Annotated in this window: 288 protein-coding genes, 2 tRNA genes and 9 pseudogenes; 147 read left to right on the plus strand and 152 right to left on the minus strand. The window is 72.3% G+C overall.

Translation table 11 applies throughout. The annotated features are described in order from the left end of the window. The first annotated feature begins 34 nt into the window (after positions 1 to 34). Positions 35 to 331: a YciI family protein gene (locus ACFY93_RS06865; protein WP_391354255.1), complete on the plus strand. Its 297-nt coding sequence runs from the start codon at positions 35 to 37 to the stop codon at positions 329 to 331. A 52-nt stretch (positions 332 to 383) separates the two neighbouring features. Here the strand turns inward: ACFY93_RS06865 and ACFY93_RS06870 are convergent, their stop codons facing one another. Further along, positions 384 to 710 (minus strand): plasmid stabilization protein, encoded by a 327-nt coding sequence (locus ACFY93_RS06870; RefSeq protein WP_391354256.1) that lies wholly within the window; start codon positions 708 to 710, stop codon positions 384 to 386. A 254-nt stretch (positions 711 to 964) separates the two neighbouring features. Here ACFY93_RS06870 and ACFY93_RS06875 point away from each other — a divergent pair, with 254 nt between their 5' ends. Further along, positions 965 to 1,381: an SsgA family sporulation/cell division regulator gene (locus ACFY93_RS06875; protein WP_391354257.1), complete on the plus strand. Its 417-nt coding sequence runs from the start codon at positions 965 to 967 to the stop codon at positions 1,379 to 1,381. A gap of 43 nt (positions 1,382 to 1,424) precedes the next feature. On the opposite strand, the gene ACFY93_RS06880 is transcribed toward ACFY93_RS06875, so the two are convergent. Beyond that, a complete protein-coding gene (locus tag ACFY93_RS06880; RefSeq protein ID WP_391354258.1) occupies positions 1,425 to 2,105 on the minus strand; it encodes a GPP34 family phosphoprotein in 681 nt (226 codons plus the stop codon). Between the two features lie 362 nt (positions 2,106 to 2,467). Between ACFY93_RS06880 and ACFY93_RS06885 the strand changes: the two genes are divergently transcribed. The 3 genes from ACFY93_RS06885 to ACFY93_RS06895 all read left to right on the plus strand — a co-directional run bounded on the left by ACFY93_RS06885 (position 2,468) and on the right by ACFY93_RS06895 (position 6,222). Continuing rightward, positions 2,468 to 4,117 carry an ATP-binding cassette domain-containing protein gene (locus ACFY93_RS06885; RefSeq protein ID WP_391354259.1) on the plus strand — a complete coding sequence of 550 codons (1,650 nt, stop codon included), beginning with the start codon at positions 2,468 to 2,470 and terminating at the stop codon, positions 4,115 to 4,117. 152 nt (positions 4,118 to 4,269) lie between these two features. Continuing rightward, positions 4,270 to 5,046, plus strand: coding sequence for a dimethylargininase (gene ddaH, locus ACFY93_RS06890; protein ID WP_391354260.1), 777 nt, complete (start codon positions 4,270 to 4,272; stop codon positions 5,044 to 5,046). Positions 5,047 to 5,247: 201 nt separating this feature from the next. Further along, complete coding sequence (locus tag ACFY93_RS06895) at positions 5,248 to 6,222, plus strand: acyl-ACP desaturase (protein WP_391354261.1); 975 nt, start codon at positions 5,248 to 5,250, stop codon at positions 6,220 to 6,222. Between the two features lie 211 nt (positions 6,223 to 6,433). Here ACFY93_RS06895 and ACFY93_RS06900 read toward each other — a convergent pair whose 3' ends face one another. Beyond that, complete coding sequence (locus ACFY93_RS06900; RefSeq protein ID WP_391354262.1) at positions 6,434 to 6,682, minus strand: WhiB family transcriptional regulator; 249 nt, start codon at positions 6,680 to 6,682, stop codon at positions 6,434 to 6,436. A 258-nt stretch (positions 6,683 to 6,940) separates the two neighbouring features. On the opposite strand from ACFY93_RS06900, the gene ACFY93_RS06905 reads away from it, so the two are divergent. Next, entirely contained in the window at positions 6,941 to 7,738 is a 798-nt protein-coding gene (locus ACFY93_RS06905) for a VOC family protein (protein WP_391354263.1), read from the plus strand. Between the two features lie 63 nt (positions 7,739 to 7,801). Here the strand turns inward: ACFY93_RS06905 and ACFY93_RS06910 are convergent, their stop codons facing one another. From ACFY93_RS06910 to ligD (ACFY93_RS06920), 3 genes are all read right to left on the minus strand, one after another. Then, entirely contained in the window at positions 7,802 to 8,869 is a 1,068-nt protein-coding gene (locus tag ACFY93_RS06910; protein WP_391354265.1) for a substrate-binding domain-containing protein, read from the minus strand. Positions 8,870 to 9,018: 149 nt separating this feature from the next. Next, positions 9,019 to 9,978, minus strand: coding sequence for a multicopper oxidase domain-containing protein (locus ACFY93_RS06915; RefSeq protein WP_391354267.1), 960 nt, complete (start codon positions 9,976 to 9,978; stop codon positions 9,019 to 9,021). 151 nt (positions 9,979 to 10,129) lie between these two features. Continuing rightward, positions 10,130 to 11,143, minus strand: coding sequence for a non-homologous end-joining DNA ligase (ligD, locus tag ACFY93_RS06920; protein WP_391354269.1), 1,014 nt, complete (start codon positions 11,141 to 11,143; stop codon positions 10,130 to 10,132). Between the two features lie 74 nt (positions 11,144 to 11,217). Here ligD (ACFY93_RS06920) and ACFY93_RS06925 point away from each other — a divergent pair, with 74 nt between their 5' ends. Beyond that, the gene (locus tag ACFY93_RS06925; protein WP_391354270.1) at positions 11,218 to 12,285 is read left to right on the plus strand and encodes an ATP-dependent DNA ligase; all 1,068 of its coding nucleotides are present in this window, start codon (positions 11,218 to 11,220) and stop codon (positions 12,283 to 12,285) included. Between the two features lie 49 nt (positions 12,286 to 12,334). On the opposite strand, the gene ACFY93_RS06930 is transcribed toward ACFY93_RS06925, so the two are convergent. Further along, positions 12,335 to 13,525: an alcohol dehydrogenase catalytic domain-containing protein gene (locus ACFY93_RS06930; protein ID WP_391354271.1), complete on the minus strand. Its 1,191-nt coding sequence runs from the start codon at positions 13,523 to 13,525 to the stop codon at positions 12,335 to 12,337. Between the two features lie 222 nt (positions 13,526 to 13,747). Here ACFY93_RS06930 and ACFY93_RS06935 point away from each other — a divergent pair, with 222 nt between their 5' ends. Then, positions 13,748 to 14,704 carry a DUF3048 domain-containing protein gene (locus ACFY93_RS06935; RefSeq protein WP_391354782.1) on the plus strand — a complete coding sequence of 319 codons (957 nt, stop codon included), beginning with the start codon at positions 13,748 to 13,750 and terminating at the stop codon, positions 14,702 to 14,704. 97 nt (positions 14,705 to 14,801) lie between these two features. Here the strand turns inward: ACFY93_RS06935 and ACFY93_RS06940 are convergent, their stop codons facing one another. After that, a complete protein-coding gene (locus tag ACFY93_RS06940) occupies positions 14,802 to 17,483 on the minus strand; it encodes an AAA family ATPase (protein WP_391354273.1) in 2,682 nt (893 codons plus the stop codon). Positions 17,484 to 17,964: 481 nt separating this feature from the next. On the opposite strand from ACFY93_RS06940, the gene ACFY93_RS06945 reads away from it, so the two are divergent. Beyond that, positions 17,965 to 18,954, plus strand: coding sequence for a DUF2510 domain-containing protein (locus ACFY93_RS06945; RefSeq protein WP_391354275.1), 990 nt, complete (start codon positions 17,965 to 17,967; stop codon positions 18,952 to 18,954). Between the two features lie 273 nt (positions 18,955 to 19,227). On the opposite strand, the gene ACFY93_RS06950 is transcribed toward ACFY93_RS06945, so the two are convergent. After that, the gene (locus ACFY93_RS06950; RefSeq protein ID WP_391354277.1) at positions 19,228 to 19,845 is read right to left on the minus strand and encodes a TetR/AcrR family transcriptional regulator C-terminal ligand-binding domain-containing protein; all 618 of its coding nucleotides are present in this window, start codon (positions 19,843 to 19,845) and stop codon (positions 19,228 to 19,230) included. Positions 19,846 to 20,072: 227 nt separating this feature from the next. On the opposite strand from ACFY93_RS06950, the gene ACFY93_RS06955 reads away from it, so the two are divergent. Together ACFY93_RS06955 and ACFY93_RS06960 are read left to right on the plus strand one after the other, a co-directional pair. Then, a complete protein-coding gene (locus ACFY93_RS06955; RefSeq protein WP_391354278.1) occupies positions 20,073 to 20,954 on the plus strand; it encodes a phosphatase PAP2 family protein in 882 nt (293 codons plus the stop codon). Continuing rightward, the gene (locus ACFY93_RS06960) at positions 20,951 to 21,985 is read left to right on the plus strand and encodes a DMT family transporter (RefSeq protein WP_391354280.1); all 1,035 of its coding nucleotides are present in this window, start codon (positions 20,951 to 20,953) and stop codon (positions 21,983 to 21,985) included. Before ACFY93_RS06955 ends, ACFY93_RS06960 begins: the two co-directional genes overlap by 4 nt. A 149-nt stretch (positions 21,986 to 22,134) precedes the next feature. On the opposite strand, the gene ACFY93_RS06965 is transcribed toward ACFY93_RS06960, so the two are convergent. Beyond that, positions 22,135 to 22,986: a phospholipid scramblase-related protein gene (locus ACFY93_RS06965; RefSeq protein WP_391354281.1), complete on the minus strand. Its 852-nt coding sequence runs from the start codon at positions 22,984 to 22,986 to the stop codon at positions 22,135 to 22,137. A gap of 157 nt (positions 22,987 to 23,143) precedes the next feature. On the opposite strand from ACFY93_RS06965, the gene ACFY93_RS06970 reads away from it, so the two are divergent. The 7 genes from ACFY93_RS06970 (at position 23,144) to fxsT (ending at position 36,924) form a co-directional block, all read left to right on the plus strand. Continuing rightward, positions 23,144 to 23,524 (plus strand): CU044_2847 family protein, encoded by a 381-nt coding sequence (locus tag ACFY93_RS06970; protein ID WP_391354282.1) that lies wholly within the window; start codon positions 23,144 to 23,146, stop codon positions 23,522 to 23,524. Between the two features lie 2 nt (positions 23,525 to 23,526). After that, positions 23,527 to 25,548, plus strand: coding sequence for a trypsin-like peptidase domain-containing protein (locus ACFY93_RS06975; protein ID WP_391354283.1), 2,022 nt, complete (start codon positions 23,527 to 23,529; stop codon positions 25,546 to 25,548). Beyond that, positions 25,545 to 26,510 carry an AAA family ATPase gene (locus ACFY93_RS06980; RefSeq protein ID WP_391354284.1) on the plus strand — a complete coding sequence of 322 codons (966 nt, stop codon included), beginning with the start codon at positions 25,545 to 25,547 and terminating at the stop codon, positions 26,508 to 26,510. Before ACFY93_RS06975 ends, ACFY93_RS06980 begins: the two co-directional genes overlap by 4 nt. Next, a complete protein-coding gene (locus tag ACFY93_RS06985; protein WP_391354286.1) occupies positions 26,482 to 29,955 on the plus strand; it encodes an SAV_2336 N-terminal domain-related protein in 3,474 nt (1,157 codons plus the stop codon). Before ACFY93_RS06980 ends, ACFY93_RS06985 begins: the two co-directional genes overlap by 29 nt. Positions 29,956 to 30,093: 138 nt before the next feature. Further along, entirely contained in the window at positions 30,094 to 31,632 is a 1,539-nt protein-coding gene (locus ACFY93_RS06990) for a hypothetical protein (protein ID WP_391354287.1), read from the plus strand. After that, positions 31,633 to 32,688, plus strand: coding sequence for an AAA family ATPase (locus tag ACFY93_RS06995; RefSeq protein ID WP_391354288.1), 1,056 nt, complete (start codon positions 31,633 to 31,635; stop codon positions 32,686 to 32,688). Then, positions 32,689 to 36,924, plus strand: coding sequence for an FxSxx-COOH system tetratricopeptide repeat protein (gene fxsT / locus ACFY93_RS07000; RefSeq protein WP_391354290.1), 4,236 nt, complete (start codon positions 32,689 to 32,691; stop codon positions 36,922 to 36,924). 18 nt (positions 36,925 to 36,942) lie between these two features. Here the strand turns inward: fxsT and ACFY93_RS07005 are convergent, their stop codons facing one another. The 12 genes from ACFY93_RS07005 to ACFY93_RS07060 form a co-directional block, all read right to left on the minus strand. Beyond that, positions 36,943 to 38,139 carry an SGNH/GDSL hydrolase family protein gene (locus ACFY93_RS07005; protein ID WP_391354292.1) on the minus strand — a complete coding sequence of 399 codons (1,197 nt, stop codon included), beginning with the start codon at positions 38,137 to 38,139 and terminating at the stop codon, positions 36,943 to 36,945. A 58-nt stretch (positions 38,140 to 38,197) separates the two neighbouring features. Then, a complete protein-coding gene (locus tag ACFY93_RS07010) occupies positions 38,198 to 38,830 on the minus strand; it encodes a WHG domain-containing protein (protein ID WP_391354294.1) in 633 nt (210 codons plus the stop codon). 169 nt (positions 38,831 to 38,999) lie between these two features. Beyond that, complete coding sequence (locus ACFY93_RS07015) at positions 39,000 to 41,174, minus strand: discoidin domain-containing protein (RefSeq protein WP_391354296.1); 2,175 nt, start codon at positions 41,172 to 41,174, stop codon at positions 39,000 to 39,002. A 109-nt stretch (positions 41,175 to 41,283) separates the two neighbouring features. Beyond that, on the minus strand, positions 41,284 to 42,867 hold the full coding sequence (locus ACFY93_RS07020) for an alpha-amylase family glycosyl hydrolase (protein WP_391354298.1): 1,584 nt from the start codon (positions 42,865 to 42,867) through the stop codon (positions 41,284 to 41,286). 30 nt (positions 42,868 to 42,897) lie between these two features. Further along, positions 42,898 to 43,740: an ABC transporter permease subunit gene (locus ACFY93_RS07025; protein ID WP_391354784.1), complete on the minus strand. Its 843-nt coding sequence runs from the start codon at positions 43,738 to 43,740 to the stop codon at positions 42,898 to 42,900. A gap of 36 nt (positions 43,741 to 43,776) precedes the next feature. Then, positions 43,777 to 44,748, minus strand: a complete 972-nt coding sequence (locus ACFY93_RS07030) for an ABC transporter permease subunit (RefSeq protein ID WP_391354301.1) — start codon at positions 44,746 to 44,748, stop codon at positions 43,777 to 43,779. Between the two features lie 7 nt (positions 44,749 to 44,755). Further along, positions 44,756 to 46,108 carry an extracellular solute-binding protein gene (locus tag ACFY93_RS07035; RefSeq protein ID WP_391354303.1) on the minus strand — a complete coding sequence of 451 codons (1,353 nt, stop codon included), beginning with the start codon at positions 46,106 to 46,108 and terminating at the stop codon, positions 44,756 to 44,758. Positions 46,109 to 46,314: 206 nt separating this feature from the next. Next, positions 46,315 to 47,313, minus strand: coding sequence for a substrate-binding domain-containing protein (locus ACFY93_RS07040; protein WP_391354305.1), 999 nt, complete (start codon positions 47,311 to 47,313; stop codon positions 46,315 to 46,317). A gap of 71 nt (positions 47,314 to 47,384) precedes the next feature. Next, positions 47,385 to 48,200: an ABC transporter permease subunit gene (locus tag ACFY93_RS07045; protein WP_391354307.1), complete on the minus strand. Its 816-nt coding sequence runs from the start codon at positions 48,198 to 48,200 to the stop codon at positions 47,385 to 47,387. Positions 48,201 to 48,210: 10 nt separating this feature from the next. Continuing rightward, a complete protein-coding gene (locus ACFY93_RS07050) occupies positions 48,211 to 49,101 on the minus strand; it encodes an ABC transporter permease subunit (protein WP_391354308.1) in 891 nt (296 codons plus the stop codon). A 10-nt stretch (positions 49,102 to 49,111) separates the two neighbouring features. Beyond that, complete coding sequence (locus ACFY93_RS07055) at positions 49,112 to 50,326, minus strand: extracellular solute-binding protein (RefSeq protein ID WP_391354309.1); 1,215 nt, start codon at positions 50,324 to 50,326, stop codon at positions 49,112 to 49,114. A 39-nt stretch (positions 50,327 to 50,365) separates the two neighbouring features. Next, the gene (locus ACFY93_RS07060; RefSeq protein ID WP_391354310.1) at positions 50,366 to 51,403 is read right to left on the minus strand and encodes an ATP-binding cassette domain-containing protein; all 1,038 of its coding nucleotides are present in this window, start codon (positions 51,401 to 51,403) and stop codon (positions 50,366 to 50,368) included. 116 nt (positions 51,404 to 51,519) lie between these two features. Between ACFY93_RS07060 and ACFY93_RS07065 the strand changes: the two genes are divergently transcribed. Beyond that, complete coding sequence (locus tag ACFY93_RS07065; protein WP_391354312.1) at positions 51,520 to 52,269, plus strand: GntR family transcriptional regulator; 750 nt, start codon at positions 51,520 to 51,522, stop codon at positions 52,267 to 52,269. 10 nt (positions 52,270 to 52,279) lie between these two features. Here the strand turns inward: ACFY93_RS07065 and ACFY93_RS07070 are convergent, their stop codons facing one another. Then, on the minus strand, positions 52,280 to 52,936 hold the full coding sequence (locus ACFY93_RS07070) for a hypothetical protein (RefSeq protein ID WP_391354314.1): 657 nt from the start codon (positions 52,934 to 52,936) through the stop codon (positions 52,280 to 52,282). Between the two features lie 219 nt (positions 52,937 to 53,155). On the opposite strand from ACFY93_RS07070, the gene ACFY93_RS07075 reads away from it, so the two are divergent. The 5 genes from ACFY93_RS07075 to ACFY93_RS07095 all read left to right on the plus strand — a co-directional run bounded on the left by ACFY93_RS07075 (position 53,156) and on the right by ACFY93_RS07095 (position 57,445). Then, positions 53,156 to 53,812 (plus strand): helix-turn-helix domain-containing protein, encoded by a 657-nt coding sequence (locus ACFY93_RS07075; RefSeq protein WP_391354316.1) that lies wholly within the window; start codon positions 53,156 to 53,158, stop codon positions 53,810 to 53,812. A gap of 32 nt (positions 53,813 to 53,844) precedes the next feature. Beyond that, complete coding sequence (locus tag ACFY93_RS07080) at positions 53,845 to 54,375, plus strand: toxin-antitoxin system, toxin component (RefSeq protein WP_391354785.1); 531 nt, start codon at positions 53,845 to 53,847, stop codon at positions 54,373 to 54,375. A gap of 12 nt (positions 54,376 to 54,387) precedes the next feature. Continuing rightward, positions 54,388 to 55,596 (plus strand): MAB_1171c family putative transporter, encoded by a 1,209-nt coding sequence (locus ACFY93_RS07085; protein WP_391354318.1) that lies wholly within the window; start codon positions 54,388 to 54,390, stop codon positions 55,594 to 55,596. Beyond that, positions 55,580 to 57,019, plus strand: a complete 1,440-nt coding sequence (locus ACFY93_RS07090; RefSeq protein ID WP_391354320.1) for an FAD-dependent monooxygenase — start codon at positions 55,580 to 55,582, stop codon at positions 57,017 to 57,019. Before ACFY93_RS07085 ends, ACFY93_RS07090 begins: the two co-directional genes overlap by 17 nt. A 198-nt stretch (positions 57,020 to 57,217) precedes the next feature. After that, complete coding sequence (locus tag ACFY93_RS07095; protein WP_391354322.1) at positions 57,218 to 57,445, plus strand: hypothetical protein; 228 nt, start codon at positions 57,218 to 57,220, stop codon at positions 57,443 to 57,445. Here ACFY93_RS07095 and ACFY93_RS07100 read toward each other — a convergent pair. Both ACFY93_RS07100 and ACFY93_RS07105 read right to left on the minus strand, forming a co-directional pair. Next, a complete protein-coding gene (locus ACFY93_RS07100; protein WP_391354323.1) occupies positions 57,442 to 58,164 on the minus strand; it encodes a 4'-phosphopantetheinyl transferase superfamily protein in 723 nt (240 codons plus the stop codon). The genes ACFY93_RS07095 and ACFY93_RS07100 overlap by 4 nt on opposite strands. Continuing rightward, the gene (locus ACFY93_RS07105; protein ID WP_391354324.1) at positions 58,161 to 59,021 is read right to left on the minus strand and encodes a metallophosphoesterase; all 861 of its coding nucleotides are present in this window, start codon (positions 59,019 to 59,021) and stop codon (positions 58,161 to 58,163) included. The genes ACFY93_RS07100 and ACFY93_RS07105 overlap by 4 nt, the downstream gene beginning before the upstream one ends. Before the next feature lie 266 nt (positions 59,022 to 59,287). Between ACFY93_RS07105 and ACFY93_RS07110 the strand changes: the two genes are divergently transcribed. After that, the gene (locus ACFY93_RS07110; RefSeq protein WP_391354325.1) at positions 59,288 to 60,976 is read left to right on the plus strand and encodes a carbohydrate binding domain-containing protein; all 1,689 of its coding nucleotides are present in this window, start codon (positions 59,288 to 59,290) and stop codon (positions 60,974 to 60,976) included. Between the two features lie 204 nt (positions 60,977 to 61,180). Here the strand turns inward: ACFY93_RS07110 and ACFY93_RS07115 are convergent, their stop codons facing one another. The 3 genes from ACFY93_RS07115 to ACFY93_RS07125 all read right to left on the minus strand — a co-directional run bounded on the left by ACFY93_RS07115 (position 61,181) and on the right by ACFY93_RS07125 (position 63,872). Further along, positions 61,181 to 62,521: a 6-phospho-beta-glucosidase gene (locus ACFY93_RS07115; protein WP_391354326.1), complete on the minus strand. Its 1,341-nt coding sequence runs from the start codon at positions 62,519 to 62,521 to the stop codon at positions 61,181 to 61,183. A gap of 284 nt (positions 62,522 to 62,805) precedes the next feature. Further along, a complete protein-coding gene (locus tag ACFY93_RS07120) occupies positions 62,806 to 62,928 on the minus strand; it encodes a hypothetical protein (RefSeq protein WP_391354328.1) in 123 nt (40 codons plus the stop codon). Further along, entirely contained in the window at positions 62,925 to 63,872 is a 948-nt protein-coding gene (locus ACFY93_RS07125; RefSeq protein WP_391354329.1) for a hypothetical protein, read from the minus strand. Before ACFY93_RS07125 ends, ACFY93_RS07120 begins: the two co-directional genes overlap by 4 nt. Positions 63,873 to 64,214: 342 nt before the next feature. On the opposite strand from ACFY93_RS07125, the gene ACFY93_RS07130 reads away from it, so the two are divergent. The 5 genes from ACFY93_RS07130 to ACFY93_RS07150 all read left to right on the plus strand — a co-directional run bounded on the left by ACFY93_RS07130 (position 64,215) and on the right by ACFY93_RS07150 (position 70,264). Beyond that, positions 64,215 to 65,654 carry a carbohydrate-binding protein gene (locus ACFY93_RS07130; protein ID WP_391354331.1) on the plus strand — a complete coding sequence of 480 codons (1,440 nt, stop codon included), beginning with the start codon at positions 64,215 to 64,217 and terminating at the stop codon, positions 65,652 to 65,654. 361 nt (positions 65,655 to 66,015) lie between these two features. Continuing rightward, on the plus strand, positions 66,016 to 67,794 hold the full coding sequence (gene zwf / locus ACFY93_RS07135; RefSeq protein ID WP_391354333.1) for a glucose-6-phosphate dehydrogenase: 1,779 nt from the start codon (positions 66,016 to 66,018) through the stop codon (positions 67,792 to 67,794). Next, positions 67,791 to 68,726: a glucose-6-phosphate dehydrogenase assembly protein OpcA gene (gene opcA / locus ACFY93_RS07140; protein WP_391354335.1), complete on the plus strand. Its 936-nt coding sequence runs from the start codon at positions 67,791 to 67,793 to the stop codon at positions 68,724 to 68,726. Before zwf ends, opcA begins: the two co-directional genes overlap by 4 nt. Positions 68,727 to 68,766: 40 nt before the next feature. Then, entirely contained in the window at positions 68,767 to 69,645 is an 879-nt protein-coding gene (gene gnd / locus ACFY93_RS07145) for a phosphogluconate dehydrogenase (NAD(+)-dependent, decarboxylating) (protein WP_391354336.1), read from the plus strand. Positions 69,646 to 69,808: 163 nt separating this feature from the next. Next, positions 69,809 to 70,264, plus strand: coding sequence for a TerB family tellurite resistance protein (locus ACFY93_RS07150; protein ID WP_391354337.1), 456 nt, complete (start codon positions 69,809 to 69,811; stop codon positions 70,262 to 70,264). Between the two features lie 106 nt (positions 70,265 to 70,370). Here ACFY93_RS07150 and ACFY93_RS07155 read toward each other — a convergent pair whose 3' ends face one another. Next, complete coding sequence (locus tag ACFY93_RS07155; RefSeq protein ID WP_391354339.1) at positions 70,371 to 70,805, minus strand: TIGR03618 family F420-dependent PPOX class oxidoreductase; 435 nt, start codon at positions 70,803 to 70,805, stop codon at positions 70,371 to 70,373. Positions 70,806 to 70,943: 138 nt separating this feature from the next. Here ACFY93_RS07155 and ACFY93_RS07160 point away from each other — a divergent pair, with 138 nt between their 5' ends. From ACFY93_RS07160 to ACFY93_RS07170, 3 genes are read left to right on the plus strand one after another with little or no spacing between them, the layout of a single operon-like run. Next, positions 70,944 to 71,528, plus strand: a complete 585-nt coding sequence (locus tag ACFY93_RS07160) for a WHG domain-containing protein (RefSeq protein WP_391354340.1) — start codon at positions 70,944 to 70,946, stop codon at positions 71,526 to 71,528. After that, complete coding sequence (locus ACFY93_RS07165; RefSeq protein WP_391354341.1) at positions 71,525 to 72,961, plus strand: MFS transporter; 1,437 nt, start codon at positions 71,525 to 71,527, stop codon at positions 72,959 to 72,961. Before ACFY93_RS07160 ends, ACFY93_RS07165 begins: the two co-directional genes overlap by 4 nt. A gap of 28 nt (positions 72,962 to 72,989) precedes the next feature. Next, positions 72,990 to 74,228 (plus strand): serine hydrolase, encoded by a 1,239-nt coding sequence (locus ACFY93_RS07170; RefSeq protein WP_391354343.1) that lies wholly within the window; start codon positions 72,990 to 72,992, stop codon positions 74,226 to 74,228. A 69-nt stretch (positions 74,229 to 74,297) separates the two neighbouring features. Here ACFY93_RS07170 and ribA read toward each other — a convergent pair whose 3' ends face one another. Beyond that, positions 74,298 to 75,005, minus strand: a complete 708-nt coding sequence (ribA, locus tag ACFY93_RS07175; protein ID WP_391354345.1) for a GTP cyclohydrolase II — start codon at positions 75,003 to 75,005, stop codon at positions 74,298 to 74,300. Between the two features lie 38 nt (positions 75,006 to 75,043). Between ribA and ACFY93_RS07180 the strand changes: the two genes are divergently transcribed. After that, positions 75,044 to 75,826: a creatininase family protein gene (locus ACFY93_RS07180; protein ID WP_391354347.1), complete on the plus strand. Its 783-nt coding sequence runs from the start codon at positions 75,044 to 75,046 to the stop codon at positions 75,824 to 75,826. Here ACFY93_RS07180 and ACFY93_RS07185 read toward each other — a convergent pair. The 5 genes from ACFY93_RS07185 to ACFY93_RS07205 form a co-directional block, all read right to left on the minus strand. Then, positions 75,817 to 77,064, minus strand: coding sequence for a lysylphosphatidylglycerol synthase domain-containing protein (locus tag ACFY93_RS07185; RefSeq protein ID WP_391354348.1), 1,248 nt, complete (start codon positions 77,062 to 77,064; stop codon positions 75,817 to 75,819). The genes ACFY93_RS07180 and ACFY93_RS07185 overlap by 10 nt on opposite strands. Next, positions 77,061 to 78,029, minus strand: a complete 969-nt coding sequence (locus ACFY93_RS07190; protein ID WP_391354349.1) for an SAM-dependent methyltransferase — start codon at positions 78,027 to 78,029, stop codon at positions 77,061 to 77,063. The genes ACFY93_RS07185 and ACFY93_RS07190 overlap by 4 nt, the downstream gene beginning before the upstream one ends. After that, positions 78,026 to 79,123, minus strand: coding sequence for a glycosyltransferase (locus ACFY93_RS07195; protein WP_391354788.1), 1,098 nt, complete (start codon positions 79,121 to 79,123; stop codon positions 78,026 to 78,028). Before ACFY93_RS07195 ends, ACFY93_RS07190 begins: the two co-directional genes overlap by 4 nt. A 107-nt stretch (positions 79,124 to 79,230) precedes the next feature. Then, positions 79,231 to 79,629, minus strand: a complete 399-nt coding sequence (locus ACFY93_RS07200) for a 6-carboxytetrahydropterin synthase (protein ID WP_391354350.1) — start codon at positions 79,627 to 79,629, stop codon at positions 79,231 to 79,233. A gap of 263 nt (positions 79,630 to 79,892) precedes the next feature. Then, positions 79,893 to 80,867, minus strand: a complete 975-nt coding sequence (locus tag ACFY93_RS07205) for a zinc-binding alcohol dehydrogenase (protein ID WP_391354352.1) — start codon at positions 80,865 to 80,867, stop codon at positions 79,893 to 79,895. 126 nt (positions 80,868 to 80,993) lie between these two features. Here ACFY93_RS07205 and ACFY93_RS07210 point away from each other — a divergent pair, with 126 nt between their 5' ends. Continuing rightward, positions 80,994 to 81,779 (plus strand): CDP-alcohol phosphatidyltransferase family protein, encoded by a 786-nt coding sequence (locus tag ACFY93_RS07210; RefSeq protein ID WP_391354353.1) that lies wholly within the window; start codon positions 80,994 to 80,996, stop codon positions 81,777 to 81,779. Between the two features lie 89 nt (positions 81,780 to 81,868). Here the strand turns inward: ACFY93_RS07210 and pyrF are convergent, their stop codons facing one another. The 3 genes from pyrF to ACFY93_RS07225 all read right to left on the minus strand — a co-directional run bounded on the left by pyrF (position 81,869) and on the right by ACFY93_RS07225 (position 85,669). Continuing rightward, the gene (pyrF, locus tag ACFY93_RS07215; protein ID WP_391354355.1) at positions 81,869 to 82,564 is read right to left on the minus strand and encodes an orotidine-5'-phosphate decarboxylase; all 696 of its coding nucleotides are present in this window, start codon (positions 82,562 to 82,564) and stop codon (positions 81,869 to 81,871) included. A gap of 181 nt (positions 82,565 to 82,745) precedes the next feature. After that, positions 82,746 to 83,834 carry a hypothetical protein gene (locus ACFY93_RS07220; protein WP_391354357.1) on the minus strand — a complete coding sequence of 363 codons (1,089 nt, stop codon included), beginning with the start codon at positions 83,832 to 83,834 and terminating at the stop codon, positions 82,746 to 82,748. A 269-nt stretch (positions 83,835 to 84,103) separates the two neighbouring features. Then, positions 84,104 to 85,669, minus strand: a complete 1,566-nt coding sequence (locus tag ACFY93_RS07225) for a DHA2 family efflux MFS transporter permease subunit (protein WP_391354359.1) — start codon at positions 85,667 to 85,669, stop codon at positions 84,104 to 84,106. A gap of 279 nt (positions 85,670 to 85,948) precedes the next feature. Between ACFY93_RS07225 and ACFY93_RS07230 the strand changes: the two genes are divergently transcribed. Next, a tRNA-Cys gene (locus tag ACFY93_RS07230) sits at positions 85,949 to 86,019 on the plus strand. Positions 86,020 to 86,093: 74 nt separating this feature from the next. On the opposite strand, the gene ACFY93_RS07235 is transcribed toward ACFY93_RS07230, so the two are convergent. Together ACFY93_RS07235 and ACFY93_RS07240 are read right to left on the minus strand one after the other, a co-directional pair. Beyond that, complete coding sequence (locus ACFY93_RS07235) at positions 86,094 to 87,047, minus strand: LysR family transcriptional regulator (RefSeq protein WP_391354361.1); 954 nt, start codon at positions 87,045 to 87,047, stop codon at positions 86,094 to 86,096. Then, positions 87,044 to 87,958 carry a LysR family transcriptional regulator gene (locus ACFY93_RS07240; RefSeq protein ID WP_391354363.1) on the minus strand — a complete coding sequence of 305 codons (915 nt, stop codon included), beginning with the start codon at positions 87,956 to 87,958 and terminating at the stop codon, positions 87,044 to 87,046. Before ACFY93_RS07240 ends, ACFY93_RS07235 begins: the two co-directional genes overlap by 4 nt. A 267-nt stretch (positions 87,959 to 88,225) precedes the next feature. Between ACFY93_RS07240 and ACFY93_RS07245 the strand changes: the two genes are divergently transcribed. The 7 genes from ACFY93_RS07245 to ACFY93_RS07275 all read left to right on the plus strand — a co-directional run bounded on the left by ACFY93_RS07245 (position 88,226) and on the right by ACFY93_RS07275 (position 95,386). Further along, entirely contained in the window at positions 88,226 to 89,041 is an 816-nt protein-coding gene (locus ACFY93_RS07245; RefSeq protein WP_391354365.1) for a tRNA-dependent cyclodipeptide synthase, read from the plus strand. A gap of 199 nt (positions 89,042 to 89,240) precedes the next feature. Further along, positions 89,241 to 90,521 carry a cytosine permease gene (locus ACFY93_RS07250; protein ID WP_391354367.1) on the plus strand — a complete coding sequence of 427 codons (1,281 nt, stop codon included), beginning with the start codon at positions 89,241 to 89,243 and terminating at the stop codon, positions 90,519 to 90,521. 31 nt (positions 90,522 to 90,552) lie between these two features. Further along, positions 90,553 to 90,894, plus strand: a complete 342-nt coding sequence (locus ACFY93_RS07255; RefSeq protein WP_391354369.1) for a rhodanese-like domain-containing protein — start codon at positions 90,553 to 90,555, stop codon at positions 90,892 to 90,894. 96 nt (positions 90,895 to 90,990) lie between these two features. Beyond that, entirely contained in the window at positions 90,991 to 91,434 is a 444-nt protein-coding gene (locus ACFY93_RS07260; protein ID WP_391354371.1) for a thioredoxin domain-containing protein, read from the plus strand. Between the two features lie 221 nt (positions 91,435 to 91,655). Beyond that, a complete protein-coding gene (locus tag ACFY93_RS07265; RefSeq protein WP_391354373.1) occupies positions 91,656 to 92,999 on the plus strand; it encodes a S8 family serine peptidase in 1,344 nt (447 codons plus the stop codon). Positions 93,000 to 93,229: 230 nt separating this feature from the next. After that, entirely contained in the window at positions 93,230 to 94,177 is a 948-nt protein-coding gene (gene trxB, locus ACFY93_RS07270; protein WP_391354374.1) for a thioredoxin-disulfide reductase, read from the plus strand. Positions 94,178 to 94,300: 123 nt separating this feature from the next. Continuing rightward, positions 94,301 to 95,386 carry a MerR family transcriptional regulator gene (locus ACFY93_RS07275; protein WP_391354376.1) on the plus strand — a complete coding sequence of 362 codons (1,086 nt, stop codon included), beginning with the start codon at positions 94,301 to 94,303 and terminating at the stop codon, positions 95,384 to 95,386. Positions 95,387 to 95,445: 59 nt separating this feature from the next. Here ACFY93_RS07275 and ACFY93_RS07280 read toward each other — a convergent pair. Both ACFY93_RS07280 and ACFY93_RS07285 read right to left on the minus strand, forming a co-directional pair. Further along, positions 95,446 to 95,535: pseudogene (locus ACFY93_RS07280) on the minus strand (deoxyxylulose-5-phosphate synthase); the annotation flags it as partial. 21 nt (positions 95,536 to 95,556) lie between these two features. Further along, positions 95,557 to 96,588, minus strand: coding sequence for a transposase (locus tag ACFY93_RS07285; protein ID WP_391354790.1), 1,032 nt, complete (start codon positions 96,586 to 96,588; stop codon positions 95,557 to 95,559). Positions 96,589 to 96,731: 143 nt separating this feature from the next. Here ACFY93_RS07285 and ACFY93_RS07290 point away from each other — a divergent pair, with 143 nt between their 5' ends. The 3 genes and pseudogenes from ACFY93_RS07290 to ACFY93_RS07300 all read left to right on the plus strand — a co-directional run bounded on the left by ACFY93_RS07290 (position 96,732) and on the right by ACFY93_RS07300 (position 102,001). Beyond that, complete coding sequence (locus tag ACFY93_RS07290) at positions 96,732 to 98,180, plus strand: hypothetical protein (protein ID WP_391354378.1); 1,449 nt, start codon at positions 96,732 to 96,734, stop codon at positions 98,178 to 98,180. A gap of 418 nt (positions 98,181 to 98,598) precedes the next feature. After that, positions 98,599 to 98,841 (plus strand): annotated as a pseudogene (locus ACFY93_RS07295) (hypothetical protein); the annotation flags it as partial. A 100-nt stretch (positions 98,842 to 98,941) separates the two neighbouring features. Then, the gene (locus ACFY93_RS07300; protein ID WP_391354793.1) at positions 98,942 to 102,001 is read left to right on the plus strand and encodes a WD40 repeat domain-containing protein; all 3,060 of its coding nucleotides are present in this window, start codon (positions 98,942 to 98,944) and stop codon (positions 101,999 to 102,001) included. Position 102,002: 1 nt separating this feature from the next. On the opposite strand, the gene ACFY93_RS07305 is transcribed toward ACFY93_RS07300, so the two are convergent. The 3 genes from ACFY93_RS07305 to ACFY93_RS07315 are packed head-to-tail and all read right to left on the minus strand — an operon-like array spanning position 102,003 to position 103,346. Next, positions 102,003 to 102,302 (minus strand): NIPSNAP family protein, encoded by a 300-nt coding sequence (locus tag ACFY93_RS07305; RefSeq protein WP_391354380.1) that lies wholly within the window; start codon positions 102,300 to 102,302, stop codon positions 102,003 to 102,005. A 1-nt stretch (position 102,303) separates the two neighbouring features. Next, the gene (locus ACFY93_RS07310) at positions 102,304 to 102,489 is read right to left on the minus strand and encodes a DUF397 domain-containing protein (RefSeq protein WP_391354382.1); all 186 of its coding nucleotides are present in this window, start codon (positions 102,487 to 102,489) and stop codon (positions 102,304 to 102,306) included. Continuing rightward, a complete protein-coding gene (locus tag ACFY93_RS07315) occupies positions 102,486 to 103,346 on the minus strand; it encodes a Scr1 family TA system antitoxin-like transcriptional regulator (RefSeq protein ID WP_391354384.1) in 861 nt (286 codons plus the stop codon). Before ACFY93_RS07315 ends, ACFY93_RS07310 begins: the two co-directional genes overlap by 4 nt. An 894-nt stretch (positions 103,347 to 104,240) precedes the next feature. Between ACFY93_RS07315 and rsgA the strand changes: the two genes are divergently transcribed. Both rsgA and ACFY93_RS07325 read left to right on the plus strand, forming a co-directional pair. Then, the gene (rsgA, locus tag ACFY93_RS07320; RefSeq protein ID WP_391354386.1) at positions 104,241 to 105,206 is read left to right on the plus strand and encodes a ribosome small subunit-dependent GTPase A; all 966 of its coding nucleotides are present in this window, start codon (positions 104,241 to 104,243) and stop codon (positions 105,204 to 105,206) included. Positions 105,207 to 105,274: 68 nt separating this feature from the next. Further along, positions 105,275 to 105,799: a GNAT family N-acetyltransferase gene (locus ACFY93_RS07325; protein ID WP_391354388.1), complete on the plus strand. Its 525-nt coding sequence runs from the start codon at positions 105,275 to 105,277 to the stop codon at positions 105,797 to 105,799. A 425-nt stretch (positions 105,800 to 106,224) separates the two neighbouring features. Here ACFY93_RS07325 and ACFY93_RS07330 read toward each other — a convergent pair whose 3' ends face one another. Next, complete coding sequence (locus ACFY93_RS07330) at positions 106,225 to 106,470, minus strand: DUF397 domain-containing protein (RefSeq protein ID WP_391354389.1); 246 nt, start codon at positions 106,468 to 106,470, stop codon at positions 106,225 to 106,227. A gap of 309 nt (positions 106,471 to 106,779) precedes the next feature. On the opposite strand from ACFY93_RS07330, the gene ACFY93_RS07335 reads away from it, so the two are divergent. Further along, positions 106,780 to 107,346: an RICIN domain-containing protein gene (locus ACFY93_RS07335; protein WP_391354391.1), complete on the plus strand. Its 567-nt coding sequence runs from the start codon at positions 106,780 to 106,782 to the stop codon at positions 107,344 to 107,346. A 218-nt stretch (positions 107,347 to 107,564) separates the two neighbouring features. Here ACFY93_RS07335 and ACFY93_RS07340 read toward each other — a convergent pair whose 3' ends face one another. From ACFY93_RS07340 to ACFY93_RS07350, 3 genes are all read right to left on the minus strand, one after another. Next, positions 107,565 to 107,774, minus strand: coding sequence for a hypothetical protein (locus ACFY93_RS07340; RefSeq protein WP_391354393.1), 210 nt, complete (start codon positions 107,772 to 107,774; stop codon positions 107,565 to 107,567). 54 nt (positions 107,775 to 107,828) lie between these two features. After that, a complete protein-coding gene (locus ACFY93_RS07345) occupies positions 107,829 to 108,365 on the minus strand; it encodes a hypothetical protein (protein ID WP_391354395.1) in 537 nt (178 codons plus the stop codon). A gap of 387 nt (positions 108,366 to 108,752) precedes the next feature. Beyond that, positions 108,753 to 109,301 (minus strand): putative immunity protein, encoded by a 549-nt coding sequence (locus ACFY93_RS07350; RefSeq protein WP_391354397.1) that lies wholly within the window; start codon positions 109,299 to 109,301, stop codon positions 108,753 to 108,755. Positions 109,302 to 109,672: 371 nt separating this feature from the next. Between ACFY93_RS07350 and ACFY93_RS07355 the strand changes: the two genes are divergently transcribed. Further along, positions 109,673 to 110,296: an HD domain-containing protein gene (locus ACFY93_RS07355; RefSeq protein ID WP_391354399.1), complete on the plus strand. Its 624-nt coding sequence runs from the start codon at positions 109,673 to 109,675 to the stop codon at positions 110,294 to 110,296. Here the strand turns inward: ACFY93_RS07355 and ACFY93_RS07360 are convergent. From ACFY93_RS07360 to ACFY93_RS07370, 3 genes are all read right to left on the minus strand, one after another. Next, entirely contained in the window at positions 110,287 to 110,727 is a 441-nt protein-coding gene (locus tag ACFY93_RS07360) for a hypothetical protein (RefSeq protein ID WP_391354401.1), read from the minus strand. The two genes, ACFY93_RS07355 and ACFY93_RS07360, sit on opposite strands and share 10 nt — an antisense overlap. Before the next feature lie 44 nt (positions 110,728 to 110,771). Next, the gene (locus tag ACFY93_RS07365; RefSeq protein WP_391354403.1) at positions 110,772 to 111,356 is read right to left on the minus strand and encodes a hypothetical protein; all 585 of its coding nucleotides are present in this window, start codon (positions 111,354 to 111,356) and stop codon (positions 110,772 to 110,774) included. A 71-nt stretch (positions 111,357 to 111,427) separates the two neighbouring features. After that, positions 111,428 to 112,654, minus strand: a complete 1,227-nt coding sequence (locus ACFY93_RS07370; protein ID WP_391354404.1) for a DNA sulfur modification protein DndB — start codon at positions 112,652 to 112,654, stop codon at positions 111,428 to 111,430. A 217-nt stretch (positions 112,655 to 112,871) separates the two neighbouring features. Between ACFY93_RS07370 and ACFY93_RS07375 the strand changes: the two genes are divergently transcribed. From ACFY93_RS07375 to ACFY93_RS07390, 4 genes are all read left to right on the plus strand, one after another. Continuing rightward, entirely contained in the window at positions 112,872 to 115,049 is a 2,178-nt protein-coding gene (locus ACFY93_RS07375; protein WP_391354406.1) for an N-6 DNA methylase, read from the plus strand. A 164-nt stretch (positions 115,050 to 115,213) separates the two neighbouring features. Further along, positions 115,214 to 117,205: an N-6 DNA methylase gene (locus ACFY93_RS07380; protein ID WP_391354408.1), complete on the plus strand. Its 1,992-nt coding sequence runs from the start codon at positions 115,214 to 115,216 to the stop codon at positions 117,203 to 117,205. Next, positions 117,202 to 118,368: a restriction endonuclease subunit S gene (locus tag ACFY93_RS07385; protein ID WP_391354410.1), complete on the plus strand. Its 1,167-nt coding sequence runs from the start codon at positions 117,202 to 117,204 to the stop codon at positions 118,366 to 118,368. The genes ACFY93_RS07380 and ACFY93_RS07385 overlap by 4 nt, the downstream gene beginning before the upstream one ends. Further along, complete coding sequence (locus ACFY93_RS07390; RefSeq protein WP_391354412.1) at positions 118,365 to 121,547, plus strand: type I restriction endonuclease; 3,183 nt, start codon at positions 118,365 to 118,367, stop codon at positions 121,545 to 121,547. The genes ACFY93_RS07385 and ACFY93_RS07390 overlap by 4 nt, the downstream gene beginning before the upstream one ends. A gap of 57 nt (positions 121,548 to 121,604) precedes the next feature. Here ACFY93_RS07390 and ACFY93_RS07395 read toward each other — a convergent pair whose 3' ends face one another. Next, positions 121,605 to 121,811, minus strand: coding sequence for a DUF397 domain-containing protein (locus ACFY93_RS07395; protein WP_391354414.1), 207 nt, complete (start codon positions 121,809 to 121,811; stop codon positions 121,605 to 121,607). Next, the gene (locus ACFY93_RS07400; protein WP_391354415.1) at positions 121,808 to 122,662 is read right to left on the minus strand and encodes a Scr1 family TA system antitoxin-like transcriptional regulator; all 855 of its coding nucleotides are present in this window, start codon (positions 122,660 to 122,662) and stop codon (positions 121,808 to 121,810) included. The genes ACFY93_RS07395 and ACFY93_RS07400 overlap by 4 nt, the downstream gene beginning before the upstream one ends. A 127-nt stretch (positions 122,663 to 122,789) precedes the next feature. Here ACFY93_RS07400 and ACFY93_RS07405 point away from each other — a divergent pair, with 127 nt between their 5' ends. After that, positions 122,790 to 123,233 carry an ATP-binding protein gene (locus ACFY93_RS07405; RefSeq protein WP_391354417.1) on the plus strand — a complete coding sequence of 148 codons (444 nt, stop codon included), beginning with the start codon at positions 122,790 to 122,792 and terminating at the stop codon, positions 123,231 to 123,233. A gap of 26 nt (positions 123,234 to 123,259) precedes the next feature. Here the strand turns inward: ACFY93_RS07405 and ACFY93_RS07410 are convergent, their stop codons facing one another. Next, positions 123,260 to 125,083: an adenylyl cyclase gene (locus tag ACFY93_RS07410; protein ID WP_391354418.1), complete on the minus strand. Its 1,824-nt coding sequence runs from the start codon at positions 125,081 to 125,083 to the stop codon at positions 123,260 to 123,262. A 341-nt stretch (positions 125,084 to 125,424) separates the two neighbouring features. Here ACFY93_RS07410 and ACFY93_RS07415 point away from each other — a divergent pair, with 341 nt between their 5' ends. From ACFY93_RS07415 to ACFY93_RS07435, 5 genes and pseudogenes are all read left to right on the plus strand, one after another. After that, the gene (locus tag ACFY93_RS07415) at positions 125,425 to 126,975 is read left to right on the plus strand and encodes a protein kinase (RefSeq protein ID WP_391354795.1); all 1,551 of its coding nucleotides are present in this window, start codon (positions 125,425 to 125,427) and stop codon (positions 126,973 to 126,975) included. 230 nt (positions 126,976 to 127,205) lie between these two features. Continuing rightward, a complete protein-coding gene (locus ACFY93_RS07420) occupies positions 127,206 to 129,371 on the plus strand; it encodes a UvrD-helicase domain-containing protein (protein WP_391354420.1) in 2,166 nt (721 codons plus the stop codon). Positions 129,372 to 129,641: 270 nt separating this feature from the next. Further along, a complete protein-coding gene (locus ACFY93_RS07425) occupies positions 129,642 to 130,373 on the plus strand; it encodes a hypothetical protein (RefSeq protein ID WP_391354422.1) in 732 nt (243 codons plus the stop codon). 113 nt (positions 130,374 to 130,486) lie between these two features. Further along, complete coding sequence (locus ACFY93_RS07430) at positions 130,487 to 131,854, plus strand: SMI1/KNR4 family protein (protein ID WP_391354424.1); 1,368 nt, start codon at positions 130,487 to 130,489, stop codon at positions 131,852 to 131,854. A gap of 2 nt (positions 131,855 to 131,856) precedes the next feature. Then, positions 131,857 to 132,144, plus strand: a pseudogene (locus tag ACFY93_RS07435) (nuclear transport factor 2 family protein); the annotation flags it as partial. Positions 132,145 to 132,329: 185 nt separating this feature from the next. On the opposite strand, the gene ACFY93_RS07440 reads toward ACFY93_RS07435, so the two are convergent. Next, entirely contained in the window at positions 132,330 to 132,521 is a 192-nt protein-coding gene (locus ACFY93_RS07440) for a hypothetical protein (RefSeq protein WP_391354426.1), read from the minus strand. A 154-nt stretch (positions 132,522 to 132,675) separates the two neighbouring features. On the opposite strand from ACFY93_RS07440, the gene ACFY93_RS07445 reads away from it, so the two are divergent. Next, positions 132,676 to 133,095: a hypothetical protein gene (locus ACFY93_RS07445; RefSeq protein ID WP_391354428.1), complete on the plus strand. Its 420-nt coding sequence runs from the start codon at positions 132,676 to 132,678 to the stop codon at positions 133,093 to 133,095. A 38-nt stretch (positions 133,096 to 133,133) separates the two neighbouring features. On the opposite strand, the gene ACFY93_RS07450 is transcribed toward ACFY93_RS07445, so the two are convergent. After that, the gene (locus ACFY93_RS07450; protein ID WP_391354429.1) at positions 133,134 to 136,439 is read right to left on the minus strand and encodes a type ISP restriction/modification enzyme; all 3,306 of its coding nucleotides are present in this window, start codon (positions 136,437 to 136,439) and stop codon (positions 133,134 to 133,136) included. A 430-nt stretch (positions 136,440 to 136,869) separates the two neighbouring features. Between ACFY93_RS07450 and ACFY93_RS07455 the strand changes: the two genes are divergently transcribed. Continuing rightward, positions 136,870 to 137,664 (plus strand): N-formylglutamate amidohydrolase, encoded by a 795-nt coding sequence (locus tag ACFY93_RS07455; protein ID WP_391354430.1) that lies wholly within the window; start codon positions 136,870 to 136,872, stop codon positions 137,662 to 137,664. Positions 137,665 to 137,766: 102 nt separating this feature from the next. On the opposite strand, the gene ACFY93_RS07460 is transcribed toward ACFY93_RS07455, so the two are convergent. Next, positions 137,767 to 139,092: a PASTA domain-containing protein gene (locus ACFY93_RS07460; RefSeq protein WP_391354431.1), complete on the minus strand. Its 1,326-nt coding sequence runs from the start codon at positions 139,090 to 139,092 to the stop codon at positions 137,767 to 137,769. A 372-nt stretch (positions 139,093 to 139,464) separates the two neighbouring features. Here ACFY93_RS07460 and ACFY93_RS07465 point away from each other — a divergent pair, with 372 nt between their 5' ends. Beyond that, positions 139,465 to 140,283 (plus strand): SAM-dependent methyltransferase, encoded by an 819-nt coding sequence (locus ACFY93_RS07465; RefSeq protein WP_391354432.1) that lies wholly within the window; start codon positions 139,465 to 139,467, stop codon positions 140,281 to 140,283. Positions 140,284 to 141,008: 725 nt separating this feature from the next. Here the strand turns inward: ACFY93_RS07465 and ACFY93_RS07470 are convergent. Continuing rightward, positions 141,009 to 141,233, minus strand: a pseudogene (locus ACFY93_RS07470) (hypothetical protein); the annotation flags it as partial. A gap of 127 nt (positions 141,234 to 141,360) precedes the next feature. Here ACFY93_RS07470 and ACFY93_RS07475 point away from each other — a divergent pair. Genes ACFY93_RS07475 through ACFY93_RS07485 form a run of 3 tightly spaced genes read left to right on the plus strand, consistent with a single transcriptional unit; the run spans position 141,361 to position 142,684 of the window. Continuing rightward, positions 141,361 to 141,777: a hypothetical protein gene (locus ACFY93_RS07475; RefSeq protein ID WP_391354434.1), complete on the plus strand. Its 417-nt coding sequence runs from the start codon at positions 141,361 to 141,363 to the stop codon at positions 141,775 to 141,777. 47 nt (positions 141,778 to 141,824) lie between these two features. Further along, positions 141,825 to 142,181 carry a hypothetical protein gene (locus ACFY93_RS07480; protein WP_391354435.1) on the plus strand — a complete coding sequence of 119 codons (357 nt, stop codon included), beginning with the start codon at positions 141,825 to 141,827 and terminating at the stop codon, positions 142,179 to 142,181. Next, positions 142,178 to 142,684: a hypothetical protein gene (locus ACFY93_RS07485; RefSeq protein WP_391354437.1), complete on the plus strand. Its 507-nt coding sequence runs from the start codon at positions 142,178 to 142,180 to the stop codon at positions 142,682 to 142,684. The genes ACFY93_RS07480 and ACFY93_RS07485 overlap by 4 nt, the downstream gene beginning before the upstream one ends. Before the next feature lie 165 nt (positions 142,685 to 142,849). Here ACFY93_RS07485 and ACFY93_RS07490 read toward each other — a convergent pair whose 3' ends face one another. Both ACFY93_RS07490 and ACFY93_RS07495 read right to left on the minus strand, forming a co-directional pair. Beyond that, on the minus strand, positions 142,850 to 143,053 hold the full coding sequence (locus ACFY93_RS07490) for a DUF397 domain-containing protein (RefSeq protein ID WP_391354439.1): 204 nt from the start codon (positions 143,051 to 143,053) through the stop codon (positions 142,850 to 142,852). After that, positions 143,050 to 143,880 carry a Scr1 family TA system antitoxin-like transcriptional regulator gene (locus tag ACFY93_RS07495; RefSeq protein WP_391354441.1) on the minus strand — a complete coding sequence of 277 codons (831 nt, stop codon included), beginning with the start codon at positions 143,878 to 143,880 and terminating at the stop codon, positions 143,050 to 143,052. Before ACFY93_RS07495 ends, ACFY93_RS07490 begins: the two co-directional genes overlap by 4 nt. Positions 143,881 to 144,071: 191 nt before the next feature. On the opposite strand from ACFY93_RS07495, the gene ACFY93_RS07500 reads away from it, so the two are divergent. After that, complete coding sequence (locus tag ACFY93_RS07500) at positions 144,072 to 144,632, plus strand: ATP-binding protein (protein WP_391354797.1); 561 nt, start codon at positions 144,072 to 144,074, stop codon at positions 144,630 to 144,632. Between the two features lie 169 nt (positions 144,633 to 144,801). On the opposite strand, the gene ACFY93_RS07505 is transcribed toward ACFY93_RS07500, so the two are convergent. Continuing rightward, positions 144,802 to 144,966 (minus strand): hypothetical protein, encoded by a 165-nt coding sequence (locus tag ACFY93_RS07505; RefSeq protein ID WP_391354443.1) that lies wholly within the window; start codon positions 144,964 to 144,966, stop codon positions 144,802 to 144,804. A gap of 548 nt (positions 144,967 to 145,514) precedes the next feature. Here ACFY93_RS07505 and ACFY93_RS07510 point away from each other — a divergent pair. Together ACFY93_RS07510 and ACFY93_RS07515 are read left to right on the plus strand one after the other, a co-directional pair. After that, positions 145,515 to 145,952 (plus strand): hypothetical protein, encoded by a 438-nt coding sequence (locus ACFY93_RS07510; protein ID WP_391354445.1) that lies wholly within the window; start codon positions 145,515 to 145,517, stop codon positions 145,950 to 145,952. A gap of 111 nt (positions 145,953 to 146,063) precedes the next feature. Then, a complete protein-coding gene (locus tag ACFY93_RS07515) occupies positions 146,064 to 146,762 on the plus strand; it encodes a hypothetical protein (protein WP_391354446.1) in 699 nt (232 codons plus the stop codon). A 266-nt stretch (positions 146,763 to 147,028) separates the two neighbouring features. Here ACFY93_RS07515 and fusA read toward each other — a convergent pair whose 3' ends face one another. After that, positions 147,029 to 149,113: an elongation factor G gene (gene fusA, locus ACFY93_RS07520; protein ID WP_391354447.1), complete on the minus strand. Its 2,085-nt coding sequence runs from the start codon at positions 149,111 to 149,113 to the stop codon at positions 147,029 to 147,031. Positions 149,114 to 149,783: 670 nt separating this feature from the next. Between fusA and ACFY93_RS07525 the strand changes: the two are divergent. Further along, positions 149,784 to 149,954: pseudogene (locus ACFY93_RS07525) on the plus strand (TetR family transcriptional regulator); the annotation flags it as partial. A gap of 9 nt (positions 149,955 to 149,963) precedes the next feature. Here the strand turns inward: ACFY93_RS07525 and ACFY93_RS07530 are convergent. The 5 genes from ACFY93_RS07530 to ACFY93_RS07550 all read right to left on the minus strand — a co-directional run bounded on the left by ACFY93_RS07530 (position 149,964) and on the right by ACFY93_RS07550 (position 157,034). Continuing rightward, positions 149,964 to 150,968: a Gfo/Idh/MocA family oxidoreductase gene (locus ACFY93_RS07530; RefSeq protein WP_391354449.1), complete on the minus strand. Its 1,005-nt coding sequence runs from the start codon at positions 150,966 to 150,968 to the stop codon at positions 149,964 to 149,966. Then, positions 150,965 to 152,266: an aminotransferase class III-fold pyridoxal phosphate-dependent enzyme gene (locus ACFY93_RS07535; RefSeq protein ID WP_391354451.1), complete on the minus strand. Its 1,302-nt coding sequence runs from the start codon at positions 152,264 to 152,266 to the stop codon at positions 150,965 to 150,967. Before ACFY93_RS07535 ends, ACFY93_RS07530 begins: the two co-directional genes overlap by 4 nt. Next, a complete protein-coding gene (locus ACFY93_RS07540) occupies positions 152,263 to 154,026 on the minus strand; it encodes an SUMF1/EgtB/PvdO family nonheme iron enzyme (RefSeq protein WP_391354453.1) in 1,764 nt (587 codons plus the stop codon). Before ACFY93_RS07540 ends, ACFY93_RS07535 begins: the two co-directional genes overlap by 4 nt. An 11-nt stretch (positions 154,027 to 154,037) precedes the next feature. Further along, complete coding sequence (locus tag ACFY93_RS07545; protein ID WP_391354455.1) at positions 154,038 to 154,814, minus strand: alpha/beta fold hydrolase; 777 nt, start codon at positions 154,812 to 154,814, stop codon at positions 154,038 to 154,040. A 90-nt stretch (positions 154,815 to 154,904) separates the two neighbouring features. Further along, a complete protein-coding gene (locus tag ACFY93_RS07550) occupies positions 154,905 to 157,034 on the minus strand; it encodes a hypothetical protein (protein ID WP_391354457.1) in 2,130 nt (709 codons plus the stop codon). 285 nt (positions 157,035 to 157,319) lie between these two features. Between ACFY93_RS07550 and ACFY93_RS07555 the strand changes: the two genes are divergently transcribed. Next, the gene (locus ACFY93_RS07555; protein ID WP_391354458.1) at positions 157,320 to 158,198 is read left to right on the plus strand and encodes a transporter substrate-binding domain-containing protein; all 879 of its coding nucleotides are present in this window, start codon (positions 157,320 to 157,322) and stop codon (positions 158,196 to 158,198) included. A 51-nt stretch (positions 158,199 to 158,249) separates the two neighbouring features. Here ACFY93_RS07555 and ACFY93_RS07560 read toward each other — a convergent pair whose 3' ends face one another. Together ACFY93_RS07560 and ACFY93_RS07565 are read right to left on the minus strand one after the other, a co-directional pair. Then, positions 158,250 to 161,030, minus strand: a complete 2,781-nt coding sequence (locus tag ACFY93_RS07560) for a SpoIIE family protein phosphatase (protein ID WP_391354460.1) — start codon at positions 161,028 to 161,030, stop codon at positions 158,250 to 158,252. 284 nt (positions 161,031 to 161,314) lie between these two features. Then, positions 161,315 to 161,399: transfer RNA gene (locus tag ACFY93_RS07565), tRNA-Leu, on the minus strand. Between the two features lie 141 nt (positions 161,400 to 161,540). On the opposite strand from ACFY93_RS07565, the gene ACFY93_RS07570 reads away from it, so the two are divergent. Then, positions 161,541 to 162,899, plus strand: coding sequence for a DUF2254 family protein (locus ACFY93_RS07570; RefSeq protein WP_391354462.1), 1,359 nt, complete (start codon positions 161,541 to 161,543; stop codon positions 162,897 to 162,899). Positions 162,900 to 163,004: 105 nt separating this feature from the next. Here the strand turns inward: ACFY93_RS07570 and ACFY93_RS07575 are convergent. After that, positions 163,005 to 163,604, minus strand: a pseudogene (locus ACFY93_RS07575) (aldehyde dehydrogenase family protein); the annotation flags it as partial. Positions 163,605 to 163,648: 44 nt separating this feature from the next. Here ACFY93_RS07575 and ACFY93_RS07580 point away from each other — a divergent pair. Both ACFY93_RS07580 and ACFY93_RS07585 read left to right on the plus strand, forming a co-directional pair. Beyond that, positions 163,649 to 163,774: a hypothetical protein gene (locus tag ACFY93_RS07580; RefSeq protein WP_391354464.1), complete on the plus strand. Its 126-nt coding sequence runs from the start codon at positions 163,649 to 163,651 to the stop codon at positions 163,772 to 163,774. Position 163,775: 1 nt separating this feature from the next. Further along, positions 163,776 to 165,182: an MFS transporter gene (locus ACFY93_RS07585; RefSeq protein ID WP_391354466.1), complete on the plus strand. Its 1,407-nt coding sequence runs from the start codon at positions 163,776 to 163,778 to the stop codon at positions 165,180 to 165,182. A gap of 151 nt (positions 165,183 to 165,333) precedes the next feature. Here the strand turns inward: ACFY93_RS07585 and ACFY93_RS07590 are convergent, their stop codons facing one another. The 6 genes from ACFY93_RS07590 to ACFY93_RS07615 all read right to left on the minus strand — a co-directional run bounded on the left by ACFY93_RS07590 (position 165,334) and on the right by ACFY93_RS07615 (position 172,715). After that, positions 165,334 to 166,338 carry a TIM barrel protein gene (locus ACFY93_RS07590; RefSeq protein ID WP_391354468.1) on the minus strand — a complete coding sequence of 335 codons (1,005 nt, stop codon included), beginning with the start codon at positions 166,336 to 166,338 and terminating at the stop codon, positions 165,334 to 165,336. Between the two features lie 14 nt (positions 166,339 to 166,352). Then, the gene (locus ACFY93_RS07595; RefSeq protein ID WP_391354470.1) at positions 166,353 to 167,600 is read right to left on the minus strand and encodes a Gfo/Idh/MocA family oxidoreductase; all 1,248 of its coding nucleotides are present in this window, start codon (positions 167,598 to 167,600) and stop codon (positions 166,353 to 166,355) included. 86 nt (positions 167,601 to 167,686) lie between these two features. Further along, the gene (locus ACFY93_RS07600) at positions 167,687 to 168,736 is read right to left on the minus strand and encodes a substrate-binding domain-containing protein (protein WP_391354472.1); all 1,050 of its coding nucleotides are present in this window, start codon (positions 168,734 to 168,736) and stop codon (positions 167,687 to 167,689) included. A 28-nt stretch (positions 168,737 to 168,764) separates the two neighbouring features. Next, entirely contained in the window at positions 168,765 to 169,784 is a 1,020-nt protein-coding gene (locus ACFY93_RS07605; RefSeq protein ID WP_391354474.1) for an ABC transporter permease, read from the minus strand. Then, the gene (locus tag ACFY93_RS07610; protein ID WP_391354476.1) at positions 169,781 to 171,367 is read right to left on the minus strand and encodes an ATP-binding cassette domain-containing protein; all 1,587 of its coding nucleotides are present in this window, start codon (positions 171,365 to 171,367) and stop codon (positions 169,781 to 169,783) included. Before ACFY93_RS07610 ends, ACFY93_RS07605 begins: the two co-directional genes overlap by 4 nt. A gap of 166 nt (positions 171,368 to 171,533) precedes the next feature. Continuing rightward, positions 171,534 to 172,715, minus strand: coding sequence for an ROK family protein (locus ACFY93_RS07615; protein WP_391354799.1), 1,182 nt, complete (start codon positions 172,713 to 172,715; stop codon positions 171,534 to 171,536). Positions 172,716 to 173,074: 359 nt separating this feature from the next. Here ACFY93_RS07615 and ACFY93_RS07620 point away from each other — a divergent pair, with 359 nt between their 5' ends. Both ACFY93_RS07620 and ACFY93_RS07625 read left to right on the plus strand, forming a co-directional pair. Beyond that, positions 173,075 to 173,527, plus strand: a complete 453-nt coding sequence (locus tag ACFY93_RS07620; RefSeq protein WP_391354478.1) for a DUF4231 domain-containing protein — start codon at positions 173,075 to 173,077, stop codon at positions 173,525 to 173,527. Positions 173,528 to 173,535: 8 nt separating this feature from the next. After that, a complete protein-coding gene (locus tag ACFY93_RS07625) occupies positions 173,536 to 174,903 on the plus strand; it encodes a TIR domain-containing protein (RefSeq protein WP_391354480.1) in 1,368 nt (455 codons plus the stop codon). A 179-nt stretch (positions 174,904 to 175,082) separates the two neighbouring features. On the opposite strand, the gene ACFY93_RS07630 is transcribed toward ACFY93_RS07625, so the two are convergent. Together ACFY93_RS07630 and ACFY93_RS07635 are read right to left on the minus strand one after the other, a co-directional pair. After that, positions 175,083 to 175,760, minus strand: a complete 678-nt coding sequence (locus ACFY93_RS07630) for an FCD domain-containing protein (protein WP_391354482.1) — start codon at positions 175,758 to 175,760, stop codon at positions 175,083 to 175,085. A 306-nt stretch (positions 175,761 to 176,066) separates the two neighbouring features. Continuing rightward, positions 176,067 to 177,014 carry a beta-ketoacyl-ACP synthase 3 gene (locus tag ACFY93_RS07635; RefSeq protein ID WP_391354484.1) on the minus strand — a complete coding sequence of 316 codons (948 nt, stop codon included), beginning with the start codon at positions 177,012 to 177,014 and terminating at the stop codon, positions 176,067 to 176,069. A gap of 370 nt (positions 177,015 to 177,384) precedes the next feature. Here ACFY93_RS07635 and ACFY93_RS07640 point away from each other — a divergent pair, with 370 nt between their 5' ends. The 4 genes from ACFY93_RS07640 to fdhD are packed head-to-tail and all read left to right on the plus strand — an operon-like array spanning position 177,385 to position 183,227. Beyond that, positions 177,385 to 179,484, plus strand: a complete 2,100-nt coding sequence (locus tag ACFY93_RS07640) for a 2-dehydropantoate 2-reductase (protein WP_391354486.1) — start codon at positions 177,385 to 177,387, stop codon at positions 179,482 to 179,484. A gap of 4 nt (positions 179,485 to 179,488) precedes the next feature. Beyond that, complete coding sequence (locus tag ACFY93_RS07645) at positions 179,489 to 181,498, plus strand: NADH-ubiquinone oxidoreductase-F iron-sulfur binding region domain-containing protein (RefSeq protein WP_391354488.1); 2,010 nt, start codon at positions 179,489 to 179,491, stop codon at positions 181,496 to 181,498. After that, a complete protein-coding gene (locus ACFY93_RS07650) occupies positions 181,495 to 182,355 on the plus strand; it encodes a 2Fe-2S iron-sulfur cluster-binding protein (RefSeq protein WP_391354490.1) in 861 nt (286 codons plus the stop codon). Before ACFY93_RS07645 ends, ACFY93_RS07650 begins: the two co-directional genes overlap by 4 nt. An 8-nt stretch (positions 182,356 to 182,363) precedes the next feature. Beyond that, entirely contained in the window at positions 182,364 to 183,227 is an 864-nt protein-coding gene (gene fdhD / locus ACFY93_RS07655; protein ID WP_391354492.1) for a formate dehydrogenase accessory sulfurtransferase FdhD, read from the plus strand. A gap of 146 nt (positions 183,228 to 183,373) precedes the next feature. Here the strand turns inward: fdhD and ACFY93_RS07660 are convergent, their stop codons facing one another. Then, positions 183,374 to 184,393 carry a bile acid:sodium symporter gene (locus ACFY93_RS07660; RefSeq protein WP_391354802.1) on the minus strand — a complete coding sequence of 340 codons (1,020 nt, stop codon included), beginning with the start codon at positions 184,391 to 184,393 and terminating at the stop codon, positions 183,374 to 183,376. Positions 184,394 to 184,619: 226 nt separating this feature from the next. On the opposite strand from ACFY93_RS07660, the gene ACFY93_RS07665 reads away from it, so the two are divergent. Beyond that, the gene (locus ACFY93_RS07665; protein WP_391354493.1) at positions 184,620 to 185,519 is read left to right on the plus strand and encodes a LysR substrate-binding domain-containing protein; all 900 of its coding nucleotides are present in this window, start codon (positions 184,620 to 184,622) and stop codon (positions 185,517 to 185,519) included. 12 nt (positions 185,520 to 185,531) lie between these two features. Here the strand turns inward: ACFY93_RS07665 and ACFY93_RS07670 are convergent, their stop codons facing one another. Next, on the minus strand, positions 185,532 to 186,512 hold the full coding sequence (locus ACFY93_RS07670; RefSeq protein WP_391354494.1) for an AsnC family transcriptional regulator: 981 nt from the start codon (positions 186,510 to 186,512) through the stop codon (positions 185,532 to 185,534). Between the two features lie 133 nt (positions 186,513 to 186,645). Here ACFY93_RS07670 and ACFY93_RS07675 point away from each other — a divergent pair, with 133 nt between their 5' ends. From ACFY93_RS07675 to ACFY93_RS07690, 4 genes are all read left to right on the plus strand, one after another. Then, positions 186,646 to 188,160, plus strand: a complete 1,515-nt coding sequence (locus ACFY93_RS07675) for an MFS transporter (RefSeq protein WP_391354495.1) — start codon at positions 186,646 to 186,648, stop codon at positions 188,158 to 188,160. A gap of 362 nt (positions 188,161 to 188,522) precedes the next feature. Continuing rightward, a complete protein-coding gene (locus ACFY93_RS07680; RefSeq protein WP_391354497.1) occupies positions 188,523 to 190,349 on the plus strand; it encodes an AMP-binding protein in 1,827 nt (608 codons plus the stop codon). 278 nt (positions 190,350 to 190,627) lie between these two features. Next, complete coding sequence (locus tag ACFY93_RS07685; RefSeq protein ID WP_391354805.1) at positions 190,628 to 191,419, plus strand: aldo/keto reductase; 792 nt, start codon at positions 190,628 to 190,630, stop codon at positions 191,417 to 191,419. 222 nt (positions 191,420 to 191,641) lie between these two features. Further along, positions 191,642 to 192,358, plus strand: coding sequence for a glycoside hydrolase family 75 protein (locus ACFY93_RS07690; RefSeq protein WP_391354498.1), 717 nt, complete (start codon positions 191,642 to 191,644; stop codon positions 192,356 to 192,358). A gap of 130 nt (positions 192,359 to 192,488) precedes the next feature. Here the strand turns inward: ACFY93_RS07690 and ACFY93_RS07695 are convergent, their stop codons facing one another. Continuing rightward, positions 192,489 to 194,219 (minus strand): glycoside hydrolase family 6 protein, encoded by a 1,731-nt coding sequence (locus tag ACFY93_RS07695; RefSeq protein WP_391354500.1) that lies wholly within the window; start codon positions 194,217 to 194,219, stop codon positions 192,489 to 192,491. A gap of 12 nt (positions 194,220 to 194,231) precedes the next feature. Next, positions 194,232 to 194,414 carry a hypothetical protein gene (locus ACFY93_RS07700; RefSeq protein ID WP_391354502.1) on the minus strand — a complete coding sequence of 61 codons (183 nt, stop codon included), beginning with the start codon at positions 194,412 to 194,414 and terminating at the stop codon, positions 194,232 to 194,234. Between the two features lie 362 nt (positions 194,415 to 194,776). On the opposite strand from ACFY93_RS07700, the gene ACFY93_RS07705 reads away from it, so the two are divergent. Further along, positions 194,777 to 197,704 carry a glycoside hydrolase family 48 protein gene (locus ACFY93_RS07705; RefSeq protein WP_391354504.1) on the plus strand — a complete coding sequence of 976 codons (2,928 nt, stop codon included), beginning with the start codon at positions 194,777 to 194,779 and terminating at the stop codon, positions 197,702 to 197,704. Positions 197,705 to 197,882: 178 nt separating this feature from the next. Next, a complete protein-coding gene (locus tag ACFY93_RS07710; protein WP_391354506.1) occupies positions 197,883 to 200,540 on the plus strand; it encodes a cellulose binding domain-containing protein in 2,658 nt (885 codons plus the stop codon). 83 nt (positions 200,541 to 200,623) lie between these two features. On the opposite strand, the gene ACFY93_RS07715 is transcribed toward ACFY93_RS07710, so the two are convergent. Together ACFY93_RS07715 and ACFY93_RS07720 are read right to left on the minus strand one after the other, a co-directional pair. Then, positions 200,624 to 202,510 carry a rhamnogalacturonan lyase gene (locus ACFY93_RS07715; protein WP_391354508.1) on the minus strand — a complete coding sequence of 629 codons (1,887 nt, stop codon included), beginning with the start codon at positions 202,508 to 202,510 and terminating at the stop codon, positions 200,624 to 200,626. A gap of 264 nt (positions 202,511 to 202,774) precedes the next feature. After that, a complete protein-coding gene (locus ACFY93_RS07720; RefSeq protein ID WP_391354510.1) occupies positions 202,775 to 203,080 on the minus strand; it encodes a 4a-hydroxytetrahydrobiopterin dehydratase in 306 nt (101 codons plus the stop codon). 186 nt (positions 203,081 to 203,266) lie between these two features. On the opposite strand from ACFY93_RS07720, the gene ACFY93_RS07725 reads away from it, so the two are divergent. Both ACFY93_RS07725 and ACFY93_RS07730 read left to right on the plus strand, forming a co-directional pair. Then, the gene (locus ACFY93_RS07725; protein ID WP_391354512.1) at positions 203,267 to 204,130 is read left to right on the plus strand and encodes a helix-turn-helix domain-containing protein; all 864 of its coding nucleotides are present in this window, start codon (positions 203,267 to 203,269) and stop codon (positions 204,128 to 204,130) included. Positions 204,131 to 204,186: 56 nt separating this feature from the next. Continuing rightward, positions 204,187 to 205,050, plus strand: a complete 864-nt coding sequence (locus ACFY93_RS07730; protein WP_391354514.1) for a Scr1 family TA system antitoxin-like transcriptional regulator — start codon at positions 204,187 to 204,189, stop codon at positions 205,048 to 205,050. A 62-nt stretch (positions 205,051 to 205,112) separates the two neighbouring features. Here ACFY93_RS07730 and ACFY93_RS07735 read toward each other — a convergent pair whose 3' ends face one another. The 3 genes from ACFY93_RS07735 to ACFY93_RS07745 form a co-directional block, all read right to left on the minus strand. Further along, on the minus strand, positions 205,113 to 205,538 hold the full coding sequence (locus tag ACFY93_RS07735; RefSeq protein ID WP_391354516.1) for an OsmC family peroxiredoxin: 426 nt from the start codon (positions 205,536 to 205,538) through the stop codon (positions 205,113 to 205,115). Between the two features lie 126 nt (positions 205,539 to 205,664). Further along, on the minus strand, positions 205,665 to 207,836 hold the full coding sequence (locus ACFY93_RS07740; RefSeq protein WP_391354518.1) for a phage holin family protein: 2,172 nt from the start codon (positions 207,834 to 207,836) through the stop codon (positions 205,665 to 205,667). 123 nt (positions 207,837 to 207,959) lie between these two features. Continuing rightward, a complete protein-coding gene (locus ACFY93_RS07745) occupies positions 207,960 to 208,394 on the minus strand; it encodes a hypothetical protein (protein ID WP_391354520.1) in 435 nt (144 codons plus the stop codon). An 83-nt stretch (positions 208,395 to 208,477) separates the two neighbouring features. Here ACFY93_RS07745 and ACFY93_RS07750 point away from each other — a divergent pair, with 83 nt between their 5' ends. Both ACFY93_RS07750 and ACFY93_RS07755 read left to right on the plus strand, forming a co-directional pair. Next, complete coding sequence (locus ACFY93_RS07750) at positions 208,478 to 209,251, plus strand: MBL fold metallo-hydrolase (RefSeq protein ID WP_391354522.1); 774 nt, start codon at positions 208,478 to 208,480, stop codon at positions 209,249 to 209,251. Positions 209,252 to 209,271: 20 nt separating this feature from the next. Then, entirely contained in the window at positions 209,272 to 209,883 is a 612-nt protein-coding gene (locus tag ACFY93_RS07755) for a VTT domain-containing protein (RefSeq protein WP_391354808.1), read from the plus strand. 31 nt (positions 209,884 to 209,914) lie between these two features. Here ACFY93_RS07755 and ACFY93_RS07760 read toward each other — a convergent pair whose 3' ends face one another. The 4 genes from ACFY93_RS07760 to ACFY93_RS07775 all read right to left on the minus strand — a co-directional run bounded on the left by ACFY93_RS07760 (position 209,915) and on the right by ACFY93_RS07775 (position 214,391). Continuing rightward, a complete protein-coding gene (locus tag ACFY93_RS07760; RefSeq protein ID WP_391354524.1) occupies positions 209,915 to 211,045 on the minus strand; it encodes an MBL fold metallo-hydrolase in 1,131 nt (376 codons plus the stop codon). Then, entirely contained in the window at positions 211,042 to 212,289 is a 1,248-nt protein-coding gene (locus ACFY93_RS07765) for an aminotransferase class I/II-fold pyridoxal phosphate-dependent enzyme (RefSeq protein ID WP_391354526.1), read from the minus strand. The genes ACFY93_RS07760 and ACFY93_RS07765 overlap by 4 nt, the downstream gene beginning before the upstream one ends. A gap of 146 nt (positions 212,290 to 212,435) precedes the next feature. Further along, complete coding sequence (locus ACFY93_RS07770; RefSeq protein WP_391354528.1) at positions 212,436 to 213,305, minus strand: hypothetical protein; 870 nt, start codon at positions 213,303 to 213,305, stop codon at positions 212,436 to 212,438. 360 nt (positions 213,306 to 213,665) lie between these two features. Further along, a complete protein-coding gene (locus ACFY93_RS07775; RefSeq protein ID WP_391354530.1) occupies positions 213,666 to 214,391 on the minus strand; it encodes an ANTAR domain-containing protein in 726 nt (241 codons plus the stop codon). A gap of 121 nt (positions 214,392 to 214,512) precedes the next feature. Here ACFY93_RS07775 and ACFY93_RS07780 point away from each other — a divergent pair, with 121 nt between their 5' ends. After that, on the plus strand, positions 214,513 to 215,649 hold the full coding sequence (locus ACFY93_RS07780; RefSeq protein WP_391354532.1) for a PAS domain-containing protein: 1,137 nt from the start codon (positions 214,513 to 214,515) through the stop codon (positions 215,647 to 215,649). A gap of 67 nt (positions 215,650 to 215,716) precedes the next feature. Here ACFY93_RS07780 and ACFY93_RS07785 read toward each other — a convergent pair whose 3' ends face one another. Further along, complete coding sequence (locus ACFY93_RS07785) at positions 215,717 to 216,508, minus strand: SigB/SigF/SigG family RNA polymerase sigma factor (protein WP_391354534.1); 792 nt, start codon at positions 216,506 to 216,508, stop codon at positions 215,717 to 215,719. Positions 216,509 to 216,773: 265 nt separating this feature from the next. Between ACFY93_RS07785 and ACFY93_RS07790 the strand changes: the two genes are divergently transcribed. Continuing rightward, positions 216,774 to 217,214, plus strand: a complete 441-nt coding sequence (locus tag ACFY93_RS07790; RefSeq protein ID WP_391354535.1) for a CBS domain-containing protein — start codon at positions 216,774 to 216,776, stop codon at positions 217,212 to 217,214. Positions 217,215 to 217,405: 191 nt separating this feature from the next. Further along, entirely contained in the window at positions 217,406 to 217,951 is a 546-nt protein-coding gene (locus tag ACFY93_RS07795) for a DJ-1/PfpI/YhbO family deglycase/protease (RefSeq protein ID WP_391354536.1), read from the plus strand. Between the two features lie 123 nt (positions 217,952 to 218,074). On the opposite strand, the gene ACFY93_RS07800 is transcribed toward ACFY93_RS07795, so the two are convergent. Both ACFY93_RS07800 and ACFY93_RS07805 read right to left on the minus strand, forming a co-directional pair. Further along, the gene (locus ACFY93_RS07800; RefSeq protein ID WP_391354538.1) at positions 218,075 to 218,308 is read right to left on the minus strand and encodes a DUF6158 family protein; all 234 of its coding nucleotides are present in this window, start codon (positions 218,306 to 218,308) and stop codon (positions 218,075 to 218,077) included. A 73-nt stretch (positions 218,309 to 218,381) separates the two neighbouring features. Then, entirely contained in the window at positions 218,382 to 220,001 is a 1,620-nt protein-coding gene (locus ACFY93_RS07805; protein ID WP_391354539.1) for an ATP-binding cassette domain-containing protein, read from the minus strand. Between the two features lie 199 nt (positions 220,002 to 220,200). Between ACFY93_RS07805 and ACFY93_RS07810 the strand changes: the two are divergent. Together ACFY93_RS07810 and ACFY93_RS07815 are read left to right on the plus strand one after the other, a co-directional pair. Beyond that, positions 220,201 to 220,797, plus strand: a pseudogene (locus tag ACFY93_RS07810) (phosphatase PAP2 family protein); the annotation flags it as partial. Positions 220,798 to 220,962: 165 nt separating this feature from the next. Next, positions 220,963 to 221,784, plus strand: coding sequence for a methyltransferase domain-containing protein (locus tag ACFY93_RS07815; protein ID WP_391354540.1), 822 nt, complete (start codon positions 220,963 to 220,965; stop codon positions 221,782 to 221,784). Between the two features lie 65 nt (positions 221,785 to 221,849). Here the strand turns inward: ACFY93_RS07815 and ACFY93_RS07820 are convergent, their stop codons facing one another. The 14 genes from ACFY93_RS07820 to ACFY93_RS07885 all read right to left on the minus strand — a co-directional run bounded on the left by ACFY93_RS07820 (position 221,850) and on the right by ACFY93_RS07885 (position 232,455). Beyond that, entirely contained in the window at positions 221,850 to 222,113 is a 264-nt protein-coding gene (locus ACFY93_RS07820; protein WP_391354810.1) for a gas vesicle protein GvpK, read from the minus strand. A gap of 113 nt (positions 222,114 to 222,226) precedes the next feature. Next, on the minus strand, positions 222,227 to 222,415 hold the full coding sequence (locus ACFY93_RS07825; RefSeq protein ID WP_391354542.1) for a gas vesicle protein GvpJ: 189 nt from the start codon (positions 222,413 to 222,415) through the stop codon (positions 222,227 to 222,229). Continuing rightward, on the minus strand, positions 222,412 to 223,206 hold the full coding sequence (locus ACFY93_RS07830) for a GvpL/GvpF family gas vesicle protein (RefSeq protein WP_391354543.1): 795 nt from the start codon (positions 223,204 to 223,206) through the stop codon (positions 222,412 to 222,414). Before ACFY93_RS07830 ends, ACFY93_RS07825 begins: the two co-directional genes overlap by 4 nt. Then, entirely contained in the window at positions 223,203 to 223,628 is a 426-nt protein-coding gene (locus ACFY93_RS07835) for a gas vesicle protein GvpJ (protein ID WP_391354545.1), read from the minus strand. Before ACFY93_RS07835 ends, ACFY93_RS07830 begins: the two co-directional genes overlap by 4 nt. After that, complete coding sequence (locus ACFY93_RS07840; protein WP_391354547.1) at positions 223,625 to 224,794, minus strand: SRPBCC family protein; 1,170 nt, start codon at positions 224,792 to 224,794, stop codon at positions 223,625 to 223,627. The genes ACFY93_RS07835 and ACFY93_RS07840 overlap by 4 nt, the downstream gene beginning before the upstream one ends. After that, complete coding sequence (locus ACFY93_RS07845) at positions 224,787 to 225,503, minus strand: DNA primase (protein WP_391354549.1); 717 nt, start codon at positions 225,501 to 225,503, stop codon at positions 224,787 to 224,789. The genes ACFY93_RS07840 and ACFY93_RS07845 overlap by 8 nt, the downstream gene beginning before the upstream one ends. Beyond that, entirely contained in the window at positions 225,500 to 225,763 is a 264-nt protein-coding gene (locus tag ACFY93_RS07850) for a gas vesicle protein GvpG (RefSeq protein ID WP_391354551.1), read from the minus strand. The genes ACFY93_RS07845 and ACFY93_RS07850 overlap by 4 nt, the downstream gene beginning before the upstream one ends. A gap of 4 nt (positions 225,764 to 225,767) precedes the next feature. Then, the gene (locus ACFY93_RS07855; protein WP_391354553.1) at positions 225,768 to 226,559 is read right to left on the minus strand and encodes a GvpL/GvpF family gas vesicle protein; all 792 of its coding nucleotides are present in this window, start codon (positions 226,557 to 226,559) and stop codon (positions 225,768 to 225,770) included. After that, on the minus strand, positions 226,556 to 226,987 hold the full coding sequence (locus tag ACFY93_RS07860; protein ID WP_391354555.1) for a gas vesicle protein GvpJ: 432 nt from the start codon (positions 226,985 to 226,987) through the stop codon (positions 226,556 to 226,558). The genes ACFY93_RS07855 and ACFY93_RS07860 overlap by 4 nt, the downstream gene beginning before the upstream one ends. Positions 226,988 to 227,036: 49 nt before the next feature. Further along, complete coding sequence (locus ACFY93_RS07865) at positions 227,037 to 227,513, minus strand: gas vesicle protein GvpO (protein WP_391354557.1); 477 nt, start codon at positions 227,511 to 227,513, stop codon at positions 227,037 to 227,039. Between the two features lie 71 nt (positions 227,514 to 227,584). Beyond that, a complete protein-coding gene (ligD, locus tag ACFY93_RS07870) occupies positions 227,585 to 228,508 on the minus strand; it encodes a non-homologous end-joining DNA ligase (protein WP_391354559.1) in 924 nt (307 codons plus the stop codon). A 64-nt stretch (positions 228,509 to 228,572) separates the two neighbouring features. Next, a complete protein-coding gene (locus ACFY93_RS07875; RefSeq protein ID WP_391354561.1) occupies positions 228,573 to 230,420 on the minus strand; it encodes a transketolase in 1,848 nt (615 codons plus the stop codon). Further along, positions 230,417 to 231,718, minus strand: coding sequence for an FAD-dependent oxidoreductase (locus ACFY93_RS07880; protein WP_391354563.1), 1,302 nt, complete (start codon positions 231,716 to 231,718; stop codon positions 230,417 to 230,419). Before ACFY93_RS07880 ends, ACFY93_RS07875 begins: the two co-directional genes overlap by 4 nt. Before the next feature lie 224 nt (positions 231,719 to 231,942). After that, positions 231,943 to 232,455, minus strand: coding sequence for a phage holin family protein (locus ACFY93_RS07885; protein ID WP_391354565.1), 513 nt, complete (start codon positions 232,453 to 232,455; stop codon positions 231,943 to 231,945). 99 nt (positions 232,456 to 232,554) lie between these two features. On the opposite strand from ACFY93_RS07885, the gene ACFY93_RS07890 reads away from it, so the two are divergent. Beyond that, positions 232,555 to 232,917 carry a VOC family protein gene (locus ACFY93_RS07890; protein WP_391354567.1) on the plus strand — a complete coding sequence of 121 codons (363 nt, stop codon included), beginning with the start codon at positions 232,555 to 232,557 and terminating at the stop codon, positions 232,915 to 232,917. On the opposite strand, the gene ACFY93_RS07895 is transcribed toward ACFY93_RS07890, so the two are convergent. The 11 genes and pseudogenes from ACFY93_RS07895 to ACFY93_RS07945 form a co-directional block, all read right to left on the minus strand. Beyond that, complete coding sequence (locus ACFY93_RS07895; RefSeq protein WP_391354568.1) at positions 232,875 to 233,543, minus strand: AAA family ATPase; 669 nt, start codon at positions 233,541 to 233,543, stop codon at positions 232,875 to 232,877. The genes ACFY93_RS07890 and ACFY93_RS07895 overlap by 43 nt on opposite strands. A gap of 139 nt (positions 233,544 to 233,682) precedes the next feature. Further along, a pseudogene (locus ACFY93_RS07900) lies at positions 233,683 to 235,669 on the minus strand (DUF5107 domain-containing protein). A 123-nt stretch (positions 235,670 to 235,792) separates the two neighbouring features. After that, entirely contained in the window at positions 235,793 to 236,332 is a 540-nt protein-coding gene (locus tag ACFY93_RS07905) for a GNAT family N-acetyltransferase (RefSeq protein WP_391354570.1), read from the minus strand. Between the two features lie 154 nt (positions 236,333 to 236,486). Beyond that, complete coding sequence (locus ACFY93_RS07910) at positions 236,487 to 237,431, minus strand: LD-carboxypeptidase (protein WP_391354573.1); 945 nt, start codon at positions 237,429 to 237,431, stop codon at positions 236,487 to 236,489. After that, entirely contained in the window at positions 237,428 to 239,410 is a 1,983-nt protein-coding gene (locus ACFY93_RS07915) for a prolyl oligopeptidase family serine peptidase (RefSeq protein ID WP_391354812.1), read from the minus strand. Before ACFY93_RS07915 ends, ACFY93_RS07910 begins: the two co-directional genes overlap by 4 nt. 116 nt (positions 239,411 to 239,526) lie before the next feature. Then, the gene (locus ACFY93_RS07920; RefSeq protein ID WP_391354575.1) at positions 239,527 to 240,906 is read right to left on the minus strand and encodes a M20/M25/M40 family metallo-hydrolase; all 1,380 of its coding nucleotides are present in this window, start codon (positions 240,904 to 240,906) and stop codon (positions 239,527 to 239,529) included. After that, on the minus strand, positions 240,899 to 241,732 hold the full coding sequence (locus ACFY93_RS07925; protein ID WP_391354577.1) for a M55 family metallopeptidase: 834 nt from the start codon (positions 241,730 to 241,732) through the stop codon (positions 240,899 to 240,901). The genes ACFY93_RS07920 and ACFY93_RS07925 overlap by 8 nt, the downstream gene beginning before the upstream one ends. 76 nt (positions 241,733 to 241,808) lie before the next feature. Continuing rightward, positions 241,809 to 242,534: a methyltransferase domain-containing protein gene (locus tag ACFY93_RS07930; protein WP_391354579.1), complete on the minus strand. Its 726-nt coding sequence runs from the start codon at positions 242,532 to 242,534 to the stop codon at positions 241,809 to 241,811. A gap of 190 nt (positions 242,535 to 242,724) precedes the next feature. Next, entirely contained in the window at positions 242,725 to 245,262 is a 2,538-nt protein-coding gene (locus tag ACFY93_RS07935; protein WP_391354580.1) for a SpoIIE family protein phosphatase, read from the minus strand. A 165-nt stretch (positions 245,263 to 245,427) separates the two neighbouring features. Then, positions 245,428 to 247,809 (minus strand): DHA2 family efflux MFS transporter permease subunit, encoded by a 2,382-nt coding sequence (locus tag ACFY93_RS07940; RefSeq protein WP_391354582.1) that lies wholly within the window; start codon positions 247,807 to 247,809, stop codon positions 245,428 to 245,430. A gap of 181 nt (positions 247,810 to 247,990) precedes the next feature. Continuing rightward, positions 247,991 to 248,434: an SRPBCC family protein gene (locus ACFY93_RS07945; protein ID WP_391354583.1), complete on the minus strand. Its 444-nt coding sequence runs from the start codon at positions 248,432 to 248,434 to the stop codon at positions 247,991 to 247,993. 196 nt (positions 248,435 to 248,630) lie between these two features. Here ACFY93_RS07945 and ACFY93_RS07950 point away from each other — a divergent pair, with 196 nt between their 5' ends. The 3 genes from ACFY93_RS07950 to ACFY93_RS07960 all read left to right on the plus strand — a co-directional run bounded on the left by ACFY93_RS07950 (position 248,631) and on the right by ACFY93_RS07960 (position 251,916). Next, positions 248,631 to 249,728 (plus strand): Rv2578c family radical SAM protein, encoded by a 1,098-nt coding sequence (locus tag ACFY93_RS07950; RefSeq protein ID WP_391354585.1) that lies wholly within the window; start codon positions 248,631 to 248,633, stop codon positions 249,726 to 249,728. A 135-nt stretch (positions 249,729 to 249,863) separates the two neighbouring features. Beyond that, the gene (locus tag ACFY93_RS07955) at positions 249,864 to 251,465 is read left to right on the plus strand and encodes an alpha/beta fold hydrolase (protein WP_391354587.1); all 1,602 of its coding nucleotides are present in this window, start codon (positions 249,864 to 249,866) and stop codon (positions 251,463 to 251,465) included. Between the two features lie 52 nt (positions 251,466 to 251,517). Further along, positions 251,518 to 251,916, plus strand: a complete 399-nt coding sequence (locus ACFY93_RS07960; protein WP_391354589.1) for a Rid family hydrolase — start codon at positions 251,518 to 251,520, stop codon at positions 251,914 to 251,916. Between the two features lie 11 nt (positions 251,917 to 251,927). Here the strand turns inward: ACFY93_RS07960 and ACFY93_RS07965 are convergent, their stop codons facing one another. Next, positions 251,928 to 252,500, minus strand: coding sequence for an adenylosuccinate lyase (locus tag ACFY93_RS07965; protein WP_391354591.1), 573 nt, complete (start codon positions 252,498 to 252,500; stop codon positions 251,928 to 251,930). A gap of 431 nt (positions 252,501 to 252,931) precedes the next feature. Between ACFY93_RS07965 and ACFY93_RS07970 the strand changes: the two genes are divergently transcribed. From ACFY93_RS07970 to pssA, 9 genes are all read left to right on the plus strand, one after another. Beyond that, positions 252,932 to 254,737: a 3-hydroxybutyryl-CoA dehydrogenase gene (locus ACFY93_RS07970; RefSeq protein WP_391354592.1), complete on the plus strand. Its 1,806-nt coding sequence runs from the start codon at positions 252,932 to 252,934 to the stop codon at positions 254,735 to 254,737. A gap of 136 nt (positions 254,738 to 254,873) precedes the next feature. Next, positions 254,874 to 255,686, plus strand: coding sequence for a TetR family transcriptional regulator (locus tag ACFY93_RS07975; protein WP_391354593.1), 813 nt, complete (start codon positions 254,874 to 254,876; stop codon positions 255,684 to 255,686). Positions 255,687 to 256,181: 495 nt separating this feature from the next. Then, complete coding sequence (gene ccrA / locus ACFY93_RS07980) at positions 256,182 to 257,519, plus strand: crotonyl-CoA carboxylase/reductase (protein WP_391354595.1); 1,338 nt, start codon at positions 256,182 to 256,184, stop codon at positions 257,517 to 257,519. A gap of 10 nt (positions 257,520 to 257,529) precedes the next feature. Beyond that, complete coding sequence (locus tag ACFY93_RS07985) at positions 257,530 to 259,578, plus strand: methylmalonyl-CoA mutase family protein (RefSeq protein WP_391354598.1); 2,049 nt, start codon at positions 257,530 to 257,532, stop codon at positions 259,576 to 259,578. Further along, on the plus strand, positions 259,575 to 260,549 hold the full coding sequence (locus ACFY93_RS07990; RefSeq protein WP_391354601.1) for an aldolase/citrate lyase family protein: 975 nt from the start codon (positions 259,575 to 259,577) through the stop codon (positions 260,547 to 260,549). Before ACFY93_RS07985 ends, ACFY93_RS07990 begins: the two co-directional genes overlap by 4 nt. 5 nt (positions 260,550 to 260,554) lie before the next feature. Next, a complete protein-coding gene (locus ACFY93_RS07995) occupies positions 260,555 to 261,067 on the plus strand; it encodes a MaoC/PaaZ C-terminal domain-containing protein (protein WP_391354604.1) in 513 nt (170 codons plus the stop codon). A gap of 2 nt (positions 261,068 to 261,069) precedes the next feature. Next, complete coding sequence (locus ACFY93_RS08000; protein ID WP_391354607.1) at positions 261,070 to 262,275, plus strand: acyl-CoA dehydrogenase family protein; 1,206 nt, start codon at positions 261,070 to 261,072, stop codon at positions 262,273 to 262,275. A 169-nt stretch (positions 262,276 to 262,444) separates the two neighbouring features. After that, the gene (locus ACFY93_RS08005) at positions 262,445 to 263,101 is read left to right on the plus strand and encodes a phosphatidylserine decarboxylase (protein ID WP_391354610.1); all 657 of its coding nucleotides are present in this window, start codon (positions 262,445 to 262,447) and stop codon (positions 263,099 to 263,101) included. Positions 263,102 to 263,159: 58 nt separating this feature from the next. Beyond that, entirely contained in the window at positions 263,160 to 263,942 is a 783-nt protein-coding gene (gene pssA, locus ACFY93_RS08010) for a CDP-diacylglycerol--serine O-phosphatidyltransferase (protein WP_391354814.1), read from the plus strand. A gap of 231 nt (positions 263,943 to 264,173) precedes the next feature. Here pssA and ACFY93_RS08015 read toward each other — a convergent pair whose 3' ends face one another. Beyond that, positions 264,174 to 265,295: a glycerate kinase gene (locus ACFY93_RS08015; protein WP_391354816.1), complete on the minus strand. Its 1,122-nt coding sequence runs from the start codon at positions 265,293 to 265,295 to the stop codon at positions 264,174 to 264,176. 243 nt (positions 265,296 to 265,538) lie between these two features. Between ACFY93_RS08015 and ACFY93_RS08020 the strand changes: the two genes are divergently transcribed. The 4 genes from ACFY93_RS08020 to ACFY93_RS08035 all read left to right on the plus strand — a co-directional run bounded on the left by ACFY93_RS08020 (position 265,539) and on the right by ACFY93_RS08035 (position 272,646). Then, a complete protein-coding gene (locus ACFY93_RS08020) occupies positions 265,539 to 265,916 on the plus strand; it encodes a CU044_2847 family protein (protein ID WP_391354613.1) in 378 nt (125 codons plus the stop codon). Continuing rightward, the gene (locus tag ACFY93_RS08025; protein ID WP_391354616.1) at positions 265,913 to 268,162 is read left to right on the plus strand and encodes a trypsin-like peptidase domain-containing protein; all 2,250 of its coding nucleotides are present in this window, start codon (positions 265,913 to 265,915) and stop codon (positions 268,160 to 268,162) included. Before ACFY93_RS08020 ends, ACFY93_RS08025 begins: the two co-directional genes overlap by 4 nt. Next, positions 268,159 to 269,109 carry an AAA family ATPase gene (locus ACFY93_RS08030; RefSeq protein WP_391354618.1) on the plus strand — a complete coding sequence of 317 codons (951 nt, stop codon included), beginning with the start codon at positions 268,159 to 268,161 and terminating at the stop codon, positions 269,107 to 269,109. The genes ACFY93_RS08025 and ACFY93_RS08030 overlap by 4 nt, the downstream gene beginning before the upstream one ends. Before the next feature lie 168 nt (positions 269,110 to 269,277). Beyond that, positions 269,278 to 272,646 (plus strand): SAV_2336 N-terminal domain-related protein, encoded by a 3,369-nt coding sequence (locus ACFY93_RS08035; RefSeq protein WP_391354620.1) that lies wholly within the window; start codon positions 269,278 to 269,280, stop codon positions 272,644 to 272,646. Between the two features lie 39 nt (positions 272,647 to 272,685). Here the strand turns inward: ACFY93_RS08035 and ACFY93_RS08040 are convergent, their stop codons facing one another. Further along, positions 272,686 to 273,174, minus strand: coding sequence for a methylated-DNA--[protein]-cysteine S-methyltransferase (locus ACFY93_RS08040; protein WP_391354623.1), 489 nt, complete (start codon positions 273,172 to 273,174; stop codon positions 272,686 to 272,688). 58 nt (positions 273,175 to 273,232) lie between these two features. Then, positions 273,233 to 274,711 carry an AlkA N-terminal domain-containing protein gene (locus ACFY93_RS08045; protein ID WP_391354626.1) on the minus strand — a complete coding sequence of 493 codons (1,479 nt, stop codon included), beginning with the start codon at positions 274,709 to 274,711 and terminating at the stop codon, positions 273,233 to 273,235. A 163-nt stretch (positions 274,712 to 274,874) separates the two neighbouring features. Between ACFY93_RS08045 and ACFY93_RS08050 the strand changes: the two genes are divergently transcribed. Then, positions 274,875 to 275,339, plus strand: coding sequence for a hypothetical protein (locus ACFY93_RS08050; protein ID WP_391354628.1), 465 nt, complete (start codon positions 274,875 to 274,877; stop codon positions 275,337 to 275,339). Next, positions 275,336 to 278,008 carry a SpoIIE family protein phosphatase gene (locus ACFY93_RS08055; RefSeq protein WP_391354631.1) on the plus strand — a complete coding sequence of 891 codons (2,673 nt, stop codon included), beginning with the start codon at positions 275,336 to 275,338 and terminating at the stop codon, positions 278,006 to 278,008. Before ACFY93_RS08050 ends, ACFY93_RS08055 begins: the two co-directional genes overlap by 4 nt. 23 nt (positions 278,009 to 278,031) lie before the next feature. Here ACFY93_RS08055 and ACFY93_RS08060 read toward each other — a convergent pair whose 3' ends face one another. The 4 genes from ACFY93_RS08060 to ACFY93_RS08075 form a co-directional block, all read right to left on the minus strand. After that, complete coding sequence (locus ACFY93_RS08060; RefSeq protein WP_391354634.1) at positions 278,032 to 278,541, minus strand: O-acetyl-ADP-ribose deacetylase; 510 nt, start codon at positions 278,539 to 278,541, stop codon at positions 278,032 to 278,034. Continuing rightward, entirely contained in the window at positions 278,538 to 279,947 is a 1,410-nt protein-coding gene (locus ACFY93_RS08065) for an FAD-dependent oxidoreductase (RefSeq protein WP_391354636.1), read from the minus strand. Before ACFY93_RS08065 ends, ACFY93_RS08060 begins: the two co-directional genes overlap by 4 nt. Positions 279,948 to 280,035: 88 nt before the next feature. Then, complete coding sequence (locus ACFY93_RS08070; protein ID WP_391354639.1) at positions 280,036 to 280,881, minus strand: inositol monophosphatase family protein; 846 nt, start codon at positions 280,879 to 280,881, stop codon at positions 280,036 to 280,038. Positions 280,882 to 281,043: 162 nt separating this feature from the next. Beyond that, entirely contained in the window at positions 281,044 to 282,879 is a 1,836-nt protein-coding gene (locus tag ACFY93_RS08075) for a gamma-glutamyltransferase (RefSeq protein WP_391354642.1), read from the minus strand. A gap of 427 nt (positions 282,880 to 283,306) precedes the next feature. On the opposite strand from ACFY93_RS08075, the gene ACFY93_RS08080 reads away from it, so the two are divergent. Then, positions 283,307 to 284,617 (plus strand): SpoIIE family protein phosphatase, encoded by a 1,311-nt coding sequence (locus ACFY93_RS08080; protein ID WP_391354645.1) that lies wholly within the window; start codon positions 283,307 to 283,309, stop codon positions 284,615 to 284,617. Between the two features lie 34 nt (positions 284,618 to 284,651). On the opposite strand, the gene ACFY93_RS08085 is transcribed toward ACFY93_RS08080, so the two are convergent. The 3 genes from ACFY93_RS08085 to ACFY93_RS08095 form a co-directional block, all read right to left on the minus strand. Further along, positions 284,652 to 285,056 carry an anti-sigma factor antagonist gene (locus ACFY93_RS08085; protein WP_391354648.1) on the minus strand — a complete coding sequence of 135 codons (405 nt, stop codon included), beginning with the start codon at positions 285,054 to 285,056 and terminating at the stop codon, positions 284,652 to 284,654. A 150-nt stretch (positions 285,057 to 285,206) separates the two neighbouring features. Further along, positions 285,207 to 285,569, minus strand: coding sequence for a DUF488 family protein (locus ACFY93_RS08090; protein ID WP_391354650.1), 363 nt, complete (start codon positions 285,567 to 285,569; stop codon positions 285,207 to 285,209). Positions 285,570 to 285,749: 180 nt separating this feature from the next. After that, complete coding sequence (locus tag ACFY93_RS08095) at positions 285,750 to 286,421, minus strand: DUF4232 domain-containing protein (protein ID WP_391354652.1); 672 nt, start codon at positions 286,419 to 286,421, stop codon at positions 285,750 to 285,752. Positions 286,422 to 286,699: 278 nt separating this feature from the next. Here ACFY93_RS08095 and ACFY93_RS08100 point away from each other — a divergent pair, with 278 nt between their 5' ends. Continuing rightward, the gene (locus tag ACFY93_RS08100; RefSeq protein WP_391354654.1) at positions 286,700 to 287,371 is read left to right on the plus strand and encodes a hypothetical protein; all 672 of its coding nucleotides are present in this window, start codon (positions 286,700 to 286,702) and stop codon (positions 287,369 to 287,371) included. A gap of 79 nt (positions 287,372 to 287,450) precedes the next feature. Here ACFY93_RS08100 and ACFY93_RS08105 read toward each other — a convergent pair whose 3' ends face one another. From ACFY93_RS08105 to ACFY93_RS08130, 6 genes are all read right to left on the minus strand, one after another. After that, complete coding sequence (locus ACFY93_RS08105) at positions 287,451 to 288,995, minus strand: NCS1 family nucleobase:cation symporter (protein WP_391354657.1); 1,545 nt, start codon at positions 288,993 to 288,995, stop codon at positions 287,451 to 287,453. Positions 288,996 to 289,055: 60 nt separating this feature from the next. Beyond that, the gene (locus ACFY93_RS08110) at positions 289,056 to 290,075 is read right to left on the minus strand and encodes a TIGR03842 family LLM class F420-dependent oxidoreductase (RefSeq protein WP_391354660.1); all 1,020 of its coding nucleotides are present in this window, start codon (positions 290,073 to 290,075) and stop codon (positions 289,056 to 289,058) included. 45 nt (positions 290,076 to 290,120) lie between these two features. Continuing rightward, complete coding sequence (gene hydA, locus ACFY93_RS08115) at positions 290,121 to 291,521, minus strand: dihydropyrimidinase (RefSeq protein WP_391354662.1); 1,401 nt, start codon at positions 291,519 to 291,521, stop codon at positions 290,121 to 290,123. 91 nt (positions 291,522 to 291,612) lie between these two features. After that, the gene (locus ACFY93_RS08120; protein WP_391354819.1) at positions 291,613 to 292,863 is read right to left on the minus strand and encodes an aminotransferase class III-fold pyridoxal phosphate-dependent enzyme; all 1,251 of its coding nucleotides are present in this window, start codon (positions 292,861 to 292,863) and stop codon (positions 291,613 to 291,615) included. A gap of 29 nt (positions 292,864 to 292,892) precedes the next feature. Next, a complete protein-coding gene (locus ACFY93_RS08125; protein WP_391354664.1) occupies positions 292,893 to 293,735 on the minus strand; it encodes a nitrilase-related carbon-nitrogen hydrolase in 843 nt (280 codons plus the stop codon). Between the two features lie 194 nt (positions 293,736 to 293,929). Next, positions 293,930 to 294,181, minus strand: coding sequence for a helix-turn-helix domain-containing protein (locus tag ACFY93_RS08130; RefSeq protein WP_391354667.1), 252 nt, complete (start codon positions 294,179 to 294,181; stop codon positions 293,930 to 293,932). 62 nt (positions 294,182 to 294,243) lie between these two features. Here ACFY93_RS08130 and map point away from each other — a divergent pair, with 62 nt between their 5' ends. Continuing rightward, complete coding sequence (map, locus tag ACFY93_RS08135) at positions 294,244 to 295,011, plus strand: type I methionyl aminopeptidase (protein ID WP_391354668.1); 768 nt, start codon at positions 294,244 to 294,246, stop codon at positions 295,009 to 295,011. A 75-nt stretch (positions 295,012 to 295,086) separates the two neighbouring features. Here map and ggt read toward each other — a convergent pair whose 3' ends face one another. After that, the gene (ggt, locus tag ACFY93_RS08140; protein ID WP_391354669.1) at positions 295,087 to 296,907 is read right to left on the minus strand and encodes a gamma-glutamyltransferase; all 1,821 of its coding nucleotides are present in this window, start codon (positions 296,905 to 296,907) and stop codon (positions 295,087 to 295,089) included. Positions 296,908 to 297,010: 103 nt separating this feature from the next. On the opposite strand from ggt, the gene ACFY93_RS08145 reads away from it, so the two are divergent. Continuing rightward, positions 297,011 to 297,766 carry a hypothetical protein gene (locus ACFY93_RS08145; RefSeq protein WP_391354671.1) on the plus strand — a complete coding sequence of 252 codons (756 nt, stop codon included), beginning with the start codon at positions 297,011 to 297,013 and terminating at the stop codon, positions 297,764 to 297,766. A gap of 157 nt (positions 297,767 to 297,923) precedes the next feature. Beyond that, complete coding sequence (locus ACFY93_RS08150; protein ID WP_391354674.1) at positions 297,924 to 299,498, plus strand: alpha/beta fold hydrolase; 1,575 nt, start codon at positions 297,924 to 297,926, stop codon at positions 299,496 to 299,498. Positions 299,499 to 299,770: 272 nt separating this feature from the next. Here ACFY93_RS08150 and ACFY93_RS08155 read toward each other — a convergent pair whose 3' ends face one another. Beyond that, positions 299,771 to 300,280, minus strand: coding sequence for a DUF6278 family protein (locus ACFY93_RS08155; protein ID WP_391354677.1), 510 nt, complete (start codon positions 300,278 to 300,280; stop codon positions 299,771 to 299,773). A 185-nt stretch (positions 300,281 to 300,465) separates the two neighbouring features. On the opposite strand from ACFY93_RS08155, the gene ACFY93_RS08160 reads away from it, so the two are divergent. The 9 genes from ACFY93_RS08160 (at position 300,466) to ACFY93_RS08200 (ending at position 310,097) form a co-directional block, all read left to right on the plus strand. Beyond that, entirely contained in the window at positions 300,466 to 301,842 is a 1,377-nt protein-coding gene (locus ACFY93_RS08160) for a radical SAM protein (protein ID WP_391354680.1), read from the plus strand. A 58-nt stretch (positions 301,843 to 301,900) separates the two neighbouring features. Beyond that, positions 301,901 to 302,059, plus strand: a complete 159-nt coding sequence (locus ACFY93_RS08165; RefSeq protein ID WP_391354683.1) for a hypothetical protein — start codon at positions 301,901 to 301,903, stop codon at positions 302,057 to 302,059. A gap of 195 nt (positions 302,060 to 302,254) precedes the next feature. Next, positions 302,255 to 303,727: a radical SAM protein gene (locus ACFY93_RS08170; RefSeq protein WP_391354686.1), complete on the plus strand. Its 1,473-nt coding sequence runs from the start codon at positions 302,255 to 302,257 to the stop codon at positions 303,725 to 303,727. A gap of 4 nt (positions 303,728 to 303,731) precedes the next feature. Next, entirely contained in the window at positions 303,732 to 304,454 is a 723-nt protein-coding gene (locus ACFY93_RS08175) for a hypothetical protein (RefSeq protein WP_391354688.1), read from the plus strand. Between the two features lie 60 nt (positions 304,455 to 304,514). Continuing rightward, positions 304,515 to 305,297 carry a methyltransferase domain-containing protein gene (locus ACFY93_RS08180; RefSeq protein ID WP_391354690.1) on the plus strand — a complete coding sequence of 261 codons (783 nt, stop codon included), beginning with the start codon at positions 304,515 to 304,517 and terminating at the stop codon, positions 305,295 to 305,297. 1 nt (position 305,298) lies between these two features. Further along, complete coding sequence (locus ACFY93_RS08185; protein ID WP_391354693.1) at positions 305,299 to 306,195, plus strand: TrmO family methyltransferase; 897 nt, start codon at positions 305,299 to 305,301, stop codon at positions 306,193 to 306,195. A 69-nt stretch (positions 306,196 to 306,264) separates the two neighbouring features. After that, entirely contained in the window at positions 306,265 to 307,653 is a 1,389-nt protein-coding gene (locus ACFY93_RS08190; protein WP_391354696.1) for an MFS transporter, read from the plus strand. Then, positions 307,637 to 309,334: an FAD-dependent oxidoreductase gene (locus ACFY93_RS08195; protein ID WP_391354699.1), complete on the plus strand. Its 1,698-nt coding sequence runs from the start codon at positions 307,637 to 307,639 to the stop codon at positions 309,332 to 309,334. Before ACFY93_RS08190 ends, ACFY93_RS08195 begins: the two co-directional genes overlap by 17 nt. 73 nt (positions 309,335 to 309,407) lie before the next feature. Further along, positions 309,408 to 310,097, plus strand: a complete 690-nt coding sequence (locus ACFY93_RS08200) for a TetR family transcriptional regulator (RefSeq protein ID WP_391354700.1) — start codon at positions 309,408 to 309,410, stop codon at positions 310,095 to 310,097. A 92-nt stretch (positions 310,098 to 310,189) separates the two neighbouring features. Here ACFY93_RS08200 and ACFY93_RS08205 read toward each other — a convergent pair whose 3' ends face one another. The 3 genes from ACFY93_RS08205 to ACFY93_RS08215 are packed head-to-tail and all read right to left on the minus strand — an operon-like array spanning position 310,190 to position 313,288. After that, positions 310,190 to 310,420, minus strand: a complete 231-nt coding sequence (locus tag ACFY93_RS08205; RefSeq protein ID WP_391354702.1) for an acyl-CoA carboxylase epsilon subunit — start codon at positions 310,418 to 310,420, stop codon at positions 310,190 to 310,192. Between the two features lie 55 nt (positions 310,421 to 310,475). After that, positions 310,476 to 312,173, minus strand: coding sequence for a carboxyl transferase domain-containing protein (locus tag ACFY93_RS08210; RefSeq protein ID WP_391354704.1), 1,698 nt, complete (start codon positions 312,171 to 312,173; stop codon positions 310,476 to 310,478). Continuing rightward, positions 312,170 to 313,288, minus strand: coding sequence for a beta-ketoacyl-ACP synthase 3 (locus ACFY93_RS08215; protein ID WP_391354707.1), 1,119 nt, complete (start codon positions 313,286 to 313,288; stop codon positions 312,170 to 312,172). The genes ACFY93_RS08210 and ACFY93_RS08215 overlap by 4 nt, the downstream gene beginning before the upstream one ends. Positions 313,289 to 313,927: 639 nt before the next feature. Here ACFY93_RS08215 and ACFY93_RS08220 point away from each other — a divergent pair. Together ACFY93_RS08220 and ACFY93_RS08225 are read left to right on the plus strand one after the other, a co-directional pair. After that, entirely contained in the window at positions 313,928 to 314,542 is a 615-nt protein-coding gene (locus ACFY93_RS08220; protein WP_391354709.1) for a hypothetical protein, read from the plus strand. Positions 314,543 to 314,858: 316 nt separating this feature from the next. Next, positions 314,859 to 315,551, plus strand: coding sequence for a TetR family transcriptional regulator (locus tag ACFY93_RS08225; RefSeq protein WP_391354711.1), 693 nt, complete (start codon positions 314,859 to 314,861; stop codon positions 315,549 to 315,551). A gap of 217 nt (positions 315,552 to 315,768) precedes the next feature. Here the strand turns inward: ACFY93_RS08225 and ACFY93_RS08230 are convergent, their stop codons facing one another. After that, positions 315,769 to 316,830, minus strand: coding sequence for a type III polyketide synthase (locus ACFY93_RS08230; RefSeq protein ID WP_391354714.1), 1,062 nt, complete (start codon positions 316,828 to 316,830; stop codon positions 315,769 to 315,771). 614 nt (positions 316,831 to 317,444) lie between these two features. On the opposite strand from ACFY93_RS08230, the gene ACFY93_RS08235 reads away from it, so the two are divergent. The 3 genes from ACFY93_RS08235 (at position 317,445) to proB (ending at position 320,553) form a co-directional block, all read left to right on the plus strand. Further along, positions 317,445 to 318,122, plus strand: coding sequence for a WhiB family transcriptional regulator (locus tag ACFY93_RS08235; RefSeq protein ID WP_391354717.1), 678 nt, complete (start codon positions 317,445 to 317,447; stop codon positions 318,120 to 318,122). Further along, positions 318,119 to 319,264, plus strand: a complete 1,146-nt coding sequence (locus ACFY93_RS08240; RefSeq protein ID WP_391354719.1) for an alpha/beta fold hydrolase — start codon at positions 318,119 to 318,121, stop codon at positions 319,262 to 319,264. The genes ACFY93_RS08235 and ACFY93_RS08240 overlap by 4 nt, the downstream gene beginning before the upstream one ends. A gap of 122 nt (positions 319,265 to 319,386) precedes the next feature. Next, complete coding sequence (gene proB / locus ACFY93_RS08245; RefSeq protein WP_391354820.1) at positions 319,387 to 320,553, plus strand: glutamate 5-kinase; 1,167 nt, start codon at positions 319,387 to 319,389, stop codon at positions 320,551 to 320,553. Positions 320,554 to 320,676: 123 nt separating this feature from the next. On the opposite strand, the gene ACFY93_RS08250 is transcribed toward proB, so the two are convergent. The 5 genes from ACFY93_RS08250 to ccrA (ACFY93_RS08270) form a co-directional block, all read right to left on the minus strand. Then, a complete protein-coding gene (locus ACFY93_RS08250) occupies positions 320,677 to 320,847 on the minus strand; it encodes a hypothetical protein (RefSeq protein WP_391354722.1) in 171 nt (56 codons plus the stop codon). Positions 320,848 to 320,864: 17 nt separating this feature from the next. Continuing rightward, the gene (locus tag ACFY93_RS08255; protein ID WP_391354822.1) at positions 320,865 to 322,142 is read right to left on the minus strand and encodes a glutamate-5-semialdehyde dehydrogenase; all 1,278 of its coding nucleotides are present in this window, start codon (positions 322,140 to 322,142) and stop codon (positions 320,865 to 320,867) included. A gap of 62 nt (positions 322,143 to 322,204) precedes the next feature. Beyond that, entirely contained in the window at positions 322,205 to 322,414 is a 210-nt protein-coding gene (locus ACFY93_RS08260; protein ID WP_391354725.1) for a hypothetical protein, read from the minus strand. A 113-nt stretch (positions 322,415 to 322,527) separates the two neighbouring features. Continuing rightward, on the minus strand, positions 322,528 to 324,279 hold the full coding sequence (locus ACFY93_RS08265) for a 3-hydroxyacyl-CoA dehydrogenase NAD-binding domain-containing protein (RefSeq protein WP_391354727.1): 1,752 nt from the start codon (positions 324,277 to 324,279) through the stop codon (positions 322,528 to 322,530). Next, positions 324,276 to 325,691: a crotonyl-CoA carboxylase/reductase gene (ccrA, locus tag ACFY93_RS08270; protein ID WP_391354730.1), complete on the minus strand. Its 1,416-nt coding sequence runs from the start codon at positions 325,689 to 325,691 to the stop codon at positions 324,276 to 324,278. The genes ACFY93_RS08265 and ccrA (ACFY93_RS08270) overlap by 4 nt, the downstream gene beginning before the upstream one ends. A 247-nt stretch (positions 325,692 to 325,938) precedes the next feature. On the opposite strand from ccrA (ACFY93_RS08270), the gene ACFY93_RS08275 reads away from it, so the two are divergent. Genes ACFY93_RS08275 through ACFY93_RS08295 form a run of 5 tightly spaced genes read left to right on the plus strand, consistent with a single transcriptional unit; the run spans position 325,939 to position 332,012 of the window. Then, a complete protein-coding gene (locus ACFY93_RS08275; RefSeq protein WP_391354733.1) occupies positions 325,939 to 327,276 on the plus strand; it encodes a cation:proton antiporter in 1,338 nt (445 codons plus the stop codon). Positions 327,277 to 327,321: 45 nt separating this feature from the next. Further along, on the plus strand, positions 327,322 to 328,767 hold the full coding sequence (locus ACFY93_RS08280) for a citrate/2-methylcitrate synthase (protein ID WP_391354736.1): 1,446 nt from the start codon (positions 327,322 to 327,324) through the stop codon (positions 328,765 to 328,767). A 52-nt stretch (positions 328,768 to 328,819) separates the two neighbouring features. Next, positions 328,820 to 329,953, plus strand: coding sequence for an acyl-CoA dehydrogenase family protein (locus tag ACFY93_RS08285; protein ID WP_391354739.1), 1,134 nt, complete (start codon positions 328,820 to 328,822; stop codon positions 329,951 to 329,953). After that, positions 329,950 to 331,425 (plus strand): amino acid adenylation domain-containing protein, encoded by a 1,476-nt coding sequence (locus tag ACFY93_RS08290; RefSeq protein WP_391354741.1) that lies wholly within the window; start codon positions 329,950 to 329,952, stop codon positions 331,423 to 331,425. The genes ACFY93_RS08285 and ACFY93_RS08290 overlap by 4 nt, the downstream gene beginning before the upstream one ends. Positions 331,426 to 331,481: 56 nt before the next feature. Beyond that, positions 331,482 to 332,012 (plus strand): flavin reductase, encoded by a 531-nt coding sequence (locus ACFY93_RS08295; protein WP_391354744.1) that lies wholly within the window; start codon positions 331,482 to 331,484, stop codon positions 332,010 to 332,012. 76 nt (positions 332,013 to 332,088) lie between these two features. Here ACFY93_RS08295 and ACFY93_RS08300 read toward each other — a convergent pair whose 3' ends face one another. Both ACFY93_RS08300 and ACFY93_RS08305 read right to left on the minus strand, forming a co-directional pair. Continuing rightward, positions 332,089 to 332,871 (minus strand): alpha/beta fold hydrolase, encoded by a 783-nt coding sequence (locus tag ACFY93_RS08300; protein WP_391354746.1) that lies wholly within the window; start codon positions 332,869 to 332,871, stop codon positions 332,089 to 332,091. Next, positions 332,868 to 333,902, minus strand: coding sequence for a 4'-phosphopantetheinyl transferase superfamily protein (locus tag ACFY93_RS08305; protein ID WP_391354749.1), 1,035 nt, complete (start codon positions 333,900 to 333,902; stop codon positions 332,868 to 332,870). The genes ACFY93_RS08300 and ACFY93_RS08305 overlap by 4 nt, the downstream gene beginning before the upstream one ends. A gap of 222 nt (positions 333,903 to 334,124) precedes the next feature. Between ACFY93_RS08305 and ACFY93_RS08310 the strand changes: the two genes are divergently transcribed. From ACFY93_RS08310 to ACFY93_RS08340, 7 genes are all read left to right on the plus strand, one after another. Further along, a complete protein-coding gene (locus ACFY93_RS08310) occupies positions 334,125 to 334,394 on the plus strand; it encodes a phosphopantetheine-binding protein (protein WP_391354752.1) in 270 nt (89 codons plus the stop codon). Between the two features lie 49 nt (positions 334,395 to 334,443). Next, on the plus strand, positions 334,444 to 335,802 hold the full coding sequence (locus ACFY93_RS08315; protein ID WP_391354755.1) for a tryptophan 7-halogenase: 1,359 nt from the start codon (positions 334,444 to 334,446) through the stop codon (positions 335,800 to 335,802). Positions 335,803 to 336,091: 289 nt separating this feature from the next. Beyond that, the gene (locus ACFY93_RS08320) at positions 336,092 to 344,863 is read left to right on the plus strand and encodes a beta-ketoacyl synthase N-terminal-like domain-containing protein (RefSeq protein WP_391354758.1); all 8,772 of its coding nucleotides are present in this window, start codon (positions 336,092 to 336,094) and stop codon (positions 344,861 to 344,863) included. Continuing rightward, entirely contained in the window at positions 344,860 to 350,304 is a 5,445-nt protein-coding gene (locus ACFY93_RS08325; RefSeq protein WP_391354760.1) for an SDR family NAD(P)-dependent oxidoreductase, read from the plus strand. Before ACFY93_RS08320 ends, ACFY93_RS08325 begins: the two co-directional genes overlap by 4 nt. Positions 350,305 to 350,418: 114 nt before the next feature. Then, positions 350,419 to 352,086, plus strand: coding sequence for an FAD-dependent oxidoreductase (locus ACFY93_RS08330; RefSeq protein ID WP_391354762.1), 1,668 nt, complete (start codon positions 350,419 to 350,421; stop codon positions 352,084 to 352,086). Positions 352,087 to 352,100: 14 nt separating this feature from the next. Beyond that, positions 352,101 to 354,104 carry an NAD(P)/FAD-dependent oxidoreductase gene (locus tag ACFY93_RS08335; RefSeq protein ID WP_391354763.1) on the plus strand — a complete coding sequence of 668 codons (2,004 nt, stop codon included), beginning with the start codon at positions 352,101 to 352,103 and terminating at the stop codon, positions 354,102 to 354,104. Positions 354,105 to 354,472: 368 nt separating this feature from the next. Further along, complete coding sequence (locus tag ACFY93_RS08340) at positions 354,473 to 355,162, plus strand: TetR family transcriptional regulator (protein ID WP_391354765.1); 690 nt, start codon at positions 354,473 to 354,475, stop codon at positions 355,160 to 355,162. A gap of 1,505 nt (positions 355,163 to 356,667) precedes the next feature. Here ACFY93_RS08340 and ACFY93_RS08345 read toward each other — a convergent pair. Together ACFY93_RS08345 and ACFY93_RS08350 are read right to left on the minus strand one after the other, a co-directional pair. Continuing rightward, positions 356,668 to 358,416, minus strand: coding sequence for an MFS transporter (locus ACFY93_RS08345; RefSeq protein ID WP_391354767.1), 1,749 nt, complete (start codon positions 358,414 to 358,416; stop codon positions 356,668 to 356,670). A 725-nt stretch (positions 358,417 to 359,141) separates the two neighbouring features. Further along, entirely contained in the window at positions 359,142 to 359,738 is a 597-nt protein-coding gene (locus tag ACFY93_RS08350) for a TetR family transcriptional regulator (protein WP_391354770.1), read from the minus strand. A gap of 491 nt (positions 359,739 to 360,229) precedes the next feature. Here ACFY93_RS08350 and ACFY93_RS08355 point away from each other — a divergent pair. Continuing rightward, a pseudogene (locus tag ACFY93_RS08355) lies at positions 360,230 to 360,450 on the plus strand (2-oxoglutarate ferredoxin oxidoreductase subunit alpha); the annotation flags it as partial.

A 360,450-nucleotide genomic window follows, 5' to 3' on the forward strand; every position in this document is an offset into this window, starting at 1 on the left:
GGGGCGGCGGTGCCACGAGGGTAGGCTCGCGATCATGTTCGTACTGGAACTGACCTACACGGTCCCGCTCGAAGAGGTCGACGCGCTTCTCGAGGCGCACGTCGCGTGGCTGGACGAGCAGTACGCGGCAGGGGTGTTCCTGGCTTCCGGGCGCATCGAGCCGCGCACCGGGGGCGTGATCCTGGCCGCCGGTGCCGACCGGGCGCGGATCGAGGAGATCACCGGCCGCGACCCGTTCGCCGTCGCGGGCGCCTGCACCTACCGGATCACCGAGTTCGTCGCCACGAAGACGGCTCCCGCGCTGGAGCGGTACCGGGAACCGCTCGGCTGATCCGGCTCCGCCGGGCCGCCCGGCGTCACGGACGGCCCGGAGGCGGGCGCCGTCACTTGTCGCCGAGAGCGCGCTTCAGCTGCTGCTTGTTCATGTCCGAGCGGCCGTGGACGTTGCGCCGCTTGGCCTCCGCGTACAGCTGGTCGTAGGTCGGCCCCTGGGCCCCCTGGTGCGAGCGCTGTCCCCCGCGCTCGCCGGACGACTTGTCCTGGGTGGACGAACGGCTCGCGTTCTTCGACTCACCCGAGCGGGCCCGCTCCTTGTTCACGGTGCGCGCGGCGATCTCCTCGGCACGCCCCTCGCTCTCACCGCGATCCCGCGCGCTCTCCTTGATGTGCTCGTACTGGCGTTCCCGCTTGGGACTCGAACCACGGGGCATGACCGCTCACTTCCTTTCGTGTCGGCTGACCGTGTACCCGCTCCCGAGGCAATCACGGCAGGTCCCGGGCCGCGCGGTGGGCGGCCGGCCGCCCACGCCTTCCTCGGGACGAGAAATGAATCACCCCGGGGAATGGACTCGGTGACAGAGGTCACTCGCTCCACAGGTGCACGGACTGGCCGATTCCTTCGTCTGTTCAAGTGCACGGCCGCATCCGCCCGGAGCCTGTCCAGCCGTCACAAGGGAGCAAGGCGTTGTCCACCCTCATCGAGCAGCCCGTAGAGGCCCGCCTCGTCGCCGCCGCGCCGCGGATGCCGAGCATTCCCGCCACGCTCCACTACGACATCGGCGACCCGTTCGCCGTCCGGATGACCTTCCCCGCGCCGGCCACGCTGGAGGGCGTCGAGGTCTGCTGGACGTTCGCGCGCGAACTGCTGGTGTCCGGGATGGAGCGCTCCGAGGGACACGGCGACGTCCGGGTGCGGCCCTACGGCTACGACCGCACCGTCATGGAGTTCCACGCCCCCGAGGGCACCGCCGTGGTCCACATCCGCTCGGGCGAGCTGCGGGACTTCCTCGCGCGCACGACGGACCTGGTGCCGCTGGGCCACGAGCACCGTCAGCTGGACCTGGACCACGGCCTCGCGGAGCTGATGCGCGACGCGTGCTGAGCACGCACGTCCGACGGCGGCGGCACAGCACGGGTCCGGGCCGTCAGCCGGGCGCCGAGGCGGTCGTCGCCGATGCCGACGTCACCGCGACGGCCACCGCCGTACGGACCTCCTGGATGACCTTGCGCAGGGCCGGGGCCGCCGCTCCGCCGCGGTCGGTCAGCGCGTCGATCCGGTCCTTGTGGCGCTTGCGGTCCCGGCCGGGGACGAGCGTACGCAGTTCGGCCGCGGCGGCCAGGGCGACGAGCGCCGCGTCGCGGTCGGCGACCTCGCCGACGGGCAGCGGGCCCTCCAGCACCAGGCGGGCCTCGGCGCGCAGCCGCTCGACGGCGGACGGCCGCGCCAGCACGTACTCCACGGACGGGAAGACCCCGAACACGCGCTTCTTCTCGGCGCGCAGATATCCGTCGGCGGCGAGCTGCGCCCGTACGGCGTCGAGGGTGACCCGCGCCCGCAGCGTGACCCAGGCCTTCCACCTGCGCGGCCGGGACTCCTGGATGAGCTCCAGCAGTCCGTCGAGGGCGAGGTCCTCCGTACGGGCGTCGAGGTCGACGGGCGTCGCGATCCCGTCCACGTCGGCGAGCAGCCCCCGCTGGGCCAGTTCGGTGAGGGCGCCGGCCCGCACCAGATGGTGGAGGTGGGTCGCCCCGGAGACCTTGAGTTTCGTGGTGTCCCAGGCCAGCAGGTAGAGCCGGGCGGGCAGCGAGAGCGAGCCGTCGGGCACGGGGACCTCCTTCGCGGCCCCAAGCGTGCGGCCGCCTTGCCGGTCGAGGGCGCGTCACGTTAACGCGTTGACACCTCTTCTGCCCGCTCCTACCGTGTACAGCGGTTCTGTTGTCGTCGATCGGAGAAGGACGTTGCTCGTCTGAGGTCTGGAGACACCGCGTCACACCCCGCGCGGCCCCTGGCGGCCCCGCTCCCGTGTGCGCAGCGTGCGACCTCGGCATACGAGCCGTCCCCCGGAACAGGGCCCTCTCCTTCCGCCCTTCCCGGCTTGTGGCCCCGCCTCTGCGGTGGAGCGTCGTCGCCTCGCGGTGTCCCGATACGCGTTGCCCCGACCACTCCAAGCAACCGCGAGGCCTGCTCATGTCTACCGCCCCCACCTCCATCACCTGTACCTCTCTCGCCTTCGCCTGGCCGGACGGCACCGATGTGTTCGACGGACTCCAGGTCGCCTTCGGCCCCGGCCGGACCGGACTGGTCGGCGTCAACGGGTCGGGCAAGTCGACCCTGCTGAAGCTGATCGCCGGTGAGCTCGTCCCCGCCGACGGCGCCGTACGCGTCGCCGGCGAGATCGGGTACCTGCCGCAGAACGTCACGCTCGACACCGGCCTGAGGGTCGACGAGGCGCTCGGCATCGCCGCCGCGCGCGCCGCGCTGCACGCCATCGAGGCGGGCGACGTCGCCGAGGAGCACTTCACGGCCGTCGGCGACGACTGGGACGCCGAGGAGCGCGCCCGGGCGACCCTCGGTGAACTCGGACTCGGCCACATCGACCTGGACCGCACCATCGGGGAGGTCTCCGGCGGCGAGTCGGTGCTGCTGCGTCTGGCCGCGCTGCTGCTGCGCCGGCCCGACGTGCTCCTGCTCGACGAGCCCACCAACAACCTCGACCTCCACGCCCGCCGGCGCCTGTACGCGGCCGTGTCGGCATGGCCCGGGGTCATGGTCGTGGTCAGTCACGACCGTGAACTGCTCGACCTGGTCGACCAGATCGCCGATCTGCGGTCGGGCGAGGTCACCTGGTTCGGCGGCAACTACTCCGCCTACGAGGAGGCGCTGGCCGTCGAACAGGACGCGGCCGAACGCATGGTGCGGGTCGCCGAGTCGGATCTCAGGAAGCAGAAGCGCGAACTCGCCGACGCGCAGGTCAAGCTGGCCCGCCGCAAGCGGTACGGCCAGAAGATGCAGGACAGCAAGCGCGAGCCGAAGATCGTCATGGGGGCGCGCAAACGCGCCGCCCAGGAGTCCGCGGGCAAGCACCGCATCCTGCACGAGGAACGGCTCACCGAGGCCAGGGAGCGTCTCGACGAGGCGGTCGAGGCGGTGCGCGACGACGACGAGATCCGCGTCGAACTGCCGTACACGGCGGTGCCGCCCGGCCGGAGCGTGCTCACCCTCATGGACCTGGAGCTCCGGTACGGCGCGCGCGTGGAAGGGGGTCTCGACCTGCGCGGACCCGAGCGGATCGCCCTGATCGGGCGCAACGGCGCGGGCAAGACCACGCTGCTGCGGACGATCGCCGGGGAGCTGGAGCCGGTCCGTGGCGAGGTCCACGCGCACGTGCCGATGCGGTTCCTACCGCAGCGGCTGGACGTGCTCGACGACAGACTCACCGTCGCCGAGAACGTGGCCCGTTTCGCTCCGGGCGCCACCAACAACAGGGTCCGGGCGCGGCTGGCCCGCTTCCTGTTCAAGGGCGCCCGAGCCGACCAGCTCGCGGCGACGCTCTCCGGAGGCGAACGCTTCCGCGCGGCACTCGCCGCGCTGATGCTCGCCGAGCCCGCCCCGCAGCTGCTGATGCTGGACGAGCCGACGAACAACCTCGACATGGCGAGCGTCCGCCGGCTCACCAGCGCCCTCGAGTCCTACGAGGGCGCGCTGATCGTGGCCGGCCACGACGTGCCGTTCCTGGAGTCCATCGGGATCACCCGCTGGCTGGTGCTGGACGGCCGGCTCAGCGAGACGACCGCGGAGGCGGTCGGCGAGCGGGGGTCCTTCGGGCTCCCCGGGTAGCGGACCCCCGAAGGGGCGGGTCCGCCCGGCCGCCGGGTCACCGACGGCGCAGGGCGGCGCCCGCCCCGGGCGGGGCGGCCGTGGGGTCTTCTGTCCACGGCCGGGCGCGGTGCATGATGTGCGCCGACACCCCCTGCCGAGGAGAACCGCCCGTGTCCAGCCAGAAGGCACTCGTCCGCCGCCCCGGTCCGCGTCTCGCCGAGGGCCTGGTGACACACGTCGAGCGCACGGACGTGGACGTCGAGCTGGCCACGGAGCAGTGGGAGGCGTACGGGGAGGCGCTGCGGGCGCACGGCTGGGAGACCGTCGAGGTGGAGCCGGCCGACGACTGCCCCGACTCCGTGTTCGTCGAGGACGCCGTCGTGGTCTTCCGCAACGTCGCGCTCATCGCGCGCCCCGGCGCAGAGTCCCGGCGCGCCGAGACCCCCGGTGTCGAGGAGGCCGTGGCCCGGCTCGGCTGCTCGGTCAACCGGGTCCGGGAGCCGGCCACACTCGACGGCGGCGACGTCCTGAAGGTCGGCGACACCCTGTACGTGGGCCGCGGCGGGAGGACCGACGCGGCCGGGGTCCAGCGGCTGCGGACGGTCTTCGAACCGCTCGGGGCGCGCGTCGTGCCCGTACCGGTGAGCAAGGTGCTGCATCTGAAGTCCGCGGTCACCGCGCTGCCGGTCGGCACGGTCGTCGGGCACGAGAGGTACGTGGAGACGCCGTCGCTCTTCCCGCGCTTCCTGCCGGTACCGGAGGAGTCCGGCGCCCACATGGTGCTGCTGGGCGGCGACCGGCTGCTGATGGCGGCGAGCGCGCCGAGGACGGCTGAGCTGTTCGCGGACCTCGGGTACGCGCCGGTGCTCGTGGACATCGGCGAGTTCGAGAAGCTGGAGGGCTGTGTGACGTGCCTCTCGGTACGGCTGCGGGAGCTGTACGTCTGAACAGGTGACAGAGTAGGCCGTACGGGTACCCGGAGCTGCGGGCCCCGTGCATTCCCGTGAGGGGTGGAGCGGACCCCGGGACCCCTGTTGATCAGCGGTCTTTACGGTGCACTTAACCTACGGTGTCGTAACCTACGGAGACGTAGCCTACGATGCCGTAGGTTCTGCACCCGCTCAGTTCTCCCGTCCCCTGGAGTACCCGTGACGATCACTTCCCCCCAACTCGCCAGTCCGTCCGAATGGACCGACGCACGGCTGCTGTACGCGCTGGAGGAAGTGGTCGAGCAGGAACTCAACCGCCACCTGAAGGTGGCGAAGGACTGGATGCCCCACGAGTACGTGCCGTGGAGCGACGCCCGCAACTTCCCCGGCCTCTTCGAGGACGGCGAGGCCTGGGGCAAGGAGCAGTCCAAGGTGACGGAGATCGGCCGGATCGCCCTGGTCGTCAACCTCCTCACCGAGGACAACCTGCCGAGCTACCACCACGAGATCGCCTCGCTGTTCGGCCGCGACGGCGCCTGGGGCACCTGGGTGCACCGCTGGACGGCGGAGGAGGGCCGGCACGGCATCGTGATGCGCGACTACCTCCTCGCCTCGCGTGCCGTGGACCCGGACCAGCTGGAAGCGTTCCGGATGGCGCACATGAGCGAGGGCTTCGAGTCGGACAACCGCCACTCGATGCTGCACTCCGTCGCCTACGTCGCCTTCCAGGAGCTGGCGACCCGCATCTCGCACCGCAACACCGGCCACCAGTCGGGCGACCCCGTCTGCGACCGGATGCTGGCGCGCATCGCCACCGACGAGAACCTGCACATGGTCTTCTACCGCAATCTGCTGAAGGCCTCGTTCGAGCTCGCCCCCGACCTCACCATGCAGGCCGTGCGGGACGTCGTCGTCAACTTCCGGATGCCCGGACACGGTATGCCCGGCTTCGAGCGGGCCGCCGCGCAGATGGCGATCGGCGAGGTCTACAACATGCGCATCCACCACGACGACGTGCTGCAGCCGGTCCTGCGCCACCTCAAGGTCCTGGACATGGACGGTTTCGGCCCCGAGGGCCTGCGCGCCCAGGAGGAGCTCGGCCTGTTCATGAACGGCCTCGACAGCGAGGCGCTGAAGTTCGACGAGAAGCTCGCGGCCCGCAAGGCCCGTATGGCGGCGCGCGCCGCCCACTGACGAACCGCCGTCCGTCGTGGGGGGGGGGGGGCCCCCCCCCCCCCCCCCCCCCCCCCCCCCGCGCCCCCCCCCCCCCCCCCCCCCGCGGGGGGGGGGGGCGGGGGCCCCCCCCCCCCCCCCCCCCCCGACGTCCCCCTTTTCCCCCGCTCCCCCGCTTCCCCCCGTTCACCGGCGCGGCTCCGCGCCCCCGCCGAGCCGCGCCGGGGCCGGTTCAGCCGTCGGTGCCGCGCCTCAGGTGCAGCCGTTCCTTCTCCGACAGGCCGCCCCAGACTCCGAAGCGCTCGTCGTTGTCCAACGCGTACTCCAGGCACGCCGGGCGCATCTCGCACATCCCGCAGATGCGCTTCGCCTCACGCACCGAGCTGCCCGGCTCGGGGAAGAAGAAGTCGGCACCGGTCTGTGCGCACAGCGCCTGCTCCTGCCAGGCGAGGCCGGGTGAGGTCATCGTGTCGATGTGCATGACGCCGATCGTGCCGTCGGCCGAAAAACGTCCGATCAACGCCTGATCAACGCCTGGTCGCGCCCGGTCGACACCGCGTCCCGCCCCTCGCCCTTCCCTCGGCCCCCGGTCCTCCCCGGCCGCCCCGCGCCACCACGGGTACCGCCCCGATGATGGACCCCCGCTCACCCGGACGCACGGCGGCGCGCGCGGCGGTTGTCAGTGGGCGGTGCGAGACTCGTGAGAGCAGACAACGGGACCACCTCGAGGAGGGCTCTCATGCTCACCACCCGTTTCGTCACCGGCGCTCCCAACTGGGTCGACCTCGGCACCTCCGACATGGACGGCGCCCAGTCCTTCTACGGCGCGCTCTTCGGCTGGACCTTCCGGTCGGCGGGACCCGACGCCGGGGGATACGGCTTCTTCCAGCTGGACGGCAAGACCGTCGCCGGCGGCATGCAGAGCACCGGGGAGCAGGGTCCGCCCTCCTGGACCGTGCACTTCCAGAGCCCCGACGCCGAGGCCACGGCGGCGTCGGCCGAGAAGGCCAGGGGCGCCGTGCTCGCGCCGCCCATGGACGTGATGGGCGAGGGCCACCTGGCGATCCTGGCCGACCGGGCGGGCGCCACCTTCGGCGTCTGGCAGCAGGGCCGGAACAAGGGCATCGAGGTGGCCGGCGACACGGGTTCGCTGTGCTGGGTCGAGCTCTACACCCCGGACGTCGCCGCGGCCGCCGCCTTCTACCATTCCGTGTTCGGCTGGGACACCTCGGCCGTGCCGTTCCCCGGCGGCGGCAGCTACACCTGTATCAACCCCGCCGGCACCGGGGAGGACGCCATGTTCGGCGGTGTCGTCCCGCTGGCCGACGATCCCACCGAGGCCGGATCCCAGCCGTACTGGCTGCCGTACTTCGAGGTCGAGGACACGGACGCCGTCGCGGGCCGGGCGCAGGAGCTGGGCGGGAAGGTACGGATGGCGCCGACGGACGTGGAGGGCGTCGGCAGGATCGCCAGGCTCGCGGACCCGTACGGTGCGCGCTTCGCGGTGATCAGGAGCGCGCCGCAGCAGCAGGGCTGAACACGAGCCCGGCCCGACCTGACCTGACCCGCTCGCGCGACCGGGGCGGCCGGTAACGGCGGGCTACGCGGAGGCGCGGCGTACCAGGGTCGTCGGCAGTATCACGTTCGAAGGGCCGCCCGGCTCGTTCTCGCCGCCGTTGCCGCGGTCGAGGTCGCGCAGGAGCAGGCGGGCCATCAGCCGCCCCATCTCCTCGATGTCCTGACGGACCGTGGTGAGCGGCGGTTCCGTCTGCTCGGCGAGCGGCAGCATGTCGTCGAAGCCGATGACGGCGACGTCGTCGGGGACCCGCCGCCCCCGCTCGCGCAGCACGCGCAGGGCGCCGGACGCCATCAGGTCGTTCGCGGCGAACACCGCGTCGATGTCGGGGCGGCGCTCCAGCAGCTCCCGCATCGCCCGCTCGCCGCCCGCGGGCGTGAAGTCGCCCCCGGCGACGAGCCCGGGATCGGCGCCGGCCATGACGTCCCGGTATCCGTCGAGCCGGTCGACGGCGGAGGTCTGGTCGAGGACGCCGGTGATGTGGGCGACGCGCGTACGGCCGAGTCCGACGAGGTGACGTACGGCCTCGCGGGCGCCGCCCCGGTTGTCGCTGTCCACGTACACGGCGACCCGGTACCCGCCGTCCCGGCTCCCGGCACCGCGTGCCCCCTCGCCCCAGCCGGGCCGCCCGCCGAACACCGTGGGCACGCCCGCGCCGTGGATCAGGCCCGGCAGCGGATCGTCGAGGTGCAGGGAGAAGACGAGGGCGCCGTCCACGTGGCCGCCCGCGAGATACCGCCCGACGCGCACGTGATCGTCGCGGCCCTCCGTGAGCAGCAGCACGAGCTGGGAGTCGTGGGCGGTCAGTTCCTTGCTGATGCCGCGGAGCTGGAGCCCGAAGAAGGGGTCGGCAAAGACCCTGGTCTCCGGTTCGGCGATGACGACGGCGACGGCGTCGTGCCGCCGGGTGACCAGACTGCGCGCGGCCTGGTTGGGGACGTAGCCGAGTTCCTCCACGGCCTTCCTGACCCGCTCGACGAGGGTTTCGCGCACCCCGTCGCCGCCGTTCACGACGCGTGACACGGTGGCCCGGGACACCCCGGCCCGGGCGGCGACGGCCTCCAGCGTGGGGCGTGACGCGGTCTCGGTCACCTCAGGGCTCCTCCTCGGCGGGTTGCCGATCAGGATAGCCGCGCACCGCGCCGGCCCCCTTCCCGCGTGTCATGACCGTCACGCCGCAGCGGCCCTGACCCGGCCGGAGCGGGGCGGGGCGCGGCGGGCGGCAGGCGGCGCGGCGGCGCCTAGTGTGCGTGCGGCTCGTAGCCCGGGACCGTGCCGTCCGTCCCCTTGACCAGGAACAGCCCGGCCATGCCCCGGTCGGCGTGGCTCTGGACGTGGCAGTGGTACATCCAGGCACCGGCTCCGACGCCCTCCCCCGCGATCACCTGGAAGCCGAACGAGTTCGCGGGGCCGACGATCTTGGTGTCGACGATCTGGCTGGGGTCTTCGGGGCCGGTGAGGGTGCCCGTGCGATTGTCGGCCCAGCGGTGACCGTGCAGGTGGAACGTGTGGAAGGTCTCGCCGTGCGTGATCATGACGATCTCGACCCGGTCCCCCAGGGTGACCTCGAAGTCGGGGCCCGAGCGGGCGGGCTTGTTGTTGATCAGCATGTCGTTGAAGACGATCGTCAGCGTCGTGTCGGGCAGGACGTCGCCCTGCCGGCGGACGACCACCGGTCCGTAGAGGCCCTTGCGGATACCGCCCGTGCCGTGATCGGTGCCGACGACGTGGTCGTGGTAGTGCCAGTACCCGGCGCTGCCGCCGCGCCAGGTGCCGTCCTCGCGGCGGCCGGGCACGTGGGTGCGCCAGGTGTACGTACGGGTCTCGCCGGGCGCGACCGCGCTGTCGTTGAGCCGGGTGCCGTCGCTGGAGATCTCGTAGTCCAGGCCATGGACGTGCAGGCTCGCCGCCACGTCCATGGTGTTCTCCAGCTCGACGTGCAGCGTGTCGCCCTCGTTGAGCTCGATCAGCGGCCCCGGGATCGACGCTTTGCCCTTCTCCAGGCCGTAGCCCATCTGCCCGTCGGCCAGTTTCTCGGCGTACAGCTTCATGTGGCGGACCTCGCCCCCGGCCGGCGCGGTCCTCGTCGAGCCGTCGGCGCGGACGGCGTCGGCGGACGCGACCGGGGACAGCGACGCCGCGCCGGTCGCGACGGCGGCCCCGCTGAGCAGGACCCGCCGGTTGAAGCCACGCCTGTCCATGCGGACTCCCCACCCTGGTAAGGAATTGACGGAGACACACACGTGAGCCGCGGCGACCGCGTCGCCGGCACGTGATGGGATCACCATAGGGATATATCGGGACATATTGCAGTCACATTTATAGGCGCGTCGCGAAGAGACGTCCGCCCGCTCAGTCCTTGTGCCGGGCCCGGCTCGGCTGCACCCGCTTCGGCTCGCCCGGCATCTTCGGGTACTCGGGCGGATAGGGCAGGTCACCCAGGCCGTGGTCGTGCTCGTCGCGGCTCGCGAGCTCCAGCAGCGCCTCCAGGGAGAAGGCGTGGTCGTCCATGTCCGCGTGGACGTCGCCGAGTTCGGCGAAGCGCCGCGGCATGGTCGCCAGGTCGAAGTCCCGGGGCCTGGCCTCGCCCACCTCCTCCCAGCGCAGCGGCGCGGAGACCGGGGCGTGCGGGCGGGGACGCACCGAGTAGGCGGAGGCGATGGTGCGGTCGCGGGCGGTCTGGTTGTAGTCGACGAAGATCTTCTCCCCGCGCTCCTCCTTCCACCAGGCGGTGGTGACCCGCTCGGGCATCCGGCGCTCGAGTTCGCGTCCGGCGGCGATGGCAGCCCTGCGCACCTGGGTGAAGGTCCAGCGCGGCTGGATCGGCACGAACACGTGCAGCCCCCTGCCGCCTGAGGTCTTGGGCCAGCCGCGCAGGCCGCCGTACTCGTGCAGGACCTCGCGGAGTTCGTGGGCGGCCCGCACCGCGTCGGCGTAGTCCGTGCCGGGCTGGGGATCGAGGTCGAGGCGGAACTCGTCGGGGTGGTCGACGTCGTCGCCGCGCACCGGCCACGGGTGGAAGGTGAGCGTGCCGTACTGGGCGGCCCACAGGACGGCGGCGGGCTCGGTGGGACACATCTCGTCGGCGGTGCGGCCGCTCGGGAAGGCGATGTGCGCGGTCGGGATCCAGTCGGGCATGCTCTTGGGCGCCCGCTTCTGGAAGAACGACTCGCCCGTGACGCCGTCCGGGTAGCGCTCCAGGGTGGTGGGGCGGTTGCGCAGGGCGCGGAGGATGCCGTCGCCGACCGCGAGGTAGTACCGGGCCAGGTCCAGCTTCGTGTACCCGCGCTCGGGGAAGAAGATCTTGTCCGGGCTGGACAGCCGCACGGTCCGCCCCGCCGCCTCCAGCTCCACCGCTTCACCCATGCGAGCCACGGTAGGCGTACCGCGCATACCGCGCACACCGGGCGGATCGCCGCGTACCCACGCAGAATCGGAGCATGGACCTGCCGGTGATGCCGCCCGTGAAGCCGATGCTCGCCAAGTCCGTGGCCAGGATCCCGCCGGACATGCACTACGAGGCGAAATGGGACGGGTTCCGGGCGATCGTGTTCCGTGACGGCGCCGAGGTCGAGCTCGGCAGCCGCACCGGGAAGCCGCTGACCAGGTACTTCCCCGAGCTGGTCGAGGCGCTGCGGGAGCGGGCGCCCGACCGGTGCGTCCTGGACGGCGAGATCGTGATCGCTCGGGACGGCCATCTGGACTTCGACGCGCTCAGCGAGCGCATCCATCCGGCGGCCTCGCGGGTGCGGACGCTGGCCGAGCGCACTCCCGCCTCGTTCGTCGCCTTCGACCTGCTGGCGCTGGGCGACGAGTCGCTGCTCGACGCCCCGCTGGGCGACCGGCGCGACCGCCTGGAGACCGCGCTCGCCGGGGCCACCCCACCCGTGCACGTGGCTCCGGCGACCACGGACCGGGCGGTGGCCGAGCGCTGGTTCGAGCAGTACGAGGGCGCCGGACTGGACGGGGTGGTCGCCAAACCGCTCACGCTGCGCTACCGGCAGGACGAGCGGGCCATGTACAAGATCAAGCACGAGCGCACGGCGGACGTCGTCGTGGCCGGCTACCGCCTGCACAAGAGCGGGCCCGTCGTGGGCTCGCTGCTGCTCGGCCTGTACGACGCGGGGGGCGCCCTCCAGCACGTGGGGGTGTCGGCGGCGTTCACGATGAAGCGGCGCGCGGAACTGGTCGAGGAACTCGCCGGGCTGCGGATGCCGGACATCTCGGAGCACCCGTGGGCGGCCTGGGCCGAGGAGTCGGCGCACGAGTCGGCCCGGCTGCCGGGGGCGCCGAGCCGCTGGTCGGGCAAGAAGGACCTGTCCTGGGTGCCGCTCAGACCCGAGCGGGTGGCGGAGGTGGCGTACGACCACATGGAGAACGGCGTCCGCTTCCGCCACACCGCCCGGTTCCGCCGCTGGCGCCCGGACCGGACCGCGCGCGGCTGCACGTACGAGCAGTTGGAGGAGCCGGTGCGCTACGACCTGGCGGAGATCCTCGGCGAGCGGTGAGCGCTCCGTGTCGCCACCGGGGCGCGGGTCGCACCGGGGGCGGTGGCGGTCACGGCTGCATGAGGACCTTCACCGCTCCGTCCCGCTTCTGCTGGAACATCTCGTACGCCTTGGGTCCGTCGGTCAGCGGGATGCGGTGGGTGGCGAAGCCGTCGACGCCCAGCCGGTCCTCGTCCGTCAGCAGCGGCAGGATCTCGTCCGTCCAGCGGCGCACATTGGCCTGACCCATGCGCAGTTGGAGCTGCTTGTCGAACATGGTGAGCAGCGGCAGCGGGTCGGCCTGTCCGCCGTACACCCCGGAGAGCGAGATGGTGCCGCCGCGCCGCACCATGTCGATGGCCGTGTACAGGGCGGCCAGCCGGTCGACGCTGAAATGTTCGGCGAGCTTCGACCCGATCCCCCGGGGCAGGAGGGCGGCGGCGTTCTGCACGAACTTGGCGGCGTGGCTGCCGTGCGCCTCGGTGCCGACCGCGTCGATCACGGCGTCGGGCCCGCGCCCGTCGGTCACGTCCTGAACGGCGGCGACCAGTTCCTTCTCGCTGTCGAAGTCCCGCAGGTCGTACGTCTCCACGCCCCGTTCGCGGGCCCGGCGCAGCCGTTCGGTGACCAGGTCGACACCGATGACGCGTCCGGCGCCCTTCTCCTTGGCGATCCGGCAGGCCATGTCGCCGATCGGGCCGAGGCCGAGGACGGCGACGCTGCCGCCGCGCGGGACGTCCGCGTACATGACGGCCTGATAGGCGGTGGGCAGCACGTCGGAGAGGTAGACGAACCGGTCGTCGGCAGGCCCCTCGGGCACCTTGATCGGCCCGAACTGGGCCTGGGGAACGCGCAGATACTCCGCCTGGGCGCCCGGCACCGCTCCGTACAGCCGGGTGTAGCCGAACAGCGGCGCGCCCATGCCCTCACCGGTGACCTGGGTGGTCTCGCACTGCGTGTACAGCCCGGAGTCGCACATCCAGCAGTGCCCGCAGGCGATCTGGAACGGTACGACCACACGGTCCCCCGGCTTCAGGTTCGTCACCTCGGAGCCGGTCTCCTCCACGATGCCCATGGGCTCGTGGCCGAGGATGTCACCGGGCGTCATGAACGGCGTGAGCACCTCGTACAGGTGCAGGTCGGAGCCGCAGAGCCCGCTGGAGGTGATACGGATGACCGCGTCCGTCGGCTGCTCGATCACCGGGTCGGGCACGGTCTCGATCCGCACATCGCGCTTTCCCTGCCACGTCAGCGCCTTCATCGTGTCCGCTCCGTCCTTTTCGTCAGGCCATGGGTGACACCCGAGTACCCGGGCGCCTCTCGCCGAACCGTCGCCGCGCGTCAGCCCCCGAAAGGCCACACGGGGGCACAATCTGAACAGGGACGCACGAAACGGAACGCAAGGGCCGTACGGCGACGCACGGCAGCACACAGCCGCACAATCGAAGAAACGGGCAAGGTGGGCACGGTGGGCGTGGGACGGATGACGCGTACGGGACGCCGCGGGGCGACGGCGGCGCTGCTGGCCGCCGTGGCGGCGGGCTCCCTCATGGCGGGCTGCACCGCGGGCGGCGGAGGCGACGACGGAAGCGGACACAGACCCCCGGGGCACGACAGCGCGCGCGGGACGGGCCCGGTGCTGGCGGTGAAGATCGACAATGTGCCTCAGGCCCGCCCCCAGTCGGGCCTCGACGCGGCGGACGTCGTGTACGCGGAGCAGGTCGAGGGCGGTCTGAGCCGGCTGATGGCGGTGTACGCGACGGCGCTGCCGAAGGCCGTAGGGCCCGTCCGCAGCGCCCGCGAGTCCGACCTGGAGCTGCTCGGCCAGTTCCACGACCCGACGCTCGCGTTCTCCGGGGCGCAGCACAAACTGCTGCCGCTGATCGACGACGCGCCGCTGCGGGCGGTGCCGCCGGGAAAGGACGCGGGTGCCTACTACCGCGCGCCGGACGAGGCCGCGCCGCACAACCTCTATCTGCGCCCCCGCCAGCTGATGGACTCCGCGCCGGGAACCGGCGCCCTGCCCGCCGGCTTCCGCTTCGGCGCGGCCCCCGCGGGCGGCACGCCGACGGCCGAGCGCACCGTCCGCTTCCCGTCGGCGCGCTTCACGTTCACCTGGGACGAGGGACGGCGGCGCTGGCTGGTGGCCATGGACGGGGCGCCCGCCGTGACACCGGAGGGCCGCAGAGTGGCGCCCGCGACCGTGATCGTGCAGCACGTGAAGGTGCGCGCGTCCCGGTTCCACGACTTCCTCGGCAACACCACCCCGTACACGGAGACGGTGGGCTCCGGGAAGGCCGACCTGCTGCGGGACGGGCGGGCCTGGGAGGTCGGGTGGAAACGCCCCACCGCGTCGGACGGCACGGACTTCACGACGGCCGAGGGCGCGCCGGTGAACCTCGCCGAGGGCCAGGTGTGGGTGGTGCTGGCGGGCGACTGACGCCGTCCCCCGTGGGCGGAGGCGGTCCGCCCGTGAGGGGAGGCGGTGTGCCCCGGGGCTCACCGGCGGTGTGCCCCGGGGCGGGGTCCGTCCGGGCTCAGCCGGTGCCGCTGATGCTGTCCAGCGCCCCGCGGGCCCGCTCGGCGAGTCCGTCGGCGCCGCACACCTCGGCGAGGGTCAGGCCCCGGCGCAGCTCGGCCTCCGAGCGGCCCGCGATGCCGTACTCGACGCGGGCCACGGCGTGTTCGTACTGGCAGGGGGACGCCTCCAGGTACGTGACCGCCTGGCCGTACAGCCGCACCGCGCGCAGGCCCGTCTCCAGGGCGGCGGCGCAGCGCAGGGCCTCGCCGATCGCGGTGTCCGTGCCGAAGCGCTCGGCCTGCCGGCGGGCGTCGGCGGCCAGGGACGAGGCGCGGACGGGGTCGTCGGAGGCGAGCGCCCTGGCGAGGTCGAGGGCCCAGGGGGCGAGGACCGTGTTGTGGTGGCCGCGTGCGGTCGCCGCCTTCTCCGCGGCCTCCAGTTCGCTCACGCCCTCCTTGGCGCGTCCGACGGCCAGGAGCAGCCGGCCGCGCACCGAGCGCGTGTCGGGCAGCACGATCGTGGACGGGTAGGGCGGGGCGAAGCCGTACCGCTCGGCGATCTCCTCGGCCTCGGCGATGTGGCCGCGGGCGAGGAGGGTGTCGATGAGGCCGCAGGCCGCGGACCAGTACAGGGGCAGCCCGCGCCCGACGCGCTCGGCCAGCCGCAGCGCTTCGCGCTGGTAGCTCTCGGCGGTCTCCAGCCGTCCCCGCCTGCGGTGGGCCAGTCCCACGTACGTGTGGGCGAGGGCGAGGTGGCCGCCGCTCCAGCCGGCCGTCTCGTAGGCGCGCAGGGCCTCGTTGAACAGGCTCTCCGCACGGTCGAGCCGGTCGGCGTAGGCGTAGGAGCTGCCGAGCATCATCAGCAGCTCGACGCCCCACTCGGTGTCGGTCCAGCCGAGGCCGGGCGCGAGGCGGCCGTTGACGAGGGCGCGGTCGCAGAGTTCGGTGACCTCCTCGGCGTTCTCCCCGCGGGTCATGGCCTCGAAGCCGCGCAGGATGAGGACGGCACGCTCGGAGTTGTCCCGGCCGGTGCAGGTCCGCACGAGCTCCGCGAGTCCGCGGGAGGCGCGCGGGGAGCCCGCGTCGCCCGCGTTCAGGCCCTCCCACATGTGGTGGACGGCCTGCAAACGCATCCGGCCGGGCCCGGGTTCGAGGCGGGCGGCCTCGGCGTCCACGGTCCGGACGGCCTCCTCCAGCTGGTTGTTGTGCAGCAGCGCCTGGGAGAGCCGGAAGACGGCGTCCACCCGCAGGTCGCCGTCGAGGCCGGGCATGTCGAGCGCGTCACGCAGATGACCGATGGTGGTGGCAGGGGCCGTCAGGAGGGTGGCGCAGCCCAGCTCGTACAGCACCTGGGCGTGCGTCTTGGGCAACGGCGGTTCGCGCAGGGCGCGTTCCAGGCAGCGTCTGGCGGCGTCCGGGGCACCGACGGCGAGGTGTTCGCGGGCGGCCTCCCGCATCTGCTCGACGAGTTCGGGGTCGTCGTCGGGGTGCACTTCGAGCAGGTGGCGGGAGGCGGCCGCCGCCCCGCGGCCGGACTCGGTGACGGCCCAGGCGGCCTGGCCGTGCATGGCGGTGCGCAGGGCGTCGGGGATCGCGCGGTAGACGGCGCTGGCGATCACGGGATGCACGAACTCCAGCTCCTCCTCGGCGCCTTGACCGCTCAGCGCCGGGGACGTGGTGAGGATGCGGGCGGTCCCGAGCAGTTCGGCGCAGCGTCTGGCCTCGTCGAGGTGCATCCCGGCGAGCTGCGCGGCGAGTTCGAGGGAGATACCGGTGCCGAGGATGGCGGCGGCCCAGGCGAACCGGGTGGCGTCTATGCCGAGTCCCTCCAGCCGGGCGACGAGTCCGCGGCCCTTGGCGGAGCGGTTCAGCACCCGCAGCTCGGTGGCGGACGCCTCGACGGGGTCGAGTTCGCTGTCCTGCACCTTGGCGAGCAGTTCGACGGTCTCGTAGGGGTTGCCGCCGGTGACGGCCCAGACCTCGCGGCAGAACGGGGCGTCGGCGTGCTCGCCGACCGTGGCACGGGTGAGTCCGGTGGTCGCCTCGGGTGTGAGGGGGCTGAGGGTGGCGACCGGGCGGGCCGCGGCGGCGACGGCGTCGAGGTGGCGGGCGCTCTCGCCGGTGATCTCGCCGGGGCGTCGGGCGACCACGACGAGTACGGGCAGGTCGTCGAGGCGTTCGGCGAAGGCGGCGAGCCACTGCAGGGTCTCCTGGTCGGCCCAGTGCGCGTCGTCGATGAGCAGGACCAGCGGCCACTCGCGCTTGGCGAGCCTGCGGACGGCGGCGACCAGTCCGTCGCGCACGCCCTGCGGGTCGGCCTGGCGGCCGGCCGGTTCCGTGATGCCGAGGGCGGGACCGGCGATCTCGTACCAGTCGCCCAGGTATTCGCGGGCCTCCTCCGGCATCATCGACACGAGAGCGGGCTGGAGGAGCTGGCGTACGACGTTGAAGGGGACGGACGTGACGGTCTCGCCGCCGCGGGCGGCCCACACCGCGCAGCCGCGGTCCTCGGCCGTACGGCGCACCTCGGCGAGGAGCGCGGTCTTGCCGACGCCGGTCTCCCCGCTGAAGACGAGCAGGGTCCCCGAGGACGAGGCGTCGGCGCACAGGGTGTCGACGGCCCGTGCCACCTCGGCCAGTTCCTCGTCGCGCTCCCACAGGGAGCCCGGGGCGGCCGTCCCGGGCCGTGCCTCCGTCATACCGCTGCCTCCCCAGGTCGCCCGAACGACGTACAGGGATTGAGCCTAGCCGTCCGAAGGCCCATGTGGTGAGGGCTCCGGGGTCCTGTTGCCTCGAGGAGTGACACCGGGCACTCGGGGTCGACGCGCCGGAGCGCCGACCAGGCGTCGTGAAAGTTATCGGCCGTCAACAGGCGTGATAATGAAGGTAAGTTCCGGGCATCGGCACGGCCCGTGAGGAATCGGTGTGGACGCCTTCGCGCGCGGCCGCGCGCCGCACACCGCCCGGCCCGCGCACTCACCGAGAGCGCTGCCGGCGGGTCGCACGGGCAGCTTCGCCGAGCGGTACGCGTTCGGTGTCCGCGGGTACTCCGCCACCGTCATCGCGGCCGGGTTCCTCACGACGCCGGGGGCTGCTCGCCGGGACGCCCCGGAAGGAGCCGGGCGCGGTGGTGGTGGGGGCTCTCATGCCGCTTTCACGCTCGCCTCATACGGTGGGGCCATGACGCAGGTGACTCCTCCCGGGTGGTATCCCGACCCCGGGCAGACGAATGAGGGCCCCGCCACCGAGCGGTGGTGGGACGGCACAGCCTGGACGGACCAGACCCGGCCGGTGGGTTCGGCGGGCGCGTGGGGTCCGCCGGCGTACCCGGCACCGGCCGGAGGGTATCCGGCCGGGGGCCGGCCCGGCGCGCGGCGCGGGCTTCGGACCGGCATCGCCGTCGCGGCGGCCGTCGCGGTGCTCGCGGGCATCGGCGGCGGCGTGTACGCGCTCACCGACGACGACGGGGGCGGCAGCTCCGCCTCCCGGGGGCCGCTCGGCCAGGACGGGCCGGGTGGGCCCGGCGGCCAGGACGGCACGGAGGGCCCCGACGACCGGGGCGGACCCGGCGGGCCGGACGGCGGCTCGGGCGGGCAGACTCCGCGGCCGGGCGAGTCGGGGCAGCCGCAGACCGAGGACGGTTACGCGACCGACCCCGTCAGCGGCATCAGCATCCCCGTGCCGGACGGCTGGACGGGCTCGACCATCACGGTGGGCGCGTCGGTGTCGGCGAAGGGGACCTACAAGTGCCCGGGCGACACCTCGCAGCAGTGCACACCCGGCGGGGCGTACTCGGCTCCCGCGAGCGCGCTGAAACTCAAGGCCACCACCGCGGAGGCGGCCGCCAAGGAGGACATCTCCAAGAACGCGGAGGAGTCCTACGGAAAGGGCTACGGCAAGCTCACCTCGCACGAGGAGCTGGCCTCCGAGGCGGTCACCGTCGCCGGGGAGAAGGGCTATCTGGTCCGCTGGAAGGCCGTCACCGGCAAGGGCGCCGACGGCTACGTCGAGTCGCTCGTCTTCCCCTCGCCCGCCCGCTCCGGGCAGCTCGTCGTGGTCCGCTTCGGCATCGACGTCGGTTCCGGCGGCCCGGGGCAGGGCGTGATCGACGAGATCACCAAGGGAATCAAGGAGGCGCCCGGCGGGAGCGGCAACGGCCAGAAGGTGTAGGGCCCCTCGTCCGGGCCGGGCTCGCGGGGCCCGGCCCGGACGCAAGGGCTGCCGGGCCGGACGCAAGGGCTCGTGATCCGGACGCAGGACCTACCGGCCCGGACGCAAGACCTACCGGCCCGGGCGCAAGGGCTCGGATACCCGTCGGCCGGGTGGGGCGCCTCTCCGCTCAAGAGGAACCCCACCCGGCCGGGGGGTGCGCGCCGCCCCCGTCCCCACGGTGCGGCGCGGTCGGGCCGTCGTCCGGTCATCCCGCGGACGGCGGCCCGAGTCTCAGGTCAGGCCCAGTGCGGGCAGCACGACGGCCTCCACGAACCCGGTCAGATACGGGACGTCCGCGTGCCGGCCCTCCAGGACGGGCCGTACCCGCAGAACGCCGAGCAGTTGCGCCGGCACGTACTCCAGCGCCGGGTGGTCCGCGGGGACCTCGCCGCGCTCGACGCCGCGCCGGATCATCTCCTTCAGCGCGGCGACCTCGGGCTCGACGAGTGCCTCGCGCAGCGCCTGCTGGAGTTCCTTGTCCTGGGTGAGCGCGTGGCCGAGGGCCTGGAGCAGCTCGGTGGAGTCGTGCCCCGACCACTCGCACGCGGCGCGCGCCGCCTCCCGCAGATCGCCGGCGAGCGAGCCGGTGTCGATGCCCGCGAACCGCACGCACCGGTTGGCGCGCAGAGCCGCCGCCACGAACTGGGGCTTCGTCTTCCACTGCCGGTAGAGCGTGGACTTGCTGCACCGGGTGCTCGCGGCGACGCCCTCCATGGTGAGCGCGTCGTACCCGCAGCTGCGGATCCGTTCGAGCACGGCGTCGTAGAACTCCTGCTCACGCTCCGGCGTGATCTTGGAGCGGCGCGAGGCGACGACCGTCTCCGGTCCCTCCGCTGCCTGCGACGTCATGGCTCTTCCTCTCGCTCCCGATGGCACGGGCCGGTCCGGACCGGCGGCCTCGTCGTCCAGTCTACCGATACGCGGCAGTACCGATACGCCAGTGTACCGATACGGTTGCGTATCGGTACACTGGCGTATCGATGAGCCTCGGACAGGACCCCACTCCCGGTCGAGTGGACCCTGTCCCGGGCTCACCACGCACCACCTCATCAGACCGTCAGCAAAGGGGCCGGGGGATGGATTCCCTCACCGAGCCTGCCGAACCGGAAGCGGAGCCGGCGACGCGGCGTCCGCCACTCGTACGCGAGCTGCTGCTCGTCGCCGGGCTCTTCGTCGTCTACAAGCTCGGCCGGCAGCTGGCGAGCGGCCACACCGCGGAGGCCTCCCGCAACGGGCACCGCGTCTGGGACCTCGAACGGACCGTGCGTCTGCCGGGCGAGGGCGCCGTGCAGTCGGCGCTGCTGCACAGCGACGCCCTCGTCCACCTCGCGAACACCTACTACGCGACCGTCCACTTCCCGGCCACCGCGGCCTTCCTGGTCTGGCTGTACCTGCGGCGCCCGGGCCACTACCTGTGGGCACGCCGGACCCTCGCCGCGGTCACCGCCGCCGCCCTGGTCCTGCACCTCGCCTTCCCGCTGGCACCGCCGCGCCTGCTGCACGCCACCGGACTGCTCGACACGGGACAGGTGTACGGGCCCACGGTGTACGGCGCCTCACCGGCCGGCGACTCGCTCTCGAACCAGTTCGCGGCCATGCCCTCGCTGCACTTCGGCTGGGCGCTGATGCTCGCCATCGGACTGATCGCCGCGACCCGGTCGCGGTGGCGCCGGCTCTGGCTGCTGCACCCGCTGCTGACCCTGCTGGTCATCGTCGGTACGGCGAACCACTACTGGCTCGACTCGGTCGTGGCGGCCGCGCTGCTCGTCGCGTCCCTGGCCGTGATCCGCCCGCCGCTGCCCGCCACCGCGGAGACCGGACGCCGCCCCGGCTCCGTCGTCCGCGCACGCCCGGGCGCCCGCGCGGGCTCCCTCGTCCGGGGCGGCCCGGACGCCCGTCCCGGCCCCGCCGCCGGGGGCGACGACTCCGTACCGGAACTCGCGGGAGCCGGCCGATGAACGCCACGCTGCTCGCCGTCGTCCTGTCCCTGTTCTCGGCCGTGGCGTACGCCGCCGCGGCCGTGGCCCAGGAGCGCCTGGCCTCACGGGACGCCGGTCACGGTCCCGGCGGGGCGCGGCTGCTGGCCGACGGTGCCTGGTGGTGGGCGGTGGCGCTGAACGCGTCCGCCGCGCTGCTGCACGTCGCCGCGCTCAAGTACGGTCCGCTGACGCTGGTGCAGCCGCTGGGCGCGCTCACCCTGGTGGCCGCCGTGCCGCTGGGCGCCCGGGTCGCCGGGCGGCGCGTCGGCGCCGTCGAGTGGCGCGGTACGGCACTGACGCTGGCCGGGCTGTGCGCCCTGCTCGTCACGGCCTCGGGGCCCGCTCCCGAAGACGTCCTGAGCGTGCCTCAGGCGCTGGCGGTCGCCGGGACCACCGCCGTCGTGATCGGTGCGCTGTCGCGGCCCGGCGCACGGCCGGGACTGCGGCACGCGTCCGCCTCCGGGTTCGCGTCGGGGGTCGCCTCGGCGCTGACGCAGACCGTGACGGTGGCCGTGACGGACCGCTCGGGACCACTGCTGAGCACCCGGGTGATCGTCGTGGCGCTGCTCGTCGCGGCCTTCGCGACGGGCGGGCTGCTGCTGTCGCAGACGGCGTACCGGGGCGGCCTCGGCGCCCCGCTCGCCGTCGTCACCCTGGCCAACCCCGTGGCCGCCGCGGCGATCGGCGTCTGCCTGCTCGGCGAACGGCTGCGCGGCGGGCCGGCCGGTCTGGTGCTGGCGGCGGCGGGAGCGGCGGTCGCGGCCCGGGGCGTGCTCACCCTCTCCCGGTTCACGCCCGAACCACCGGGGGCCTCGGAAACCGTCGGCGTGGCCACGGCCTCCGCCGCGGTGGCGGCCTCCGGCACGTTCGCGGCTTCCCGCGCCGTGCCCGACGACGACGAGCACCCGATCGCCGCGGTACTCGCCTCGCCGCCCGCGCCGACGGAGTACGGACCCCCGCTGCCGCTGATGCCACAACAGCCGGCGCCGGGCCACCTCACGTCGCACTAGAACCTCCGCACGGCCGCACGGCCGCACGGCTGACGGTGCCGCCACCGGTGCGCGCGGGTCGTTCGCCGGCACACGCGTGAGGGCGGTCGCGAACGTGTCGCGACCGCCCTCACGCGTGTGCACGGTGCCGCGCGGGCACCGACGCCGGATCAGCCCCAGCCGCGGGCGTCCTGCTTGAGCGCCGTGTCGACCGTCAGGGCGGTCGCCACGACCAGGCTCAGCAGGGGCTCGGGGAGCTGGTAGTGGATCTGCAGGACGTAGTTGTCCGCAGTGGTGAACATCGTCTTCGCGAGGCCTTCCCAGGTCTTGGTGATCCGGGCGACCTCGTTGTCGGCGTGGTCGACGATCGCGAAGTTCCAGGCGCGCCAGTTCTCGGCCTTGATGGCGCCGACCTGCTGTCCGCCCGCGTTGATCGCGAAGTTGATCTTACCGATCATGTTCTTCTGGACGATCTCGCCGACGGGCTGTCCGTCCGGACGCTCCACGACGACGCGCGACTTCATGAACTTCGCCGGGCGCGTCAGCAGCAGCTGCGGCTGGCCGTAGGCGTCGCGGATCTCCAGCTTGTGCGTCATGAACTGGTCGAGGCTGGAGACGAAGCGCAGGGCCTTCTTCAGGAAGCTCTGGCCGACCTGCACGACGGAGCCGAGCTGGTTGCCCTGCTGGTCCATGACCTTGTACTCGTTGGTCAGCTCGATGAGCTTGGCCTTCTGGTTCACCACCAGGACCGGCTCGGTGAACAGGGTGCCGCCACCGGAACCCCCGGCCGTCACCCCTGCCTGCTGCTGCACCTGGCGCTGCACGCGCGGGTCGGGGGCGGGGGCCTGGAAGGCCGGCGCCTGGCCGTGCTGAGCCTGCGGCGGCACCTGGGGGGCGGACTGCCCCTGCTGGTCCGCGCTGGTGTGCTGGGTCCACTGGGAGCCGTCCCAGTACCGCAGTGTCTGGGTCGCTCCCTGAGGGTCCGGGTACCAGCCTGCAGGAGTGTTCGAATGCGTGGTCACCGGGGCACACTACCGCGAGCCCCCCGGAAAGCAACCGGCTGCCCGGGGACCGTCCCACAACCGAAATCCCCGGCGACGGCACGCGCTGTTCGAACGCCCGGGACGGAGTTGATCGAAGGGCGGTCCAAGGAGCCCGCCGGCTGGCATAGTTGAGGCCATGGGGGAGTTTGTGGAGTTCACCTTCGAGGACGGCCAGACGGTACTGCTGGAGGTCTTTCCCAGTCCGCTCGCCGGCTCCGCGACGGGCGACGGCACGCCCGGTTCCGCGCCGCTCGTACCGGTCGCCCGCGACGGGAACGGCCGGGTGGCGCGCGCCGCCCGCGGTGCGCTGCGGCAGGTTCTGCAGCCGCTGGTCCCGGTGCTGCAGTCGGTCCACGACACGGTGTCCGCCATGGACCGGCGGCCCCAGCAGCTCACCGTCGACCTGGGCGTCAAGATCGGCAACGACCTGACCCTCGGCATCGTCGCCAACAAGGGCGAGGCCAGCCTCTCCGTCTCCGCGACCTGGAACCTCGAAGTCACCGCCCCGACGGACTGACCGTGCACGGGCACTACGACGACCCGGACGCCCGTATCCGCCGCGCGTGGGCCACCGTGCACGACAAGGCGGCGGCCGGGCCGGGTCTCGGCGCGGGCGTGGTCGTCGCCGAGGGCTTCCTGCTGACCTGCGCCCATGTGGTCAACGCCGCCCTCGGGAGGGACAAACTCGCCGTCACCGAACCGACCGCGGCGGACATGCCCCGGGTCGCCGTCTCCTTCCCGGCGCTCGGCGGCGACCGGCACACCGTGGAGCTCGCAGGATGGCGGCCGCCCACCGTGGAGGGCGACCAGTGGTGGGACGGCGACCTGGCCCTGCTGAGGTTCGGCCCCGCCGTGGCCGGCGTCGAACCGGTGCCGGTCAGGGAGACGCCCTCGCAGCGCCTGACGACGTGGTACGCCACCGGCGCCCAGCGCTCCCTCGTGGACGTCCGGGTCCAGGGCAGCATGGGGCCCTGGTACATCCTGGACCCCGGGTACGCCCCGCTGGAGATCCGGCCCGGCCACAGCGGAGCGCCCCTGTGGGACCGCGAACAGGGCTGTGTGACCGGGCTGATGGTGTCCGCCGAACCGGAGGGCGGCCGCTCGTACGCCATCCGCGCGACCGCGGTGGAGGAACTGCTGACCGCGGCCGGCGTGCCGTGCGCCGGGGCCGCCGAGACGCTCGACCCGCGGACCCGCGCCCTGGTCGACGAGCTGGTGATCGCCCTCGGCGACCTGCCCGACGGCAAGCTGGGGCCGTGCGCCGAACACCTCCGCTCCGCTCTCGGCGGCGGCCTCCCCCGGTACCCCGGCACCTGGCGCGAGCTCGTCGTCCCGCTCCTCGGCCACCCGCGCGGCGCGGCGACCCTGATCAGCATGGTCACGGCGCACGAGGCGGTGGCGCGGCGGCTCCGGGACACGGCCGCCAGGCTCGGCACGCAACGCCTGCTCACCCAGGGCGAGTACGAGGAACTCACCGCGCTGCTCGGGCCGGCCGCGTACGCGGAGGTCCGCGCGGCGGCCCAGCGGGCCGTACCGCACCTCCTGCTCACCGACTGCGGTCCGCCCGGTGTCCCGGCGCTGGTCGAGGACCTGGAGGACCGGGCCGCCGGACCGGGCGTCGTACCGCCGGTGGTCCAGGTGGCCGAGGAGGTGGCGGCGGGCCGTCCCGAGGGCGGGGACGCCCTGCGGGAGTGGTCGGACCGCGTGACCGGCCGGCTGGGCGTCAGCGCCGAGGCCGTGGTGCAGTGCCGCTACGCCGCCGACTCCCGTGCCGCCGCCCGGACTTCGCAGCCGGTCCTGCGGGTCTGGCTGTGGGCGGCCGAGCCCACGGCGGACTCCTTCCACTACGTCATCCGCCTGTACGACGCCTACGGCCATCCCGTCAGGACATGGACGGGCGACGACGCCCTGCGCAGCCGCGACGACCTGTGCGCCGACCTCTCCGAGGCCGTCGACGAACTCGACCAGTACGACGACACGGCGGGCGTCGAGTTCCTGCTGGAGGAGGGGTTCTTCGGGCTGGCCGTGGACCGCCTGCCGACCAGCGCCGGTCCCCTCGGCACCCGGCCCGTGGGGCTGGACCGGGCGGTGGTCCTGCGCGGGCAGAGCGTCCGGCGCGCCGGTGTGCTGAGGCGGCGGTGGGAGAAGGGGCGCGGTCCCGAGGCGGGCCCCTATCTGCTGCACGACCTGGACGCGGCCAACGGTGATCTGACGCGGCGTGAGGAGATCGCCTGCGTCGTCGCCTGCTGTCCGCCCGACCGGCACGACGACACGCTCGTGCTGTGCCGCTGGCTGGGGGTGCCCGTGATCCTCTGGCAGCGCGGCGGCCACGGCCCGGACGCCGCCGAGACGCTGCGGGCCGTCGTACCGGAGAACTGGCCGGACAGCCTGCGGGAAGAGGTCAGGCGGTGGCGTGCCGAGGCCTTGCACGACACCGCGCACATGGGCGCCCATCTGGCCCTGCTGTGGGAGGACCCGAGCTGGGCGCCGCCCCGGCAGCCGCTCACGCACCCCACGAGACGGGAAGGAGGCGTCGCGTGAACAGCGGACGCCCACAGGAACGGCTCTTCCGCGGCGACGGCGGCACCTACGACGACGCCGTGCCGCTGCCCGAACCCCCGCCGTGGCGACGGCCCCGTCCGGACGGCGAGCCCCGGGAACGACGGCCGTACCTGATCGGTGAGAAGCAGGTGGAGGTGGTCAACGCCGCCCTGCGGCTGCGCCGCCCCCTGCTGGTCACCGGGGACCCCGGCATCGGGAAATCATCGCTCGCCCACGCCGTCGCGGCGGAACTCGGCCTCGGTCCGGTGCTGGTGTGGCCGGTCAACACCCGCGCGAGCCTCACCGACGCGCTGTACCGCTACGACGCCATCGGCCGCCTGCGGGAGCGGGAGGACGGCACCGACGACATCGGCAGCTTCGTACGCCTCGGGCCCCTGGGCACCGCGCTGGCCACCCGGCACGAGGGACGGCCGCGGCTGCTGCTCATCGACGAACTGGACAAGAGCGACGCGGATCTCCCCAACGACCTGCTGTTCGTCCTGGAGGAGGGCGAGTTCACCATCCCCGAGCTCGCCCGGCTGCCCGAGGAGCGGGCCGAGATCGACGTCCATGTGCAGGACTCGCAGGAGAAGGTGCGGGTGCGGCAGGGCACCGTCCGCTGCCAGGACTTCCCCTTCGTCGTGATCACCAGCAACGGCGAACGCGAGTTCCCGGCGGCCTTCCTGCGGCGCTGCGTCCGGCTGGAGCTGCCCAACCCGGAAGGCGAGCAACTGGAGGAGATCGTCCGGGCCCACTTCGCCCAGGACTTGGTTGAGTTGGAGGCGCAGTGGCCGCGGGTGCGGGAACTCGTCCGGGTGTTCACCGAGCGGCGCGACCTCGGCGGCCTCGCCACCGACCAGTTGCTGCACGCCGTCCATCTGCTGCGGCAGGGCGTCCAGCCCGACGCCGAGCACCTCAGGAAGGCGGTGCTGCGTGAGCTCAGGAGCGGTGGGCCCCGGTGAACCGGGCGAGCCCTGGGTCGCCCGGCTGCACACCGTCCTGCACCGCGCCGGGGCGGACCTCTCACCCCGGGAGATCGGCGACGCCCTGTGGCTGGCGCTGCACACGACGTCGAGCGAAGGCCCGCCCGTCGAACCCCAGCGCCACAGCGCGCTCCCGCCCCCGCCGGCGCCCGCTCCCCTCCCCCGGCGGGAGACGCCCCCTCCCTCCCCGAGCGAGGTCCGACGCCCGCTCTACGCCCTGACCGGCGGGCGCGGCGGCGGGGCCCCCGGCGCCCCCGTCCGCGTGCCGGCCGTCCGGGGCCTGGGCCATCCGCTGGGCGTCGTGCGGGGGCTGCGCGCGCTCAAGCGGAGGGTGCCGTCCAGCCATCGCCACGAACTCGACGAGAGCGCCACCGCCGAGGCCATCGCGGAGACGGAGCGGCTGGACGCCGTACTGCGTCCGGCGGGGGACCGCTGGCTCCACCTCGTCCTCGCCGTCGACGGCGGCCCGTCCATGCGGGTGTGGCGTGACACCGTCCGCGAACTGGCCGACGTCCTCACCGGCTCGGGCATCTTCCGCTCCGTCCGCACGAGCCCGCTCGGCGCGGCCGACTCCCTCACCGGCGGCCCGACCGCCGTGCTGGCGGTGACCGACGGGGTCGGCGAACCCTGGTACACCGGGGCCGCCCGCGAGCGGCTGGCCGCCCTCGCCCGCAGGGCGCCCACAGCCGTCCTCCACCTGTTCCCCACCCGGATGTGGAACGGCACCGGGCTGCCCGCCGAGCCGATGATCGTCCGTACGACCGGCCAGGCGCGGCCCAACACCCTGCTCGGCGCGGACGCCCCCTGGCTCCCGCCCCTGGCGGACCTGCGCCCCCGCCTCCCCGTGCCGGTGCTCGAACTGGACGAGGCGAGCCTGCGCCCCTGGGCCGAACTGATCGCCTCGCACGGCGGCGTGGCCGCCCTGCGGGTCGTCGACGCCGCCCCGCCCTCCGACTCCGCCCTCCTCGGACCCGACGGTGACGCCGGTGACCTCGGCGATTCCGGTGACCTCGGTGCCCCCCGCGGCGTCGTCGAAGGGCCCGCCACCGCCGACGAGCGGGTGCGGGCCTTCCGGGCGACGGCCTCACCGCACGCCTACGAACTGGCCGGGCACCTCGCGGCCGTCGACCCGCTGACCCTCCCCGTCATGCGGCTCGTCCAGGCCGCCGCGCTGCCCGACAGCGGCCCGGTCTGCCTGGCCGAGGTGCTGCTGAGCGGGCTCATGCACGGCGAGGACCCGCTCGCCGACCAGGACGTCTTCGCCTTCGCGCCGGACGTGCGCGGGGTGCTCCGTACGGTGATCAACGCGGGCTCGGCCCACCGCACCCTGGAAGCCGTCAACGACTTCATCGTCCCGCGCCTCGGCCGCACTCCGGACTTCCCGGCGGTGATCGCGCACCGGACGGGGACGCTCACGCTGCCGAGAGGGGGCGAGCCGCTGGCGGAGTTCGGGCCTGCGGAGGGGCCGGTGCGGCCCGGCCCTCTCCACAACCTCCCCGCACGCCGCACCACCCGCTGGCTGCCCGCGCTCGAGGCCGACGTGGACTGGGTCGAACAGGCCTTGGCGAGCGGAAGCCGGCCCGTGACGCTGTGCGGACCCGCAGGTTCGGACAAGACCACCGTCGCCCTGGAGTACGCCCACCGCCATCTCAACGACTACGAACTGGTGTGGTGGATCGACGCGAGCACCGAAAGCACTTGGGAGAGGAGCTTCATGAGTCTCGCGAAGGCCCTCTTCGGGGCTATCTCCGCCACTGAGGGCGTGGAGGCCCGGGAGCGGGCATGGCGTTGGCTCAGAGATCACCAACGGTGGCTGCTCGTCATCGATCGTGTCACGGAGGCTCTGTCCGTGACGTGGCTGGAGGGTCGGATGCAAGCGTCGCGCGGACAGCTACTCGTGACCACCCGCCTGAACGCCTGGGCGTGGGGACCGGCACCGGTGCTCAATCTGGCAGACGCCCGTTTCACCCGGTGCGATCCACTCACCGGGCTGCGCGATGCGGAGACGCTGTGCGAGCAACTCTCCGGCCTGCTGTGCGCCGATCCATGGGCCGAGGACACCGTCCGGCACCGGCATCTGCGCGTTCCTCCGGAGGGAACCCGGGCCGGCGGGCACCAGCTGGCCGTACTCCTGTGCACCCTCGTCGGCTTCGAGACCGTCGTCGCCCGGTACGGACGCGGTGCGGGCGACGCTGTGCTCGTCGAGGTCGCCCTCCGGCTCCGGGACGCCGTACGGGACGACGACACCCTGGCTCGCGTCGGCGACAACGCCTTCGTGGTCCTCGCGGCCGGACTGGACCGCACCGCCGCCCAGATGTTCTCGGAGAGGTTGCAGACACACATCATTCTGCCGATTCAGGTCGACGGCAGGACCGTCACGGTCGGGGCCGCACTGGGGATCAGCTGGGCGCGGTGTGGCATGGACGCGGACGAAGTCATCGAGTCCGCGGGCGGGCAGGACGTCGGGCAGTCGCGTGCGATGGCGACTGTCCGTCTGACGGACGCCCTGTGCGATCTGGAATGCATGGCCGAGCCGCAGGGGCGGACGATGTTCGCCACCCTCCTCTCCGAACAGCTCGGGGTGCGGGTCGGCCTCCGCGGCGCCCGACAGCGCGCTGATGTCGTCACCCTGGTACGGGCGGCACTGGGCGTACCCGACGGGTCACGCGCCTTGGTCGATGTGGTAGCGGTCTTCGAAGGGCATGACGCGGCAAGGAAGTTGACACCATTTATCGTCACGATGGGAGCCTTGGCCGTACACGGCCCGGAAGGCGGGGCGGTGGGGCGTGCGCGCCCCGACATCAGTCACATGCTCCAACTCACGAACGCGCTGGAAGGCCTGGAGTGTCTGCAGGACACCGCCGGGCCTGCGCAGTTCGCCGGGCTGCTGGAGGAATTGCTCGACCGGCGAGGGTGGATCGTCCTGCGGGGGGCGCGGCGGCGTGAGGACGTCGTCACCCTGGTGCGGGCCGCGTTGATCACGCCGGGCGGGGTTCGCGCCCTGGTCGACGTCGTGCGCGTCCTCGAAGGAGCACGGGCGGGGGCCGAAGTGGAGCGGCTGGTCGCCCTCGGGTCCGGCCTCCCGATGCCCGGCGTGCTGTCGGCCGCCGAGGAGGAGGCCGCGCTGACCCTTCTGCTGGACACGGCGTCCGAACTACCCGCCGCCCGTCTGCGGGACGCCCTCACCGGTGACCTGAACGGCCTCGACCTGCCCACCGGCCTCACCCCGGACCGGCTCTTCGCGTGGGTGCTGCAGTGGAACGCGCAGCCGGACGGCCTCCTCCCCGCCGTGCTGCTGATGGAGCGTGCCTCCCGTCTCGTCACCTCGCCGGACCACCGCGCCGCCCTGGCCGGATGGGCCGAGACCTGGGCGGCGAACCAGGGCCTGACCGATGCCCTGCGACGGCGCCGGGGAATGCCGTGACCACGGCTCCCGCACCGGTGCTTCCGGGGACGCCGGATGTCGGCAAGTCGCCTGCTCGGCGCGCCACGGGCGTGCTAGCTTCACAGGCCGGGCAGGGGTACCGGCACCGCGGGGAAGGTCGGTGAAGTCGTCGGCGGCATGGACGAGTTCAGGCGTACATCAGTCGTGGGCGCGGAGTTGCTGTTCCGGCTGACCGAGGCGCTGTGCGCACTGCCGTGCCTGGCGTCGCCGGCGGGCCGCCTCCAGTTCGCCGATCTGCTCTCCCCCGGGCTGCGCGCCCGTGTCCCCCTTCGGGGCGTGCGGCTGCGTGAGGACGTCGTGACGCTGGTGCGGGCCGCGTTGAGCGAGTCCGGCGGTGAGTGGCAGCTGTTCGACGCGGTACGCGTCCTGGAGGGCGCCGAGGCGGCCGAGGCCCTGGAGCGGGAGTTCGCCTCCTGGCACGGTGCGAGCGCCCCGGCACCCGAGGTGTCCGGCCCGCTGTCCCAGCGGGAGGTGAGCGCCGCGCGCACACTCCTGGTCCAGCTGGCGGACTGGCTGCCCGGGACGGAGCTGAGCGACCGGCTCGGTACGGACCTCGGCATCGACCTCCCCACCGGGCTGAACGCCGTACAACTCTTCGAGTACGTACTGGCGTTGAACGTGCAGCCGGACGGTCTGCCACCCGCCGTCCTCCTCATGGACGTCGCGGCCGGGACGGTACGGATCTCCGGTCGCCGAGCGGATCTGTCCCGGTGGTCGGAGGAGTGGGCCGCGCGCGCCGGCCTGCGGCCGCAGCTCGAGGAACGCCGGGCCGCCCGTCAGTACGTCCGCGCCGACCCTTCGGTCCCGAGGTGCCTGGTCGTGGTCGTGGAGCCCACCCGCGACGGCACCGGGGACGTCGTCGTCCGGCCCTGGCTCAACACGGTTCCCGGCCGATGGAATCCCGTGCCCGCCGAGCCCGTGACGACGACGCTCGACGGTCTCGGCCCGGCGGTCGAGACGGTTCTGCGCCAGCTCGCACGGCTCTCCCCGCCGTCCGGCTCCCCGCCGTCCTCCCGCTCCGCCACGTCGCCCTGCGTGGAGTTCGTCCTGCCGTACGACCTGCTCAACCACGACATGGCCGGTCTGACGTACCGGTCGCCGGAGGGCGGGTCGCTGCCGCTCGGGGCGGCCTACGGGGTGCATCTGCGCAGTCTGGAGCGGATGCGTTCGGACGACGCGCTGGTCAGGCGCCTGTGGCGGGCGCGGTGGGCCGCTCTGGAGGCGAACGGGGTGACGGTGTACGACTGGCGGGAGGACGACGAGCGGCGCCCGCACCGGTGGCGGGCAGCCCTCGCGTGCGAGCACCGGTACACGGCGGTGGTCCTCGACGCGCCGGACAGGGGCCCCGCGTCGGAGGCTCTCAGGGCGGCGATCGCCGAGGGCGTCGGGGTCGCGGTCTGGGACCGGCGGGGAGCCTTCGTGGATGAACGCAGGGAGGTCGTGTCGGCGATCTTCGCCTCCGTGCCGACTGCGTCCCAACTGCCCGTCAGTGTACAGAGGTTGAGGCGCACAGCCGCGACCGGCACCGGTACCGGCGGAGCCTCGCTGCTCGGCCGGCACCTCGCGTTCTTCTGGGACGATCCGAACCGGCTCGTCGACGTCCCCGACAACCACTCGGGCGCCGGCTTCGGCACCATCGACAGTGAGGAGCGGTAGATGCGCGGGACGACACCAGAGGACGGGCATGCCTGGCGGGTGTTCCACGCCACCGGCGTCGCACCCGGCGCGGAGCCCCGCCCGCTGCCCGAGCCGCCGCCCTGGCGCCGGTTCGCCGGGGGGCCGGTCCTGCCCCCGCCCCCCGACGACGAGGCCGCCGCACTCCGTCGGCTGGGGACCGTGGACGCCGTCCCGCAACTCGAAGAGGAGGCCGTCGACGTCGTCAACGCGGCCCTGGTGCTGCGCCGTCCGCTCCTCGTCACCGGCCCACCCGGCGTCGGCAAGTCCACCCTCGCCTACCTCATCGCCCGCGAACTGGGCCTGGGACGCGTACTGGAGTGGAACATCGTCAGCCGCACCACGCTGCGCGACGGCCTGTACGCGTACGACGCCCTGGGCCGGGCCCAGGCCATCGCCGCCTGGCGGGCGGGCGCGGAGGGCTCCCTCGCCGCGGTGGCGAGCCGGGAGGAGGCGCAAGCAGCCCCGGCGCTCGGTGATTTCCTCACCCTGGGCCCGCTCGGTACCGCCCTGCTCCCGTACGGACGTCCCCGTGTGCTGCTCGTCGACGAACTCGACAAGAGCGACATCGACCTGCCCAACGACCTTCTGCACGTGTTGGAGAACGGCAGCTACGACCTTCCCGAGCTGGTGCGCCACCCGGACGAGAGCGCGCTGGTGCACACCAGCGACCCCGGGCTGCGGGCCGAGGTGCGCCACGGGCGGGTGGAGTGCCGGGAGTTCCCCGTCGTGGTGATCACGAGCAACGGTGAGCGGGAGTTCCCGGCGGCGTTCCGCAGGCGCTGTCTGCCGCTGGAGATGCCGGCACCCACCCGGGCCCAGCTCCTCGCCATGGTGGAGAGCCACTTCCGCGCACTCCCCCCGTACGCCGAGTCCCTGGTGGACGTCTTCACCGAACGGATCGCGGCAGGCGGGACGCACTCACTGGACCAGCTCCTGAACGCGGTGCAGCTGACCACGGAGGGCGCGTTCGAGGCCGACGGCACGGGGCGCAGGCTCGTCGAGACGCTGCTGCGCGATCTGTCGAAGGGCCGCTGAATGGACGGGATTCCACGGGAGCGCGCGCCGGGAGAGGGGGGCGACGACCCGCACTGGCAGGAGCTGGCGGACGCCGTCTGGCTGGCGGCCCACTGGACCCGTACGGGGCGCACCGTTCCGGTGGAGTCCGTCGTGCCGGACGGCGAGGAGCCGGTGGACACGGTGCCGCCGCCCCCGGCCCCGCCGCCCCGCGACCGCGTACCGCCGGCAGCCGCCGGGCCCGGTCCCGCCGCGCCGCCGGGCCGACCGGAAGAAGGGCAGAACGGTCCTGGCCCCGGGAGTTCGATGGCTCCGCTCCTGCCCGGCCCCCGGCCCGCCGGAGCCGGTCGTGGCGCGCGCACCGCTCGTATGGCCCGCGCCCTGCACCGGCTCGCCCGGAGGGTGCCGTCGCGCAGGTTCCACCTGCTCGACGAGGAGCTGACCGCCGAGCGGTCGGTGGCCGACGGGTTGTGGATGCCGTTCCTGAGGCCCGCCGAGTCCGCCGCCTTCGACCTGGTCGTCCTCGTCGACGACGGCCCGACCATGGGCATCTGGCGGGGCGAGACGGCCGCGCTGAGGGACGCCGCCGAGCACAGCGGCGCCTTCCGGTCCGTGCGGACCGTCCAGGTGCGCGTGCCGGGCGCCGGTGAGGCCGCCGCGCCGACGCTGCGCTGGAGCGCCGGGGCGCGGAGCAGCGTGGAGCTGGGTGAGGTCCTCGACGGCGGAAGGGGCCGTGTCTTCCTGGTCGTCACCGACGGGCTGGGGCACGGCTGGGCCGCCCGCGGCGCCGACGCGCTGCTGCACCGCCTCGGCCGGACGGGCCCGACCGCCCTCGTGCACCTGCTGCCGCCGCACATGCGCCACCGGTCCTCCCTGTACCCGCACCACGTGCTGCTGGAGGCGGGGGGTTTCGGCGCCGCCAACGGCGCTCTGGGCTTCCAGGGGCGGGACCCGCTGCGGCCGCTCCCGGAGGACGACGGCGAAGGGCTGGCCGTCCCCGTGGTGTCCCTGAGGGCCGGGTCCCTGGCGGCCTGGGCCGATCTCGTCGTCGGAGAACGGGGCGTGCGGCGTGAGCTTCCCGCCGTGCTGACCGGCTCGCTGAACGCCGGACGGCCCGCGCCCGGACTGCGCGCCCCCGCGCCGCCGCAGACCGCGGCCAGCGCCGTGCGGCACTTCTTCGGGCAGGCCACACCCGCCGCCCGCCGCCTCGCCACCCATCTCGCCGCGGCACCCTTCGACTTCGACCTCGTCGCGCAGCTGCGGAACCGGACGATGCCCGACACCGGCGCGGAGCACCTGGCCGAGATCCTGATGGGCGGGCTCATCGACTGGGGCGGCGACGCCGACGACCGGCTGCCCGACTTCGCCGACGGCGTCCGCGAGGCCCTGCTGGCCACGACGACCCGCGTGCAGCTGGCGACGGTGGTCAGCGCCCTCGGGGAACTGCCGGGTGCGGGCGAGCGCGGCGTCGCCCTGCGCGCGGCGCTGCGCGATCCGCTGGGCATCGCGCTGCCCGACCCCGGCGCCCCGCAGTGGCTGCGGGCCGAACTCGCCGTGATGCGGGCGCTGGCGGGCCCCTACGCACAGCGGGCCCGGATGATCGAGGGGGCGGGCGCCGCCGTCGCCCGTCACGCCTCCATCTCCGGTCCGGTGCCCGGCGCGTCGTACCGCTCGGATCCCGGCACGGTGCCGGCACCCATGGCACGCGCCGAGGCGACCGCCGCGGCCCTGGACGCGCCGCCCGCCGACGCCGATGCCTATGCCGACAAGCGCTCGGCCGCACCCGCCGTCCTGGTCGACGTCCCCCCGCGCAACGGCGCGTTCGTGGGCCGGACCGGCTTGCTCCGGACGCTGCGGGAACGCCTCGCGGAGCGGGACCTGGTGTGCGTACTGCCGGACCCTTCACACGCCTCGGGCGGCGTCGGCAAGTCCGAGCTGGCGCTGGAGTACGTGTACCGGCACCAGGACGACCACGACCTCGTCTGCTGGATCCCCGCCGGGAACACGAGCCTCGTCCTGGCGGCCCTGGCGAGCCTGGCGGAGCCGCTGGGCCTGGGCGGCCCCTCTGACGGCGACGCCCGGGCCGTCGACCGGGCCGTCCCCGCGGTGCTCGACGCCCTGCGCACCGGTGTGCCCTATGACCGCTGGCTGCTGGTGCTCGACGACGCCGGAGACGTCGAGGCGCTGCGCCGTCATCTGCCGGAGTACGGTCCCGGGAAGTTCATCGTCACCTCACGCGACCGTGACTGGGAGCAGGTGGCCTCCGCCGTGGAGGTCGGTCCGTTCGCCCGCCAGGAGGCGGTCGAGCTGCTGGGGAGGCTCGCCCCCGCCCTTCCGGCGGCGGAAGCGGACCGGATGACGGACATCGTGGGTGACGTGCCGCTCGCCGTGCGGCTGGTGGGTGCCTGGTACAGATCGGCCGGCCCGCCCGTCTCCGAGTACCTCGAACGGCTCGACCACCACGCGTACGCCGACGGCCCGAGCGCCCCCGATTCACTGGCCCCCGCGCTGGACCTGACGCTGCGGCGGCTCGGGGACGAGTCGCCCCGGGCCCGGCACCTGCTCGACGTCTGCGCGAGCCTGGGCCCGGAGCCGATCCCCCGCGCCCTGCTCGCGCACGTGCCGACCGGCGACGGAGCGCGGGCGGAGGGCGAACCGGCCGGGCCGGTGGAGGTGTCCCGGGCACTGCGCACCCTGAGCCTGCTCGCCCTGGTCACGGTCGACCACCGCGCGGGCACGGTGCGGCTCGACCGGCAGCTGCGGACGGCGCTGCTCGACACGATGCCTCCCGAGCAGCGCGAGCGGGCCCGCGCGAGCGCCCACCGGCTGCTGGTGGCGGCCCGCCCCGGCTCCCCCTCCTCACCGGCGGCATGGCCCGCCCACTGGTCGCTGCTGCCGCATGTACTCGGCTCAGGAGCGGTGGCCGGTACGGACCCGGAGCTACGGGCCCTCGTGCACGACACCGTGCTGTTCCTCGACCACTGCGGCGACCGCGAGACAGCCCTCGCCCTCGCCGGGGAGGCCCGTGCCGCCTGGCTCACGCTGTCCGGGGAGGAGAACGGTGACGTCCTGCGGATGTCCCGGACGTACGCGCTCCTGCTGCGGCGCGCCGGCCGGCTCGCGGAGTCCGTCCCGCTCGCGGAGAGCACGCTGGAGGTCGCGCGCCGGAAGGCGGCCGACGCCGAGGAGATGATCGAGTCCCTCTGCCAGCTGGCCGACACCCGCCGCCACCAGGGCCGGTTCGAGGAGGCACGGGCACTGGGCGAGGAGGCCGCGGGTCTGGCCACCCACGCGCTCGGCGACGAGGCTCCCCTCACGCTGCGGGCCGTCCACGGTCTGGGCGTGGGCCTGCGGCTGGCCGGGCGGTTCGAGGAGGCGCTGGCGCTGGACCGGCGCAACGCCCGGCTGGCCGGCCTCGCGCTGGGTCCTCTCGGTCACCTCACCCTCGAAAGCGCGGGCGCCGTCTCCGCCGGCATGCGGGAGACCGGTGACTACCCCGGCGCCCGCGCGGCCCAGGAGGACCTCTACCGCATGGCCCGCGCCGGACTCGGCGAGCAGCACGGGGACACGCTGCGCGTCGCCACCGGTCTCGCGGCCTGCCGACGCCGCGACGGTGCCTTCCGGGAGGCGGCGGGGCTCTCCGAGGAGACGCTGTACCACTGCACGGCCCGCTACGGGGCCGACCACCTCGACACCCTCGCGGCCGCCGTCGGCGCGGTCGTCGACCGGCGTCTGGCCGACGACGCGGAGTGGTCGTGGCAGCTGGGCGGGACGACTGTGGAGCGCCTCGCCGCGCGGCTGGGCGCGGACCACCTGTGCACCCTGGTGGCGCGGGCGAACCTGGCCGCGACGCTGCGCGCCCTCGGCCTCGTCGACGAGGCGCGGGACGTGGAGGACGATGTCGCGCTCCGGATGGAGGCGACGGCCGGCCCCCGGCATCCGACAGCGCTGACCGTCACGCTCGGCAGGGCCAACACGGCGTACGCCCGGCTGGACTTCGAGCGCGCACGCCACCTGGACGAGGCCGCGTTGCCCGTGCTGCACGAGAGCATGGGCGCGCGGCACCCGCTGAGTCTGGTCTGCGCCGCCAACCTCTCCCTCGACCTGCGGGTACTGAGCCGGGGCGCGGAGGCCGACGCGCTGTGGCGGACGGCCGTGGAGGGGCTGGCCGTCACCGTCGGAGACGGCCATCCCTGGCTGACGGCGGTCCGGCAGCGGCGGCGCATCGAGTGCGAACCGGCCTACGTTCCCTTCTGACGCGGCCACGGACGCGGGTCACCCCGCCGCGGACACCCGCGCAGCCCCGGTGAGGACCAGCTCGGCGAAGCGCTCGCCGATGCGGCGGTGGGTGGCGGCGTCCGGGTGGAGCTCGTCGGGCAGCGGCAGTTCGGCGTAGTCGGCCTCTCCGTAGAGTGCGCGGCCGTCGAGGTGGCGCAGGTTCGGGTCGTCGGCCGACCTCTGCTCCACGATGCGGGCCAGCTCGTCCCGGATGACGCGGAGGGTCAGTTGCCCGCTCGCGCGCCCGGCCGGGTCACCGGCGGCCCGGAACCGCAGCCGCCCGGTGGCGAGGGAGGCGAAGTCGGGGGCGCTGGGGCCGGGTGTGTCCTCGTGGATGGGGCACAGGATGGGCGAGACGACCAGCAGGGGTGTGGTCGGGTGGCCCTCCCGGACGGTGTCGAGGAAGCCGTGGACGGCGGGGGCGAAGGCGCGCAGCCGCATCAGGTCGGTGTTGACCAGGTTGATGCCGATCTTGACGCTGATCAGGTCGGCGGGGACGTCGCGCAGGGTGCGCGCGGTGAACGGGTCGAGCAGGGCGCCGCCGCCCAGGCCCAGGTTGATCAGGTCCACCCCGCCGAGGGAGGCGGCCACGGCGGGCCAGGTGGTGGTGGGGCTCGCGGCGTTCGAGCCGTGGCTGACGGAGCTCCCGTGGTGCAGCCACACCTTCCGTCCCCGGTCGGGTGCGGGCTCGACGGGGGCGTCGGTGCGCAGGGCGACGAGTTCGGTCGTCTCGTCGTGCGGCAGCCAGATCTCGACGTCCTTGTCGGCGTCGGACAGGCCGTGGAAGCGGACGGTGCCGGTCGGCCCGGGCTGTCGCTCGGCGGTTCCCGCGGCCATGTCGATGGTCAGGGTGTTGCCGCCGGTGACGCTCGCCCGGCCGGCCGGGCGGCCGTCGACGAGCAGGTCGTAGACGCCGTCGGGGCGGGGCGGGGCTCCCACGTAGACCCGTTTGGTGGGCAGTGTCTCCAGCTCGACGGTGGTGGCCCGGGTACGGAAGGCCAGCCGTACGCCGGAGGGCTGGGACTCGGCCATGGCGAGCTGCGGGTCGTCGCACTGGGCGCGGGCCCACGCGGGCAGCCGGTGCGGGAGCACGCCGTGCTCGGTGCGCTCCAGGTCGAGGGCGCCGCGGATCAGGTCCGGGGTGAGGGGCGTGGTGAGGAGGGGCGCGGTCGCCTCGGAGCGGTGCGTGTTCATGATCCCAGCCTGGTGGTCTGTGCTCGGTGGTCAGCGGTCAGCGGTCAGCGGTCAGCGGTCAGCGGTCCGCTCGGTGCGGTGCGTCATGCGGGGCGTCGTTCGGTGCGTCGTGCGGTTCGGGGTGGTGCGGCAGGCCGCGCAGCAGGGTGTCGAGCCGGTCGACGACCCAGGCCCAGCTCTCCTCGCCGCCGGGCGCGCTGTGGCTGAAGCCGCCCGCCAGCTCGAGGCTGACGTAGCCGTGGAAGACGCTGCCGAGGAGCCGGACGGCGTGCGTCTCGTCCGGCTCGGTGAGGCCGTAGCCGCGCAGGACGGCCCGGCTCATCTGGGCGTGCCGGACCCCGGCGCTCGCCGCGGCGGTCTCGGGGTCGAGCCGGAACCTGGCCGCGTCGTAGCGGCCGGGGTGCTCCCGGGCGTAGTCGCGGTAGACGTCGGCGAGGGCGGCCAGGGCGTCCTTGCCGGCGCGTCCGGCCAGGGCGTCGGCGGCGCGGTCGGCGAGTTCTTCCAGGGCGAGGAGGGCGATCCTGGTCCTGAGGTCCTGGCCGCCCTTGAGGTGCGAGTACAGGCTCGCGACCTTGACGTCGAACCGCCGGGCGACCTCCGAGACGGTCACGTGCTCGAAGCCGACCTCGTCGGCCAGCTCGGCGCCCGCCCGCACCAGGCGTTCCGTGGTGAGTCCCGCGCGTGCCGCCATGTCCGTCCCTCGCCCGCCTTCATTGCCTGAAAGTATTATGCAGGAGCCTAAAGGGTTTAGGCAAGCGGACGAGCCCGGCGTGCCGGGTGCGCCCCGCGCCTCGCCGGACCGCCGACCCGGGTGTACGAGCGGTCCGGCCGGCCGGTGCGGCGCGGGGCGTCCTCGCCGGTCAGGACAGGTACGCCTCCACCTCACTGAACTGCGCGGCGGGCCAGCCCGTGTTGGCGGTGACGTGCAGCCGGAGGTAGCGCGGCTTCGCACCGTCGGGCAGGGTGACGGTCACGGTGTTGCCGGTGGCCGGGTCGAAGCGGTAGCCCTTCGAGGCGACCAGGGTCGAGTAGCCGGAGCCGTCGGTGCTGCCCTGCACGGACAGGGTCTGGGTGCGGGCCTGCCAGGCGGCGGCCGGCGGCACCTTCAGGACGAGCCTCCGCACCGACTGCGCGGAGCCGAGGTCGACCGTCCACGCCTGCGGGAGGGCATTGTTGGCGGACTCCCAGTACGTGTTCGCGTCGCCGTCGACGGCCTTGCCGGGCGTGTAGACGTCCTGCGAGCCGGTGGCCGTGGCGGGACGCCCCTTGGCGAGGTTGCGTCCCGGGTCGGGGTCCGGGTTCCCGGCGCCGGGCTGCGGCCAGCTGGAGCAGTCCGCCCAGGTGCTGTCCCAGCCGGAGTTGCCCCCGCCGTCGGTGAGGGTGAAGGAGCCCGAGCCGGTGGGGTAGGGGCAGTTGTAGACGCCCGCGGACCCGACGCCGGTGGCCTGTACGCCGCTGAACTTCGCGGCGCCCTGGGACTCGGCCTGCACGACGACCGTTCCGGTGTTCTTGACCGTCGCGCCGGCGACGTCGATGTTCCTGGTCGCGTATCCGCGGCCGCCGCCGGAGACGAACTCGAAGGCGCTGTACGGGCTGTCGGTGATCGTGGTGTCCGTGATGTTCACGGTGGCCTCGATGGCGCTGTCGTACGAGTCGACGCGCAGCGCGCCCATCGGGTGCTGCCAGTTGGGGTTCATGGCCCCGGCCCGTACGAGGGTGTTCCCGGAGACGGTGATGGTTCCGGCGAGCGGGTGGAAGGGGTCGAGGAACTTCTGGTTGGAGATCGCGATGCCGCTGCCGAGGGCGTCGGTGTCGGAGACCAGGTTGTTCTTCACGGCGATGTCGGTGCCGCCGTAAATGGCGATGCCGTTGGCGAGGTTGGGCTGCGAGATGGTGTTGTTCTCGAAGCTGCTGTCGGTGTCGGGCGCGTACAGGGACCACATGGCGAGTGCGTCGTCGCCGTTGTTGCGCAGGAAGTTGTTCCGGACGCGGACGTTCTTCGCGGTGCCGTTGAGGTTGAGGCCGTCGGCGGTGGTGTCGAGGATCCTGTTGTCCTCGACGACGAGGTTGTCGTTGTTCCCGGTGAGCCAGAGGCCGACCTTGAGGTGCTGGAGCCACATCCCGGAGACACTTGAGTCCGGGCCGAGCGAGCCGTTGACGAAGTTGTCCGGGCTGGAGTCGACGCGCTCGGTGACCTCGCCGACGACGGCGAAGTCCTTGAGGTGGACGCCCCCGGAGGAACTCGTCTGGTCGATGAACCGTGAGGCGTGCACCACGGAGTGCCAGCTGCCGGCGCCCTGGATCGTGACGCCGGTGACGCCGTTCAGGGAGGACGTCACCCGGTAGTCGCCCGGCGGGATCCACACCACCCCGCCCCGGGCGGCGGTGATCGCTTCCCGGAAGGCCTGCGTGGAGTCGCCCTGGCCGCTCGGGTCGGCGCCCTTGTCGGTGACGGACACGGCGCCCGCGGGCCTGCTCGCGGCCCCGGCGACCTGTTCGAAGTCGGCGACGTCCACGGCGACCTGGGCGGAGGTGGCCTCGAAGGCGACCTTGTCACCGGCCCCCACGTCCCGGCCCAGCAGCATCCGGGCGTTGTCGTAGAAGTGGTGGGTCTTGGCTCCGGCGATCCAGGGTGTGTCCACGTAGGAGTACTTGGAGGTGACGGCGAGGGTCTTCGCGAGCTTCTGCCCGTTGACGTACACGGCGAGGGAGCCGGACTGGCCGTCGGGGACGTTGTAGGCGACGTTCACGACGTTGGCGGACCGGGGCACGGTGAACTCGACGCGCTGTCCGGCCAGGAGCCGTACGGCCCGGCGTCCCGACGCCTCCGAGGCGAGGGTGCCCTGTGTGTAGTCGGGGCCGAGTTCCGTGCCGGTCGACGAGGCCGATTCCGCCTCGACCGAGGTGAAGGGCAGGTCGGCGCCGGCGGCCGCGGCGGCCGCGTGCGCGACGGGAGCGGTGGCCGTGAGCATTCCGGCGGCGAGGGCGACGGCCGCGGCGGCCGCGAGCGGAACCCGCCTCACCGGTGTTGGCATGATCCTGACATGCATGGAGCGACGCATTGCTGATCCCTTCGGGGTGGGGGTGCGGGATAGCGCCCGTACGGACCCCGCGGCCCGTACGGTTCGTGCGTGCGGCGGTGGCTCAGTGGCGCAGCCAGGCCGCCGTGTCCTGCGGGAGCCGGCCGTCCTCGTCCAGAGGGCCGCTGGTGAGCAGGAGTCCGGTGTGGTCGGGCAGGTCGGCCGGGATGCCGGAGAGGTTGACCACGCACACGGCGCCGCCCTCGCGGGCGAAGGCCAGGACACCGTCGGGTGCGGGCAGCCAGGTCAGCGGGCCCTCGCCGAGCGCCGGGCGCAGGCGGATCGCCTCGCGGTAGAGGGTGAGGACGGAGTCCGGGTCGGCGGCCTGGCGGTCCGCCGCGTACGCCGGCCAGCCCGCGGGCTGCGGCAGCCACGGCTCGCCGCCGAAACCGGCGTGCGGGGCGCCGTCCGTCCACGGCAGCGGCACCCGGCAGCCGTCCCTGCCCGGGTCCGTTCCGCCGGAGCGGGCGTGCATGGGGTCCTCGATGCGGTCCCGGGGGATGTCGGCCTCGGGCAGTCCCAGTTCCTCCCCCTGGTAGACGTAGACCGATCCGGGCAGGGCCAGCGACAGCAGGGCGGCGGCGCGGGCCCGGCGGGTGCCGAGGGCGAGGTCGGTCGGTGTGCCGAAGGCCTTCGTGGCGAAGTCGAAGCCGGTGTCCTCGCGTCCGTACCGGGTGACCGTGCGCGTCACGTCGTGGTTGCACAGCACCCAGGTGGCGGGGGCGCCGATCGGGGCGTGCTCGGCGAGGGTGCTCTCGATGGAGGCGCGCAGCCGGGCCGCGTCCCAGGGGCAGGTCATGAAGGAGAAGTTGAAGGCCGTGTGCAGTTCGTCGGGGCGCAGATAGCGGGCGAAGCGCTCGGTGTCCGGGAGCCAGACCTCGCCGACGAACACTCCCCCGTACTCGTCGGCGACGGCGCGCCAGCCGCGGTAGACGTCGTGCAGTTCGTCGCGGTCGACGTAGGGGTGCGGGTCGCGGCCCTCGACGAAGTCCGGCAGGCGGGGGTCCTTGACCGGCAGGGCGGCGGAGTCGATGCGCACACCTGCGACGCCCCGTTCGAACCAGAACCGCAGGATGTCCTCGTGCTCCTGGCGGACGGCCGGGTGGGCCCAGTTGAGGTCGGGCTGCTCGGGGGCGAACAGGTGGAGGTACCAGTCGCCGTCGGGCAGCCGGGTCCAGGCGGAGCCGCCGAACTCGGACCTCCAGTCGTTCGGCGGTAGTTCGCCGTGGGCGCCGCGGCCGGGACGGATGTGGAACAGGTCCCGCTCGGGGCCGCCCCGCAGCGCCGCCCGGAACCACGGGTGCTGGTCGGAGACATGGTTGGGGACGATGTCGACGAGGGTGCGGATGCCCAGTTCGCGGGCCTCGGCGATGAGCTTCTCGGCCTCGGCGAGGGTGCCGAAGGCGGGGTCGATGGCGCGGTAGTCGGCGACGTCGTAGCCGCCGTCCTTCATGGGCGACACGTACCAGGGGTTGAACCACAGGGCGTCGACGCCGAGTGCGGCGAGGTACGGGAGCCGGGCGCGGACTCCCGCGAGGTCACCGGTGCCGTCGCCGTCGCCGTCCGCGAAACTGCGGACGTACACCTGGTAGATGACGGCCGAGCGCCACCAGTCGGAGGGCGTGCGGGCAGGGGTGGGCTGTCCCACGGTGCGTGCCTTTCTCTTAGGGGGAGGGCGTCAGCCCTTGCTGCTGCCCGCGCTGATCCCGGCGATGATGTGCCGCTGGAACACCAGGAACAGGGCGACCATGGGGATGCTGGCGATCACCATGGAGGCGATGAGCACCGTCAGCGGGATGTTCTGCGACAGCTGGACGACGGCCACGCTGATGGGCTGTTTGTCGGTGTCGGAGAAGACCATCAGGGGCCAGAGGAAGTCCTGCCAGACGGCGACCAGGGCGAAGATCGACACGACGCCGAGCACCGGCCGTGACATGGGCAGCACGATCGACCACAGGGTGCGCAGGCGTCCGGCGCCGTCGATCTCGGCGGCCTCCAGGACGTCGCGGGGTATCTGGTCGAAGAAGCGCTTGAGGAGATACAGGTTGAAGGCGTTGGCCACGGCGGGAAGCCAGATGCCGAGGGGGTCGTTGAGCAGACTGGTGTGGATCAGCGGCAGGTCGGCGACGGTCAGGTACTTCGGTACGACCAGGGCCTGGGCCGGGACCATCAGGGTGGCGAGGATGCCGCCGAGGATCACCTTGCCGAAGGCGGGTCTCAGCTTGGACAGGGCGTAGGCGGCGGCCGTGCACAGGACGAGCTGCAGCAGCCAGGCGCCGGCCGCCTGGACGACCGTGTTCCACAGGTGGAGCGGCAGTTCCATCAGGTCCCAGGCGTCGGTGTAGCCGTCCAGGGACCACGTGTCGGGGACGAGGGTGGGCGGTGTGCGCACGACCTCGTCCGGCGACTTCATCGCGCCGGTGACCATCCAGTACACCGGGAAGAGGAAGGCGAGCGCGAACAGCAGGACCACGCCGGTGAAGACGGCCCAGTACACGGCCCTGCCGCGGGGGCGGGCCAGGGTGAGCGGTGAGCGGTGAGATGAGGGTGCGGGTGCTCACGAGTCCTCCCCGGTCGGGCGGGTCAGCCGCAGATAGAGCGCGGAGAAGGCGCTGAGCAGCACCAGGAGCATGACGCTGAGCGCGCAGGCGCCGCCGAAGTCGTTGTAGAGGAAGGCGTACTTGTAGATCAGGTAGAGGACGGTGACGGTCGCGTTCTCCGGGCCGCCGCCGGTGATCACGAAGGGTTCCGTGAACACCTGCATGGTGGCGATGATCTGCAGCAGCATCAGCATGAGGATGATGAAGCGGGTCTGCGGGATCGTGACGTGCCGCACGCGCTGCCAGAGGTTCGCGCCGTCCAGCTCCGCCGCCTCGTACAGCTCCCCCGGGATGCCCTGGAGCGCCGCCAGGTAGATGAGGACGGTGCCGCCCATGTTGGCCCACGTCGCGACGATGACGAGGGAGACGAGCGCGGTGTCGGCGCCGTTGGACCAGTTGGAGGTGGGCAGGTGCAGGAAGCGGAGCGTCTCGTTGGCGAGGCCGGCGCCGGGATCGTAGAACCACTTCCACAGCAGGGCGCTGACGACCGGCGGGATCATCACGGGCAGGTAGACGACGACCCTGAAGAACGCCCTGGCGTGCCGCAGTTCGTTCAGGACGAGTGCCATGACGAACGGGACGGCGAAGCCGATGAGCAGGGCGAGGAGCGTGAAGGTGAGGGTGTTGCGCCAGGCGGCGGAGAACTCGGGGTCGTGCAGGACGCGGGTGAAGTTGGCGGTGCCGACCCATTCGGGGTCCGATCCCGGTGTGTACTTCTGGAAGGCGATGACAACGGCGCGGACCGCCGGGTACCAGGAGAACAGGGCGAAGCAGAGGACGCCGCCGATGAGGAAGGCGTAGGCGCGGGACTGGTCGGCGAGGCGGCGGCGCCACGGGCGGTGCGGGCTGCGGCCGCCGGCCGGCCGCGCCGCCGGCGGCACGCGCACGGCGGCCGGAGGGGGCGCGACGGGTTCGGCTGCGGTCTTCATGAAGCGGTCAGCCCCGGGCCAGGATGCTGTCGATCTTGCCGGACGCGTCCTTCAGGAGCCGGTCGACGTCGGCGTCCTTCTTGGTGAGGACGGCGGAGACCGCGCCGTCGAGGACCGAGTAGATCTGCTGCGCCCTGGGCGGCTCGATCTTCATCTGCAGGTCCTGGTTGCCGTCGAGGAACGCCTGGTAGTTCTCGACGGGCACATTGGCGTTGGCCTTCTTGACCTGCTGGTCCCTGGCGTCGGCGGTGCCGGTGAAGAGACGGGGCTCGGGCAGGCCCACCGGGGCGTCGTTCCTCTTCGCGCGGGCGTAGTCGCCGAGGAATCCGTCGCCGGGGGTGAGGAACATGTGGTCGAGCCACTTGAGTCCGGCCTTGATCTGCTCGGGGGTGTCGTTCTTGTTGAACATGTAGCCGTCGCCGCCGATCAGGGTGCCCTCGCCGCCGGGCATCGGTGCGAGCGCGAGGTCCTTGTAGTTCCCGCCCTTCTCCTTGACCAGGATCGGGATGTTGTCGGGTGCGGAGAGGTACATGCCGAGCTTGCCGGAGCCCATCATCTGCTGGACGTCGTTGATGACGAGGAGCTGCTTGCTGCCCATCGACTCGTCCTTCCAGCGCATGTCCTTGAGGTTCTGCAGGACCGCCCTGCCCTCGGGGGTGTCGATGGTCGCCTTCCTGCCGTCCCCGCTGACGACGTCACCGCCGTGCGCGTACAGCTCGGCGGTGAAGTGCCAGCCGCCCTGGTTCTGCGCGCTGTAGTCCGCGTAGCCGACGGTCCCGCCGCCGAGCCCGGCGATCTTCTTGGCGTCGGCGCGCAGTTCCTCCCAGGTGGCCGGGGGCTTGTCGGGGTCGAGTCCGGCCTTCTCGAACAGCTTCCGGTTGTAGATGAGGCCCATGGAGTAGCCGGTGCGCGGGATGCCGTAGACCTTGCCGTCGACGGTGTAGATGTCGCGGAGCTGCTGCTGGATGGTGCCGTAGCTCTTGAGGTCCTTCACGTACGGCGTGAGGTCGGCGGCCTGCTTGATGTCGACGACGTGCCGGGCGTCCGTGAAGTACGTGTAGAAGACGTCCTCCATCTGGCCCCCGGCGAGCTTGGCGTCGAAGGTCTTGGGGTCCTGGCACGGGAAGGCGTCGTGGGTGACGACGTCGATGTCGGGGTTCTTCTTCTCGAAATCCCTGACGTCCTGTTCGAAGAACTTCCGGTCGACCTTGGCGCTCTTGGGCGGCATGCAGTTGACGGTGATGCGGGTCTTGCCGTCCGCGGCGTCGTCGTCGCCTGAGCCGCAGGCGGTGGCGGCGGCGAGGACGAGAGCCGAGGTCATGAGCGCGGTGCTGGTACGGCGGAAGCCGGTGCTTCTCATCGGTGGACCCCTTTTGGGCAGGCGCGTGGAAGGCCAGGGTCACGACGGCGCACCGGGCAGGTGCGCGAGCCCGTGTCTGGCGTCGCACACTCAAGCACCGGCAACATCTCTGCGCAAGATGTCGCGTGAAGTCTGTAATTATTTGACAGTCGTCGCGGACGGCCCGAACCGGGACCGCGCGGCCCCGGCACCCGCCGGGGCCCGCCTCACTTCCTGGGCGCCTGGGCGGTGGAGCCCCGGACCACCAACTCGGGCTCGAACAAGAGCTCCTCGGGAGTGACGCTGCTGCCGCCGATCTGGGTGTTCAGCAATTCGACGGCGGCACGGCCCATGGCCTCGATGGGCTGGCGGACCGTGCTCAGCGGGGGTTCGGTGCAGTTCATGAACGCCGAGTCGTCGTATCCGACGACGGACACCTCGGACGGTACGGCGAGGCCCTTGCGGCGAGCCGCCCGTACGGCGCCGAGGGCGAGCGGGTCGCTGGCGCAGATGATGCCGGTCACTCCGCGCTCCAGCAGCCGGGTGGCCGCCGCCTGCCCGCCCTCCAGGGAGAACATGGCCCGGGCCACGTGCTCGTCGGGCAGGCCGGGGGCGAGCGCGCGGGCCGCGGCGAGCTTGCGCTGCGAGGGCATGTGGTCGCCGGGTCCCAGCACCAGCCCGATGCGTTCGTGACCGAGGGAGGCGAGGTGGCGCCACGCCTGTCCGACGGCGACGGCGTCGTCGCAGGAGACGCAGGGGAAGCCCAGGTGCTCGATGGCCGCGTTGACCAGGACCACCGGAATCTTGCGGTCCGCGAGGCGGCGGTAGTGGTCGTGCGGCGCGTCGGCCTGCGCGTAGAGCCCGCCGGCGAACACCACCCCCGACACCTGCTGCTGCAGCAGCAGGTCGACGTAGTCGGCCTCGGAGACGCCGCCCTTGGTCTGGGTGCACAGCACCGGGGTGAGGCCCATCTGGGCGAGCGCGCCGCCGATCACCTCGGCGAACGCCGGGAAGATGGGGTTCTGCAGCTCGGGCAGGACGAGGCCCACGAGCCGGGCGCGCTCTCCGCGCAGCTGCGTGGGCCTCTCGTAGCCGAGGACGTCGAGCGCCGAGAGGACCGCCTGCCGGGTGGACTGGGAGACCCCGGGCTTGCCGTTGAGCACCCGGCTGACGGTGGCCTCGCTGACCCCGACCTTCTTCGCCACCTGAGCAAGTCGTCGCGTCATGCGCGCAAGAATAGCGCAAGATATGCAAGCAGCTTGCGTAACCCTGACGGGCGACGGTGGTGGCGCCGTTGCTAGATCCTGCTTCCGGTGGCCGTGTCGGCGGACATCCGCTGGGCCGCGTAGATCGGCACGACGGAGATCAGCACGAGTACGGCGGCCACCACGCTGACCACGGGTGCCTGCTGGGGGCGGGTCATGTTGTTGAAGATCCAGATGGGCAGGGTCTCGACGCCCGGTCCCGCCGTGAAGGTGGTCACCACGATCTCGTCGAAGGAGAGCGCGAACGCGAGCAGTCCGCCGGCCACCAGCGCGGAGCGCACCAGCGGGAAGGTGACGTCGACGAAGGCGCGGAAGGTGTGCGCGCCGAGGTCCATGGCCGCCTCCTCGTACGTGCCCGAGGTGCGGCGGAGCCGGGCGACGACGTTGTTGAAGACGACGACGATGCAGAAGGTGGCGTGGCCGACGACCACGGTGAACATGCCGAGGCCGACACCCAGCGGCTCCAGGACCGTGCTGAACGCGGAGTTGAGCGCGATGCCGGTGACGATGCCGGGCAGGGCGATCGGCAGGACGACGACGAACGAGACCGCCTCGCGCCCGAAGAACCGGTACCGGGCGACGGCGAAGGCGATCAGCGTGCCGAGGACCAGGGCGATGGCGGTCGCGCCGAGGCCCGCCTTGACGGAGACCCACAGGGCCGAGCGGGCGCCCTCGCTCTCCCAGGCGACCGACCACCAGTGGGTGGTGAGGCCGGGCGGCGGCCAGCTCGCGCTGCGGTCGGGGTTGAAGGAGTTCAGCAGGACGAGCCCGAGCGGGACGTAGATGATCGCGAAGCCGAGCCCGGCGGCGACGCGCAGCGCGATGCGCGCGGAACGGGAGAGTTGCACGGCGGGCTCCTCAGAGGCTGCTCAGTGCGCCGGTGCGGCGCATCGCGAGCAGGTAGAGCACGATGACGACGACGGGCACGGTGCCGAGCGCGGCGGCCATGGGCAGGTTGAGTTCGATGTTCGAGTAGACGACGTTGCCGATCAGCTGGGTCTTGCCGCCCACGATCTGCACGGTGATGTAGTCGCCGAGGCTGAGCGAGAAGGTGAAGACGGAGCCGGCGGCGACGGACGGCAGGACGACCGGCAGGATCACGGACCGGAAGGTGCGCGCGGCGCGGGCGCCGAGGTCGGCCGAGGCGTCGAGGAGGTTGGCCGGCAGCTGTTCGAGGGCCGTGTGGATCGGCAGGATCATGTACGGCAGCCACAGGTAGGTCAGTGCGATGACGGTCGCGGGCAGCCCGTACCCGGGCCCGTCGAGACCGAAGGGCGCCAGCATCCAGTCGGCGAGGCCGCCCTCGGAGAGGATCAGCCGCCAGGCGTACACCTTGACGAGGTAGCTGGCCCACAGCGGCGTGAGGATCGCGACCACCAGGAGCGGGCGCCGGCTCGGCTTGGCGACGCGGGCGGTGTAGAAGGCGACGGGGAAGGCGATCAGCGCGCACACAGCGGTGACGGCGAGGGCCACGCCGACGCTGCGCAGGATCACCTGCCGGTAGACGGGGGTGGTGAACAGCGTCTCGAAGTTGTCGGTCGACCACACCTTCACCACCTCTGAGGTGAAGGAGTTCGTCGTCCAGAACGCGGAGACGAACAGGACGGCCAGCGAGCCGAGGTAGAGCACGGCCAGCCACAGCAGGGGGGCCGTCAGCAGCAGGGACAGCCGCAGCCGTGGCCGGCGGTGCAGGGTCCCGGCGAGCCGCCGGACGCGGGAGCGTCCGGCGGCCTGCGCGGTGTGGGTCATGGTCGGTCACTCAGCCCTTGATCTCGGTCCAGGCCTGGACCCACTTGGCGTACGGCACGCACTTGACGTCGGTGCGGCCGTCGAGGCACGCCTCGATCGGCGTGTTCCAGAAGGCGATGTCCTTCCAGTACTTCTCGTCGGTGGCGTGGTAGGTGTCGCACCACGTCTTGTCGGCGGTCTCGTCGCACGCCTTGACGTTGGACGGGGCCTCACCGAAGTACTCGGCGACCTGGGCGTTGGCCTTCGGGGAGACGATCCAGTCCATCCACTTGTAGGCGCAGTTGGGGTGCTTGGCCTTGGCGGAGAGCATCCAGGTGTCGGACCAGCCGGTGGATCCCTCCTGCGGGACGACGGCCTTGACCTTGGCGCCCTCGCTCTCGGCGAGGTTGGCGATGACCTGCCAGGTGGTGCCGACCACGGAGTCGCCGCTCTTGAAGGCGGAGACCTCCTTCAGGTAGTCGCTCCAGTACTCGCCGACGTTGCCGTTCTGCTTCTTCAGCAGGTCGACGGCCGCGTCGAACTGCTTCTGGTCGAGCGCGTAGGGGTCCTTGATCTTCAGCTCGGGCTTGGTGTCCTTGAGGTACAGGGCGGCGTCCGCGATGTAGATCGGCGAGTCGTACGCGGTGACCTTGCCCTTGTGCTTGCCCGCGTCGTCGAAGACGGCGGCCCACGAGGTGGGGGCGGGCGAGACCTTCTCGGTGTTGAACATGAGCAGGTTGGCGCCGCGGCCGTGCGGGATGCCGTACGCCTGGCCGTCGACCGAGTTCCAGGGCTGCTTCTTGAGCCCGATGAACACGTCCTTGTAGTTGGGCACCAGGTCGGTGTTGACCGGGGCCGCGTCGCCGGAGGCTATGAGGCGCAGCGACGCGTCGCCGGACGCGGAGACGGCGTCGTACTGGCCCGTCTTCATCAGCTTGACCATCTCGTCGGAGCTGGCCGCCACCTTGGAGTTGACCTGGCAGCCGGTCTGCTTCTCGAAGTCGCTGACCCAGTCGACCTTCGGGTCGTTGGAGCCGTCCTCGACGTATCCGGCCCAGTTGATCAGGTTGACCTGGCCCTCGGTCTTGCCGAGCTTCGACTGCGCCTTGAGGTCCGGCGGGTTGAGGCCGGTGGCCGACGATCCGGAGTCGCCCGAGTCGGACGATCCGCAGGCGGTGGCCGCGAGCAGCACCGCGACGGTGGCTGCGGCCTGGATGGTTCGGTTGAGGCGCACGACGTTCTCCATACGTGATGGCGGGGGTTTCGAGCCGACGGTTTCGGGGGGTCAGCTCGGGTCGGGGACCCGGAAGGAGTGGCGACGGTGCCACTGCAGCCGGACCCTGGCGCCGCGATAGGCGGCGACGTCCTCGGAGGAGGTCTCCAGGTTCTGCTGGAGCGCGGTCAGGCGCCCTCCCGCGTCGAGGTCCACCAGGAAGCGGGTGGCGTCGCCCAGATAGACGACCTCGACGACGGTGCCGGTCGCGGTGGAGTGCTCCGGCTCGTCCGCGGGGGCGGACTCCTTCAGGACCCGGATCTTCTCGGGCCTGATGCTGTAGGTTCCCGTGGCGCCGACGACCCGCTGGGCCGCCTCGCCCGCGAGCAGGTTCGAGGTGCCGACGAAGGAGGCGACGAACGCGGTGGCGGGGCGTTCGTAGATCTCGGCGGGGGCGCCGACCTGCTCGATACGGCCCTCGTTGAAGACGGCGATGCGGTCGCTCATCGTCAGGGCCTCCTCCTGGTCGTGCGTGACGAACACGAAGGTGATGCCGACCTCGCGCTGGATCGCCTTCAGCTCGACCTGCATCTGCTCGCGGAGCTTGAGGTCGAGGGCGCCGAGGGGTTCGTCGAGGAGCAGGACGCGGGGGCGCCCGACGAGGGCGCGGGCGAGGGCGACGCGCTGCCGCTGGCCGCCGGAGAGCTGACCGGGGCGCCGCCTGCCGAAGTTCTCGAGGCGGACGCCGGCGAGCGCCTCGCGGGCCTGTGCCAGCCGTTTGGCCCTGGGGACGCCGCGCACCTTGAGTCCGTAGGCGACGTTCTGCTCCACGGTCATGTGCGGGAAGAGGGCGTAGTCCTGGAAGACCGTGTGCACGTCCCGTTCGAAGGGGGCGAGTCCGGTGACCTCCTGGCCGGCGAGTTCGATCCGGCCGGCGGTGGGGCTCTCGAAGCCGGCGATCATCCGCAGGACGGTCGTCTTGCCGGAGCCGGACGGGCCGAGCATCGAGAAGAACTCCCCGTCGGCTATCTCCAGGTCCACCCCGGCCACGGCCGTGGTGTCACCGAACGCTTTCCGCAGGCCCTGGAGCCGGATCGCTGTTGCCTCCATGGGCGGGAACCTCTCTCATGCACGCGTACGTTGAATGAAAAGATATGAAGTCATAGTTCAAAGCTCAAGTCCCCCTTAGGGTAAAGATTGAGTCAACGCACGAGGTGGTGGCCGTGATGCAACGTATGAGCGGGGCCCGCAGCGCCGTCTTCCTCCCGGTGGACAGCCGCGCCCGGGTGGAGACGGTCGTCCGCAGGCTCGGCGACGCGATCGAGCTCGGGCTCCTCGCCGACGGGGAACAGCTGCCCGGCGAGAGCGAGCTGGCCGGACAGCTGGGGGTGTCCACCGTGACGCTCCGCGAGGCGCTGATGGCACTGCGGCAGCAGGGTCTGGTCATCACCCGCAGGGGGCGGGGCGGCGGCAGCTTCGTGTCACTCCCCGAGGTCCCGGGCGAGGAGCGGCTCAAGGCCCGGCTGGTCGGCTGGAGCACCGAGGAGCTGCGCGACCTCGGCGACCACTGGGCCGCCGTGTCGGGCGCGGCCGCCCGGCTCGCCGCACAGCGTACGGAGCCGCAGGATCTCCAGCAACTGGGGCGCACGCCGGAGGAGTTGGCCTCGGCCGAGGACGCGGCGGCGCGCAGCCGGGTGTACGGGCGGTTCCATGTGGAGCTGGCCGCCGCCGCGCAGTCCGCCCGGCTCACGCGCGAGCAGATCGCGCTGCAGACGGAGGTGGGGGCCCTGCTGTGCCTGGTGCTCGCCGACGACGCCTACCGCGAGGAGGTGGCGGCCAGGCACCGCTCGGTCGTGGCGGCGGTGCGGGAGGGGGACGACGAGACGGCCCGGGCGCTGGCCGAGCGGTGCGTGGGAGGCTCGACGGCGCGGCTCATCGCCCTGAGGATCGCCCTGCCCGGCGCCCCTCCCGTCTGAGTCGGCCGGCTCAGACCACCCTGAGGTGCGCGGCGGTGCGGCGGGGGCGGTGCGCCCGGCGCGGCGGTCCGGCCGGACGGCGGGTCTCCCGCAGCACCAGCGTCATCCGCGTGTAGCCCATGTCGCGCAGGGACTTCGGGGTCTCGTCGACGACGCGGCAGTCGGTACGGCCCCAGCGCGGATCGGGGTGCAGCAGCGGGCGTACGGACCCGTCGTGCTCGACGGCGTCCGGGCCGACGGCGCGGATCCAGTGCGGCAGGCCCTGCCGGTAGGCGGCCTCCATGAGGGGTTCCTGGGCGATGTCCCGGCGGATCGACTGGAGCCCGCCGTCCTGGCCGTGCCGCTCCACCGCCTCGGCGAAGTGGGCGAGCATCGGCAGGCACCAGCTGGACTCGTGGTCGCCGAGGACCGTGCCCGCGTCGGGGTGGAACAGGACGAAGCGGAGGAAGTTGTCGCCCGGCATCGCCGTCGGGTGCGGGCCGACCGCACCGAAAAGTGTCTCGAACGCGACGTTCGACAGGACGACGTCCCAGCGCCGGTCGAAGACGACGGAGGGGAACGGCACGGACTCCAGAAGCGTGGCGTAGTCCTGGAGATACGCCTGGGCTTCGGGACTCTCGGGAGCGGGCCGCGGCGCCGACCGCTGCCCTCCTGCCTGATACGCCATCGGGAGGTCACCCCTCTTGCCTATGCGGCCTTCACGCGGCGCCCCGATCCTGATACCCACCACGGAGCCGTGTCAACTATCGTGGCATTTGGCGTCTGTTGAAGGCTGAATCTCGCCACAGTTGTGGCGAGACCTGGCTGTGGGTTCGAGGCAGCGGTTAGTCTCCGGGAGGTTGGGGAGAGCTGAGAACGGCCTGAGAAAGACGTAGGAGATCTGTCCGTGACGGAGGGCTTCGAGGTTCCGGACGCCGCGGCGACGGTACTGCTGCCGGCCGTCGTCGCCCGGGTGAGCGCGCTCGCCGACCGGCTCGGCGTGGACCACGGCGAGGTCTTCGACGTCCAGCGGCTGTCCGTCGCCTCCGGCGTCCCCGAGGCGGTCGTGAAGGCGCTGCTCGGCGGCCGCCCCGCCGGGGAACCGGACCTGCAGGCCCGGTTCCTGCAGCGCCTCGACCTGCTGCGCCGCACCCGCCTCAAGCCCAACGGACGCAGATACACCCAGCAGGAGATCGCCGACGGCGCGGGCATGTCCCGTCAGCAGGCCGGCGCCCTCATCAACGGCGACCGGCGCCCCACGATGGAGCACTGCGACGCCATCCAGCGCTTCTTCCGGGTGCACGCCGGCTTCCTCACCGCGGAGGACTCCGAGGCGCTGGTGGGCGCCCTCCACCACGGCGAGCAGGAACTCCTCCAGCGGCTCGCCGACCGCGAGCGCGAGGCGGCCCTGGCCGCCGCCGACCCACTGGAGCGGCTGCTGCAGGACCACGGCGTCCGCGGGATCGCCTGGCGGGCCGCTCAGCTGCCCACCGACCAGCACCGCGACAAGGTCGCCGAGTGGCTGGACATGCTCCTGGAGAACGTCAAGCGGCCCGAGTCGTGACCCGGGGGAGAACTGTGGGCATCGGAAGGAACATGCGCCGTCTGTGCGGCGAGCTGGTCGCGGAGCTGTCGCTCCCGGCACCGGCGGAACCCGCCGACCTGTACGCCGCCCTGTGCGGCGCCATGAGCAGACGCCGGGGCCGCCCCGTCCAGTACCGCACGGCCGCGTTCCCGCCCGGGACGGCCAGCGGGCTCTGGCTCGACATGGCCGACCAGGACCTCGTCGTCATCGAGGAGCGCACCGCACCCGACCACCAGCTGGTCATCCTCGGCCACGAGCTGTGGCACATGAAGGCCGGGCACTGCGGCCACCACGTCGAGGGCGCCGCCGTGGCCGCCCGGCTGCTGACGGACGGCGCGGACCTCCAGGCGACCGTCCTGAAGGTGGCCGCCCGCACCCGCTTCGACCTCACCGACGAGAAGGAGGCCGAGAGCTTCGGCCTGCTGCTCGCCAGCAAGTGCCGTACGTGGCTGGCGGGTTCGTCGACGCGCCGGCCCGTCCGGCGGGACGGTGTGGCGGGCCGTATCGAGGCGTCCCTCGGCTACCGGGGGCCGCAGGGCTGAGGCCCGGGAGACATGGACGGTTCCAGCTACTACATACCGGCGGCCGCCATGGCGGTCGCGCTCGCCGTCAAGGCGCCCGCGCTGCTGCGCTCCCGGCGCGACCCTCTGCAGCGGTCGGTGTGCGCGCTGCTCGCGCTGGCCGGGCTGGTGTTCTTCTTCGCGGCCCCGCCGACCATCGCCCAGGTCAACGACCTCACCGGCATCACCAACTTCTCGGCGCCGCTGGTCTACTGCCTGCTGAGCGCCTTCAGCGCCTCCTGCCTGGTGCTGATCGTCAACTGGCGGGGCGGACCCGGCGAGGCGACCCGGCGTCTGACGGCGCGGATCGTCACCGGGTACAGCGCGGTGGTCGTCGCCCTTGTGGTGCTGTTCGCACTCGGCGACACCCCGGTCGAGCGGCTGCGCGACCTCGACACGTACTACGCGAACACGCCGTTCGTCCGCGAGATGATCGTGCTCTATCTCGCGGCCCTCACCGTCGCGGGCGTCGCGATGAACGTCATGTGCCTGCGCTGGGCGCTCCAGGTGGGCGGCTGGCTGCGCGCCGGGCTGCTGATCATCGTCGTCGGCTACCTGTTCAACCTGGCCTATCTGACGACCAAGTTCACCGCCGTGATCGCCCGGTGGAACGGCGGGAACCTCGACGACCTCAGTACGTACGTGGCGCCCGTGCTGGCCTCCGCCGGGGCCCAGGTCAGCGCCGTCGGCTTCTGCCTGCCGCTCGCCTGCCAGCGCCTCGGGGACACCTGGTCCACCTGGTCGACGTACCGCCGGCTGGGGCCGCTGTGGCGGGAGCTGCGGCCGGTCTCCGCGCACCAGGGGCGCGCGGTGCGGATCTCCTGGTGGTCGCCCGCCGGACTCCGGGTGACCCAGCGCGAGTCCGACATCCACGACGGGATGCTGGGCCTCCACCCGTACTTCGACGCCGCGGTCCGCGCCCGCGCCCACGACGCGGCCGTCACCGCCGGCTCCACCCCCGAACAGGCGCGGGCCGAGGCCGACGCCGCGATGGTGACGGCGGCGATCCGGGCCAGGGCCGACGACCCGGAGGGCAGGGTCATCAGCGCGGCGGAGGCGGACACCGCCCCGCCGGCCACCGCAGAGGGGCCACGCGATCTCGTGCGCATCTCCCTCGCCCTACATCAGTCACCCGTCGTCGCGGCCGTCCGAGGGCAGGCCCCGACCAGGCCAGAGAGCGACTTCCATGAGCCAACCCGATAGCCGCCGCCATGACCCGGCGGGCCGCCGTGCCGTCGTGATCGGCGGTGGCTGCGCCGGAATGCTGACGGCCGCGGCGCTGCGCGCGTACGCCGACGTCACCGTCGTCGAGCGCGACGCCCTGCCCGAGGGGCCCGAGCCCCGCAAGGGACTCCCGCAGGCCCGGCACGTGCACGTCCTGTGGTCGGGCGGCGCCCGCGCGGTCGAGGAGCTGGTGCCCGGGGTGACCGACGTCCTGCTCGCGGCCGGCGCCCGGCGGGTGCCGCTGCCGACGGGCCTGGTCTCCATGCAGGCGCAGGGCTGGCTGCGGCGCTGGCCCGAGATGCAGTTCATGATCGCCTCCACCCGTGACCTGCTGGACTGGGCCGTACGGGAGCGTGTCGCCGGCAGTCCGCGCGTCACCGTCCTGCAGCGCACCGAGCTGCTCGGCCTGGAGGGCGACGCCTCCCGGGTGACGGGCGTACGGGTCCGCACTCCCGAGGGCGAGGAGCGCGTGCTGGAGGCCGACCTGGTCGTGGACGCGTCGGGACGCGGCTCGCGCGCCACCGCCTGGCTGGACGGGCTGGGCGTTCCCGCCGCACCGCTCGAGGAGGTGGACTCGGGGCTCGTCTACGCCAGCCGGGTCTTCCGTGCGCCGCCGGGCACCGAGGACTTCCCGGTGGTCAACGTGCAGTCGGACGCCACCCGTCCGGTGCCCGGGCGGACGACGACGATCGTGCCCGTGGAGGGCGGCCGCTGGCTGGTCACGCTGTCGGGCACGCGGGGCGGCGAACCCACGGGCGTCGTCGAGGAGTTCGAGCGGTTCGCGCGCGACGTCAGACATCCCGTGGTGGGCGAGCTGATCGCCCACGCCGAACCGCTCTGCGACCCGGTGGTCACCCGCAGCACGGTCAACCGGCGCCGCTTCTTCGAGAAGGTACGGGACTGGCCCGACGGGTTCGTGGTCATCGGGGACTCGGTCGCCACGTACAACCCGGTCTACGGGCACGGGATGTCGGTGGCCGCGCAGGGAGTGGTGGCGCTGCGCGACCACGTGGCCGAGCACGGGATCGCGGCGCCGGGGCTCGCCCGGCGGGCCCAGCGTGCCGTGTGCCGTCCCGTGGCCACCGCGTGGAAGCTGGCGACGAGCACGGACATCCTCTATCCGGGGGCGATCGGCAAGCAGCCCGGGCCGGCGGACAGGCTGCTCGGCCGGTACGTCAACCGCATGATGCGCACGGCCACCGGGCGTCCGCTGGTCACCAAGGCGTTCCTCGACGTGGTCACCCTCTCCGCGCCGGTCACCGCCCTGCTGCGGCCCGACACCTTCATCGCCGTGCTGCGCGGCCCCGGCCGGCCCCGGCTGACACAGCCGCCGCTGACCGAGAGCGAGCACGAGACGGTGCTCAGGGCGCCGGGGCACTCGGGTTCGCGTACGGGAGGCTGAGAGGCGCGGCGGCGGCGCGGACCGCCTCCCCCGGGAGCCGCGGGGCGTCACGCGCGGCTGCGCCGAGCGGGCGAACACCGGCTCGCGGGAACCCGATTGTCAGTGGCGGACGGCAAGCTGGAGACGTGCCACCGGTGCCCCGGTGGCACGTGCACCGCACCGACCGCTTCGACAAGCCGATCCGGGGAGAGCCGTCCGATGCCGACCGCCGTACTCACCGACCATGAACGCAGCGCCGTCCAGGCCTACTTGCGCCTCCTGCAGAGCGTGCGGGCGTCCTTCGACGGTCCGCCGGACGGCCGCCTGCCGTTCGTCGTGCCGCCCTCCGCGCTAGCGGAGGCGGAGCGGGCCCTGTCGGCGGCCGGACTCGCGGGCAACGAGGAGGCGTTCTTCCGCCTGCTGCGCGGCTGGCTCCCGGAGCGCTAGGGCGTGTCCACAAGGCCGTGGGGGACGGCTATCGCGGTCGCCACGATGCCCCGCCGTACGGTCCAGCGGCCGTCGAAGCCGGTGATCCGGCGTCCGCCCACCAGGGGCCCGGGGACCAGGAGTTCGGCGCGGAAGCCGCCGTACGGCGCGGGGCGCGGCTCCCCCGCGGCGGAGGCGGGGCCGGGACCGGCGAAGACGTCGATGTCGGCCTCCGCGAAGTCCAGCCACTTGCCGGTCAGCGGGAACCACGCCTTGTAGACGGCCTCCTTGGCGCTGAACAGCAGCCGGTCCCAGTGCACGGCGGGCCGCCCGGCCGCCAGCCGGCGCAGCCGGTCCGCCTCCGTCGGGAGGGCCACGGAGGCGAGGACACCCTCCGGGAGCGGGGCGTGCGGTTCGGCGTCGATGCCGACGGAGGCGAGGTCGGTGAGACGGACCAGCGCGGCGGCGCAGTAGCCCTCGCAGTGCGTCATGCTGCCCCCGAGTCCCTCCGGCCACCGCGGCGCTCCCCGCTCGCCGGGCAGGACGGGCTGCGCGGGCACGCCGAGCTTCTCCATGGCGCGGCGGGCACAGGAGCGCACGGCGGTGAACTCGCGGCGGCGCTTGTCCACGGCCCGCGCCATCAGCGCCTCTTCCTCGGGATACAGGCGCGCGTCGGCCGCCTGGTCGTCGCCGTACGCCTCGACGGTCACGACCGACTCCGGGAGCAGGTCCTCGATCACCGGGCCCCGACCTCCGCCGGCAGGACGCGGCGCGGTGTTCCCGGCGGTGTGGACCGCTTGCGCCACTCCCGGGGATAGCCCACGGAGACCTCCTCGAAGCGGACGCCCTCGTGCACGGTGCTGCGCGGGATGTGCAGATGACCGTAGACCATGACCTCGGCGCGGAACCGGCGGTGCCAGTCCGCGGTGAGGCCGGTGCCGCACCACATGGCGAACTCGGGGTAGCGCAGGATGTCCGTGGGGTGCCGGTCCAGCGGGTAGTGGTTGACGAGGACGGTGGGCAGGTCGCCGGGGAGCCCGGCGAGACGGCGTTCGGTCTCGGCGATCCGGGCACGGCACCAGGCGTCACGGCTCGGATAGGGATCCGGGTGCAGCATGAACTCGTCGGTGCACACGACCCCGGTCTCGTGGGCGTAGGCCAGGCCCTGTTCCGGGGTGACGCAGCCCTGCGGCAGGAACGAGTAGTCGTACAGGGTGAACAGGGGCGCGACGACGACGGGGCCGCCCCCGCCCTCCCACACCGGGTACGGGTCCTCGGGGGTCGTCACGCCCAACTCCCGGCACAGGGCGACGAGATGCTCGTAGCGGGCGACTCCGCGCAGTCGGACGGCGTCCGAGGGGTGGGTCCACAACTCGTGGTTGCCGGGGGTCCAGACGACCTTGGCGAAGCGTGCGGAGAGGGTCTCCAGGGCCCAGCGGATGTCGGCGACGGTCTCGGCGACGTCCCCCGCGACCAGCAGCCAGTCGTCGTCGGACTCGGGGCGCATCTTCTCGACGAGGTCCCGGTTCTCGGCGTATCCGATGTGCAGGTCACTGATGGCCAGCAGGTTTCCGCGGCGGCCGGCCGTCGAGTCCACTGTCGCCCCTTCCAAGAACACGAATGGGTCAACAAGAGCACATCCGCACCCCCCGGACAAGGGACTTCCCCGTGCACAGGGGTGTCCCAGGGGGCCGGACCCACAACCGGTCTGGACCAATTCACGCGCAGCGTCTTGACATGTGCATTGGTCCACACCAACTTGGTGGCGCACCGCTCGGGCACCCCTGCCCCATCCCCGGACACGGCCTCCGGACCGCACTCCCGGCGGCCGCTCCCGAAACCCCCACTCCCCAGGGAGATCGCGTGCGCATCACACCTTCGAGGCGTCCAAGACGCCGTCTTCTCGCCCTGCTCGGTTCCGCCGCGCTGGCGCTGACCGGGGCGGTCGCCCTCCCCGGCACCGCCCACGCCGCCAACGTCCTGTCCAATCCCGGCTTCGAGTCGGGCGGCCTGTCCCCCTGGTCCTGCGCCGGCGGCACCGGCTCGGTCGTGTCCAGCCCCGTGCACAGCGGCTCCAGAGCGTTGGCGGGGGCGGCCAGTTCGAGCGACATCGCCAAGTGCTCGCAGAACGTGGCGGTCAAGCCGAACACCACGTACAGCCTGTCCGGCTGGGTCCGCGGCAGCTACGTCTACCTGGGCGTGGACGGCGGCGCCTCGACGTGGGCCACCTCCCCCTCCGCGTACAGCAAGCTGACCGTGTCCTTCACGACCGGAGCCTCGCAGACCAGCGCCACGATCTACACCCACGGCTGGTACGCGCAGGGCACCTACTACGCCGACGACGTCGTCCTGGACGGCCCCGGCGGCGACGGGGGTTCGGACTCCCAGGCCCCGACGGCGCCCTCCGGTCTGAAGAGCACCGGGAAGACGTCGTCCAGCGTCTCCCTGTCCTGGAACGCGTCGAGCGACAACGTGGGCGTCACCGGCTACGACGTCTACAGCGGCTCCCACCAGGTGCTCAGCGTGTCCGGCACGAGCGCGACGGTCGGCGGGCTGTCCGCGAGCACCGGCTACACGTTCACCGTGAAGGCGCGGGACGCGGCCGGCAACACCTCAGGGGCCTCCAACTCCGTGAGCGTGACGACGGACGCGGGCGGCGGCACCGGCACCGGTTTCAAGCAGGCCGCGCCCTATCTGTACCTGGGCTGGGGCAATCCGCCGAGCGCCACCTCGGTGATGAACGCGACCGGGATCAAGTGGTACACCATGGCGTTCATGCTCGACCAGGGCGGCTGCAACCCGGCCTGGGACGGCAGCCGGCCGCTGACCGGCGGCAACGACCAGAGTGTCATCAACTCCATCCGCTCCGCGGGCGGTGACGTCGTGCCCTCGTTCGGCGGCTGGTCGGGCAGCAAGCTCGGCGCCAACTGCTCGTCGGCGGGCGCCCTGGCGGGCGCGCTGCAGAAGGTGATCGACGCCTACGGCCTCAAGGCGATCGACATGGACGTCGAGAACTCCGACGAGTTCGAGAACGCCGCCGTCCAGGACCGCATCCTGACCGCGCTGAAGACCGTCAAGGCCAACAATCCCGGGCTGCGGACGATCGTCACCTTCGGCACCTCGACGACCGGCCCGAACTACTGGGGCAACCGGCTCATCGAGCAGGCGAAGGCGCTGGACGCGGGCATCGACGTCTTCACGATCATGCCGTTCGACTTCGGCGGCGGTTCCGACATGTACGGCAGCACGGTCAACGCCGCCGAGGGCCTCAAGGCCAAGCTCAAGTCGACCTTCGGCTGGGACGACGCGACGGCGTACGCGCACCTGGGGATCTCCGGGATGAACGGCCTCTCCGACCAGCAGGAGAACACCACCACCGCGATCTGGACGCAGATCCGCGACTGGTCGAACACCCACCACATCGCCCGGCTCGCCTTCTGGTCGGTCAACCGCGACCGGCCCTGCCCCGGCGGCGGCGTGGTGAGCGACTGCTCCGGCATCAGCCAGAGCGACTGGCAGTTCACCTCCATCACGGCCGGTTTCACCGGCTGACCGCCCCGACGGGTCGCGCCGGCCGGGCGGAACGGCCGGTGCGGCCCCGTCGCGCCACGGCCGGCGTGACCGGCCGAGCCCTGCCGGGCACCCGGCCGCCGCGCCCCGTCCCGCGCGGGGCCTGTTCGGCGAGGGCCTGTCCCGCGCGGGGCCTGTCCGGCGGACGGCCGGGGATCCTCCGACGCCGCCCCCGCGCCCTCCGCCTCACCGGGTGAGATAGGCGAGCCCCGGGTGCGTCGCCCGGTAGCCGTCGAGGAGACGGCGGGCGACGTTGACCGAGTCCACCAGCGGGTGCAGCGCGAACGCCTTCACGGCGGTGGCACGCGACCCGGACTCGGCCGCCGACAGCACCTCGCGCTCGACGGCCTTGACCGCGCACACCAGTCCGGTGGCGTGGTCCGGCAGCGGGCCCGTGGCCACCGGGTGCGCGCCGCCCGCGTCGACGCGGCAGGGCACCTCGACGACCGCCTCCGCGTCGAGCGCCGCGAGGGTGCCCCGGTTGGGGACGTTGAGGATGAGCGTGGTGCGCTCGTCGCGGGCGATGGCCCGCATCAGGGCGAGCGCCACCTTCTCGTAACCGCCGGAGAGGTCCTCGGCCTCGCGCTCCCCGGCGCCCGCCGCCTCCCGGTTCTCCGCCATGTACGTGCTCTCCCGCTCGGCGCGGGTACGCTCCCACGCCGCGAGCGCCGGGACGTCCGGGCGCCTCACCTGCTCGTAGAACCCCGCCTGCTGGTCGCGGAGGAAGGCCCCGCGGGTCCGCTCCGCCTCCTGGTAGGCGCGGACCGTCTCCCGGTTGAAGTAGTAGTAGTGCAGGTACTCGTTGGGCACCGCGCCCAGGGACCGGAGCCAGTCCGCGCCGAAGAGCCGGCCCTCCTCGAAGGAGCCGAGCAGCACCGGGTCGGCGAGAAGGCGCGGGAGCTCGTCCCGTCCCGCGACACGCAGCCCGCGCACCCAGCCGAGGTGGTTGAGCCCGACGTAGTCGACCTCCGCCTGCGCGGGATCGGCGCCCAGGACACGGGCGATACGCCGTCCGAGCCCCACCGGCGAGTCACAGATGCCGATGACGCGGTCGCCGAGGTGCCGGGCCATGGCCTCGGTGACCAGGCCCGCCGGGTTGGTGAAGTTGATGACCCAGGCGTCGGGGGCGAGGCGGGCCGTACGCCGGGCGATGTCGGCGGCGACGGGCACCGTGCGCAGCCCGTAGGCGATACCGCCCGCGCCCACCGTCTCCTGGCCGAGGACGCCCTCGGCGAGGGCGACCCGTTCGTCCGCCGCCCGCCCTTCGAGACCGCCGACCCGGATCGCGGAGAAGACGAAGTCCGCGCCGCGCAGCGCCTCGTCGAGATCGGTGGTGACCTCCACCCCGGGTGCGTCGGGCACGGCCGCCGCCTGCTCGGCCAGGACCCGGGCGACGGCCGCCAGCCGCCCCGCGTCCAGGTCGTGCAGGACGACCCGGGTGACCCGGCCCTCGGCCCGGTCCCCGAGGAGTGCCCCGTACACGAGCGGCACCCGGAATCCGCCACCGCCGAGAATCGTCAGCTTCACGCAACTACCGCCTTCGCGGGTCCGGGGCCGCCGGCGACGGCCGACGGCCGTGAGCGGGAGCGTCGGCCCCGGTGCGGCGGCACGAGCTCCGGATCGTCGCTGCCGACGATAGTTGCCGACGGCGGGGACCGCCGACCGCGCCGGGCCGGGACGGGCTGGGCCGGTCCGGGTTGGTCCGGGCTGGGCCGGACCGGTCGGCGGGACAGGCTCGGGGCGCGCTCCTCCCCCGCGCCGCCCGGTACGCCGCGTCGGCTCCGCCCGCCCCTCCGTCCGGTGCGCCTCCGTCAGGAGCCCCCGCCGAGGCAGTCGGTGCCCGTCAGATACCGGCGGGTGACGGACCGCTGCGCCAGGTCGGCACGGAACGCGTAGCACCCCTCGGCCCACACGGTCTGGTCCAGGGCGTTCACCCGGGCCACGACGGTGACCCGGCCCGACGACCGCTCCGTACGGGCGGGGACGGCGACCGGGTCGCCGGTCGCCGGGGAACCCATCGAGTCCGTCCTCGGCAGGGCCAGGGCCCGGCGCACCTCGGCGTCGGTGAGCCGCCCGTCCGCGGCCCTGTCGTCGAGCCGGTGCTGGACCTTCCGTGCGCTCGCCTCCAGTGCGGTGCGCCGCTCGCCTCCGCGCGGGCCTCCCGTTCGCGCTGGAGCCGGTGACACCCCCCGGGCTTCAGCCGCTCGGCGGTGACGGTACGGGTACTGGTCCGGGCGCGGAACCCGTAGCAGACCCGGACTCCGGGACCGGCGTCGTCCAGCCAGGCGAGAACGGTCAGTCCGCCCTCGGTGACCTCGCTGTCCTCGACGTCGATGCCCGGTGTCGTCCAGACCGGCGCGGAACGGGCCCCGTCCGGTCCTCCGCGCTTCAGGGCGGCCCGCAGTTCGACCACCACGTCCGCGGCGACCGCCTCGGGAGCACGGCGCCGCGGCGGCGGCAGCGCCCGGCAGGTCTCCTCTGGAATGCTGTCGAACGACACGGCGCGCGAGTCGACCTCATAGCGGTAGCAGCCCGAGGCCTGGCCGCCGAACCAGCCGCCGCCGGCCTCCCGGAACGACACGGTGAGCGTGATGTGCCGCCCCCGGCCGCGCACGTCGGCGGCCGACCGCTTCCACTGGCCGCCGGCCGCCCGGTCGATCTCCGTGTCGAGCAGCCTGCCGTCCGCCGCTCCCCGGGCCAGTTCGTCCCGGGTGTGCCGCGCGTGCTCCCTCACCTGGTCCCGCATCCGGTCATCGGCCCGCCCCTCGCCGGTCCGCAACGACACCGTCACACTCACGATCACACCCACGACAAGGACGAGCGCCGACACCATGACGGCCAGAAAGCCCTTCAGCAGACATCCCCCGCGTTGCGCCATGCCCGCAGGCTCCCCCGAGCCCGCACCCTCCAGCGGCCCCGTGTCCGACACGTGATCGAACAGCCTTCCGGGCGAGACAGCCGGCGCCTGCGCGTCTTCACGGGGTGAACTCCCGGACCACGCAAGGAGTTTCTCGGTTTTACCTCTTGACGGCGGAGGTGACGGGGAGCACATTGTCCGGCGCGACATTCTTGAGAGCGCTCTCACCATGCAGTCGAATCACCGTCCCGGCCCAGCCGGAACGCAGGCAGGACGCAGACGGACCCATGCGGAACGCAGGCGAACGGCGCTCGGAGTGCCGCACAACTCCCCGCACCCCCACACCCGTACCGAGAGGCCCCCATGAGTGAAACTTCCGGCACACCGGTCAGACGCGGCAGGACCCGTGGCGTCACCGGCCGCGGTCCCCTGCGGCGCGCCCTGCTCGCCGTCACCGCCACGCTGGCGGTGACGGCGGTCGCGGCCGCGGCCGCGACCCTGCCCGCCAACGCCTCCGCGCCCACGCCGCCCTCCGGCTGGTCGCAGGTGTTCGTCGACGACTTCAACGGCGCCTCGGGCTCCGGCGTCAACACCTCCAACTGGCAGTACACGACGGGCACCAGCTACCCGGGCGGGCCCGGAGGCTTCGGCACCGGCGAGGTCGAGACGATGACCTCCAGCACCGACAACGTCTCGCTCGACGGCTCCGGGAACCTGCGGATCACACCGCGCCGCGACGCCTCCGGGCACTGGACGTCGGGCCGCATCGAGACCCGGCGCACCGACTTCCAGCCGCCGGCCGGCGGCAAACTCCGCGTCGAGGCCCGGCTCCAGATGCCGAACGTCACGGGTGCCGCCGCCAAGGGCTACTGGCCCGCCTTCTGGATGCTCGGCGCGCCCTTCCGCGGCAACTACTGGAACTGGCCCGGCATCGGCGAACTGGACATCATGGAGAACGTCCAGGGGCTCAACACCGAGTGGGCCACCATGCACTGCGGGACCTCCCCCGGCGGCCCGTGCAACGAGACCTCGGGCATCGGCGGCTCCAAGGCCTGTGCGGGCGCCACCTGCCAGGCGGGCTTCCACACGTACGCCGTGGAGTGGGACACGTCCACCAGCGTCGAGGAGATGCGCTTCTACCTCGACGGCGTCAACTTCCACACCGTGCGCGAGAACCAGGTGGACGCGACCACCTGGGCCAACGCCACGAACCACGGCTACTTCATCATCCTCAACGTGGCGATGGGCGGCGGCTTCCCCGACGCGTTCGGCGGCGGCCCCGACAGCGGGACCGAGCCGGGCCACCCGCTGGTCGTGGACTACGTCCAGGTCCTCCAGTCCGGCGGCGGGGGCGACGACGGCGGCGGCACCACTCCCCCGCCGACCGGCAACCGTGACGCCTACAGCGCGATCCAGGCGGAGTCCTACGACGGTCAGGGCGGCGTGATCGCCGAGACCACCTCGGACTCCGGCGGCGGCCAGAACCTCGGCTCGCTCGCCAACGGCGACTGGGCGCTCTACAAGGGCGTGAACTTCGGCTCGACGGCGGCCCACCAGTTCGTCGGCCGGGTCGCCAGCGGCGCGGGGTCGGGCATCAGCGGCCTGGTCGAGGTGCGCCTCGACAGCCGTACCAGCACCCCCGTCGGCAGCTTCGCGGTGGGCAACACGGGCGGCTGGCAGAGCTGGCGGTCGATCCCGGCGAACATCAGCGCGGTCACCGGCACCCATGACGTCTATCTGACCTTCACCAGCGGCCAGCCGTCGGACTTCGTCAACGTCAACTGGTTCGACTTCGGGCACTGATCCGGCACGAGGACACGGGCCGGGAGAGCCCGTGCGAGACGAGGGGGCGGGCCGCGCGGCCCGCCCCCTCGGCGCGTCCCCTCCCGGAGCGGCCGGACGGGAGCGGGCGTGCCGCATGGCCGGGGTGGTCTCGTGGTACCCGGGAACACGACGGAGACGGTGGTCGTGGCGCACCGGCGTGGGCACCTTCCACGATTAAAGTCCGACTTTTAGACTTGAAGGCGTCTGATGCCTCCCCGCTCCGATCGGGGATCCGTGGATCAGCGAGGTACGCCTCGCCGTCCGTGGAGTGGTGCGAGGAGCAGCGGGCCGACCCGGAGGCCGTCCCGGGCTCGCTCGACAGCAAGGGAGTTGAGGGCAGATGAGTGACAGCAGCACACGTCCCGGCAGCGATGCGGGCACCGGGAACGACACGGAGGGGGACGGTGAGACGAAGGGCGCGCGGAAGCCGGGGGCGCGGAAGCCCTCCGACGCCGCGAGCGGCTCCGGGGCCGCCGAGGACACGGGTGCCGCGACCGGGCCCGGTTCCGCCGAGCGGCCTCGTGCCGCGGGACGGTCCCGTGCCGCCGGCAAGGCGCAGGCCGTCACGCCCCCGCGTCCGGGTGCCGCCGCTCCGCTCGACTGGGAGAACCCGCTGCGCGACCCCCGCGACCGCCGGCTTCCCCGCATCGCCGGCCCCTCGGGTCTCGTCATCTTCGGCGTCACCGGCGACCTGTCGCGCAAGAAACTGATGCCCGCCGTCTACGACCTGGCCAATCGCGGTCTGCTGCCGCCGGGCTTCTCGCTGCTCGGCTTCGCCCGCCGGGAGTGGGAGGACCAGGACTTCGCCGAGGTGGTGCACGCCGCCGTGCGTGAGCACTCCCGTACGGAGTTCCGCGAGGAGGTCTGGCAGCAGCTCGCCGACGGGATGCGGTTCGTCCCGGGTGACTTCGACGACGACTCCGCGTTCGAACAACTGCGGGCGTCGGTCGACGAGTTGGACGCCTCGCGCGGTACGAGCGGCAATTACGCCTTCTACCTGTCCGTACCGCCGAAGTTCTTCCCGAAGGTCGTGCGGCAGCTCAAGAGGCACGGGCTCGCGGACGCCCCGGAGGGTTCCTGGCGGCGCGCGGTCATCGAGAAGCCGTTCGGCCACGATCTGGACAGCGCGTGCGAGCTGAACGAGATCGTGCACGACGTGTTCGCCCCGGACCAGGTCTTCCGGATCGACCACTACCTCGGCAAGGAGACCGTTCAGAACATCCTGGCGCTGCGCTTCGCCAACCAGATGTACGAGCCGGTCTGGAACCGGTCGTTCGTCGACCATGTGCAGATCACCATGGCCGAGGACATCGGCATCGGCGGCCGCGCCGGCTACTACGACGGCATCGGCTCCGCCCGCGACGTCATCCAGAACCACCTGCTGCAGCTGATGGCGCTCACCGCCATGGAGGAGCCCGCCGCCTTCGACGCCGAGTCGCTGCTGACGGAGAAGCTGAAGGTCCTCAAGGCGGTCCGGCTGCCGGACGACCTGGGCAGGCACACCGTGCGCGGTCAGTACGGACCGAGCTGGCAGGGCGGCGAGAAGGTACGCGGCTACCTCCAGGAGGACGGCATCGACCCGGCGTCCACGACCGACACGTACGCGGCCGTCAAGCTGGGCATCGACAACCGCCGCTGGGCGGGCGTCCCCTTCTACCTGCGCACCGGCAAGCGGCTCGGCCGCCGCGTCACCGAGATCGCCGTCGTCTTCCAGCGCGCGCCCCACTCCCCCTTCGACCACACCTCGACCGAGGAGCTGGGCGCGAACGCCATCGTGATCCGGGTCCAGCCCGACGAGGGCATGACCGTGCGCTTCGGTTCGAAGGTGCCCGGTACGTCGATGGAGATCCGGGACGTCACCATGGACTTCGCGTACGGCGAGTCCTTCACCCAGTCCAGCCCGGAGGCGTACGAGCGTCTCATCCTGGACGTCCTGCTCGGTGACGCCAACCTCTTCCCGCGCACCGAGGAGGTCGAGGAGTCCTGGAAGATCCTCGACCCGATCGAGGGGTACTGGGAGAAGCACGGCAGGCCGGCGCAGTACGCCTCGGGCACCTGGGGCCCCGGGGAAGCCGACGAGATGCTCGCACGAGACGGACGGAGCTGGCGCAGGCCATGAAGATCGACCTGACCGACACGACGGCAAGCAGGATCAACAAGGCGCTCGTGCGCGGGCGCCGCGCCATCGGCACCCCGGCCGTGGGCATGGTGCTGACGATGGTCATCGTGACCGACGAGGAGAACGCCTACGACTCGTTGAAGGCGGCCGAGGAGGCTTCGCGGGAGCACCCCTCGCGGACCCTGGTGGTCATCAAGCGGCACCCCCGCACGCCCAGGGAGCGCACGGCCTCCCGGCTCGACGCGGAGGTACGGGTCGGCTCGGAGGCGGGCACCGGCGAGACGGTGGTCCTGAGGACGTACGGCGAGGTCTCCGACCACGCCGACTCCGTGGTCCTGCCGCTGCTGCTGCCGGACGCCCCGGTCGTCGTCTGGTGGCCGGTGGACGCCCCCGAGCATCCGGCCAAGGACCCGCTGGGCGCCCTCGCGCAGCGCCGGATCACCGACATGTACGCGGTCGAGGCCCCGCTGGGCGCCCTGGAGGCCCGCGTCTCCTCGTACGCGCCCGGGGACACCGACCTCGCGTGGACGCGGCTGACGCCGTGGCGTTCGATGCTGGCGGCGGCGCTCGACCAGGCGCGGACGGCGATCACCTCGGCCGCCGTGGAGAGCGAGGCCGAGAACCCGAGCGCGGAGCTGCTGGCCCGCTGGCTCGGCGCCCGCCTCGGCGTCACGGTCGAGCGGATCGTCACCGCGGGGCCGGTCGTGACGGCCGTCCGCCTCGGCACCGCCGACGGCGAGATCGTCATCGACCGCCCCGAGGGCCCGCTGGCCACCCTGTCGCTGCCCGGCCAGCCCTCGCGGACCCTCGCGCTGAAGGTGCGCAGCACCGCCGAGCTGATCGCCGAGGAGCTGCGCCGCCTGGACGCGGACGAGATGTACGCCGTCGCCCTGTACGGGGACGGCGGCGGGGACGCCGCCGCCCGCGCCTGACCCTTTTTCGCTCACCGCACTCCGTGAAAGAAGTGATGACATGCAGCTCGGTCTGATCGGCCTCGGCAAGATGGGCGGCAACATGCGCGACCGCCTCCGTGGCGCCGGCCACACCGTCATCGGTTACGACCGCGACCCCGGCCTGTCCGACGTGTCGAGCCTGGCCGACCTGGTCGAGAAGCTCGAAGCCCCCCGTGTGGTCTGGGTGATGGTCCCGGCCGGCGGGCCGACCCAGTCCGTCATCGACGAGCTGGGCGGCCTCCTGGCCTCCGGCGACACCGTGGTGGACGGCGGGAACTCCCGCTGGACGGACGACGAGAAGCACGCGGCGGAGCTGGGTGCCAAGGGCATCGGCTTCGTCGACTGCGGTGTCTCCGGCGGTGTCTGGGGCCTGCGGAACGGCTACGCGCTCATGGCGGGCGGCGCCGCCGAGGACATCGCCAAGGTGCGGCCCGTCTTCGACGCCCTCAAGCCCGAAGGTGACTTCGGCTTCGTGCACGCGGGCAAGGCGGGCGCCGGCCACTTCTCGAAGATGGTCCACAACGGCATCGAGTACGCCATGATGCAGGCGTACGCCGAGGGCTGGGAGCTCCTCGAGTCGGTGGACTCGGTGACCGACGTCCGTGAGGTCTTCCGGTCCTGGCAGGAGGGCACGGTCATCCGTTCCTGGCTGCTCGACCTGGCGGTCAACGCCCTGGACGACGACGAGCACCTCGACAAGCTGCGGGGGTACGCGCAGGACTCCGGGGAGGGCCGCTGGACGGTCGAGGCGGCCATCGACAACGCGGTGCCGCTGCCCGCGATCACGGCGTCGCTGTTCGCCCGGTTCGCCTCGCGGCAGGACGACTCGCCGCAGATGAAGATGATCGCGGCGCTGCGCAACCAGTTCGGCGGCCACGCGGTCGAGTCGGCGAAGTAGCGGGGCGCCGGCCCTCCGGAGCCTCCGGGACCCGCGCGGACCCCGGAGACCGCACAGGACCCACGGGACCCCGGGGCCGTGTGCGGTCCCGCGGGAACTTCCGGGCCCGGCCGTCAGTTCTCACTCAAGATCCACGACTTACGACAGATGGAGTTGGAACCTCATGGCCCTGTGGGACCGCATCAAGGAGTCCGCGTCGACGATGCAGACCCAGCTCGAGGCGAAGAAGAACGACCTGAAGAGCGGCGCCTTCCGTGACGCGAGCATGGCGATGTGCGCGCTCGTCGCCGCCGCCGACGGGTCGATCGACCCGTCGGAGCGTCAGCGTGTGGCCCAGCTCATCGCCACGAACGAGGTGCTGCAGAACTTCCCCGCCGCAGACCTCCAGCGGCGTTTCGACGACAACCTGAACAAGCTGACCGCCGACTTCGCCTTCGGCAAGGTCAGCGTGCTGCAGGAGATCGCCAAGGCGAAGAAGAAGCCCGCGGAGGCGCGTGCCGTGGTCCAGATCGGCATTGTCATCGGCGGCGCCGACGGCGACTTCGACAAGACGGAGCAGGCCGTGGTCCGCGAGGCCTGCTTCGCCCTCGACCTGCCGCCGTACGAGTTCGACCTCTGATCCCGCGCGGCCTCGTGCCGCACGGTGCCGCTCGGACGCGGGGACGGGCGGCACAAGCCCGTCCCCGCGACGCGTTCGCGGACCCGCTCCGGGCCGGACGGAGGCGTCAGCGCGCGGCGGGGATGCCGTACGCGCGCTCCCCCCGCAGGCGCAGGACCAGGCGGTGGTCGCGGACCATGGCCGCCCGGTAGTCGTCCCAGTCGGGATGCTCCCCCTGGACGTCCCGGTAGAGCCGGACGAGTTCCTCGACCGTCTCGTCGTGCGGGTCCCGGGCGACGGGCGTGAGGTCGGCCGTGCCCTCCACGACGGTGTACGCCCACCGGTCGGCGCTGGTCACGTGGTACGAGGCCCGGGCGTCCCGGCGCAGGTTGCGGGTCTTGGCGCGGTCGTCGGTGAGGGAGATCCGTACGGTCCGCTCGTCGGGGTAGTAGGCGTGGTTCACGTTGGACAGCTGGGGCCTGCCGTCCCGTTTGAGCGTCACGAGCACTCCGCCGTCGTACTCGGAGAGCAGCTGCAGCAAGGCGCTTTCGTCCTGAGTCATGAACGACGGTAACGCCACCGCCCGCGGCCGCATTCCAGGCACGCCCCTCCCCCGCCTCGCCATTCGGCCACCCCTCTCCTTCCTGGACAGCCCCATAGCTGGTAGACAGCGTCTACCCACTGCTGGTAGACACTGTCTATGACTGAGCACGAGCAGCAGGAGACAGGACTGCGGGACCGTCTGGTGGAGACCGGCGTGGAGCTGGTGGCCGCCGAAGGGGTGCAGGCTCTGTCCCTGCGCGAGATCGCACGCCGGGCCGGTGTCTCGCACGGCGCCCCCCGCCGCTACTTCCCGACCCACCTGGAGCTGCTCTCCGCCATCGCGCGCCGCGGCTTCGCGGACCTGGCCGCCAGGGGCGAGGCGGCGGTCGGCGACGGCACCGCGAGCCCCCGTGCCCAGCTCACGGCGCTGTCCCGCGCCTATCTGGACTTCGCCCTCGGCAACCGGGGCATGCACGAGCTGATGTTCCGGCACGACCTGCTGGAGAGCGGCACCCTGGGGCTGCGGGAGGCGAGCCTGCCGCTCTCCGGGACCCTGGTGGACCTGGTCGGCCGGGCCCGGCCGGAGGCCGACGCGCGGATCGTCGCGGGCGCGCTCCTGGCCAACCTGTACGGGATCGCCCAGCTGTGGGTTTGGGGCTCCCTCCCGCTCACCACGGGCGCCGACGACTTCGTACCCCTGCTGGACGCCGCACTCGACGCGCACCTGGGGCGGGAGCGATGACGGGGGCCGCCGCGCACCGCCGCGTGACGCTGGCGAGCAGCGTGGTGGGAGCCGTGATCGTGGCCCTGGACGGCACCGTACTGGCCATCACGCAGCCCACGCTGCAACGGGATCTGCACGCCGGCTTCGCGCAGGTGCAGTGGACCAGTACGGGCTATCTGATCGCGGTGGCGAGCCTGCTCGTCTTCGCGGGCAGACTCGGCGACCGGTACGGGCACCAGCGGATCTTCGCGATCGGCATCCTGGGGTTCGGTGCGGCGTCGGCTGGCATCGGGCTGGCGCCCGATGTCGGCTGGGTCGTCGGACTGCGGGTCGTGCAGGGGGTGTTCGGAGCGCTGCTGCAGCCGGCCACGCTCGGGATGCTGCGGGCCGCGTATCCGCCGGACCGGCTCGGCATGCCGATCGCGCTGCGCACCAGCGCCATCGGCCTGGCGGCGGCCGCCGGGCCCCTGGTCGGCGGCGTCCTGGTGTCCCAGCTGGGCTGGCGCGCGGTGTTCTTCCTCAACGTGGTGCCCGCGCTCGCCATGGGCGTGCTCGCCCTCGCCGTCCGGCGACGGCCGGAGCGGGGAGACGCCCCGGTCGCTCCGCCCCGCGCGCCCGGTGCCGCGCCGCTCGACCTGCCCGGCGCCTGTCTGCTCGCGACGGCCCTGGTGTTCCTGGTGCACACGCTCGTCGGCATACCCGAGGACGGCTGGACGGCCGGGACGGTGCTCGGGCTGGTGGCGACCGCGGTCACGGCGACGGCGTTCGCGCGCCACGAGCGGCGCGCGGCGAGCCCGCTGGTCCCGGCGGCCGTACTCGGGTCGGCGGCCGTCGGGTCGGCGCTGACGGTCCTGGTCGTCGCGTCGGCGGCGATGATGGGCACGCTGTTCGCCGGCACGTATCTCCTGCAGGACGTCATCGGCCTGGACGCGCTCGGGACGGGGCTGAGGGCGCTGCCCGGCCCCGTGGCGATGGTCCCGGCCGCTCCGGCCGCCGCGGTCCTCCTGCGCCGCCAGGGCCCGCGCCGCACGACCCTCGGGGGAATCGTCCTCCTCGCCGCAGGCGTGCTGATCCTCTCCCGGCTCGGCCCGGCGTCGGCGGACGCGTCGATCGGCGGCGGTTTCCTGCTGCTGGGAGCCGGTTTCGGCACCGTGATGGTGACCGCGACGGCCGTCGTCGTCCGGCAGGCGCCCGCGGAGGCGGCCGGGGTCGCGGGCGGGCTCCAGCAGACGGCGATGAACGTGGGGCCGGTGCTCGGAGTCGCGGCGGCGACCACCCTCATGTCGTCGGGAAGCGGTGTCGCGACGGGCCCGGCGCTCACCGTCCTCGCGGCGCTGGCCGCGGCCGGGGCCCTGCCGGCCGCGCGGCTCCCGGGCCGCCGGGCCACCGGGGCGGACGGCGGCGGGCGGGCCCCGGCGGCGGGCGGTTCCGGGGCCCGCACGGCATCCTGAGGGCGGGCCCCACGGCGGGAGGAGCGCGATGGCACAGCTGCGGCAGGAGACGGAGCCCGGCGAGGCCGGACTCGACCCGGGGGTGCTGAGCCGCCTCGACGAGCACCTCACCCGGCTGGTCGACACCGGCCGCCTGCCCGGCTACCTGGTCTCCGTGGCCCGCCACGGCCGCGTCGCCCACCTCACCACGTACGGCTTCCGCGACCGTGAGGCCCGGCTGCCCGTGGAGACGGACACCGTGTGGCGGATCCACTCGATGACCAAGCCGGTGGTGTCCGTCGCCGCGCTGATGCTGTGGGAGGAGGGACGCCTCCGGCTCACCGACCCGCTGTCCCGCCATCTCCCCGCCTTCGCCGCCCCGCGGGTCTTCGTCAGCGGGAGCGGCGAGGAGATGGTCACCCGTCCCGCGGCGGGCCCCCTCCTCGTCCGCCATCTCCTGACCCACACCGCCGGACTGACCTACGGCTTCTACGAGTCCCACCCCGTCGACGCGCTCTACCGTGCCGCCGGCGTGGAGTCCGCCGGGCCTCCGGGGGCGGACCTGGCCGAGAGCTGCGACGTCTACGCCCGTCTGCCGCTCCAGTTCGACCCGGGCACGCAGTGGAACTACTCGGTCGCCACCAACGTCCTCGGCCGTCTGGTCGAGGTCGTCTCCGGCCGTTCCCTCGACGTGTTCCTCGCCGAGCGGATCCTCGGACCGCTCGGCATGGAGGACACCGGCTTCCAGGTGACGGCCGGGCAGGCGGGACGGCTCGCCACGATGTACGCGGACGACGGCCGGGGAGGGATCAGGCCGGTCGCCGGACTCCCCGTTCACGAGCGTCCGCGCTTCCTGTCGGGAGGCGGAGGCCTGGTGGCCACCGCCCACGACTACCACCGCTTCATGGAACTGCTGCGCGGCCGGGGCGAACTCGACGGGGTGCGGCTGCTGCGCCCCGAAACGGTGGACACGATGACCTCCAACCACCTCCCGGGCGGCACCGACCTGTACACCTTCGGCAGCCCCGTCCACCGGCTGCCGGACAACACCGGCGTCGGTTTCGGCCTCGGAGTCTCCGTCGTCACCGACCCGGGGATCACCCGCTCACCGACCGTCCGGGGCAGCTACGGCTGGAGCGGGGCGGGCAGCACGACCTTCTGGATCACTCCGCGCCAGGACCTCACGGTGCAGTTCCTGACGCAACTGCGCCCGAACCCGGCGACGTCCGTCATCGAGGACGTACGGCGGCTGGCCCACGGAGCCGTGGCGGCGGACCGGCCGCACTGAGCACACGCGGCGGACCGGACGCGCTGAGCGCACGTCGTGGACCGGCCGGGCGGACGCGCCGGGCACGGCCTAGTCCTCGACGGCGGCCGTCCGTGCGGGGCCCGCGAGGACGACCTGCGGCCAGGCACCGCCGTCCAGGTGGGGAAGGTAGTGGTCGAGGCGTTCCCGCTTGGTCAGAAGGTAGGTGAGGTTCTCCTCGCACGGGGCGATGAGCAGGGGCACCTGTTCGGCGACCTCGATGCCGTGGCGCAGCAGCGACTCGCGTTTGCGCGGATTGTTGGACAGCAGGCGTACGGACTTCACGCCGAGGTCGTGCAGCATCTCCGCCGCCACCCGGTAGTCGCGGGCGTCCACCGGGAGTCCCTGGACGAGGTTGGCCTCGACCGTGTCCAGTCCCTCCGCCTGGAGCTTCATGGCCCGCAGCTTCGCGAGCAGGCCGATGCCCCGGCCCTCGTGGCCCCGCAGATAGACGAGGACGCCCCGGCCTTCCGCCGCGATCGCCCGCAGCGCCGCCGCGAGTTGCTCTCCGCATTCGCAGTGCGTGGAGCCGAAGGCGTCTCCGGTGAGGCACTCCGAATGCAGCCGGGCGAGAATGTCGCCCTCGCCCAGGGTGTCCAAGGCGCCGTACACCAGCACCACTTGTTCCTCGCCACGGTCGTGGTCGAGATATCCGACGGCATGGAAATCGCCGTACACGGTGGGCAGGGGGGCTATCACGATCCGTTCCACGCCCGTGAATCGGTCATTCCCGCCGAGTGCGCCAAGGTTGTCTGTCATGATCTGGTTCCTAAGCAGAGTCGAAAGGCCGTGAGAACATGAGTGGTTCGGGAACGCAGCCGACGGTATCCGGTCTGTTGCCGGTCGACACCACGGAGGACGTACGCGTGCGCGGCGCCGGGGTGTCACGACAGGTCGCCGTGCTTCCGGTCGGCAGTTTCGAGCAGCACGGTCCCTTTCTTCCGTTGGCGACCGACACGCTGATCGCCTGTGCCGTCGCCCGGGAGGTCGCGGCCGCGTATCCGGTGCACCTCCTCCCTCCGGTGACCATCGCCTGCTCGCACGAGCACGCGGACTGGCCGGGGACCGTCAGCATCTCCTCCGTCACCCTCCACGCGGTGGTACGGGATATAGCGGAATCGCTCCGCCGGTCGGGCGTCGACGCACTGGTACTGGTCAACGGCCACGGCGGAAACTACGTACTGGGGAACGTCGTTCAGGAATCCGGCGGCAGTGGTACGCGCATGGCGCTCTTTCCCGCCGCCGAGGACTGGGAGGCGGCACGGGAGAAGGCAGGCGTGCGGACCAGCCTGCTGAGCGATATGCACGCGGGGGAAATCGAGACCTCCATTCTTCTGCACACCCATCCCGAATTGGTCCGGCCCGGCTACGAATCCTCCGATTTCCTCGCCGACGACCGCCGTCATCTCCTCACCCTCGGTATGGCCGCGTACACGGATTCCGGTGTGATAGGCCGTCCTTCGCTGGCCTCGGCGGAGAAGGGGAAAGAGCTTCTGGCGGGGCTGGTCGCTTCCTTCGGAGCGTATGTCTCGCTGCTCACATCGGAGAAGGGGACAGCGGGCGGGGAGCATCACTCCTGACATGAGGTCACGGGCACGAGCGGTGGCGTCAGGGGTGACACCGTTCGCGTGGGCGTGAGGCGGCGGGGCGGGGGCGAGCGGGAGAACCGGGGCTCGCCGCCCTCGGACACCGGCACGGCTCCGAGTACGGGTACGGATTCGGGTTCGGGTACGGGTACGGATGCGGGTACGGATGCGGGTACGGGTGACGGGCCGGTGTCCGTGACGGCGGACGCGCCGGCCCGCTCCGCTCGCGGTGGCCGCAGCCCGGCGTACCAGCGGACGATCAGCACGGCGGCGCCCGGCAGGCAGGCCGCGAGGCTCAGCACCCCGTAGACGACGGCGACCGTCAGCCCCATGCCGGCGCCGAGTCCCGCCGCTCCGAACGCCCACGCGGTGACGCCTTCCCTGGGGCCCCAGCCGCCGACGTTGAGGGGCAGCCCCATGGCGATGAGCGCGAGCAGGGCGAGCGGCGTCAGCTCGGCCGGTGACGCGGCCGACCCCGCCGCCCGTGCGGCGAGCAGGAACATCGCCACATGCCCCGCCAGCACCACCAGCGAGGAGAGCAGCACACCGGGCCAGCTGCCTCGCGCGAGCAGCACGCCGCGCGCCTCGGTGAGCAGGGCGCGCACGGCTCGTGCGGCACGCCCGGCGCGGACCGCTCCGCCTCGGGGAGCCGTCCTGGGCTCCCCGGGCGACCCGGGCGCCACGGGGGTCCTGGATGTCCTCAGCCTGCGGGTCGCGCCCGCGGTCACGGCCGCGCAGACCGAGACGACGGCCAGGAGGAGGACCGCGTGCCTGGTCCGGGTGAGGACCGGGGACGGCCGGGTGAGCAGGATCGTCACACCGACCACCGCCAGCACCACCTGGCCGGCGGTCCGTTCGAGCACCACCGCGCGGACGCCCCGGCCGACGTCGCCGGTGCTCTGCCCGTGCCGTACGGCCCGGTGCACGTCACCGAGGACGCCGCCTGGCAGCGCGGCGTTCAGGAAGAGGGCGCGGTAGTAGTCGGCGACGGCCGTGCCGAGCGGCAGCCGGATGCCCAGGCCCCGCGCCACGAGGCACCAGCGCCAGGCGCTGAACACCGTGGTGAGCAGGCCGAGTCCGAGCGCCGCGAGGAGGGCGGGGGTGTCGGCCCTCCGCAGTCCGTCGAGGAAGACGCCGGTGCCGAGCCGCCAGAGCAGGACGCCGAGGATGGCCGCGCCGGCGAGCGTGCCGAGGTGGGCGCGCAGGGCCACCGCCCCCGTCGGCGGCTTCACGACGTGCTCCCCGCCGGTCCGGGCAACGCCAGCAGGTCGCTGTGGTGGACGGTCACATCCAGCTCGCCCGCCGCGCACGCCGTCAGCCGGTCACGGAGATACGCCTCGGCGCGCGGCGCCAGCCCGGGCCGCTCCTCGCACGCCGCCGCGACCCAGCCCCGCAGCCACTCCCCCGCGAGTTCCGCGTCCTCGGGGCCGAGCCGCCAGGCGCTCGGCCGTACCCGCACGGTCGCGCCGTGCCGGCCGAAGGCGTCGCAGGCCGCGCTGAGGGCGTCCGGGCCGAGCAGGTCACCGCGCCGCTGGTGGGCGTTGAACGCCTCGGCGATCTCGGCGTCCAGCGGATCGGCCGGGGCCAGCTCGACCCGTCCCACGACGGACAGCGTCAGCAGGGCCGGACAGCCGGCGCCCGCGCAGGCCGCGGCGAGCGTGTCGATCTCGTCCTGGGTGAGGACGTCGAGCAGGGCGGAGGCCGTCACCAGCGAGGCCCCGGCCAGCGCGTCCGCGGTCAGCCGCCCGAGGTCGCCTCGCTGCGTGGTCACCGTGACCCGGCTCCCGTCGGCGGCGGCGCGGGGCGCGCCCGCCGTGGCGAAGTGCAGCAGATACGGGTCGCGGTCGTGCATGACCCAGTGCTGGGCGCCGTCGAGACGCGGGGCGAGCCAGCGGCCCATCGAACCGGTGCCGCAGCCGAGGTCGTGGATCACCAGGCCCTTGGCGCGCCCCGGCAGGTTCGTCAGCCGGACGCGCAGCGGGTCGAGGAGTTCGCGGGCGCGGGCGGAGGCGTCGGCGCTCTCGCGCAGTTCGAGCCAGCGCGGCGCGTAACGGGGGACGTCGCCCGCGTCGGCGTCGGGCCCGGAGCCGTCGGCCGCCGCCGTTCCTCCACCGGCGCCGGGCAGGGGGCCCTCCGCTTCCTGGCCGGGAACACCCGGCGGGCGCGCCGCCCCGGCCTTCCTCGTCCTCGTACTCACGCCGCCCTCCGGGGCTCGTGCCGCAACCGGCCCAGCACGCCCGCCAGGCTGCGGGCCGTCGTCGCCCAGCCGTCCAGCGCGGCCCGGCGTCCACGGGCGGCCGCCTTGAGACGGCGGCGCACGTCTGCCTCACCGAACCAGCCGCGTAGTTCGGCGGCGAGCGCGGCCGGGTCCTCCGGGGGCACGAGGATGCCCGGGACGCCGCCGTCGGGGGCGCGTCCGACGGCCTCGGGGAGCCCGCCGACGTCCGTCGCGAGGACGGGGATGCCGCGCGCGAGCGCCTCGGTGACCGCCATGCCGTACGTCTCCGCGTACGAGGTGAGCACCATCAGGTCGGCCGCGGCGTAGCTGGCGTCGAGTTCGGCTCCCGCCTGCGGTCCGGCCAGGCTCAGCCGGTCCTCGAGGCCCCGTTTCCGGATCAGGGCGCGCAGTCCGGCGACGTACCGCGGGTCCTGTCCGAGGCCGCCGACGCAGAGGCAGGTCCAGGGCAGGTCGGTGACCGCCGCGAGGGCTTCGACGAGGCGGTGCTGGCCCTTGCGCGGGGTCACGGCCGCCACGCACAGCAGCCGGGAGACTCCGTCGGTGCCGGGGGCGAGGGGGGCGATGTCGGCGCCGGGGGTGGCGATGTGGACCCGGTCGGGTGCGAGTCCGTGGTGGGAGACGAGCCTGCGGGCGGCCCAGTCGCTGGTGGCGACGACGGCGGACACGGCCCGCAGGGTCGTCCGCTCCAGCGCGTCCAGCTCGGTGGCCACGGAGGGCTCCAGGCCCGTCTCGTCGCCGAGCGGCAGATGGACCAGTACGGCCAGGCAGAGCCGTTCGGCCTCGGGGACGACGACCTCGGGGACGCCGCAGGCGACGAGTCCGTCGAGCAGGACGACCGCGCCGTCCGGGAGTTCGCTCAGCGTACGGGCGAGGTCGGAGCGGGCGGCGGGGCCGGGGCGGGGCCAGTCACCGGCGAGGGCGTGCCGCTGGACCTGCCAGCCGAAGCCGGGCAGGTCGAGGCAGAGGCGGCGGTCGTAGGCGTTGCCGCCGCTCGGCGCGGTGGGGTCGTCGACCCCGCCGGGCATGACGAAGTGCACGGAGCGCAGAGACATCGGGATGATCTCCACGGGGTGGGTGGGGACGGGGGTGCGGTGCGCCCGGCCGGCGGCCGGCCCGGGCGTGCGGAGGGCGTCGCCGGGGCTCACGGTGCTCATGGGGTTCACAGCTCACGCTCGTAACTCGCCCAGGCGATGTGCGACTCGTGCAGGGTGACCGTGATGCCCGTCAGACCGCGCGCGCCCTCGCCCAGCGCTCCGGCGTGCACGCGGTCGGCGAGGCGGTCGGCGACGACCTTGGCCAGGAACTCCGTCGAGGTGTTGGTTCCGGCGAACGCGGGCTCGTTGTCGAGGTTGCGGTAGTTCAACTCGCTCACCACGGCTCCGAGTTCCTGCGTGGCCAGGCCGATGTCGACGACGATGTTGTCGTCGTCGAGCTCGCGTCGGCGGAAGGTGGCGTCCACCAGGAACGTCGCTCCGTGCAGGCGCTGGGCGGGCCCGAAGACCTCGCCGCGGAAGCTGTGGGCGACCATCAGGTGATCGCGGACGGTGATGCTGAACAACGGACGACCCTCCAGGTGCGGTGCGTCTGATCCCCTGCCGGGGTACCTCTGATCCCCTTCCGGGGCATGCCGTGCCGTGTAGTACGGCCGGCCCGTACTCCGTGTTCAGCCGCCCGCCGCACCAATTTTCGGAGGTCAGGCGGGTCGGGCGGGTCGGGCGGGACAGCCGTGACGGTGGGCGCCGCACGCGGCGGGCACGGGGGTGGTGTGCTCGCCCCGTGCCTGTCCGTCCGTCGGTCCCCTCACCCCTCACCCGCGCGCCCTCACCCGTACACCACCCGATGGCACAGCCCGGTGATCATGCCGGACGCCAACTCCCCCATTACCCGCGGCAGTTCCTCGAAGGCGCACTCGCCGGTGACCAGCGCGTCGAGGGCGGGATCGGCGAGCAGTCCGAGGGCGAGGGCGAGCCGGTCGGCGTAGGTGCGGCTGCCGCGCCGGGCCGGGGAGACGGTGCCGACCTGGCTGCTGCGGACGACGAGCCGCCGCGAGTGGAAGGCCTCGCCCAGCGGCAGACTCACCCGCCGGTCGCCGTACCAGCTGAGTTCGAGGACGGTCCCCTCGGCGGTGAGCAGCTCCAGGGCGCGCGCGAGACCGGCTTCGGTGGCGCTGGCGTGCACGACGAGGTCGCAGTCGCCGAGAGCGTCCTCGGGGAGCGCGAAACCGACGCCGAGGGCGCGGGCGATCCCGGCGCGTGAGGCGTCGGCGTCGACGAGCTGGACGCGGACGCCCGGGTAGCGGGCGATGAGGGCGGCGACCGAGCTGCCGACCATGCCGCCGCCGATGACGGCGATCCGGTCGCCGATCAGCGGGGCGGCGTCCCAGAGGGCGTTGACGGCGGTCTCGACGGTCCCGGCGAGGACGGCCCGTCCGGCGGGCACGGAGTCGGGTACGACGGTCACGGCGCTCACCGGGACGACGTACCGCGTCTGGTGCGGGTGGAGGCAGAACACGGTCCGCCCCAGCAACGCGGCCGGCCCCTCCTCCACCACGCCGACGCTCAGGTACCCGTACTTCACGGGCCCGGGGAAGTCGCCCTCCTGGAACGGTGCCCGCATCGCGGCGTACTGGCTCTGCGGCACGCCGCCGCGGAAGACGAGGGTCTCGGTGCCCCGGCTGACGCCGGAGAAGAGCGCGCGTACGAGCACCTCGCCGTCGGCGGGCTCGGGCAGGACGACGTCGCGTATCTCGCCGTGGCCGGGTGAGCCGGTCCAGAAGGCGCGTGCGGTGCGGTCCATGACTTCCTCCTGCTGAACGTTCGGGGTGCTGTTCACGTACGGAGTCGTGCAGGCCGCGCCGAACGGTACGCGGCGTTGATCGACCCGACTCTGTCATAGGCACGGATCAGGCACGGAAGGTGCGCGGTGGCCCTGAACAACACGTACGACGCAAGGCTCGTGCAGCAGGAGACGGCCCTGGGAGCCGGTGTGCAACTGCTGCTCCTGGCCCTCCTCGGCACGGCGATCGGCATGGGACCGGCGGGCTGGCTCACCGGCCTGGCCTTCGCTCTCGCCACCTGGGCGGTCCTCAACCGCGCCCTGCGCCGCTCGCGCCCGCGCTCCTTCGGCCCGGCGAACCGGGTGACCCTCGGCCGCGCCACCCTCGTCGGCGGCGTCACCGCGCTGGTGGCCGACTCCTTCCGGAGTTCACCGCCGGTGACGCTGCTGGTCGGCCTGACGGCGGTCGCCCTGATCCTGGACGGCGTCGACGGCAAGGTGGCCCGCCGCACCGGCACCTGCTCGGCCCTCGGCGCCCGCTTCGACATGGAGGTCGACGCCTTCCTCATCCTCGTCCTCAGCGTGTACGTGGCGGCGTCCCAGGGCGTGTGGGTGCTGGCGATCGGCGCGATGCGCTACGTCTTCGTGGCGGCGGCCCGGTTCCTCCCCTGGCTCAACGCCCCGCTCCCCCCGAGCACGGCCCGCAAGACGGTGGCGGCCCTCCAGGGCATCGTCCTCCTGGTCGCGGGCGCCGGCATCCTCCCCCACCCGGTGACCACGGCACTCGTGGCGCTGGCCCTGGCCACCCTGACGTGGTCGTTCGGCCGGGACATCGCCTGGCTGCACACGACCAGGAACCGGCCCGCCCCGAGGCTCGCGGTGACCGACACGGCGCCTGCGCGGCGGCCCGTTGAGGAACGTCAGACGGTGTGACCGGCCCGCGACCCGGCCCGGGGGCTCGGGCTGTGGTCCGGCGGCTCGGGCTGTGGTCCGGCGGCTCGGCTGAGGTCCGGGGGCGTCCCCTAGCTCGTGAGGCTGTCCCGGACGTGGCGGAACGCGGCGGCCGGGTCCGCGGCACGGGTGACCGCCCGGCCGACGACGACGTGCGAGGCCCCGTCGGCGATCGCCGCACGCGGCGTGCCCGGGCGGGCGTGCTCGGCCGGGGACTCGCCGGGCAGCGCGACCCCCGGAGTGACGATCAGGGCATCGGGCCCCAGTGCGGAGCGCAGGGCCGCGACCTCCTGGGGCGAGGCGATCACGCCATGACAGCCGGACTTCCGCGCCAGCCGTGCCAGCCGGAGCACCTGCCGGTCCATCCGGTCACCGACACCGACGTCGGCGAGGTCCGCGTCCGTCATGCTGGTGACCACGGTCAGTGCGAGCACGCGCAGCCCGGGGAAGTCGCGGGCGGCCTCGACCGCGGCGGACATGATGGTGCCGCCGCCCATGCCGTGCACGGTGACCATGGACACCCCGAGCGCCCCCGCCGCACGCACCGCGCCCGCGACCGAATTCGGGATCTCGAAGAGCTTGAGGTCCAGGAAGACCTCCTTGCCCCGGGAGACGAGGCCCTTCACGACGTCCGGTCCGGCGGCGGTGAGCAGTTCGAGCCCCACTTTGTAGAAGCGGCACTCGTCGCCCAGTCGCTCTGCGACGGCGAAGGCGGTCTCGCGCTTGTCGCAGTCCAGGGCGACGATGATCCGGCTCGTGGGTTCCACGGCCTCATTGTGCCGTCTCCGGCCCCGTCTCCGTCACCGCGCACTGCCGCCGGGCCGACCGCCGTTCACCGTCCACCGTCCACCGCTTACCGTTCGGGCACCGTTCGCGGGCGCCGCGTATCGGGGCGCGGCCCCGGGACGCGGCCCGAGTGCGGCGGAAGGCGGGTCCGGGGCGGTGCCGTCAGCAGGAGTGGTCGCCGTCGAAGCCGGGTTCGTCGGTGCCGGTGGCGAGGACGGCCTGCTTGACCTTGCCGGTGTAGGGGCCGACCGCGCCGTCGTCGGTGGCGCCGTCGGAGTAGTAGACGGCGTGCGCGGCCGGTTCGGGGTCCTTCTCCAGGCCGGTCGTCACCTTCTCCATCGTCGCCGAGTTGAAGTCGTTGCTCAGGCAGGCGCCTTCCAGCGGGGACCAGTCGGGGTTCACGCCGTCACTCCGGCCGATCGTCGTGGCGTCGGCCGGGAGGAGGGAGAGGACGACCTCATCGGCACGGTCCGCGGGAACCGGGGCCGCGAACACCACGTCGACGCTGATGAGATGCTTCTTCAGGCTCTTCGCCGGCGGGATGTCGGCGCAGACGACGACGCCCTTCGCGATGCGGTAGGCGAGCGGCTCGCCCATCGGCTGCCCCGTCTGCCGGGCGCACGCCTCGGACCACGTGACCCGCTGATAGCGGGCGTCCCACCAGGCAACCGTGGAGCCGAGTCCCCGGCCTCCCTTGGCGTCCTCCTCCGGCCCGTCGAGGGTCTGCTTCGGAAGCGGTGCCTCCTTCAGCGGCTTCACGTGCGGGCAGAAGTCGCCGCGCAGGAAGTCGGCCATCGCGGCGGCCTGTTCCTCGCTCGCGCCACCTCCCACGTCGGAGTTCTGGACGCCGTCCCAGGAACGGTGCCCGGAGGCCACGTTGCGGCAGGTGCCGATCTGCGTGGTGGCGAACAGGCGGCGCTGGTCGAGGGTGGTCGCGGTGTCGGCGTCCATGCCGTAGCCGTTGGCGTCACCGACCTCGCCGAGGTCGTTCACCAGGCCGTCCCCGATCCCGGCGGCCTTCAGGAACTCCAGGGTCGAGGCGTCGTCGTCCTCCTCGACCGCGTCGGCGGCAGCGTCGTCCGACGCCCCGGCGGACTCGCCGGTGGCCGCGTCGGCGGTCTCGGCCGAGGACGTGGCCTCGGCGGCCGAGGTGCGCGGGCCGTCGTCGTCGCTTCCGCAGCCGGTGAGGGTCACCAGGGCGGAGGCGACGAGGGCGGCGGTGAGGGCATGACGCATCCGGGACAGTGACACGGTGATCTTCACTCCGTCGAGCTGGGGCGGGCGACGATGTCGGCGTGATCACGGTCGCTCCATGGGACGCGGCCCATGGGCCGTGCCTGCGCCGGGCGGTGATGCCGTCGGCGGAGGCCAACTCTATGCGAGGGTGTTTCTCCACGGAAGTGCCCTTATGACGGGCGATGTTCGGCACCGCCCGGCGCGGCGGTCGTGCGCTCACGTGCGAGTGCGGCTGTCCGGGAGCGAGGCGATCACACCGTGGCGACCGTCTGCCACGACTGCGACTACGACGGCCTGACCGTCGCCCGGTTCTCACCCTGGGCCGGCGCCGCGGCGGTCGGGACCTGGCGGAGGCCGAGGGCGATGACGGCCAGGGCGGACAGGGCTGCTCCGAGAAGCAGCCACATGGCGGCGCGGCTGCCGGCGGCGAACACGGCGTCGAAGAGGTCGCCGGACTGATCCGCCGTGAGGTGGGTGTGCCGCTGGAGGAGGGCCGGGCCGTCCTGCGGGTTCTCCACCACCTGTGCCGTCCAGGAACCGGGTGCGAGGCCGTGTCCGGCGAGCCGGTCGGTGAGCGCGTCCATCGCCGCCCGCCGGTAGACCTCCATGCCGACGGCCAGGCCCAGCGCTCCTCCGAGGTTGTGGCAGGTCCACGAGGCGCCGACAGCCGTGCCGGCCAGGTGATCGGGCACCGCGGACAGGGCGGCGACCGTCGCGGGACCGAGTACGAGGGCCCAGCCGACCCCCATCGCCACGAGCGCCGCCACCAGGACGGAAAGGTCCGTGGTCGGGCTCAGGCGGGACTGGGCCAGTGCCGACAGGGCGAAGGCGAGGAAGCCGAGGCACAGCAGGCGCCGCGGTCCGAAGCGGTCGACGAGCCGCCCGACCAGAGGGGACAGGACCGCGACGGCGGCCGTGCAGGGGAGCAGCATCAGGCCGGTGGTGTGCCCGTCGAAACCGCGCACCGTGTGCAGGTACAGCGGCATCAGGAACAGCACGACACAGTAGAAGAAGGCCAGCGCGAAGTCCGCCGTGACGGCGCTCAGGAAGTTCCGCCCGGTGAACATCTGGAAGCGGATGAGCGGGTCGCGCGCCCGGAGTTCCACCCGGCCGAACACGACGAGGGCGGCACAGCCGTACAGGAGGAGAGCGACGATCCCGGGCGAGGTCCAGCCCCGGGTGTGTCCCAGCGTCAGCCCCAGGACGAGGGCGGGCACGGACGTGAACAGCAGTGCCAGTCCGGGCCAGTCCATACCGCCGGTCATCTTCTCGCCGTAGGACTCGGGCACCGTGCGCAGGCACAGGGCCAGCGCCGCCACGACCAGGGGGACGTTCAGCCAGAAGACCCAGGGCCAGGCGGCCGAGCTGACGAGGAGTCCGCCCAGTACGGGGCCCACCGCGAGGCCGAATCCATTGACCCCGTACAGGCATCCGACGGCCTTTCCCCGCTCGTGCGGGGGGAAGATCGCGGTGACCAGGGCCCCGGTCGCGGTGTAGAGGACGGCGCAGGCCGCCCCCTGAAGGAAGCGGAAGACCATCAGCCACTGCGGGGTGGCGGCGAAACCCGCGCACAGGGAGGCCAGTCCGAAGACGACGGCTCCCGCGAAGAGCACCTTGCGCCGCCCGTGGCTGTCCGCGAGCCGGCCCGCCGTCACCATGCCGGTGGACAGGGCGACGATGAAGATGTTCACGATGAGCTGGAGTTCGGTCACCGTCGCGCCGAGCTCGTCCTGGATGACGGGGGCCGCCGTGCTCACGATGGTCAGGTCGATGCAGCCCAGGAAACTCAGCGTTCCCAGACCCGCGAAAGCCCACCACTTCCGTACTGTTCCGGATTCGTGCTCGGCCACGCCGTCCCCGATTTCATCGCGTATTTCGATTTCCGGGACAGTCAAGCCATTCGACGCATGCTTGTCGACGGGTATGTCGAGAAGGTATGACCCCTTGCGGAAAAGGCATAGGGAAAGCGCGATCCCGTCGATCTCACGGCCAACAGCGGGTAATCGGGTGCGCGTTCGCCTATTCCCGGGACGGTCGGCAGGTGCTACGTTTTCGCTGTCGGCACGAAAGTGCGCACCGGAAGTAGATTTCCGGTCGTATCGCCGATGCCGGAGGTTTCCTCCGTGTGCGGTGGAGTGGCCGAGAGGCGAGGCGACGGCCCGCAGAGCCGTTCACACAGGTTCGAATCCTGTCTCCACCTCCGTCCCGGCGCCCGCCGCTCCCCGGCGGCGGGCGCCGGTGGCCCGCAAGGCCTTCGGAGCGGGGCAGTCCGGCTCAGGGCTTCCATGCGCTGCGGTACATCGTCCGGACCGCCTCCGCCAGCCGGGGCGCCCAGGCGGCGGCACGGCTGTCCGGCTGCCAGACCAGCAGCAACCGGTAGCAGGTGGCGGCGTCGGACAGCGGGGTGTAGATCACGCCGGCGGCCGGCGCGGGGTAGGGGTAGGCCGGCAGCACGCCGTGGACGGCGCAGGTCAGCGCCGCCGCCTCGGCCTCGTCGGACGCCCAGCGCAGCCCGATTCGCACATCGGACCGGCGCACGGCGGCCGTGAAGTGCCGGCGCAGTTCGCCGTGCCGGCGGCCTCCGACCAGCAGGCACGTCTCGCCGTCGAGTTCGGACAGCGCGACCGACCGCCGGCCGGCCAGCCGGTGTCCGGCCGCGGTGCCCATCAGGAGGTTCTCCTCGGCGAGCACGGCGGAGCCGAGGCGCTCCGGCAGGGGCCCGTCCAGGGTCGGGGCGTGCCGGACGACGGCCAGATCGAGACGGTGCGTGCGGAAGAGGCCCGGCAGAGCCGTCTCCACGTCGTCGGTCCGCACGTCACCGGCCTGCTCGCGGTACGCGTCCAGGAGGACGCGCAGCTCGACGGCCACCGACGGCAGCAGGGCGCGGACGTGGGTGGTGACCAGCGGGAGGACGGGAGTGGGGACCGCGCCGATGCGCAGCCGTTCCGCCGACGGGTCACCACGGCCTTCGCGACCACCGGCGGCGAGGAGGTGGTCGATCCTCGGGAGCAGGTCGTCGGCGCACCGCAGGAGCAGGCGGCCGGCGGCGGTGAGGTGCGCGCCGTGGTGGTCGCGGCGGAGCACGACGAGCCCGGTGGCCCGTTCGAGGTGCTGGATGCGGCGCGTGACGCCGGCCTGGTTGACGCCGAGTGCGCGCGCGGCGCCCGCCAGGCTGCCGTTCTCCGCCACGGCGCGCAGCATCCGTAGATCTTGGACCTCTATGTTCATGACAATTCAACAAGCGGAGCCTGCTCGCTCCACGCGGCGGAGAGCAGTGTCACCAGCTTCGGCATGAGCGAGGCGGTCCAGCCGCGGTACGCCACCAGGTGGATCACCCGCATGTCCAGGTCTGCCACGAAGCGATGCACCACGCCGGGCTCCACGGGACGGTGCGCCTGGGCCAGCGCCAGGCAGCCCTGGTACCGGATCACCTGGCCGCGCGGCCCCGACACCCCGATGTCGTGGGTGATGCGCGGGGCGAACCCGTAGGAGGCGCAGATCCGGCGGAGTTCCTCGTCGCAGGCGTCGGGGCCGGTGCAGGAGATCCAGTCCTCGCCCGCCAGATCCGCCATGGTGAGCCGCTCCACGACGGCCAGCCGGTGGTCGGCCGCCATCGCGACCAGGACCGGGGACTCGGCCCAGGGAATGTAGTTGATCGTACTGTCGCCGGAGGGGAGCGGGCCGTTCGTGGAGGCGTGGTCCCGCAGGGCGATGTCGACCTCCCCCGCCCGCACCAGATCCATCAGCTCACGGGTGGAGTTGGGGGCCACGATCTGCATGCGCTCGTCGGCCGCCAGCCGCCGCAGCGAGCTCAGGAGGGGCTCGATGAGCACGCTGTGCGCCCAGCCGATCCGCAGCGTCCGGTGCCGCAGTGTGCGGTAGTCGCGCAGCTGCTCGCCGAAGTCGTCGAACGAGTGGAGGATGGTCTCCGCGTGGTCCAGTACGGCACTGCCGAGCGAGGTCGGGCGGGTGCCGTACTGGTCGCGTTCGAAGAGCGTCCCGCCGAACAGGTCCTCCAGTCTCCGTATCTGACGGCTCAGGGCGGGCTGGGGCAGGCCGAGGATCGTCGCGGCCTTGTTCAGGCTTCCGGTATCGGCGATGACGCACAGCTGACGTAAGTGGCGGAGTTGCAGTTCCATAAGCACGAGTTAAGCGGCTGCCCGAGTCGTTAACCAGGCCTTAAGTGCAATGCGGCCGCCTTTCCGGCACCTGATCTCCCGAACGGTTACCGTCCGTTTACCGGAGCGTACTCTGCGCTGACCGGACGAGGGTATGCGCGAGCGGTATAGCCGTTCGGCAGTATTCACCCCCGCAGGGGGCCGCCACCATTCCACTCATCGCTCGACGGGCTCGCGGCCCGGCTGTGCGAGTGGGGGGCTGTCCGATCCACTGCCTGAGGGTGAAACATGTTTGAGTTTGAACCACTTACCGAACGATGCGGCGGCCTATTACCCACGGCCTGTCACGTGTGCATCGGAGTAAGCCCCTTCAACAGCTACTTCAGCACACCGCGACTGCGGCGGATGGCCGACTGGGCCCTGACGCGTTTCGGGAACGTGCACTTCTTCGTGCCCGACGCGCTGGCCGCGTGCACCCTCGAAGCGCTGGGGTACGAGCCGGACCACGCCCGCCGCAAGGCCCGGCGGCAGGGACAGTACGTCCACAACAAGATCGCCACCGCGCTGTCCGCCCTGGGCGTGGAGAACCCCAGGCGCCTGATCCTCGGGATGGACCGGCTGTACGCCACGCCCCGCTACGTCACGCTGCTGGACGACGCGTACCGCTGCTTCAGGGAGGACGAGGAGTTCCGCGCCGCGTGCCTGGACGCCACGCACTGGGTGCTGGAGCAGAAGCTGGCACCGGGGACCACCGCGAGCCAGGAGCAACTCCGCGGCGCCGTCCGCTACTTCCTCGGCGAACTGCCGCTCTTCGCCGACGCCGGCGGGATCGCGGCGAGCATCGCGGGCGTGCCGGGCGTACCGGGTGTCCCCAGCACCCCGGGTGTCCCGGACGTCGGCGGCCACAGTCCGTCGTTCTTCGTCTACCACCAGCGGGTCGGCTTCCTGGAGCGCTTCTTCGCACGCGAGTTGGCCTGGCGGCCGGTGGAGGGCCAGGGCTTCCTGGTGGTCCGCGATCCGGTGCGGCCCCCCGCCGGCGTTCCCGGAGCGGAGCACCCGGCCGAGACCGCCCGTGCGCTGGAGGTGGCCCATGGCATCGCCTGAGGCCGGCCGAAGAAGAAACGGGAACGAGGGGCCCGCCAGTGGTCCCGGGCCCGCGTCCGCCCACGGTGCGTCCGCGGGCGCGGCGAACCCCGGGTCCCTGACACCAGAGGGGGGTGCCAGGGACCCGGAACCCGAAGGGGGCAGAAAGGCGGTCAGGTCCGCCAGGAAGGAGGCCCTGGACGACTACTCGTTGGCCCCCGTGCCCGACGAGGCCCGCCACTCCTGGTTCTCCGTGGCGGTGCAGCGCTTCGGACAGGTCTCGTCCTTCCAGCAGTTCATGGTGGGCGCCGTACTCGGTTACGGGATGACGTTCACCGACGCGTTGATCGCCATCACCGTCGGTTCGGTGCTGCTGGAGATCATCACGATCCTGATGGGCATCGCCGGAGTACGAGAAGGCGTGTCCACGTCGGTCCTGGCACGCTGGTCGGGCTTCGGCCGCAAGGGCTCGGCCGCCGTCGGGATGCTGCTGGCGGTCAGCCTCGCCGGCTGGTTCGGCGTCCAGAACGGCGTGTTCGCCCAGGGCATGCACGATCTCGCCGGATGGGCGCCCGAGTGGGCTTGGGCGGTGGTGGGCGGAGCGATGGTCACCGCCATCTCCGCCCACGGATTCACGATCATGGCGTGGACGGCGTACCTGACCGTACCGGCGTTCCTGTTCCTGGCCGGCTGGTCGGTCGCGGACGTCCTGGCCGGCCGGTCGGCCGGCGACCTCCTGACCGGAGCTCCGCCGGGACCGGTGATGTCGCTCGCCGAGGGCACGACGCTGGTGGCCGGCGCGTTCATCCTCGGCGCCCTGATGACCCCGGACATGACGCGCTTCAACCGCCGTCCCTCCGACGTCGTCAAGCAGACGCTGCTGGGCGTGACGCTGGGCGAGTACCTGATCGGACTCACCGCGGTGATGCTCGGGCACGCCGCCCGCACCGCCGACATCGTCGGCATCATCACCGACTCGTCCGGCCTGCTGGGCACGGTGGTTCTGGCGACGGCGATCCTGAAGATCAACGACTGGAACCTGTACTCGTCCGCGCTCGCGACGGTCAACAGCATCGACGTGCTCTTCGGACGCCGCGTCGGCCGGCGGCCCGTGACCCTGGTCATCGGCGTGGCAGGCACCGTCATATCCGCCATGGGTGTCATGGACGACTTCACCGGCTTCCTGGAGACCATCGGGGTGCTCGCCCCTCCGGTGGCCGGGATCATCATCGCCGAGTACTACGTGGTCCGGCGGTACCGCGCCGATCTGGACCGGGCCCGCGCCACGGGCGGACTGCCCGAACCGATCGCCGACTGGCTGCCCCTCTCCCTGATCTGCTGGGCCGTCGGCGCGCTGATCGGCGAGTACCTGGACGCCGGCATCCCCGCCATCAACGCCGTCGTGACCGCCTTCGCCCTCTACGCGGTGACCGGCCTGACGCTCCGGGCCCGGCGCGGCCTCCCCGCCCAGGAAACCCCTCTGACCGACCGAACGGCATGACGAGAACCCGGAGGACCACATGCTGCCCCTGGTGACACGGGACGAACTGAAGGCGGAGATGGACGCCGGAGTGGTCGTCGTGGTCGACACGATGCCGGTGACCTACTACGAACGTGAGCATCTGCCCGGCGCGGTGAACATCCCGGGCTTCCCCTACGAGGACGCGGCGCGGTTCACCGACGAACTCGCGCCCACCGTACTGCCGGACCGCACCGCTCCCATAGTCGTGTACTGCGCGAACGTGCCGTGCCGCAACAGCGAACTCGTCGGCGCGCGGCTGGTGTCGCTCGGATACACGGACGTACGCAAGTACCGCGAGGGGATCGAGGACTGGGTGGCCCACGGGCTGCTCACCCAGACCGCCACGGGCTGAACGACACCCGGCACTCCTCCCCTCCCTGGCGTGCGTGCCTCCACCCCGTAACACCCGCTCAATCCATCCCAGCAACCCCCACGAAGGGAAAGAATCATGTACCGCAGACTCGCAGTCGCGACCGCGGCTGTCGCCCTGCTGCTCGGCGGCGCCGTCGCCCCGGCCGTCGCCGACTCCCCGGCGCCGGTGGCCAGGACGTCCGCCACCGCCGAGATCCCCAACGTCGTCGACGTGACCTCGGACAACTACGCCCAGGTCATGGAGTGGTCGCAGACCAAGCCCGTGGTGCTGGACTTCACCGCCGACTGGTGTTACTGGTGCCAGAAGGAGAAGCCGTACCTCCAGCAGTACAACACCGCGGACAACGGCGCCTGGGTGTGGGCGAGGGTCGACGTCGACGAGAACCCGGCCCTGAGCCGTCAGTACCGGGTGCGCGGCATCCCGGCCCTGCTCAACATCCAGAACGGCACGGAGGCCGGCAGCCGCCTGGTGGGCTTCGACGGCCCGACGTCCCTGCGCAACTGGCTGAACAGGCTGTAACACGTGGTGCCGCCGGCGAGTCCACGTCGGCGGCATCCCGCCCGGGGACGGCTCCACCCCACTTGGTGCCGCTCCCCGGGCCCTTCCCGCCCGTACCGGCATCCCCCCACCACTGGTCCGAGGCACGTCCCGACGGCGCCGTCACCCCCGCGACGGCTCCGCGACCTTCACATACGCAGCACAGGTCACATAGGCAGCACAGGCGAAAGGCTCATCCCCACATGAACAAGTCCCAGTTGAGGGCCGCCGCGGCGGCGGTGGTAGCGGCCGGCGTGGCCCTTCCCGTCCTGATCGCGGGCCCGGCCTCGTCGGCCGCCCGCCCGTCCGGGTCCTCCGGCTCCTCGTCCTCCTCCGCCACCACCGTCTACGTCGTCGAGGTCAACGGCACGGAGGCGACCGAGGAGGCGGTCACCCAGCGGGCCCACGAGCTGATAGCCGCCTACGGCGGCGAGTTGCGCAGGGTGTACTACGCCGCCTCACAGGCGTTCTCCGTCTCGCTCACCGACGCGCAGCTGGAGGGCTACTACTCGGACACCTCCGTCGACTCGATCACCAGCGACCGCGTCTACCGGGTGGCCGGGCGCATCACCGGAAAGCACCGGTCCGGCGAGGTCGTCGCCGGACGGCGGGCGGCCGCCGAGGAGGCGGGTCTCTCCGGCGTCCAGCTGTCGCCGCCCTCGTGGGGGCTGGACCGCATCGACCAGCGTGACCTGCCGCTGGACGACGTCTACACCTTCCCCCGCAGCGGTGCCGGTGTGGACGCCTACATCGTCGACACCGGAGTACGGGTCGGGCACCTGGAGTTCCGGGGCGGCCGGGCACACGGCGCCTACGACGCCATCAAGCAGGGCCCCGGCGGTGACAGCGACTGCAACGGCCACGGAACCGCCTCCGCGGCCACCGCCGCCGGACGGTTCACCGGTGTGGCCAAGGGCGCCACCGTCCAGTCGGTGCGGGCCTTCGGCTGCGACGGCACCGGCACGCTGGAGCACATCATGTCCGCCGTCGACTGGATCACCGCCCACGCCGACGGCCCGTCCGTCGTCAACCTGGGCTTCTCGGGCGAACCGGGTTCGGTGCTCGACCTCCAGCTGTACCAGATGACCAACAAGGGCATCGCGTACACGGCCGCGGCGGGCAACGGCGACGCGTCGCGCAACGGCGTGGAGTCCTGCGAGACGACGCCCGCCCGCCAGACCACCGCCATCACCGTCGCCGCCACCGGCCGCGACGACAAGCGCCCCGCCTGGTCCAACTACGGTTACTGCGTCCACCTGTTCGCCCCGGGCACGGACATCGTCACCGCGGGCGCGCGCGGCGAGCTCGCCTACGTCAGGCTGAGCGGCACCTCGGCGGCCACGGCCGAAGTCACCGGCGCTGCGGCCATGTACCTGGCCGCCCACCCCGACACGACGCCGGTGGAACTGGACGACGCGCTGATCGCCACGTCGACCAAGGACCACGTCGGCGACGCGGGCCCCGACTCCCGGAACCGGCTGCTGTACACGGGCGCCTCCGACACCACAGGCAGCACGGGCACCACGGGCGGCGAGGACCGCAGGTGAACGACGACGACCCCCAGGCGAATCCATCGGCCCCCTCGGATCCTTCGGGACCCTCGAAACAACCGGAACTGCCGGACCCGCAGAAGCCCCCGGAGCAACCGCGTCCGGAACAGCCGCGACCGGAGCCGGCGGCCCCGCTGAAGCCACCGAACCCACCGAACCCGCCGCATCCCCCGAACTCGCCGTCGCCGTCTCCGTCGCCGTCTCCGAACGACAACGACGTACGCGAGGTGGTCGTCATCGGCTCCGGCCCCGCCGGCTACACCGCCGCCCTCTACACCGCGCGGGCCGACCTGCGCCCGGTCGTCCTGCGCGGCAGCACCTTCGTCGGCGGCGCGCTGGCCACCACCACCGAGGTGGAGAACTACCCGGGCTTCCCCCAGGGCACCCAGGGCCCCGCCCTGATGGACGCCATGGCCGCGCAGGCCGAGCGGTTCGGGGCGGAGCTGATCGACGAGGAGGTCGTCTCCGTCGACCTGGCCGGGGAGGTGAAGACGATCACCGACGGAGCTGGGCGCGTGTACCGCGCACGCACCGTCGTCGTCGCGACGGGGGCGGCCCACCGCACGCTCGGGCTGGCGCGGGAGGACCTGCTCTCCGGGCGTGGCGTGTCCTGGTGCGCCACGTGCGACGGCTTCTTCTTCCGCGACCACGACGTCGCCGTGGTCGGCGGCGGCGACACCGCCCTGGAGGAGGCCACCTTCCTGAGCCGGTACGCCCGTTCGGTCACGGTGATCCACCGGCGGAAGGTCCTGCGGGCGTCCAAGGTGATGCAGCGGCGGGCGTTCGCCGACCCGAAGGTGACCTTCGCCTTCGACCGGAAGGTGGTGGCGCTGCACGGCGACACCGGGGGGCTGACCGGCCTCACCCTCCGGGACACGGTCACGGGGGAGCCGGAGGAACGGGCCGTGACGGGGCTGTTCATCGCGATCGGCCACCGCCCCCGCACCGAGCTGTTCGCGGGCCGCCTCGCTCTCGACGAGGCCGGATACGTCGTGGTGGACGCGCCGTCGAGCCGCACCAGCGTGCCCGGCGTCTTCGCGGCGGGCGACGTCGTCGACCACGTCTACCGCCAGGCCGTGACGGCGGCGGGCTCGGGCTGCGTAGCCGCGCTGGACGCCGAACGCTACCTGGCAAGCGTCAACGACCAACGCCTGACGGAGCCCGCCGGCGTCTGAGGGACCCATCGAGCACACCGGCCAAGCCCGAACAGGCCCCTCACCCCCCATCCACACGAAAGCCGCACCCGGGTTGACCCTCGACCTTGTCGAGGGTCCAGGGTTCGAGGCGTGGAGAGCGAGATGCGCAGCATTGGGGAGATGGCCGGGGACAGCGGACTGAGCGTGAGCGCGCTCCGGTTCTACGACCGCGCCGGTGTGCTCGTCCCCGCCTGGGTCGATCCGGTGAGTGGCTACCGCTGGTACGCCCCCGAGCAGTGCGAAGAGGCTCGGCTGCTGGCCCGGTTGCGCCGGGCCGGCATGCCGTTGGCGGACATCCGGCTGGTGCTGGCCGGCTGGTCCGGCACGGACACCGGCCTGGTGCGGGGACTCCTGCGTGCGCACCTGCGCCGTCTCGAACAGGGGATGTCCGATGCCCGCGGGGAGTTCTCCACGCTCGAAGCCCTACTCGATCACAGGGAGAATCCCATGACGTCACTTCGCGCCGCCGCCGTCCGGCTGTCCGTCTCCGCACCGGAGCTGACCGCTGCCCTGGACGCGGTCCGCTACGCGGCCAGTACCGACCCGGAACTGCCGATGCTGGGCGGTGTCCTGTTCGACGTCGAGGGCGAGACCCTCCACGTGGTGGCCACCGACCGGTACCGGCTGGCTGTGGCCCAGGCAGGCACTGACGGGTACGACGGCCCGCGTGCCCAGGTCGTCGTACCCCTGCCGCTCGCGGACGCGATGCGGGCGCTGCTGACCGGCGAGGAGACCGCCCGGCTCACCGTGGACGGCGACCGCGTGACACTGGAGGCGGGCCACCGCCAGGCGGCCGGACAGTGCCTCGACCACGGCTTCCCCGACTACCGCCGCCTCGTCGACCTGCCCGCCGGGCGTCGCGCCCTCGTCGACACTGCGGCCTTCCGGAAGACGCTGGAGTCCGGCCCCGTGCGCGCGAGCGAGGCACGTGAGCAGGACGGCGTGCCCTACGACCTCAGCGTGCTCACCGTGTCGGACGACGGCACGGTAGCCCTCCGCGAGGACGGTGACGACGAGCGGGACGCCACCGCCTTCAACCGCGAGTTCCTGCTGCACGCGCTCACCGCGGGCGCCCGGGACGAACTCCTCCTGGAATTCGGCGGCGACCCCACGGCCCCCCTCGCGATCCGCCGCCCCGACGACGAGCACACGTTCTCGCTGCTGATGCCGGTCTGCCTGGAGAACTGACCACAGGGCACGCGGCCCGGTCGATCACGCGACGCCTGAAGCGTCCCTGTCGCCCGCCGTCACGGCACTTCGTGGCGTACGAGGGCGCGCGCGAAGGGCTCACCCGTGCGGCGGGCGTACGTCATCCGCTCGCGGACCTCGCGCAGTGAAGTTCCCCCAAGGCCGGGTAGTTAGCGTTTTCGCAGGTCACGCAAGGGTGCCGTTTCCTGTGTGATTGCCGCGTAGCGTCCCGTGCGGACCCTCTTGATCATTCCTTTCTCGGTCAAGCGCGCGAGTTGTCGGTAGGTGGCAACGAGGGTGACGTCGCCGAGGAGTTCGGCGATCTCCCGTGAGCGCCAGAGCCGTTCGGGTTCTGCCTGCAGGATGGTCAGGACGCGTGTCATGCGGTTGCTGGTCTGGCCGGGGCCGACGTACTGGGGGACCGTGGTCGTGGGCAGCGTGGGCTCCGGCACCGGCGGCGGCAGGAGAGTGATCCTCGTCAAGGTCACGGTCTTGCTGCTGTCAGGGCGGCCGTCCAGTTTCCGTTCCGCGTAACGGGAGGTGGGCGACTTCACCTTGCGGGTGCTGACGCGGGCCCGCCGTGCGGGCGACAGCGCCCACAGGACGCGCCGGCCGATCTCTCCGATGCCCTCCTCAAAAACTCCTTCCGCGCATACCAGCAGGTCGCGGGCAGCTTGGAGAGCAATGGTGAAGCCGCAGCGGTCGGGATCGGTGCCCGGCTGGGACTCCGCCGCCTGGACCATGGTGCGGCGCAGGAGCTGGTAGAGGGTGAGCAGGGCCCACACCTCCTGCTCGACGCCGACCGGGTCGTGCGAGCGCAGGACGCGTCCGTGCAGGATGGTGTGACGCAAGGCGTAGTAGGCGCTCTCGTGCTCCCAGCGCTCGTGATACAGGTGCACGAGGCGGTCGGCGGGGTAGCGGCGGGCGTCCACGAGCGTGGTCACCAGGCGGTAGGAGCCCCCGAAGGTGGCACCATCGGTGCAGGAGATGCTCACCTGGGCCTCGATGATGCGCACTGGGACGCCGCCGATGACCGAGAGGCAGGAGGAGTCGGCAAGCGGCTTGAGGACCGGTGGGCGGCGGCGCTGGCGGATGCGGCCCAGGACCCGTGCGCCGGTAGCGTGCACGGCGGCGAGGAAGTCGTTCCTGTCGAAGCCCCGGTCCCACAACACCAGCATCTCGGGGACCAGATGGTGCAACAGCCTGACAAGCTGTCTTGGATTACTGCCTGTACCAACGAGCTCCGTTGCGTCGAGTAGAGACCCGTCACCACTCTTTGGTGACCTGCGAAAACGCTAACTACCCGGCCTTGGGGGAACTTCAACGGCGCCGATATGGTCAGCCTGTGACGTACATAGTGACCCTCACCTCGCTTCAATTGGCCGAGAACGAAGGCGACTGGCTCATCACGGAGCGGTTCACAAAAGGGCTGCCCACAGGGCTCGACGTGTCCGACACCGGCACCCGGTTAGCTTTGCTGGTGTGCGACAACAGGACGCATGCCTCCCACAACAGCCGTAGGGAGTTCTCCGAACACGGCCGCTTCATCACCTGGATCGGATCGGTACAGCGCTTCAACACCGTGGGGCCGGTCGACAGCAGCATCACCATCGAACCCATGCGCAGATGTCCGGAGCCGGTTGCTTTGGACGGCCCCGGCGGAATCCTTGCCTCCCTTTCCTCGACGCACCGAGCACACGTGGAGCAGGCCCTCACCGGAAGCGCGGGACACATCGGCATGAGGGCCTGGCAGGCGCTCCAAGAAGCGCTCCTTCGGAACCACCCCGAGTTGGCGCCGTACATCGAGTGGCTGCTCGCCAATCTGAACCCGGTCATCTTCGACGTAGACGACGCAGCGGACCGGGCATGGCAGGAGCAGCGGGATGCCGCCCAGTCCCTGACTCGGGTGACCGACTTCCCTCACTCCGCGTTGTCTGCCTGGAGACGCCCCGACTCACGGGATGCGCCGTACCTCGCGGGCCTTGTCCCGGACCCGGTGGAGAACAGCCTGATCGACCACGATGTGCGCGCCGGCCTGGGCAGCGGGGCCCCTCTTTTCTTCGATGACTGGCGAGGACTCGATGGCGTGCGATGTGACATCCACGTGCTGGAGGACACCGCCGGGCGCCGCCTCGAGGTCGTCAACGTCAATGCCACTCCGGTCGAGAGCCGACTGGGCACGGACATGATCTACTACCATCACCCCACCCACAGCTTCGTCCTCGTCCAGTACAAACGCCTGGGCTCCCGGGACAAGGAGTACCGGGTGAACAAGCAACTCCTGGACCAGATGGACCGTTTGGAAGGGGTTGCAGAACTCAGCTCGAAGCCTGTGCATCCCCACGAGTGGCGCCTCTCACAGGACGCGTGCTTCCTGAAGTTCGCACACTGGCGGGACGGAGCAGTCCCTACCTCCGAGTTGGCGCGCGGCATGTACATCCCCCTCTCCTACGCTCGCGTCCTTCTGGAAGACGACTGCACGCGCGGGAGGAGGGGTGGGCGCCTCTTCAGCTACGAAAGGGTGGGCCGCTATCTCGTAGCCTCAGAGTTCGCGGAGTTGGTGAAGCTCGGCTTGGTCGGGACCGTGGGAACGAGCGTCGAACAGTTGCGAGACTTCAGTCTGGAGCGCACCCGCGAGGGATACAGCGTCGTACTGGGGGTCGAGACGAGCGAGGAGACGCCTCGTGACCGGTCCGTACGCGTCCGTCAGCGCACCGCGAAGAAGAGACCGAAGGTGATCTCCTACTCCCCACAGACCCCACAGCAGCAGTCGCCCGACACTCCGGGCTTCTGAACTGCGGAGGGGCCGTAGCGTCCGCCCGCGCCCCGCTCCGCCCGGGTGTCCCTGACGGAGGGGGCATGGCTGATAACCGCAGGTGTTCTTGATACCGCCCCTGCATCCGCAGATGATGCTCACGCTTCCTCGTGCACCGACCGATACGCAGGCAGGGCACCTCCCCGGTGCACGAAGGAGCACTGACTGCTGAACGGAACGGGGGCGTGACAGTGCCGCGCAGGTATCGAGCCGGTCGGCAGGGGGCCGGTGTCGTATGAGGCAGCGCCTGCAAGTCGTGTTGCAGATTCTTCTGGCCCTGGTCGCCTGCCTTCTCGGCATCGTCACCAACTACGCCACCAGCAAGGACGACGCGCCCTGGGCGCTGGAGATGATCCAGCAGTGGTCCGTTCCGGCCATCGGGCTGCTGGTCGTCGCCATGGTGGTCGGGCAGGTCGTCGTGTACCGGCTGGAGAACCCGGCGCCCGCGCCGTCGGAGTGGCCGCGTGACCGGATTCCGTACCCGGGGCTGGACGCGTTCGGCGAGGACGAGGCGGCCGTCTACTTCGGCCGGGAGGCGCAGGCCGCCGAGCTGACGCGCCGCCTGCACGCCTCCGCGACCCGCCCCGCCGACCGGTTCCTGATGCTGACGGGCGCGTCCGGCAGCGGTAAGTCGTCGCTCGTCCGGGCCGGGGTCATGCCCCGGCTGCGCCGACGCCGGTGGACGATCGTGCCGACGTTCGCACCGGGGGCCGAACCCCCTGCACGCGCTGGCCGCGTCCCTGGCCGCGGCCGATGGTGGCAGGGAGACACCCGACGCGGTGCTGCGGCGACTGCGGCAGGGGCCGGAGAGCCTGACGGCCGAGTTGTCGCGGCTGAGGACCGGGCAGTTCCAGCGGGTGCTGCTCGTCATCGACCAGTTCGAGGAGCTGGTCACCCTCGCGGGTGAGCGAGAACAGGCCCAGTTACTGGAAGCGCTGCACGCGTGTCTGCGGCAGGAGTCCTCCGTCCGGGTCCTGGCCACGTGCCGGGTGGACCTGCTGGGGCGGCTGCTAGGGACCAGGCACGCGCCGTTCCTTCAGCACCCGGTCGCGATCGGCACGTTGAGCCGGGCGCAGCTCGCCCAGGTGGTGGAGCGACCGGGCGCGCTGGTGGGCATCTCGTTCGAACCCGGCCTCGTCGAGACCATCGTGGACGACACCGGTACGGATGACGCGCTGCCCCTGCTCGCCTATCTCCTCCAGGAGCTGTACTTCGCCTGCGGTCCGGGCGGCACGGTCACCGAGGAGACGTACCGGCAGCTCGGAGGCGTGGCGGGGGCGCTGGCCCGGCAGGCCGACAACACGGTGGCCGCCCTCGGTACTCCGGGCGGCATCGACTTTGCGCTGCGGGTGCTGCTGAAGTTCGTCACCGTCGAGGAACGGGACCTCGCCCGCCGTCCGGTGCGGTTGTCCGAACTGACCGACCAGGAACGGTATGTGGTGGACGCCTTCATCGAGGCGCGCCTTATCCGGTCCTACGCCGCTGAGGGATCCGCGGGGAACGCGGACGGCCACCGGAACGCGTGCGCGGAGGTGACGCACGAGGCGCTGTTCCGGCAGTGGGCGCCCCTGCGCCAGGAGGCGGAAGCGCGGGCGGAGCGGCTGCGGGAGCGGGCCGAGCTGGAGCGGTGGGCCACCGACTGGGAACGGTCCGGGCGCAGCGCTGACTACCTCCTCACCGGTGAGCGCCTCACCGTCGCCCAGCGGTGGCTGGCCGCGTTGGAGGAGGCCGGGCAGGCGTCGGCTCCCGCCCGTGCACTCGTCGACGCCTCGCAGCGCCGGGACCTGGTCTTCCTCGGCCGTGTCTCCGACAGCATCGGCCGGCAGGTGCTCGCGAGCGCGGAATCCGAGCCGGAGCGGGCGCTTCTGCTCTCCCTGGCCGCGCTCGGCGAGTGCGCGCCGACTCCGGCCGCGCGGCGGGGACTGATGACGGCGCTGGCCGCGAGTCATCTGCGGACCCGGTTGGACGGTCACACGGACACGGTCCGGGACGTCGCCTGGTCCGCCAGCGGGCGGCTGCTGGCGACCGCGTCCAGGGACGGGTCAGCCCGCGTGTACGACGCGGAGTCGGGGTGTTCGCTGCGGGTGCTGCCGTGTGACGGCGTCATGGTCGAGTCGGTGTCCTTCTCCCCCGACGCGACACGGCTGGCCACCGCCGGGCGCGACCAGGTCGTACGCGTCTGGGACGCGGTGTCCGGTGAACCGGTCCGGCAGCTCGCCGGTGCCGGGGACATCGGCCGACGGGTGGCGTGGTCGCCGGACGGGACGCGGATCGCCGCCACGTTCAAGGACCAGGTGGTCCGCGTGTGGGAGGCCGACAGCGGCCGGCTCGTGCACGAACTGCGCGGACACACCGGCGACGTCTGGGGCGTGGCCTGGGCGCCGGACAGCTCGCGTCTGGCCACCGCCTCGCACGACCGGACGGTGATCGTCTGGGACGCGGTGACAGGAGCGGCCACGACGACCCTGACCGGGCACACCGAGTTCGTCGAGGGCGTCGCCTGGTCGCCGGACGGAGAGTCGCTGGCCACCGGGTCCGGCGATCACACCGCCCGGATCTGGGACGCCCGCACGGGCGCCCTGCGGCTGCTGCTGCGCGGTCACGCGGACTACGTATGGAACCCGGCCTTCTCACCGGACGGCCGGCTGCTCGCCTCCCCGTCGTCCGACCGGACGGTGCGCATCGTCAGCACCGAGGACGCGAAGGAAGTCGCGGTACTGCGCGGTCACTCCGACACGGTGTGGGCCGTCGCATGGTCGCCGTCGGGCACCCAGCTGGCCACCGCGTCGACGGACGGTACCGGCCGGGTGTGGGACCTCCGGCCGCGGGGAGCCGAGTCCGTCCTGGTCCAGGGGCACGACGGGCCGGTGAACCAGGCGGTGTGGTCCGGCGACGGAACTCGGCTCGCCACCGCCTCGGACGACGGGACGGCGCGGACCTGGAGCGCGGACTCCGGCGCGTCCGCCGGGCCGGTGACGGCGCTGGGCGAGCGGGTGTGGGGTGTGGCGTGGGCGCCGCACGGCGACCGTCTCGCCCTCAGCACCGCGGACGGGCTGGTGCGTGTGGTGGACAGCTCCGGCGGCACGGTGTTCGACCTGCGCGGGGAGGCCGTCGAGGGCTGCTCGTGGTCCCCGGACGCCCGGCGGATCGCGACCGGCGGCCACGACGGCACCGTACGCCTCGTGTCCGCCGTCGACGGCACCGAACTGCGTAAACTGACCGGGCACCAGGATTGGGTGGGACGCGTGGCGTGGTCGCCGAGTGGACGGAGGCTGGCCAGTTGCTCCGACGACCGCACCTGCCGCCTGTGGGACACCGCCGACGGCACCCAGCTGACCGTGCTGCGCGGACACGGTAACTATGTGGAGGACGCGGCCTGGTCCCCGGACGAGGCGCGGGTGGCCACGGCCTCCGGTGACTGGACGGCCGCCGTGTGGGACACGGCGACCGGTCGGCGCATCGACGTACTGAAGGGGCATGAGGGACGGGTCCGGGCCGTCGCCTGGTCGCCGGACGGTCGCCGCGTCGCGACCGGTTCGGACGACCGGACGGTGCGGCTCTGGTCCGCCACCACATTCGAGGAACTCGCCGTCGTCGGCGTCCACCGGGACAAGGTGAGGTCGGTGGCGTGGTCCGGGGACGGTACGCGGCTGCTCACCGCGTCCGCCGACGGCACCACGCGGGTGTGGCCGACGGACCCCGACTACGACCAGTTGGAGGCGCGGGCGCGCGGGCGGGTGTTCCGCACACTGGACGCGGAGGAACGGCGACAGCACCTGCTGCCGCCGGACCCCTCCTAAATCAGTAACGCTGCTCGACCGTACGGTCGTCGGTGTGCAGGAGGTAGTCGTCCGGGTCGAGACCCATTGCCTTGCGCTCGGGCGACGCCCAGTACATCGCGTTGCGCTCCGCGAAGGTCTCCGGGCCCTCGTAGGAGATCAGCCAGACGAACTGTTTGCGTTCCCGGTCCACCCAGGCCCCGCCGATCTCGAACCCCAGCTTGAGCCGGAGCGGCACGATGTCGTTGCGCCACCGCTCCACCCATTCGTCGAGCAGCCCTTCACGAACGGTGTACGTACGCAGTTGCGTGGTCCTGGGCATATCAGTTGTCCCCGAGGAAAGCGACGAACTGTGACCAGCCGTTCCGGTTCACGGTGAATGGCTGACGCATCACATCCTTGGAATCACGCACATGGATGATCTGTTCAGTGACGGCGACCTCAACGCAGTTGTCACCAGCCGTGCCGCTGTGACTGGACTTGAACCAGGCCAGTTGCGTGCCACTCATACTTCTCCTCTGATCCGCTCCAGCAGGCCCACGGAGTCGTGAGGGGTGAGGGCCTGTGCGCGGAGTGTCGCATACCTCCGGTGGAGGACGGCAGCCTGTTTCGGATCAGCGATCAGTCGGCCGCTCTCCTGCCCTTCGGAGTACGCCAAGGATCTCCCGTCAGGGGTCTCCAGCAATGCCAGGGGGCCGTCCAGGCCCGCATGAGACACAGTGCGGGTAGGCATGACCTGCACGGATACATTGCGGAGTCTGGCAAGATCCAAGATGTGGTCCAACTGGCTGCGCAGCACATGCTCACTCCCCAGAGGGCGCTGCACGATGCACTCCTCCATCACGAAGCTGAAGCTGGTGTTGGGTAGTTCTCGGATGAGGTTCTGCCGTTCCATCCGAGCTGCCACCTGCGCCTCCATCTGTTCGTCGGAGAGGGGTGGGATGCGGGTTTCGAAGGCCGCCCGCGCATACCCCTCCGTCTGCAACAGCCCCGGTAGCAGCCGGCACTCATAGGTACCGAGACTCACCGCCGTGCGCTCCAGCCTGGCCCACTGCCGAAACCAAGCCGCCAGCCCCGCCTCCCCCCGCGTCAGGAACCGAGCCGAGTGCCGCAGCGCCCCCGTGTTGCCCAGCGCCTCCTCCGCCCGCTCCACGAAGGACGCGTCCGGCATGCGCCGCCCCAACTCCACCGACTCCACCGTGTGCTTGGAGAACCGCACCAGCTCCCCGAACTGCACCCTGCTCAGCCCCGCGTGCTCCCGCAACGCCTGCACGACCGCCCCGAACGTCCGCAGACTGTCCGACGGATCCGGCTCCCGCTCGCACTCCCCGCCCGGCACCGCCGGCTCCACATGGTCGGTCGTCATCCGAAGCCCACCTCTAGGTTCGCGCACACCGGGTCCCTCTGATGACAAACGCCGGGAGCAGCCGGAAGGACACTCGTACAACCCGCCCATCGTCCCCGTACGGTGGCGCACCGTACGGGGGCACTCCGCACAGACACTGCCGTCGGCGTTCGTGGAAGACCATCGCCCGGCGACCGGGGTGTCCGTGTCGCGGGTGATCCTGATCCGGAGTGCGCCGACATCTTCTCGCCGTCTACGTCGCCGCGACGTGCCTCGGAACGCGCCGGTCCTGGTCCACTTCCACGGCGGCGGCTGCACCACCGCGGAGCGAAGAACTGCGAGGCACGCCCCCTTCCGTACCGGCTCGCCGGCCAGGGCTGGGTGCGCGTCAGCGCCGACTACCGACTGCGGCCCCGGACCACGTTCCCCGGCACCCAGCGCCGCCAGGGACGCACATCCAGGCACCTCCTGGCACCTCCAGGGGCCGCGGGCCGGTGAGCACCGGCTCCTGCGGCGAAGTGGGTGGGCCGTCGCCCCGAGACTCGACGGCCCATCAGGTGGTACGCTCTGCGCGGACTTTTCGGCTTGTGACTACTCGAGGGAGGTGAGGTCAATGATCGCGGTAGAGATCGCTGCTGTCGGCAGTGCCCGGACCATCCTCACGTCCCGGGTCCCGGCCTGAATCCGTTTCCCTCCACCCTGCTGTGAGCATGCGTGCTCGCGCGGTGGTCGTGTGACGTCCTGGCGGGGCCCCTCAGCCAAAGGTCTCTCACGTTGTCATCCTCCTTCTCCACCTCTTCCGCCCCTGGCTCGTCCGCCGGTTCACCGCTGGCCGCGTTCGGGTGGGACGAGGGGTTCGACCGCGCTTTCGCCGCACATCGCGCTTCCGGCCTCGTGCCCGCCCGGATCGTACGGGTGGACCGTGGTCAGTGCGACGTCGTCACCGAGTCCGGCCCGGTACGGGCGGGCTCCTCGGCGGTCTCCTCGCCGGACCCCGTCCTCTCCCCGTGCACCGGCGACTGGGCCGCTCTGCGCACCGGCTCCGATCACCAGCTGGTGGCCCTGCTGCCGCGCCGTAGCGCCATCGTGCGCTCCGGAGTCGGCCGCTCCTCGCGGGGACAGGCACTCGCTGCCAACATCGACACCGCCGTGGTCGCCGTCTCGCTCGCGGGGCCGCTCAATCCTGGCCGGACGGAGCGGCTGCTCGCGCTGGCGTGGGACAGCGGCGCCCGGCCGGTGCTCGCCCTCACCAAGCAGGACCTCGCGGACCCGTCCGGCGTCGACGCCGTGCAGGCCGAGGTCGCCGCTCTGGCGCCGGGGGTCGACACCGTGGTCACCAGCGCCGCCACCGGTGTGGGCCTGGACGTCCTGACCGCGGTGGCGTACGGCACCACGGTGCTGCTCGGCCCCTCGGGCGCGGGCAAGTCCACGCTGGCCAACGCGCTGCTCGGCGCCGAAGTCCTGGCGACCGGCGCGGTGCGGGCCCAGGACGGCAAGGGCCGGCACACCACCGTTCACCGCCAACTCCTCCCGCTGCCCGGCGGGGGCGTGCTCATCGACACCCCCGGGCTGCGCGGGATCGGCCTGCAGGACTCCGCCGACGGTCTGGAGCACGTCTTCGCCGAGATCGAGCAGCTCGCTCAGGGGTGCGCTTTCCGGGACTGCGCCCACGGCACCGAGCCCGACTGCGCGGTCCAGCGGGCCATCCACACCGGCCAGTTGAGCGAACGCCGTCTGGACAGCTACCGCAAGCTGCTGCGCGAGAGCGACTGGGCGGCTGCCCGCGACGACGCCCGTACGCGGGCCGGCCGCACCGACCAGCAGAAGTCCATCACCCGCCATCTGCGCGCGACCTATCGCTTCCGCGAGCGCCAGCAGTGACGGGGTACGACCTCGCCACTCGGACCTCCGCCGCCCCGCGCCTCTGTGAAAAGGACCAGCCTCTCCTCATGAACAGCATGAACAGCCCCCTCACCTGGATCACCCGCCCCGAGACCGCCGCCGACATCGCCGCGATCCGCGCGGTCAACCTCGCCGCGTTCCCGACCCCGCTGGAAGCCGACCTGGTCGAGGCCCTGCGCACCGACCCCGCCTGGATCGACGGTCTCTCCCTGGTCGCGCAGACCCCGGACGGCACGATCGCGGGCTTCGCACTGCTGACCCGTTGTCACATCGACGACAGCCCCGCCCTCGTACTGGGCCCGTGCGCGGTGCTCCCCGCCCACCAGAGGACGGGAGCAGGTTCCGCCGCGATCCGCGCCGCCCTCGACGCCGCCCGGGCCCAGGGCGAGAACCTCGTCACCTGCCTGGGACACCCCGGCTACTACCCACGCTTCGGGTTCACCGCGGCCTCGAGCTACGGCATCCGCCCCGCCTTCGACGTACCTGACGAGGCCATGATGGTCCTCGCCCTGGACGCCACCGCTCCCACCCCGCAGGGCACCATCCACTACCCAGCACCCTTCGGCGTCTGACGGAAACCCAATCCGGCCGGCCCATCGCACGACGGCGATGGGCCGGTACCGGCCGCCACGGCCCACGCGTCGTCCGCCTGATCGCGTCAAGTCCCCGTCTGCGGTGGGTGACTGGGTGGGTGACTGGTGAAACCGCCAGTTCCGCCGCCGGACACCCTGCTGATCATTCCCCTGGACCACGCCGACGACTGCCCGACCACCACGTCCACGTCACGGCCGCGCTCATCCGCACCCTGACCCTCGACCCCCAGGACGCCGGGGGTATACGTGATCAAGACCGACAGTCGGCCGACGTGGCCGGTACCTCACAAGGCTGAGCGTCGGCCCCAGGGTTTCCGATACGCCGGGTACGGGGCGCACGTGCACGCGGTCGGACATCCACTGAGTTCGACGGTCCGCTGATTGTGGTGGCGGCGCGGGGTCGCTCAGGCGGCAAGCCCGCCGAAGGCCGAATCCGTGTCCAGGAACGCCGTCCAGGCTTCCCTCCCGAAGAACAGCGGTCGGCGAGCGACGTTCTTGGAGTCCCTTACGAGTACGCCACGACTTCGGCGACCCACCTCCACACACGCGCAGTTCGTGTTGTTGCTACGGGTACTCCGGTGCCAGCCCTCGTACGGCAACATGGCAGGCTCCTCGTCTCGGCGACCGGCCGCAGTCCCGCGCCTCATCATGACGGCCCGTCAGCGCTTTCGCGAGAGTCAGTCGTCCGAGTCGTACGACCTGTCCGCTCGCTCCGGAACCGGAGCGAGCGGACGTGGGCGGACGGTCTCCTCGTCACCTGCGACACGGACCAGCCGACAAGGTTCCTGCCCAGCGTGCGCTGCCGTCGACACCTCTCATGGCCATCGTGCTCTGTCCCTCCGTCAACCCGGGCGGTAGCCGAGGTACCGCGCAGGTTGACATCAACGTGCAACTCCGAGTGGACGACACCAAACGTGGACATGCGTATCTTGACACGCAAGCTCACCCAAGGGGGAACAATGAGGAACAAGTTGCTCGTCGCCGGTCTGGGCGCAGTCGCCCTGGGAGCCACCGCGCTGCCGACGACCGCGTCGGCGACGCCGGCACACGCCGCCGTGGCATCCACCGCCGCGGTCAGCTGCCACAACAACCACGCCTACACCTTCCGCGTGCCCGACAGCGTCGGATCCGGGTTCGTCTACCTGAACGTCTCGGGCGGCAGCCACAAGGGCGCCAAGGTCATCACGTGGCCGTGGTCGGGCGGCAAGGGCAACGAGAAGTGGTGCCTGACGCCCGGTCCCCGCGGATACGGCTGGAACCTCCGTCCCTGGGACAACCGCGGCCTCTGCCTGGATGTGCCCGCCTCGCGCTACAAGAAGGGGCAGGGCCTCATCGCCTGGACCTGCAACCGGGGGAAGAACCAGGTCTTCTACGTCCAGCCCGTGTCCACGGACGGCGGCACCTTCCGGTACACGCTCCTGGGCCCGTGGGAGAAGTCGAGCCTGAAGATCCACCGCGGGCACAACGGGAGGGGGAGTCAGGTCTCCCTGTGGCCGCACCTGAACCAGAACGCCAGGTGGCGGTAGCCGCAGACCGGGGCCGGGCTCCGCGCACCCGCGGCGCCCGGCCCGCATCCCCCGGCCGCTCCAAATGTGCTCCCGACTCCTCGGAATCGAGCGGCAGCACCAGACGTACCCGCCGCCTTGCCCCGAGGCGGCCGGACAGCACCGCGGAAGGACAACCCGGCACGGCGTCAGTCAGTGCCCGGGCGACCAAGACCGGAACCTGAGTACCAGCATCAATGTCAGTCCCGGCGGATCAGTTCAGGGTCGATACGGCGGCCGACGAGGGGCAGGGTGCCGACGACGGCCATGGCGAGGACACCGAGGGTGGAGCCGAGAAGCACGGGTACGCCGGCGCCGTCCCAGAAGGTTTCGCCGCCCCCAGTGACCAGGTAGGCGGTCTCGGCCAGTTTGCCCGAGACGAGGGCCAGCAGGAGTCCTCGCCACGGCACCCGCTGCCCGTCGACGTCAATCCGACGACGCGGCCATGTGGCCGGTGCCGGTGCTCAGTCGACGCCCCGGAGATAGACAAGGCTGTGATGTGCGTCGACCGGGTGCGCGGCGATCGCAAGCGAATTCAGATCGCCGTCGCAGGGAGCGCAGACTGGACCTTCCGTCACGTCGGTCAGGGCTTCCGGTTCCTTCAGCCCGAGGTGGGCGAAGGGCGTCGTCGGCTTGACGACACCAGCCGATGGAAGAGGGACCCGGTGAGACAGCGGGTCCTCAGGGTCGAGTTCCTCGACGAACGTCCTTGAGTCCGCCTCGGTCAGGGTGAAAACGAGCAGTAGTCCGTCGTCCTGGAAGCCCTTCTGACAGGCGGCCCTGCGGTCAGTGGCCCGGGAAGGGATCGTGACGTGCAGTCTCTCGGCGACTTGTTCGGGTGTGGTCGCCTCCCAGCGTGGAACCCGACCACCGCTGTCGGCCCCGCCACGGGCCGCCCCTTCGCGAGAGGACGGGGACGGCACCGACGACGAGCAGGCGGACAGGGAGCAGACCAGGACCCCTGCGCAGAGGACGCCGACGAGCGAGGCGACGGTGCGCACAGGTCCACTCGCCCGGGAGGACGCGGCTGTCACCGGGCATCTCCGTCACGTCCGATGTCCGTGCGTGTACTGCCCCGCCCGGGATCGGCCGGGGCAGGGAGCGCGCCGGGTTCTGTCCCCAGGTCGTAGCGCCGCACCGTTCCGCTGCCTCTCATGTCGAACTCCCTGGCCAGTCCCGTCGTGTGCATCCCGGCCATTCCGCGTCGGTGATCCTCGTTCGGCCCGATGGGCGTGGACTTGCCTGGGTCGCCCGGATGGTTGACGACGGATCGCTCTGCCTTGAGGCGCAGGGACGCGTCGTGGGGCAGGTCATTCTGTCGCCCGATCATGCAGCAGTCCCCCTGCTCGTCCTGACGGAGGTGGGACCGCACCGTCTCACGTTCAAAGTCACTCAGCGAGGGTGAGTGAACGAAGGTCCGCGTCCAGCATGCGGATCAACTCGCCAACCCGTCCGCCGCCACTCGGCGCCATCGGGAAGCGTTTGAGCACGTCAACGACGACCGGAGTCGCACGATGCACCGTCTGCTCAAGGTGTCCGGCACCAACGCTTCGCTCGTCGTCGGCGACGAGTTCGGCCGCTCTGGCCGCGTGAGCGCCGGCGCCGAGAATGTGCTTGACCTGGGTGGCCTCGGCCAGCGGGTGCAGGTAGGCGGCGCCTGCCGCGGACATCGCTGCCCGAGCCGCCTCGCGCGCAGCCGCGGTGTCCGCGCTCTTGGCTGCCTTGAGTGCCGCCCACGCTCGGTCGCGCAGAGCCTTTCCTCGCTCACCACCTCGAGCGAACGCCCACGCGGCGCCGATAGCATCTCGCGGCCGCAAGTCGTCCGGCTGATCGCCCTCGAAAACCTCGAGCACCACTTCCGCGCACGCTGCGGCGAACGCGGTGACCGCACGAAGATCTTGTTTACTCAGAGCGATCTCGCTCACTTCCCCTGTCATGACTCCATCCTCGACCATTGCGCTGAACAGCCAGGCGGATGGGACCACTCCGGGCCGACCCCATGCCAACCGGCGCCCGAGCAGACCGGATCGTAGAAGGCTACCCGGCCACAGCAGGCAGGAACCGGCGAGCCGACCGATCTGCCCAGATGACCTACTCAGCAGACTGTCGCCCTCGACCAGCGTGAGCACCCCGAAGGACCATCACACCAGCCCTTCGACCTACGACTCGAAGTTGGCGGAAGCTCCGTCGTCGAAGTGCAGCCGTAGGCACCACCCATGCCCGATGAGGCGGGAAGCGTCCGGAGGGGTTCGACACCCCAGGCCGGACTATCTGGACCGGTGGCCATGAAGTACGTCAAACTCCCCGTGTGAGGATTCCAGGAGTCGAAGAGATCCGCGCGCTGCACGAGAAGCACGCGCCCACCCCCGAGGCGTTCACGATCGTCCACACGCACTGCGAGATCGTCTGGAGCATCGCCGAGCGACTTCTCGCAGCACCGCACCTCGCCCACCTGGACGCCGAACTGGTCCGCGCCGGCTGCCTCCTCCACGACATCGGCGTCTACCGCCTCTACGGCGACGACGGCCGCCTCGACCACGAGAACTACATCCGCCACGGCGTGCTCGGCCACGAACTCCTCACCGACGAGGGACTGCCGGAGACCCTGGGCCGCATCTGCTCCCACCACACCGGGGTAGGCCTCACCCGCGACGACATCGAGGCGCAGCGCCTCCCGCTTCCTCTCGCCGACTACCTCCCGGCGACGGCGGAAGAGCGGCTGGTGATGTACGCGGACAAATTCCACACCAAGTCCAAACCGTCGGTGTTCCTCACCCCCGACGAGTACACCGCCCACATCAGCCGCTTCGGCGAGGAGAAAGGGGCCGCGTTCCAGGCTCTGCGCACGGAGTTCGGCGACCCGGATCTCCCCCGTTCGGTGCCGTGCCGCGGAGTGGAGGAAGACGCCGACCCCGCAGCGGTTCACGCGTAGGGGTCGGGAATCACCTCGGCCGCCGCCTCGACGACCTCGTCGACTCGCAGGACCTCTCGACGGACGACGCCGGACTCCGCGACCAGCACATCGGGGAGATGATCCTCGTGGAAGCGTAGATACCCGATGGTGCCCACGGTCGTCGTACGCGCGCCGAGCCACCGCACCATCCTGCGCAGGTCGTCGAACTCGTCGGGATGGGCCTCCTGGCGCACTGTCAGCGCCCACGCCGGACCGTCGGAGCGCAACTCCCCGACCAGCACACCCCCGATCCGCAGCGCAGGCCCCCGGTCTCCCCAGAGCGGGTACGCGTAACCGTCGGCCGACCGGCTGCCCTCCTCTCCCAGGTGCCAGCGGAGCTGGGTGAGGTCCTGCGGCGGGAGCGAGCCCGGCAGGTCCAGCGTGAGCTGGACTTCGTAGATGTCGGCCATGATCAGAAGGCTACGAGTACCCTGAGCTGAGCCCGGACCCCGCCCTACCCCACCCTCTTCCACTCCTGGCACCCGTTGGTCTTGAAGTACTCGCCGCTGTTGAGCGTCACCCGGCCCTGGCCACTGAGGTTGTTGTTGGTGATGATGGAGTCGATCTCGCCACTGGCGTCCTTGGCCCGTTCCCAGTAGCAGCCCCACTCGTCCGCCGGGCCGGCGGTCTTGTAGGTGCCGGCCTTGATGTCCTCGCCGACCAGGTACTCACCATCACCGGAGAAGGCGGCTGCCGGGCCGGGCTTCTTCGTCTTCTTGGGTTTGGCCGTGACCGTCTCGGTCACCGTCTCGGTGACGGTGGGGGCGGGCTCGGAGGCTTCGGCCTCGGCGGTCTCGGTGACGGTGACCGCGGGGCGGGGTGCGGCCTTGGTGCCGACGGCCTCCGCTGTGTCCGCCGAGCCGCTGCCGGCGCCGATACCGATGCCGACGAACAGGGAGACCAGAGCGACCGCCCCGTACGCCAGCCACCGCCTGCGGCTGCGGGCGGGCTGCCCGGGGCCGGTGGGTGCATCGAGGCCGAAGGGGCCGGCGCCCTGGGGACTGTGGCCGGGCGGCGGGGGAGGCTCACGGAAGGTCATGGCGTGCTCCGTTTTCGGTGTGCGTGGTGCGCAGTGGGTGCGGTGTGGGGTGTCCGGGCGTGCGCCCGGGTTCAGAGCCCCCGGATCTGGCGTCCCGCCTCGGTGGCCGGGTAGAGGATCGCGTCGGCGACGCGACCGCCGGAGTCCTTGACGCCGCCGCTGAAGTTGAGGCGGCCGGAGGAGCCGGTCTTGGCGGCGACGCCGTCCCAGTACTTCGCCTCGCGCTCCCAGCGGATGCCGTCGAGGAGCCGGACCAGGTCGTCCATGCGGAACACGGCCCCCGAGTCGCTCCAGGGCATGGTGGGATGCACGGCGATACCCAGCCCCGCGAGGACTGCGGGCGCGGTGATGGCAGCGCGCTCCGCGAACTCGCGGGCGTGCCGGACGATCAGGTCGCCGAGGATGGGCACGACGGCGGCCTCCACCTGCTCGGGACGGGTCCCCGCCGGCAGTTCGTCCTCGTGCACGGACTCGGCGGAACGTGCGAGCCCGCCCCGCCCGTACAGGGTGGTGACGACGAGGGCGCGCAACGCGGAGAGGGTGACGACCTCACGGTCACCGGCGGACAGCTGCCGCTTGCTGACGTTCACGAGCCGGGCGAACGGGACCCGCTGGCCGTCGACGTCGATCCGTACGGAGTCGGCGACCAGGTGGGCGAGGCGGGTGCCGAAGTCCCGCTGGTCCATGGACATGGCGAGGTTCTTCGCCACCGCGACTCCCTGCACGTTGCGGTCGTAGAAGATCTGCCGGGCGTCCGCCGGGGCCAGGTCGACGTACAGCTCGAAGGGGACGCGCACCCGCGAGAGCTGCGGGTACGTCAGCCCGTACGCCTCCGGGTCGTCGTAGAGGTCGTGCCAGGCGGTGGTCTGGGTCTCGCCGTCGATGGCGACCACCATCGTGCCCGGCGCGACGGTGAGGGTGCGCAGGCCGCTGCCGGGGACGAGTTCCTCACTGAGCGCGGCGAGCGGTCCGGCGTGCCACAGGGTGATCGGCGGGGTGGACCAGGCGGCGCCGAGCTCGCCCTTGAGACCGGCGGCGATGTACTCGGCGTACGGGCCGACGTTCTTGCCCTTCTGCGAGGACTTCAGCGTGCGCTGCACGGTGGCGCGCAGCTCGGCGTGCCGGCGCACCAGGCCCGACGCCGCCTTCAGCTTGCGCGGGTCCTCCTCCGCACGCGGCGAGGGCACCAGTTGGACGAGTGCGGGCACCGCCATCGTCCCCACGACGGCGTCGTCGCGGAACGGCATGACGGTGAGCTGGGTGCCTTCGACGACGGATGTCGGCATGGTCAGGCGCATGGTTCTCCCCCCGGAGTGACGTCTCGGTGACGTCGCAGTGGTGTCTGAAGCGGTCGATCCGGCGTACGGCGGACGGCCGTGCCGCGGCCGGACGCTTCCGGCGACCGGAAGCAGGACCAGGTAAGCAGGTAAGTGAAAGCTGTGTCAATCGTCTTGACGGGCTTGACGGGTGCTGTAGGTTGTTGACTGTCAGCTACCGAGAGGCCCAGGAACCGCCATGCCCCAGCAGCCCACTGCACAGGTGACGGCCGCCGAGATCTCGCGCATCGCCGGAGTCACGCGCGCCACCGTCAGCAACTGGCGCCGCCGGCACGACGACTTCCCCGCGCCCTCCGGCGGCACGGAGAGCAGCCCGTTGTACGACCTGGAGGCGGTACGCACCTGGCTGGCCGCCCGCGGCCACGCCTCCGCCGCGAGCCCGGCAGAAGAGCTCCGGACGATGCTCCGCCTGCACGGACGTGCCGGTAGCGGCGCCGCGAGCGACTCGGCGGAGCTGCTGCTCCTCGTCCTGGCAGCGGCCCGCCGCTCCCCCGACGAGCTGGCCGCCACCGCCGGCCGGTCCGGCGCGGACCTCGCTTCCGAGGCCGAGCGCGACAGGGCGGCCGTCGCCGACGCCGTCCCGGAGACCGCCGACGGCACCGTCCGCTTCGAGGCCGAGGACGCGCCGGTCCTCCGCGCGTTGTACGCGTGTGTACGCGAGGAAGGCGGCCAAGCCGCGCTGGGCGTCCTCGCGGAGTGGGAGCTGGAGGACAGCGCGGCGAGCGGCGCCTACCGCACGCCCGAACCGCTCACGGACCTCATCGCCCGGCTGGTCCCGGGCACGCCGTCCAGCGTCCTCGACCCGGCCTGCGGCAGCGGCTCCCTCCTCGCGGCGGCCTTGCGGCGCGGTACACAGGAGCTGTACGGCCAGGACGTGCTGCCCGTCCAGGCCCGCCGCAGCGCCGTCAGCCTGATGCTGACGGCGCCGGATTCCTCGGTCACCGTCCGCGCCGGGGACAGCCTCCGCGCGGACGCCTTCCCGGACCTGCTCGCCGACGCGGTGCTGTCCAACCCGCCCTACGGCATCCGGGACTGGGGCCACGACGAACTGGCCTACGACCCGCGCTGGGCGTACGGCGTCCCGGCGCGCGCCGAGTCGGAGCTGGCCTGGGTACAGCACGCGCTCGCCCACCTGGTGCCCGGCGGCCACGCGGTCCTGCTGCTGCCGCCGGCCACCGCCGGGCGGGCGTCGGGGCGGCGCGTACGCGCGGAGCTCGTACGCAGCGGAGCCCTGCGCGCGGTGATCGCGCTGCCGGTCGGCGCGTCGGTGCCGCTGCACGTGGGTCTTCAGGTGTGGGTGTTGCAGCGCCCCGAGCCGGGGGGCACGGAGCGCAAGTCCGTGCTGTTCGTGGACACGGCGGCGGAGACGCCGACGACGGCGACCGGGCGCGGTGCGGCGACCGCGCCGACGCGGACGCGGGGTGCCGGCCGGTCGGCCTCCGTGGACTGGGCGGGAGTCACCGCGCGGGCGCTGGACGCGTGGGAGGCGTTCAGGGCGAGCCCGGACGCCTTCGAGGGCGAGCCGGGTGTGGCGCACGCGGTCGGCGTGGTGGATCTGCTGGACGACGTGGTGGACCTGACCCCGGCGCGGCTCGTACGGGCGTCACGCGCGGAGGTCGATCCGGCGAAGCTGGCGGCCGAGGTGGATGCCACGCGCCAGGACCTCGTGAAGGCAGCGAAGGCCCTCGCGCGGACCGCCGGTCGCGAAGGGTGGAGCGCCGCGGGCGCCGAGCCACGCGAGTGGCGCACGGCGACGGCCTCCGACCTCTCGCGGGGCGGAGCGCTCACCCTGCTCCGTCCGGTGCCGGACAGCGCGCGCCCGCGGGCACACGCCGCGAGCGGCGACAGCCGGACACCGGTGGTACGGGCCGTGCTCACCGGCTCGGACATCGCGACCGGGTCGGGCCCCACGGGAGAACCGACGGAGCTGTACGACGACACGTCACCCGTGATCACCGTCGGGGACGTCCTCGTACGGGCGGTGGCGAGCACGGGCGGCCCCATGGCCCGGGTCGCCGGCGAACAGGACGCCGGCGCGCTGCCCGGCCCGCACGTCCACCTCTTCCGCCCGGACCCGGCGCGCCTGGACGCCTGGTTCCTCGCCGGGTTCCTGGGCGCGGAGGAGAACATCGCGGGCGCGTCGACGGGCAGCACGGTCCTCATGGTCAACCCGGGCCGACTGCGCGTACCGCTGCTGCCGCTGGAGGAGCAGCGACGGTACGGGGAGGCGTTCCGGCACGTGCACGGGCTCCGGGCGGAGGCTCAGCGGGCGACGCGGCTCGCGGAGGAGACGGCGGGGCTGCTGGTGGGCGGGCTCACGGGCGGGCAGCTGCTGCCGTCGCCGGGCGACGGCTGAGGCAGGCGGGCCGGAGGTACGCGTTCGGGGTGGCGATTCGCCCCATACGGCACGCGGACCTTCACCCATAGACCACACTTGTCAGGCCGCTCCGGTCAGCCGCCCTGTGCGGTACGGCTCGGGCGGTGGGGTTGGGACATTTCGGAAGGAATCCGGGGATCCAGTTGAACAGCAGTAAGCACACGGAGTTGGCGAACCACGCGTGGTCCGTCGCCGACCTCCTGCGGGGGGACTACAAGCAGTCCGACTACGGCAAGGTCATCCTGCCGTTCACGGTGCTGCGGCGACTGGAGTGCGTGCTGGCGCCGACCCGCGACAAGGTCACGGAGACCCTGGCGAAGTTCTACGGCCAGGACATCATCGCGGACAAGTTCCTCCGCAAGGCCTCCGGTCACGCCTTCTACAACACGTCCACGCTCACCCTGAAGAAGATCGCGGCGGACCCGCAGAACGCGGCGAAGAACCTCACGGTGTACGTCAGCGCGTTCTCCGACAACGCCCGCGGCGTCCTCGAACGCTTCGAGTTCGCCCAGCAGATCAAGCGACTGGACAGCGCGGGGCTGCTCTACCTGGTCATCGGCAAGTTCACCGACCTGGACCTGCGTCCCGAGGTCGTGTCCAACCACAACATGGGCTACATCTTCGAGGAGCTGATCCGCCGCTTCTCCGAGCAGTCCAACGAGACGGCCGGTGAGCACTTCACGCCGCGCGAGGTCATCCAGCTCATGGTGCGGCTGCTCGTCGCCCCGGACGGCGACGCCCTCCAGCTCCCGGGCGCGGTCCGCACGGTCCTCGACCCGGCCTGCGGTACGGGCGGCATGCTCTCCGCGATGGACGACCTGATCACGGAGCTGAACCCGGACGCCACGGTGGAGGTGTTCGGGCAGGAGCTCAACCCCGAGTCCTGGGCGATCTGCCGGTCCGACCTCATGATCAAGGGCCAGGACCCGGAGAACATCGCCTTCGGCAACTCGTTCAACGACGACGGGCACGCGCGCAAGACCTTCGACTACATGCTGGCGAACCCGCCGTTCGGCGTGGAGTGGAAGAAGGTCAAGGACGAGGTCGAGGACGAGCACAAGCAGCTCGGTGACGCCGGCCGCTTCGGCGCGGGCCTGCCGCGCATCAACGACGGCTCGCTGCTGTTCCTCCAGCACATGATCTCGAAGATGAAGCCGGTCGACGTGGACGGCGGGGGCGGCTCGCGCCTGGCGATCGTCTTCAACGGCTCTCCCCTTTTCTCGGGCGCCGCTGGCTCGGGTGAGTCGGAGATCCGCCGCTGGATCCTGGAGAACGACTGGCTGGAGGGCATCGTCGCCCTGCCGGACCAGCTCTTCTACAACACCGGCATCTCCACGTACTTCTGGATCCTGACGAACAGGAAGAGCCCGGACCACAAGGGCAAGGTCGTGCTTCTGGACGCCCGCGACCAGTGGCAGAAGATGCGCAAGTCGCTGGGCGACAAGCGCAAGGCGCTGGGCAAGGAGCACATCGCCACGGTGGTCAAGCTGTACGGCGAGGCCCTGGCGGTCGCGGGCGACGCCGAGCACCCGTTGCACGGCAAGGTGAAGGTCTTCCGCAACGAGGACTTCGGCTACCAGCGGATCACGGTCGAGCGCCCGCTGAAGCTGCGGTTCGAGGTGACGGAGGAGACGTTGGCCGCGCTTGAGGCGTCCAAGCCGATCCAGAAGCTGCCGCAGGCTGCGGCTCTGGCGGACGCGTTCAAGTCCCTGATGGGCACGAGCTGGGGCACGAAGCAAGAGGCTTGGCTCGCCTTGAAGGACGCGGTGGTGCAGGCCGGCGGGACGTGGCCCACGGGGGCGCCGTTCAACAAGGCGCTGCGGGAGGTCGTGGGGGTGCGGGACCCGGAGGGCGAGGAGCAGCTCGTCAAGGGCCAGCCTGAACCGGATGCGGAACTCCGGGACTTCGAGAACGTTCCGCTGGGCGAGGACGTCGAGGAGTATCTGGCGCGGGAGGTTCACCCGCACGTGCCGGACGCGTGGATCGACCACGGCAAGACGAAGGTGGGGTACGAGATTCCGTTCACGCGGCATTTCTATGTGCATTACTCGCCTCGACCGCTGGCAGAGATTGACGCAGATTTGAGGGCGCTGGAGGCCGACATTCAGGCCCTGTTGGGGGAGGTCACCCAGTGAGCGACTCGGAGACTCGGGAGGTCGCACTCAAATGGGTACTCAACCTGCGTAGCGGAACGTCATGTGACGAGCGGGTGGACAATGGCCGATTTCCCGTCATGGGTGCTTCTGGAAGCATCGGCCGAACGAACCGAGCCAACACCAAGGCCGGTTCGGCGATCATTGGCAGGGTGGGCACAGTAGGGGCGGTGAATCGCACGACCACTGACTGCTGGGCTTCCGACAACGCCATCGTGGCAACGCCCGGACCAAGCCTAACGTCGCCCTACATGTTCTACCTCCTGCTGGGCGCTCGCCTCCCCGAACTGGCTTCGAAGACTGCTCAACCCCTCCTGACTGCGACATCGATCGGTGATCAGCGTTTCGTCATCCCCGGATTGGCGGAACAGCGCCGCATCTCGGACTTCCTCGATACCGAAACTGCCCGCATCGACCAGCTGATCCAGCTGTACGGAAAGCTAGCCACGCTGACCAACGAACGATCCCAGCGAGTGGTGGACGAAGCGGTGGACAGGGGTGAGAAGTCCGTACCGCTGCGTTACGTCATTCGCTTCCGAGAGGGCCCCGGCATTATGGCCACGGACTTCCACACCTCAGGAGTACCACTCATCCGCATCGCCGGACTCAAACAGGGCAAAGTGAGTCTGAACGGCTGCAACTTCCTCGACCCTGAGAAGGTGGCTCACCAGTGGCCGCACTTCCGGCTTCGAATCGGCGACCGACTGATCAGCGGGAGCGCAACGATGGGAGGGGTATCGGTTGTCAATGACCCGACAGTCGTTGGCGCCATCCCCTATACGGGCCTAATAATTCTACGCCCGGCACATGCGAACGTATGCATGGAATACATCGAGGCATTCCTTCAGTCTTCCTTGTTCTCGCGGCAGATCAACCTCCTTAAGACCGGCGCAACCATGCAACACTTCGGGCCCACCCACCTGTCCCAGGTGCGGGTTCCCATGCCGCCACTCAACCGGCAGCAAAGCGCCGCCGCGATCGCGCGTGAGGCACTGAGTCACGCCTTCCATTGCAAAGAACTCACCAAGCGGCAAATTGCCTTGCTCAAAGAACGCCGCCAAGCCCTCATCACCGCCGCCGTAACCGGCCAGCTCGACGTCTCCACCGCCAGCGGCCGCAACGTAACCGAAGGAGTATTCGCATGAGCCCCGTGCACGACGAGTCCTCCTTCGGTTCCGCCATCGTCGCCGCCCTCTGCGAGCGGGGTTGGCGGGAGGCGAACCACGAGGACTACCGGGCCGACCTCGGCCTGGACACCAACGAGCTGTTCACCTTCATCGGCGCGACCCAGCCCGACGAGTGGGACGAGCTGCTCACCGTCTACGGAGGCGACCCCAACGAGGCGCAGCGTGGCTTTGCTCAGCGCCTCGACCGGGCCATCGCCGAGGACGGACTGCTGCACGTTCTCCGCAACGGGGTCAAAGACCGGGGTATCCGCCTCCGCGTCGCCTACTTCAAGCCCAACCTCATCTCCGCCGACTCCGTCCTCGACGGCTACCGGGCCAACCGCCTCACCGTCGTCCGGGAGCTCCCCTACGCGACCAAGCAGGCCGACTGGGGCCACCGCCTCGACCTGACCCTGTTTCTCAACGGCATACCCGTAGCCACGGCCGAGTTGAAGAACCCGCTCACCGGTCAGGGCGTCGAGCAGGCCAAGGAGCAGTACCGGACCGACCGCGACCCGACCGAGCTGATCTTCACGCGCCGCGTCATCGCGAACTTCGCCGTCGACCCGGACCTGGTCTTCGTCACCACGCAGCTCCGCGGCAAGAGCACCCGCTTCCTGCCGTTCAACACAGGCTCGAACGGCCCCGGGCAGCCCGGCGGTGCCGGCAACCCGGCCCCGACCGCGCACGGCACGTACGCCACCTCGTACCTCTGGGAAGAGGTCTGGCAGCGGGACAACTGGCTCGACCTGCTCCAGCGGTTCGTGCACCAGCAGAAGGAGAAGACGCCCGGCGGCGGCACCACCAAGTCGACGATCTTCCCCCGCTTCCACCAGTGGGACGTGGTCCGCAAGCTCACCGCGCACGCCTCCGTCCACGGCGCCGGCCAGAACTACCTGGTCATGGCGTCGGCCGGCTCGGGCAAGTCGAACACCATCGGCTGGCTGGCCCACCGCCTCAGCGACCTGCACGCCCGCCGTGATCCCGCCGTCCTGCGGCCGGACGCCCTCGCCGACGGCCGCATCAAGCCCGGCGAGCCGGTCTTCGACAAGGTCATCGTCATCACCGACCGCCGCGCACTGGACGCCCAGCTCTCGGCGACCGTCGGCAGCTTCTCGCAGACCGACGGCCTGGTCGTGAAGGTCGACGAGAAGCACGGCGCCAAGAGCGAACAGCTCGCCCGCGCCCTCTCCCGGGACACCGGCAAGATCGTCACGGTCACCCTGCACTCGTTCCCGGCGCTGCTGGACTACATCAAGCGCAATCCCACCGAGATCAAGGGCACCCGCTTCGCGATCATCGTGGACGAGGCGCACTCCTCCCAGTCCGGTGACGCCGCCACCGCCGTGAAGTCCGCCCTGCGTGACCTCGGCCTGGACGCCGACTCGGACGACGAGGGCGCGACCACCGTCACCGTGGACGACCAGCTCAAGGCGAGGGCGGTGGCACGTTCCCGCGCCGCCAATCTCTCCTACTTCGCCTTCACGGCCACGCCCAAGTCCAAGACCCTCGAACTCTTCGGCACGGAAGGCGTGGAGAACGGCAAAACCGTCTACCGCCCCTTCCACACCTACTCCATGCGGCAGGCCATCGAGGAAGGCTTCATCCTCGACCCCCTGCGCAACTACGTCACCTACAACACCTACTGGAAGCTCGCGAACCTCAACCGCGACGAGAAGGAGGTCGACCCCTCCAAGGCGAACAGCCAGCTCGCCCGGTTCGCCCTCATGCACGAGCACACCGTGTCCCAGCACGCCACGGTGATCGTGGAGCACTTCCTCGCCCACACCCGCGGCCGGCTCGGCGGACGTGCCAAGGCCATGGTCGTCACGGCCTCCCGTCACTCCGCCGTCCAGATGGCCCGTGCCATTCGCAGCTACATCGCCGACCGCGAGTACGACACCAAGTACCCGGACATCGGTGTGCTCGTGGCCATCTCCGGCACCCTCACCATCGACGGTGAGGAGACCACCGAGGTCAAGGAGAACGGCGGCATCTCCGAGGCGGCGCTACCGAAGGTGTTCGCGTACACCCGCGCCGACGACAAGGCCGCGAAGGCCGGCGGCAAGGGGCAACAGGAGTACCGGATCCTGGTCGTCGCCGAGAAGTACCAGACCGGCTTCGACCAGCCGCTCCTCACGACGATGTACGTCAACAAGACCCTGACCGGCATCGCCGCGGTGCAGACCCTCTCGCGCCTCAACCGCACCGCCGACCGCAAGTCTCAGGCCGACCTCGCAGTCCTGGACTTCGTCAACGAGGCCGAGGACATCCAGGACGCCTTCCGCCCGTACTTCGAGGAGGCGCACACCCTGCCCTCCGACCCGAACCTCCTCTACACGGCCCAGAGCCGCGTCATGTCCGCGCCGATCATCTCGGAACGGGACATGGACGAGTTCGTCGCCGCGTACCTGGAGGCGGAGAAGAAGGCGGGCGGCGTCCAGTCCAAGTGGGAGAAGCTGCACGCCGAGCTGTACCGGCTCCTCTCCCCCGCCGTGGTCCGCTTCACCGCGCTGCTGGAGAGCGAGGAGGAGGACGACGTCGAGACGGCCGAGGAGTTCCGCGCCAACCTCAACGACTACGTCCGCAAGTACGGCTTCCTCGCGCAGATCGTGCCCTACCGCGACGCCGAGTTGGAGCGCCTGCATCTCTACGGGCGGCACCTGCTCAACCGTCTCCCCCGCCTCGCGGACGGCGGCGTCGACATAGGCGAGGTCGACCTCAGTCATCTGCGCGTCGAGAAGACCGGCGAGCACGATGTGTCCCTCAACCCCGAGGGTCCCGCCGAACTCAAGGGCTTCGGTGACGGCGTGGGCGGGACCAAGGACGACGAGAAGTCCCTGCTGTCCGAACTGATCGACAAGTTCAACGCCAAGTTCGGCACGGAGTTCACGAAGGAGGACGTCCTCCCCGCCTTCAACGCGACCAAGGAGGACCCGAAGGTCCGCGCCGCCGCCGTCGTCAACGACGAAGAGAACTTCGGAATCGTCTTCGACAAGAAGTTCGAGGAGAACATGATGGATCATGTCTCCACGATCGACACCCTCGGCAAGCGGTACTTCGGCACCGACCGGGACTTCAAGTCCAACCTCGACCGCAGCGCCCGCCGCGCGGCCTGGCGGATGATCCGCCGGGAGGAGGGGCTGGACGAGATCTGACGCGTGCGGGACGCGGTCCGTACTTCGCGCACCGCGTCCCGCCGCTCTTCGATCAGTTCAGCGTCCTGCGGTCATCCGCACGAACCCGGCCCACGCCTCGGGGCCGAAGGCGACCCTGGCTACTGCGGGTCGCTTCGAGTCCCTGACGAGAATGGCTCCGGAGACTGCGGCGACCTCGACACATTCACCACCGTTGCCCGTGCTGTAGCTGCTCTTGGTCCAAGCGGCCTCGGGCACAGCCGCCTTGCTGTGCTGCACGCTCATGTGTCTCCCATCAGTTGCTCAATGAACGCCACTGACTCGCTCGGTGTCAGCGCCTGTGATCGGAGGATGCCATAGCGCGCTTCCAGCGTGCGCACGTAGGCAGCGTCGGTGTAGAGCCGACTGTGGTCCTGTACTTCCGCGTAGGCAAGGCGCTTTCCGTTGTCGGCGTCGATCAGTGAGAAGGGGCCGCCCAAGGCCGCATTGTCCTCTCGGTCGATCGGCATGACCTGCACCTCCACGTTCCTCGACTGGCCCGTGAGGAGGATCTGTTCCAGCGCCTCACGCATGACCTTCCGACCGCCGATCGGCCTGCGCAGCACCGCCTCCTCGATCACGAAGCTCATCAAGGGGGCAGGGCGCCGACGAAAGATCTCCTGCCGCACCATGCGCGCTTCGAGCCGCTGTTCGATCACATCGTCCTCCAGCAGCGGCCGCTGCATGTGGAAGACGGCTCGGGCGTAGTCCTCCGTCTGCAAGAGTCCTGGCACCGCGTACAGGGCGTACACGTTCAGCGCTGTCGCCCTCCCCTCCAGCCGGGCCATGTCCCGGAAGAACGCCGGATACTGAGCCCGCCCCACCTCCTCCTTCAGCGCCGTGAGGACACCCCCCGCCCCCAGCACCTCATCCGCCTTCTCGATGAACCGAGCCTGCGGAATCCGTCGCCCCTGCTCGATAGACGCCACCGTGTCCGCGGAGTACCCGAGCCGCTTCCCGAACTCGGCCCTCTCCAGTCCCGCCCGCACCCGCAGCAGCTTCAGCTGCCGGCCGAACGCGGTCACCACGCCCGTCCCCGGCTCGTCGTCCGGCCGCTGCTGCCGCTGCGCCGCCGTCTCCTCGTCCCTCAAGGTCATCCGTCCCCGCCTCCTGTCCGCTCCCCGCGTACCACCACGTACAGCGCCCGCGCCCGCCCCGTACGGCGGTCCGACGTCAGCGCGTCGCCACTGGTCACGCTAGGCCACGAAGGGCCACCGTGAGTGCATGACCGCAACACAACCACCCCTCACGGTGCACAGGTTCGCCATGAGCTTCAGCTCCACGCCGCGCGGCGCCCGCCTGGCCCGGCGCCTGTGCGCGCACCGGCTGGACACCTGGGGGATCCCGTACGACACCGACGCGCACGACGTCGTCGCACTGATCGCCTCGGAGCTGTGCGCCAACGCCGTACGGCACGGGCACGTCATCGGCCGGGACTTCCGCGTCCTGCTCACCGCCGACCCCGCCGCCGGCACCGTGCGGATCGAGGTCACCGACACCCGGGGCGAACGTCTCCCCCGCATGCCCGCCGCCCACACCGAGGAGGCCGACCCGCACGAGGGCGGGCGCGGCCTCCTGCTCGTCGAGGCTCTTGCCGACCGCTGGGGCTGGAGTCCCCGCGTCGACGGCGGTCCCGGCAAGACGGTGTGGGCGGAGTGCGCCGTGTGACGGTCGCTGCCTGCGGACGGCGCAGGTCAGACCACGCCGGCGCCGTTCGAGTACGACTTCATGCTGTAGGTTCCGAAGCCGTTCACCACGGGGTCGCCCGTGTCGTTGACGCAGTGCAGGATGCCGCCGCCGCCCGCGCCGTTGAGGCAGACGGTCATCAGTGAGGTGAAGGTGACGCCCGGGGTGTCGGGGGCCTCGTAGGCGCGGTCGGTGTATATGTCGGCGTTGAGGTTGAAGAAGGCGTAGCTGCCCAGGCCCCACGCGTGGTGGTCGGTGACGTGGTCGCCGACCTTGTAGGCGGCGAAGCCGTTGGTGTCGCCGTGTCTCCAGGCCGACTGCGTCGGGACGTCGTAGGGGTGCTCGTTCTGGAAGAAGTAGGTGCGGCCGTGGTTGCCGTTCCAGAGCACCTCGTGGTTCTGGTGGTGCTCGACGAACAGGCCGTAGGTGGTGACCCGGTCGCCGTTGACGAGGAAGCCGACGCCCGCGGGGTTGACCGACCAGCCGACCGTGCCGTCGAGGCCGTGGTCGGCGCGCCAGGCCCAGATGTGGTCGGCGATCACGTCGTTGCTGTCGATCCGGATGCTGACGTCCGTGCCGCCGGGGACGGCGCCGCCGATGCGCGGGAAGATGTCGAAGAGCGCGGTGGGGCGGTGCGCGTGGCTTCTGCGGCTGCGGCCGTCGCCGACGCGCAGCAGTACGGGGGAATGGGCGGAGGCGGCCTCGAGGAGCACGCCGGCCACGGTCACGTCGTCGACGTCGGCGACCTCGATGAGCGAGTTGTTCTTGACGGCCTGGAGGGTGGCCAGGCCGAGGCCGAGGACGACGGTGCCCGGCCGGCGGACCCGCAGCGGCGCGGACAGCGGGTAGATGCCCGGGGTGAACAGGAGGTGCTTGCCGTGGGCGAGCGCCGCGTTGATGCTCGCGGCGGAGTCGCCCGGCCGGGCGACGTGGAACGCGGTGAGCGGGATGCTGTGACCGGCGGTCCGCCCGCCGGCCCAGGAGGTGCCGGTGGAGTCGCGGCGCAGTGCGGGCACGAAGACGTGGTAGGCCCCGCGGCGGTCCACCGTGAGGAACGGCTTCTCCCGGATCACCGGGGTGCGGTCGACGGTCGTGTAGGGCGGGGTCGGGAAGGACGTGGCGGGTGCGCCCTGGACGCCGACGAAGACCATGTTCCAGTTGGCGCCCTTCCAACTGCCGATGGTGGCGTTGCGGGTCAGCCACTGCTGCTGCGAACCGGAGTCGATCTGTCCGTCCACCACGCTGTCGACCAGGAAGCCGCCGCTGGACCAGCCGTTGCCGGGCGGGCTCGGCATGAGGATCATGTCGCCCTTGACGTGGACCCGGCGCATCGGCGCGGCCTGGGCGACGGCCCAGCGGTCCAGCCCGTCCGGCGGGACGACGGTCAGGTTCTCGGCGGCGCGCCAGAAGTCCTGGGTGCCGTTGCCTTCGAACCACTGGGCGTCGACGGTCACATGGCCGTTGATCACGACGTCCTCGGGGCCGGCGCCGAGGCCCAGAACGTGCGTGTAGAAGCCGACGTTGATCTCGACGTTGTACGTGCCCGGCTTGAACGCCAGGGCGTACCGCTCGGTGCCGAACTGGTTGGACTCCTGGACGGCGAACACGGCGTCGATCTGCTTCTGGATCGCCGCGTCGCCCATCGACGGGTCGAAGACCAGGACGTTCGGCCCCAGACCTGTCGTGCCATGGCCGTGACTGCCATGGCCGTCCGCGCCGACGCCAGGGGCGGGGGACGACGCGAAGGCGGATCCTGCGGTGGCGCCGGCCAGCGGCACCGCTGCGGCTGCGACAGCCGCTCCGCGAAGCACGGCGCGGCGAGAGGGAATCACGGACACGGCTCTCCCAGAAGATGGTGGGCAAAACGGGACCGCGGCTGGTCCCCAACCGCGTGAGAGCGCTCTCAGGCACGGAGTGAATCATCGCCGGTATGCAGCGTCAATAGGTCTGCACCAATAACAGCGCGCCCCGCTGGCCGAGTTGGCACGCGGGCAGGCCGACGCCGCGAGCCCTGGCTGGACGCACGGAACCCGCAGCCACGAAACTGGTCCCCAGCACGACGAAGAACGAGGAACACTTCGGTCACGTGACGGGACGGGGCGGGAACCAGGTGCCGGACGTACGACGGATCGCGGGACGCTACGAGCTGTTGGAGCAGTTCGGCCACGGCGGCATGGGGGACGTGTGGCGGGGTTACGACGCCGTACTGGACCGGCCGGTCGCCGTGAAGCTGATCCGCCCCCAGGCCGTGACCTCCCCGCACACGGCGGAGGAGTTCGAGAAGCGCTTCCGGCGCGAGGCGCGGGTCACCGCCCGGATCCAGCACCCCGGCGTGCCGCAGGTCTACGACGCGGTGCTGGACGAGTCGTACGAGCAACTGTTCCTGGTGATGGAGCTGGTCGACGGCGTGCCGCTGACCGCGTACGTGCACCCGGACCGTCCGCTCCCCGTCAGCTGGGCGGTGGCCGTGGCGGCGCAGGTGGCGACCGTGCTGTCGTACGCCCACGACGTGCCCGTCGTCCACCGTGACCTGAAGCCGGGCAACATCCTGGTCGCCCGGGACGGCACGGTGAAGGTGCTCGACTTCGGCATCGCGGCCATCCTCCAGACCGACGTCACCAAGCTGACCAGCACCGGCAGCCCCATCGGGACGCACCAGTACATGGCACCGGAGCAGGTGCGCGGCGCGCGGGTCACACCGCGCACCGACCTGTACGCGCTGGGCTGCGTGCTGCACGAACTGCTGTGCGGACAACCGCTGTTCTGCGGGGACAGCGAGTGGCAGCTGATGACGCAGCACGTCAGCGCGACCCCGACTCCGCTGCGGCAGCTGCGCGACGACGTACCGGCGGGCCTGGAGGAGCTCGTCCTGCACCTGCTCCTCAAGGCACCGGAGGCGCGTCCGGCGGATGTGCAGGAGGTGTACGAGCGGCTGCGGCCCTTCCTGCCGGGGCCCGGCGAGGAGGCCGCCCCACAGGAGGCGGGACCCGCCGGAACGCCCGACCCGACCGGCATCTTCCGCCGGCCCTACTCGCCCCGACCGCGCGCAGGTGCCGCGGGCGGCGCGCGGTCCGCCGCCCGCGTCGTCGGCCCGGACGCGTCGCCCGTCGTGCCCGCGGCCGAACGGGAGGCGCTGCGGGAGCAGATCCGCGAGGTCCACGCGCACTATCTGGCCCTGATGGAGGAGGAACGGTACGCGCAGGCCGCCGACGTGGTGGGTGAGCTGATCGAGCCGGCCGCGCGGTCCCTCGGTTCGGAGAACAAGGCGGTGCTGCGGCTGCGCTCGTGGCAGGCGGTCAGCAGGCAGCTGGCCGGTGACCACCGTGCCGCACTGCCGGAGTTCGAGGTGCTGGCCGATGCCTACGGTCGCGTGAGCGGCCCGAGCAGCGAAGAGGCGTTGGAATGCCGGGCCCAGGCGGCGCGCTGCCGCGGCGAACTCGGCCAGGTGACCGAGGCGCTGTCCGGGCTGCGAGGCGTCCTGGAGACCGTTCGCGCCATCGACGGCGACGTCAGCGAGAACGCGGTGGAGCTGCGCCGCGACATCGGCATGCTGCTTCTCGCGCAACAGCGGGCGGCCGAGGCCTTCGACGTCCTGGAGCCGCTGCACTCGGACCTGTGCGTGGTGTTCGGGCCCCACGACGAACTGACCGCCGAGGTGGCCGAGACCCTGGCGGTGATCCGGCTGGATCTCGACGGTGGCGACGGCGGCGGTCCCTCGGCCTGACCTGGCCTTCGCCCGCACCGCGGGCGGCCGGGACACTAGGTCCTGTCCTGTCTGGAGTTTCCCGTCGTCTGCCCGAAGGGCAGGCCGCGCGGCGTCTGGTGCGGTGCATCGGCGTGCGGCCGGATCGTCCTCGTACTGGACGTACTTGGATGATTCGGCCGTGCGCCGAGGTGCCGTGCCAGGCGTCGCGCGGCAGACGGGAAACTCCAGACAGGACCTAGGATCTCCGCATGCCCCAGCTCGCCTTCGACGTCGGATTCTTCGCCGAACTGCCCAAGCTCCAGCCCCCGGTCAGGAAGGGGGTCCTCGACGCCTGGGAGAAGTTCAACCAGCTCACCCTCGACCAGCTCTTCAAGGATCAGGGTCTGAAGCTGGAAAGCCTGGTGCAGGCGAAGGACAAACAGATCCGGACGATCCGCATCGACCAGTTCTGGCGCGGGGTCGTGCTCGCACCGCCTTCCGGGGACACCTTCGTCCTGCTGCGGGTCATGCCGCACGACAAGGCCATCGCCTGGGCGATGAAGCAGAAGTCCAGCATCAACGAGGTGACGCGGGCCATCGAGATCCGCGACGCGGCGACCCTGGACGAGATCACGCCGGCCTACGAACGGGTCGCGGACGGTTCGTCGAAGGAGCGGCTGTTCGCGAAGTTCTCCGACGGGGACCTGAAGGCGCTGGGCATCGACGACGAGACGCTCCGGCAGGCCCGTTCACTCGTGGACCAGGAGCAACTGGACGTCTTCGCGCCGCTGCTGCCCCAGGACCAGCGGGAGGTTCTGCAGTACCTCGCCGCGGGCTGCACGGTGGAGGAGGTCTGGCAGGACATCGTGGCGCCCGCGCTGCACGCGTCCACGCAGCCGGTGGACACGCGGGACTTCGAGACGGCGATCCAGCACACCCGGGCGCGTATCGCGCTGGTGACGGCTCCCGAGGAGCTGCGGGACATTCTGGAGAAGCCCTTCGCGGCCTGGCGGGTCTTCCTGCACCCGTCGCAGCGGAAGGTGGCCTACCGGGCGTCGTACTCGGGGCCCGCGCAGGTCACGGGCGGGCCGGGCACCGGCAAGACAGTGGTCGCGCTGCACCGGGTCAAGCACCTGCTCGGCTATCTGCGGGACGGCGACCGCATCCTGCTGACGACGTACACCAACGCACTCGTCAACGCCCTCCGTTCGGGCCTGGAGTCGCTGGTGGACGATCCGGGACTGCGCGCGCGTGTCGACATCTCGACCGTGGACGGCTTCGCCGGGCGGGTCGTCGCGGAGGCCCCGGGCGCGGTGGCGCTGCGGCCGCTGCAGAGCAACGAGGAGGTCAGCCGCTGGGGCAAGGCCGCCAAGGCGACCGGCTTCACGGGCAGCGCGCAGTTCCTCGCGCAGGAGTACCGGCACGTCGTCCTGGCGCAGGGCATCGGCAGCCTGGCCGAGTACGAGGCTGCGGACCGGCGGGGCCGGGGCAGCAGGCTGACGGCCGCCGAACGGCCGCTGGTGTGGGAGACGGTGGAGCGGTTCACGGACGGCCTCGCGGCGGACGGTTGCCGTACCTGGTTGCAGACGTGCGTGGAAGCGGCGCGGCTGCTGGAGGTGAAGGGGCCGCCGTACCGGCACGTGGTGGTGGACGAGGCACAGGACCTGCATCCGGCGCAGTGGCGGCTGCTGCGTGCGGCCGCTCCCGCCCGCCCGGACGACCTGTTCATCGCGGGTGACCCGCATCAGCGCATCTACGACTCGAAGGTGTCGCTCAAGTCGCTCGGCATCAGGGTGACGGGGCGGTCGGTGAAACTGCGGAAGAACTACCGCAGCACCCAGGAGATCCTGCGCTGGTCCACGGCCCTGCTGATCGGCCGGCCGATCGCCCAGCTCCAGGACGAGGGCCGTAACGAGACACTGCTCGGATACCGCTCCGCCCTCCACGGCGACGGCCCCACCGTGCGGGGCGCGGCGAGCGAAGAGGCTGAACTGGACGCGCTGGTCGACCAGGTGCGGGCATGGAGGGACGCGGGTGTGGGCGCCGGGGAGATCGGGGTGAGCGCCCGGTTCAACAAGACGTGCGGGAAGGCTGTGGCGCACCTGAAGGACGCCGGCATCCCCGCGGTGTCCCTGCGCAACGCCTCCGGCAACTCCTCGGCGGGCTCGGACGCGGCCGTACGCGTCGGAACCATGCACTCGTTCAAGGGGCTGGAGTTCCGCTGCGTCGCGGTCATCGGTGTCAGCGACGAGGCGTTGCCGTTCGCGAAGGCGGTCACGCCCCCAGACGTCGATCCCAAGCAGCACGAGGCGGACTTGATGTCCGAGCGCTGCCTGCTGTTCGTGGCGTGTACGCGTGCGCGGGACGGTCTGTACGTCTCGTGGACCGGGCAGCCCAGCCCCTTCCTGGTGGAGTCTGGCTGCGGCGTCGATTAGGCCAGCGACCCCCGCGCCTCATCTGACCACACGCAAGCCAACTTTCGCGGTTTGACGGCGCTTTCACCCTATGGGAAGGTGTAGCCGATTCAGCTCGTGAAGGGCCGCGCGGCTAGGGGAGTCGTGCTGCCAAGGGGAGGGCGGGCCGTAGCAACAGGCGTGGCTCCAGCCGACCGTGGCACGTCCCTCGGTCATGGCGGCCCGCACCTGCTACGACCCGCGGCATCGCGGACGTCCTCGACGCAGGCGCTCGCGGAAGGGGTGGTGGTCATGGCCGACGAGAAGACACCGGACGAGGGAGCGGTCGAAAAGGCCGGCAAGTGGGTCGCCGACCTCGCCGAGAAGGTGATGCTGAACGGCGTGGGGCCGGTCACCGGGTCGGCGACCTGGGCCGAGGACCGCCTCGCACGTCGGCAGGGCGACGCCTACCGAGCGCCGGACGACGGGGAGCGCCGCTCCCCCGACGACATGAAGGACGACATCGACGCCGTCATCACCCGCCTCATCAAGGAGTCCGTGGCTGCCGCCGGAGCTCAGGGCTTCGTCACCGGACTCGGCGGTCTGATCACCGCGGGCATCACCATCCCCGCGAATGTCGCCGCCTCGTTCGCCGTCAACATGCGTTTGGCCGGCGCCATCGCGCACCTTCGGGGATGGGACATCCGGGACCCGCACGTACGGACCGTCGTCACGATGCTCGCGATCGGGATGAGCGCGCAGAACGTCATGGCGGCCTTCGGGGTGAAGATCGGTCAGAAGATCGGCGAGCAGATGCTCAAGAAGCTCCCGATCGCGGTGATCCGGAAGATCAACAACAAGGTCGGGTTCTTCCTCATCGCCAAGTACGGAACCCGGCGCGCGGCGATCACGCTCGCCAAGGGGATTCCCATCCTGGGAGGGATCGTCGGAGGCGCCGTGGACGCCAGCGCGACCGCGATCATCGGACGGGCCACGGACAAGGCTCTGCGCGGCGGCAGCCTCCAGGCCGAGGAAGCGAAGTAGCACAGCCGACCGACGTCGGCCGGCACCCCGCCAAGCCCCCTGCACCCGGATCCGGTTACAGGGGCTGCACTCGTGATCCAGAAATGGCGAGCACACCCTCAGGAGGTCTTTCCGTGCCCTCGCTTCATGACGTCTCCACCTGGCAGCCCCTGCTGCGCCTCCTGCACGCCGCGCACGCCGACACGCTCTCCGAGCCCGGCGGGCACGTGGCGGGGCAGATCAGTCCCGGTGCATGGAGTGTTCCCCTGCCGCACCGGCCGCCGCAGCCCGGGCATGCCTCACTGGTCTCGCAGTTCGACGCGGTGGGCCTGATCGTCGAAGCGCTCGAGGAGAACGGGACCGGCAGTGTCTCCTTCGTCGTCGAGGCCTCCTCCACGCCCGGTGGCGTCCGACTGCACCTGATCGAACCGAGCTCCTCCACGGAGCCGGGTATCGCCACCGCGCACCCGGGCACGCTCCTCCTCGCGGACGGGGCGCTGCCCGAGCCGGTGCGCCGCCTGCCCGATCCGGTACCCGGCGCGGTACCGGCCGCGTCCGCGGACGCGGATCTGCTGCGGAGCACTCTTCGTGAGAGGCTCCCGGACTCGGTGGGCGCCTCCGAAGAGGAGATCGCAGCGGCCGAGGCGCGCCTGGGCGTGCCGCTGCCGCCCGAACTGAGGTACCTGTACCGGGTGGTCCGGGGCCGGTACGAGGACTGGGACGACCTTTGGGACCCGTACGACACCATCGGCTGCGAACTGTTCCCCCTCGGCGAGGTGTACGTCGCCGACGCGGCGTCCCGGCGGGTGCTGTGGCAGTTCGGCGCCATGGAGGCGGTCGAGACGGGTCCCGAGCACGCCGTGCAGCAGCTTGTCGGCTCTCCGGGCTGGATCGTCTTCGGTGACAACGGCGGCGGTGACCGCATCGCCGTCGACCTCACGCCGGGTCCGGACGGACACGTCGGACAGGTGATCATCATCGGTCACGAGGGGAACATCGGTGCCGGGCTGGTCGCCGACTCCCTCACCGACATGGTCGTCCACCGCCACTTCGACGGCCGTCCGGTCCCGAGGGTCGAACGGCCCCCGCTGGTCGCTCACGTCAACCGTGTCTCCCTGCCCAGCATCGAGGTCGCCGCCCACGCAGGCCTGGAGGTCCTGAGCATCGGGGTGTTGGAGAAGGAGCCCCTGAGCCTCGCTCCCGTCTTCGGCCTGCCGCACCTGCGGACCCTCTGTGCGTATGCCGGTACTCTCGCCGATCCGTGTGAGATCGCCCGGCTCACCCACCTCGAGTATCTGGAGCTCCCTCCTTCGGAGTGGCGTGTCCTGCTCGACGCGGGGGCCGTGCCCACGGGGCTCCTCGCCGCGGGCATCGCGGCCCACCAGCAGCGGGACAACCCGTTGCGGACCATCGCCCTCGCCAACGAGATCCTCGCCCTGTACGGCCGGCCGCCGATCACCGGGATCACGGTGATGGAGGGAGCGGCGTACTCCGGAGACTGAAGCCCGTGGGCGGAGACACGTGGCGCGGGCATGACGGCATGGCGCGGTTCTTCCGCAGGATGGGAGAGGTGTGGGAGTCGTTCGACATGGTCGAGCAGCAGTTCCTCACCACCGGTGCGACCGCGGTCGTGCTCACACAGATTCGTGCCCGTGCCCGCGCGACCGGCCGTGAACTCGGCTTCCCCATGCTGCAGACGGTCAAGGACGGGCGGATCACCGAGGTCCGTCCGTTCTACTGGGACACTCGGGCCATCGCGGACGCCTGCGCCGCACCGGCACCGACAGACTGAGGTCGACGCCGGCCCGTGGGGGGAGCCGGTTCATCCGTCCTCAGGGGGCCGGCCAAGATGGAACCTGAGCCAGCCGCCCATGGTTCCAGATCGCCGCGAACCGATTCCCGTTCTGTCACGGTCAGTTCGATCGCGGCGGCCTTGTTCACCATGCGCTCCGTCATGGTTCGTCGCCCAGGCGGGGTCTACGGGTCGTCGTCGTAGTTGATCTGGGCGGCGCGTCTGGTCACTCCGGTCACCTCGACCGTGACCAAGTCGCCCTTGCTGCCGTGGTCGATCTGGCCTGCACTACGGCTACCGCCTCTCCACTCGGGGGTCTGGTACCCGCCGCGGCCGGGTCGTGACGGTGTCGTCACGGTGCGATGAGGAGTCGTCATGGTGTGCGCAGTTCTGCCACGGACACCACATCCGCCACCCGTGACGGACGACTGACGAGGAAACCCGTCCCAGGCCGTCGCGGCGCGGGGCGGCTCCGCGGCTCCGCCGCGGGGTGCGTCTTCTCGGTGCCGGGGGTGTGCTAGGGATGTCTCCATGTCGCTGCCGCACGTCGTGCTCACGGACTCACAGGCCCGCCTGCTGGCGGAGCTGGTGCTCGCGCCCCTCCCGGTCCGGAAGGGGCGTGGTGAGGTCACCGCGGAGGTCAGCGAGGAAGAGGTGGCGGCGCGGGGCCTGGACCACGATGTGACGTCGGCGGACCTGCCCCGGCTCGCTCACCTCGGACTTGCCGTACACGCGGAGGGATTCGTGCGCGTCACCGACCTCGGGACGGCAGTGCACTTCGAAGCGCGGCTTGGTGCCGCGCACGCCCGCCTCGGGGACGTGGTGCGCTTCGCCGATGCGCTGGACAGGACGCATCCCCGTCTCGCCCTGACTCTCCGTCTGCTGGCGCAGGGCGACATCACCGTGCAGACGGCAGTCACCGAGGCGGCCTCCGCGGAACGGTGCCGCTGACGCGGCACTCGCACACGGCTCGGTCAGCCGCTCACGGCTCAGCCGTCGGGGAAGAGCCCGTCGACCGCCGGGTACCGGGGCTTGCGTGCCGAGGCCGGTACGGGCAGGACCCCCGCCGACATCAAGTCCCGCTCCGTCACCACCGGGCCGTCCAGGACCTTGGTGAGCAGGGCTTCCTGAGCGGGGGCGAGGTCGGTCAGGCGGCGCAGGACCGAGAGCAACTCGATGAGTTCGCTCGTCCACTCGGGAGGCCAGGCGTCCACATGGATGTCGTCGAGGGGACTGGTTCTCTTGCTGTTGGGCGAGGCCTTCCGGTAGCCGAACCACTTCTTGACGACGGGCATTCCGCCGACGTCGTACGTCCACACCGCTTCCGGAACGGGAGTGAGCACCCCCTCACCGAGGTGCAGCGTCTCCGACTCGGCGTCGTGTCGTATCCGTTCGGGGAGTATGTCGCCGATGTGGGTGATGTACCGCACCCTGCGAGGCTCTCCGGACGTGAATCCGACGTCGCCGGCCGGGCGGCCCTGTGCCGGGTCGGCGCACCGGGCCCCGAAGGTGGACGCCCACAGGACCTGGCGGCCGAGGGCTACGGCGTCGTCCCAGAGGGCGGCGTCACGGGTGAGCGGAAGCCGTACACCGGGGGTCAGCAGTTCCTCGGTGAACCGCTGGGTGAAGGCGGAGTGCCCGGCGACGGCGACCGCGTACGCCGCCAGGTCCTCGGCCTCGATCCGGGCGCGGCCGAGTATCCGGGCGAGGTGGGGCAGGAGGCCGGCCGCGGTGTTGGCGGAGCCGTCGGGGTGCAGGAGCGGCATGATTCGGCCGCCGCGGCCGTTGAAGTGATCTGTGTCGGGGATCAGATGGGTCGCGACCAGCGCGGGGCCCGAGTCGATCGGATGCGACGACTGCTGGTTGAGGAAGAGCTGCCCGCCGCGCCGGGCCGCCGCCCACAGGTCGGGGCGCGGGCGGTCGAGTGCGCGGTTGTCGGCGATGAGGTGTTGGCGGTCGAAGCTGCGCAGGGCCATGCGTACGAGGTGCGGTGCGGTGTCGCGTTCCTCGGTGAGCGGGTTCCTGGGAGTGGTCTGGCCGGGTAACGGGGCCCGCTTGCCCGCCAGAGTCCGGTCACGCGTCTCTTTGAAGAGTTCCGCCTGGCGGGCCGGATCGGACTCGCGCACCAGCGTCGCCCACCGGCGGCGCAGGATGTCGGCGGAGGGTGCGCTCACCCAGGAGCGGTTCGCCTTCGAACCCGGGCTGCCCCAGGGAAACAGGTCGTTGAGCTCGGGAAAGTCCTCCCAGTCCGACTCCGTCACCGGCGTCAGCGGCCGTGTCGATTGCGTGTGGGTGTCCCGCCATCCGTCGTCGTCCAGCCGGATCGCCCGTAACTGGCGGTACTTCTCCGCGCGCTTGCCCGACACCGCCCGGTAGTGCACGTGTGCCCGGTGCGCCGGGCCGCGCTCCACTCCCGCACGGCGGACGAAGACGAAGATGGCGAGTGGCTGGGCGACCCCCGGAAAGACGCGGGTGGCGACGTCGGAGCGCTGGCCCTCCGGTGAGAGGTCGACGATCCACCCCTCGTCGCAGGTCCGCCGCAGATAGTCCCGCATGCCGCGTCCGCCGGGCCCCGTGGCCCACCCGGATGGGGTGATGAGGCAGACCACTCCGTGCCGGTCCTCGGCATGGGCGTCGAACACCTTCCAGGTCGCCCACCGCCAGAAGTACACGTACATGTTCTTGAGGATGTGCTCGTAGCGGCCGTTGCCCGCGCTGCGGAAGTCGTCGAGCAGCGGCGACTCCCCACGGTCCGCGCGCTTCTCCACCCAGCCGCCGCGGCCCTCCGCCTTGTCGTCGTACGGCGGGTTGCCTGCGACGACGGTGATCGGGGTGTGCGCCTTGACCTTGTTGGCGCGTCTGCGCGACTGGGCGAGCGCGTCGTACGTCGAGGCCAGGTACTCCTCTTCGGCGTACGGGTTGTCCAGGGTGTCCGTGACGAAGAGGTTGAGGCCGCCCGCGGGCACCGGCACACCGTACTTCTTGAGCAGGTCCGAGGCGCGCAGTTCGGCGACGGCGAAGGATCCCATCTGCAGTTCGAAGCCGTACAGGCGGGAGGCGAGCCGCTGCACGGCGTCGCGGGCCATCGCCGGCCCGTGGCGCTCGGCGGCTTGCTCAGCGACCCGCTCGATGACGGTGTGCAGGAACGTACCGGTGCCCATGGCCGGGTCGACGATCCGTACGTCGTCGTCGGCGAACCCGTGTTCCCGGCCGAGCCTGGTGCGCAGGACGTCCTCGGTGAGGCGGATCATCTCCTCGACCACTTCACGGGGCGTGTAGTAGGAGCCGCTTCGCTGGCGCAGGGCCGGGTCGTAGACCGTGAGGAAGTGCTCGTAGAGGTGGAGGTAGGCGTCCCGGTTCCCGCTGCGGACGGCCGGCCAGTCCACCTGCGCGACGGTACGCGTCAGCAGGTCCAAGGTGACGGTGAAGCGTGCGTTGACGTTGTCCGTGAGGAGCTGGAGCGCCTTGCCCATGAGGGCGTGTCCGTCGTCCAGGCGGCGGCCGATCTCGTGGAAGGAGCCGGGCGCGAGCGGAATGCCCTCCGTGTGCGCCAGGAGGAGCGAGAAGGTGACGGTCTGGGCGAACCCGTCGGCGAAGGTGGCGTCGTCGGCGGACGGGAAGAGGTAGCGGCGCCAGTCGTTCTTGAGGCCGGTGAAGGGCCGTGCGCGCATGTCGTCGTCCGGTGCCGACGATCCGGCCTCGGCCATCAGTTGTTCCAGGACGGCGGCCCGCAGCAGTCTGCACAGACGGGCGATCTCCTGGACGAGGCGGGCGACATGCCGGATCGGCTCGGGCTTCCACCCGAGGAACTGCTGCAGCAATGAGTCGAATGCCAGCGGGTCGGGAATGCCGAGCCTCTCACCCGCGCTGCGCAGTGAACCAGCGAAGAGGACTGTCTCGCCGACCTGCTGACCTCCGCGGAAGAGCCGCCACTCCGTGCCGTTCGAGTACAGCAGATTGGGCAGATCCCGCAGCTTGTGCCACTGCTCCCGGTTATCGCGGCCGAAGGTGTCCGGATCGACGGACAGCCCTGGGCGTTTGAGTTCGACGTAGCCGCTGATCTTCCCGTCCACGCTCACCGCGTAGTCGGGGCGGACGCCGAGATCCGGCAGCGCGTACTCGTCGTGCCAGCTCACCCGGTGCTGTTCGTGGTGCTCGCTCACCGCTCCCAGCAGGATCTCCAGCGGCCCCCGGATCGCGGCCTCCTGGCCACCTCCCCCGGACAGCTTGTCCTTGCACAGGCCACCGAACTGCGAAACGGCAGCACGAAGCCACCCATACTGATCCCCACCCACGGTCCCCCCAAGGACACGATCACTGACACCGGCGTACGGTCCCCGGGCCACCCTCACCGTGTCCATGCTTGATCAGGACACGGCGGTGCGTCAGCCCTTCGGACGGCAACTCCGGTGGTAAACGCCTTCAACAGGGGGCGCCCGGGCGTGATTTCACGCCCCCAGCGCCCTCCCGACAGGGCACCGCCCCCTTCGCCGGTGCGGCACCCGCACGGTCACCGAGGAGTATCGAAGGCCCCACTGACCGCTGTGAACCCTTTCAGGGAAACGCACTTCGAAAGCACTGTCAACCACTTGACCGGCGATGGGTACTGTATATGATCACGATGCCGGAGTGGCGCCGTGGACAGCGGCGCCTGATCCGCCGGGCGGGAGGCGCGCTTGCCTCTCGACGTACGATCCACATCGACCGACTGCGAGACGAACCCAGATGACCGAGCCGTCCCCCTCCTTCCACCTCCTCCCCGGTGCCCCCCACTCCCCCGTCGTCCTGCACGTCCCGCACTCCTCGCGGGTCGTACCGGCGGAGGTGCGGGGCGGGATCACGCTCGACGACGCTGCGCTGGAGCGGGAGTTGGACCACATGACCGACTCGCACACGGCGGAGATCGCGGCGGGGGCGGCTGCCCTGGTTCCCGAGGCGACGCCCTGGCGGTTCGTGAACCGGCTCTCCCGCCTCGTCGTCGACCCCGAGCGGTTCCCCGACGAGCGGGAGGAGATGCTCGCCGTCGGCATGGGGGCGGTGTACACGGGGACGTCGCACCGGGGTGAGCTGCGGGCGGGTGACTTCGACGGGCGCCCGCTCGTCGAGCGGTACTTCCAGCCGTACGCCGAGGCCATGACCCAGGCTGTCGGTGAACGTCTCGACGCCGTGGGCCGGGCCGTCGTCATCGACGTGCACTCGTATCCGACCGAGACCCTGCCGTACGAGCTCCACGGCACCGGGCCCCGCCCGCCGGTCTGCCTGGGCACGGACCCGTTCCACACCCCCGCCGGGCTGCTCGCCCACGCCGAGGAGGCCTTCGCGGGCTTCGGCGGGACGGGGATCGACAGCCCCTTCGCGGGCACGTACGTACCGCTCAGGTACTACGGCAAGGACCCGCGGGTCAGCGCGCTGATGATCGAGATCCGCCGGGACGTCTACATGACGGAGCCGGGAGGCCCGGCGGGCCCGGGACTCGACACGCTGGCGGAGGCGCTGGCGCACCTGGTCGAGAAGGTCTAGCCGACAGGCACCGCCGCCCAGGGCCTGTCCGGCGGGTCACGTCGCTGCGCCCCGCCGGCGCCTGGCGGGCGCCAGGAGGTGCGGCCGTCCCCTCCCCCTCCCTCATCCGGAGTTGTAGCCCCACCGGGCGTGGCCGTCCTTGCCCATGAAGCACTTCGCCGGCCTCCCGTCGGCCGTCGTCGCCGTGGCCCCGACCGGAGCGCAGTACTGGCCGAACCCGACGCCCCCCTGGCTTCCGCCACCGGTGCCACCACCTGAACCTCCGGAGGACCCGCCGCTGGTGGAGCCACCGCCGGAACCACGGCCGGACGAGCCCCCACTGGTACCGCCGCCCGAGGTGGTGCCGTACGAGGGACGCGGCTTGGGTTTCGGCTTGGGTTTCGGCTTCGGCTTGGGCTTGGGCTTGGGGCTGGGTTCCGCGCAGGGGTCACCCGGCCCGATCAGCCAGAGGTCGACCAGGGTCCCGGTCGTGACCTCGGTGTCGGGCGTCGGCTGCTGTCGGCACACCCGCCAGTCGGCCAGGTCCTTCGGGTCGTTCTCCATACGCTTGCCGGTATGGGCGTGGAAGGTGACCGTGCGAGCGACGCCGAGGTCTTCGAGGGTGCGGGCAGCATCGTCGAACCGCTCCCCCACCAGGTTCGGCATGACGATCCGGCGCGGACCGTGCAACCGTGCAGGACACCGTTCGTGCTCCGGAACGGCGTACAGGGCCAGGGTCCTGGACGAAGGGCGAACCGACGCGTAGGCGGAGGGGCTCTGGAAGCAGACCTGCCAGTCGGCCGCCGTGGACGTCACCGGCCGGTGGGGGGAGGCGGACGCGTCCGATACCCGCACCTTTCTCCACGGTTGCAGCCGAGCGTTCTTGACCGCAGTCGTGACCGGAGTCCCGCGGAAGTCGGCCACCGCCACACTGGGCTCCGTGGACGCCTGGGCCGCGGGCTTCTCCTCGTCGGCGGGACCCTGAGTCAGGCCGGCGACGAGCACCCCCGCACCGGCCACGCCCACCAGGACGGGGTGCCGGCGAATCCAGGCGAAGGCTCCGCCACCGGGCCGGAGGGGGGAACCGGGCGGCAGGACCTCGCCCGCGGCCTCGAGAAGTCTGCCCTTGGGATCGAGCTTCGATCCCCAGAGCTTGTGCGGCTTTCCGTCCACGAGGACGTCGACCGTGTCCGTCAGGCCGTGGGCGCGGCGGAGTATGCGCAGGGGCGCGGCCACGCGCGCCACTCTGGGCGTCGTCGTGCCCCGCAGCAGGACGAGGCCCTTCCCGGTGAAAGCGGCGTAGCCCCAGCCGTCGTGGTAAAGGGCACGGACGACTTCCCCGGGTACGAGCGCTCCCAGCAACGCCTTCGCCTGGTCCTCGGACAGGGAGATGCTCTCGCCTGCGGCCGCTAGGGCGGTTCGCCAGTCCTCGGCCAGTGGATCCGTCATCTTTTCCCGCCCGGTCGTTCCGTTCCCAGGACGCATCGAGCTGTACCCCCAGCGCCTCACACACCGGGATAGTAATGGGTGCCGACCCACTTCCGAACACCAGTACCAGTGATCTAGAGCACCCCTGACCTGCACCGATTGCCCTGAGTCACGGGGATCTGATCGTGTGCCCGTGCCCGGGTCGAGCCGACGGTCCCCTCCTCCTCCCGCCCCGAGCGCGGGCTCACCGGGGACGGTGGGAGACGGAGGCGCACCTGGTGTTCGACGGACGTACGCAGCACCGTCCCGGGGCGTGCCAGGATGACGTCCTGACGGCCACTCAACACCCGGCGCGCGGTGGTGAGATGTCAATCCAGGACGGAGCCAGCCCGCATGACCTCCCCCAGCACCGGCGACACCGGCGCCCCGGCGTACACGATCGACACGAGCAAGCCGCACCCCGCCCGGATGTACGACTACTTCCTCGGCGGGAAGGACAACTACGAGGTCGACCAGGAGGCCGCCGAGAGGTTCATGAAGGTGGCTCCGGAGGTACGGACCGGGGTCCGCGCCAACCGGCACTTCATGCACCGCGCCGTCCGGCACGTCGTGGCCGAGTTCGGGATACGGCAGATACTCGACGTGGGCACGGGTCTGCCCACGGAGCCCAACGTGCACCAGATCGCGCAGGCCGTCGCCCCCGAGACCCGCGTCGCCTACGTCGACAACGACCCGATCGTCAGCGCCCATTCGATGGCTCTCATGGGCAGGACCGACACCTCCGTCGTCCTGGCCGACCTGCGGGACCCCCGAACCGTCCTCGACCACCCCGAGGTGCGCAGGGTCATCGACTTCGACGAGCCGGTGGCGCTGCTACTGGTGGCCGTCCTGCACTTCCTCTCCGACGCGGACGACCCGGCCGGTATCGTCGCCACGCTCCGCGACGCGCTGCCCACCGGTTCCTGCCTCGTCCTCTCGCACGCGACGGGCGACCTCCACGACGACCGGCGTGAGGACGCGGCGGCCGTCTACAAGAGCGCCAGCGCCACCATGAACCTCCGCCCCCACGCCCAGGTCCTGGACTTCTTCGGTGACTTCACCCTGGTCGACCCCGGCCTGGTCCAGGTCCCGGACTGGCGCCCCGAGCAGCCCGCGAAGAGCGACACCCCGCCGATCGGCATCTACGGCGGGGTGGGCCGCAAGAACGGCTGACCAGCAGCCGCCCGAATCGCGCGCGATTCGGGCGGCTCGGCGTTGCAGGGGGCGTGGTGGAGCGAGGCATCCGCACCTGGCGGCGTGCACGGCCCTGCACACACTTCGCCTGGGGCGCCCAGCTCAACTGCTGTGCTGGAAGCGCACAGGCTCGTCGAGTACGGTGCGGGCGCTCTCGACGGTACTCCCACCTGAGATACGGCGCGAGGAACGCTGTCAGCCAGACGGCGGTAGATGCTTGGACATCCGCAGGGGCAACGGCGATCAGAGCGATCAAGTTCTGACACTCCTGCTCGAACCATCCCTCGGCCTCCTTTGTCGTACTGAAGCGCGGGGAACGTGGCTCGCGCAGGATAGTTCCTCGACCTGCTCGTCGCGCCCGGTGAAGGCGGACGAAGCCGGCGGCAGGCCGGATATCGCGGGGGTGGTCTGCGGCGGCAACTGCACCGTGAAGTCGCGGCCTTGGATCACTGCGTTCAAGAACACCCCGCCACTGATGTGGTTCGCCACCGGTCTGCCTGCTTCTTGTTCACCGTGGGGGACTACGCCCGCCATCAGGTCAGCCTCGCGCGGTGGGCGTTTCAGGGCCAGGGTCAGCAGGGGGCGCGGGTGCGGCGGTGAAGGAGGTATGCGAGAAGTCCCGGCCGATCAGTGTCGCCCGTAGAAGGTGCCGCCACTGATCGAGTTGTTGACCGCACCATCACCGGAGCACACTTGTCGTGCTTGACGACCCCATGGGTAAGTGCCTTCTTGGGTAGCATCTTGGCGACATGCTCCGCCATCGCCGCCGCGACCTTGCCCACGGCAACGTTCGCCGACTGGATGCCGAACATGACGCCGAAGAAGAGCGTGAGCACCCCCTTGGTCGCGTCATCGACCTCGTCTCCCTCACCGGCGAACAGATCGGGCCAGCTGTAGAGATAGGCGAGTTCCTGCGCGATGCGCAGCATCAGGCATACCTCGCCGACGCGGTACGGACCGTGTCGGCCGGGCCGGTTCCCGGCTCACCAGCTCTTTGCGGCCCTGACTGCGCCTCACGTAAAGTCGCGGCATCTGATCACACTCGGGGGAGAGATCATGACCGAAGACGACATGTTGCCGGGCGGTGCGGCGCCGACCCGGATGCGCCTGAACCATGTGGCCCCGTTCGATGGCGGGGGAGGATCGCCGTCCGGCGGCAAGGATCTCGCTTCGAGCCCCGCGGAGAAGAAGAAGGCAGCCGAGGCGATCGAGAAACACCTGGAGCCTGACACCCACAGGGACGGTACCCAGGCGCGTGAGAGCACGGGGGCAGCCGCACGGGAGTTTGAGGGGTGGCTCACCGGACCTGCTCTGAAGACCGCGCGTAAGACGTGGAGCGGACAGCTCACGACGCTGATGAACCGCCTCGGCTCGGAGAAGGCCGCGTTGCGCGCCACCAACACGCTGCTGCAGAACACGGACACCGGCGTGGAGCTGGGCGTCCGCAAGTCCTCCGCGCTCGATTCGTTCTGATCGCGCATGTCCGACCGAACCGGCGCTCCTGGAACAGGAGTTCAGTCATGGTGACGTACTACGAGATCATGGGCACCGACCTGTCGAAGCTCACCGCTGCTGCCGACGACTGGGCCGCCATGGCCAAGGACTTCGACAAGCTCGCGCGGACCTACCACCATTGGGACCGGTACAACTGGGACGCCGGCAAGTCGACCGACTTCCCCGGAGGCGTGACAATCCCGGACTCCGAGATGGGACGGTTGCACAAGACCGGGCTTGCTCGGGAGTTCGACATGCGAGGCAGTAGCTCCACCTACACTAGCGACCTGAACAGCGATGCGGGACCGACAGTGAACCCGCCGGACCAAGGACGAGAAGGCACCCGCGGCGACGTCTCGCGCGGCGCCGAGGAGAACCGATGACGACCAGACGAGGTGCCCTCCTCATCGCGGCTGTGGCAACCACTCTTCTGCTTTCCGCCTGCTCCGGTCCGGACACGGACGATCATGTGACCGACGGGCGCACCTCGGTGTGGGACGAGAACGCGGGTGCGCCCGAGGTGTCGGCGTTCATGAACGTGACGGTGCCCAAGGACGCGACCGAGGTCAAGGGAGCCGTACAGATCAACCCCCAGGAGGACCTCTACATCCTCACGTTCGTCACCAGTGAGAAGACTGCCGAGGGCATCGCGGCGGACCTTCACCCCCAAGAACCGCTGAAGGCGGAGAAGGTCGACTTCGCCCGCGACGGAGACCTCTTCACGCACCTTGGACTGGCCGAGCCACAAACGTTGAAGGGAGCCCGCTCGGCCGGGGTCTGCCCCCCGTGCGTGAACGACCATCGCCGCAAGAAGGTGCAGTGGATCGACATCTACGTCCACACGCTCAAGGACGATCGGGCCAGGGTCTATCTGAAGGCGTTCTGACCTCGGTCCCAGCCGAGCACGGCACCGGACCCGAGGCGGACGTTGACCGCCACACCGGCCCGGGCATCCGGCGAGCAGGGTGCCTGGGCGGCGGTAGGTGTTGCGGGAGCAGATGTGCGCGGGGCCCTCGGCAAGCGGTGCGCTTGCCCAGGGCCCCGCGTCTGTTCAGAGTGCCGCGAACTCTACGAAGGTCGCCCACGCCGTGGGTACTACGGTGAGTGCGGCGCGGGTGGTGTCCTTTGAGTCGCGGACGTGGACGGCGCCCGTCCCAGCGGCGACCTCAACACACTGGCCTCCGTCGCCAGCGCTGTAACTGCTCTTAAACCATGCCAGGGCATCGGTGTCCGGCCCCGCCTTTTCCCCGCTCATCTCTCTCCCAGCAGCTTCTCGATCAACGTCAACGATTCTGTCGGAGTGTGCGCCTGCGCGCGAAGGATCCCGTACGTACGCTCCAGTGCCCGCACCCTGTGACGCTCTGTGTGCACACGACTGTCGCCTTGTACCTCTGTGTACGCGATCCTGCGCCCATCCTTGACCTCCATCAAGGTGAACGCTCCAGCAAGTCCAGCATGTTCCTGGCGAGACAACGGCATCACCTGGATCACCACGCTGCGCTTCTCCGCCATCAACATGAGGTGCTCCAACTGACCTCGCCAGATGGCCTCTCCTCCGAGTTTCCGGAGCAGGACAGCCTCCTCGATCACGAAACTCAGATGTGACGTAGGGCGTCGGGAGAAGATCTCCTGCCGCGCCAAGCGGGCCGCCACTCGCTGCTCAATGACCGCTTCATCCAGCAGCGGTTGCCACATGGCAAATACCGCTCGCGCGTACTCCTCCGCCTGCAACAGACCATTGACCAGCTGAGTGTCGTACACATGCAGCTCGACGGCCTCGGCCTCCAACTTGGCCGCGTCCCGGAAGAACGCCGGATACTGAGCCCGAGCCACTTCCTCCTTGCTCGCGCTCAACACCCCACCTGCTTCGAGCACTTCATCTACCTGGTCGATGAACTTCGGCGGCGGGATACGTCTTGCCTGCTCGAACGATGCAATCGTGGAGGCCGAGTACCCGGTCATCGAACCGAGCCTCGCGCGGTCCAGGCCCGCTCGCTCCCGGAACAGCTTCAACTGCCGGCCGAACACGCACAGCATGCCCGTCCCGACCTCGTACTCTGGCTGCTGAACCTCGTCGTCCACGCCACAACTCCTCTCGTGCACCCGCCCAGTCCGCCAACTCAGGGCCCGTCAACCGGTCACGCTCAATACCACGTACAAGCGCACCGACAGCGTGTACAGCCCGTACCCGTCAGCCCATCGCTCCTGGTCAACGCTACGCAGAGTCCGACACCGTTGACCCTATGAAGTCAGCAACTCCTCCGAACGGGCATATGCCGCAGCACTCCGCACCCGAACACGAGTTCGCCATGCGGTTCACCTCGACCCCGCGCGGCGCCCGCCTCGCCCGTCGGCTCGTCTCACATCGCCTGGACGACTGGGGCCACCCCTACACGACCCCGATCAACGAGACGCTCACCCTCATCACCGCAGAACTCACCGCCAACGCCGTACGCCACGGCCACGTCCCCGGCCGGGACTTCCACGTCCAACTCATCCTGGTCGAGGACACCTTCCGCATCGAAGTGACCGACACCCGCGCCGAAAAGCAGCCCCCGGCCAGTCCCCCGGCGACCTACCCGCATTCCGAATCCGGCCGGGGCATGCTTCTGGTCGCCGCCCTCGCGGACGACTGGGGCGTCAGCCCTCGCCCGGCCGCTCCGGGCAAGACCGTGTGGGCGGAGCTGCACGTACGGACAAAGGGCCACCCGCTCACGCACCGAGTGGCCCCTAAACCGACGGATATCGATCTGCTCCTGACTACTGCTTCGCGACTGCGCGACGACCTCGGGTCGCGGCCGGAGGACGCCAGCCACGGAGGTCATCGTCCGTGAGTCCGTGCTCGCCCTGCTTCTGCTGGCGATAACCGGCGAAGAAGTCCGCCGGGGAGCCGCTGTCTGGGCTCAAAGGTCTCCGGGCCCCCGGGTTCCCGGGTCTCCGGGTCTCCGGGGCTCCGGGGCTCCGGGGCTCCGGGTCCCTGGCCGGCCGTCGGCCGTCCGCCGGTCAGCCGTAGCAGGCCGGCAAGGGTTCCAGCCCTTCGGGCACCCCGTACTTGAGAACCGCCGTGTACGCCTCCGCGATGTCGCAGCCCTTGTCGAACCACGGGAAGGCGAACAGGCTCCAGACCACGAAGATGACGACAAGCGTCGAGCGCGTCCCCTTTGACATGTATGCGATTATTCCGCCCCGATCACCGGAATATGCCGTACCGGCCTGCGAATCCGGTACCGCGTGACACGAACCTGGGGAGCGGCGGCTCCGGAGGCCCGTACCCGCTCGGGCCGACGTCCACGCACCCCCGCCCGCGCACCCCGTCCACGCACCCCGTCCGCGCCCTGTCCCACCTGCTCTGTCTGCGCCACACTGGAGCCGCTCGGGGTGAGGTGCGGGTTGTCCGCGAGGGCGGGCTCGGTGGGTGAGGTGGGGGGCGCTGTGACGTACGGACCGTCCGACGACGAGATCCTCGAGGTGATCCGGGAGCGGCTGGGGACTTCGTTCAGGGCGAAGACGGGAAGCGCACCCCGAGCAGGCTCCCCCGGCCGGTCCGCGTACAACGGCCGGACGAGCGGGTGGACTGCAAGGCGTGCGGTACACCCGGTAGCGCGTGCGCCGGTTGCGGCGGCTGGGGGAAGATCCCCTGCCCCGACTGCAAACCGCCCGGCCGGATCACCTGCGAGGCGTGCGGGGGCCAGGGAACGGAGCGCTGCGGCACGTGCGTGGGCAAGGGCAGTCTGACGTCCTGGCACGAGGGTGTCATCAGATGGACCGCGCGGACGGATTCCGTCAGCGTCCCGGAGTCACGCTCCCGTGCCCTCAAGTCCGCGGTGGCCACCGCGTCCTGGAGCGACGTCACGCTCGCCGGTCATGAACCACTGCCCGACGACCTCGCCCCCGACCATCGAACAGCCGTCGAGGCGCGCCTCGCCCGCTCGGCACCGGAGAAGGACGAGGTGGCCCGCGAGATCCACATCCGCCATCTGCCCCTCGCCCGGGTACGACTCGACCACGACAGCGACCGCTTCTTCTTCGTCTTCCCCGGCCCGGTCGGGCTGAAGGCCGTCGAGCGTCCCTCCGAAGAGCGGGTGCGCCGCCGAGCAGCGATCGCCGTGGCGTGTCTGCTCCTCGTGGTCCTGGTGGTGTGGCTGGTTCGTTGAGCGGCGCGTCCTCCCCCGGTCGCCGGAGCAGCGGAGCGGCGCAGCGGCGAACCAACCCCGCCCCGGTCCACCGGCGACCTCATTGTCAGTGGCGTGCGCTTCCATGGGGACATGACGGTTCATGATGTCGCTGCCGCCCTCCCGGATGTCTCCACGCTCCGGGAGCTGTGCCTGTCCATCGCGGTGTCGGAAGCGGCGGTGAATCCGCGCGGCGAGTACCGGTACTACTCCTTCGACGCCGGTTGGTCCGAGACGGAGGAAGTGTTCTCGATGCGCAATGGCGGCGGGGACGAGTTCGATGTCGTCTTCTCTCCGGCAGGCGTGTACATCCGGGGCTTCGACCACGAGTCCCGGATGAGCCCGTACGCCGAGGACACCGTCTGGCCCGGTGTCCTCGACTCGGTGCCCGAGGTGTTCCGGGAGTGCGTGGACGAACCCGCGTGGGTGGACGACGGAGTACCCACGGTGACCTGCTGTGTGTGGCGTGAGGCAGGCGACGACCGGTGGCGCGCCGGTCGCATCGAGTTCCCCGCAGGAGTCTCGGATCCCGACGGGTCCCAGTGGTTGTTCTCCCTCCTCCTCGATCCACGCCCGGAGGCTTTCCAGTCGTTCGCCGAGGACTACTACGAGCGGGCCGTCGACGTGGAGGCCGTGCGACACATATACGGACACCGGGAGTTGACGCCGGACGTGGCGGAGCGGCTGCAACCCGGGGCGTCGGGGGTGCCCGGTGGGCCGTTCGCCGGCCTCGTGAAGGAGGCGGCGCGCATGGGATACCCGGTCGTGCCCCGCACCGGGGCCGCCCTCTGACAGCACCGCAGATGTCCGGGCGCGGCCGGCGCCTGCGCAGCGGGGGCGCGGGAGCGAGCCGATGGGCCCGCCCGCGGGAGGCGGGCGGGCCCATGGCCGACGGCGGGCGGCCTCGTGCCGACGGCGGCCACGTGCTGTCGGCCGATTGGCGGCCGGCGGATTGGCGGCCGGCGGCAGCCTCGTGGCCGACCGTGACCGGCCCCTAGAGGCCTCAAGAGACCCCGAGAGGCCCCGAGAAGCCCCGGAGGGGCCGGGGCCGGTCTTCGTCAGCCGACGTCGGACGAAGCCGGCGCCGGGGCGTAGCCCGTGGGGCGGGTGGTGAAGGTGCCGCGGCCCTGGGTGCGGCTGCGCAGGCGGGTCGCGTAGCCGAACAGTTCCGCGAGCGGGACCGTGGCCGTGATCACCACCGCTCCGCCTCGCGTGACCGAGCCCGAGACCCTGCCCCGCCGGGCGGCCAGGTCGCCCAGGACGCCGCCCATGGCGTCCTCGGGCACGGTGACCGTGACCTCGGCCACCGGTTCCAGCAGGAGCATCGCGCTCGCGCGCAGCGCCTCACGGAGGGCGAAGCGGCCCGCCGTGCGGAACGCCATCTCCGAGGAGTCCTTCACGTGCGTCGCCCCGTCCGTCAGGATGACGGTCAGGCCCGTCACCGGGTGGCCGCCGAGGGGGCCCTCGGCGAGCGCGTCCCGGCAGCCGGCCTCGACCGCGCGGACGTACTCCTGCGGTACCCGGCCGCCGACGACCGCCGAGCGGAACGTGAAGCCCGTCGTGCCGCTCATGCCCTCACCTCCGTCGTCCAACGGCTGTACGTCCAGTACCACCTGCGCGAACTGGCCCGCTCCCCCGTCCTGCTTCACGTGGCGGTACGTCCAGCCCGTCACGCCCTTCGCGACCGTCTCCCGGTACGACACCCGGGGGCGGCCGACCGTCACCGGCAGGCCGTGGGCCCGCCGGATCTTCTCCACCGCCACCTCCAGGTGCAGTTCACCCATCCCCGACAGCAGCGTCTGGCCGGTCTCCGGGTCGGTGCGGATCACCAGGGACGGGTCCTCCTCGACCAGTCGCGCCAGCGCCGTGACCAGCCGGTCGGCGTCGGTGCTCGTGCGGGCCTCCACCGCCACCGAGACCACCGGGTCGGCGACCGTCGGCGGCTCCAGGACGAGTGGTGCCTCCGGCGCGCACAGGGTCGAGCCGGCGCGGGCCGACTTCAGCCCGACCACCGCGACGATGTCCCCGGCCACGGCCAGGTCCAGCTCCGAGGTGCGGTCGGCCTGGACCCGCAGGATGCGGCCGATCCGCTCCCTGCGTCCTGCTGTCGCGTCCCACACCGTCTGCCCCTTCCGGATCGTCCCGGAGTACACGCGTACGTACGTCAGCCGACCCGTCGCGGTGGCGCTCACCTTGAACGCCAGTGCCGCGAACGGCACTTCGGGGTCGGCGGCCCGTTCTTCCTCCGCGTCGTCCACGGCGCCCCGTACCGGCGGAACGTCGAGCGGTGACGGCAGGTACGCCACCACCGCTTCCAGCAGCGGCTCGATCCCGCGGTTGCGGTAGGCCGAGCCGCACAGCACCACCACGCCGTCGCCGGTACGGGTGAGGTCCCGCAGCGCGTCGGCGAGCGTCCGCTCGGTCAGCGCCGCGTGTGCGCAGTACTCCTCCAGGGCTGCCGGGTGCAGTTCCGCCACCGCCTCGTCCAGGTGCCGTCGGCGGCGGTGCGCCTCGTCGCGCAGGTCGTCCGGTACGGGGCCCTCCGTGGCCGTGTCGCTGCCGTCGGCCCAGGTCAGCGCCCTCATGCGCAGCAGGTCGACGACGCCGGTGAAGCCGTCCTCCGTACCGATCGGCAACTGGACGACCAGTGGAGCGGGATGCAGCCGCTCCCGGATGGACGCGACCGCCGCGTCCAGGTCCGCGCCCGCGCGGTCCAGCTTGTTGACGAAGGCGATGCGGGGCACGCCGTGCCGGTCCGCCTGGCGCCACACCGACTCGCTCTGCGGTTCCACCCCCGCCACGGCGTCGAACACCGCGATCGCGCCGTCGAGCACCCGCAGCGACCGTTCCACCTCGTCGGCGAAGTCGACGTGTCCCGGGGTGTCGATCAGGTTGATCCGGTGGCCGTCCCAGGCGCAGCTCACCGCAGCCGCGAAAATGGTGATTCCGCGGTCGCGTTCCTGGGGGTCGAAGTCGGTGACCGTCGTGCCGTCGTGGACCTCGCCGCGCTTGTGCGTCGCACCGGTGAGGTAGAGGATCCGCTCGGTGACGGTGGTCTTGCCGGCGTCCACGTGGGCGAGGATGCCCAGGTTGCGGACGAGGGTCAGGGGGCTGGTGAGGTGACGGTTCAGGTTCGTACGCACGGCGCGTGGCCTTTCGGGTGATCCGGAAAGTGCTCCGGAAAAATCCGGAACAGGGCAGCGCGATTCCCGGACGAAGAGGGCGCGGAGCACGGAGCGGCGGGCCGGAGGCAGCGCTGTCGGCGCCCGCACCAGCCTTACGGACAAAGGCTGTTGAGGCGGGCGGACGAGGGTTCCGCGAGGCCGGGCGGTCAGGCTGTCGGGCGTTCGTCAGGGGGTCCGGGGCCGGCCGCGCAGCCGGCACCGGGCGGCCGAGGACACCAGGATCACCTCGTACTGTGACGGGGGGACGACGACAGCGGTGCGGTATCGCACGGCCGGGCTCCCCTCACTCGTCACGGTGCGCGCCGCTCCCCAGGGGGCATGGATGCCCAGGTGATCGGCGGCGCGCGATGCGTGACGAGTCTAGGGAACCCGGCGGGGCGGGGCCATCAGGTTTTCCCGTTCAGCTCCGCACGGCGGGCTCGGCCGCAACCGCGGTGCTTGTAGCGGCACTTGACGCTTCGTCGACCGCCGGTGCCGCCGCCCCCGCGAGCCGCCTGACCCGCTGGGCGTGGACCGGGACGAGCACTGCCGCCAGCGCCGCGCCCAGGCACAGGAGTGCGAGCAGGGCGAAGTCGTGGGTGTAGCCGGAGTCGTACGGCAGGCCCGAGAAGGGCGCGGAGGCGTCCCTGGAGGACATCGCCCGGAACGTGCCCAGCAGGCCGGAGAGGCACGCGCCGACATCGACTTCGACGACCTGCTGCGCATGGTCGCCGGCATCGCCTCGACGAACTTCCTCGACGACGCCCAGCGCGACCGCGTCCTCACCGTCGCCCTCGACGGAGTACGCGCCGTCCGCTGACGCGGGCCGTCACACCGCCGTCCAAGCGCCGGCGGCTTCCGCCGACGCGTACGCCGCCGTCACCACACGTGCCACCATGACAGCGGAGTGCCACGGCCCCCGTGCGGAAGCGCGGGGCCGGGCTATCCGGCGTCGGACATCGGCGAACAGCTCGGGCAACCAGTCTTCGTGGGCATGGTGGCCGACCGCCGGGTCGGCGACAGCCCAGCGTTGTTCGCCGCTCCCGTCGCGCACCACGACGGCCCCGTCGGCCGCGGTCAGCGTGCCGCGGCCGCCCCGAACCAGATAGCGGTTGCGCCGGGCGGTGCCCGTCCAGGAGAGGCGCACCCTGCCGGTGCCTCCACCCTCGAAAAGCAGATGAAGGTCCACGTCATGGTCGACGCCGCCGCGTTCCGGCCGTGTCGCGGTGCAGGACACCGAGACAACGGGGGCTCGCATGAAGATTTCGGCGAGATACACGCAGTGAGCACCGTGATCGACCAGGACCCCGCCGCCGGCGATGACGGCGTCGGTGCGCCAGGAGGGTTTCCACGCGTCCACACCGTCAGCGGCCCCGGGGCGTTCTACGTCGATCTCCATGTGCCGGGGAACGCCGCAGCGGCCTGCCGAGAGGAGTTCCTCGAAGCGCCGGGCGAACGGCGCGAACACGTAGTTGTGGTTCGGGTAGAGCACCACGGGTACCGCTGCCGCGTGTGCCGCGAGTTCAGCCCCGACTCCGGCGTCCAGCACCGCCGGTTTCTCGCACACGACATGCATCCCCGCGTCGATCCCCCAGCGGATGTCCTCCGCATGACTGTGAGGTGGGGTCGCCACGATCAGCAGGTCGGCCCGGACGGCGAGGTCGGTCAGCCTCTCAGCCACGGCGGCGGCCGGGAACAGCGCTGCCGCCGCGGCACGGCGGGCAGGCGCCCGGTCGGCGACGCCCACGACCTCGACGTCGGGGACCGTCCGGTAGTAGCGGGCGTGAGCCTCACCGGCCCGGCCGAAGCCCGTCACGACCAACCGCAGACTCACGCCTTCTCATGTCGCCGGAGTACGTCGGCGATGGTCTCGACGGCACCGAGCAGATCGTCCTCTCCCACCGTCAGCGGCGGGTACAGCCGCAGGTTGTTACCGCCCGTCATCACCAGGACCCCCGCGGCGAGGAGTTGGTCGAAGACGGCGTGCAGGTCCTCCTTGCCGATCGGAGTCCGCGTCTTTCGATCCGCGACGAGTTCGATCCCGATGGCCAGGCCCTTGCCGCGGACCTCACCGACCAGAGCCACCCCCCGCAACCTCTCGAGGAGCACGTCCAGTGCCCGCTCGCCCAGCTCCGCGGCCCGCTCGGCGAGGTGCCCGTCGCTGATGATCCGTGTCACAGCGGCCACGGCCCGGCAGGCCGTGGGAAAGCCGCCGTAGCTGGAGGAATTCGCACTCGGTTCCCCGAAGGGCCCCGAAGTCATCAGTGCCGTCGACGCCAGTACGGCGGAGACCGGATAGCCGGCACCTATGCCTTTGCCGAGGACGACCACATCCGGGCCGACCCGCTCGTGATCGCAGGCCAGCAGAGCGCCGGTACGCCCCATGCCGGTCATCGACTCGTCCGCGATCAGCAGAGCGTCGTACTCGTCGGCAAGCCCTCTGAGGGCGCTGAGGTATCCGGGCGGCGGGACCACGTTGCCGGCGCGGCCCTGGACCGGCTCGACGAGGATGGCGGCCAGCGCTCCGCTGGACTGCTGTCGCAAGGTGTCGCGGGCGAACTCGACACAGGCGAATCCGCAGCCGGGGTGCGTCTGGCGCAACGGGCAGCGGTAGCAGTTGGCGAACGGGACGCTCATCGTCCCGGGTCCGGTGGGGCCCAGCCCCTTGCGGGCGCCACCCGTCAGAGCGAGGCTTCCGGCAGTGCGGCCGTGGAAAGCGTTCCAGAAGGACAGGACTTCGAACTTGCCCGTGGCGGCCTTGGCCAGCCGAACAGCCGCCTCGACGGCTTCACTGCCTCCGCTGTAGAGCTGGATGCGTCCCAGACGTGCGGGGAGCAGATCGGCGAACTGCTCCGTCATCTCCAGACGGGCGTTCGAAGCGTGGGCTCCGATCATCCACTCGCTCATCTGGGCTGTCAGAGCGCGTACGAAGTCAGGGTGTGAGTGTCCGATCAGGTTGACTCCGGCTCCCCCCATGAGGTCGGTGATCCGTCGACCGTCGGCGTCCCACAGATGCGCGCCCTCCGCTCTGGTGACGACAAGCCCCGCCCACTGCACGGCCTGGGAGATGCCGGGTCCGAGGACTGTCTGTTCACGTGCCCAGTGGGCGGCCCGGTCCGCGGCAGGAGTCATCGGTGTGTCTCCTGCCGGTCCGAGGGGATCAGTACACGGACGGCGGCTGTCCGGAAGCCGCCCGCGGGGTGCCGGTCAGTGGGGAGCATGCGGTTGCGGGTGTACGTGTTGGCGCACTCCGTCGCGTAGTAGAACGCGCCACCCCGGATGATCCGGCGTATCGAGCGGTCGGCATGCCCTGCCTCCCGGCCGTCCGCAGGGTTGTACGGATAGGTGAAGCTCGGTGTCCGGCCGCCGGGGCCCCACAGGCTGCGGGTCCACTCCCAGACGTTGCCGATCATGTCGGCACAACCGGAGTCGCTGTCCCCCCGCGGCGAGAATCGGCCCGCGGGAAGAACCCGGTTCAGGCCGGTGTCGCGGATGTTGCAGGCGTCGGACCGGTCGTCCGGGCCCCACGGGTGGGCGTCACCTCTGCCATTGCCCGCGGCGGCTTCCCACTCCGCCTCACTCGGAAGGGTGATCCGTTCGTCGTCGGCGAGTTCACCCGCGTCGTGCAGGTGCGCGTCGAGCCATGCGCAGTAACGCATCGCGTCGTACCAGGACACCATGACGACCGGGAGGTCCGGGTCCTGCCACACGCCGGTCGCCGTAGCCCAGTGATCCGGGCAGGGGCCCCCTCGCGCGGTCAGGAACGCGAGGTACTGGCGGTTCGTCACCGGTATGCGGCCGAGACGGAAGGGCTGGAGGTCGACGTGGTGCTGGGGCCAGTCGCCCGGACCGGGATCCACCGCCCCTATCAAGACCTTGCCGCAGGGCTGCGGGAGAAGGTCGGGCACGGCGCCGGGCGCCAGGGACTGCCCGTGAGTACTGTCCCGCCGGGCGACCGGCAGCAGCCCGGCTCGGCTGAGCTCCGCCAGCGACGGCTGCTCGGCCTGGCGCATCAGCGTGTCGGCGTACGCACGCACGGCCGGGGCGGCATCGTCACGTGCGAGGCGGTTGAGTGCGCTGTGGGCGTACGTGTGTCCACGCTGCGCGAGTTCGGCCAGTTCCGTCACGGCGTCGAGGCGGGAGCCGGTATCCGTGGAGAACAGGTCCTCACGTATGTAGTCAGGGAGTTGCTCGCCGGAACCGGAAGGCACGATGTGGACAGGAAGGGCTTCCGCCGCGGGAACAGCATGCGGCCTGCCGCCCACGGCTACGGTCTGCACGCGTGCACGTTCGATCACTTCGTCGAGTTCATGACTCGAGCCGGCGGCCGACACCTCTTCCAAGGCCAGCGCCAGCGCCAGCGCATGGTGACAGCTCGCGACCGCCGAGGAGTGCGGCGTGCGCAACGACATCAGCAGGCTGAGTCGCTCACCCGGCGCCGAGGACAGTTCACCCGAAAAGCCGACGGCGAGTGCGTGCTCGTCCCGCGTGTCCGCAGCTATCAGGTCGGCGACCACGAGGACGTGCACGGTTTCCGGCAACCGCCGCAGAGCAGTGCCGATCTCCTTGAGCGGCAGCGCACTCTTCGGCCTTCCCGGAACGGTTCCCGGCAGTGCCAGTGCGTGGAACGAGCCCGCGCGGCGCGCGTAGGTGGCCATGTGTCCGGCCAACCCCAGGACGAGCAGGCCGCCGCCCGGCCACCGCATGGCGTCGATGGCCGCGGACAGGGCACGCAGGGCCGTAGCGGGGCTGGCCAGGTGACCGGTCCTGAGCGCCGTGAGTTCGGCACCGAAGTCGGTCAGCAGGCAGTCCCTCAGCCGGCCCGCGAAGCCGGGATCGTTGCTCCAGGGCACCGGCGCCAGCACCTGATAGACACTGGGTGCCAACAGCACCGCCCGGTACCTCACATGTGCTCCCTCAGCCAGGCCGCGGTCTCCCTGTTCACGATCTGGCGCTCGTGCGGCTCCTCCAGGCAGTGGTCACCATCCGGCACGGGAACCAGCCGCACGGGACCACTGAGCAGTTCGGCGGCGCGGGCGCTCTGTGCGAAGGGCACCTCGCTGTCGGCTTCGCCGTGCACGAACAGCGTCGGGACCGAGCCGAACCTCCGTAGTGGCTCGGCGACATCGCCGACCTCGAGGAGCTCCTCGAGGAACGCGAGCCCGATCTCTTCACCGTCCTCGACGATGTGGCCTTCGGCCTCGGCGCTGCGCAGCTTCTCCGGGGTGACGAACGACTCGAAGGCGCCGTCCAGCAACCAGACGCAGGGCCACAGCCACACGTGTGCCGCGTAGCCGGCGCCCAGGTCGAGAATCCCGATCGTGGCCCCGTAGCTCTCGCCGACCAGCGCGACGACGTCGGGGGCCAGTTCGGCATCGACGAACCGGCGCACAGCGGTCAGTTCGGCGGCCTGGCGGGCCATGGTCATGTCGCGGTAGTTCCCGGTGCTCTGCCCACAACCGCGGAAGTCGAAGCGTACGGAGCTGATCCCGGCCTGCGCCAACTCGTCGGCCAGGTGGACGTACAGCTGCTCGGGGCCGTCCTTCTGGCCGCCGGGCCCACCATGCACCAGGAGCGCCAGACGGCGTGGTCCGGGCGCGGTGACGACAGTCGCGACGGCCGCCAACCTGTCCTGTTCGATGGGTACTTCGTAGCGAATCTCTTCGTAAGCGGTCGACAACTTCCTGCCTCTCTGGGTCGGGCGCGGCTGCTCCAGGGCCTCTCGTTCGGGTCAGGCCGGGCTCGCGGGGCCCGATCCAAAGGAAAGAGCTCAGTCCCCGCCCACGGTGAACTCGGTGAATCGCGCTTTCGGGTGCCCCACCGTGCGCATGCGCCGCATGGGGTCCCACACCGCACGTGCGGCGGCCTTGGCGACGGCCTCCGCTTCGGCGGCTTCACCCAGAAGCACCAGATCACGGGACTGCCGCGCCGCGTTCTGTGCCAGTGTCCTTGCCTCGCGCATCTTCCCCTGAAACAGCCGTAGTCGGGCTTGCGTGAGGGTGATTCTGGCCAGCTGACGCGTGTCCCTGTACTCCGTGGCGATGTCCTGGGCCTGGGCGACCAGGGCATCGGCGTTCGCGTAGGCGCCCCGCATGAGAACGATCTCCGCGAGATCCCTGATCGCGTAGGCCTTGCCTCGCTCCCACGGCAGCTCCTCGCACGCGGACACGAAGCGGCGTACCTCCGCCTCGCATCGCGGTAAGTCTCCGAGGTGCCAGTACGCCGCCCCCTTGAGGGACTGGATGTCGATGGCGTTGTTCATGTCGCCCGCCTCGCGGGCCAACGCCTCGGCGTCCTCGTCCAGCACCGCCGCCAGCGCCTCCTGGGCCCTGCCGGCCCGGAAGAGGCGGAACCCCTCACAGCGCAACTGGCGGGCGACCTCCTTGTCGGAACCGGCGTCCCGCGCGATCTGCAGTCCCAGCCGTACCGCGGCGGCGGCGTCGGTGTCCTCGCCACGGATGGCGTGGGTCGAGGACACTACGGAGAGTGCGAGCGAGCGTTCCTCGGGCTGGTTCAGCTCCGTGGCCGCGTGGTAGGAGACCCAGCCCAGTTCGATCCGGTCGTCGAACAGGCCGAGAGTGAACAGAAGGTCCAGCGCGACGGCGAACAGGTCCACACACGCCTGGTACTCGCCGTGCCGGTCCAGGTCCTTGAGCAGGATGCGCATCGCCTCGACGTGCGACATGGCACCGGCGGCGTCCTCCCAGTCACTCTGGAAGCGTGTCGTGAGGTGGTCCGCCAGGCGGCGCCGCATGGTGGCGATGTCGGCGGCCGGGGTCTGACTCAGCACGAATCCGCACAGTGCGGCCGAACAGCTGTACCACGACTGATCCAGATAGCGGCGCGTCGACAGGAGACCGTCGGACCAGAGCTGTTCGATCAGCAGACGCAGATCGGACTCGCTCAGGCCCAGTCCCGCCTGAACCTGTTCGGCTGTGGCCTTGCCGTCGAGGTAGGCGCAGATGGCCAGTACGCCGCGCCCCTGTGGTGTGATGTCGGCCCACACCGTGCCGAACAGTCCGTCGGTGAGGCTGACCGCTCCGGCGGCAAGGCTGTCCAGCAACGCGTCCACCGATGCGTACTGGCCGCGCGAGTAGGCCAGTACGAAAAGTTTGACAACCCGCGGGTTCCCACCGAGGACCTTGTACAGCCGTCGGGCGAGCGCATTGTCGACGTCCTTGAGTGCGGCCACATCACGCCGGTCGGCCTCGAAGCAGAGCAGTTCGCGCATGTGCTCGAACCTCAACTCGCTGAGAAGCACTCGCGGCGCCTCCAGTTGCCCCAGCGTGTTCGCACTGACCACAGCCAAGGAGCCTGAGGGCAGGTTGCGCAGGAAGTGGATCACCTTTTCGGCGCCGACGGCCGTGAGCCGCAGGTTGTCGATGACAAGGACACAGGGATGGGCTGCCAGGAACGACTGAAGCGCCTCGCCCTTGTGCTCGGCCGGAGCCGCCGCGAGGAACTGGTCACCGCTGACGAATGACAGGGTGCGTGCGATGTCCGCCAGGCTCAGCAACTCATTGTGCGCGTCGATCCATACGAGCCACTCGTGCGCGCCCGGCGTGCGGCGGCTCTTCGTGCGACGTTCAGCCAGCCGGTGCGCGACCTCCATCGCCAGGGCGCTCTTGCCCACGCCGATGCTGCCTTCGATGGCGATGACGTACTCACCGCGGCCGAGGTGGTCGAGAAGCTGCGCGACCTCCTTGGTGCGGTCGACCATGCGGACGCGGGAGGGCAGCAGCAGTCCCGGGCGTCCGGTGGAGCCGGGCGCCAACCGCTGTTCGCGTAAACGGGCATACAGCGGCGGGAGGCCCAGAACGCCTGCGACGACTCCCAGGAGGGCCGTCGCCAGCGCGATCCAGGCGCCGACGGTGGCAGTGCCGCCCTCAGCCAGTAACACGAGCCCCTCCCCCGAAAGTCGGCTCCGGCCTACAGGCCGAACGACGATGATGTCGCCGAATGCCTACTCAGCGTAGCCGAACGCGCGGAGTCGTAGACAGGGCCGTCAAGGACATGCCGCGGGACGACACGCTGGACACCGGACAGGACACGGGCGACGAGCGAGCGCAGGAGGACGAGCATCCGACCCCCCGCCTTCAAAATCCTCCCCCACGGCTCCGGCAGTCGTATCGTTCGGGGTGATTTATGGTGATCCAAGGAGTATGCCCCTACCGGAGGTGCAAAGATGCGCGCCGCGGCGGCGATCGGGTCCCTGGCTGTCAGCGTGGCGCTCATCGTCGCGACGTCGGCCTGTGACCAGGGCGGGTCGAAGGCGTCGAACGCCCACTACGGCAACTGCGGGGTCTCGGGGCGGTACGGCGAGTTCCACCTGTCGCCCGAGACGGCGGGCGTCCTCACGGTCAGGACGACGCTGCCCGCGCCCGGCTGGTGGAACGGCGACACGCCGGAGTCCGTCAGGAGCGGCTATGAGTACTGCATGGCCGCCAACATCGCCTACCGGTCCGGGCTCGACCGGGTGAAGGTGGAGAACGCCCCCTTCCCGGAGGTCGTGTCCGGGAAGAGCAAGGACTTCGACCTCGCCCTGGCGCAGATCACGATCACCCCGGAACGGAGCAAGGTCGCCGACTTCTCCCCGCCCTACCTCTCCTCGACCCTGGGACTGCTGATCAGGGACGGGGAGAAGATCGACGAGGACAACGTCCGTGACGTCCGCATCGGAGTCGCCGAGGGCACCACGGGCGAGGAGTTCGTCAAGGACCGCCTCAGGCCGACCCGGCCCGTCACCTCCTTCGCCAACGACCCGGCCATGGTCAAGGCGCTGGAGGAGAAGAGGATCGACGCGATCGTCCACGACACGACGATTCTGCTGGCCTTCCCCCAGAAGCGGGAGGGCCGGGTGCGTCTCGTGGGCCAGTACAGGACCGACCAGGGGTACGGCGCCCTGTATCCGAAGGGGTCCGCCGAGAAGGACGAGCTGGACCGGATCATCAGGCAGCTCATCGACGACGGGACGCTCGCCAAGCTGTCGGCCGTCTATCTCGGGGCCGCTTTCGGCCAGGACCCGGCCAAGATCCCGTACCTCACGGTCGGCGCGGGGTCCTGAGCGCTCCGAACCCGCGCGTTTCCCGGGCGGGACCGCTGTCCCCGTTCCGCTTCACAGGTCCGCCATCAGCAGTGCGCCCAGATCCCCGGCGGCTCCGGCGCCCAGCGCCTGCTCAGCCCAGATGATCTTGCCTCGGTCGGTGTACCGGGTGCCCCAGCGGCGGGACAGTTGCGCGACGAGGAACAGCCCGCGGCCCCCTTCGTCCGTGAGGGTCGCGCGGCGCATGTGCGGGGAGGTGCTGGTGCCGTCGCCGACCTCGCAGATCAGGCTGCCCCGGTCGCGCAGCAGCCGCAGGCTGATGGGGGTCTTCCCGTACCGGATGGCGTTCGTCACCAGTTCGCTGAGGATCAGCTCGGTCGTGAAGACGGCCTCGCCGAGCCCCCAGGATTCCAGCCTGCGGGTGGCCTCGGCGCGGATCCGGGGGACCGCCGCGGGGTCGGTGGGGACCTCCCACTCCGCGACGTGCTCCGGGTCGAGCAGCCGGGTGCGGGCGACGAGCAGGGCGACGTCGTCGCTCGACCCGGTGCGCAGCATCGCGTCGAGCACCGCCCGGCAGGTGTCGTCCGGGGTGGCGCCGTCGGTGCCGGCGAGCGCTTCCCGCAGCGTGTCGAGCCCGACGTCGATGTCACGGCCGCGGGCCTCGACGAGGCCGTCGGTGTAGAGGACCAGCCGGCTGTCGGCGGCCAGCCGGAGTGCGGCCGTCTCGACCGGCAGACCTCCTCCGGCGCCGAGCGGCGGGGCGACGGGGATGTCGGGGAAGGTCACGGAACCGTCGGGGGTGACGAGTGCCGGACCGGGGTGGCCGGCCCGGGCGAGAACGCACCGTCCGGAGACCGGATCGTAGATCGCGTACAGGCAGGTGGCGCCGGTGACGGCCTCGGTGTTGCCCTCGGCCGCCGCGTCCTCGTCGATCCGGGTGATCAGGTCGTCCAGGTGCATCAGGAGTTCGTCCGGAGGAAGGTCCAGGGCGGCGAAATTGTGCACCGCGGTCCTCAGACGGCCCATCGTCGCGGCGGCGTGCAGACCGTGTCCGACGACGTCGCCGACCACGAGGGCCACCCGGGCCCCCGGCAGCGGGATGACGTCGTACCAGTCGCCGGCCACCCCCGCCCGGGCGGGCAGGTACCGGTGCCCGACCTCCAGGGCGGACAGTTCGGGAAGCGTACCGGGCAGCAGGCTGCGCTGGAGGGTGACGGCCGTGGTGTGTTCGCGGGTGTAGCGGCGCGCGTTGTCGATGCACACGGCCGCCCGGGCGGCGAGCTCCTCGGCGGGAGACAGGTCGTCCGGCTCGAAGGGGTCCTGCTCCGAACGCCAGAACTCCACGACCCCCAGCAACTGGCCCCGGGCCTGCAGCGGCGCCGAGATCATGGAGTGGATGCCGTACTCGATGACCCTCTGGGCCCGCTCCGGGTTCTGGGCCCGCCATCCGTCGGCGACGGCGAGGTGCTCCACCAGGACCGGCCTTCCGGTCCTCATGCCGATGACCATCGGATTGCCCGGTACGTAGCGCATACGGGTGCCCACGGGGTAGAGGGGCGCGTCGTCCCGGATGCCCGCGGCCGCGATGCGGTACATCTCCGTGCTCGCCCCCGTCGGCTCACCACCGCGCAGCACGGGCTCCACGAGTTCGATGGTGGCGAAGTCGGCGAAGCGCGGGACCGCCACCTCGGTCAGCTCCTCGGCGGTGCGCGTCATGTCGAGGGTGGTACCGATCCGCGTGCTGGCGTCGTAGAGCAGTCGCAGGCGCCCGCCCGCCACGTCCGCCCGCCCGGCGAGGGCCCGCAGCTCCGTGGTGTCCCGCAGGGTGGCCACGCTGCCGCCCTTGGCACCCACCGGCCGCACGTTGACCGCGAGCAGGATGTCCCCGGCCAGGAACACCTCGTCCGTGGCCGCCCGGCCCGATCCCAGCAGCGCGGCCAGGGCCGGGCTCAGTCCGAGTGCGCCGACCGGCCTGCCCTCGGTCTCCGGCGGCAGGGCGAGCAGCCGGCGCGCCTCGTCGTTGGCCAGCAGCAGCCTTCCGTCGCCGTCCAGGATGATCACGCCTTCGCGGACCGCGTGCAGCACCGCGTCGTGGTGCTCGTACATGTGGGTCATCTCCACCGGCCCCAGTCCCCGGGTCTGGCGCCGCAGACGCCCGCTGACCAGTGCCGACCCTCCCGCGGCCAGCAGCAGCGCGACACCGCCGGCGGCGAAGAGCACCGGCAGCTGCCGCTGCACCACGCTGGTCGCCTTGTCCACGGTGACGCCCACGGTGACGAGGCCGACCGCGGTGCCCTTCTCGTCGAAGACGGCCACCGTCGAGTCGACGGCCTTGCCGAGACTGCTGTCGAACGTGGTCTGGTGGGGCTCTCCCCCGAGGGCCTCGCCGTAGGAGGTGGAGACGTGTTTGCCGATCTGGTCCGGGTCCGGGTGGGTCCACCGGAAGCCGTAGGGGCTCAGGGCCACGACGTAGTCGACGCCGGTCTTCTTGCGCACCTGCTCGGCGCGTGGCTGGAGTGCCGCCGTCGGGTCGTCGCTCTGCATCGCCTCCGCGGTGCCCGGGGCGTTCGCGAAGGACTCGGCCGCCACCAGCGACCGGTCACCGGCCTCCTGGATCGCGCGGTTGCGGTCCTGGACGACGAGCACCACCAGGGCCGTGGCGATGAGCACCAGGACGACCACCAGTTGCAGCAGGAAGACCTGGCCGGCGACGCTGCGCGGCTTCAGCGACGACAGCACGCGGCGGCCGCCCGTATGGTGCCGGGCCTCCGGGCCGGTCCCCGTCGGCCCGGCCTTCGGCGGCACGCGGTCGCCCCGCCGGCTCGCCGGGACGTATCGCCCAAGTTTGCCCATTTCCTCAGTATCGACGACCGGCTCGGCGGGCGCGGCTCAGGGCGGGCGGGACGTAGAGAGCGGGCGCGGCGGGCCCGGTACGTTGCGGGGGTGCGGGCGGCTTCTTCGGTGCGGCGACGGCTCCATCGCGCGCTGGGGAGAGCTCGGGCAGCACTTCACGGCGCGGCCTTGGGGCCCCGAGGCCCCGGGAAACAAAAAAAAGACCGGTGAGTCCGACGACTCGACCGGTACTTCGTGGACGACGCATCGGGGACGATCTCGTGAACGTCCCCGGAGAGTAAGAGTGTCCGAGGGGGGACTTGAACCCCCACGCCCGATAAAGGGCACTAGCACCTCAAGCTAGCGCGTCTGCCATTCCGCCACCCGGACCAGGTGTCTGTCGCCTGGCCGGGGGTGTTCCCCGCGGCGACACGCACAACAATACCAAGGTTTCGCAGTGCCCTTCACCTGCGTATCCGGGCCGCCGCGACGGCTGCGCCGGTCCGGGTCGCGGACCCCTAGAGTCTCACCATGGGTGACTGGGTGGTTACGGAACGGGCGGGGAGCGGGCGGCGGTCGAGAGGGCTGTCGCCGTGGCGGGAGCATCTGCGGGACACGTTCTGGTTCGCGCCCACCGCGGCGATGGTGCTGGTGTTCGTGGTGTGGGCGCTGGCCTCGGAGGCCGACGCCCTGATCGTGGAGTCGCTGCGGGACGCGCACGAGTACGACGTGCTCGACGATCTGGTGGGCTTCGCCGCCGACGCGAAGACGGTGGTGACCGTCGTCAGCTCGGCGATGATGACCTTCATCGGTGTGGTCTTCAGCATCTCGCTGGTCGCCCTGCAGATGGCCGGCGGACAGTTCAGCCCGCGCGTCGTGCGGATGTTCGTGCGCAGCCGCATCGGCAAGGCCACCTTCGCCGTCTTCCTCGCGACCTTCCTGCTGTCACTGCTGGTGCTGACCGCGTTCGAGGGGGAGCGCGAGCCGCGGCGGGTGACGGCCGTTCCCCTGGTGCAGTCGGTCCTCACCCTGGTCATGGTGGGGCTGAGCCTGCTGCTCTTCGTGATGTACGTGAACTCGATGCTGCGGCTCATGCGCGTCAGCCACGTCATCGACCGGATCGCCTCGGAGTCGTCACGGGTGCTGGTGAACCTGCCCTCGGTGAACCTGCCCTCGGAGGCCGCGGCGGCCGACCTCACGCCGGTGGAGGAGGCGTTCGGGCCGCAGACCGCGCGGGTGGCCCACCGGGGGCGGGCCGGGGTGCTGCGGGACGTACGGGTGCGACGGCTGGTGCGGGTGGCTCGGCGGCAGGGTGTCGTGCTGCGGCTGATCCCCCGTATCGGTGACTTCATCGTGCCCGGGACGCCGTTGTTCGCCGTGCACGGCGGGGCCGCCCCGTCGCCGCGCGCCCTGTCGTCGGTCGTGTCCGTGGGGGTCGAGCGGGCCTTCCATCAGGATGTGGGCTTCGGGCTGCGGCAGCTGGCCGACATCGGGTTGCGCGCGCTGTCGGCCGCCGTGAACGATCCGACGACCGCCGTGCAGGCCGTGGACCGCGTCGTCCAGCTTCTCGCCGCCCTGTCCCGTCGGTCGCTCGGCCCCGTCCTTCATCGCGACCGGGACGGAGCGGTTCGGCTGGTGCGGGCCGTGCCGGACTGGACGGAGCTGGTGGATCTGGGGTTCGCCGAGATCCGGGGATGCGCGGTGGGGACGCCTCAGGTCACCCGCCGGCTGCTGGCCGGGTTCGACGACCTGCTGCTGCTCGCGCCCGAGGGGCGGCGGGAACCTCTGCTGCGCCATCGGGACCTGCTGGCACGTGCGGTGGAGCGCTCGGTCCCCGAACCGGCGGACCGCGCCTTCGCCCTGCAGCCGGACCGGCAGGGGATCTGCTAGTCACTCACCGGGGAGGGGGCCGACGGGACCGCGGGGACCGGCGGGCCGGACGGGCCCGGCCCGACCGGCCCGACCGGCCCGCCCGCAGGTCCGCCGCGGCGTCCGTCACGGCATCAGGTGGTACTCCGGGAAGTTGCCCGGCAGCCGCTCCCCCGCCGGGCCCCGGGTCACCGCGCGCACCAGCAGATCGCCGCCCACGAAGGCGCCGCGCCAGGAGGCGCCGAAGCCGCCGAACAGCTCGTCGCGGTCGCCCCGTGAGCGGGGCTTGCCGTGGCCGACCTTGAACGCCCGGATCTGCGGGGCCAGCCGGTCGTACGTGGCGGGATCGTCCGTGGACAGGGTGGCGACGAGCGCGCCGTTCGACGCGTTCATGGCGGCCAGCAGTTCCGCCTCCGTGTCGACCAGGACGATGGTGTCGACCGGGCCGAACGGCTCCGCGTGGTGCAGTGGCGACGACGGCGGCGGGTTCAGCAGCGTGCCGGGCCGGACGTACGCCGACGTGTCCTGACCGGGCAGGAAGCGGGCGTCGGACAGCCTGCCGCGGTGCAGCGGGACGGCGCCCCGGTCGATGGCCTCGGCGACCTGGTCGTGCAGCTCCTTGGCCTTGGCCGCGTTGATGACCGGACCGAAGTCCAGCGCCGGGTACGGGCCCTCGGGGTCCTCGACCGCGAGGGGGTGGCCGACGCGCAGGGTGCGGACGGCCGGGAACGGCCGCCGCCGCGTCCGGCGCCCGGGACTTCCACGGCGCCTTGGTCCTGGCGGGCGTACTCGGCCCGGTCTGCGCCCTGCCGGCGCTGTTCCTCAAGGCTCCGGGCCGCCCGAGCGCCCGGCGCATCGTCCCCAATCCGCACCCGCTCGGCGAGGAGATGGCGTGACATGACAGTGGATCCCCTGGCAACAGCGAACACGACGGCCGGTCCGGGCAGTGCGCCCGGCGCGTACCGCGAGGTGACCGACGCGCGCGGCCGGGTCTACCGGATCGGTGAGTCGGACCGGGACATCCTCGGCCATCCACGGAAGTTCATGGTGTACCTGCCGTGGATCGCGATGATGGCCATCAGCGTCTCGGAGTACGCGTACGGCTCCGCGGAGGACACGCTGTCCGAGGCGCACGGGTGGACCCAGAGCAACACCTTCTGGATCCTCAGCGTCTGGGTGTTCTTCCAGGCGGGCATCGCCTTTCCGGCCGGCTGGCTGCGCGAGCGCGGCATCCTCACCGCGCGCCGGGCCATGTACATCGGCGCGGGCATGTGCCTGCTCGGCTTCCTGGCGCTCGCGCACCTCGACAACGTGGCGCTGGCCATCGTCGGATTCGGCGTGGTGGGCGGTCTCGGCTCCGGGCTGATCTACGCGACGTGCATCAACATGGTCGGCAAGTGGTTCCCGGAGCGGCGCGGGGCGAAGACCGGCTTCGTCAACGGCGGCTTCGCCTACGGCTCGCTGCCGTTCATCTTCATCTTCAACTACGCGTTCGACACGGGGAACTTCGACGAGGTGCTCGACCTCATCGGTGTCTACGTCCTGCTCGTGGTCGCGGCCTGCGCCTTCTTCTTCCGGGACCCGCCGAAGAACTGGTGGCCGGCCCACGTGGACCCGCTGTCGCACTCGGGGAACGCCAAGAGCGCGGCGAGTCTCGCCAAGAACCCTCCCGCGGTACGGCAGTTCACGCCCAAGGAGGCCCTACGGACCGGGATGCTCCCGCTGATGTGGATCACCATCGTCATGACCGGCGGTGTGTCGATCTTCGGGATCTCCTTCCAGGTCGACTTCGCGAAGGAGGTCGGGTTCGGCCCGCTGGTCGCCGCCTCGTCGATGGGTGTCATGGCCGTCATCAACGGGGTGGGACGCGCGGTGGTGGGCTGGCTCTCCGACCTGTGGGGCCGCAAGGTCACGCTGGTGTTCGTCATCGTGCTGCTGGGGCTCGCGCAGTTCGGTGTCATCTGGGCCGGAGACATCAAGAGCGAGTGGCTGTTCCTGGTGTTCGCGTTCCTGTCCGGGTTCGGCGGCGGGGCGTTCTACCCGATGTTCGCGGCGCTGACGCCGGACTACTTCGGGGAGAACTACAACGCCACCAACTACGGGCTCGTGTACAGCGGCAAGCTGGTCAGTGGGCTGTTCGGCGGCGGGCTCGGCTCGATGGTGGTCGCCGCGTGGGGTTACAACGGTGCCTACGCGCTGGCCGGCGGCATCTCGATGCTGGCGGCGGCCCTGGCCCTGCTGCTGCGGCAGCCGGGAGGGGAGGTGGACACCGGCCCGGCTACGGCGGTGCGCGCGACCGGCTGAGCGGCACACGGGCACACCGGCACACCGGCACTCTCGGGCGGCCCCCTTCCCCCGCCTCGCGTCGCGGGGCGCGAGGCGGGGGGGGGACCGCCCGACGCGGCGGCCGGCGCGGCCTCTCCCGGCGCCGCATCCAGCCCGTACCGGCGCACGCTCAGCCGTTGCCGCCGAACGCCGCGTCGAAGGAGGCCGACGGCGGTTCGAAGTCGTACGCCCTGAGCCGGGCCAGGGCCTCCGGGGCGCCCTGGAGCCGGTCCATGCCGGCGTCCTCCCACTCCACGGAGACGGGGCCCGTGTAGCCGATGGACCGCAGCATGCGGAAGACGTCCTCCCAGGGGACGTCGCCGTGCCCGGCGGAGACGAAGTCCCAGCCGCGGCGCGGGTCGCCCCAGGGCAGGTGCGAGCCGAGTCTGCCGCCCCGGCCGTCGAGCCGCTTGCGGGCCTCCTTGCAGTCCACGTGGTAGATCCGGTCCCGGAAGTCCCAGAGGAAGCCGACCGGGTCGAGGTCCTGCCAGACGAAGTGGGACGGGTCGAAGTTGAGGCCGAAGGCCGGCCGGTGGCCGACGGCCTCCAGCGCGCGGTGGGTGGTCCAGTAGTCGTAGGCGATCTCGCCGGGATGGACCTCGTGGGCGAACCGCACGCCCTCGGCGTCGAAGACGTCGAGGACCGGGTTCCAGCGGGCCGCGAAGTCCTCGTATCCGCGCTCGATCATCGCTTCGGGCACGGGCGGGAACATGGCGACCAGGTGCCAGATCGCCGAACCGGTGAACCCGATGACGGTGTCGACGCCGAACGCGGCGGCGGCGCGCGCGGTGTCGGCCATCTCGGAGGCGGCGCGCCGCCGCACGCCCTCGGGTTCGCCGTCGCCCCAGACGCGGGGCGGCAGGATGGCGCGGTGGCGTTCGTCGATGATCGCGTCGCAGACGGCCTGGCCGACGAGGTGGTTGGAGACGGCCCGGCAGGTGAGCCCGTACGTGTCGAGGAGCCGGTGGCGGCCTTCCGTGTACGCGGGGTCGGCCAGGGCCTTGTCGATCTCGAAGTGGTCGCCCCAGCAGGCGAGTTCGAGTCCGTCGTAGCCGAAGTCGCGGGCGAGCCGGCAGACCTCCTCGAGCGGCAGGTCGGCCCACTGGCCGGTGAAGAGCGTGAAGGTGCGGGGCATGTCCTCGGGCCTCCTCAAGCCGGTACGGATGTGTACACGGAGTTCTTCGCGGCGCTCTCCTCGACCGCCGCGAGGACGCGCTGCACCTGGAGTCCGTCCGCGAAGGACGGCAGGGGCTGTTCGCCCGCCGCGAGGGCGTGGACCAGGTCGCGGGCCTGGTGGACGAAGGTGTGCTCGTAGCCGAGTCCGTGCCCGGGGGGCCACCAGGCGGTCATGTACGGGTGGTCGGGCTCGGTGACGAGTATGCGGCGGAAGCCCGCCCGGTCCGCCGGTTCGGTGTGGTCGTGGTACGAGAGTTCGTTGAGCCGTTCCAGGTCGAACGCCAGTGAGCCGCGCTCGCCGTTGAGTTCGACACGCAGGGAGTTCTTGCGTCCGGTGGCGAACCGGGACACCTCGAAGGAGGCGAGCGCTCCCGAGGCGAGCCGCCCGGTGAACAGGGCCGCGTCGTCGACGGTGACGCTCCCGGCCCCGGCGGGGGCGCGTTCGTCCGCACGCGCGGCCGCGTCGTCCCGGTCCCCCGTCGGCGCCGCGCTCAGGCCGGACGACGCGCCGCCGGGCAGCGGGCGTTCCCGTACGAAGGTCTCGGTGAGGGCGGAGACGGCGACCACCGGCTCGCCCGTCAGGTACTGGGCGAGGTCGACGATGTGCGCGCCGAGGTCGCCGAGGGCCCCTGAACCGGCCAGCTCCCTGCGCAGCCGCCAGGTGAGCGGGAACTCCCGGTCCACCAGCCAGTCCTGGAGGTAGGTGACCCGGATGTGCCGCAGCGTGCCCAGGCGGCCCTCGGCGACCATGGTCCGGGCGAGCGAGGTGGCGGGCAGGCGGCGGTAGTTGAAGCCGACCATCGCCACCTGGCCGCGTGCGGCGGCGCGTTCGGCGGCGGCGGTCATCGCCTCCGCCTCCTCGACCGTGTTGGCCAGGGGCTTCTCGCACAGGACGTGCTTGCCGGCGGCGAGGGCGGCGAGGGCGATCTCCGCGTGGCTGTCGCCGGGGGTGCAGACGTCGACGAGGTCGACGTCGTCGCGGGCGATCAGGGCCCGCCAGTCGGTCTCGGTGGCCGCCCAGCCGTGCCGGCCGGCCATGGCCCGCACGGCCCCGGCGTCGCGGCCGCAGACGGCGGCGAGGACGGGGCGGCGCGGCAGGTCGAAGACGTGGCCCGCGGTGCGCCAGCCCTGCGAGTGGGCGGCGCCCATGAAGGCGTAACCGACCATGCCGACGCCCAGTGACGGCTTCCCGGCTGCTTGGCCCCGGTGCGGCTGTGCCATACGGAGTCCTCCTCGTCGTGGTGGCGCGGTGGGGTGGGCCCGCCCGGACCGGACGGTCCGCCGGGCAAGGCCCGGGGACGGGCGGTTCACTTGAAGCCGGTGGACATGTACTGCTTGATGTTGTCCTTGTCGACGACGGCCGAGTACAGGGTGAGCGAGGCGGGGATCTCGTACTCGGCGAGGCCGCCGACGCCCTTGCCCTGGCCGAGCGCGCGGGCCAGGTCGATGGCCGACGCGGCCATGGACGGCGGGTAGAGGACGGTCGCCTTGAGGACGCCGTCGTCGGCCTCGATGGCCCGGAAGGCGGAGAGCGCGCCCGCGCCGCCGACCATCAGGAAGTCGTCGCGTCCGGCCTGTTCGGCGGCGCGCAGCGCGCCCACGCCCTGGTCGTCGTCGTGGTTCCACAGCGCGTCGAACTTCTTCTGCGCCTGGAGGAGCTGGGCCATCTTGGCCTGTCCGGACTCGACGGTGAACTCGGCGGCCTGGCGGGCGACCTTCTTGATGTTCGGGTAGTTCTCGAGGGCCGCGTCGAAGCCCTGGGTGCGCTGCTTGGTGAGTTCCAGGTTGTCGAGTCCGGCGAGTTCGACGACGCGGGCGTCCTTCTTGTCCTTGAGTTTCTCGCCGATGTAGTGCCCGGCGTTGAGGCCCATGCCGTAGTTGTCGCCGCCGATCCAGCAGCGGTACGCCTGCGGGGAGTCGAAGATCCGGTCGAGGTTGACGACGGGGATGCCGGCGCGCATGGCCTTGAGGCCGACCTGGGTCAGTGCCCTGCCGTCGGCGGGCAGCACCACGAGGACGTCGACCTTCTTGTTGATCAGTGTCTCGATCTGGCCGATCTGGGCGGCGGTGTCGTTGGAGCCCTCGGTGATCTCCAGGGTGACGTCCTGGTACTTCTTCGCCCGGCTCCTGGCTTTGTCGTTGATGGCGTTGAGCCAGCCGTGGTCGGCCTGCGGTCCGGCGAAGCCGATGGTGACCTGCTTGCCGGGCTCCGAGTCGGCGGCCGGCCGGCCGTTCGCGGTGGACTCGTCGTCCCCGGGATCGTTGCTGGTGCAGCCGGTGAGGAGGGCGCCCGCCGATACGGCGGCGGTCCCGAGGAGCAGTCCTCTGCGGCTCGTGGTGCTCGTGGGGTGTGGCATGGCGGTGGACCCTTCCCTGGTGGGTGGTTCAGGCCGGGCTCGCGGAGCGGCGCTGGACGAGCACGGCGGCGACGATGATCGCGCCCTTGGCGATCTGCTGGACGTCGCTCTGCAGGTTGTTGAGGGCGAAGATGTCGGTGATCGTGGTGAAGACGAGGACGCCGAGGACCGAGCCGGTGATGGTGCCGCGTCCGCCGGTCAGCAGCGTGCCGCCGATGATCGCGGCGGCGATGGCGTCGAGTTCGTACAGGTTGCCGTTGGTGTTCTGGCCCGACCCGGACAGGACGATCAGCAGGAAGGCGGCGATGCCGCAGCACAGCCCGGACAGCAGGTACAGATACAGCCGTTGCCGCCGTACGTCGATGCCGGCGAGGCGGGCCGCCTCGGCGTTGCCGCCGACCGCGATCGTGCGGCGCCCGAAGGTGGTGCGGTTGAGGACGAGCCAGCCGATGACGGTGACCACGGCGAAGACGATGACGAGCGGGGGGACGCCGAGGACGTAGGCGTCGCGTTCGCCGAGGTCCAGGACGCCGTCGACGGTGACGATCTGTGTCCTGCCGTCGGTGATCTGGACGGCGAGTCCGCGGGCCGAGGCGAGCATGGCGAGGGTGGCGATGAACGGCACCACGCCGCCGTACGCGATGAGCAGGCCGTTCACCAGGCCGCAGCCGAGGCCGACGAGGACCGCGGTGAAGAGGATGCCGGCGAATCCGTACTCCTGGGTCGCGACCGTCGTCGCCCACACCGAGCAGAGGGCGACGATCGCGCCGACGGACAGGTCGATGCCGCCGGAGGTGATGACGAAGGTCATGCCGACGGTGACGACGCCGATGACCGAGCCCTGGGTGAGGACGAGTTGCAGGTTGCGGGTGTCGAGGAACTCGTCGGGCCGGGTGACGCCGCCGATGACGACGAGCACGGCGAGCACTCCGAGGAGCGAGAGGGTGCGGACGTCGACGTGGGCGAGGAGCGTGCGCCACGGGGCGGGCGCGCCCGCCGGGGCCGCCTTGCGGGTGTGGTCCCTGGGCGGGGACACGGGCCGGGTCATGACGCGGGCCTCCCCTCGCCCGCGGGCGCGGTGCGGGTCGTGCCGTCCGCCGGACTTCGTCGGGTGCCGTCCACGGGGCTTCCTTCCATGACGAGGTCGAGCACGCGGTGCTCGTCGAGTTCGCGGGCGGGCGCGGTGTGCACGACGTGTCCTTCGCGCAGCACCAGGACGCGGTCGGCGAGGCCGAGGACCTCGGGCACCTCGCTGGAGACCAGCAGGACGGCCAGTCCCTCGTCGGCGAGGCGCCGGACGACCGCGTACAGCTCCGCGCGGGCGCCGACGTCCACGCCGCGGGTCGGTTCGTCGAGCAGCAGGACCCGGCAGCCGCGCAGCAGCCAGCGCGCCAGTACGGCCTTCTGCTGGTTGCCGCCGGAGAGGGTGCGGACGGGGGCGGCCGGGTTGTCGGGGCGCAGCGACAGTTCGCGGGTCGCGGCCCGGGCGGCTTCGCGTTCGGCCGTCCGGTCGATCCAGCCGCCGCGTGAGAAGCGGGACAGGGAGGACACGGACACGTTGCGGGTGACGGACTCCAGCATCAGCAGGGCCTGGGCCTTGCGTTCCTCGGGTGCGAGGCCGACCCCGGCGCGGACGGCGGCGCGCACGCTGCCGGGGCGCAGGGTGCGTCCCGCGACGGTGACGCGGCCGGCGTCGGGCCTGCGTGCCCCGTAGACCGTCTCCAGGATCTCGGAGCGTCCGGAGCCGACGAGTCCGGCGAGGCCGACGATCTCACCGGGCCGGACGTCGAGGTCCAGGGGGGCGAACTCGCCGTCGCGGGCGAGGCCCCGCACGGTCAGTACGGGGGTGGCCGGCGGCGGATCCGCGGGCCGCGCCGGGAAGACGTACTCGACGTCGCGTCCCGTCATCAGGGCGACGACGTCGCGGGTCGGTGTGGACCTGGCGGGCAGCCCGCCGGCCACGGCGCGTCCGTCCTTGAGGACCGTGACGCGGTCGCCGATGCGGCGGATCTCCTCCAGCCGGTGCGAGATGTGGACGACGGCGACGCCTTCTGCGGTCAGGTCGCGCACGATCCGGAAGAGGTTGTCGACCTCGTCCGGGTCGAGGGCGGCCGACGGCTCGTCCATCACGATCAGCCGTACGTCGTGGGAGAGGGCGCGGGCCATGGAGACGACCTGCCGCTGGGCGGCGGACAGCCGGCCGACGAGCCGGGCCGGGTCGATCTCCGGGTGCCCCAGCCGCCGCAGCAGGGCGGCCGTCGACGTCTTCGCCGCCCTCCCCCGTACGACGAATCCGGCGGCCGTGGGCTCGTGCCCGAGGTGGACGTTCTCGGCGACCGAGAGACCCTCGACCAGGTCGAGTTCCTGGTAGATGGTGGCGATGCCGAGCCGCATGGCGGCGACCGGAGAGCGGAGCGTGACGCGTTCGCCGCGCCAGCCGATGGTGCCGCCGTCGGGCTGGTGCGCGCCGGCCAGGACCTTGATGAGGGTGGACTTCCCGGCGCCGTTCTGGCCGAGCAGGCAGTGCACCTCGCCGGCCCGGACGTCGAGATCGACGCCGTCCAGGGCGCGGACTCCGGGGAACGACTTGGTGATGCCGGACATGGTGAGCAGCGGTGGTTCTGATGCCATGACGGTTCCCCTCGGCGGGCGTACGGGCCGGTTTCAGGGCAGGGCGGGGTGGAGGCGCTGTACGGATCGGCGGCCGGCGACCGGTGAACGGCGGCGGTCCGGCGGGTGCGCGGGAGAGATGACGGGCCGGGCGGTGAGCGTGCCGGCGGCGGGGTGGAGGTGTCGGTCAGGCGGGTGAGAAGAGGTGGTCGCTGATGAGCCGGGCCGCCCCGATGACTCCGGCGGTGGGGCCGAGTTCACCGAGGACGATGGGCAGGTTGCCGGTCGCGAGGGGCAGTGACTGGCGGTAGACCTGGGTGCGGATCGCGGCGAGCAGGGTGTGGCCGAGGCCGGTGACACCGCCGCCGATCACCACGAGACCGGGGTTGAAGAAGGAGACGAGCGCGGCGAGGACCTGGCCGGTGCGGTTGCCGCCCTCGCGGATCATGCCGAGGGCGGTGGCGTCGCCCGCGGCGGCCGCGGCGGCGACGTCGGCGGCGGTGAGCGCGCCCGCCGCCTCCAGACGTGCCGCCAGTTCCGGGGAGAGGCCGCGCTGGGCGGCCTCCGTGGCGTCGCGGGCCAGCGCGGCGCCGCCGAAGTGGGCCTCCAGGCAGCCCCGGTTGCCGCAGGCGCACGGGCGGCCGCCGGGTACGGCCTGGATGTGGCCGATGTCGCCGGCGCTGCCCGTCGTGCCGCGGTGGACCTCGCCGCCGACGACGATGCCGCAGCCGATACCGGTGCCGATCTTGACGCAGAGGAAGTCTCCCACGGAGCGGGCGACGCCCGCGTGCTGCTCCCCCATCGCCATCAGGTTCACGTCGTTGTCGACCATGACCGGGCAGCCGAGTTCCTGGCTGAGTGCCTCGCGCACCGGGAAGCCGTCCCAGCCCGGCATGATCGGCGGGGCGACCGGTACGCCCTCGGGGAACCGCACCGGGCCGGGGACGCCGATGCCCGCGCCGTCGAAGCCCTCGGCGAGCCCCGAGGCCCGCAGCTCGGCGGCCAGGGACAGTACGCGTTCGAAGACGGCGACCGGCCCCTCACGGACGTCCATGGGCTGGTTGACGTGCCCGAGGACCTCCAGCTCCGCGCCGGTGACGGCCACGTCGACGGAGGTCGCGCCGATGTCGACGCCGAGGAAGCGGAGCCCGGGGGCGAGCCGGATGTTGTGGGAGCGGCGGCCACCGCGGGACGCGGCGAGTCCGTCGGCCACCACGAGACCGGTCTCCAGGAGCCGGTCCACCTCGACGGCCAGTTTCGACCGCGAGAGATCGACCCGGTCCCCGAGCCGGGCACGGGAGTCGGGGCCGCTGTCGCGCAACAGCCGCAGCAGCCGTGCCTGATGGGCGTTCGCGGGCCGGGCGGTCATGCGTCTCACGTGCCCCTCCCCGCCTCGGCCGGCTCGACGTCGGTGTCGCCCACCGGCGTCCGGCCGGCTCTCCGGATGTGCTGTCGACGGGGAAAGTAGCAGCGACTGCCGGGGGTGGGAAGAAGTAGCGCGGAAAGCGTTCCGGCTTTCTCCACTCACAGGACAAAGACTCCTCGCCCGCGCCCGCCCCCGGCCCGCGTCCCCGCCACCGAGAGAGCAACCACGCTGCTCTCACGTGTGGTTGACGACCGCGGGGACAGGCAGAGGACGTTCGCGAAGTGGGCGGCGTCCGGGTGACGCGGGTGGCTACCCTGTGCCTTCGAACGGAAGTGGCCGCCAAGTACGGGGGGAATCACGTGGTGTCCGAGACTTCGTCCGGGGGAACCGCCGCTCCCGGTTATGCCATGGACGTGGCCGACGGGTCGTACGCGTGGTACCGGACCGCCGCCATCAAGGCCCGCAGGTACTTCCGGCTGACCGAGGTGCTGCAGCTCCTGCTCTCCGCCGCCATCCCGGTCTCCGCGGTCCTCCGCCCCGGCAACGCCCAGATCCCGGCGGTGCTCGGCGGTCTGGTCGTGGTGATCACGGGCCTGCGGTCCGCGTTCCACTGGCAGGACGACTACCTGCGGTTCAGCCAGGCGCGCGAGGCCGTGGAGGCGGAACGCCGCCTGTACCGGACCCGGTCCGTGCCGTACGACAACGAGGCGACCCGCAACCGGAACCTCGTCCACAGCGTGACGCGCATCGAGCAGCAGGAGATGGGCACGTGGGTCCAGCTCGCGAGCCCGCGCAGCGAGACCGCGAGGAAGTGACGGCGCCCATGACCGTGGCACGGCGGATTCCCACGTACTTCAGCCACAGCTACCGGCGCGAAGACCGCGATGTGAACGAGTTCTTCTGGCGCACCTTCGACGCTCAGCACTTCGGATTCACCGTCGATCCGCAGTCCGGCCCGCTGTCGACGTGCCATCTGGAGATGACGATGCGGCACAGTGCCTGCTTCGTCGCCGTGGTGACGCTCCGCCGCGAACAGCCCGTCTACAGATGTTCACCGTTCATCGTCTACGAGTACGGTCTCGCGGTCCGGGCCCGGACGCCCCGGCTGGTCTTCGCCGAGAAGGGCGTGCCCAGGCATCTCTTCCCGGACTTCACCGAGCTGTTCGTCTTCGACCGGGACGAGCTGGACACCTACGACGGCTTCGAGCAGCCGGTCCGCAGGCTGGCGAGAAAGGGGCAGGGTTACGAGTCGGCCGGCGACCGGCTGATCGGCGAGGTGGGACTGGCGCTGCCCGCGACACCCGCGTACCGGGAGGTGGCGCCGCTGATCACCGCGGCGCTGCGGGAATCCGGATATGCGGTCAGGGAGGTGAGCGTCGACTTCCGGGACCCGGGGGAGATCCCCTTCCAGCTCGACGGATTCGACTTCGTCATCATCGACGTCGGCGCGCCGGACCTTCCCGGCTGGCTCTACCCCACCCTGTTCGGCCGCTTCGTGCCGACGCTCAACATCCTGCACGAGGCCGCCGGAGGCGGAGTGGACGGGACCCCGTCCCACGGGACCGGGGCGCGGGTCCCGGAGCTGGTGATGGGCGAGGCGCTGCGGCACGCCGCCGCGTCCCAGGATCCCGTGCTCCGGTGGAGCGACCCGGCGGAGCTTCTCGCCGCGCTGGAGACGCAGTTCGACCGGTTCGGCATGCCCCGGCAGCAGTTCCGCACGCTGGACGAGGGGATCGGCTACATCCGCAGTACGGGGCGCGCCGACGGCAGTATCTTCCTGAGTACCGCCGGACCGGACGACAAGCTGTCGCGCGAGGTGGGACGCGCCCTCAAGCTGCAGAACCTGACGTTCTTCCACTACCTGTACAACAACACGATCCCGCGCGGCTGGAACTGGCAGGACCGGCTCGAGCAGCAGCTGGAGGCCAGCCAGGTGTTCGTGCCGTTGGTGAGCGAGGCCTACTGGCGCAGCGAGTGGTGCCGGCGTGAACTGGCGGCCGCCCGGCGGCTGAGCGACGAAGGGCGCCTGGTCATCATCCCCTACTTCCTGGACGGGAGTTCGGAGGAGCTGATCCCCGAGCAGGGCGCCGACATCTCGGACCTCACCGTCGACGAACGGGTCGCACTGATCCTGCGGGACATGGACGGCTGGTTCACCGGCCGGATCGCCCCGGAGAACTCCGGAACGTGAGCTTGGCGGAGAGACGTACGGCCAGGAATGCGCCGTCGAGATCATCGAGGTGGTCATCGGGCTCGGGTACCGGATTGTGCCACCGGAGCAGCGGACCGGCGGACCGGACCGGCGGCCGGGCAACTGCCGCCCGGCCGGCGGACCGCTGCCGCCCGGCCGGCGGCCGAAGGCGGGCGCGGTCAGGGGTTCTGGTGGTCGTGGTACGTCTTGCGGGTGTGCTCCGTGTGGGCGCGCATGACGGTGATCGCGCGCTGTTCGTCGCGGTCGGCTATCGCCGCGATCAGTTCGCGGTGCTCGATCCAGGACTGGCGTCCGCGCTGGCGGGCGACCGGTGTGTAGTACCAGCGGACGCGGCGGTCGACCTGGGCGGCGAGTTCGGCGAGGACCGTGTTGCCCGCGAGTTCCATGACCTTCGCGTGGAAGCGGGCGTTCATGGCGACGGCGCCGTCCACGTCGTCGGCGGCGACCGCTCGCTCGCCCTCGGCGCACAGCTCCTCCAGGGCGCCGATGCCGGCGGTGTTCGCGTTCGCGGCGGCGAGCCGGGCCGCCTCGGCCTCCAGGAGGGTGCGCACCGTGAGCAGCTGGTCGGCCTCCGCCTCGGTCGGCTCGTGCACGAACGCGCCCTGGGCGGGGCGGAGATCGACCCAGCCCTCGGTGTTCAGCCGCTGCAGGGCCTCGCGCACGGGCTGCCGGGAGACTCCGAGGTGCCCGGCGAGCTCGCTCTCCACGAGATGCTGGCCGGGCTGGAGGGCGCGGGTGGTGATGAGTTCGAGCAGCGCCTCGTAGACGCGGTCCCTGAGCGGGCCGGGCCGTTCCAGCTTCGGCACCGCTCCCTGCGGCAGTCCTGTCGACAACATCGCGGTCCCCCTCCTGGGCAGCGGCGGCGGCAGCGCGCACGGCAGCCTCGACGTCGGTCTCGCCGGGCCCCGCCCCGGCCGGGTCCGGCCGGGCAGGACACCACACGAGTATCGATTGTCTTTCGTCTACAGTCTACGGCGCACCGGGGGACGCGGCGGGGCGAATCAGCCGCACCGCGACCGCCGCCCGCCGCTCACCGCGCGCCCGCCGCCCCCGGCGAGCCGGGCGCAGGGGAGCCGGGACGCGCGAGGCCGGGAGCCGCGAGGCCGGGAGCCGCGAGGCCCGGGAGTCACGCGCCCCCGCCCCTACGGGCAGCGGATCACCTGGCCCGCGTACGACAGGTTGCCGCCGAAGCCGAAGAGCAGGACGGGGTCGCCCGTGGACAGCTCGCCGCGCTCGACGAGCTTGGACAGGGCGAGGGGGATGCTGGCCGCCGACGTGTTCCCGGAGTCGGTGACGTCACGGGCGACGACCGCGTTCACGGCGCCGATCTTCGCGGCGAGGGGTTCGATGATGCGCAGGTTGGCCTGGTGCAGGACGACTCCGGCGAGGTCCTCGGGGGCGAGGCCGGCGCGCTCGCAGGCAGCGCGCGCGATGGCCGGGAGTCTGGTGGTCGCCCAGCGGTAGACGCTCTGCCCCTCCTGTGCGAACCGGGCGGGCGTGCCCTCGATGCGTACGGCGTTGCCCATCTCCGGCACCGAGCCCCACAGCACCGGGCCGATGCCGGGCTCCCCGCCCGGCCCCGCCGCCTCGACCACGGCGGCGCCCGCCCCGTCGCCGACCAGGACGCACGTCGTGCGGTCCGTCCAGTCGGCCACCTCGGACATCTTGTCCGCGCCGATGACGAGCGCCCGGGTCGCGGCACCCGCCCGCACGGTGTGATCGGCCATGGCGAGCGCGTGCGTGAAGCCCGCGCAGACGACGTTGACGTCCATCGCCGCCGGGGACGGGATGCCGAGGCGGGCGGCGACACGGGCCGCCATGTTCGGGGAGCGGTCCACGGCCGTCGAGGTCGCGACCAGGACCAGGTCGATGTCAGCGGGGGTCAGACCGGCGCCGGCGAGGGCCTTGGCCGCGGCGTGCCCGGCCAGCTCGTCCACCGGCTCGTCGGGGCCCGCGATGTGACGGGTGCGGATGCCCACCCGGGACCTGATCCACTCGTCACTCGTGTCGACCAGGCCCGCGAGGTCCTCGTTGGTGAGTACCTTGGCGGGCTGGTAATGGCCGACGGCGGTGATGCGTGAGCCGTTCATGGGCGGGGGTCCCCCTCGTGGTGCGCGGACAGCGGGATCCATCAGTCTGATCAGTGACTCACGGGTACGACGGCAGGCGATGCCACAGGAAAGCGGCGCCCGCGTTGTCGGCTTCCGTCAGACCCGACGGCGCCGTCGGTGCTGACTTCATCCCACATCGCGATGGTCGCGGGGGCGGTGGCCCGGGGGGCCCGCCGGGAGGGCCGCCCCGAAAGCCCGCCCTGGAAGCCCGCCCTGGGGCCTTCGCCCCGCGTCGGGCCCGGGTGCTGCACGAGGGCTTGTCGGCCTGCCTTCCATACTGTAGACAATATTTCGTCGACAGAGTTTTGGCAGTTCCTCGGTACCCTCGACCGGACGGAGCGCCCCACGCATGAGAGTCGCAGTTCTGGGCGCCGGTGCGATCGGCGCCTACGCCGGCGCCGCGCTGCACCGCGCAGGCGCCGACGTGCACCTCGTCGCCCGTGGACCGCATCTGGCGGCCATGAGGCAGCACGGTGTGCGCGTCCTCAGCCCGCGCGGTGACTTCACCGCACACGCCCACGCCACCGACGACCCGGCCGAGATCGGCCCGGTCGACTACGTCCTCCTCGGCCTGAAGGCCCACTCGTACGCGGCGTGCGGACCGCTCATCGAGCCCCTGCTGCACGACACCACGGCGGTCGTGGCCGCCCAGAACGGCATCCCCTGGTGGTACTTCCACCGGCACGGCGGCCCCCACGAGGGCCACCGCGTCGAGAGTGTGGACCCCGGCGGCGCGGTCAGTGCGGTGCTCGCGCCGGAACGGGCGGTCGGCTGCGTCGTCTACGCGGCGACCGAACTCGCGGGCCCCGGAGTCGTCCGCCATCTCGAAGGCACCCGCTTCTCGATCGGCGAGCCCGACCGGTCCGTCTCCGCCCGGTGCGCCGCGTTCAGTGAGGCCATGCGCGCCGGCGGCCTCAAGTGCCCGGTCGAACCGGATCTGCGCGACGACATCTGGATCAAGCTGCTCGGCAACATCTCCTTCAACCCGATCAGCGTCCTCTCACGGGCGACCATGCGGCAGATGTGCCTGCACGGCGGCACCCGTGAAGTCATCGAGATCATGATGACCGAGACGCTCGCGGTCGCGCGGGGGCTGGGCTGCGAAGTGGGTGTCTCCATCGAGCGCAGGCTGGCCGGCGCGGAACGCGTCGGCGACCACCGCACCTCCACGCTGCAGGACCTGGAACGCGGCAGGCCGCTCGAACTCGACGTGCTGCTCGCCGCCGTCGTCGAACTGGCCGGGATCACCGGCGTCGCGGTCCCCACGCTGCGCACCGCCGACAACGTACGCGCGCTCATCAACCTGGCCCTGCTCACCGGGCACGTCGGCCGGTACGGATCGGGGTGTCAGCCGCTGCGCGGGCAGAACAACGTGCAGGGCGGCGGCGACATGGGAGCCATCCCCGACCGGCTGCCCGGCTTCCAGGACGTCATGGACCCCCTCGTGCGGCGGAAGTTCGAGACCGCCTGGGACACCGTGATCCAGCCGCGCCGCGGCCTGAACCTGACGGAGATGTTCGAGGCGATGGAGGACGGCGGACTGCGGGCCGTCTACTGCGTCGGGGAGAACCCGGCGCAGTCCGAGGCGGACGGCGAGCAGGCCGAACGCCGGCTGCGCGCCCTCGACTTCCTCGTCGTCCAGGACATCTTCCTCACCCGGACCGCCGAGCTGGCGCACGTGGTGCTGCCCGCGACGGCCGGCTGGGCGGAGACGGAGGGCACCACCACCAACAGTGAGCGGCGTGTGCAGCGCGCCCGGGCGGCCGTCACCCCGCCGGGCGAGGCCCGCGAGGACATCGACATCATCTGCGACCTCGCGCACCGCCTGGGGCACACCTGGAAGTACGCGGACTCCGAGGCCGTGTGGAACGAGCTGCGGTCGGTGTCGCCGGACCACTACGGGATGACGTACGGGCGACTGGAGGAGCACCAGGGCATCCAGTGGCCGTGCCCGGACACCGACGCGCTCGAACCGACCTATCTGCACGGCCGGTTGTGGGAGCCGGACCCGGAGAGGCGGGGCAGGCCGGCGCCGTTCGGGATCGTCCGGCACGATCCGCCGGCCGACCTCACGGACGAGCAGTACCCGGTGCGGCTGACCCCCGGGCGGCGGCTCGACTCGTACAACACCGGGGTGCAGAGCGGCGGTTTCGCGTCGCCGCTGCGGCGCGGCGAGTACGTCGAGCTGTGCCCGGAGGACGCGGAGCGCTACGGCGTGGTGGTGGGCGAGGAGGTACGGGTGTCGTCGCGGCGCGGCTCGGTGGTGGCGCCGGTGTGGGTCGACACCGGACTGCGGCCCGGACTCGCCTTCATGACCATGCACTTCCCCGACGAGGTGGACACCAACCGGCTGACGATCGAGGCGAACTGCCCGATCGCGGGGACGGCGGAGTTCAAGGCGTCGGCGATCCGGATCGAGAAGCTGCCCGCGACGAACGACGTGAGGTGATGTGGTGGACCTGCGTTTCGGTGACAGCGAACCGACGGACGAGGAGCGGGCGGCGGTCGACGCGCTGCTCGGTCCCCCGGCCTCGGCGTGGGAGGGCGCCGGCGTCCGGACCGGCACCGATCTGCGGTGGGCGCGCGGCGGCCGGGCGGCACGGGAGCGGCGCGACCTGCTGCTGCCGGGGCTGCACGCGGTCAACGACCGGGTCGGCTGGATCAGTGAGGGGGCGCTCGGCTATCTCTGCCGGCGGCTGACGGTGCCGCCGGCGGAGGCGTACGGGGTCGCCACGTTCTACTCGATGTTCTCGGTGACGCCCCGGCCCGCGACGGTGCTCCATGTGTGCACGGACCTGGCGTGCGCGGAGGCGGGGACGGGGGCCGAGGCGGGGACGCCGGGTCTGTGCGCCGGGGTGGAGGCGCGGCTGGGGCCGGAGAGCGGGGTGCGGGTCGAGCCGAGCCCGTGTCTCGGGCTGTGCGAGCGGGCGCCGGCGGCGTTGGTGGTGCGGGCGGGGGCTCCTGCCGGGGTGGCTGCGGGGGACGGTGCGGGTTCGGGGGTGGTCGCGGTGCCCGGCGGGTTCGCCCCCTCCGCCCCCTCCCTGCCCATGACGCGGGGCGGTGGCCCGGACCCCGCTCCTCGAACGCCGGAGGGGCTGGAAAAGACGGAGGCCGGTCCTCACGGGGCGTGGGCGACCGCAGTTGTCGGGGACGCCTCCGTCGAGAGTGCCGTCGCCGCTGCCGTCGCGCCCGAGACGGCGCCCGGCGAGCCACCCGCCGAGGCGGCCGTCCCGCAGGCCGGGGATCCCGGGCTGCTTCTGCTGCGCCGTGTCGGTGTCGTCGATCCGGCCTCGCTGGACGACTACCGGGCGCACGGCGGATACACCGCGTTGCGGCGGGCGTTCGCGCTCGGGCCCGCCGGGGTGATCCGTGAGGTGACCGACGCGGGGCTGGTGGGGCGGGGCGGCGCGGCCTTCCCCACCGGGCGCAAGTGGCAGGCCACGTCGGCGCAGCCCGGCCGGCCGCACCATCTGGTGTGCAACGCGGACGAGTCGGAGCCCGGCACCTTCAAGGACCGGGTGCTGATGGAGGGCGATCCGTACGCCCTCGTCGAGGCGATGACGATCGCCGGGTACGCGGTCGGCGCGCACCGGGGCCACCTGTATCTGCGCGGTGAGTACCCGCGCGCCCTGGCCCGGCTCACGCACGCCGTCGGGCAGGCACGCGCGCGCGGACTGCTCGGCGCGGACGTCCTCGGCCAGGGGTTCGCGTTCGACATCGAGATCCGGCGTGGCGCGGGCGCGTACGTCTGCGGCGAGGAGACCGCGCTGTTCGCCTCGATCGAGGGGTACCGGGGCGAGCCGCGCTCGAAGCCCCCGTTCCCGGTGGAGAAGGGCCTGTTCGGGAAGCCGACCGCCGAGAACAACGTCGCGACGCTGGTGAACGTCCTGCCGGTCCTCACCCTGGGCGCCGAGGCGTACGCCGCGATCGGGACCGGGACGTCGAGGGGCCCGAAGCTGTTCTGCGTGTCGGGGAGTGTGGCGCGGCCCGGACTCTACGAGCTGCCGTTCGGCGCGACGCTGGGCGAGCTGCTCGCCCTCGCGGGGGTGCGCGACGGGCTGCGCGCGGTGCTGCTCGGCGGTGCGGCCGGTGGCTTCGTACGGCCCGACGAGCTGGACATCCCGCTCACGTTCGAGGGCACGCGGGAGGCGGGGACCACCCTCGGTTCAGGAGTCGTCATGGCCTTCGACGACACGGTCCCGCTGCCCCGGCTGCTGCTGCGCATCGCGGAGTTCTTCCGCGACGAGTCCTGCGGGCAGTGCGTGCCCTGCCGGGTCGGGACCGTGCGCCAGGAGGAGGCGCTGCGCCGTATCGCCGGGCGCACGGGCTCGGGCGCGGCGGACGACATCGCCCTCCTGCGCGAGGTGGGCCGCGCCATGCGGGACGCCTCGATCTGCGGTCTCGGGCAGACCGCGTGGAACGCCGTGGAATCCGCCATCGACCGTCTGGGGGCGTGCACATGACCGTGACACCGCTGGCGGTGCCCCGCCGGCTCCTCACGTTCACGCTGGACGGGCAGGAGGCCCGGGTGCCGGAGGGGGCGACGATCCTCGACGCCTGCCGTGCCGCGGGCAGGGACGTGCCGACACTGTGCGAGGGAGACACCCTCACGCCCAGGAACGCCTGCCGGGTGTGCGTCGTGGAGGTGACCGGCTCGCGCACCCTGGTGCCCGCGTGTTCCCGGCGCGCGGAGGCGGGCATGGAGGTGCGCACGGACACCGAACGCGCCCGCCACAGCCGCAAGGTCGTCCTGGAACTCCTCGCCTCCTCGGTCGACATGTCGACCACCCCGGAAGCGGCAGGATGGATCAAGGAGTACGGGGCCGAGCCCGGCCGGTTCGGTCCCGACGCTGCCCGGGTGAACGAGGAGCCGAGGGTCGACAACGATCTCTACGTCCGCGACTACGGCAAGTGCGTCCTGTGCTACAAGTGCGTCGACGCGTGCGGCGAGCAGTGGCAGAACACCTTCGCGATCTCCGTCGCCGGGCGCGGGTTCGACGCGCGGATCGCCGTGGAGCACGACGCGCCGCTGACCGACTCCGCCTGTGTGTACTGCGGCAACTGCGTCGAGGTGTGCCCCACAGGTGCGCTTTCGTTCAGAAGTGAGTTCGAGATGCGCCGAGCGGGTACGTGGGACGAGTCGGCGCAGACCGGGACGACCACCGTGTGCGCCTACTGCGGAGTGGGCTGCAACCTCACCCTGCGCGTCCAGGACAACGAGATCGTCAAGGTCACCTCCCCGCACGACAGCCCGGTGACCCATGGCAACCTCTGCATCAAGGGCCGCTTCGGCTACCAGCACGTAAAGAACCGGGACTGATCAGGACAATGGGACGAGTCACGGAACGACGCAAGGTGATCCGCATCCGGGACGGGGCCGTGAACACCCGGCCGGACACGCTCGTCGCCGAGGAGCCCCTGGAGATCCGGCTGAACGGCAAGCCGCTCGCCATCACCATGCGCACCCCGGGTGACGACTTCGCCCTCGCGGCGGGTTTCCTGGTCAGCGAGGGCGTGCTCGGCTCCGCGGACGAGCTGCGGAACATCGTGTACTGCGCCGGGGCCACCCAGGACGGCCACAACACGTACAACGTGGTGGACGTGTCGACCGCTCCCGGCGTCGTGATCCCCGACATCACGCTGGAGCGGAACGTCTACACGACGTCGTCGTGCGGTCTGTGCGGCAAGGCCAGCCTGGACGCGGTCCGGACGACGACCCGCTTCCCCGTCGACGACACGGCGGGCGGCGGCGCTCCCCCGGTCCTGCTGGAACCGGAGCTGCTCGCCGCCCTCCCCGACCGGCTGCGGGCCTCCCAGCGGGTCTTCGACCGGACCGGGGGCCTGCACGCGGCGGCGCTGTTCACCGAGGACGGCGAGCTCGTCGACGTACGGGAGGACGTGGGCCGGCACAACGCGGTGGACAAGCTGGTGGGGCGGGCCCTGCGGGACGGGCGGCTGCCTCTCTCGCGGACGGTGCTGCTGGTCTCGGGCCGCGCGTCGTTCGAGCTGGCGCAGAAGGCGGTGATGGCGGGCATCCCGGTGCTGGCGGCGGTCTCGGCCCCCTCGTCGCTCGCCGTCGACCTGGCGGCGGAGGCGGGCCTGACCCTGGTCGGCTTCCTGCGGGGCACCTCCATGAACGTGTACGCGGGCGAGCACCGCGTCGCCCTGCGGGCCGCGGCCTCCCAGGGCTGACCGGCCGCTCCCCGCGACACGCGGGCGGGGCCCCACCGGCGGGGTGCGCCCCCTGCGCCGGAGGCCCCGCCTGGAAGGGTCCTCCGTCTGCGCGGGGCCCCCGCCTCGAAGGGGCCGCCGCCGGCTCCCGTCCCCGCGGGCCGGTGTCAGCCGGAGCGCGGCCCCGTGCCGACGGCGGTGCGTGCCGCCTCGTCGCGCTCCCGGTCCGCCGGGGTGCGGCCCGCCTCGGGGTCGCGTGCGCGGCGCCTGGCGATCACGGCGCACACCATGAGCTGCATCTGGTGGAACAGCATCAGCGGCAGCACCGCGAGGGAGGCGTGCGCGCCGAACAGGACACTGGCCATGGGGAGCCCGGAGGCGAGCGACTTCTTCGACCCGGCGAACTGGATCGCGATCCGGTCCTCCCGGCCGAACCGCAGCGCCTTCGACCCGTACCAGGTGAGCGCCAGCATCACCGCCAGCAGGACGGCCTCCACCGCGAGCAGCCCCGCCAGCCTGACCGCGCTCACCTGGTGCCAGATGCCGCGCACCATCCCCTCGCTGAACGCCGTGTAGACGACGAGGAGGATCGACCCCCGGTCCACGTACCCGAGGACCCGCTTGTGCCGGGTGACGAATCCGCCGATCCAGCGGCGCAGCAGCTGCCCGGCGAGGAACGGCACCAGCAGTTGCAGCACGATCTTCACGAGGGAGTCGGCGGAGAACCCGCCCCCGTCGTTGCCCAGCAGCGCCGCCGCGAGCAGCGGGGTGAGGACGATGCCGGCGAGCGAGGAGAAGGAGCCCGCGCAGATCGCGGCGGGCACGTTGCCGCGGGCGATGGAGGTGAACGCGATCGACGACTGGATCGTCGACGGGACCAGGGTCAGGAAGAGGAGTCCCTGGTAGAGGGGGTCGGTCAGGAAGACCGGTACGAGTCCGCGGGCGGCCAGGCCGAGCAGCGGGAAGACCAGGAAGGTGCAGGCGAGGACGGTGACGTGGAGGCGCCAGTGGCGCAGTCCGTCCATCGCCTCACGGGTGGACAGGCGCGCCCCGTACAGGAAGAAGAGGAAGGCGATCGCCGCGGTGGACGCGCCGGAGGCGACGTCGGCGGCCGTGCCCCGCGCCGGGAGCAGCGCGGCGAGGCCCACCGTCCCGAGCAACAGCAGGATGTACGGGTCGATCGGCATCCAGCTCGGCCACTGCAGGCGTTTCACGGTGCTCCACTGCTTCGGTCTGTCGTTCCGCCGGGTCGTTCCGCCGGGTCTTCTGTCGGGTCTTCTGTCGGGCGGGGCGTGTCGTGCGCGCCGGGCATGAGGTGCCCTCTCCATCGTCCTCCGGCCACCCGTGATCGGGAATCCGGGATACCACTCTGACTGCCATCGCGCTCCGTGATGAGCGGGTTAGGGTGGCCGGATGTACGACCCCTCCCAGTTGCGTACCTTCCTGGCGGTGTCCCAGACACTGAGTTTCACGCGGGCCGCCCGGCGGCTCGGGCTGCGGCAGTCGACGGTCAGCCAGCACGTGCGGAGGCTGGAGGACGCGGCGGGCCGCCGGCTGTTCTCCCGGGACACGCACTCCGTGCAGCTGACGGAGGACGGGGAGGTGATGCTCGGATTCGCGCGCCGGATCCTGGACGTGCACGAGCAGGCGTCCGCGTACTTCGCGGGGACGCGGCTGCGCGGGCGGCTGCGGTTCGGGGCGTCGGAGGACTTCGTGCTCACCCGGCTCACCGAGATCCTGGAGGGCTTCCGGCACGACCACCCCGAGGTGGACCTGGAGCTCACCGTCGAGCTGTCCGGCACGCTGCACGAGATGCTCGCGGCCGGGAAGCTCGACCTGGTGCTCGCCAAGCGCCGTCCGCAGGACCCGCGCGGCGAGCTGGTCCGGCACGACCGGCTCGTCTGGATCGGCTCGGAGCGGCTGCGGCTCGACCCCGACCGGCCGGTCCCGCTGATCGTGTATCCGCCTCCGGGCATCACCCGCGCCCTGGCCCTGGAGGCGCTGGAACGCCAGGGGCGGCCCTGGCGCATCGCCTGCACGAGCGGCAGCCTCAACGGGCTCATCGCGGCGGCCCGCGCAGGTCTGGGCGTGATGGCCCACTCCCGGGGGCTCGTCCCGCCGGGGCTGTTCCGCGTCCCCGAGCGGGCGGGCCTGCCCGAGCTGGGGGAGGTCGACTTCGTCCTCGTCCACGGCCGGCGGCGGCCCTCCGCCCGGGGCCCGGCGGACGCGCTGGCGGCGGCGGTCCTCGGCGGCGGAGACCATCTGCGGCGGGACGGCGGATCCGCCCTGGTCCGCGCGGCGGACACAGTCTGACGGCGGCGGAGGCTAGCGCAAGGCGCGCGGGTAGGTGAGCTGTTTGACGCGCCGCAGAAACGGCGCCGTCTCCACGTGCTGGACACCTTCGAGGGCGCCGAGCCTGCCGCTGATGTACCCGTAGAGGCCGGGCGTGTCCTGGGCGACCGCGGTCAGGACGATGTTGGCGCTGCCCGCGACGGCCGAGGCGAAGGCGACCTCCTCGTGGGCGGCGAGAGCCTCGCCGACGGAGTGCAGCGCGCCGGGGGCCGCGGTGACCCACAGGATGGCGTGGACCGGGTAGCCGAAGATCGTGGAGTCGTACTCGGTGTCGATGAACACGGCGCCGCTCGCGCGCAGCGCGGCGAGCCGGCGTTTGACGGCGGACTCCGAGCGGCCGGTGGCACGCTGCAGCTCCGGGTAGGTGGCGCGGCCGTCGCGTTCCAGGGCGGCGACGAGCGGCTCGTCCTCCGGATCGATGCGGGCGGGCCCGGTGGGGGCGGGCAGCTCGGGGGCGAGCGCGGCGGCCTGTTGCGCCGACAGGGCGCGGAAGCCGTCGATCCAGCCCTTCGGCCCGCCGAAGAAGCGGTGCAGCAGCTGGTGGGCGCGGATCTCCACGACGCTCGGTGTGCGGGGCAGCTTGCCGAGCAGGAGTTCGTCGTGGTCGCCGGGGCTGCGGGGGCGGGACATGCAGATCACCTCGGTGCCTCCGGAGGCGAGCCCGATCCACGCGGTGTCGGGCCGTCTGGCGAGGGCGGCGGCGATGGTCTGGGCGCTGTCGGGCGCGCAGCGCAGCCGCAGCATCCACTGGTCCTGGCCGAGCCGTTCGGGGTCGCGCTGGGCGACCACCCGCAGTCCGCCCTCGGCGCGGAGCCGGCGGAAGCGGCGCGCGATCGTCTGGTCGGAGACCCCGAGCACCGCCGCGATCCGGCTGAAGGAGGCGCGGCCGTCCACCTCGAGGGCGGACACCAGCTGGAGGTCCAGCTCGTCGCAGGTGTCGGATTCCATCCTCATTCGAGCCATCCCTGGTGGATTCCGTCGCTCAGGCGTCCGCAGCCATCGCGAACCCCTCGTACGCCCTCATCGTACGGAGATGCGCGCAGGTGTACGGAAGGCCGGCGCGCCCGGGACCGGAGGAGTTGAGGACATGCGTACATGGGGGCCGCTCACGGCGGTGTGCCTGGGGACGTTCATGCTGCTGCTGGACGTGACGATCGCGGTCGTCGCGCTGCCGGACATGGCGCGGGGGCTGCACGCGTCGCTGAGCGACCTGCAGTGGGTGATCGACGGGTACGCGCTCGCGCTCGCCGCGCTGCTGCTGGGGGTGGGGGCCGCCGCCGACGTCCTGGGGCGGCGCCGGGTGCATGTGGCGGGCGTCGTGCTGTTCGCGGTGGCGTCGATGCTCTGCGGGTTCGCGACCGGGCCCGGGATGCTGGTGGCCGCGCGCGGACTGCAGGGCGTGGGCGCGGCGGCGATGTTCGCGACGACGCTGCCGCTGCTCGGGTCGGTCTACCAGGGGCGGCAGCGGTCGGCGGCGCTCGGTGTGTGGGGTGCGGTCAGCGGCGGCGCGGCGGCCGTCGGGCCGGTGCTGGGCGGTCTGCTGACCGAGGGCCCCGGCTGGCGGTGGATCTTCTTCGTGAACCTGCCGGTGAGCGTGGCGTCGGTGTGGCTGACGCTGCGGGTGGTGCCGGAGTCGCGGGGGCCGCGCGGGATGCGCGTCGACTGGGCGGGCACGGCGTCGTTCGCGTGCTTCGCGGGGGCGACGACGTACGCGGTGGTCCGGGCCGGGTCGGACGGGTGGACGTCGGCGGTCACGGGCGCCTCGTTCGCGTGCGCCGCGCTCGCGCTGGTCTGCTTCGTGCTCGTCGAGCGGCGCGTGGCGCATCCGCTGCTGGACCTGTCGCTGCTGCGCAAGCCGTCCTTCGTGGGCGTGATGGCCGGCGCGCTCGCCTTCAACGGGGCGGCGTTCGGAGTGATCCCGTACCTCTCGCTGTGGATGCAGACGCTGCTCGGCATGAGCCCGGTGCGCGGCGGGCTGACCCTGCTGCCGATGACCGGTGCCTCCGTCGTGGTCGCGATCCTCGCGGGCCGGCTGCTGCACGGCGCCCCGGCGCGGCTGACGATCGGGGGCGGGCTGCTGCTGATCGGCGCCGGCGCGCTCTGCCAGGCCGTGCTCGACGCGGGCAGCGGGTGGACGGTGCTCGTGCCGGGCCTGGTGCTGGTGGGCATCGGCACCGGGTTCGTCTCGCCCGCCATCGCGGGCGCGGCCCTGGCCGCGGTGCCTCCGGAGCGGGCCGGCATGGCGGGCGGCGCGGTCAACACGGTCCGGCAGCTCGGATACGCGCTCGGGGTGGCCGCCTTCGGGACGGTGCTGACCTCGCGGATGGAGGACACGCTGCCGCACGACGCGGCGCACACCCTCGCGGGCGGCGGGGCCGAGGCGCTGGGCGGCGCGTTCTCCGAGCACTCCCTGCGCGCCGCGTTCGCCGCGGGGCTCGACACGGCGTCGGTGGCGGCGGGGGTCACGGCTCTGCTCGCCGGGGCGGCGGTCCTGGTCCTGGTGCGCACACCGCGCCGCCCCGGACCGGAGGCGGCCGGGCAGCCGGCCGCCTCGGCGTCCGGGGGCCGGCCGGCCGCCGGGGCGACGGCGGCCCGGGGGTGACACGTGGTCTTCGGGGGCGGTGTCCTCACCGTGCCGACGCGGCACGGTGAGGACACCGCCGCGTCGGACACCGCCGGCCGGACGCCGCTCGGTTACCGCCGGTTACAGCGGCGGAAGAGGACCCTCCCCGTCCGGTATGCAGAGCGCGGCGCCCCGGTAATCGGGTCGTACAGATTCCGTGGAGATTGCGACACCGCGGCTTACCGATCCGTAGAAATTCTGTCCGCCCGTTCCCCTTGTGAGCGCATTTTCCGAGGCTGACCTGTGGATATGCGTCACCTTTCGGTTTTCGTGCCCCCCTCCCGCCCGGCGGCCGGGTGGGGTAGCTTTCACGGCGCTGTGCGGAGCCACTGGGAGCGGGATTGCACGAGTACACGAATCCTCCGTCGGCGTCGGCGCCCCCGGTGGGCGGCCTGGCCGACGTCGTGTTCGAGCATGCCGTGACGGATCCGCAGCACATCGCCCTCGGCCGCAAGGACGAGGACGGGCAGTGGCGCGATGTGACGTCCTCCGAGTTCCGCGACGAGGTGCTGGCGCTGGCCAAGGGGCTGCTGGCCCAGGGCGTCCGCTTCGGCGACCGTGTCGCGATCATGTGCCGTACGCGCTACGAGTGGACGCTGTTCGACTTCGCGCTGTGGACCGTCGGCGCCCAGGTCGTACCCCTCTACCCCACCTCCTCCGCCGAGCAGGTCTTCTGGATGCTGCACGACGCCCAGGTGTCCGCGGCGATGGTGGAGCACGAGGACCACGCGATGACCATCGCCACGGTCATCGACCGGCTCCCCCAGCTGCGCCAGCTGTGGCAGCTCGACGTGGGCGCCGTACAGGCCCTGTACGAGGCGGGCGCGCACATCGAGGACGAGGTGGTGCACCGGCACCGGCGGGCGGTCACCCCCGAGTCGATCGCGACGATCATCTACACGTCCGGGACGACCGGCCGGCCCAAGGGCTGCGTCCTCAGCCACGCGAACTTCATGTTCGAGGCCGACACGGTCATCGAGCGCTGGGAGCCGGTCTTCCACTCCCGGCGCGGCGACGAGGCGTCCACCCTGCTGTTCCTGCCGCTCGCGCACGTCTTCGGACGCATGGTGGAGGTCGCCGCCGTCCGGGGCGGGGTGAAGCTCGGCCACCAGCCCCAGCTCAACGCCGCGGCGCTGCTGCCGGACCTCGCCGCCTTCCGGCCGACGTTCATCCTGGCCGTGCCGTACATCTTCGAGAAGGTGTTCAACGCCGCCCGCCGCAAGGCCGAGAAGGAGGGCAGGTCGGGTCCCTTCGACAAGGCCGTCGACGCCGCCGTGCGGTACGCGGACGCGGTGGAGTCCAAGGCCTGGGGCATCGGTCCGGGCCCCTCGGCGGCCCAGCGGATGCAGCACCAGCTCTTCGACAAGCTCGTGTACTCCAAGGTGCGCGCCGCCATGGGCGGCAGGATGAAGCACGCGATGTCGGGCGGCTCCGCGATGGACCGGCGGCTCGGGCTCTTCTTCGCGGGGGCGGGTCTCACCATCTTCGAGGGATACGGACTCACCGAGTCCACCGCCGCGGCCACCGCGAACCCGCCCGAACGCACCCGGTTCGGCACGGTCGGGCAGGCGATCCCCGGCACGACCGTGCACATCGCGGACGACGGCGAGATCTGGCTCAACGGCGGGAACGTCTTCCAGGGCTACCTCAACGACCCGAAGGCCACCGACGCGACCCTGCACGACGGCTGGCTCGCCACCGGCGACCTCGGTTCCCTCGACGAGGACGGCTACCTCACGATCACCGGGCGCAAGAAGGAGATCCTGGTGACCTCCGGCGGCAAGAGCGTCTCGCCGGGCGTCCTGGAGGAGCGGGTCCGCGACCATCCGCTGGTCGCCCAGTGCATCGTGGTCGGCAACGACCGCCCGTACATCGCGGCCCTGGTCACGCTGGACTCCGAGGCCGTCGAGCACTGGCTGCAGATGCGCGGGAAGGCCCGGATGAGCCCCGCGGAACTCGTGCGCGACCCGGACCTGGAGACCGAGGTGCGACGGGCGGTGGTCGCCGCGAACACGCTGGTCTCGCAGGCCGAGTCCATCCGCACCTTCCGGATACTGGCCCACCAGTTCACGGAGGAGCACGGGCTGCTGACGCCGTCGCTGAAACTGAAGCGGAAGGCGATCGAGAAGGCGTACACGGTGGAGGTCGAGGCGCTCTACCAGGCGTGACACGCGACGCGACGGGTACCCGGCGAGCGCCCCGGGACGACCGCGGGAGCCGGTGGCGGCCTTCCTCGCACGCCGGTCGCACGCGGCCCGGGCGCCGGTCGCGCGCCGGCCCGGCGCGCCGGTCCGTTTTCGGCCGATCCACGGCCGAGGACGCGAGGTCTCCGGTCAGGAATGCATCACGGCCCGTGATCGTTGACCATGGGAGTACCACCCGACGACTGAAGGATCGAGAGCTCGTGAGCAAGGTCCCCCCGATCATCCTGAACAACGGCGCTGAGATGCCTCAGCTCGGTTTCGGCGTCTGGCAGGTGCCGGACGACGAGGCGGAGCGGGCCGTCGCCACCGCGCTGGAGGCCGGGTACCGCAGCATCGACACCGCGGCGATCTACGGCAACGAGGAGGGCACCGGGAAGGCCGTGGCCGCCTCCGGCATCGCCCGCGAGGACCTCTTCGTCACCACCAAGCTCTGGAACAGCGACCAGGGATACGACAGCACCCTGCGCGCCTTCGACACCTCGCTGGAGAAGCTCGGCCTCGACTACGTGGACCTGTACCTGATCCACTGGCCGCGGCCCGCCAAGGGCGCGTACGTCGACACGTACAAGGCGTTCGAGAAGATCTACGCGGACGGCCGCGCGAAGGCCATCGGCGTCTCCAACTTCCTCCAGGACCATCTGGAGACGCTGATCGGGGCGACGTCCGTCATCCCGGCCGTCAACCAGATCGAGCTCCACCCCCACCTGCAGCAGCGGGCCGCGCGTGAGTACCACGCCGAGCAGGGCATCGCCACCGAGGCGTGGTCCCCGCTCGGGTCGGGCAGGGGACTCCTGGAGGTCCCGGCGATCGTCGCCATCGCCCAGAAGCACGGCCGCACCCCAGCCCAGATCGTGCTCCGCTGGCATCTGCAGCTCGGCAACGTCGTGATTCCGAAGTCCGTGACCCCGTCCCGGATCAAGGAGAACATCGAGGTGTTCGACTTCACCCTGGACGCCGAGGACATCGCCGCGATCAGCGCCCTGAACGAGGACCGGCGGCTGGGTCCCGACCCGGCGGCCTTCGACGTGGGCTGACCGGCACCCTCCGCCCCGCTCGCCTTCCGGCCCGGACGCCTCGTGCGTCCGGGCCGGCGGCCTGTCCGGCGCACCGGCCGCTCCGGCGCGCACCCGCGCACACCCGCGCACCGGCCCGGACCGGAATCAGGCCCTCCCAGGTCTTGACGCGGCCATGCAAACAGCGCCACATTGTGCGGCAACCCGGTAAGGAAACTTTCCTAACAGAAGGGTCCCCCCACAGTGCGCACGCGACGAACACTGACCCTCGCCGCGGCGGCCTGTGCCGCTCTCCTCACCACGGCGGCACTCCCGTCCGGCGCTTCCGGCGCCACCTCCCCCGCACCTCCCTCCTCCCCCGCGTCGGTGCGGGAGGGCTCGGTCGACGCGGCCGCCCTCCTCGCCAAGGTCACCTCCTGCTCCCGCGTCTCCGACGGGACGTACCGGACCGACGAGGAGACGTCGGCCACCGTCCCGGTGTGCGGCAAGAACGGCGCCGTGTTCTGGAAGGCCGACATGGACATCGACTGCGACGGTCAGGTCACCGACCGGTGCAACGAGGGCACCGACCCGTGGTTCCAGGACGACACGGCGTTCCACCAGTCCGACGGCAGGCCCCTGCGGGCGGACACGCTGCCGTACGTCGTCGTGCCGAGCCCGAGCGGCATCTGGGACTACGCGGACGCCGGCATCGAGGGCGGCGGCGTGGTCGCGGTGATCTACGGCGGCAAGGTGGAGTACGCGGTGGTCGGCGACACCGGCCCGGACCGGATCATCGGCGAGGCGTCGTACGCCACCGCCCGGGCCCTGGGCATCGACCCGGACCCGGAGACCGGCGGCGCCGAGTCGGGGGTGACGTACATCCTGTTCAAGAACTCGCGGGTGTCCCCCATCGAGAGCCACAGCGCCGCGGTCTCGCTCGCCGACTCCCTGGCGAGGCGCTTCCTGCAGAACAACTGACGGCACCGCACGGGTGCTCGCGGTGGTGGGGCCTCAGGCCGCACCGCCGCGCGCACCGTGTGGGCCGACAGCGGGAAGGGGTGGGGGCCGGGTCGGTGCCCCGGCCCCCCACCTTCCTGTCAGGCCGGCGTCACAGCGCCGGGTAGGCGTTCTTCATGAGCTCCTGGAACTGGGCCGAGAACCAGTGGCCCGACACCGGAGCGTCGGGCAGGGCACCCGAGACGCTGTTGTTGTTGCGCGGGTTGCCCGTGTACGTGGGGTCGCACATCCGGTCGAAGCCCTTGCCCTCGTCGTTGTCGATGGCGGAGCTGGAACCGTCCGACTCCCCCGGGGGCTTCATCCACACGTAGGCGTCGATACCCGCCTCCGGGGCCGCCTGCGGGCGCTCACCGAGACCCGCCCCGGCCTGGTTGCACCAGTTGCCGGTGTTGACCCGGCGGTCGTAGCGTCCGCCGTCCACGTACGTGTCCACACTGGTCTTCGCGCCAGGTCCGGTGGGACGGGCGGAACCGCCCCATCCGTTGCGGGACGTGTCGATCAGCATGCCGATGCCCGAGTTGAAGCCGACCGAGACGAGCTTCTGGCGGAACGCCTTCGCGAACGACAGCTCGTCGACGTAGCGGTTCCAGTCGACCCACTTGGACTGGCGGACGGAGGTGCCGTTCACCGTGTCGTCGATGGTGAAGTTGTTCTCCTTCAGCGCGCTGTAGTTGGCGGTGTTGGTGATGAAGCCGTGCACGTCGTCGACGGTGGCGCCCTCGGCGGTCGCGGCCTGCTTGAACAGGTCGGCGGAGGGACCGAAGTTGTCGTCCCAGCCGATCCAGCCGTGGTGCCCGGCGTCGATGTAGTTGTAGACGTTGGGAATGTCGCCGAGCTTGTGCAGGGCGTAACCGACACCCTTGATGTAGTTGCCGTTCGCCTTCATCACGTCACACGCGGGCGTGGCGGTGGCGCGGCTGCCGGTGTTGGTGACGAGGTTGGGCAGCGAGTCGATCTCGATGGTGGTGACGATCCGCAGCGAGGCGTACTTGGAGTCGGAGAGGATGTCGGCGATCGGGTCGATGAACTCCGACTTGTACCGGTCGATCTCCGTCGGGCCGAGTTCGCCGTTGGAGGCGAGGGCCGCGCAGTCACGTCCGGGGAGGTCGTAGACGACGAGCTGGACGACCTCCTCGTTGCTGCCCTTCTGTTCGAGGGCGGCGTCGAGGTGGTCGCGCAGGCCCATGCCGCCGTTCGCGCCCTCGATGGCGGCGATGCGGTCGAGCCAGACTCCCGTGGGCTGGTTGGCGACCTTGCTGCCGCCGGGCTCGGCCGCGGCCTTCTCGGACCACTCCGGGTTCACATAGACCTTGGCGCCCTCGTACGGGTTGTCGACCTTGTCACCGGGGTCGGTCGGGTCCGTGGGGTCGGTCGGATCGGTCGGATCGGTCGGATCGGTGCCGCCGTCGACGTTGCAGGTCACGCCGTCGAGCGTGAAGCCGGTCGGCAGCGCGTTGGTCCCGCTGTACGTGCCGTTGAACCCGAAGCTGACCGAACCGCCGCTCCCCAGCGAGCCGTTGTAGCTCTCGTTGGCCGCGGTGACGGCGCCGCCGCTCTGGCTGATCCTGGCGTTCCAGCCGTTGGTGATCTTCTGATTGCCGGCGTACGACCACTTCACGGCCCACGAGCTCTTGGCGGAGCCGTTGTTGGTGACCGTGACGGAGGTGGTGAATCCGGTGTCCCACTGGTTCTGCACCTTGTAGTCGACGGTGCAGGGGACGGCCGAGGACGCGGCCTGCACCGGTGCGGCTATGACGGCGGCCCCGGTACTGCCCGCCACCAGGGCGAGTGCTGCGAGCAGGGCCGTTCTGGTACGACTCATGTTGCGGGTTTCCTATCCGTTGAGGGCGCGCAGGTGGTCGCGCGGCCCGGTGCCGAACGACGCGGGTGTCCCGTCGCAGTCGGAGATCAGGGACGCGGACTCGACGAGCTCGTCGCCCAGGACGTGGAGCGCCGGTGCCTCACCGCTCGCCGGAGGGTCGCTCGGCGAGGGGGAAGGGATCGGCCCGGCGTCCACGTCGCGGGTGCGGCTCCTGAAGCCGTGACGACCGGCGCGAACGCGGTGCCCACGAGGGCGACCGGCGCGCCGACCACTGAAAGAGCTGAACGCGGGGGGTGTCGCATGAGCGACTCCTTGCAGATCAGGCGTGTCGTGACAGACGCGTCGACTGATGGAACCGCTCCCACTGGTGTGGTTGAAGGTAGCGCCTAGTGATGTCGAAGAACAGAGGGTGTACGGAGGTTGCCCCGTCGAATCAATTCGATTGCTCACACATCTTGACCGCATGGACCCCCCTCTCCACTATGGGAGCGCTCCCACTGGTTCACAGCTTGTTGCTCCACCCCCACATGTCCGAGCCGACAAGGAGGGACCAGCCCATGCCTCCCCCGCCCAGATCCAGGAGGAGACGCCGCACCGCGCGGCGTCTGTGGACGGCCGTGGTGGCCGCCCTGGCACTGCCGCTGACGACGCTCGCGACCGGCTCGACGCCGGCGCAGGCGGCCGCCGTCCAGTGCAGCGTCGACTACAAGGCCAACGACTGGGGTTCCGGTTTCACCGCGGACCTGACGATCACCAACCGGGGCACGGACGCCCTGAACGGCTGGACGCTCACCTACGACTACGCGGGCAACCAGAAGCTCAGCAACGGCTGGAACGGCACCTGGTCCCAGTCCGGGAAGACCGTCACCGCCAAGAACGCCTCATGGAACGGGAACGTCGCCGCCGGGGCCGCCGTCACCACCGGCGCACAGTTCACGTACAGCGGCACCAACACAGCGCCCACCTCGTTCGCGATCAACGGCACCACGTGCGCCGGCGCCCACCAGCCGCCGGTCGCCGTGCTGACCAGCCCGGCCGCGGGCGCGGTGTACTCGCGGGGCGAGGCCGTCCCGCTGGCCGCCACCGCGGCGGCCGCCGACGGGGCCAGCGTCAGCAAGGTCGAGTTCTACGACGACACGACCCTGCTGGGCACCGACACCAGCGCACCGTTCTCGTTCTCCGCCTCTGGCTTGACCGTGGGCAGTCATTCGCTGCTCGCGAAGGCCTACGACAGCCTGGGCGCGTCGGCGGAGTCCACCCCGGTCGGCATCACCGTCGCCTCGGGCCCCGCCGTGGTCGCCTCGCCCTCCCAGCTCGGCGTCCAGCAGGGCAAGTCCGGCACCTTCGACGTCAAGCTCTCCACCGAGCCGAGCGCGAACGTCACGGTCTCGGTCGCCCGCACGGACGGGAACACGGGCCTGTCCGTCACCAGCGGATCCTCGCTCACCTTCACGCCGTCCAACTGGGACACCGCGCAGAAGGTGACGATCACGGCGGACTCCTCGGGCACCGGCTCGGCGACGTTCACCGCGTCGGCCACCGGACACGCCAAGGCCACGGTGACCGTGACGGAGCTGGGCGGCTCCAAGGCCTACGACGCCCGGTTCCTCGACCTCTACGGCAAGATCACCAACCCCGCGAACGGCTACTTCTCCCCCGAGGGCGTTCCGTACCACTCGGTGGAGACGCTGATCGTGGAGGCGCCCGACCAGGGCCACGAGACGACGTCGGAGGCCTACAGCTATCTGCTGTGGCTGCAGGCGATGTACGGCAAGGTGACCGGCGACTGGTCCAAGTTCAACGGGGCCTGGGAGATCATGGAGAAGTACATGATCCCCACGCACGCCGACCAGCCGACGAACTCGTTCTACAACGCCTCGAAGCCGGCGACGTACGCGCCCGAGCTGGACACCCCGAACGAGTACCCGTCGAAGCTCGACACCGGTGCCTCGGTCGGCACGGACCCGATCGCCTCGGAGCTGAAGAGCGCCTACGGCACGGACGACGTGTACGGGATGCACTGGCTCCAGGACGTGGACAACGTCTACGGCTACGGCAACGAGCCCGGCAAGTGCGAGGCCGGTCCCACCGCGACCGGGCCCTCGTACATCAACACCTTCCAGCGCGGTGTGCAGGAGTCCGTCTGGGAGACGGTCCCGCAGCCGACCTGTGACGCCTTCAAGTACGGCGGCAAGAACGGCTATCTGGACCTGTTCACCGGTGACTCCAGCTACGCCAAGCAGTGGAAGTACACCGACGCCCCCGACGCCGACGCGCGTGCCGTGCAGGCCGCGTACTGGGCCGACGTGTGGGCCAAGGAACAGGGCAAGGGCAGTGCCGTGTCGACGACCGTCGGCAAGGCCGCGAAGATGGGCGACTATCTCCGCTACGCCATGTACGACAAGTACTTCAAGAAGATCGGCAACTGTGTCGGTCCGTCGACCTGCGCGGCCGGCACCGGCAAGGACGCCTCGCACTACCTGCTCTCCTGGTACTACGCCTGGGGCGGTGCCACCGACACCTCGGCGGGCTGGGCCTGGCGCATCGGCTCCAGCCACACCCACGGCGGCTACCAGAACCCGCTCGCCGCGTACGCGCTCAGCTCGTACGCCGACCTGAAGCCCAAGTCGGCGACGGGTCAGACGGACTGGGCCAAGTCCCTGGACCGGCAGCTGGAGTTCTACCGCTGGCTGCAGTCCGACGAGGGCGGCATCGCGGGCGGCGCCACCAACAGCTGGGCGGGCCGCTACGCGACCCCGCCGGCCGGGACGCCGACCTTCTACGGCATGTACTACGACCAGCAGCCCGTGTACCACGACCCGCCGTCCAACCAGTGGTTCGGCTTCCAGGCGTGGTCCATGGAACGCGTCGCCGAGTACTACCAGCAGACGGGCGACGCGGACGCCAAGGCGGTCCTCGACAAGTGGGTCGACTGGGCGCTGTCCGAGACCACGGTCAACCCGGACGGCACCTACCAGATCCCGTCCACGCTCCACTGGTCGGGCGCCCCCGACACCTGGAACGCGTCGAGCCCCGGCGACAACAGCGGTCTGCACGTGACCGTCGCCGACTACACCAACGACGTGGGCGTGGCGGCCGCGTACGCCAAGACGCTGACGTACTACGCCGACAAGTCCGGTGACACGGAGGCGAAGACGACGGCCAAGGCGCTGCTCGACGGCATGTGGGACAACTACCAGGACGGCCTCGGTGTGGCCGTGCCGGAGACCCGCGCCGACTACAACCGCTTCGACGACGGGGTGTACGTCCCGAGCGGCTTCAGCGGCACCATGCCCAACGGCGACAAGATCGACTCCTCGTCGACCTTCGCCTCGCTGCGGTCCTTCTACCAGGACGACCCGGCGTGGTCGAAGATCGAGAGCTATCTCCAGGGCGGCGCCGCGCCCACGTTCACGTACCACCGGTTCTGGGCCCAGGCGGACATCGCACTCGCCATGGGCTCGTACGCGGAGCTCCTCGAATAGTCCCCGCTATGGCTCCGCGTACACGGCCCTGTCCCGCACGGGCAGGGCCTCCGGGCCGGGCGGACCCCTCCTCCCTGGGGTCCGCCCGGCCTTCGCGTTTTCCCCTGCCCCCCACTTCAAGGAGAGGACACCTGTGCGAAGAACCAGAGGAACAGGCCGGGCCGCCGGAAGGAGCCGTGTGCTCGCGGCCGTGCTGACCCTCGCGGCCGGTCTGCTCGCGGGCTCGCCGCCGGCGCTGGCCGCGGGCACGTCCGGGACCACGTCCGCCGCCGACTCGTACACCTGGAAGAACGCGCGCGTCGACGGCGGGGGCTTCGTCCCCGGCATCGTCTTCAACCGCTCCGAGAAGAACCTCGCCTACGCCCGGACCGACATCGGCGGCGCCTACCGCTGGCAGCAGTCGTCGAAGACGTGGACACCGCTGCTCGACTCGGTCGGCTGGGACGACTGGGGGCACACCGGTGTCGTCAGCCTCGCGTCGGACTCCGTCGACCCGGACAAGGTGTACGCGGCGGTCGGCACGTACACCAACGGCTGGGACCCGACGAACGGCGCCGTCCTCAGGTCCGAGGACCGGGGCGCGAGCTGGAAGAAGGCGGACCTGCCGTTCAAGCTGGGCGGCAACATGCCGGGCCGCGGCATGGGTGAGCGCCTCGCCGTCGACCCGAACAAGAACAGCGTGCTCTATCTGGGCGCCCCCAGCGGCAAGGGGCTGTGGCGGTCGACGGACTCCGGCGCCGACTGGTCCCAGGTGACGGATTTCCCGAACGTCGGCGACTACGTCCAGGACGCCACCGACACCTCCGGGTACGCGAACGACAACCAGGGCATCGTCTGGGTCACCTTCGACGAGTCCACGGGGACGCCGGGAAACGCGACGAAGACGGTGTACGTCGGCGTCGCCGACAAGGACAACTCGGTGTACCGCTCGACCGACGCGGGCGCCACCTGGTCACGGCTGGTCGGGCAGCCCACCGGCTACCTCGCCCACAAGGGTGTCCTGGACGCCGAGAACGGCTACCTCTACCTCGCGTACAGCGACAAGGGCGGCCCGTACGACGGCGGCAAGGGGCAGTTGTGGCGGTACGCGACCAAGACCGGGACCTGGACGGACATCAGCCCGGTGGCGGAGGCCGACACGTACTACGGCTTCGCGGGCCTGACCGTCGACCGGCAGCATCCGGGGACGGTGATGGCCACCGCGTACAGCTCCTGGTGGCCGGACACCCAGATCTTCCGGTCCACCGACAGCGGCGGGACCTGGTCGCAGGCCTGGGACTACTCCTCGTACCCCGACCGCTCGAACCGCTACACGATGGACGTCTCCTCGTCGCCGTGGCTGACCTGGGGCGCCGATCCCTCCCCGCCCGAACAGACCCCGAAGCTCGGATGGATGACGGAGGCGCTGGAGATCGACCCGTTCGACTCGGACCGGATGATGTACGGCACGGGTGCGACGATCTACGGCACGGAGGACCTGACCCACTGGGACGGCGGAAGCCGGTTCACCATCACGCCGATGGTGAAGGGGCTGGAGGAGACGGCCGTCAACGACCTCGCCGCTCCCCCGTCCGGCGGCGCCCGGCTGTTCAGCGCCCTCGGTGACATCGGCGGTTTCCGGCACACGGATCTCACCGAGGTCCCCCCGATGATGTACACCTCGCCGAACTTCACCTCGACGACGAGCCTGGACTTCGCCGAGAGTGACCCTGACACGGTCGTCCGGGTCGGCGACCTGGACTCCGGTCCGCACATCGCCTTCTCGACGGACAACGGGGCCAACTGGTTCGCCGGGACGGACCCTTCGGGGGTGAGCGGCGGCGGGACGGTCGCGGCCGGCGCGGACGGCAGCCGCTTCGTGTGGAGCCCGGCGGGCGCGGGTGTGCAGTACACGACGGGCTTCGGGACGTCCTGGCAGGCGTCGAGCGGCATCCCGTCCGGCGCCGTCGTGGAGTCGGACCGCGCCGACGCGAAGACCTTCTACGGCTTCAAGTCCGGCGACTTCTACGTCAGTACGGACGGCGGCGCGACCTTCACCGCGTCGTCGGCGACCGGCCTGCCGAGCGGCGACAGCGTCCGCTTCAAGGCGCTGCCCGGCACGAAGGGCGACGTGTGGCTGGCCGGCGGGGCGAGCGACGGGGCGTACGGCCTGTGGCACTCGGCCGACGCCGGGGCGAGCTGGACCAAGCTGACGAACGTCGAGGAGGCCGACACCGTCGGCTTCGGCAAGGCGGCGCCGGGCGCCTCGTACCAGACGCTCTATACCAGCGCGAAGATCGGCGGGGTGCGCGGCATCTTCCGCTCCACCGACAAGGGCGCGACCTGGACCCGCGTCAACGACGACGCCCACCAGTGGGGCTGGACGGGCGCCGCGATCACCGGTGACCCGCGCGTGTACGGCCGGGTGTACGTGTCGACGAACGGACGCGGCGTCATCTACGGCGACACCTCCGACACGGGCGGAGGCGACGACGGCGGCGGCGGTGACGACGGCGGTACGGGTCCCACGCCGGGCGGCGCCTGCGCGGTGACGTACAAGGTCACCAACCAGTGGCCGGGCGGTTTCCAGGCCGACGTGTCACTCACCAACACAGGCTCCGACGCCTGGCACGGCTGGTCCCTGGACTGGACGTTCCCCGACGGGCAGAAGATCACCGCGATCTGGAACGCCGAGCAGTCGCAGTCCGGCGCCGCCGTCTCCGCGAGTGACGCCACCTGGAACGCGAACGTGGCCCCGGGTTCCTCGGTGACCTTCGGCTTCACCGGAAGCTGGACGGGCACCAACGGGAGGCCGCCGGCGTTCGAGGTCGGCGACGAGACCTGCGCGGTGACCTGACCGCAGCCCTCCCCGAGAATGCGCGGAGAACAGAGGGGCGCGCGCCGAAGCCATCGGCGCGCGCCCCCTTTTCGCGCTTTCCCCTACGGCGTGTACACCGTCGGCCGGGGTGCCGTGGGCATGCCGCCGCCGATGAAGAAGCTCGGGTGGGGCGGCTGGTTGTAAGCGGTGTTCTGCCAGGCCAGGGCGGTGCGGTACTGGGTGTCGTGGAGGAGGGTGGTGATCCTGGTGCTGGTCTCGGCGGGGGTCGAGTAGATGCGCAGGGCCGTGTTGTCGGTGGACGGCCAGACGACCTCCTCGCGCCAGTCGCCGAGGATGTCGCCGGACAGGGACGGGGTCGCCTTGGTCCCGTTGTTGGAGTGGACCCCGGAGCCGGTCAGCAGACGGGTGTCGGACGAGGTGCCGTACTTGTCGATGTAGGTGCCGTCGAGGAGTTCGCGGACGGTGTCGCCGTCCCACCAGGCCAGGAAGTTGGTGCTGGAGGGCTTGCGGCTCGCGACGACGCTGCCCTTGGGGTTGCGTATGCCGCTCTCGGACGACGACCAGGACTCCGCGCCGGCGCTGCCCGGCCAGATGTCGCCGGAGACGCCGCGGCCGTTGTCACCGTTGGCGGCCGTCGACCAGATGACCTGGCCGGTCCGCGCGTCCGCCATCCAGGACGACGGTTTCGAGGAGTCCTCGTCGACCTTGAACTCCTCCAGGCCCGCCCGGGACGGGTCGAGGTCGCCGACGTGCAGGGCGTCACCGTGGCCGTTCCTCGTGGTCCACAGGGCGGAGCCGTTGTCGTCGACGGCCATCGAGCCGTACACGATCTCGTCCTTGCCGTCGCCGTCGACGTCCGCGACGGACAGCTGGTGGTTGCCCTGGCCGTCGTAGCCCTTGCCCTTGTTGGTGGAGGAGTCGGTGTCGAAGGTCCAGCGGCGGGTGAAGGCACCGTCGCGCCAGTCCCAGGCGGCGACGACCGTCCGGGTGTAGTAGCCGCGGGCCATGATCAGGGAGGGCCGGCTGCCGTCCAGGTAGGCGGTCCCGGCGAGGAAGCGGTCGACGCGGTTGCCGTACGAGTCGCCCCACGACGAGACCGTGCCGCGCGCCGGTACGTAGTCGACGGTGCCCATCGCCGCCCCCGACCGGCCGTCGAACATGGTCAGGTACTCGGGCCCGGACAGCACGTAGCCGCTGGAGTTGCGGTAGTCCGCGGAGGAGCTGCCGATCACCTTGCCCTGGCCGTCCCGGGTGCCGTCGGCCGTCTTCATGGCGACCTCGGCCCGGCCGTCGCCGTCGTAGTCGTACACCTGGAACTGCGTGTAGTGGGCGCCGGAGCGGATGTTGCGGCCGAGGTCGACGCGCCACAGCCGGGTGCCGTCGAGCCTGATGCCGTCGACGACGGTGCTGCCGGTGTAGCCGGACTGCGAGTTGTCCTTGGCGTTGGTGGGCTGCCACTTCAGGACGAAGTCGAGCGCGCCGTCGCCGTCGAGGTCGCCGACGGAGACGTCGTTGGCCTCGTAGGTGTAGGAGACGCCGTCCGGTGTGGTGCCCCCGGCGGGCGCGCTGATGGGCACGTCCTTGTAGCCGGCGCGGAACTGGACCGCGTGCACGGAGTCGCCCTGCTCGACGCCGTTCACGATCGCGCGGACCGTGTAGTCGGCCGAGTCGGGCGCCCCGGAGTGGAAGTAGTCGGTCGAGCCGGTGACCGGGGACGCGTTCACCTTCGTACCGGCGCGGTAGACGTTGAACGACACGCCGTCGGGGTCGGTGCCGAGCCAGCGCCAGCTGATCAGGTTGCCGCTGTCGGTGTGGACGCTGACGACGCCCCGGTCGAGGGCCTCGACCTGCCGGGCGGTGGCCGCCTCGGCGGAACCGGTGGTGAGCGCGGTGAGACCGGCGCCGGCGAGGGCTGCCGCGGCCAGGGCGGAGACGAGGGCGCGTCTGCGCGGCCCGCGCCGGTGCGGGTGGGGGTGGGGGTGCTGCACGGTGCGTACCTCCCGAGTGGGGGACAGACGGGTTGCACACCGTCAGTCGCCGCCGCACGGCGGGAGGTTGCCGCCTTTCGGCAAGCGCTCTCTACAAGGTACGAGCAGACGCGGGCCAGGGCGGCCACCGGCCCGGCGATGCGCTCGCGCGGCTCCGCCGGTTCCAGGAACCCGACCGCCGCGCCCGGGCGGAGGAACCCGTCGTGAGCGTGGCCGAGGGACCCGTACGTGAACCGGTGTGTGCGCCGTGGACCGGCGCGTCGCTCAGCTCGCGCCGTGCGCCGGGGCGAGCTCCTCCACCCGGCGGGCCAGGTCGAGGTCGAGGCCGGTGACGGCGCCGCCCGCGCTGTGCGTGTTCACGGCGAGCGAGACCGTGTTGTAGCCGAGGGTGAGGTCGGAGTGGTGGCCGAGCTCCTCCTGCACCTGGGCGATGTGCACGACCATCGCGGTCGCCGCGAAGTGTGAGGGGAGCCGGTAGGCGCGGGTGATCCGGTCGCCCTCCAGCGACCAGCCGGGCAGCTCGGCGAGCCGGTCCTCGATCTCCTTCAGCGACAGCGGTTCGACGGGCATGACCTCGCTCCTTCCGTACGGCGGGGGGTGCGGTCGAGGCCGGTGCGCAGCCTGTGGGACCAGCCTGCCACAGTCCCGGCGGCCGGGCGCGGCCCCGCCCGGCCACGTCCGGGCCGCCGGGTGGCGGACCGTGGGGCCGGTTCGCCGTTCAACCGCCCCGGTGGGGCTTCCATTACCGTCGACGCCATGACCACTGCCGCGCCCGTCGCCGCCGCCACGCCGCCCACCGCACCGTCGTCCGAGCGAGGGGCCGGGCCGCTGCTGCGCGGCTGGCGGGAGCGGCGCCGGGTCAGCCAGCTGGAGCTGGCGCTGCGGGCCGGGTCCTCGGCCCGGCACATCAGCTTCGTCGAGACGGGCCGCTCCCGGCCGAGCGAGGAGATGGTGCTGCGGCTGGCCGAGCACCTGGACGTCCCGGTCCGTGAGCGCAACGCGCTGCTGCTGGCCGCCGGATACGCCCCGCACTACCCGGAGACACCGCTGGACGACCCCTCGATGGACGCCCTGCGGCAGGGCATGGAGCGTCTGATCCAGGGCTACGAGCCCTATCCGGCGCTGGTGGTCGACGCCACGTACAACGTCGTCGCCGCGAACCGGGGCATCGCCATGCTGCTGGACGGCGTCCCCGAGCGACTGCTGGCGCCCCCGCTCAACGCGATGCGGCTGACGCTCCACCCGGAGGGCCTGGCCCCCCGCATCCGCAACCTCCGGGAGTGGCGCGGTCACCTCCTCGACCAGATGGGCCGCCAGATCGCCCTCGACCGCTCCGAGCCGCTGCGCGCGCTCCACGACGAGGTCGCCGCCTACCCGCTGCCCGAGCGGGCGGCGGCGGACGGGGCCGAGAGGCCGGTGGACGCGCACGGCCCGGCCGATCCGCTGCACCGGTTCGCTCTGCCGATGCTGATCGAGCACGACGGCCGGGTGCTGTCGTTCCTGTCGTCCATCTCCACCTTCAACACCCCGATGGACGTGACGGTCGCCGAACTCGCCATCGAGACGTTTCTGCCCGCCGATCCGGCGACGGCGAGATACCTCCTGTCCCTGGTCTCCTGAGGTCTCCCTGAACATGACAGACTGCGGGCGTACTTCGGCGCGTGGGGAGGCGTGGCGTGAGTGAGCGGCGGGCGGCGCCCACCGTGGGGCAGGTGGTGCTCGGCAGGCGGCTTCAGGAGCTCAGGGAGTCGGCCGGGCTGAAGCGCGACGAGGCCGCGCGGGTCCTGCGGGTCACCTCGGCGACCGTGCGGCGGATGGAGACGGCCGAGGTCGCGCTCAAGATCCCGTACGTGCAGCTGCTGCTGAGCACCTACGGTGTGCCGGACGACGAGGCCGCCGTGTTCGTGCGGCTGGCCGAGGACGCGAACCAGCCGGGCTGGTGGCAGCGGTTCCACGACGTGCTGCCGGACTGGTTCAGCATGTACGTCAGCCTGGAGGGCGCCGCCCGGCTGATCCGGTCCTACGAACCGCACTTCGTGCCCGGGCTGCTGCAGACCGAGGAGTACGCGCGTGCCGTGCTGGAGGCCGGAACGGTCGGGCAGACCGACCCCGGCTCCGTCGAGCGGCATGTGTCGCTGCGCTCGGCCCGGCAGAAGCTCCTCACCGGCGAGCACCCTCCGCGGCTGTGGGTGATCATGGAGGAGACGGTGCTCAGGCGTCCGGTGAGCATGCGCGGCCAGGTCATGCGGGACCAGATCGATCTGCTGCTGGAGGTCACCCGGAGCGACCACGTCACGCTCCAGATCGCCGAGTTCGCCGACGGCCCGCACCCGGGGACGTACGCGCCCTTCACCCTGTTCCGCTTCGCCGAGCCGGAACTGCCCGACATGGTCTACAGCGAGTACCTGACCGGTGCCGTCTACCTGGACTCGCGGGCCGAGGTGGCGGCGCACCTGGAGGTCCTCGACCACATGACGGCCCGCGCGGCCTCCGCCCAGCGCACCCGCACCCTGCTCGAGGAGTGCCGCGACAGCTTCTGAGGGCCCGATGCGGACCGGGAGCGGGCGGCGCCGCGGCCCGCTGGGCCGCGGCGCGCGGGGTGTCAGGCGAGCTTCGCCGACAGGGTGATCGTCGTACCGGTGAGCGCCTGGCTCACCGGGCAGTTCTTCTTGGCGTCCTCGGCGGCGACGACGAACGCGTCGTTGTCGAGGCCCGGCACCGTCCCCTCGACCGTGAGGTGGATGCCCGTGATGCCCTCACCCGGCTGGAAGCCGACCTCGGCGTTGGTGACGAGCCGGGTGGGCGGGGTGCCCGCGCCGGCCAGTGCGTGCGACAGCGCCATGGAGAAGCAGCTGGAGTGCGCGGCGGCGATCAGCTCCTCGGGGCTGGTCTTCCCGTTCGCCTCCTCGGCCCGCGACGCCCACGTCACCGGCTGCTGGCCGATGCCGGAGGAGTCGAAGGTGACGACGCCGTTCCCCTCGAGCAGGTTGCCTTCCCACTCGGTGTGTGCGGTGCGCGTGGTTGCCACGATGAATCCCTTCGATGAGGTCCCGTTCAACCCGGGTTCCGTGGGCCCATCCGATCACACTCCGGGCCGCCGCACCGGGAAGACCGCCCGGACGTACGGTGAACACGGGCCGGGCGCGACCGGGCCCTACGCGGCCCGCCGCTCGCCGGGACGGGTCTCCAGGGGGATCTGGGGGCCGCCGGACTCGCGCAGCCAGCGACGCAGCACCTGGTGCACCTGTTCCGCGCCCGCCAGTTCCCCGCCGTCCCCGGCCGGCGCGGTGAACGCCACCGGCGACAGCAGGAACGGCCGTCCCTGGGCCCCGCCGAGACCTCCGTGCGAGCCGATCTGCTCCTCGAAGGCGAGGACTTCGCCCTCGACCGGGTCGTACCAGGAGTTGACCATGATGTCGGCGGTGTGCGGGAAGGAGTGCGTGCGGCGCACCGCGTCGGCGGCGCCGGGCCCGAAGTCCCGCAGCGGACCGGGGTTCGCGGCGAGCTCGTCCACCGGTATCTCGGCGCCGTGCGCGCCGAGGACGACCCCGCCGTGCTCCTCGCTGCGCACCAGCACGAAGCCGACGCCGGGATGGTTGGCCAGGGTGGTCAGCAGCGCGGGGTGACGGCGGTCGATCTCCTCCTTGCTCATCCGGTGCGGCACGTCGGGGAAGGAGACGAGGCCGAGGTTCCCGGAGGCCAGCACGACCGGCTCGGAGAGCTGTCCGTCCGGGTGGTGCCGCTCGCCGCCCTCCTCGACGGGCCTGCGCAGCGCCGCCCGGACGGCCGCACGGGCCTCGGCCCCGCTGTGCGTGCGCCGGGCCCGGCGCGGCACGGGCAGTCCGCAGCCGGCCCGGACCAGATCGCCGAGGGTCAGTCCGTAGCGGGCCTGGTAGGTCTCGCCGGGGCTCTGCCCGTGGTCGGACAGGACGACGATCCGGTAGGTGCGCGGCGCGTGTTCGGCGACCTTCGCGATCAGCGCGAGGGAACGGTCGAGGCGCTGCAGCACCTTCTCGGTGTCCCGGCCGCGCGGTCCGGAGTGGTGCGCCACCTCGTCGTACGCGACCAGGTCCGCGTAGACGGCGGTGCGCCCGGCGAGCAGGTCCCCCATGACCGCGGCGACGACGACGTCCCGCTCGACGACGGTCGCGAAGGCCCGTACGAAGGGGTAGAGGCCGCCGCGCTTGACGCGGGGCCGGCGCTTCTCCAGACGGGCCCGGGTGGACTGGCCGATCTCCCGGAACACCTCGGCGACGAAGGACATGGCCGTACGGACGGCGTTGGCGGGGTCGCTGAAGTAGGCGAAGTACCCGTCCCTGGAGCGGTTCTCGCGCCGTCTGCGGGCGGCTATGGACAGGACGAGGGCGAGCTGGTCCGCGCCGCCGCTGAAGAGGTTGCCCCGGCTCGCGCCGTCCGCGGTGAGCAGTCCCCCGTCGCCGGTGCGCTCGATGGCCCGGCGCTGCAGTTCGGCCGCGCTGCTCGGCCGGTTGCAGACCATGATCTCCCGGCTGTCCTTCTCGTACCAGCGGAACGCGGGGATGTCGTGGTTGGTGCCGTGCAGGATGCCGAGCTGGCTGGCTCCGGTCTGGCTGGACCAGTCGGTGCGCCAGGGGTCCAGGCGGTGGCTGGGCCCGCCGACCACTCCCGCCGTGGCGGTGGTGACCGGCGCCGGCCGGCCCGCCGCGTCCGTCGCGCCGGACGGCGTCCGCGCCCTCGCGCCGGCCGGGCCGGTCACGCCGAGCCACTGGGCGACGGTCGGCATCAGTCCCTTGCGGACGGCCTCCTGCAGCACGTCGTGTCCGACGCCGTCGAGCTGGAGGAAGACGGTGCCCGGGGTCGTGGCACCCGCCGGGCGCTCGCCGCGTCGGCGCCGCCGGTCCGCGAGCCGGTAGAGCCTGCGCCGGTAGGCGTCGTCGTCCCGGACGGCGAGGGCCCCGCCGGTGGCGGAGGCGACCGCCGACATCACCGCGGCGACGACCACCGCGGTCTCCGGGGCCGCCTCGCTCTGGCCCGACGGGTTGACGCGCAGGGCGAGCAGGAGCAGCGACCCGTTCAGGAAGAACACGAGCAGTCCGAGCACCAGCGCGGGCACGAGCAGCAGCGTCCGCACCAGCAGCGGCCACGCCAGGGCCGAGAGCAGGCCGAAGAACCCGGCACCGAAGGCCGCGGTCATGGCGATGCGGGTGGCGCTGTCGCCGTTGTCGGACTGCAGCTGGAAGTCGGGCAGTGCTCCGGCGAGCGCCAGCATCGTGACCGTGGACACCGCCCACACGGTGATGCTCCGCCACAGCCCGCTCAGCACCCGCCGCCACCGTCCGCCGCCCACGCCCAGTTCACCTCACGTCGCGGGCCCGCCCCTGTGCGCGAGCCCTGCCTCAGCCTGTCACAACAGGTCGAGGGCCCTGTCCACGAATGCCCCGCCGCCGTCCGGTACCCGGCGCGGGCGGGATCAGCGGCCGTCGTACCCCGCGGTGGGCATCGACAGCCGGCGGTGCACCCGGGCCTTCATCTGCGCGTCGTACGAGGGTTCGGCGCGGCCGACCGTCTCGACGCGCACCCCCCGGCGCGCGCACTCGGCGGTGAACTCGTCGACGGAGGCGAGGGCCCGCTCCAGCACCCGGTGGTTCGGGGCCACGAAGAGGTCGACCAGACCGGCCTCGACGTCGTCCCACAGGGCACAGTGGTCAGGACGCAGTCCGCGTACGAGAAGTTCCCGGGTGACGACGTAGCCCCGCTCGGCGGCCCAGCGGGCGCACATCGCGTGCTGGCTGCGGGAGTCGACGAGGAAGGGCTCCTCGTCGAGCTCCTCCAGCGGCGTGAGACTGGCGATAGCCGTGACACGCACCGTTCCAGGCGTGCCGGAGGCACTGCCCACATCTCCCATACCGCCCCCTCACCTCCGGCTTTCGCCGCCGACCCTACTCCTGCCCGTAGGCTCGGGGGGAGTCGCACGAAGGGAGCAATGGGGTGCCGGTGGAGATCACCTGGTGGGGCCACGCCACCTGTACGGTGACGGACTCGGGCACGCGCGTGCTCACCGACCCGCTGTTCGCGCGCCGGCTCGCGCATCTGCGCCGCCGGCGCGGTGCGCCGCCCCCGCCCGCGGCCGCCGCGGCGGACGTGGTGCTGGTGTCGCACCTGCACGCCGACCACCTGCATCTGCCCTCCCTGGCCCGGCTGGCCCCGGGGACGCCCGTGCTGGTGCCGAAGGGCGCCCGGCAGGCCGTCCCCCGGCTGCGCGGGCTGCGTCACCTGGACCTCGTGGAGGTGGCGCCCGGCGACCGGACCAGCGTCGGCGACCTGGTCATACGTACGGTCCCGGCGCGGCACGACGGGCGGCGCCTGCCGTTCGGCCCGCATCGCTGCCCCGCGCTCGGCTTCGTGATCGAGGGCGAGGCGCGCACCTACTTCGCCGGGGACACCGGGCTGTTCGAGTCGATGGAGAAGGAGGTCGGCCCCGTCGACGTGGCGTTGCTGCCGGTGGGCGGCTGGGGACCATATCTGGGCGAGGAGCATCTGGACCCGGGCCGGGCGGCGCGGGCGCTGGCCCGGCTGGCGCCGCAGAGCGCGGTGCCGGTGCACTACGGCACGTACTGGCCCATCGGGATGGACTCCGTGCGCCCCCATGAATTCCATGCGCCGGGCCATGAGTTCGTGCGCCTCGCGGCGGAGCACGCGCCCCAGGTGTCGGTGCACCGGCTGGAGCACGGCGAGAGCGTCCGGCCGAAGGTCGCCCGGTGATCCGTCCCTCCGCGGTGGCCATGATGGCCTCGAGCGCTCCGGCGGGCTTCCCTCAGCAGGCCCTCGGCTATCCGTCGTTGTTCCTGCTGGTGCTGATCGGCGCGCTGGTCCCGGTGGTCCCGACGGGGGCGCTGGTGAGTTCGGCGGCGGTCGTCGCCTTCCACCGGTCGGAGCCGCTGGCGCTGCTGTTCGTCTTCGTGGTGGCGTCGCTCGCCGCGTTCCTCGGGGACATCGCGCTGTACTGGCTCGGGCGGCGCGGGATGAGGTCGAGGAACGGCTCGCGCTGGCTGGAGGCCATCCGCTCCCGCGCACCGGAGGACCGGCTCGCCCAGGCCCAGGGGAAGCTGGAGGACCACGGCATCGCGGTGCTGGTCCTGTCCCGGCTCGTCCCGGCGGGCCGCATACCCGTGATGCTGGCCTGCCTGATGGCCGAGATGCCGCTGCACCGCTTCGCTCGCGGCAACGCCCCCGCCTGCCTGGCCTGGACGGTGACGTACCAGCTGATCGGCATCCTCGGCGGTTCCCTCTTCCAGGAGCCCTGGGAGGGCGTGCTCGCGGCGGTGGTACTGACGGTGGCGATCAGCGTGACGCCGGGACTGTGGCGGCGGATGCGGGGGGCGGCGGCTTCATGAGGGCTGCTCGCGGGACGGCCCCCAGGCCCTGTCAGGCCCCGGTGGGCAGGACGCGGGAGGCTCCCACCGGCAGGTCCCAGAGGTCGTCGCGGGCCAGGCCGGCCCGCTCCCAGGCCGCGCGCACCCGGGTGAGCGGCTCCAGGACGGGTTCCGCCGAGAGGACGAAGGTGCCCCAGTGCATGGGGGCCATCCGCCGGGCGCCGAGGTCCTGGGCGGCCCGTACCGCCTCCTCCGGATCGCAGTGGACGTCCCTGAGCCACCAGCGCGGGTCGTAGGCGCCGATGGGCAGCAGGGCCAGGTCGATGCCCGGGAAGCGGGCGCCGATGCGGGAGAACCAGTGCCCGTAGCCGGTGTCCCCCGCGAAGTACACGCGCTGTCCCTCGGCGTCGGTCAGCACCCAGCCGCCCCACAGGGTGCGGCAGGTGTCGAGGAGCGTGCGCTTGGACCAGTGGTGCGCGGGCACGAAGTCGAAGCGGACGCCGCCGAGTTCGGCCGCCTCCCACCAGTCCAGCTCGGTGACGTGCGTGAAGCGGCGCCGCCGGAACCAGGGGGCCAGCCCGGCCGGGACGAACACCGGGGTGTCGGACGGGAGTCTGAGCAGCGTCGGCGCGTCCAGGTGGTCGTAGTGGTTGTGGCTGATGACGACCGCGTCCACGCGGGGCAGCGCGCTCCACTCCACCCCGACGGGCGTGACCCGGGCGGGCGTTCCGAGGATCCTGCGGGACCAGACGGGGTCGGTGAGGACCGTGAGGCCGCCGATCCTGACCACCCAGCTCGCGTGTCCCGCCCAGGTGACGGCGACGGTCCGCGCGTCCACCCGCGGCAGCGGGCCGGGTTCGTACGGCAGCCGGGGGATGTCGGCGAGTCCTTCGGCCCCGGGCCGCAGCGCGCCCTCGCGGGCGAACCGGGCGAAGGCCCGCAGGCCCGGCAGGGGCGCGGTGAGCCGGTCCACGAAGGTGCGCGGCCAGAGGCGGTGTTCGCGCAGCGGGCGGGGCGAGGTGAGCCGGCCTGGACCGGCCGGCCGGTCCAGGCCGCCGTCTCCCGTCGAGCCGCCTTCCGCCGAGCCCCCTCCCGTCGAACTGTCTCTCGTCGCGCTGTCTCCCGTCGAGCCGTCTCTCCCCGAGCCGTCTCTCGTCGTCGTCGATTCGGACTGCTGCGTCATCGCGGTGGCTCCCCTCGGCCGGCGTCATCACGAAGATCGTCGAAAGCTGATGCGAACGAGGTCAGCGCCTGTTCCACATGCGGCAGCTCCAGTGGCTCCGCGGCGGCGAGGGCCCGCGTCCGCTCCGCCTCCGTCGCGCCCAGCAGCGGACCGGTGGACAGGCGCACCCGCAGCTCCGCGAGGTCGTCACCGAAACGGTGCCCGCCCGGCGCGGGCGCGCCGAGCCGGGCGGTGAGGAAGTCCTCCAGTTCCTGTGCGTCGCCCACGCCCCGCACGGCGAGCGCGGAGCGCAGCGGGCTCAGGTCCGCGTACAGATGGCGGCCGGCGCGCGGCGGGCGGGCGAGGGCACCGGCGCCGGTCACGGCCCGGTGCGCGGCGACGGCCACGCGGGCGTGCAGCCGGACGGCCGCGGTGACGCGTTCGGTGACCTCGGCGGGCTCGTGGAGGGCGTAGGCGGCGGCGGTGGCGACCGGTTCGGCGACCCGGGCGCCGAGGGAGGCGAGGACGTCGAGGACCCGGGCGCGCAGGGCAGCGCCCCGGTCCGTGGCGGGGAAGCGGGCGATCGCGGCGGGCCAGCTGGTCGGCAGGAAGGCTCCTGAGAGGTCCGTCAGGACGGTGACCGCGTCGGGGAGCATCTCGGCGGGGCTGAGCAGCACCGTGTCCTGCGGCCGGTGCAGGGTGTCGCGCCAGGTTTCGTCGCTGACCACGTGCAGGCCCTCGGCCACGGCGGCCTCCACGGCCTCGTGCACCACCTCGGGGGGCGCGACGGTGGCGGTGGGGTCGTCGGCGACGGACAGGACGAGCAGGCGCGGGTCGCCGCCCTCGGCGCGGACCCTCCGTACGGTCTCCAGCAGGGCGTACGGGTCGGGGACGCCGCCGCACTCGGCGGGCGTGGCCACCGGGAAGACGGACCGCCCCAGCAGGTTCGCCTGCGGCGCCCACCACGCGGCGCACGGCCGCGGCAGCAGGACGTCGCCGCCCAGGGCACCGGTCACGGCGAGGAGCAGGGCGGGAGCTCCGGGCGCGGCGACCACCCGGTCGCGGTCGGCGGGCAGTCCCCGGACCGCCCAGTACGCGCCCGCGGCCTCGCGCAGCGCGGCGCCGCCGCCGGACGGCTCGGGTTCGGCGCGGTCGGCGGAGGCGGCGAGCACCGAGGAGAGGCCGGGCAGCACCGACAGGCCCTGGTCGGGAGGGGGTGGACCGTAACGGACCGGACCATGCCCTTCCGGAACCGTCCGCCGCATTCGTGCCTCCGCGCAGTCCGTCGTGGTGCCGTCGCCGGTCGCCGCCTCCGTGCTCTCGGTGTCTCAGTACCCTGGTCCCACCGGACCATGGGCGCCCGCGGCGCCCCAACCGTCACTCACTCCACGTACGGCCCCGGCCGCCCCGGTCAGCGCACGCCCTGCCCGGACCGCCGCAGCATCCGGTGGACGCCCGCGCCGACCGCGCCCGCGACGAGCACTCCCCCGGTGATCAGGGCCGGGACGGAGTCGGTGAAGGCGCCGCCCTGTCCGGCCCGCACCGCGCCCCGCCGGGCCTCGTCGGCGGGTGGCACCGTGCCGCGCGCCCCGGCGCCGGCGGTGTCGCCGGGGTCTCCGCCGCCCTCGGCCCCGCCGGCGTCCCCGGCCCCGCCCATGTCCTCGGCCCCGCCGGTGTCGGCGTCCTGGTCGCGGCCCGGTTCCGAGGCGTCGCCCCAGGAGTGCGTGAAGGACGTGCTCCAGTGCCTGCCCTGCTTGCCGGGGGCCGCCGGACAGGTGCCGTCGACGTTCCACTCGCGTCCGTCACCGCCGTCCTCGACGCTGCCGTCGGAGTCCTCACCGGAGGAGATCCGGGCGGTGCCCCGGTAGGCCGCTGGGGCCGTACCCTGGCCGCCCTCGCCCGGGACGCGGTGCAGCTGGACCTTGCCCTGCTCGAAGGCTCCCGAGTTCGCGTCGATGGACTCGGGGGCCGTGCCCCCGCCCGCCTCGCAGTCGACGGAGATGGTGATCGTGCCGCCGGGACCGACCGTGACCGGGCTGACCCGCGCCGCCGGGGCACCGGCGGACTCGGTGCCCGCGTCCCCGAGCCCGTCCGCCTCATCGCCCACGGGGGCGTCGGCCGCCGTGCCCGGCTCCGCGGCGGGGTCGGCGTCCGGTTCCGCCTCCGCCCAGGACTCCGCGGGCGGCTCGGGGAGCGGTTCCGCTATGGCCGCCGAGGCGGCGGCGCCCAGGACGACGCTGACCAGGGCGGTGGCGGACAGGAATCGGGCGGTACGGCGCATGGGTGGCGCTCCTTCGGCCGGGCGGCTGCGGCGGGCACGGCCGTCGTGCCCCGCAGCCCATGACAGCCCTCCCGGCCGCCGGGCGCGCGCGGCCGGGCCCCATTCGCGGGACGGACACGGCCGAGCGGGTGACACCGGCGAGCGGGTCCTCACGGGGAACGGGACGCCTCACCGGGCCGGGGCGTGGTTCCCCCCGACGGGAGGCCCTTCTCGTCATGGCCGACCGCGGTTGTCCGGGGCCGGAGGCGCGCCTTCGGGGCCGGAGGCGCGCCTTCGGGGCCGGAGGCGGGCCTTCGGGGCCGGTCGCGGTTCTTTCACGGCGGGGGCACGGCGGGGGCACGGCGGGCGGCCGCCGTGTGGTCAGCCGGACAGTGAGGCCAGCTCCCGTTCCAGTCCGCGCCCGCGCCGGTCCACGACGAGCGAGGCGATCTCGGACAGCTTCCGGTTGGCGTTCTGGGAGATGCGGCGCAGCACCGTGAAGGCCTCGTCGGCGTCGCAGCCCAGTACGTGCATGATGATGCCGCACGCCTGGTCGACGACAGGCCGGGAGCGCAGGGCGGCGCCCAGCTGGTCGAGTTCGGTGAGCGCGGCGCGGTAGGAGCGGTCGTGCACCAGGCAGGTCGCGACGAGGTCGCCGAGGGCGCGGACGGGTCCGCGCGGGGCGTCCGCCAGGGTTCCGGCGCGGAAGCTGTAGAGGCTGAGCGCCACCGTCAGGCCGGACCGGCGGAAGGGGATCGTGACGCTGGAACGTACCCCCGCGTCGAGCGCCGCCGCGCGATACCCCGGCCAGCGCTCCTCCCTCAGCAGGTCCTCCGCGCCGACGGCGCCGCCCTGCCCCAGCGCGTCGGGGATGGGCCCGTCACCGGAGCTGAGCTGAACGGAGACGAGCCCGGCGAGGTCGGGGTGGGTGACGGCGGCGGGCGGTTCCGCACCGGTCGCCGGGACTTCGGCGACCATGCCGCTCGCCCCGCAGCAGTCGGCGGTGCAGCGGACGGCCTGTTCCACGAGCTCCGACAGCCGCCGTCCCGGCAGCGCGGACTCCGGTGATTCCGCCGCCCCGTGACCCAACCGGCCGGTCTCCGGCATCGCCCGCCCCTCCTGCCCGTCGCCTCCCTGAGCGCGTTCCCGCTGGCCCGCGGGGCAAACTCCTCGTACGGGTTCCGGCCCCGCCTCCCGCGCCGGGCCGGGACCGGGTTAGGTTCGTCGCATGGCGCGGACGGACGAATTCGGTGAAGAACTCGCGGACTTCGTACGCCGCGTGGCGGAGCTCAGAAACGCGCGTTCCGTTCCGAGCGGTGACCTGCCCACGGTGCTCGACGCGGCGATTTTCGAACTGGAGCACGTGGCCGGCCAGTTGTGGCCCCGGGTGGCGGGCATGGCGGCGGACGGGCCGGCGGGCGGCGCGCCGGGCGACCGCCAGGAACAGCAGTTGCTGAAGGCCCTCTTCCAGCGCATGCCCGTGCCGGTGGCGCTGGTGGACCGCGAGACGGTGGTGCGCCGGCTCAACTTCGCGGCGACCGCGTTCACCGGCGTACGGGCGGGCTACGCGACGGGGCGGCCGCTCACCGGGTTCCTCGCGCACGCCGACCGTGCCGCCTTCCGCTCCCAGGCCGCGGCGGTGGCCCGGGGCGAGGGCGACCGGAGTCTGACGGCGCACCTCCAGCAGGAGCCGTCGGTACCGGTGCGCGCCACCCTCTCCGCGCTGAGGCCCAGCGGGGAACCGCGCACCGCCGTCCTGGTGGTGCTGCAGCCGGCCGGCACCGACGTCCCCTCGGGCGCGTCCCGCCCCGGTCCGGCGCCCAGCCTCACCGAGACCACCCGGCACGCGGCGCTGATGGACCTGGTCGACGCGATGACCACGGCGCTGCTGAAGTCGCCCTCCGACGACCGCTGCGCCGTGCTGCGCCGGGCCGCCGGGGTGCTGCACGGGCGGTTCGCGGACTGGGTGGTGGCCGACGAGGGGGCCGCGCGGCTGACCCGTACGGCCGTGCTGGCGCCGTCGGCCGAGAAGCCGGCGGCCGCCGACGTGGCCGGGCAGGACCCCGCCTCCTGTCCGCTGGTGGCCGAGGCGGCCCGCGGCGGGTCGGCGGCGCTGCAGGTGCGCCCCGAGGACCCCGACGCCTTCGGCGCGGACGCGTCCGGCGCTCCGGTGCTCGTCCGGGCGAACGTCACCTCGCTGCTCTGCGTCCCGCTGACCGCCCCGTCCGGACCGGTGACCGGGCCCGTACGGGGGGTGCTCACCCTGTTCCGGAGCGGGCCCCGGCCGGCGTTCTCGATGGCGGAGGCGCGGGCGATGGACATGATGGCCCGTCACATCGCGCTGGCCCTGGAGCGCGTGGGCTGACCTCGCGCACGGGCGGGCCGTGCGCCGGACTCACCGGACGCTTCAGAAGGACTGTGCGCCGGGCGGGTCAGACGGCGTCGCGCAGGATCTGGTCGCGCATGCGGTCGCAGCAGCGGTTGATCAGGCGGGAGACGTGCATCTGCGAGATGCCGAGCTTCTCGGCGATGCGGCTCTGGGTCATGTCACCGAAGAACCGCATGTAGAGGATGGCGCGCTCGCGTTCGGGCAGCGCCTGCAGGCGCGGTTTGACGGCCTCGCGGTCGATGACGGTGTCCAGCGCCGGGTCGGCGGCACCGAGGGCGTCGCTGAGGGAGTAGCCGTCCTCGCTGCCGGGCAGTTCGGCGTCGAGCGACAGCGCGGTGAAACTCTCCAGCGCCTCCAGGCCGATCCGTACGTCCTCCTCGCTCATCCGGGCGTGCGCGGCGATCTCGGCGACGGTGGGCTTGCGGCCCGAGACGGTCTGCGAGAGGTCCTGGATGGCGAAACGCACCCGGTTGCGCAGGTCCTGGACCCGGCGCGGCACGTGCAGGGTCCACATGTGGTCGCGGAAGTGGCGCTTGATCTCGCCCGTGATGGTCGGTACCGCGTAGCTCTCGAACGCGTTGCCGAGTTCGGGGTCATACCGGTCGACGGCCTTGACCAGACCGAGCGCCGCCACCTGACGCAGGTCGTCGGAGCTCTCGCCCCGGTTGCGGAACCGTCCGGCGAGCCGTTCGGCCATCGGGAGCCAGGCTTCGACGATCCGGCCGCGGAGCCGGTCGCGCTCCTCGCCGGGCGGCAGGGCGGCCAGAGTGCGGAACGCGTCCGCGGTGTCGGGGGCGTCGTCGTGCGGGTGATGCCTCGCGCTCTGAGTTCGCATGGTGCGTCGCAACTCCCTTGGAGTGCCGTGCGATGGGCGGTCACCGCGGGAGCGCGCCGAGCCGGACAGGCACACCCGTGGCGACGAAGCCGCTCCCACGGACGTGCCTCCTGTCCGAAGCACTGATTCTGCGCCTGCCCCTGCCCTCCCGGACCAAACGCCCGCGACGCGAGAGATTCCGTCCGGTGTCGACGGCCCGGTCCCGGGTACGCGGTGCGAACCCCGGACCGGGGACCCCGCGCACCGGGAGGACGGATGGACCGGCATGGCTGATCAGGTGAGGGACGTCATGACGCCGGGGGTCGTCGCGGTCCGCCCCGACGCCTCGCTCGTCGAGGTCGCGCAGCTGATGCGCGCCCAGGACGTCGGCAGCGTGCTGGTCGCCGGTGACCAGCGGATCGTCGGGGTGCTGACCGACCGCGACATCACCGTGCGCGCGGTCGCGGACGGGGCCGACCCGCTGACCGTGAGCGCCGGGGCCGTGTGCACTCCGCGCCCGCTGGCGGTCGGCCCGGACGACGCCGTGTCCGCCGCCGTGGACCTGATGCGCGAGCACGCCGTGCGCCGGCTGCCGGTCGTCGAGGACGGGCGGCCGGTGGGGATGGTGAGCCTCGGGGACCTCGCGGTGTCACTGGACCCGCACTCCGCGCTCGCCGACATCAGCCGCGCCGGCCCCGGCGGCCGAACGGGCGCCACGAACGGGTGAGCGAACAGCGGCGGCCCGCGGCTTCCGGCCCCCACGGGCACGGTCCACCCGGACGACGGCGTGCCCGGATGGCCGGGCACGAACCGGCATTCCGCCGGGCACGGACCGGCCGGACACCAACCGGCCCGGACACCAACCGGCCGGACACGAACCGGCCGGACACGAACCAACGGAAAGGACACCGAGCAGTCATGCGCATCGCTTTTCTGACCGCCCCCGAGGGCGTCGAGCAGATCGAGCTCACCGACCCGTGGCAGGCGGTGACCGACGCGGGCGACGAGCCCGTCCTGGTGTCGACGAAGCGGGGTGAGGTCCAGGCGTTCGACCACCTCGACAAGGCGGACACCTTCCCGGTCGACGAGGTCGCCGGCGAGACGTCGGCCGACTCCTTCGACGCGCTGGTGCTTCCGGGCGGCGTGGCCAACCCGGACGCGCTGCGCATGGACGAGGCCGCGGTCGCCTTCGTACGCGCCTTCTTCGACCAGGGCCGTCCGGTCGCCGCGATCTGTCACGCCCCGTGGACCCTCATCGAGGCCGACGTGGTCTCCGGGCGGGTGCTCACTTCCTGGCCGAGCCTGCGCACGGACCTGCGCAACGCGGGCGCCACCTGGGTCGACGAGCAGGTCAAGGTCTGCGACCACGGGCCGAACGTCCTGATCACCAGCCGTAAGCCCGACGACCTCAAGGCGTTCCGCGAGACGTTCGTGGCCGAGTTCGCCAAGCGGCGCGGCGCCTGAGGCGCACGGTCCGGCGCGGCGTCCCACCGGTCGCCGCGTCGGCGCGGGCGCGCGCAGGCGTGTGACGCGGGACCCGGGGTCCCGCGTCACACGCGGGTGTTCCCGACGACGCCGGCGGCCGCGTCAGTCGCCGGCCGGCCCCCGTTCCCGGGCACCCTCACGAGTCCGGCCCGAGGCGACCGGACGACGTGGATTACGGCGGAGGTACTCACCCTCCAGTGATGCCATGCGGTCGTTGTGCGTGCGCAGCGCGTCGTTCGAGCCGTACAGCAGTGTGTCGTGGCGGGTGCGGTGGATCGTCTCCAGCTCCTTCATCAACTGCTGGTCGTCCAGCCGGTCCGGGTCGACTCCGATCATCGTGTCACCCCGCTCCTTGCCTACCGCGGTGCGGTTTCCGTGGTCCGGTCCGGGTACCCCGTCCGGGAGCGGGTTACCGGGCGCGCTCCACCCGGCGCTCGTCCCAGACCGGCTCGGGCGTCTCCCGGACCCGCCCGTCGCCGCCGAAGACCAGGTAGCGGTCGAAGGAGCGGGCGAACCAGCGGTCGTGGGTGACGGCCAGGACCGTCCCCTGGAACGCCTCCAGGCCCTCCTGGAGGGCCTCCGCGGATTCCAGGTCGAGGTTGTCGGTCGGCTCGTCGAGCAGCAGGGCCGTGGCGCCCTCCAGTTCCAGGAGCAGGATCTGGAAGCGGGCCTGCTGTCCGCCGGAGAGCCGGTCGAAGCGCTGCTCGGCCTGGGCCGTCAGCTCGTAGCGGCGCAGCCGGGACATCGCGGCGCCCCGGTCCTGGGAGTGCTCGGACCACAGGATGTCGAGCAGGGTGCGGCCGTGCAGCTCGGGGTGGGCGTGGGTCTGCGCGAAGTGTCCCGGCACGACGCGCGCGCCGAGCTTCCAGTGCCCCGAGTGGGAGACGTCGTCACCGGCGAGCAGGCGCAGGAAGTGCGACTTGCCGGAGCCGTTGGAGCCGAGCACGGCGACCCGCTCGCCGAAGAAGACCTCCAGGTCGAAGGGCTTCATCAGGCCGGAGAGTTCGAGGTTCTCGCAGGTGATGGCGCGCACGCCGGTGCGTCCGCCGTGCAGCCGCATGGTGATGTCCTGCTCGCGCGGCGGCTCGGGCGGGGGCCCGGCCTCCTCGAACTTGCGCAGTCTGGTCTGGGCGGCGGCGTACCGGGACGCCATCTCGTGGCTGACCGCGGCCGCCTGGCGCAGGGTGAGGACGAGCTTCTTCAGCTGGGCGTGCTTCTCGTCCCAGCGGCGGCGCAGCTCCTCGAAGCGCGCGAAGCGCTCCCGGCGCGCCTCGTGATAGGTGGCGAAGCCGGCGCCGTGCACCCAGGCGTCGGCGCCGGTCGGGCTGGGCTCGACGCTGATGATCTTCTCGGCGGCGCGGGCGAGCAGTTCCCGGTCGTGGGAGACGAACAGGACGGTCTTGCGGGTGTCCGCCAGCCGCTCCTCCAGCCAGCGCTTGCCAGGCACGTCGAGGTAGTTGTCCGGTTCGTCGAGCAGCAGCACCTGGTCGGAGCCGCGGAAGAGGGCCTCCAGGACGAGACGCTTCTGCTCTCCGCCGGAGAGCGTCCGCACCTGCCGCCACTGCGCCTTCTCGTACGGGACGCCGAGCGCGGCGGTCGTGCAGATGTCCCAGAGCGTCTCCGCCTCGTACCCGCGGACCTCGGCCCAGTCGGAGAGCGCCTGCGCGTAGCGGAGCTGGGCGGCCTCGTCGTCGACCGTCATGATGCCGTGCTCGGCGGCGTCCACGGCCCGCGCGGCCTCGCGGATACGGGGCTGGGCGACGGAGACGAGCAGGTCGCGGACGGTCGTCTCGTCCCGTACGGCGCCCACGAACTGGCGCATCACACCGAGCCCGCCGCCGACGGTGACGGTGCCCCCGTGCGGCTTCAGCTCCCCGGAGATGATCCGCAGCAGGGTCGTCTTCCCGGCCCCGTTGGGGCCGACGAGCGCGACGACGGCGCCTTCGCCCACCCGGAACGACACGTCGCCGAGCAACGCCCTCCCGTCGGGGAGGTAGTACTCGAGGTGTGCGGCTTCCAGGTGTCCCATGCGGCGCATTGTCCGTGCCGGGCCCGCCGCCGGGCAAACCGATATACGGACCCGGTCTCCCGTCCGGCCGCCCGCGTCAACGGACCGCGGTGCGGCCGGGCCGCCGGGCACCAGGCACCAGGCACCAGGCACCAGGCACCAGGCACCAGGCACCAGGCACCAGGCGGACTGTGCGCGACCTCGGGGTACTCGCACTTCCATGACCCCAGATGTCGATCTCACCGTCCGCCCTCCGGGCCGCCGCACCCTCCGTGACCGGCTCATCTCCTCCGACGCCGGGCTCTTCGAGGCCGTCGCGGCCCGGCACTGGCCGGGCTGCGACCGTCTCCTGCCCCGGCTGAGCCGGAGCGCGAACCACGGGGTGCTGTGGTTCGCGACGGCTGCCGTGCTCACGGCCGGCGGGGCCGGGGGACGCCGCGCCGCCGCGCACGGTCTCGCCTCCCTGACCCTCGCGTCCGCCACGATCAACACCGTCGGCAAGCGGTCCGTGCGGCGCGGGCGGCCCGTGCTGGACCCGGTTCCGCTCACTCGCCGCCTCAAGCGGCAGCCGATCACCACCTCCTTCCCGTCGGGTCACTCCGCGTCGGCTGCGGCCTTCGCCACGGGTGTCGCCCTGCAGTCGGCGGGCTGGGGCGCGGTCGTGGCGCCGCTCGCCGCCGCGGTGGCGGTCTCCCGGGTGTACACGGGCGTCCACTTCCCGAGCGACGTCCTCGTGGGGGCGGCCCTGGGCGTGGGCGCCGCGTACACCGTCCAGGGCCTCTCGGCGGCCCGCGACCGGCGCCGGGCGCCGGCCCGGGACGCGGACGGCGAGGGCATCGCCCCGGCCCACCTGGAGTCCGTATCGTAAGACGGCGGTCTCATCATGCGACATGAGCGCGTACGGTGACCGTACCGCCCCGCGGAGTGGCTCCGCGGGGCGGCGCACGCCGGGAAATCCGCACGCCGAGAAGGGGAGCCGGTCATGTCGAGGTCTCAGGAGACCGCCGTCTACACGCACGGACACCACGAGTCCGTCCTGCGCTCGCACACCTGGCGCACCGCCGCCAACTCGGCGGCGTACCTCCTCGGCTCGCTGAAGCCGCACATGCGGATCCTGGACATCGGCTGCGGCCCCGGCACCATCACCGCCGACCTGGCGGAACTGGTGCCGGACGGGCACGTCACGGGCGTCGACCACGCCCCCGGCATCCTGGACAGGGCCCGCCGGGAAGCCGCCGGGCGGGGCCTTTCGAACGTCGGCTTCGCGGTCGCGGACGTCCACGCCCTGGACTTCCCGGACGAGACGTTCTGCGTGGTCCACGCCCATCAGGTGCTCCAGCACGTGGGCGACCCCGTGCGGGCGCTGCGGGAGATGCACCGGGTCACGAGGCCGGGCGGGTACATCGCGGTCCGCGACGCCGACTACTCGGCGATGACCTGGTATCCGCGGTCACCGGGGCTGGACGACTGGCTGGACCTGTATCTGCGGGTGGCCCGCGCCAACGGCGGCGAGCCCGACGCGGGACGCCGGCTCAGGGCGTGGGCGCTGGAGGCCGGGCTCGCGGACGTCACGGCCACGTCGGGCACGTGGACGTTCGCGACCGACGAGGAGCGTTCGTGGTGGAGCGGTCTGTGGGCCGACCGCACCCTCGCCTCCGCCTACGCGGACCGGGTGCGGGAGGGCGGGCACGCGAGCGACGAGCGGCTGCGGGCCGCCTCCGACGCCTGGCGGGAGTGGGGGCGGCAGCGGGACGGCTGGTTCGCGGTGCTGCACGGCGAGATCCTCTGCCGGAAGGCGGCCTGACCCCTGGGGGGGTGCCGGACACCGCGACACCGCGGGCATGTGTCGGACACCCCCCGGCCCGGCGTCTACTCGCGCGGCAGCAGCGGTCCGAGCGGCCCGAGGTCCAGATTGAGGTCCTCGGGCCGCAGGCCGTAGCGCTCGCGCAGCTCGGTCATCCGCTCGTCCAGCAGCATCAGCGTGAGCCCGATCCGCTCCTCCTGGTCCTCCGAGAGATCGCCCGTGTCGAAACGGCGCAGCGCCTGCCGCTCCATCAGCTGGCGCAGCAGCTCCACGACGGTCAGCACGAGCTTGACCAGGTCGCGCTCCACGGTGTCGGGGTCCAGTTCCATCCGCGTGCGCGGGCCCGCACCCGCACCCGAGGTCCGCGCTTCCCCGGCGGCCGGCTCCACGGCATCGTCCAGGTCCTCGGCCCGCACGCCTCCGGCACGGGCGTCCTCGGTGCTCATATCAGCTCCTGCCAGGGCGAGGGCACCTGCTCGTTCACCGAACTGATGAGGGCGTTCAGATCGATGCGCACGAGGTCCACGTCCGCGATCCGCAGCGTGATGTCCCCCGCGATGACGACCCCGCCGGCGAGCAGCCGGTCGAGGAGATCGACGAGGGCGACCTCACGGCGTTCGACTACGGTCACGTCTGCTCCCCGCTGAACGAGTAGGCGGCCCACGGGCCGGTGAGTTCCACCCGCATCGGGCCCGCCTCGTCCTTCGTACGGTCCACGAGTTCCACGAACGCCTCGGACCGCGAACGCGGCACGAGGTAGGCCGCGTTGAGCACGTTGCGCCCCGGCACCCCGGACAGCGCCGCGTTCTGCGGGGCGTGCACCCGGGCGTCCTCCGCGTGCTCGCGGAGCGTGGTGTGGAACCGCTGGGCGAACGCCTCGGCCTGCTCCCACCGATCCTCGTGCGCCTGCCGCTGCATGCGCCGCTGCCGCAGGTAGTCACGCCCGCTCCGGGCCGCGCCCCCGGCGCCCGCCGGGGATGCCTCCGGGGAGGTCTCCGGCGAACGGGACCCGCCGGACGCCTCGGACTGCTCCGCGTACACCTTGACGCCCCACTCCACCCGTCCGTCGAGCCGGTCGAGCGTCCGCAGGAACGCCTCCTCCCGCTCCTGCATCATCACGCGTACGCCGCTGTCGTCCCGGAAGACGGTGGCGAGCCGCAGCGGGAGCGGGCTGGTGACCACGGTGAGCGCGTCGATCACGGACTGATGGCCGCGGGCGGTCGCACCCAGCCAGTCCAGGTCCTCCAGGTGCGCCCGCAGCGGGGCCTCGGCGAAGTCCTCCTCCGGGACGGAACTGACCACCGCGACGAGACCGCCGTGCCGCAGCAGCTTCGGCGGACCGCCGGCCACTCCGGTGAGCTCCGCCTGCAGCGGGGTCGAGAAGGGGCGGCAGATCGCGTAGACGTAACGCAGTCCGCTCATGACGGCTCCTCCTCGTCCTCCCGGCGCGGGGACTCCCGCGACCGGACCTCACGGGGCGGTGTCCCGGTGCGCGGGACCTCCCGGTGCACACCGGTGCGCGGCACCTCCCTGCCCGCGTCCGTGCCCTCCAGCTCGGCGAGCCGGTCGCGCAGTTCCCTGTTCTCGCGGGCGAGTTCCTTGTGGTGCGCACGCGACGACAGGGCCGGGTCGTCCTCCCACCAGTCGATGCCCATCTCCTTCGCCTTGTCGACGGAGGCGACGATGAGCCGCAGTTTGATCGTGAGCAGCTCGATGTCGAGGAGGTTGATCTTGATGTCACCGGCGATCACGATGCCCTTGTCGAGCACCCGTTCGAGGATGTCGGCGAGGTTGGCGCCACCGCCCGAACCGTAGGGGTCGGGGAGCCTGCTTGCCGTGGTCATCGGTTCTCCCGGCCCGTGGCGGCCTCGTCCTCGTACTCCTCGTCGGCCACCTCGTCCCCGGCGGGCTCCTCCTCGGCGTACTCGGCGTCCTCGTCAGCCTCGTCGGCGTACCGGCCGTCGTCCTCGTCCGCCTCTTCGCCCTCTTCCGCGTACGCCTCCTCGTCGGCCTCGCCGGCGGGCTCGTCCTCGGCCTGCCCCTCGTCGGCCTCGGCCTCGGCCTCGTCCTCGTACTCGTCCTCGGCCGGCTCCTCCTCGTGCCCGTCCTCGGGAGCGTCCTGGTCCTCGGACTGTTCCTCCTCCTCGGCGACCGCGTCCTCGTGGCTGGTGACGACCTCGCCGTCGCGTATCTCACCGCGCCAGCCGTCCTCCGCCTCGCCCTTGAACGTGATGAACCGGGCGTAGTTCTTCAGGTCGAGCCGGACCCGCCGGCCCTGGGCGCGCCAGATGTTGCCGGTCTTCTCGAAGAAGCCCGAGGGGTAGTACTCGATGACCATGAGGACCCGGGTGAGGTTCTCGCCCAGGGAGTGGAAGGTGACGACACCCTTCGTCGACCCCTTCGCGCCCTCGGACGTCCAGGAGATCCGCTCGTCGGCCACCTGTTCGGTGGTGGTCGCCTTCCAGCTCCGGCTGGACCACCAGATCTTGGCCTGCCAGTCCGACGTGGTGTCGTCGGCACGGTTGGCGCTCTTCACGCCCTTCGCGAAGGTGCTGAAGTCCTGGTACTGGGTCCACTGGTCGTACGCGGTGCGCAGCGGCACCCCCACGTCGACGAACTCCATGATCACCGTGGGCTTCTGACCGGCGCTGCCGCCCTTGCGCTTGCCCTTGCCGCCGGTGAGGTTCTTGAAGGCGCCGACCACGTTGTCCTTGGCGCGGCCCGCGCCGAGCTCCATGGCGGTGCGCAGCGGCCCCTTGCCCTCGGCGATCTTGCGTCCGCCGTCCGCGGCGAGCTTCGCGAAGCCCGGGCTGTTGCCCTCGGCGATGTCGTTGAGCTTGCCGGTCGTCTCGCCGAGCTTGCGCCCGACCCCGGTCAGCAGCCGCTGGGCCTGGGCCGACAGATAGTCCTGGACCTCCGACTTGAGCCGGTCGGCCGCCTCGCTCTGCACGACGCCGGTCAGCGGGTTGTCCTTCACACGGTCCTTGGCGGACCCGACGGTGTCAGTCATGGTCGCTCCCTTCCCCGGCTGCCCGGCGCCGTGCGGTCCTGGCCGCGGCCGTCTTCTTCGCGGGAGCCTTCTCGGCCGCGCGTGCGGCCGTCTTCCGTGCGGGCGCCTTCTTGGCCGCCTTCTTCGCGGGGGCCTTCTTCGCCGGTGCCTTCTTGGCGGCGGTCTTCTTGGCCGGTGCCTTTCCGCGCGGCCGGGAGGGCTCGTCGTCGGACCGCCGGTCCTCCGACTCGTCCTGCTCCGCCTCGTCGTCCGGCTCGTGGTGGTCCGGCTCGTCATCGTCCGGTTCGTCGTCGTCCGGTTCGTCGCGGTCGGACGCCTCGTGCTCCTCGGCGTCCGAGGCTTCCTCGGCGTCCTCGTCCTCCTCGTCGTCGGCCCCCGGCACGTCGGGGGTCACGCCGGAGAGCTGGTCGCGGACCTCGGCGGTCCGTCCGTGCAGCCGGTCGGCGAGACCTTCGATCTGCCGCTCGACGAGGGCACCGGACGCCGCCTTGCCCACTCCGCGCAGGTCCTGGCGGAGCTGGTCGCCGATCTCCTTGAACTGCGGATTGTTCTGCAACTGCTGCGAGACCAGATCCGCGACACCGCGCGGGCTGAGGTTCATGCGCTTTCCGGCCACCATCGTGCCGACGGCGAACGCCAACTTCATCTTCTTGGTACGTCCGAGGACGTACCCGGCCCCTACGGCGAGGCCGAGTCCCAGTCGGTTCATGCTGTCGTCCCGTCGTTGGTCCCCGTGCTCTTGCCCAGGGCGACTTCCAGCCGGTCCAGGAGGGCGTCCTCCTGTCGGTCGAACTCCTCCTCTCCGATCTCGCCCCCCTCGAGCCGCTGCTCCAGTGCGGCGAGCTCGGCCCGCACCGCGGCCGGGTCGTAGTACTGGCGTTCGGCCTCGGAGAGCACCTGTCTGACCGCCCAGAGGCTGCCGCGCGCCGGGGCGAGCGGCAGCATCAGTACCTCGCCTATCAGTCCCATCGCCTCACTCGCCGCCTCTCGGCGCGGCCGTCGCGCCCGTCGTGCCGGCGGCCGGTTCGGCCGCGGGCTCGGAGGGTCCCGGCTCGACGAAGCTGTACGGCGGCAGGGGCCCGTTGACCCGCAGCTCCAGATGGGGCATCGCGGTACGGACCCGCTCGACGGTCTCCAGGAACGCCGCGGCCTGATCGCGTTCCACCAGGAACGACACGTTGGTCAGCCAGCCGGTGGACTCGGGGCCGGAGCTCACGGCGTCCGCGGCCGGCTCAAGGGCCTGCCGCACCTCCACCGCGTCCGCGACCTCGCGGGCCTGCACGGCGGCGGCGACCATCTCGCCGAGCCTCATCTTCTGTTCGTAACTGCCACCGCCCGCCTGGCGGTTGGCCTCGGTGAGCGCCCGGATGTCGGGGTTCTCGCCCAGGACCCGGTGCAGCACGGCCTCTTCGTCGTGGCTCGCCTTGACGTTGTACTCGACCTTGCCGGCCAGCGTCCGCAGCCGTTCCGCGTAGTGCTCCGCGCGCTCGGCGAGCACCGTCGTGACGGCCTCGTCGTCGGCGGCGACACTGCCGAACCGCATCGGCAGGACCGGTCCTCCGGCGCCCGCCTCGCCCAGCACGGTCTGGTGGGCGAGCAGGTCCCTGCGCTTGGGCCGCAGGCCCTCGGGGGCGTCGCTGACGATGGCCGCCAGCTCGCCCTCCTTGAGGATCCGCACGGGGCGCGGCGGGTCGCCGACCCCGCCCATGCCGTCCGGCAGCGACGGATGCGAGCCCTCGGTGATGCCGTAGATGTACGTGCTCACTCCTGCTCCTCCTTCCGGCGCGAGGTGGTGGACTTGCGGGCACGCGGCCGGGACTCGCTCTGCGCGGAGCCGTCGTCACGGGCCTGCTTGAACGCGTCGGAGATCGTCTCGGCGGCGCCGGACAGCGCCCCCTTCGACTTGCCCCGGGCGCCCGACTCGGTCATCTCGCCCACGAGGTCGGGCAGCCCCGGGTTCTTGTGGGGGCCGGCTTCGAGGTCCAGCCGGTTGCACGCCTCGGCGAAGCGCAGGTAGGTGTCGACACTCGCGATGACGACACGTACGTCGATCTTCAGGATCTCGATGCCGACAAGGGAGACTCGCACGAAGGCATCAATCACGATTCCTCGGTCGAGGACGAGCTCGAGGACGTCGTAGAGGCCACTGGTGCCGCCCGATCCTCCGGTCTGCTGTGCCGGGACAACGGTCATACCGACCTGTCCTCCTTAGTCAGTGGGTGTGTGCGGGGAAGCGGTGCGCCTATCGGCCGCCGGACCTGCGCGACTCGGCTCTCCCGCGTTCGTAGCGACGTACGCGGCGGTAGCCGGTCAGCTCGCCGTCCGCGTCGAGTTCCACCTGGTAGCTCGCCAGCAGGCTCATCGTGTCGGGGATCTTCTCGAGTTCCACGACCTCGACCTCCAGAGCCCAGCCGTCCTCCGTGCGTTCGAAGGACGACACCGACTCGGCCACCATTCCGGTGAGTTCCGACAGCTGGGCGCGGGCGTGCCGCAGCACTTCCATCGGCTTGGGCCGGCCGCCCGCCGCGCTGTTCGTGTCGCTGTCCGTGCTGTTGTCGGCGGGCGCGCCGCGTCTGTCCGGTGCGCTCCGCGTGCCGTGCTCGTCTTGCTGGTCTTGCTCGTCGTGTGTGTTCTGTGGCTCCGCGGAGTTGCGCGAACGCCGTGTGTTCTGTGCGTTTCGTGAACTCGGTGTCTTCGATGTGTTCGATGTGTTCGACATGGCCACCTCGAACTCCGGGTGGCCCGAGATCGGCTGGTCAAACCTGCCAGTATGCGCCTGGGCGAGACCGGTCAGCCACCGGAACGTAGTGCGTTCAGCCTACGCCTGGCCGGTCCCAGCGCGCGTCCCCTGCCGAGATCCCGCCACGGATCGGTCTCCGCCTGCCCGAGCGCGTCGGCGACGGTCCAGCGGCGCGGCCCGAGCCCGGGGTCGTCCAGCTGGTCCCAGGAGACGGGCACGGCGACCGGGGCGCCCGGCCTGGCGCGGACGGCGAAGGGGGCCACGGCGGTCTGCGCGTACGCGTTGCGCTGCACGTCGAGATAGAGGCGCTCGCCCCGGTCCTTCTTGCGGGCGGCGGTGGTCAGCAGGTCGGGGTGCGCGCCGGCGAGGACGTCCGCGAGGTCCCGGGCGAACGCGCGTACCTCGTCGAAGCCGTGGTTCCCGTTCAGCGGCACCACGACGTGCAGCCCGCGCGAGCCCGTCGTCATCAGCGCGGAGGGGAGCCGCACCTCGTCGAGGAGCTCCCCCACGTGCCGGGCCGCCGCACGGACCGCCTCGAAGTCGTCCCCGGCGGGGTCGAGGTCGATGACCATGCGGTCGGGCCGGTCGGGGCTGCCGACGCGGGAGAGCCAGCGGTGAGGCGTGACGCACGCCTGGTCGGCGAGGTAGGCGAGGGTGGCGGCGTCGCCGCACACGGTGTGCGTGACGGTGCCGCCCTCCTTCGCCAGCTCGGCCCGCTCGATCCACTCCGGGTAGTACTCCGGAGTGTTCTTCTGCATGAACCGGGGACCGTCGATGCCGTCCGGGTGCCGCTCCAGCATCAGCGGGCGCCCCCGCAGATGGGGCAGCATGAAGCGGGCGACCGTGCGGTAGTACGCGACGAGGTCGCCTTTCGTGTACTGCCTGCCGCTCCCGTCCGCGGGAAACAGGACCTTGTCCGGGCGGTGGACCTCCACGGTGCGACGGCCCACCCGCACCGTGTCCGGGCTGCTCATGGCGGCTTCCTTCCTGGCGCCGCGGCCGGCACCGGGGTCGCTGGGTCGTCCGGTACCGCTCGGCTCAGGGCAGGATGGCCTGTTCCACCAGCATCCTGGCCGCAGCCGCGATCGAGTCGGCGTCGATGCCCGCCTCGTGCAGCTGCTCCTCGGGGCTCGCGGACCCCGGCATGCCGCGTACGGCCAGCCGGACCAGGCGCGGGACCGGGCGCCCGTCGGTGAAGGCGTCGAGGACCGCGTCCCCGATGCCGCCCTCCGGGTGGTGGTCCTCGACGGTGAGGATGCAGCCGGTGCGTTCGGCGGCCTCGACCAGGGTGTCGCGGTCGACGGGCTTGACCGAGTACAGGTCGATCACGCGGACCGCGATGCCGTCCCGGCCGAGCGCGTCGGCCGCGGCCAGCGCCTCGTGCACGGTGACACCCGCCGCGACGACCGTCAGCCGGTCCTCGTCGGACGCGCGCAGCACCTTGCTGCCGCCGACAGGGAACTCCTCGCCGGGTCCGTAGATCACCGGCGACTTGCCGCGCGAGGTGCGCAGATAGCGGATGCCCTCGCCGTCGGCCATGGCGGCGACGAGCTTCGCCGTCTGCTGGGCGTCGCACGGGTAGAGCACGGTGGATCCGTGCACGGCCCGGAACATCGCCAGGTCCTCCACGCCCATCTGCGAGGGCCCGTCCTCGCCGATGGCGACACCGGCGTGCGAGCCGACCAGGTTGAGGCCCGCCCCGCTGATCGCGGCCATCCGCACGAAGTCGTGGGCGCGGGTGAGGAACGCGGCGAACGAGCCGGCGTACGGCACCCAGCCGCGCGTGGCGAATCCGACGGCGGCGGCGACCATCTGCTGCTCGGCGATGTAGCACTCGAAGTAGCGGTCGGGGTGCTCCTTGGCGAAGTACTCGGTCCGCGTCGAGTCGCCGACCTCGCCGTCGAGGGCGACGACGTCACCGCGGGCGGAGCCGAGCGCGGTGAGGGCGTGCCCGTAGGCGTCGCGGGTGGCGACCTCGTCCCCGAGGTCGTACCGCGGCAGGTCGGGCCGGCCGCTGCTCACGGCGTGCAGGACACGCGCGGCGGGCGGCGCCTGCACCTCCACCCGCAGGTCGCGTACGCCGCCGAGCTCCGCGACGGCCTCGTCGGCGTCGGGGACCGGCTTGCCGTGCATGCCCTCGCGGTCCTGCACGGCCTCGACGCCCTTGCCCTTGAGGGTGCGGGCGAGGATCACGGTCGGCTGTCCGGTCGTGGAGGCGGCCTCGCCGTAGGCGCGGTCGATGGCCTCCACGTCGTGGCCGTCGACCTCGACGGTGTGCCAGCCGAAGGCCTTGAACCGGCGCGCGTACGCGTCCAGGTCGTGTCCGTGACGGGTGGGTCCGCGCTGGCCGAGCCGGTTGACGTCGACGATCGCGGTCAGGTTGTCCAGGTTCTCGTACCCGGCGTGTTCGGCGGCCTCCCACACGGACCCCTCGGCCAGCTCGCTGTCGCCGCACAGCACCCAGACGCGGTAGCCGGTGCGGTCGAGGCGCTTGCCCGCGAGGGCGATGCCGACGGCGACGGGCAGTCCCTGGCCCAGCGAGCCGGTGGCCGTCTCGACCCAGGGCAGCCGCTGCGGCGTCGGGTGGCCCTCCAGCCGGCTGCCGAGCTTGCGGAAGGTGAGCAGTTCCGTGTCGTTGATCGCCCCGGCCGCCTTGTACGCCGAGTACAGCAGCGGCGAGGCGTGTCCCTTGGAGAGGACGAAGCGGTCGTTGCCCGGGTGGGCGGGCCGCTCGAAGTCGTAGTGGAGGTGGCGGGCGAGCAGGACGGCCATCAGGTCGGCGGCGGACATCGAGGACGTCGGGTGCCCCGACCCCGCGGAGGCCGCGGCCCGGACGCTGTCGACGCGCAACTGCTGTCCGAGCTCGACGAGTTGGTGGTTGTTCATGAGTCTCCTTCCGCGCTGTCCGCGGCCTTGCCCGGGTTCTTCGGCGTCGTGGCGTCCTTCTCGGGGCCGCCCGGCATCCGGGCCAGTTCCGGCGAGGCCGTGTCGAGGGGCACGGACCACGAGCGGACGAGCCCCAACTGGACGCCCTGCCGGGGCAGTACGGCGTCCAGGAACCAGTCGGCGGCGACGCGGACGCGGTTTCCGGGCATCGCGGCGAGGTGGTAGCCGCGGGTGACGAGATTGGCGAGCGGGCCCGAGAGGGGCAGGCCCAGGGGGTTGGCGGCGGCCTTGGCGCCGCCGAGGTCGACGGTGAAGCCCATGTCGCGGTGCCGGTAGGGGCGGCGGTCGCCGACCCCGAGGGAGGCCGCGACGTTGCGGGCGGCGATCTTCCCGTGCCGCCAGGCGTGCTGGGCGGTCATCGGCGTGTACTGGCCCGGCTTCTCCAGGTCCGGGACGGCGGCGGCGTCGCCGCAGGCGAAGACCTCGGGCCGGCCGGGCACCTGGAGGTACGGGTCGACGAGCAGCCGGCCGCGCTCCAGGGGCAGCCCCAGGGACTCGGCGAGCGGGTCGGGGCGGACGCCGACGCACCAGACGAGGGTGCGGGTGTCGACGAACTCGCCGTCGGTCAGCAGGACGCCCTTCGGGGTCGCCTCCTTCACGGAGGTCTCCATGCGCACGTCGACTCCGCGCTCGCGCAGCACCCGGTCCGCGGTGGTGGAGAGCCGCTCGTCGAGTTCCGGCAGGACCCGTTTCGCGAGGTCGAGCAGGAGCCAGCGCGGCTGGATCCCCTCGCGCAGCGGCTGCTTGCGCACGAGCGCGTCGGTGAGCATCTTGCCCTGGGCGGCGACCTCGGTACCGGTGTACCCGGCGCCGACGACGACGAAGGTGCACCGGGAGGCGCAGCTCGCCGGGTCGTCGGCCGCGGCCGCGAGTTCCACCTGCCGGATCACGTGGTCGCGCAGGTACAGGGCCTCGGGAAGCCCCCGGAAGCCGTGCGCGTGCTCGGCGACGCCGGGGATGGGCAGCAGCTTGTTGACGCTGCCGGCCGCGATGACGAGCCGGTCGTAGGTGAGCGTTCCCTCGTCGCCCTCGGGGTCGGTGTAGTGCACCGTCCGCGCGTCGAGGTCGATGTCGTCGGCCTCGCCGAGCACGAGGCGGACGTGAGGCAGTGTTCCGGACAGCGAGACGGTCACTCGGCGGGCCTCCAGGACACCCGCGGCCACCTGCGGCAGCAGCGGCAGGTACAGGAAGTAGTCCGTCGGGTTCACCAGCGTGATGTCCACTTTGCCCCGGCTCATCCGTGACAGCGTGCGGGCCGTCTGGTACCCGGCGAAGCCGGCACCGACGATCACAATGCGGGGTCGCCTCACAGTTTGCCTCCCGGCGATGTCGCTCATACGGGCATACGGGCTTTCCGCGTCCCCCTGACCAGCCCCGTCAAACGTCCCCCACCCGGCCGGCCCCCTCACGCGCGGCGGCCCCGGGAGGTCGCTCCCGGGGCCGCCGTGGCGTGCGGGTGAGGTCACCGACGCGGTGCCTCCGGGTTCACGTCGTCCTGGCGCGGCGCGCCGGGCTGGGCGGCGTGCGGTCCGTCCGTGGCCGGCACGCCCGCGGTGGGAGCGACGGGCGGGACCGGCGGGTACGGCATGCCGAGGCCGCTCGGCGGGGCGCCCGGGGCGCTGCCGCCGACGACGTGGTCGTGGCCGGTGGGGGCCGCCTCACTGGTGGGCGTCGGCCGGGACCCGGACGGGCGGGCCGCACCGCGCAGCAGGTAGGCGACCGCGGCGAGCAGCGCGGCGGTGATCAGCGCCGCTGCCCAGCCGGGCAGCCCGATCGCGAGCGCCAGGCCGACGGCGAGCGCCAGCGCGGCGCCCGCGTAGAGGGCGGTGGCGCCCGACGCGGCGTACAGCGTGGCCGTGCGGCGCTGCTTGCGCGTCTGTTCCCGCAGTTCGTCGCGCACGGTCTCACGGGCCACCTGCGCCAACTCGTCGATCAGCTTCCTGTCCAGATGTTCCGTGTGCTCCAAGCGGTTCATGGCACCCGGGTACCCGGTGAGCGGCCCGGCTAACGAGCGGTGACACGGGGTCACCCGAAACGATCTCGTCCGCGTCCGTCCCCAACTAGGCTTTGCGGCATGGAGATTCTGGGAGCCACGCTGCGCGTCTGCGTCGACGACCTGGAGGCTTCGGTGCCCTTCTACGAGAGGCTGGCGGGCCAACGCGCCCTCCGCTTCGAGCGCGGTGGCGTCTCGGTCGCCGCGGTCGGCTGCTTCTTGCTGATGAGCGGTCCCGAGGCCGAACTGGACGTCCTGCGGAAGGTCGCCGCGACCATCGCGGTCAAGGACGTCGAGGAGGCCCACCGGGTGCTGACCGGGTCGGGCGCCCATGTACTGGCGGGCCCGGTGGCGACACCGGCGGGCCGCAACCTCATCGCGATGCACCCGGACGGGGCGATCTACGAGTACGTGGACCGCAATCCCGGGCCGCCGGGGGTCTGAGGGCCCCCAGGGGCGTGGGGTCCGCCCGGGGCCTCGGTGTGCGGTCGCGCAGCCGTCGGCGGTTGTCCGCCGTCCGTCAGGTAGCGCCGACGGAGGCGGGTGAAGGCGGTGGGGCTGGGGCGGTGCGGGAGGAACACCGCGATCTGCTGGGCGCATTCGCGCGGGCTCATCGTGCTGGTGTCGCACTCGAAGTCGTAGTCGCCGTGGCTGTGAACCAGGTCGTACTGGTGCGCCGCGAGGCCGGGCGGGCGGTCGCCCCGAGCCGACTCGCGGCGGGTCAGTTCGTCGAGCGGGCAGTGGACGCCGATGAACAGGACGTCCTCGGGTCGCAGTACCGTCAGACAGTCGAGCAGCCGCCACGGCTCGCTCAGCACATGGTCGACCACGATGTCGTTGCCCGCCTCGGCCATTGCCGCGATCGAGCGGTGGAAGCCCATCCGGGTGCGCCTCAGCGCGACGTCGAGCTCCACGGAGCCGAGTTCCCGCTTGCTGCGCATCGCGTTGAAGGCGTCGACCGCCAGGTGGAAGAAAACGCCGTCGTCCAGGATGTCCAGAAGCTCCCGTGCGATGCTCGACTTGCCTGAACTGGAGGTGCCGTTGAGGAAGATGATCCGACCGGGTGTCATGTCAGCATGGTCACATGGTGCCGCCCCTGCGCCGGATCTTCGGCGGATCCCGGCGCCTGCGGATTCGTCTCTCGGAGGAGCGGGGGTGTGCGGGCCCGCCGGGCGCGGAGCGGGGTGCTCGCGGTCGTCGCGGGGGCACTCACTCCCCCGGCGGCCGCATCCGGAACTCGTAGCGGTCCGGCAGCGCCTCCTCGCTGATCCGCGCCCACACGCGCCCGATCACCTCGTCCCCCTCGCGCAGGTCGGCCACCTCGAAACCGGCGTCGAAGACGGCACGCGCGGCCTCCCGGTCGCCCTCCGCGAGCAGCAACTCCGCCTCCAGCAGAACCCGCCCCGCTCGCGCATGTCGGGGCGCAGCTGCACCCAGACGGCCCGCGCGTCGGCGGGCCGCCGCGCCGCGAGCAGCGCCGTGACGGCCTCCCGGCCGAGGGCCGCGGTCGCCGCCGTCCACGCCTCGCCGTCGTCGCGCCGCTCCCGGCAGAGGTCGTCGAACGCCTCGGCGTACCGGTCGGCGGCCCGTTCGTGGTGGCCGGCCTCCTGGTCGGCGACGGCGAGGCAGCGCAGCAGCGGCCACAGGGACGGGGCCAGCGTGAGCGCCCGCTCCCAACTGCGCACCGCCTGCGCCTTGTCACCGGCGTGCCACTGGGCGACGCCGAGGTGGTACTCGGTGAACGGCTTCGCGGGCGCCGTCTCCAGCATGTCCCGCCAGTGGGGGGCCACGAGCGTCTCGCCGGGCGGCCGGACCCGGCGGGGCTCGGGGAACGCGCCGGACCTGAGCAGTTCGAGCCACGGGGCGGTCGCTTCGTCGAGCGTGGACTCGTCGAAGGGGGTGCCGGGAAGTTCGAGTCCGCCGCGCAGCACTTCGAGGGCGCCCCAGCCGGAGCCCGTGGCCAGCCTCTCACCGGGCTCGGTGTCGGCGTGCGGCCGCCACGCCTCGTAGGCGGCGTCCACGTCGGCACGCGGCAGGACGGCCTGGAGCCGGTCCTCCGCCTCCGCGAGGGCGGCCGCCCAGTCAGCACCGTGCACGGTGTCCGGGTCGGTGCTCAGCGGCCCGTACGACTCCAGCCAGGAGACCTCGCTCCGCGCGTCGAGCGGTACGTGTTCGAGCTGGGTGCGGGCGAGTCCGGCCTGGTTCTCGCAGTAGCCGCCGGTGCCGGGCTCGGTGAGCCATTCCTGCCAGCGCCGCCCGCCGGTGCCCGCGCCCCAGACGAAGAGCTTCCGGCCGCGCAGGGTGTCGGTGGACGTCTGCACGAGTCCGTCGCCCCGGTCGTCGAGAGCGGCGATCCAGCGGCGCCGTCCGTCGGGCACCTCGTAGAAGTAGTCGGCGGGGAAGGTGCTGTTGAGCGGGTACGTGCGGTCGGCGCCGTCGTACCCGGGCACGGGGATGTCGCGCAGCCGGCGCTCGTACCCGAAGTGCCAGGCGCGCTCCGCGGGGGCGAGCACCCGGCGTTCCTCGGGCACGGCGATGTTGGACCACCAGTAGGTGGGCACCGGCCTCTCGTGCGGGTTGCGGACGCGCACTCCCACGTGGAGGAAGTCGGAGCCGTCCGGCAGCCACAGGTCGATCTGGAACGGCAGGTCGCGCAGCCGCTCCCACTCCCACTCCCACTCCCACTCCCACAGGCGCAGCATCACCCCGCCGTCCGGGGCGGGTACGCGGGCGGCGTGCACGGGTGAGCAGGAGAGCGTGGTGTGCCCGGTCGCGCCGATGTTCCACTCGATGCCGCCGGAGAACCAGGCGCCGTTGAGCGCGAAGCAGGCGGGCTGCAGGACGGGGTTTCGGTAGAGCAGTTCACGTCCGGTGGGCTTGTGGAAGAGGGAGGCGACGCGGCCTCCGAGGCCGGGCAGCACCGTGGCGCGCAGCCGGTCGTTCTCGATCACGACGGTGTCGACGGTGCGGGGGCGCGCTGTCTGCCGTATCCGTCGCGGATGCGCTCGGGCAGGACGCCGCGCAGGGGTGCGTAGCCGATCTGCCGTGCCATGTCGCGGGGCAGTCCCTGTTTGTCCCGGTCGTCGATCTGGTGCGCCTCGTCGAGCGGCCGCAGCGCGGGGAGCGGGTTGTCCGGTCCCAACTCGGCGGCCGGCAGTGTCAGTACGTCACGTCGGATCGTGGTCACGATCACCATCGAACATCGTGGCCGGTGAGGTGACCAGGGGCTCACCCGGTCAGGTTTCCGCAAAGGCGGAGGGCGGCCGGGGCCGGGCGGGGGCGGCCGGGCCGGGCGTGTTCAGACGGGGCGGGGGTGTGCTCAGGCGGGGCGGGCCGTGATGGCCCACCTCTCGTGGTCGCGCCAGGCGCCGTCGATGAAGAGGAAGTCGGGCGAGAAGCCCTCCAGCCGGAAGCCCGCGCGACGGGCGAGCGCGACCGAGGCGGTGTTGCGGGGCTGGACGTTGATCTCCAGGCGGTGCAGCCCCATCGTCGTGAACGCGTGCCGGACGACGAGGCGCAGCCCCTCGCTCATGTGCCCCTTGCCCGCGGCGTGCGCGAAGGCGCCGTAGCCGAGCGCGCCCGAGAGGAAGGCGCCCTCGACGATGTTGTTGATGTTGATGAATCCGGAGATCTCCCCGCTGTCCCGCGCGCAGACCAGGAAGCCCGCGCGGGCCGGGTCACCGAGGAGCCGCTCGGCGTAGGCGGCGTACGCGTCGGCAGCGGTCGGCGGGAACAGCCAGGGGTGGTGCAGGTCCTTGCTCTCCCTGGCCCGGGCGGTGAACTCGGGCCCGTCCCCGGGCGTGAAGTGCCGGATGCCCACACGAGGGCCCTCGGCGAGATAGCGCGCGTTGTCCGGCATCCCGCCACGATACGCGAGCCGGACCGCCCGTGACCTGCCGCGGTGAGCCGCGCGGGCCCGGCCCGGAGAGCCACGTCGGCCAGGCGCGGGGGACCCCCGCCGGGCCGGGGGACGGACCGGCGCCGGGCGCCTTCCGGCACGCTCGCGCGGCCGCCTACACCAGCGCCGGTTCGTCCAGCGTGAGCGTCCCCGCGTCCGCGTCCAGGTCGGCCGTCACGCCGAACGGGACCGTCAGCGCCGATGCGACGTGCCCGAAGCCGAAGTGCTCGGCGACGGGCACCCCGAGCGGGCCGAGCCGGTCCGCGAGCACGGTTCTCAGCTCCTCGTAGGGACCGCAGTCCTCCCACGAGCCGAGGGCGATCCCGGCGACGCCGTCGAGCCAGCCGGCGCGCAGCAGCTGGGTGAGGATCCGGTCCAGCCGGTAGGCCTCCTCCCCGACGTCCTCGATCATCAGGAGCCCGCCGCGGGCCGAGGGGCGGGCGTGCGGGGTGCCGAGGTCGGCGGCGAGCAGGCTGACGCAGCCGCCGAGCGTGACGCCCCGGGCCCGTCCGGGCACCAGCGGGGCGCGCGTGCCGGAGACGAGGGTGCGTACCGACTCGGGGCGGAAGAGCGTGTCGCGCAGGTGCTCCTGGGTACGGGCGTTCTTCAGGAAGGCGAGGGCCGCCGTCATCGGTCCGTGCAGGGTGGCGAGGCCCACGCGGGTGGCGAACGCCTCGTGCAGCGCGGTGATGTCGCTGTACCCGACGAGCACCTTGGGCCCCGCGGCCCGGATGGCGTCCCAGTCGAGCAGGTCGACCATGCGCTGGGCGCCGTAGCCGCCCCGCGCGCACAGCACCGCGTCGACGGCGGGGTCGCACCAGGCCGCCTGGAAGTCGGCGGCGCGGTCCGCGTCCGTACCGGCGAGGTAGCGGAAACCGGGGTGGCGGTCGAGGACGTGCGGTGCCACCACCGGGTCGAGGTCCCAGCCGCGCAGGATGTCGAGGCCGGCCTGCAGCCGCTCCTCCGGCAGCGGTCCGCTGGTGGCGACGACGGCGACCCGGGCGCCGGGGGCCAGACGGGCCGGCCGGGTGAGCGGGACGAGTGGTGCGTGCGAAATCAACGGTCGAGCTCCAGGGTCGGGATGCCGGGAGGGTTGAAGCCGAACATCTGCGCGTACAGGGAGAGTTCGCCTTCGAGGACCCGTACGGTCGTCTCGGCCCGGCGGAATCCGTGCCCCTCGCCCTCGAAGGCGATGTAGGCGTGCGGGACGCGGCGCCCCGTCTCCGCCAGTCTCGCCAGGAACCGCTCGCACTGGGCGGGCGGGCAGATGACGTCGTCGAGTCCCTGGAGCAGCAGGAAGGGCGCGTCGATCCGTTCGGCGTGCTCGGCGGGCGAGCGCTCGACGTACCGCTCGCGCACCTCGGCGAGCGGGCCGACCAGCGTCTCCAGGTACTGCGACTCGAAGTCGTGCGTCTCCCCCGCTCCCCAGCCGGCGAGGTCGAGGATCGGGTAGAGGATCGTGCCGCAGGCGTAGACGTCGGTGGTGGTCAGGGACGCGGCGGCGGTCCAGCCTCCCGCGCTGCCGCCCCGGACGGCCAGGCGCGACGGGTCGGCCGTGCCCTCGTCGGCGAGCGCGCGGGCGACGGCGGCGCAGTCCTCGACGTCGACGACGCCCCACTGCTCACGCAGCCGGTTGCGGTACTGCCTGCCGTACCCCGTGGAACCGCCGTAGTTCACCTCGGCGACGCCGATGCCGCGCGAGGTGAAGTAGGCGATCTCCAGGTCGAGGACGAGCGGGGTGCGGCTGGTGGGCCCGCCGTGCACCCACACCACGTAGGGCGGCAGCTCCCCGTCCGGGGCGACGTGGCCGGGGTGGTGCGGCGGGTGGACGTGCGCGTGGATCTCCCTGCCGCCGGGGCCGGTGAAGGTACGGGTGCGGGGGCTCGGGTAGTACGCGGGGTCGACGGGGTCGTGGTGGGCGGAGCCGATCACGCGGGCGCGGCCCGTGCGGGCGTCCAGCTCGACGACCTCGTACCCGCTGCGGGGGCCCGCGCCGATGCCGACGACCCGGGTGCCGTGCACGGCGAGCGTCGCCGTGAACTCGGTCCACGGTCCGGCCGCGTCGACGACGTCCCCGGTGTCCGGGTCGAGGATGCCGAGAGCCGTCGCGCCGCGCCCGTGCACGACGGCGATCAGCCCGCCGTCCAGCGGGGCGAACCAGCGCTGCCCGATCCGCCACAGCGGTCCGCCGAACTCCTCCTCGCGCGGACAGAGCGCCACATGCCCGCCGTCCCCTCCGAGCCGGTACAGGTTCCACCAGCCCGTGCGGTCCGACGCGTACAGCAGGGTGCCGTCGGGCGCCCAGTCGGCCTGGGCGACGGACTCGTCCGGGCCGCCGGCGACGGGGCGCGCGCCGCCCAGCGTGCCCGCGTCCGTCACGTCGGCGACGAGCAGTTCGGTCCCGTCCCAGGGCATCCGGGGGTGGTCCCAGCCGAGCCAGGCCGCGCGCCGTCCGTCGGGCGAGAGCCGGGGGCCGGTGACGAACCGGTGGCGGCCGTCGGAGAGCTCCCGGACGGCGTGCCGGTCGTCGGCGGCCGAGCCGTCGAGCGGGACGGCGGCGAGGACGCGCCGCACGTCGGTGGGCCCGTCGCCGGTGAACTCCTCCAGGACGCACCACACCTCGCCGCGCTCCGCGAGCAGCAGGGGGTCGGCCCAGCGCAGTCCGCCGCCGGCCGGCGACACCGGGGTGAGGGCGCGTGGCGCGGCGTCCGGGGTGCCGGGCTCGTACGCGTACAGCCGCTGGTCGGCGAAGTTCACGAAGACGACCAGCGGTCCCCCGGGCCGGTGGCCGACGGCCCACGGGTGCCCGCCGTACTCGATGACCCTGCTGCGCACGTTCCACGGGGCGGGCAGGACGACTTCCTCGGTGCCGTCGGCGCGCCGCCGGACGAGGGTGCGCCGTCCTGCCTCGGCGGGCCGCGGCTCGGTCCACCACACCTCGTCGCCGACGAAGCCGACGAACTCCGGGTTCCCGTCGTGCGCGGCGGCGAGCGCCGCGCTGACGGGCGACGGCCACGAGCCGTACGCCAGCGCCTCCACGGTGTTCCCCGACTCTCCGGCCTTCCCGTCCCCCACCTGATCGCCCTCCGTCTTCCCGTCCCGCGCCGTCGCGTCCCTCACGTGCCCGTCCCCCTCCCGCCGCGCCGCCACTCCCGCTAGGCCGTCCGAAGATAGCGGTCGAGGACGCGGACGCCGAAGTGCAGGGCGTCGACGGGGACCCGTTCGTCGACGCCGTGGAACATCGCCTGGTAGTTGAAGCCCTCGGGGAGCTTCAGCGGCCCGAACCCGTACCCGGTGATGCCCAGGCGCGCGAACTGCTTGGCGTCCGTGCCGCCCGACATGCAGTACGGCACCACGTGTCCCTCGGGGGCGAAGGCCTCCACGGCGGCGCGCAGCTTGGCGAAGGTCGGCGAGTCGACCGGGGCCTGCAGCGCCTCCCCGTGGTGATGGAACTCCCATTCCACGTCGGGTCCGGTGAGCTTGTCCATGGTCGCGCGGAAGTCGTCCTCGGCGCCCGGCAGGAACCTGCCGTCGACGTACCCCACGGCCTCGCCGGGGATGACGTTGACCTTGTAACCGGCGTTCAGCACTGTCGGGTTGGAGCTGTTGCGGACGGTCGGCGCGACGATGGCGGCCACGGGGCCGAGCTCCTCCAGGAAGGCGTCCACGTCGAAGGCGGGGTCGGCGAGGTCGGCGTCGATGCCGTAGACCTTGGCGAGTTCGGTGAGGGCCGCGTGCACCGTCGGGGTGTAGCGGACCGGCCACTCGTGGGCGCCGATGCGGGTGACGGCGGCGGCGAGGCGGGTCACCGCGTTGCTGCGGTTCACCTTGGAGCCGTGGCCCGCCCGGCCGCGCGCGGTGAGCTTGAGCCAGCCGGTGCCGCGCTCGCCCGCGCCGATCCCGTAGATCTGCCGGCCGCGGCCGTCGTGGACGGTGTAGGCCCCGGACTCGCTGATGCCTTCCGTGCAGCCCTCGAACAGCTCCGCGTGCCGGTCGACGAGGAAGTCCGCGCCGTCCTCGGCGCTCGCCTCCTCGTCGGCGGTGAACGCGATCACGATGTCGCGGCGGGGCCGTACGCCCTCGCGCGCCCAGTGGCGGACGACCGTCATGATCATCGCGTCCGTGTTCTTCATGTCGACGGCGCCGCGTCCCCACACGACACCGTCGCGGACCTCACCGGAGAACGGGGGCACGCTCCAGTCCGCCGCGTGCGCCGGGACGACGTCCAGGTGGCCGTGGACCAGGAGGGCGTCGGCCGAGGGGTCGGTGCCCTCGATGCGGGCGACGACGTTGGTCCGGCCGGGGGTGCGCTCCAGGAGCACCGGCTTGAGGCCGGCCTCGGCGAGACGCTCGGCGGCGTACTCGGCGGCGGGCCGCTCCCGGCAGTCGCCGCCGCCGCGGTTGGTGGTGTCGATCCTGATGAGGTCGGAGGTGAAGCGGACGACCTCGTCGAAGGCCCGTTCACCGACGGGTGCGGTCGCGGACGCGGCCTGCTCGGCGGCGGCGACGGTCTGCTGGTACGTGCTGTCAGCCATACTGCTCCTCCACTGCGGCCGAGACGATCGTGGTGACCGCCTTGAAGGTGCGGATGCCTTCGTACATGGTCGCGCTGGTGTACGCGACCTTCCGCTCTCCCGTACGCGCCACGCCCGGTACGACGGTCGCGGCCATCGACAGGTGTTCCGCGTCGAACTCCAGCTCCACCGTGAACGGTCCGCCGTCGACCGGCTCGTACCGCACGGCGAGCGCCGCCGCCTCCTTGGCGGCCGCGCGGATGTCCGCGGCCGTGCGCGCCGGGGTCCGGCACACCGCCGCGTACCGCGACACATGGTCCTTGACGGCGACCTTCAGTGCCTCGGGCGCGTATCCGAGGGCGTCCTCGCAGGCCACGTCGTCGCCGGTGACCAGGACGACCGGTACGCCGTACTCCGCGACGACGTGCGCGTTCAGCAGCCCCTCGCTGGCGCGCACCTCGTTCACCCAGACACCGGTGACGGAGTTGGCGAGGTAGGTGTGCGCCAGGACGCCCTCGGCGCCCGCGCCCGCGTGGTAGCCGACGAAGGCGATGCCGTCCACGTCACCGTGCTGGACGCCCTCCACCATGGAGAGCGACTTGTGCCGCCCGGTGAGCATCTCGACTCTCTCGTCGAGCCGCTCCAGCAGCAGGTTGCGCATGGTCCAGTGGGCCTCGTTGACGAGCACCTCGTCCGCGCCGCCGTCGAAGAAGCCGAGCGCGGCGGCATTGACGTCGGAGGTGAACATCGCCCGGCACCGCTCCCACTGCGGCGTGCCGGGCAGCACGTCCGCGGGCCAGGTCACGCCGGTGGCGCCCTCCATGTCGGCGCTGATGAGGATCTTCATGTCTCGAAACCGTACGCGTTCTCGGCGAAGCGCGGCCAGGCCTGTGGACAACCGTCACCGGCCCAGACCACTGACGTCACCCGGTACGCCCCGCCACCAGCCACTTCGACGGAAGTTCGACGAGTGAGCCGTCGGGCGCGTACTCGGTCGTGGCGAGCGGCAGATCGCCGCTCGCGAGGATGGTCAGGCCCGCCGCGGCCAGGTACTCGGGTACCTCGGCGTCGGTCACCTCGCCGGGGGCTATGCCGTGGCGGAAGACAGGTGCCAGTTTGGCGGGCGGGCCGTCGTCGCTCTGGGCGAGGCCCATCAGGACCGGCCGGGCCGCCTCGGCCAGTTCGACGAGGAAGGCCCGGCCGCGCTCGCCGACGAGGGCCGCTATGCCCTCGGCCAGCGGGCGGCGGTCGTCCGGGGCCGCCTGGTGGAGCACGCCCCTCATGTAGACGTTGGTGTCCCCGAGTTCCTGGTGGAGGGTCGCGGTGTCGACCTGGTCGGAGGCGTCGAGCAGCCGGTAGACGGCCTGCCCCGCCGGGTCGGCGCGCCGGGCGTGGTCGATCGCGGCGGCGGACAGATCGGCGCCGACGACGCGCGGGAAGCGGTCGGCGAGGAACCGGGTCTGGGTGCCGTTGCCGCAGCCGAGGTCCACCAGCGGCAGGCCGGGGGCCGCCAAGTGCGTTTCGAACAGGGCGAGATGGACACCCGCCGTGACCGCGGGAGCCGCGTCCCAGAACACCGCGCCCTGCTCCTGGGGTGCCTCGCTCCAGAAGCCTTCCCAGGCGTCCCTGTACCGACTCGTCACGCTCATGCCCGCTCCCCACTTCGCGCCCGCTCCGACCGTCCGCCCGCCGAAAGGAGACGGGTCAGATCGGTCTACCGCGCCCGGGGTGGCGCGACAAGCGCGAGGGCGCATTCCGTCACGCCTCGGCGCGCCCTCGTACGCCCCTTGACGGGCACCGAACCCCGCACGCGCACCGGAGGGAGCCGGCCGCCCGGTGTCAGCGGGGCGGCAGCGTCAGCTCGAACCACACCGTCTTCCCGGTGCCCGTACTGCTGGTCCCCCACTCATGGGCCAGGGTGCCCACGACGCGCAGGCCACGCCCCGACTCGTCGCCGGGGCCGGCGCTCAGCAGGGTGGGCAGGGTGTGGTCGTCGTCGTCCACCTCGCACAGCAGGGTGTCGCCGCGGACCAGGCGGAGTCCGATCCGGTCGCCGTGCGCGTGCCGTACGGCGTTGGTGACCAGCTCTCCGACCAGCAGTTCCGCGGTCTCGGCGAGCACGTCAAGGCCCCAGGCATGGAGCTGTTCGCGCATCGCCGCACGGGCCCGGGAGGGCTCGGCCGGGTCGCGGGCCAGGCGCAGGTCGACGACATCCGCGGGGTCGATGCCGTTCAGCCGGGCCATCAGGAGCGCGACGTCGTCCTTGCGTCCGCCGCAGGCGTTGAGGGTGCGGATGATGGTGTCGCAGGCGTCGTCCATGGAGGCGGCCGGGTGCGCGGCGGACTCGCAGAGCGTGGCGAGGCCGACGCCGATGTCCTCGCCGCGCACCTCGACCAGGCCGTCGGTGCACATGACGAGCCGGTCGCCGGGCGCCACCGGCACGCGTACCGCCTCGAAGGGCACGCCGCCGACCCCGATGGGCGCGCCGGTCGGCAGGTCGAGGAGGTCGCTGCGGCCGTTCTCCGCGCGTACGACGACGGGCGGGATGTGTCCGGCGTTGGCGATCAGCAGCTCACCGGCGATGGGGTCGTAGACCGCGTACAGGCAGGTCGCGAGGTAGTGCTCGCCGAGTCGCTGGGCGAGGTCGTCGAGGTTGCGCAACAGCTGCCCCGGTGGCAGGTCGAGGGCCGCCATGGTCTGCACGGCGGTCCGCAACTGGCCCATCATCGCCGCCGAGTTGAGTCCGTGGCCCATGACGTCACCGACGACGAGGGCGGTCCGTGACCCGGGCAGTTTCACGGCGTCGAACCAGTCGCCGCCGACCCGTCCCAGCAGGGTGCCGGGCAGATAGCGGGTCGCGATGTCGCAGGCCGCCATCCGGGGCGCGATGTGCGGCAGCATGCTGTCCTGGAGGGTCTCGGCGACGCTCTCCTGGTAGGTGTACATGCGCGCGTTGTCGAGGACGAGGCCCGCGCGGGCGGCCAGTTCGGCGCCGGTGACGCGGTCCATGTCGTTGAACTCCGCGCGCTCCGGATGGCGCAGCAGGATCATGAAACCCAGCACCACGTCGCGTGCCTTGAGGGGCACGACGAGCATCGAGCGGTGGGTGATCAGTGGCCTGATGTCGCGCTTCTCGAACTGCGCGGCGATCGCGTGCCCCATCCGCTCGCTGATGCGCGGCACGAGGACGGGTTCGCCGCTGGTCATGCACTGGAAGAACGGGGTGTGCGCCGGAAAGGGCATGGCCTCGCCGACGGGCACGACGTCGTCCCAGCGGCCCGGTTCGTCGGTGTGCTCCAGGGCGACCCGGTGCCACAGGGTCGTGGTGTCGGGCACGCCCTCGGGGAATCCCTCACCGGCGACGACCTGTTCGCGCAGATAGGTCCCGGCCACGTCCGTGAAGCGGGGGACGACGGCCTTGCTGACCTCCACGATGGTCCGGGACAGGTCGAGCGAGGAACCGATGCGTCCGCTGACCTCGTTGAGGAACTCGAGGCGCTCGCGGACCGCCGCGTACTCCAGGTCCTCGTCCTCCGCCTCGCCGGTGCCGTCGGCGCCGGCGCCGGCGCCGGCGGGCAGAGCGTCGCCCCCGGCCGCCGCCCGGGCCGCGAGCGCGCGGCGGGCCGCACGCCCGGCCCGCCGGGGCACGCCCCAGTCGGGGGTGACGGGCACCCGGTCGTTGCGGCTGAACTCCAGCACCGGATAGCCCAGTTCGAGGACCTGGGAGACGATGCGGGCGCTCTCGCCCACGCTCATGCTGGGCAGGATCTCGGGCAGCCCGCGGGCCAGGTCCTCGGCGCCGGGAAAGTCGGTGTGCAGGGCGAAGCCGGGCGCGACGCACTCCGCGGCCGCGCCGTCGGCCTCCTGCCGCAGCGCCCGCGCGTCGGCGGCCAGCACGAGCAGCCGCTCCCGTCCGGGGCCCACCAGCGGGTAGGCCCACCACAGCACGTCGATACGGTCGCGGTCGTCCACGGTGAGCCTGGCGCATCCGGCGGCCGGGTAGGAGAGGCGGCCGTCGAGGGAGGAGAGGGATGAGAGGGAGGACTCGGGGCCGGGCCCGAGCCCGTCGCAGGCACCGTGCGCGTCGTGCCCGTCGCGGGCACCGTACGCGCCGTACGCCTCGTGCGCGCCGGGTCCGGGCGTGCCGTCGGTCTCCGGCAGGACGCCGGAGACCGGGAGCAGGTCGACGGCCGGGCGGCCCACCGCGTCGTCCCGGGCCGCGCCGAACAGGCGGCGCGCGCCGGTGCTCCAGTGCGAGACCAGGCCCTCGCGGTCCACGACGACCACGGCGAGCGGGATGCGGCCGGCCCTCGGCACCGCCGACCCAGGCCGGGCCGCGCGGCGGGGAGGTGTGCCCGCTTCGGTGCCATGGTCCATGGCCCAGACCTCTCTCCCTACGGCTCCGCAAGATCTGTGCCGCCACGAACACGGTACGGCGGCTTCCGGCCGTGATGTGTGGCATCGGCGGAATTCAGCCGCGCGGGGCGGCTCCGGCGCACTGTCCCTCCCCCGGGCCGCCGGGGGCCTCCGCCGGGCCGGGCCTCAGTCCTCGTGGCCGAGCAGGAGATCGCGCTCCGTCCTTCCGCCGCCGGGCAGTTGGAGCACGGTGGCCACCGGCGGGTAGCCCGCGGCGATGACGGTGTACTCGCCGGACGACAGGTCGACGAACCGGAAAGTGCCGTCGCTGCCGGTGGTGAGCGTGTCCACGACGTTGCCCGCGGCGTCGAGGAGTGTCACGCGCGCGTCCTCGACGGCGCGTCCGCCGCCGGCCCGCACGGTGCCCCTGAGCACGGCGCCGCCCGCGAGTTCGACGTCCTGGCGGGTCTCGCGCGCGGCCTGCACGCTGACGGGGAGCGCGGCCGGACGGAACGCGGGGGCGCCGGCCGCGAGGGTGTACTCGCCGGCCACGAGTTCCGTGATGACGTAGCCGCCCTCGCGTCCGCTGCGGGTGGTGGCGACGACCTCGCCGTGCACGTTGGTGAGCGTGACGGTGGCGTCGCGCACCGGTGTGCCGTCCGCGGTCAGGACGCTGCCGGCCAGTCGCCCGGCGCCGCCGAGGACGACGTCGAGCTCCACCGGGCGTTCGCCGACGGTCACCGAGACGGCCTGCGGCTGGTGGCCCCCGGCGGCGGCGATCAGCACGTAGGACCCGGCGCCGGGCGTCGAGAGCGCGTACCGCCCGTCGTCGCCGCTGGCACCGCGGCCGATCTGCTGTCCGGCGACGTCGATGAGGGTGAGCGCGGCGCGCGGGACGACGGTGCCGTCGGGGTGCTGCACCGTCCCGCAGACGGGGATGCCGTTGGCGGGATGGGAGCGGGCGGGCGGAACCTGGGCGCGGCTCGTGGTCTCGGCGGGGATGTGGTGGGACACCAGCGGTTTCTCCTTGAGGAAGCAGGCGATGAGCAGGCCGAGGACGAGTACCGGCACGAGGTACAGGAAGATCCTCGGCATGGCGTCGGCGTAGGCCGCGATGTAGTCGTCGCGCAGGGCGGCGGGCATCGCGTGGACGAGCTGCGGGGTGAGGGAGTCGGCGTCCGGGAGGGCGGATCCCGCGTGCGGGGGGACGCGGTCGGCGAGCGCGTCGGTGAGCCGGTGCGCGAAGAGGGTGCCGAAGACGGCGGCCCCGACGCTGCCGCCGATCTGCCGGAAGTAGTTGTTGGCGCTGGTGGCGGTGCCGAGGTCGGACGGGCGCACGGAGTTCTGCACGGCGAGCACCAGGACGGGCATGACCATGCCGATGCCGGCGCCGAGTACGGCCATCCAGAGGCTGTACTGGAGGCGCGGGGTGCCGGTTTCCAGGCGGGACAGCAGCCACATGCCGAGCGCGGAGAGGGCGCCGCCGAGGACCGGGTAGAGCTTGTAGCGGCCGGTGCGGCTGATGAGTTGCCCGGAGACGACCGAGGCGCCGACGATGCCGCCCATCATGGGCAGCATGAGCAGGCCCGACCCGGTCGCGGAGGCCCCGTCGACCATCTGCAGGTAGGTCGGCAGGTAACTCGCCGCGCCGAACAGGGCGACGCCGATGACGAGGCCGACGAGCCCGGTGACGTTGAAGACGGAGTCGCGGAACAGCCTGAGGGGGATGAGGGGTTCGGGCGCGAAGTGCTCCGTGACGAGGAAGAGGACGCTCGCGGCGACGGCGCCCGCGCCCAGGCCGAGGATGACCCGGGAGCCCCACGCGTGTTCCGTGCCGCCCCAGCTGGTGAGCAGCACCAGGCAGGTCGACGCGGCGGCGAGCAGCAGCGAGCCGAGCACGTCGAGGCGTCCGCGGGCGGGTGGCTTGGGCAGTTTCAGGACGACGGTGACGACGGCGAGGGTGAGCAGGCCGAACGGCACGTTGATGTAGAAGCACCAGCGCCAGGAGAGGTGGTCGGTGAAGTACCCCCCGAGGAGGGGGCCGGCGACCGAGGCGAGGCCGAAGGCGGCGCCGATCAGGCCCATGTAGCGGCCGCGGTCGCGGGCGGGCACGATGTCCGCGATGATCGCCTGGACGCCGATCATGAGGCCGCCCGCGCCGACGCCCTGGACCGCGCGGAACGCGATGAGCTGGTCCATGGTCTGCGACCGGCCGGCCAGGGCGGAGCCGACGACGAAGACGGCGATCGCGAACTGGAAGACGCCCTTGCGGCCGAAGAGGTCGCCGAACTTGCCGTAGACGGGCAGTCCGACGGTGGCCGTGAGCAGGTAGGCGGTGATCGCCCAGGACATCTTGTCCAGGCCGTGCAACTCTCCGACGATCCCGGGGAGCGCGGTGGCGACGATCATCTGGTCCAGCGCGGCGAGCAGCAGCGCGAGCATGAGCCCGGCGAAGACCAGACGGATCCGGCGCGGGCCCGGGCGCCCGGATGGTTCGGCCGCCGGCGGGGGAAGAACCGGCGGCGGCCCGACGGCCGGCTCGTCCTTCACCAGAGTGATCCCGCCCACGTACCGCTCCCCTCGCCGCACTTACCTCGCGAATCCCGCGATACGGGACAACTGCGGGTAAGTGCGACGGGTTACGGCAGGGAATCACGCTCCGTGCAGATCCACTCGAACCGGTGACGGCGGCAACGGGCCCCGGCCGCTTGGCCTTTGGGCCGTCACCGCGCCCCGGAGGCGGGCTCGGCTACTTCTCCACGTGGGCGGCGAGCTTGGCGAGCACCTCGTCGTAGATCCGGCCGAGGCCCTTGGGCGCGAAGGTCCTCTCGAAGAAGCCACCGATGCCGCCCGCCCCGTTCCACACGCTGGTCACGACGGCCCTGGAGCTGCCCTCACCGGCCGGTGTGACCCGCCAGGTGGTGACCATGGAGGAGTTGCGGTCCTTCTCGACGAGTTCGCCGTCGGTCGGCTCGCTCACGTCGAGCAGGCAGTCGCGTACGCGCTTGCTGGTGGCCTGGAGCTTCCAGTGGACGACGGTGCCCTCACCGTCGCCGCCCTCGCGCACCTCGTACTCGCTGAAGTGCTCGGACAGCAGGTTCGGGCGCGTGCCGCTGTAGTCGGCCAGCGCGTCGAACACCTTCTCCGCGTCCGCCGCGATGACCCGCTCCGTCGAGGCCTCGACCTGCGCCATGGCACTTCCTCCAGCACTTGTTTTCCCGGGGTTCGCGGCCAGCCAACCACCAGGCGCCCCGGCCGCCCAAATCGGGGGTGCGCCGGGCCGCGGGCAGGCGTCGCGCCGTCGGGGCGTACACGCGGGTCGCGGGCGGGGTCCCACGATCAAGGGAACATATGTTCTATTCTCTGGGCAGTGCTACCGAGGAGGCGTCATGCGCTGGGAGAACCTCACGGCGGACCCCGCCGGGGACCGGGCCCGGGACGCCGCGCTGTTCGGCGCGGACGCGGTGACCACCCGTACCTTCGACAGCCCGGAGTTCCGCGGGATCACCTTCCACGAGATCCGCGCCAGGTCGATCGTGAACCGGGTGCCGGGGGCCTCGCGGATGCCGTTCGAGTGGACGGTGAACCCCTACCGGGGTTGTTCGCACGCGTGCGTCTACTGTTTCGCGCGCAAGACGCACAGCTACCTGGACCTCGACACCGGGATCGGCTTCGACTCGCAGATCGTGGTGAAGGTCAACGCGCCCGATCTGCTGCGCCACAGGCTCGCCTCGCGCCAGTGGCACGGTGAGCACATCGCGATGGGCACCAACGTCGACTGCTACCAGCGGGCCGAGGGCCGCTACCGTCTGATGCCCGGCATCATCGCCGCGCTGCGCGACCACGCGAACCCCTTCTCCATCCTCACCAAGGGCACGCTGATCCTGCGCGACCTGGACCTGCTCAAGCAGGCGGACGCCGTCACCGACGTCGGGATATCCGTCTCCGTCGGTTTCACCGACCAGGAGCTGTGGCGCACCGTCGAGCCGGGCACCCCGGCCCCGGAGCGCCGCCTCGACGTCGTGCGCACGCTGAGCGGACACGGCATCGGCTGCGGTGTGCTGATGGCGCCCGTGATCCCCTTCCTCGGCGACCACCCGGCACAGCTGCGCGCGACCGTACGGGCGATCGCCGCGGCCGGGGCCACCTCGGTGACGCCGCTGGTGCTGCATCTGCGGCCGGGCGCGCGCGAGTGGTTCATGGCCTGGCTCGCGCACCACCACCCGCACCTGGTGCGCCGTTACGAGCGGCTGTACGCGGAGGGGGCCTACGCACCGAAGTGGTACCAGCGCCGGATCACCGGCCAGGTCCACGAGCTGGCCCAGGAGTACGGGATCGGCCCCGCGGGCGCGGGGATGCCCCGCCGGACACCGGAACGGGCGGAGGGGACACCGGCGGTGGAGCCGAGCCCGGGGCCGGGAACCGAGCCGGGCCCGGGGCCGGCGAACTCGGCGGCGGCGGGACCGGTCCAGCTCACGCTGCTCTGAGGGCATCCGAGCGCATCCGGCGGGCCAATGGGGTCACGTCTCACCGGAACGCGTTCTTCCGGGCGCCGATGCCGGGACGATCCGGCGAGGACCGTGACATCCGCGGTCCGGATTCCGCGTCCTGGGAGGCCTCGCATGAGAAAACGCGCAGCCGTGCTGTGCGGTGCCGTCGTGATGGTGGCCGGGATGCTCACGGCCCCGCCCGCCGCCGCGAGGAGTGTCAGGGGCGACGCCGGGAGCGGCGGCGGGGCGGCGGCCGCGGCGAAGCCCGCCTGGAAGAAGTGCGGCACCGACGACTACCCGACGCTCCAGTGCGCGTCCGTGAAGGTGCCGCTCGACCACGCGCGCCCGGACGGCCGGCGGATCACCCTCGCCCTGTCGCGGGTCCCGCACACCGCGAAGAAGTACCAGGGACCTCTCCTCGTCAACCCGGGCGGCCCCGGCGGCAGCGGTCTCACGCTCGCCGGTTTCGTCGCGTCCGCGCTGCCCAAGGGCGTGGCGGCGCAGTACGACGTCGTCGGCTTCGATCCCCGGGGGGTGGGCAGGAGCAGGCCCGCCCTCGACTGCGAGCCGGGGTACTTCGATCCGGTCCGGCCCGACTCGGTGCCCCGCACCCGCGCCGTCGAGAAGGCGAACCTCTCCCGCGCGGCCTCCTTCGCCAAGGCGTGCGGCGACAAGTACCGGGACCTGCTGCCGTACATGGACACGGTGAGCGCGGTCCGGGACATGGACGCGATCCGGCACGCGCTCGGCGCCAGGAGGATCAACTACTTCGGGTACTCCTACGGCACCTATCTGGGGGCCGTCTACGCCAAGCTCTACCCGCAGCGCGTGCGGCGCCTCGTCCTCGACTCGATCGTCGACCCCACGGGCGTGTGGTACGACGACAACCTCCAGCAGGACCGCGCCTTCAACGACCGCCACCGGGCCTTCGCCCGGTGGGTCGCCGCGCACGACACGACGTACCGGCTGGGCACCGATCCGGAGAGGGTCGAGGCGAAGTGGTACGCGATGCGGGCGGCGCTCGCCAAGAAGCCCGCCGAGCACAAGGTGGGCGCCTCCGAACTGGAGGACACGTTCATCCCGGGCGGCTACTACAACGGCTACTGGCCCTACCTCGCCGACGCCTTCGCGGCGTACGTGAACGACAAGGACACCGCCCCGCTGGTCGAGGCGTACGAGAACTTCGCCGCGGTCGACGCCTCCGGGGACAACGGCTTCAGCGTCTACACGTCCGTGCAGTGCCGTGACGCGGCCTGGCCCCGGGACTGGGAGCAGTGGCGCAAGGACAACTGGGCGGTCTACGACGAGGCGCCGTTCATGACCTGGAACAACGCCTGGTACAACGCGGCGTGCGTGTTCTGGCCGACGGACACCCTGCGCCCCGTCGACGTCGCCAACCGGAAGCTGCCGCCGGTGCTGCTCTTCCAGGCGACGCACGACGCGGCCACCCCCTACCAGGGCGGTGTCACCGTCCACCGTCTGCTGCGCGGCTCCAGCCTGGTGGTCGAGGACGGCGGCGGCAACCACGGCATCACGCTGAGCGGCAACGACTGCCTCGACAAGCACCTGGCGGCCTATCTGACCGACGGCACGGTGCCGCGTGGTCACGGCGAGGCCGACGCGGTGTGCGCGAAGCTGCCCGACCCGCGGCCGCTGACCGCGAAGGCGTCGGCGACCACGTCCTCCGCCTCGCGCGGAGGGACACTGCACCGCCTGCTCGGCTACCGGGGCTGACGCCCCGCCACCCGTCGGGGGCGCCGTCGAACCCGTGGTCCACCATGGACGCATGAGCGATCTGACCCGCATCCCCGCCCCCGACGGGCTCGCCCCCGCCGCCGCCTACACGCACGTCGTCACGGGCACCGGCCGCTTCGTGGCCGTCTCGGGCCAACTGGCCCTGGACGAGAACGGGAAGCTCGTCGGCGACGGCGACCCGGCGGCCCAGGCCCGCCAGGTCTTCGAGAACCTGCGCCGCTGCCTCGCCGCCGCCGGGGCCGGCTTCGACGACGTCGTCAAGATGACCTACTTCGTCACGGACATGTCCCACATGCCCGCCATCCGCGAGGCCCGAGCCGAGCACATCCCGGCCGACCGCCTCCCCGCCGCCTCCGCCGTCCAGGTCTCCTCCCTGGTCCGCCCCGAATTCCTGCTGGAGATCGAGGCGTTCGCGGTGATTCCCGTATAGGACCGCGCCGCCTACCGCCCCCGCAGGCGGACCAGTGCGTGGGCCGCCGCCTCGGCGAGGGGCGGGTGGGCCAGGGCCTCGGTGAGTACCGGGCGGGCCCGGGGGTCCGCGAGGGCGCCGAGGCCCTCGACGCAGGCGAGGGCGACGCGGCGGTAGGGGTCGTGGGGGGTCAGCCGGCGCCGCAGGGTGGTGATCAGCGCGGGGGCGGACTCGGGGGCGCGCAGCTCGGCCAGGAGGCGTACGGGGTGGAGCGCGTAGGCGACGCGCAGTTCGTTGGTGGCGAGCGCGGCGGCCGCGCGGGCGGTGCGGGGGTCGCCGAGCCGGGCCAGGGCGTACGCGGCCGAGGCGCAGCGCTGCGGGTCGCGGTGGTTCAGGAGCAGGACGAGCGGCTCGAAGGCCCGCCGGTCACCCGCGACACCGAGCCGGAAGGCGACCAACTCCCTGGCCCACAGGGGCTGTCCGGGCGCTGTCAGCGCCGCCGCCAGTTCGTCGGGGTCCTTCGTCCCCTCGAGGCGGACGAACTGTGCCGAGCTTCCCGACTCGTTCCGTAAGCGCTCCGTGAGCTTTCGCGACTCAGCGTCCATGACGTCGAGCGTAGATCGTGCGCCGGGGCGCGGGGGACGTGTGTCACAAACTCAAGTCGAGGGCTGGCGCGCTCGTTACCGGCGAGTTAACCTCGGATGAGCGAGTCACCCACTCGCGCTCTTGACCTGTGGTGGCCTGGTGACGCAGCCGCCGCGGGGAGTTCTCCCCCACGCCGTCAAGGCGACGGGGGCGCTGGTCGGTTCGGTACCTCGTGTACCGCAGTACGGCACGGCTCCGGGACAGGGCCGGCCGGTTCTCACCGCGCCTCGGGCATGTGCGCTTCTCCCGCCCGTGGCCACTCCGGGCGTGTGCGCTTCGCAGCCCGGCACCACACCCGCACTCCTCATCACGCACCGCCGCACCGGGTGCGCCCCTCGGCGCACCCGGTCCGCGCCCCCTCAGTCGTCACCCTCATTCCTGGAGTCCCGCGATGGCCGCTCCCCTGTCCGACACCCCTCTGTCCTCGCTCAAGACCGTCGCCGTCGTCGGCCTCGGCACCATGGGCACGGGCATCTCCGAAGTCCTCGCCCGGGCCGGCCGCGAGGTCATCGGCATCGACATCAGCGAGGCCGCGGCCGCCCAGGCCGTCACCGCCCTGGAGTCCTCCACCGCCCGCGCCGTGCGGCGCGGACGGCTCACCGAGCAGCAGCGCGGCGACGTCCTCGCCCGCTTCCGCACGTTCACCGACCTGCAGGCCGCAGCCGACGCCGACCTCGTCATCGAGGTGACCCCGGAGTCGTACGACATCAAGCAGCAGGTCTTCCGCGCACTCGACGCCGTCGTCCGCCCCGAGACGATCCTGGCGACCGGCACCAACGCCCTCTCGGTGACCCGTCTCGCCGCCGACTCGGCCCGCCCCGAGCGCGTGCTCGGCCTGCACTTCTTCAACCCGGCGCCCGCGATGAAGCTGGTCGAGGTGGTCTCGTCGGTGCTGACCGCCCCCGCCGCGGTCGCCGCGGTCACCGATCTCGCCGTGGAGCTGGGCAAGGAGCCGGTCGCGGTCGGCGACCGCCCCGGTTTCGTCGCCGACGGCCTGCTCTTCGGCTACCTGAACCAGGCGGCCGCGATGTACGAGGCGAGGTACGCCTCCCGCGAGGACATCGACGCGGCGATGAAGCTGGGCTGCGGTCTGCCCATGGGCCCGCTCGCGCTGCTCGACATGATCGGTGTCGACACCGCGCGTACGGTCCTGGAGGCCATGTACGCCGAGTCCCGTGACCGGCTGCACGCACCCGCGCCGATCCTGGGGCAGCTGAGCGAGGCGGGGCTCACCGGCCGCAAGGCGGGGCGCGGCTTCTACTCCTACGAGGCGCCCGGCAGCGCGACCGTCGTGCCGGACGCGCTGACCCCGCGGGAGAGCTCCGCCGGCGAGGGCGGCCGGACCGTCCGCTCGGTGGGCGTCGCCGGTTCCGGCACCATGGCGTCCGGCATCGCCGAGGTCTTCGCCAAGGCCGGGTACGCGGTCGTCCTGGCCGCCCGCAGCGAGGAGAAGGCGCAGGCCGCCAGGGCCAGGATCGGCAAGTCCCTCTCGCGCTCCGTCGACAAGGGCCGGCTGTCGGCCGAGGCCGCGGCCGAGACGCTGGAGCGGATCACCCCCGCGGGCTCGTACGACGCGTTCGCGGACGTCGATCTGGCCGTGGAGGCCGTCGCCGAGGACCTGGAGATCAAGCAGCAGCTCTTCGCGGCCTTCGACAAGGTCTGCAAGCCGGGCGCGATCCTGGCGACCACCACGTCCTCGCTGCCGGTCGTGGCCTGCGCCCGCGCCACCTCGCGCCCGCAGGACGTGATCGGCATGCACTTCTTCAACCCGGCCCCGGCGATGAAGCTGGTCGAGGTGGTCCGCACGGTGCTGACCGCCGACGACGTGCACGCCACGGTCCGCGAGGTCTGCGCGACGATCCGCAAGCACCCGGTGGACTGCGGCGACCGCGCCGGTTTCATCGTGAACGCGCTGCTCTTCCCGTACCTGAACAACGCGATCAAGATGGTTCAGGAGCACTACGCCACCCTGGACGACATCGACGCGGCGATGAAGCTGGGCGGCGGCTACCCGATGGGCCCGTTCGAGCTGCTGGACGTCGTCGGCCTCGACGTCTCGCTGGCCATCGAGAAGGTCCTGCACCGCGAGTTCCGCGACCCGGGGCTCGCCCCCGCGCCGCTCCTGGAGCACCTGGTGGCCGCGGGCTGCCTCGGCCGCAAGACGGGCCGCGGCTTCCGCGAATATGCCCGGCGCTGAGCCGCGGGAGGGCAGGTACGCGGAGTCCGCCGACTGGGGCGGACTGCTGGGACCGCCGGCGAACCCCCCGCCCTCCGCGGGCGGGGGGAACCCCGGACGTGCGCATCCCCCCGCGCGGATGCAGTACGTTCGGGTCATGTCCCAGCCCGCCAGGTCCTCACGTACACCCGCCACGTCCGACGCTCCGGAGAGCGCCGCGGGCAGCCGGGCAGCCGCCCAACGGCTCAAGATGCGCCGGGAACTGGCGGCGGCGGCCATGGACCTCTTCGCGGCCAAGGGGTACGAGGCGACCACCGTCGACGAGATCGCGGCCCGTGCCGGGGTGGCCCGCCGGACCTTCTTCCGCCACTTCCGTTCGAAGGAGGAGGCGATCTTCCCGGATCACGACGACACCCTGATCCGGGCCGAGGCCGTGCTGAACGCGGCGCCCGCGCACGAGCACCCGCTCGACACCGTGTGCCGGGGCATCAAGGAAGTCATGAGGATGTACGCGGCACGGCCGGAGATCTCCGTCTCGCGCTACAAGCTCACCCGTGAGGTGCCGACCCTGCGGGAGGCGGAGATCGCCTCGGTGGCCCGCTACGAGCGCCTGTTCACCCGTTATCTGCTGGGGCACTTCGACGAGCACGCCCACGACGACGACGCGAACGACGACCCGCTGCTGGCGGAGGTCGCCGCGTCCGCCGTCGTCACCGCCCACAACCATGTGCTGCGGCGCTGGCTGCGGGCGGGCGGCCAGGGCGACGTCGAGGCGCAGCTGGACCACGCCTTCGCGATCGTCCGCAAGACGTTCGGGACGGGCATCGGCGCCGGCCGCGAGACGGCGCCCCGCTCGACGCCGGCGTCGTCCTACACGGAGGGGGACGTCCTGGTGACCGTCGCCCGGGTCGACGCTCCGCTGCAGGAGGTCATGCGCACGATCGAGCGGGCGCTGAAGGAGCGGTCCTAGGGGAGGCCGGTCGTAGCAGAGGGTCGGCCTTAGCGGAGGACCGGTCGTAGCGGAGGGCCGGCGCGAGCCGCGGGCACCCGGCCCGGCCTCCCGGCCGTCCCGGAGCAGGTCCTGATCGCCGGATGGGCGTTTTGCCCGTCCGGCGTTTTTTGCGCCCCGGCCCTGATCGATCATCGCTCACCTGTTGCGTAAAGATTTCACCTGAGCGCAACTTCTGGCACTGCGTGCCTTGCGGGGTGACACGCCGTGCCATACGTTGAAGGTGTCCGGGCGGCCGGCGTACGGAGACCTCGCGTACGCCGGCTGTCCCCGCAAGCCACTGGCGAGCGCGCCCGGACGCCTGCGTCACAGGCAACCTTCCGCGCCGACAAAGCGCTGCCACAGCACCACCCCGCACCACCTCCGCCGAACCGACGGCACCCCTCCATCCCTCAGCAGCACACCCGACGTAACCCTCAGCGTCTTCCCCGACGCCATTTCGCCGGAGGCAACACCGTGAAGGAAATCCTGGACGCGATTCAGTCGCGGACGGCCACGTCCGACGACTTCGCCGCCCTGCCGATCCCCGAGTCGTACCGCGCTATCACCGTGCACAAGGACGAGACGGAGATGTTCGCCGGGCTCGCCACCCGCGACAAGGACCCGCGCAAGTCGATCCACCTGGACGACGTGCCGGTGCCGGAACTCGGCCCCGGCGAGGCCCTGGTCGCCGTCATGGCCTCCTCGGTCAACTACAACTCGGTGTGGACCTCGATCTTCGAGCCGATGTCGACGTTCGGCTTCCTGGAGCGCTACGGCCGGGTCAGCGAGCTCACCAAGCGCCACGACCTGCCGTACCACGTCATCGGCTCCGACCTCGCGGGCGTCGTCCTGCGCACCGGCCCGGGCGTCAACTCCTGGAAGCCGGGCGACGAGGTCGTCGCGCACTGCCTCTCCGTCGAGCTGGAGTCCTCCGACGGCCACAACGACACGATGCTCGACCCCGAGCAGCGCATCTGGGGCTTCGAGACCAACTTCGGCGGTCTCGCCGAGATCGCGCTCGTGAAGTCCAACCAGCTGATGCCCAAGCCCGGCCACCTCAGCTGGGAGGAGGCCGCCGCCCCCGGACTGGTCAACTCGACCGCGTACCGGCAGCTGGTCTCCCGCAACGGCGCCGGCATGAAGCAGGGCGACAACGTGCTCATCTGGGGCGCGAGCGGCGGCCTCGGCAGCTACGCCACCCAGTTCGCGCTGGCCGGCGGCGCCAACCCCATCTGTGTCGTCTCCAGCGAGCAGAAGGCCGACATCTGCCGGAAGATGGGCGCCGAGGCGATCATCGACCGCAGCGCCGAGGGCTACAAGTTCTGGAAGGACGAGCGGACCCAGGACCCGAAGGAGTGGAAGCGCTTCGGCAAGCGCATCCGCGAGTTCACGGGCGGCGAGGACATCGACATCGTCTTCGAGCACCCGGGACGCGAGACCTTCGGCGCGAGCGTCTACGTCACCCGCAAGGGCGGCACCATCACCACCTGCGCCTCCACCTCGGGCTACATGCACGAGTACGACAACCGCTACCTGTGGATGTCCCTGAAGCGGATCATCGGCTCGCACTTCGCGAACTACCGCGAGGCCTGGGAGGCCAACCGCCTCGTCGCCAAGGGCAAGATCCACCCGACGCTCTCCAAGGTCTACTCCCTGGAGGACACCGGGCAGGCCGCCTACGACGTGCACCGCAACCTCCACCAGGGCAAGGTCGGCGTCCTCGCGCTGGCGCCCCGCGAGGGCCTCGGCGTCCGCGACGAGGAGAAGCGCGCCCAGCACATCGACGCCATCAACCGCTTCCGCAACGTCTGAGGGCCGACTGATGACAGAGCGTCAGCAGGCGCCCGTGCGCAAGGAGAGGGACCGGCCGTGGCTCATGCGCACCTACGCCGGCCACTCCACCGCCGAGGCGTCCAACGAGCTGTACCGGCGCAACCTCGCCAAGGGCCAGACCGGACTGTCGGTCGCCTTCGACCTGCCGACCCAGACCGGGTACGACCCCGACCACATCCTCGCCCGCGGCGAGGTCGGCCGGGTCGGCGTGCCGGTCTCGCACCTCGGTGACATGCGCCGTCTCTTCCAGGACATCCCCCTGGAGCAGATGAACACCTCGATGACGATCAACGCCACCGCCATGTGGCTGCTGGCGCTCTACCAGGTCGTCGCCGAGGAGCAGGGCGCCGACGTCACCAAGCTCCAGGGGACGACGCAGAACGACATCGTCAAGGAGTACCTGTCCCGGGGGACGCACGTCTTCCCGCCGGGACCCTCGCTCCGGCTGACGACGGACATGATCTGCTACACGGTCAACCACATCCCCAAGTGGAACCCGATCAACATCTGCTCGTACCACCTCCAGGAGGCCGGCGCCACGCCGGTCCAGGAGATCGCGTACGCGATGTCGACGGCCATCGCCGTGCTGGACGCCGTGCGGGACTCGGGGCAGGTGCCCGCCGAGAAGTTCGGTGACGTCGTCGCCCGGATCTCCTTCTTCGTGAACGCGGGCGTCCGCTTCGTCGAGGAGATGTGCAAGATGCGGGCGTTCGGCCGCATCTGGGACCGGATCACCCGCGAGCGGTACGGCATCGACAACCCCAAGCAGCGCCGCTTCCGCTACGGCGTCCAGGTCAACTCGCTGGGTCTGACCGAGGCGCAGCCGGAGAACAACGTCCAGCGGATCGTGCTGGAGATGCTGGCCGTGACGCTCTCCAAGGACGCACGCGCGCGTGCCGTCCAGCTGCCCGCCTGGAACGAGGCCCTCGGGCTGCCCCGCCCCTGGGACCAGCAGTGGTCGCTGCGCATCCAGCAGGTCCTGGCCCACGAGAGCGACCTGCTGGAGTACGAGGACATCTTCGAGGGCTCGCACGTCATCGAGGCGAAGGTGGCCCAGCTGGTCGAGGACTCGTTCGCCGAGATCGACCGCATCCAGGAGATGGGCGGCGCCATGGCCGCCGTCGAGTCGGGCTACCTGAAGTCGCAGCTCGTCTCCTCGCACGCCGAGCGCCGGGCCCGTATCGAGGGCGGCACGGAGAAGATCGTCGGCGTCAACATCTTCGAGTCGACCGAGCCGAACCCGCTCACGGCCGACCTGGACGCCGCGATCCAGACGGTCGACCCGGCGGTCGAGGCCAGGGTGGTCGCGGCCCTCGCCGACTGGCGCGACAACCGCTACCAGCCTCCGTTCAACCACCCGCGGCCCTGCAAGGCGCTGGAGCGGCTGAAGGAGGCCGCCAAGGGCACCGGCAACCTGATGGAGGCCACCCTGGAGTGCGCCCGCGCCGGGGTCACGACCGGCGAGTGGTCGGGCGCCCTGCGCGAGGTGTTCGGCGAGTTCCGCGCCCCCACCGGCGTCTCGTCGGCTCCGGTCGCGGTCACCGCCGAGGAGGGCACCGCGCTGGCCCTGGTCCGCCGCAAGGTGGACCTGACGGCGAAGGACCTGGGGGTCGGCAAGCTCCGCTTCCTGGTGGGCAAGCCCGGCCTCGACGGCCACTCCAACGGCGCCGAGCAGATCGCCGTGCGGGCCCGCGACGCCGGGTTCGAGGTGGTCTACCAGGGCATCCGGCTGACGCCGGAGCAGATCGTGGACGCCGCCCTCGCGGAGGACGTGCACGCCGTCGGCCTGTCGATCCTGTCCGGCTCGCACGCGCAGCTCGTCCCCGACGTGCTGGAGCGGCTGCGCGAGGCCGGCGCCGGCGACATCCCGGTGATCGCGGGCGGGATCATCCCGAACGCCGACGCCGACCAGCTGAGGGCCGCGGGAGTGGCCGCGGTCTTCACCCCGAAGGACTTCGACATCACCGGAATCATCGGCCGTATCGTCGACGAGATCCGCAACGCGAACAAGCTCGACCCCCTGGAGGTCCCCGCATGACCAGCCCCGCTCCCCAGGTCAACCGGCTCCGCCCGCGGCGCTCCTGCCTGGCCGTGCCCGGCTCGAACCCGCGCTTCCTGGAGAAGGCCCAGGGCCTCCCCGCCGACCAGGTCTTCCTGGACCTGGAGGACGCCTGCGCGCCGCTCGCCAAGCCGGAGGCCCGGCACACCATCGTGAAGTTCCTCAACGAGGGCGACTGGACCGGCAAGACGCGCGTCGTGCGGGTCAACGACTGGACGACCGAGTGGACGTACCGCGACGTCGTCACGGTCGTCGAGGGCGCGGGGCAGAACCTCGACTGCATCATGCTGCCGAAGGTCCAGGACGCGCAGCAGGTCGTCGCCCTGGACCTGCTGCTCACCCAGATCGAGAAGACCATGGGCTTCGAGGTCGGCAAGATCGGCATCGAGGCGCAGATCGAGAACGCGCAGGGCCTCAACAACGTCAACGAGATCGCGCAGGCCTCCCCGCGCGTCGAGACGATCATCTTCGGCCCGGCCGACTTCATGGCGTCCATCAACATGAAGTCACTGGTCGTGGGCGAGCAGCCGCCCGGCTACCCGGCGGACGCCTACCACTTCATCCTGATGAAGATCCTGATGGCCGCGCGGGCCAACAACCTCCAGGCGATCGACGGCCCCTACCTGCAGATCCGCAACATCGACGGCTACAAGGAGGTCGCGCGGCGTGCCGCCGCCCTAGGGTTCGACGGCAAGTGGGTGCTGCACCCGGGCCAGGTCGAGGCCTCGAACGAGATCTTCTCGCCGTCGCAGGAGGACTACGACCACGCCGAGCTGATCCTCGACGCGTACGACTACTACACGTCCGAGGCGGGCGGCAAGAAGGGCTCCGCGATGCTCGGCGACGAGATGATCGACGAGGCCAGCCGCAAGATGGCGCTCGTCATCTCGGGCAAGGGCCGGGCCGCCGGCATGCAGCGCACCTCGAAGTTCGAAGCCCCGGAGGCCTGAGCACCATGCAGTTCGGACGCACGTACGAGGAGTTCGAGGTCGGCGCCGTGTACAAGCACTGGCCCGGGAAGACGGTCACGGAGTACGACGACCACCTCTTCTGTCTCCTGACGATGAACCACCACCCGCTCCACATGGACGCGAACTACGCCGAGAACACGACGGACTTCGGCAAGAACGTCGTCGTCGGGAACTACATCTACTCGCTGCTGCTCGGCATGTCCGTGCCGGACGTGTCCGGGAAGGCCATCGCCAACCTGGAGATCGAGTCGCTGCGCCACGTGGCCCCGACCTTCCACGGCGACACGCTCTACGGCGAGACCACGGTCCTCGACAAGACGCCGTCCCGGTCGAAGAACGACCGGGGCATCGTCCATGTGGAGACCAGGGGTTACAAGCAGGACGGCACACTGGTCTGCGTGTTCCGCCGCAAGGTGATGGTCCCCACCGAGACGTACATCGAGGAGCGCGGCGGCGAGCAGCCCGGCCGGCCCCAGCTGAAGGAGCAGGAGAAGTAACCATGGCGCGACTCGCCCAGACCGCCGGTCTGACCGACATCCAGCGGGAGATCCTCTCCACCGTCCGCGACTTCGTGGACAAGGAGATCATCCCGGTCGCCACCGAGCTGGAGCACCGCGACGAGTACCCGCAAGAGATCGTCGACGGCCTGAAGGAACTCGGCCTGTTCGGTCTGATGATCCCCGAGGAGTACGGGGGCCTGGGCGAGTCACTGCTCACCTACGCGCTGTGCGTGGAGGAGATCGCCCGCGGCTGGATGTCGGTGTCCGGCATCATCAACACGCACTTCATCGTGGCGTACATGCTCAAGCAGCACGGCACCCAGGAGCAGAAGGAGTACTTCCTTCCGCGGATGGCGCTCGGCGAGGTGCGCGGCGCGTTCTCCATGTCGGAGCCGGCGCTCGGCTCCGACGTGTCGGCGATCTCGTCGAAGGCGGTGAAGGAGGGCGACGAGTACGTCCTGAACGGCCAGAAGATGTGGCTGACGAACGGCGGCTCGTCGACCCTGGTGGCCGTTCTGGTCCGGAGTGACGAAGGACACCCCGAGGGGACCGCGCCCCACAAGTCGATGACGACCTTCCTGGTCGAGAAGGAGCCCGGCTTCGGTGAGGTCCGTCCGGGTCTGACCATCCCCGGAAAGATCGACAAGATGGGCTACAAGGGCGTCGACACGACCGAGCTCATCATGGACGGACTGCGCATTCCGGCTGATCGGGTCCTCGGCGGGACCACCGGCCGAGGATTTTACCAAATGATGGACGGCGTCGAGGTCGGCCGCGTCAACGTGGCGGCGCGTGGCTGCGGTGTCGCGCAGCGTGCGTTCGAGCTGGGCGTGTCCTATGCCCAGCAACGTCACACTTTCGGCAAGGCGATCGCCCAGCACCAGGCCATCCAGTTCAAGCTGGCGGAGATGGCTACCAAGGTCGAGGCCGCGCATGCGATGATGGTGAACGCCGCACGCAAAAAGGACTCCGGGGAGCGAAACGACCTCGAAGCGGGGATGGCGAAGTACCTCGCCTCCGAGTACTGCAAGGAGGTCGTGGAGGACGCCTTCCGGATCCATGGCGGCTACGGCTTCTCGAAGGAGTACGAGATCGAGCGTCTCTACCGGGAGGCTCCGATGCTGTTGATCGGTGAGGGTACCGCCGAGATCCAGAAAATGATCATCGGGCGCAGACTGCTCGAAGAGTATCGAATCCAGGGCTAGATGTACTGATACGGGGTGTTTTATTCGAGAAGAACATCACACCCCGTCAGCACTCTCCCGCCACCGACTACGCTTCCTGGCTTGCCCAGTTGTGGTCCACGACCGGTACGATCCCGGTAAGCCGCCGTCCCCCGTTCCAGTGCGGCATCATCCGCTACGAAGGTCATCCATGCCCCACAGCCAAACCTCTGCACCTCGCGTCGGTCCCCTCGGTGGACGCATCGCGCGCGGAGCATCGCCGTGGCTTCTGCCGACCGTCGCCACCGCAGCTTTCAGCCTGGTACGCGCGCGCCGCTCCGGTGCCGCAAAGGCCGTGGCCGTGCCCGCCACCGCGCTCGCCGCGGGCATGCTGTGGTTCTTCCGCGACCCCGAGCGCGAGATCGCCCCTGGCAGGGTCATCTCGCCGGCCGACGGTGTGGTGCAGAGCATCATGCCGTGGAAGGACGGGCGCACCCGCGTCGCGATCTTCATGAGCCCGCTGAACGTCCACGTCAACCGTGCTCCGCTGGCCGGTACGGTCACGTCGGTCGAGCACATCCCCGGCGGGTTCGTTCCAGCGTTCAACAAGGAGAGCGAGAACAACGAGCGCGTCGTCTGGCACTTCGACACCGAACTCGGTGACATCGAGATGATCCAGATCGCCGGCGCGGTCGCCCGCCGCATCGTGCCCTACGTCCCGCAGGGGACGAAGGTCGAGCAGGGCGAGCGGATCGGTCTGATCCGCTTCGGTTCGCGTGTCGACATCTACCTTCCCGAGGGTGTCGAGGTCGATGTGGAGGTCGGTCAGAAGACCGTGGCTGGGGTGACTCGAATTGACCGTGATTGATCCAGAAACACAGGCGGGCTGGGTTCCGGAGGCCGTCGAGGACGACGACGCGGAGGAGATGCCTCTCTCTCTGCGCCTCTCGATAGCGGACACCCTGACCCTCGGCAACGCCACGTGCGGCTTCATGGCGGTGTACTTCACCACCACGGGCATTCTGATCCCGCACCTCACCGGGAGCCAGGAGACCGGGATGGCGCGGCACAGCGCCGCGACGGCCGTGATCCTGATGCTCTGCGCGGCGGTCTTCGACCTCTTCGACGGTCTGGTCGCCCGCAAGCTGCGCTCCTCGCCCATGGGCGCGGAGCTGGACAACCTGTCCGACCTGATCAGCTTCGGCCTGGCGCCGGCGTACTTCGTCCTCGTCTACGGCATGGTCGCGGACGACGCGCACCAGCGGGTGGCGGCGGTGGGGGCCATCGTGGTCCTCCTCGCGGTCGTGCTGAGACTCGCGCGGTTCTCCTGCGTCACGGTCAAGGACGGCACGTTCCAGGGCATGCCGTCGCCGTTCGGGGCGCTGACCGTCGTCTCCATCGTGCTGCTGGAGCTGCCGTTCGTCGCCACGCTGCTGGCGATCATCGGCACGGCGTGGCTGATGGTGAGCCGGGTCGAGTACCCGAAGCCGCGGGGCCGGCTCGCGGGGGCGATGCTCTCCTGGATCGTCCTCAGCATGGGCCTGCTGGCGGCCTGGGCGTTCGACGCGCCGGGCGGGCAGCTGCTGCTCCAGACGGGGTGCGCGCTGCAGCTCGTCATGGGCGCGGTGATTCCGCTGTTCGCGACGGCCCGGCGGGTGAACACGTTCCGGGACAACCGGCGGGAGGCGCGGGCGGCGCAGCTTCCGTAGCGCGGCGCTCGGCTTGTACGTCTTGTACGCGGGGAAGGGCCCCGGACCAGGTGACTGGTCCGGGGCCCTTTGCCGTGGGCTGGGGCCGGGGGAACGCCGTGTCTTTCGCCCCCTCCGCCCCTTCCCGTCCCGTCCCCGGGGCTCCGCCCCGGACCCCGCTCCTCGAACTCCCCCAAGCTCTCGGCTCCGCTCGAGCAGGGAGGGACCCCCAGAGGGGCTGGAGATCTTCGCTCAGCCGAAGAAATCGCGGGCGATGTTCTCCGCGACCCTCTCCAAAATCGGGCCCGCTTCGGCGATGCACGTCGCGACGTCGGGCTCCACGTCGGTGAGGGCGTAGGCGCGACGGATCCCGGCCCGGCCGAGCTCCTCCGGAGGGAGGGCGAGCCGGCCGCAGACCGCGACCACCTCACGGCCCGCCGCCCGCGCCGCCGCCGCGACCCCCGCCGGCGCCTTCCCGTGCAGCGTCTGCGCGTCGAGGGACCCCTCCCCCGTGATCACCAGCTCCGCCCGCTCCAGCGCCGGCCCGAAGCCGAGCACGTCGAGCATGACCTCGATCCCGGCCCGGAACCCGGCCCCGAGCCCGACCAGCGCCCCGTACCCGACGCCGCCCGCCGCCCCCGCACCCGGCGCCTGGGCGTACTCCGCCGCCTTCGTCCCGACCGCCTTCTCCAGGACCCGGGCGAAGTGCGCGAGGGACGCGTCCAGCGCGGCCACGTCGTCCGGGGAGGCGCCCTTCTGCGGCCCGTACACGGCCGCGGCGCCCTTGGGGCCGGTCAGCGGGTTGTCCACGTCGCTGGCGAGGACGAGGTCCACCCGGGCGAAGCGCGGGTCGAGGCCCGACAGGTCGGCGACGGCGAGACCGGCCAGCGGCCCGCCGCCCGGCCCCACCGGCTCGCCCCGCGCGTCCAGGAACCGCGCGCCGAGCGCGGACAGCATGCCCGCGCCCCCGTCCGTGGTGGCGCTGCCGCCCACCCCGAAGACGATCGTGCGGGCGCCCGCGTCGAGCGCGGCCCGCAGCAGCTCCCCGGAGCCGTACGTGGACGCGGAGAGCGGCGCGAGCACCCCGGCCGGCAGCCGTTGCAGCCCGCTCGCCTCGGCCATCTCCACGACGGCCGTGTCGCCGCGCAGCGCGAACGCGGCCGTGACCTCGTCGCCCAGCGGCCCCGCGACCCGCACCTCGCGCCGCTCGAACCCGGCCGCGACCGCGGCGTCGACCGTCCCGTCGCCGCCGTCGGCCACCGGCAGGGCCTCGACCTCGGCGTGCGGCGCGACCCGGCGCAGCCCCGTCGTCACCCGCTCGGCGACCTCCACGGCCGTCAGCGACCCCTTGAACTTGTCCGCGGCGATGAGCACCCGCGCCACCCGCGGAGTCCGATTCACTGCAGCGTCCGCCACCTGGCATTTCCCCTTGCTCTTGGGCCTTGCACACGTCAAGGCAGTCGCGCCGCTGCGACCATAGCCGCAGCGGGCCCGGCACGTCATGCCCCGTCCCGCGCACCGGACCGCGCGCCGCGCCACGGCAGGCTCCCTGGCCGGCGGTGTGGTCTTTTCCCAAGTTCCCTGTTCTTGCCCTGCGTTGATCGGCACAATGCTGCTGTGCCGCACTACGATTACATGGAGTTCACGCTCGACGACGGAGCGCAGGTGCGTCTCGAGCTGGCCGCCACGGGCGACGCACCGGCCGGGGACGCCGACCTGCCGGGCGGCATCGGCGGAGTGACGCCGGTGGGGCGCGGCGGGCGCGTCGGAGCGCTGGCCACGGACGCGCTGCGTTCGGTGCTGAGCCCGCTGGGCCCCGTGCTGCAGCAGGTGCACGACTCGGTGAGCGGCATTCCCGATCCACCGCACGAGATCTCCGTCGACTTCGGGATCCAGATCGGCCAGGACCTCAAGATCGGGATCGTCGGCGCGAACGGGCAGGCCAGCATGACCGTCTCGGCGACCTGGCGGCTGACGGGCCGGACACCGGCGTGACCTGGTTCGCCGCGCCCGCGGACGCACCGTCGGCGGACGCCCGCGGCGCTCTCGTCCGCGTCCTCGCCCCGCGGCAGGCGCGTACCGCCGGCGCGGGCGTCTATCTGTCCGGCCGTCGGCTGCTGACCTGCGCTCATGTCGTCAACACGGTCCTCGGGCGGCGCAGTCTCAGTCCGCACGACCCCGGTGGTGTCACCCTCGACGTCTCCTTCCCGGTGCTCTCGGCGGCCGACGTGCGTCCGGCCCGCCTGGTGGCCTGGATACCGCCCCGGTCCCACCGGTACGAACCGGTCCCGGACGGCTCCCCGAGCTGGGACGGCGACCTGGCCGTCCTCGAACTGGACGAGGAGCCGCCGCCTCCGGTGAACCCCGTGCGCTGGCTGGAGATGGCGCGGGGGCAGGAGGTCAGGGCCTGGTACGGAGGCGGGCAGCCGTTCACGTACGCCGACGTCCGGGTCTCCGCCTACGACGACGGGGTCGGCTATCTCGACGGGCAGCTCGCGGGAGCGGCCGTCGACGACGGCTACAGCGGAGGTCCGCTGTGGTCGATGGCCGACGGTGCCGCCGTGGGTCTGGTGATGGGCCGGATCACGGCACCCGACCAGGCCTTCTCCACGCAGCACACGGTGCGGCGCAGCTGGGGGCTCGGCTGGCAGTCGGTCGTGGCGGAGCTGCGCCGTGCGGGGGCGGTGCCCGAGCCGCATCTCGCGGAGCTGTGGGCGCGGCCCGCGGCGGTGTTCGACGAGGACGAGTCCGTACGCGACATGATGGTCGGTCCGCTGCACACCCTGCTCGGCGATCCCGCGACGCGTGCCGCGCACGCCACCGCGCTCGCCGGGCAGCTCGGCCTGAAGGCCCCCGCCGACGGGAGCGCCCCGTCGGTGGAGGAGCTGGCCCACGTCCTCGCCGGCACGGAGCGGGCGCTGCCCACCCTCGCGGAGTCGCTCGCGCCGAAGGTGGCCGAGGACCCCCGTGGGCGGGCCGAGCTGGACCGGCTGCTGGCGCTCGGCCGGCTCACCGACGCCGCCCGGCTGCTGTCGGTCGGGGAGCACCGTTTCCTGCTGCACAAGCTGGAGCACCTCGCCCAGCGCGATCCGGGGCTGCCGCACCGGGCGGCGACCGCCGCGCTGCCCTACCTCGATCTGCCGCACTCCCTGCGGGCGGCCCGGCTCGCCCCGGCGGCGGTGCCCGGCGTACTGGGTGAGCTGGAGACCTGGTACGGCGACGGGTCGCCGGTGCCGGACGAGACACCCCGGCTGCCCGCGCTGCTGCGGGTGGTGGAGTATCTGGCGGCCGAGACCGGCGGGATCGTCTGCCAGGCGCTCCAGGAGTGGGCCACCCGGGTCGCCACCCGTCTCGGTATCCATCCGTCGGCGCTGCGCGAGCGCCGCGCCGACGCCGAGCGGTGGTCCCGGCGGACCGCCCCGGCGGGCGCCCGGATCCTGGTCGAGCTGGACCGGTACGCCACGGACCCCGCGGACCACTTCCGCTGCTCGGTGTGGGCGCTGCGTCCCGACGGGAGCGCGGCGCGGGTCGTCGCCGGTTCCGACCGGCCCCGTACGGGACGGGACGTCGCCCGGCTCATCCGGGAGGTCGCGGGCGGCGACGGCACCGGGGACGCCCTGGGCGGCGGCACGGGCGGGGCGGGGGACGGGGTCGCCCTGGTCGCCGTGTCGGTGCCGCCGGACGCCCTGGAGCTGCCCGTGGACGAGTGGGACGGCGCCGGGGCCGACGAGGACATCCCCGCCCCGCTGGGTGAGGACTTCCACCTGGTGCTGCGCTGCCCGAGGATCCGGCGGCGCTCGCGCACCGGGTCCGCCGACCTCAAGCGGCGCTGGAATGCGCGTGAGCACAGCGGCGCGCTGCTCGCCGACGACGGGATCGGCGGCCGGGTGGGACTCATCGGCCTGCTGAAGACAACCCACCGGGACACCGCGCGCGTCCTTGTCCAGGGAAGTGCCGAACACCGCGGTGAGCTGCTCCCCATCTGCCTGGTGATGGGGGTTCCCATCGTGCTCTGGGACCGTGAGGACCGGGGCCGGGCGTCGGGGGCCCGGCTCGGCACCTGGGTGCCCGAGGGTCCCGTCGAGGGCCTTCCGGAGCGTGTCCGGCATCTGCGGGTCCGGGTCTTCGCGGGCGGCCCGCCGGCCGCGCGCCCGGCGCTGGTGTGGGACGACGCCGAGCTCCCGCTGCCCGACGAACTGCAGCTGGCCGATCCCTCGCAGGAAACGGAGCAGGCGATATGACGCAGCCCGACGAATGGCGGCTGTTCCGCGGCGACCGGGTCGCCCGGCAGACGGAGTTCCCGAAGGCGCCTCCGTGGCGGCAGTTCACCGACCGGCCGGCCGGCCGCCCGCGGCACCGTCCGTATCTGATCGGCCGTGCGGAGGCCGACGTGGTGAGTGCCGCCCTGCATCTGCGCCGCCCGCTGCTGGTCACCGGGCACCCCGGCACCGGCAAGTCGTCGCTGGCGCACGCCATCGCCCACGAGCTGTCCCTGGGGCCGGTGCTGCAGTGGGCCGTCAACAGCCGCTCGGCCCTCCGGGAGGCCCTGTACGGCTACGACGCGATCGGCCGGCTGCGCGAGACGCATCTGCGCCAGGAGCGGGGTGAGTCCGAGCCGGACATCGGGACGTATGTGCGGCTGGGGCCGCTCGGCACCGCCCTGGTGCCTCGGGAGCGGCCGCGCGTCCTGCTGGTGGACGAGCTCGACAAGGGCGACGTGGATCTGCCCAACGACCTGCTGACCGTGTTCGAGGAGGGGGAGTTCGAGATCCCCGAGCTGGCCCGGCTGCCGCAGGAGCAGTCCGAGGTCAGGGTGCTCACGCACGGCTCGGGCGGTGAGCGGGTCACCGTCACCCACGGCCTGGTGCGCTGCCACGAGTTCCCCGTGGTGGTGATCACGAGCAACGGCGAACGGGACTTCCCGCCCGCGTTCATGCGCCGCTGCGTCCGTCTGGACCTGCCGGACCCGGACGAGACGCGTCTGCGGGACATCGTCGCCGCCCATCTCGGCGAGGAGGCGCTGGCCGACGTCGACGACCTGCTGCGGGCGTTCCTCAACCGCCGGGCGCCGGGCGAACTCGCCACGGACCAGCTGCTCAACGCCGTGTTCCTGCGCAAGGGCGGGGTGGACCTGGACGCCGAGGGCCTGCTGAACGCCGTACTGCACCGGCTCGGCGGGGCGGTGTAGGTGTCCCCCGGCCGGTCCCCCGGGGGACCCTCCGAACCGCCCGCCGACGCCACGCACGGCGGGCCGGGCAGCGGACCGGGAAGCGGGTCCGGCGGCGGGCCGGACGGTACGCGGGCCCGTGGTCCCGCACCGCCCGGTGAGCCGGCCCACCCGGCCGCGCTGGGCCGGGTGGGCCGGCTCACCGGGCACGAGCTGTCCATCCACGAACTCCTCGACGCCGTCTGGCTGGCGGCCCGGCTTCCCGCCGACGCCGCCGCGCCGCTCGCCCGGGCCCTCCCGCACGTCCTGACGGGGCCGCCGCGTCCGGACGGCCTCCGGGAGCCGGGGGCCGGGGCGGGAGTGCCCGGCGCCGGTCCGGCACCGGAGACCGCAGCGACCCGTGACGCCCCCGCGCCGCCGCCCGCCCCGGCCCAGCTGCTGGGGGCCCTGCACGCGGCGGCGGCCGCCCGGAGCGCGCCCGAGTTCGCCGAGCTCGGCGCGGCCCGGCGCCGCGACCCGTACGACGGCGCGATGCCCGTGCGCGTGCCCCAGGAGAAGGCCCTCGGCGACGACGAGCTGCGGTTCGGGCGCGCGCTGCGGCTGCTGAAGCAGCCCCGGCCGCATCAGCAGCGGCGCGAGTTCGACGAGGAGGCCACGGCCGCCGCGATGGCCGAGACCGGCCTGCCCGACGTGGTGACGAGGCCCGCCCGGCAGCGCTGGCTCGACCTGACGCTGCTCATCGACGACGGCATCTCGATGCTGCTGTGGCGGCGGCTCGCGACGGAGCTGCGCGCCCTGCTGGAGCGCCTCGGGGCGTTCCGGGACGTACGGGTGCACGGACTCGACAGCCGGTCCGCGCGGGCCCCGCTGCTGCGCGCCCGGCCCTTCGCCCCGCACGCCCCGCTGCTGTCGCCCGCCTCCGTGGTCGATCCGTCGGGCGGCACGCTGGTCCTGGTGATCAGCGACGGGATCGGTGCCTGCTGGCGGGACGGGCGGATGCGCGCGGCCCTGGAGCGCTGGGCGCGGCTGGGGCCGACCGCGATCATGCACACGCTGCCGGCCCACCTCTGGGACAGTTCCGGCATCCGGTCGGAGCCGTGGCTGGTGACGACGCGGCGGCGCGGCGCGGCGAACGACACGTGGGAGGTGACGGACCCGCTGCTGCCGCCGGGGCTGGGTGAGGACTTCCGCGGTGTCCCCGTCCCGGTGCTGGAGCCGCATCCCTCCGCGGTCGCCGCCTGGGCCCGGCTCGTGGCGTCACCCGGTGGCAGCGCGCGACTGCCGCTGCTGGCGCCGCCTCAGGCCAGGGCCGCGCGCGGCCCCGCCGACACCCGGGGCTCCGACGCCTCCAGCGCGGTGCTCAGGTTCCGGGACGCCGCGTCGCCGCAGGCCTACCGGCTGGCCGCGCACCTCGCGGCGGTCTCCCCGCTCACGGTCCCGGTGATGCGTCTGGTCCAGGCGGCCGTGCCGTGGCGTGCGGACACCGCGCACCTCGCCGAGGTGTTCCTGGGCGGTCTGATGCGTCAGACCGAGGCGGGCGACGAGCGGCTGCCCGACCAGCACCGCCGGTTCGGGTTTCCCAAGGACGCGCAGGAGATCCTGCTCGACACCGCGTCCCCCATCGACCTGCTGCGCACGACCCGGGCGGTGACCGACCGGCTGCGCACCCTCGTGGGCCGCTCCCCCGACTTCCCCGCGTGGCTCGCGCACCCCTCGGGCACGGGCGAGATCCTGCCCGGCACCCGGCCGTTCGCCTGGCTGGAGGACCGCCTCCTCACCCATCTGGGCGCCCGGCCGATGGCGCCGGTCCCGCAGCGGGACACCGAGTACGAGGAGGTGCGCCTCCCCTCCGGCCTGGAGACGGCCCCGTCCTGGCTGCCGCTGCGCGTGCAGGACCTGCACACCATCGGCCCTTACACGCTGCTGCAGCGCGACGGGAGCAGCGGCAGGCCCATCGCCTACATCGGCGAGGACGAGGACGGCCGGAAGGTGCTGCTGCGCGTGACGTCGTCCTTCTCCTCACCGGTGGCGCAGGAGCTGCTGGCGGTCGAGTTCCGCGCGCTGCGCCGGATGAACGGGGTGTGCGCGCCCGTCGTCGTCGGCCGGGACCTGGAAGGCGTACCGACGCCCTGGCTGGCGCTGCGCCTCGACACGCTCGCCGACGGCCGGCCCGCCCCCACGCTGCGGGCCGTGCTGAAGGCGGCCGGGCCGCAGCCCGGCACGGCGCTGTTCACCTGGCTGGGCTGGAACCTCGCCCGCGCGGTGACCCGCTGCCACCGGCGCGGGATCGTCCACGGCTCGCTGACCCCCGGCTCGGTCCTGGTGACGGAGTCGGCCCTGCGCGTCATCAGCTGGACGTCGGCGCGCGTCGACGGCGAGTGGGGCGCGTCGACCTCGTCCATGCCGGTCAACTCCCCCTACCGGGCGCCCGAGGTGACGTCCTGGGCCGACTCGAGGATCGCGGCCGGGGACGTGTACTCCCTGGGTGTCATCCTGCTGCACACCGCGACGGGCCGGCCGTGGAACGCGTACGAACGCGACGCGCTGACGGCGGACCCGGCCTTCGCCGGGCTCGACGGGGACCTGGCGGAACTGCTGCTGCGCTGTGTCATGCGGGAGCCCGAGGGCAGGCCGACCGCCCAGGAGGTGATGGACGCCCTGGGGGCGCAGCTCCCGGGCGGTCCCGAGTGGGAGGACGCCGAGGACGAGCCCCTGGACGCGACGGTGTCCGCGCTGCCCCGGCCGGAGGAGGCTGAGGGCCCGCAGGACGACGTGGAGGCGGCGACCCGGTCCATCAGGACGCCGCTGGAGCGGCCTCTGCGCATCACGCTGATGGGCGTCAAGGACGGCGTCGGCTGCACCACGACGACGATGATGCTGGGCGCGATCCTGGCCGACCAGCGTCAGGAACACGTCCTCGCGATCGACGCGGACCGGCACGCCGGCCGGCACGTGCGCATCGGTGGCCGTGTCTTCCGCAACACCCTGGCGAACCTTTCCGACCTGGCCGGTTCGCTGCCTCAGGTGACGGGGTTCGACGATCTCCGGCTGTTCCTCTCGCCCCACCGCTCGGGCCTCATGGTGCTGGCGAACGACTCGGTGACCCGTCCCTCGGCGGCCGGCCAGTACACGGACCACGACTTCCGCAGCGTGGCGCGCACGATGCAGGACTACTTCGGTCTCACGCTCATCGACGCGGACAAACTGCTGCCGGTGATCCTCCAGCACTCCGACCGCGTCGTCATCGTCTCGCGCGCCGACCCCGCCGGCATCACCCAGGCCCAGCAGGCCATGGACCGGCTGATGGCCATGGACCGGCCGGACCTGGTCCGGGAGGCGGTGGTCGTGCTGAACCACAGCCGCCCGGCGGCCGGCTGGGCCCTCGACCAGGCGGCGCTGCGGGGTCTTCGCTCGCGGGGCCGGGGCATCGTCATGGTGCCGCGTGACGGTCACCTGGCGATGGGCAGCACGGTGGAGCTGTCCTGGCTGACGCCCGAGGCGTACAAGGCGTACCTGCGGCTGGCGTCACTGCTGCTGGGACCGCGTCCGGTCTCGTGAGGCGGGCGGGGACGGCCGGTGGGCCGGGGGTGTTCGCGCTCAGAACAGCGCCGTGCCCGGTCCCCGTTCGAAGTCCAGGAGGCGCTGTTTGCGGGCGAGGCCGCCGCCGTAGCCGGTGAGGCCGCCGTCGGCGCCGACCACGCGGTGGCAGGGGACGATGACGCCGATCGGGTTCCTGCCGTTGGCGAGGCCCACCGCGCGGGAGGCCCCGGGACTGCCGAGGGACGCGGCGAGTTCGCCGTACGTCAGGGTCGCGCCGTACGGGATGGCGCGGAGCCGGTCCCAGACGGTGCGCTGGAAGGGGGTGCCGTCGAGCCTCAGGGGCAGGTCGAACTCCTTGAGGTCACCGGCGAAGTACGCCGCCAGTTGCGCGGTCGCCTCGCCGAACGGGGTGTCGTCACGGTCGCCGAAGCTCTCCTGGGGCGGGCGGTGGCGCTGGCCGGTCATGTAGAGGCCGGACAGGACCCCGTCGGTGGCGACGAGGGTCAGCGGGCCGTACGGGCTGTCGGTCAGGGTGTGCTGCTTCACGGGAGCTCCTCGGGGCTCGCGCCGGATGGGGTCGGGCGGGTCGGACGGGTCAGACGGGTCAGACGGGAAGGAAGTTGATGGGGTGGCTGTCGGTCGCCCACAGGTACTGGACCGCGTAGGCCCGCCAGGGGCGCCAGGCCGCCGCGCGTGCCGTCAGGGCGGCCGGGGTGGACGGCAGGCCCAGCTCCCGTGCCGCGCGGCGGATGCCGAGGTCCGTGGGGAGGAAGGCGTCGGGGTCGCCCAGGGCGCGCATCGCGATGACGTCGACGGTCCAGGGGCCGAACCCGGGCAGGTCCAGGAGGCGGGCGCGGGTCTCCTCCCAGTCGCTGTCGACGCCCAGGCGCAGGCTCCCGTCGGCCAGGTGCCGTACCAGGGTGGTGAACGTGGTGCGCCGGGTGCGCGGCATCGCCAGCGACTCGGGGTCGAGCGCGGCGAGCGCCTCCGGGGAGGGGAACAGGTGCGTGAGGCCGCCCTCGGGGTCGTCGACGGGCTCGCCGTGGGCGGTGACCAGGCGGGCCGCGTGGGTGCGGGCGGCGGCCGTGGACACCTGCTGGCCCAGCACGGCCCGGACGGCGAACTCCGCCTCGTCGACGGTGCGCGGCACCCGGCGGCCGGGCGCCTTGTCGACGAGAGGCGCGAGCAGCGGGTCGGCGCGCAGCCGGTCGTCGGTCGCGACGGGATCGGCGTCCAGGTCGAGCATCCGGCGGCAGCGGCTGATGGCGACGGTCAGGTCACGCAGGTCTCCGAGGGTCAGGCGGCAGGCGATGTGGTCGGGGACCGGGGTGAGCGCGACGACGCCGTGGCCGTACGGGAGCCGCAGGGTGCGCCGGTAGGCCCCGTCCCGCCATTCCTCGACTCCGGGTACGGCGGTGGCCGCGAGGTGTCCGAAGAGGTTGTCGGGGTTGAGCGGGGCGCGGAAGGGGAGCCGGAGGGTCAGTGTGCCGGGGGCGGCGGCCGTCCTGCGGGGGTGGCGTTCGCGCAGCGCGCTCGGGGAGAGGGCGAAGACCTCGCGGACCGTGTCGTTGAAGGCGCGGATCGAGGAGAAGCCGGCGGCGAAGGCCACCTGGGCCATCGGCAGGCCGGTCGTCTCGATGAGCAGCCGGGCCGTCTGGGCGCGCTGGGCGCGCGCGAGGGCCAGCGGGCCCGCTCCGAGTTCGGCGAGCAGGTGCCGCTCGACCTGGCGGGTGCTGTAGCCGAGCCGGGCGGCGAGTCCGGGTACGCCGTCGCGGTCCACGACCCCGTCGCCGATCAGCCGCATCGCCCGGGCCACGAGGTCGGCGCGCTGGTTCCACTGCGGTGAGCCGGGGCTGGTGTCCGGGCGGCACCGCTTGCAGGCCCGGAATCCGGCCTGCTGGCAGGCCGCCGCGCTCGGGTAGAAGGTCATGTTCCGTGGCTTCGGCGGCACCACGGGGCAGCTGGGCCGGCAGTAGATCCGGGTGGTGAGGACGGCGGTGAAGAACCAGCCGTCGAAGCGCGCGTCCTTGGACTGGACGGCGCGTACACAGCGCTCGGTGTCGGTGTGCATCGCGTTCCGCATGCCTCCAGCATCGGCCACGCCGGTCCGCGGAGCTGGCGGGAATCCGACATCGACGTGGCGTGGCCTGCGGGCCGGCTCTCTTCCCTTCTTCCGCTCCGGCCAGGACGCACCGAGCACCCCATACGGCCGTTTGTCCGGTTTTGACCAGGGAACTCGGCCCGGCATGATCCGAAGCATCACGCGCGGATGCGCAGCGGGAGCGGCCGGCACCACCGCTCTGAACGCCGTCACCTACGCCGACATGGCGCTGCGCGGACGGCCGTCCAGCAGTACCCCGGAGACCGTGGTGGACCTGGTCACCACCCGCATGGGGCACCCGGTGCCGCGGACGCGGGAGCGCGACAACCGGCTCTCGGGGCTGGGGGCCCTGTCGGGCATCGCCGTCGGGACCGGTACGGGCGTCGCCGTCTCGCTGATCCGCCGGGCCGGTGTCCGCGTACCGCTGTGGCTGGGCGGTCTGCTCACCGGGGCGCTGGCGATGGCGCTCACCGACGCGCCCATGGCCCGGCTCGGCGTCAGCGATCCCCGTACGTGGTCGGCCGCGGACTGGGCCTCCGACGTGGTTCCTCATCTCGCCTACGGCCTGGTCACCTACGCCGTCGTCGCGGCGCCGGACCCACGGCGGTGAGCTTGGACGGCCGCCGGTCCGGCGCGGACCCGCCGCCGGGCCGCACGCGGCGGTTCCCGCCCTCCCCGCACAGTCCGGCGGCGGCCCGGCGCTTCGTACGGGCCGCTCTGGACGGCACCGACGAGGAGCGGCTGGAGGTCGCCGAGCTGCTGACCGGCGAGCTGGTGACCAACGTGCTGCTGCATGCCCGCAGCGAGGCGGAGGTGGAGGCCGGCGCGGCGGGCGGCGTCGTGCGGGTGCGGGTCGGCGACCGGCTGCCCGGACGCGGCCCCCTGCCGTCACCGGGCCATCCCTACGCCAGTACGGGATGGGGGCTGACCATGGTCGAACAGCTGGCCTCCCGGCACGGCGTCGACACGTATCAGGACCGCAAGACTGTCTGGTTCGAGCTGTGGCCCGACGGGACGCCACCGCCGGCCGAGGTGTCCGCACCCGAGGCCCCGGCACCGCCCTCCGACCTGGCCACCACCGTCACCCTGGTCGATCTGCCGTACGCGCTGCACTCGGCGTCGCGCCGGCACCGGCACTCGCTGCTGCGCGAGCTGCTCCTCGCCGCCCGCTCCGGGGAGCGGTTCGGTGTGCCGCCGGAGGACCTCGTCGTCGCCCACGACGCCAACAACCTGATCAGCACCTGCATGACGGCGGCACTGCGGGAACAGCCGTCGGACGCCGACGTGCGCATCCTGAGCCTGGCGGTGCCGACGGACGCCACGCCGGCCGTGATCACCCTGCGGCACGTCGTCGACCTCGCCGAGGACGCCGCCCGGCGGCAACGGCTCCTCACCCGGCCCGGACTGCCGCAGGTCCGCGCGTTCCGCCGCTGGCTGCTCGACGAGATCGTCGGGCAGCTCGCCGGTGGCCATCCCGCCCCGTGGACCCTGGTCCCCCGCGAACCGAGCGCCCGCCCCTCGGAGCCGGCCCCGTGGGACGCCCGGCAGGTGCGGCAGAGCAGGGTGCCGACCCTCGCCGCCGACGACGGGAACAGGATCATCGCCGCCAACGCGCCCGCCGCCGACCTGCTGGGCTGGCCCCTGGACGAACTGATCGGGCAGCGCATCACCGCGCTCATGCCCGAGCATCTGCGGGACCGGCACGTGACGGCCTTCACCTCCCTGCTGCTCACCGGCGAGCCGCACATCCTGGGCCGCTCCGTCCCCCTTCCGGCGATGCACCGCGACGGCGGTCTGGTCCCGGTCCGCCTGTTCGTCCAGACCCAGGAGGCCGCCGACGGCCGGACGGTGTTCGTCGCCCAGCTCATCCGCAGGACGATCGACCCCGCGGTCTCGCCGGAGATCTCCGGGGAGGAGCTGCCGTCGCCGAGCCGGAAGGCGGGCCTGCCGCCGGCCCCGGCCGCGGCCATGACGAGGCCGGGGCCGGCGGGGACGGGCCGGGACGACACGGACTGGACGGCCATGGAGCGGCTCGCCCTGCTGGCCGACACCCGCAGCGCGCTCACCACCGCACCGGATCTGAGCACCCGGGTGCGGCAGGTCTGCGAGATCCTGACCGGACGGCTGGCCGACTGGTGCGTGGTGGACCTGCTCGACGAACGCGACCGGGCGCGGCGTCTGTGCGTCGTCCACCGCGATCCGGGGGCGCTGCCGCCCGAGGCCTACGAGGGCGAGCTCCCGCCGGTGACCGAGACCGCCCGGGGGCCGCTGCCGCGGGTGCTGCGCGGTGCGGGCCCGCTGCTGCTCACCGAGGTGCCCAGGCCCGACGAGGCCGGCAGCGCGCTGGACGCCCGCCAGCTGGAGATGTTCGAGCAACTGGGAGCCAACAGCGCCGTCGTCGCACCGCTGCGGACCCGCGGCGAGGTCCTCGGCGCTCTGACCCTGGCCCGGATCAGCGGGCAGCGCCCGTTCACCGACGAGGATCTGCCGCTGATCGCGGACGTGTCCGGCGGCCTCGCCCTCGGCATCGACAACGCGCGGCTCTACCACGAGACACGGCAGATCGCCGAGCGCCTGCAGCGGTCCCTGCTGCCGGAACTCCCCGACATCCGGCACCTGGGCGTCGCCGCCCGCTACGCGCCGTCGTCCGCCACCGCACAGGTCGGCGGGGACTGGTACGACGCCTTCGTGCTGCCCAGCGGTGACACCGTGCTGGTCATCGGTGACGTCACCGGACACGACCTGAAGGCGGCCGTCGCCATGAGCGCGCTGCGCAACATGCTCCGGGGCATCGCCATCGACCGCAAGGAACCCCCCGGGGACGTACTGCGCCGCCTCGACCTGGCCAGCCACACCCTCTACCAGCACGCCACGGCGACCTGCGTCTACGCCCTGCTCAAGGACGGTCCGGCAGGGCAGCCCCGGCAGCTGCACCACGCGACCGCCGGGCATCTGCCGCCGCTGCTGGTCACCGGCGAGGGCGACACGCGCTACCTGGACGCGGGCGCCGGGGTGCTGATCGGGATGGACCCCGAACTGCCGCGGCCCACCGCGCGCGACACGCTGCCGCCGTACTCGACCCTGTTGCTGTACACGGACGGTCTGATCGAGCGGCGCGGGGAGTCACTGGACGACGCGATGAACCGGCTCCGCCAGCACGCCGCCGCTCTGGCCCGCGAACCCCTCGACGTCTTCTGCGACGAACTGCTCATCGGCCTCGGCGCGGACAGCACCGACGACATCGCCCTGCTCGCGGTGCGGCCGACGCCTCCGTCCTAGAGGGTGCCGCGGGTCCTCGCCGGTCAGCCGGCCCGCGCTGCGAACGCCTCGTACGCCCGCTCGTCGAACAGGACGAACCTGGCCTCCTCCACCGACGTCTTCGTGGCCCGGACCGTCTCCACCGCGATCCGGGCGCCGTCGTCCAGCGGCCAGCCGTAGACCCCGGTGGAGATGGCGGGGAACGCGACCGTACGGGCGCCGAGCTCGTCGGCGACGCGCAGCGACTCGCGGTAGCAGGAGGCGAGGAGGCCGCCGCGGTCCTCGGTGGCGGACCAGACCGGGCCCACCGTGTGGATCACCCACCGGGCGTCGAGGTCGCCCGCCGTCGTGGCGACGGCCCGGCCGGTGGGCAGGCCCTTGCCGAGGTGGGCGGCGCGCAGCTCCCGGCACGCGGCGAGGATCGCGGGCCCGCCACGGCGGTGGATGGCGCCGTCCACCCCTCCCCCGCCGAGCAGCGAGGAGTTCGCGGCGTTGACGACGGCGTCGACGGTCTGCCGGGTGATGTCCCCCTGGACGAGGGTGAGAGTGGTCATGGCCGGCGCAGCCTCCTCCATACGGCCTTGGCCGCGTTGTGCCCCGACATGCCGTGGACACCGGGGCCCGGCGGGGTGGCCGAGGAGCAGATGAAGACGGCGGGGTGCGGGGTGCTGTACGGGAACAGGGACCGCCTGGGGCGCAGCATGAGCTGGAGGCCGTCGGCCGCTCCGCAGGCGATGTCGCCGCCGACGTAGTTGGCGTTGCGGGCCATGATCTCGGCGGGGCCGGCGGTCGCGCGGGCGAGGACGCGGTCGCGGAAGCCGGGGGCGAACCGCTCCAGCTGGCGCTCGATGGCGTCGGTGAGGTCGCCGCTCCAGCCGTTCGGGACGTGTCCGTAGGTCCAGAAGACGTGTTTGCCGTCGGGCGCTCTCGAGGGGTCGACGACGCTGGGCTGCACGGTGATCAGGAACGGTGTGCCGGGCGCCCGGCCCGCGCGGGAGGCGAGGTGCAGGGCCGTGCCGATCTCCGCGCTGCTCGCGCCCACCTGGACGGTCGTGGCCGAGCGCGCCTCCTCGGCGGTCCAGGGCACGGGGCCGTCGAGCGCGTAGTCGATCTTGAAGACGCTCGCGCCGTACCGGTATCCGTCGTAGTACCGCCCGAAGCCCGCGATGCGGGCGAGGGCCGCGGGCGAGGTGTCGAAGACGTAGGCGCGGGCGGGCGGCAGGTCGTCGAAGTGCTTGACCTCGTAGTCGGTGTGGACGGTGCCGCCGAGATCCTTGAGGTAGGCGGCCAGCGCGTCGGAGACGGCCTGTGAGCCGCCGCGCGCGACGGGCCAGCCGCCGGTGTGCGCGGCGAGCGCGAAGACCAGGCCGACGGCGCCGGTGGCGACGCCGGTCAGCGGGGCGATGACATGGGCGACGAGCCCGGCGAACAGCGCCTTGGCCCGGTCGTCGGCGAAGCGGCGGGTGAGCCAGGTCGACGGCGGCAGTCCGGCGAGTCCGAAGCGGGCGAGGGTGAGCGGGTCGCGGGGCAGGGCGGTGAGGGGCAGCGACATGAAGTCGCGGACCAGCGTGTCCCACCGGCCGAGGAACGGCTGGACGAGCCGGCGGTACGCGCCCGCGTCGCGCGGTCCGAACGAGGCGGCGGTCCGGGCCACCGACCGCGCCAGCACGGCGGCCGTGCCGTCGGGGAACGGATGCGCCATGGGCAGGTCGGCGTGCAGCCATTCGAGGCCGTAGCGCTCCAGCGGCATGGCGTTGAAGGCGGGCGAGGCGGCGCCCAGGGGGTGCGCCGCCGAGCAGGGGTCGTGCCGGAACCCGGGGAGGGTCAGCTCCTCGGTCCTGGCTCCTCCGCCGACGGTGCCGCGCGCCTCGAACACGGCGACGGAGAATCCGCGGCGGGCCAGCTCCACGGCGGCCGTCAGTCCGTTCGGCCCCGCACCCACGACGACGGCATCGAGCATTGACGGCACCTTCGGACTCCTTTGTCAGCCGACGGCCACTGGCTCTCAGGATATGCCGGTACGGGAAGGGCCCCCGGCCGCGGTCCCGTCACGCCCCGGCGGTCAGCAGGCTCACCACCCGGCGGGCCGTGGCCTCGTCGCGCGCGGCGGTGAAGGGCAGGGTGTTGCCCCCGGTGACACGGAACGGGCGGCCGGCGGAGGTCAGGTGGGCGCCGCCCGCCTCCTCGACCAGGAGGATGCCCGCCGCGTGGTCCCAGGCCGCTTCCCAGGAGAAGGCGGTGGCGTCCAGCGCGCCCCGGGCGACGGCCAGGTACTCCAGGCCCGCCGAGCCGCACGGCCGGGGGGCGACGCCGTCGGTGCGCAGGGCGAGCAGGGCGCGCTTCTGCTCTTCGGTCGTGAAGTCGGGGTGGGAGGTGGCGACTTCGAGGTCACGGCCGGGCCCGGGCGAACCGGAGCGCAGCGGCACGCCGTTCAGCACGGCGCCCCTGCCCCGCACCGCCGTGGCGAACTCGTCGCGGGCGGCGGCGAACGTCCAGGACGCCTGGACGACCCCGCGCAGGCTGAGCGCCACCAGGGTGCAGAACCCGGGGTCCCCGTGGACGAACTGGCGGGTGCCGTCCACCGGGTCGACGATCCACACCGGTGCGTCGCCGCGGATCGCGTCGTACGACGCCGGGTCGGCGTGCACGGCCTCCTCGCCGACCACGACGGAGCCGGGCAGCAGGGCGGGAAGCGCCTCGGTGAGGAACAGCTCGGCGTTGCGGTCGGCGTCCGTCACGAGGTCGTGCGGTCCGCTCTTCTGGTCCACCTCGTGCGCGGCGAGGCGGCAGAAACGCGGCATGATCTCGGTGGCGGCGGCCTTGCGGACCGCCTCCTCGACGTCGGAGAGGCGCAGAGCGGGAAACTCGTCGATGGTTTCGTGGTTCTCGAGCATGCCTCCATCAGAGCACGAGCCACTGACAATCCCCGCCCGGGTGGTGTACGCCGGGTGGAATCGGCGTGAAGGTCCGGAATTCGGGCGCGGGGGGCGGCGGAGGAGGGCAGCCGCCGCCCCGGCGCGGGAGGGCGGCGGGCGATGGCCGTCCCTGGCGCCGGCTCAGCGGCCCACGGCGTATCCCTGCATGCCCCGCGGGTTCGCCGCCGCCGACAGGACGCCGGTCCGCGGGTCGCGGGCGACCGCGCACAGCCGGCCCTCGGACCACGCCTCGCCGACGAGGACGTCGTGGCCCCGGCGGCGCAGCTCCGCGACGACCCGCGGGTCGGTGCGGGACTCGACGGTGACGCTGCCGGGGCGCATCCCACGGGGGTGGAAGGAGCCGGGGAAGCTGTCGTTGTGCCAGTTCGGGGCGTCGACGGCGCCCTGGAGGTCGAATCCGCCGCGGACCTTCGGGCGCAGGGCGACGGCCAGGAAGAAGTGCGTCTGCCACTGGTCCTGCTGGTCGCCGCCGGGTGTACCGAAGGCCATGACCGGCACGCCGTCGCGCAGGGCGAGCGAGGGGGTGAGGGTGGTGCGCGGCCGGCGGCCCGGGGTGAGGGTGCCGGGCAGTCCGTCCTCCAGCCAGGTCATCTGGAGCCGGGTGCCGAGCGGGAAGCCGAGCTCGGGCACGACCGGGTTGGACTGGAGCCAGCCTCCGCTGGGCGTGGCGGCGACCATGTTGCCCCAGCGGTCGACGACGTCGAGGTGGCAGGTGTCGCCCCGGGTGGTGCCGTCCCGTGCGACGTCCGGTTCGCCGGGCACCGGGGAGAGCGGGCTCTTGGACACCGTGGGCTCGCCCGTGCCGGGCAGGCCGAGCGCGTCGTAGCCGGGTTCTCCGGCGGCGACCGCGCGCGCGTGCGCGCTGATCCGCGGGGTGCGTCCGCCCGGGCTGCCGGGGCGAAGCGCGTGCGAGGCGCGGTCGCCGACGAGTGCGCGCCGGGCGGCGTTGTACTCGTCGGACAGCAGCGCGTCGAGCGGCACGTCCGCCGCGTCCCCGTACCAGGCCTCGCGGTCCGCCATGGCGAGCTTGCAGCCCTCGACGAGCAGATGGACGTAGTCGGCGGAGCCGTAGCGCGGCAGTTCGGGCGGGAGCAGGGCGAGTTGCTGGAGGAGGACCGGGCCCTGGCTCCAGGGGCCGGCCTTGCACACGGTCCAGCCGTTCCAGTCGTACGTGACCGGGGTCTCGTAGGACGCGGACCAGGAGGCCAGGTCGGTGGCGGTGAGGACGCCGGTGTGCCGCTCGCCGCTGCTGTCGAGGGTGGGCGTGCGGGCCTGGCGCACCAGGGCCTCGGCGATGAAGCCGGAGCGCCACACCTCGCGGGCCGCGTCTATCCGCTCCTGCCTGCCGTGCGCGCCCTCGGTCTCGGCGAGCAGCCGCCGCCAGGTCGCGGCGAGGGCGGGATTGCGGAACAGTTCCCCGGGGCGCGGCGCCCTGCCGCCCGGCAGGTACACCTCGGCCGACGACGTCCACTCCGTCTCGAACAGTTCCCGTACGGTCTCCACGGTCTCGCCGACGCGCTCCACGGGCGGGTGCCCGTCCTGTGCGTAGCCGATGGCGTACTTCAGGACGTCGGGGAGGGACTTCGTCCCGTGGTCGCGCAGGAGCAGCATCCAGGCGTCGAACGCCCCGGGGACGGCGGCCGCGAGCGGCCCGGTGCCGGGCACGAGGTCCAGTCCGAGTCCCCGGTAGTGGCCGGCCGTGGCGGCGGCGGGCGCGACTCCCTGCCCGCACAGCACCCGCACCTCGCCGCCGGCCGGGGCCAGGATGACCGGCACCTCACCGGCGGGCCCGTTGAGGTGCGGTTCGACGACGTGCAGCACGAAGCCGGCCGCGACGGCGGCGTCGAAGGCGTTGCCCCCGTCCTCCAGCACCGCCATCGCGGACTGCGAGGCCAGCCAGTGCGTGGAGGACACCATGCCGAAGGTGCCCTGGAGGGTGGGACGGGTGGTGAACATGCTGTCTCTCACCTCTGGTTGCCCGGACGTCGGACGTCGGCAGGATCGATCGGCTCCCGGCACCGGTCCGGGGCAGCACCTGGAGGCCAGGGCGGGAGCGTTTCTCCGCCCGCTGCCCCGGCAGGCTATCGATCGTCCTCCGCCCCTTCGCGGCCGCGGGGGGCGAAGCCGGCGTCCGTGAGCACCTGGGCCGGCCTGCGGACGGCCTCCTCGGTGCCGGCGCGCCGGCCGGGCGGTCCGGCCGTGCCCCGCTCGCCTCGGCGGCCCCGCCATCGCGGGTCGCGGGCCGTCCGGGGCCGTGCGCCTGCGCCGTGTGCGCGCGTGTGGAACTGCGCCGGTGCCGACGGCCCGGTAGCCTCGCGCCAGTCGCCGCGTACGGATCCGCCCCTGCCACGGGCGGCGTGCGACGGCGCCGGAAGGACACACCATGGCGCACCATCCGGGGCAGCGGCCGGGCGCGGCCGGGGACGGCGTGGCCGCGCGGGCACTGCGGCGTCCGCTGGACCGGCGGCAGCTGCGGCACCTGCTGGACGGGGTCCTGGCCGTCAGCGCCGACCTGGACACCCGCACCGTGCTGCACCGCATCGTGGAGGCGGCCACCGATCTCGTCGGCGCGCGCTACGGGGCGCTGGGGGTGCTCGACGAGAGCGGCAGGGTCGTCGACCTGATCACCTCGGGCATCGACGACCCGCAGCCGTGCGCCGTCATGGGGCTGCCGCAGGGCCACGGGCTGCTGCACACCATGGTGGACGACCTGGAGTCCCTGCGGGTGGACGATGTCGCCGCGCACCCCCGCGCGGCCGGATTCCCGCCGGGGCACCCGGTCATGCGGACGCTGCTCGGGGTTCCGCTCATGGTGCGCGGCACGGTCTACGGCGACCTCTATGTCGCCGACAAGAGGGACCGTACGCCGTTCGACGAGGACGACGAGGGCCTGCTGACGGTGCTGGCCGGTGCGGCGGGAGTCAGCCTGGAGAACGCCCGCCTGTACGACCACCTCAAACGCGCCGCCGAGCACTTCCAGCGTCGTATGCTGCCCGTTCTTCCCGACCTGGCGCCGCTCGAGGTCGCCGCCCGCTACGAGCCCGCGTCCGAGCTGCCCCGGCTGGGCGGGGACTGGTACGACGCCATGGTCATGCCCGACGGCGCCACCTGTGTGGTGGTGGGTGACGTGACCGGCCACGACGTGCGGGCAGCGCCGCTGATGGGGCAGATCCGCAACATGCTGCGGGCGATCGCCCTCGACCGGGGCGGACCGCCCGGCGAGGTCGTGTCCCGGCTGGACCGGGTCCTGACGATGTTCGCCGACCCGCCCACGGCCACCTTGGTGTTCGGCCGCATCGAGCGCGGCCGGGCGGAGGGCGCGCCGTACGTGTTCGGCTGGAGCAACGCGGGGCATCTGCCGCCGCTGCTGGTCGGTGCGGACGGCAGCACCCGCTATCTGGCACCGGCCCGCCATGGGATCCCGGTGGGCATCGAGGCGTCCGTCCCCCGGTTCAGCCACGAGCACCCCCTTCCGCCCGGCAGTACGCTGCTGCTGTTCACCGACGGGCTGGTCGAGCGCCGCGACCAGGACATCGACACCGGCCTCGACGGCCTGGCGGAGCAGGCCGCCCGCCTCGCCACGGCCCCGCTGGAGGAGCTGTGCGACGCTCTGATCAGCCATGACCGACAGGTGTTCGACGACGACGTCGCCGTACTCGCATTGCGCACCCCTTGTGGCGGTCCGCCGCGGTGAGAGGGAGGCGGCGGGCCGTTTTCGGTGCGTGTCCTCAGCCGGTCGGGTGCGGCCAGTGCCTGAGGCTGCCGGACGCGGGAGCGGACCGCGTCGCCTCCGCCGCCGAGGGGTAGATCTCGTAGCTCTCGTGCATGCCGCTCAACTCGAAGATCCTCAGCATCCGGCCGGGGACCGAAGCGATGCGCAGCGCGCCCTCCTGCGCACGGACGCGTTTGGTGATCGCCACGATCGCGCCCAGCCCCATCGAGTCCATGAAGGTGACGAAGCCCAGGTCCAGGACGACGTGGCGGTGTCCCTCGTCGACGAGCCCGATGACTCCCTCCCGGATCATGGCGACGGTGTGGGCGTCCACCTCGCCGTCGGCCTCGACGACGGTCCAGCCGTTGACGACGTCGTAGCTCACCATCATGTTCTCGTGCCGGATGATGTTCGTTCGCATGACGACCCCTCTTCACGTCTTCGCACGGCGCGCGACGTGCGGCGCGCGACGTCCGGGGCGGATGCCCGGCCCGGACGACGGTCACGGTCCGCGCGGGACCGGGCGCGCGGGCCCCGCGGTGACCGGCATCGCGGGCGTCCCGCCGACCTGTCAGTGGTCGCCGGTCAGCCACTCGGCGAGAACGGCGGCCTGGCTGTGGTCCACGTCCTTGGTGGCGGTCAGCAGCGTGATCCTGCCGTGCGCCGCCAGGTCACGCAGATGACCGACCGCCTCGCGGTGCCCGGCGTCGCGCAGCTCCGCCAGGTAGCGGTCGGTGAACTCGGCGAAACGGCTGGGCTCGTGGCCGTACCACGTGCGCAGTTCGCTGGAGGGGGCGATGTCACGCAGCCACTCGTCCAGGTGCGCGTCCTCCTTGCGCATGCCCCGGGGCCAGACCCGGTCGACCAGCACGCGCTTGCCGTCCTTCGGCCCGGTCTGCTCGTAGACCCTGCGATAGGTGATCTGTTCGGCCATGGCGGTGCCCTTCCTGACGGTGCCCTCCAGATCGGCCGGCCGCCCTCGCCCAGCTGAAGTGGAAGGCTCCGTGCCCTGCCGCGGAGCGCATGGTTCCGACTCGTCCACCATATCGGGGACGGCCCGTGCGAACCCGTCGGGAGACCGCCCGGGCCCGGCGGCGTCCGGCCCCGGCGCGGGTCAGCCGTCCTTCGTCGCCTGCCAGGGCGTCGTGCCCAGAACGTTCTCGGGACCGATGTCGAGCGGGTCCGTCAGGTGGACGTTCCTGGTCTTCTGCCCCGTTTCGGGGGCCACGCGGAGATAGGGGCCGGGCTCGGCCGCCATGCGCCAGTACAGGCCCGCGCGAGCGGTGTCTCCCGGGGCCAGGGTCAGCGGTCCGGGGCCGGGGTCGGCCGGGGCCACGGGGACCTCCTCGGTGCCGCGGACCGTGCGGACGCCCGGGATCGGGGCGCCCGTCTCGTCGAGGACGGTGACGGCCGGGTAGCCGTTCAGCGTGTGGGGGTGTTCGCCGCAGTTGGTCAGGACGAGGCTCATGGCGCGCAGGCCCATGGCTCCGTCGATGGGGCCCGGGTCGATGCGCACGCCGGAGGCCGGGCAGCCGCGGGCCTGTTGCACCGGGACGTGCGGCGCGGTCGCCGACGGGACGGGCGGGGGCGCCGTCTCCACCGGACTCGGCGCGGGCGCGGGCGCGGGCGTGGTCCGGGTGGGCGTGGGTGTGGGCGTGCGTTCCGGGTTGCGCTCCCGGTCCAGTTCGGCGGAGAGCCCGCAGGCGCTCGCGCCCAGCGCCAGAACGCACACCAGGGCGACGGCACGGACCGGCCCGCGCGCGGAAGGCGTCGGTATCGCGATCACGCGCCGATCATCGCATGCGGCTGTACGACGGCCGTCGGGTCCGCCGCCGGATCAGCCGTCGCGACGGTCACCGTTCCGTCGCTCGGCCGTGCGTCACGGTCACCGGTCCGTCGCTCGGCCGTGCGTCACGGTCACCGGTCCGTCGCTCGGCGGTGCGTCACAGTCACCGCACAGGCACGGAGCGAGTTGGCACTACCGCCCCACAGTGAGTCGTGTGAGACTGGCGTCCCCCACCCGGCGTGCGGGACTCTTCCGCACCGACTCCAGAGAAGTACTCCGTGCGTTCTCTTCCTCTGCCGCTCGCTCTCACCGCGCGTCTGCTGCCGGTCGCCGTGCTCGCCACGGCGGGCTGGATGCTGGCGTCCGGTCCGTCGGCCACGCCGGCCGCGGCCGAGCACCGCGCGGCGGACGGTTCGGACCGGGGGACGAAATCCGGGTCGGCGCCCTCGACGAAGACGGTGACCAAGACCTTCACCGCGGCACCGGCGCCGTGCGGCAGCATCACCGAGAAGTCGGTGAAGTCCCTGGTGCCGGGCGCCAAGACGGCCGGCCAGGAGATCGCCTCGACGGACAAGTCGGTCCGCCGCACCTGCTCGTGGAACGCGCTCAAGGGCTTCGACTACCGCTGGCTGGACGTCTCCTTCGAGATCAAGCCCTCGGACGACGCGGCCGAGACCGCCTTCAAGCAACGCACCGGGGAGAAGAGCGGCGGCGGAGCGGTCCCCGGGCTCGGCGACGCCGCCTACTCGGTCGTGAACCTCACCACCGCGGACAAGCAGCAGACCCGCGAGGGCGTGGTGATCGTCCAGGCGTCCAACGCGCTGGTGACCGTCACCTACAACGGCAGTGACTTCGAGTCGAAGAAGGCGCCGAGCACGGACGTGATCAACAAGGGCGCCATCAAGGCCGCTAAGGACGCGGTGGCCGCGCTGGAGAAGGCCGGGAAGTAGGGCTCCCCGGCCTTGCCCAGCTCCGCAACGCCCTCCTCCGGGCCGCGGCCCACCCGTTCATCCGCCGCCGGCCGGTCCCTCAGGCCGTCTGGTGACGCCGTCCGGACGCCATCAGGGCGGCGTAGAGCACCAGGGACGACGCGAGGCCGACCGCCCAGCCGTAGTCAGCGAGCGGTTTGAGGAACGGGACGAGCCCGTCCACCGGGAACGGGCCCTGCTTGGCACCCTCGGCGTCCACGGTCGAGTAGGAACCGCCGACCGCCAGCACGCCGCCGACCGCGAAGGCCCCCACCGCCCGCCAGTTCCAGCCGGACGCGTACCAGTAGCGCCCGCCGGGTGTGTAGAGGTCGGCGAGGTGGAGCACGGTCCGCCGGATGATCCAGTAGTCGGCGATCAGGATGCCCGCGACCGTGCCGAGCAGCCCGCCGACCACGCCCAGCCAGGTGAAGATGTACAGCTCGGGCGAGGAGGTCAGCTTCCACGGCATGATCACCACACCGACGACTCCCGTGATCAGCGCCCCGGTACGGAAGTTGATGAGTCTTGGTGCGAGGTTCGCGAGGTCGTACGCGGGTGAGACGACGTTCGCCGCGAGGTTCACGGAGATCGTCGCGACGAGCACGGTCACCAGGCCGAACAGAAGCCCGAAGACGTTGTCGGCCTTGGCCGTCAGCGCGACCGGGTCCCAGATCGGCGCCCCGTACACGGCCTCGGAACCGGAGGTCACCAGCACGGAGAACAGGGCGAAGACCGTCATCGTCGTGGGCAGGCCGAGGGTCTGGCCCCAGACCTGGGCACGCTGGCCGCGCCCGAACCGGGTGAAGTCGGGGATGTTGAGCGACAGTGTCGCCCAGAAGCCGATCATGCCCATCAGGCCGGGGAAGAAGACCGGCCAGAAGTCGGCGCCCCAGCCGAGCCGGGAGGGCTGGTCGAGGAGCGTGCCCAGGCCGCCCGCCTTGCCGGCGATCCAGACCAGCAGGACGACGGCGCCGACCAGGACGAAGGGCGCCGCCCAGTTCTCGAAGCGGCGCAGGGTCTCCATGCCGCGGTGGATGATGGCGAGTTCGAGGGCCCAGAAGACGCCGAAGCACACCCACAGCGTCCACGGCTGCCCCGCGACCTCGGAGGCGTCCGCCCAGCCGCCGAAGATGTTGCCCAGCAGCAGGAACACGCCCTGCCCGCCGATCCAGGTCTGGATGCCGAACCAGCAGCAGGCGACGGCGGCCCGGATCAGCGCGGGCAGGTTGGCGCCGCGCAGTCCGAAGGCGGCGCGGGCGAACACCGGGAACGGGATGCCGTACTTGGGTCCGGCGTGGCCGGTGAGCAGCATCGGGACGAGCACGATCAGGTTGGCCAGGGCGATGGTGAACACCGCCTGCTTCCAGTCCATGCCGAGCGCGATGAGCCCGGAGGCGAGGGTCCAGGACGGGATGCAGTGCGCCATGCCGATCCACAGGGCGACGAAGTTGTACGTCGTCCAGCGGCGCTCGGCGAGCGGCACGGGCTTCAGGTCGTCGTTGGCGAACCGGCTGTCGGCGGGGTAGGCGCCTTGGACGAGTTCGACGCGGCCCTCCGCGTCGGCGGTCTGGGATATCGGCGGCCCCGCGGGGACGGTGTCGGTCATGGGCAGGCCCATCGGTGGGAGGGATGGGGGGGGTGGCGGTTCGGGGCGCCCGTGGGGGCGTCAGCCGTTGACGGCGGGGATGACGCGGGTCCCGTACGCGTCGATGACGGCTTCCTTGGCGTCGTGCATGTCGTAGAGGGCGAACTGGTCGACGCCCAGCTCCCGCAGGGCGCGCAGCTTCTCGATGTGCCGTTCGGCCGGGCCGATCAGACAGAACCGGTCGACGATCTCGTCGGGGACGAACGCGGTGTCGGGGTTGTCGCTGCGCCCGTGGTGGGAGTAGTCGTAGCCCTCGCGGGTCTTGATGTAGTCGGTGAGTTCCCGGGGGACGACGCCGGAGTGGTCGCCGTACTTGGAGACCAGGTCGGCGACGTGGTTGCCGACCATGCCGCCGAACCAGCGGCACTGCTCGCGGGCGTGGGCGAGTGCCTCGGGCGAGTCGTCGTCGGTGACGTAGGCGGGGGCGGCGACGCAGACCTTCACCTCGGACGGGTCGCGGCCCACGTGGGCGGCGGCGGTCCTGACCGTCTTGACCATGTACTCGGTGAGGTAGAGGTCGGACAGCTGGAGGATGAAGCCGTCGGCCTCCTCGCCGGCCATCTTCAGCGCCTTGGGTCCGTACGCGGCCATCCAGACGGGCAGCTCGGCGCCCGGCGCGACCCACGGGAACCGGACGACCGTACCGCCGAGGTCGGCCTCCTCGCCCCGGGCGAGCGCGCGGATGACCTTCATGGCGCCGCTGATCCGGGCCAGCGAGTTGGGTGCGCGGCCGGTCACCCGCATCGCGGAGTCGCCGCGGCCGATGCCGCAGATCGTGCGGTTGCCGAACATGTCGTTGAGCGTGGCGAAGGTGGAGGCGGTGACCTCCCAGGTGCGGGTGCCCGGGTTGGTGACCATCGGGCCCACGGTGAGGCGCTGGGTCTGGGCGAGGATCTGGCTGTGGATGACGAAGGGTTCCTGCCACAGCACGGCCGAGTCGAAGGTCCAGCCGTAGGTGAACCCGTTGCGTTCCGCCCGTTTCATCAGGCTGATGACGCGAGAGGCAGGGGGGTCGGTCTGCAGGACGAGTCCGAAGTCCATGGCGCCACTCCTGGGTCGCTCAGAGAAGGTGCTCGGAGAAGGTGCTCAGAGGAGGTACTGACAGGTGGAGCGCGGTGTGTAGACGCCGTGTCCGGCGCGTCCGGTGAACTCCCGGTCGGTGATGACGGCTTCGCCGCGCGAGAGCACGGTCTCCACCCGCCCGGTGACGCGCCGGCCCTCGTACGCCGAGTAGTCGACGTTCATGTGGTGGGTCTCGGCGGAGATGACCTGCTCGGCGTGCGGGTCGTAGATGACGACGTCGGCGTCCGCGCCCGGCGCGATGGTGCCCTTCTTCGGGTACAGGCCGAACATCCGGGCCGGGGTGGCGCAGGCGATCTCGATCCAGCGGCGGCGCGAGATGCGGCCCTCGACGACGGCCTGGTGGAGCAGGTCCATGCGGTTCTCGACGCCGGGCATGCCGTTGGGGATCTTCGAGAAGTCGCCGCGGCCCAGTTCCTTCTGTCCGCTGAAGCAGAAGGGGCAGTGGTCGGTGGAGACGACCTGGAGGTCGTTCGTGCGCAGTCCCCGCCACAGGGCCGCCTGGTGCTCCCTGGGCCTCAGCGGGGTGGAACACACGTACTTGGCGCCCTCGAAGCCGGGCTCGGCGAGGTTGTCGGTGGACAGGAACAGATACTGCGGGCAGGTCTCGCCGAAGACGTTCAGCCCGTCGTCGCGCGCCCTGACCAGCTCGGCGACCGCCTCCCGCGCGGAGACGTGCACGACGTAGAGCGGGGCCCCGGCGACCTGGGCGAGCCGGATCGCCCGGTGCGTGGCCTCGGCCTCCAGCAGGGCCTTGCGGACCTCGCCGTGGTAGCGGGGGTCGGTCTCGCCGCGGGCCAGCGCCTGCTCGACCAGGACGTCGATCGCGATGCCGTTCTCGGCGTGCATCATGATCAGTCCGCCGTTGCCGGCGGCGCGCTGCATGGCGCGCAGGATCTGGCCGTCGTCGGAGTAGAACACCCCCGGGTAGGCCATGAACTGCTTGAAGGAGGTCACGCCCTCCTCGACGAGCAGGTCCATCTCCTTGAGCGTCTCGTCGTTCACGTCGGAGACGATCATGTGGAAGCCGTAGTCGACGGCGCAGCGGCCGTCGGCCTTGGCGTTCCACGCGTCCAGACCCTCGCGCAGGGTGTGCCCGACGCTCTGGATCGCGAAGTCGACGATGGTGGTGGTGCCGCCCCAGGCCGCGGCCCGGGTGCCGGTCTCGAAGGTGTCGGCGGCGTAGGTGCCGCCGAACGGCATCTCCATGTGCGTGTGCGGGTCGACGCCGCCCGGGATGACGTACTTGCCCGTCGCGTCGATGGTCCGGGCGGCCGTCCACGCCTCGGCGGCCGGGGTGCCCGTCGCCGCGAGCGCGGCGATCCTGCCGTCCTCGATCAGGACGTCGGCGTGTGTCTCGTCGGACGCGGTGACGACGAGGCCGCCGCGGATGACGGTACGGCTCATGCTCGCTCTCCTTCCGGTGCGGGTGTGCCGGGGTGGCAGGCGATGCCGGGGGCGGCGCCGGGACGGGAGGGCCCGGCGCCCGCTCGGGTCGCTACCGGACGCTCCGCAGCGCGCGCTCCAGGATCGCGGCGCCCTCCTCCGCCTCGGCGACGGTGAGGGTCAGGGGCGGGGCGACGCGCAGGACGCTGGTGTCGTGGCCGCCGCCCTTGCCGATCAGCAGGCCCTCGCGGCGGGCCGCTTCGAGGACGGCCGCGGCGGCGTCGGCGTCGGCCTCGTCGGTCCCCGGCCTGACGAGTTCGACGCCGATCATCAGTCCCCGGCCGCGGACCTCCCGTACGCCGGGGAGCTGCGCGGCGGCGGCCCGCAGCCGCTCGATGAGCAGGCCGCCGACGCGCCGGGCGTTGCCCTGGAGGTCGTGTTCGAGGAGGTAGGTGAGGTTGGCGAGACCCGCGGCCATGGTGACCGGCGAACCGCCGAAGGTCGAGATGGAGTTGGCGTCGAGGCAGTTCATGATGTCGGCGCGGGCGACCACGCCGCCGACGGACATGCCGTTGCCGATGCCCTTGGCGAAGGTGAGCATGTCGGGCGGGCCCGAGGCGGCGTGCGCCTGCCAGCCCCAGAAGTGCTCGCCGGTCCTCCCCCAGCCCGTCTGCACCTCGTCGGCGATCCACAGGATCCCGCGCGGGTGCAGGACGTCGCGGAAGGCGGCGTACAGGCCGTCCGGGGGCGCGGTGAAGCCGCCGACCCCCTGGATCGGCTCGGCGATGAGGGCCGCGGGGGTGCGGACGTGGCCGAGCAGGTCCTCGAGGTCGGCGACGCAGGCGGCCACGAAGTCGGCGTCGCCGAGATGGGCGTACGGGCCGCGGGTGCGGACGCCGCCGTGCACGTACTGGGTCTGCAGGGGCGAGAGCGAGGTCGGTGACCAGCCCTTGTTGCCGGTGATGCCGACGGCGCTGAAGGAACGGCCGTGGTAGCTGTTGCGCATCGCCAGGATCTGGTTGCCGCCGCGGTGGGCGGTGGCGAGCAGCAGGGCCGTGTCGTTGGCCTCGGTGCCCGAGGTGGTGAAGAAGACGCGGGCGTCGGGGATGCCGGACACGTGGGCGATGCGTTCGGCGAGTTCGACCATCGGCCGGTTGAGGTAGAGAGTGGAGGAGTGGATGATCCGGCCGGCCTGTTCGCTCACCGCCTTGGTGACCTCGGGCAGGGCGTGCGCGGTCATGGTGGTGAGGATGCCGCCGAAGAAGTCGAGGTACTTGTTGCCGTCGGCGTCCCAGACGTGACGGCCCTCGCCGTGGGTGATCTCGACCGGGTCGGCGTAGTAGAGCGCGAGCCAGTCGGGCATGACGGCGCGGTGGCGGGCGTACAGGTCGCTCACGGCCGCACCAGCCCCTCGTACGCGTCGGGGCGGCGGTCGCGGTAGAACGCCCACTGCTGCCGTACGTCCTCGATCAGGTCGAAGTCGAGGTCGCGGACGACGAGTTCCTCGGTCTTGTCGCTCGCCGTGTCGCCGACGAACCGGCCACGCGGGTCGACGAAGTACGACGTGCCGTAGAAGTCGTTGTCGCCGTACTCCTCGACGCCGACGCGGTTGATGGCGGCGACGAAGTACTCGTTGGCGACGGCGGCGGCGGGCTGCTCCAGCTGCCACAGGTGGGAGGAGAGCCCGCGGTGGGTGGCGGAGGGGTTGTAGACGAGCTGGGCGCCGTTGAGCCCGAGCTGGCGCCAGCCCTCCGGGAAGTGCCGGTCGTAGCAGATGTAGACGCCGACCTTGCCGACCGCCGTGTCGAAGACGGGCCAGCCGAGGTTGCCGGGCTTGAAGTAGTACTTCTCCCAGAACCCCTTGACCTGCGGGATGTGGTGCTTGCGGTACTTGCCGAGGTAGCTGCCGTCGGCGTCGATCACGGCGGCGGTGTTGTAGTAGAAGCCGGACTTCTCGATCTCGAAGACGGGCACGACGACGACCATGCCGGTCTCGCGGGCGAGCTCGCGCATCCGGGTGACCGTGGGTCCGTCCGGCACGGGCTCGGCCCAGCGGTAGTGCTCGGGCTCCTGGACCTGGCAGAAGTACGGGGCGTTGAAGACTTCCTGGAATCCGATGACCTGGGCGCCCTGCCGGGCCGCCTCGCGGGCGTGCTCCTCGTGCTTGGCGACCATGGAGGCGGTGTCGCCGGTCCAGGTGGCCTGGACCAGGGCGGCGCGTACGACGTGGGCCATGAGCTGCTCCTTCGACGGGACGTCAGAGAGCCTCTACGCCCGTAGACACAGGCCGTAGAGGCACGAACGTAAGCCTCCGGGGCGGCCTTGCCAAGACCATCGTCGTCAACCCGCTGAGTCGATCATGTTTCACACCCCTGTGGGTGACAGGCGGAGCGCCTGGCGGGAGCCTCAGGACAGGCGGGGGCGGGCTCTCACGCCGGGGTCATCGCGCAGAGCCCCGCGAGCTCGTCCATGGACAGGCCCAGCACCCGCGCGAGCGCCGCCACCGTGAAGAACGCGGGGGTCGGGGCGCGGCCCGTCTCGATCTTGCGGAGCGTCTCGGCGGACACGCCCGCGCTCACGGCGACCTCGGCCATGGTGCGGCCGCCCCGGGCCGTGCGGAGCAACCGCCCGAGCCGCTCGCCGCGTTCACGCTCTTCGGGGGTCAGGGGGGTGCGCACCATGGCAGCCAGTCTAATACCGGCGAGCGGTATATGAATAGGCGGCGACCGGTATAGTAATTGGCATGGTGGAACTGAAGACGGACGCGTCGATGGACAAGATGTACGAGGCCGGGCAGGTGGTGGGCCGGGCGCTGACGGCGGTGCGGGAGGCCGCGGACGTGGGGGTGAGCCTGCTGGAGCTCGACGAGGTCGCGCACGAGGTGCTGCGCGGGGCCGGCGCGACATCGCCGTTCCTCGGCTACCGCCCGGCCTTCGCGCCCACCCCCTTCCCGGCCGTCCTGTGCGTGTCCGTGAACGAAGCGATCGTGCACGGCATCCCGACCGGCTACCGGCTGCGCGACGGCGACCTGGTCTCCGCCGACTTCGGCGCCGAACTGAACGGCTGGGTCGGCGACTCGGCCATCAGCTTCGTGGTGGGCGAGGCGCGCGCGGAGGACACCCGGCTCGTCGAGACCGCCGAGCGCGCGCTGGCCGCGGGCATCGGGGCGGCCGTGGTCGGCAACCGCATCGGCGACATCGCGCACGCGATCGGCACGGTGTGCCGCACCGCGGGCTACGGCATCCCGGACGGCTTCGGCGGCCATGGCATCGGCCGCCGTATGCACGAGGACCCGGGCGTGCCGAACGAGGGGCGACCGGGCCGGGGCATGCCGCTGCGGCACGGCATGGTGCTGGCCATCGAGCCCATGCTGATCGGCAGCGGCAAGGACGGCTACCACCCGGCGCCGGACGGCTGGACGCTGTGCACGGACGACGGCTCGCGCGCCGCCCACGCCGAGCACACGGTGGCGATCACCGACGCGGGGCCGCGCATCCTGACGGCCCGCTGACCCCTGCCCCCGCGCGGGGCACACCGACGTCCGCACCGGAGTGCCCCGCGGGCCGGCGCACGGCCGCCCCGTACCTCAGGACGCCGGGCGCACCACCCGCGCCGAGCCGCCGCCCCGGCGCACCTTCTCGGCCGCGGCGAGCCACTTGCCGCCGGGCAGCCGCTGGACGCCGGTCGCCGCGCCGATCTCCGGGTTCAGCCGGAAGGCGTGGCCGAGGGACTCCAGGCGCGCGCGCAGCGGGCTGTCCCACAGGGCCGGTTCGAGCTCCGTCGTCGTCTGGTTGCGCTGGCTGGCGCGGGGCGCGGCGATGGCGTCGACCAGGGGCAGACCCCGGTCGAGGAAGCCCGTCAGGGTCTGGAGCACGGTGGTGATGATGGTCGCGCCGCCCGGCGAGCCGAGCGCCACCACGGGCCGGCCGTGCCGGTCCAGGACGATGGTCGGCGAGATGGAGGAGCGCGGCCGCTTGCCGGGACCCGGCAGGTTCGGGTCGTGCACGCCGGGGCTCGCGGGCGTGAACGAGAAGTCCGTCAGCTCGTTGTTGAGCAGGAACCCGCGCCCCGGCACGGTGATGCCGCTGCCGCCGGTCTGCTCGATGGTCAGGGTGTACGCGACGACGTTGCCCCACTTGTCGGCGACCGTCAGGTGCGTGGTGTTCTCACCCTCGTAGGTGGTCGGGGCCGCCCGGCCGGCCGTCCCGCACTTCGCCGGGTGCCGGGGGTCCCCCGGCGCCAGCGGGCTGGTGAGCACCGCGTCGTCACGGATCAGGCACGCGCGCGAGTCGGCGTACTTCTGCGAGACCAGCTGCCGGGTCGGTACGTCCTCGAAGGCGGGGTCGCCCACCCAGCGCGCCCGGTCGGCGAACGCGATCCGGGAGGCCTCGATGTAGCGGTGCAGGTAGCGCGCCTCGCTCGCCTTCGACAGGTCGGTCCGCTCCAGAATGTTGAGGGCCTCGCCGACGGTGGTGCCGCCGGACGACGAGGGCGCGATGGTGTACACGTCCAGACCGCGGTACGAGGTCTTCGTCGGCGCCTGCCGTTTCGCCTCGTACGCCGCGAGGTCCGCGCGGGACAGCCTGCCGGGACGCACCACGCGGTCCGAGCCGGCGGCCACGGGCGGCTCGTTCACGGTGTCGACGATCTCCCGGCCGATGGGCCCGTGGTAGATCGCGTCGGTGCCCTCGCGTCCCAGCTGCTCGTAGGTGCGGGCGAGGTCGGGGTTCTTGAGGGTGGAGCCGACCACCGGGAGCGAGCCGCCCGGCAGGAACAGCTCCGCGGTGGCCGGGAAGTCCGCGAACCGCTCCTGGTTGGCCTCCGTCTGGGAGCGGAACGTGGCGTCGACGGTGAAGCCGTGGCGGGCCAGCCGCTCGGCGGGCTTCAGCACCGTGCCGAGCCGCTCGCTGCCCCACCGGTCCAGGGCGGTCTGCCAGGTGGCGGGGGTGCCGGGGGTGCCGACGCCCAGCCCGCTGGTGACGGCGTCCGCGAAGGGGAGCGGTTTCCCGTCCTCCAGAAAGAGGTCCGGGCCGGCGCTCAGAGGCGCCGTCTCGCGTCCGTCGATCGTGCGCACGGTACGGGACTTCGCGTCGTAGTAGACGAAGTAGCCGCCTCCGCCGACGCCCGCCGAGTAGGGCTCGGTGACGCCGAGGGCCGCCGCGGTGGCGACGGCGGCGTCGACCGCGTTGCCGCCCTTGCGCAGCACCTCGATGCCGGCGGCCGAGGCGTCCGCGTCGACGCTGGCGACCGCGCCGCCGTAGCCGACGGCGACCGGCACCTTCGCGGGCGCCGCCGCGCCGGGGGCGGACGTGACCGCGCCCGGGGACGGGGGCGCCGAGGCCCCGACCGACACGACAGCGGCGGTCACCGCCAGGACCGCCAGATTCCGCGCATGGTTGCGACGCATCCGTACCTCCAGTCAACAGCCGTCCGCGCAGCGTAACCGCATCACCATGACCGCGTCAGGGTGCCTCGAACCGGATCGCGCGCGGGCGCTAGCATGCGCGCCCATGACTGACGACGTGCGCAACATCGTCCTGGGACTGATAGCGGCGGGCATCAGCGCCACGCTGGGCTGGCTCGCCCGGACGTATCTGTGGAAGCGCAAGCTCCGCCGCAAGCAGGCCTTCTTCGGGCTGCCGGACAACTCCGAGTCGCTGCTCGTGGTCAACAGGGAGGCCGGAGGCCCGGAGCTGACGGTGATGCGGCACGACGTGTTCGCGCTGCTGGAACTCTCCGCGCTGATCAAGGACTGCGGCGCGCACGCCCAGGTCGTCCCGCACGACGCGGCCCGGCAGGGCTTCGGCGAGCGCACGGAGTTCTGCGTCGGCGGGCCGGCGTCGAACCGCCGGATGGCCGCGCATCTGCACTCCCTGCTGCCCGGCATACAGGTGAACACGGACCCCGAGCCGGGGCCGGACCGGGGCGCTCTGCGGATCGGCGGCGAGCTGTACCGGCTGGAGGCGGGCCGGGAGGAGTACGTGGTCCTCGCACGGCTCACGGGGGACCTGGGGCGCGAGGCGAGGCCCGTCTTCCTCTTCTGCGGCCAGCGTGCGATCACCAACCAGGCCGCGACCCGCTACCTCGCCCGTCACCACACGCGGCTGGCCCGCAAGTACGGCGGCAACTCCTTCGTGCTGCTGCTGAAGGTCGTCAACTCCCAGGCGTACGGCCCCGATGTGGTCGAACTGGTCGCGGACGTCACCCGGGCCGCACAGGCCCCGGCGCCGGCGGCCTCCGCCAGGTGCTCCCACCGAGCCTCGTAGCGCAGGAGCGGAAGAGCACGTTCCGGGGAGCCGCGCACACGGAAAGTACACATATGAACAATCGTTACTCGCACGTAACTTACTCACGGGTTACCCGCAGTAAGCCGCCGAGGTTACCGTCTGGTCACTTTGGATGGAGACGAGTGAGGAGCAACCCGTGGGACTCTCGCGCAAGGCCCTGCGCACCACCACCGCCGGGGCCGTCTCGGCGGCCCTGATCGCCGGCACGGCCCTCGGCCTCGCCCCCACGGCCCAGGCGGCGGCCCGAACCGGCACAGTCCGTTTCGTCGACATCACCGGGGACGGCGGCACGGTGCTCAAGGCCAACGTGGTCACCCCCGCCGACGCCGACGGCACCCGCGGCTACCCCCTCATCGTGCTGCCGACCAGCTGGGCCATGACGCAGATCGAGTACCTGGCACAGGCCCACAAGCTCGCCGACTCCGGCTACGTGGTGGTCAGTTACAACTCCCGCGGTTTCTGGCAGTCGGGCGGTGAGATAGAGGTGGCGGGACCGCCGGACACGGCCGACGCGTCCCGGGTGATCGACTGGGCCCTCGCCCACACCCCCGCCGACGCCGACCGGATCGGCATGGCCGGTGTCTCCTACGGAGCGGGCATCAGTCTTCTCGCCGCCGCGCACGACAAGCGGATCAAGGCGGTCGCGGCCCTCAGCGGCTGGGCCGACCTCATCGACTCGATCTACTCCGGCCGCACCCAGCACCTCCAGGCCGCCGCGATGCTGGGCGGCACCGGCTACCTCACCGGCCGCCCCAGCGCCGAACTCCAGCGGACGCTCAAGGACTTCCTGGCCTCCGACCTGTCCAAGGAGCCGGAGATGATCGCCTGGGGGAAGAAGCGTTCCGCCGCCTATGCGGTCGACCGGATCAACGCGAACGGCGCCGCGGTCATGCTGGGCAACGCCTGGGGCGACAGCATCTTCCCGCCCAACCAGTACGCCAGGTTCTACGAGCGGTTGACCGGCCCCAAGCGCCTGGAGTTCCGGCCCGGTGACCATGCGACGGCCGAGGCCACCGGTCTGCTCGGGCTCCCCAACGACGTCTGGACGGACGCGGAGCGCTGGTTCGACCACTACCTGAAGGGCGAGGACAACGGCGTCGACCGGGAGCAGCCGGTGCGGATCAAGTCCCGCTCCACCGGCGGCTACGAGGGCTATCCGGACTGGAAGTCGGTCGGCGCCACCCGGAGGAAGATCGCCCTGGCGGGCACGACCACGATCCACACGAACGTCGACTCCGGCGCGGACGGCGGCGTCATCTTCCTCTCCAGCATTCTCGACCAGCTGGCGCAGCTGCCCCCGACGGCGTCGATCCCGCTGCTGCCGCGCCGCTGGGCGGCCGTCTGGCGCTCCGAGAAGTACGGGAGCGCCCAGCACGTGCGCGGGACGACGACGCTGCACACCACGGTCACCGGAACCGAGGAGAGCGGAACCCTCGTCGCCTACCTCTACGACGTGGGCCCGCTCGGCCTCGGCAAGCTGGTCAGCCACGCGCCGTACACCTTCCACGGGCGGACGCCCGGCAAGCCGTTCGGCGTCGACCTGGAACTGTTCTCCACGGCCTACGACGTACCGGCAGGGCACCGTCTCGCCCTGGTCGTCGACACGGTCGACCCGCTCTACATCGAGCACAACCCGCCCGGCGCGCAGCTGACCTTCTCCTCGCCGGAGCATGACCCGTCGTACGTGTCGGTGCCCCTGCGCGAGAAGTGATCTCCGGCTGCCGCCGGGCGGGACCGGCTCAGTGAGTCATCCGCTCCCCCGGCCCGTGACCCCCTCGGTCAGGGGCCGGGCCCGGCCACCCCCGGCGGCGTCCGTAGTACCCGTTCAAGTCGTGCTGTTCGATCTGCGGATCGACGGCCATTCCCAGCTCTACCCACTCTCGGCTGTGTCGCGGGTGTCGCAAACTACCGAGCCGGCGGGGGCCCTGGAGAACGACACGCACCTTTCGGGCATAAGCCGTATTTAACGCATCTATCCCCAGGTCAGACCTCGGAGGCCTCCGCGTACAGCTGGGTGAGCCCCGGAGCGCCGCTGGCGGCCCAGTCGTGGCCGTAGGCGACGACGTCGACCTCGCGCCCCGACGACAGCCTCACCACGGGCTGCCCGCCCGGCCACAGCAGCCACATGGCGCCGGGGACCGTGCGCACGATGACCGTGCCGAGATAGAGACCGGCGTCGTTGCCCAGCCAGTCGAGCCTCTCCTCGTCGTCGCGCCAGCGCGGCAGCAACTGGTCGAGCGCCTCCAACGAGGCCGCCGAGTCGTCGAGTTCGACACCGGCCTCGTAGGCCTGGGAGCGCAGCAGCTCGCACTCGGAGAGCAGGCCGGCCAGGCTTCCCGAGACGCCGTCGCCTGCTGACTCATCGCCCGCGGAACCTCTGCCACCCGCGGAGCCTCTCTCGCCCGCGGAGCCGCCGCCACTCGCGGAGAACACCGCGACACCCGAGGCGGGGCCGCGCTTCTTGTGCCAGTTGCCCAGGAAAGGGATGTTCATACGCCCAGCGTGTCACCGGGGCGGCCGGGAGCACCACAGGCGCGCGGAACGCCCGTTGCCCGGACAAGGCCGCGCTCCCACCCCTTGCCAAGCTTATTCATCCTTCGTAGAGTTCACCGCAACATGAGTTCAACGCATGTTGACTTTGTTGTTCCGCCGTCCGGTGACCAGGAGAGGCAGGGCTCGTGCAGAAGATCCCCTTCCAGGTGAACGAAGGCGGGCTCGTCGCGCTGCTGCCCAACGGGCACGTCGAGTTCCTGGCCGCCTCGGCGCGCGAGCTCATCCGGCAGCACAACTCCGGACGGGCCGTGTCCTCCGAGGAGTTGATGACCCACGCGCTCAGCGACCCCCTCGTGACGCTGGACCGGTTCCATCTGCCCGCCCCCGCCATCGCCTTCGTGGAGACCACGAACCTCTGCAACCTGCGCTGCAGGCACTGCTACGCGGACTCCGCGCTGAAGCGGCCTGACGAGATGTCCACCCCGCGCATCAAGGAACTCCTCGACGACTTCGCCGACATGGGCGTGCTCCAGGTGTTCCTGACGGGCGGTGAGATCTTCTCCCACCGGGACGCGGTCGAGATCATCCGGTACGCCCGCACCAAGCCGTTCAGCACGCAGATCTTCACCAACGGCCTGCTCGTCACCGAGGAACGGCTGGCGGCGATCCCGCCCGGCCAGTCCTTCTTCATCAGCTTCGACACCGCCGACCCCGAGCGCACCGTCCGCGGGAAGATGGACTTCCCCAAGCTGGAGCGCGCCTTCGAGATGATGCGCGCCCACGGGCACGTGTTCCGCACCGCGATCTCCGTCCACCGCGACAACATCCAGGACGCGGAGGAGATCTTCGAGTGGTGCGCCGAACGCGGCTACCCGAGGCCCCAGTGGCTGGAGACCCACCCGGTGGGCCGCGCGCTGCTCCACCCGGACATGCTGCTGCGCCCGGAGGACGTGGACGAGGTCTTCGAGGTCTACCGGCGCTGCATGGACCGCTACTCCACCGAACCCGACCTGGAGCCGGCCGGTCCGGACGCCGGGCCCGAAGCTCCCTCGGGGCCCGCGCACCGGCGTGCGGCGGACGAGATCCGCGGCGTCGACACCATCCAGTTCTGCCAGCGCCTCGAACGCGCCGTCGGCCAGGAGAAGTGTGGCCGCTCGGTCGTCTACGTCAACAGCCGCGGCGACGTCTACCCGTGCAGCAACTGCATGTCGGGACAGCTCTACCGGGCCGGGAACATCACCGGGCGGTCGTTCGCGGACATCTGGGAGAACGGCTTCGACGAGTTCCGCGACATCCGCTTCAGCGACCACTCCGTGTGCGGGCCGTGCCCGGTGGCCCAGGAGGACATCTGGTGCCAGTTCCGCTGCCCGCCGCTGGCCCGGAACATCACGGGCGACCCGAAGGGCTGCGGCGCCACCGAGTACCTCCAGGAGTTCACGCTGCGCGCCGGCCGCTACTGGAGGGCCCGCAAGCAGAACAACGTACGCCTGACGCTGACGCCGCGGCCCCCGCGGCCCGCCGGTCAGCCGGGCCCCACCAAGCTCCCGCTCCCGACGACGTGAGCGGGTCCCCGTCCGCGGCGGCGCCACCGGCTCCGCCCGAACCGAAGGGAACACCGGCATGCCCGAAGAGAAGAAAATCATCCGCATCCACCTGGAGCCGGGGCAGGAGGGCGTGACCCTGAGCGCCGTCGGCGCCGCCAACGCCACCGCGCCCGCCGAGACGCTGGTGGAGAGCACCAACATCACGGAGCCCACGGTCATCGAGGTCGAGGTCTGAGGGGACCTCGTCACGTCCTCACGGACCGACGGCACAGCGGTGGACCACCTTTCCCGGCCCGTTGAGGGGCGGGCCGGGAGGGGCCGCTCCACCGAGCACCACCCGAACCTCCCCCGCCCCGGCCCCGGCCGGGCGACCGAGGGAATCCCTGTCCAACGCCGCCCGCACAGAAGGCTTCACGGAGACGAGGTCGCGATGAGCAAGACGGCTGTTTCGGCCGGCAGCACCGCGCTGCGCCCCGGCACAGGACTCGCGCGGCTGCTCCGGGAGAACCCCGCGCTGAACATCGGCCAGGACGAGTACAACATCAACGTGACGGCCAACTACGGTGAGACGCTGTCGCCTTCGGAGGTCGCGTACGCCCTGCGTCACCACCCGGGCGCCGGACGGCCCGCGCACCTCTACTTCCACGTCCCGCTGTGCAAGTACGTCTGCCACTTCTGCAACTACGTCAAGCGCAAGGTCCCCGACGGCCCCGAGGGCGACGCCGCCCCGCGCATCTGGACCGACCTGCTGCTCGACGAGTCCACGCGCTCTCTCGCCCACGCCCCCTGGCTGTCCGGCGCGGTGATCGAGTCCGTCTACCTCGGCGGCGGCACCGCCTCCCTGCTCGGCACCGAGCAACTGGCGCGGCTGCTCGACCACGTACGCGCTCATTACACGCTCTCCGACGACTGCGAGATCAGCCTGGAGGGCAACCCGGACAACTTCCAGCAGGACGAGCTGGCCGAGGCCGGGGCGATCGGCTTCAACCGCTTCAGCGTCGGCGTCCAGTCCCTGCAGAGCGAGGTCAACGCCTTCGCCGGGCGCGGCCACGACGCCGCCATGTCGGTGCGGGCCATCGAGAAACTCCGATCCACCGGCCGGCCGTACAACGTCGACATGATGTTCGGGCTGCCGCACCAGACCACCGCCAAGGTCGCCGACGACATCCGGCGGCTGATCGACCTCGACGTGCCCACCATCACCATCTACCGGCTGCGCAACGCGGACCGCGCCAAGATGGGCATCGGCAACCGCGCCCTGTGGAACGTGGAGAGCGTCAAGAGCCGGCTGCGCGAGCAGGACCTCTTCCCCACGCTCGGCGACACCTACGCGATGCGCGAGGCCATCGTGGAACTGCTGCTCGACGGCGGCTACCACCCGAGCCCGTGCGGCTGGTGGAACCGGCCCGGGGTCTACCCGGACGGCAACATCCCCCGCGTCTCCCGCAACAAGTGGCAGCGCCACGACTCGATGATCGCCTACGGTCCCGGCGCCTACGGCTGGCTCACCGGCGACGGGGACACCGTGGTCCAGACCCACAACGTCGCCGACATCTCCGGCTACGCGCGCCGCCTGAAGGACGGGCCGGGTCTGCCGCTCGCTCCCGGGCGCCGCCTGACCGGCCACGAGGCCATCGGCATGGTCCTCGGCTTCGCGTTCAAGGCGAACCAGCCCATCGACGCGGCACGCTTCCGCCGCCGGTTCGGCGTGGAGCTGTTCCTCGACGAGCCGTTCGCCTCCGTCTTCGCCGACCTCATGGCCCGCGGACTCGTGGAGCCCGTACCGGGCGCGCCGGAGAGCGTGATACCCACCCTGGACGGCGAGGCACTGCACGAGGAGATCATCAGCGTCTACTTCCACCAGCGCGTCGGCGGGTTCGCCGAGGCCGTCTGCCGCAGGTGACCTCGTGATCACACATCGGCGCATCCAGTGGCGCAGGGACCCGGCCGGCGCGGCCTACCGCACGATGCGGTCGTTCCCGGCGGGCCCGGCGCACGCGACGGTCCTGCTCGCGGGCCCCGGAAGCGTGTCGGCGGTGGACGGCGACGGACGCGACGACCGGTTGCTGGACGCGCTCACCCGGCGTCTGGTCGCCGACGGCGCCCAGGTCCTGCAGTGCGACATGCCCGCCCGCGACCCCCGGACGCCCTCCACCGCCGCCGACCAGCGCGCCCGCGCCGACCGGCTCTCCCAACTGCTCTACGCGCACGGCCACATGATGCGGGGACCGCTCACCCTCCTCGGCTTCTCACTGGGCGGGCAGGCGCTGCTTCGGCTGCTGGAGGGCGGCACCCCGCGCCGGGCCGACCGGGTGGTCCTGGTCGGCACCGTCGTCGAGGAGGACTCCTTCCTCACCTCCCGCTTCACCTCGCTCGACCTGGTCTACGGCAGCCTCGACCTCGTCGGCTACGTCGCGGACGCGGACGACGACTCCCTGCCGCCGGCGGTGTTCGACCCCGGCATGTACGGCGACTGGTCGGCGAGCCGGCTGATCGGGCGGCGCTCCTTCGAGGTCGGCGTGCACGTGCTGGAAGGGCTCGGCCACACCCTCCAGCCCTGCGGCCCCGGCTCCGTCCCCCGCGCGGACCCGGTCCCCGCCCTCACCGCCCTGGTGGGCGGCACCGGCTGACGCTCCACCCTGTACCGCACCGTCGGCAGACCCAGGACCTAGCAGAAGGCAGCGTACGAGATGCTCTCCAGTCAGCGATTCGACAAGATCGCCGAGAACTTCGCGACCAGCGAGGTGCACCGCTCCAGCCCCACGATGGAGGCCCTGCACGAGACGCTGGGTCCGCAGACGGGCAGCGCCATCTGCGACGTGGCCTGCGGGGCCGGCCACCTGGCCCTGTCGTTCGCCGCCGAGGGGCCCGCCCGGCTGGTCGGGGTGGACCCCGCGCCCAACATGCTGGCGTCCTTCCGCAAGCTCGCCGCCGAACGCGGCGCCGAGGTGGAGACCGCCGAGGCCTACGCCGAGGAACTCCCCTTCCCCGACGCGTCGTTCGACCTCGTCGTCTCCCGCCTCGCCCCGCACCACTTCCGTGACATGCCCAACGCGGTGGCCGAGATGGCACGGCTGCTGCGCCCCGGCGGGCGGCTCGCCGTCATCGACCTCGAAGGGCACGACGACCCCGAGATCGACGGCCTCAACCACGAGCTGGAGATGCTGCACGACCCGACGCACCGGCGCAGCTACACCCTCACCGAGTGGACGCGCTTCCTGCTGGACGCCGGGCTGAACGTCCCGGTGGCCCGGGGCTCCCAGTCCGAGAGCCGCACCGGGGTGCCGGTCAGGCGGTGGTGCGAGATCGCCTCGTCCGGCGCCGAGGCCGAGGAGGCCATCCGCCGCCGGCTCGCCGAGGCGCCCGCCCTGCACCGGGAGGCGCTCGGCATCCGCCAGGACGGCGACGAGTTCCTCATCCCCGTACGCACGTGCATGGTGATCGGGGTCAAGCCGCTCACGGGGAGCCGCTGACATGCCCGTCATCAGGCTGTTCTCACCGGCCCCGAGCCCCGGCGCGGCGGCGCTGGAGAAGCTGTCCGACGAGGTGACGGCACTGCTCGGACTCGACCGCGGCCAGTGCTGGCTGTGGTGGCAGCGGCTGGAGCCCGGCTCCTTCCACCGCCCCGAGTGGAACGGACGCGAGGGCGCCACCGCGCCCGTCGGCCTCGTCGTGTGCAAGGAGAGCTACAGCCGCGGCCAGGTCGGCCGGCTGCTGCGGCTGCTCCAGGAGCGGCTCGCGGACCTGTTGCGGGTCCCCGCCGGGGACATCTACCTCGCGGTCCAGCGCGCCCCCGCGGGCGAGTTGCTCGTACGGGGCGAGGTATGGGATCCGCAGGAGGCACAGGAGGCGGGCACGGTGACGACGACAGGCACGGCGGGCGGGGCGGAGGGCGGCCCGGCGGCCGGGGCGATCACCGACGTCGTACCGGTCGCGTACGTGCACAACGAGCGCCGGGAGATCACCGACGACGACTGGGGCCCCGTCGCCTCCGTCATCCGGCTCGACGCCGGCCGGTTCGGCCCGGACGCGCTGCTCTCCCTCGACTCCTTCTCCCACCTCGAGGTCGTCTTCCGCTTCCACCGCGTCCCGCCGCACAAGGTGCAGCAGGGCGCGCGCCACCCCCGCAACAACCCCGAGTGGCCGCTGGCGGGGATCTTCGCGCAGCGCGGCAAGAACCGCCCCAACCGGCTCGGTGTCTCGCGCTGCCGGCTGCTGCGGACCGACGGCCTCGACCTGCACGTCATGGGCCTCGACGCCGTGGACGGCACGCCCGTGCTCGACATCAAGCCGTACCTGCGGCAGTTCGGCCCGCGCGAGGAGGTCGTCCAGCCGGGCTGGGTGGACGACCTGATGCGCGACTACTACTGACCGGCCACGGACCACTGAACCACCAAAGCACCGGGCGACCGGGCCACTGGGCCCACGGGACGGGGCGGCATGACACAGGCAGCGGACGCGGCGCGGCGGGGACGGCTGTCCGACGGGGCGGTCACCCTGCTCGTCGCCGTCTTCGTCGACGCCCTCGGCAGCGGCCTCTACATGGCCGTGTCGGTCATCTTCTTCACCCGGTACCTGGACCTCGGCAGCGGACAGGTGGGCATCGGGCTCTCCGTCGCCGGTGCCCTGTCCTTCCTGTCCCTGGTGCCCGTCGGCATCCTCGCGGACCGCGTCGGCCCCCGGCGCATGCTGATCGCCGCCCACCTCGTCCGGGGCGCGCTGCTCCTGTGCTATCCGTTCGCCTCCGGCTTCGTGCCGTTCCTGTGCGTCGTCTCGCTGCTCGCGGTCGCCGACCGCGGTGCCTCCCCCCTGGTCCAGGGGCTGTTCGGGACCGCCGTCGGCAAGGAGCAGCGGGTCCGTGCCATGGGGCGCGCCCGGTCGCTGCAGAACCTGGGCCTGGCGCTTGGCGGTCTGGCGGCCGGAGCGGCGCTGCTGCCCGACAGCGACCTCGTCTACCTGCTCGTCCTGTACGCCGACTCCCTCTCCTTCCTGCTCGCGGCCGTCCTCGTCGCGCGGCTGCGCCCGGCGGTGGGCGGCCCGTCCGAGGGCGGCGGGCGCCCGCTGCCCCTGCGGCGCCGGCTCAGTGTCTTCCGCGACCGCCGGTTCACCGTGCTGACGACGCTCAACTCGCTGGTGAGCCTTCATGTGACGGTTCTGACCGCCGGGGTGCCGCTGTGGGTGCTCGCGCACGACGGCATCCCCCGGACGGTCATCGCCTGGACTCTCGTGCTCAACACGGTCGTCGTCGTCCTCTTCCAGGTCCGGGCCACCCGCGACACGGTCAGCGCCGCGGACGGCGGCCGGGCGCTGCGGCGCAGCGGCCTGCTGCTCGCCGTGTGCTGCGGCGCGCTCGCCGTCTCGGGAACGGTGCCCGCGCCCGCGGCGGTGGCCCTGGTGCTCGGCGCGGTCGCCTTCCAGGCGTTCGCCGAGATGCACCAGCAGGCAGGGGCCTGGGCCATCTCCTACGACCTGGCTCCGGAGGACCGGCGCCAGGTGTATCTGGCGTTCTTCGGTCTGGGGAACGCCGCGCGCAACACGTACGGGCCGCTGGTCATCACCTTCCTGGTGGTGCGCCAGGGCGCCGGCGGCTGGCTGCTGCTCGGCGTCCTGGTGGCGGGCGCGGGGTTCGCGGCGGCCCGGGCCGGCCGCCCGGCCACCGCGGCCGTGCGGGGCCCCGTACGGGAGGAACACGTTCGCAAGCAGCACGTACAGGAGCCCGTGCCGGGCCCCGTACAGGAACAGCCGCCGGTACCGGCCGCACCTCCGGCACGGCCGGCGCACGCCGTACTGCCCGACATCCAAGGGGGATCACGTGGGCACAGCTCCTGAGCAATCCGTCATCGTCGTCGGGGCCGGTCCGACCGGCCTCGCCCTCGCCTGCGAACTGGCCGCCGCGGGAGTGTCCTGCACGGTCCTCGAGCGCCGTCTGAAGACGTCCTCGCAGTCCCGGGCGATGGGTCTGTACAGCAGGACGATGGAGGTGCTGGACCTGCGCGGTCACGCCGACGCGCTGGTCGCGCTCGGCAGACCGGTCAGCCGGATGGTGCCCGCGCGGGGCGCCGTCGTCGACTTCGCCGAACTGGACAGCCGGTTCCCGTACCTCAACGTCATCGCGCAGAGCCGTACCGAGGAGGTGCTCCAGCAGCGGGCCCTGGACCTCGGGGTCACCATCGAGCGCGACGCGGAGGTCTACGGCCTGGAACAGGACGCCTCGGGCGTCACGCTCCAGGTGCGCACCGGGACCGGCGAGTGGGCGGAGAGCGCCGACTTCGTCGTCGGCTGCGACGGCGCCCACAGCGCCGTACGCGAGCTCTCCGGCATCGCCTTCCGCGGCCGTACGTACGAGATCGCGCCGGTCCTCGCCGACGTACGGCTGCGCAAGCCGCCGCCGGAGGACGTGCTGCTGGTCTCCGGCAACGGCGGCATCATGGTGTCCGTGCCCTACGGCGACGGCGTGTACCGTCTCGCGGTGGCGCGCCGGGACCGGCCCTGGACGCGGGATCCCGTGACGCTGGAGGAGCTCGCCGAACTCCTCACCCAGGCCCTCGGGTTCGATCCCCAGCCCCACGATCCGAAGTGGCTCGCCCGCTTCAAGATCCACCAGCGCATCGCCGACCAGTACCGCACCGGCCGGGTCCTGCTCGCCGGGGACGCCGCGCACCTGCACTCGCCGCTCGGCGGCCAGGGCCTGAACCTGGGCATCCAGGACGCGGTGAACCTCGGCTGGAAGCTCGCCGCGGAGGTGCAGGGCTGGGCGCCGCCGGGACTGCTCGACTCGTACGAGAGCGAGCGGCGGCCGCAGGCCGAGCGGATCCTGCGCGCCACCGACCGGGCGACCCGGCTCGCCACCACCCCCTCGGCGGCGCTGACGTCCCTGCGCCGTACCGCGCTCGCGAAGGCGCTCTCGCGGCGCCGCGTGCGCAAGTTCGCCGGGGAGTCCGTCTCGGGCCTGCGCACCGGGTACGGGCGGCGCGGCTTCGGCGGGCCCCGGATACGCGCCGGACAGCGCGTGCCCGACCTCACCCTCCCCCGGGCCGACGGCGCCCCGGTGCGGCTGTACGAGCTGATGCGGGACGGCAGGTTCGTCCTGCTGGACCTCGGCGACGACGGCCGCGCGGCTCTGCTGACGGAGGCCTGGGGCTCCCGGGTCAGTCCGGTCCGGGTCGGTGGCGCCGTCCCCGGACTCGCGGGCGTCGGTGTCCTGTTGGTCCGTCCGGACGGGTACGCGGCCTGGGTGGACGGCGAGGCCGATCCCGGCGGGCGCGACGAGCGGGTACGGACGGCGCTGCACCGGTGGTGCGGGGTCGAGGGCCCGGCTCCGGCTCGGCGCGAGGACCGGGTGGAGGCGGTGACGGAGCCGGGGGCCGGGGAGTCGCGTGCCTCGGCGCCCGGTGCGCAAGCGGGTACGGGCTCGGAGTCCGGGGCCGGTACCGAGTCCGGGGCCGGTATGGAATCCGAGGCCGAGTCCGGGGCCGGGCAGCAGCCCGCGCCGTCCGCCGAACAAGGCTGACCGGGCCGGACAGCGGCGCCGACGCAGCCGAGAGTGCGGCGCCGACGCAGCCGAGGAGTGAGGAGCCGCCGTCGTGGAACAGCGTCTGACGGACCCGTCGCGGTCCACGCCGGCGGCCGGACGGGTCCCGTCGCAGCGTACGGGCGCCGGTGCGGGCACCGGTGCCGGTGCGGGCGCGGAGGAGCGGGCGGGGGGACGGACGGCGCGGACGGACCGGTCGCGCCGTACGCGTGAGGCCATCCTGTTCGCCGCGCGGCTGCACTTCGCGGCCGACGGCTACCAGCGGGCCACGATCCGGGCCATCGCCGCCACCGCGTCGATCGACCCCTCCATGGTGATGCGCCACTTCGGCAGCAAGGAACGGCTCTTCGACGCGGCCCTCGACGTCGACCTGGGACTGCCGGACTTCACCGGCACCCCGCTCGAACTGCTGCCCAGGGCCCTGCTCATCGGCTTCCTCGCGCCGTGGGAGGAGGACACGCACGAGGGATCGCTGCGGCTGCTGCTGCGGTCGGCGGCGACCAACGAGCGGGCCGCGGAGTGCCTGCGGCGCATCCTGCACGAGCAGTTCACGCACAGCCTCACGGGCGTGCTCGGCGCCGAGCGGGCGGCGGCCGGCAGCGGCCTGCTGGCCGCGCAGCTGCTCGGGGTGGCGTTCGCCCGCTATCTGCTGCGCCTGCGGCCCATCTGCGAACTCCCGGTCGGGGCGCTGGCCGACCTGGTCGCGCCGTCGATACGTACGGTGCTGACCGCCACCGGATGAGCGGACCACGACGCGAGGCGCCCGCCGTCACCGGTTTCGGTGACGGCGGGCGCCTCGCGTTCACGTGGCTGCCGGGTCCGGGGCGGCCTGTCTCAGCCGCGCCAGCTCAGCGGTGAGCGGTAGGGCACGCCGGCGGCCGGCCTCTCCCACAGGGGGACGACGGAGACCTCGCCCGGCGCGGTGTCCGGGGCGGTGTCCGGCCGCGGCGGCGCCGCCGCGGCGCGGGAGAGCAGCACGGCGGTCAGCGCGGCCAGTTCGTCGTCGGCGATGTCACCTCCCCTGACGACACGGACGAGGGGCGGAGCCTGGGCTGCTGTGGTCATGGTCGTCCTCCAACCAGCTTGTGCGAGCGACGTGTCGGGATGCGTGGTCCGGATGTCACTGGGGTGGGTTGCCGTGCTTGCGGGCGGCCAGGTCGGCGTGCTTGGTGCGCAGCATGCGCAGGCCCTCGGCGAGGACACGGCGGGTGTCGGCGGGGTCGACGACGTCGTCGAGGAGGCCGCGCTCGGCCGCGTAGTACGGGTGCATGAGTTCTGCCTTGTACTCCTTGACCAGCTGCCGGCGCGTCGCCTCGGGGTCGTCCGCGCTCCGGATACGGCGCCGGAAGATCACGTTGGCGGCGCCCTCGGCGCCCATCACGGCGATCTCGTTGGAGGGCCAGGCGTACGACAGGTCGGCGCCGACGGAGCGGGAGTCCATGACGATGTAGGCGCCTCCGTACGCCTTGCGCAGGATCAGCGAGATCCGGGGGACGGTGGCGTTGCAGTACGCGTACAGCAGCTTCGCCCCGCGGCGGATGATGCCGTTGTGCTCCTGCCCCACACCGGGCAGGAAACCGGGAACGTCGACCAGGGTGACCAGCGGGATGTTGAAGGCGTCGCACATCTGGACGAAGCGGGCCGCCTTCTCCGAGGCGTCGATGTCCAGCACGCCCGCGAGGACGAGCGGCTGGTTGGCGACGATGCCGACGACCTGTCCGCCGAGGCGGGCGAGCGCGACGACGACGTTGGCCGCCCACCTCTCGTGGATCTCCAGGACCTCGCCGTCGTCCACGATCTCCTCGATGACCCGCCGCATGTCGTACGGGCGGTTCCCGCCGGCGGGGACCAGGTCGAGCAGGGCCTCGCACCGGCGGTCCACGGGGTCCTCGGCGGGCGCGGCCGGGGCCGTCTCGCGGTTGTTCTGCGGCAGCATCGAGAGAAGGAAGCGCACGTCCTCCAGACAGCTCTGTTCGTCGTCGTACGCGAAGTGCGCGACCCCGGACACCTCGGCGTGCACGTCGGCGCCGCCGAGCGCGCCCAGCGTCACGTTCTCCCCGGTGACGGCGCGGACGACGTCCGGGCCCGTGATGAACATCTGCGAGGTCTCCCGGACCATGAAGACGAAGTCCGTCAGCGCCGGGGAGTAGGCCGCGCCACCGGCGCACGGGCCGAGCATCACGCTGATCTGCGGGATCACCCCGGAGGCGCGGGCGTTGCGGGTGAAGATGCCGCCGTATCCGGCGAGCGCGGTGACGCCCTCCTGGATCCGGGCACCGGCCCCGTCGTTGAGCGAGACGAGGGGTGCGCCGGCCGCGATCGCCCGGTCCATGATCCGGTGGATCTTCTGCGCGTGCGCCTCGCCGAGGGCCCCGCCGAAGATGCGGAAGTCGTGCGCGTAGACGAACACGGTCCGCCCGTGCACGGTGCCCCAGCCGGTGATCACGCCGTCGGTGTGGGGCCGCTTGTCCTCCAGCCCGAACCCGGTGGCGCGGTGCCTGCGCAGGGGCTCCACCTCGTGGAACGACCCTTCGTCGAGGAGCAGCGCGATGCGTTCGCGTGCCGTCAGCTTGCCCTTGGCGTGCTGGGCGGCGGTCGCCCGCTCGTCCGGACCGCCGCGCTCCACCGACTCCTTCAGCGCCCGCAGCCGGGCGGCCTTGGCCCGGACGTCCTCGGCCTGTTCGATGAGCTCCGCGTGCTCGGGGGTGGGGGCGGCGGGCGCGGTGGGGGCGGCAGGCGCGGTGGGCGCGGCAGGCGCGGTGGGGGGCCGCACGGCTTCCGGCGTCGTGGTTCCGGCCGTCGTGCCGTCGGCGCTCATGGCGCGAGCGGCGAGACGCGGTCGCCGGCCGTGAGGAGATGGGGGGTGGTGTCCTCGGCGGGGTGGTCCGCCTCGGCGGCCCTGAGGTGCGCACCGGCCGCCGCGGCGTCACCGCGGGCGCCCATCGACCAGTTCAGGAGCGCGATACCGAGGCTCATCCCGCCGCCGAACGCGGCCAGGACGACCAGTTCGCCCGGGTCCGCCGCGCCCTGGCGGTCCATCTCGGCCAGGGTGACGGGTACGGACGCGGCGCCGGTGTTGGCGTAGCGCTCCAGCGTGAGGTGCAGGGCGGCGCGGTGCAGTCCGAGGTCCGGCCAGATGTCGGCGAGCATGATGCCGTTGGCCTGGTGCGGGACGAAGTGCCGTACGGCGTCCGCCGGTACGCCGGCGCGGCGCAGCGCCTGGCCGATCTCGTACGGGAGGGTGCGGGTGACGAAGTCACGCACGCCCCTGCCGTCCATCCGGAAGTAGTGCCCGCCCTGGGCCACGGTGTCCGGCGAGGGCGGCCGTCGGCTGCCTCCCGCGGTGACCTCGATCAGATGATGGGCGTCGCCGCGCGAGACCAGGGATATCCGCCCCAGGCCGAGTCCGGGCGCGACCGGCCCGAGGACCGTGGCGCCGGCGCCGTCCCCGAAGAGGGCGGCGGTCTTGCGGTCGCTGTAGTCGATGATCCGGGAGTAGATGTCGGCGCCGATGACGAGGCCGTAGCGCGGTTCGTCGTCGGCGGCGCCGCGCAGCAGCTTCTCCACCGTCTTGAGCGCGTAGACGAAGCCGCTGCACACGGCGTTGACGTCGAAGGCGGCGGCGCGGTGGGCCCCGATGCGGTCCTGCACCAGCGCGGCCGTGGCGGGCTGCGGGTGGTCGGGGGTCGAGGTGGCGACCACCACGTACGCGAGCTGGTCCGCCGTCAGTCCCGCCCGGGCGAGCGCGCGCCGGGCCGCGACGACCGCCAGATCGGAGGTGGCCTCGTGGGGCGCGGCCCGGCGTCGCTCGCGGATCCCGGTCTTGCGGACGATCCACTCGTCGGTCACGCCGGCGCCGTACCCGATCTCCGCGTTGCTGATGATGGCCTCGGGCAGGTACGAGCCCACTCCGATGATGCCGATGGACTGCACGATTCCTCCTCGGGCAGCGGCGAGCCACACTTAACTCACCGGGCGTTGAAATCATCGCAGAGGAGCTTGACGAATTCAACACCAAGAGAGTTCACTGTGGTGTGAAATCAATGGGCGACCGCCGGGACGCGCACTTGCCCCATCACCGTGGGACGGATGCCCGTCCTCGGCGCCGCGGGACGGACGCGTGTCCTCGGCGCCGCGAGCGGCTGCTTCCGGCGCCGGAGGCAGGCGCTTCCCGTGCCGGGCCGGCGGCATCCGGTCCCGCGTGCCGGCGGTCCACGCCAGGCAGGCGCGGTGCGTGCGGCTCGTGCAGGGGCCGTGCTGCTCAGCGGGGCCGTGCGGCAGGTACGGGTCGCGCGGAACGTACGGGGCCGAGCGGCTCGCGCGGGGTTGTACGGCGTCCGCACGGCCCGGCACCAGCACGGCTCGGATCGCCGGGCGGAACGAGCGGCCGCAGGGCGGCTCAGCGGCCGGGCGGAACGGCCACCGGGCGGCCCAGCGGCCGGATGGAACGGCTGCCGGGCCCGCGCGAGCGCCGAACGGTGCGGCCGGGCGGGCGGTACGGCCGCGAGGCCAGACCTCCGGCCCGCATCCACGGACGGGAACGATCCACACCTCAACGGGGAGTTGCAGAACATGACCACCACCGACGTGACCACCACGACCGACCTGCGGACCGAGGCGACCCAAGCCCTGATATCCGCCGGCCGCACGCTCTTCACCCGCCAGGGCTACCGGCAGACCGACTTCGCCGACCTGGCCCGGACGGCCGGACTGGAGCCGGAGGCCGCCCGGGGCCTGCTGCCCGACAAGGCCGCCGTCTTCGGCGCGCTGATCGAACGGACCGTCAAGGTGGCCGGGCTGCTGGGTCCGGCCGTCGCCGAGGGCGTCGACGAGGACCTGCCGGCCCGGCTCGCCCGCACCTACCTCGCACTGTGGGAGCCCGGCGAGGAGGAGTCGCCGCTCGTCGAGCTGTACCGCATCGCGCTCTCCGACGCGGAGGCGTCCCGCGTCCTGCGCGAACGCATCACCGTCGGCCTCAACGGCCAGGTCGACCAGGAACTCCCGCACGAGGACGCGGAGCTGCGCACCGCGCTCTTCGGGGCCCAGCTGGGCGGCATCGCCGTCGTCCGCCACCTGCTCGGCGTGGAGCCCCTGGCTTCGGCCGACGTGGAGAAGGTCATCGGGACGGTCACCCCGGGGCTGCGGTCCACCCTGCTCGGCACGTCACCGGTGGGCCGGGCCGGGTGAACGGCGCGGGCGACGCGGCGCGCCTCCCCGGGGGCGCCCGCCGCCGGGTCCGAGGGGCGAGACTAGTGGACACGGAGTTGACCGAGGGGCCAACGTACCGGTGCGACCAGTGCAATCGTGGGTATCACGACGGCGTGGAATCCCTGTATACGGCCTGGTACAGTGTTTTCATTGCCCCGTGAATTAACCGCTGACGGAACCCCCGAAGTGCAGTGATCCCATGACACCCAGGCGCACAGACGGTTCGCCCACTCCTGCCCGAAACTCCAAGAGCCCCCAGCGTGTGGCGTCCCCCGCGCCGAAGAAGTCACGTCCGGTGAGAGCCCGCAGCGGACGCCGGCCCGGAGACAGCGGCACCCGAGAGCAGATCCTCGAGTCGGCGCTGCACCTCTTCGCGGACCGCGGTTACGCCCGGACCACCATCCGTGCGATCGCCGAGAGCGCGCAGGTCGATCCCGCACTCGTGCACCACTTCTTCGACAACAAGGAGGGGGTGTTCGACGCGGCGGTCAACTCGTCGCTGAGCGTCTCGTCCGTCTTCGACGGAATGGTGGTGACCGCGTCGGAGATGGAGCTCGGGCCCGGTGACGTCGCGGCGGGCGCCGCCGAGGCCGCGGACGGTCCCGACGACGGCACGTCGGCGGCTTCCTGGCTGGCCCGCACGTACCTCTCGTTCTGGGAGAACGAGGACACGCGGTACGCCATGACCGCCATCTACCGGGCCGGTCTCGCCGACAGCGCGACCGCGGACACCCTGCGGGCCCGTGTCGAGGCGAGCACCAAGAGCTGGGCCGCACAGTCCGGTTACAAGGACCGGCCGGACGCGGACACCCGGGCGGCCCTCGCCTCCGGGCACCTGGTCGGCCTCGCCCTCATGCGGTACATCCTCGGCATCCACCCGCTGGCCACCATGGAGTTCGAGGAGTTCCTCGCCTGGGTCGTCCCGGCCCTGGAGCTCCGTCTGTCCCCCCAGCTGGAACCGCAGGCGTCGGAGCACGAAGCGGAGTAGCGCGCCCCGGACGGAATATGCGAAGGCCCTGCCGGGTCCGCTTTCCGGCTCGGGCCCTACGGGCGGGTCCCGGCGCCTGCTTCGGAGAACGGCAGGCGGCAGGCGGCAGGCGGCAGGCGGCAGGCGGTGTGAACGGCCCGTGCGCCGCGAGGTGACCGTGGGGCGGTCCCCTCGGTCACCTCGCGGCGCACGGCCGCCACGTTCCTCCCGGCCGGCGTCAGTCCCACGTGCTCCACGTCGCCCTGACGGCGATCAGGGAGACGCCGGGGCCGGCCGCGAGCAGCAGGCCGTCGGAGCCCTCCGGGGGCGACTTGGCGAAGGTCCGTTCCAGGACGTCCAGGACGGAGACCGAGCCCACGTTGCCCAGTTCGCGCAGCGAGTCGCGCGCCAGGTCGAGCATGTCCGGGGCGCAGCCGAGGCCCTCGGCGAAGGCGTCGAGGATTCTCGGGCCGCCCGTGTGCGTCACCACGAACCCCGGCTCGGGGTCGGCACCGGCGGGCGCGGTGCGCCGCAGCCAGTCGGCGAGGCGGGGCATGGCGTCCTCGATCGCGTGCCGCAGCTCCGGGGAGTTGTGCGCGTGCAGCCCGTCGTTGTCGGTGTGGCTGCCGACCAGGTGGTGGGTGCCGGGGTGGACGTACTCCCAGGAGCCGGTGAGCCGCATCCGGGGGCCGTCCGTGTCGGTGCGCACGACACAGGCGCCGGCCGCGTCGCCGAAGAGGCCCTTGAGGATCATGCCGTCCAGGCCCGTGTCGCCGCCGTGCAGATAGTGGCTGTACACGTCGGCGCAGACCACCAGGACCGTGGAGCCCGGGTGCGCGGTGACCATCTCCATCGCCCGGACCATGCCGAACAGCCCGCCGGCGCAGCCGACTTGGGTCACCGGCAGGCGGCGGACCGAGGGTGGCAGGCCGAGCTTCTCGATGAGCAGGATGTCGAGCCCCGGCATGGTGTGGCCGGTGGAGCTGAGAACCACCAGGCCGTCGATGTCGGCCGGGGTCAGACCCGCCTCGAAGAGCGCGCCGCTCGCGGCCTTCTCCGCCAGGTCGAGGCTGTCCCGCAGATGCTCACGGGTCCGCTCCGCGAGCGCGGGAGCGGTGGTGAACTGCTGGTGCAGCGGGCGTGAGTACCACCGGGTGCGGACGCTGGTGGACGCGATGACCCGGCGGGCCACCGGGAGGCCCCGGTGGTCCCCGTACAACTCGGTGATGCGGTCGAGCAGTTCGCCGGTGGACACCTGGTGCCGAGGCAGTGCCACGACCGGCGCGGTAACAACAGACATGGGATCTCCAAGAGCTCTCGGACAGTTGCGAACTGATCTGAGCCCGGCTTGGACGACGGGGTCTCAACCCCGGTCGTCCGAGTGCGGTGACGACCGCCGGTCCGTTCGACAGCTCTCGCCTTGGAGTCTGCGCACGTGAACACCCCCAGGTGTATGACCGTGCTCCCCCCGTTGGGAGCGCCGTTCAGCGCGGATGAGAAACGTCGAGCTCGATGGCGCGTGACGATCAAGAGCGTGGGCCGTCCGCCGTCGGCGCGCTCCGGCGGTGGGGGCGTCCGGGCACAGCCCTGGACACGTCCGGCAGCGCTCTCCGAGGCCCTTTCCGTAGGCCCTGGCGGGTAAAGCCAACGCGACCGTACGCCAGCCGAGTTGGCTTCAGCAAGAGGTGATTTCAACAAGCGTGGAATCCATCTGAGGTACACGTTTCAACCAGTTCCCGGGCACATCCGCGATCCGGGGATCCGGCGGGTTCCGCGATGTCAACGCCTATTGAAATCATCGCTTGTTGAGTTTATTCTGACCGGTGACGTTGCGAACCCTCACGCCCCCTCCCCGCCCCCACGCCACTCCCGTTCCCGCCACATCCGATCCGCGCCGAGGAAGGGCCGACCGCCATGCACGCACCCGCGCACCACCATGCGGACACCGACCCCTGGGTGGAACGGGCCGCCTGCCGTGACGCCGACCCCGAGATCTTCTTCCCGCCCGCCGGCGGCACCGACGACAACGACCGCGAGTCGTCGGCCAAGAGGCTCTGCGCCCGCTGCCCGGTGGCCGAGCACTGTCTGCACGAGGCCCTGCTCCACGAGGAGAGCACCGGCATCTGGGGCGGCCTCAACGTCCGGGAGCGCCGGGAACTGCTCCGGGTCGCCGGCACCCTCGACGCGGTGGGCCCCGAGCTGGCCACGTCCCTGGCGGAAGGCGCCCGGCACATCAGCGCCCCGGTCCGCGAGCGCCCGGCGTACGTGTGGTTCCTGCACCGGCAGGGGTGGTCGCCCGGCCGGATCGCCGGAGTCCTCGGGCTCACCTTCGGCCAGGTCCAGCAGGCCTGGCACACCGCCCGGTCCGCCTCCGGATGCGCGTACGCCTGCGCGCGCCCGGTCCACGTCGCCCGGGCGGCGGGACACGGCGCCGCGGGCACGTCCCGCGCCGACGCCGGGACGGACACCCGTACCGGCACGGGGACCGGTGCCGGCGACGGACCCGGTACGGGCGGCGCGCCACCCGCCGGTGCCGCCGCCCCGTTCGCCGCCGGGCTCGGCCGCGACCTCGACCGGGACCCCGTGTCATGACCCCGTTGACCACCCGCGCCACCCCCGCCGACCCCGCCGACCCCGGCACCGCGGCCACCGACCCCACCGGCCTCGCCCGGCCAGGTGGTCCCGCGGCCCCCGGCTCCTCCCCCTCCCTCCGTCACCCCCTGCGCCCCGCTCACCCCACCCGCACCGTGACCACCGAGGACGGTGCCGAGATCGCCGTCTACGTGTATGGGGCACCCACCGCCCCCGTCACCGTGCTGCTGTGCCACGGCTGGACGATGTGCGCGCAGGACTGGCGGCCGCACACCGACGCGCTGGTGCGGCCCCGCCGCGGCTTCCCCGCGGTCCGCGTGGTCACGTACGACCAGCGCGGTCACGGCCGCTCCACCCGGGGCGAGGCGCTGCTGGACATGGCGCTGCTCGGCAGTGACCTCGCGCTGGTGCTCGGCGAGGTCGCGGGGGACGGCGGGCCCGTGGTGCTCGTCGGCCACTCCATGGGCGGGATGTCCATCCAGCAGCTGGCGGCCGCCCGGCCCGGGCTGTTCGGGACCGAGGTGGCCGCGGTGGGACTCGTCTCGACGTGCCTCAACGAGGTGGGGGCGGGCATGACCACGCCCCGGGAGCGGCCCGGGACACCGGCCGCCCGGCGGCGCGCGCAGGCGCGGCAGCGGGTCGCCGACGGACTGCTGCGCTCGCCCCGTTCGGCCCAGGCCGTGCACCGGCTGGTCACCGGCCCGCTGTCGCATCCGACCGCCGCGCCGCTGTGGCGCGCGGTGTTCGGAGCGGGGCCGCACACGGAGACGGTCCGGGAGGGCGCGCGGGCCTTCCGGGAGATCCCCGCGCTCACGATCGCCGAGTTCTACGCCGCCCTGACCACCCACGACTGCGCGGGACGGCTCGGCGCGCTGCGCCGGGTGCCCACCCGCGTCCTGGTCGGCGCCCTGGACTGCGTCACACCGCCCGCGCAGGCACTGCGGCTGGTGGAGGACATCCCGGGCGCGGTGCTCCAGGCCGTGCCGGGACAGGGGCACGACCTGCCGTACGAGCGGCCCGTCCTCGTCGTGGAGACCGTCCACGCCCTGTTGCGCGAGATACCCCGGAGCCCCTTCGTGAACCGTGAGACGCCCCTGACTCCTCTGACGCCCCGTCCGCTGGCCGAGCCGGTGCTCCGGTGACCCGCCCGGTGCGGACGAAGACGCCCGGCTCCGGGCCGCACAGGACCCCCGGCCCGGAGCCGGACCCGCTCCTGGGCCCGGAACCCGGGGGGCCGCTCGGTACGGCGTGGCCGCGTCCCGACGTGCTGGCGGCGCGCCGGATCGTGGTGAAGGTCGGCTCCTCGTCTCTGACGACCGCCGCCGGGGGCCTCGACTCGGACCGGGTGGACGCCCTGGTGGACGTGCTCGCCCGGACCCGGGCCGCCGGCACCGAGGTGGTGCTGGTCTCCTCGGGGGCGATCGCCGCCGGCCTGGCGCCGCTCGGCCTCACCGAACGCCCGCGCGACCTCGCGCGCCAGCAGGCGGCCGCCTGCGTGGGCCAGGGACTCCTGGTCGCCCGCTACACGGCCTCCTTCGCCCGGCACGGACTGCGGGTCGGGCAGGTGCTGCTCACCGCGGACGACGTCAGCCGCCGCGCCCACTACCGCAACGCCTACCGGGCGCTCGCGCAGGTGCTCACCATGGGCGCCGTCCCGGTGGTCAACGAGAACGACACGGTGGCCACCGCCGAGATCAGATTCGGTGACAACGACCGGCTCGCCGCCCTCGTCGCCCATCTCGTCCGCGCCGACCTGCTGGTCCTGCTGTCCGACGTCGACGGCCTCTACGACGGCGATCCCCGCAGGCCGGGCTCCCGGCGGCTGAGCGACGTACGCGGCCGGCAGGACCTGGAGGGCGTGGAGATCGGCAGCGCCGGGAGTTCGGGGGTGGGCACCGGGGGCATGGTGACGAAGGTGGAGGCGGCCCGCATCGCCACGGACGCCGGTGTTCCCGTCGTCCTGACGGCGGCCCGGCACGCCGGTGACGCGCTGGCCGGACGGGAGACGGGCACGTTCTTCCACCGCACCGGGCAGCGCTCCGCCGACCATCTGCTGTGGCTGGAGCACGCCAGCAGCCCGCGCGGCGCGTTGCGCCTGGACGCCCACGCGGTCGCCGCCGTCATCCGGCGCGGCAGTGCCCTGACGGTGGCGGGAGTGACCCGGGTGGAGGGCGACTTCGTCGCCGGTGACCCGGTGGAGCTGCTGGACGAGGAGGGCCGGGCGGTGGCGCGCGGGCTCGTCGGCATCGGCGCACGGGAACTGTCACCGCTGCGGGGCCGCTCGACGCGTGAGGTGGTCCACCCGGACGACCTGGCGCCGCTCACCCGTCCGGCCGCCCCGCGCTCCACGGCTCCCCCGCCGCCGGAACCCGCTCCGGCCCGCATCCGCATCCGGGTCCGCCCCGCGCGGGAGTACGCGGCCCGGCCCTGACCGGGCGGCGCACGAAGGGCCGGACCCGCCTGCCCGGGGGCGAGCGGTCCGGCCCTTCCCGACGCGCCGGGGCCCCTCGCGCCGGCCTTTCGGCCGGCGGCGAGGCGGCCGCCGGGTCCCCGGTCAGTCGATGCCGCGGATGATGTGGAACTCAGCGGGGTCGTCGTCCGCTCCGGCGAGCCCGAGCCAGGGGGCGGCGGCCACGGCGACGGGCTGCCGGCGTTCCCCCCGTGACTCGTCCTCGTACAGGAGCCACCCCGTGGGCTCCGCCGCGGTGATGATGCGTACGTACATGACCGGACCTCCTCTGTCTAAGGGCGTGGCGCGGCCTGGCCCCGGGTGTGCCCGTCGCCCACGAGGACGTACTTGGTGGTGGTCAGCGCGGTCACTCCCATCGGGCCGCGCGCGTGCAGTTTCTGGGTGGAGATGCCGAGTTCGGTGCCGAGGCCGAGTTCGCCGCCGTCGGCGAAGCGCGTGGAGGCGTTGACGGCGACGACCGCGGTGTCCAGGGCGGCGACGAACCGGCGCGCCGCGGTCTGCGAGTCGGTGACGATCGCCTCGGTGTGGCCGCTGCCGTGGCGCCGGATGTGGGCGACGGCGGCGTCCAGCGAGCCGACCACGGCGGCGGAGAGTTCGAGGGCGAGGTACTCGCGCCCCCAGTCCTCCTCGGTGGCGGGCACCACCGCGTCGTCGAAGGACCGCACCCTCTCGTCCCCGTGCACCAGGACACCGTGTGCGGCCAGGGCGGCGAGCGCGCGGGGCAGGAAGCGGGCGGCCACGGCCTCGTGGACGAGGAGCGACTCGGTGGCGTTGCAGACGGACGGCCGCTGCGTCTTGGCGTCGAGCAGCACGGCGAGCGCCTTGTCGAGGTCGGCGTGCTCGTCGACGTAGACGTGGCAGTTGCCCACGCCCGTCTCGATCACGGGGACGGCGGACTCGCGGACGGTGGCCTGGATCAGCTCCCGGCCGCCGCGCGGGATGAGGACGTCCACCAGGCCCCGCAGCGCCATGAGTTCGTGGACGGAGGCGTGGGTCGTGCCCGGCACCAGCTGGACGGCGTCGGCGGGTACGGAGGTGTCGCGGAGGGCGGAGCGCATCACCGAGACGAGGGCGGCGTTGGTGTGCCGGGCGGTCGAGGAGCCGCGCAGCAGGGCCGCGTTGCCGCTCTTGAGGCAGAGGGCGGCGGCGTCGACGGTGACGTTCGGGCGGCCTTCGTAGATCATGCCGACGACGCCGAGGGGCACCCGGATCCGCCGTACTTCGAGGCCGTTGGGCATCACGGCGCCGGCGGCGGTCTCGCCGACGGGGTCGGCCTGGTCGGCGAGGTCGGTGACCATGTCCGCGAGGGCCGCGAGCTGCGGAGCGGTGATCCTCAGCCGGTCGAGGACGGTCGCCGACCGTCCGGCCGACTCGGCCGCGGCCACGTCCCGCCGGTTCGCGGCCAGGATGTCCGCCTGCCCCGCGGTCAGGTGCGCGGCGATCGCCCGCAGCGCGCCGGCGCGTTCGGCGCCGGTCGTGGTGGCCAGTGCGACGGCGGCCTCGCGCGCCGCGAGGGCGGCGCCGCGCACCGTGGCGGCGGCGCCGTCCACGGGCGCCGGGTGCGGGGTGGCCGGGGGGTGCCCGGTTTCGGCGCGCTGTGCGGGGATGGCTGTCACTGCTCGTCTCCCTCCCGGGCCGCGGACACGGTGTCCACCGGGCCCCGTGCGTCGTGCGGCCGCCGCTCGGCGCCGTCCGTGTGCGGAGCGGGCGCGCCGCCGGGCCAGGGCGGCTCCAGGCAGCCGGTCAGTTCGGCGAGCATCTCCCAGGCGAGGGCGTCGGCGCCGCCCGTGTGGGTGGTCCTGTCGGAGCCCGGTTTCCCCATCGTCTGCTCCCTCTGTGCGGGGCGCCCGTGCGCGGGACGCCGGATCGTGCGGTGCCCGCCCGGTCCCGTACGCCCGTTCAGGGCGGTACGGGGCCGTACGGGCCGTGGCCGCGTCAGCCGCCGTACACCCGGAAGCCCGCCCCGGACTTGCGTCCCGCGCGGCCGGCGGCGACCAGGTGTCCCAGCAGGGGCGCGGGGACGGAGCCGGGGTGGCGGTCGGCGTCGTGCAGGACGCGCTGGATGCTCAGCGAGATGTCGAGGCCGATGACGTCGAGCAGTTCGAAGGGGCCGAGCGGGTAGCCGCAGCCCAGCTTCATCACGTCGTCGATGTCGTCGGCCGTGGCGTAGTGGCTCTCGGTCAGCCGGACGGCGCCGTTGAGGTACGGGAAGAGCAGGGCGTTGACGATGAAGCCGGGCCGGTCCATGCACTGCACGGGGTGCTTGCCGAGTCGCTCGCACAACTCCCGGGCGGTGCGCACGTGGTGGGGTGAGGTCTCCAGCGAGGGGACGACCTCGACGAGCCGCATGAGGGGCGCCGGGTTGAAGAAGTGCATGCCGATGACGTCCTCGGGGCGCCCCGAGGCGAGGCCGCACTCGATGACGGGCAGGCTGGACGTGGTGGTGGCCAGCAGCGCGCCCGGCCTGCAGAGCACGCCGAGTTTGGCGAACAGCCGCTTCTTGACGTCCAGGTCCTCGGCGATGGCCTCGATCACCAGGTCGCAGTCGGCGAGCCGGGTCAGGTCGCTGCCGGGGGTGAGGAGTTCGAGTGCGGCGTCGCGCTCGGCCTCGGCCAGCTTTCCGCGCCGTACGGCCCGGCCGGTCGACCCGGCGACCGACTCCCAGGCGGACTTGGCCCGTTCGTCGGTGCGGCCCACGAGGACCGTGGCGCAGCCGCCCTTGGCGAAGACCTCCGCGATGCCGGTGGCCATGGTGCCGGTGCCGACGATGCCGACGGTGGTGATCGGCGACGTGGCGGGGGCGGGGCGCGCCGCGGGGGCGGCGGAATGCGAGGACGGTGCCCGGTAGTCGTAGAAGCCGCGTCCGGACTTGCGGCCGAGCAGGCCGGCCAGGGCCATGTGGCGCAGGCGGCGGGCGGGCTGGAGCGCGGGCTCGTCCAGCCGGGCGGCGAGGACGTCGAGGATGTCGCAGGCGGTGTCGGTGCCGACCAGGTCGAGGAGTTGCAGGGGGCCCAGGGGCAGTCCGCAGCCGTAGCGCATGGCGGCGTCGATGTCGTCGCGTTCGGCGACCCGCTGCTCGTACATCGTCACGCTCTGGTTGAGGAAGCCGAAGAGCAGGGACGCGGAGATCAGTCCCGCCCGGTCCCCGACGGTCACCTGGCGCAGTCCGAGGGCGCCCGCGAGGTCGTGGACGCGGTCGAGTGCGGAGGTGTCGGCCATGACGGTACGGCCGATCTCCGCGACGCCGGAGGTGGGCAGGGCTAGGTGGAGGCCGACGAGCCGGCCGGGGCGGCCGGAGGCGGCGGCGAGGTCGGTGAGGGAGAGGGCGCCGGCGCTGGTGACGAGGACGGTGTCCAGGGGGCAGACGCGGGCGAGTTCGCGCAGCACCTCCACCTTGGCGTCCCGGCGTTCGGGCACCGCCTCGACGACGGTGCGGGCGCCGGCGAGCTCCTCCCAGCGGTCCACGAGCCGTACGCGTGCGTGTGCGTCGGCCGCCTCCTGGCGGGTGACGGTGCCGTCGGCGACGGAGGTGTCCAGGAGCGCGCGCAGCCGGGTGTGCGCCTCGGGGCGGGGTTCGAGCGCGAGGACGTCGAGCCCGGCGAGGACGGCCCGGTGGGCGAGGGCGCTGCCGATGGTTCCCAGGCCGACGATGCCCAGGGGGCCGGAGTGGCGGGTGTGGTCGGTCATGCCGCGGCCTCCGCGGTCGTCGTGGGCCTGGTGAGGGTCGCCGTGAGGGCCGGTTCGGTCGTCGCGGGGCCCGGCGCCGGGGTGCGGAAGCGGTTGATGGCCGCCTCGCGGGGCGCGCGGAACTCCGGGTCGGTGACGCCGAGGCCCTCGGCGGGGGCGAGGCAGCGGACGCCGACCTTGCCGTGGTGTTCGTTGCGGTGGATGGACTGGACGGCGTCGGCGATGTCGTCGAGGGCGTAGGTCCGCGACAGGGTGGGGTGGATCCTGCCCTTGACGACGAGGCGGTTGGCCTCCCAGGCCTCGCGGTAGTTGGCGCAGTGGGTGCCGATGATGCGCTTGAGGCTCATCCAGAGGTAGCGGTTGTCGTACTCGTGGGCGTAGCCGGCGGTGGAGGCGCAGGTGACGATGGTGCCGCCCTTGCGGGTGACGTACACGGAGGCGCCGAAGGTCTCGCGTCCCGGGTGCTCGAAGACGATGTCGACGTCCTCGCCGCCGGTGAGCTCGCGGATGCGGGCGCCGAAGCGGCGCCATTCCCTGGGGTCCTGGGTGTGCGGGTCGCGCCAGAAGCGGTAGTTCTCGGCGGTGCGGTCGATGATCAGCTCGGCGCCCATCTCGCGGGCGAGGGCCGCCTTCTCGGGCGAGGAGACGACGCAGACGGGGTTGGCGCCGCCGGCCAGCGCGAGCTGGGTGGCGTAGCTGCCGAGGCCGCCGCTCGCGCCCCAGATGAGCACGTTGTCGCCCTGCTTCATGCCGGCGCCGTTGCGGGTGACCAGCTGCCGGTACGCGGTCGAGTTGACCAGTCCGGGCGAGGCGGCCTCCTCCCAGGTGAGGTGGGGGGCCTTGGGCATCAGCTGGGTCGCCTTGACGAGGGAGAGTTCGGCGAGTCCGCCGTAGTTCGTCTCGTATCCCCAGATGCGCTGCTCGGGGTCGAGCATGGGGTCGCCGTGGCCTTCGGCGTCCTCCAGTTCGACCGAGACGCAGTGCGCCACGACGCGGTCGCCGGTGTTCCAGCGGCGTACGCCGGGGCCGCACTTGAGGACGACGCCGGCCAGGTCGGAGCCGATGACGTGGTACGGCTGGTCGTGCCGTGCCGCGAGGCCGCCGAGGCGGGCGTAGCGCTCCAGGAAGGCGAAGGTGGGGACGGGCGAGAACAGCGCGCTCCAGACGGTGTTGTAGTTCACGGCGCTGGCCATGACCGCCACGAGGACCTCGCCGGGCCCCGGGTCGGGGGTGGGCACGTCCTGGATGTGGAGGGAGTCGGCGGGGCGCCGCTCGCGCAGGGGGACGCCCTCGAACATCCCCACCTCGTCCTTGTGGAGGACGGCGGCCCGGAAGGATTCGGGAACGTCGAGGGCCGCCACATCGGCAGGCACCGAGTCCGGGGACTCGATGACCTCCACCAGTTCACGCATGGTCTGGCACCGCCTTCCGCGGTTCGTGCTCGGGAAACGTAACTCAACATATGGTGAACTCAACAGTTAGGGAGTTTTGCACAGGGCCGGGACCCCAGCAAGCCCCGTGAGGCCGCCCGCACGGCATCCCCGGCCGCCGACGCCCCTTGTCCGGACGCCTCGGCCCATGCAAAACTCATCACCAGTTGAGTTCAATGAGTAATGAATTAGCTCGACCGTTGAGGACTGCCGAAGCCAAGGAGATGCCGTGACGCATCCGCACGCGCTCGAAGACATGCAGGCCACCGCCATCGCCGGGATCGCCGTCATCCTCGTCGTGGGCGCGGCCCTCGCCCGTCTCGCGCAACGCGTCCATCAGCCGGCCGTCATCGGAGAGATCACCGCGGGCATCCTGCTGGGTCCGAGTCTGCTCGGACTGTTCCCCGGTGACCTCACGCAGCGCCTGTTCCCCGACAACGTCCGGCCCTTGCTGGCGATGGTCGCCCAACTCGGGTTACTCCTCTTCATGTTCACCGTGGGCTGGGAGCTGGACTGGTCGACGATGCGCCGCAGGAAACGCTCGGTCGCCGGGGTGACCGCGGGCAGCATGCTCGGCCCCCTCGTCCTGGGCATGGGGGTCGCCGCGATCATCTACGGCAACCACTCCCGGGTCGACGGCGACACGGTCCCCTTCTTCTCCTTCGTCCTGTACCTGGGCGTCAGCATGTCGATCACCGCGTTCCCGGTGCTGGCCCGCATCCTCAAGGACAACCACATAGGACGCACCAAGATCGGCGCGCTCGCGCTGACCAGCGCCGCCTTCGGTGACGTACTGGCCTGGTGCCTGCTGGCCGCGGTCGTCGCGATCGTCACCTCGTCGGGGCCCTCCGGATTCACCGACACGGTCTGGATGTCGGCCGGCTACGGCGCCGCGATGATCGCCGTCGTCCGCCCGCTGCTGGCCCGCGCCGTCGCATGGACGTCCAAGCGGGGCAACGGCACCTATCTGGCGGGACTGGTGACGGCCGGGCTGCTGCTCTCGGCGTACACCACCGCGAAGATCGGCATCCACCCGATCTTCGGCGCGTTCGCCTTCGGACTGGCCATGCCGCGCAAGCCGAAGGAGCTGCTGGAGGAGAAGATGCTGCGCCCGCTCCAGCACGCGGGCGAGCTCATGCTGCCCGTCTACTTCATCATCACCGGGCTCTCCGTCGACATCGCGTCGATGTCCGCCACGGCCTGGGGCGAGCTGGCGCTCATCCTCGCCGCCGCCATCATCGGGAAGCTGCTCGGGGCCGCGCTGCCGGCCAGGACCTTCGGGCTGACCTGGCGGGAGTCGACGGGCGTCGGGGTGCTCATGAACACCCGGGGCCTGACCGAACTGGTCATCCTCGGGGTCGGCCTGAACCTGGGGGTGCTCGACCAGACCCTGTTCACCGAGATGGTCCTGATGGCGCTGATCACCACGGCGATGGCCGGCCCCGTGCTCCCGTACTTCGTCCCGCGCGCGCGGATGGACCTCGTCTCCTCGCGCTCGGGCCCGGCGTCCGTCGTCCGGCTGCCCGAACACAAGGGCGGCCAGGCGACATCGGACCTGGCCGGCTGACCCGCGCGTCGGCCCACCCCCTCAACAGCGCCGCACGACAAGGAGATGGCCCAGGTGCACCCCGTCATCAGCACTCTTTCCCGCGTCTTCGACATGCCGTCGGAGTTCATCGGCGACGAGATGCGGCTTCGCGCCGTGGCCAGCTGGGACAACCTCACCGCCGTGGAACTCCAGGTCCACCTGGAGCACGAGCTGGGCACCACACTCGACGACCATCTCATCGAGCACATCGACTCCGTGGGGCAGCTGCGCGCCTTCTACGACGAACGGCTCGCCGAACTGTCCCGGCTCAAGGCGCCGCCGGACGCGTCGTCGATCGCCCCCGCGCTGCCCGTCGTCCCGCCCGGCGCCGACGCCACTCCGGAGCAGCACGAGCGCCCGGGCGGTGACGAGCCGGCCGACATCTCGCAGATGGTCGTCGGCGAGACCGGGATCTCCGAGGTCGACCCGGCCCGCGGCCGGCTCTCCTACCGGGGCTACCCCATCGAGGAGCTGATCGGCCGGGTGACCTTCGAGGAGGTCGTCCACCTGCTGATCCGCGGCTGGCTGCCCGACCCCGACGAGCTGAGCGCCTTCCGCACCCGCCTCGCCGCGGCCCGCGAGCTGCCGCCGATGGTCGCCACCAACCTCGTGCTCAACGCGGGCGCCAGCACCTCGTCGGTCCTGCGCACCGCCGTCCCCGCCCTCGGGGTCGCCGCGGAGGCCAACGCCGACCCGGCCGCCCACATCGACCTGCGCGAACGGCTGATCGCCCGGATACCGACGATCTTCGCCACCCAGCAGGCGGCCCGCGCGGGCCGCCGGATGCCCAGCCCCGCACCGGAGCTGTCGCACGCCGAGAACATCCTCTACATGCTCGGCCTGCCCCGCGACCCGGAACGCGTCAGGCTCGTCGACCTCTGCCTCGTGCTGCAGGCCGAACACGGCTGCAACGCCTCCGCGTTCGCCGCCCGGGTCGCGGCCGGCACCGGCGCCGACACCTTCGCCACCATCACCGTGGCCCTCGCCACGTTCACCGGCCCCCTGCACGGCGGCGCCGCCCACCAGGTGATCGACCTGGCCCGAGGCGACGACGACCCCGACACCGCCGCCGCCTATCTGCGCGGCCGCGTCGACCAGGCCGCCGCCGCACGCGCCCGGACCGTCTCGCACGCCGAGGAGGATCCCCGCGTACGGCCCCTCCGCGAGGCCGCCCGCCGCTTCAACGGCACCCCCGGCAACGACCACGTCCTGCAGGTCCTGGACGCGGTGCGGGCCGCCGCCCACCCGTCGAAGGGCCCCCGGCCCTATCTGACCGTGGACTGCTACGCCGCCGCGATCTACCACCTGCTGGGCATGCCCGCCGACCTGTTCGTCCCGATGTTCGCGGCCGCCCGGGTGCCGGGCTGGCTCGCCCACGTCGAGGAGCAGCGCACCCGTCAGGGGCGCATCCACCCGCGGCTGCGCTATGTCGGCCCGCGGAACCTGCGGCACTTCCCCGAGCAGGACTGACCAGCGATCCGATGAGGGAGGGCGCCCCCTTCCCCGTACCCCAGGAGCAGATGTGGAGTTCGGCTGGAACGAGGGCCAACAGGCCCGCTACGACGAGGTACTGGAAGCGACCCGGACCGCGTTTCCCGCGCCGCCCGGCCCCGGGTTCTACTCCCGCAAGGACTGGCTGCGCCTCGGCGAGATCGGCATGCTCGGCTCCTGCCTGCCCGAGGAGTACGGCGGGCAGGGGCTCGGCGCCCTGGACACGGCACGGGTCGTGGAGGCGGTGGGCCGCGGCTGCGCGGACACGGGCCTGGTGTTCGGCGCGGCCGCGCACACCTTCGCCTGCGCCGTGCCCGTCGCCCGCTTCGGCGGCGAGGCGCTGCGCGGGCGGCTGCTGCCCGCGCTCGCGTCGGGCCGGCTGATCGCGGGCAACGCGATGACCGAACCGGAGGCGGGCTCGGACTCGTCGCGGCTCGGCACGATCGCCCGGCCCGTGGACGGCGGGTTCGTGCTGAACGGCACGAAGAGTTTCGTCAGCAACGGTCCGGCCGCCGACGTGTACGTCACCTACGCGACCGTCGACCCGAAAATGGGCTTCCTCGGCGTCACGGGCCTGGTCGTCGACCGGGAGACGCCGGGGGTCGTGGTCGGCAAGCCGTACGAGAAGATGGGCATGCACTCCTGCCCGGCCGGCGCGATCACCTTCGAGGACTGCTTCGTGCCCGAGGAGAACGCGCTCGGGACCGTCGGAGGGGGCGCGGCGATCTTCCAGCACTCCATGGGCTGGGAGCGGGCCTGCCTGTTCGCCCTCTACCTCGGCCTGCTCGACCGGCTCGTCGAGCAGTGCGTGGCGCACGCCCGCGAGCGCCGCCAGTTCGGGCGCCGGATCGGCGAGTTCCAGGCGGTGTCCCACCGGATCGCCGACATGAAGCTGCGTCTGGAGAGCGCCCGGCTGCTGCTGTACCGCGCCTGCTGGTCGATGGACCAGGGCGACCCGTCGGTGCTCGCCATCGCCCTGTCCAAGCTGGCCGTGTCCGAGGGCGTGCTGGCCTCCGCGGCCGACGCGGTCCGGGTGTTCGGAGGCCGCGGCTATCTGCGCGAGGACGGCATCGAGGCGGCCCTGCGCGACGCCGTGCCCAGCACGATCTTCTCGGGAACGTCGGACATCCAGCGTCAGTTGATAGTGAAGGAGATAGGTCTGTGAGGCTCCACCAGCTCGTCATCGACTCAGCGCGGCGCGCCCCGGACGCCCCGGCCGTGCGCTCCTCCCAGGGGGTCTTCAGCTACCGGGACCTGGACGAACTCGCCGATCGGTACGCGGCCGCGCTGCACCGGCGCGGAGTGCGGCCCGGCGACCGGGTGGTGCTGTGGACGCACAAGACCCTGGACGCCATCGCCCTCATGCAGGGCGCGCTGCGCGTCGGCGCGATCTACGCGCCGGTCAGCGCCAACAACCCGGCCGCCCGTGTGCTGCGGATCGCCGCCGGCTGCTCGCCCGCCCTGGTGGTGGCCGACGCCGACGGCGTGCGCCGTGCCGCGGACGCCGACTGGGACCCCTCGCTGCCGCTCGCCTCGTTCGACGAGGTACGGGAGGAGGCGCCCGCCGAGGACGCCCCGGCCCCGTACGAGAACGGGCCCGACGAGCCGGCGTACATCCTCTACACCTCCGGTTCGACGGGTGAGCCGAAGGGCGTCTGCATCAGCCACCGCAACGCGCTCTCGTTCGTCCGCTGGGCCGCCGCCGAGGTGGGGGTGACGGCCGGCGACCGGCTCTCCAACCACGCGCCGTTCAACTTCGACCTGTCGGTCTTCGACCTGTACGCCACCTTCCTGGCGGGCGCCTCGGTCGTGCTGATCCCCGAGGGTCTCGCCTACGACCCGGCGCAGCTCGGCGCCCTGATGCGCCGTGAGCGGATCAGCGTCTGGTACTCGGTGCCGTCCGCGCTGGTGCTGATGATGCAGCGCGGCGAGCTGCTGACCGGCGAGCCGCCCGAGGACCTGCGGGTCTGCGTCTTCGCCGGGGAGCCGTTCCCCGTCCAGCAGGTGCACGAGCTGCGCAAGGCGTGGCCGGACGTGCGGATGCTCAACTGGTACGGGCCGACCGAGACCAACGTGTGCACGAGCTACGAGGTCACCGACCGGGACCTGGGCAGCACCCGTCCGCTGCCGATCGGCACCGCGGTCTCCGGGGACCTCATCCGGCTGCACCCGCCGCGCGCGACGGAGGGCGAGATCGTGGTCAGCGGTCCGACGGTGATGCTCGGCTACTGGGGACAGGAGCCGCAGAAGGGCCCGTACTACACCGGGGACATCGGGCGGATGGGCCCGGACGGGATGCTGGAGTACGTGGGTCGCCGCGACCACATGGTGAAGGTGCGCGGGCACCGGATCGAACTCGGTGACATCGAGGCGGTGGTCGCCGCCAACCCCAAGGTCGCCTCGGCGGCGTGCGTCGTGGTGGGCAGCGGCCTGGACGCCAAGATCCACGCCGTGGTGGTGCCGAACGGGCCCAAGGGCCCGGGGCTTCTGGAGCTCAAGCGCGAGTGCGCGGACCGGCTGCCCCTCTACATGGTGGTCGACGCGGTGCACGTCCGCGACGAACTGCCGCTGACCGGCAACGGCAAGACGGACACCACGGCACTGCGGGAGGAGATCACCTCCGTCGACGCACGGTGAACCCCGACGACCTCCGCGGTCCTGATCCGCCCGGACTCCGAGACGAGGATCTGCACATGTCCGATCGATTCAGCACGCCCGACACCCTGTTGGACCAGGTGGACCTCGACACGTTCCGCTCGGTGATGGGCTCGCTGCCCACCGGTGTGAGCGTCGTGACGAGCCTGACGGCCGATGGCGAGCCACGCGGCCTCACCTGCAGCGCGGTGTGCAGCGTGTCGGCCTCGCCGCCGCTGCTCCTGGTCTGCGTCAAGCAGCCCAGCGCCACGCTGGAAGCCATCCACGAGAGCTCGGCGTTCGCGGTGAACTTCCTCTCCGCCGAGATGGCCGAGACCGCACGTGTCTTCGCCTCCCCGGTGCCCGAGCGGTTCTCCGCGGTGCCCTGGAGCCCGGGCAAGCGCACCGACGCGCCGGTCCTGGACGACACGGTCGCCTTCGCCGAGTGCGTACTGACCAGCAGCCACCTGGCGGGTGACCACCAGGTCCTGATCGGCCGGCTGGTCCACGGCGAGGTCTCCGCGACCCGCACCCCGCTCGCCTACTGGCGGGCCCGCTTCTCGGAACTGCGCACCCAGCCGGCCGCCTGAGCCGGCGAACGCCGCCGGCCCCGTCCCCGTGTTGCGGGGAGGGGGCCGGCGGCGTCGTGTGCGGGCGGGAGAGGGCTCACGTCCGGGAGCCGGCGTCCGGCAGGGTCCGCAGCACTCCGGCGACGTAGGCGTGGAAAGCCGGGTCGTCGAGCAGGAAGTGGGCGCCGGGCAGCCACTCGATGGAGACGTCACCGGCGCCGTGGTTCTCCCAGTCCCGCAGGCCCGCGTCGTCGACCATCGGGTCGTCCACGCCCGCGCACACCCACAGCGGAACGTCCAGCGGCGGTCCGGGCAGCGGGGTGTACGTCTCCGAGAGGGTGAAGTCGGCGCGCAGCACCGGCAGGAACAGCTTGACCAGCTCGGGGTGGTCGAAGAGCTGCGGCGGGGTGCCGCCGAGGCGGCGCACCGACTCCAGGAAGGCGGGGGCGGCCAGGGTGTGCAGGTCCGGCAGGATGCGGCGGGCGGTGGGGCCGTTGCGGCCGACGACCACGACACCGGCCGGCGGCCTGCCCAGGGCGCTCCAGTAGCGGCCGATCTCGTACGCGAACGCCGCGCCCATGCTGTGCCCGAGCAGGACGTACTGCCCCGTGGTGTGCGGTGCGGTGGCACGGATGAGGTCCTCGAGGACGGCGCCGAAGTCGTCGCGCACGGGTTCGGCCATCCTGGTGCCGTGGCCGGGGAGTTCGAGCAGGGTCGTCCGCGCGGCGCCCGGCAGCGCGGCCTCCAGGCTGGTGAACGCCCGTGCGGCGCCTCCGGCGTGCGGCAGGCAGATCAGCTCGTGCCCGGTGTGCGCGGACCGCGCCCGCGCCGCGCCGGGCGTCTCGGCGGACGGGGTGTGCTGGGGGGTGCTCAGCTTCATGACGGGATCTCCTCGGTGGCTGGTGAGCCGTTGGGCTGCGAAGCGGTGACGGGGCCTCTCGTTCGGTCCGGGCGGGGTCGGCGGGCCGGCGGCGGTGGCAGGGTTCGCGCACCGGGTTCGCGGGGCGGCGGCAGGGGGCGCGCACCGGGTTCGCGGGGCGGCGGCGGCAGGGGGCGCGCACCGGCCTCGTGCGGCGGCGGTGGCACGGTCCACGCGCCGTCCCGAGGGCCCGCGGGCACGCCGCCGTCGCCGGCCGCGACCGCGGTGACCTCGGACGGCGTGAGCCGCGCGCCCGGCGCGAGCGGTCGCACGCGTACGTCCTCGCCGCCGCCCGCGACCGCGACCGCGGCCCGGTAGCGCGGGCCGAGGTCGACGAGGCGGAGGGCCCAGCGGCGGGTGGGGGCGCCGGGCGCGGCGTGGACCGGGACCGGTCCCGCGCGGCGGGCGCCGGGGGTCACGCGGACCGCGGTGAGGTCGCCCGCGAGTCCGCTGCCGATCGCCTTGAGGACCGCCTCCTTGCACGTCCAGTGGGTGAACAGGCCGCTGTGGGCGGCGTCCTCGCGCCCGGTGGGCCAGCGGTCCGCCTCCCAGTCGGAGAGGATCTGGCGCCGCATGCCCGCCGGGTCCTGGAGCGGCACGATCCGTTCGACGTCGACGCCGACGGGCCCGTCGCGGCTGACGGCGATCAGGGAGATGCCGCCGGTGTGCGCCAGGCTGACGCGCAGGCCGGGGTGCCCGCGTACGTAGGGCTTGCCGAAGGCGCCCCGGACGAAGGCGACGCGGGACCAGTGCACGCCGGCGTAGGCGGCGGTGACGTGCCTCAGCGCGGCGTGCGCGGACGCGTACAGCGCGCGCTGGGAGGCGACGAGGTGCCGCAGGCGGGCCCGTTCGTCCGGCGGGAGGAACGCGGCGCAGCGCCGCAGGACCGCCTCGCCTCCGGGTCCGGGGTCCGGCTCGGGGACCGCCCAGAGGTGTGTCTGCCCGGGCGGCGGCCCGTGCCCCGCCCGGTTTCCGTCGTCCTGTGCCCGCATCCCCGGCCCCTTCGGTCCCTGGTCGGCGGCGGCTTGTCGCCGTTGCTTGCCGTCGGCCCCTTGACGATGAACTCAACACTAGTAGAGTTCATCGAGGAATGACATCATCAGGCGTTGAAATCAACGATTGTTGAACGCCCTGGCGGGCCACCCCCGCCGACGACTCCCGGCGGGACATCCGGCGGGACATCCGCCCGTCAACACGTCTCCAGGAGGTACGCCGTGGCCAGTGACCGCGACGAACTGATCGCCCAGCTCACCGAGTTCGTCCAGGAGCGACTGCTCTCGGAGCCCGACAGCCAGGGCATCGCCCCGGACACCCCGCTGCTCGAGTGGGGGATCCTCACCTCGATCAACACCGCTCAGCTGCTCACCTACATCCGGGACGAGCTGGGAACGAACATCCCGCCGACCGAGCTGACCGGCACCAACTTCCAGAACCTGGACAGCATCACCGACCTGCTGCTGTCCCTCCGTACGCCCGTCCACTGACCAGCGGCCACGGCGCAGCGTCACCCACCAGAACCCGATAGGAGCTCACGTGTCTGAGGCATCGGCGAACTACGACTACGACATCGGCATCATCGGCGGCGGCCCGGCCGGCGCCACCGCCGCCTCCTACCTCGCCAAGGAGGGGCTGTCGGTGGTGGTCTTCGAAGCGGAGACCTTTCCCCGCGAGCACGTCGGCGAGTCGCTGGTCCCGGCCACCACGCCGGTGCTCCTGGAGACCGGAGCGATGGCGAAGGTCGAGGCCGCGGGCTTCCCCAAGAAGTACGGCGCCGCCTGGACCTCCGCGGAGGACCGCGACATCGACCACCTGGGCTTCACGGGCCTGGACCACGACTTCCGTGCCGCCGAGGTGCTGTTCAGCGAGCGCGACCAGGCCGGCGTCGACCGGGACCACACCTTCCACGTGGACCGATCGAAGTTCGACCAGATCCTGCTGCAGCACGCGGAGAGCCTGGGCGCCAAGGTCTACCACGGTGTCCGCGTCAACCGCGTCGACTTCAGCGACAGCGACCGCCCGGTGATCCAGGCGAAGGTCGGCAACCAGCCGGTCGCCGTGCCCGTCCGCATGGTCATCGACGCCAGTGGCCGCCGCACGATGATGGGCAGCCAGCTCAAGGTCAAGCAGCCGGACCCGGTCTTCAACCAGTACGCGGTGCACGCCTGGTTCGACGACTTCGACCGCAAGGCCCTGGCCGTCAACAAGGACCAGGCGGACTACATCTTCATCCACTTCCTCCCGCTGGAGGACACCTGGGTGTGGCAGATCCCGATCACCGACACCATCACGTCCATAGGTGTCGTCACCCAGAAGCAGCGGTTCAAGGAGGCCAAGAACGACCTGGAGACGTTCTTCTGGGACATGGTCGGCAGCCGCCCGGCCCTCCAGGACGCGCTCAAGAACGCCAAGCGGGTCAAGCCGTTCAAGGCCGAGGGCGACTACAGCTACGCCCTGACCCAGATCGCCGACGACTCGCTCGTCATGATCGGCGACGCGGCCCGGTTCGTCGACCCGATCTTCTCCAGCGGTGTCAGCGTCGCGCTCAACAGCGCGCGGATGGCCTGCGCGGACATCATCGCGGCCCACAAGGCCGGCGACTTCCGCAAGGAGCGGTTCGACACGTACGTGGGCAAGCTCCGCGCCGCGTGCGGGATCTGGTACGAGTTCATCTCGATCTACTACCGGCTCAACATCCTGTTCACCGCGTTCGTCCAGGACCCGCGCTACCGCCTGGACGTCCTCAAGATGCTCCAGGGCGACGTGTACGACGGGGAGCCCAAGGCGCTGGCGGCGATGCGGGAGATCGTCGAGGCGGTCGAGAAGGACCCCGACCACCTGTGGCACAAGTACCTGGGGACCCTCAAGGCCCCCTCGGCGGCACCCGAGTTCTAGGGCCTGTCGTCCGGATCAGGCCGGGCCCGATCCGGACGAAGACCCCAGAGCGTGTCCGAACCGCGTGAGGCGGCCCCGGTACCGGGGCCGCCGGGCGGTTCGCACCGGACAGCCGGTCGCGGGCCGCCGCCCCCGGCGGCCGCCCGCCGCCGCACCACCGACCGGGTGGCGTGGACGCCCCTCCCGCCACCCGGGTCTCTGCCTTCACCGCCTCTTCCCGGACGCGCGCACCCTGCCGCGTCCGGACAGCTCATCACCGGCCGACCGCCGCACTCCATGAGGGGGATCCATGCCCGCCCGCAACGGAATCACCACCGATCCGGCCATCGCCCTCGTCGGCATCGGATGCCGTTACCCGGGTGGCGTGAACGGTCCCGAGTCCTTCTGGAACGTCCTCAAGGACGGCGTCGACGTGATCGGGGAGATCCCCCCGGAACGCTGGGGTTCCGAGTACGTCAGCGAGGACGGCTCGGCGCCCGGCACCGGGTACTGCCGCTACGCCGGCGTGCTGCCCGGACTCGACCGGTTCGACGCCGACTTCTTCGGCATCTCCTTCCGCGAGGCACGCGAGATGGACCCGCAGCAGCGGCTGCTCCTGGAGGTCTCCTGGGAGGCCCTGGAGCACGCGGGGCTCACCAAGCCCCAGCTGTCCGGGTCCCGTACCGGTGTGTTCTTCGGCATGCTCGGGATGGACTACACGCTGCTGCACTCCAAGACCCGCGGAGTGAAGGGCATCGACCCGTACTACGCCAGCGGCAAGGAGTTCAGCTTCGCGCCGGGCCGGGTCGCCTACACTCTGGGCCTGCACGGGCCGGCGCTCTCCGTGAACACCGCGTGCTCCTCGTCCCTGGTGGCGGTGCACCTGGCCTGCCGCAGCCTGGCCAGTGGTGAGGCCGACACCGCGCTCGCCGGCGGTGTCAACGTGCTGGCCGCGCCCGAGCTCTCCATCTTCATGAGCAAGGTGCAGGCCCTCTCCCCCACCGGCCGCTGCAAGCCGTTCGCCGCCGACGCGGACGGCATCGTACGGGGCGAGGGCTGCGGTGTCGTCGTACTGAAGCGGCTCGAGGACGCCCTCGCCGACGGCGACCAGGTGCTCGCGGTGATCCGCGGCAGCGCCTTCAACCACGACGGCCGCAGCGCCGGTCTGACCGTCCCCAACGCCACCGCCCAGGAGGCGCTGCTGCGCGAGGCCCTCGGCCGCGCCGGCGCCACGCCGGACCAGGTCGCGTACGTGGAGACGCACGGCACGGGCACCCCGCTCGGGGACCCCATCGAGGCCTTCGCGCTGTCCCAGGTCTTCGGTCCCGGCCGGGACGGCGGCCGCGCCCTGCACATCGGCTCCCACAAGGCCAACTTCGGGCACACCGACGCCGCCGCCGGTGTCGCCGCCCTGATCAAGACCGCGCTCACCGCGCGGCACCGCCTGGTCCCGCCGCAGCTGCACCTGGGCACCCCCAACCCCGCGATCCCCTGGGCCGACGGGCCGCTGAGCATCTCCTCCGAGGCCCGCCCGCTGGACACGGACGAGGACGCGCTGTTCGGCGTGAGCGCCTTCGGCCTCAGCGGCACCAACGCCCACGTACTGCTCTCCGCGCCGCCCGCGCCCGCCGCGGCCCCGGCCGCCGGACCGGAAGAGGCGGCGCCCCGGGTGCTGCTGCTGTCCGGGTCCACCGAGACCGCCCTGCAGGAGCGCGCACGGGACCTGGCCGGGGCGCTCGACGGAGAGCGGCCGCTGGCCGACGTCCTGCACACCGCCGCCGTGCGCCGCACCCACCACGAGGCGCGCGCCACCATCGTCGGCGCCGACGCCGAGGAGCTGCGCGACTCGCTGCGTGAACTCGCCGGCGGCTCCCCCGACGAGCGGACCGTCACCGGCACCGCCGAGCCCCGCCGACGGCACCGGACCGTCTTCGTCTTCTCCGGCCAGGGCTCGCAGTGGAGCGGCATGGGCCTGGACCTGTGGGACCGCGAACCGGCCGCCGCCGCAAGCCTGGAGCGCAGCGACGCGGTGCTGCGCGAGGCCGGGCTGCCCGGCCTGCGCGACCTGCTCGGCCAGAGCGACCTGGCCGCCACCGAACTCGCCCAGCCCGCCGTCGTCGCCCTCCAGCTGGCCGTCGCCGAGGTGTGGCGCGACCGCGGCGTCGAGCCGGACAAGGTCATCGGCCACAGCCTCGGCGAGATATCGGCGGCCTGTTTCACCGGCGCCCTCGGCCTGCGCACCGCACTGGACCTCGCGGTCCGGCGCGGGCGCGTCATGAGCGCCGCCGCGGGCACCGGGCGGATGCTCGCGGTGGCGCTCCCCGAGCAGGAGGCGCTGGCCGCCGCCACCGGTACCGGCCGGGCCGTCACCGTCGCCACCGTCAACGGGCCGAACGCCACGGTCCTCGCCGGGGCCGAGGACGACCTGACCGCGATCGCCTCCCTGCTGCGGGAACGCTCCGTCACCGCGCGGTTCGTCCCCGGGGACTACGCCTTCCACAGCCCGGCCATGGCCCCGTACGCCGACCAACTCCGAAGCGAACTGGGCGACCTGGCACCCTCGCCCACCCCCGAGGCGTTCGTGTCCACCGTCAGCACCGAGGAACCGGTGCCCGTGCTGGACGCCGCCTACTGGGCGGCCAACGTCGTCAGCCCGGTGCGTTTCTGGCCGGCCGTCCGGGGGCTGCTGCAGGACCGGGGCGCCGACTTCATCGAGATCGGCCCGCACCCCACCCTCGTGCGCCCCCTGAACGACGCCCTGAAGACGCTGCGCCGTCAGGGCGTCGCCGTCGGGTCGCTGCGCCGGGACGCCGACGGGCCCGCGACGCTGCTGTCCTCGCTCGCCGAACTGCACTGCGCTGGCGCCGAGATCGACTGGGCGCGCCTGCTGCCCGGCAACCTCACCGACCTGCCGCGCCACCCCTGGCAGCACGAGTCGTTCTGGCTGCCGGAGGTGACGCCCGGCATGCAGTACGCGCCGGGCGCCGTCCCGGACGCGCAGACGGCGCCCGCCCGGCTCGCGGTGCAGCTGCTCGACCCGGCCGGCAACCCCGTCGGGCCCGCCCAGCACGTCGAGCTGAACGCCGCCCGCACGGGCGGCCTCACGACCCCGGCGGAGCCGCCGCGCTCCGCCGGTGACCTCCCGGTCGCGGTCCTGCCCCCCGACGGGCCCGCCCGGGAAGTCGTCCCGTCCGCCACCGCCCCGTTCCATCCCCCTGCGGGCGCGGTGGCGGACGGGACCGGGAAGACGGCGAAGGCGGAGAGCCCGGCCGCCACGGACCGGGGGCGCAGGTCGCTGATGCGGCTGACGTCCGGGGTGCTCGCCGAGATCCTCGGCCAGGACACGGACCGGCGCATCCCGCCCCGGCGGGGCTTCGCCGACCTCGGTCTCGACTCCCTGAGCATCGTGGAGTTCGTGGACCGCCTCGGCCTCCGGCTCGGCTTCGACATCCCGCTCTCCACCCCGTTCGAACACCCCTGCCTGGACGAGCTGGTGGACCACCTGCTGCCGCAGGTGGTCGCGGCGGGCACGGCTGACGCGACCGGAACGGCCCCGGCGGCGGCCTCGCCGGTGCCGGCCCCCGCCGCCGAGGCTCCCGCGGACACGCCCGCCGCCGCTCCCGCCGACGACCCGATCGCCGTCGTCGGCATGAGCTGCCGCTTCCCCGGCAGCCCCTCCGTGCGGGACTACTGGCAGCTCCTCGTCGACGGCCGCGAGGTCATCCGCGACGTGCCCTCGGACCGCTGGGACGGCCAGGCGTTCCTGTCCGACGGAGCCTGGACGCCGGGCACGATCACCTCGCTGCGCGGCGGCTACCTCGACGAAGTACGCGGGTTCGACGCGGCCTTCTTCCGGGTCTCGCCCCGCGAGGCCCGCAGCCTCGACCCGCAGCACCGGCTCTTCCTGGAGGTCGCCTACGAGGCGCTGGAGGACGCCGGCGCCACCAGGGACCGGCTCCGCGGCTCCGCGACCGGCGTGTTCGTCGGCATGAACAGCTCCGACCACGCCCAGCACGTCGGCAGCCACCTCCAGGACGTCGACCTCTACTACGGCACCGGCAACTCGTTCGCCGGAGCCTCCGGGCGGCTCTCCTACTTCCTCGGGCTGACCGGCCCGAGCATGGCCGTGGACACCGCCTGCTCCTCCTCGCTGACCGCCGTGCACCTGGCCATGCAGAGCCTGCGGCAGGGCGAGAGCGACCTGGCGGTGGCCGGCGGCGTCAACGTGATCCTCAGCCCGGTGATCCCGGTCTCGGTCTCGGCCGGCGGCGCCCTCTCCCCCAGCGGCCACTGCCGCACCTTCGACGAGGCGGCCGACGGCTATCTGCGCGGCGAGGGCTCGGGCGCGGTCGTCCTCAAGCGGCTGTCCACCGCGCTCGCCGACGGCGACCGGATCTACGCGGTGCTGCCGGGCAGCGCCGTGAACCAGGACGGCGCCAGCAGCGGCCTGACCGTCCCGAACGGCTCCGCGCAGCGCGCGCTCATCCAGCAGGCGCTGGAGCAGGCGGGCCTGACCGGTCCCGAGGTCGGCTACGCCGAGGCGCACGGCACCGGGACCCCGCTGGGCGACCCGATCGAACTGCGGGCGCTGGCCCAGGCGTTGCGTCCCGGCGGAACGGGCGACGGCGACAGCGCCCCGCTGGTGGTGGGGTCGGCCAAGCCCAACATCGGTCATCTGGAGGCCTCGGCGGGCATGGCCGGCCTCATCAAGGCGGTCCTGTCGGTGCACACCGGGCGGATCGCCCCGCACGTCGGCGTCACCACCGAGCCGACCCGCCAGATCGACTGGGAGCGGCTGGGCCTCAGGATCGCCGAGGGTTCGGCACACTGGCCCGAGCGGGGCCGGCGCCGGATCGCGGGCGTCAGCTCCTTCGGATTCACCGGCACCAACGCGCACGTCCTGGTGGCCGAGCCCCCCGAGCGGCCGCGGGCCGCCGAGGAGACGCACGCCGAGCCGCCCGCGCGTTTCGCGCTCCCCCTGTCGGCCGCGCAGCGCACGGCGCTGCCCGGCGCGGCGAAGCAGTACCTGGAGCTGCTGGAGTCGAGCAGCGCGCACACGCTCGCCGACCTCGCGTACACCGCGTCGGTGCGGCGCAGCCATCTCGACCAGCGGGCCGTCGTGGTCGGCCAGGACGTCGTCGGGGTCCGCTCGGCGCTGCGGGCGCTGGCCCGCGGCGAGGAGCACCCGGGCGTGCTGACCGGCAGCGCGGAGGCCGCCCGCTCCTGTGTCTTCGTTTTCTCCGGGTTCGGCTCGCAGTGGGCCGGGATGGGACGGCAGCTCCTGGAGAGCGAGCCGGTGTTCCGCCGGGCCGTGGAGGCCTGCGAGGAGGAGATGCGCAAGTGGATCGCCTGGTCGCCGCTGGCGTCGCTGCGGGGTGAGCCGGACAGCCGGCCCTTCGACGAGGGCATCCCGCAGGAGCTGATCTTCGCCGTGCAGGTCGGCCTGGTCGAGCTGTGGCGCAGCTGGGGCGTGGTGCCGGAGGCGGTCGTCGGCCACAGCATGGGCGAGGTCGCCGCCGCGTGGGCGGCCGGGGCGCTGACCCTGGCGCAGGCCGCGGAGATCCTCTGCCTGCGCTCGCGGCTGCTGGACACGATCGTCGGCACCGGCGGCTCGATCGTCGTCGGCCTGCCCCGTCAGGAACTCGCGCCGTATCTGGTGCTCTACGAGGACAAGCTGGGCATCGCCACGGTCAACGGGCCGCGGACCACGGTCGTCGCCGGTGACCTCGCGGCGCTCGAGGAGCTGTCCGAGGAGCTGGCCGAGGCGAATGTGTTCGTCCGCCGGGTGAAGGTGCCGGTGGCCCCGCACTCGCCGCTGACGGAGCCGCTGCGGGAGCGCCTGGTGTCCGGGCTCGGTGACCTGGTGCCGTCCGAGACCCGGGTGCCGTTCTACTCCGCGGTGGAGGGCGGCGAGCTGCCGGGGTCGGCGCTCACCGCCGAGTACTGGGGCCGCAACCTGCGCGACACGGTGCTCTTCCAGGACGCGGTCAGCGCGGTCGAGGACCCGCAGGACCGGGTGTTCGTGGAGATCTCCCCGCACCCCGTGCTGGTGTCCGGTGCGGACGAGTCGCTGCGGGAGGCCGGGGTGGACCGGCCGGTGGTGCTGCCCTCGCTGGTCCGTGACGAGGACGAGGTGGGCTCGCTGCTGACCGCCCTGGGTGTGCTGCACGCGCAGGGCGCCCCGGTCGACTGGGCCGCGTTCGCCGGTCCGGGCCGCACGGTCGTGGATCTGCCGGCCTATCCGTGGCAGCGCAAGGAGCACTGGCTGCCGGACGCCCCGGTGGACCGTTCGGCGGCGCGGGGCGCGCTCGTCGGGGCGCCGGTGCGGCCGACGACCGCGCCGTGGACGGCGCTGCTCCCGGTGGCCTTCGACGGGACGCGCAGCCCCTGGCAGGTGACGACGGCCGCGGCGGGTACGACGGTGTCGGCGGCCGGGCTCCTGGAGGCGGCGCTGGGCAGTGCCGCGGCGACGGGCAGTGCGGTGCCGGCCCTCGACGACGTGCGGTTCGGCGTGGCGCCCCGCGTGGACGACGACACGCGGGCCGCGTTGCAGGCCGTGGTCGACACCCGGCAGGGCAGTGTGGTGCTGCGTCAGCTCGCCGGGGACACCCCGGCCGGGCCGGCGCTCACGGCGAGCACGGCGGCGTCGGCCGCCTCCGTCCTGGCGCCCGCCGAGCTCGACGGGCTCGCCGACGACGAGCCGCTGCGGGCGACGCTGGGCGAGTTCTTCCCCGCGCTCGGCGTGCGGTCGGCCGGCACCGGACGCGGGTGCGCGGCGGCGACCGTGGAGCTTCCCGACGGCGCTTCCCGGCACCGGCTGCCCGCCGATGTGCTCCGGCTGGCGCTGCGCCTGGTGGCGGACGGCGCGGGTGCCCCGTACGGCGGGGACGCGCCCGGCGTCACGGACGGGGACGCCCGTGTCGCGGAGGCGGGATCCGCCGGGGACGGCGAGCCGGTCGCCGGCGCCGTCGCCTCGGTGCGGGTGAGGTCGGCGGTGGAGGGCACCGTCCGGGTGTGCCGTGGCCCGGTGAGGTCCGGCGCGGACGGGCTGCCCGAGGCGGACGTGACCGTGCTCGACGCGGCCGGACGCACCGTGGCCGAGCTGGCCGGGCTGCGGCTCGCCGGGCACCCGGAGGCACCGGGCGCCGACGCGGAGCGGGACCGGCTGTCGGACCTCCTCTACCGGATGGTGTGGAGTCCCGCCGGGCAGCGGCCCGCCGACCGGGACGGCGGCCTCGCCGCGCCCGCGACGCGCTGGCTGGTGTGCGGTGACACCGAGCACCTGGCGGGAACCGTCGCCGAGGGGCTGCGGGCCGCGGGCTGCGAGGTGCGGCGGGTGCGTTCGCTGGACGCGGCGCCCTCGCCGGCCGGTGACGGCGGACGCGAGCTGCGTCTGGACCCGTCGGACCGGGAGGCGTGGCAGACGCTGCTCGCGGTGCACGCCAACGAGCCGACGACGGCGATCTGCGACCTGTGGCCGCTGGAGGACCTGGACTCGCGTCCCGACGGCTGGCGGGTCACCACGGCGCTGACCACCGCGCTCGCCGATGTCGAGGGCAGTGCGCCCCGGCTGTGGCTGGTCACCCGGCAGGCGCTGCTGCCGACCGGCCACGAGGGCTTCCCCGACGGCAACCAGGGGGCGCACGCCGGTCTCGGCCGCACCCTCGCGATGACCCGGCCGGACGCCTGGGGCGGTCATGTCGACCTGAGCCGGGGCAGCGCGGAGGAGCTGCGCACCCTGGTCACCCGGCTGCTGTGCCCGCCCGGCGACGAGCACATCCAGGTGGAGCACTCCTCCGTGCAGGTCGGTTCGCTGGTGCGGGCCGAGGCCCCGGAGCGGACCGCGCACCGCCCGCTGACCGCCGACCGCTGGCACCTGGTGACCGGCGCGGGCGGCGTCCTCGCGGCCCCGGTGGTGGACTGGCTGGTGGACGCGGGAGCGCGGCGGATCGTGCTCGCCGACACCGAGCCCGCGGGCGGCGAGCAGTGGCCCGGTGAGGACCGGATCGACGGCTGGCGGGCCGCGGGCGCCGAGATCCGCACGGCGCGGACGCAGGGCTCCCGCGCGGAACTGACCTCACTGGTCGAGGAGTTGCGCGCGGACACCGGGATCGCGGGCGTGGTGTGCGCGGGTTCTCCTGGCTCGGCGACTCCGCTGGAGGAGACCACCGAGTCCACGGTGAACGCCGAGCTGAACCGTGCCGAGACGGCCGAACTGCTGCACCGGCTCACCGCGAAGGACCCGGTGCGTCTGTTCGTGCTGCTGGGTTCGGTGCCGGGCACCTGGGGCGGCGCCGTCACGGGCGCGGCCGCGCCGTCCGACTGGTCGCTGCGGGCGCTGGCCGCCCGGCGGCGGGCCGGCGGACTGCCGGTGGCGCATGTGGAGCTGATGCCGCTGGAGGGCAGCAGGCTGCTCGACGAACGGACGATTTTACTGCTCAAGTCGAGCGGGGTCGCCCCGCTGCGGGAGCAGGACCTGTCCACCGCGCTCTCGCTGCTGGCCTGGGACAACACGGTGCACACCTGCGTGGCCGACGTGGACTGGGAGCTGTTCGGGACGGCGCTCGCCGACGCCCCGCACCGGGAGCTGTTCCGCACCGTTCTGGGGGCCGCGAAGCGCAGCGGCGGCACCGAGTTCGTGGCCGGTCTCGGCGCTCTCGACCCGGCGCAGCGCCGGGACCGGATGCTCGACTGGGTGTGCACCCAGGTCGCCGCGGTCCTCGGCCTCTCCGACGACGAACTCCGCGCCGACCAGGGCTTCTTCGAGCTCGGGATGGACTCGGTCATGTCGCTCACGCTGCGGCTGAGGCTGTCGCGCGAGCTGGAGACGGAGCTGTCCTCGACGGTGGCGTTCGAGCACCCCACCGCGGTGGCGCTCACCGCTCATCTGCTGGACCAGCTCGGCCACGGCGGTCCCGCGCCCGACGACTCCTCCCAGGCCGCGGACGCGGCCGACCGGGGCGAGGGCGAGGACGCGGGGGACGCGGACGGACTGGACGACCTCGACGACGACGAACTGCTACGCCAGTTGGAGGCGGAGATCTCCGACTCACGGACGCTTGGGTTTGAGGAGAACCGATGACGAACAGCAACTCCGGGCAGCCGAGCCAGGATGTCCTGCGCGGCCGGCTCAAGGACTCGCTCGGCACCATCCGCAGTCTGCGCGCCCGGGTCCAGGAGCTGCAGAAGCCACAGCCCCTCGCCGTGGTCGGACTGTCCTGCCGGCTGCCGGGCGGTGCCACGCCCGAGGAGTTCTGGCACTCCCTGACCGAGGGCCGTGACTCGACGTCGCAGTTCCCCGAGGAGCGGCACTCCACCGCCGGCTTCTACGACCCCGACCCCGACCACCCGGGCACCGCGTACACCCTGTCGGGCAACTTCCTCGACGGCCCCGTCGACACCTTCGACCCGACCGTCTTCGGCATCTCGCCGCGTGAGGCGGCGGGCATGGACCCGCAGCAGCGGCTGGTGCTGGAACTGGCCTGGGAGGCCATGGAGAACGCCTGCCTGCCGCCCGCCGAACTGGAGGGCAGCCGGGTCGGTGTCTTCCTCGGCGCCAGCACCAGCGACTACGTGCGGATGCGCCAGCAGAAGGGCGCGATGGCCGACGTCGACGCCTACCAGCTGATCGGCGAGCCGAGCTTCCTGGCCGGGCGCATCTCGTACACGTTCGGCTTCCAGGGCCCCAGCATGGTGATCGACACGGCGTGCTCGTCGTCGCTGGTGGCGCTGGAGCAGGCCGTGCTGTCGCTGCGGTCGGGCGCCTGCGACATGGCGCTGGTCGGCGGCGTGAACCTGATGCTGTCGCCGTACGGTTTCGTGCTGGTCAGCAAGTTGCGGGCGCTGTCGCCCGACGGCCGCTGCAAGACCTTCGACGCGTCCGCGGACGGTTACGCGCGCGGTGAGGGCGGCGCTCTGTTCGTCCTGAAGCGGCTGAGCGAGGCGGAGGCGGCCGGCGACCGGATCCTGGCCGTCGTCCACGGTGTGGCGACGGAGCACGACGGGCGCAGCAGCGGTCTGACGGTGCCGAACCCGTCGGCGCAGCAGAACGTGATCAGTTCCGCCCTCAAGGACGCCGGGGTCGCCCCGGCCGAGCTCACCTACGTCGAGGCGCACGGGACCGGCACCCAGCTGGGCGACCCGATCGAGCTGAAGGCGCTGAACGCGGTGACCAGTGTGAACCGCGCCCCGGACCGGCCGCTGCTGGTCGGCTCGGTGAAGACGAACATCGGCCATCTGGAGCCCGCCGCGGGCGCCGCGGGCATGCTGAAGGCCGTCCTCGCGGTGCAGCACGACACGCTGCCCAGGCACCTGCACCTCAACGACCCGAACCCGCAGGTGCCGTGGGACATGCTGAACCTGAAGGTGACCACGGAGGAGACGCGCTGGCCCGAGGGCCGCCGGCTGGCCGGTGTGAGCAGCTTCGGGGCGAGCGGCACCAACGCGCACACGGTGATCGGTGAGGCACCGCGCCCCGCCCCCCGTGAGGGCACGCCCCGCGAGGTGGGCCTGCTGACCCTCAGCGCCAACAGCACCGAGGCGCTGCGGGCGATGGCGAGCGCGTACGAGGCCCCGGTGCGGGCCGCCGACGCGCGCACGCTGTCGGACATCTGCTACTCGACGCACATCGGCCGGGCCCGGATGAAGTACGGGCTCAGCGTCACCGGGGACCGCGACCAGCTCGCGGCCGGTCTCGCGGCGTTCGCCGCCGGTGAGCGCGCCGACCAGGTGACGTCGCACGCGCCGACGGGTGCCAAGGCGCGCCGGCTGGGCTGGCTGTTCACCGGGCAGGGCTCGCAGTACGCGGGGATGGCGGCCGGTCTCTCGGCCGCCGAGCCGGTGTTCGCCGAGGCGCTCGCCGAGGCGGTCCAGGCGCTCGACCGGCACCTGGACGAGCCGCTGGGCCCGGTCCTCGAGGGCGCCGGGGACAGTGAGCGCATCAACCGGACGGGCTTCACGCAGCCCGCGCTGTTCGCCGTCGAGTACGCGCTGGCCCGGATGTGGGAGTCCTGGGGCATCCGGCCGACCGCGCTGATCGGGCACTCCCTGGGCGAGATCACCGCGGCCTGCGTCGCGGGGGTCCACTCGCTGGAGGACGCCGCCCGGCTGGTGACGGCCCGCGCCCGGCTGATGGAGGCGCTGCCGTCGGGCGGCGTGATGGAGACGCTGGTCTGCGACGAGGAGACGGTGCGGGCGGCGATCGCCGAGGCCGGCCCGCTGCCGCGGGTCGCCCTGGCGGCGGTGAACGGCCCGACCGACGTGGTCCTGTCCGGCGCCGAGGACGAGGTCGGCGAGGTCGTCGGCCTGCTGGCCGCCCGCGGCGTCAAGCACCGCAGGCTGGTCGTCTCGCACGCCTTCCACTCGCCGCTGATGGCCCCGATGCTCGAGGAGTTCCGCAAGGTCACCGAGACGCTGACCTTCAACCGGCCGAAGTACCCGATCGTCTCGAACGTCACCGGCAAGGAGTGGGGCCCCGATCAGCTGCGCCCCGAGTACTGGTCGGAGCACGTCCTCGCGCCGGTCCGCTTCTACGCCGGCGTCACCGCGCTGTACGAGACGGGCTGCCGTACCTTCCTGGAACTCGGCCCGGCGCCGGTGCTGCTGGGTCTGGGCGCGCGCTGCCTGCCCGAGGACGGGGTCGGCTGGGTGCCTTCGCTGCGCCGGGACCGCGACGACGCGCACATCGTCGGCCAGGCCCTGGGAGCGCTGCACCACCGCGGCGTACCCGTGGACTGGAACGCGGTGCACGCGCACGAACGCCCGCACCGCACCACGCTGCCCAGCTACCCGTGGCAGCGCGAGCGTTACTGGTTCAACGACGACGACGCGACCGGTGCCTCGGCGGCGGAGGCCTCCGCGGACGACGCGCCAGGGGCCCTGTTCGAGGGGCACCTGCTGTCGGGTCCGCCGACGTTCTCGCCGAGTCTGGAGGACGTGTCCGAGCTGTTCGTCCAGACGGACGAGGACGGCCGCCGGTCCGTGTCGGCGGGCGGCTTCTGCAACTGGGCGCTGGCGGGCGCCGCCAAGCTGCCGGGTGCGCAGCCCCGGCTCGTCGACCGCTTCGTCGTCGGTGAGCCGCTGCTCCTGGACCCGGAGCACCGGCCGGACCGCATACGGGTGTACGTGCTGCCCCAGGACGACGAGGGACGTTCGCTGTTCCTGTGCTTCTCGCGGCACGGCGTGGACGTCGCCGAGAGCGGCAGCTGGCGGCTGCACGCCCGCGGTGTGCTGGTGCGCCGCCCCACGGACTCCCGCCCGGCGGACGGGGACCTGGAGTCGGTACGCGCCCGGTGCGTTCCGGTGGACCCGGCGGACATCGACGTGCCCGGGTGGGCGGAGCCGGTGCTCACCGAGGTGTACCGGGGTGCGGGCGAGGTGCTGGCGGAGGTCAACCGGGGCGCCGAGGAGCTGCCCCGGGGCGCGCTGCTGGATCTGACGCTCGGGCTGCTGCGGCAGTCGGCCGACGCCCCGGACCCGGGGGCCGTGCCCACGCCGACGGCGGTGCCCGAGGGCACCCGCCGCTACATCCACGGCTGGCTCGACCCGGCCGAGGAGGACGGGGAGCTGCGCGGCGGCCTGGAGATCCTGGGCTCCGACGGCAGCGTGCTGATCATGATGCGCCATGTGCATCTGCGGTCGTCGGTCCAGGCCGGGCAGGACGTGCCGCGCAGTGTCCGCGAGGAGACGGTCTGGGAGCAGGTCTGGCGGCCCGCGGACCCGGCCGCGTTCACCCCGCACGACCTGCGCGACGAGCGGGTGCTGCTGGTCGGCGCGGGCGGCCCCGGCTCCCCGGCCGCCGGCGCGGACACCGGGGTGCTGGAGTCGGTGGCGAAGCGGCTGGCGCTGCGCGGGGCGGTGGTGGCCCGAGCGGACGCCTCGGTCGACGCGGTCCTGGCGGCGCTCTCGGACGGCACGCCGTTCGCGCACCTGGTGCTGCTGAGCGGCCTCGACCTGCCGGTGTCCGGGTACGACGACACCTCGGCGGGCGTGGCACGCGAGCACGCCGAGCACGTCTTCCTGGCCGCGGCCCGGAAGCTGGCCGTCGACGAGGCCGCCACCCGGCTGTGGGTGGTGACCCGGGGCGCCCAGTGGACCGGCCCCGAGCAGGACGGGATCTGCCTGCCGGCGGCCCCGCTGTGGGGGCTCGGCAAGGTGGCCGCGCTGGAGCACCCCGAGCTGTGGGGCGGGCTGCTGGACCTCGACCCGGCGGGCGCCGCGGACGAGGCCGAGCAGATCGCCGGTCTCCTCGGGACCCGCACGGCCGAGGACCTGACGGCCCGGCGCGGCGGCACGGTCCTGGTGCCCCGGCTGGTGGCGGCCGGTTCCGGTGACGCGTCGGCGAAGCATCCCGCACCGCACCTGAGCGACCTCGGCAGCTATCTGGTGACGGGCGGCCTGGGCAGTCTCGGGCTGCTGCTCGGCGAGTGGCTCGCGCGTTCCGGCGCGGGCACGGTCGTCCTGGCCGGCCGCAGGGGTCTGCCGGAGCGCTCCGCCTGGGACGACCCGGCCCTGGACGACGCGACCGCGCAGCGGATCGCCGGGGTCCGCCGGATCGAGGCCCAGGGCGCCGACGTACGGGTGGTGGCGCTGGACGTCGCCGACGAGACGGCGCTGCGCTCGCTGACCGACCAGCTCGGGCTGTCCGGGCGGCCGTTGCGCGGTGTCGTGCACGCGGCCGGGCTGTCGGAGCCGCAGTTCCTGCGGGAGAGCGACCCGCAGACGTACGACCGCTGCCTGCACCCGAAGGTGGCGGGCACCTGGGCGCTGCACAACGCGACCGCCGACCAGAACCTCGACCTGTTCGTCTCCTTCTCGTCGATCGCCTCGGTCTGGGGCTCCCAGCATCTGGCGGGCTACTCGGCGGCCAACGCCTTCCTGGACTCCTTCGCGCACTTCCGGCAGTCGCGGGGCCTGGCCGCCACGACCGTCAGCTGGGGCCCGTGGGGCGCCGCCTCCGGGCTCGCGGACGACTCGGTGATGGCGTTCCTGCGCTCCATCGGCCTGCACCAGCTCAATCCCGAGCACGCGCTCGAACTGCTCGGCGAGGCCGTGACCGACGGCGTCGCCAACCGCACGGTGTGCTCGGCGGACTGGGCTCTGTTCCGCGATCTGATGGAGGCCCGCAGGGAGAGGCCGATCCTCAGCGAGATCCGCAGCGCTCCCCCGGCGGCGGCCGGACAGGACGCCGCACCGGGGACGCTGACCGCCCGGCTGGCCGGCCTCGGGCGGGAGGAGCGCCTGACCGAGCTGAACGAGTACATCCGCGTCCAGCTCTCCGAGATCCTGCGGCTGGAGCTGGACACGCTCACCGAGGACACCCGTCTCGCGGACATGGGCCTGGACAGCCTGATGGTGATGGAGCTGATCAGCCGCTGCCGGGACGATCTCCGCCTGGAGATCAACAGCCGTGACTTCTTCGCCTGCCCCGGCATCCACTGGGGCTCCTTCCTCCAGGAGCTGCTCGAGGAGAAGTACCCGGCCGCCGACGCGTCCGGCCAGAAGCGGCCGGCGGACCAGACGTGACCGAGGCCCTGCCGTCACCTTCCCGCCTGCCAGGCCCGCCCTCCGGGCGGACGGCGGCCGGGTGACGGCAGGACCCGAGAAGAGACCTTCCCGACCTCTGGAGGAGAGAGCATCATGCAACCGCTGTCCGCGTCCGACTCGCCCGGCAAGGCCGTCCACGACGTCGCCGTCCTGGGCTCCGGGATCGCCGGTTCCATCCTCGCGGCCATCCTGTCCCGCAACGGCGTGAAGACCGTCCTGATCGACGCCGGCGCCCACCCGCGCTTCGCGGTCGGCGAGTCCACCATCCCGTACACCTCCGTGATGCTGCGGATCCTCGCGGCGCGCTACCGGGTGCCGGAGATCGCGCATCTGAGCCACTTCTCCACGATGCGCTCCAAGGTGTCCTCGAACTCGGGCCAGAAGCGCAACTTCGGCTTCGTGTACCACCGTGAGGGCGAGCGGCAGGACCCGTACGAGATCAACCAGTTCGTGATCCCGGTGGCGCTGTCCACCGAGTCCCACATGTTCCGCCAGGACGTCGACGCCTACATGTTCAACGTGGCGCTGCGCTACGGGGCGGTGCCGCGGCTGAACACCCGGGTGACGGACGTCGAGGTGGACGGCTCCGGGGTGACCCTCGCGGTCGCGGACGGGCCCGACATCCGCGCCCGCTACATCGTGGACGCGGGCGGCCACAACTCGCCGCTGGCCCGGAAGTTCGGGCTGCGCGACGAGGTGCCGCGGCAGCGCACCCACTCGCGGACCATGTTCACGCACATGCTCGGGGTGCGGCCCTACGACGACTGCCCGGCGGGCCAGGCGCACGACAACCCGAGCCCCTGGCACCAGGGGACGCTGCACCACGTCTTCGACGGCGGCTGGCTGTGGGTCATCCCGTTCGACAACCACCGGGGCGCCACCAACCGGCTGTGCAGCGTCGGCCTGAGCCTGGACCCGCGCAAGCACCCGAAGACGGACACCCCGCCGGAGCAGGAGTTCGCCCAGTTCCTGGAGCGCTTCCCGGCCGTCGCCCCGCAGTTCAAGCACGCGAAGGCGGCCAGGCCGTGGGTCTCCACCGGCCGGCTGCAGTACTCCTCCCACCAGGTCGTGGGCGACCGCTGGTGCCTGACCTCGCACGCCGCGGGCTTCGTGGACGCGCTGTTCTCCCGCGGTCTGACCAACACCACCGACGTGGTCAACTCGCTCGCCTGGCGGCTCATCGAGGCGGTCAAGGACGACGACTTCTCCGCCGAGCGCTTCGGGCACATCGAGACGCTGCAGCAGGGGCTCGTACGGGCCCACGACGACGTGGTGGCGTCCTCGTTCACCTCGTTCCGCGACTACGGCCTGTGGAACGGCACGTTCCGCATGTGGGCGCTGGGGACGGTCCTCGGCACGCTCAACGCGCAGGACGCGCTCACCCGCTTCCAGGCCAGCAAGGACCCGTTGATCTGGCGGGAGCTGGAGGCGCAGCCGCACCCCGGCGCGCTCTTCCCCGCGAGCGTCGGCTTCAACAAGATCACCGACGCCGCCTGGTCCGCCTGCCGGGACGTCGAGGCGGGTCTGATGACGACGGACCGGGCCACGGGCGAGCTGTTCGACCTGCTGCAGGACGACGGGTACGCGCCGCCGCCGTTCGGTCTGCACGACCCGGCCAACCGCTTCTACAACCCGAACCCGGCCCGCATGATCCGCACCATGCTCTGGGCCAAGCGCGGCTCTGCGGCCTCGGACACCGGGCCCGTGGTGGCCGGAGCACTCGGCGGATTCCTGCGCTCCCGATTCCGCAGGCACTCATGAAGGAGGACGGGGAGATGCCACGGGACACACCCAAGAACACATCGAAGGACACGTCCGATGACGCATCCAAGGACATGACGACGGACGGATCGGCCGGCGCCTCCACGAACGGCGCGGCTGGTGGCTCTGCGGGCGCCCCGGCGGGTGGCTCGGCCGGGGCACCGGAGGGCACCGGGAGGGGCGCGCGGAAGGGCACGGCGGCGAGGAGGGCGGCGGGCACGGCGGCACCGGCGGGCACGAGGACGGAAGCGGAGACGGGAACGCGGACGACGGCGGACGCACGCGGCTTCGGCGGCCGGGGCGCCTGGGACGAGGGCGCGGAGGCGGTGGGCGCCGCCGAGTCCGCGCTGCCCTTCGACCCGGCGGACGAGCCGGTCCCCGCCCCCGTGCGGCCCCCGGGCGGGGCCCGGCACACCGTCGCCGTGCTCGGCGCCCACCTCGGCGGCGGCATGCTCGCCGCGATCCTGGCCCGCGCCGGCGTGGACGTGATCCTCGTCGACTCGCCGCACGACGCCACCACCCCGGCCGGCGAGACCACGGTCCCCTACACCGCCGAGGTCTTCGAACTGCTCGCCCGCCGCTTCGACGTGCCCGAGCTGTCCGCGCTCGGGCACTTCGGGCAGCTGCCCGCGGAGATCCGCAGGACCTCGGGCGTCAAGTCGAGCATCGGCTTCGTGTACGCGCGTCCCGGCGCGCCCGTACGGCGGCAGCAGGTGGTGCAGTTCAACGTGCCCAGCGAGCACGGTGAGTCGCATCTGTACCGCCCCGACGTCGACGCCTGGGTGCACCGGCTCGCCGTGAGCTACGGCAGCCGCGTCCCGCAGGGCCGCCCCGTCCTCACCGAAGTGCGCGGCGAGGCCGGGGACTTCAGCGTCGAGCTGGCCGACGGAAGCGCGGTCGGCGCGGAGTTCGTGGTCGACATGTCCGGGCCCGACGCCCCCATGCTGGGGCGGCTCGGCGGCGGCCCCGCGCTGCGCCCGCTGACCCACTCCTCACGGGTCCTGACCGCCCATCTGCGCGGCGTACGGCCGCTGGAGCGGCGTGTGGACCCGGGTGAGGGAGGCACGCCCTGGACCGGCGGCACCACCCAGGTGGTCTTCCCCGGCGGCTGGATCCAGCTCGCCCCGTTCGGCGAGCAGCGCACCGGCGAGGCCGCGCTGACCAGTGTGTCGGTGAGCCTCGACGCCAAGCTGTGGCCGCAGCGGTCGGCGTCGGCCGAGGACGACTTCCAGCAGTTGATACGCCAGTTCCCGGATCTGGAGTGGCAGTTCGCCGAGGCCACCGTGGTCCGCCCGTGGACCGGCTCGGAGCCGTGGCAGTACGGGGCCACCGCGGCCGCGGGCGACGGGTTCGTCGTCCTCGACCGCTCCGCCGTACGCTGCGACTTCACCCTCTCCCGGGACGTGACGCTGACCGCGGAGCTCGTCCACGAGGCGGCGGCCCGGATCATCGGGGCGGCGCGGGCCGGTGACTGGTCCGTGGAGCGTTTCCGGCCGTTGGAGGCCTTCCAGGCGGACCTCGTCGAGCACGGGGACCGGCTGCTGCGCTCGGCGCTCACCGCGACCGGCGACTTCCGCCTGTGGAACGCCTTCTGCCGGGTGTGGCTGCTGCACTCGATGTTCGCCGCGCTGTCCCTGAAGCGGGCCCGCAACGACGCCCTCGCCCGGCCCGGCCGTGCCGGCCAGTGGGACGACCTGGGGCCGCGCAGGGGGGCCGGGCTGTGGTTCCCGGTGTATCCGGGCTTCGTCGCGCTCTTCGACGACCTGGACCGGACGCTGCGGCAGGTCGCCGACAACCGGCTGGCGCCGGGCGCCGCGGCGGAGCGGATCTTCGGCCAGTTGCGCTCGGCCTCGTTCATCCCGCCGCTCTTCGCCTTCGGCGACCCGTCCGACCGCTACTACAACTTCACGCCGTTGAAGCGGATCAAGGTGCTGCTGTGGGCCAAACGCAAGGCGCCGTACATGGTGCACCGGGTCCTCACCAGGGGTGCCACCGTCCTGCCCGACGTCGAGCGCTGAGCACCCCGCCGGGGGCCCGGGCGGCACGCGGTGCCGTACGGGCCCCGCGACGGGTCCGGCCGGGTCCCGGGGGCTTCGCGGAGCCGTGAGGGGCCCGCGCCGCACGGAGGTTCCGGGCAGAACGACCGCCGTCCCCAAGGGCTCACCGACGAGAGCCCGGGGGCGGCGGTTGCCTGTGGTGCAAGCGGTTTCCCGAAGGTGCCGACCGGCCGGACGCTGATCGGATCCGGCCAGCTTCCGCCACGACGGCCGGACTTGACTCGACACCGGCGCGGGGGTGCCGGAATGCTCCCTACCGGGGAGTCGTCCCATGTGGAATGCTGTACCGTAGATTTCCACGAGCCATGAATTAATACGAAGGGGGCCTAGTGAGCACCGGAAACGGGATCCCCTGCGCGAAGAAGGCCACCGCGCACCCGGGCGCCGCCGCGCGGGCCGGCCGGCCGCCCTCGCGCGGCGGCGGACGACGCCCGGGACAGACCAGCACGAAGGAACAGATTCTCGACGCGGCACTCGAACTGTTCGCCGCCAAGGGCTACGCCGGGACCACCATGCGCGGCATCGCCCAGCAGGCGCAGGTCGATCCCGCCCTGATCCATCACTTCTTCAGCAACAAGGAAGGGGTGTTCCGCGACGCGATCGCCTCCCGCCTCGACGTGTCCACCCTCTTCGACTCCCTGACGGACACCGACCCCGGCACACCCCTGGAGCGCCCCGGCGAGCAGGTGGCACGGACGTTCCTGTCCTTCTGGGAGGACGAGACGACCCGGCCCGCGATGGTCGCCATCTACCGGACGGGACTGTCCGACGAGGCGACGTCCAAGCGGTTCCGTGACCAGATCGAGGACGGATTCGCGGCCTGCGTACGGCGGATCGCCCCCGAGGGGACCGACCGGACTCCGGCGTTCAGCTCACTCGTGTCAGCGCAGCTCGCCGGCCTGGTGATGCTCCGGTACGTCCTCCAGGTGGAGCCGCTGGCCTCGCTCGACTTCGAGGAACTCGTCGAGTGGTTCGTGCCGGCCGTCGAGGTCCACTTCGAGCGGCTCGCCCGGGGCTGACCGCTCCCCCGCCGGCCCCGCGTGAGCCAGGACGAAGACACCTCGTGCCGCCGCGAGTGCCGCGGCGGCCGAGGCCAGCGCACCGGGGACACCGGTCGCGTAGCGGTCTCCGAGCACGACGACGCCTATGACGGCGGCGTACAGCGGGTTCACCAGGGTCAGCGTCGCCAGCGGCGCCACCAGGCCGCCGCGGTAGGCAAGTTGACACAGAGCGAGTCCGGCCAGCGCCAGACAGGCCACCCCCGCCATGACGAGGACCGCCACGGCCGTCGGCCCGGCCTCCGCTCCCCCGCCGGTCAGTTCCAGCACCGCGGTCTGAGTCAGGGCCGACGCTGCCCCGAAGGCGACCCCGGCGGCCAGCGCGTGCCACAGGCTCGCGGCCGCCGTCCGCCGGGTCACGGCGCCGGCGGCGATGGCGGCGCCGAGCACCACGACGGTCAGGACGACCACCCCGGTCGTCTCCGAGGAGTCCAGGACGCGGCTCGGCTCGGCGGTCCGGGTGAGGCAGAGCAGGCCCGCTATACCGGTCACGGTCAGCGCGATGCCCCGCGCCTGCGCCCCGGTCGTACGGCGGCGCGTCACCACGCCGGACAGCAGGGGCGCCGCCACGAGGGTGAGCACACCGAGCATCTGCACGGCGACGAGCGAGCCGTAGCGCAGCGCCGCCGTGTGCAGGGCGGCACCCAGCGCGTTGCACAGCAGGGAGACCAGCCACGTCACCGAACGCACCCCACGCCCGCGCTTCGGCCCGGCTTGGTGACCTGGTCCGGCGTTGCGGACCGGCACGGTGGGGTGGGTCGGCGCGGTGGGGTGGACCGGCGCGGTGGGGTGGACCGGCGCGGTGGGGTGGACCGGCGCGGTCGCGTGGGGGGCGGCAGCGTCGCAGGACACCGCCGTGCGGGAGCGCGGGACACCGCCGTCGCGGGGGCGCGGGACGCCGCCGCCGCGGGCGGACGAGCCGTCACACGTGCCGCCGTCGCGGCCGTCCAGGGCGTCCATGCCGTCCAGGGCGTCCAGGCCGTCCAGGGCGCCCATGCGGACGCCGGCGGCCTCGCCGTCGCGGGCAGCCCGGCCGTCCAGGGCCCTGTCGTCGCGGGCGGACAGGCCGTCGCGGGCGGGCCCGCTGTCTCGGGCGGACAGGCCGTCCCGGGCGGACAGGCCGTCGCGGGCTGCCACGGCCCGTTGGGCGACGGCCGCGGCCGCGTACGCGAGAGCCGATGCGACGCCGAGCGTCAGAACCCAGAACACGGTGTTCACGACGTCCTTTCACCGCGTGGACGCGGGAGTCGGGGCGGGGCCGCGGCGCGGCCCCGCGCGGAGGCGGGGGCGGGATGCCGGCCGGCGGAGCCCGCCGGGAGCGACGCCCCGCCCCCGGCGCCCCGGCCCCGTGCGCAGCGGCGGCGCCGCCCCGCTCCCGGTCGCGGACCGGGGGTGCGGGGCGGCGCCCGGCCTGCCGCGAGGTGCTGCCGGGACCCGTGGGTCCCGCCGGGACCCACGGGACCCGGTCACGCGCCTCCGGGCACGTCCTGGACGTCCTCGGGGCGGATCTTCGGCAGAGCGAGGACCAGCAGGCAGGACAGGCCGAAGCAGCCGATCTGCCAGTACACGACCTGCTCGAAGCTGTCGCCGAAGTTGGCCTTGCGCGCCTCGGGCACCGCCTTGTTGAGCACGGCGGCCTGGACCTTCGCCTTGACCTCCGGGGGCGCGGGCGTGCTCGCCATCTCCTTCTCGATGCGCGCGCAGCTGTCCGGCGTCTCGGTGAGGTCCTTCTGGTTCATCCGGTCGTGGAAGCAGGTCTCGAAACCGGCCGTGGCCTTGTCCTGCTGAGCATCGTTCAGACCCGCCGCCGCCAGGTCCTGCCGCAGCTGCGGCACCGCCGACTGCGCGGCGCCGTCCGCGTTGGATCCCAGGAAGCCGTAGAAGAGGATGCCCGCGACCGCGATGCCGATGGCGATGCCGACCTGCTGCACCGTGGCGAGCATTCCGGACGCGGCTCCCGCCTCACGCGAACGGATTCCGGCCAGGATGATGCCGGTGCACGGGGCGAGGAAGAAGCCACCGCCCAGACCGGCGACCATCAGGGACGGGATCAGCTGGTAGCCGTGCAGATCGGAACCGGCCCAGTGCAGGGTGCCGATCACACCCGACATGCCGACGAGCAGCAGCCCGGTGCCCACCGCGAGCGTCTTGGTGCCGAGCCGCTTGACGACGGCCGCCGAGCGCGCCGAGCCCACGGCGATGAGGAGGGCGAAGCCGAGGCTGACCAGACCGGCGGAGATCGGGGTGTAGCCGAACCCGATCTGCAGGCTCATGAAGAACGTCATGAAGAACGACGGGATGCCGGCGAAGAACACCACGCTGATGATGAGGCCGACGGTGAACGAGCGCTCCTTGAAGAGGCCCGTCGGCACCAGAGGTGACTTGCCGGCCAGTTTCGTCAGCTTGTTCTCGTAGACGAAGAACTCGATGAGCAGCAGCGGACTCAGCGCCAGGAGCACGAGGCTCCAGCCGGGCCAGTCGTGTTCACGGCCGATGACGAGCGGGAGGATCAGGCTGAAGAGACCGGCGCTGAGGATGAGCGCGCCGGTGACGTCGAGCCGGCTCGCACCCTCCGCGGAGGACTCGGGGATCTTGGCCAGCCCCAGGCACAGGGCGACCAGGCCGACCGGGAGGTTGACGTAGAAGATCGCCCGCCAGTCGGTGCCCAGGATGTCCATGTCGATCAGCCAGCCGCCGAGCACCGGGCCGAGCACGGTGCCGAGACCGATCGAAGCGCCGTACATGGCGAGGGCCTTGGGGCGTTCCTTCGTCGAGAAGGTGACCTGGATGATCGAGAGCACCTGCGGGAACATCAGGCCGGAGCACATGCCCTGGAGCACCCGGGAGGCGATCAGGAAGGTCGAGCTGGGAGCCGCGCCGCAGAGCGCCGAGGCGATGGTGAAGCCCAGCATGCCGATCAGGAAGACCTTGCGGCGGCCGTAGATGTCGCCGAGGCGGCCGCCGGTGACGAGCACACAGGCGAACGCGAGTGAGTAGACGGCGACGACCAGCTGGATCTCGGCGAAGGTGGCGCCGAGATCGCTCTGCAGCGAGGGCAGCGCGACCATCGTGATCGTGGTGTCCAGCATCTGCATGAAGATCGCGGACAGTGTGACCGCGAGGATGACCCAGCGCGCCGGATTCGCGATGGCGCCCGGACCACGTGAGGTACCGGGCGGTGCAGTCGCCTGCACGCCCGTGTCAGTTGATTCCATGTTCCCTCCTTGGGTCCGCTGCCCTAGTGACAGCGCCCGCGAGTTATTCATTCTCCAATGAAGTCTACGAGTACTGAATTCCTTACCGCAAGCTCGATGACCGTGTTCCGGACACCGGCGGTCCGCTCAACGTCACTGGTAGCGGGCGAGGTTGAGCCCACATCAGCCCGCCGGCGGCCGAGTCGGGGCACGTCACCGGGGGTCCCGTCGCGGGCCCTCCGGAACCACCGCATCTGGAGGACCCGAACGTCCGACGGGCGCTCAAGTCAACGGATGCCGAACACGTCGACGGAGGAGAGGCCTCCGCGGGCGGACGGGAGAGCCGGAACGGGAGGCGGCGGGGAGGGACAGGAAGGGGCGCGGAGGAACCCGGGGAGCCGGTCGGACCGGGCGGGAGGGGACGCCCACGCCGGGCGAGAGCACGGAGGAGCCGCGGCGGCCGTCCCCACGGGTGAAGGGAGGGCATTCGGGGGATCAACAGCCATGCGCGCACGTCGAGTTGACGACACAAGCGCACGGGGGCGGCCGGGGAGAAGGGGACACGACCGGCCATGGGCACGACCGGGCGAACGTACGCGGCCGAGCGACCCACGCGGACGCGACCGAGCGGACTCACTCGGACGCGACTGAGCAGACCTACGCGGGCGTCGACCGGCGACGGCGGGCGGCACGGCCGAGCAGGCGCCGCCGGCACGGCACCGCCACCCTGCCCGCCGACCCGCCCGTCAGCGCCGTGACGCCCCGCCGCCGCCCTCGTCCCCCGACGGCCCCGCCGCCAGGTACGCGGCGACCACCGGCGCCAGCAGCCTCACCATCTCCTCGGGGTCCTCGTCGCTCTTCATGAGCTCGGGTGGCAGCAGGTCCATGTGACGTGCCGTCACGATGCCGATGAAGAGGCTACTGACCAGGGCCAGCCGGATCTCGTCGCCCCCAGTGATCCCCTCGGGCACCAGCGACTGCCGGATGCGCGCCTTGGCCGCGGGCAGATCCAGCGCGGACCGCAGCACCCCGAGGATCCGCAGCCGCTGCACGGAGTCGTCCCAGTCAGCCATGGCGTGGCGCAGCAGCCATTCCGCCGCGGCCGCGTCCCGCCGCCCGATCGCCTCCCGGAACACACCGGCCGGCCGAACCGTTTCGTCGACCACGGCGTCGTACAGGGCCTCCTTGGAGGCGAAGTAGTGCGCGATCAGCGCCGGATCGCAGCCCGCGTTCGCCGCGATGGCGCGTAACGACGCGTTCCTGTAGCCCAGTTCGGCGAAAAGGTCCGCCGCGGACCGCATGATGGCCTGACGGGTGTCGGAAACTCCTCTAGCGTCGGCCACGGCGGCACTTCCTCTCGATCACGAGTCCCCCGAAGGACGTGCGTTCCGCCCGGCTTCGACAAGGGTGCCCGCGACGGCGGGACCATACAACGCCGAGCCTCACGTAAATTCACCTGACCATGAAGTCTACACGCAGTGACTTCTAGGGTCAAAGCTTTCCGGCCCCTTGCACCACTCAACCCTCCCGCAGAATGCGGCTTTTGGCGCCCCATCAGTCACAGCCGTCACACCTGCCCCATCCGGCTTGTCGTCAACCGCTAAATCACGCCGCCCGATCACCGCTCGGCCGCCGGCCGACCGTCGGCCGAGCGGCGGCCCCCGTCGGCGCGCCGCTGGGCATCCGAGCCCGGACGGCCACAATTCAACGCCCATTGAAATTCTCTCGCGGTCGTCCTAGGCTCACGGCGGGCGCCCAGCCCTCCGTCGGTGCGACGGCTCTACGGGTGATGGCCCGCGCACGCGCATTCCGCCCCAGGGAGAGGCACATGCCGGTGACGAAACAGACAGAGCAGCTCGACCGGGTGATCATCCGTTTCTCGGGTGACTCGGGTGACGGCATGCAGCTCACAGGTGACCTGTTCACCTCCGAGACGGCGACCTTCGGCAACGATCTGGCGACCCTGCCGAACTTCCCCGCCGAGATCCGCGCCCCCGCAGGCACCCTGCCGGGCGTCTCGTCGTTCCAGCTGCACTTCGCCGACCACGACATCCT

This window comes from Streptomyces sp. NPDC008313, assembly GCF_042956125.1.
GTDB lineage: Bacteria > Actinomycetota > Actinomycetes > Streptomycetales > Streptomycetaceae > Streptomyces.

Excerpts from the sequence above, each read along its gene's own strand:
- ACFY93_RS06865 (WP_391354255.1), top strand. The coding sequence starts at position 35 with ATGTTCGTACTGGAACTGACCTACACGGTCCCGCTCGAAGAGGTCGAC.
- ACFY93_RS06870 (WP_391354256.1), bottom strand. The coding sequence starts at position 710 with ATGCCCCGTGGTTCGAGTCCCAAGCGGGAACGCCAGTACGAGCACATC.
- ACFY93_RS06885 (WP_391354259.1), top strand. The coding sequence starts at position 2,468 with ATGTCTACCGCCCCCACCTCCATCACCTGTACCTCTCTCGCCTTCGCC.
- ACFY93_RS06900 (WP_391354262.1), bottom strand. The coding sequence starts at position 6,682 with ATGCACATCGACACGATGACCTCACCCGGCCTCGCCTGGCAGGAGCAG.
- ACFY93_RS06905 (WP_391354263.1), top strand. The coding sequence starts at position 6,941 with ATGCTCACCACCCGTTTCGTCACCGGCGCTCCCAACTGGGTCGACCTC.
- ACFY93_RS06915 (WP_391354267.1), bottom strand. The coding sequence starts at position 9,978 with ATGGACAGGCGTGGCTTCAACCGGCGGGTCCTGCTCAGCGGGGCCGCC.
- ligD (WP_391354269.1), bottom strand. The coding sequence starts at position 11,143 with ATGGGTGAAGCGGTGGAGCTGGAGGCGGCGGGGCGGACCGTGCGGCTG.
- ACFY93_RS06925 (WP_391354270.1), top strand. The coding sequence starts at position 11,218 with ATGGACCTGCCGGTGATGCCGCCCGTGAAGCCGATGCTCGCCAAGTCC.
- ACFY93_RS06930 (WP_391354271.1), bottom strand. The coding sequence starts at position 13,525 with ATGAAGGCGCTGACGTGGCAGGGAAAGCGCGATGTGCGGATCGAGACC.
- ACFY93_RS06935 (WP_391354782.1), top strand. The coding sequence starts at position 13,748 with ATGACGCGTACGGGACGCCGCGGGGCGACGGCGGCGCTGCTGGCCGCC.
- ACFY93_RS06940 (WP_391354273.1), bottom strand. The coding sequence starts at position 17,483 with ATGACGGAGGCACGGCCCGGGACGGCCGCCCCGGGCTCCCTGTGGGAG.
- ACFY93_RS06945 (WP_391354275.1), top strand. The coding sequence starts at position 17,965 with ATGACGCAGGTGACTCCTCCCGGGTGGTATCCCGACCCCGGGCAGACG.
- ACFY93_RS06950 (WP_391354277.1), bottom strand. The coding sequence starts at position 19,845 with ATGACGTCGCAGGCAGCGGAGGGACCGGAGACGGTCGTCGCCTCGCGC.
- ACFY93_RS06955 (WP_391354278.1), top strand. The coding sequence starts at position 20,073 with ATGGATTCCCTCACCGAGCCTGCCGAACCGGAAGCGGAGCCGGCGACG.
- ACFY93_RS06960 (WP_391354280.1), top strand. The coding sequence starts at position 20,951 with ATGAACGCCACGCTGCTCGCCGTCGTCCTGTCCCTGTTCTCGGCCGTG.
- ACFY93_RS06970 (WP_391354282.1), top strand. The coding sequence starts at position 23,144 with ATGGGGGAGTTTGTGGAGTTCACCTTCGAGGACGGCCAGACGGTACTG.
- ACFY93_RS06990 (WP_391354287.1), top strand. The coding sequence starts at position 30,094 with ATGGACGAGTTCAGGCGTACATCAGTCGTGGGCGCGGAGTTGCTGTTC.
- ACFY93_RS06995 (WP_391354288.1), top strand. The coding sequence starts at position 31,633 with ATGCGCGGGACGACACCAGAGGACGGGCATGCCTGGCGGGTGTTCCAC.
- fxsT (WP_391354290.1), top strand. The coding sequence starts at position 32,689 with ATGGACGGGATTCCACGGGAGCGCGCGCCGGGAGAGGGGGGCGACGAC.
- ACFY93_RS07005 (WP_391354292.1), bottom strand. The coding sequence starts at position 38,139 with ATGAACACGCACCGCTCCGAGGCGACCGCGCCCCTCCTCACCACGCCC.
- ACFY93_RS07010 (WP_391354294.1), bottom strand. The coding sequence starts at position 38,830 with ATGGCGGCACGCGCGGGACTCACCACGGAACGCCTGGTGCGGGCGGGC.
- ACFY93_RS07015 (WP_391354296.1), bottom strand. The coding sequence starts at position 41,174 with ATGCCAACACCGGTGAGGCGGGTTCCGCTCGCGGCCGCCGCGGCCGTC.
- ACFY93_RS07030 (WP_391354301.1), bottom strand. The coding sequence starts at position 44,748 with ATGAAGACCGCAGCCGAACCCGTCGCGCCCCCTCCGGCCGCCGTGCGC.
- ACFY93_RS07035 (WP_391354303.1), bottom strand. The coding sequence starts at position 46,108 with ATGAGAAGCACCGGCTTCCGCCGTACCAGCACCGCGCTCATGACCTCG.
- ACFY93_RS07040 (WP_391354305.1), bottom strand. The coding sequence starts at position 47,313 with ATGACGCGACGACTTGCTCAGGTGGCGAAGAAGGTCGGGGTCAGCGAG.
- ACFY93_RS07050 (WP_391354308.1), bottom strand. The coding sequence starts at position 49,101 with ATGACCCACACCGCGCAGGCCGCCGGACGCTCCCGCGTCCGGCGGCTC.
- ACFY93_RS07055 (WP_391354309.1), bottom strand. The coding sequence starts at position 50,326 with ATGGAGAACGTCGTGCGCCTCAACCGAACCATCCAGGCCGCAGCCACC.
- ACFY93_RS07060 (WP_391354310.1), bottom strand. The coding sequence starts at position 51,403 with ATGGAGGCAACAGCGATCCGGCTCCAGGGCCTGCGGAAAGCGTTCGGT.
- ACFY93_RS07065 (WP_391354312.1), top strand. The coding sequence starts at position 51,520 with ATGCAACGTATGAGCGGGGCCCGCAGCGCCGTCTTCCTCCCGGTGGAC.
- ACFY93_RS07070 (WP_391354314.1), bottom strand. The coding sequence starts at position 52,936 with ATGGCGTATCAGGCAGGAGGGCAGCGGTCGGCGCCGCGGCCCGCTCCC.
- ACFY93_RS07080 (WP_391354785.1), top strand. The coding sequence starts at position 53,845 with ATGCGCCGTCTGTGCGGCGAGCTGGTCGCGGAGCTGTCGCTCCCGGCA.
- ACFY93_RS07085 (WP_391354318.1), top strand. The coding sequence starts at position 54,388 with ATGGACGGTTCCAGCTACTACATACCGGCGGCCGCCATGGCGGTCGCG.
- ACFY93_RS07090 (WP_391354320.1), top strand. The coding sequence starts at position 55,580 with ATGAGCCAACCCGATAGCCGCCGCCATGACCCGGCGGGCCGCCGTGCC.
- ACFY93_RS07095 (WP_391354322.1), top strand. The coding sequence starts at position 57,218 with ATGCCGACCGCCGTACTCACCGACCATGAACGCAGCGCCGTCCAGGCC.
- ACFY93_RS07125 (WP_391354329.1), bottom strand. The coding sequence starts at position 63,872 with ATGGCGCAACGCGGGGGATGTCTGCTGAAGGGCTTTCTGGCCGTCATG.
- ACFY93_RS07130 (WP_391354331.1), top strand. The coding sequence starts at position 64,215 with ATGAGTGAAACTTCCGGCACACCGGTCAGACGCGGCAGGACCCGTGGC.
- zwf (WP_391354333.1), top strand. The coding sequence starts at position 66,016 with ATGAGTGACAGCAGCACACGTCCCGGCAGCGATGCGGGCACCGGGAAC.
- opcA (WP_391354335.1), top strand. The coding sequence starts at position 67,791 with ATGAAGATCGACCTGACCGACACGACGGCAAGCAGGATCAACAAGGCG.
- gnd (WP_391354336.1), top strand. The coding sequence starts at position 68,767 with ATGCAGCTCGGTCTGATCGGCCTCGGCAAGATGGGCGGCAACATGCGC.
- ACFY93_RS07150 (WP_391354337.1), top strand. The coding sequence starts at position 69,809 with ATGGCCCTGTGGGACCGCATCAAGGAGTCCGCGTCGACGATGCAGACC.
- ACFY93_RS07155 (WP_391354339.1), bottom strand. The coding sequence starts at position 70,805 with ATGACTCAGGACGAAAGCGCCTTGCTGCAGCTGCTCTCCGAGTACGAC.
- ACFY93_RS07160 (WP_391354340.1), top strand. The coding sequence starts at position 70,944 with ATGACTGAGCACGAGCAGCAGGAGACAGGACTGCGGGACCGTCTGGTG.
- ACFY93_RS07165 (WP_391354341.1), top strand. The coding sequence starts at position 71,525 with ATGACGGGGGCCGCCGCGCACCGCCGCGTGACGCTGGCGAGCAGCGTG.
- ACFY93_RS07170 (WP_391354343.1), top strand. The coding sequence starts at position 72,990 with ATGGCACAGCTGCGGCAGGAGACGGAGCCCGGCGAGGCCGGACTCGAC.
- ribA (WP_391354345.1), bottom strand. The coding sequence starts at position 75,005 with ATGACAGACAACCTTGGCGCACTCGGCGGGAATGACCGATTCACGGGC.
- ACFY93_RS07180 (WP_391354347.1), top strand. The coding sequence starts at position 75,044 with ATGAGTGGTTCGGGAACGCAGCCGACGGTATCCGGTCTGTTGCCGGTC.
- ACFY93_RS07195 (WP_391354788.1), bottom strand. The coding sequence starts at position 79,123 with ATGTCTCTGCGCTCCGTGCACTTCGTCATGCCCGGCGGGGTCGACGAC.
- ACFY93_RS07205 (WP_391354352.1), bottom strand. The coding sequence starts at position 80,867 with ATGGACCGCACCGCACGCGCCTTCTGGACCGGCTCACCCGGCCACGGC.
- ACFY93_RS07235 (WP_391354361.1), bottom strand. The coding sequence starts at position 87,047 with ATGAACATAGAGGTCCAAGATCTACGGATGCTGCGCGCCGTGGCGGAG.
- ACFY93_RS07240 (WP_391354363.1), bottom strand. The coding sequence starts at position 87,958 with ATGGAACTGCAACTCCGCCACTTACGTCAGCTGTGCGTCATCGCCGAT.
- ACFY93_RS07245 (WP_391354365.1), top strand. The coding sequence starts at position 88,226 with ATGTTTGAGTTTGAACCACTTACCGAACGATGCGGCGGCCTATTACCC.
- ACFY93_RS07260 (WP_391354371.1), top strand. The coding sequence starts at position 90,991 with ATGTACCGCAGACTCGCAGTCGCGACCGCGGCTGTCGCCCTGCTGCTC.
- ACFY93_RS07265 (WP_391354373.1), top strand. The coding sequence starts at position 91,656 with ATGAACAAGTCCCAGTTGAGGGCCGCCGCGGCGGCGGTGGTAGCGGCC.
- ACFY93_RS07275 (WP_391354376.1), top strand. The coding sequence starts at position 94,301 with ATGCGCAGCATTGGGGAGATGGCCGGGGACAGCGGACTGAGCGTGAGC.
- ACFY93_RS07305 (WP_391354380.1), bottom strand. The coding sequence starts at position 102,302 with ATGCCCAGGACCACGCAACTGCGTACGTACACCGTTCGTGAAGGGCTG.
- ACFY93_RS07310 (WP_391354382.1), bottom strand. The coding sequence starts at position 102,489 with ATGAGTGGCACGCAACTGGCCTGGTTCAAGTCCAGTCACAGCGGCACG.
- ACFY93_RS07315 (WP_391354384.1), bottom strand. The coding sequence starts at position 103,346 with ATGACGACCGACCATGTGGAGCCGGCGGTGCCGGGCGGGGAGTGCGAG.
- ACFY93_RS07325 (WP_391354388.1), top strand. The coding sequence starts at position 105,275 with ATGAACAGCATGAACAGCCCCCTCACCTGGATCACCCGCCCCGAGACC.
- ACFY93_RS07330 (WP_391354389.1), bottom strand. The coding sequence starts at position 106,470 with ATGATGAGGCGCGGGACTGCGGCCGGTCGCCGAGACGAGGAGCCTGCC.
- ACFY93_RS07335 (WP_391354391.1), top strand. The coding sequence starts at position 106,780 with ATGAGGAACAAGTTGCTCGTCGCCGGTCTGGGCGCAGTCGCCCTGGGA.
- ACFY93_RS07350 (WP_391354397.1), bottom strand. The coding sequence starts at position 109,301 with ATGACAGGGGAAGTGAGCGAGATCGCTCTGAGTAAACAAGATCTTCGT.
- ACFY93_RS07360 (WP_391354401.1), bottom strand. The coding sequence starts at position 110,727 with ATGGCCGACATCTACGAAGTCCAGCTCACGCTGGACCTGCCGGGCTCG.
- ACFY93_RS07365 (WP_391354403.1), bottom strand. The coding sequence starts at position 111,356 with ATGACCTTCCGTGAGCCTCCCCCGCCGCCCGGCCACAGTCCCCAGGGC.
- ACFY93_RS07370 (WP_391354404.1), bottom strand. The coding sequence starts at position 112,654 with ATGCGCCTGACCATGCCGACATCCGTCGTCGAAGGCACCCAGCTCACC.
- ACFY93_RS07375 (WP_391354406.1), top strand. The coding sequence starts at position 112,872 with ATGCCCCAGCAGCCCACTGCACAGGTGACGGCCGCCGAGATCTCGCGC.
- ACFY93_RS07390 (WP_391354412.1), top strand. The coding sequence starts at position 118,365 with ATGAGCCCCGTGCACGACGAGTCCTCCTTCGGTTCCGCCATCGTCGCC.
- ACFY93_RS07395 (WP_391354414.1), bottom strand. The coding sequence starts at position 121,811 with ATGAGCGTGCAGCACAGCAAGGCGGCTGTGCCCGAGGCCGCTTGGACC.
- ACFY93_RS07400 (WP_391354415.1), bottom strand. The coding sequence starts at position 122,662 with ATGACCTTGAGGGACGAGGAGACGGCGGCGCAGCGGCAGCAGCGGCCG.
- ACFY93_RS07405 (WP_391354417.1), top strand. The coding sequence starts at position 122,790 with ATGACCGCAACACAACCACCCCTCACGGTGCACAGGTTCGCCATGAGC.
- ACFY93_RS07415 (WP_391354795.1), top strand. The coding sequence starts at position 125,425 with ATGGGGGACGTGTGGCGGGGTTACGACGCCGTACTGGACCGGCCGGTC.
- ACFY93_RS07420 (WP_391354420.1), top strand. The coding sequence starts at position 127,206 with ATGCCCCAGCTCGCCTTCGACGTCGGATTCTTCGCCGAACTGCCCAAG.
- ACFY93_RS07425 (WP_391354422.1), top strand. The coding sequence starts at position 129,642 with ATGGCCGACGAGAAGACACCGGACGAGGGAGCGGTCGAAAAGGCCGGC.
- ACFY93_RS07440 (WP_391354426.1), bottom strand. The coding sequence starts at position 132,521 with ATGACGACTCCTCATCGCACCGTGACGACACCGTCACGACCCGGCCGC.
- ACFY93_RS07445 (WP_391354428.1), top strand. The coding sequence starts at position 132,676 with ATGTCGCTGCCGCACGTCGTGCTCACGGACTCACAGGCCCGCCTGCTG.
- ACFY93_RS07455 (WP_391354430.1), top strand. The coding sequence starts at position 136,870 with ATGACCGAGCCGTCCCCCTCCTTCCACCTCCTCCCCGGTGCCCCCCAC.
- ACFY93_RS07460 (WP_391354431.1), bottom strand. The coding sequence starts at position 139,092 with ATGACGGATCCACTGGCCGAGGACTGGCGAACCGCCCTAGCGGCCGCA.
- ACFY93_RS07465 (WP_391354432.1), top strand. The coding sequence starts at position 139,465 with ATGACCTCCCCCAGCACCGGCGACACCGGCGCCCCGGCGTACACGATC.
- ACFY93_RS07475 (WP_391354434.1), top strand. The coding sequence starts at position 141,361 with ATGACCGAAGACGACATGTTGCCGGGCGGTGCGGCGCCGACCCGGATG.
- ACFY93_RS07480 (WP_391354435.1), top strand. The coding sequence starts at position 141,825 with ATGGTGACGTACTACGAGATCATGGGCACCGACCTGTCGAAGCTCACC.
- ACFY93_RS07485 (WP_391354437.1), top strand. The coding sequence starts at position 142,178 with ATGACGACCAGACGAGGTGCCCTCCTCATCGCGGCTGTGGCAACCACT.
- ACFY93_RS07490 (WP_391354439.1), bottom strand. The coding sequence starts at position 143,053 with ATGAGCGGGGAAAAGGCGGGGCCGGACACCGATGCCCTGGCATGGTTT.
- ACFY93_RS07500 (WP_391354797.1), top strand. The coding sequence starts at position 144,072 with ATGCCGCAGCACTCCGCACCCGAACACGAGTTCGCCATGCGGTTCACC.
- ACFY93_RS07505 (WP_391354443.1), bottom strand. The coding sequence starts at position 144,966 with ATGTCAAAGGGGACGCGCTCGACGCTTGTCGTCATCTTCGTGGTCTGG.
- ACFY93_RS07515 (WP_391354446.1), top strand. The coding sequence starts at position 146,064 with ATGACGGTTCATGATGTCGCTGCCGCCCTCCCGGATGTCTCCACGCTC.
- ACFY93_RS07535 (WP_391354451.1), bottom strand. The coding sequence starts at position 152,266 with ATGACTCCTGCCGCGGACCGGGCCGCCCACTGGGCACGTGAACAGACA.
- ACFY93_RS07555 (WP_391354458.1), top strand. The coding sequence starts at position 157,320 with ATGCGCGCCGCGGCGGCGATCGGGTCCCTGGCTGTCAGCGTGGCGCTC.
- ACFY93_RS07560 (WP_391354460.1), bottom strand. The coding sequence starts at position 161,030 with ATGGGCAAACTTGGGCGATACGTCCCGGCGAGCCGGCGGGGCGACCGC.
- ACFY93_RS07570 (WP_391354462.1), top strand. The coding sequence starts at position 161,541 with ATGGGTGACTGGGTGGTTACGGAACGGGCGGGGAGCGGGCGGCGGTCG.
- ACFY93_RS07585 (WP_391354466.1), top strand. The coding sequence starts at position 163,776 with ATGACAGTGGATCCCCTGGCAACAGCGAACACGACGGCCGGTCCGGGC.
- ACFY93_RS07590 (WP_391354468.1), bottom strand. The coding sequence starts at position 166,338 with ATGCCCCGCACCTTCACGCTCTTCACCGGCCAGTGGGCCGACCTGCCG.
- ACFY93_RS07595 (WP_391354470.1), bottom strand. The coding sequence starts at position 167,600 with ATGGCACAGCCGCACCGGGGCCAAGCAGCCGGGAAGCCGTCACTGGGC.
- ACFY93_RS07600 (WP_391354472.1), bottom strand. The coding sequence starts at position 168,736 with ATGCCACACCCCACGAGCACCACGAGCCGCAGAGGACTGCTCCTCGGG.
- ACFY93_RS07605 (WP_391354474.1), bottom strand. The coding sequence starts at position 169,784 with ATGACCCGGCCCGTGTCCCCGCCCAGGGACCACACCCGCAAGGCGGCC.
- ACFY93_RS07610 (WP_391354476.1), bottom strand. The coding sequence starts at position 171,367 with ATGGCATCAGAACCACCGCTGCTCACCATGTCCGGCATCACCAAGTCG.
- ACFY93_RS07615 (WP_391354799.1), bottom strand. The coding sequence starts at position 172,715 with ATGACCGCCCGGCCCGCGAACGCCCATCAGGCACGGCTGCTGCGGCTG.
- ACFY93_RS07625 (WP_391354480.1), top strand. The coding sequence starts at position 173,536 with ATGACCGTGGCACGGCGGATTCCCACGTACTTCAGCCACAGCTACCGG.
- ACFY93_RS07630 (WP_391354482.1), bottom strand. The coding sequence starts at position 175,760 with ATGTTGTCGACAGGACTGCCGCAGGGAGCGGTGCCGAAGCTGGAACGG.
- ACFY93_RS07635 (WP_391354484.1), bottom strand. The coding sequence starts at position 177,014 with ATGAACGGCTCACGCATCACCGCCGTCGGCCATTACCAGCCCGCCAAG.
- ACFY93_RS07640 (WP_391354486.1), top strand. The coding sequence starts at position 177,385 with ATGAGAGTCGCAGTTCTGGGCGCCGGTGCGATCGGCGCCTACGCCGGC.
- ACFY93_RS07650 (WP_391354490.1), top strand. The coding sequence starts at position 181,495 with ATGACCGTGACACCGCTGGCGGTGCCCCGCCGGCTCCTCACGTTCACG.
- fdhD (WP_391354492.1), top strand. The coding sequence starts at position 182,364 with ATGGGACGAGTCACGGAACGACGCAAGGTGATCCGCATCCGGGACGGG.
- ACFY93_RS07660 (WP_391354802.1), bottom strand. The coding sequence starts at position 184,393 with ATGCCGATCGACCCGTACATCCTGCTGTTGCTCGGGACGGTGGGCCTC.
- ACFY93_RS07665 (WP_391354493.1), top strand. The coding sequence starts at position 184,620 with ATGTACGACCCCTCCCAGTTGCGTACCTTCCTGGCGGTGTCCCAGACA.
- ACFY93_RS07670 (WP_391354494.1), bottom strand. The coding sequence starts at position 186,512 with ATGAGGATGGAATCCGACACCTGCGACGAGCTGGACCTCCAGCTGGTG.
- ACFY93_RS07675 (WP_391354495.1), top strand. The coding sequence starts at position 186,646 with ATGCGTACATGGGGGCCGCTCACGGCGGTGTGCCTGGGGACGTTCATG.
- ACFY93_RS07685 (WP_391354805.1), top strand. The coding sequence starts at position 190,628 with ATGCCTCAGCTCGGTTTCGGCGTCTGGCAGGTGCCGGACGACGAGGCG.
- ACFY93_RS07695 (WP_391354500.1), bottom strand. The coding sequence starts at position 194,219 with ATGAGTCGTACCAGAACGGCCCTGCTCGCAGCACTCGCCCTGGTGGCG.
- ACFY93_RS07705 (WP_391354504.1), top strand. The coding sequence starts at position 194,777 with ATGCCTCCCCCGCCCAGATCCAGGAGGAGACGCCGCACCGCGCGGCGT.
- ACFY93_RS07720 (WP_391354510.1), bottom strand. The coding sequence starts at position 203,080 with ATGCCCGTCGAACCGCTGTCGCTGAAGGAGATCGAGGACCGGCTCGCC.
- ACFY93_RS07725 (WP_391354512.1), top strand. The coding sequence starts at position 203,267 with ATGACCACTGCCGCGCCCGTCGCCGCCGCCACGCCGCCCACCGCACCG.
- ACFY93_RS07745 (WP_391354520.1), bottom strand. The coding sequence starts at position 208,394 with ATGGGAGATGTGGGCAGTGCCTCCGGCACGCCTGGAACGGTGCGTGTC.
- ACFY93_RS07755 (WP_391354808.1), top strand. The coding sequence starts at position 209,272 with ATGATGGCCTCGAGCGCTCCGGCGGGCTTCCCTCAGCAGGCCCTCGGC.
- ACFY93_RS07760 (WP_391354524.1), bottom strand. The coding sequence starts at position 211,045 with ATGACGCAGCAGTCCGAATCGACGACGACGAGAGACGGCTCGGGGAGA.
- ACFY93_RS07765 (WP_391354526.1), bottom strand. The coding sequence starts at position 212,289 with ATGCGGCGGACGGTTCCGGAAGGGCATGGTCCGGTCCGTTACGGTCCA.
- ACFY93_RS07770 (WP_391354528.1), bottom strand. The coding sequence starts at position 213,305 with ATGCGCCGTACCGCCCGATTCCTGTCCGCCACCGCCCTGGTCAGCGTC.
- ACFY93_RS07775 (WP_391354530.1), bottom strand. The coding sequence starts at position 214,391 with ATGCCGGAGACCGGCCGGTTGGGTCACGGGGCGGCGGAATCACCGGAG.
- ACFY93_RS07780 (WP_391354532.1), top strand. The coding sequence starts at position 214,513 with ATGGCGCGGACGGACGAATTCGGTGAAGAACTCGCGGACTTCGTACGC.
- ACFY93_RS07785 (WP_391354534.1), bottom strand. The coding sequence starts at position 216,508 with ATGCGAACTCAGAGCGCGAGGCATCACCCGCACGACGACGCCCCCGAC.
- ACFY93_RS07790 (WP_391354535.1), top strand. The coding sequence starts at position 216,774 with ATGGCTGATCAGGTGAGGGACGTCATGACGCCGGGGGTCGTCGCGGTC.
- ACFY93_RS07795 (WP_391354536.1), top strand. The coding sequence starts at position 217,406 with ATGCGCATCGCTTTTCTGACCGCCCCCGAGGGCGTCGAGCAGATCGAG.
- ACFY93_RS07800 (WP_391354538.1), bottom strand. The coding sequence starts at position 218,308 with ATGATCGGAGTCGACCCGGACCGGCTGGACGACCAGCAGTTGATGAAG.
- ACFY93_RS07805 (WP_391354539.1), bottom strand. The coding sequence starts at position 220,001 with ATGGGACACCTGGAAGCCGCACACCTCGAGTACTACCTCCCCGACGGG.
- ACFY93_RS07815 (WP_391354540.1), top strand. The coding sequence starts at position 220,963 with ATGTCGAGGTCTCAGGAGACCGCCGTCTACACGCACGGACACCACGAG.
- ACFY93_RS07820 (WP_391354810.1), bottom strand. The coding sequence starts at position 222,113 with ATGGAACTGGACCCCGACACCGTGGAGCGCGACCTGGTCAAGCTCGTG.
- ACFY93_RS07830 (WP_391354543.1), bottom strand. The coding sequence starts at position 223,206 with ATGAGCGGACTGCGTTACGTCTACGCGATCTGCCGCCCCTTCTCGACC.
- ACFY93_RS07835 (WP_391354545.1), bottom strand. The coding sequence starts at position 223,628 with ATGACCACGGCAAGCAGGCTCCCCGACCCCTACGGTTCGGGCGGTGGC.
- ACFY93_RS07840 (WP_391354547.1), bottom strand. The coding sequence starts at position 224,794 with ATGACTGACACCGTCGGGTCCGCCAAGGACCGTGTGAAGGACAACCCG.
- ACFY93_RS07845 (WP_391354549.1), bottom strand. The coding sequence starts at position 225,503 with ATGAACCGACTGGGACTCGGCCTCGCCGTAGGGGCCGGGTACGTCCTC.
- ACFY93_RS07850 (WP_391354551.1), bottom strand. The coding sequence starts at position 225,763 with ATGGGACTGATAGGCGAGGTACTGATGCTGCCGCTCGCCCCGGCGCGC.
- ACFY93_RS07860 (WP_391354555.1), bottom strand. The coding sequence starts at position 226,987 with ATGACCGTTGTCCCGGCACAGCAGACCGGAGGATCGGGCGGCACCAGT.
- ACFY93_RS07865 (WP_391354557.1), bottom strand. The coding sequence starts at position 227,513 with ATGTCGAACACATCGAACACATCGAAGACACCGAGTTCACGAAACGCA.
- ligD (WP_391354559.1), bottom strand. The coding sequence starts at position 228,508 with ATGAGCAGCCCGGACACGGTGCGGGTGGGCCGTCGCACCGTGGAGGTC.
- ACFY93_RS07875 (WP_391354561.1), bottom strand. The coding sequence starts at position 230,420 with ATGAACAACCACCAACTCGTCGAGCTCGGACAGCAGTTGCGCGTCGAC.
- ACFY93_RS07880 (WP_391354563.1), bottom strand. The coding sequence starts at position 231,718 with ATGAGCCGGGGCAAAGTGGACATCACGCTGGTGAACCCGACGGACTAC.
- ACFY93_RS07885 (WP_391354565.1), bottom strand. The coding sequence starts at position 232,455 with ATGAACCGCTTGGAGCACACGGAACATCTGGACAGGAAGCTGATCGAC.
- ACFY93_RS07890 (WP_391354567.1), top strand. The coding sequence starts at position 232,555 with ATGGAGATTCTGGGAGCCACGCTGCGCGTCTGCGTCGACGACCTGGAG.
- ACFY93_RS07895 (WP_391354568.1), bottom strand. The coding sequence starts at position 233,543 with ATGACACCCGGTCGGATCATCTTCCTCAACGGCACCTCCAGTTCAGGC.
- ACFY93_RS07905 (WP_391354570.1), bottom strand. The coding sequence starts at position 236,332 with ATGCCGGACAACGCGCGCTATCTCGCCGAGGGCCCTCGTGTGGGCATC.
- ACFY93_RS07920 (WP_391354575.1), bottom strand. The coding sequence starts at position 240,906 with ATGGCTGACAGCACGTACCAGCAGACCGTCGCCGCCGCCGAGCAGGCC.
- ACFY93_RS07925 (WP_391354577.1), bottom strand. The coding sequence starts at position 241,732 with ATGAAGATCCTCATCAGCGCCGACATGGAGGGCGCCACCGGCGTGACC.
- ACFY93_RS07930 (WP_391354579.1), bottom strand. The coding sequence starts at position 242,534 with ATGAGCGTGACGAGTCGGTACAGGGACGCCTGGGAAGGCTTCTGGAGC.
- ACFY93_RS07935 (WP_391354580.1), bottom strand. The coding sequence starts at position 245,262 with ATGGACCATGGCACCGAAGCGGGCACACCTCCCCGCCGCGCGGCCCGG.
- ACFY93_RS07945 (WP_391354583.1), bottom strand. The coding sequence starts at position 248,434 with ATGGCGCAGGTCGAGGCCTCGACGGAGCGGGTCATCGCGGCGGACGCG.
- ACFY93_RS07950 (WP_391354585.1), top strand. The coding sequence starts at position 248,631 with ATGCGCTGGGAGAACCTCACGGCGGACCCCGCCGGGGACCGGGCCCGG.
- ACFY93_RS07955 (WP_391354587.1), top strand. The coding sequence starts at position 249,864 with ATGAGAAAACGCGCAGCCGTGCTGTGCGGTGCCGTCGTGATGGTGGCC.
- ACFY93_RS07960 (WP_391354589.1), top strand. The coding sequence starts at position 251,518 with ATGAGCGATCTGACCCGCATCCCCGCCCCCGACGGGCTCGCCCCCGCC.
- ACFY93_RS07965 (WP_391354591.1), bottom strand. The coding sequence starts at position 252,500 with ATGGACGCTGAGTCGCGAAAGCTCACGGAGCGCTTACGGAACGAGTCG.
- ACFY93_RS07970 (WP_391354592.1), top strand. The coding sequence starts at position 252,932 with ATGGCCGCTCCCCTGTCCGACACCCCTCTGTCCTCGCTCAAGACCGTC.
- ACFY93_RS07975 (WP_391354593.1), top strand. The coding sequence starts at position 254,874 with ATGTCCCAGCCCGCCAGGTCCTCACGTACACCCGCCACGTCCGACGCT.
- ACFY93_RS07985 (WP_391354598.1), top strand. The coding sequence starts at position 257,530 with ATGACAGAGCGTCAGCAGGCGCCCGTGCGCAAGGAGAGGGACCGGCCG.
- ACFY93_RS07990 (WP_391354601.1), top strand. The coding sequence starts at position 259,575 with ATGACCAGCCCCGCTCCCCAGGTCAACCGGCTCCGCCCGCGGCGCTCC.
- ACFY93_RS07995 (WP_391354604.1), top strand. The coding sequence starts at position 260,555 with ATGCAGTTCGGACGCACGTACGAGGAGTTCGAGGTCGGCGCCGTGTAC.
- ACFY93_RS08000 (WP_391354607.1), top strand. The coding sequence starts at position 261,070 with ATGGCGCGACTCGCCCAGACCGCCGGTCTGACCGACATCCAGCGGGAG.
- ACFY93_RS08005 (WP_391354610.1), top strand. The coding sequence starts at position 262,445 with ATGCCCCACAGCCAAACCTCTGCACCTCGCGTCGGTCCCCTCGGTGGA.
- pssA (WP_391354814.1), top strand. The coding sequence starts at position 263,160 with ATGCCTCTCTCTCTGCGCCTCTCGATAGCGGACACCCTGACCCTCGGC.
- ACFY93_RS08030 (WP_391354618.1), top strand. The coding sequence starts at position 268,159 with ATGACGCAGCCCGACGAATGGCGGCTGTTCCGCGGCGACCGGGTCGCC.
- ACFY93_RS08045 (WP_391354626.1), bottom strand. The coding sequence starts at position 274,711 with ATGCGGAACGCGATGCACACCGACACCGAGCGCTGTGTACGCGCCGTC.
- ACFY93_RS08050 (WP_391354628.1), top strand. The coding sequence starts at position 274,875 with ATGATCCGAAGCATCACGCGCGGATGCGCAGCGGGAGCGGCCGGCACC.
- ACFY93_RS08060 (WP_391354634.1), bottom strand. The coding sequence starts at position 278,541 with ATGACCACTCTCACCCTCGTCCAGGGGGACATCACCCGGCAGACCGTC.
- ACFY93_RS08065 (WP_391354636.1), bottom strand. The coding sequence starts at position 279,947 with ATGCTCGATGCCGTCGTCGTGGGTGCGGGGCCGAACGGACTGACGGCC.
- ACFY93_RS08070 (WP_391354639.1), bottom strand. The coding sequence starts at position 280,881 with ATGCTCGAGAACCACGAAACCATCGACGAGTTTCCCGCTCTGCGCCTC.
- ACFY93_RS08075 (WP_391354642.1), bottom strand. The coding sequence starts at position 282,879 with ATGTTCACCACCCGTCCCACCCTCCAGGGCACCTTCGGCATGGTGTCC.
- ACFY93_RS08080 (WP_391354645.1), top strand. The coding sequence starts at position 283,307 with ATGGCGCACCATCCGGGGCAGCGGCCGGGCGCGGCCGGGGACGGCGTG.
- ACFY93_RS08085 (WP_391354648.1), bottom strand. The coding sequence starts at position 285,056 with ATGCGAACGAACATCATCCGGCACGAGAACATGATGGTGAGCTACGAC.
- ACFY93_RS08090 (WP_391354650.1), bottom strand. The coding sequence starts at position 285,569 with ATGGCCGAACAGATCACCTATCGCAGGGTCTACGAGCAGACCGGGCCG.
- ACFY93_RS08105 (WP_391354657.1), bottom strand. The coding sequence starts at position 288,995 with ATGACCGACACCGTCCCCGCGGGGCCGCCGATATCCCAGACCGCCGAC.
- ACFY93_RS08110 (WP_391354660.1), bottom strand. The coding sequence starts at position 290,075 with ATGGACTTCGGACTCGTCCTGCAGACCGACCCCCCTGCCTCTCGCGTC.
- hydA (WP_391354662.1), bottom strand. The coding sequence starts at position 291,521 with ATGAGCCGTACCGTCATCCGCGGCGGCCTCGTCGTCACCGCGTCCGAC.
- ACFY93_RS08120 (WP_391354819.1), bottom strand. The coding sequence starts at position 292,863 with ATGCCCGACTGGCTCGCGCTCTACTACGCCGACCCGGTCGAGATCACC.
- ACFY93_RS08125 (WP_391354664.1), bottom strand. The coding sequence starts at position 293,735 with ATGGCCCACGTCGTACGCGCCGCCCTGGTCCAGGCCACCTGGACCGGC.
- ACFY93_RS08130 (WP_391354667.1), bottom strand. The coding sequence starts at position 294,181 with ATGGTGCGCACCCCCCTGACCCCCGAAGAGCGTGAACGCGGCGAGCGG.
- map (WP_391354668.1), top strand. The coding sequence starts at position 294,244 with ATGGTGGAACTGAAGACGGACGCGTCGATGGACAAGATGTACGAGGCC.
- ggt (WP_391354669.1), bottom strand. The coding sequence starts at position 296,907 with ATGCGTCGCAACCATGCGCGGAATCTGGCGGTCCTGGCGGTGACCGCC.
- ACFY93_RS08145 (WP_391354671.1), top strand. The coding sequence starts at position 297,011 with ATGACTGACGACGTGCGCAACATCGTCCTGGGACTGATAGCGGCGGGC.
- ACFY93_RS08155 (WP_391354677.1), bottom strand. The coding sequence starts at position 300,280 with ATGAACATCCCTTTCCTGGGCAACTGGCACAAGAAGCGCGGCCCCGCC.
- ACFY93_RS08165 (WP_391354683.1), top strand. The coding sequence starts at position 301,901 with ATGCCCGAAGAGAAGAAAATCATCCGCATCCACCTGGAGCCGGGGCAG.
- ACFY93_RS08170 (WP_391354686.1), top strand. The coding sequence starts at position 302,255 with ATGAGCAAGACGGCTGTTTCGGCCGGCAGCACCGCGCTGCGCCCCGGC.
- ACFY93_RS08180 (WP_391354690.1), top strand. The coding sequence starts at position 304,515 with ATGCTCTCCAGTCAGCGATTCGACAAGATCGCCGAGAACTTCGCGACC.
- ACFY93_RS08185 (WP_391354693.1), top strand. The coding sequence starts at position 305,299 with ATGCCCGTCATCAGGCTGTTCTCACCGGCCCCGAGCCCCGGCGCGGCG.
- ACFY93_RS08190 (WP_391354696.1), top strand. The coding sequence starts at position 306,265 with ATGACACAGGCAGCGGACGCGGCGCGGCGGGGACGGCTGTCCGACGGG.
- ACFY93_RS08205 (WP_391354702.1), bottom strand. The coding sequence starts at position 310,420 with ATGACCACAGCAGCCCAGGCTCCGCCCCTCGTCCGTGTCGTCAGGGGA.
- ACFY93_RS08210 (WP_391354704.1), bottom strand. The coding sequence starts at position 312,173 with ATGAGCGCCGACGGCACGACGGCCGGAACCACGACGCCGGAAGCCGTG.
- ACFY93_RS08220 (WP_391354709.1), top strand. The coding sequence starts at position 313,928 with ATGACCACCACCGACGTGACCACCACGACCGACCTGCGGACCGAGGCG.
- ACFY93_RS08230 (WP_391354714.1), bottom strand. The coding sequence starts at position 316,830 with ATGTCTGTTGTTACCGCGCCGGTCGTGGCACTGCCTCGGCACCAGGTG.
- ACFY93_RS08235 (WP_391354717.1), top strand. The coding sequence starts at position 317,445 with ATGCACGCACCCGCGCACCACCATGCGGACACCGACCCCTGGGTGGAA.
- ACFY93_RS08240 (WP_391354719.1), top strand. The coding sequence starts at position 318,119 with ATGACCCCGTTGACCACCCGCGCCACCCCCGCCGACCCCGCCGACCCC.
- ACFY93_RS08250 (WP_391354722.1), bottom strand. The coding sequence starts at position 320,847 with ATGTACGTACGCATCATCACCGCGGCGGAGCCCACGGGGTGGCTCCTG.
- ACFY93_RS08260 (WP_391354725.1), bottom strand. The coding sequence starts at position 322,414 with ATGGGGAAACCGGGCTCCGACAGGACCACCCACACGGGCGGCGCCGAC.
- ACFY93_RS08265 (WP_391354727.1), bottom strand. The coding sequence starts at position 324,279 with ATGACCGACCACACCCGCCACTCCGGCCCCCTGGGCATCGTCGGCCTG.
- ccrA (WP_391354730.1), bottom strand. The coding sequence starts at position 325,691 with ATGCGTGAACTGGTGGAGGTCATCGAGTCCCCGGACTCGGTGCCTGCC.
- ACFY93_RS08280 (WP_391354736.1), top strand. The coding sequence starts at position 327,322 with ATGGCCCAGGTGCACCCCGTCATCAGCACTCTTTCCCGCGTCTTCGAC.
- ACFY93_RS08295 (WP_391354744.1), top strand. The coding sequence starts at position 331,482 with ATGTCCGATCGATTCAGCACGCCCGACACCCTGTTGGACCAGGTGGAC.
- ACFY93_RS08300 (WP_391354746.1), bottom strand. The coding sequence starts at position 332,871 with ATGAAGCTGAGCACCCCCCAGCACACCCCGTCCGCCGAGACGCCCGGC.
- ACFY93_RS08305 (WP_391354749.1), bottom strand. The coding sequence starts at position 333,902 with ATGCGGGCACAGGACGACGGAAACCGGGCGGGGCACGGGCCGCCGCCC.
- ACFY93_RS08320 (WP_391354758.1), top strand. The coding sequence starts at position 336,092 with ATGCCCGCCCGCAACGGAATCACCACCGATCCGGCCATCGCCCTCGTC.
- ACFY93_RS08325 (WP_391354760.1), top strand. The coding sequence starts at position 344,860 with ATGACGAACAGCAACTCCGGGCAGCCGAGCCAGGATGTCCTGCGCGGC.
- ACFY93_RS08330 (WP_391354762.1), top strand. The coding sequence starts at position 350,419 with ATGCAACCGCTGTCCGCGTCCGACTCGCCCGGCAAGGCCGTCCACGAC.
- ACFY93_RS08335 (WP_391354763.1), top strand. The coding sequence starts at position 352,101 with ATGCCACGGGACACACCCAAGAACACATCGAAGGACACGTCCGATGAC.
- ACFY93_RS08345 (WP_391354767.1), bottom strand. The coding sequence starts at position 358,416 with ATGGAATCAACTGACACGGGCGTGCAGGCGACTGCACCGCCCGGTACC.